Raw genomic sequence first — 461,373 nt, 5'->3', positions numbered from 1 at the left:
AACCAATATTACGCACAGCATTTAGACCAAAATCAAACCGGAAAAGTTGAGATTTTAGTTGGTGCATTTATGTTCATGGAGCGTGAACTTTATACAGATTTAAAAGGATTTGATGAAAATTGTTTTATGTATGCTGATGATATTGATTTGTCGTATCGCGCGCTGCAAAAACAAAAGCCAAATTATTATTTTCATGAAACGACAGTTTTGCATTATAAAGGAGAAAGCACCGTTAAAGACGAAAAATACATGAAGCGTTTTCAAGAAGCAATGAATTTTTTTTATCAAAAGCATTTTCAGAAATCCTTCTTTTTTAGCGCTTTTATTCAAATTGGGATTTGGTTTTTCGCTTTTCTTAAAATGTTTCAAGGAAAACCAAAACGAAAACTTTTGCCAGAAAAGTATATTTTTTATTCCTTAAATAGTATTTTGTCTGAAAAATTACCTGCAATTCTAAAAAATAAAGTACAGTTTTTAGATTTCAAAAAAGAAAAAATGGTAAATTCGTGCCACGTTTTTAAGGGAAAAAAGGTTGAGATTATTTTGGATAATCAGTACGTTTCATTCAAAAAATGTATCAAAATCATAGAAACTCTTAAAGATAAGAACGTTACTTTTAAGATTTTCCCCAAAAACACAAATTTTATTATTGGAAGCAATTCGCGAAATGACAGGGGGCAAATTGTAAAAATTGAGTAAAAAATTATATTAAATGTAATTTATATTTAAAAAATTCGGTAATTTCGCAATCTGAAAATCAAAATCACCCTTGAGGTTAACAATATGGCAAGATTTGAATTAAAACTTCCTAAAATGGGAGAAAGTGTCGCTGAAGCAACTATTACAAACTGGTTGAAAGAAGTTGGAGACAGAATTGAAGCTGATGAAGCTGTGCTGGAAATTGCGACTGATAAAGTTGACAGTGAAGTGCCAAGTGAGGTATCAGGTGTTTTAATTGAACAATTATTTGGTAAAGATGATTTAGTTCAAGTAGGACAAACTATTGCGATTATTGAAACAGAAGGTGATGCTCCGGCTCCTAAAAAAGCTGAGGAAACAGCAGCTCCTGCAGCTGCGGTGGAAATTGAAAAAACAATTGAAGCGGTAAAAGAAACGGTAAGTGCTCCGCAGGATTTTGCTTCATCAGATAAATTCTTTTCTCCGCTAGTTAAAAATATTGCAAAAGAAGAAGGTGTTTCTGTTGCTGAGCTTGATAGTATTCAAGGTTCAGGAAAAGATGGTCGTGTTACAAAAGAAGATATTTTAAAATATATTGAAGATCGCAAATCGGGTGTGGTTGCGGCAATTCCTGCATCAGCGCCTGTAAAGGTTGCTGAACCTGCAAAAGTGGTTGAGCCAGTGGTTCAAAAAAGTCAACAAGCAGTTCCGGTTTCAGTAAATGGAGGTGACGAAATTATTGAAATGGACAGAATGCGTAAATTGATTTCAGGTTACATGGTAGCATCTGTTCAGACTTCGGCACACGTTCAGTCGTTTATTGAAGTTGATGTGACAAATATTGTAAAATGGAGAGATAAAGTTAAAACGGCTTTTGAAAAAAGAGAAGGCGAGAAGCTGACTTTTACGCCAATTATGATGGAAGCAGTTGCAAAAGCTCTGAAAGATTTTCCAGGAATGAATATTTCTGTTGATGGCGATTATATCATTAAAAAGAAAAATATAAATTTAGGAATGGCGGCAGCGTTGCCAAACGGAAATTTAATTGTTCCTGTAATTAAAAATGCAGATCAGTTAAATTTAGTTGGAATGGCAAAAGCGGTAAACGATTTAGGAAATCGTGCTAAAGCTGGAAAACTTAAACCAGACGATACACAAGGCGGCACGTACACGGTTACAAATGTGGGAACTTTTGGAAGTGTTTTCGGAACGCCAATTATCAATCAGCCACAGGTTGGGATTTTAGCACTTGGTGCAATTCGCAAAGTGCCGGCTGTTATTGAAACGCCAGAAGGTGATTTTATCGGAATTCGTCAAAAAATGTTCTTATCACATTCTTACGATCATAGAGTTGTGGATGGTGCATTAGGCGGAAGTTTTGTAAAAAGAGTAGCAGAATACTTAGAAGCTTTTGATGTAGATAGAGATTTCTAGTCAGTTCATAAATAAAATAAATTCAAGACCCGGAAAATAAATGTTTTCCGGGTTTTTTATTAGCCATAAAAATTGAAAAATATATTTTATGTAGGATTGATTCTTGTTGTTTTAGAAAGTTAAAATCTATAAAATAGCCTTTTTTTGGGCAAAAAAATAAAAATAGGGATGGAAAATTCGGCTTTTAAAATTACATTTGTAATCTTATAAAAATTAAAATGGAATTAAAACTAAACAAACCAATTTGCTTTTTTGATCTTGAAACAACTGGAATTGACATTGGTAAAGATCGGATCGTAGAAATTTCAATTTTTAAAGTTTTTCCAAACGGAAATAAAGAAAGTAAAACTTGGCTAGTAAATCCAACTATTCCAATTCCTCCCCAAACAACAGCTGTTCACGGAATAACCGATGAAAAAGTGGCCAACGAACCAACTTTTGCTGAATTGGCTCCGCTTGTTTATAATATGATAAAAGATAGTGATTTGGGTGGTTTCAACTCAGATCGTTTTGATATTCCATTATTGGCTGAAGAATTGCTTCGTGCTGGAGTTGATTTTGATATGAAAAACAAAGTTTCTGTAGATGTTCAGACGATTTTTCATAAAATGGAAGAACGTACTTTAAGTGCGGCATTAAAATTCTATTGCGGGAAAAGTCTTGAAAATGCACACTCAGCAGAAGCGGATACAATGGCGACTTACGAAATTTTGAAAGCGCAGTTAGATCGTTATCCTGATTTGGAAAACGATATGAAAGCATTGTCCGAATTTACAACTCGTAAAAAAATCGCCGATTTTGCCGGAATGATTGCTTTTGATAAAGATGACGAAGAAATATTTACTTTCGGGAAACATAAAGGCGCAAAAGTGGAGAAAATTTTAGAAACAGAACCTGGCTATTTCAGCTGGATTCAGAACGCTGATTTTCCTTTGTATACCAAGAAAGTTTTAACTGGAATTAAATTAAGAAAATTAAATACAAAATAAGGTTCTAAGATCCTAAGATTCTGAGGTTCTAAGTTTTTTTAGATTCTTAGTGTCTTAGAATCTCAGTATCTCAGCAACTTAAAAAAAGAATGAAAATTATCTGTATCGGTAGAAATTATACCAATCATATCGCGGAATTAAAAAATGAGCGCCCTGCGGAGCCTGTAGTTTTTATGAAACCGGATTCGGCAGTTTTGTTGAAACAACATCCCTTTGTAATTCCAGAATTTTCTGAGGAAATTCATCACGAAATAGAGATAATTGTTAAAATTAATAAAGTAGGGAAGTATATCGAACCTAAATTTGCGCATAAGTATTATGATGAAATTAGTGTAGGTATCGATTTTACAGCCAGAGATTTACAAGATAAATTAAAAGCAAAAGGATTGCCTTGGGAAAAAGCAAAAGCATTTGACGGCTCGGCGGTCATTGGAGATTTTTTGCCAAAAAGTGATTTCGTTTCTATGGAAAATCTTACTTTTGAGTTAACTAATAATTCTAAAACGGTTCAAAAAGGAAATACAGGTTTGATGTTGTGGAAAATTGATGAGCTAGTATCTTATGTTTCGCAGTTTTTTACACTAAAAATTGGGGATATTATTTTTACAGGAACTCCTGAAGGTGTGGCTTCTGTAAAACCAAATGATGTTTTAGAAGGCTTTTTAGAAGATAAAAAATTATTCAGAATACAAGTAAAATAATGGCTTTAAAGTACAACCTTTCGAAAGTATATGCACTTTCAGATAATGATCCAGAATTTGTAAACGAAATTCTTAAATTATTTGTTACTGAAGTTCCTGAGGATTTAAAACAAATCAAAGAAGGAATTAAAAAAAAGGATCATAAGTATGCTTATTCGTATGCGCACAAAATAAAGCCTACATTAGACTTGATGGGCTTGAATGTGGCTTTTGAGGAGATTCTGCAAGTTGAAGCATGGACTAAGGCGGAAGGTAAGAAAAAAGATATTATCGAAACTTTTAAAAGTATTAAAATACAAGTAAAAGAAGCGATAAAAGAGATCAAAAAAGATTTTGATCTGTAAAATTATTATGGCGTGACCCTATTTTTGCCCTTTAAAAAGTCAGGGCAAAAATAGGGTCGGGTTATCCACTATATCTTTTGTTCCAGAAAAAAATCATTTAACGAGCACTTAATATTTGTCACAAAAGGATGCCGTTTCTACCCCTCACGCATATCGGAACACAACAACCTACTTTCTGCTAATGGCTTACAATTACTTAAGTACAAAAAATACATTTGAATGAAAGCAACCATTATAACTATTGGAGACGAAATTTTAATAGGCCAGATTATTGATACAAACTCTGGTTTTATAGCAAAATCATTAGACCGAATTGGAGTTGAAGTGACAGAAATGATTTCGATAAGCGATGATAAAAAACACATTTTAGATACTTTTGCTCAACTTCAGAATAAAGTAGATATTGTTATTGTGACCGGTGGTTTAGGTCCTACAAAAGATGATGTTACCAAAAAAACGTTCTGCGAATATTTTGATGATGAACTAGTGGTGAATCCAGAAGTTCTGGCGCATGTTACACAGCTTATAGAAGGTTTTTATAAAAGACCAATTTCGCAGTTAAATAAAGATCAAGCATTAGTTCCGTCAACTTGTACAGTGCTTCATAATCAAGTTGGAACCGCACCTGGAATGTGGATGAAGAAAGAAAATACCGTTTTTGTTTCTTTGCCGGGTGTTCCTTACGAAATGAAATATTTGGTAGAAGAAGAGATAATTCCGAAAATAGTTCGCGAATACAAACGCCCGTATATCATTCATAAAACTATTTTGACATACGGTCAGGGAGAAAGTTTAGTGGCGGAGCGTATTGAAGAATGGGAAAATAATTTGCCTGATTTTATCAAATTGGCTTATTTGCCAAACCCAGGAAGAGTGCGTTTGCGTTTAACCGCAAGAGGAACTGATAAAGAACAATTAGAAAAAGCAATTGAAGATAGTGTGCAGTCTTTAGATGCGATAATTCATGATATAATAGTTGGTTACGAAGAAAATGAAACAATTGAAACCGTAATTGGCAAGTTGCTATCTAAGCAAAATAAAACGATTTCAACTGCAGAAAGCTGTACCGGAGGAAGAATTGCTTCGCTTTTGTCTTCTGTGCCGGGATCTTCAAAATATTTTAGCGGAAGTGTGGTTTCGTACGCAACAGAAGCTAAGGTCAATGTTTTGGGCATTTCGCAAGATTTGATAGATCAATATTCGGTTGTAAGTGCGCAAGTTGCGTCGGCTATGGCTTTGAGCGTGAAAGAGATGCTAAAAACCGACTACGCGATTGCGACAACCGGGAACGCCGGACCCTCAAAAGGAGAGTCAGATGCTGAAATTGGTGCTGTTTTTATAGCTTTGGCGACACCGGATGATATAATTGTAGAAGAATTTAACTTTGGCCAACCACGTGAAAAAGTGATAGATAGAGCTACAATTAAGAGTTTGGAAATATTACAGAAAGAAATTTTAAAAATTGTGCAATAATTTTTTGCTACAATGGTTTATTTTTCTTTTCTTTGCACCCTGATTTTGAATAACGATAAAAGATAAGTATAATGTCAAGAGTTTGTGACCTTACAGGTAAAAGAGCGATGGTAGGAAATAACGTTTCTCACGCTATGAACAAAACTAAGAGAAAGTTTTCTGTAAACTTAGTTAAAAAGCGTTTTTATCTTCCAGAAGAAGATAGATGGATTACTCTTAGAGTAGCAGCATCTACGATAAAAACAATTAATAAAAATGGAATCACTGCTGTTTTGAAAAAAGCACAGTCAGAAGGATTTATCAAATAATCTTTTCCTAAATAAATATATAGCAAGATGGCAAAGAAAGGTAATAGAATCCAAGTAATTTTAGAATGTACTGAGCACAAGACTTCTGGTGTTCCAGGAACTTCTAGATATATTACAACTAAGAACAAAAAAAATACTCCAGACAGATTAGAGATTAAAAAATTTAATCCAATCTTGAAAAGAGTAACTGTTCACAAAGAAATTAAGTAATAATTAGAGATTTTTGTAAATCTCAATGGTTTGGCCATTCGAGTTTTATAAAAGCTTAAAATAACATTTGAATCATGGCAAAGAAAACCGTAGCATCGTTACAAACATCTTCTAAGAGATTATCAAAAGCCATCAAAATGGTAAAATCTCCTAAAACTGGTGCATATACATTCGTAGAATCTATTATGGCTCCTGAAGAAGTTGATGAATTCTTGAAAAAGAAATAATTACAATTACATTATATAGAAAAGCTACTTTCATTCGGAAGTAGCTTTTTTATTACCTATATTTGTCTAAAAATTTAAAGAATCGTAACAATTGGCTCTTTTTTGGAGAACAATTGCACTTTCCTTAAAGATTTAGATTTCTGATCTGAAAATCAAGAAATCTAATAATCAAATAATCTACAAAAAAATGAGTTTTTTTAAAAAATTATTCTCTACCGAAAAAAAAGAGACTTTAGACAAAGGTCTTGAAAAAACAAAAACTACTTTTTTCTCAAAGCTAAGTAAAGCCGTTGCTGGAAAATCTAAAGTTGATGATGATGTTTTAGATAATCTGGAAGAAGTTCTTGTAGCTTCTGATGTTGGTGTGAATACAACTTTGAAAATTATCGAGAGAATCGAAAAACGTGTTTCTGAAGATAAATATTTGGGAACTGACGAATTGAATCAGATTCTTAGAGATGAAATAGGAGCTTTATTGTCTGAAACCAATACTGGTGAAGCAACAGAATTTGAAATTCCAAAAGATAAAAAACCTTACGTTTTAATGGTTGTGGGGGTTAATGGTGTTGGAAAAACTACAACTATTGGGAAATTAGCATATCAATTTAAGAAGGCTGGTCATAAAGTAGTTCTAGGTGCTGCAGATACTTTCCGCGCGGCTGCAATAGATCAATTGCAGGTTTGGGCAGATCGAGTTGATGTACCAATTGTAAGACAAAATATGGGGAGTGATCCTGCTTCTGTAGCGTTTGATACATTGCAATCTGCCGTGGCTCAAAATGCTGATGTTGTTATTATTGATACTGCTGGACGTTTGCATAATAAGATCAACTTAATGAACGAGCTGACAAAAGTAAAACGTGTGATGCAGAAAGTTATTGATGATGCGCCTCATGATGTTCTTTTAGTTTTGGATGGTTCAACTGGACAAAATGCTTTTGAGCAGGCTAAACAGTTTACTGCGGCGACTGAAGTAACTTCTTTAGCGGTAACTAAATTGGACGGAACTGCAAAAGGTGGCGTTGTAATTGGTATTTCGGATCAATTTAAAATTCCTGTAAAATATATTGGTGTCGGCGAAGGAATTGAAGATTTACAGGTGTTTAATAAATATGAATTCGTTGACAGTTTCTTTAAATAATATATAATGAGTTTTTCTTCTTTAAAAAATATATCGGCTGTAGTTTTTTATTTTGCAAGTGTTATTTGCTTTGTTTTGGCAAATATGCTGCGAGACAACAGTCTTTCTTTTTACTATATTTTATTAGTTCTTGGTGTAGGTTTCTTCTTTATGGGAGTTCTTAAAAGATTGCGCACTAAGCAATAATTTATAAGGATTTTGATATGAAATACTGTTTTCTTGCTTTTCTTTTTATTGTGCTTTCATGTACACAGAGGAAAAATGGGAGCGTTGATACAAGTCAACAAGCAATTCAGAAGGTAATTGTGATGCAACCTTTAGGCAGTTTTAAAATAGAACAGTCTCAGAAAGTCTTTGCAGCAATTAAGACTATAAATCCGAAAGTAGTTTTAAGGCCAAATATTCCTTTTCCTGAAAATTCATATTATAAACCAAGAAATAGATATCGTGCTGATAGTATTATTAAAAGTCTTAAAAATAATATTGGCAAAGATTCTGTAATTGTTGGATTATCAAATTCTGATATAAGCACAACTAAAAACGAGATAAAAGATTGGGGTGTAATGGGTTTAGGTTATAAACCTGGAAAGGCCTGTGTAGTTTCAGATTTCAGATTATCTGTCACGAATAAAAATCAGCAGTTTTATAAACTCGTGTTGCACGAATTAGGTCATACAGCAGGTTTGCCACATTGCAAGATAAAAACCTGTTTGATGCGTGATGCAGAAGGCGGAAATCCATTGGATCAAGAAAAAAGCTTCTGCAAAGATTGCAAAAGCTTTTTGAAAAATAAAGGATGGCAATTAATCTAAATTACTCTCTTTTTTATTGATACAAAGCATTAATTTTTTCCCAAAGGGTTTTGTCAAAATCAGATAATGCTAGATTTGCGCTGTCGGCAGCTTCTCCCATTCTGATTACAACCATTTTTTTACTCGGAATCACATAGATTTTTTGATCGTTTTTTCCTAAAGCCATAAACATATCACTTGGGGCAGTCGGAATTACACTTCCTTGAAAAGTGAGTTGTGATTGTGGAAGGTGATAAGAAGTTTTTCCGTTTAGCCACCATAAATAGCCATAGCCTAAATTGATATTCTGTGAGGTTGCGGTTGCTTCGTTAAAATAAGCTTCATTTAAAATGGTATTGTTTTCCCATTTACCTTTATTAAGCATTAAAAGCCCAAAACGCGCCATGCTTCTCGTTGTGCTCGTGTAAACACTATTTGCATCAATTTGAACCCAAGTGCCATTCATTCCAATTTTATCTCTTAATCGACTGTTGAAATAGGTTTCCCAGTTTTGCCCGCTTGCTTTTTTTACGACATCTTGAAGTTTGACATAAACATTATGGTATGCCCAGCGTGTTCCTGCATCGGCTTTGTAAATTAAACTGGCTGGATCTACATCGTCTGTACTGTCATCAAGGCCAGATGTCATGGTTAATAGATGTTTGCAGGTAATTAAATTTTCTTTTGCAAGTGTTTCACTTGTCCATCCTGTGCCAAGGTAATGCGACACTTTATCATTAATGTTTAATAAGCCTTCTTGCTGTGCAATTCCGGTTACAGTCGATGTTAATGTTTTTCCGGCGCTGGCCCAGTACCAATTTGCGGATGCGGTGTGATTGTTGAAATAATTTTCAAGAACTATTCTTCCGTTTACTAAAATGATAAAAGATTTAGAATTTTTTAACTGCAAATAGTCTAAAAGTGGTTGTACAGCATTTTGATTCCATTTTAGATCTGATATGGATTTTGTTTCCCAATTTGTCCCGGTTAAAGGCGGAAAATACATACTTTCGGCTGGGGCAGAATCTAGTTCTGCAGTTTCTTTACTGCAGGCTGTAAAGAGTAAGATTGTCAGAGAGATACAAAATATTTTGGTCATGTTTTTTGGTGTTGGTTTGGGGTTTGACCAAAAATATGCAAAATAGTTTAATGGGTTTTGTAAATTTTTATTTCTTTTATATGATATAAAGTTACCTTTGTAATTCACTAAATTTTCTTTTGAAAACGGGAGCCCTAGCCCTGATGGGAGCGGCATCCTTTTATGGTGGGGTTCACCATAAAAGATACAGCGGACAGCAGGAAATAGCTCCTTATTAATATTATAAATTATTATGAAAAATACTTTTATGGTTTTGGTTTTATCACTTTTGATGATAAGCTGCAAACAGGAAATAAAACCTGCAGATATTGCAAAATTGAATGGATATTGGGAAATTGAAAAAGTGGTTTTTGATAAAGGTGAAGAGAAGGCATACGGAATGAACGAAAACTTTGATTTTTTTAAAATTACTGGCACTAAAGGAACGAGAACTAAAGTAATGGCACAACTTGACGGAACTTTTTTGACGACAAATACTTTTGAAAATGTAACAGTTAGATTTACAGACAAAGGGACGTTTTTAGATTATAAAACGAATTATGCTAAATGGAGCGAAGAATTGATTTCGATTTCAGATAAGGAATTTGTGGTGAAAAATGACCAGAATAAAGAATATCATTATAAAAAAGCGGAACCAATTAATATTTTGAACGATGGCAAAAAGACTAAATAGCGAAAGTACAATTGGGGCTGTTTTACAGCAGATTATTCAGGTTAATAAGTTGCAGCCTGGAATGGATCAGATTGATGTAAAAGATGCGTGGGCAAATTTAATGGGAAATGGAGTAAAAACATACACAAGAAATGTTGTTTTGAAAGGCAGTACGCTTTATGTTGAATTAGGTTCGGCTGTTTTAAGAGAAGAATTAAGTCACGGAAAATCTAAAATCATTAAGATGATTAATGAAGAATTAGGACGTGATGTTGTGAGGGAGGTTGTCTTAAGATAGTGGTCAGTATCCAGGTTTTTAGTGTTCAGATAAAAAAAATCCCGATTCAAAATGAGTCGGGATTTTTTATTATATGTAAAGTTTACTGCCAACTAAAAGCTGAATACTGAAAACTAAATATTAGAATTGCTCTCTTCCAGCAAAGTGGAATGCACCTTCGATTGCAGCGTTTTCGTCGCTGTCAGAACCGTGAACTGCATTTTCTCCGATAGAAGTTGCGTATGCTTTACGAATAGTTCCTTCAGCAGCTTCAGCTGGATTTGTAGCTCCAATTAAAGTTCTGAAATCTTCTACTGCGTTTTCTTTTTCTAAAATTGCAGCAACAATAGGTCCGCGTGACATGAATTCAACTAATTCTCCGTAGAAAGGTCTTTCTGCGTGAACTGCATAAAATGCTTGAGCATCAGCTACAGTTAATTGAGTTAATTTTAATGAAACGATTTTGAAACCTCCATTAGTAATCATTGCTAAGATATTCCCGATGTGTCCGTTTGCAACAGCATCTGGTTTAATCATTGTAAAAGTTCTATTTGTTGCCATTTTATTGTGCTTTTTAAATTTTGTGCAAAAGTAGACTTTTTTTATGAATTGATTTTAATAAATTCATAATTAAAACACTGCAGAATGATGTTTTGACCAAGAAAAACTTTTTTTAAACCATATTTGTAGAGATACACAGCAGTGCATCTAATGTAAAGATGATTTTGGAATAAAAAAAAAGACGCACTTGCGGTACGTCTCTACATATATGGTAAAAAATTTATACTTTGAATATTAATTTATTTCTGTAGAATATCCATAAAATAAAAGTCCAGATGCATACATAAACCAGTGCGCCGGCCAATGAAGCAGTCATAGGATTACTGAAAAATGGCGCAATCCAAAAGCTGTATAAGTAATTTAATAAATTGATTTTTTCTTCAGGTTTATGCGGATTTTGAAATTCAATCATGACTAAAGCCTGCGGAATAATCTGTGATGTAAAGAAAACAATCATTGGGTTGACCCCCCAGATTAAAAATAATTTGAAACCTTTTTTATAATCTGCTATGTCAATTATATAATATAAAATAGTCAGGAATACTGTCGCTAATCCGGTCGTGTATAAGACATAACTGCTTGTCCAGATTGATTTGTTTATAGGGAAAACTATATCCCATATTAAACCGAAAAAAATAAGTGCAGTTCCCGCGAGACCCATTTTTTGGGCTTTTTGAATTTTGGTTGTGTTAAGCTGTAAAACTTTACCAATTAGCAATCCTATAATTCCGTTTACTATTGATGGAATTGTGCTTAAAATTCCTTCGGGATCCCAAGTTACAGTACCGCGATACATATGGCCTTTTAATAAAACACTATCAAGCCATGCAGCTAGATTTGTTCCTTTTTCGAGATTTGCCTCCCCAATTCCAGGAACGGGAATTAGGGTCATTACTGCCCAATATCCTAATAATAAAACAACTCCAGTAATGATTTGCGTTTTTTGAGATGTTTTTAGATATAAAAGTGATGCAACAAAATAAACGATTGCAATTCTTTGTAAAACTCCCGGAAGCCTTACATCTTGATACGCTTCGATACCGCTGTAAGCTAGAAATAGGTAAATAAACAGAATTGAAAAAGCTAATATGTTTTTGATTTTTGAACTGAAACTTCCCATTAATGCGTAGCCAACGCCAATCGTAATAGCTAAACGCCCAATTAAAAGTGGAATTCCTTCAAGGCCAAATAACTGAATTTTTCCGAAAAAATTAAAGAAGATTCCAAGGCAGAACATTCTTAAAGAACGAATCAATATTTTGTTGAAAGTAGTGTCGTCATAAAATTTATCTGGCATTGCAAGCGGTATCGCAACTCCCATAATAAATACAAAAAAAGGAAAGACTAAATCGGTTAGCGTGCAGCCGTTCCATTCGGCGTGTAATAATGGCGGATAAACATGGCCCCAGTCTCCGGGATTGTTTACAATTGTCATTAATAAAATAGTTAGTCCACGAAAGACATCTAGCGAAATTAAGCGTTCTTTTACCATTGGTTTAGGGTAAATTGGTTAGTTAATATTTTTAAAAATCGCTATTTGGTTTGAAGAATAATAACTTTGAGAAGATAGGTGGTTATTTGGCTCTCAATAATTATTACTTTATTTTTTAGCCACGAATTGCGCGAATTTCCACTAATTTATATTCTTTGCAATAAGAAATAATTCGTGATAATTCGTGCAATTCGTGGCAGACTTTTAGATTGTTATAATGTTAAAGTTCATTTCTAGGGGTTTTAGTTTCTGGATTAAAAGCGGTATCAATTGTTCGCCTTTTTCCAGATAAAATTCAGAAAAATTGCTTTGTCTTTCCTGCAGACTGTTGTTTGGGAACAGTTCGCATTGTAAGTCAGTTACGCGCTGTATTTGATCACTTAATTTTCTTTTTTGCGCTTTTAATAATCGTTTTTCTAAATTTTCTAAACCTTTTGTCTGTTTTACTTCCTGAGCTTTGACAGCACCAGAAAAAGATTTGTCAGTTTGTTCGGCTAGATGGTAAAGATATTCAAATTGTGTTTTCAGCAACTCTTTTTGTGGTGTTAAATCAATTGGAAAAGCAGAAATTTTATGCGTTATAGCATTTACTAAATTTTCTTGTTTTGTGAATAAATCTTTCCAATTCAAACCTAAATTATCTGCTTTTTTAGCTTGTTTTTCAGTTGAAAGAAGGACCGAATTACGAACTAAAAGTATTGGGAAAGTAATATTTACAGCATCAAAAAAAGATTTCAATTCTAGCCAATAAGCGATTTCTCCGCCCCCGCCAATGTAGCATAAATTGGGAAGAATAATTTCCTGATATAACGGACGCATAATTACATTCGGACTGAATTTCTCGGGATTATTTTCTAAAACCTGAAAAATTTCTTCCTTAGAAAATGTTATTTTGGTATTGTTAACGAAGTATTTGTCGTTTTCAAAAATGATCCTTTCGCGTAAATTATCTTCAATGTAAAACAAGTTGATTTCGCGCGGATTTACTTGAACCGTATATTCTTTTAATAATTCAATTGTTTTTTGAACCGTATTATAAGAGGTTTGTTTTTCTAATTCTTCTTTAACAAACGGAATAAAAGCTTGTTTTAAATTAGCATCGTCAGCATCTAAAATGACTAAGCCGTAATTTGCAAATAAACTATTAGCCAGAAAACGTGTTGCATCGGCTAAATTATCATGCTTTAAATAAGCATCGACAAAAAACTTTTTTAAAGTATTTGCGTTTGTATTCGAACCTAATTCTAACGAATAAATTTCGAAAAATTCTGCTAAACCTTCTGTCGAAAGTCGGCCAACCGGACCAGTACTTTCTTTATTCCATCTGAATTTTTTCCCTTTAAAATTAAAATAATTGATTTCTTCAAAATCATGATCTTCAGTCGCCATCCAGTAAATGGGAACAAAATTATTCGAAGGATATTTTGACTTTAATTCTTTGCTCAGATTAATTGTCGAAATGATTTTGTACAAAAAATACAGGGGGCCGCTAAACAAATTTAATTGATGGCCGGTTGTAACAGTGAAAGTATTTTCTAATGCTAAAAGCTCGATATTTTGTTTGGTTAAATCCGAAATCTCGATGTTTTGATATTGTTTTTTTAGCGTTTCAACCAATGGAATTCGGTTGCTGTTATCAAAATTTGATTGTTTTTCCTGGATTTGTTTTTCGAAATTCTCCAATGTTGGAAAATTATTATATAAAGATTGCAGCGCTGGTTTTTGATCTAAATAATCTTGTATCAAGGCAGAGAAATATCCTGAGGTTTGATAGCTGATACAGTCGGTAGGCATAATTTTAGATTTATTTTTGATAGCTGTAAATTTAATGAAAATATACAGTTAAAAACGTTTTTAACGATTGCTTATGATTTGTTTTTTGGTAACGCCATAAAGTTCCTAAAATCAAGTTTTTAATTTTAATAAAAATTATCGTTTGCAAAATATAAAACGTATGAAATTTGTTAAATAGTAATTGTTGTTTTGAAACTATTTTAGTTAAATGTAAATTATTAGTAATGAAACTATATTTTTGTAATCAAAAAAAAAGTTATATCTATTTTTACATGAAAACTAACCCCGATAAAAAGAACTCATTAAAACACGTTCTCTTAGGCAGCCTTATAGGCACTACAATTGAATTTTTTGATTTTTATATTTACGCCAATGCCGCAGTATTGGTTTTTCCTCAATTATTTTTTCCAGGCGCCGATTCGACTATGGCGACTCTGGAATCCTTAGCGACTTTTTCGATCGCTTTTTTATCTCGTCCTTTAGGTTCCGCTTTTTTTGGACACTATGGAGATAAAATTGGACGTAAATTTACTCTAGTTGCTGCTTTGTTGACTATGGGGATTTCTACGGTTGCAATTGGATTTTTACCAAGTTATGCCAGTATTGGTGTTGCCGCTCCTTTGTTACTAATGTTGTGCCGATTTGGGCAAGGAGTTGGTTTAGGGGGCGAGTGGGGAGGAGCTGTTTTATTGGCAATCGAAAATGCACCTCCAAATAAACGAGCTTGGTACGGAATGTTTCCGCAATTAGGTGCTCCAATAGGTTTGCTGCTTTCTGGCGGTACTTTTTTACTCCTGACCGATTCCATGAGCAATGAAGATTTTATGGATTATGGCTGGAGAATTCCATTTATTGCCAGTTCACTTTTGGTAGTAGTTGGGTTTTATATTCGAACAAAAATTAATGAAACGCCATCTTTTGAAAATTCTAAAAAAGAGCAGGAAGAAGTAAAAATTCCGTTTTTAGAACTTGTAAAATCGTATAAAAATCAACTTATTTTTGGAACTTTTGCCGCTATTACGACATTTTTAGTTTTTTATTTAATGACGGTATTTACACTAAGCTGGGCAACTTCTGACTTAGGAATCGTGAAAAGAGACGGACTATTAATACAATTATTTTCGGTATTGTTTTTTGCACTTTTTATTCCAGTTTCGGCTGTAGTTGCAGATAAAATAGGACTTCGTAAAATGCTAATTACTGCCACGATTGCGATTGCCATTTTCGGATTTTTCTTTTCTTATTTTTTAAGTACAGGAAATATTGCTTTAGTTGCCACTTTTGCCTGTATCGGAATGGCTTTAATGGGATTTACTTATGGGCCGCTGGGAACTTTTTTATCGGAGTTATTTCCAACAAATGTTCGTTACTCGGGTGCATCATTGACTTTTAATTTGGCCGGAATTTTGGGTGCTGCTTTTGCGCCTATGATTGCAATTTATTTAGCATCCACTTATAGTGTAAGTTATGTTGGTTTGTATTTGACCGGAGCAGCTTGTATTTCTTTATTTTCTTTCTTAGTAATTAGTAAGGAAGAACATAAGTTTTAACTATTTCATAAAAATATCAAAAAGCAGTAATGTAAAAAATTACTGCTTTTTTTTTGTCAATTAAAAAAGTATTTAGATATTTGTCTAAATATGTAAATAATGAATGATGTTTTTAAAGCATTAAATGATGCAACGCGTAGAGAAATTTTAGAGCTTTTGAAAGAAAAGGATTTGTCAGCAGGAGAAATTGCTGATGCATTCAATATTTCAAAACCTAGTATTTCGCATCATTTAGACATTTTAAAACGTGCCGATTTAATTACATCCGAAAAAAACGGGCAATACATCTATTATTCCATAAATACCACCATAATGGAAGATGTTTTGCAATGGATACTAACTTTTAAAAAATAAAAAATGAATTTAGAATTAAAAAAAGAGCTTCCAATAATTGGAATTGTTCTGATTCCGTTTGCGTATTTAGCATTTATTTGGAACAGTCTTCCAGAAAAAGTTCCAGTTCACTGGAACATGAATGGGGAAATTGATAGTTGGGGAAGTAAGTCTTTTTTGGTTGTACTGGTTTTTATTCTTCCTGTTCTAATGTATGTTGTGATGTTTGCGGCGGCAAAATTAGATCCGAAAAAAAGGATTTCCTTGATGGGAAAAAAGTTTTATAATTTGAAGTTTTTTATGGTGACGTTTATGTCCTTATTGGCCGTATTTCTTCTATATGTATCTAAAAATCAGTCGGCTTCAAATCCAAATTTAATGTATGTTCTTGTTGGAATTTTATTAATAGTTATGGGAAATTATTTTAAAGTGATTCAGCCCAATTATTTTATCGGAATTAGAACACCTTGGACGCTTGAAAGTCAGGAAGTTTGGAAAGCTACGCACACTTTTGCTGGGAAGCTTTGGTTTTTTGGAGGTATAATTATCGTCCTTGGAGGTATCATCTTTTCGGGATTTATTTTTGCAAAAGCCTTTGTTGCCATTGGGTTTACTTTAGCTTTTCTGCCAGTTGCGTACTCTTTCATCAAATTTAAACAGTTGGAGAAAAAACAAGAAAATCATAATTCTTAATTTTTAATATCACCTTATTTATTTCAATAAAAATGATAAAAACAATACTTATTATAATTACAGCTTTAATTTCATTTATAATGAACGGGCAAGAAGTTCAAGGACAATGGAATGGACTTTTGAAGGTGCCCGGCACGCAATTGAGAATTGTGTTTCATGTCAATAAAACGGAAACGGGATACAGTGCAACGATGGATAGTCCAGATCAGAAAGCTATAGGAATTCCTATGGAAAAAGCTACTTTCGAAAATTCTGTTTTAAAATTAGAAATGCCAAAGGCCCTAATTTCTTATGAAGGAACGTTGAATAAAGACAATATTATTGTTGGAAAATTTACGCAGGGCGGACAATCTTTAGAGCTTAATTTATCTAAGGAAATTATTCAGAAAAAAGTGTATGCGAGACCTCAGGAGCCTCAAAAACCGTATCCGTATTATACTGAAGATGTAAAATTCGAAAATAAAACAGATAAAGTAGTTTTAGCTGGAACTTTATCTCTTCCTAAAAAAGAAGGCAATTTTCCGGCTGTAATTTTGATTAGTGGAAGTGGTGGACAAAATAGAGATGGAGAAACTCTGGGACACAAGCCATTTCTTGTTTTAGCCGATTTTTTGACGAAAAATGGTTTTGCAGTATTGCGTTTTGATGATCGCGGTGTTGCTCAATCGACTGGAGATATTTCAAAAGCGACAACTGCTGATTTTGCGAGAGATGTTCAGGCAGGTGTTGACTATTTGCAAACCAGAGAGGAAATTAATAAAAATAAAATTGGATTAATTGGTCATAGCGAAGGCGGTGTAATTGCACCAATAGTGGCAGGAAATTCAAAAACAATTGATTTTATTGTTTTGCTGGCAGGACCAGGACTTCGTGGTGATAAATTACTGTTGCTGCAAAAAGAAGCGATTGAAAGAGAAAGTGGAGTTTCGGAAAGTGAAATTCAAAAATCGCAGGAAATTTTTAGAGGCGCCTATGATATTATTATTGCCTCTTCAGCAAATGATGAAAATTTGAAAAAAAATGTAAAGGATTATTTTGCATCAAAATATGATGAGAATTTTGCAAAATCATTAACGGCACAAATTACAAATAATTGGATGTATTATTTTTTAAGAATGGATCCGGCAGCAAATTTAGCAAAAGTAAAATGTCCAGTTTTAGCACTTAACGGCACTAAAGATTTACAAGTTCCTGCAACGGTTGATTTAGAAGCTATTAAAAAAACGTTGCTAAAAGCAGGAAATAAAAATGTAACAACAAAAGAACTTGCTAATTTAAATCATGCATTTCAAGAGTGTAAAACAGGTTCTCCAGAAGAATATGAAAAAAATGAACAGACTTTTTCGCCTTTGGCTTTAGAAGAAATAGCTAGTTGGATGGTATTGCAGACGAAATAGATGAATTTTTAATTTATGAAGTGAAGTTCGCATTGATTTAGATTTTCTATTTAAATCAATGCGAACTTTTTAATTCACTTTATCTCTTCAAACTAAAATGGCCTCTAAATTCTTTGCCGTTTGTTTGGGTAACAATAAACCAATAATCTGATGCAGGTTGTTCTTGGCCAAGATAATTTCCATCCCAGGAAGTATTTTTATTTAGTTCTTTAATGAATTTCCCATATCGATCAAATATTCTAATTCCGGTATTTGGAGCCAAGTAAGCGAAATCAATTGTCCAATAATCATTATAGCCGTCACCATTTGGAGTGAAAAATTTTGGAAAAGGAATTTCTTCAACCAAATTAATGCAATTAGAATCCGTTGCTTCCAGTATATGAATGTTAACTGGAATTCTGTCGCTTTCGCAATTATTAATTGTTTCTGAAACGTAATAAGTAATTCCATTTTCAAGCAAAGTTGACTCAGACAAACTGATATTTGAAGTTGGACTTTCGAACCATTTTAAATTTTGCCCAAAAACATCAATATCACGTATTTTTGCTTTTTGCTGTATGCAGAAAGTCTGAGGTGAATCAATAATTGGGTTTTGCGTATCTTGAATTTTTACAGCAACAGCAAATCTCTGGCTTTCGCAATTGTTTAGTGTTTGCGTTGCGTAATAAATTCTGCTTTGTAATAAAGTTGCTACGGGTAAAATAATTCCACTTGTTGTCGACTCATACCATTTTAAATTTGTTCCAATAATGTTAAGATTCGAAAGTGTAGCATTTTCATCAATACAAAAAAGCTGACTATTATTTCCAGTCGGTAAAGGTGTGTCAAAAATCTGGACTGAAATTAGAATTCTGTCACCTTCACAGCCAATAGTTTGAGAAGCGTAATAAGTTCTATTGTTTTCTAATATCGTTGTGTTTGGCAAAGTTGAGGCAGACATTGCTGTATCATACCATTTTATATTTTGTCCTGTTATCTGAATATTGCTCAGCGTTGCATTTTCATTTTTACAGAATGCCTGATTCGCATTTGCTGTTGGAACAGAAGGTGTATTTACAATTGAAATCGCAACTCCAAATCTTGGACCTTCGCAATTGTTCAAAGTTTGTGATGCGTAATACGTTTTCCCATTTACTAGATTTGTTGTTTCAGGTAATAGAGAACCATTTGTTAAAGTATCATACCATTTTATTGCTGTTCCAGTAACTTGAATATTTGCAATTGTTGGATTTTGACCAGTACAAAACTGCTGAGTTACAGTTCCTGTTGGTGCAGAAGTGACTTGGATATTAACGGTAACTGGAATTCTATTACTTTCGCAGCCGTTTATAGTTTGTGATGCATAATAGGTTGCCTTATCTTGAACTAGAGTTGTAGGTGAAACAAGCGATCCGTTTGTTAAGTTACTGTACCATTTTATGTTTTGACCCGTTATTTGAATTTCATTTAAAGTTGCATTTTGCTCAACACAAAAAGTTTGTGGAGAATTTGCTGTTGGTAACGGCTGACTTGTAATAGTGACAGTTTGGTTTTGCGTAGATGAATTTCCGTTCCCATCGTTGTAATTCCATACAATTGTGTAAGTTCCAGGTAAAGCATAGGACAACGGACTTGTGGTTGTTGCATTGATTACTCCTGCACAAGCGTCATTGGCTGTTGGAATTGTTGCTACAGTTGTATTACAATCGCCGGTTATTGCTGGAAGAGTTGCTAAAGCAGGAATTGGTTTTTCAATATCTCCAATAACAACATTAATTTTTTTTGTATCATCACAACCACCAGTTGCTGTTATTGTGCAAATGTATTCACCACTGTTAACAGCCGTCGCATTCGGTATTGTTGGATTTTGATCTGTTGAAGTAAATCCGTTTGGACCCGTCCAGGAATATGATGTTCCTCCAGAAGCGTTAAGTTCCAAAGTCTTTCCCAAACATATTGGAGAGTTGCTTGCTATGGTTGCGCTTAAATCGCAATCGAGAAATTTTACTAAAAAAGCATCATATGAATTAGGAGTATAGGTATTTTTGTCTGGATATAAATCGGTTTGATATGTACCAGAAGTAGCAATATAAGTTTTACTATTAGTTGATCCAGCTAGGTAAATATTATAATTATTATCTAAGGCTGTTATAATGGCATTGTCAGCATTTTCACCACTAAAATAAGTTGCCCAGACTCTTTGTCCATTTGTATTAAATTTAACAAGGTAGGAGTCAGTTCCTGAATTGTTGTTTAAAGGAAATTCCTGATATGTATTGAGTGTTGATGAAAATCCTGTTTTAACGCGTCCTGTAAAAATGATTGAACCGCTTGTGGAGATTGAAGTACCTGCTGTTTCTGGGTAAAAATAAGTTCCCCAAATCTTAAAACCAGCTGCGTTAAATTTAAATATAATGCCATCCCGATCAAGTCCGGTAGAAATGCGATTTTCTTGAAAAACTCCTGAAGAACTTATTCCAGTTGTACTTAATGTGTAGCCTGAACAATAAATATTACCAGAGGAATCTTGACCGAGGTAAGAAAAATAGTCGGTACTTTCTCCACCAAAATAAGTTCCCCATAAACGATTTCCATTAGGATCAAATTTTGCCAGAAAACCATCTAAATCGGCTGTTGTTTTGGTGCTTTTAAAGGAACTTGGAGTAGCTATATTTTGAATACTTTGTGTAGCCCCCAAAAAAATTATGTTACCATCTAAATCTAGTTTTGAGTCTGTAATTTCATCGTAGTCGCGACCACCATAGTAAGTCCCCCAAATTCTGGTTCCATTTGTATTAAATTTAGCGATAAACGAATCTGGTGAAGAAGCGTCTGCTATATTAGGTTGATGAGAACCAACTGTAGCAATGTTAGTTGTGCTGAAAGTTTGTCCTGATATATAAATGTTTTCATTAGTATCTAAAGTAAGGGCTCGTACATTGTCATTATTAATACCTCCATAATAAGTTGCCCATTCTCGGACTCCGTCACCGTCAAATTTTGCTAAAAAACCATCCCAATAAGCGCTTTTAAATTCCTGATGACTTCCAGTTGTCGATATATTATTTAGACTTGAGGAAGAACCAGCAATGAAAATAGTATTATTATCTGAAACAACAATTTTTTCAATTTCATCACTGTTGCTGCCACCATAATATGTTCCCCAAACTCGAGTACCATCAGAATTAAATTTAGCAAAGAAACTATCATAACTTGAGTTTGGAAGCGAACCTAATTCATTTTGAGATGCTCCTGCTGAAGCTATATTACTTGTGCTGGATGTAATTCCTGCTAAATAAACGTATCCATTTTTAGTAAAAACAAAAGTAGAATGGTCATCATTGTAACCACCGTAATATGTCCCCCAAAGCCTCGTTGGCACAGGATCGATCACAATAGTTTTCCCATTTACAGAATTAGAAGAACTAAATCCGTAAACATCTTTTTTAATCTTTCTATAAGCAACAGAAATTTCTTTTTTATTATTTCCATCTTCAATCCAACTCGCAGGAAGTGTTTCTTCCATTTTTCCAAAACGAACATTCATTTGGATTTTATTATCAACCAAATTTGTTTCAGCGCCATTAAATTTTAATTGAATGTCCGAAATTTTTCCTTTCGGATGAATTATAAAATTATACTCGACGGTTTTTTTCGGATCAGCCGGAATTGAAAAAATGACATCAATATTTGGGTAAATATTCTTGTACGTAATTTGTTTGTATTGGTAAACGCCAGTAATTCCCTGCGGCTTATTTGGGACATTGTAATAGTTATCAAAATCAGCAGATTTTTGTTCTGTAACTAATTCTACTTTTGAATTTGAGTTAACAAAATCAATGTCAATTCGATGAAAGGTATATTCTAAACTAAAATTTTCTTGTTCTTCTTTTTTGTTGTCACGAAAATGTGAAGAAAGTTCACGCTCATTTCTAGGATCTTTTACTGTAGTTTTTTTTACTTCATAAATATCATAAGAGAATCCGTTTTTCTTCAATTGAACATTAAGGCCATTAGAATTCAGTAGATATAAAACAGAAGCATTTGATTTTCCTTTCTGATCAATAACCTGACCTTTATTTTCTTTAAAACCAAAAGATTGATTTTTATTTTGGGAAAATGATTGAATGGCAACTATAAAAAATAGTAAAAGTAATTTATGTTTCATTGTAATGATTTGGGTCGTCGCAAATGTAATTAATTATCCTACAAGATAAAACCAAAAAATCAAAACTGGAACTCGTAAAATCTTTTCCTGAAAAGTCCCTAAATATCCCTTATTTTTGCAAAAAATAATTCCCTTTGAAAACAAAACTTTTTATAATTACGCCGCCTTTTACCCAACTGAATACTCCGTATCCGGCTACGGCGTATATAAAAGGTTTCCTGAATACCAAAAACATCGAATCGGTTCAGGCTGATTTAGGTATTGATGTGATTTTGGAATTGTTTTCGAAAAAAGGACTTTTAGATTTGTTTCACGTTTCAGGTTCAAAGTTTCAAGTTATTGGAAATACAATTTCTGATAACTCCAAAAGAATTTTTGCGTTGCAGGATGAATACATTAAAACGATTGATCCTGTAATTCAGTTTTTGCAAGGAAAAAATCCAACATTAGCGTTACAAATTTGTCAAGAAGATTTTTTGCCCGAAGCTTCTCGTTTTGCTCAGCTAGAAGAATTGGATTGGGCATTCGGAACAATGGGAACGCAGGATAAAGCAAAACATTTGGCAACTTTATATCTCGAAGATATTTCGGATTTTATTGTAGAATGTGTTGATGAAAATTTTGGCTTTAGCCGATATGCAGAACGTTTGGGAAGAAGTGCCAATTCTTTTGATGAATTGTATGAAACGCTTCAGCAGAAACCAACTTATATTGATTCGATTTTAATTTCACTTTTAAAAGCTAAAATTGAAGACGTAAAACCAACATTGTTTTTAATTTCAGTTCCATTTCCTGGAAATTTATATAGCGCTTTTCGATGTGCACAATGGGTAAAACAAAATCATCCCGAAATTAAAATTTCAATGGGTGGTGGTTTCCCAAATACCGAATTACGTTCGCTTTCGGATAAACGCGTTTTTGAGTTTTTCGATTTTATTACTTTGGATGACGGAGAAGTTCCAATTGAAGAATTAATTTTCAATTTAGAAAATCCAAATTCTGTCACTTCGAGCGAAGTCGAGAAGCGTTATAAAAGAACTTTTTTATTAGAAAATGGAGAAGTTGTCTACAAAAATAATTCCTTAAAACACGATTACAAACAAGCTTACGTAGGAACTCCAGATTATTCAGATTTGCCTTTGGATAAATACATTTCGGTAATCGAAATAGTAAACCCGATGCACAGAATGTGGAGCGACGGGCGCTGGAATAAACTCACTATGGCGCATGGCTGTTATTGGGGAAAATGTACTTTTTGCGATATTTCTTTAGATTACATAAAAGTGTACGAGCCCGTTGCAGCAAGTTTGCTTTGCGATCGAATGGAAGAATTGATCGCACAAACAGGGCAGAATGGTTTTCACTTTGTTGATGAAGCCGCACCGCCAGCTTTGATGCGCGCTGTAGCACTCGAAATTTTAAAACGAAAACTGGCTGTAACTTGGTGGACAAACATTCGATTTGAAAAAAGTTTTTCTAAAGATTTGTGTCTGCTTTTAAAAGCTTCTGGGTGTATTGCCGTTTCTGGCGGTTTAGAAGTGGCTTCAGACAGACTTTTGAAATTGATAGATAAAGGTGTTACGGTCGAACAAGTTGCAAAAGTTACGCGAAATTTTACTGAAGCCGGAATTATGGTTCATGCGTATTTAATGTATGGATATCCAACTCAGACTATTCAGGAAACGGTTGATAGCCTCGAAATGGTTCGCCAATTGTTTGAAGCTGGAGTTTTGCAATCGGGATTTTGGCATCAATTTGCATTGACGGCGCATAGTCCGGTTGGATTGTATCCGGAAAAATTTGGTGTGACAAAAAAAACAGAGACTATTGGAACTTTTGCTAATAATGATATTGATTATACGGATTCAACGGGAATCAATCATGACAAATTTAGTTTCGGATTGAAAAAATCACTTTTTAATTTCATGCACGGAATCTGCTTTGATTATGAACTGCAGGATTGGTTCGATTTTAAAATTCCGAAAACTAAAATTGATCCCGATTTTATATTTAATGCGCTTGAAGAACAAAACGATTTCAATACAAAACCAAATGCAAAAGTAGTTTGGCTTGGTGGAAAACCTGCTGCAGAAATTTTCACAAAATCAAAAAAAGGAAGAAGCTGGGAAATGATGTCTTTGACTTTTCATGATAAAAAAGAAAGTTTCACCATTCAGACCAGTAAAGACGAAGGTGAATGGCTGCTTTCAATTTTGACAAATATTTCCGTTTCAGGTACTAAAAATTATACTTTTCAGGAAGTGAAAAGTGATTTTGAAACTTCATTAGAGGATTTTGAATTGTTTTGGTATTCTAAGCCTGTAAATACGTTGCGCGAGTTTGGGTTGTTGGTTTTGTGATTTTAAGAATTTTCTTATTTTTATTTAAAATTTGAAATTCTATTTATGTATCATCAAGAAGGCTACCATACTTACTACATTTATATTTTAACGAATAAAGCAAAAACCGTTTTTTATACGGGAGTTACCAATAATTTAAGGAAAAGGTTAAATCAGCATCAAGACAATATTTTATCAAAAAAGAAGACATTTGCTTCACAGTATAATGCTCAATTTTTATTGTTTTATGAAAAATTTACTTGGATTCAAGAAGCAATTGCAAGAGAGAAGGAAATTAAAGGTTGGGATCGAAGTAAAAAACTTGAATTAATAAAAACAATTAATCCTGAATTCTGTTTTTTGAATTATTTATTTGAATAGCATTACGGAGTTACTTGCGGAGATTCCTCGTTCCTCGGAATGACATACTTTGTGGTTACTGCATAAATAATTGATTATTGATAAAGGATTTTCCGTTCAGTTTGTCATTCCGAGGAATGAGGAATCTCCTCAAGTAGCTCGACAAAGATTAGCAAAAGTTACATTATTAGTTTAGTATGTCATTCCGAGGAACTAGGAATCTCCGCAAGTGATTCTACAAAGATTTGCGAGATATAATAATAAAAATCAATACTCCACAAAAGTCCCATCAGCAGGAATAGCGGTTTTTGATAACAGATTATTTTCTGCCAAAGCCATTTTTAAATCCTCACGTTTGGTTGGGCAGTGATTCAAGGCTTCAAGATGATTGGCAAACACATTTCCGGGCGCTAATGCAGTAAATTTCAAAATATCGTTCATGCGCATCAATAAAGGCTGTCCAATGTCTAATCTTGCGGTTCCGCAGGCAACGGTTGCAATGTCGGGTTTGAGCTCAATAAGTGCTTTTTGCACATCATCTGTGAAAATAGTGTCTGAACTTATGTAAATTGATTTTTCGTTTGCGAGTTCAATGTAAAAACCCATTACATTTCCCATCAATTTTGCTATAAAACCATAGCCATGAAGTGCGGGAATCCCAATGATTCTTCCATCTAAAAAAGGTTGAGGTTCCCAATAATTTAAAGTCTGAACAATTTTCAAGCCTCGTTTTGTAAGCTCTTTTTCATCTTTTGAACTGCACACAACCGGAATACTTTTTCTTCTTAAATAAACTTCACCCGCTTTGTCTATATGATCAGGATGCAGGTGTGTAATCAGGCAAATAGTTACTTTGCTTAAAATTTCTCTGCTGTTTTTTGGTAAAGAAACCAGTGGATTTCTTTTTGGGTTATATCGAAAAATTGTAAATGGCGGAATCGTTTTTCTTTTTCCTAACATCGGATCAACTAAAATCACATGTTGCTCCGTTTCAATAACTAAAGTAGCGTTACGTAAATGATGTAATTTCATATCGGGGAAAATTAGAACTTAAAAATACAAAGATTTTTAGAAATCCTTTTACAGATTTTTCTATATTTTTATCAGAATTGTTAAGATTTGCTTACAAAAAAAGGATCTGTAATCAAATTAGAACTATTCTACAGAAAATCTAAAACCAATTCCGTGTAAATTTTCAATCGAAATTCCTTTTTCGCTTGTTAAAATTTTTCGAAGACGAGAGATGAAAACATCAAGGCTTCGTCCCATAAAATAATCGTCAGTTCCCCAGAGTGCGGTTAAAATCTGCTCTCTTTTTAAAACTAAATTTTTATTATCCAGAAAAAGCTTCAGCAATTCGGCTTCACGCTGCGTGAGGCTAATTTTTTCATTTTCATTAAAAAGAATAAAATTGCTGGTATCAAATTTATATTTCCCAATTTCATAAACCAATTTTTCTAATGGCGTATTTTTTTGAGAACGTTTTAAAAAAATCTCAATTTTTAAAAGCAGTTCTTCAATACTAAATGGTTTTACGAGATAATCATCGGCACCTAAACGGAGCCCTTTAATTCGGTCTTCTTTTAAAGTTTTAGCCGAAAGAAAAATAATCGGAATATCAGTATTTAATTTCCTGATTTCGGTTGCTAAATCAAAACCGTCCATTTTTGGCATCATAATGTCAAAAATACAAATATCAAATTTTTCTTTTTTAAAAGTTTGCAGACCTATTTGCCCGTCGCAGCAATGGACTACTTCGTAATTATTTTGTTCCAAATTATCTTTGGTCAAAAAAGCTAAAGTTTCATCATCTTCGGTATAAAGTATTTTGAACTGTTTCATTTTTTATAAGGAATTGACAAAGTTATAGTGATGCCTTTTTCAGAATTATTTTCGGCTTTTATTTTCCAGTTTTGAAGACTGCAGATTTCTTTTACATAGTATAAACCAAGTCCAAAACCATTTACTTCATTGCTTTTTTCGTTTTGAGCGCGATAAAACTTATCAAAGATAAAAGAAATGTTTTTAGGAGAAACTCCAATTCCGTTGTCTATAAATTTTAATTTCAAAACTTGGTTTTCTACTGCAATTTGAATAACAATATTAGGTTTTTCATTGCAATATTTTACAGCATTGTCCAGCAGATTATAAACCAAATTATTAAAATGAAAGACATCTGTTTCTAATAGAAATTCTTTTGAGGAACTTTCAATATTAATAGTAGCTTCAGGATACTTTAATTGAATATTCTCAATTGTTTCTTCAATAATTGGAACAATTAAAACTACTTCTTTTTGTAATGCTAAAGGCGCATAATCAGATTTTGCAATATTCAAAATCTTCTCAATATGATTATTCAGTTTATGGCTCTGGTTGATTATAATATCAGTATAAGTATGCAGTTTTTTATCTTCCTTAATAGGATTTTGTTCAATTAAATATTTCGATGCAATTAAAATTGACGATAAAGGAGTTTTAAATTCATGCGTCATATTATTAATGAAATCCCGCTGTAATTCAGAATATTTTTTTTGCTGTAAAAGTTTAAAAATCGAATAAACATAAATCAGCAAAATTAAAATTAAAGCAGTTGAAAGTACAAACCAAAAACGCATTGAACTAAATAAATAGGTCGTTTCATTAGGAAAACGTACAGCAAAATAATAAACCAGATTTTTGTGTTTAGGAAAAGAAACTGTCTTTTTTGCTTTTGTTTTCTGCGACAAAGAAATATAATTTCCATACACCATTTCGTCGCTTTGACAATTATACATCGCGTATTCAAAATCGGTTGTAATATTCATTTTTTTGAATTCTGATTTCAGATAAAATTCTAAAATATCAGGCTCAAATTCGTTGTCGATGTTTACAATATAATAATCGTTCGAAATTTTTCTAACAGGATTCTGGCATGATGGTTCGCGATCTGTTCCTTCATATAATTTTCTGGCAACTTCAAGCAAAGCAATATGTGCTTTTTGGCTGAGCTTTTTTTGTTCTAACGTAAAAGCTTCTTTTGTCCAAAGCAATTGCGCTACCAAAATACTTATAATGGCAATTAATCCGAGGAGGATGATACTGTTGAGTCTATTAATTTTCAAGGGAAAATGTCTTTTTAAAAATGTAATATTAATGAAATTTATGCTTAAAAACAGCAGTTAACAAGTCATTAACAAAGATTTGAAAGCGGTTAACAGCGATTTGAATTTATCTGAAATACTTTTGGAATACAAATTTAGAATTATAAACCAATTAAAATATTTAACTATGAAAATGATCAAAATCTCCATGTTAGCTTTGGCATTAGGCTTAATGTCTTTCTCTGCAGTTGCTCCTGTAAAATCTTTGGTTTCTGAAACAAAAGAATCAGCGACAGCTTCAACAGTTGTTTGGAAAGCAGAAACTATAGATGTTGGTGAAATTCCGCAGGGAACTCCAAAAGCTATAGTTTATGAATTTAAAAACACTGGAAAAACAGCTGTTGTAATTACAAATGTTCAAGGGTCTTGTGGCTGTACAGCAACAGATTACACAAAAGAACCAATTCAGCCAGGGAAAACTGCTAAAGTTACAGCAACTTATAATGCAGCAAACAAAGGTACTTTTACAAAAACAGTAACTGTTACGACAAGTGCCGAAACTACTCCTAAAGTACTTACTTTAAAAGGAACAGTAATCTAATAGAATTTTAATAGGTTGGTTATATCGCGAGTCCCAAATAGGTAGAGTATTTGGGACTTTTTTGTGCCTTTTTTAGAGTTGATTTGTAGTGAAATTTTGCTTTGTAAAGTCTCTATTATTTTTCTAGAAAAGGACTTTGTTTTCATTAAATCTTTTTTATTTTTATTAAAAATATTATTATGAAAATTTTCTATTCGCCTGTCGTTGTTATTATTCTGTTTTTAGTTTTTTCATGTAATTCAAAACCAGAAAAAAAAGAGGAAGGCTTAAAAAAGACTTCAGAAAAAGTGGTGCCGGAATTAAAACTTCATATTGACAGTGTTGAAGTTTCTAAATTTTATGAAGCCTACCCAAAGTTGGTTAAATTTCAAAGTGAGGTTTTGGCTTTATACAAAGAAAAAAAATCGACTCAATTATGGTTGGACAACAAAGGTGTTGTCGAATTTGGAAATACTTTATTCAATAAATACAGAGGATTGGAAGCAGAAGGTTTGAGTGCTAATTTTCCTTACAACGAAAACATAAATGCTGTTTTTGATAATATTGCAGACAACAAATTGTCAAAAATTGATACCGATTTGATGATTTCAAACCTGTATTTTTACTATGTGCAGAAAATTTCTGGTGCCGATGAAAAAACAGTAACAAAATTAGAATGGCTTTTGCCTAGAAAAAAACTTGATTATAAAGTTTTTTCAGATTCTATTTATGAAAAAGCTACGATAAGCGATGACAAAAAGAGCAAAATGTTCAGTCAATATTACAAGCTTCGCGATGCGCTTCATCAATATAGAGAAATTGAAAAAAAAGGCGGATGGAAAAATGTTGAAGTTGAGGAAGGTTTTAAAAGTTTTAAAGTTGGAGATTCTGTTGACGCCATAGGACAAATTAGAGAAAGACTTTTTATTACGGGCGATCTTAAAGAAAACACAAAAAGCAATATATGTGATACGACTTTGATTAAGGCAATTAAAAGCTATGAAATACATCACGGATTGCTTCCAAAAAATATAATATTAAAAGAACATATTGATGAACTGAATATTCCAGTTTCAGACCGAATCAAAACGATTATCGTCAATATGGAGCGTTGCAGATGGATTGATCCTAAATTGGAAAAAGGACAAGAATACATCGAAGTCAATATTCCGGAGTTTAAATTGTACTTGATTCGTGATCATGAAATTGCTTTTATATCGCCAGTTGTGGTTGGAAAAGCGATGACCAAAACCGTTATTTTTAGCGGTATGATGAATAATATTGTTTTTAGTCCGTATTGGAATGTTCCCACAAGTATTATCAATAAAGAAATCAAACCCGGAATGGCCAAAAACAAAAATTATTTGGCACAGAAAAATCTGGAATGGAATAATGGCGCTGTTCGTCAGTTGCCTGGAAAAAACAATTCGCTTGGATTAGTGAAGTTTTTGTTTCCAAATTCAAGTAATATTTATTTGCATGATACACCTTCTAAAAGTTTATTTGGAAGAGAAAGCCGAGCCTTCAGTCATGGTTGCGTACGTGTTGAAAAACCAAGAGAATTAGCGATTGAACTTTTAAAACAAGATCCAAGATGGACACCGGAAAAAATTGACAAAGCAATGCATGCCGGAAAAGAAAATTGGGTAAGCTTAAAAAAGAAAGTTCCTGTTTATATTGGCTATTTTACTGCTTGGGTAGATAGAAAAGGCGAGTTAAATTTCTATAAAGATATTTATCAAAGAGATGAAAGTCTTCTAAAATTATTGACGGAGGAATAAAAAGGGTTTGCCACGAATTACACGAATTTCCACTAATTATTTTTCAATCAAAATTCGTGAAAATTCGTGTAATTGCTTCGCCAGTTCGCTAGCGCTCGAGCTGTGGCGAAAAAAACTTATTTACTCAAAACATCAATACACTTATAAAAACGATTAGTATAATGTTCTGTATCTAGAGAAGTAATAGTAACACTGTTTACTTTTCCAGAGGAAGCATGAATAAATTTCGACTTCATACCATTAGCCTCACAAATAATACCAAGATGACCTATGATTGTTTTGTCTTTGTATCCATAAAAAACCAAAATATCTCCCACTTTAAATTCGTCGGGGTTTAATTTGGTGCCAATATTTTTATACTCGCCGGAGCTTCTGGGTAAAGTAACGCCATAGTTTTTGAAGACATAACTCACAAAACCGGAGCAGTCAAAACCTTTTTTTGGATCATTGCCCGCATATAAATAAGGCGTTCCTAAATATTTTTTAGCATAATCAACAATTGAATCTCGATCAATTTCATTCTGAGTTTTATCAAACCGTTTTGGTGTATCTTCCTCTTTTGTAATAAAAGAAGAGAATAAAAGAAGCGACAGCAAAAGAATAAAGGGATAAAATTTCATTTTTACTAAAGTTTAATCCATAAAAGTAGACCGTTGTTTTTGAAATTCAAAGAAAAAACTTTTTATTTTGTAAGATTTTGCAGTTAGAATTTGAAAGTTGATGTATTTCCTTGGTGTTTTTTTATTGCATTTTGATGTTTTAGTATCTTTCTGTCTGCCATATTTCAGATATATTTGTGAATCTATTTATATTTTAACAAATAACTTATGTTTCTGAAAAAATTACCGTTTTTAATTTTGTTTTTGCTGATTGCAACTGCTTCTGTTTCACAAACCCAAAATCAGAATAAAACATTTTTATATGAAGGAAGGGTTGAAAAACTTCAAAATGATAATGTAATTTTAATTGGAACTGCTTCTTCGGTTTCTTTTAATTTTAGCGGAAATGAATGTTCGATTTCGCTTCAAAGTGTTGATTCTTATGAACACCATAATTATGTTGCTTTAGTTTTAGATGGGAAATATCTTGGGAAAATTAAAATTGAAAAAGGCGCACTACAATCTTTTCCAATAAAAGCAACTTCAAATAGAAAAGAGCATCGTCTCGAAATTTATAAAAATACGGAAGCACGTACTGGCGGTATTTTGTTTGCTGGAACAACTGCAAAACTGACTTCAATTTCATCAAAAAAGAAAAAGAAAATCGAATTTATTGGTGATTCTATTACCTGTGCCGCAGCAAGTGATTCTGTTGACTGTGACAAAGGAGAATATATGGATCATCATAACGGATACTATGCTTATGGGCCAACACTTTCAAGAGCAATTGATGTCGATTATTTGACTAGCTCTGTTTCCGGAATCGGAATGTATCGAAACTGGAATGATGAAAACAAAGACGAAGCCATAATGCCAGAGGTTTATCAGAATTTATATTTGACCAAAGACAATTCAAAACCTAAATATGATTTTGCTTTTCAGCCAAATATTATCAGTATTGCTTTAGGAACAAATGATTTTTCTGGCGGTGACGGAAAGAAAGAACGTCTCCCGTTTAATGCCGATAAGTATGTTTCGAATTACATCAATTTTATAAAAATGCTTTACGTTCATAATCCGAAAGCACAAATTGTAATTACAAACAGTCCGATGGTTAACGGAGAAAAAGCTATTGTTTTTGAAGATTGTCTGAATAAAGTTAAAAATGCTTTTGCGAATGATAAAGAACACAAAACAATTTTGATTTTCAAATTCAAACCAATGAAATCAAATGGGTGTTTAGGCCATCCTGACGTTGCAGATCAAAAAGTAATGGCTGGTCAATATGCTCCGTTTTTAAAAAAGCTGTTAAATGAAAAATAATATATTTAAGTTTGTTTTCTTTCTGATGATTTCCAGTACTATGATGGCAAACGTTTCCCTTCCGAATATTTTTGGCGACAATATGGTTTTGCAACGCAATTCTGAAGTGAAAATTTGGGGTTGGGCTAATCCAAAGGAAGAAATTAAATTGGTTTCTAGCTGGAATAATCTGGAATATAAAGTCGTTGCCAATAATCAGGCGCAATGGGAACTTCACATCAAAACGCCTGAAGCGGGCGGGCCTTACACGATTTCTATAAAAGGATACAATGAAGTTATTCTAAAAAACATTTTAATTGGAGAAGTTTGGGTTTGCGCCGGACAATCCAACATGGAAATGTCGGCAAGCTGGGGAATTGACAACGGCGAAGAAGAAATGAAAAACGCGACGAATCCAAACATTCGTTTTTTTACCGTTCCGAAATTAACAGCAACGACACCTCAAAATAATCTTTTAGGGAACTGGACCGAGTCGACTCCGGAAACCATGAAATACTTCAGCGCTATTGGCTATTTTTTTGCCAAACGCTTACGCGAAGATTTAAAAAATGTCCCAATCGGATTAATTTCTTCGAATTGGGGAGGAACTCCGGCGGAAATTTGGATGCCAGAAGAAGTTGTTCAGAATGATCCTCTTTTATTAGAAAATGCCAAAAAATTAAACGAACAAGAATACGGACCAAGACAACCCGGACGTGCCTACAACGCCATGATTTATCCTTTTGTTGGATTTAAAATTGCGGGAACACTTTGGTATCAAGGTGAATCAAACGTGGGTTCTTTGGTTTACGACAAAACATTATCAGCTTTAATCTCTTCTTGGAGAAAAGCCTGGCAGGACGAATTCCCTTTTTATTTCGTCCAAATCGCACCATATAAAACCGGAAGTAATAATTTCTCAAATGTTACGGTTAGAAATTCTCAAAGAAAAGTTCTGACTGAAGTTCCTAAAACCGGAATGGTTTTAACTTCAGATATTTCAGATACGATTGATATTCATCCGAAAAATAAAAAATCGGTTGGAATTCGTTTGGCAAATTTGGCTTTGGTCGAAACGTATAAAGTCAATTCTAATTTGGTTAACGGACCACTTTTTAAAGACATTAAAATCGAGAAAAATAAAATCACTGTTTCTTTCAATTATGCTGACGGATTGTATTTCAAAAATAAAACATCCAATCAGTTTGAAGTAGCTGGCGCCGATGGAAATTTCTTTCCTGCAGAGGCTTCGATAAAAAATAATGAAGTGCTTTTGACAAGCAAGAAAGTTCCAAATCCAGCGAAAGTGAGATTTGCCTGGGGAAACACAATTCAGCCTGACTTGTTTAATAAGGCGAATTTGCCGGCTTCTTGTTTTATTGCGGAGTGAGAGATTTTAGACAATAGAACATAGAAAATAGAAAATAGAGTAAAGAAGAAAGAACAAAGATTTAGACTTTAGATTTTTTGCATATTTTTTTGTCAGACTGAGCGGAGTCGAAGTCCCGTAAAGTTAAGCCACAAAGATTGTCATTGCGAAAAAAGTTCTTTTAACAAGCTTCGCGTGAGGGATAGCAGTGGAAAGCCCACAGCCTGACGAAGGAAGTGCGAGGACTTGAAACGTATAGCCCGACCCGGAGGGACACGCCCAAAATATAAACCACTATCTAACCATGAAAAATAAAAAAATAATAACGATTGGGGTTTTTGCCCTGTTTACTGTTGGAAATATGAATGCACAAAAAAAGCCGTATCTGGATAAAAACAAAACTATTGAACAAAGAATCGATTTGCTTTTGCCTTTGATGACTTTGGAGGAAAAAGTAGGGCAAATGAATCAATATAACGGTTTTTGGGATGTTACTGGGCCGGCTCCAAAAGGCGGTACTGCGGAATTAAAATATGAACATTTAAGAAAAGGTCTAGTTGGTTCAATGCTGACGGTGCGCGGTGTTAAAGAAGTTCGTGCCGTGCAGAAAATTGCTGTCGAAGAAACCCGTTTGGGAATTCCATTGATTATAGGTTTTGATGTTATTCATGGCTATAAAACATTAAGTCCAATTCCGTTGGCTGAAGCGGCGAGTTGGGATTTAGAAGCGATTAAAAAATCGGCGGCAATTGCTGCGGATGAAGCTTCGGCATCTGGAATTAACTGGACTTTTGGTCCGAATGTCGATGTTGCAAATGATGCGCGTTGGGGACGTGTGATGGAAGGCGCGGGAGAAGATCCGTATTTAGGAAGCAAAGTAGGCTATGCAAGAGTAAAAGGTTTTCAAGGTGAAACTGTTGCTGATTTAGCTAAAGTAAATACTATTGCGGCCTGTGCAAAACACTTTGCCGCTTATGGTTATGTTGAAGCTGGATTAGAATATAATATTGTGGATATCAGCAATTCTAAATTGTATAATTCGGTTTTGCCTCCTTTTGAAGCGACTGTAGAAGCCGGAGTTCGTACGTTTATGAATTCATTTAATACTTTGAATGGAGTTCCAGCGACTGGAAATGCATTTTTACAAAGAGATATTTTAAAAGGAAAATGGAAGTTTGATGGTTTTGTGATTTCGGATTATGCTTCGATTCGCGAAATGATTGCGCACGGTTATGCAAAAGACGAAGCCGATGCAACTGCAAAAGCTGTAAATGCTGGTTCTGATATGGATATGGAATCGTATTTATATGTGGCAAAACTAGTTGATTTAGTAAAATCAGGAAAAGTAAAAGAAGCTTTGGTTGATGATGCCGTTCGCAGAATTCTTCGTGTGAAATTTGAATTAGGATTGTTTGATGATCCGTACAGATATTGTGATGAAAAACGTGAAAAAGCTACGATTGGAAACAAAGCCAATAATGACGGTGTCTTAGACATGGCTAAGAAGTCGATTGTTTTACTGAAAAACGATAAAAATTTGCTTCCGCTAAAAAAATCAGGACAAAAAATTGCTTTGATTGGTGCTTTGGCAAACGATAAAAACAGTCCTTTAGGAAGCTGGAGAATTGCAGCAGATGATAATACTGCGGTTTCGGTTTTAGAAGGAATGCAGCAATACAAAGACAATCAGCTGACTTTTGAAAAAGGAGTTGATTTACTAAAACAAAAAGCAACTTTTTTAACTGAAACGGTTTTCAATACAACAGATAAAAGTGGTTTTGAGGCTGCAAAAACGGCTGCAAAAAATGCTGATGTTGTCGTAATGGTTTTAGGAGAATACGGTTTCCAAAGTGGAGAGGGAAGAAGTAGGACTGATTTGAATTTGCCAGGTTTACAGCAAGAATTATTAGAGGAAATTTACAAAGTGAATCCGAATGTGGTTTTGGTTTTAAATAATGGTCGTCCGTTGAGTATTCCGTGGGCAGCTGAAAATGTTCCAGCAATTGTAGAAGCCTGGCAGTTAGGAACTCAAACCGGAAATGCTGTGGCGCAGGTTTTATACGGGGATTATAATCCGAGTGGAAAATTGCCAATGTCGTTTCCTAGAAATGTGGGACAGGTTCCAATTTATTACAACAAATACAGTACAGGAAGACCTATTGATAGTGATAAGAATGTGTTTTGGTCGCATTATATGGATGTGGAGAAAACGCCTCAGTTTCCGTTTGGATTTGGTTTGAGTTATACTAAATTCGATTATAAAAATCTGAAAATAAACAAAACCTCTTTTGCAAAAGGAGAAAAAGTTGAGGTTACTGTTGAGATAACCAACTCAGGAAATTATGACGGAAAAGAAGTGGTACAATTGTACATTCATGATGAGTTCGCCAGTATCGTTCGCCCAATTAAAGAATTAAAAGGCTTCGAATTAGTAAACCTGAAAAAAGGCGAAACTAAAACGGTAACTTTTACTTTAACGGATAAAGAACTTGGTTTTTATGATAACGAAGGGAAATATTTAGTTGAAGAAGGAACTTTTAAAATTATGGTTGGAGGAAGTTCTGATAAAGGTTTGGAGAGTGGTTTTGAAATAAAAGGCTAAAAAAATTAATCTCGCAAAGGCGCAGAGTCGCAAAGTTTTTTTTGAATAGCCTCCAGTTTTAACAGGAGGTTTAAGATTTAAGTTTATAAAGGCTTTAGCCAAACTTTTACTAGTTTGGCTAAAGCCTTTATAGTTCGTTTATATTTCATCCAACTAAAGCTGTACGCTATTGAAAACTTAAAACTCAAAGAAAATCAAAAAAACTTTGCGAGTCTGCGCCTTTGCGAGATTAAAAAAAAGCAGCTTTATTTATTACTTTTTTTTACCTTTAAAACCTATTAAACTACAATCTTTAAACTAAAATAATGAAATATAACAGATGTGGAAAAAGCGGGTTATTGTTGCCTGAAATTTCTTTAGGATTATGGCATAACTTCGGATCGGTGGATAATTTTGATAATGCCGAAAGTATTGCTGTAGAAGCTTTTGATAAAGGAATTACTCATTTTGATTTAGCTAATAATTACGGACCTGTTCCAGGTTCTGCCGAAACTAATTTTGGTAAAATCCTGTGGCATAATTTTCAGGGAAATTTGCGTGATGAAATCATAATTTCAACCAAAGCCGGCTACACAATGTGGGATGGACCTTACGGAGATTGGGGTTCTCGAAAATATTTGCTTTCAAGTTTAGACCAGAGTTTAAAAAGAATGAAAGTCGATTATGTCGATATTTTTTATTCGCACCGCCCAGATCCAGAAACTCCTATTGAAGAAACGATGATGGCTTTGGATTACGCCGTTAGAAGTGGAAAAGCTCTTTATGTTGGAATCAGTAATTATTCGGCTGAGCAGACTCGTGTTGCGGTTGATGTTTTGAAACAATTGGGAACGCCGTGTTTAATTCATCAGGCGAAATATTCAATGCTACAGCGTTGGGTTGAAGACGGTTTGCTTGACGTTTTAGAAGAAAAAGGAGTGGGATGCATTGCGTTTTCACCTTTGGCACAAGGACTTTTGACTGATAAATATCTAAACGGAATTCCGGAAAATTCAAGAGCGCACAATCCAAACGGGCATTTGAAAGAAGATGAGGTTACCGCAGAAAGAATTCAGAAATTGATTCAACTGAATGAAATTGCTCAAAATAGAAATCAATCTTTGGCGCAAATGGCTTTGGCTTGGCTTCAAAAAGACAAACGAATTACGTCGGTTTTAATTGGCGCAAGTTCAGTGAAACAATTGTGTAATAATATTGATTGTTTGCAGAATACTGAGTTTACAGGAGATGAATTGAATGCGATTGAGAAAATATTAGCGTAACAATTTTTAGATATGCATAATAGTAGAGGCGCACAGCAGTGCGTCTCCGCTATGCATTAGACATACTGCTGTGCGCCTCTACGATAAAAAAAGGACTTATTTTTTTAATTTTAAATTATAATTCTTCACAATATCCAAAGTCGATTTATCCGAAGAAAAAACTGAATTCAATCCCTGTGGCTCCTGCGGTGGATCTGTTGTCAAAGGATCGCCCGGACTCCATTTTCCGCTTTCATTTACAGCTTTTCCTTCACCGCCAAATCCCCAGAAATTGGCGCCTTGCAACGGGCCATTGTTTTTAACGCTTTCGGCAACTCTTCCAAAAATATAATTGTAGAAAACATCTCTGTTTGCAACGGATGCTGTTGGCAATAAACTCTCGTTTTCTCTTCCCAAACCAAATTCTTCAATAATAATTGGGCGTTTTAAATGATTGGCAACAGCGACATGTTTGTCAATATATTTTCCGGCATTTTCTAAAGTTGGAGGTAACGTTTTTTCAGCATTATCAGCTTTAAACCAATTCCAGTTTTTCGGCCAAATGTGCATGGTCAAATAATCAATATTCGGATTTTGATGTGTTCTTTCAAAAATTCCAATGTCATCATTTGAGCTGTTCAATCCTTCAGAACCTGTCGAAATCAGATGGTTTTTATCTAAACTATCCATTAGATTCACAATATTATTCAGCCAAACGGTGAATTTTGCTTCATTTTCAACTGTGAAAAGTCTCGGTTCATTTCCAACCTGCCACGCCATAATGGTGTTGTCGTCTGTATATTTTTTATGAGAATACGCATTTGTTCTTCCCATAATAAATTTCACGTGATTTTCTAAAGCCTTCATACAAGGTTCACAACTGTGAAATTGTTCTGTATATGCCATAAACTGAGGCCAGGTATTAGGTGCAATTCCCGGAACCGGAACCGGACCTTTGCCGTTCCATTCTAAATATTGTGACATGCCACCAGACCATTCCCAGTTATTCGTTAAATACAAAACGGCGTACATTTTACGTTTACGCATTTCGTTCATCAGGAAATCCAATCCGTCAAGTAAATCTTCATCGTATTTTCCCTGTTCATATTGCAACGCAGGGCGAACGGTAAAATCGTATTTTCCGCCATCACCACCCACTAAAATTCGGAGATTATCAATGCCGTTTTTCTGCATTAAATCCAATTCACGAAGCAATCTTTTGCGGTCGCCTATTTTTTTCGAAGCCAGCAAACTTCCGTACCAATAATTCGTTCCAATGTACGCGTACGGTTTATCGCCTTTATAAAATTGCGTTCCTTTCACCGTAATTTTTTCCTGCGCCTGACAAGCAATTGAGGAGAATATTATTGCAAAAGAAAGGGTTTTTAAAAATCTGTTTTTCATATCATATTTTTTAGGAGCTAATCCTGCTATTCGTTTCAATCTTTTGTGCCGAACCCCAGCACAAAAGGATTTCCACTTCTATCAGGGCTAGGGGTTTACGGTTTTTAAGATGGTTTTTGTTTCTTTAATTTTATTTATAGACTCCTATTCCATGGAGTTTGTCATTCCGAGGAACGAGGAATCCCCACAAGTAACTCTACAAAGATTGGCGATTCACTGGGCGGAATTACTTGTGGGGATTCCTCGTTCCTCGGAATGACATACAGAGCGAATATATTACTTCGGCAACTCATACATCTTAGGCAAAGAATTCACCAATGCCGATTTTGTTTTAGAACTAAAAGTTTTAAAATCACTTGCATTTGAAACCGTGCCATTTGGTACCCAATAAGCATCTTTAGTATTATTCCAAAACATAACATAGCTCACTTCAATACTATTCGATGTCAAAGCACTGTATAAATAGGTTGAAAACCAATCTGTAACCGGTGGTTTTGTACTAGTAACCTGATAACCGGTTTCAGTCAAAGCGGCAATTTTCACTTTCGTTTTAGCCAAATCAGCTATTATTTTTAATTTAGAATTCGCTCTGCTAGCTCCGTTTGAACCCTGATTATCAAAATCACCATAATTGTCCATTCCAATAACATCGACATAATTATCACCAGGATAACGGCTTAAATAATCTGCTTGAGTGGTGTATGAATTATCAGGAGAAAAAGCATATAATATGTTATGGACGCCTTTAGTACTCTTCAAATAATCAACCGTAAACTGATAGGCTTTTTTGTATTCATCGGGAGTTGAAAAATTCGCTCCCCACCAAAACCAGCTTCCGTCAAATTCATGAAAAGGCCTGAAGATTATCGGAATCAGTTCGCCATTTGTTCCTTTTAAATTATAAACTACACTAGCAATTTTGTCCAGTTTTTTCTTGTACCATTCGTGATTCGCTCCGCCTGGTAAAATACTTTTAAAGGCAGTAGCTTTTTGTTCCGATGTCAGATCGGCAGCATAAAACGATTCTTCTTTATTTGGTTCTCTTAAATGCCAGCAAAAAGTGTTGATCATACCTTTTGCGTAAGCGGTTTTTGCGTCAGAAACAATTTTTTGTTCTTGCTGATAAAACCAATTACTAGCTTGTCCATCATTGCTTTTATCGGTAATAAACATAAAATCGGAACCTAAAATAGCGGGATCGTAACCTGTGTTTTTTTTGATATCTGAATCTCCGCCTGCTTCTAGGTAAAAACTATTAAAAGCATCTTGCTGACCAATTGCAATTTTAGTTTTGGCTAATTTTTTTAAATTATAAAACAAGGCGATTGTTTCTTTTGTTGCATTGGCATCAACTAAATAAGTTGACGCATTTGCCGTTGTAAGGGGATCAGTGTCAACGACAACTGGCGGGTCAACGACAACTTCTGGATCTGATTCGTCATCAGAAGAACATCCTGAAATTGCTAAAATCGATAAGCTTATAAAAAGAATATTTAGAAGTTTTTTTTTCATTTTGAATTGTTTTAAAAGCTTAATTTGAAATAAATTTTAATCTTTTATTCTCTGAATAAGTTCTAAACAAGCGCGGCTATTGTGATAGGGACATTTCCAGAAACCTGCTTTATCTTTTTCGATAAGCGAATAATCACGATAAACACCCCAGAACCATTCTCCGTTTTGTTTGTCGAGAATGTATTTTTTAATGAAATCCCAATTCTTAAAAACAATGTCCAGATACTTTTCGTCATCGGTTAATTGGTATGCATTATAAAAACCAATTAATGCTTCGGCCTGAACCCACCAATGTTTTTCGGCGACTAATTCATTGTTTTTTGGATCGAGTTCATACCATAATCCGCCATCTGTGTCAAGGCCTTCCTGCGTAACTTCGGCCATTAAAACAGCATGTTTTTTATAACGCGAAATCAAACTTTTATCTTCTGCAATTTCCGCGCATTGCAATAAAAGCCATGCCGCTTCAATATCATGTCCATACGAAATTACATCCGGTTTTTCGACCCAATTTTCATCAAAAAACAAACGTAAATGGCCAGTTTCAGTATTTATAAAATACTTGTGAATTGTTTCAAGCAATCCAATAATATCATTTTGAAGTGCTTTGTCTTTCCAGACTTTAAACAAATTTGCATACGCCTCGACAATATGTAAATGCGTGTTCATTGTCTTTTTTTCGTTGGCATCTTTATCGCTCAAACGTAAATCGTCAATTGGCCGCCAATTGCGGGTTAATGCTTCAAAATAACCTTTGTTTTCAGGATCGAAACTGTGTTCCTGAATTTTTAAATATAAATTGATGGCTATTTCTAAAGCTTTTTCTTCTTTAGAAATGGCATAATATTCAGATAATCCATAAATCGCAAAAGCCAGAGCGTAAATTTGATTTTTGGTGTCTTTAGGTGTTTTGTCAATATTGATGCTCCAAAATAAACCGCCAAATTCGGAGTCATAAAAATATTTTGAAAGAAAGTTAAAAGCTCTTTCTGCCAATTTTTTATGTTCTTCATTTTTAGTAACCTGATAACTAGCAGAAAACGACCATAAAATTCGGGCATTTAAAACGGCTCCTTTTTCGGTATCGGCGATAATCTGTTCTTCAAAATCAATTTGACCAATAAAACCTCCATTTTGATGGTCAATAGTATGTTTTGACCAATATTTTAAAATGGAATCCAGTTCAGCTGAAAGTTCAGATTTTAATTGCTTTAGTTTTGCTGACACGATGAATTAGATTGCGTTGTTTTTTTCAATTTGGCTGATAATCGTTTTTACAGAACCGGCTGAAATAAAGGTGTCAGCTGGTGTATTGGTAACATAATCAACAAGTTTTGCTACAGATGAAACTGCAACATGCATTCTCGTATCTGATGATGCGTAATATACATAAACAGTTCCGTCAGTATCTTCAATCCATCCGTTTGAGAATAATACATTTGATACATCGCCAACTCTTTCAATTCCCTCAGGACCCATGAAATGACCAGCAGGCACATGCGTAACTTTTGCTATGTCATTCAAATCAGTCATGAACATATACAATGTGTAGCGCAAACCTGCAGCGGTATTGCGAACGCCGTGTGCTAAATGAAGCCATCCTTTATCTGTTTTAATAGGAGCAGGACCAAGACCATTTTTTAGCTCATAAATGGTATGATATTGTTTTCCGAAAATGATTTTTTCATCCTTAACAACAGGATTTTTCATATCATCAACATAACCTAAACCAATTCCGCCACCTGCGCCAACATCAATAAAGCCATCTTGCGGACGCGTGTATAAAGCATATTTTCCGTTAACAAATTCTGGATGTAAAACCACATTACGCTGCTGGCCTGTATTCGAAATTAAATCAGGAAGTCTTTCCCAGTTTATTAAATCCTTCGAACGCACGATTCCAGCATTGGCTACAGCCGAGCTTGTGTCACCTTTTGGTGCTTTTGGGTCTTTTCTTTCGGTACAAAAAATACCGTAAACCCAGCCGTCTTCGTGGTTGATCAAACGCATATCGTAAACGTTTGTATCTGGTTCTTCGGTTTGTGGAATTACACAGGGTTTTTCCCAAAACTTAAAATTATCCACGCCATTTGGACTTTCGGCAATTGCAAAAAATGATTTTCTGTCAATTCCTTCCACACGAACGGCAAGTAAATATTTTCCGTTCCATTTCATTGCGCCGGCATTGAATGCAGCGTTCATTCCAATTCTTTCCTGCAAAAACGGATTTGTTTTTTCGTTTAAGTCAAAACGCCAGTTTAAAGGCACATGAGCTGCGGTAACAACTGGATTTTTATAACGCTGATAAATTCCGTTTCCAGCATTTTCTTCGGGAGCATTTTTTTGCTCTACGAGTGCTTTATGTTCTTTTTCTAATGCTGCTTTTCGGTCCTGAAAAACAGCTGAAGATTTTATTGTTGTCATATATTTTTATTTCTGTATCTGATTCGTATTTTTTAAATTTTCTGATCTCTTTTTTCGTTTAAATCTTGTTCTATCGTTTGCAGTTTTTCTTCAGATAAAGGATAGAATAAAATAAAACCGACTGATATTGCGGCTGCTATTGCAGGAAGTATGCTTAACATTAATTGAATTCCGTGTTGTGCAGTGGCTGTTTGTTCAACATTGGCTTGAAAACCATAATAGCCTAAAAGCCATCCAGCTCCCGCGCCGCCAATTGTCCATCCAAATTTTTGCGACATTGATGAAGCAGAGAAAACCAAACCTGTTGCGCGACGTCCTTGTTTCCATTCTGAATAATCAGCGCTGTCAGCGTACATGGACCAGATTAATGGGAAAATACAGCCTGCACAAATACTGATTAAAATTTGGAAAGTCATAATGAGGAAAACATCTTCTTTTCCGAAGAAATAAAAAACTAAGCTCAAAACTGAAGCGATTGCCATGGCACCAAAAAAAGTTTTTTTCTTGCCAATTTTATTCGCAATTGGGGTTGCCAATATAACTCCGATGATATTTGCCGCCTGACCCAATACTAAATAAATAGAAGTTGGCGCCATATGGAAATCAGTTCCGAAAAGTGAAAAATCGAAGTTAATAGAACTGCTTACATAATATTTAAAGTAATAAACAGCAGCGCCATCTCGGATAGAATTAAACACCAAAGTGCCAATTCCGGCTCCTAGTAAAATCCACCAAGGTTTGTTTTTCAGTAAATCTTTTAAATCTTCTTTTAAGTTAGATTGTTCATCTTCTATTGGTTGAACTCTTTCTTTTGTAAAAAGGAAACAGCCCCAGAAAAATGCAGTTGTAATAACACCAAAAATTGCGATTGTTGATAGCCAGCCAGCTTTAGAATTTAGGCTTCCGCCAAAGTAATTTACTAAAGGTTCAATTAACCAAAGTGCCAGTAGACTTCCGCCAAAAGCAAAAACCATTCGGTAAGAAGACAAAGTTGTTCTTTCTTTTCGGTCAGACGACATTACGCCCAAAAGTGAAGCATACGGAACGTTGATTAACGAATAAATCATCATCATTAATGAATATGTTACGTATGCATATATTATTTTTCCTTTTTCGCTGAAATCTGGCGTGTAAAAAGTTAGAACTCCAATTACGGCAAAAGGCACGGCAATCCATAATAAATAAGGTCTGAATTTTCCCCATTTTGTTTTTGTTCTGTCAGCAATGATTCCGACGATAGGATCAAAACAGGAATCCCAGATTCTGGTAATCAGAAACATGGTTCCTACGACAGCAGGGGCTAACCCGAAAACATCGGTATAGAAAAAGAGAAGATACATACTGAAAATCTTCCAGAACATGGATGATGCAGCATCTCCGAGACCGTAACCGATTTTTTCTTTTAAATTAATTTTGTCGTGCATTAGGTTTTTTTTAAAGGTTGTGATTTAGATTTGGTTGTTATTTTGTTTTAACACATAGAAATATAGATTTTGTAAATTCAAAAAAAGGCGTTTCACTAATTGAAATGCACATAAGTGAGCTATGTGAAAGAAATTGTTTCTTTTTGCTTTCTTTTTTAAGCATAAAACCTATGTTTCTATGTGTTTAATAATTTTTGCGCTTTTAATTTTTTATATCTTTTTCGAACAGCGTTTTTTCCAGATTATAAAAATCCACAAAATCTTTTTCGCTTATTTGTCCTGAAAACGGCGCATAATAATGCATTTTTTGTTCTTTTTCTTGCCAGCCGTGGTTTCTCCAAAGTAAAACATAGGATATTTTATAATCACCAATTGCTTTATTTAAAGTGCCGGTCCACCATTTAGGATCCGGAATTGCTTCATAGCCAGCTTCGGCAACGGCAATTAATTTGTGTTTTTCAAGTCCAATATCCTTTATGATTTTAAGCTGTTTCTGAACTTCGTCAATGAATTTTTTACCGTCTTTATCATCATTATTCTGGTAACTGTCAAAGCTTAAAATATCGGTATAATTATCGCCAGGATAATTGGCTAAAAAATCTTCTTTGGTGCCAAAACTGCTTGTGTTGTAGATATAAATTAAATTATGAACACCTTTTTTTTGAAGGTATTCGAATGTAAATTTCCATAATGCCTTGAAATCTTCCGGTGTGGCATTTCCTTTTCCCCACCAAAACCAGCCTCCGGTAAGTTCGTGATAAGGTCTAAAAAGTATCGGTATGTTTTTTCCTTTTTTATCTTTTAGAGATAAAAAGAAAACAGAAGCTTTATCAAGCCAAGAAGTAAATTTTTTGTGATTTTGACCGTCTGGCAAAACTGTTTTTAGGGAATTTGGTGTATTGTCCCAAGCATTTTTTCCGGTTGCTGGATTGTCAAAATGCCAGCTGATTGTCGAGATTCCGCCTCTTTCATTGGCTTCTTGAATATATTGTTTCATTTTGTCAAATGGAACTCCATCTATATTTTTAGAATCATCTTTTTCTAAACCGGCAATATCCCAGCCGTAAACTGCAGGGTAATCTCCAGCGGTTTCTTTTACATCACTTCGGCCGTTTTCGTACTTCCAATTTACACCATAAGCAAGATCATCCTGATGTCCAAAAAGATATCCTTTTTCAGTTAATTGATTCAATTTTTTATAAAGAGAAACAGTTTCAGGTGTCGCTTTTTTATCTGAAAGTGACAAATTAGTATTACTCACAATCGATTTTGAAGAACATGAAGTCCCTATGAATACGGCAATAATTAAGGATAATATGTTTTTTTTCATTCTGGTTTTATATTGTTTTAGATGTAATATCCACAAATTCAGAGATTGAGAATGTAATTTTTAAGCTTCAATTTTCAATCGACGATTCAGTATTGTTTTTCAGATAAAATTATTAAAACTTTAAAAAGATATTCTATAAAAAATGATTAATGTTTATTATTAATGCCGTTTTTAAAAAATTGATAATTCTATTTTTCAAAGATAATTGGATGTTTATCGTGTAATTAATATTATTTTATCAATTATATATCATATTATTGCAGTCAAAAATGATCTAATTACTTCATGAAATAGTTTTTTATAGATATGAGCAGCACTAAAAATTTTTATAGAGAAATAGCACCGCTGTCTGCTGGAGACAGTTTTTTGGTTTTTGACCGAGTTAAAGATAGCTTTGATTTTCCGGTTCACTACCACCCTGAATTTGAGATTAATTTTATTTTAAACGGAAAAGGAGTGAAGCGTGTTGTTGGAGATAATATTGAAGAAATTGACAATGTTGAATTGGTTTTAATTGGTCCGAATTTATATCACGGCTGGGAATTAAATAAATGCACAAGTAAAAAAATACATGAAATTACAATTCAGTTTCATAATGATTTATTTCATGAATCTTTATTGTCAAGACGAATAATGAATCCTATTCGAGATATGTTTAACCGTTCAATTCATGGAATTTTATTTTCTAAAAAAGTAGCTGAAGAATTAACTCCTAGGCTTGTAAGGCTTTCTAAATTAGATGGTATGGATTATTTTTTAGAAATCACTTCTTTATTGTATGATCTTGCCAATTCTAGAAATCAGCGTTTGCTTTCTACTTATACTGTAGATTATGATACGTTTGATGATTATGATAAAATGAAACTGGTTTATGAATATGTCCAGAGAAACTTTGCTGATAAAATTACTTTAGAAGATGCTGCAAATGTAGCTAGTATGTCAATTATTTCTTTTAACCGATTCATTAAAAAACGCACCGGAAAAACGTTTGTCAATTACATAAATGATATCCGAATTGGATATGCAGCACGCTGGCTCGTTGAAAAAGATATGAGTGTTTCTGAAGTGGCTTTTAAATCAGGTTTTAATAATATTGCCAATTTCAATCGTAGTTTTAAAGCTACTAAAAACTGCACGCCTAGTCAATATAGAGAAGATTTTTCTGGATTAAAACGCATTTTATAGTGATACTTTTTTTTCACAAACAAATATTATTTTTAACGAAATCGTTTTCTTTTCGGTGATTCGTTCATTTTAATTTATAAGAAGTAGTGATTTAGGAGGGTGTTATTGCGAAAAACGCAATTAATAACTGGTTTTATTTTCATATGTGTTTTTTTAAACTGATATAGTAAAAATATTATCATTAAATGATATAATACTATCGATTTAATGTTTTGTTCTGTTATAGATTTGTTAAATAATTTAGAAAATAAATCACACCCTTTTTTTATTACTTGATTATGGGTAAAACAAATTTAAACTAACCAAACATTTATTATGAAAAAACTAATGACTAACTTTATTCATTGGAATGCTAACCACAGAGCAGTTCCTTTGATTTTATTCTTGTTACTGAGTAATTTTATTACTGCTCAGGTTAAAATATCAGGGGTAGTTTCTGATGATAAAGGAATGACAATTCCTGGGGCCAATATTTCTGTTGTTGGTACAAAAACTACTGCCTCAACTGATTTTGACGGTAAATACACGATTGACGCTCCTGCAAATGGGACTTTATTAGTTTCATTTATTGGATTTGATTCTCAAAAAATAGGCATTGGAGGCAGAACAAAAATTAATGTGACGTTGCAATCAAGTTCTGAAGACTTAAAAGAGGTAGTTGTAATTGGTTACGGAACTCAGAAAAAGAAAGACGTAAACGGTGCAATATCTTCAGTAAAATCAACAGATATTGAAAATTTAAAGCAAGTTTCTATTGATCAAATGCTTCAGGGTAAAGCGGCGGGGGTTTCGGTAACAAACAACTCGGGGCAACCTGGAGGAGCGGCTTCTGTAAGAGTTCGTGGTACTACTTCGATTACAGGAACAAACGAGCCTTTATATGTAATTGACGGTGTGCCAATCTCTGGAGATGCTACTGGTAAATCTACAAGTGGTCAGACTTTGGCTGGAAAAGATGGTTTTTCTTCTTCAGGAGGAAGTGGAAATAACGCAATGAGCCCGCTTTCTATGATTAATCCAAATGATATTGAATCTATGGATATCTTAAAAGATGCTTCTGCAACAGCAATTTACGGATCAAGAGGAGCAAATGGTGTAATCATCATTACTACAAAGCAAGGTAAAAAAGGAAGTGGAAAAGTATCTTATGAAAACTATACTTCGTTTGCTTCTGTAACAAATAAATTAGATGTTTTGACTTTGCCTGAATATGCAACTTTAAAAACAAATTTGGCTAAGTTATGGGGTTTCCAAACGCGTCAGGAATTTACGCATCCAGAATTATTAGGGCCTGGAACTAACTGGCAGGATGAGGTTTACAGAACAGCTATTTCTAATAGTCATCAGTTGTCGTTTTCTGGTGCAAAAGACGGAACAAGCTATTATTTATCTGGAAGTTATTTAGATAACGAAGGAACGATTATTAACTCTGGACTAAAAAGATATACGGTTAGATTGAATTTAGATTCAAAGATTAAATCTTGGCTAAGAGTTGGAGGTAACCTTACTGGAGGTATTACTAATGAAAGAATTACAGTGAATCAAAGTTTCTCTGGATTGATTTCTAATACTTTATTGCAGTCGCCAGATATTCCTGTTAGAAATTCAGACGGATCTTTCGCAGGACCACCATCTTCTGAGCAAAGTGTAACATACTATAATCCAGTTGCTGAGGCTTTAACTCGAGATAATAAATTAATTAGAAAAAATTTCTTAGGTAATGTTTATGCTGAAGCTGAGATTATTAAAGGTTTGAAATACCGTTTAGAAATTGCAGCAAATACGGAGTTTTCTGAAAATGATGATTTCAGACCATCATACAAATGGGGAAGCCAGACGAACTTGCTTGCTGATCTTGATGTAAGAAGACAAAATTGGTATTCTACAAACATCAAAAATTTATTGACTTACGACAAAACTATCGGGAAACATAAATTTACAGTTTTAGCAGGTCAGGAAGCTAATGATTCTCATTGGGAAGGTTTAATTGCTTCTGCACAAGGTTTTAAAACAAATTCAATTCACACTATTAATTTAGCTGATGTTGATAATAATACAGTTACGCAATACAAGGGTAGTGCTTCATTATCATCTCTTTTTGCTCGTATTATTTATGATTTCAATGATAAATACAGTATCACAGCGTCAATCAGACAGGACGTTTCTTCAAAATTTGACCCAACTACAGATAATCAAAAAGGTGTTTTTAATGCGATTTCTGGTTCTTGGAGATTATCTAGCGAATCGTTTATGGAAGGTACGCGCAAATATGTAGATAATATTAAAATTAGAGTTGGTTACGGAGAAACTGGAAATCAGCAAATTCCAAACAACAGTTATTCTGCAATGTTGGGAACGCAAAATTCAGGATTGGGAAGCGGATTTTTGCCATCAAATTATCCAAATCCAAATTTAGTTTGGGAATCATTAAACCAGACGAATATTGGTATCGATTTTACACTGCTTGACAGCAAGTTTTCGGCAAGTTTTGATGTATATGACAAAAAATCTGAAGGTTTCTTGTTTCAAGTTCCATTGCCTCTTTACTTAACAGGTGGCGGAGGTCAATATGGAGGAGTTTCTGCACCGTATTCTAATTTAGGAACAATGAGTAATAAAGGTTTCGATTTGACTCTTGGTTATGATATGAGATCAGCAGGTAATTTTAACTGGAGCGCTTCGGCAGTTGTTTCGCACTACAAGAATAATCTGGATGAAATCGCAAACGGAATCGTATTGACTCAAGAAGTAAACACTAATGGATATCAGCCAGTGGTGGTTACAAATACTACCATCGGGAATCCTATCGGTTTATTCTACGGATATAAAACAGATGGTATTTTTAAAGATCAGGCAGTTTTAAACAGTGCGCCACTTCAATTTGGTCAGGCTGTTGGAACTGGAGCTGGAGAAACTGCTCTTGGTGACGTGAAATATGTTGATGTAAATGGTGATGGAAAAATTGATGCTGCTGATAAAACTTTTATCGGAAATCCACATCCAAAATTTACTTACGGTTTTACAAATAATTTTAAATATAAAAACATAGATCTTTCTATTTTTCTTCAAGGATCATACGGAAATGATGTTATGAACTTAACAAAAAGAGCGGGTACAACAAATGCATCTTTATATGATAATCAGTTAGTTGATGCAATGGATTATTATTCTTCTACAAATACTGGTAGTAATAACCCGAGGCCAATTGCTGATGCATCAAATACTAACTTGCTGATTTCTGACCGTTACGTTGAAGATGGTTCTTATTTAAGAATTCAAAACATTACGCTTGGATATTCATTACCGCAGGATGTTATTTCAAAATATAAAATTTCAAGATTAAGATTGTACGGATCTGCTCAAAACTTATACACGTTTACTGATTATTCAGGTTACGATCCAGAGATTGGTTCATTTAATCAAAATGTGCTTTTATCAGGAATTGACAACGGAAGATATCCGGTAGCAAGAACATTTTTAGTTGGTCTTAATTTAGAATTTTAAAAATTAATAAAAATGAAAAAGAAATCTTTTTTAAATAGATATAGTTTGCTTTTTATAGCAACAGCATTTCTGACTTTTGCATCATGTTCGGATGATTTTACTGATAGACCTTCTGAAGATGGAATAAGTTTGGATTCTTATTACAGCACAAATGATCAAGTTTCATCGGCTACAAATGGTATGTACAGCAGAACTTGGTTTCAAATGTATAACAAGTTTTGGTGGGCGCTTGAAGTGGGTTCAGGAAATATGTATTCAGGTTCTCCTGACGTGAGCGGATTAAGGACGTTTTCATTAAACGGAAGTGATCCTGAATTGGTAAACGGTTGGTCATCTTTATGGGCAAATGTGCAGCAGTCTAATATGATTATTAACTTTTTGGCGACGAGAGTTGGTCCAGACGTTGATCAAGCTGTTCTAAACAATACAATAGGTGAAGCCTATTTTATGAGAGCTACGGCTTATTTTGATTTGGTTAGACTTTGGGGTCCGGTGCCAATTATCGAAAACCCGCTTGATTACACCAGTAATCCATATGTAAATACTAATACTGTTGCCGATGTTTATAAATTAATCACAATGGATTATTTAAAAGCAATCGAATTATTGGCTGCAAAAACAAGAGGAGCAAATTATGCAAGCAACGGTCACGTTTCTAAAGGTTCTGCAAGAGCATTGTTGGCAAAAGTATATTTGTATCAAAAAGATTATGCAAATGCAAAAGCAATGGCAGAAGCTGTTATAAACAGTGGGGAATTTAAGCTTTTAGGAGGCGATCAATTGCCAGCAAAAAGTTTTGCGGATTTGTTTACTTATCCAAACAATAATAATGAAGAGTCAATTTTTGCTATTCAGTGGAAAGGTGACGGAGCTTACGGTTCGGCTAACAACTGTAACACGCAATTTGGATTCCAAGATGGTACGTTGTCAACTTCAAATGCCTCTTATGCTGGAGTTTTTGGACCAAGTCAAGATGTGATTCTTTCACTTTATGGAGCTGGCGATTTAAGAAAACATGAAACTGTAATGGTTGCTGGTGATAGTTATCCGGCTATTAAAACTACACAGGGAATTGGTTTTACTGTTCCGGCAGGTAAAGATTTAGCACAAGGATCTGGAGGTGCAATTAAAAAATATTGTATTGGTGTTGTAAACGGTAGTGCTACTGGTCAAGCCGATGCGTGGGCAATGATGGACAACAATACTTATGTTATGCGTTATGCAGAGTTACTGCTTATTCATGCTGAAGCGGTTTTGGGAGCAAATGCAACGACTACTGATGCGAGTGCGTTAAATTCTATTAATCAGGTTAGAAGAAGAGCTGGTTTGGCTAATTTAACTTCAATTACGTTTGATGATATCTTTTTAGAAAGAAGAAAAGAATTGTGTTTTGAGGGGGATTATTGGTTTGATTTAGGGCGTATTGATAAAAATAAAGCAATCGCAATTATGTCGGCTCAAAATAGAGGAGACAGATATGCTGAGCGTCATTACACGCCTGTATACAGTGAAGATCATGCGACAAATGATTTCTATATGGATTATCCGGATAATGAGGTGGCTAAAAATCCTAAGTTATTGCAAGCGCCAGTTCCGTATACTTTTAAATAATTACTAAAATTTGACAACTATGAAAAATATAAAAATTAAATACCTTTTGCCATTCTTTGCGATGGTCTTTATGGTACTGGGCGTGTTTTCTTCATGTGACAACGAAGAGGCTTCAAGCGGAGGCGGGGCACCAGTAATTACAAGTGTTGCAAAATCTGTTGAAGGAGATTTGATTCCTGTTAAGGTTGGAGATCCTAAAAATTACTATATCATTCAGGGAACGGGTCTAGCGAATGTAACAAAAATCTATTTTAATGATTTTGATACTTATTTCAACCCGACATTAGTTACAGACTCTGCAATATTTGTTTTAATCGATGAGAAAACGCCATATGCAAATTCAAGTAATAAATTAAAAGTTGTTACAAAAACAGGAACTGTTTTGTATGATTTTGTGATTGCACCGCCAACTCCAAAATTCGAGAGTTATAATTCGATTAATGCGTCTGAAGGTGAAATTGTAACGATTTATGGTGATTATTTCTTGAATCCAACTGTGAAAGTTGGAACAGCAGATGTGCCTGTAATTTCTTCTACATTGACTGAGATTAAATTTAAAATGCCAGCTAATGCAACAGATAAATATGTTACTGTAACAAATATTTCTGGTTCAACTGTGTCTGAGGAAGCAATTGGTTCTGCATTATATGATGATGCATTGCAAGGTGATGCAGGACATTGGATGTGGAGTGGCAGTGATGTTTTTGATACTGATTTTAAAGATGATAAAGTTCAAGGTAAATCTTCAATTAAATTTGTGTTTGGAGGATGGAATGGTGCTGATATGAAATTTAATTCTAGAAATATTTCAAAATATAAAGCATTTAGAGTAAAAGTAAAATCTGTTTCTACAAATACAGGAGCGAGTGTCATATTTGTTTTTGGAGGATGGGCTTATCAAATTAAAAAAACAATAACTTCAACTTGGACAACCATTGAAATTCCATTTTCAGATATTGGAAATCCAACTACTTTCGATCAGCTGACACTTCAGGAATCAGGTAATTTTGGAGGAAATACAATCCTTATGGATGACATGGGATTTGTATTAAAATAAAAAGCAGTTATTTGTTTTGAGTTTTGTTTAAGTATTCCCTAATCTACTCAATTAGGGAATGCTTTTTTATTTTTTATAGTTATAAATAATTTTAAATTTTAATAATGAGAAAGATTATTGCGGCATTTGCTTTTTTTGTTTCTTGTCTGAGTTTCGGGCAAGGAAATACACATAATCAGGCAGGAGGAAAATTTGAAGGTTTAGCCATGACGCCTCCAATGGGATGGAACTCTTGGAATACTTTTGCAACAAATATTGATGAGAAACTGGTAAAAGAAACTGCCGATATTATGGTTTCGTCAGGGTTAGCAGCCTCTGGGTATAATTATATTGTTTTAGATGATGGCTGGATGACAAGAGAACGTGACGCAAATGGCGATCTTGTTCCTGATCCTGCTAAATTTCCTAACGGAATGAAAGCACTAATCGATTATGTACACAGTAAAGGGCTTAAATTTGGTTTGTACAATTGTGCAGGAACGCAAACTTGTGCCGGATATCCAGGAACGCGTGGCTATGAATATCAGGATGCACGTTTTTATGCTAAATTGGGAATTGACTTTCTAAAGTATGATTGGTGTAATACAAAAGGTATTACTGCTCCCGAGGCATACACAACTATGAGCAATGCTCTAAAAACTGCTGGAAGGCCAATTGTTTTCAGTCTTTGTGAATGGGGCGATAATCAGCCTTGGGAATGGGGGAAACCAGTTGGAAATCTTTGGAGAATTTCAGGAGATATTTATCCTTGTTTTGACTGCGAATTTAAACATCCTGAAAATTGGTCGTCATGGGGATTTATGAAAATTGCCGAAATGCGAAAAGACATCCGCAAGTACTCTGGTCCAGATCATTGGAATGATTTTGATATGATGGAAGTTGGAAATGAAATGAATGATACCGAAGATAAATCGCATTTTGCCATGTGGTGCATGCTTTCGTCACCTTTATTTACAGGAAACGATTATCGAAAAATGTCAAAAGAAACATTGGCGATTTTAACTAATAAAGATTTGATTGCAATTAATCAGGATAAATTGGGAATTCAGGGGTTTAAATATGCTGCCCAAGATGGTTTAGAAGTTTGGGTTAAACCTTTGTCTGACGGAAATTGGGCGATAACTTTTTTAAACAGAAGTGATGTCGCTAAAAAAGTCAATTTCAATTTTAAAAAGAATATAATTAAGGATGCTGATTTTGGTTATGAAGCCGATTTTAGTAAAGTAACCTATAAAATAAAGGATCTTTGGAAGAATAAAGAAATTGGAACTACTAAAAAGAATTTTGTTTCTGACCTTGCGTCGCACGATGTAATTACGCTGAGATTAATGCCTTAAATCTTAATTTATGAAATCAAAAAATCATTTTTATGTGATTGCTTTGCTGTTTTTTTCATGCGTTTTACAGGCTCAGTTTGTCAAAAAGCATGGGCAGTTAAGTGTTAACGGAACGCAATTAGTTGATAAAAATAATGATCCGATTGTTTTACGTGGATTGAGTTTTGGTTGGCATAGCATGTGGCCGAGATTTTATAATGAAAAAGCTGTAAGCTGGCTAAAAAAAGATTTTAATTGCAATGTTGTCAGAGCGGCAACAGGAATTGAGTTAGGTGAGATGTCTTACATGAAAGAACCGCAGCTTTCAAAAGAAAAGATTGAAGCGGTTGTAAACGGTGCTATCAAATCAGATATTTATGTTATTATTGACTGGCACAGCCATAATATTAATTTGAAAGAAGCATCGGCTTTTTTTGCTGAGATGTCAAAAAAATATTCCAAGTATCCTAATATAATATATGAGGTCTTTAATGAGCCCGATTATGAAACTTGGTGGGAAGTTAAAAATTATGCAGAAGAGATAATTCGTATAATCAGGGAAAACGATCCTAATAATGTTATTTTGGTTGGCTGTCCGCACTGGGATCAAGACATTAATCTTCCAGCAGAAGATCCTATTGTTGGTTACTCTAATATTATGTACACGATGCATTTTTATGCGGCAACACACGGAAAGGAATTAAGAGATCGAACTGATGCTGCCATAAAAAGCGGACTTCCAGTTTTTATTTCAGAATCTGCCGGGATGGAAGCGTCTGGTGACGGCCCATTAAATATAAAAGCTTGGCAGGAATACATCGATTGGATGGAATCAAAAAAGTTAAGCTGGATTACATGGTCGGTTTCTGATAAAGATGAAACTTGTTCCATTCTCAATAAATCTGCAAAATCGGAAGGGAAATGGAAAGACGAAGATTTAAAAGAATCAGGAATAAAAGTTAGAGAGTTTTTAAGAAAATATAATACGAAGGAATAGAAAAAATCTTTCTGTTCTTTATTGAGGCCTGTTCCATTTTGAACAGGCCTTTTTTTGTTGTTAAAATGTAGAATTGAATGTATAGTTTAAAGCTGTTTTGTAGGTTTATTTTTGTAGGAATTTTGTTTTTGTGAAATTACTGTTTTTAATATATTTGTTTTTGATGGCAATTGAAATGTTTTTAATTATTTTTTACAAGTACCCCTAAATTTTTAGGGGTTGATTTATTTTTAGTGTTTAATTATGCTGTTTTTACTTGGTTTTTTGTTATTTTTTTGTTGCTGACCCTTTTTAAAATTTAAAATTTGTAAAAAATGCGTTATTGAATTTTCAAAAATGAATCGATATAAATATCAAATAACGATTATTGGTTATTAAATTTTTGTAATCCATAATTCTGCCTGTAAAACATCAAAAAAGTTGTTTTCAATTGTTCTACTCATACAAAAGTTAATAAATTCGCTAATGAAAATGAAGGGGTTTTTTGAGGGTGATGAGGGACTTTTAGGATTGACATATACTATTAATTACAGCTATATAAAGATTAACTAACCAGAATCAATTAATAACCAAAAACCAATTACAACATGAAAAAAGTATTACACATTTTAGCCGCGATGTTAACGAGTTCTTTTGCTTTTGCTCAAGATGATACAGAAACTCCAGTTTCACCAGCAACAACATGGGGCGGATCAGCAGATGCGTACTATAAATATGATTTTTCTAAACAAATGAACGGATTAACGAGCTTTACCAACTCGCAGAATTCGTTTGAACTAGGGATGGCATCTATTGAAGCAGGTCATACTTTCGGAAAAGCTTCTGTATTTGTAGACTTAGGATTCGGAAAAAGAGCAGGCGAATTTTCATATAATGAAACAACAGATAAAGATATAACTGCAAAATTTTTAATTAAACAATTGTTTTTTACTTATAATGTTACTGATAAATTTAAATTCGTAGCGGGTAGTTTTGGTACTCATATTGGTTATGAAGTATTAGATGCTGTTGATAATAAAAATTACAGCATGTCATATGCTTTCTCTTATGGGCCTTTCTTTAATACTGGGGTAAAAGCACAATATACTTCAGGAAAATTTACGGCAATGTTTGGTATAACTAATCCAACAGATTTTAAATCAGCTATGGATGCTGGTTCAACTCAAAAAACATTTATTGGGCAACTAGGATATATTGGTGAAACAGGAAGTGCATACTTGAACTTTACTTCAGGAAGCAGTAATCCGGCATCTGATGAAAATAAAACACAAATCGATTTAGTGGCATCAAAAACAATAAGTGACAGTTTTGGTCTTGGTTTTAATGCGACTTATGCTAAAACAAAAAATGATTTTGACGGCGATTTAGATGGAGAATGGTTCTCATTAGTAGGATACGCAAATTATACTTTCTCGCCATCATTATTATTGGCTTACAGAATGGAATATTTTGATGCCAAAGATGCTGCTCCAAGTTTAGGAACTTTAACAGGTTCAAATGTTTTTGCAAACACAGTTTCTTTAAACTACAAAGTTGGAAAACTAACAATAATTCCTGAGCTAAGATACGATGCTGCATCTGAAGATATCTTTTTAGATAGCGATGCATTGCCAACAGGCGGATCATTCTACGCTCTTATAGCTACAACATACTCTTTCTAGAGATAAAGATTGATATTTTTTTTTTTTTTTTGGAGCTGTCGAAACATATTAATGTTTTGGCAGCTTTTTTATTTTTGGTAAAGATTAGGTCGTTAATTATATGGATTATTGAGAGTTCTTTAATGTGTTGTAATAAAAAATGTTTGTTAATGGAATTTTAATGTAAAGACGTATCGCAATGCGTCTTGTAGCAGTAATTTTCGGTTATCTAATAATGTCCACAATGAAATTTGTCGTTAAAAATGTATTTGCACAGATGGACTACATAGGTGTTTTGGTAGTATTTATATTGTCTGTTTTTGGATAATTAGAATAAAAAAAACGCATTTCTAAAACTAGAAATGCGTTATATATTTTGAATCCAATTTTATTATTTACTGAACTTGTTTCTTGTAAATTGAGTAGATTGTATCAATTGTTTTTCTATCTAAAGTTGGGCTTACATCAGTTTGAATATAATGTAGTTTAAAAGCCATAATTGCAGCAGAAAGATTTTTTGTGTTGTAACCAATAATTCTCAATGCTTGTTCAATTTTAAAATCAAAAGGAGCTTCTTCTAAAACTTCATCCGGCCAAATTCCGAAACCTTTTTCAGCTAACGTTTTCCAAGGAAATAAAGCACTTGGGTCTTGTTTTCTTCCTGGAGCAATATCAGAGTGACCTATAATGTTTTGAGTCGGAATATTATAATCTTTTTTCAATTTTGTCAAAAGCGCTACTAAACTGCTGATTTGGCTTTCAGTAAAAGGTTTGAAACCGTTATTGTCCAGTTCAATTCCAATCGAGCTCGAGTTAATATCAGTATTTTTCCCCCAAGTTGCAGCGCCAGCATGCCATGCTCGTAAATAATCATTCAGCATTTGCACAACTTTTCCGTTTTCCGAAATAATATAATGCGCACTAACCTGCGTTTTAGTTTTAGTAAAAGTATTGATAGTCTGCTTTAGTGAATCTTGAGCTGTATGATGAATGATAATAAAACTTGGCTTTCTTAAATTGAAATTTACCGTTCCAATCCATTCTGTTGTTATGCCGTTCACTAAATGAGTAGACCCCGTTTTTGATAAAGTATCTTTTACAATGCCTAATTGCGCGGCATATGTAGTATCAATTACAACCGGACTAATGGCTGGAATTGCCTGTGGGTCTTTACTTGTAATTTGATTCTCTAAAGTTTTAAGCTGTTGATCGTATGCCTTTTCGGTAGTTTTATAGGGATTTGTAGAGCAAGAAGTTATAATAATTGCTAAAATCAAATAACAAAAATGTTTTTTTATCATGACCATTTACATTTTGAGTTGAAGTCTTAAAAAAATTATTCTTCAGCTTTTATTGTTTTTTCTTCTTCTGTTGCTTCTTTCTTATCTTTAGAATCTTTTTTCTTTTTTGATTTTTCTTTTTTGATTTCCTTAAAATTGGCCATAAAAGCAGCATATTTTTCTACTTGGTCTGGATTTAAGAAAGCATTAATTTTTTTATTTGTGCTTTCTCTTAAGGCTTTAATCTGCTCGATTTTTTCATCCTGGCTGCTGCTTTCGTTTTTCAAAAGAACTCCTTGTTCTTTCATACTGTCTGCCAAAACATTTGTAATTGCAATAGCTTGAAGGTCATCAAGTTTTAGTTCTGGTTTCAATTGTTCAACGATTTTAGCTGCAGTTTCTTCGGCAGGAATCTCTTTTGGTTTGCTTGGAGAGCTTTGTGGTCCGGACATCATGCTTCTATCCATTCCCATTCCGCCACTGCGTCCATAACCGCCGCCGCCGTAGCCATTATTGTAACCGCCATACCCGCCTCCATATTGAGCGGATGCTGAGTTAGAACAACATATAGTGAAAATCAAGAGAAAAAATATGTTCGTAGGTTTCATAGTGAGTTTTTATCTAAATTGACAATAATTTAGCGTAAATTTAAGCAGGTTCTCCGTATAAATCAAATTCTGTAGCTTCTATTATTCTAATATTAACAAATTCACCTGTTTTTACATAATGTTTAGAGGCATCAATCAAAACTTCATTGTCAACATCTGGGCTATCAAACTCTGTTCGGCCTACAAAATGCGCTCCTTCTTTTCTGTCAATGATGCATTTGTAAACTTGTCCAACTTTTTCTTGGTTTAAATCCCAAGAAATTTGCGACTGAAGTTCCATTATTTCATTTGCTCTGGCTTGTTTCACATCATCCGGAACATTATCTTCTAATAGATAGGCATGCGTGTTTTCTTCATGAGAATAAGCAAAACATCCCATTCTGTCAAACTTCATTTCTTGAACAAAATCTTTCAGAATCTCAAAATCTTCCTGAGTTTCACCTGGATATCCTACAATTAAAGTTGTTCTAATTGCCATTCCTGGAACAGCAGCACGGAAATCTTTTAATAATTGAGTTGTTTTAGCCTGAGTTGTACCACGTCGCATCGATTTCAAAATAGAATCTGAAATGTGTTGCAACGGAATATCAATATAATTACAAATCTTTGGTTCACGTTTCATAACTTCCAGAACATCCATTGGGAAACCAGTAGGAAAGGCATAATGTAAACGAATCCATTCGATTCCCTCAACTTTTACCAATGCTTCTAAAAGTTCAGCAAGATTTCTTTTTTTATAAAGATCAAGACCGTAATACGTTAAATCCTGAGCAATTAAAATTAGTTCTTTAACTCCGTTTTTTGCCAAACCTTGAGCTTCTTTTACTAATTTTTCAATCGGCTGAGAAATATGTGCGCCACGCATAAGTGGAATTGCACAAAAACTACATGGTCTGTCGCATCCTTCTGCAATTTTTAGGTATGCGTAATTTTTTGGAGTCGTAGTTAAACGTTCTCCTAATAATTCATGTTTATAATCCGCTCCTAAAGCTTTTAAAAGTTGAGGTAGTTCGGTTGTGCCAAAATATTGATCTACGTTCGGAATTTCTTTTTCTAAATCTGGTCTATAGCGTTCAGATAAACATCCAGTTACAAAAACTTTGTCTACTAAGCCTCTGTCTTTTTTGTCTGCATATTCCAAAATCATATTTACTGATTCGGCTTTAGCGTTATCAATAAAACCACAAGTGTTAATTACAATAATGTTTCCTTCTTTTTCTGCAGGAGCTTCATGTTCAACTTCTTTTCCATTAGCACGCAGCTGTCCCATTAGGACTTCACTGTCATAAACATTTTTTGAACACCCAAGAGTGATTACGTTAATTTTGTTCTTTTTTAAAGACTTGGTTCTCATACTTTTATAAATTGGAGTGCAAAATTACACTTTTTTATTCAAACACCGCTTGTTTAGGATTCATTTAGGTGTTTTTTATGATGTTGATTGAATGTAATTTCTTAAAATCTGTCTAAAAAAAATCCGTCAAGTAAAAGACTTGGCGGAAATTTTCATTCATCTATTTAGATTTCTAATTACAATTCAAATAATAAACTCAAGGTAACATTGTTAAGTTTTGATGTAATGTTAGCTCCATCAGTAAATCCTGTTGCAAAAAATCCTTGATTTGATTTTCTTTCTAAATAAGAATAAGCCAAATCTAATTTAGTTGCGCCAAAGCTGTAGCCTAAACCTCCAGAGTAACTGTTTAAGTCACCAATTGTAGTTCCGTTTTTGTATGGGCTTCCTTCAAAACGGTATCCTCCACGAAGGCTTAAACGTTGTATTTTATATTCGGCACCAATTCTTAATTCACCATTCGATGTCAGCTGGCTGTTCATGTCGGCATTTAATCCTCTAAAACCTGGATCGCTCGTTGGTTTGTATTTTGAGTTTGCATAATCTTTAATAGAATAATCAACACTAATTAAACCAGATTTTCCAAATACATATGCACCGCTAAAAGTGAATTTACCAGGTGTCTGCAAGGTGTATCTTTCGTAAACATTGATAAGATTTGGATTAATTGATTCATATATTTCTTGACCGCCGGCAGCTTGTCTTGTTGTAGATAAGCTCTGAGCTACTTCGTCATATAAATCATACCATGTGTTTGATTCGTAGGCAACACCAAGTCGGAAAGCTTCGGTAACTTTGGCAATTGCGCCTAGTTGAAAAGAAAAACCATTTCCGTAAGTATATAAGTCATTATTAAAACGAAGGTTTGAAATTGTTTCGCCTGCTTCTAACGGATTACTGTTGTCTTCGTAAAAACTGCTTGATCTTCTATAATCGGTAATATGTACATTTAGGTTGGCTCCAAAATAAATTCTGTCTTTATAAGATGTTGCAATGTTAAAGCTTAATTTGCTGTTGTATCCTCTCGTGTAAATTTCATTTTCTTGGTAGTAATTACCTCCAGCGGGAACATTTGATGTGTATTGTGTGTTATTGCCATCAGTGGATACTGGATTTATGATATATCCTTGATATCCAAAGTAGGCTTGCTGTTCATCATAAAACATATCTCGATAAGGAACTCCTGTGATTACATTTAATGGAATTCCATTAGCATAAGTTAAAAAGTATTGATCAATCGAATTTCTTGGATTCGTTCCTGCAGAAAATACATCGCTATTAAAATTGTTGGTATTTTCATAAGTGGTTCCGATAGCAATTTTCTTCCAATTACTATTTGGATTATGATCTTTGAAAACAAAAACAGCTCCAGCTTGGTTAAGTATAAACGAATTGTCTTTCTCACTTGTTTCAGTGCCAAAATAGTTCGAATTATTTTTAACCGTCTGATTGCTGAAAGTTATCCCAATCTGATTGTTGTTGAATATTGCAGATCCTGCTGGATTCACACCTAGAGATGATAAATCACCTCCCACAGCTCCAAATGCGCCGCTCATTGCTCTAAAGCGTGCAGTTCCAGTTAAATTGTCCTGTCCATAACGAACAGCATCAGATACTTCTTGTGAATGTAAGGCGCAAATAGAAAGTCCTGTTATTAAAAGGAAGAATATTTTTTTCATCTGGTTAAGTTTTTAAAGTGATTGAATGATTTAAGGAGGAAGTTTTATCTTCTTCCGCCGCCACCGCCGCCACCGTAGGATCTTCCGCCTCCGCCACCGCCGCCACCGCTGTAGCTTCTTCCGCCGCCGCCACTATCAGAACGTGAAGGGCTAGGAGAGTATGTTCTAGAAGAATTATTATTTGGAGTGCTATAACTTCTATTAGTTGTTCCGGCACTTGATCTTCTATTAGAATAATCATAACCGTTGCTTTGACTTTGAGCAGTACCTCTTCTATCGGTAAAAGTTGGGCTTGAATAAGTTCTGCCATTTACAGATGAACTTCTTCTGAAATCTGAATAGCCTCTGCTGGTTGTACCATTGCTGCTTCTTCCGGCATAATTTCTTCCAGCGTAATCTCTTCCTGTATAAGTGCTTCTTCCAGCATAATTTCTTCCTGTATATGAACCTCTTCCTGCATATGAGTCTCTAGAAGCATATCCTCTAGATCCATAATAAGCAGCAGATCCTCTTCTTCCGTAGCTGTAAGAGTAATTGTTGTAGTATCCGTAACCTGGATATCCCCATCCTGGGTATCCCCAACCAGGATAGCCCCAGCCTGGATAGCCCCATCCGTAGTATGGATATCCCCATCCGTATCCGTATCCATATCCATAATAAGGGTATCCCCATCCAAATCCGATTCCCCATGACCACATTGGATCAGAATAATAAGTTACCGAAGTTTCTGTCGTTCCACTTCCCCAAGCTGGGTAAGCTGTTGCTGTTTGAGTACTGTCGTTGACAGCGTAATTACCGTAATTGTCTACATCGGTAAAAATTTCGGTAGGTTGGTTGTCGTCTTGAAGCGATTTAAAGTAATCTTTATATTGATTATTGGTGCTTGTTGTAGTCGTTTGTGCGTACGTGTTTGTAGATTTACCATAAACTCCGTCGTTGTCATAATAAGAAGTGTTTTGGTAAGAGCCACACGATGCAAGTAGAAAACTCAGTAATCCAATTAAGTAAAAGTAACTTGAGTTTTGGCGGAGAGAAGTAGAAGTTTTCATATCTGTGGTGTTTTTTATTGTTGCACATTACAAAAATAGTTAGTTTTGTCAAACTATTTAGTTAAAATTATTTAAAACAAAATTTGTGCCAAACTATATAATATGAGTAAGAACCTTACTACAAGATCAGAAGATTATTCGAAATGGTATAACGAGCTGGTTGTAAAAGCAGATCTAGCTGAAAATTCAGGAGTTAGAGGATGTATGGTTATTAAACCGTACGGGTATGCTATTTGGGAAAAAATGCAGGCTGAGTTAGATAGAATGTTTAAAGAAACTGGACATCAAAATGCTTATTTTCCTTTATTCGTGCCTAAGAGCATGTTTGAAGCGGAAGAGAAAAATGCAGAGGGATTTGCTAAAGAATGTGCTGTCGTAACGCATTATAGATTGAAAAATGATCCCGACAAACCAGGGAAATTAATGGTTGATCCGAATGCAAAACTAGAAGAAGAACTTATTGTTCGTCCTACGAGTGAAGCGATTATTTGGTCTACATATAAAGGATGGGTGCAATCTTATAGAGATTTGCCTTTGTTGATTAATCAGTGGGCAAATGTGGTTCGCTGGGAAATGCGTACGCGTTTGTTTTTAAGAACTGCGGAGTTTTTATGGCAGGAAGGACATACTGCTCACGCTACAAAAGCTGAGGCTATTGAGGAATCTGAAAAAATGATGAATGTTTATGCTGATTTTGCAGAAAGCTTTATGGCGATTCCTGTTGTTAAAGGTTTTAAAACCGAAACAGAACGTTTTGCAGGTGCAGATGAAACCTATTGTATTGAAGCATTGATGCAGGATGGAAAAGCATTACAGGCTGGAACTTCTCATTTTTTAGGTCAGAATTTTGCAAAAGCTTTTGATGTTAAGTTTGCAAATGCAGAAGGAAAGCAAGAGCATGTTTGGGGAACTTCATGGGGAGTTTCTACTCGATTGATGGGAGCTCTAATTATGACACACTCTGACGATCAAGGTTTAGTATTGCCTCCAAATTTAGCGCCAATTCAAGTTGTGATTGTTCCAATTCATAAAACAGACGAGCAGTTAGCAGAAATTACAGCTGCGGTAAATGAATTGACAGCTAAATTAAGAAAGTTGAAAATTTCAGTAAAATATGATGACAGAACGACTCAAAAACCAGGATTCAAATTTGCTGAATGGGAATTGAAAGGAGTTCCTGTTAGAATTGCAGTTGGGCCAAAAGATTTAGAAAACGGAACTTTTGAGGTTGCAAGACGTGATAATTTATCAAAAGAAGTTGTTGCTGGCGAAAAAATCGTTGAATATGTAAATGACCTTTTAGAACAAATTCAAAAAGATTTATTTGATCGTGCATTAAATTATCGTAATACTCATATTACAGAAGTGAATAGTTTTGAAGAGTTTAAGCAAGTTTTGGAAAGTAAGGGAGGTTTTATATCTGCTCATTGGGACGGAACAGCTGCGACTGAAGAAAAGATAAAAGATTTGACAAAAGCTACAATTCGATGCATCCCTTTGGATGCTGTAGAAGAGGAGGGAACCTGTGTATTTACTGGTAGTCCTTCTTCAAAAAGAGTGCTTTTTGCTAAGGCGTATTAAAAAATTTTATTTTTTTTTGCATCAGGTATTGTACAACTAAAAAATAGTTGTATTTTTGCATCCGCATTAGAGAAACACGGTCCGTTCGTCTATCGGTTAGGACGCCAGGTTTTCATCCTGGTAAGGGGGGTTCGATTCCCCCACGGACTACTTTTTTTCTGCAGATTAAGTTCTATACTTGATGTTAATGGTCCGTTCGTCTATCGGTTAGGACGCCAGGTTTTCATCCTGGTAAGGGGGGTTCGATTCCCCCACGGACTACAATTTCAATTTTATTTTAAATTGAAGAAAACTTAGAAGGAAATTGGTCTGTTCGTCTAGGGGTTAGGACTCCAGGCTTTCGTCCTGGTAACAGGGGTTCGATTCCCTTACAGACTACAAAATTAGTTGTAAATAAGTTTTGTAAAATAAAGATTGGTGTCTCGATTTTTGTTTTATTAGTTAAAACCAAAGTGATTGTTTTGCAATTGTGGGAGGTTTTTCTTTTTTAACTAGTATTTATAATAATTATTACATCTAAAATTAAAGAAAATGGCAAATCATAAGTCAGCATTAAAAAGAATCAGAAGTAACGAAAAAAGAAGAGTTCTTAACAGATACCAGCACAAAACTACTCGTAATGCTATTAAAGCATTAAGAATAGCTACTGATAAAGCTGATGCTACTGCAAAATTATCAACTGTAATTTCAATGATTGATAAATTAGCTAAAAAGAACATCATTCATGATAATAAAGCTTCTAACTTGAAGTCTAAGTTAACTAAACATGTTGCTAAATTGTAATTAATTACAATTTCCTAAAGATATAAAAAGTCCTCTTTTAGAGGACTTTTTTTGTTTATATCTACTTCAAAAAATCAATATTTTAAATTTCAAAATAAAAAAAATCCAAACTCAACTTTAAATAAAAGCTTTGAATTTGGATTTTGTTCCGAAGTCTCGGGATTGGAGTTTAGTTTGCTTTAAACTAAAGATTTATTTTCTTTTTAAGATATTCCAGCATTGGCTGTGTAATTGGTTTTGAAAGAAAATCTATTATAATCGGATATTTTTTTGCTTTCGCTAAATCTTCAGGATCAATTGTCGAGGATAAGACTATGACATTTGCGGTGTTGAATTCGGCGTAATCAGGCGAGGTAAAATGGTCTAAAAATTCCCAGCCTCCCATGACGGGCATATTTAAATCTAAGAAAATCAATTCGGGTTTTTTATTCTCTTTGTTTTTGTTGTTGTATTTCAAGGTATTAAAGTGGTGAAGAGCTTCTTCCCCGTTTTGAGCGGTGATAATTTCATGCGAAATTTGTGACTTCGAAATTACTTTTTTACATAACATTAACGTGATTGGGTCATCGTCAATACATAAAATTTGCTCGAGCATGATGTTTAATTTTTAAATGTTATGGTAAAGGTTGTCCCTTTGTTGACCTCGCTTTCTATACTGATCGTTCCTCCCATGGTTTCTACCTGCGATTTTACAAGGTATAAGCCGAGTCCTTTGCTGTCTGGGTAGTTGTGAAATCTTTGATACAAACCAAAAACTTTGTCTCTGTTTCTTTCTAAATCAATCCCAATTCCGTTGTCTTTGAATGTTAATATTGCTTTATTGTCGATTTGTTCTGCAATAATAGATATTTTTAATTTTCTATTTTCTGACTTGTATTTTATAGAGTTGGTGAGCAAATTAAGTAAAATGCTTTCTATATATGCTTTGTTAGTGTTTAGCAAAGGTACACGTTCAAATTTTAACTTGATGATTGGTTTGTGTAATTCTATTTGAAAGGATAATTGGCTAAAAACATTTTCAAAGACTTCTTTTAAAGAAACTTCTTCTTTTTGCATTGAAGGGTTGTCCTTGATAATGATAACTTTAACTAAATCATTGATGGTTTCATTTAGTAAATGAGTCGATTTGGTAAAGCCGGTTAAAATTTCTTCGAGCTCTGGATTTTCGACAGGAATGTCTTCAATAAGGTTTAAAAGCCCGATTAAATTAGATAACGGCGCTCTTAAGTTGTGTGAAGTGATGTATGAAAATTGTTTTAGATCTTTGTTGTTTTGAGTCAGTTCGCGAATAAGATGCTCTTTTTCGGTTTCCAGCTTTTTTTCTTCTGTTATATCTCTTTGAATTGAAATCCAGTGAGAAATTGATCCTTCATTGTTGAAAATTGGAATCATAGAAAAACGAACCCAATACTCTTCTTTTTGTTTTGTATAACTAATAGTTTCTATTAAGCATTCTTCTTCGTTTTTGATTGCTCTTAATAGTTTTTTTAGTTCATCTGAATCTGATTTTGGTCCTTTGAAAATGTTTGGAGATTTTCCAACAATTTCATTAGATAAATAACCTGACATTTGCGAAAATGCAGGATTTACATAGACAATTTTTGGAATTTTTCGCGCTTGTGAATTGGCTTCGGTAATTAAAATCGAATCCTTTGATTGCGTGATTACAGTTTCTAAAAGTTTTAGTCGCTGTTCTTCCTCTTTTTGCTTGGTAATGTCCTGAATAGCTCCAATCATTCTGATGGCTCTTCCGTTTTCATCTTTTAATAAAAAACCTCGATCCAGAACATATTTGTAGCTTCCATCGGCACATCTAAAGCGGTATTGATCTTGCCATTTTTCTGTTTTTTGTTCAATAAAAGAATAGAGTTTTATTGACATTCTGATACTGTCTTCAGGATGAATTTTGTCAAACCACCATTTTGATGTTTTTCCGACTTCGTTTGGATTATATCCAAAAACACCTTCTATTCCTTTGTTCCAGTTTATGCTGTCTTCCTGAATTTTCCAGTCCCAAATGGTATCACTTGTTGCTTTTGCGACAATGTCATATTTTTCATTCGATTCTTTTATTTCTTCATTTGTTTCTTTTAATTTTTTGAAAACAGTTACATTTCTTTTTTCATTTTTAGAAACTATGTATTTGAAGAACAATGCGGTAGTTAATATGAAGAAAATATCTTTAAGAAAAAAAAGATAAAAGTATTTAACGTCCGAAAAATAAGTGGTAAGTATTTTATGACAGACTATTGCCATAAACAATGATACTAGAATATAAACTAGAGTAATTTGGAGAGTTTTACTTTTCATTACCTCAAATATAGTTAAATTAACTATAACTCAGCTATACGAAAACTGCATTTTGAAGTGTATATTTTGGTGTTTTGTATTAACTAATTGATTGTATATACGCAAACTATGTTAGAAACGTTTTTTATTAAAAAATAAAGTGTACCTTTGCGCCCATTAAAAATCACAGATGGAATCTATTAGAAACATTGCAATTATTGCCCACGTCGATCACGGGAAAACAACTTTGGTTGATAAAATTATGTATCACTGTCAATTATTTCGTGACAACGAAAACACAGGTGATTTAATTCTTGATAATAACGATTTAGAGCGTGAGAGAGGTATTACTATTACTTCTAAGAACGTATCAGTTCAATATAAAGGAACAAAAATCAATATTATTGACACTCCAGGCCACGCGGATTTTGGAGGTGAAGTAGAACGTGTACTAAACATGGCCGATGGTGTATGTTTGTTAGTAGATGCTTTTGAAGGCCCAATGCCACAAACGCGTTTCGTACTACAAAAAGCTATTGATTTAGGTCTAAAACCTTGTGTAGTTATCAATAAAGTTGATAAAGAAAACTGTACTCCTGAAGAAGTTCACGAAAAAGTTTTTGACTTAATGTTTGAATTAGGTGCTACTGAAGAGCAATTGGATTTCCCAACTGTTTACGGTTCTGCTAAAAACAACTGGATGTCTGATGATTGGAGAAATCAAACAGAAAACATCGAGCCTTTATTAGACATGGTTATTGAACATGTACCTGCTCCTAAAGTATCTGAAGGAACTCCTCAAATGTTGATTACATCTTTGGATTTCTCTGCTTTTACTGGACGTATCGCTATTGGTCGTTTAGAAAGAGGTATATTGAAAGAAGGTATGCCAATATCTTTAGTAAAAAGAGATGGTGCTGTAACGAAATCAAGAATCAAAGAATTACACACTTTTGAAGGTCTTGGACGTAAAAAAGTTGCAGAAGTTATTGCAGGTGATATTTGCGCTGTAGTTGGTATTGAAGGTTTTGAAATTGGAGACACTATTGCAGATAACGAAAACCCTGAAGGTTTAGCTTCTATTGCTATTGATGAGCCTACAATGAGTATGTTGTTTACAATTAATGATTCACCTTTCTTTGGTAAAGAAGGTAAATTTGTAACTTCTCGTCATATTAGAGAGCGTTTGACAAAAGAATTAGAGAAAAACTTAGCTATGAAGTTAGGTGAAACTGATTCTGCCGATAAATTCATGGTTTTTGGCCGTGGAGTACTTCACTTATCTGTACTTATTGAAACAATGAGAAGAGAAGGTTATGAGTTGCAAATTGGTCAACCACAAGTTATTATCAAAGAAATTGATGGTAAAAAATGTGAGCCAATTGAAGAATTAACAATCGATTTACCAGAAAATCTTTCAGGTAGAGCAGTTGAATTCGTAACAGTTCGTAAAGGTGAAATGTTGAGTATGGAGACTAAAGGTGAGCGTATGATTATTAAATTTAATATTCCATCTCGTGGAATTATTGGTTTAAGAAATCAATTGCTTACAGCTACTGCTGGTGAGGCTATTATGTCACACCGTTTCATTGGATATGAGCCTTACAAAGGAGAAATTTCAGGACGTAACAAAGGTTCATTGATTTCTATGGAAAAAGGTAAAGCGATTCCTTATTCTATCGATAAATTACAAGATCGTGGTAAGTTTTTTGTTGAACCAAATGCTGAAATTTACGAAGGACAAGTAATTGGTGAAAACTCTCGTGGTGATGATATGTGTGTAAACGTAACGAAAGAGAAAAAACAATCTAACGTTCGTTCATCTGGAAATGATGAAAAAGCGAGAATTATCCCTCCAATTATTTTCTCATTAGAGGAAGCTTTAGAGTACATTCAAAAAGATGAATATGTAGAGGTTACTCCAAAATCTATTCGTTTGAGAAAAATCTATTTGACAGAAACTGATAGAAAAAGATTTAAAATCTAATTAGATTTAAATTTCAATATAAAATCCCAAATTCCAATTCTGGAGTTTGGGATTTTTTTGTTTCTACTCGTATTGTAATTTTGTAATTTTAAAATTGTTTTTTTTAATGAATTATCTTTTCAAACTAAAGTGTCCTTTTGCTTCGCGTCCGTCTTCTAGTTTAAGTGTGTACCAATAATCATCTGCAGGCATAGGGCTTCCAGTGTAAGTTCCGTCCCAACCATCGCTTGAAGCGGTAATTTGTTTGATTAATTTTCCATATCGATCAAAAATAAGAATTTTGGCACCAGAATTGAAAGTGTCATTTGCTCCTTGAAGATTCCAATAATCATTATATCCGTCATTATTTGGAGTAAAAAACTTTGGAATTCCGAGTACTGCTACGGTTTTTGAAATTTTTCCGCATCCGTTTTTATCATTTATATAAAGGTCATGTATGCCTGGACGGACATTTTCAAATAAGTTAGATTCTTGAAAAGTGCCATTAGGATCATCTAAACTATATTCATAATTTCCAGCTCCCGAAACATTTGCTTCAACAATATTATAATCTGACAAATCGGAGATGGAAACAGAATCTAGATGTGCAATATCTGAAGCTGTTACGTTAATAGTTCTGGTTCTGCCGCAACTAATTGCATCTTTAGTGAAAACTTCTACCGTATATTTTCCTTCTTCATTGACATCTAAAGTTTCGTTAGTTTCTCCAGGTATTATACTTCCGTCTTTTGACCAACTATAGGTGTATGTATTGGGTGGAATGTTTCCAATAATTCCGGCATCAAGTTTAACAAAAAATGTAGGCAAATTAGAGCACACTAACTCGTCTGCAGTGCGATTGCTGTTTATGTCAATATCTGGTTTAGGATTTACTTTAAGTGTAATATAGGCTCCTAATCCAAAACACGCATTGTCTAGATTGCTGTCAACACGTACCCAGATTTCTTGCTGTTTTGGTGTTGTATTTCGGTAGTTTGAAGGATTTTCAATTGCATTAGTTTCTGCCAAAGCATCAATTTCATTCGAAAAATAAGTTATAGAATAATTTGTACTTGCAGAAGGAAGCATCGACTGAATGTCAGTTGTTACACTGCTAAAATCAAAACTTGCAATTCCGTCTTTGTCATCATTAGCAACGTCAATAAAATCATCACAAATGGTAAAAGATCTTTTAAAGTTGGGATCGATTTGTGTTGTTGAAACAATCAGATTTAATTGAGAAACTGCAAAACATCCATTTGAATTTTCAACTCTTGCCCAAATATTTTTATTGCTGCTCGTAAACGCAAGCGGATTTGAAATTAATAGAGCAGGATCTTTTGTATTTGCACCGGCCAAAGTAGTATAATAAGAGAATGTTTCATTAGCAAAATTGGCCGAAATAAAATTATTTTTTGTGGTTACATTAAAATCAGAAACTCCGTCAGTATCGTCATCACATTGCACAATTGTAATTGGTGAGTTTAAAACGGGTAAAGCATAAAGCGTTAGTTTCACAGAATTAGCAGAAGTTAAACCGCACGCATTATTGTTTCTGTTTAGGAGCACGCGATATTGATAACCATTCATTATTTTATTTGTTTTTTGAATGGTTAAAGAAGTGGTTTTAGTTCCTGTATAAATTGCATTTTCGGTTAAAGCATTCCAAGTATTTCCGCCATCAGTAGAAAATTGCCACTGAAAAGTATCAGCATTGGATTCGATGCTGAAAGTTACTTTTTCTAATTCGCAAACAGTTTGATTTTCTGGTTGTTTGGTAATTAAAATTGGAGTTGCAATAATATAATTGCCGTTTGGAGCTGTATAACCATCGGTTCTGCTGGTTACAATTCCTAAAGCATTTACAGCAACCGGCGTATTTCCTAATTGACCATCAAAGTTTGGGTCTGTAAATCCAGCCTCTATAACATCATTACACCCGTCGTTATCACTATCGATTTCAGTGTAGTTTTTTATTCCATCATTATCAGAATCTAAAACGGTATATTTTAAAACACCACTGTCAGTATTAGTTTCTAAAAGATCGGCTAATCCGTTACTTCCAAAGACTGTCGAGTCGACAATTCCATCACGATTAACATCAGGAGTATTGCTTCCGGATTCGGTCAAATCGTAAATTCCGTCATTATCACTGTCTAAATCAAGGTAATTGGGAACGCCGTCATTATCTGTGTCGATTGGTGTTGCACTGATGTCAAAAATTTCGTCTAAACCATCTAAATTAGTATCCGTTTTTGATAAAGCGATTGGTTTGATTTGCGATTCGATTACATCTGGAACACCATCATTATCTGAATCTAAATCCAGTTGATCTGGAATTCCGTCGCCATCACTGTCTTTTGGAACGCAAGTAGCAACAAGCTTAAATGTTGATTTATTGCCAGCATTATCAATTAGGTTTTTATGAGTGATTTTAAATGATTGTGTTTGATACGATTGGAATTTAAAACCACCGTTACCAGCTGGCAAAGGAACATCACCATTTGATCGAAAGCGAATTTCGAAAGAAGAAAATTGCGTAACTCCGCTTTCGTATATTCCATCATAATTGGTGTCAATTAGCAATTGATTGTAAGGATTTAGAACTGTGACTGTTTTGTCAATATCAGAAGTGATACTATATTCAGCATTAGAATTTAATAGATCAGTTTCATTTGCGTTAGTGATATATTCTAAACGAATATTTATTGGTTTTGCAAATTTCAAATTATAGCTTACAGAAAAACCTTTACCTGGCATGACTTCGGTAACAAAACTTCCATCTGCATTTCCAGTAAAAGGAATTGCAGCTGCCGTCGCACTGTTTGTTACAGTACCCGTGAAAGAATTTGAATATGCTCCCGTTTTTACCAAACCTGAATTTTGGTTTGATATATTTATGGGCAAATCTCCGTACGATTCTGTACAGTTTGTTATGCCGTCATTATCATAATCAATATCAATATTGTCATTAGCTAAATCATTATCAATATTAATTGGACAGTCACTTACTGGAATTTTGTCTGAAAACACATCACTTACACAGCCTGAAATGCTTCCTCTTACCTGATAGAAACCGGGCTGTGATGGACTAAAAGTGTTTTTATTTTCACCTGGGATAAGAACATCATCCTTATACCATTGAAAAGTATCATAAGAAGAAAGCGTATTTATCTTTAAAGACACATTTGGAATACATGCTGAATTATTTAAGGTAATTTTACTGCTGACAATCTCAGGTTTTAAATCAAAACCCGAATAGTATCCACCATAAGTTGCTGCACCGTTAGTTCCAAAATAAGAAACATAAACTTGTTTGGTGGATTTTACTGAAATATTTCCTGATAAATCAGGTACACTATAGCGCACAAAATTTGCTGTTCCCTGTATTGGGGTTGGAAGAGCGGTTATAGTGCTATTGTTTAACAAAACGGTAGCTCCAGTTTCAGTAACAATATTCAAAAATCCGTTAAAAATATTATTTCCAATTGATTGGATTTGAGGAATATTATCTACCGTATTAGGCGTCGCACAGTTTATAGGAGGGACAAAAAACATATTTTGATTGGCTGGGTTCGTTGTTCCTCCAATACTTTGATAGGCAAACACATTATTGGATGTTTTTACGTATAAACTTCCGTTGCTGAATTGGCTTCCGTCAATTGCAACATATTCCCCGCTGTTAAGGGTTTTGTATGGAGAAGTAGCGCCGTTCAAAAACACCTCTGTATTGTCGTAATGTGCTACTAATAAAGCACGTTCCAATTCATCTGTTCCAAGGCCTTTTATGAAAATATATTCTTTTCCTGTTTTTTCCAATGGAACAATTTGGTCAAAACCCACATCTCTTCCTATAGGTTGCAATCCTGAATTTTGAGTAGGTGCAACCAATGTGCTATTACTTCCTCCAAATGAACCTGAAGTAACTACTACTGGTTTGTCAGATGTAACTAGGGCTCCAATTAATTTAGAGCTATTTGATGAAATTTCTTTATCGTCATAATTATCTAAAGTGATTATATAACTTTGATTTTTACTTAGCGTAACGGTTATTGGTCCAGTTATTGTTTTCGTAGTAAAAGTTGTTTCGTCAGAAATTTTGGTTCCATTCTGGATATTTGAAATGGTGATTTTTGTACCATTTTCTGTTGCCATTATGGAGGCAAAGTTGGTTAAACTTGAGTCGTTAAGCGGATTTAACATTGCGCCTAATCTAAAAGTGGTGCCAAGTGCACTGTTTCCTTTTGAGACTACTCCTCCAGCGTGATTATATGTTCCATTTGGAGTAAGTGTAGCATTAACTCTTGCGCTAACATAAACTAGATCTTCTGCTTCAACTATGTAGCCTCGGTTTGATACTATTGCAGCACCTATTACAGTTGTAAATAATTGTGTGTTAGGGCCTGTTCCAATATAATATCGATAAGGATTGGTATTGTTTACGGTCCCGTAAACTATGCTTCCTCCGCTAGCAATGATTTTGAAATTAACATTGGCAACACTTGGAGTTGAAATGTATAGATATTGATCGCTGGCTATTATAAACGGATTGCAAACCATTGGAGGTATAAAATGTGTTTTGCTGAATTGTGAAAAACAATTTAAGGTGAAAAGCAAAAGTAAAAAGGAGTGTAATGTTTTTTTCATTGGCTCGTTTATTGGCAGCATACAAAATTGAATCGCCCAAACCAAAAATAAGATTTATTTTACTTTATTGAAAGATAGAAAGTTTTTTTTTCTTTGTAAATATTTAAAATTTAGGAGTTTTGGAAATTCCGTTATTTCAGAAATAAATATGTGAAGTTAAAAATAAGCAGAATTTGAAGGAAGTAAATTTACCTTTTTAAACTAAAATGTCCTTTAACACTTTTCCCATCAACAAAAAGAAGCGTGAACCAATAATCATCAGATGGTAATTGTTCGCCATTAAATAAACCATTCCAGCCTGTGCTGTTTTGGTTCATTTGTTTTAAAAATTTACCATAACGGTCAAAAATCCGAATGGTGTAATCGGGCATCTGATTTATATCTTTAATTGCCCACAAATCGTTGTATCCATCATTGTTTGGAGTAAAAAATCTTGGATAATCCAAAACATACAATAAAAAGCGATTAGAAAGTCCGCAACCATTTTTGTCTCTTGCCATTGCAAAATAAGCTCCAGGCTGTATTCCAGTAAATAAAGGATCATCTTGAAAAATGTTTCCATCTAATGAAAATTCGTAATTACCAGCACCAGTGTATTTTATTAAAACAGAATTATCAACTCCAGAAAAATCTTTAACAACAGCTTCTGTAATAACTGCTGGTTCAGATAAAAGGACTTTGAATTTTTTAGTTTTTTGGCACCCGTTTGCATCTTTTACTGTAACCGCATAATCTCCCGGTGTACTCACTACTAAAGTATTTGAAGTACTGTTTCCAGGGCTCCATAAATAACTACTGAAACCTGCGGCTACACTTAAAGTGACATCATCATCTTTGCAAATGTATTTTGATTCGTCCTGAAAATTTGGCGGATCAAAAGTATTTACGACCAAATTAATGGGAGAAATGCTGTAACAGTCAGGTCCATTTGTAATTCGGGCATAAATAATTTGGGAGAATGCAGTCGTATTTTTAAAAATATTAGGCAATACATTTGTTTCGGCCAAAGCGTCATTTTGAGTTAAAAAGTAATTCACCTGTAAACCCGCTGGCAAACCTGATAATAATTGCGGGGTTACTTCTGACTGAAGATCAAATTGATACAAGCCATCTTGTTTATCATCGCCATCGCAAGTTTTAATTGGATTTTGCGATGCAATTGTATTGCTTGAAGTTTGAAGTTTAACTTCAACAGTTTTAAAACAGCTAAACTTATTTTCAATTCTTCCAAAAACAGTTTGATTAATGCTCTTATTCGAATATTTTTCAGGATTAGCGATCGGATTTGTTTTGGCCTGTGCATCAGCCAAAGTTTCATAATAACCGTTGTTGGTAATATCCGAAGCATTATTTTTAATCAGATTGTCAACTTTTTTTAAATTAAAAACACTTATACCGTCATTATTATCGTCACATTGAAACAAGGTTGTATTTGTTGTCAGGATTTCTGGTGCAACTTCAATTTTGATTTCTCCCGTTACAACGCATGTAGAAGGTGTTAACGTAACTTCGGCTTTGTAAGTGCCAGATGCTGACACCTGCAATGTCGGATTTTTTGCGGCTGGTAAAAGTACACCGTCTTTATACCATTTAAAATCATAACCTGCAGCTAAATGAGTGTCTAATGTTGTTTGTTGTCCGAAACAAAGTGGCTTGCCAGTTGTTGAAGTCTGATCTGAACCAAAATCAATTTTAGACGAAAAACTTCCAGCCTGTAAAAAAACGGCCGAATCAAAATACCTGTTTTTATCGTCAGCAATAACGAGTTTTATATGGTATTTTCTACCAGTAACTACATTAGTCTGCGCATTCATGACAATGGTTTGTCCTGCATAATTTATGGGGCTTTTATTGTCGTTTAAGCCGTTGAAGTAATTTTCGTTGACAGCAGGGCATCCTGGATAACGGTCTCCGTTAACGGCAACTCCGGGATCAATTTTTGGGCGGACATTTGTTGAAGAAACAGGAATAGCATTATTATTGGGCAGGACAGCTAAATTTTTATAGGGATCAGAACTTCCGGCTTCTTTAATTAAAAATGCAAATCCGTCTGAATATTCACAAGGATAAAAAGACTGATATTCATTTGAAGCAAAAATATAATTGAAGCTCAGGAAATTAGTTAACGGGACAAAGTCAAATTCTAAAACGGTTGCATTAATAGAATTTATTTTTAAAATGTTGTTTAGATCGGCATCTCCCTGCCAGTTAACGTCGCCTTGGCCAATATAGCTTTCATATGGACCAACCGCATTTGGACTTGTTGAAGTGGTTAAAACAATTCCTTCAGAAAAAGGAAATCCGCTTGATCCTGCATTGAAGTAAGCAAAACTTTGCTGATCTTGAGTAAAAGTATCTCCTTTTCCTGAAGCATTGGTAACAGATACACACGAACTGTTAACTAATATATTTTCAATAAGCTGTTTTGGTGTCTTTTGGTCATCTATGCTGATATACTGAGCGTTCATCTTAATAGATAAACAACACACAAATAAAACGCATAAATAAACTTTAAAATAGGTCATAGCCTAGCAAATATACTACAAATCTCTCTTTTTTAATAATTTGTATGAGAGGAAAATGAACAAAAATGTCCATACTAAAACGATCAGAATTGCAGCATAATTTACGCTATAATCAATATCTGTATCAATTCCCATTTGTGTGCCAATATTTTTAACTACAGATAATCTTGGCGCAGGATTAACAATTAAATTAGACATTGATTCTAAAGGTAGAAATTGCGTAATTTTCTCATCCATATTACTGTCTGGAAAAATTCTAAATGCCAATGTACCCCTTATTATTCCTTCAATAATGCTCCAAACTAAAAGAAATCCTAAAGCAAAAGCCGAACGTTTTACCAAAATTCCTAAAAATAAACAAAACGAAAAGAAACCTGTAAGCTTTACAAAAAAGGCTAAGAGATAATCTAAATCGGAGAAAATAATTCCAAATTCAGTGTAAGATGAAAAGCATAATCCGAGAATTAAACTCATTACAAAAACAAATATGGTCGATGCAAAAGCAAAAAGCACAACAGTTAAGAATTTTGACATTATAAATTCTTGTTTGCTTAAACCGTCAATTAGGTTTTGTTTTAGCGTACCATAACTGTATTCATTTGCCATCATCGAGACAATTACAATGGCTAAGAAAAATTTCAGCCAAGCGGCAACATAGGTATTAAAATGCCAGATAAATGGAAAATTGAAGATTCCCATTTCGGCTAAATGGAATTTAAATGGACCAATATCAAATTTTATTGATGCGATTAATGCTATAAACGAAAGTAAAATAAAATAGGCGAGTGTTAAAATACGGCTGGCTTTGTTTTTCCAGATTTTTTGAAGTTCTATAGAGATAAGTCTGTTCATGGTTTAGTTTTTTTGAATGGTGGCATTTTTGGTTAATTCTAAAAATTGTGCTTCTAGACTGTTTTTGCGTTTTACTAAATGATTTAAAACGATATTTTTTGAGAACAAAAACTGATTTAAATCGGAAGCTGATAATTCTGATTTTAGGTAAACCAAAACTTTCCCGTCTTCTTCTTTAATTTGGCCAACAGCCGGATGATCATTCAAAATCGATTTTAAGACCAGATTATCATTCGCAGAAATTTCAAAAAATCCTTCATTTGCAGACATCGCATCAACTGAACCTGAGTATAAAATTTCGCCTTTTCTTAAAACTACCACATGCGAACACACTTTTTCGACCTCGTCTAATAAATGCGAAGCCAATAAAATCGTTGTTCCCTGTGCTGCAATTTCTTTAATAATATCACGAATTTGGTGAATTCCCTGCGGATCTAAACCATTTGTTGGTTCGTCTAAAATTAAGATTTCAGGATCATTCAAAAGTGCCGATGCAATGGCAAGGCGCTGTTTCATTCCTAATGAAAACGTGCTGAATTTGCTGTCCTTTCTTTCGGTTAAACCTACAAGATTCAGTTTTTCTTCGATTTTAGAGTAATTGATGCTTTTAATTTTACAGACTAGTTTCAGGTTTTCTTCTGCCGTCATATAAGGATAAAAATTTGGACGCTCAATAATTGCGCCCACTTTTTTTAAGGCTTCATGCGTCTGCATTTTTCCGTCAAACCATTTATAATTGCCTGATGTTTCGTTTACGACATTCAAAACAATTCCTAAAGTAGTTGATTTTCCGCTTCCGTTAGGGCCAAGAATGCCGTAGACATGGCCTTTTTGAATGCTGAATGATACGTTTTTGAGTGCCTGAATGCGCCCGTATCTTTTGCTGAGATTTTCGATAGTAAGGATGGTTTCCAAGGTTTTTTCGGTTTTAGTTTTTAGTATGACGAATCAAGTTCTATATTGTTACGTGAAATTTATTTTTATCGTGTTATTGATGTAAATTTGTACTAAAGATATTCAAAATGAGCGAGCCTTTAATGGTTTTAAAAAAACCTTCATATCCTTTAACGCAACCGCTTTTAAGTTATTTAGACAGATTCGAGCGTATTTCGAAAGTTTCTGTTTTTTATGATGACTTATTGCGATTTTCAGGTTCGATTAATGTTTATGATAAAAATGAAACGGACACATTATGGATTCGCGTGTATTACAGCGAATTTGAACGAAATGAAATCGATCTTAATCTAAAGAAAATTTATTCGCTCCTGCATTCTGACGGAAACAGCGAAATTATCCAGTTTTTAAATGTTGATGCCATTGATTACTGCACTTTTGGGAATTCGAAACCTTTCAGGATTAAAGTCCGAAATATTCTGAATGATAATTACGTTCATTTTTATATTAAGAAAGCAGATGCTTCCAGAATTTACGGATTAGAGTTAGAAGATATTCTTTCGCCCGATAAAATCAATTTTCTGGTATATAATGACACTTTGATTGAAGAGCATATTATTGGGATTCCCGGCGATGTTTTTATGGATACTTTACTGGACAAATGTACCGAAACTGAAAAAGCCCAAATTGCAAAGGAATTTGTGAAATTTAATGAACGCTGTATGATTCGTTTGCTAGGCGATATGCGCGCGTACAATTATGTAATTGTCCCAATTCACGATTTTGACCAAGTAGTTTATAAAATTCGCCCAATCGATTTTGATCAGCAATGTTACGAAGGCAACTTTAAAGTATATCGTCCGCAGTTTTTCAAGGAAAATTATCCAATGATTAAATTGATTAAAGAAAAACTAGAAGAACGTTCTATCATTCAATATAAAGATGAAGAAAGAGCAATTTTGGCAAAACGTATTCATTCTGCCGAAAGCAGGATTAAAAAATTACTGAATATCATGTGTCACGACACCATTTCGACCCAAGAACATTTGGATCAGCTTAAAATGGAATTATACCGATATACCAATGATATGAAGTTTAAAAATGCCAAATCAATGGGACATATTATGCAAGCTGCGTTTGAGTTTATTACGCGTAATTTTAAAAATACTAATTTAGTTTAAAAGCTTTAGCCACAGATTACACAGATTACACAGATTGAAAGAATTAAAGAATTGCAAAAAAAATCATTTTAATCTGCGTAATCTGTGGCTAAACAAAAAAAATAATCGAATGAAAAAAACTTTTTTAATAGCCGTTTCTATTGTTTTATTGGCTTGTCAGCAACAGACGAATACTGATTTTAAAACACTTTATTCGCTTCCGAAAAAATTAAAAGAAGTTTCTGGAATAACGTATTTTCCGGAAACAAATTTAATTTACACTTTAGAAGACAGTGGAAACAAAAATGCCATTTATGCAATTGATTCTAAAGGGAAATTAGTTAAAACAATTACGATTTCAAATGCCACAAATGTCGATTGGGAAGATATTACGAAAGATAAATCTGGAAATATTTACATTGGAGATTTTGGAAATAATGCCAATGAACGCAGAGATTTATGTATTTATAAAATTGCAAAAAATCAATTAAATAAAGATTTGGCTTCCGCCGAATATAAAATCTCTTTCTCTTATCCAGAACAAACCGAATTTCCTCCAAAGAAAAAAGAATTGTTTTATGACGTTGAAGGTTTTTTTGAATTAAACGGATATTTTTATCTTTTTACAAAAAACCGAAGCAAAGGTTTTGACGGAACTGCTTTTATTTATAAAATAGCAAATAAGCCCGGAACTCAAAAAGCAACTAAAATTGGAGAGTTTAAAACTTGTAATAATTATAATCATTGCTTGTTAACCAGTGCAACCATTAGTCCTGACGGTAAAAAAGTAGTTTTATTGAGTCATGATAAAATTGTTTTGTTTAAAGGTTTTAAAGGAGATTTATTCCACAAAGGAACTCAAACAGAAATAAAACTAAATCACTTTTCTCAAAAAGAAGCCATAGTTTTCAAAGACAACAACACCTTACTGATCGCCGACGAAAAAACAAATAAAGTAGGAGGAAACGTTTACGAATTCACATTAAAGTAAAAAAGTTTGCCACGAATTTCACAAATTTCCACGAATAAATTAATTAGTGAAAATTTGTGAAATTCGTGGCAAAAAACCTTTGAACCTTTGAACCTTTGTTACTCTGTACCTTTGTACCACTTTTAGAAACTATATGCCGCTCCAAAAATAATTCTTCCTGGTTCATCAGGAGATTGGAAATAAGAAATTCTGGCCGTTATTACATTAATGGCATTCAGCCAAAGTCCGCCACCGTAATCCTGATGCCATTTTTTAGAATCTTCGCCATCAAGCCAAATTCTTCCATAATCGAAACCACCTAAAATTCCGTAAGTTAATGGCGCAACAGTTCGTTGAATTTTTCCAATAGTATATCGCAAATCAGAACTTTGAGAAAAATAAGAGTTTCCTAAAAAGCGATCATTTCTATAACCTCTCAAATCGGTATCACCGCCTAAAGCCGCACCATGATAAAAATCAAAATTATTATTTAAAATGGCTTTCCCTTTTAGAAGTGTAGCTAAAACCAGTTTTCCGTTATGATCGATCTTATGTGTAAAACCCAGCATACTTTCCAGCGTCGGAAAATTTTGCTTTGTATCATTTAAATTAGTTTGCCAGGTCGCTGAAGCCATAAAAGCAACTCCTAAAGTTGGTTTTGCTATAAAATCAGAATTTTTAAAAAGATATTTAACTTTTAATCCTCCATAATTCTGACTGTCAAAAACATCAGGATTCACTATATTTGGAATATCAATATATCTGTTTTCTGTTTGTTCTACCGTCATTCTTTGGAAAATAGGTTGTACGCTAAACTCGCTTCCATAACGGCCAACGTGTCTGATGGCGCCGGAAATATTAAATTTTCGAATACGTACACGATTATAGTCCAGATCATCTTCATTATCATTTGGAGTTTCATTTCCAAATCCGAAATAATTCATCGCAAAATTTGGTGTTGTGTATAATGATTCGACGTCAATAACCCATTTCCCTAATAGACCTGGAAAATGCGCAACATAATTAAACTCTAAACCTCCAGTAGCAAAATAGTAGAAAGCATTTAAAACATGTCTTTGCGTATATGGGTTTTGTTTGAAGTTATTTACGGTATAGTTCAAATTAATACCAACTTTTACTCCATCATCAGGGTTGTAGCCAATATTTGGTAATCCTGAAACTACGTTATATTTTGGCTTTTCATAATTGTATAAGTTGACATCGTAATCATCTGTCAACTCAGTTTTGGTTTTCGAATCTAAATTATAGGTGTTTTCTTTTGATTTAAAATCGTACACAATAACTTTTTTCCCGTTTTCGATATTATAAGTATCATTATTTTGACCACCAATTAAACGGATTTTAATAGCAGACTTTTGCTCTCCTTTTACCTCAAAAACATCAGCATCATCTAAGCCGTAAATCCATAGATTTTTAGTTTTGTCATCTTTTACGGTCTTCGTATAAATCAATTCATCACCGTCCTTTTTCATTCTGAAAACCTGAATTTCTATACTTTTGCGAGCATTATGATTCAAAACAAATTTGTCTTTTTTATCTGTTCCGGCAATCATTACCGTTTTATTAAGAACATCTGAATACTCTGCCGCGTATTTTTGAAGTTCTTTTTTTCTGTTTTTTAATTTTCGTTTAATTTCTTCAATCGTTTCGTCCTGAACTTCTTTAGGTAAATTTTTAAAGGCATTATCAATATCACTGTCTGATAAATTCTCCTGAATATATTTAGCCTGTTCGATCCAGTCTTTTTCTTCTGCTGTTTTTAAGAAAGCCAAATCTAAAGGATAAGGTTCTCTATTAAGCCATTTTACATTGTCGATTTTGTTTTTAAAAGTTCGCATATGACGAATGGCAGGAACGTTCATTAATATGGAGAGCAAAGTTCCGTCGTATTTAGGGAAAGCCTGATCACGATCACGCGGAATCGGTGTGTAAACTACTTTATCTCCAATTTTGTGTTCCGCCCAACGCCATTGATCACTATGTCTGTCCCAATCACCAATAAGCATATCAAATAAACGAACTTTAATGTATTCTTTTTCATCAACTGAATATTTCTCGTCTTTATGAAGATTGGCCATCATATCATCAGTACTAATGATATTAGTTGGTTTCCCAAAGTTCTTTCCGTCAAGATGGTTGTCGGCTGGTCTTTCTTCAACCATATACAATTGATCTCCAAAATTCGAATTAAATTCTTTCAAACCTTGTTGTTTTGGAATATAGTATAAAACCGGATTGGTATGCAAAAGTCCCAATTGATCTGACAAACTTGCAATCGCATAAGGAGTGTAAGGATGCGTAGTAGTGTAAAAATCTAAAAGAAAATCTTCTGCATACGTTTGCTCAAAATCATTAACAACGTATTGATCTTTAAAGGCTACCGACTGTAAAAATACAGTTGCACTTTTTTTCATCGCACGCATTATATATTCTCGTCCTTTTGGATCAGACATTCTTAAGGAAACAGATTGATGTCCTCCGCCTTCGCGAATAGGTTTTAAACCGCCTTTTAAGGTGTCTAAAGTAGCAGTTCTGGCCTCAATAGGCATACTGTAATATTTTCTATAATGTTGACCAAATAAGAATTTATGAAAGATACTTTTATCCGTCATCTTAGTGGAATAAATTGAAGTTGTAACGGTTGGCGGAAATTTATTCGGAACATTTGCAGCCCAGTTTATTTCTTTTGCTTTTATAATTTCTCGCTCAAAAAGCATTTTTTCGTGATTATTTTCATTTCCAAAGAAAGCCACTTTAGCATCGCCGCTTTTAAACAAAGTCAGTGTTGCATATCCATTTCCACCGTACGAAAAATCATTTGGATTGATTGCTCTCGCTGCTTCAGATTTAGATCCTGCACCGCTAATAATCTGCGTGATGTTTTCGTTATTTATATATTGTAAATTATGATCATGTCCGGAAACTACAATAACATTTTTCTGGCCTTGTAATAGCGTTTTAATTCGCTTGGCATAAATCGTATATTGCTTGTTCTGAAGATCTTGTGGGTTTACTCCTGAAGTCTTTCGAAGTAAATTAATAAAAGAACCGATTACAGGTAGCGGAATCTTTTTCTCTAAAGGAAACAACTGTTTTTCCCACGAATATTGCCCTCCATGTGATCCATTACTTAATAAAGGATGATGAATGGCCAAAACAACTGTTTTTTCCTGATTTTTATTTAGAATATTTTCCAGTTCAACAAAAAAGTCTTCACGAGTTTTAATATCGCAATTGTCGTTTATAGTTGGATGGTTATCCCAATCTTCCAGAAACCATTCGCTGTCAACGGTAATTAAGGTAGTTGTACTATCAATTTTTACATCTTCAATTGGGCAACTTTTTCTCGGGAGGAATGCCTTTTTATCGTTAAGATATTTGGTCACAAAATCAGCCTGATTTTCTAAACCTTTTATGCCACTATACCAATCATGATTTCCCGGAATTACAATGGTCTTTCCTTTAAATCCTTTAGTTAATTTTAATTGGCTGGTCAGTTTGGTTTCGGCTAAAGCCTTTTGTGAATCGTTTTTATCAGCAGGAAAACCTTTCGGATAGATATTATCTCCCAAGAAAATTAAGGTTGATTTCTTATTCGCTTTTTTTAGTTTTTCGTGTAATAATTCTAAAGTTTGCTGCGCTTGCTTTTCATCTGCGTTTCCGGCGTCACCTACCAAAAAAAGAGTGTGGGCAATTTTTATAGTGTCTGTTGCGTTTTCTGTTTCATTGGCACTTACATTTTTTCCATATTGCGCTTTGCGTGTTGCACAGGAATAGATAATAAAAAGTGCCACGATTGCTAAAGAATATTTTTTAATCTTAGCAATAAAATGGTTATCCAAAAACAATTTCATATTTTAGTGGTATTAAAATATTCTTTTATGAATCTAATAGAACAATCCGAAGATTTCGTCAGTAATTTACTCAAAGATAAACTTTCTAATTTATATTCTTACCATAATTTTAACCATACTTTCACAGTAGTTACGGCCGTAAAAGAGCTATGTAAAAAAGAAGATGTAAAAGATGTGGATAAAGAGGCTTTACTAGTAGCGGCCTGGTTTCATGATACGGGATATATTGCTGGATATGAAAATCACGAAAAAGAAAGCAGTAAAATAGCCACAGACTTTTTACACGAAAAAGGAAAATCAGAAGAATTTATACAGCTTGTTTCGAGTTTGATTTTGGCAACTGCCAAAGATTATGAACCAAAAACGCTTTTAGAAAAAATCATTAAAGATGCAGATTATGCGCATTTAATGGGAACTGAATATGCGACTACCTGCGAATTGCTTCGTTTAGAACTAAAAAATACTGGAATAGTAAGTTTTTCTAATTCAGAATGGACAAGAGAGAATTTAAATTTCTTATTGAATAAACATCGCTTTTATACCGATTATGCCCTAAAAAAATGGCAACCTTTGAAAGAGAAAAATCTAATTCTTATTCAGAAAAAAATTAACAAACAGGAATTGAAAGCGGCATCGGCAATTGAAGAAGAAAATAAAAAGAAAGAAAAACTCGAAAAGCCAGAACGTGGAATTGATACGCTGTTTCGCGTTACGCTTGGAAATCATACTCGTTTAAGCGGTATTGCTGACAGTAAAGCGAATATTTTATTGTCAGTAAATGCAATTATTATTTCGATTGCACTTTCGTCAATTATACCAAAATTAGACAGCCCGAAAAATGCGCATTTAGTAATTCCGACATTTATAATGTTGATTTCTAGTGTGATTACGATTATTTTTGCTATTCTTTCGACAAGACCAAAAGTGACATCAGGATTTTTTACACGTGATGATGTTGAAGCCAAAAAAGTTAATTTGATGTTTTTTGGGAATTTTTATAAAATGCCATTAGAAGAATATGATTGGGCAATGAACGAAATGATGAAAGACAGAGATTATTTATACTCTACAATGATCAAAGATTTGTATTATCTGGGATTAGTTTTGCAGCGTAAATACAATTTACTGCGAATTGCCTACAATTTTTTTATGGTTGGAATAATCATTACTGTAATTGCTTTTGTAATTGCTTTTAAAGAAGTTGGCGCTTAAAAAATAAGCTCAACTAATTTTAGTTGAGCTCATCTAATAAATCTTGGTAAGTAATTTTTTTTGCGGTTGGATTTACAGTATTGTTAATCACTTTTACTCGAATAGCTCTCAGACCAGAAACGCCTTGTAGATCTTCGACTTCAAACTGCTCAATTGCTGGTTCCAGTATTTTTTTGTGCTGTAGATATTTGATATATTTTAAATATTCAGTTTCCTCATTATTCTGAGAATAAACAATTGTAATTTTTTCTTTTTCTGTAATTCGTTCTTGTGTGCCTTTAATATTTGCTTTGTCAATTCGTTTTTTCACGACTTCATATCTGGCATTGTAAGTACCGTCAACATCAAAACGTTTTTCATCCATTCTAAAACGAATCGACAGTGGTGCACTAAAAACCAAAATCAAAGAAGTTACATCCAATTCATACGGAAGCGACTCTTTAAGCTGATGATGTTCTAATTCCATTTCGCATAAAGTTTGCAATTGCCACAAACGCAGGTTGTGCAAATACATAATATCGAAAGGTTTTGTTGGCGCAATCGAAGCTCCAATATATAAATTATGTTCAACACCATCCGTTTTAAAACGCTCATAATAATGAGGATAAATTTGCTGGGCGTCTAATTGTTTTCTATCTAAAACAGAAGCCAGTTTCTTATTGATAATTGACATTGCATTGTCAAACTTCTTTCTTTCCTGATAAAATAGACCTGTTTTTTCGTCTAAATTTTCAAAATACAATTCTTCTAATTTCTCATTTTTAGCAGAACCTTTGGTATTTTTTAAAATCGGATGAATTTCTTCTTCAATATATCTTTGAATATGTTGCTCTGTATCTGCTTTTAAAGGAAAATCTAATTCATTTCTAAGCGATTCCAACTCAAATTTTCTTTGTTCCAAAAGAACCAGATTTGTATTTGGTTTCTGATTATCAAAAATTTCCAAAAGCGTAGTAAGCTGACTTTTTAAATCTCTTTTTACCGTTTCATTTCGATGCTCAGATGAACCTTTAATATCGATTTGACCATATAGGGGATATACATTTTTAAAGACAATTTCCTTAAAAATATAATCTTTTGAAGGATTATTGTTTTGGAAATAATTCTGAGATTCTTTTCTGAATTTCCAATAAACACTAGGGTGTATTGTGGTATATTCACGTTGAATGATCGCTTCAATCTGGTGTTGCATATCCGTATTGTAACGATCAATAGTGTCAGTTAAATACGGTAAAACCAATTCAAGTTTTTGAGCATTAACACTATTTAAAGCCCTTGAGTTTGAAGAAACTAATTCTAAAACGCCCAATAAGTGATCGTCTTTAATTACTGGCGCAAAAATACAGCTTTCAATATTTTGACTCAATAAATGCTCTCCCAATTTTCTATTTGGAGATTCTGCTATGAATTTATTTACATTCGAAATAACAAAGGGTTCTTTATTGTTTAATAGATTTTCAAATGAACATCCAAAAAAGGCATTTTTGCAATCTATTTCCTGATCGTGCGAAAGTAAAAAACTCTGTAACTGACTTTCTAATTTTGCAGGTTTGACAAATTTTTCTTCTTCTGGATTGTAAATAATGAAACCTACTTTTAGATCAGGAATTTTAAATATTGACCTAAAAATATTAGCTACAACTTCATCAGTTGTAACCGATTCTCTATCTTTTTTCAGTAAGTTACTTTTCAAATTAGAGATAGAACTTTCTGTAGTGGCATCAAACAAAGAAACAATTCCAAAACCTTTTAATACCCAGCTTCCTTTCGGGAATTTAGATTTCCAAAGTTCAATATCGTCATAGTTGTCAATTAAATTATCAATATCGTTCTGAGTTAATTGTACTGCATTTTCTGTTGGAGTAATTTCCATAAAATCGGCATTGTACAAAATGCGATAATGTTTTTCAATACCTTCTTCATCTGGGATGTCATAGAAAAACGGTCTGTTGAAATCGATGTGTTGTTTGTAATAACTGCTTAAAATTAAGCAACAGTTATTGATATAGAATTGATGGTCATCAAAATCACGAATTTCCATGTAAAATTCGTCGCCGGCATTACGCAGGATCTTTTTGAAACGCTCTGTATAATTAAAAGATATATTTTGAAAAGGAATGGTAACGGCTTTTATTTCATTTTGAGTTAAAGCCGTTGGAAATAAATCAGCTAAAATATTTTTGATTAAAGCTTCATTATTTTTGATGATAGAATAATCCTCAATTCCTGTTTTTAGTTCTGGAATAGAATCGATTTGCTTTAAAATTGCTTTGGCATAATTCGATCGGTAATCGACATTTGATAAGGCAATTTCTTCAAAGGATTCGATTAACTTATGAAATGAGATTATTGTTTTGAAAGGACTTTCGTTGAACAAATGAATATCCATCTGATTTTGTTTTAGAGTACAAAATTAAGCAAATATTAAGAATCGTCGACATTTTGCAATTTCTTTCGCTTATGGTTAAATAGTTAATTCCTTTAGAAATAAAGGCTTCGAAATCACAGTTAATTATTTTAACTAAAAATTAACAGTATTAATAACGGAACGATCGTTCCGTTATTATATCTTTGTACCATAATAATTGAATAATCAATAACTTAAAAACAAATAAAATGAAAAATTTAGAAAACAAAGTTGCGATCGTAACAGGTGGAAACAGTGGAATTGGATATGCAGCTGCAGCAGAATTAGTTGCTAAAGGTGCAAAAGTAATTGTAACCGGAAGAAACAAAGAAGCTTTGGCAAAAGCAGAAACAGAATTAAACGTTACCGGAATTGTTTCAGATCAATCTGATTTAAAATCAATTGATAATTTAGTAGAAGAAGTAAAAGCAAAATTCGGAAAAGTAGATATTCTGTTTTTAAATGCTGGAATTGCATCTTTTGCTCCGGTAGAATCAGCTTCTGAAGAGCATTATGACAGTATTATGAATGTCAATGTAAAAGGAGTTTATTTTACAGTGCAAAAAGTATTGCCAATATTAAACGATGGAGGTTCTATTATTTTTAATACTTCTATAAACGCTCATGTTGGTATGCCAAATTCAAGTGTATACGCTTCAAGTAAAGCAGCAGTTTTATCTTTAAATAAAGTTTTTGCTACAGAATTAGCACCAAGAAAAATCAGAGTAAATGCCGTTTCTCCTGGTCCTGTTGAAACTCCCCTTTATGGAAAATTAGGTTTAGAAAAAGAACAAGTAGAAGGATTTGGAGCCGTTTTAGGAGAGAAAATTTTATTGAAACGTTTTGGACAGGCTTCTGAAATTGCTAAGACTGTTGGATTTCTTGCTTCTGATGATGCCTCATTTATTACAGGATCAGAAATTGTAGTTGATGGTGGTCTTACTGTTAACGCTGTAGTCTAATTTTTTTTGCAGAAATTCAGGAATGATTGTTCCGTATTATGTATCTTTGTATAGAAATTTAATTTTGATGTCATGGCTAGAACTAAGGAATTTAATGAAGATCAGGCTTTAGATAAAGCAATTGAAATTTTTTGGCACAAAGGTTATAACGGAACGTCGGCGCAGGATTTAGTAACACATTTAGGTTTAAGCCGTTCTAGTTTGTATGATACTTTTGGCGATAAGCAAAAACTGTTTTCAAAGTCTTTACAACGCTATCAGCAACAGAATCAAGATGCTGTAAAAGATCTTTTGGATAAATCTGAAAATGTCAAAGAAACGCTGCTTGCTATTTTTAAACAAGCCGTTATAGAAAGTCTTGAAGATCGAATTACAAAAGGCTGTTTTATGGTAAATTCTTCTGTAGAGTTAGCTATGCACGATGAAGAAATTGCTGAGATTGTTAAAAATAACACCCAGACAATGGAAGAAGTTTTTACAAATGCCGTGAAAAAAGGGCAGGAGGCAGGGAATATTTCAAAACAGTTAAATGCAAAAGTTTTGGCTCGATTTATCTTTAATAATTATTCTGGTATTCGGGTTTTAGCACGAACTGGAGAAAGAGATAAACAAGTTTATGATGATATTGTAAAAGCAGTATTTTCGATTTTATAGCATCAAAATTTGTGACAATAAAAAAAAACGGCAGTTACATTTGTAACTGCCGTTTTCTGTTTTAAGTAAGTAATAGAAAATGAAAACTTCTTAGCTTTTTTCTTCTTTGTTGAAGTAAACTAAGTAGTAATACATTTGTTTTTCTTCATCCCAGCCTTTTTCAACAAATTTTTCTGCGCTTTCAGGATTGATGAAATCCATTTTAATTTGAATATGCGTATCCAAGTTAATAACGTTTTTAATCGATTTTCTAGCATCAGAAACGGCTGCGTTGGCAATTGGGAATGAGGTTACATCTTCGATGCTGTATTTTTCTCCTTTATCAACTTTATAGTTTTTGAATTCAGGAATTAAGTCTGGATTATCTAATACTTCATTCAAGAAATTTTGCTCTTCAAACTGATCATTTTTAGCGAAATAATTCACAGATCGGTTCATAAACATCACTTCCTCTTTCTTGTCTTCTGCTGGCAAAACAACATCTTTTGCGAAGTTTTGACAGAATTTTAAATATTTTTTAGTGATGAAATTTTCATCTTCAAAAGCATCTACAGATAAAAAGTGCTCTAACCAGTAACGTGCATCATAACGGTTGCTGTCGACAGTTAGAATTTTGTATCCTTCTTCTTTTTTATAATTGAAGATCAAACATCCTTTATCTAATTTGCTCAAGTTGATTCCTTGCTGTAAAATCATTTCAAGATTGCTGTCTTTTTCTTCAAACTGTAAAAAGTCGGCTTGTAATTCGCTTTTAAAAATTCCGATTGCGTCAACTACATTATTATCAATGCTTAAGTTTGTCAAATAGGTTACATAAACCTCTCCGTTTTTAATATGCGGATGATTTGACTGCTCGTACAAATGCTTTGTAATTTTTTTAGAAACCTCTTGAACACTAGACGGGTTTGCAAAAATTTCAGTTGCATATTTAAACATGTCGTTGTAATCCAAGTCCACTTCGTGTGCAAACTGATAATAGTTTTCTTCTTTTTCTCTAAAAGGCTTAAAAAAGTATTCTTTTATCAGAGGAACAATTTCATCATTTAAATTAAATGGTTGCTCTGATAAAAAAATAGCTTCGTTACGGCTTTTATTTCCTACGCGATGTATAGAAAGCGTCTCGATGTGGGTGTTGAATAGGTTGATCATTTTTTTGAGTTGCTGAGATTCTAAGTTTCTAAGATTCTAAGTTTTCTAATTATTGTCTTTAATTTTTTTGATTAATGACGCTAACATTCTTTCGATCTCTCGACTATCCTCATATAAAAGGTTAAATTCTTCTTCGTTTATGTAAATTATATTTTTTGCAATTTCGAGCTGGGTCTGCATCTCAAATATAGAACCAAGAGAAATGTACAAAAATCGTAAAAAATCTTTACTGCTTTCTCTGCCTGACCCTTCAGCAATATTGCTCGGAATGGAAACTGAACTTCGACGTATCTGCGAAGTTAATCCAAATATTTCTTCTTTTGGAAATGTACGTGTTGCTTTGTAAATTTTGGAGACTAAGGACATTGACTTTTGCCAAACTAAGATTTTTCTAAAATGACTCATTTTTTATTTTTAAATTAATTTTAAAAATAAGAAAAATCTCTCAAACAAAAAAAAACTCAGAGTCTTAGTATCTCAGAATCTTAGTGACTAACGTTAGTTCCAATTCTCCTCAAATCCATAATCTTCAAAGCTGTCGTCGCCTTCGAACATGTCAAGATCATCTTCGTCTAAATCGTCTTCAAATTCACCGTAGATATCATTGTGCATGTCATCAGCTTCGAAGTTTTTTTCTGTAGCTTCATCTGGCATTTCACCATGAGAGAATAGAGTTTCAGGATAAGTCGCTCCAACGGCTTCCTCTTCAATAGCAGCCAATTCAACTAAGAATGTCCACATGCTTATGAAATCGTAAACGTAGATAATTTTAGTGTTTTCTTTATCTAAAATACTAGATAATGGATAATCGTTCATGGTTCTCATTTCGCCAGGAACATCTCCTGTATCAAAAAGCGGAATTTCATCTTCTTGATTCCAAGTTTCGTCGCAAGTATAAAATGAAGCCACTTCTGATCCGTCAAAGCCAAAAGCGTTGAAGATTGCATTGTGCAAATCCTCAAGAGTATCTTCCTCAAGAATTGCAATGTCTCTAAAAATATCTTCTTCGGCGTCTAGAATTACTCTAAATTTATAAACCATAATCTTTGTTTTTATTGAGAGGTCAAAGGTAAAATATAAAAAACGAAATACGAATTACGAATTACGATTTGTTGAAAAAAAAATAATCTTTTGATTTACTGTAGTTTATTTAATTTGGTGTTCCTGCAAGGTTTTCAAAATGTTGTAGGTTTGCAATTGTACTACAGTTATACCTACAAGGTTTTGAAAACCTTGCAGGAGCGTAGAGATAGTTATTACTTCCCTGTCAATCTCTTTCTAATTTTATGATAGTGTTTATGATAAGTACTATGACTTGGATAACTTCTGCTTGATGTCATATTGTTAAAAATCAGTGCCGTAAAGAGTAAAATAAGCACTCCGGTTAAAACTGGAGAAAGTACATACATATAACCCAGCGCTTTTACTTTTTCTGTGCCAATAACAGCAATTAAAGCTGTTGCGCCTCCTGGCGGGTGAAGTGTTTTTGTAATCTGCATTAAAATAATGGCAATTGAAACAGCCAATGGTGCAGCAATGTACATAATATCAGGAATTAGTTTATGAACAGTAACACCAACAAGTGCAGATATCACATGACCACCAACTAAATTTCGAGGCTGTGAAAACGGACTCTGAATAATTCCGTAAACTAAAACGCTCGAGGCTCCAAAAGAACCAATTAAATAAACAGCATCACTGCCGGAAAAATGCATTGATTGAACATAAGCCAAAATTCCAATTCCGACAAATGAGCCAATAAACGACCAGAAATGTTCCTTATAATCGATTAAAGTTTCTTTGTAAAGAATATAACGTGTTTTGCGGTAGCTTCTTTTTATTTTTTGAGTTGGCATTATTTTAAATATTCGTTGTGGTATTTTAATCTGTGCGATCTGAGAAAAATTATTTCGTCAAGCTTGGAGCGTAACTATAAACCGTGTACGGATATATTGTTTTTGCTGTGTATTTTGAAATCAAACAAACTGCAAGAATTGGAAAAAACAAAGTGTAATCATTTGTTAGTCCGCAGACTAAGAAAATTGCTGTAAACGGCGCATGAATACTGGCGCTTAAAACCGCAGCCATTCCGATAATCATGAAGTTTAGCGGAATTACATTTACATGAAAGAAGCTGTTTAATACAGATGCTAATAATAATCCTAAAAAGGCTCCAATAAACAAACTTGGTGCAAAAACGCCACCGTCACCTCCGGAGGCAAGAGTGATTGAGGTTACAATTGGTTTTAGAATTAATATTCCAATAAAGGTAAGTGCTAAAGTTATAGTCAATGGAAGATCACTTGAACTGCCAAAAATTCCTTTTATAGCGTGATATCCTTCTCCGTACAATTGCGGAAAAGTAAATAAAGAAATACTCAAGACAGCTGAACCAATCAGGATTTTGTAATAATGTGTGTCAATTTTACCAAATTGTGATTTAAAGAATAATACACAGCGCGTTAAGTAAACGGAGTTAATTCCCGCTAAAATTCCTAATAGAATAAAATACGGAATAGCTTTTAGATGCCAAGTCGCAATAGAAACCGCAAACAAAGGTTCTTCTTTTAAAATAGTAAGCAAACCAAAAGCTATAGAAACGGCAATTACATTAGAGATCATAAATGCACGTGTCACTTTTCTAGAAATAACTTCAAGAGCAAATAAAATTCCGGCAATTGGACTACTGAAAAGTGCTGTAACTCCAGCTGCAACACCCGCACAGATTAATTCGGTTTTGTATTGACGAAAAACATTTTCTTTTTCGTGTGCTACCGAACCAATTGTTGCTGTTGCCACAACAGTAGAAACTTCGATTCCGGTAGAACCTCCAAAAATAACAGTCAATAATCCGTTTATAAAATGTGATGGAATTTTGTATGAAGGCAGATTTTTAGATTTTGAAGAAGTACTTTCAAAAACTTCTTTGATTCCTTTGTTTTCTTTTTTCTTAAAAAGATATTGTCTCAGAAAATAAATTACAGATAATCCGAAAACTGGGAAAATGATATAAAATATGGGATGAACCGAAACTTCATGAAAGAAGATTTCTTCGTAATATTCGGTTATTTTTTTTAGCGAAATTCCGAGAAAGGCAGACAGGAAGCCAATTAAAATAGAAACAATAACTAATTTTCGGAGTTTAATGAATTGATGATTTTTTTTGATTTGCGCCGTTTTGTTCATCAGAAGTAATTTTGCTGTCGCAGGATTTTATTTGCGATTTCACAAAATTAGACAATCAAATCTGTTTTTTAATAATAATTGTTCCTTATTATATGTTAAAATTATTAAAATAAGAAAATTCTTTCAGTATGTTTTTGTGAATATTGCGGTGTAAATGAATCTCGCAAAGTCGCAAAGTCGGGAAGTTTTTTCTTTTAAGTCAATTAGTAAAGATACAGTTTGTCATTTATGACAAAAATGAAAAAACCTTAGTCCCTTAGAATCTTAGAACCTCAGAATCTTTAAAATTTACCTCTCATAAAACTCAATTGGCAGTAAATCAGGATCTGCAATAAAAGTGAAACGTTTTTCGGTGGTTTCATCAATTCTTATTGGTTCTGATTCTATGTTTTTGGAAGTTAAAAAGGCAATTGTTTCTTCTAAATTTATTACTTCAAAAGCCAAATGTCTTAAACCAACCGCTTCTGGTCTTGAAGGTCTTTGGGGCGGATTTGGGAATGAAAATAATTCCACTACATACGAACCATTCAAGGCTAAATCTAATTTATAAGATTGGCGTTCTTCGCGGTAAATTTCTCGGATAATTGTTAAACCTAAAATTTGAGTATAGAAATATTTCGATTTTTCGTAATCAGAGCATAAAATGGCAATATGATGAACTTTATTTAAGGTAAGCATTATTTTTTTGATTCAGGTTCTTGATTTAATTTTCGAATAACTTTTGCTGGATTTCCAACGGCTAATGAATTATCTGGAATGTCTTTTGTAACCACAGATCCAGCACCAATAACACAGCCTTTTCCAATTGTAACGCCCGGACAAATAACAGAGTTGCCGCCAATCCAGCAATCGTCTCCAATTGTGACTGGATATGCATTTTCAAGTGTTTTTCTTAATTCAGCATCAAGCGGATGCGAGGCAGTATAAATTTGAACATTTGGTGCAATAAATACATTTGAACCAATGTTTACTGGAGCGCAGTCCAAGACAACACAATTCACATTAAAATAAACGTTGTCACCGCAAAAAATATTATATCCATAATCACAATGAAAAGGCGGTTCAATATAAAGTCCTTCTCCTGCATTCGGAATTAATGTTGCCAAAATCTCTTTTGCTTTTTTGGTAACTCTATATTCTTTCACATTTAAACTGTGCAAAAGATTTTTTGCCGCTCTTCGGCCTTTTAGTAATTCTGGGTCAAAGGCGTTGTAATATTCGCCAGAGATCATTTTTTCTTTTTCTGTTTTCATATTTTACATTTTCGTCTTGGCAATTTTCTCATGTATTTTCAAAGTTTCCTGCAAAGCTGCAGTGCAGTACCAAGGCGTTAATTCGGCTTCGAGTAAATTGGCTTTTATAGCGGGATCAGTCGCGACGAGTGCTTTTGCTTCTTCAATAGTCTCAACATTAAAAACATAAATACCGCGATAATTTCTGTCGTTTTTCATAAAAGGTCCAGCGACAACCAGTTTCCCCTCTTTTGCTAATTTTCCAATATTCGCCATATGACCTTCAAAAAGTTTTTTAGTTTCTTCTTTTGTAGCCGTTGTATTTGTTCCCGATTTTAAAAGACAGAAAACATATTTCTTCATTCCATATTCATCGGCATTTAGAGATTTTGCCAATTTCTCATCAAACTTAACTTTGGTTTCCTGAGAAAATCCTATTGCGTTTACCAGTAAAAATGCAAATAATAGTATTGATTTTTTCATGTTTAGTTTAGTTAAAATTAAATAACTCTCAATATTGTCATTCCGGCAAAGGAGGAATCTCCGTAAGCAACTCCGCAACGAAAATTGAATCTTTTTAGAGCTTCTGGTGGAGATTCCTCCCTCGTCGGAAATGACATAGTGACTTTTTAAAGCAGTTTCTTCAAAATAACAATTTGTCCCAAATGATACACATCGTGCTGAATAATTCCGTGAAGATGCTCATAATAAGAATGGCCGTTATTGACATATATTTTTGCCAAATGCTCATCATCAAAATTTTCAAAAAAAGCAGTCCACGCTTCTTGTGATTTTGCCAAAGTTTGAAGCGACTGCTCCCAGGCTGCTTCAGAAGGATCTAGAACAGGAACAAAATAATTATGATCTGGAGTAATAATGGTTTCGCCCTGCATGCGCTGTAAAATATTTCGTCTCCATTGAATTAAATGGTTTACTATTTCCCAAATTGTATTTAATTTCGGGTTTATTTTTCTATACGCCTGTTCTGCAGTCACATTATTTAAAGTGCCTGCAAGAGTTACCTCTAGGAACGGATTTCCGTCGTAAACAGATTGATATAGATTTGAAATTCTTTTGTTTTCTGACATATTAGGTGATTTTTGGAATTCTCTAGCTAAGATACAAATTAGTAATTTACAACTCATCCTCGAAATTCTACAATTGAGTTATTATATATTTTTTAACGTTAAATGTTAAAATACATTTGCTTCATCAAAAACCAAAGATGACATGAAAACCAAATTATTTTTTTCAATAAGCCTTTTATTTTTTACTGCTTTAATTTTTGCTCAAAGCACTATTTCAGGAAAAGTTGTAGACCAAAAAGGAAAACCAGTTGCTGGCGCTAATATTTATATTGACGGAACTTACGATGGAGCAACAAGTTCTGAAACGGGAGATTTTTCTTTTGAAACAAATGAAACTGGCAATAAATTTATAGTGGTAAGTTTTTTACTTTTTGAAACTTTCAAACAAGAAATTGACGTTGCCAATTATAAAAATCAGACGATTAAATTGCGCGAAAATGTTAATGCACTTGATGCTGTTGTCATTACTGCCGGAACACTTGAATCTGGAGATAAAGCGAGGGTTTCGGTTTTAAAACCTTTAGATATCGTTACAACTGCAGGTTCTGCCGGAAATATTATTGCTGCTTTACAGACTTTGCCGGGAACGCAGAATGTAGGTGAAGATGGCCGTTTATTTGTGCGTGGTGGAGAAGCCAGCGAAACACAGACTTTTGTTGATGGAATACGCGTTGCACAGCCATACGGAGCAACAACAAATAATTTACCAACAAGAAGCCGATTTTCTCCTTTTTTGTTCAGCGGCATTGCTTTTTCTACTGGAGGTTATTCAGCAGAATATGGTGAAGCGTTATCAAGTGTTTTGCTTTTAAATACACAAGATGAAGCAGATCATGAAAAAACAGATATTGGTTTAATGACTGTTGGGTTAAGTTTGGCAAATACCCAAAAATTCAAAAAAAGCTCGTTAAGCGTCAATATGACTTACATTAATTTAGCACCTTATCAAGTAGTGATTCCTCAAAATGTAGATTGGAATAATCCGTATCAATCGCTTGGCGGAGAAACGGTTTACCGATATAATTTTACAAATGGAATTTTTAAATTATATGCCGCTTTTGATTCTGAAAAATTTGATCTGAATCAGAAAAATATCAATTTCGAAAATCCGATCAGAACAGATATGAACAATAATAACTTTTATTTGAATTCTTCATACAAAGGAAGTTTTGGAACGGGTTGGCAAATTACATCAGGAATTAGTTACGGTTACAGCAAAAATAAAGTAACCTACAATATTAGTGATGTTGACAGCAATGAAAATGCAGCGCAGCTGAAACTTAAACTGACCAAAAAAGTGTCAAACTATTTTAAATTGTCTTTTGGTACCGATTATTTTATTACAAAATACAATGAAAATTTTGATGATAATGTGTCTATTAATGTTGCAAACGGTTACGATTCGAACATTTTTGCATCGTATGCCGAAGGTGATATTTTATTCTCTAAAAAATTAGCAATGAAAGTAGGTTTACGATTTTCAAATAATAGTTTGTTAGACGAAAACAATATTGCGCCAAGAGCTTCATTGGCTTACAAAGTTTCAAAAAGCAGTCAGTTTTCTTTCGCTTATGGAGATTTTTCTCAAACTCCAGTTGTTGATTATATTAAATATTCAAAATACCACCAATTTGAAAGTGAAAAAGCAAGACATTATATCCTGAATTATCAGTTTACAAAACCTGGTCAAACTTTTAGAGCCGAAGCTTATTACAAAGATTACAGCAATTTAGTTCAATATGATACTAAAGATCTTCAATATAATTCGGTTTTTAATAACAACGGTTCGGGATATGCAAAAGGAATCGATTTGTTTTGGAGAGACAGCAATTTGTACAAAAATTTAGAATACTGGATTTCATATTCGTACATCGATTCGGAAAGACAATACAAGAATTTTCCAACAATGGCAACGCCAAGTTTTATTGCCAATCATAGTTTGTCTGTCGTAACGAAATATTTCATTACGGATTGGAAATCACAGATCGGATTTACAAACAGTTACAGTTCGGGACGTCCGTACAATGATCCAAACCAGACACAATTTATGAACGGAAAAACAAAATCGTATAATAGTTTGAGTTTTAACTGGGCGTATTTATTGACCACACAAAAAATCCTTTATTTCTCTGTTTCAAACATTTTAGGAACACAAAATATCTTTGGATATGACTACGCAAAACTCCCAGATCCAAACGGAGTATATCAAAGACAAGCGGTAACACCAACTGCAGACAGATTTTTCTTCGTAGGCTTCTTCTGGACAATCAGCCAGGATAAAAAAGAGAATCAGTTGAAAAACTTGTAGTTTTTAGGTTCAGAGGAACATAGGCTCAAAGGTTCAGAGGTTTTCTTTTAATGATTTAAATTTTTAAATGTAAAAATATTTGTCACTTTGAACCTTCGTCCTCTTAACCTAAACGAAAAAACCTTTGTCCCTTTGCAACTCTAAACCTTTGTACCTAAAGAAAGAAACAATTCAGTAACCAAAATCAACAACTCAGCAACATTTAATTTTAAAAGAATAAAAACCAACATACTTTTGAAGTATAAATTAACAAACAGAGTTTTAATCATCAATTAAAGGAGTCACTAAGTTGCTGAGATTCTAAGACAAAAAAAAACTTAGAACCTTAGCAACTCAGAACCTCAGAATCTTTAAAAGAAAACTTAGAACCTCAGAACCTTAATAACTTAGAAACTTAAAAAAAAGAAATCATGACCAAAATTATTACAATTACAACATTATTTATCTGCAGTTTATTATCAGCTCAGACACAATTTGAACAAGGAATGGGAAAAGCTTTTGGGCTTTGGAAAGAAGGAAAAAATGCTGAAGCATCGGCAATGTTTGAAAGAATTGCTGCGGCAGAAAAAACAAGTTATCTGCCAAATTATTATGTAGCTTTAATCAACACGACTGCCGCTTTCAGTGAAAAAGATAAAACAAAAATCGATTTGTTATTAACAAAAGCTCAGGATGCTTTAGATGTCGAATTGATAAAAGATCAGAATAATGCAGAACTTTATGCCATGCAGGCTTTAATTTATACCGCGTGGGTAGTTGCAGATCCAATGACAAACGGAATGAAATATTCGGCTAAAGTGATGGAAGCTTACGCCAAAGGAAAAGCGATAGATCCAAATAATCCGAGAATTGTTTTTGGTGAAGCTGATTATCAAATTGGCGGAGCAAAATGGTCTGGTGTTGATACAAAACCATTATGTGCGCAAGTTGATAGAGCTATTGAACTTTTTGCTACATTTAAACCTGCAACTCCTTTCTCTCCAAAATGGGGATTAGAAAGAGCTTTGGAAACTCAAAAAAATTGTAAAAAATAAATTTAATTTAAGCTGATTTAGAATGAAAGACTATAGAAGTAGCTTTGCAGATGTAAAAAGTGGAACGATCACATGTTTTAAGATTTCTATGGTCTTTGCAATCTTGTTTTCAGCATTTTTAGGAGACGATTTAAGTGTTAAGAACGTTCTGGTTACTTTTTTTGTAAGCTGTCTTTATTCTTTCGGACTCGGTTTTGGAAACGGGTTTATCAGTGTTTTTCTAGATAAAAAATGGGATTGGCTGGAGCAGACGAACTTGAGAGTTTATTATGGGATTTTGTGTACGGTTTTGTACACGGTTCCTGTAGTTTTAGGAATAAATTATTTCATTTTTGTTGTCTTGCAAAACGTGACTTTAGATGTTTTTTTTAGCGCACGAATGCTTTGGGTGCATCTTTTTTATATCGTTGTTTCTCTGGGGGTTTCAACTTTTCTGCAAGCCAGAAGTTTTATGGTAAAGTGGAAACAAGCTTCAAAATTCGAAATAACACAGCAAAAGATTATTGCGGGAACAGCAAATGCACAATTCGAGAGTTTAAAAAATCAGATCGACCCGCATTTTCTTTTTAACAGCTTGAATGTTTTAAGCTCTTTGATCGAAGAAAATCCAGATAATGCACAACGATTTACAACTTCTTTATCTAAAATCTATCGCTACGTTTTAGAGCAAAAAGACAAAGAATTAGTGTCGGTTGAGGATGAATTATCATTCGCAAAAACCTATATGAATTTGCTTAAAATGCGTTTTGAAAATAGTCTGTTTTACGAATTGCCAACAACAGATATAAATCCAGATGCAAAAGTAGTTCCGTTGTCTTTGCAACTTTTATTAGAAAACACTGTAAAACACAATGTTGTAAGTGAGCAAAAGCCTTTGCATATCAGAATTTTTATTGACGGAGATTATTTGGCAATTCAGAATGATTTTCAAAAGAAAGAAGTACTGCAGGATCGTAAAGGAGTAGGGCTGCAGAATATTGTAAATCGATACGGAATTGTAACAAACAGAAAAGTGGTGATTGAACAAAATGAAGAAACATTCACTGTTAAAATTCCAATTTTAACCAAACAAATTACAGTTATGGAAACAAGTGCAGACTATAGCGATGAAAATAAAGCTTATTTCAGAGCTAAAAAAAGAGTAGAAGAATTAAAAGGATTTTACGGAAATGTAATTTCATATTGTTGTGTGATACCATTTTTAATTTTTATAAATTTGAGGTATTCTCCTGGATTTCAGTGGTTTTGGTTTTCTGCTTTAGGTTGGGGATTTGGAGTTGTAATGCATGCTTTTAAAGTTTTTGGATACAGCTCAGATTGGGAAGAACGAAAAATTAGAGAAATCTTAGAGAAGGAAAACAAACAAAAAACTTGGAAATAATCATGGAACCAAATTATACTAAAGCAGAGCGTTACTTAGAGGTTCAAAAAAGAGTAAAAGAACTTAGAGAATTTTATGAGCATTTGACGGTTTTTATTCTCGTAAATCCAATACTTATAGTTGTAAATCTAATGACTTCGCCAGGATATTTATGGTTTGTATGGTCTTTGTTAGGTTGGGGATTTGCAATTGTCATGCACGCACTTAAGGCTTTTAGAATTTCTCCGGCTTTCAGCAAAGAATGGGAAGAGCGAAAAATTAGAGAGATTTTAGAGAAAGAAAACAGCAAACAAACTTGGCAATAATCATGGAACCTGATCATACTCAAGCAAAACGTTATCAAAAAGCTCAAAAAAAAGTAAAAGAAATTAAAGGATTTTATGAGCATTTAACCGTTTTTATTCTGGTCACTGTAATCCTGATTGTTATAAATCTGCTGACTTCACCAGAATATTTATGGTTTGTATGGTGTATAATGGGCTGGGGAATAGGTGTAGTGATACACGGATTAAAAGCTTTTGAAATTTCACCCGCCTTTAGTAAAGAATGGGAAGAACGAAAAATAAAAGAAATTTTAGAAAAAGAAAAGAATAAACAAACTTCAAAATAGTCATGGAAACAAATTGTAGTAATGACCGAGAAAAATTTGAGTTTCAACAAATCTTCAGCAAAAAAGCTGTTAAACTTAAATCCTTATATGTACATGCATTTATTTATGCAATTGGATTGATAATCTATCTTTTAAAAGAATGTTACGGAGTTTCACTGAATTTTTTTCCTGCACAATATTTAAATAGTGTTGTAATGGTAATCTGGACAAGTGTATTTTTAGTGTCTGTGATTGATTTGTTTGCTTCGTATAAGATTTTTGATGAAGAATGGGAAGAGCAGAAAATGAAAAGCCTTTTAGATAAAAAAGTAAAAAAACAAAAATGGGAATAATCATGGAAGTAAATTTTAATGACGAGGATAAATATTACTTGGCAAAAAAGAAAGTCGAGAATATTAAAGGTTTTTATGGAAACTTAACGGCCTATATTTCAGTAAACATCGTTTTGATTGTTATAAATTTAATGACTTCACCAAATCATCTTTGGTTTTATTGGCCATTAATGTGGTGGGGCGTTGGAGTTATTTTTCATGGATTGAAGGTTTTTGATGTATTTCCGGTTCTTGGAAAAGACTGGGAAGAAAGAAAGATCAAAGAGTTCATGGAGAAAGAAAAAGAGAATAAAAATAAATGGCAATAATCCTTAAATATAAATAAAATGGGACGCTTAAGAAGACGCATGTACGAAGAATACAGACAAGAATTTCCGAATGATGAACGCTTTAATATTGCATATAGGAAAGTTAAAAGAATAAAAGGTTTTTACTCCCACTTAAAAGTATATATTATTGTTAATGCAATTATTATCATTTCAAATTTAAATAGGGATTTTATAGGGATTCATTTTAATGACAGTGGTTTGTTTGAGTGGCATACTTATTCGACAGCATTTTATTGGGGAATTGCATTATTGATGCACGCCGTATCCGTTTTTGGACGTGAAATTTTCTTTAGTGATGATTGGGAAGAAAGAAAAATTCAGGAGTACATGAATCAAGAATCACAAAAGAGCAATAAATGGCAATAACTTTAACAAAGTAATAAAATGGGACGTTTTAGAAGAAATATTTTTGAAGACTATGACGAAGAATTCAGCTCAGATGAAAACTTCAATATTGCCTATAGAAAAGTAAAAAGAATAAAAGGTTTTTACTCACATTTGAGAATTTATATTATTGTAAATGCAATAATTATAATAACAAATTTGAACCGTGATATATTTGGAAAAGATATAATCTACAATGGTTTATCAGACTGGCACACTTATTCTACTGCTTTTTACTGGGGAATAGCATTATTAATTCATGCATTTTCGGTATTTGGGCCAGATGTCTTTTTTACCAAAGATTGGGAACAGAAGAAAATCCGGAAATTTATGGAAAAAGAAGACCAAAGTACCAATAAATGGGAGTAAATTTGAAATAGATTTTCCAATTTTTTAGCCAAATAAATGACCACACTAATTATAGAAGACGAAAAACCGGCAGCAAGATTGCTCCAGAGAAAGCTTGAAAAACTTGATATTGCAGTAAAAACCATGCTGCATTCTGTAGAAGAATCAGTAGATTGGTTTGCAAACAACGAACATCCAGATTTGATTTTTTTGGATATCCAGCTATCGGACGGTTTGTCGTTTGAAATTTTTGAAAAAATAGATATAAAAAGCGCCATCATCTTTACAACTGCTTATGATGAATATGCATTAAAAGCATTTAAATTAAACAGTATAGATTATCTTTTAAAACCAATTGACGAAGATGATCTGGAAATAGCAGTCGAAAAATTCAAGATGAGACTTCCAAAAGCGGTTTCTGAAAGTTCTAATCTGCAGCTTGATTTTGAGCAAATCCGCCAAATGTTGTCAAATCCTTTTGAGAAAAATTACAAAAAGAGATTCACCGTTAAAATTGGACAGCATTTAAAAGTAATTACTACTGATGAAATCGAATGTTTTTTTAGTGAAAACAAAGGAACTTACATTCATACTTTTGATAACAGAAATTACTTAATCGATTCTACTTTAGAAATTTTGGAGCAAGAATTAGATATGAAGGATTTCTTTCGCGTAAGCAGAAAATTTATTGTGCCGCTTCAAGCAATAAAAGAAATTCAGGTTTACACCAATTCCCGACTTAAAGTTATTTTGCCAACATATAAAGAAGATGAGGTAATTGTAAGCCGCGAAAAAGTTCAAGATTTTAAAGCGTGGTTAGGGTAAAATTGATTTTATAATTTCGATAGGAATACGAATTTTTAGAAGATTGTTCCAATATTAGCTGTTCCATAATTCAATCCAAGTATAAAGAGCCAGCGGCTCGATGTATTTTGTAGGGCCGGATTTCAATCCGGTTGGACAAAGATTGGGAATATTAATAAGGCCATATTTAAAAACAAAAAATCCTTCAAAATGAAGGATTTTTTTATGTCTTAATTTTTGAATTATTTGCTCAATCGGTGCAACGTGTACGTCATTGCACTCAAAAGGAAAAACGCCATAATTTGGTGAATTAATCCTAAAGCGAATGGTACGCTATATAATAAGGTGAAAACACCAAGTAAAAACTGAATGAAAACAAAAATAACTAACGTTTTTATTCCGTTTGACTGTGTACTAGTAAGCGTATATTTTTTGCTTTTGAAGAAAAGAAAAAGAATAATAGCAACAACTACATAAGCAAAAGTTCTGTGAACAAATTGAACACCGCTTTTTCCTTCAATCAAGTTTTTTATCAAAGTTGATTGTTCAATAAAAACCGACTCGTGAATAAATTCTCCGTCGCTCATTAAAGGCCAGTGATTGTGAATTAATCCAGCGTTTAGTCCAGCAACAAATCCGCCATAAATAATCTGAATTAACAAGGCAACCAAAGCATAACGGGCAATAGTGCGAAGCGGAATTATTTTATTGATATTTCTTTCCGGATAAATCAAATCAAGCGCCACCCAAAGCGTGTAGGCAAAAGTGATAAAAGCAAAAGTCAAGTGTAAAGAAAGTCTGAAATGGCTAACATCTGGATTGTCAATTAAACCAGAGCGAACCATGAACCAGCCAAGAAAACCTTGAAAAGCGCCCATTCCTAAAAGCACAACGCATTTTTTAATTGTATCGGTGTCTAATTTCTTTTTGATCAAAAAGTAAACGAATGGCACAAAAAACACAAGTCCGATGATACGGCCAATGAAACGGTGAAACCATTCCCAGAAATAAATAAATTTATAATCTGCTAATTGAAAATCGTTGTGAATATTGATTTTTTGATACTCAGGAAATTTCTTGTATTCGTCAAAAGCGGCTTGCCACTTAGCATCTGTTAATGGCGGAAAGGTATCGGTTACCAAATGCCAGTCGGTCATTGATAAACCTGAATTGGTTAAACGTGTAATACCGCCCACGACAACCATTAAAAACAATAAAACACAACCTGATAGTAACCAAATGATTACTGATTTATTCTCTTTTTTCATTCTGTTCCGATTAATTCGATTTCTTTTGTTTTTATATTTTTTTCTTTTAAATAAATCTTTTTTAAATAAAATTTTAGGATTAAAAAGTTTCCTATAATATTTAAAATGCCAATCGATGAAACCGCTGTAAATCGGGCATTATAGGAGCTATTGATCATTTGTATTTTGAATAAGCCAAATAAAATATACTTATTAAAAAAGTAATAAGTAAGGACCGTTGCAAAGAGAGAAACCAAACACATTACAAAAAATATTAATTTATATTTGAAGTGTGTAATTTCGTTTTTGTTTAAACTTTTTAGAAAAAGAATATTTGATACTGTAAGGACCAATAGAAAAAGAAATAAAAAAAAAGCTCCTACAATGTCCATTATTTTTTAAGCGTTAAATTCAACTTCGCAGCTCTTTTAATCACAAAATCATAAGCAGCTTGATATTCATTCGGAATATCGCCTTCTAAAATAGCTTCTTTTACCGCTTCTTTCAAAACTCCAATTTCGCGTGAAGGCTTTAAATCGAACATTTCCATAATTTCTTCGCCAGAAATTGGCGGTTGGAAATTACGAACATGATCACGCTCTTCCACTTCCACAATTTTCTTGCGGACAACTTCAAAGTTTTTATGGTATTTTTTGAATTTTGCCGGATTTTTAGTTGTGATATCAGCTTCGCACAAAGTCATTAAACTTTCTACATCTTCGCCCGCATCAAAAACCAAACGACGAACAGCGCTGTCAGTAACAATATCCTGTGCCAAAACAATTGGACGTGAACTCATGATAACCATTTTTTGCACAAATTTCATTTTGTGATTTAATGGCATATGCAAACGCTCGAATATTTTCTTGGCCATTTTTCCACCTAAAAACTCATGTCCATGAAAAGTCCATCCTTGTTTTTTATTGAAACGTTTTGTTGGTGCTTTTCCAATGTCGTGCAGCAAAGCCGACCAGCGCAGCCAGACATCATCTGTATTTGGACAAATGTTATCAACTACTTCAAGTGTATGATAAAAATTGTTTTTATGCGTGTGTCCTTCAACTTCTTCCACCTGATTCAATGCAGTTAATTCAGGCAGGATTAAGTCTAAAAGTCCGGTTTTATATAAAAGTAAAAATCCTGTAGAAGGTTTATCTGTAGAAAGAATTTTGTTTAATTCATCAACAATTCTTTCGCCAGAAATTATCTTTATTCTTTCTGCGTTTTTTGTAATTGCATTTAGCGAATTCTCTTCAATTTCAAAATTCAGTTGATTAGCAAAACGAATCGCACGAAGCATTCGCAAAGGATCATCAGAATACGTAATATCTGGATCTAAAGGTGTTTTAATCGTTTTATTTTCTAAATCGGCTAAGCCATTAAAAGGATCTAGCAGATCTCCAAAACTATTTTCGTTTAAAGAAAGCGCCAAAGCATTGATCGTAAAATCACGACGATTTTGGTCATCCTGCAAAGTTCCGTTTTCTACAATTGGATTTCGGCTATCGAAATTATAAGATTCTTTTCGGGCGCCAACAAATTCAATATCCGTATCTTCAAAACGAAGCATTGCTGTCCCATAAGTTTTAAAAACCTGAACTTTTGGTTTATTGGGAAGCATTTGAGATACTTTAAGTGCTAATTCGATACCGCTTCCAACGGCTACAACGTCGATATCTTTTTTAGAACCTCGGTTTAAAAGCAAATCACGAACAAATCCGCCAATTACGTAAGAGTCAACGTCCAGTTCCTGAGAAGCTTTCGAAATAATATCGAAGATTTTGTTTTGTAAAGCAGTTTTATAATTTGTTTGTATAGCCACGAATTGAGTGATTTTTGAATAAAAGCATTTTTTAATTTCAGTAGAAATAAAATGCATGCAAATTTACAACATAGAAAATGCCTATTATAATCTAGAGCTCACTTTTTTGAACAATTTCACATTTTGTCCTGCAGAATTTTACTAAAATAGAAATGGTTGCCGCGAATTTCACGAATTTCCACGAATTTATTTTTTTTCTTCAACAGATTAAAAAGATTTTTAATTAGTGAAAATTCGAGAAATTCGTGGCAGAAAAAAACTATGAAACAATAAAACAAATCAATTGCAATAACATATTTTTAAAATTTCAATTTGTATTTTTGAATCATACAAAAAAGCACAAATGAAAATAGTTATATCGCCAGCGAAGTCCTTAAATTTTGAAAAAGAATTGCCAACCGCACAATATACAGAGCCACATTTTTTAAAAGAAGCACGTGTGGTTCACAAAGTTGTAAAACAAAAAAAGCCTTCTGAATTATCTGAATTAATGTCAATTTCAGATAAACTAGCCGATTTAAACTGGAAGCGAAATCAAGAATGGAAAACTCCTTTTACATCTGAGAATGCCCGTCCGGCTGTTTATACTTTTGATGGAGATGTTTACACAGGTTTAGATGCTTATACTATTCCGTTAGAGAAATTAGATGTTTTACAAGATAAATTAAGAATATTATCGGGGCTTTACGGTCTGTTGAAACCTTTAGATTTAATGCAGGCATACCGTTTAGAAATGGGAACTAAAATGCCAGTTGGAGAATCTAAAAATCTGCATGAATTCTGGAAACCAACTGTTACAAAAGCATTGAACAAAGAATTGAAAAAGGGCGAATTATTTGTGAATTTAGCAAGTACCGAATATTTTTCGGCTGTAGATGTAAAAGCTTTAAGAGTTCCTGTAATCACTCCAGATTTTAAAGATTATAAAGACGGAAAATTAAAAATGATCAGTTTCTTCGCTAAAAAAGCAAGAGGCATGATGGTTCGTTATATTATTGATACTAATGCTGAAACAATTGATGATTTAAAAGGTTTCAATTACGAAGGATATCAATTTGATGCAAATCTTTCTAAAGGAAATCATTTGGTTTTTACAAGATGATTTTTTAAAGATGCTAAGGTTCTGAGTTGCTAAGATTCTAAGTTTTTTACCGCAATGTTTTACACAAAGTTTGTAAACTGAAAACTGCGACTGATAGCTGTGACTATAAAAAACAACGCCGAATTCTAAATTGAATTCGGCGTTTCTGCGTATTATAAATCTATTATTATTAATGCATTGCGTCGGCTGCACTAATTTTGTTCTTCCCTTTTTTGATAAAGAGAATAATCGGTATACAGCATAAAAACATAATTCCCAGATACATAAATATATCTATATAAGCCATTACGGTACTTTGTTTCAATACAGCATAGTCTATTGCCTGATAGGCTTTTTTAAGAGCGACATCTGCGCTATATCCTTTAGACATAAAAGCTCTTTGCATTCCGGCAATTCGTTGTTGCACATCGTATTTTGCAGGATCTAAGTTATTAATCAGATTTACTCTGTGTTCCTGACTGAAACGTGTTATAAAAGTGGTAATAATGGCAATACCAAAAGAACCACCTAATTGTCTCATCATTCCGGTAAAAGCAGCGCCTTCTCCAATATGTTTTCCTTTTAAGGTCGAAAGTGAAAGTGTGGTAATAGGTACGAAAAGCAATCCTAAACCAATTCCTCTTAAGATCAAAGGCCAATACATATGTTCTACACCAGTATCAGGTGTCATTCTCGTCTGCATCATGAAAGTAAAGAAGAAGAAAACTAAAAATCCAACTCCCACCATATATCCTTGCGGAACACCTTTCTGAATCATATTACCAACAAATGGCATCATGATCGCTGTTGTAATCGATCCCGGAATTAATAATAATCCGGCATCAGTTGCGGTCCATCCTAAAATCGACTGTGTATAAATTGGGATAATCAATGTTGATCCGTACAAACCAAAACCAAGAATAAAACACATTATGGTTCCAATTCTTAAATTTCCGTCTTTTAAAACACTTAGGTTTACAATTGGATATTTATAAGTTAGCTCTCTCCAAATAAATAAAACCAATCCCAAAACTGTAACAACACTTAAGGTTATAATTGTTGAATCATTAAACCAGTCGTCTTGTTGTCCGTGTTCGAGTACGAATTGTAATGATCCAATAAAGGCACTCAATAAAATAATTCCCCACCAGTCAACCTGATTTGCTTTTAATTTTTCTCCGTATTTAGGACTTCTAACAAAAGTTATAGCCAAAATAGTAGCGATAATTCCTAATGGAATATTGATGTAAAAGATATAAGGCCACGAATAATTATCTACTAAATAACCTCCCAAAGGCGGTCCTAAAGTTGGTCCTACAATTACACCCATTCCGTAAATAGCTTGCGCCATACCACGTTTTGCTACCGGATAACTTTCGGTAATAATCGTTTGGGCTGTTACTAGCAGCGCTCCACCACCCATACCTTGTACGAATCGGAAGGCTACAAGTTCCCAAATATTACTGGCGTTACCACACAAAAAAGAACAGACCGTAAATATTATGATAGAAGCCACAAAATAATTACGTCTTCCAAATTGCTGTGATAGCCAGCTCGTCATCGGAATTACAATAACATTCGCAATTGCGTATGCTGTAATTACCCACGCCACATCAGTCAAGGTAGCACCAAGGCTTCCTCGCATATCTGTAAGCGCTACGTTTACAATCGTTGTATCTACAATTTCCAGCAATGCACAAAGTACTGCCGTAATCGTTATGATCACACGTCTGTAGCCGTATTCTACTAAATCGTCGTCTGCTTGTACTGCTGTTGCCATTTATATTATTTCAAATGTACGTCTACATCAACATTCATTCCTGGGCGTAATAATTTTACTTTTTCAGGGTCGTTTGTAGGATCTAAACTAATTTTTACCGGTAATCTCTGAATTGTTTTCACGAAGTTTCCTGTAGCATTGTCAGGAGGCAATAATGAAAAACGAGATCCTGTAGCTGGAGAAAAAGAAGTTACAATTCCTTTGAATTCATAATTAGGATATGCATCAACTTTTAAGCTTACTTTTTGTCCTACAATCATTTTGTTTAATTGCGTTTCTTTAAAGTTAGCTACAACCCAAGCTTCGTTATTATTGATAATATAAAATAAAGACTGTCCTGGCTGAACCAATTGTCCTGGCTGAATATCAACTTTAGAAACCTGACCATCGATGGCAGCTGTTACAACTGTGTAAGTAAGATTTAAATGAGCAACATCCAACATTGTTTTAGCTCTTTTAATGTTTGCTGCAGCAACTTCTGTTTGTTTGTCAGAAGCTTTAGATTTAGATTCAATTACCGATTTTTGGTAAGAACTTGCTCTTTGTTGTTGCTCTAAAACACGTACTTGATTTTCAGCTTCTTCTTTTGCAGTCAAAGCTTGCTCATATTGTTGTTTTGTAATTGTATGCGTTTTGTACAAATTATTGTAACGGTTGTAATCGTTTGTGATTTGTCTCAATCTAATTTTAGCACTTTCGATTGAACCGCTTGCAGATTTCATATTTGCATCAGAAACTGAAATGCTTGCATTAGCACTTCCAATATCAGCTTTTGCAGCTTCGTATTGACCTTCAGCACCTAACAAAGCAGCATTTGCTTCATCGATTTTTAATTGATAATCTCTCTTGTCGATAGTAAATAAAGTATCTCCTTTTTTTACATAATCATTGTCTTTTACATATACTTTACTAATGTATCCAGATACTCTTGGAATAATCGGATTCATTTTTTTCTCGATCTGAGCATCATCTGTTTCTTCGTGAGCTTGTCCGTGTAAGTATTTTGTTATTCCGTAAGTTCCCCCCAATAAAACCAAAACGGTTAGTATAATGATGAATTTAGTATTTGTTTTTTTCTTTTCCATGAGAGCTATCGATTATATTTTAGAAAGATTGAATGATTGTGATAATTGACCTGATACTGAAAGTAGTTCGTAATATTTTTGGATAATGGTTGCTTTAGACAAAGCAGTATTAATTTTGGCATTTAAGTGTTCAACATCAGCCTCAACCAAATCATTGGTGTCAGACAATCCATTATCAAATTTATCTTTTACAAGTCTGTAGTTTTCAGATGCTTGTTGAAGCGCTTCGTCATAAACCACACTTTGGTTAATGGCTAAGTCATAATCTTCAAGAGATTTCTGAACTTCATTTTTAATACGATCAGTCAAAATTGCTTCTGAACTTTTTGCTTCTAAAGCTTGGCTTTCAGCAACTTTTACATGTGCACTGTTTTTATAAAGCCCTGAAATATCGTATGATAAACCAAGTCCAAAATTCATTGCATATTTTACAGTAATAAAATCTTTAAGATCTAATGCTGTATAGCCTCCTAATAAAGCTAATGAAGGATAATAACCTGCTTTTGCTATTTTGATATTAGCCTCGCTCGCTTTTTGTTGCAAACGAATAGCTTCTAAATCCTTTCTGTTTTCAAGTGCTACTGCATCAGATGATGGTGCATTGCTTGTTTTTAGACTAAAGAAATCACCTTCGTTAACAGCCAATTTTACACTTGGATCTAACTTAAGTAAAGTAGTCAGGTAAAAGTTAATGTTATTGATGTTGTTATTAGCTTCGTCAATAGATAATTGTGTTTTAGAAACTAATAATTGGGCTTTCAATAAATCATTTCTTGGGATGATTCCGTTTTTCTCTAATTCAGTAAAATCTGTAACACGCTGTTTTGCTTGTTTTTGATTTTCGTTTAAAAGATCCAATGTTTTTTGAGCTTTGTATAATGCAGTATAATAAGTGATTACACGCAAAGCAACATCTTCTTTGGTTTTGGCAGCATAAGCGCTTTCAGCTTCATATAAATTATCATAAGCTTTGATGCTGTTCTGAATTTTAAAACCTGAAAATATTGGCAAACTAAGTGTTGCCATTCCTAACATTGCCTGATCTGGAGATGGCATTGGCTCTGCACTTGCCTGATCGTCATTATGCATGTCAATCGAAGCTTTTGTCAATCTTTGATATTGACCAGAGATTTTAATATCTGGATATTGATTGTTTTTAACCTCTTGTAATTCGTATTTTTTTGAGTTTACCTTAGTGTTGGCAAGCGTAACTTCGTTACTTTTTTCCCAAGCCATTTTAACGGCTTCGTCTAAGGTTAAACTTGTTTTTTCTTGTGCTTCTATTGAAGATATTCCGATAAAGAAAACTCCAAAGAGCATTAATTGACTAATTTTCATAAACAAGTAGCGCTTTTATAGTTTGTTGAATGTGCTTTGTAAGACTGGTTTTTATGTAATTGTTATACATTTCTTCGGTATTCAGATTTAATAATTCTACGAAGAAAAATTTATTCATGTGAAAATGAAAATAAGTTCCAATGATTGTTGGCGTGATTAACGGAATGATGATATCTTTCCTGAAAACACCTTTATCTTGGCCTTGTTTTATGATCGTTTCAACAGATTTTAAATTTTCTCTTTTTAATTCTGAAAAGGCAATTAGGCTTTTCTCAATCTTTTTTGAAGTAAGTTCAAAGTGTAAAACTCTGAAAATCCCTTTATTACAACTAATTCTGTTAATGTAAATTTCGATTAATTTATTGACTTTTTCAAGCGGTTCGATATTTTCCTGTAATAAATTTTCGAGTTGAAGTTTTAAATCAGAAGTTTTGTAGATGATCAAAGATTCTAAAAGTCTCTCTTTCGAACCAAAATAATACGAAACCATTGCAATGTTAATTTTTGCATGTTTTGAAATGTCCCGTATAGAAGTCCCTTCAAATCCTTTCTCTGAAAATAGCTTTTCAGCAACTTCCAGAATCTGAATTTTTTTATCGTTAAGTTCGATGTGTGACATGGTATTGTTTCTAATCGAATACAAAATTAAACACTTGTTTAATTTAAACGCTTGTTTAATTTTATTTTAACAAAATATTAACGTAAAACGGTGTAGTTGTTTTGGAGCATAAAAAAAGCTGAAATGTATATTTCAGCTTGAATTTTTCACAATCTTGTCATTCCGAGGAACGAGGAATCCCCGCAAGTAACTCCGCAATCAAAAGACTCAATCTTTGTCGAGCTACTTGCGGGGATTCCTCGTTCCTCGGAATGACAAACGAAACTTTATTGTATTTTTATCTTGAATTTAATTATCGAATCTCCCCAACAAACTCCTCAATTTTCCCAGAACCACTTTCACTCAAATGCTTAATAAAAGCACTCCCGATAATAGCACCTTTTGCATATTTGGTTGCTTGATTAAAAGTTTCCTTATTCGAAATTCCGAAACCTACAATTTGAGGATTTTTCAAATTCATGTTTCCGATTCTTTCGAAATAATCTTCCTGAACATTTCCAAAACCTGATTGAGAACCCGTAACACTTGCCGAACTTACCATATAAATAAAGCCGTTTGAAACACTATCAATAAAACGAATACGTTCCTCTGAAGTTTGAGGTGTAATCAAGAACACATTGATTAATCCGTATTTTTCGAAAATTGCTTTGTATTCCTCAGCGTAAACATCAACCGGAAGATCTGGAATAATTAACCCGTCGATTCCAATTTCGGCACATTTCTGGCAAAAAGCTTCAACGCCATATTGTAACATCGGATTAAAATATCCCATAATAATCAAAGGAATTTTTACGCTTTCGCGGATGTTCTTCAGCTGGTCGAAAAGAATTTGTGTTGTCATTCCGTTATGAAGCGCCTGCGTAGAACTCGCCTGGATGGTTGGTCCATCTGCTAAAGGATCACTAAATGGCAATCCAATTTCGATTAAATCAACTCCATTTTTTTCTAAATCCTGAATAATCTGAACCGTATCATTTAAGTTAGGATATCCGGCAGAAAAATAGATTGAAAGTATCTTTTTATCTTCTTGTAATTTTTGTGTTATTCTGTTCATTATTTTTATTTTTTATCCTAACAGGTTTTCAAAATCTGTTAGGTATTTATGTATTTATTTTTTAATTTTTTTTTAAAATTTTTAGACTTATATTAAAGTATTGTTTTTATCCGTCAAAAAGTTTTTTATTTTACTGATATTTTTCATCCTGTAAAATCCATATTTTCCGTCAATCGAAACTACAATGATATCTGTTTTTTCAAAAAAGACAAATTCAAAAGTTTGCTGTGCTGGAAAATCAAGTATGTTATTTTTGCTTATAGTTTTAAAATTTTCCTTAAAAAAAGAAATGTATCCAAAATTTTTAGAACAGTCCAGATTAGGAAGATTTTCTACTGGGACATAGATCAAATCGCTAAATATTTTTTTTATTTTATTTTTGTTTGAAACAATAGAAGATACTCCGCTTACTTTTTTTTCCCCATTAAACAGACCATAGTAAAAATGACAAGTATCTGCAGTAGTGATAAATTTATCCAATTCAGCGTTAATGTTTGAGGACGTAGCTGAGAGGTTTAATTTTTCTACTTTTAATTTATTTAATAAGCTGTTATTTCCTATTGTAATATATTCAGAAGAAACTTTATTTCCCGTTTCTTGTATAAGTAATTCATTGATTTGTAGTCCAAAAACTAACGGTGAAACAAAAAAACTGTACTTGTACTCATTGTGACTTATCGAGTTTTCAGTAGTAGTTAAACTGCTGAATTCCCTTTTTCTTATATCTGATATCGAAGTTATATTGTTCGCTTTTAAAAGATTATGAACAAAAGCACAATTAGATTCGAAATCATTTTTGGTAGTATTGTTTTTATAATCTGAAGTACATAATAAATCATATGCTTTGTTTACATCTATATTCTTAATAAACATTTTGTATAAGATTTCGTCATCTGTGTTTTTCTTAGACTTTTCTTCGTTTAAAGTTGTTATCAAGGTTTTCCATTCAGGAAATGAATGAAGGGCGTATAAATCACAGTCTTTTTTTAAATGATCAACATCAAAGTATCCATTATCATGAGCTTTATTTAATAAATTGAATGCAATTTTTGGTTGTCCTGATAAAGTTGCATAACACGCTCCGTTGTATAAATCATTGGGGTTGTTTTCTTTTATTTTAAACGCTAATAAATATTTATGGAGAGCCAAAGCAAATTTTTGCTGGTCGTATAAATTACTTCCCTCTTCTATTAAATTTTTATAGTCATTATTATTTTGACTATTCGAAGACTGAAACATAAGAAAAACGGCAATGATATATAAAATATGATATTTCATCTTTTATTTTTTTCTCCTGCAAGGTTTTAAAAACCCTGTAGGTGTTTTTATATTTTAATTTATTTCATACCTACAAGGTTTTTAAAACCTTGCAGGAAACTAAGCTAGTCAATGATAATCCGACTCGTCCAATTATCATTTTTATTTTCGACCAATAATAATCCAAAATCCGAATCATTCATTTGTCTAATCAATTCTCCTTTATTATTCCAAAAAGCGCTTTGTCCTGCTGAAGGTGATCCCCATGATTCTCCGCTAAAATTCGACATTAAAACATTCATTTTATGTTTCTCAGCATAACTTTGTAAATCTCGATACGCATTCGGAATCCCGTTTGGCGAAAAGAAAATACTGGCAATGTAAATATTTGTAGCTCTTTTGTGGGCATTTTCAGGATGCAATGGATTATCAATATCAGCACAAATCGCAAACGAAATATTTTGATTTTCAATTCGAATCATCGGATTATAATTAAACGAAGATTGGAAAAATTCATCTTCGCCTTCATGCAAAAACTGCTTTGTGTAAATCGAAACGGATTGATCCGGAGAAATAACAAACTCTCCGATAAACATTTCATCTTCAATTTGAATTGGTGCACCGGCAACAATGATGATATTATTTTCAGAAGCCAATCGTTGCATATGATTCAGTCGCGAATCGTCTTTTTTGAAAGCCAATTTTTGCGCATCAGCTCTTTCGTAACCTGTAATAGACATTTCAGGAAATGCGATTAATTGCGCTCCATTTTGTACCGCCAATTCAATAAGACGATAATGATCTTCTAAATTAGCTTCAATATTTCCTCGGGTTGGTTTTGTTTGTGCTGCTGCTAAAATCATTTTTTTCTTAACTTTCTATATAAATCCATGCAACGATTCCCGACTTCAATTTAACTTCAACTCTTTTATAAGCATTCGATTCGAATATATCTACTTTAGCTAAATCAGAAGGAGAAATATTGTACACAATACCATGTATAGGATCTGAAGCATCTTCTGTTGGTACTGCAACAACATAATCTGCCATTCCAAATTCTTCTTCTATTTGAAGACTTTTTAGTTTGTGCCCTAAAAGCTGATCTTTAGTTCCGGTTAATACCTTATTAAAAAGCTGCATTTGAATTTGTTTTGAACGTAAGGTTCCGTATGAGAATAACTGTTCCATAATTATTATTTTTCTCGTTATTTGGTTTTGTTTGCGAATGCCCAAATTACGAATTTTATTACAATTTAAAATAGTCGATATAATTGTCTAGATCTTTATCACCACGCCCTGAAAGACTGATAACCACAATATCTGTCGGTTTGAATTTCTTTTGATCTAAAACTGCAAATGCGTGTGCGCTCTCGATCGCCGGAATAATTCCTTCTAATTTAGTCAATTGCAAACCAGCGTTCATAGCATCATCATCGGTAACGGAGAAAAATTCACCGCGCCCGGTTTGTGCCAAATGCGCGTGCATTGGTCCAACTCCTGGATAATCCAATCCTGCTGAAATAGAATACGGTTCGGTAATTTGCCCATCTGGTGTTTGCATCAAAAGGGTTTTACAACCGTGAATAACGCCTACTTTTCCTAATTTGCTGGTTGCCGCGCTATGACCGCTGTCAACACCTTTTCCGGCAGCTTCAACTGCTATTATTCCAACTTCTGGCTCGTGCAAAAAGTGGTAATACGTTCCGGCTGCGTTACTTCCGCCGCCAATACAAGCAACAACATAATCAGGATTTTCACGTCCTTCTTTTTCTTTTAACTGCCATTTTATTTCTGCAGAAATAACACTTTGAAAACGTGTCACCATATCCGGATAGGGATGCGGTCCAATTGCTGATCCAATAATATAATGGGTATCAACTGGATTATTGATCCAGTCGCGAATTGCTTCGTTTGTAGCATCTTTTAAAGTTCTAGAACCCGAAAGTGCCGGACGAACTTCTGCGCCTAACATTTTCATACGGGCAACGTTTGGTGCCTGACGCGCAATGTCAATTTCACCCATATAAACGATACATTCCAGACCCATTAATGCACAAACAGTAGCTGTTGCAACACCATGCTGGCCAGCTCCGGTTTCAGCAATAATTCTTTTTTTGCCTAAACGTTTGGCTACCAAAATTTGTCCAATTGTATTGTTGACCTTGTGTGCGCCAGTATGATTTAAGTCTTCTCTTTTTAGATAGACTTTGGTATTGTATTTTTCAGATAAACGCTTGGCAAAATAAAGCGGGCTAGGGCGTCCAACGTAATCTTTTAATAATTGATCAAACTCCGCTTTAAAATCAGGCTCGCTTGTTATTTTTAAATAATTCTGGCGTAATTCTTCTACATTTGGATATAACATTTCCGGAATGTAAGCTCCTCCAAATTCTCCGTAATATCCTTTTTCGTTGACATTATAATTCATTATGTAGTTGTTTAGGGTTTAAAGTTGCAGGTTTTAGATTTTTCTGAAACTTTCTTAATAAACTTTTATTTTTTAATCCCGGTTCTGTCTCAAATTTACTATTTACATCAATTGCATAAATCGGAATTTTGAGATTTTTTATTGCAGGTATTTCTTCAATTCCAATACCGCCACTTAAAAACAGCGGTTTCTCAGACTTGTAATTTTCTAATATTTTCCAGTCGAAAGTGGTTCCATTTCCACCGGGTAATTTTCCTTTTGTATCGAATAAGAAATAATCGCAGACGTTTTCAAAAGGTTTTAAAATTTCGAAATCAAAATTTTCATCAACCGAGAATACTTTGATAATTTCGATTGAAACACCAATTTTGGAGTCAATTTTAGCTTTTAATTCCTGACAAAATGCAACAGATTCGTTTCCGTGTAACTGAACTGCCTGTAAATGATATTTCTCCGCTTTTGACATGATGTTGTCAACAGTTTCATTTACAAAAACCCCTGTTTTTTTAATGGTATGAATTAGTTCCGGAATTGTTCCATCGAAATAACGAGCGGATTTTTCCCAGAAAATAAATCCCATATAGTCGGGTAGGAGCGATCCTACTTCGAGTATATTATCGGGATATTTCATACCGCAGATTTTAAGTTTCATTTTTTTTTTTGCTTTAGGCACAAAAGCAATAAGCTTTAGGCAATAGGCTTTAAGCTTTTTCTTTATGCTGATTTTTTTTTAATGCTTTACACTTTAAGCAATAAGCTTTAGGCTTTTTGCTTTGCGCAGAATTTTATTTATTTTTTGCTAAAAGCTTACAGCCTATAGCTTATTGCCTACAGCTGACTTATAAAGTCAACCGCTGATTGTCCGGCGTTGTCTGTTTTCATGAAGTTTTCTCCAATTAAGAAACCACTGTAACCGTAAGGTCTTAATTCTGAAATGGCTTCTATTGATGAGATACCACTTTCAGAAACTTTTACGAAATCATTCGGGATTTGCGACGCCAGTTGTTTGCTGAAATCAAGACTAACTTCAAATGTTTTTAAGTTTCTGTTGTTCACGCCAATCATGTCTAAACTTGGCATAATCGACTTTTCCAGTTCTTCCTGATTGTGAACTTCAAGTAAAACTTCTAAACCTAAATTTTTTGCAAATTCAGATAGAGATTTTATTTCTTCACGAGTAAGAACCGCTGCGATTAATAAAATTAAATCGGCTCCGTGTGCTTTTGCTTCAAGAATTTGATATTCATCGACAATAAATTCTTTTCGCAATAGCGGAATATTAACACTCGCTCTTGCCAAAAGTAAATCGTCTAAAGAGCCTCCAAAATATTTTCCATCAGTTAAAACGGAAATTCCACAAGCTCCAGCTTTTTCATATCCTTTTACAACCTCTTCAACTGTAAAACTTTGATTGATAACCGATTTTGAAGGCGAACGGCGTTTGTGTTCCGCAATAATTCCAGTAGAACTTGTTCTCAATTTTTGACTCAAAGAAATTGTTTCTCTTCCAAAAAATACAGAGTTTTCCAATTGCGAAACCGGAATGATCGATTTTTTAAGAACGACTTCTCGTTGTTTATCAAATATTATTTTATCTAAAATATTCATGTTTTATTTGTTTCAGGTTTCAGGTTTCAAGTTTCAAGTTCCAACTAACTTGAAACCTGAAACCTGAAACAAAAGAAACCATTTTTTTACTTACTTAATTCTTGTAGTTTTTGTAATGCTTTTAAACCCTTTCCGGAGAACAAGCTTTCTTTGGCTTGTCTAAAACCTTCTTGTGGAGAGCATTTTGTTACTGTTGAAATCGCCATTGCTGCATTTGCGCAAACAACATTATTTTGTGCTTCACTTCCTTTTCCGGAAATGATATTCACAAACATATCTGCCGATTCTTCAATTGTTCTTCCACCTTCAATTTCTCTTTGTGATAAAAGGCGAACTTTAAAATCTTCTGGTTTTAACATGCCTTCCATTTCACTTGTAATGATTTTTGTTGGACCAGTTAAGGAAATTTCGTCATAGCCGTCAAGCGAATGTAAGATTGTAAAATTGATATCAGTATTTTGATATAAATAAGCATACATTCTGGCTAATTCAAGATTGAAAACACCAACCAATTGATTCTGTGGAAATGATGGATTTACCATTGGCCCCAACATGTTAAAGAAGGTTTTTACCGCCAATTCTTTTCTGATTGGTCCCACATTTTTCATAGCGGGGTGAAATAGGGGAGCGTGCAAAACGCAGATTCCCGCTTTGTCGATACATTTTTCCAAAAAGGAAGGATCGTTACTGAATTTGATTCCCATTTTTTCCATCACGTTGCTTGACCCTGAAATAGAGGATACACCGTAATTTCCGTGTTTTGCAACTTTAATTCCAGCTCCAGCCGAAATAAAAGAAGCTAAAGTCGAAATGTTAAAAGTGTCTTTTCCATCGCCACCGGTTCCGCATAAATCGATGGTATTGTAAGCTGATAAATCAACACGAATACATAATTCCAGTAAAGCTTCACGAAAACCAGAAAGTTCATCAATAGTAATACTGCGCATCATAAACACAGTCAAAAATGCCGAAATCTGGCTTGGATTATAATTTCCGCTTGAGATATTAATCAACACGTCTTTGGCTTCTTCTTTTGTAAGCACTTCGTGGTTGATTAATTTGTTTAATATAGTTTTCATTTTTTTTAAGTCTTAAAGTCGAATGTCAAAAGTCTTAAAGTCTTTTGCTTCTGATACTTATTTTAGTTGTGTATTAGTTATATTTTTTAGTTCGTAATTGACTTTATGACTTTTGACATTCAGACTTTACGACTAATTTTTCAATGTTCATTTCCCTGATAAATCCACATGGGTTCTGTTTTTCCGGCTCTTTCAAATCCGTTTTTTTTATAAAAGTCAACTGCTTTTCCGTCGGCGGTTAGCATTTGCATATGAAAGTGACTGTATTTCTCCTGCATTTTATCTACAATCATTTTCCCAATTCCTTTTCCTTGATATTCTGGAAGTACCAATAAATGCGGATAATAAACCGTTAGAAAACCATCTGAAATTGCATTCCCAAGTCCTACTAATTTTTTCCCTTCCCAAGCTGTTATTAAAGTCTCCGAATTTAAAAGACCATTATATAATTCATTTGGTTTGCTGGCCGAACTCCATTCGTTAGCTTTGTATAAAATCAAAATGTCTTCAATGTTGATTTCTTTGGTTTCTGAAAGGTTTATTTCCATAAGTCTTAAAGTCTAAAGTCGAAGGTCTTAAAGTCTTCGTGCTTTGTGTTTTTATAAAGTTGATATTATTTTTTAGTTTTAATAGGAAAGGCTAAGTTTTTGATATTTGACTTTATGACTTTCGACTTTAAAACTTTTGACTAACCTCTAACTCTTTATCCAGTTCTCCAATATCAATTTCCCTTTTGGAGTCAACACACTTTCCGGATGAAATTGAACGCCTCTCACATCAAAAGTTTTGTGTCTTAGCGACATAATTTGTCCGTTTTCGTCTATTGAAGTTGCTTCTAAAACATCTGGTAAATTCGCATCAACAACCCACGAATGGTATCTTCCTACTTCGAATTCGTTTCCTAAACCTTCAAACAAAATTTCATCAGATACAACTGTTTTTACATTGGTTGCAACTCCATGATATACTTTATCAAGGTTTGAAAGCGTTCCGCCAAAAACTTCTCCAATGGCTTGTTGTCCTAAACAAACGCCTAAAATGCTTTTTGTTGGAGCATATTTTTCTATTACTGCTTTTAATAACCCAGCTTCATCTGGGATTCCAGGGCCAGGAGAAAGTAATATTTTATCGAAAGAAGCGATTTCATCAATTTCAAATTCATCGTTTCTGTAAACGGTTACTTCGCAATTCAAATCTTCTAAATAGTGCACTAAATTGTAAGTGAAGCTATCGTAATTGTCTATAACTAATATCTTTTTCATTTTTTTGAGGTGCTAAGTTGCTAAGGTTCTGAGTTACTAAGTTTTTTAATCTGTGACTGAAAACTGCAACTGAATACTATTTTTTTATTTTTCTCGAACGTATTTTTCTGTAATAATTCGGTTGATTCCTAATTTTTCTACTTTTTCAACTCCTTTTTGAGTTAGTGTATCATTTTTGACCTTTACTACAAACTCAAATTTTCCATTTTCCCATTGACGGTTATTGAAGTACTCCAGATTTTCGGTGTAAACACTGTCTTTCAAAGTATATTTTCCACCTCCGCCAAAGAATACTGCATTTGTTGAATCCTTTCCATTGTTCAAATCATGATTAAAAAAAGCAAAATGGGTATCATTTATAATTTTAATCATTTTTGTTTTTGGATTGAAAGTCGAGAAAGTCGAATCTTTTTCTGTCGTTTCAGCTGATACAAGACGCCAGGTTCCTTTAATCGGATTCTCTTTTTTTTCGGAATTACAAGCTGTTATGCAAATGATTAAAAATAAAATTGAAATTGCTTTTTTCATGATTATTTAAGGTTTGTTTGTTAATTGTTTCAAGTTTCAAGTTTCAGGTTTCAAGTTTCAAGTTCCAACAACTTGAAACTTGAAACCTGAAACAAAAAGAACTATATTTTCTCTGCCATTTCAAGTGCTGTATTCAAAGCTCTTAATTTGTTGTAAACTTCCTGCATTTCACTTTCTTCGTCTGAGCTGGCAACAATTCCGGCGCCGGCTTGGCAATGAAGTTGATGATTTTTGCTAAGGAAAGTTCGAATCATAATAGCGTGATTAAAGTTTCCGTTAAAATCCATGAAACCTATCGCGCCTCCGTAAAAATTACGATTTGTTTTTTCGTAATCTTCGATCAATTGCATCGCTCTGTGTTTTGGTGCTCCGCTTAAAGTTCCGGCTGGAAAAGTATCGGCTACAACTTGCATTGTTGTGGCTTTGTCGTGTAAATGTCCTGTAACTTTAGAAACTAAATGAATAACATGCGAGAAAAACTGAACTTCTCTATATTTTTCAACATTTACATCGTGGCCATTTCGGCTTAAATCATTTCTTGCCAAATCGACAAGCATTACGTGTTCGCTGTTTTCTTTTTTATCTTCCGAAAGTTCTTTGGCTAAAAGTGCATCACGTTCGTCATTTCCGGTTCTTTTGAAAGTTCCAGCAATTGGATGAATTTCGGCTTTTCTGTTTTTTACGATAATTTGTGCTTCGGGCGAAGACCCAAATATTTTAAAATCTCCATAATCAAAAAAGAATAGGTAAGGAGATGGATTGATGCTTCGCAAAGCTCTGTAAACATTGAATTCATCACCTTTAAAACCTTGTGTAAAACGGCGAGATAAAACCAATTGAAAAACGTCTCCGCGGAAACAGTGTTTTTTTGCTAAAGCTACATTGTGCTTAAATTCTTCATCGGTTAAATTTGAGAAACCTTCGCCTTCTTTTGTGAATTTATATGAGGCAATATTTCTCGATTGTAACAATTGCTCAATTTCTGAAATATTATTTCTTCCATCAACGCTGTGGCAGAAAATGTACGCTTCATTTTTGAAGTGGTTGATGGCGATTATATTTTGGTAAACGGCATAAAATACATCAGGAATTGAAGTTGCACTGTCTTTTTTAGCAATTGTTACTTTTTCAAAATAACGGACAGCATCGTATGAAATATATCCGAATAAACCATTGTTGATGAATTTGAAATCGTTTTTCTCTGATTGAAAGTTGCTTGAAAATTCCTGAATAACTTCTGGAATATTGGTTGAAGCATCAATTTTATTTTGTTCCGAAGTTCCGTCAGGGAAAGTTTTTGAAATAGTTTCATTTTCAATTTTGATCGTTGCAATTGGGTTACAGCAGATATACGAGAAACTATTGTCATTTCCATGATAATCACTACTTTCTAGTAATAAACTATTAGGGAATTTATCTCTTATTTTGAAATAAATACTTACTGGCGTAATGGTATCTGCCAGAATTTGTTTGTATTGCGTATTGAGTATAAAAGGTTTCAAAGTATGTTGTTTTTTAGTTTTTAATATATCTTCTAAAGTTTCGGCCAAAAAAAAAGGCTTGTCGTGATGACAAGCCTTTTATATTTATAGTTTTGAAAATACCATAGGAAGCTTAGTTCACGACGTTTGACGTAAATTCTTCCACCACCAAGTATTGTTCATTAATGTTTTCATTTCCTTATTTTGATATCACAAAGATATAAAGGTAATTTGAATTAGAAGTCATAAAATTTCAAAAAAAACTTTTCTAAATCTGAAAATTTGTTAAATTTTAAAATGGAAAAGTCGTTTAATGCCTTAATTTCCAATAGCCAGCGTGTTATTTACGTTTGCTCTAAAATCTGGACTTCCTTTAATGTTAGGTGTTGTAAACAGCTCTGTATTTTTAAGTTTTGTATATTCTATACCCGAATTTTGACTGTTGTAAAAGTTTTCAATTACCGCATTGCTTGACGACGATTCACTGTTAATGCCACCATTGCAATTGTTTACAATTAAGTTTTTGAAAGTAAGTTTTGCCAAATTTTCATCGCCATTTCCAATATTGCCTTCTAATAAAACAAATGGTGTAAAACCTGAAATGATACTGTTTGATAGATTAAAAAAAGTATTTTCTCTAACATAAACTGACTCACGTACCAATCCTTGATTGTTTTCTTCCATATTAACTAATGTAATATTTGAAGCGTTTATTTTTGTCATTTTTTTAGACATGTCAGTACCTCCAATTTTGTCATAAGAATCAACTTCAAAACATCTTGAACCCGAAATATCTGATGAAAAAGGGTGACGAATAGCAACACTGTTGCTGATATTAATTTGCGCGCCTTGCGTAAAATCAAAATCGTCATCTGTAGTTCGGTACGAAATTAAATTACTCATATTCAAATCTCCACCATAACATTCAAAAGAATCATCATTTGAATAACTGATTTGTATATTGTTTAAAACTGTTTTTCTTCCAACTCCAGCCAACGAAAGTCCGTTTAGTTCTTTCAATGAGCTTAATTTTCTTCCTGCATATTCAATTCTAATATATTTTAGAACACCAGAATTGTCTTCGGCATCTTGGCCTCCATAATGATTTAACAAAGGTTCAAGATCAAATGGCAAAGTATGAAGACCTCCCAAAGTGTTTATTGGAGCCTTTCCTAAAACAATAATACCGCCCCAGTCGCCTGGTTTTCTTTCTGTTTTTTCTTTATTTGAAGTAAAAATAATAGGATCAGTTTCTAAACCTTCGGCGATAATTTTAGCACCGTTTGTAATTACAAGCGTTCCGCATGTTTTGTCATCGCCACGAATTACAGTCCCAGGTTCGATTGTTAAAGTAGCGTTATTGGTTACGTAAACAACACCAACTAATTGATAGGTATTGCGTTTTAGTAATTTTAAATCTTTGTCTATTGTTCCGGCAATTATATTAGTTGCTTCGTTATATTCGTTGGCAGCAGGTTTAAAATTGGTCCAATTGTTCATCCAGTTATTGGTTCCAATAATTCCTTTAGTCTGTTGTTGAGCCTGCAGGAAAAAAGTGCTTAAAACGATAAAAAAAGCAATAGTAGTTTTTGTTTTCATAACTATAATTTTAATTTCTAGTTTTGGATTTTTAATTTGCTCAAAATTAGAGTCCGAATGTTAATCAATTCGGTTATAGTTATTATGAAAGCGTTATTTTAGTATTAAGAACGTTATGTTTTTGAAAAGAAAATCCCTTTTTACAAAAGAATTGTAATTCTAAGAAAGCTGGTTTTTATTTACGAATTTAAACTTCAGCCGTAAACAAAATTCACTAATCTTCAGGTTCTATATTTTTATTAATAATATGAATATCCTGCTGTGCAAACGGTATGACAATTTTGTTTGCTTTTAATGTTTTGTCAATGGCCATAATTAATTCGCTTTTAACATCGTAGTCAAAGTCGAAATGCTTGATCCAATACATGACTACTAAATCAATCGAATTATCTCCAAATTTGGTAAACCAAATCGTTGGTTTCGGTTTCAGTAGAATATTTTTATTCTTCTCCAGGATTTCGTAAAGTAATTTTTTTGTCAATTCTAAGTCGGTTCCGTAAGCAACTCCAAATCGGATTTGCGATCTTCGCTGGTTGTTTCCCAGCGTCCAGTTGGTTAAATTTTGATTTAATAAATCGCCATTCGGAATCACGACATCAGCTCCGTCATAGGTCGTAACAACGCTACTTCGAATGCCGATAGATTTCATTTTTCCGGATTGTGTGCCTACTTCGATAATATCGTTTAGGTTTACCGGTTTTTCGAAGGCAATAATTAATCCGCTTATTAGATTGTTCACCAGACTTTGCATACCAAAACCTATACCGACTCCAAGTGCACTTATGATTAATGTTATTCTGTCTAACGGAATTCCAGTAGAAGCAAATGCAACCAGAACGCCTAAAGTCACAATTGTAATTCTTGATAAAAACATCCAGCTTCCAATGCTTTTTGCGTTGTCTTTATTTTTAATAACCTGATTGTCGCTTGCTAAAAAGGAAACCACCTTGGAGATGAAACCAGACAATAAAATAATAAGAATGAATATGATGATATTTTCAAACGTAAAGGAGATATTTCCAATATTTCTTGTCTCGGAAATCGAGTTTCTAAAAGGGTTGACGATACTTTGAAAAAGGTAGGTGTTTCTAATCATTAGTATAAAGCAAGAAACGAAAAGCAGTAGATACAGGCCAAAGTTAAAATTGTGCGGAATTCCTTTTATAGTTTTCTTCGAACTATCTTCGTCGATTGTTTTTAAAAGTTTGGAGACCAAACTAATCTCTTTGACTACAATTAAAGTATGGTAAAGAGAAAAAATGACTACTATGGAATAAACGGCCTTTGTCATTAAAAATTTTCCTAAATTATAGTGGCCGTTTACCAAATAATAGAAGGAGAAAATTTGAAGAATAGCTCCTGCAATAATGTACCATAAATAGATTTTTCTTTGAAATTGTGCTCTGTTTATGAAGGAGTAAATGCCTATTCCGATGCCAAGAATATTTATTGCTAAAATTAAAAAAGATTCCCCGACAAAATGAATTAGTATTATAATATCAAAAAAGGCTAATAAATTAAGAACAAAAATGGAAATCAATACTTTCCACACAAATGTCTTTATCGTATGCAGCATCATGATGGTCAACGAAATAATGGATATTGTCCAGAGAATTATGGAGAAAATAAGTGGAGGCATTGGAAGTACAAACTGATATAAATTGAATACAACCAAAAATGCAGCCGCAATAGGACTGTTTAAGATATTGATATCAAGCAACATTTCTTTTTTATAACCCAGCTCAATAAATTTTCCTTTTTGCAATCTGAAATAAATCGCAGTTCCAATGATCAAAAGAAACATGGTAAGGATTGAATTTTTATTGTTGATCAAATAAAAATACATCACAAGATAATTGGTTCTGATAGAAGTTGCAAATGGATCTATATCAATAAGAGGACGCTCAAAAACGGGCACTTTTTTAGTGAACAATTGATCGAGTTCTAATTTTCTGAGCCTGTTGTTTTCAATTATATCCGATTCAATTTTATATTTCAATTGGTCTCCCATGATTTCCAATGTTTGAATGCTGTCTACAGCATTCTTTAACCTTTCAGAAATCAGTGCGATATCCTTACTCATTCTTTCGGATTGAAGACGGTAAATTTCTCTTGAAACAGAATCATTCGGAACATAATAGAGGTTTTTTTGAGCAACTAGAGAATCTATTTTTTCTTGAGTTCGGCTGAGTTGCTGGTTTTCAAGACTGATTTTTTTTAAACGCTCGGTGGATCGGTTTAATAATTCGTCAAGAAGAATAGAAGTCGAACTAAGATTTCGATCCGTTAAAACTCTAAATTTTTTTCCAACAATTCCTTTAACTGCAAATTCTTCCCAATCTTTTAATTGATGAATTTCTCCAGCTACGTCTTTGTAATTGAATCCTTTAGTTAAAAGAAATTTTGCATTGTGAATTTCTAATTCAATTAAATTAAAAAGTTTATTTTGTTTTTGAATATTTTGGTAGTTAAGGTATTTCTCCTCTCTTAATTTTTTATCACTTTCGGCTTTGCCTTTAAGTATAATTAGGGAAGCTTTATCTTTAATTCCTAATTCCTTAACAATAGAATCTAATTTTGTTTTTGTGTTTTGAGAAATACCAGAAACAGAGGATAAAGTCGTGACGGCAATTAAAAAAAGGTTGAAACCAATACTTTTGTATTTCTTTGCGATGTTTTGGAGTAGAAATGCAAAATTTGACATTTGGCTATAGTTATTTCATTAGTTATTTTGAAATAGTTAATCGATGCGTTTACCAAATTTAACAAAAATTTTTGTTTCTTTTTGTATATGTGTTTAAAAAAGAGTTAGTTATAGAGTTGGTTTGTTTTTAAGCATAAAAAAAACCTGAACTTTCATTCAGGTTTTTTTATATAAGAATTAGTAAGTCTTAAAATATTAGAATTTTAAAGCTACTGTCAATTCGAAATCGTCATTGATAGTTTTGTCTCCTAAGTTTTCGAAGAAGTTACCAGAGTTGTATTTGATATCGTATTTAGTTCTGTCAACTTTGAAAGCAGTAGTTGCAGTGTTTCCAGCTACAGTGATGTCAAAAGTTACAGGTTTAGTAATTCCTTTGATAGTTAAATCAGCAGTTACAGTATAAACATCAGTTGCTTTAGCTCCGATAGTTTTGAAAACTAATTTTGCAGTTGGGAATTTATCAGTTCCAAAGAAATCGTCAGCTTTTAAGTGACCGTTTAATTTTCCTTGGTATTCTCCAGTTAAGTCAGTTGCAGTTAATGAAGTCATGTCAACTGTAAAAGAACCACCAGTTAATTTTTTTCCTTTGAAAACTACAGCTCCATCTTTGAAGTTTACAGTTCCAGAGTGCTCTCCAGTTACTTTTTTACCTACCCATTTGATAGTAGATGCTTTTACGTCGATTTTTTTTGTTTGAGCATTTACTGAAATACTAGCCGCTGCTACGAATAATGCTATTGCAATTGTTTTTAAATTTTTCATGTTGTTAAAATTGAATTTGGATTAATAAAATAATTATAGTGTGATAAATAATTCTTCGTGAGATTTTCTAACTTTTTTGTAATGCTGAGCGTCGTCCTCATCATGTCTGTAACCTACAGTTGCAATAACTGAAGCGTTTAAACCTAATTTATCGAAACCTAAGATTTCGTTGAATGCAGCAGGATTGAAACCTTCCATTGGAGTTGCATCAATTTTTAATTCAGCGGCAGCCGCTAATAATGTTCCTAAAGCAATGTACGTTTGTTTTGCAGTCCAGATATTTTTAGCATCTTGTGATAAATTTGCGATAGTGCCTTTCATCATATCGCCGAATCCAGCTAAAGCTTCAGCAGGAACTCCTCTTGTTTCACTGATATTTTTGATATAAGCATCTACAGATTCTGGACCTGCATTTAAGTCATTTGCAAAAATAAAAAGTTGAGAAGCATCTGTAATTTGCGTTTGACCGTAAGCCGCCGCTTTTAATTTTTCTCTAATTTCAGGGTTTTCTACAATAATAACTTTATAAGGTTGTAATCCGTATGAAGAAGCAGCTAATCTAACAGCTTCTTTTAAAGTATTTAAATCTGCTGCAGCAATTTTTTTAGTGGCATCAAATTTTTTGGTTGCATATCTCCAATTTAAATTGTCTAATAATGTACTCATAATATTAATTTTGTTGGGTTCGGTATTTTTCTAATAATGTGTTTAATAATTCTAATTCTTCTCGGCTTATATTGTCGGCAAACAGGCGCTCGTGCTCATCTACCTTTGGGTCTAATTCTTTTAATACATCTAATCCTTTCTGTGTAATCAAAACTTCGATTTTTCGTCGATTATCAGGACAAACGTTTCTTGTTACAAATTCTTTCAATAATAATTTGTCAACTAATCGGGTTGTGTTACTCGTTTTGGCTAACATACGTTCTTGTATCACACACATATTAGCAGGATTTCCTTTTTGTCCTCTTAATATGCGCAGCACATTATATTGTTCTCCAGATAAATCATACGGTTTCATTATCTCGTTGAAATGATCCTGAATCACATTTTGTGTGTACATGATATTCAGAATAACTTTTTTCGCATTATCCATCTTAACTGTACTCTTAATAACCTCTTCAATTGTCATAGTCGTAAGTGTATAATTTGTATATACAAATGTATAACTTTTAATAGTTGTATATACAAATGTGATGTTAATTTTTTGTTAATTGAAATAACGTCAAAAATTAGTAACTTGACAAAGCCTATATAATTAGTGTAAAAGTACTATTTATTTTTTTAAAGCCCCAAATTATCTTCGCTAAATTCTTTAAAGCTTTGATAAAGATAGGTTTAGGTTTTGGTTCTTTAAAATAATTGGTTTTAACAGAATGTGAAATTTGATCATCAGGGCGTGCCACCATCCCGATAAGAGGGCAAATTTACCTTGCGCATATACGCCCTCTTATCGGGATGCTGTCGGGCTTTCGCTGCTACTTCGGTAGCTTAGCTCTATCCCTCACGCGAGCAAACGATACAAGAAACCCGACAGGTTTCGAAAACATGTCGGGTTTTTATATGTATATATTATAAGGTAAAAAATCCTAATGAGGCAATTTATCTTTGATCAAGCCATAAAACCAAGTTCCAGCAATAGCACTTACCAAAGTAACAACGATTACAGTCGCGCCAGTTCCAATTTGAGCGAATAGAGGACCCGGACAAGCTCCAGTAATCGCCCATCCAAAACCAAATAATAAACCTCCGTAGATTTGTCCTTTGCTGAAAGTCTTTGGCTGAATTTCGATTTTTTCGCCCTGAAGGGTTTTAATATTGAATTTTTTAATCAGAAATACCGAGACAACGCCAACTGCAACTGCGCTTCCAATTACGCCATACATAAAAAACGACTGTAAATTGAACATTTCCTGAATACGGAACCAGCTGATGATTTCGGCTTTTACAAATACAATTCCGAAAAAGATGCCGACGATTAAATATTTAATGTTTGCCAGCCCTGTTTCTTTTTTCTGACTTGCGTTGATTCCTTCGCTGTCTATATTTTTATTTTCTAAACTATTCATTTTTGACATTTTAAAGTGAAAGAATATGTGGCAAAATCAAAAGTGCCATTACAAAACCGCCAATCATAAAACAGATTGTGGCTACTAACGACGGCCATTGCAGGTTTGATAATCCCATAATAGCATGTCCGCTCGTACATCCGCCCGCATAACGCGTTCCGAAACCAACTAAAAATCCGCCCACAACAATCATAATAAAGCCACGAAGCGTGAATAAACTTTCCCAAGAAAATAATTGTGCTGGAACTAAACCAGTATGATCTGTGATTCCGTAACCTGATAATTGTTCTGAAAGTTCTGGAGTAATTACAACTGTATTTGGATTAGATAGAAAATAAGCAGCAATAACACCGCCAAGAAATATTCCGAGAACAAAGAATAAATTCCAGCTTTCTTTTTTCCAATCGTATTTAAAAAACGAAATATTTGAAGGAATACAAGCCGCACAAATATGTCGCAACGAAGAACTAATCCCAAAAGATTTATTTCCGATAATTAATAAAATTGGAACAGTCAGTCCAATTAAAGGGCCAGCAACGTACCAAGGCCATGGTTCTTTTATAATTTCTAGTAAATTCATATTTATTTTAAAAAATTAGATTTTTTATTTTTTTACCATTAAGATATTAAGGAAATTAAGATTTAGCAACTTAATAAAACTTGATGAAGAAAAATTAAGTGTCACTTGCTTAATAAACTTGACAAAGAAAGATTAGGAGTTACTGCTTAATTTCCTTAATATCTTAATGGTAAAAAATTATGCTCAATGTTTATGCTTTCAAGACTTTGCTTTGACAAACAAAATCTGATTTTGGTATTTCGGTTTTTGCAATAGCTCCAAAACCACCTTCAATTTCAGAAAAATTTCTGAAACCACGCGCTTGCAAAATCGAAGCCGCAATCATGCTTCGGTAACCACCGGCACAATGCAAATAAAAATGCTCATTTGGGTTAATGTCTTTTACCCATTCGTTGATATAGGCAAGAGGTTTGCTGTACGCATCTTCAATATGTTCAGCTTCATATTCTGTTTCTTTGCGAATGTCAATTATTTTATCGGTATCAATTTTAACTTCTTTAGCAAATTGCTCCGCAGTAATTCGGTTTACGGTATCAATTTCAAAACCCGCTTTTTGCCAAGCTTCAAACCCGCCTTCAAGATGACCAATAATGGTGTCAAAACCAACACGGCTTAAACGCGTTACAGTTTCTTCTTCCATTCCAATTGTAGTAACCAATATAATAGGTTGTTTTACATCGGCAATTAAAGTTCCAACCCACGGCGCAAAATCGCCATTGATTCCAATATTGATAGATTGCGGAATAAATCCTTTGCTGAAATCAGCAGCGCTTCTTGTGTCTAGAATCAAAGCTCCGGTATCTTCAGCAACAGCCTCAAATTCTTCGGCTTTAATTGCTTTCATTCCGTTATGCAAAACTGTTTCAAAACTTTCGTAGCCTTGTTTGTTCATCGCAACATTCATGCTGAAATAGGCAGGAGGAGGCAATAAACCGTCAGTTACTTCTTTTATGAATTCTTCTTCGGTCATATTGGCGCGCAAAGCATAGTTTGTTGCTTTTTGATTTCCAATTGTCGAAACAGTTTCTTTGCTCATGTTTTTTCCGCATGCGCTTCCCGCTCCATGTGCCGGATAAACGATTACATCATCAGCCAAAGTCATTATTTTATCTCTTAAAGAGTGAAATAAAATTCCGGCTAATTCATCTTGTGTCATTCCAGCTGCTTTTTGTGCTAAATCTGGACGTCCTACATCGCCAATAAATAAAGTGTCGCCAGAGAAAATCGCGTGATCTTTTCCGTTTTCATCAATCAATAAAAAAGTAGTGCTTTCCATGGTGTGGCCTGGAGTATGTAATACTTTAATTGTAACTTTTCCAAGTTTGAATTCTTGTCCGTCTTTTGCAGAAATGCAGTCAAATTCGCAGGCAGCATTTGGTCCGTAAACGATTGGCGCTCCGGTTTCTTTGCTTAAATCAACGTGCCCAGAAACGAAATCGGCGTGGAAATGCGTTTCAAAAATATATTTCAATTTAACGCTGTCACGTTCTAAACGATCTAAATAAGGCTGAATTTCTCTAAGCGGATCAATAATTGCCGCTTCGCCGTTTGAAGTTATATAGTATGCACCCTGCGCAAGGCATCCGGTGTAAATTTGTTCTATTTTCATGATATGAATTCTAAAAATATGGGAACACAAAGATAACTTTGTTTTCTCTTAAAATAGGTGACTAATGTTACAGAAATTTGTTTTTTGTGTAAAAAGAAAAAATTTCACGATATAAGTGATACAACTAAATTTAAGGTGTTGGTTAATCTGCGTTTTGCTAAAAATGAACTTATATTACTTATATGGTGGAATAAAAAATCTGCGTAATTTTGCAGAATTGCTAAAATCATTTATATGAATACAACAGATTTATTAGATCAAATTGCTTTTATAAAAGAGATTGATAAAGTAAAATACATTCAGCGAAAAACGAAATTGTTTAACAGCGACCGATGCGAAAATGATGCTGAGCACAGTTGGCATTTGGCTTTAATGGCAATGGTTTTAGCGGAACATTCAAACGAACCGATTGATGTTTTGAAAGTGGTGAAAATGGTTTTGATGCACGACATTGTTGAGATCGATGCTGGAGATGTTTTTTTATACGATGCAGCAAAAAATCATGATAATACTGATGAAGAGCGTTTAGCAGCGAATCGTATTTTTGGTTTGCTTCCGAAAAAACAGGCTGAAGATTTTATTGCCATTTGGGAAGAATTTGAAGCAGGAGAAACCAATGAAGCCAAATTTGCCAAATCAATGGATAGGTTAGAGCCTTTATTGCAGAATACTTCTAATAATGGCGGAACATGGGAAGAGTTTGGAGTGAAATATGATAAAGTCTACCAAAAGAAAAGCGTCATAAAAGAGGGATCCAAAACTTTATGGAATTATGCTGAAGGTTTGATTAATGAAAGTGTTGAAAAAGGGATTTTGAAGAAATAATTAAATATAGCCCACGGTTTCAACCGTGGGAAACGTATTGTGATTACGCATGCGTTTCCGCGATTGAAACCATACGAGAGGGAGAAACGGGATATATGCATTGTGTCCCCGCGGTTGAAACCGCGTGCTATGTTTGATACGCATATGCGCACAATCTTGTCATTTCGACGAAGGAGAAATCCTCGCAAGTAACTCCGCAATGAGAATCTAATCTTTGTAGAGCTTCCCGCGAGGATTTCTCCTTACGTCGAAATGACAAACTTTTGGGAATCATACTAAACATAAATATAATTTCCACTTATAAAATTGTTGAAAAGTTTAACAAATACCAGCGTATAAACTTTTTTTAAAGACAGGAATTTCGGGTTTTAATGGGTAAATTTGTGGAACTTCATAAAACCAAATACCACTATAATGGAAGAAATGCTTTTTTATGACCGAATGCAATTCGCCTTCACAATTACCTTTCACTATCTTTTTCCGCAACTTACAATGGGTCTTTCTTTGATCATTGTTTACTTCAAATGGAAATACCTTAAAACTAAAGACGAACAATACAACCACGCGACACATTTCTGGATGAAGATTTTCGCCCTGAATTTTGCGATGGGCGTTGTTACGGGAATTCCAATGGAATTTCAATTCGGAACAAACTGGGCTAAATTCTCCGAATTAACGGGCGGAATTATAGGCCAGACTTTGGCGATGGAAGGAATGTTTTCCTTCTTTTTAGAATCCTCTTTTCTGGGGATATTTTTATTTGGAGAAAAGCTCCTCGGCCACAAATGGCATTTTGTAACCGGATTATTAATTTGTATCGGTTCCTGGGCCAGCGGATTTTTAATCATCGCTACACATTCGTGGATGCAGAATCCGGTGGGTTATGAAATTATCGAAAACGGAAAATTTGTCCTCAATAATTTTCAGGCTTTATTTTTAAATCCGTGGCTTTGGCCTTCCTATTTGCACAATCAGGCCGCTTCTTTGGTTACGAGTTCTTTTGTCGTTGCAGGAATTGGTGCTTTCTATATTTTGAGTAAAAAGAATATTTCTTTTGGAAAATTATTCTTGAAAACCGGAGTTATCTTCGGATTGATTTCGAGTATTGTAGTTGCAGTTCCAACGGGAGATTTACTGGCAAAAAATGTCGTGAAATATCAACCGGTAACTTTTGCAGGAATGGAAGGAATTTTTCATACCGAGAAAAAAGGTTCAGAAATTGTCTTAATCGGTCAGCCTGATGTTAAAGACAAAAAACTAGACAATAAAATCGCTGTTCCAAATATTCTAAGTTTCCTTACTTATGGAAACTGGGATCAAGAAATTAAAGGTTTGGATCAATTTGAAGAAGATTTGCATCCAACAAATATTTCTGGGTTGTATTATGCGTATCATATTATGGTTGGTCTCGGAACTGTATTTATTGGTTTAATGGTTCTCTCACTTTTTCAATTAATAAGAGGTAAATTATTCGAAACCAAATGGATTCTATGGTCACTTATGTTTATGATGCCATTTCCATACATCGCGAATACAACGGGCTGGTACACGGCCGAATTAGGAAGACAGCCGTGGCTCGTTTATAATTTAATGCGAACCGCAGCAGGTGCGTCGCCAACGGTTTCTTCAGGAAATACTTTGTTTACATTGCTGGGTTTTATTGGATTGTACCTTTTGCTCGGAATGTTGTTTTTGCTTTTGATTGGAAAAATTATCAATAAAGGACCTCATCACGTGGAACTTTCAACAGAAAAAATATAAATATGGAATTTTTTTGGTACGTAGTTTTAATGGGAATTTTGGCTGTTTATCTAGTTTTAGATGGCTACGATTTTGGCGCAGGAATTATTCATTTATTTTTTGCCGATACTGAAAGAGATAAAAAAGTAATCACGAATTCAATTGGTCCGTTTTGGGATGCTAATGAAGTTTGGTTGATTGCTGCCGGAGGCGTTTTATTTTTTGCTTTTCCAACATTATACGCATCTTCTTTCAGTGGTTTTTATTTGCCTTTGATTATGATTTTATGGCTTTTGATTTTTCGTGCCATCGGATTAGAAATGCGCGGACAAGTGCATAATCATATGTGGGAAGCGATTTGGGATAAAGCTTTCGGAATTGCAAGTTTGCTTTTGGCACTTTTCTTCGGAATTGCTTTAGGAAATATCGTTCGCGGTGTTAATCTCGGAATGGTGCAAAACGGTGTTTCGACACAGGAACCACATTTTTTCTTTCTGCCATTATGGAATCCAACTTTTAGTCCGCAGGCAAATGAATTGGGAATTATTGACTGGTTTACACTTTTCTTAGGAATTGTGAGTACCGTCGCCTTAACCATTCACGGTGCTAATTGGATTATTTATAAAACAAATTCGTCTCTAAACCCAAAACTTAAAAATGTGGTTTTTAGATTGAATATCGTTTTGCTGATTCTGGTTTTTATTTCACTTCAAATTTGGCATTTTATCGAACCTCAGCCGTTTCATAATTTTATTGAAAATCCAATTTTATGGTTTTTCCCAATCATGACTTTTGTTGGAATTTTAGGATTATTCAAAGTCCGTTCCTTTAAAAAAGACGGCCACGGATTTCTGTTTTCAACCCTATTTTTAGTTGGAGGATTTGCTTCGACAGCCGTTTCAATTTTTCCGAATGTTTTGCCTTCAACTAATAATGTAAATCCGTCGTTAACGATTTATAACACCGCCGCTGGAGAATATGGTTTGAACGCAGGTTTGAGCTGGTTTTTTATCGCTTTGTTTTTGGTGATTGTTTATTTTGTTATTCAGTATCGTGTTTTTAGCGGGAAGATGGATGATGTTGGGTATGGAGAGCATTAGAGGTTTTTTTGCTGTTAATTTGCTCCGCCTTTGTGTTTAATATTGTAGTGTGGTTGCTTCGTTCCTCGCAATGACCTAGCGTGCGTCTTTGCGAGGAACGAAGCAATCTCATTTTGTATTTCTTTTAAATAGTAATGAAAACCTCAACGTACCTGAGTCTGTGTTAGGGATAGAAGCGTTATCCTTTTTTAGTTTCACCTTTGTCAAAGCCTGAAACTTTGACAAAGACTACTCTACAAGTAAACTAAATTGAAAATATTTAAAAATCTACACAAATTTGCCGAATTAGTGTGATGTTAAATGCTTTAGAATAAAACCTCTTTTGCAATAATATAAATTCCCATCACGAGAACAAACCAGCCGAAAAGCGGTTTTAACTTTGCGCCGTCAATTTTTTTAGAAAGACGGCTTCCGATAAACATTCCGAGAAGTGCCATTCCTGAAACGCCTAATAAAAAGGGGTAATTTATGGGAGTTCCGATGTATAAATCGCCTGCAAAACCTATTGAAGAATTGATTGTAATAATTAAAAGCGAAGTCCCAACGGCTTGTTTCATGGGTAATTTGGCAAAGAATAAAAGTGCCGGAATTATTAAAAATCCACCGCCAGCTCCCAGAAATCCTGTTACAATTCCGACTAAAAAGCCAATTATGCTTAATTGAAGATAATTTGTTTCGGCGCTTTTTATTTCGGGTTGTGGTTTTTGAATCATCGAAATTGCTGCGGTAATCATTAAAACCGAAAAGACAATCATAATCAGAAAATCTTTCGAAACAGAATAAGAAGCGATTGAAAACAGGGTAGAAGCAATTTGCGGAAAAATAACTTCACGAATAATCAAAATCGAAATCACTGAAGGAATCGCAAAATACAATGCCGACTTTAATTTTAAATTTCCCATTTTGTAATGAGTGTAGCTTCCGGAAAGTGCGGTCAAACCAACAATAAATAAGGAATAAGAAGTTGCTTGCTCTGGATTTACTTTAAATAAATATACGAGAATTGGAATAGTCAGAATCGATCCTCCACCGCCAATTAAGCCCAGCGAAATCCCGATTATGATTGAAGCAAAATAGCCTATATATTCCATTGCATTTGTTTTGATGCAAAGTTGCTTCGGAAATTAGAAACCTACAGTAACATTTATCACATAAGGATTGTGAAAATTATTTTACCATTAAGATATTAAGAAAGTTAAGTTTGCATGCGTTTAGCTAGCAAAGAAAATTAAGTAAGAGAGCCTTAATCTTTCTTAAGAAAAGCTAAGCAGTAATCTTAACTTTCTTAATATCTTAATGGTTAAAAACAAAAATTAAATGTTTAATTTTTTATCAAAAGTTCTATTTGGTTGCGATTGAGCTTGACCAAACCTCGTTGTTCCATTTTTTTAAGTAATCTTGAAACGACTTCTCGAGAAGTGTTTAATTCGGTTGCGATTTCTTGGTGCGAAAGTTTAACTTCAGAACAGCCACAAGCATCAGAATGTCTTTTTAAGTAAAATTCCAAACGTTCATCCATAGAACGAAAAGCGATATTGTCGACAACTTCTAAGACTTCTTCAAAACGACTTCTATAGGTTTCAATTACAAATTCATACCAGGAACGGTGTTCCATCATCCATTTGTCCATCATTTGCAACGGAATCATCATAACAGTAACATCTTCGACAACTTTTGCCATGATTTGGCTTTTTTCGCTTTTGGCAGTACAAATCATCGAAATGGCGCAGGCTTGCCCGGGCTGTAAATAATACATTAAAAACTCGCCGCCATCTTCGCCCTCACGATATATTTTGATTTTTCCTTTAAGTATCAAAACCGTGTTTTTAATATATTGTCCGGTACGCATTAAAATGGTTCCGGCTTCAAAATCTTGCTGGTTTCCGTTTTCTTCAATAGTTGAAACTAGTTCATTGGAAAAATTTGGAAAGATATTTTTTAAGGAGTTTTGCATTGTAACTTTTTTTTTTTGCCACGGATTTCAGGATTTATGCTAATTAATTCGTGAGAATTTGTGCAATTCGTGGCTAATGTTTTTGTCAAAATCGAATTAAAAATTATAATTCTTTACAAAGATAATAGATTCGGCTGGCATTAATTGTCAGAAAACTGTAATTAAGATGCATTTTGTGCAAATGCAAAAAACCTATTTTCTATCGATTTTATAGAGTGAATTTTTAAAAATAGTAAGTAAATTTGTAAATCACTGATTATAATCCTTTCTCTAAAACGTTTTCTGAGAATAATAATCGAAATCGCATTTGGTACGTTTTTAATTAATAGAAACGTCGTAATTTTACAAAAACACCTATTACTATGAATTTATCACAAGAAGATTGGGTTGCTCAGCTAAACGCTGACGAAAATGCAGTTATACTTGATGTAAGAACTGAAGACGAATTTAATGATGGCTATATTGAAAATGCTGTAAACATTGACATCAATAAAGGTCAGGGTTTTATTTATGAAATCGAAGAATTAGATAAAAACAAAAACTATTATGTGTATTGCCGTTCTGGAGCCAGAAGTGCAAAAGCTTGTCAAGTTATGAATGAATTAGGTATAGAAAATGCCTATAACTTGCTTGGCGGTATACTGGATTGGGAAGGCGACACCATACAACCATAATAAGGAAGAAGAGGCGCAAAAAGCCTCTTTTTTCGTTTTAAAATGCTATTAATAACCAAACTATAAATTACCAGATTATGAGTTTAATACCCGAAGAATATCAGATCAAAAGTCTGATAAATCAAGATACCTATCTTGTAAATGGAGAATTGAAAAAATGGACAGGGCAGACAACACCAGTATTTTCGACGATTTCATCAACTGAAAAATACACTCCAACATTATTAGGATCGATTCCGTTTATGGCAGAAAAAGAAGCTGCCGAAGTAGTCGAAGCTGCAAACACCGCCTATAATAAAGGTCAGGGTTTATGGCCAACTATGAAAGTGGTTGACCGTATAAAATGCATGGAGAATTTTGTAAAACAGATGAAAGCGACCCGCGAAGAAGTGGTGAAACTTTTAATGTGGGAAATTGGAAAAAACCTTGGAGATTCGCAAAAAGAATTCGACAGAACGGTTGAATATATTTACGATACAATTGCTAGTTATAAAGAATTAAACGGACGCAGTTCACATTTTGAAAAAGTGCAAGGTGTTAATGCGATGATTCGTCGTGGACCGCTTGGAGTGGTTTTATGTCTTGGACCGTACAATTATCCTTTAAATGAAACTTTCTCTTTGTTGATTCCGGCTTTGATTATGGGTAATACCGTGATTTTTAAACCAGCTAAACATGGTGTTTTATGTATTTCGCCATTGTTAGAAGCTTTTAGAAGCAGTTTTCCAAAAGGCGTTATCAATATTGTTTACGGACGCGGAAGAGAAGTAGCTTCGCCAATTATGAAATCTGGAAAAATTGATGTTTTGGCATTAATTGGAAACAGTAAATCGGCGATTGCTTTGCAGGATCAGCATCCAAACAAAAACAGACTTCGTTTGATTTTAGGTTTAGAGGCTAAAAATCCAGCGATTATTTTACCGGACGCCGATTTAGATTTGGCTATTCAGGAATGTATCGCGGGAACTTTATCTTTTAACGGTCAGCGTTGTACGGCTCTAAAAGTGCTATATGTTCACGAATCAATCAGAGAAGAATTCAACAAACGTTTCTCTGAAAAAGTAGACAGTCTGGGATTTGGAAATCCTTGGGAAAAAGGAGCTTCTTTGACACCGCTTCCAGAAACAGACAAACCAGCCTATATTCAAGGATTAATTGACGATGCAAAAAGCAAAGGCGCACATATCCTGAATGAAAAAGGCGGAAAACATACAGAAAATTTTATTTTCCCAGCCGTTTTATATCCAGTAAATAAGGAGATGAGGGTGTATCATGAAGAACAATTTGGTCCAGTGGTGCCAATTATTTCTTTTAATGATATCAACGAACCTCTTGACGATATGGCCGAATCAAATTATGGCCAGCAAGTGAGTTTGTTCGGAAAAAATATCAAAACGTTAGCACCGCTTATTGATGCTTTGGTAAATTTAGTGTGCCGAGTTAACCTCAACAGTTCTTGTCAGCGTGGGCCAGATGCGTTCCCGTTTACAGGTCGTAAGGATTCTGCTGTTGGAACTTTAAGTATTCCGGATGCTTTGCGTTCTTTTTCAATACGTACGTTTGTAGCTTCAAAAGATATCGATTATAATAATGAAATTTTGCAGGAATTGCTAAACAGCAAAGAATCAAATTTTATTAATACCGATTATATTTTGTAGTCATCAGGGTTATATATTAATTGTAGGGGCCGTCTTTTTCTTTCTGAAAGAGACGGTTTTTTTTTATGAGATGCTAAGATGCTAAGATACTAAGATGCTGAGGTTCTAAGTTTTTTACTTTTAGGCTTTGCTCAGCCTCACAAACCTGAAACCTGAAACCTGAAACCTGAAACCTGAAACTTGAAACCTGAAACTTTAATTTTTTTTAACTCAATTGTAACAATAAGTTAAAAATATCCACTAATATTATATCAAATTAAATCATCAAAATCTTAAAACAATTTATGAGAAAAAATTCACTTCGGTTTTTATTAATTGCTCTTGCATTTTTTGCACAAAACAGCTTTGCACAAGAGCTTTACATGCCTAGAAATATAAAAAATGCTTATGAAAAAGGCACACGTTCGATGGACGGAAAACCTGGGAAAAATTATTGGCAGAATCACGGAAAATATACGATGGAAATTACCGTTGATGCCAAAACAAAAATAGTGAGCGGAACTGAAACAATCGAGTACTCAAACAATAGCAATGATACGTTAAAAAACTTGCCTATTCGATTTGTAAACAACCTTCATAAACCATCTTCGCCAAGAAGTGGTAGTGTTAGCCAAGATTTTTTAAGCGACGGATTGACGCTGACATCTTTAAAAATTGCTGGTGAGGTATACAAAGAAGATGGAAGAAACTGGGGAACTGTAGGGAATGTAAGACTCAAAAAAGCGATTCCGCCTCATTCTAAAGTAACAATCAATATTGATTGGAATTATCCTTTGTCTAAAGAAAGTGGGAGAGAAGGACAAATTGACGAAACTACTTTTTTTGTAGCTTACAGTTATCCTCGTGTTTCAGTTTTTGACGATTATAATAGATGGGACAGATTGCCTCACACAGATCGTCAGGAATTTTACAATGATTTTAATGATTACACGTATTCGGTAAAAGCGCCTAAAAACTATGTGGTTTATGCGACTGGAGATTTGCTGAACCCAGATGAGGTTTTACAGCCTGAGTTTGCAGCGCGTTTAAAAAAATCGTATGTAACTGATGAAATTCTGCATATCGCAAATGAGCAGGAAATGAAAAACGGATTGGTAACAAAACAAAATGACTGGAATGTATGGAAGTTTGAGGCTAAACATATTTCAGATGTTTGTTTTGGATTAAGTGATCATTATTTGTGGGATGCCAGCAGTGTTGTAGTAGATAAAAAAACGAATAGACGTGCGAGTGTTCAAGCGGCTTATGACGTAAAAGGAACTGATTTTGTGGCTTCGGTAAAAAATAATCAATATGCTTTAGATTGGTTTTCGAACAATTGGCCGGGAGTTCCGTATCCGTTTTCTAAAATGACCGCTTTTCAAGGTTTTGCCGATATGGAATACCCAATGATGTGCAACGATTCGCAAATGGGCGACCCTAAATTTGCACAATTAGTTCAAGATCATGAAGTAGCACATACTTATTTTCCTTTTTATATGGGAATCAATGAAACGCGTTATGCTTTTATGGATGAAGGCTGGGCAACAACTTTTGAATATTTAATTGGAATTGCTGAACACGGTAAAGAAGCAGCTGATAAATTCTACAAAGAGTTTAGAGTAAAAAACTATATTAATGATACCTCAACAGAAGAAGATCAGCCTATTATTTCGATGTCATCTCAGGTTTCTGATGCGGGTTACGGAAACAATTCTTATGGAAAAGCATCTCTTTCTTACATTGCTTTAAAAGACATGCTTGGTGATGATGTATTCAAAAAAGCGCTTCACGCATACATGGATAATTGGAACGGAAAACATCCAATTCCGTGGGATTATTTCAATTCATTTAATTCGGCAACAGGAAAAAATCTGAATTGGTTTTTTAATAATTGGTTTTTTACTAATAATTACATTGATCTTTCGGTTAAGAATGTGGACAATAATAAAGTGTCAATTGAAAATGTAGGAGGTTTTGCTGTTCCGTTTGATATAGTAGTAGTGTATGCTGATAATACTGCTGAAACGATTCATCAAACACCAGCAGTTTGGGAAAAGAATCAAAAATTAGCAGTAATTTTTCTAAAAAATAAGAAAGAAATTAAACAGATTACTATTGATGGCGGTATTTTTATGGACGCGTCACCATCAAATAATTTTTGGCTGAATAAACAATAATAGAAACGAAAGTGGAAATGTCTGGAGAAAAGGAGCTTGAAAAGTTGCTTAAAACGATGAAACCCAAACATAAATTGGGCGATTATGTTTTTTGCAAAGTGGAGCGATTAGAAGGTTTGAATTTGGATGAAATTGAAATGATTTTTAGGGAAGAGGAAGCCATAACGCTGATTCTGAAAAAAGAAGTTGCTTCAAAATTAAATTTGGATTATTCGATTGTAATGTCTTGGATTACACTCTCTGTTCATTCTTCATTAGAAGCAGTTGGTTTGACTGCCGCTTTTTCTAAAGCACTTTCAGAACAGCAAATAAGCTGTAATGTTGTTGCAGCATTTTATCACGACCATATTTTTGTCAATGAAAATGATGTTGCAAAAGCGATGGAAATTCTAAATTCATTTTCAAATCTGGAATAAAATTTTATTTCATTTTTAAATTATCCTTTTAAAACTGCTTCAAAAATGGAGCAGTTTTTTTTATTCTAATTATTGTGGGAAACCGTAATTATTAGAATTTTTAATTTACTAAGTTTGCGGAAATTTAAAAAAACAAACCCCAAACCAATGAAAAATTATCTTATTCTTGTTTTTATGCTGTTTTCAATAAAAAATATGGCACAAACGGATGTTAAAACCAAGTTTCAGAAAAACAAATACGATCTGGCCGTTTCTTATTATAAAAAATCAGATTTCAAAAATGCATTAGATTTATTTTCTATTGCATCTAAACTTAAACCTGAAAACGAATTAGGAAAAGAATCTATTAAAAAGGTAGATGCTCTAAAAACTATTTTAAGAGATGATGCTTTAAATTACATTGTTGGTACTTGGAGATTAGCTGGAGACAAACCTACTTGGGCGCAGGCTTCGGATGCAGATACTAATCAAATTGAAGAAATAGTTGAAATAAGCGAAGAAAAGATTATGTTTTATGAAATTGACAAGAAAACGCAAATCAAAAAACTGATTAAAACCGAAGACTTAAAATATTATAATAAAGATGCGTCAGATGCATCATTTTCAGATATTATTCTTTCTGACGGAACCATTTGGAGCTGTCTACTGAATAAAGAAACAAATGTATTGCGTGTTATTAATATTGGAAAAAAGACTCAAACTAGGGTCGAAACAATAACCAGCGATAATGAAGAAGCTTATTTTGTAAAAATGAAATAATAAAAAAAGGGAATCAATTTTGATTCCCTTTTTTTATGTTTTGCTGTGTATTTTATAAAAATTTAAATCCGACAGAAAGATTCGAAACTCCAGTTTTAATACTTCTTCCAGAAGGATCAAGATCAGTTACTCCGGCAAGATACCTGTAATCAATCGTAAATCGCCACAAATCAACTCCGGCGCCACCTAAGAAACTGCTGTTGTTTCGTTCAAAAGCAATAAAATTAAGATTGTTGCTTGCATTTATATCAGAATAGTTTTTCCAATTGTAGCCAACAAAAATCCTTACATTTCCTAATTTTCCTAGTGGAAGAACTTTTAAACCGGCTAGTAAAGTAGCATCGGTTCCTCCAAGCTTGTATTCTGTCTCTCCAATTCCGGTTTGCGAAACACTAAATTTTGATTCCGCATATCCAAATTCCCCCTGAGCATAAAAAAGAGCCAGATTTACACGTACAAATCCCGCAAAACCATAACCAGTCCCTGAGCTTTTAGAGCTGAAATCGTCTGTAATAGCAGAAGTTATATTAGTAGAGAATTGAGGACCAACTTGTATTAACTGTGCAAATCCATTGGCACAAATACATAATAATGTAGCAAGAAAGAATTTTTTCATAACTGGTTTTATTTGTTTTTGATTCCATAAAATTAATTATAATTAATTTAAATGGAATGATTTTTCTGATTTATTTTATGGTATCTTTTTGATAATGAGAATGGTGGTGTTTTTTGTTTGAAAAGAAAATAGCATTTTTAAATGGTGTAAATTTGGCTATAGATCAAATACGTTTTAAAAATGAAAATTAAAGCAATTCAACCTTCGCAAACTTGGCAAATTCGTCATGAAGTAATGTGGCCTGAACAGCCTTTTGAATTTGTTCAATTAAAAGAAGATGATTTTGGGTTTCATTTTGGTGCTTTTGACGATGAAAAACTGGTTTCGATTGTTTCTTGTTTTTTTACTGAAAAGGAAATGCAGTTTAGAAAGTTAGCGACTTTAGAGGAATATCAAGGAAAAGGAATTGCATCTGAATTGCTGAAATTTATTTTAAATCTTGCAAAACAAAAGAAAATGAAGCGAGTTTGGTGCAATGCCAGAAGCAATAAAAAATCATTTTATGAAAAATTTGAAATGAAAGATACCCATCAAACTTTTATCAAAGCAGAACAGGAATTTACTATAATGGAAATTTTGTTATAGAAATTAAATGCATTTTTGCTGAATAAGATATACAAAGTCAGATAGTTGTGATTTTGGCAATTTTGACTTCATTATAAGCTTTAGCTTGAGAAGATTCTAATTCATAGTCGTTTTTTTATGATTTTTCTGTATAAAAAAATAAGATTTTAATAAAAATGATACTTTTAAAAATAATGAAAACGTTTTCGTTTTTATAAAATGTTAAAGCTTATTAAAAAATATTTTTTTGTTTAGATACTTTGCTTACTTTCGCACCCAAATGAGAAAGTTAATAGTATTTTTAGTATTCATGAATTTGCTTCTGTCAGGCGGAGGCCAGTATTTGAATGCAAGTACTTTTGGAGCTTCTCACCATCATAATTTTGAAAAAAAGCACCGTGTAAAATTCACTCATCAAGAGCGTGGCACTTCACTTATTGAAGATGCTGATATCGATCTTGAAGAAGATTTACTTGGAAATGATGATGTTAATGATGGACTTACTACCAAATTTGTTGCAGTTAATTACAGTTTACTTGATAACTGGTATTTGACTTTTTCAGATCAGTCTGCAACAAATGAATCAAATCGTTTTAAAATTTTTGCGTCTTTTCTTGCGCTTTCAAATCCTATTTACATTACGCAACGCGTATTAAGAATTTGATTCAACAATATACATCGGTTACCTGTTGTGTAATCCTGCTGTCTTGTTGATGTATATTTTTCTACTTCTTCTTGTTTAAAAGTGAGGTTATAATTTACTGGTTTCTGATGCATTTTTCCATCTAGAGGAATCATTGTATTCCAAGCATCCAATCGCTTAATTTCCAAACTAAATCATGAAAAGAATTATTTTGTTCACAGGCTTAATTGCCTTTGTGTGCCTTGTTAGTTGTACAACTAAAAAAGAAGAGAAAGAAGAAGTGGAAACGTTCACTGTAACGAATCCGGTAAAAATTGATACTTCATTTACTAAAGAATATGTTTCGCAGATCAAATCGGTCCGAAATATTGAAATCCGTGCCCAAGAAAAAGGGTTCTTACAAAACATTTATGTTGATGAAGGGCAGTTTGTAAAAGCTGGCCAGCTGTTGTTTAAAATTATGCCAAATATGTATCAGGCAGAATTGCTTAAAGCGCAGGCTGAACAAAAATCAACTGAAATTGAATTGCAGAATGCTAAACTTTTAGCAGATAAAAATATCGTTTCTAAAAACGAATTAAGTGTTGCTCAGGCTAAATTGCAATCAGCAAAGGCAGAAGTTTCATTAGCAAAACTTCATTTGTCATTTACAGAAATCAGAGCGCCGTTTGACGGAACAATTGACCGTATTCCATTAAAATTGGGAAGTCTTATTGACGAAGGCGAATTATTGACAAGCCTTTCAGACAACAGTCAAATGTTTGCTTATTTCAATGTTTCTGAGCCGGAATACCTTCAGTATCAAACAAATGTTAAAGATCGTGCTGATAATAAAGTGGCGTTGGTTTTAGCTAATGGGGACACTTTTAAAGATAAAGGAAATGTAGAAGTTATCGAAAGTGAATTCAACAACGAAACTGGAAATATCGCTTTCAGAGCTAGATTCCCAAATTCAAGCAGATTGCTTAGAAACGGAGAAACTGGACAAGTCCAAATGAATGTTCCGCTTAAAAATGCTATCGTAATTCCACAAAAAGCGACTTACGAAATTCAGGATAAAAAATATGTATTTATCGTGGGCAAAGACAACAAAGTAACTTCAAGAGAAATTACGATTACTGGTGAAATCCCTGATTTGTATGTTATTAAAACCGGACTTTCTGAAAACGATAGAATTTTGCTTGACGGAGTTCAAAAAGTAAAAGAGAACGACAAAATTAAATATGAATACCAAGCCCCTCAAAAGGTAATAAATAATCTTCGCGTAAAAGCAGAATAGAAGATTTGTTTCAGGTTTCAGGTTTCAAGTTTCAGGTTCAGTGCGAAACTTGAAACTTGAAACCTGAAACTAACAAAACTTTTTACATGGTTTAATCATTAAAAAAAATAAAAATGTTTAATAAATTTATTCAAAGACCTGTTCTGTCGATAGTAATATCGCTGATAATTGTCTTTTTAGGGGTATTGTCGGTATTGAATTTACCAATTACGCAGTTCCCTTCTATTTCTCCTCCAATGGTAAACGTTACAGCCGATTACCCTGGATCGAATGGTGAATTGATGATCAAGTCGGTTGTAATTCCGTTGGAAAGAGCCTTAAACGGTGTTCCTGGAATGAAATACATGACTTCTGATGCCGGAAATGATGGTGAAGCAAGTATTCAGGTTGTATTTAATTTAGGTACAGATCCAAATCAAGCTGCAATCAACGTTCAAAACCGTGTGGCTTCGGTTACTAATAAATTGCCACCATTGGTAGTTCGTGAAGGTGTTAAGATTACGCGTGAGGTTCCGAGTATGTTGATGTACGTGAATCTTTATAGTACGGATAAAAATACCGACATGAAGTTCTTGTACAACTACGCTGATATCAACGTATTATCAGAATTAAAAAGGGTAAACGGAATTGGATCTGGAGATATCTTAGGAACACGTGAATATGCCATGCGTATTTGGTTGAAACCTGATCGTATGTTAGCTTACAAAATATCTGCTGATGAAGTAATGGAAGCATTGTCTAGTCAGAGTTTGGAGGCTTCGCCTGGTAAAACGGGTGAAAGTTCTGGTAAACGTTCTCAAGCTTTTGAGTACGTATTAAAATATTCTGGACGTTTTACAACCAAAGAACAATACGGAAATATCGTAGTTCGTTCAAATTCAAACGGAGAACTTTTACGTTTGAAAGATATTGCAACTGTTGAATTTGGAAGCTCGATGTATGATATTTATTCCAATTTGAATGGAAGACCATCTGCAGCGATTGTATTGAAACAGTCTTTTGGAAGTAACGCGAATCAGGTTATTGAAGATGTAAAAGCGAAATTGGAAAAAATCAAACAGAAATTTCCAAAGGGAATGGATTATGAAATCTCTTATGACGTTTCTAAATTCCTTGACGCTTCTATCGAAAAAGTAATTCACACGCTTGTCGAAGCATTTATCTTGGTAGGTTTAGTGGTGTTCCTTTTCTTAGGAGACTGGCGTTCTACTATTATTCCTGCAATTGCGGTACCAGTATCATTGGTAGGAACATTTGTGTTCATGACCTTCTTTGATATTTCCTTGAACTTAATTACGTTGTTTGCCTTAGTATTGGCAATTGGGGTCGTCGTCGATGATGCTATTGTGGTAATCGAGGCCGTTCACGCTAAGATGGAAGAAGAACATCTCTCGCCTCTTAAAGCTACTAAAAAAGCAATGCATGAAATTGCTGGCGCTATTGTAGCAATTACATTCTTAATGGCTGCAGTATTTATTCCGGTTGCATTTATGTCAGGTCCTGTTGGAGTTTTCTACAGACAGTTCTCTATAACAATGGCAACGGCAATTATACTTTCTGGTATTGTGGCATTGACTTTAACACCAGCGCTTTGTGCAATGATGTTGAAAAACAATCATGGTACGCCTAAAAAGAAAACACCAGTAAATAGATTTATTGATGGTTTTAACGAAAAGTTCAACTTAGCGCAAGGCAAATACCAAAATGTATTAGCAAAAATTGTTGACAGACGAGTTGTAACCTTTGTTGCTCTTATTGGTTTCTGTATTGGAACTTGGTTCATAAGCAGTACGGTTCCATCAGGATTTATTCCGAATGAGGATCAGGGAATGTTCTATGCTATTATTCAAACTCCTCCGGGTTCATCATTAGAGCGTACAAATAATATTGCCGAGAAACTGCAGAAAATATCTGAAAGTGTAGAAGGTGTAAAATCAGTTTCGTCATTAGCAGGTTATGAAATTTTGACGGAAGGAACAGGTTCAAACGCCGGAACATGTTTGGTTAACTTAGAAGACTGGAACGATCGTAAACAGTCGGTGCAGGAAATTATGACCGAACTGGAAGAAAAATCAAAAGATATTCCGGGTGCAAATATTGAGTTTTTTCAACCGCCAGCAGTACCTGGTTATGGAGCAGCGGGAGGATTTGAGCTTCGTTTATTGGATAAAACCGGTTCTGGTGATTTCAAAAAAATGGAAGCTGTAAATAAAGAGTTTGTTGAAGAATTAAATAAACGTCCGGAATTATCAAACGTATTTAGTTTCTTTAGTGCGAGTTTCCCTCAGTATATGATGAAAGTCGATAATGATTTGGCACAGCAAAAAGGTGTTTCTATCGAAAATGCGATGAATACTTTGTCAACTCTTGTGGGAAGTAACTACGAAATCAGTTTTATTAAATACGGAATTAACTATAAAGTAATCGTTCAGGCTTCTCCAGAATATCGCGCACAGCCAGATGATATCTTAAAACTGTATGTGAAAAATAATCGTGATGAAATGGTTCCTTTTTCTGCCTTTATGAAATTAGAAAAGGTTTATGGACTTTCAGAAATCACAAGACACAATATGTACAACTCTACTGAAATCAGTGGTGGAGCTGCTCCAGGATACAGTTCTGGTACAGCAATTAAAGTAATTCAGGAAGTTGCGGCTAAAAAATTGCCTCGAGGATATGACATTGACTGGGCAGGTATTTCTGCCGATGAGGTTGCTCAGGGTAATCAGGCGATTTGGGTATTCTTGATCTGTTTAGGATTTGTTTACTTGGTTTTAGCGGCGCAATACGAGAGTTTTATTTTGCCATTATCAGTAATTCTTTCTTTGCCAGCGGGTATTTTTGGAGCTTTCCTTTTATTGAAATTCACAGGATTAGAAAACAATATCTACGCGCAGGTTGCAATGGTAATGCTAATTGGTTTATTAGGTAAAAATGCCGTATTGATCGTGGAGTTTGCGATTCAAAGACACGCTGCAGGAAAAACAGTTCTTGAAGCAGCAATGGAAGGAGCAAAAGCAAGATTCCGTCCTATTTTGATGACTTCGTTTGCTTTTATCGCTGGTTTGCTTCCGCTTGCTTTTGCAACTGGTCCTGGTAAAATTGGTAACAGAACGATTGGTACCGCAGCGGCTGGAGGTATGCTTATCGGAACGATTTGCGGGGTATTCCTAATTCCGGGATTGTATTACATCTTTGGACGAATTGCCGAGAAACATAAGTTGGTAAAACATGAAGAAGAGAATCCATTAACTGAAGAAATTGACAACAATCATGTATAAATTAAAAGTATATAAATATAGTGCCGTATTGGGATTATGTCTTGCTGCAGTGAGTTGTAAAACTCCTGCTCCTGAGACTGCAACTGCCAGTGCGCCGGTTCCGCAATCTTTTGGTACTGCTGCCGCTCAGGATACAATCAATACCTCAACTGTAAAATGGAATGAGTTCTTTAAGGATCAAAATCTAGTTGATTTAATTGATGTGGCCCTGAAAAATAATCAGGAGTTAAACATGACGCTGCAGGAAATCGAAATCGCAAAAAATGACGTTAGAGTTCGTAAAGGACTTTTATTGCCAACAGTTGGCGTTCGTGCCGGAGCTGGAGTAGAAAAAGTAGGAAGGTACACCAGCCAAGGTGCTGGTGATGCCACTACAGAAATTAAACCTGGTGTTGAAACGCCAGATCCGCTTGGTGATTTTACAATTGCTGCTTATGCAAACTGGGAAGTTGATATCTGGAAAAAACTGCGCAATTCTAAAAAAGCAGCAGTAAATAGATATTTAGCAACTGTTGAAGGGAAAAACTTTGTAGTTACTAATCTTATTTCTGAAATAGCCGATTCCTATTATGAATTATTAGCTTTAGACAGTCAGCTTGATATTGTAAAACAAACGATTACTTTACAAAGTAACGCTTTAGAAATTGTAAAAATTCAAAAGCAGGCGGCAAGAGCAACAGAACTTGGGGTGAAGAAGTTTGAGGCTGAAGTACTGACTTCAAAAAGTATGGAGTTTGATATTCTACAGCAAATTAAAGAAACGGAAAATAAAATTAATTTCTTGTTAGGACGTTATCCGCAGGAAATTAAAAGAACAAACACAAACTTCCTGACTTTATTGCCAGCTTCAGTTAGTGCCGGAATTCCGTCTCAATTATTAATGAATCGTCCTGATGTTAAACAGGCCGAATTAGAGTTAGTTGCTGCGAAATTAGATGTAAAAGTAGCTCGTGCAGAGTTTTATCCATCACTTGATATTTCTGCTGCTTTTGGAGTTCAAGCATTTAAGCCATCTTACTTGTTTACGTTTCCTGAATCACTTTTATATTCATTAGCTGGAGATCTTGCGGCACCGCTGATCAATAGAAATGCAATTAAAGCAGAATTTTCAAGCGCAAATGCAAGACAGCTTCAAGCATTATACAATTATGATAAAACAATTTTAAACGCTTATTTAGAAGTATCTAATCAGCTTTCTAAGATTGATAATCTGCAAAAAGGATATGATTTAAAATCACAGCAGGTTACTGCATTAAACAAATCAATTGATGTGTCGAACGATTTGTTTAAATCAGCTCGTGTAGATTATTTTGAAGTTTTAATGACGCAACGCGACGCATTAGAAGCAAATTTAGAATTGATTGATACTAAAAAAGAACAACTTAACGCTGCGGTTCATGTTTATAGAGACCTAGGCGGGGGTTGGAAGTAGAATGCCCATTTTAATTAGTTATTAGTAGAGGCCTCTCAGAAGTTAAATTCTGAGAGGTTTTTTTTAGATAAAACAAACCAGATTAATCCCAAAGCTGCACTGGACTGAAGTCCAGCTCTACAATATGGTTCGAGCCAAAGGCTCTTCTTATAGTTCCGAAGGAACAAATTATATTGTAGACCTGGACTTCAGTCCAGTTTAAATAAAATAAAGCGAAAATCCTTTCAGAATAATTAAAGGTTTTTTATTTTGGCTTATTTAGGAATATTTATTTTCGCTCTAAAACCTTTGTTTGGTTCTGTTTCAAAATCTACAGTTCCTTTAACGGCCTGAATACGGCTTTCCATATTTTGGAGACCATTTTTTGCAATCTTATTTTTTTCGCAACCAATACCATTATCGGTATAATGTATTAAGATGGAATTTTGATCACTTTCAAATTTTATGACAACAAGATTTGCTTGGCTGTGTTTTTTCATATTTACCATTAACTCTTGTAAAATTCGGCTAATAGTGATCTTTTTAATATCATCAATAATTTCCCAGTTTATATTTTCTATATTGGTGACCATGATATTTCTTTCGGTGGTGTTATAAGTCGAAAGCATTTCTTTTATGCTGCTGGTAAAATTGGCACCCGTATCGATTTTATTGTTTTCTTTTGAAATTCCTCTTACACGGCCGTAAATATCATCTAATTTTTGAAGAAGATTCTCTTTTGTGTTTTCTTTAGACAAAGGCTGCGATTCGGTAAATGCAATCACATTAAAAACATCGTTTGCTAATTCATCATGGATTTTTTTCGCAATTCGGGTCTCGGTTTCATACGAAGCTTTAAATTCTATTGCTTTGTTTTTATTTTTATAATAGCGAATTAAAATGGCTATTAAAATAACTAGAAAAATAAATATGATAACTAATACAATGCGCAGGTATTTTTCTTTTTGAAGTGCTAACTGGTTTTCTGCTTTTTCTAGACGAAGTTTTTCATTTTCGTCTTTTTCTTTTTTAGCATCGTATTTAATTTTGGCAAATTTATTTTTAAAGTTGTTTCTAACCTTAATGATACTATCATTTAGCGTAAAATACTTTTGAACATATTTGTGCTTTTGAGGACTATTATCATTTGAAATTAAAATTTGCAACGCTTCTAATCTTTCATCAACACTATTTAGTTTTGTGGAAATAGTGTATGCCGTAAGCGCATTTTCATCTGATTTTTGAACATCTTTTTTGGAATAATAATCGGCTAAGTGTAAGTAACTTTCAATGCTTCCATAAGTGTCCTTTATTTCATTTCTTTTCTGGAGTGCATGACTCATTAAATTGAATCCCTTTTCATCCATTCCATTTTTAAAATAAGCATAGCCCAAGTTGTCTTGATTTCTAGCTTTATGAGTCGCTTGAAGCTTATCATCTAAAAGTTTCGTTCTTAATATTGATTCTATTAGGGCAATCGCTTTGGCGTATTTTTTTTGCTGAATATAAATTGGTGCAATATTACTTATAGGGATCAGTTTTGCAATTGGATCTTCATATTCTTTCGCAGATTCTTTATAATAAAAAATAGCATCATTGTATTGAGAAAGTTCTTTGTCAGCAACGCCTAACGTTGCATTTATAGCAGCAGTGTACATATTCTTTTTTTTGAAATATGTTGATGCTTCGGTAACAGTCTCCTTGCTACCATAATAATCACCGTTGACCTGCTGTATTGCAGCCATTTGTATAAGGATATATCCAATATTGGCACTGTCTTTTAAAGTTTCAAAAAGTATTTTGGATTTATTAAATTCGAAAAATGCAGTATTAAAATTTTGTTTTTCATAATTTGCAATTCCTGTATTTCGCAAACTAAGAGCTTCTTTTTGTATAGCTTCAGTATTTGGGTTGACGGTCGTTTTTTCTTTGCAGGAAAAAAGAAAAAGGAAAATAATAAAATAAAAAAACGGGGACCGTAACATATAAATTTACTTTCCCCGAAAATAGTAATTAATTAGATACTAAAAATATTTTTATTCATCCGTTGGTGGTGGTGGTGGAACTTTTCCATCACCAGGACCCTCACCAGGCGTACCCTCACCAGGACCATCATCAGCATATGTATCTTTTGCTGGATTAACAGTTTTTTTTGTTTCTTGTTTTGGCTTCGTTTCAATTTCATCCGGAGTACAAGAAAATATGCTGAATAATAACGCAATAGCGCTAAAAAGTAATAATTTTTTCATTTTGATTTAATTTAGAAATTAGACATAGGTATTGCTGTCCGGAGTTTATCCAGAGTTATTATTGGCAATACCAAATTGATTTTGGGAAGTTGATCGTGTAGAACGGTAAGACGTAATTTAAACTTCCCGAATAAACTCGGTCTTACGGTTTTCCACAATGATAATTAGATCTAGTTTTATATTTTTGTTTTAGTCTGCAGACAAAACTTGAACTAATTTCTGATGCAAAGGAAAGGCACTTTTAGACCACTGTAGATAAGGTATTCCCGGAATTCCTGCGTTTTCCTGAGATTCCCATGATTTCCCAATAAAATAAAAATGCAATGCCTATTTTTTTATTAAATGTTATTTGGCTTTAGACGAATCTCTATTATAATAGATGTAATAAGCTTGACAAAAGTTGGATTGAACTGAAAAAAAAGTAGAAATAATATGAGATTGGAATAAAAATTGAAAGTGCTGATAAGGATTTGAATTTTTGAAGTCAAAAATAAAGGCATATAAAAAGATTTAGATTAAAAATAAAAGTAAAGAGTCCAAAGAGGTTCCTAAAAAAGTCAAGATGAATAATACATTAGAAGCATATAAAAAAGCGATTAAAATTAAATACGAACTCGAAAAAGAGGGAGAATACTTCGATTATTTGTATAGTCCATCCCGAGGAAAACTCCGCGATTTGTGCTGGCTTATTTTTGAAAATAATCCGAGCCAAGATGATTTGAATGTTTTTAGGAATTTGTTGGGTTTAGATTTTGATCATACAAAAAAGAATAAGTTTAAGGAACAAAAAGATAAGTTTAGACCCATTGAAACCTTTTTTAAAGGCGAAACAGATCCGTCAAATATTGACGCCATAAATCTTGCGGCAATTTTGGTCGATTTTCAACCGCGTCCTTTTAAAAGGTTTAATGAAAAGTGTAGAAATGGAGAAGCCAAACTGGCTGAAAATACAGAAAGAACTGAAGTTGCCACTGAAATAGAGAATGAAGTCATAGAATCAAAGAGTTTTGTTGAAAATGAAAATGAAGAGTCTAAAGAAGTTCCTAAAAAAGGAAATCTTTTTTTGAATTTAAAAGACATATATTCTAATTCTAAAAAAATAGCTCAGAACATACAGCCGAAAAAAGTAATTAAGATTGCAATAGGAACAGTCTTATTGGTGTCTTCTGCGTGTTTAAATTATGTGCAGAAAAAAGATCAGCTAGAATAGTTTCCAAATGAAGATTGAAAGCATTTTTTTGAAAAATAAAATGCAAAAAATTGGAAAAAGAATAATTTGTTACGAAGCAATTTAGGCATTTAAATAGTTTGTTTTTTGGCATATATTGACTGTTATTTATACTATAAAGATACGAAAAACATACGGTTAAACCAAATAAAATCAATGAAATAAGTGATTTTTTTTGACTTTTTTTTAAAGTTTGTTTGCTTAATAAATAAGACAGTAAAATTTGATTTTTAGCTGGATTGTAATAAAATTATTTATATTTATAAAAGAGTAAAAAATAATCCATTTAAAAATATGATTTATGAAAAAGCTTCTAATAGTAGTAATTGTTTTATGCACTTTTGGTTGTAAAAAGTATGTAGTGTTGTTTGAGCAGCCAACAAATATGAAATTGGATAACTTAAAATTGGAAGTATATCTTGATAAAAAGAAAGTGCACGACATTACCTTAAAAGCAACAAATGAAATGCCGACTTACCAAACAGCAGAACTTTCAATATCTGATGAAGGAAAACACCTGCTTGAGGTTAAAACAAAAGACACCATCTTTAGTTATGATATAAAGTATCCCGAAGAAAAATATATTATGGTGACAGCCCACCTAAAAAGTGACGGAAAGCTTACTGTTGGAATTCTAAAGCAATCTTATAAATTTAGGTTTCATTGATGCTTGAATTTATTTCAAATATAAAAGCCTTTCACATTTAATGCGAAAGGCTTTTGTAATTTTAAGGGAAAGTCTTAAGATAAAAAATCTTTAAGCCAGAATCCAGAGTTTTTAATGGTTCTTTTTTGAGTCTCAAAATCGACATGAACAAGTCCAAATCTGGCATTGTAGCCTTCAGCCCACTCAAAGTTGTCAGTCAGCGTCCATACAAAATAGCCATCAACATTTAAGCCGTCTTCTTTGGCTTTTAAAATTTGTTCTAAATGATCCTGAATATAATGCGTACGCTTGATGTCATGCACTTTTCCGTTTGTAACCGTGTCTGGGAAAGCGGCGCCATTTTCGGTTATTATAATTTTTTTGATGTCGTATTCGTTAAATCTTTTTAAAACATGATAGAGAGCAGGAGGATAAACTTCCCAGCCCATATCAGTTGCTATTACATTTCTTTTTTCGGCACTAATTAATTCGGCACCGATATAGGGAATTAGTAACGACGATTTTACAACTTCTCTAGTATAACATTGCAGACCAATAAAATCGAAATCGAAAGCAATGTTTTCTAAATCATCGGGCGCAATATAATTGCTTAGTTTTTTTAAAACAGGCAAGTCATCCTGCGGATATCCAAGTCCGAGAAGCGGTTCGATAAAAGTCCTGTTTAGCAAAGTGTCGACCCGTTTTGCAGCGTCAACATCTTTTTGATTTTGTGAAAAAGGCTCAATGTGAGTAGATGAAAAAGTAGTTCCAATATTGGCGTCGGGAATTCTATTTCTAAGTATTTTTCCTCCGGCCGCAGTCGCCATTGTAACGTGGTGCATGGCTTTTAGGTAATTTGTAATTCCTTTTTTTCCGGGTGCGTGAATACCAAGAAAATAACCAGCTCCGGTAAAAACAGAAGGTTCATTGATGACCATCCAGTTTTTAACGCGATCGCCAAAATGCTTGGCGCAGATTTCAACATAGTCTGAAAACCACGAAACCGATTCGCGATTCGTCCAGCCGCCTTTTTGTTCAAGTGCATGAGGTAGATCCCAATGGTAAAGAGTAACCCAAGGTTCGATGCCCTGAGCAAGCAATGAATCGATGATTTTATTGTAGTAATCAATTCCGGCTTGATTGACAGGATGCGTTCCCGTAGGCATAATTCGTGGCCAGCTGATCGAAAATCGAAAATTAGGGATATTTAATTCTTTGATTAAATTAATATCATCTTGATACGAATTATAAAAATCACAAGCAGTTATGGCATGATGTCCGTTTTTAATTTTCCCTTTTTGAGAAGTAAAAACATCCCAGATCGAAGAACCTTTTCCGTCTGCATCATGAGCTCCTTCAATTTGAAATGCGGCGGTAGAAACACCCCACAAGAAATCCTCTCCAAATTGATTTTTGTTTAGAAACGAGTTTTCAACTTTATTCATTCAATATATGTTCCTTGATTTTTAATTGCTTTTTTTTAATGAAGGAAAGAAGATTGCATAGCTCTTAAAAAAAGCCATTCTTTGAATGATACTAGAAAATTTAGATTAAAGAATTTCATAACTTTTAGTTTTATTCAAATTAATAAAACTAATGTGAATAAATTGTAAAGTCATTATTATCAAATAATTAAATAAGACAAAAGCGATAAAAGAAACGATTAAAAGCAAGTTTCTAATCTTCCCATCCGCATAATGTCAAACCATATCCCTGAGCTTGTTTTAATGATGTTTTTGTGATTCCGTGACTGCAGGATGATAAACCCCTGCAGTTTTCGTTATAATGGTATTTTTTTGCACCTTTTGGCCCGCATATAAAAACGCTGGTTTCTGGCATACTGAATGAAGTTAAAATTATAAATAGTAAGAGTAAAGTATATTTCATTTAAATAATCTTATTTGACGATTAAATTATATTCGTTTCCTTTTTTATCGTTGGCTTTTAATTTTCCTTTTGAAATCCATTCGGTACTGATTTCTATTTCAGCAATGCTGTCCATTAAAATTCCGGCACCATATTTTCCCTGAACATTTATATTCCCAAAAACCGAATCGCCTTTGTCATTTATTCCTTTTACATCATAATTGTATTCGTAGTTTCCTGGGTTTCCGGTTCGGTATTCGTATTGATAGGTTTTATTTACATGATACGTTTGAGCTTCGTCCGGCGTAATCGTTTTTCGGTCATCTGCGGTAACAGTTTCTTTATAAAACGTGTTGATTTGCGGTGGAGGTGGAGCATCCGCTTTTTTGCAGGAATAAAACGCAACTAATAAAAGTAAGATGAGGTAGTTTTTTAGCATAGGCTTTGTGGTATTTGGTTTTTAAGTATTTGCTAAATCTAATTAGAATTATGACGTTTGAAATAAGTACTTATACGTGATTTTTAAATAATCTTTCAGCAATTTCTTCCTTCTCAATTATTATTTGTGAAGGAAGAATCATTTGAATTTTGTTAGTTATCGGATTTTTAAAAATTGAAAAATTTCCTCTACAGTTTTTGTAGCGAAATTGAAATCCTTTTAGTCCCTTAATAAATCCTTCTTTTTGAGTTATTTCAAACACATAATTGGAGCAGGATTTTTTAAAAATGCATTTTCTTCTGTTGGATTGAGGAATTAAAATCCAATACAAGCGAATTATTAATAGGATGAAATATTTCATTTTTTCTGAAAAACAACCATTTGGTTATTTGTTGTATAACCTGGTTTTGCTCCAAGTCCAAAACAGCCATTTTCTGGATGCACAAATGTTGATACACTTTCTAAACGCACATATTCCCAGCCTTGATTTCTATAATTTTTTATTAAGCTTTCAAGTTGTTCAGCAACATGATTTGAAGTCCCTTTTTTTGGATCAATTGAAGCTATGAATGGCACTACTTTATATTCCATAATTTTTTGGTTTGATTAATATTAAATTGGTTTATAATTCAAATGTAAGACCAATAAAAATTAGAATTTTATGGAAATCCGTAATGTAGTAGAATTTTAAAAGGAGTTTTTTTAGAGAGGGATTTAAACAGAAAAAAGAGGACAATAATGGCCCTCTTTAAAATATATAGATTTGATTTTTTATTCTTTTTCTAAAATAAAATCCTTTATAATTTTATCCATATTTGAAGGCAAGTCAGCATTTTTAATTTCAAAGTGTTTTATATTCATTTCAGAAAGCCATTTGCTCCAATATGCTTTTATAACTTTTTCTTCAAACGGATTATTTTTGCTTGGATTTATACCTAAAACTAAAACTTCAAGATTCGATAAATCTTTATTGATTTTGATGAATCCAAAATTTCCTTTCTCGAATTTTTTCTGCCAATGATTAGTATTTAGTCCATTTTTTTTAATTAACAGAGGGGTTAGATAACTGGATAAATTTCCATCTTTGATTTGCGTTCCTTCATAAAACATGTACCCATCCGTTAAAATAACTAAGATATTTCGATAATCTTTATCGATACATTGATCTTGAATTTTGCTGTCAAAAAAGTTCCAAATATCTGAGCCAATATATTTGTCATCTTTAATTGCAGATTCATATATTTTTGATGTTTTTGAAGAATAAGTACTATTTATAGAATTCAATAATTCTCTAGAAGCGTTGTCTTTATTAACAGTAATTCTTAATTTTTTAGAAATAGAATTAATCTGTGAATTTTCTGGTTCGGGATTAAAGAATATTTGCATTTTGTCATCAATTTGCCTCATTCGCTTTGGTTTTAAATGCTGTGTAAAAGCTTCAGAAACTGATTTAATATATCCTAAATCACGCTGGTAAATTTCCATAGTGGGATTTGGATTTTTCTTGAGACTTATTCGATCCGATAAATCGATTAAAATGCTGATATTATAGTTTTCTGAAGCGGCACTTTTAACTGCTGTTTCTTTTTCTTCATTTTTAGGGTCTTCTTTACACGAAAAAAATAAAATTAATAATAAAGGCATTGTGATTCTTAGTATAGTTTTTTTCATAGTATTAGTTTTTAGAATATACTAAATGTTGAAAATCAGGATCGATTAAGTTTAATTTACTTAAATGTTCTTCAGAATAAAGTTCACAGCTTTGTAAAAGTTCTTCTTTCTCTTTATAAGGTAAAGCTAATTCTGTACCAATTGCTTGAAACCATCCCTCTTTATATTGATGATGATAATGCAAATACTCTTTCACAGGAAAAACAAAGCCATCTATTTTCGATTGTAATTCAGATATTTTGCCATTTATGGTAACAATCTGTTGTTTGAAATCATTGATTTTATTAATATAATCAGCTTTAAGTTTTTCCAGATTTAATAGATTTTCTTTTTTACCTCTTATAAAAGCTCGGATTTTATCAATGTTTTCAAATTCCTTCATCATAAAGTCAAATACAAGTCCCCAGATTATATACACTACAAAACCGGCGAATATGATCATCCAAAATTCTGGTTGAGCAAGAGCAATGTTTAAGTCATATGGTGAAGATTCAGGAGTTTTATTAAACTCGTATATTTTTTTCTCAATGATGTAAGCTAAAAGTGAATCAAATAAGAATGTAATAGCAAAAAGCGAAATGAGTCTAAAAACATTTTTAAGCCCTTTTCCTTTTTGTACCATATGAATAACATATCCTAATCCCATAAAAACAAATGGAATCGTAACTACTAAAACTCCTTCGAGCCAACTCGCTTTAAAAGCATTTGTAAAAGCATCTGCATCAAAAATTGCAGCACTTAAACTGTCATTTGAAAACTCTTTGAAGAAGGCGGAATAAGAAGCTGAAATATAGAATACTAAAACATAAAGTGTGATTGGAAGCAAAAGAATTAAACCAATATAAAACTGCGCTTTTAAACCTTTTCCTTCTTCAATTCCGTATTTGTCAGGATTGCGTTTAACTTCAATAATCTCATTTTTAATTTGGTCAATATTGTCATTAATATCCTGTTCTTTTTTCTCATAAATACCGATTGCTGCTTCAGATTTTTTAAGTTCAGTTCTATTTTTTTCCTGTTCTTCGCGATAAGGTTGCTTAAGTCTGTCTTGTTCCATTTTTTGTTTTCGGCATTGATCTTCAAAACTCATATATAAATTTTGTAGACATGCTTTTAGAACAATTGGTTTTCCAGTGGCTTTTACAGAAGCTGCAAAGCCGCTTTGGTAGTAAGTAATTCTGATTTGCTCTCTGTCTTCTTCATTTTCTTCTATAACTTTAAAAGAAGAATCCTCAGATTTTTTCAAACTAAATAATTGAGAAAGTGGTTTCATAGTTTAAGCGTTTAGTTGACTAATAATTTCTTCTTTGCTAATATTTTTTTGAACACAATCAATTAAATAATCAGATAGATCATTAATGTTTTCTTCAACGAAATCAAATTTTCTGCAATACTTTTTGAGCATATTTAATTCGTCGTCAGTTACTTTTCCATCTGCCCAAATAATTCTTGCTAAATCATACAAGTATTCAATTTTTGTGGTTAAGGCTTCCGGAACTATAAATTCTATATTAACAGGGTTTAGAAAAAGTTTATCCAATTCTTCTTTTGCAATGCCTCTTTCATCAGCAAAATGATACAACATTTGTAATTCTAATACATCAAATTGATCGTCTGCCATTGCCATTTGATACAATCTCAAAAAATGGCTTTTAAGTTCTAGTGTTATCATGGTTTTTTGGTTTGTTTATTTTAGATTTTCACATGCAATTCCGTCTCCATCTGAGTCCAGATTTTTGTAACAGCTTTTATTGCTATTGTATGCAGCTTGTGCTTGTGCTCGAGTTGCAAAATCACCACAGGTTTTTGTTGGACAGTTTGAACTCGAACTAGAATTTGAACTTGTCTCTCCTGAATCTGAACAAGAAATTATAATACCTGTAAGTATTAATGAGGAAATAGAAATAGATATGATTTTTTTATATTTCATGATTGAATTATTTAAAATGATAAATTAAGAATGTAAGAATTCCTGTGAAGGCAAATATTACAAGGCATCCGTTGTTTTGATATCGAATGCCTGGTATACCAGTTTTTGTAGAATAGCCATTTTTACTAAATGTTCCCATTTTTGTTCTAAGACTTGGAGAAATTCCTGATTTGCTAATATTCAAACCAAGTCCTCCCCCAAGTTTTATTCTTTTTTGAAATCGAAAGCCCATTTAAGTTGTGTGACAATCGTTACAACAAGTTTTACAACCATTTGACTTTGAGTAAGTTTTTTTTGCCTCATCTACTGCAGGTTTACAGCTAGAATAGAGACCAAGGTATTTTTTACTTACGATACTTTTGAAGTATGGGCATTCATCAGTATGAACTTCATGATCCCTGTTTAATTGGGCGGTGTTGTTTACATAATAAAGTTTCATGGTTTAAAGGTTTTAATTAATATTAAATTGATGTATGGTTCAAAAGTAAACCCAATCAAAACCAGTATTTTACGGAAATCCATAATCTGCGATTTTTTAAATTTCAGTAATAAAAAAAAGCCCCCGAAGGAGCTTGAGAAAATAAGTTTATAAAGGATTAAATAATCCCCATATCTTTTGCGATCGAAACTAAATGAACAGTATTATTTGCCTTGAAAAAATCTTTGAGTTTAGAAAGTCTTTTTTCCATAGCGCTTTTACTATTTGGCTTGACTTCTGAATTTTTAAAAATCTCGATAATTTCATCCTGAGATGTTCCAGCAGACAAATATTTTAGGATTTTAATATCGACATCGTCTATTTCGTAGTTGCCTTTTTCCTGAAGCGCAGAAGCAATTTCAGATGAAATAAATTTTTGATCAGAAACCGAAATTAGGGTAAGCGCTTTTTTGAGATCTTCGATACTGTTTCTGCCTTTTAGCACAAAGGCGTTAATTTCAGAATCGTCAAAAAGTGATTTTATGCGAACATTTTTATCTTCAATAGAGTAGGCAATGATTTTAATATCGGGCTGCAGTTCACGAACTTTTTGAATCAACTCGTCACCACTTCCGATTTTTACTTCGCGATGGTCTTTTTTAAACGAAAGATCACTAATTAATAAATCGTATGGTTCATTATCCTGAATAGCTTTTCTAATTTTTAGAAAAGCATCGTCACAGTATTTTGCATGTTGAAAATTGAGGATGTTGAAATCACTCAAAGTTTGTTTTATGGCTAAATTGAATTCTTCAAAATCCTCGGCTATTATTACTTTTTTAAACATAGGCTTTTATTTAGGCATTATTATTTTTACTTTAAAACCTTTATCTGGTTCAGTTTCAAAAGTAATAGTTCCTTCATTAGACAAAATACGGTTTTCCATATTTTGCAAACCATTTTTTATAATTTTCGATTTTTCGCATCCTTTTCCGTGATCGGAGTAGTTTATAAATAAAGTATTTGAGTTGTTCTCAAACTGTATTACAACAACAGAAGCCCCACTATGTTTTTTCATATTAACCATTAATTCATGCAAAACGCGCTGAATGGTGATTTTTTTTAAATCTTCAATCGAATCCCAGTTTACTTTTTCAACGCCATTTATAATAACATTAGTCTGTTCACTATTATAGGTAGAAAGCATTTCTTTTAAAGTGTTTGGGTAATTTGGCCCGGTATCAATATCATTGTTTTCTCTGGAAATTCCGCGAACGCGTGAATAAATGTCGTCGAGTTTTTGCAGTAAGTTTTCTTTATTGTTTTCGTTGGTTAAAGGCTGAGTTTGTGTATATGTAATCGCATGAAAAACGTCGTTTGCCAGACCATCATGAATATCTTTGGCAATTCGTGTTTCGGTATCGTAAGCTGTTTTTATTTTTTCAAGTCGATTTCGGTTTTCATAACGTTTTCTCAAATATAGAAGTAAAAGAAAAAGGCCAATTATACCAATTATAAAAAATATTATTTGGTAATTCGCTTTTTGAAGCGCTAATTCATTTTCCGCTTTTTCTAATTTAAGTTTTTGATTTTCATCTTTTTCCTTTTGAGAATCGTATTTGATTTTGGCAAATTTGTTTTTAAAATTATTCCGAACTTTAATAATACTGTCGTTCAAAACAGAGAATTGCTTAGCATATTCAGTATTGTTCGCCATTGATTTATTAATCATTAAATAAGAAAGGGCTTCTAAACGTTCGTCAATACTATGAAGTTTAGTCGCGGTTCTATAAGCTTTTAAAGCGTAATCTTTTGATTTTAAAGGTTCGTTTTCAACATAAAGTTCAGCGAGATGGAGATTGCTTTCAATGCTTCCATAATCATAAGGAATATTCTTTCTTAACTCCAGACTATATTCTATAAGTTTAAGCCCTTTTTTAGTCTGTCCATTTTTGTATAAAGCATAACCTAAATTATCAATATATCTTGTTTTGAATTTTTCTGATTGATCTGCTGCTGTTTTTGTATTCGAAATAGAGTCAAGAATTTTTATGGCTTGATCGTATTTTTTTTGATGAATATAAACTACTGCAATATTGTTTAAAGTATTTTCTTTGCATGAAGGATCTGGGCAATCTTTCAAACCTTGATCATAATAGTAGATAGCATCGTCATAATTAGATAATTCTTTTTCAGCTATTCCATATAAATTATTGATTGTGGAGGTGTAAATATCTTTTTTCTTAATATAAGGCAAGGCCTCAGTAAGAGTTTCCTTGCTTCCATAATAATCACCATTGATTTGCTGTATAAGGGCAATTTGAGCAAGAATGTACACAAGATTAGTACTGTCCTTGCCTTTTTCATACAAAGCTTTAGACTTATTATAATAATAAAAAGAACTATCATAATTTGCTTGTTGAAATTTTTCTATAGCCTTATTTCTAATCCCTAAAGCTTCTTTATTGGGTGTCTCATTTTTCGCAGGAACAACCGTTTTGTTTTGGCATGAGAAGTACAGAAGTAAAAATATAAAATAAAAAAACGGGGATCGTAACATAAAATTTACTTTCCCCGAAAATACAAATTAATTGTTTTTAATAGGTTTTTTTATTCATCTTTTGGTGGCGGTGGTGGCGGTGGAGTATCTCCAGGTCCATCATCAGCATAAGAAGGTTTTGCAGGATTAATTTCTTTTTTAACATCATCATATTCGTCGGCTGTGCAAGAGAATAATGTAGCTGACAATAGCGCAAACGCTCCCAATAAAAATATTTTTTTCATGTTTTTTATGATTAAAAATTAGGCATAGGCATTGCTGTTCAGAGGTCGTCTGAATCTTTTTTGGGCAATGCCAATTTTTGAATGGGAAGTGAAGTGCGTAGAACAGTAAGATTTTCATCTATACTTCCCGGAATAAAATCCGTCTTACGGTTTTCCGCACTTTTAAGTAAACTAGTTTTGTACATTTGTTCTAATCGCGAAGTAGAACAGGAACTAATTCTGAGACAAAGGAACAACGCTTACACGCCGACATTGCTACGGAATTCCGGGAATTCCGATTTAAATTTTTGAATTCCAAATATTTCCTAAAATGTCCTAAGAAATCCGAAAATAAAATCCTAAGAAATCCGAAAAGCCTATGTGTAAAAATACTTTTGAAGAATATAAAAAAGCTATAAAAGCAAAGTATGAGATTGAAAAAACAGGAGAATATGCTAAATATTTAAGCTCTCCAACACAAGCTAATCTTAGAAAATTATGTTGGGAAAGATTTAGAGAAAATAACAATACAGCTGATTTAAAAGCTTTTCAAAACTTCTTTGATTTTGAGTTTAGCATACATAAAAAAAATCAGCTAAAAGAACAGACAGATAAATTAAAGCCAATTGGAGCTTTTATTCTTGGAAAAACGGAATCGCCAACTGATGAAACAATCGAGTTTGCAGCAGTTTTGGTTGATTTTAAATTAAAGCCTTATAGAAATTTTGAAAAGAATGGAATTAGGGAAGAGAAATCAATTGATAATTCTGCTGATCCAGAATTGGTTGATGAGGTTGTAGAAAAAGAAACAGAAAGTTTTTCGGAAACAAAAAAAGCAAGTTTGCTATCTGAAAAAGTAGAAGAAGATTCACAATCAAAAAAGTCAGTTTGGAAGACTAAGTATTTTGAAAAGCTATTTAATAGATCAAAACCGGCTATGATTTCTACTGCAGTTATTTTTTGTTTAATAGCAGTAACAATTTATTTTGCATTTATTAAAAAGAATTGCATGCAATGGTCTGAAGATCATTTTGACATTGTAGATTGCAATTCAAATATTTTAAAGAATCAAAATAAAATAATTCCATATGATGAAAATCTTCTGGATTTTAGAAAATTAAGAGTCTGTGATACAACAACTAATTATAGTAATATGTGGTATTCTAAAAAAGATAATGTTGTTGAATTTTTTAATACACATGGAAGAAATCCGGTAAATGATAAAGCACTAAGAGCTGTAACGCAAGGCATATTTGATAAATATGCAGAAAAATGCGGTTCTAAAAAATAAAAAAAAACCTCCCAAAATAAACTTTTTTGGGAGGTTTCATCACTTTGATTTTTACTCTTGATCCGATTTATATGCGGTGTCTTGTGGGAACAACATTTCGTTTAGGGTAGTATCTCTTTTATACACATCAGGATAAAAATTCATATTTCCATCTATCGTTACCCAGGCGGTAAAATAGCCTATATAAATTGGGATTTTTTTCTTCAACAAAAATGGCGTTTCTTTTTCGCCACTCATTGCCGCATTTATTTTATCAATTGTCCAGTCGGGATAATCTTTCATCATTGAAACGGCAAGTTCTTTAGCTTTTTCAACATTGATACAGCCATGACTGAAAATACGTTTTTCAAACCCAAACAAAGATTTCGATGGAGTATCGTGCATGTAAATATCATTAGGATTTGGAAACATGAATTTTACAAGTCCTAATGCATTATCCGGCCCTGGTTTTTGTCTCACTTTCCCGCCATTCCATTCCATATTATGATCGGCCAGATAATTTTTGTCTTCGGCCATTTTTAGTTTTAATTCATTTTGGATAATGCTAGTCGGAACATACCAATACGGACTAAAAACAATTCGATCAATCTGACCACTGAAAATCACGGTTTTGGTCAAGGGAGTTCCAATAAAAACTTTCGAAACAATATCAAAATTTTTATCTCGCACAAAATACAGCATAAACGACGGAATATTGACCATCACATATTCGCTTTGATTTTCCAAAGAAGCCGGAATCCATCTGCAGCGTTCCATATTCAGCATTATCGTTTTGATTCGATCGCTGATTGGTTCATTCATTTGATCAACATGTTCTTTTGAAATAATATAATTAGGCGTCAACGCATGTCTGATTTTATATTTCATTACGCCGTCCATTAATTCCCGATCATAAAAATTGCTTTTAGAATCTTTTGCCAAGTCACCAATTACAAATAAGCGCTGTCTTACATCGGCAATAGTCTGCGAAGTGGCGTCTGGACGTAAATCTTGAAACGGAGTATCCATGTGAATAACATTCCACTGATTGTTTTTTTCAATTTCACGGTATTTTTTTAAGACTTCCTGAAGTTTGTAATATTGGCTAAAAAGAATTTTTTTATTTTCTTTCAATAAATCTGGATTGCTTACAATTGAATCTAACAACGATTCATAAGACAATTTTTTCTTAGGCAAATACCATTGAATTTTGTTTTGTTCATCGGCATCAATTCCCTTGTAAACGTGTTTGGCGTATAAAATATACATTGAACTCAGTAAAAGTTCAGTATCAGAATCAGAAATTTTTGATTTTGATACTGATTCCTCATCAAAAACGTCATCGAGTTTATTTTTATAAGGAATGTCTATTTGAACACCTTCTTCGTAAGTTGAATTTAATTTGTGATATAAAAGATATCCAAATTCGTTTATATCATTTCCTGCATACCAAATTGGTTTATATGCTTTATCCTTATATAAAGCCGTAACATCTGTTTGATAGGCTTTCAAATCAGAATATTTTTTGAAAAATGCAGCGATTGAGGCACTAGTAATTTCTGGAGCGGCAACAGAAATTATTTTATGCGCTTCAGAAATTGGCAGATCATTTTTTGAAAAAACAGTTGAGGAACTTAAAAAAAATCCCAGTAAAAGAATTACGGCAAAAGTAAAGTTTTTCATTTTTTTCGATATTACGTTACAAATCCTTTAAGAAAATATTGGAAACAAGCAGTAAGTTGTAAAAAAAATGATTTGGGGAAATCGGTATTTGTACTCAAATTTATAAAAAATATCTTAATATTTTGAGGTTTATATTTTAAGAAAATGTTCAAAAAAAACAATAATTGTTAAAAGCGAAAATTACATTACTAAAGTGAAAGAAAGTGCAGGATAGTTTTTCAAATTATCCTGCTTTTATTTGTTAAAGAAATTATTTTTTTAAAAAAAATGAAGCAAAAGTTTTTTTCTTCAAATGCAAACTTATATTTTTACGCAACCGATTGCAATTGTTGTTTTATTTCGAATAATGTATTTTTTGAATTAAAATTTTATCAAATATTTTTATGCTAACGAAAAACACTGATGCATTCAGAATTGAAATTTTAAAGAATAAATTAAAAAACCAAAATGACTTCATTACGATTTGTTTTCCTTTTTCTTCTGATTTCCTTTTCCACTTTGGCACAAAAGGATTATAAATTGTGGCTCCAGTATACTGCAGTGAACAATGCTGTAATGGCTTCAGAATATAAAAACAATCTTAAAGGCATTGTTGTTTTAGGAAACTCCGAAACGATTAAAGTTGCTCAGAAAGAACTTCAAGCCGGATTTTTGGGTATGTTGGGAAATATCCCTCAAATAAAATCGGAAATTAAAGAAGAAAATAATCTGATTGTAGGCGCTGCATCTTCATTAAATCCTGAAATAAAAAAGTTGGTTAGCTCTGATTTTGATAAAATAAACAATGAAGGCTTTATCATCAAATCGGTTTCCATTCAAAATAAAAAACAAATCATTATTACAGGAAAAAATGATGTTGCCGTTTTATACGGTGTTTTTAGTTTTCTGAGAATACTGCAGACAAATAAGTCTCTTAAAAATTTAAATATTGCTGATTCTCCAAAAACAAACATCAGAATTTTAAATCATTGGGATAATCTCGACCGCACTGTAGAACGCGGTTATGCCGGATTTTCACTTTGGAACTGGCAAAAACTGCCTGATTTTATTGATCAGCGTTATATTGATTATGCTAGAGCAAATGCTTCAATTGGAATTAACGGAACGGTTTTAACCAATGTAAATGCCAATGCACTTATTCTGACGCCACAATATTTAGAAAAAGTCGAAGCCTTAGCGAATGTTTTTAGGCCTTACGGAATAAAAGTTTATTTGACCGCAAGATTCTCGGCACCAATTGAAATTGGAAATTTAAAAACAGCCGATCCAAAAGATCTCGAAGTGATGAATTGGTGGAAAAATAAAGCAACCGAAATCTATAAACGAATTCCAGATTTTGGTGGTTTTTTGGTAAAAGCAAATTCTGAAGGTCAGCCTGGCCCGCAAAATTATGGCAGAGATCATGTTGATGGAGCTAATATGCTTGCCGATGCTGTTGCGCCTTTTGGAGGAGTAATTATGTGGCGTGCATTTGTATATTCAGAACATGATGCGAATGACCGCGCTAAACAAGCTTACGCTGAATTTCAACCTTATGATGGGAAATTCAAAGAAAATGTAATCATTCAGGTTAAAAACGGAGCAATTGATTTTCAGCCAAGAGAACCATTTCATCCCTTATTTGGAGCAATGCCAAAAACGCCTTTAATGATGGAATTTCAAATTACTCAGGAGTATTTGGGTTTCAGTACACATTTGGTTTTTCTGCCTAAATTATTTCAGGAAGTTTTAGAATCAGACACGTATCAAAAAGGAAAAGGTTCAACGGTTGCAAAGGTTGTTGATGGCTCTTTACACCATAATAAAATTACCGGAATTGCCGGCGTGGCCAACATTGGAAATGATTTAAACTGGACCGGACATCCTTTTGCGCAGGCAAATTGGTACGGTTTCGGCAGATTGGCGTGGAATCCTTATTTAGATTCAGAAGTTATCGCTGATGAATGGTTAAGAAGCACTTTTTCGAATGATGAAAATTTCCTTAAACCAGTAAAAAAAATGATGATGGAATCGCGCGAAGCGGTTGTAGATTATATGACACCGCTTGGTCTGCATCATATTATGGATACAGGTCATCATTATGGGCCAGGGCCGTGGGTTTCGAATTTGTCCCGACCAGAATGGAATCCGGTGTATTATCATAAAGCAGATAAAAACGGAATTGGTTTTGACCGATCAAAAACGGGTACAAATGCCACAGCGCAATATGCACCCGAAGTCGAAAAGCTTTTTGATAACTTGCAAACTTGTCCAGAGAAAGATTTATTATGGTTTCACCACGTTTCGTGGGATTATAAATTGAAAAATGGCCAAACACTTTGGAATGGCTTAGCATTGAAATATCAGGAAGGTGTAGATGAGGTTGCAGCAATGCGGAACGTTTGGAACAAAACTGAAAAATATATTGACAGTGAACGTTTTTCTGAAGTTCAAATGTTATTAGAAATTCAGTATAAAGAAGCAAAATGGTGGCGCGATGCCTGTTTACTTTATTTTCAGCAATATTCAGGTAAAGAACTTCCGTCGGGAGTAGAAAAACCGACACAAACATTAGACTATTTTAAATCATTAAAATTCCCATTTGCACCAGGAAATGGGTAATAAATTGAGTAAATGTAACGCGGATTAGACGGATTCGCTATCGCGAAGACACGGAAAAAAACGGGTTTTTCCCTTTTAAAATAATAATAAAAAATCCGTGTAAATCAGCGTTTTCGCGATAGCGAATCCGTTTCATCAGCGTGCTAAAAATATATATATTTAAAAAAATTATGAGCAAGAAATCGGCAATTGTAACCGGAGGAAATTCGGGTTTAGGATTTGCAACAGCAAAAAAACTTTGTGATAATGGTATCACAACTTACATCATTGGAAGATCAAAAGAAAAAACAGAAGAGGCCTGCAGAGAAATTGGAGAAAACGCTGTTCCAGTAATTTTTGATTTGAATGATCTGGCTGGAATTCCAGCAATGATTGAAAACATTGCTAAAAATAGTCCAATTGATATTTTGGTAAACAATGCCGGAATCAATCTGAAAAAAGAATTTTTAGACGTTACCGATGAAGATTTTTTATCAATAATTCACACCAATCTTTTGAGTGTTTTTGCAGTCAGTAAAGCGGTTGTAAAAAACATGAAAGAAAATGGCGCCGGAAGTATTGTAAACATCAGTTCGATGGCATCGCAATACGGAATTCCGAAAGTAATAGCGTATTCAGCCAGCAAAGGCGCAATCGAATCGATGACGCGTGCGATGGCAGTAGAATTGGCTCCGTTTGGAATTCGTGTTAATTGTGTTGCTCCAGGTTTTATTAAAACTAAAATGTCGGCCAAAGCTTTGGACAGCGATCCAGAAAGAAAAAACAAAGTGCTGGGAAGAACGCCAATGGGATTTTTAGGAGAACCTTCAGATATTGCCGATGCTGTTTATTATTTCGCTTTGAGCGAATCAAAATACACAACCGGAACTATTTTGCCTGTTGACGGCGGAAATAGTATTGGGTTTTAATAAGCGTTGAAAATTTCTCGCAAAGGCGCAAAGGCGCAAAGAGATTCTTTTTAAGTTTTTATAATAAAACTTAGCGACTCTGCGACTTTGCGAGATTAAATAAAAAACAGTCAGTATGACAAAAATGCAACAAACAATGCGTTGGTTTGGACCTCAGGACAACGTTACTTTATTAGATATCAAACAAGCTGGAGCAACCGGAATTGTCACAGCTTTGCATCATATTCCAGTTGGAGAAATCTGGACAATTGATGAAATTAAAGAAAGACAACAAATTATTAAAAATGGTGGTCTTGAATGGTCGGTTGTAGAAAGCCTTCCGGTTCATGAAGAAATTAAAAAGGCTTCTGGAAATTATCTTCAATACATTGAAAATTACAAAATCAGTTTAAAAAATTTGGCAGCATGCGGTATCAAAATCATTACTTATAATTTCATGCCGATTCTGGATTGGGTAAGAACGAATCATAATTTTATTAATTCTGATGGAAGCAAAGCTTTATTATACAACCAGGATGCTTTTACTTTTTTTGATGTTTTTCTTTTAAAAAGACCAAATTCAGAAAATGATTATTCCGATTTAGAAAAAGAAAATGCGTTACAATTTGGAAACCAATTATCTGAAGAGGAAAAAGCATTATTGTTTAAAAATGTTTTATTAGGATTGCCGGGAAGTAAAATCAATTTTACAGCCGAACAAATTTTGGCACTTTTAGAAAATTATGCTGCTATAGATAATCAAAAATTAAGAGAAAATCTGATTTACTTTTTATCTGAAGTTACTCCAATTGCGGAAAAAGTTGGCGCTAAATTAGCGATTCATCCTGATGATCCGCCTTTTTCAGTTTTAGGTCTGCCAAGAATTGTTTCAACAGAAGCAGACTTAAAAGCGATTTTTGATGAGGTTCCTTCAGCAGCAAATGGATTATGTTATTGCACGGGTTCGCTGAGTGCCGATCCAAAAAATAATCTCGAAAAAATAATTGATGATTATGGAGACAGAATTCACTTTTTGCATCTCCGAAATACCATTCGCGAAAGCGAAACTATTTTCCGTGAATCAGAACATTTAGATGGCGACGTCAAAATGGAAATTATAGTAGAAAAATTACTGTTAGTAATGAATAAAACAAAAGTAAGTCTGCCAATGCGTCCCGATCACGGATTTCTGCACGCGGTTGATGAGGTAACGGAAACCTATCCTGGTTATTCATTGACAGGAAGATTAAAAGGTTTGGCTGAATTAAGAGGTTTAGAAATGGGAATTGCTTATAAATTGAATTTGTAAATAAAGTTTCTAAGTCTTTCGCGCTGAGAATTTCTCGCAAAGACGCAAAGGCGCAGAGTTTTTTAAGGCTTAAAATAAGTAAAAACCTTAGCGACTCAGCGACTTTGCGAGATTAAATAAAAAAGTTTGTGACTCTATGTGTTTAAAAAATAAAATAACGTATATAATTTCTCTGCTTTTCCTAATCGGATTAAGCACAAATTCATATGCAATAAATCCAGATAAATACGTAGTAAATCAAGCTTCTGTCAAAAATTTCCCTTTGGTTTCAAAAGGAAAGACGGCTTCAATTTTAGTCAGTGAAGATGATTTTTCGGGCGTTTTAAAAGTTGCGGGACATTTAGAAAATGATATTTTTAAAGTTTCAGATTTGCATCCAAAGCGAATTAAAACGATTTCTGAAGCCGAAGATTTTGTTGTCATTATTGGAACTTTGGGAAAAAGCGAAATCATAAATCAATTAGTCAAAGACGGGAAAATTGATGCCAATCAGCTTCAAGGAAAATGGGAAAAATTTACCACGAAAATTGTAGAAAATCCGTTTAAAGGAATAAAAAAAGCTTTGGTAATTGCAGGCTCAGACAAGCGAGGAACAATTTACGGAATTTACGATTTGTCGAGTCAGATTGGTATTTCACCGTGGTATTTTTGGGCCGATGTTCCAGTCAAAAAACAATCGGAATTGCATGTTTTACCTGGAATTCATTCGCAGGGAGAGCCAAAAGTAAAGTATCGCGGTATTTTTATAAATGACGAAGCGCCTGCATTAACTGGCTGGGCTTTTGAAAAATTTGGAGGATTCAATTCGAAATTTTATGAAAACGTTTTTGATTTGATTTTGAGAATGAAGGGCAATTATTTATGGCCGGCAATGTGGGGAAGAATGTTTTATGTGGAGGATCCGCAGAATGCTGTTTTGGCCGATGAATATGGAGTTGTGATGGGAACTTCGCATCATGAGCCTTTAACAAGAGCGCACGCAGAATGGGGAAAAGAAAATGGAAAATGGGATTTTAATTCCAATTCTGAAAACCTGATTAATTTCTGGAAAGACGGAATTAAAAGAATGGGAAATAAAGAAACCATTGTGACAATTGGAATGCGAGGCGACGGCGATGAACCAATGACCGAAGGAACTGCAATTGGACTTTTGGAAAATATCGTAAAAACGCAAAGAAATATCATTCAGGAAATTACTAAAAAGCCGATTGAGGAAACGCCTCAAATGTGGGCGCTTTATAAAGAAGTTCAGGATTATTACGACAAAGGAATGACGGTGCCCGATGATGTAACGCTTTTGCTGTGTGATGATAATTGGGGAAATATTAGAAAACTGCCAGAACTGAATGCAAAGCCAAGAAAAGGTGGTTACGGAATTTATTATCACTATGATTATGTGGGTGGGCCACGAAATTATAAATGGATCAATACCAACCAAATCGAGCGCACTTGGGAACAAATGGATTTAGCCTATCAATACGGAGCTGATAAAATCTGGATTGTAAACGTTGGCGACATAAAACCAATGGAATTTCCAATTGAGTTTTTCCTTGATATGGCATGGAATCCTGAAAAGTTCAATGCCGGAAATTTACAAGATTATTATGTGAATTGGGCAAAAGAGAATTTCGGAGGTCAGTTTACAGGAGAAATTGCGGCCATTTTAAAATTGTACACCAAATACAATGCGCGCAGAAAACCTGAATTATTAGATGAAAAAACGTATAGTATTACCAATTATAATGAAGCAGAAAGCGTTTTAGAAGATTATAAGAAACTGGTTGAAAAAGCCAATTCCATAAACGAAAAATTGAAGCCGGAATATAAAGATGCTTATTATCAATTGGTTTTATTTCCTGTTTTGGCAAGTGCAAATTTAAATGAGTTGTATGTCGCAACGGCTAAAAATCATTTATATGCAGAACAGGGAAGAGCCGTTGCAAATGATTATGCCGAAAAAGTAAAAATGTTATTCGAAAAAGATAGTCTGCTTACGAATTACTATCATACTAAAGTGGCAAATGGCAAATGGAATCATATGATGTCACAGACGCACATTGGTTATACAAATTGGCAACAACCGGATAAAAATGTAATTCCGAAAACGAAAATAGTTGAGGTTTCAAATAAAGTAGAAGCGAAAATTTCTGAGAAGGCTGAAACATCAATTAATAAAAATAAGAATTTAGATCATGTTCGAGTCTTTGTGGAGAACAACGGTTATATTTCGATAGAAAGTAAAAATTATTCTAAAGCTATAAATTCGGATGCAGTAAAATGGACGGTAATCCCAAATCTTGGTAAAACAGATTCTGGAATAACAATAAAACCTTCGAATATTCAACCGATTGAAATTTCGGAAAAGTCGCCAAGATTAGAATACAATGTTCATTTTTTTAGCAAAGGAAATGTGAAAGTAAAGGCTTATTTTTCACCGACAATTAATTTTAAAACGGGAGACGGTTTAAAATACGGGATTGCTTTTGATGATGAAAAGCCTCAAATAATCAATTTTAATTCAGATAATTCAGAAAAAGCTTGGGCTGAATCGGTTTCAAATAATATTAAAATTTTGACATCAGCGCATCAAATAGAAAAAGCTGGAAATCACGTTCTGAAGATTTATGCTGTTGATTCGGCATTGGTACTTCAGAAAATTGTAATTGAAACTGAAGAAGGAAAAGTTTTGGAGTCGTATTTAGGGCCGCCGGAGAGTTTTAGAAAGAAGTAATTCGTTCTATTTGTCACTCCGAGGAACGAGGAATCTCCGCAAGAAACTCTACAAAGATTGGATTTTCGTAACGGAGCTACTTACGAAGCTTCCTCGTTCTTCGGAATGACAAGATTGAGAATAATTTCTAAAAAAGAAAAAAACTATTAACTATTAAAACCACAAAATATGAAATTTATTAACCCTTATGTGTTTGCCGTCGCAACGTTGTTGATGGTAAGCTGTTCTTCCAAAAAAGAATCGCTGTCGTTAAAAGATGCCTATAAAAATGATTTTTATATTGGTACGGCTTTAAGCGCAGACCAAATTCAAGAAAAAAATACCAAAGAAGATTCATTGATTAAAAAAGAATTTAATGCTATCACTGCGGAAAATATCATGAAATCAATGTTTGTGCATCCGCAAAAGGATAAGTATGATTTTACATTAGCAGATAAATTTGTTGCTTATGGCGAAAAAAATAAAATGTTTGTTCACGGACATACTTTGATTTGGCACAGCCAATTGGCTCCTTGGATGGAAAAAATAAAAGACAGCACCGAGATGAAAGCTTTTATGAAAGATCATATCACGACAATTGTCTCAAAATATAAAGGAAGAATTGATTCTTGGGATGTTGTCAATGAAGCTTTAAACGATGACGGAACCTTAAGAAAATCGGTTTTTTTGAATACACTGGGAGAACAATATTTAGTTGATGCTTTTAAATTAGCAGCAAAAGCAGATCCAAAAGTTGATTTGTATTACAATGATTATAATATCGAAGAACCAGCAAAAAGAGCCGGAGCAATTGCTTTGATCAAAAAAATAAAAGCAGCAGGCGGAAAAATTGATGGAGTTGGAATTCAAGGCCATTGGCGATTAGCAAGCCCTTCAATAGAAGAAATTGAAAAAAGTATTTTAGAATATTCGGCTTTAGGAATTAAAGTTGCATTTACAGAATTAGATATCACAGTATTACCAAATCCGTGGGATTTAAAAGGAGCTGACGTGAATCAGAAATTTGAAGGAAATGAAAAAATGAATCCATATCCAAAGGCATTGCCAGATTCTATTCAGAATAAATTAGCAGAACGTTATGCTTCTATTTTTAAATTATTTTTAAAGCATAAAGACAAAATAAGCAGAGTTACTTTTTGGGGTGTTCATGACGGACAATCTTGGTTAAATGACTGGCCTATAAAAGGTAGAACAAATTATCCTTTGCCATTTGATGCTCAATTGAAACATAAAAAAGCGTACGACAGTATACTGCAAGTTAAGGAGAAAAAAGAGTAAAAAAGGTGTGAATTCTATTTATTGAGAATGCCTGAAGACTGTTTTTTTGAAAATAATGTAATAAAGCAAAGTAAATTTGGATGGTATATTTTTTTTACTAAATTTACACAACCGATTGCTTAAGCGGAAACCTTTTGAAATCAGTACAAGAGCTAACTAATATAATCAAAATCTTTGTAGGTGCTGATTGTAAAATTAACCAAAATAACCACGAACCAATAATGAATTTTAATTCCCAAAAATTATCCATAAAAGAAAAAATTGGATACAGCTTAGGCGACCTTGCGGCCAATTTAGTCTTTCAAACTTTGATGACTTATTTGGCGTATTTTTATACTGATATTTACGGATTATCGCCAGCCCATTCTTCTATAATAATGCTGGTTGTAGGTTTAATTGCGGCTTTTATTTTTAACCCTATTATTGGTGTTTTGGCCGACAGAACCAGTACTAAATGGGGAAAATTCAGACCTTGGATTTTATGGACTGCCGTGCCCTTAGGAGTAATTGCATTGCTAGCTTTTACAACACCAAATTTTTCTTATCAGGGCAAAGTAATTTATGCTGTAGTGACGTATAGTTTATTATTGCTTTTTTATGCAGGAAACAATTTGCCTTATTCAGCTTTAAGCGGTGTCATTACTGGTGATATGGGCGAACGTAACAGTATGTCTTCCTATCGATTTGTGGCGGTTATGTTTGCGCAGTTTTTTGTTCAGGTATTTATGCTCGGAATTATAAAAAGTGCCGGAAACGGAGATAAAGCAATTGGTATTGAAAAAGTTATGACGGTTTTAGCGATTATCGGAACCATCATGCTTTTAATCACGTTTTTGACGACAAAAGAAAGAATTATTCCAAAGCCGGAACAAAAATCAAGTGTAAAAGAAGATTTAAGCGACTTGGCCAAAAACAGACCTTGGGTAATCATGCTTTCACTTACGACTTTGGTTTTTATCACGCTGGCAATGAAAGGCGGATCGTATGTATATTATTTTGAAAATTATGTAGATAAAGAGCAATTAGCAGTTTTTATTCAGCCTATTTTGGATACTTTATCAAATATTGGTTTGAATCATTTTGGGAATGATCCTGTTTCAGCCGGATTTGGATTGTTTAATGCTGGAGGTATTATCTTTATGATAGTCGGAATTACCTTGTCTAAAGGCCTTGCCGATAAATACGGAAAGCGAAATGTGTTCGGTTTGTTTTTATTCATTTCGACACTTTTTATCATCGCTTTTTATTTCTTTCCGTCAACATCCATCAGCTTTATATTTTTCTCCCAAATTCTGCATGGATTTTTCTATGGAATAACAATCCCAATTCTTTGGGCGATGATTGCCGATGTTGCCGATTACTCAGAATGGCTCAATAACCGTAGAGCAACTGCAATTATTTTCTCTGCCATGATGGTAGGTTTAAAAGCAGGTTTGAGTATTGGAGGCGCTTTGACAACTTCATTATTAGGTTATTTTAATTATGTGCCAAATGCTGCACAACAGAGTGATATAGCTATAAACGGAATTAAACTTCTTGTAAGCGTTTTTCCAGCAATACCTTTCCTTATTGGTGTTGGATTATTGTTTTTCTACAAAATTGACAAGAAAATGGAAGTGCAGATTGAATCTGATTTAAAAGAAAGAAGAGTTTAGTGTATAAAAAAAAATAAAAAAAGAGAATATGCCTGAAGATAGTATTGAAAACATTGACTTTGTTGCGTTAGAGAAGCGCGCGATTTCAAATCCATTAGTAAATCATATTTATACCGCTGATCCATCAGCACACGTTTTTAACGGCAAAATATATATCTATCCATCGCATGATATTGATGCAGGAATTCCGTTTAATGATAATGGCGACCATTTTGGAATGGAGGATTATCACGTTATTTCAATGGATAATGTTGATGCAGAAGCTGTAGATCATGGCGTAGCACTTCATGTTGATGATGTTTCTTGGGCCGTGCGACAAATGTGGGCTCCAGATGCAGCTTGTAAAAATGGCAAGTATTATTTGTATTTTCCAGCAAAACGTGCTGACGGAATTTTTCAAATTGGTGTTGCGGTAAGCGATTCTCCAACGGGGCCTTTTAAGCCCGAAGAAAATGCCATAAAAGGCAGTTATAGTATCGATCCGGCTGTTTTTGAAGATCATGACGGAAAGTTTTATATTTATTTTGGAGGAATTTGGGGAGGCCAGCTTCAAAAATATAGAAACAATATTTATGATAAATCAAATGAAGAGCCGCAGGCAAATGAAACAGCATTAGGTCCAATTGTGGCTTTGCTGACAGATGATATGAAAGAGTTTGCAGAAGAGCCAAAAGAGATTAAAATTCTCGATGAAAACGGAAAGGAACTTCTGGCTGGCGATAACGATCGTCGTTTTTTTGAAGCGTCATGGGTTCATAAATACAACGGAAAATATTATTTCTCCTATTCAACAGGTGATACGCATTTCATTTGTTATGCAATTGGTGACAATCCTTACGGACCTTTTACGTATCAAGGAAGAATTTTAAATCCGGTTGTTGGATGGACTTCGCATCATTCAATCTGCGAAATAAATGGCGAATGGTATTTGTTTTACCATGATTCGAGTTTGTCAAAAGGAGTAACACATTTGAGGTCTATAAAAGTGACCAAAATTGAATATAATGCCGATGGTTCGATTATAACGATAGATCCATATAAAGAAGATTAAACAGACGATTTTCAAAATTAATTCTGAAGATGATTGACTTAAAAACAGCTAGTTTAAAAATTACAGTGTTAACCTTTTCTATGGTTAGTGTAATGGCATGTAAAAAAATTTTCCTGAAACCACAACCGGTTGTTCAAGAAAATGTTGCTGTTTTTGACTGGTTTAATTATCAAGGAAAAGAAGATGCGTATGTTGCTATTTCGAAATCAGAAGAGGAATATTTAAATCCAATTTTGGCTGGATTTTATCCAGATCCCACAATTTGCAGTGCAGACGGAAAGTTTTATTTGGTAAATTCTTCTTTTTGTTACTTTCCAAGTCTTCCCATTTTTGAAAGTACAGATTTGGTAAACTGGAAGCAAATAGGAAACATCATAAACCGTCGTGAACAGGCTGATTTTGGAAATTCTAGATTATCAGGCGGTATGTACGCACCGACAATCCGATATAATAAAGGCATTTTTTATGTCATTTGTACCAATGTTAGTGGTGTCGGTAATTTTGTCGTAACGGCTAAAAATCCAGCTGGACCTTGGTCAAATCCAATTAAACTTCCTGAAGTTAATGGAATCGACCCGGATATTTTCTTTGATGAAGATGGAAAGGTTTATATGACGCACAACGGACCTCCGCCAAATAATATTTCGCTTCACGATGGACATCGCGCCATCTATATGTTGGAGTATGATTTGGAAAAACAGAAAATCATAACAGAACCGAAATTAGTTATTAATGGCGGAACTGATATGGCTAAAAAGCCAGTTTGGATTGAAGGTCCGCACGTATTTAAAAAAGACGGATTTTATTATATGATTTGCGCACAAGGCGGAACAGGTTTTAATCATTCAGAAGTTGTTTTTAGAAGTAAGAATGTTTATGGTCCCTATGAAAGTTATGCTTCAAATCCGATTTTGACGCAGTCGCATTTAGATCCGAATCGTAAAAATTTAGTTTCGACTACTGGTCATGCTGATTTTGTAGAATTGCCAAACGGTGATTGGTGGGCTGTATTTTTGGGATGCCGACCTTATGAAGGCGATTTATACAATACTGGACGAGAAACGTTTATGATGCCGGTTGAATGGAAAAACGGCTGGCCAGAAATTAAAGGAGGGAACGAACCGCTTCCGATGAAAAATAAGCGTCCGAATCTTCCTCTTTCAAAAGAAAAAATAGAACCGAATAATGGGAATTTTACATGGCAAGATAATTTTGATTCGAAGGAATTGGGCTTAAAATGGAATTTCATCAGAACGCCTTCTGAAAAATGGTATGAATTAACTAACGGGAAATTAGTAATAAAGCCAAGAAAAGAATCGATTCATACAGAAACCAATTTTTCTTTTATTGGGAGAAGACAACAGCATTTGAAATTTGAAGCCTCTGTAAAATTGGAGTTTAATCCAAAAGATAATTTGACGGTTGCAGGTTTGACTGCCTTTCAAAATGAAAAGCATTATTTTTTAGTTGGAAAACGTCTCAATACTGCTAATAAATTAGAAGTTTTTGTAGAAAAAACAGCAGGTAAAATCAATAACGGAAAGCCCGAAATTATTGCAAAAAAAGAGCTTTTAGATACTGATAAAGTATTATTTGTAAAAATTGAAGGAAACCGAAAATTGTATAGTTTTTATTTTAAAACGAAGGAAAAAGAAAAGTGGAATTTGTTAATCAAAGACGTTGACGGATCAATTTTAAGTACAAAAGAAGCGGGCGGATTTGTGGGGACGTATTTGGCGATGTATGCGTCGAATGAGCATTTTTAATGAAGATATACATCCAGCTTTGTCATGCGAGGAACGAAGCAATCTCATAACGGGAAGCACGAATTGAAATAGCAAGTGAGGTTGCTTCGTTCCTCGCAATGACAAGAATGTGTCTTTTGAAACCGGTTTGCGTGAGGGATAGCAGTGGAAAGCCCGGAGCCTGACGAAGGAAGTGCGAGGACTTGCAACGAATAGCCCGACCCGGAGGGGCACGCCCAAATTATTAGAATAAAACAGCTAAAAAAAATAACAATTTTAATGTCAAAAAGAATTTTTTGTAAAAGAAATTTACTTATTTTAGCATACCAGAACAGAACGGAACAGTATGCTAAACGAAGAACAAGAAAAATTTGTATTTACAATAAATCATGATAGTGATATTCCGAAATACCAGCAGTTGGTAAATGGGATTAATAATGCGATTGCAGAGAATATTTTGCAGAAAGGCGATTTGCTGCCGTCTGTAAATGCGATTTGCAAAAATAATCAGCTGTCGAGAGATACGGTTTTTAAGGCGTACAGCATTTTGAAGGATCAAAATGTGATTGATTCGGTGCCCAATAAAGGATATTATGTGGCAGGCGAAACGCGAAAAGTGCTTTTGGTTTTAGATACTTTCAAGGCATATAAAGAGGTTTTGTATCATTCGGTTGTAAATAATTTGCCTGAGAATGTGATTATTGATGTGCAGTTTCATCATTATAATATTGATGTTTTTAAGACGATCATAAATAACGGAATTGGGAAGTATTATAAATATGTGGTGATGAATTTTGATCATGCAGATATTGCTCCCACTTTGTCGGCAATTTCGAGTGATAAATTGCTTTTGATTGACTGGAATATTCAGGCTGATAAAACTAGTAATTATGTTTTTCAGGATTTTGGAAAAGCTTTTTATAACGCTTTAATCGAAGCGGTGGATTTGTTTAAAAAGTATAAAAAAATAAAATTTGTTTATCCGGATTTTACGAATCATCCGTATGAAACGGTGGAGTTTTTCAAGAAATTTTGTGCCGATTTCAATTTTGAATATGAGATTATTACAGATCCTAAAAAGTTCAATATTGAAAAAGGAATCGCTTATATCAGTGTAAGTGACAGGATTTTAGGGTATTTTTTAGAGCAATGCAAAGAGAAAGATTTTGAACCCGGAAAAGACGTTGGGTTTTTGTCGTATAACGAAACGCCAATGAAGAAATTTATATATAAAGGAATTTCGGTTGTGTCAACTGATTTTAAAGAAATAGGAACCAAAGCAGCGGCATTTATTACGCATGACGAAGAAACGCAGTGTTATGTGCCGACAAAATTAATAATAAGAGAATCATTGTAAGTATGTATTATATCGGATATGATATTGGAAGTTCTTCTGTCAAGGCAGCCTTGGTAGAAGCAGAAACAGGCAAAAAAGTAATCGTTTTAAATGAACCGCAGAACGAAATGGAAATCCTTTCTATTCACCCAGATTGGGCAGAGCAGGACCCTGAAATTTGGTGGCAGTACATTTGTACGGCAACCAAAAGAGCCATTCGTGAAGCTAATATTGATGCATCAAAAATTCAAGGAATTGGTATTTCATATCAAATGCACGGATTGGTGATTGTGGATGAAGCTGGGAATGCGCTTAGAAATTCAATTATCTGGTGTGACAGCCGTGCGGTTGAAATTGGAAACAAGGCTTTCGCCGAAATTGGGGAAGAAAAGTGCATGGAACATTTATTGAATTCGCCAGGGAATTTTACGGCTTCAAAACTAAAATGGGTGAAAGAAAATGAGCCTGAAGTTTACAAGAAAATTGCTAAATACATGCTTCCGGGAGATTACATCGCTTTGAAATTAACAGGCGAAGTAACGACGACCAAAAACGGTTTGTCTGAAGGAATGCTTTGGGATTATAAAGAAAATAAAGTGGCCGACTGGCTTTTGGATTATTACGGAATCGATCAGTCTTTGACACCACAAATTGTTGAGAACTTTACGAATCAAGGAGTTGTTACGGAACAAGCTTCGGCGGCATCTGGGCTTCCAGCAGGAATTCCGATTGTGTACAGGGCAGGAGATCAGCCAAATAATGCATTGTCTTTGAATGTTTTGAATCCGGGAGAAGTGGCGGCTACGGGTGGTACTTCGGGCGTTTTTTATGCGGTAAGCGAAATGTCATCTGGAAAAAGTACGAGAGTAAACAATTTTGTTCACGTAAACTACGAATTGGAAACGCCTCGAATTGGTAAACTTTTGAATATTAACGGAGCAGGAATTCAGTACAGATGGCTTCGTAATAATATGGGGAACGAAAGTTACGAGGCTATGAATGAAAAAGCTTCGAATGTTGAAGTTGGTTCAGATGGTGTTGTCGTGATTCCGTTTGGAAATGGTGCTGAGCGTATGTTCAACAATAAAAACATTGGAACACATTTCTTAAATCTGAACTTAAATATTCATAATAGTGCCCATTTGTTTAGAGCTTCTCTTGAAGGAATTGCTTTTTCATTTGTGTACGGAATGGAATGCTTAAAAGATGATAATGCGACGATTAATGTCATAAGAGCAGGAAATGATAATCTTTTCCGTTCGGAGATTTTCTCAAATACTGTGGCGACTTTAATTGGCCACGAAATTGAAATTTATAATACAACCGGAGCAGTCGGTGCAGCAAGAGCAGTTGGTTTAAAAGACGGTGATTATAGCAAATTTGGAGCTAATGTTAGTGACAACGATCACGTAATGACGTTTTTACCACTGCACAACGCAGCGCCTTATGAAGCGGCTTATAAAAAATGGAAACAAGAATTAGAATTAATATTAACAACTAAATAAAAGAACAAATGATAGTTTTAGGAGATAAAGAATACTACAAAGGTATTGGCCAAATTAAATTTGAAGGAAAGGAATCTGATAATCCATTGGCATTTAAATATTATAATCCAGACCAAGTTGTGGCTGGAAAAACAATGCGTGAGCACTTTAGATTTGCTATCGCGTATTGGCATACATTCTGCGGACAAGGGAGCGATCCATTCGGACCAGGAACACAGCAATTTGCTTGGGATCAGTCATCAGATCCGTATCAGGCTGCAAAAGATAAAGCAGATGCAGCTTTTGAATTCATCAGCAAAATGGGATTTGATTATTTCTGTTTCCACGATTACGATTTGATCGCTGAAGGAGCAACTTTCGCAGAATCAGAAAAACGTTTGGCATTCATTACCGAATATTTAAAAGAGAAAAAAGCAGCATCTGGAATTAAATTGCTTTGGGGAACTTCAAACTGTTTCTCAAACCCAAGATTCATGAACGGAGCGGCTACAAATCCAGATTTTAATGTAGTAGCTAGAGCCGGAGGACAAGTAAAATTAGCACTTGACGCAACAATTGCTTTAGATGGAGAAAACTATGTATTTTGGGGAGGTAGAGAAGGTTATATGTCTTTGCTAAACACTGATATGGGAAGAGAATTAGACCACATGGCACAATTCTTAACTATGTCTAGAGATTACGCTAGAGCACAAGGTTTTAAAGGAACTTTCTTTATTGAGCCAAAACCTATGGAGCCATCAAAACATCAATACGATTTTGACTCGGCAACAGCAATTGGATTCTTAAAAGAATATGGTTTAGACAAAGATTTCAAAATCAATATTGAGGTTAACCACGCTACATTGGCACAACACACTTTCCAACACGAATTAGAAGTTGCGGCAAAAGCAGGAATGTTAGGAAGTATTGATGCCAACAGAGGTGATTATCAAAATGGTTGGGATACAGACCAGTTCCCAAACAACATTCAAGAAACTACTGAAGCGATGTTGGTTTTCTTAAAAGCTGGCGGATTGCAAGGCGGTGGAGTTAACTTTGATGCTAAAATCAGAAGAAACTCTACAGATTTAGAAGATGTTTTCTTAGCGCACATCGGTGGAGCTGATACTTTTGCAAGAGCTTTATTGACTGCTGATAAAATCATCACTTCTTCTCCTTATGAAAAATTAAGAAAAGAAAGATACAGTTCATTTGATGCAGGAAAAGGAAAAGATTTTGCAGAAGGAAAATTAAAACTTAAAGATTTATACGATATCGCAAACCAAAACGGAGAATTAACACTTCAGAGCGGTAAACAAGAATTGTTTGAAAATATTATCAATCAATATATTTAATTGATTAAAGGCTGTAAATGCAGCATGACATAAAATAATTTTCGGTTTTACTTTGAACGATAAAATCGAAATTGAAGATTGTTTTTTGTAGTTTTTCTTCTCTGGTGCATATTTGAAGGTTAGTTGATGCGCCAGAGAAAATTTTGTAAATTAATTAGTAAATATGGCCGTCGGCTGATTGAAGCAGCGGCGGTCATATAATTAATTTCATTTTTTGGGCAGGATTTTTTCTGCTTTCTTCCAAGTAATTTCTTTTACTTTTTTATTTCAAATTAATTATAATGCATTTTAATCGATATCGAAAATTCAGCACTGCATGAATTTTAGGTATACTGAATACTATTAACTTAAACCAAAAGAACAATGAAATTTTTTATAGACACAGCAAATTTAGAAGATATTAAAGAAGCGCAGGCTTTAGGCGTTTTAGACGGCGTAACAACAAATCCGTCGTTAATGGCAAAAGAAGGAATAACAGGAAAAGCTAATATTTTGAAGCATTATCTGGATATATGCACGATTGTAGACGGTGATGTTTCGGCAGAAGTAATTTCGACTGATTTTGACGGAATGATCAGAGAAGGCGAAGAACTTGCCGCTTTACACGAACAAATTGTGGTAAAATTGCCTATGATTGCTGACGGAATTAAAGCTTGCAAATATTTTTCGGATAAAGGAATCAGAACAAATGTTACATTGGTTTTTTCTGCTGGCCAGGCACTTCTTGCAGCAAAGGCAGGGGCAACTTATGTTTCACCGTTTTTAGGAAGATTAGATGACGTGTCAACTGACGGAATGCATCTTATCGCTGAAATCAGAGAAATTTATGATAATTATGCTTTCAATACCCAAATTCTTTCGGCTTCGGTGCGACACACTATGCACGTAATCAATTGCGCGAAAATTGGTTCTGATGTTATGACTGGCCCATTATCTGCTATTAAAGGTTTGTTGAAACACCCTCTGACAGATATTGGTTTGAACCAATTTATAGAAGATGCTAAAAAAATGAATTTATAATTTTCTCTGAAAAAGCACCGGGTTTAACAGCATCAAAATGGAAAAATTAGAGGTAATTACAATTAAAAATAACAGCGCTCTGGAAATGACAATTTCCAATTTTGGAGCAACAGTAATAGGGCTGAAAGTTAAAAATGCAAAAGGAGAAATTTATGATGTTGCCGCCGGTTTGAAAGAAGCTTCAAATTATCTTGAGGCACCTTACTCAAATGTAAAACTCTTTTTAGGGTCAAGTATTGGCAGATATGCTGGCCGAATTTCTGGCGGTGAATTTGCGATTGATGATGTTGTTTATAAAATTGAAAATCAAAACGGAGTGCATCTTCACGGAGGAGAAAATGGCTTTTTTAAAAAGTTTTGGTCTGTGAAAAAAGTGGCTGATGATTTTGTGATATTATCATACAAAAGTAAACACCTTGAAGAGGGTTATCCCGGAAATTTAGATGTTGAAGTACTGTTTCAGCTTACTCAAGAAAATGAAGTAAAAATAACGTATAAGGCAACAACAGATCTCGCAACTCCTGTAAATTTAACAAGCCATGTTTATTTTAATTTAAACGGAAAAGGTTCTGTTTTAGATCATGAATTGCAAATCAACAGTGATTTTCATCTAGATGTTGATTCACAATTGATTCCGACAGGAAAATTGAATAGTTCAAAAGGAACTGCTTTTGACAGAAACGAAAAAAGTAAAATTAAAAGAGAAGATTTTAATGGTTACGACGATACTTTTGTATTTAATGAAAAACAGCTGAAAGGGACTTTGTCTTCTTCAGAAAGCAGTATCAATATGGATATTTTTTCGAATCAGCCTGCAATGGTGGTTTACACACCTGAAGAATTTCCGGTTTTGCCGTTTTCAAATGAGAGTCAATATGATAGGTTTCCCGCCATTTGTTTTGAACCTCAAAATTTTCCCGATGCTCCTAATAAAAAACACTTTCCAAATTCAATTTTAAGAGCGAATGAAACCTATTTAAATGAAATGGTTTTTGCATTCACTTTCAAATAATATTTTCTGTTTAAATTCTAAAGCTTCTTTTAAAAAAAAGAAGCTTTTTTTGTTTTTTTATGCAAGCGATTGTGTTAAAAAAGACTCTTTTTTCGGATAAAATAAAAGCTTGGTTTTAAATCGTATTGCGGTTGCAAATTATTTGTATAGGGGTATTTGAATTATCTTTTTTAATTGTTTAAAACACACTTATCTTTTGTGTGTATTATTAATGTTAAAATGCTGTTTACCTGCAATTTTATTGAGTTTTAGAGAATTATTAGTTAATGCTGAAAATCAGTAAATATAGGCTTGAATGTTTTGTTGAAAAAGAAGTTTTGTTATTAATCGTTTAATTAATTGGCTCTAAAATTATCTAGTGTTTAATTTAAGTGATAATTTTTTTTGATATAAATAAAAAAATAATACACAACCGGTTGTGTTATTTGAATTTTTATTTATATTTGTTAAAGAAATGCAAAAAGACCTATTTTTTGACCTTGTAAAAAACACACAATTTTGCTTCTTAATTTTCAACTAACTCAAACCATATATTAATTATCTAAATCAATTTTTATGACTGACTTTTTTACAATGAAAAGCAAATCAAAACTCCTGAAATGTCTGGGGTTTTTATCCCTGATGTTTCTGTTTTCTGTGAGTGCCACGGCTCAGAGTACAGTAACGGGAGTTGTATCTGATGCAAATGGGCCAATTCCAGGAGTAAATGTGAGTGTTAAAGGCACTAAAAATACTGCTGTTACAGGATTTGACGGAAATTATTCTATAGCTAATGTTCCTTCAAATGGAGTTTTAGTATTTAGTTTTTTAGGTTTAAAGGATAAAGAGATTCCTGTTGCGGGAAAAAATAAAATAAATGCAGTTTTAGAAGAAAATCAGAATAATCTGCAGGAAGTTGTAGTTATTGGTTACGGTACTCAGCGAAAGGAGGCGGTGACGGGCTCTGTTTCTTCTATTAAAGGAGATGTAGTTCGTGAAGTGCCATCGGCTAATATTACACAGGCTTTGCAAGGGCGTTTAGCAGGAGTGCAATTGAACCAGACATCGTCTAAGCCGGGTGCCGAAATGCAGATTCGTATTAGAGGTACACGTTCGTTAACAGCAGACAACAATCCACTTGTTGTATTAGATGGAATTCCGTTTGCAGGATCAATTGGGGATATCAGTCCAGACAATATTAAGAGTATCGACATCTTAAAAGATGCTTCAGCAACTGCGATTTATGGTTCTCGTGGGGCTAATGGTGTTATTTTAATATCAACTAATAAAGGACAAAAAGGACAGAGAGCTAAGTTTTCATATAATACCTACAGCGGTTTGAAAACTATTTTTGCTAAATTTCCAATGATGAACGGACCTGAATTTGTTGCTTTACGTAAAATTGCGACGCTTCCAGGATCAACTGCTCCGCTTTATTCAAATGGTGCAGATGAAGCTGATAATGTAAATACAGATTGGCAAGATTTAATGTTTGGAGCAGGTTTAGTAACCAATCATGATGTAGGTGTTTCTGGCGGTACTGAAACTGCCAACTATAATTTTGGAACTAGTTACTATAAAGAAGAAGCAGTCGTGCCAGGACAGGACTACAGCCGTATAACATTGAGAGCTGCTGTAGATCAGGCAATAGGACAGTACTTTAAAGTTGGTTTCACTACTAATAATAACTATTCTATTTCAAACGGCGGCAACTTAAGTCTTTATAATACTTTAAGTACGACTTCTATAGCTAATCCGTATAATGCAGATGGCTCTTTGAAAAGAACTGTGAAAATGCCATTAGATGAAAACTGGGTATATACAAGAGAGACAATAAATAATCTAGGCGATAAATGGATCGATCAGACAAAAGCATATAGTTCGTACAACACGTTATATGCTGAAGTGAAAATTCCAGGTGTTGAAGGTTTGAAATTCCACATCGATTTGGGTGGTAATTTCCGTACGACTAATGGAGGTCAATATACCGGAGAAGGGGTATTTAGTATTAATCCAACAACCGTTTCTACGGCTTCTGTTACCAATACACTTAATACGAACTGGGCGATCCAAAACTTGCTTACATACGATCGCACTTTTGGAAAACATCAGGTGAATGCGGTTGCGATGTACTCATCAGAACAGACAACGTATAATAAATCGCAAGTTTCTGCAAAAGATATTCCTTCTGATGCTTTTCAATTTTACAATTTAGGTCGAGCAGCTGGAGAAATTTCCATAAATCCAGATAATCAAGATTATCAGCAAAGCGGATTGGTTTCGTACATGGCACGTGCAATGTATTCGTATGACAATCGCTATATGCTTACAGCTACAGTGCGATCTGATGCTTCTTCAAGACTTGCTAAAGGACATCAATGGCACACTTATCCTGCAGTTTCAGTTGGATGGAATGTTAAAAACGAATCATTTATGCAAGATTTTTCTTGGCTGGATCAGTTAAAATTACGCGCCGGTTATGGAGAAACTTCTAACCAAGCTGTTGCTCCTTATTCTACTCTAGGAAGTTTAGCTTCAAGACCGTACAATTTTGGAGAGACAAATGCAACAGGTTATTATGTATCAACATTGCCAAATCCTGATTTAGGCTGGGAATATTCGACTACAATGAACTACGGTATTGATTTTGGCTTCTTTAAAAATAGATTAACAGGTACGGCTGAATATTATGTTACTGATACAAAAGATATTTTATTAAGTGTAGGTTTGCCTCCAACGGCAGGTGTGGGAAGCTACACAGCAAACATAGGACAGACTCAAAATAAAGGTTACGAATTTACGCTTAACGGAGTAATATTCGATAATCCAAGTGGCTGGTCCTGGGATGTTGGCGTTAACTTTTATTCTAACAAAAACAAGCTGACAGCATTATCTTCAGGACAAACGAGAGATGAAAACAACTGGTGGTTTGTTGGACATCCAATTGATGTAATCTTTGATTATGAGAAAGTAGGACTTTGGCAGCAAGGAGATGCAAATCTTACAAAATATGAGCCAGGAGGAAATGTTGGTATGATTAAAGTAAAATATACCGGAGAGTTTAATGCAGACGGTTCGCCAACAAGACAAATTGGTCCTGCAGACAGACAAATCATCGATGTAAATCCTGATTTCCTTGGGGGTTTCAATACTCGCGTAGCGTATAAAAATTTAGATCTTAGTGTGGTTGGTGCCTTCCAGAGTGGAGGAGTTCTTATTAGTACGTTGTACTCTTCAACTGGTTACTTAAATATGTTAAGCGGTCGTAGAGGAAACGTAAAAGTAGATTATTGGACACCAGAAAACACTGATGCAAAATACCCAAGACCAGGAGGAATTTCAAGTAATGACAATCCAAAATATGGGTCTACTTTAGGATACTTTGATGCCTCTTATGCTAAAATCCGTACGATTACCCTTGGTTATAATATTACTGAAAAATTCATTAAGGATTTAGGAGTTGATAGATTTCGTCTTTACTGCACGGTGCAGAATCCATTCGTAATCTACTCACCATATCACAAAGAAACGGGTATGGATCCTGAAACCAACTCATATGGTAACGAAAATGCTGCAGTAACTGATTTTTACAAAAGACGTTTACTGACATTAGGAACAAACACTCCTTCAACTCGTACCTTCTTGCTTGGCCTTAATTTAACATTTTAAAAAAGATAACAATGAAACCTATACAAATAAAAACTTTTATGGCAACAGCAATCATAACGCTGTTCCTGGGAGCATGTTCTAATGTTTTAGAAGAAGAGCCTCGCAGTATTTACACTCCCGACTATTTCAAAACCGAAAAAGGAGTTGTGGGAGGATTAACTTCAATGTATGCTCATTTACGATATATTTACGGACAAGGTTATTACTATAATACAACAGAAACCGGAACTGATGAGGCAACATATGCACAAAGTGCCGATGCCAATTTTAAGGATATGGACCTTTCTGGCGTTGGATCGATTACACCTTCTTCAAGTCGTGCCGATGCTTTGTGGCAACCGGCATTCATCAACATTAATACGGCCAGCGGTATTATCGAAAATGCTACCGCAATAGGAACTGTTTCAAATGCAATGATTGCTGAAGCTAGATTCTTTCGTGCATTTGATTATTTTCTGTTAGTTCAGACTTTTGGAGGAGTACCATTAGATTTGGGTGCAGGTGAACTTAAATTCAATACAAGTCCGTCAAGATTTTCAGTTAGAAATACAGTACCACAAGTTTATACAAAGGCTATTTTTCCTGATTTAGTTACATCAGTAAATGATTTGCCAGATGTGGGAAGAGTAAAAGGAGGAGTGACTAAAACTGCTGCCAGACTTTATTTGGCTAAGGCATATTTGACATATGCATGGTGGTTAAAAAATCCAAATAATATTCCAACTTATCCTGAAACTACTCGTGTAGATCCAGACGGTCACGATGCAGCTTGGTATTTTCAAAAAGCTTATGATGTGGCAGCGGCGGGAATTGACAGCCACGGTTCGTTTGCATTGCAGCCAACTTACTATGACGTAAACCTAGGAAGCAACGACCGTAATAGTGAAATTTTACTGTATGCAGATCACACTGAAAAAAGCGAATTTTATAATGCAAGCAGTCTAACGTTTTCGAACGGTAATGCTCCAGAAAATTTTGCTGTTTGGATGATGACGCCAAACTATACCGTTATTAGAAGTTCAGGTGTAAGTTCAGTACAGCGTGAAGCAGAGCAGCACTTAGGGCGTCCGTTTATTCGTATGTGCCCAACTATTGGTGCAATTGCTAATACATTTGCCGATAAAACAAATGATTCTCGTTACGATGGAACATTTACAACAGTATATCGCGGGAACTGGAATAAAGCGGGCATTACAACTCCAACTTTAAATAACGCAAACGGTTTGCCAGTTGCCCCAGGAGGCGCAGTGCTTTCCTTCTTAAATACTGAAAATCCAGCTATTGTTTATGCGGCAGGAAATGGGCCTGAAGGTGGAGCTGTTGGAGCAGGAGTATTGCCAGGAAGATCTGATTTTGTTATTGCTCCAAGTGGTATTAGCAGAATTATTTACCCAGGTTTATGGAAATTGGGCACTTATCGTACAGACAACGGAACTGGACTTGGTTCTCCAAACGGAGCCAGCACACGTCCTTATAATATTGCAAAATTATCAGAACTTTATTTAATTGCTGCTGAAGCAAATGTTATGGGAGCAGCGCCTCAAGGCGGGAAAAGTGCAAGAGAACTAGTTAATGTTTTACGTGCTCGTGCTGGAAAATGGAGATTTGACAACAATGGAAATGTAGCAAAGTCAGTTGATAATAGTGCTGCAATGACCGCAGCAACACCTGCCGTTATTGATATTAATTATATTTTGGCAGAACGTTCACGTGAATATTATGGTGAAGGATACCGTTGGTACGATTTGCTTCGTACTCAAAAATGGACAGAACTTTCAAGTTCGTACCAAATTTGCGGTCCAGCTTATGGAAATCATACACCACTTACAGTTGCTAGAGATATTAAGCCGTACCATTATTTACGACCAATTCCTCAAGTTCAATTTGATGCAATGATTATGACAGCTTCTGAAAAAGCGGCGTATCAGAATCCAGGCTACTAGGAAATGAAACCCTGATTTGCCCGAAATCAAATGATAAACAAATTAAAGCAGCAATAAAGTTAAATGAGTTGTAACTAAGTGTTTTATTTTACAAAATTGGTTAGAACTGCAAACAAATTTGTTTTATAAAAAAGCCGAGAGTTGAGCCCTCTCGGCTTTTTGCCGTCAGATGTGAGTGAGAATAATTATAAGCTTGTTTGATGTTATTTTTTAATACACAGAAACATAGATTTAGCATCCTTAAAAAGACGTTTTACTTACATTAACAAACATAGACTATGTGTTAGAAACTAGTTTCTTTCAACTACCTTCTCCAAAAAAGAAAAATCTATGTTTCTATGTGTTAAAATATTTTTTCGAATTACACCAACAGGTTAACTATATTTAAATAAGATTTCAGAATTTAAGCAGAAAAATAAATTGTAAAAATGAGAAAAGTATTAATTCTTATAAGTGTGCTTTTTTACAGCACTATATATTCTCAAATAAAACTTCCAAGGTTAATTAGCGACGGAATGATTTTACAGCGCGATATTCCTGTGAAAATTTGGGGATGGGCCGCGCCTAATGAGAAAATTGAAATTACCTTCAATAAAAAAAAGTTTCAGACGATAACTTCCCAAGATGGGAATTGGGTTCTTACTTTGCCATCTCAAAAAGCTGGAGGGCCGTATGAAATGACTTTAACAGCAAGCAACACAATTGTTTTAAAGAATATTCTATTCGGCGATGTTTGGCTTTGCTCGGGACAGTCAAACATGGAACTGCCTATGGAACGCGTAAAAGACAAATACAGCGATGTAATTGCAAAAGCAAATAATTCAGAAATAAGACAATTTTTAGTGCCGGATCAATATGATTTTGCAAAAGAAAACACCGATTTTTCAAGTGGGGAATGGAAAGAAGCAAACGCATCAAATATTCTGAATTTCTCGGCTGTAGCCTATTTTTTTGCAAGCGAAATTTATGCAAAATACAAAACTCCAATTGGATTAATCAACAGTGCTTTAGGAGGGTCTCCGGCTGAATCTTGGCTTAGTGCCGATGCCATTAAAAAATTTCCGGATTATGATGCGGAATATCAGAAATTTAAAGATGGAACTTTAGGCGCACAAATTGAAGCAAACGACAGAAAAATCAGCACCGACTGGTATTCTGAAGTAAATCGTCAAGATGAAGGTTTGAAAAAACAATGGTCAAAAGCTGATTTAGATGATATTGACTGGCCAGTTATGAATATTCCGGGATATTGGACGGATCATACTTTGGCAAATACAAACGGTGCAGTCTGGTTTAGAAAAGAAGTTACATTATCAAATCTAAAAGCTTCTTCAGCAAAATTGATTTTAGGAAGAATTGTCGATGCCGATTCGGTTTATGTAAACGGAAATTTCGTTGGAACAACTTCGTACTTGTATCCACCGAGAAAATATTCTTTTGATCCGAAGTTTTTAAAAGAAGGAAAAAATGAAATTGCTATTAGAGTAATCAATAATTCTGGAAAAGGCGGTTTTGTCGAAGATAAACCCTATCAATTAATTTTAGATAAAGATTCACTTGATTTGAAAGGAGAATGGAAATACAAGTTAGGAGTAAAAATGGCTCCATTGCCACCATCTACTTTCATTAGATGGAAACCTGTCGGACTTTATAATTCTATGATTGCACCTTTGAAAAACTATGCAATAAAAGGCGTGCTTTGGTATCAAGGAGAATCAAGTACTAAAAAACCGCAGGAATATGCAGCGCTTATGGAAACATTAATCACAAGTTGGCGAGCAGAGTGGAAGCAAGGAGATTTTCCGTTTTTATATGTACAGCTTACTAATTTTATGGAACCAAAAACGGAACCTGCTGAAAGCAACTGGGCGGCGTTGCGACAACAGCAAAAAAATACTTTAGCAGTTCCAAATACTGGAATGGCAGTTACAATTGATTTAGGCGAATGGAATGATATTCATCCTTTAAATAAATATGATGTCGGAAAAAGATTGGCTTTGCAAGCTAGAAAGTTGGCTTACGGAGAAAAAAATATAGTTTCTTCGGGACCGCTTTTTAAATCAATGGAACAAAAAGGGAATCAGCTTTTACTATCTTTTACAGATACAGGAAGCGGATTAACAGCTAAAAACAACACTACTTTAAAAGGATTTGAAATTGCAGGAAGCGACGGTAAATTTGTCTGGGCAAATGCAACAATTGAAGGCAGTAAAATTAAAGTTTGGAATGAAACTATTTCAAAACCTACAAAAGTGAGATATGCATGGGCTGATAATCCAATTGAAGCAAATTTGTATAATAAAGAGAATTTGCCCGCCTCGCCTTTTGAAGGAAGTTTAGAAAACTAAAGATTAAAAAGAAAGCAGGATCTCAAACAATGAAATCCTGCTCTTTCTTTTAAAATTATGAGATAGAGAAATAAGAACTAGAAAACTTTCTTTCTTCTTTCCTCTTTCCTCTTTCCTCTTTCCTCTTTCCTCTTTCCTCTTCTCTACTATTGCGCAATTTTTAAATTCACATCGTTTACAAAAATAAGTGGCTGCATATTGCTCATATTGGTAAGCGATAAAACACCATTTTTGTTTTCATTTACAGCATTTATTTTAAAGCAATATTCATCTCCGTCCTTGTCTCTTAATGTTACAAATTCACTGGTATCATCAGAATTGTTTTGACAGCTGTGCGATATCGTATATTTGTACATCACTTTCATGATGTCTTTGTCGTAATTGTAAACTCTTCCGTCCTGAGTAAAAATCCATTTTGTGCTTCGGTTTGTGTTAGAAAACCAATTTCCTAAAATACGCTTCGATGAAGGATCTTGGCTTTGTGCAAAAATTGCTGACGCAAAAAACAGCATTGGCAGTATAAAAAAAAGTTTTTTCATTATAAAAAGAGTTCTGCTTTCAGTTTTATTTCAACTAGTATTTTTTCATAAAAATATAATTTTATTTAAGTTGAAAAAATCGGTGCGAATATAATTTTTTGTTAATATTAAACTGGAAGATAAATATCAAAAGTAGCGCCTTTATTCAATTCTCCTTTGGCTGTGATAATTCCGTTATGATTGTCGACAATTTTTTTTACAATTGCCAGTCCAATTCCGGTTCCAGTGTATTCGAGTTTTCCATGCAGTCGCTGAAAAACTTCAAATATTTTTGAACTATACTGCTGTTCAAAACCAATTCCGTTGTCTTGAATTCTGATATGGCAATATGTTTTTTCGGCATCTAATTTTTCATTTTCTAAAACAGATCCTTTGGCAATTTCGCTGCTAATTTTGACCACAATCGGATTTTCAAGATAGGAGAATTTAAGTGAATTGCTGACTAAATTGTATAAAAGCTGTCTGAATTGAAACGGAATAATATTGGCTTCGCAATTTTCTAAAATCTCAACTGTCGCATTTTTTTGTTCAATTTCTTCTTTTAAATCATCGCAGACTTCGTTGATAATTGTGCCAATATTAGTTTTTTCAAAAACTCTTTCTTGAATATTTGTTTTTGAGTAGGAAAGCAGGTCGTTAATAAGTGTCTGCATTCGTTGCGCTGCGTTTTGCATTCGCTGAAATTTATCCTTTCCATAATCCGATAAATTTTCAGATTCTTTTTCCATAATCTGCGTTGCAAAAGTCTGGATTTTTCGAAGCGGTTCCTGCAAATCGTGACTTGAAATGTAAGCAAACGACTGAAGTTCCTGATTCATTTTTTCAAGTTCTTTGTTTTTCTGCTCTAATTCTAACGCATTTAATTTCAGTTTGTCATCAGCTGTTTTTTTCTCCGTCAGGTCATGTGTTACTTTTGAAAACCCAATAACCTGATTTTTTTTGTTATGAATGGCTGTGATGGTAACACTAGCCCAAAACAAGCTTCCATCTTTACGAATGCGCCATCCTTCTTGTTTTGCTTTTCCTTTTTCAATTGCAAGATGCAGCAGTGTTTGTGGCAGATTATTTTTTCGGTCAGATTCGGTATAAAATTCAGAGAAGCTTTTTCCGATAATTTCTTCGGCTTTGTAGCCTTTTATTTTTTGGGCGCCCAGATTCCAATTTTCTACAATTCCTTCGTGATTGAGGTATAAAATGGCATAATCCTGAACTTCTTCAACCATTAAATGATAGCGTTCTTCGCTTTTTCTCAGCGATTCATTCATCAGAATCAGCTCTTTTGTTCTTGCGATAACTTGCTGTTCAAGCTCATTGGTAAATGCCTTTTCGGTATGAATATCAGTAAAAGCGCCCACCCATTTAATGATTTTATTTTCTTCGTTAAAAACGGGCTCACCAATAACGGCATGCCATCTATAATTTCCGTCAAATCTTTTAATGCGGACATCACATCGGTATACTTCTCCTGTTTTTAGGCAATGACTCCAGATTTTTGCATTTTCTTGGTAATCTTCAGGATGAATCATGCTTCTCCATTCTTCTTCTCCTTTTGGATAAATTCCGGTGTATTCAAACCATTTTCCAGAAGCAAATAAGGAATTCCCTTTTTCGTCTGTTTCCCAAATTAATTGCGGAATACTTTCTGCTAAAGATCGAAAACGTTTCTCGCTTTCTTCCAGCTCTTGCTGATGATTTTTTTCATCCGTAATATCTCTGATTGTTCCAATTAACTTTTCAGGTTTATTGTCTTCATCGTAAAAAAGTTTTCCTTTGCCTTCCATCCAATGAATTGAACCATCAATCCAGATTGTTCTGGCTTCATAATTTAAATAGCCTGATGTAAGAGCCTCTTTAAAAGCTTTATTTCGAATGTGCATATCATCTGGATGAAGATGTTTTAGCAATTGGTCGTGGGTTAATTTTTCATTCTCTTTATAACCACCAACAATTTCAAGATAGCGATGAGAATAAATAGGTTCTCTGGTTTTTACATTTAATTCCCAAGTTCCTAATTCACTGGCTTCTACTATAATTTTTAGTCGTTCTTCATTTTGCTCTATTTCTTTTCGAACCTCAACTTTTTCGCTGACTTCTGTAACGGTTACAATTATTCCTGAAATAGTTCCATCTTCTTCTTTTAATGGAGAATATAAAAAATCAAAGTAGGAAATTTCTAATTTTCCATAACGTTTTAACGGAATTGGCACTTCGTATCCATGGAAAGGAATACCAGTAGTGAATACACCATTTAAAAGAGAGGTTACTGATTCCTCAACTTCTGGTAAAGAATCAAATAATGGTTTGCCTACAAAAGTGTTTTCTTCTCTGTCAACTAGTTTCAAATAGGCTTCGTTGGCCATTTCGACCATATAATTAGAACCACGTAAAATTGTAATTCCAATAGGAGCTTGTTTTACTGTGTTTCGAAAACGTTTATCAGCTTCTTCAATTTCTTTTCTTGCTTTTACCTGTGCCGTATTGTCAAGTACCCAGACCGTTACTTTGGTTACTTTTCCTTCTGTATTTTTAAGTGGAGCATAAACAAAAGTTACATATATAATTTCTTCTTTACCATGTCTGATAAGCATCATTGCTGCTTCATTAGCATAATAAGGATGACCTTCGTCGATTACCTTTTGAAGCGCTTCTTCGTAATAAGGTTTTGCTTCTGCAAAGGCATCCCAGTAATGTTTCCCTGCGATTTCTTCATATGATTTTCCGGCAACTTCAATAAAACTGTCATTTACAATTTCACTAACTAAAGTTTTGGCATCCAGTACGCAAACACCAATTGGAGATTCCAAAACCATACTTCGTAAGTTCTGTTCGTTTTCTTCTATTCTTTTCTTTGCGAGGTTTAGATTCGTTGTTTCTGCGGCAGTGTTCATTACGCCGTAAATGTTTCCATTTATATCATACAATGGCGTAAAGCTATAGTCAAAATAAAAAGTTTCTAATATGCCATTGATCGTAATGTCAATACGCGTATTCTTACTATGAAAAGATTCACCGGTTTCATAAACATGACTGATTTGATCAAAAACCAATTGGTTATCCAGTTCCGGTAAAATTTCGGTGTATAATTTTCCAACTACATCATTTCCTTTTCCCCAAACATCCATAATAGATTGATTGGCGAGTTCAATTCGTTTTTCTTTTCCAACATATACACCAATAGGAAAAGGTGCATTCTCTACTAATTGTCTTATTTTTTGTTCACTTTCTACAATTTTTGTACGAGCTAAAACTTGTGGAGTAACTTCAATTGCTACACCTGCAACACCAGAAATTGTACCATCAGCCTCTCTAAGCGCTTCATAAACAAAATTAAGGTAAGTTGTTTCGGTTTTTCCATTTCGAGGTAATTTAACCGGATGTTCATTGGCAATAAATTTTTCACCAGTTATATAAACATTATCCAGCAAAATTTCCAAATTTTGGTTTTGCGCTTCCGGCAATGCTTCAAAAATAGGTTTATTGATTACTTTTTCAAGTGTTGTTCCCCACAACTGAATCATTTGATCATTTGCAATTTCTACCGTATGGTTTTCGCCTCTAAAAATGCACATAGCAACAGGTGCCTGCATGATGTTATTTATAAATCTTGCATTGCTTTGTTTTAAAGCTTCAGATACTTTTTTCTTTTCTGTGGTTTCAATTACAGTTACTAGAATACCGCCAACTTCGCCATCTTCTTTTTTAATTGGACTGTATGAAAAGTCAAAATAGCATTCTTCGTCATAGCCATTTCTATTTAAAACAACCATCAAGTCGGGAAAACTAACTGGTTTTCCTTCCATAACATCTGTGAACATAGGACCAATTGTATCCCAAATTTCTGAAAATGTTTCTCGTGAACTGATTCCTAAAGCATCAGGATGTTTTGTTGCGCCTAAAATAGGGCGAAAAGCATCGTTGTAAATCTGCGTAAAATCATCTCCCCAGGCAATATACATTCCGAAAGGATTGTTGAGTATTACCGAAGTCATTGTTTGAAGACTTTGAGGCCATAAATCTGGATTACCTAAAGAGGTTTTGCTCCAGTCTTTGGATCGTATTAATTCGCCCATTTCACCGCCATCGGCTATAAAATAATGTTCCTTGTTAATCTGGCTCATTCCTTAAAAAAGATTTACGGCTGAAGAACAAATTGCTCTCGTGCAGGCTGTTTAAGATTATTTTCGACAGTTGTACTCAAAGCATTGCTGATTACAGCTTTTAGCTTAGAAAATTCGCCGGGTTTTCGTATATAATGTGTTGCTCCTTTTTGATACATCAAATCAACAATTTCAACATCTAAAGAAGTCGAAAAAATAATAATAGGCAGGACATCAAACGCATTAACTTCCTTGATTTCTTTCAAACATTCATGACCATTTTTGCGGGGCATGTTAAGATCAAGAAAAAGTATATCTGGCAAATTATCAGGAGAATTTGCTTTTAAATAATCCATTAATTGTACTCCGTCGTGAACAGTTACAAGAGTTACCGGAAGATTTAATTCATCAAGTGCTTCTTTAAAAAAAGAGCAGTCATCATCGTCATCATCTGCAAGTAAAATATTGTAATTTGGTTTATTCATTTTATAAATGGGGTAAAATTATCTTAAGCGTATTTTCTTCGAAAAAACTGATACCAATGATTCATTTATAAGTCAATGTAATTCAGTTGATTTGCTAATCTATAACCAAGATTTTTGTTAGATAAACAAGCCTTTGGTTAAATTGTTATTAATAATAAGCTTTTTGTACTGCTAATATATGGCTATTTTTTTGACAAAGAATACATATTAGTCCAATAACTTGTGCTCATTGCATTCAAAATACAGCTATAAAGCTATGATTTGCTATAAGTTGCTGTAATTCATTTAAATATAATAAAATGTTTTTAAAATTTTAGATCCTATGTTATAATATTTTATGCGAAAAAACTTGATATTTTAATTTTTATAAGTACTTTTAAGGTATAGTTTTAAAACTTTAAATATATGAAAAACAACATCTTAAAGGGAGTTTTATTGTTAGGTATTTTAACTTCTGTCTTTGCCTGCAATACAAAAAAGGAAGAACCTGTTGTGGTTGATAAAGAAGCGATAAAAAAAGAAATCCAGGCTAAAGAAGATGAATTTGCAGAGGTCTATAATTCGGGAGAGCTTAAAAAGATCGGTTATTATGCAGATGATGCTATCAGTTATTATCAAAATCACGCTCCTTTAGTTGGGAAAGCTAATATTGCTGAATTTTTGAAAGCTAATGTAGGCTCTTCATCCAACCAAATTGCATTTAAAACAGGCGAAATTTTTGTTTCAGATGATGGAAATCAAGTGGTTGAAACAGGTGCTTTTGAAGTTACAGATTCGACAAAAACAATTGTAAACACAGGAAGCTATATGAGTTTGTTTGTAAAGAGAGATGGGAAATATGTCTGCGTAAGAGATATGAGTGTTTCAGATAAATAATACTATTTAAAAAATATAGATTGGATAAAAATCTTTATCCAATCTATATTTTTTTGTTTTTATGAAATACAGTTTTGATTAGCGTCTTCGTCCGCCGCCGCCAAAACCGCCGCCACCGCCATGAAAGCCACCGCCTCCGCCACTAAAACTACTTCCGCCTGATGATCTGGTGCGTCCTCCAGAATTAAAGTTAGAAGAACTGCGATTTGATGTTCCTGCAGATGGACGATCAAATGATGAACTTCGATCTGATGTCCCTGCTGAAGGACGATTTGCAGATGATGCGCGATTTCCCGCGCCGTTTGATGCTCTGTCAGATACTCCGGCCCTGTTTCCAGCACCATTATTTGACATTCGGTTAGAAACTCCGGTATTACCAGCACGATTACCGTAGTTTCCATTTCTATTATTGTTAGCGACTGTATTTGATCTGTTTCTGTTGTTATTGTAATGATTAATGCTGTTTCTATTGTTATTGTTGATAATTACTGTATTCCGACTGTAATGTCCTCCATAATAACCGCCGTGATACCAATTATTATGGCGATAAATACCAACAGCAAGAACTGTAAATGCAGCAAAATAAGGAGGGTAATAACCATAGTAATAAGGAGGATAATAAGGTACGTAAGCAGGCGAATAAACATATTGCACTATTGGCGCCGATTCGACCACAACAGTAGTGGCAGGCGCACTAACTGTAACAGGGTTAGAACCCTGATAAGCCGGATTTGCAGTAACTGCCGGAGTGCTTTTAGGTTCAATAACATAATTTTTACCATAAAGATCTTCATCTCCAACACATTGAATAGAAACTTTTCCGTTTTTATCTTTATTTACTAAAATGACAGCGACATCCTGAGTTTCACTTTTGCTGACTGCATCCTGAAGCACAAACGTGAAAGAATTATCTTTTTTTGTCGTAGTGACTTTTATAAAATCTACTTTTTTGTCAAGATTCAAATCCAGATTATTAATTCCTGTTTCTTTTTTATTTAATGCAGTTTCGAATTCTTCAATAGTTTTTGACTTTTGAAAAAGTGTTAATACAGCATATAAATCAAGATTATCTCCAGGAAGATTCAAAGCCGGCGCATCGTCACCAGATTGAGAAAAAATAGATTGACTTGATAAACTAATCACAACTGCTAAAAAAAAGAATAGAAGTTTTTTCATAATGTGTTGATTTTTAATTTTCTACATGCAAGTTAGATAATATTACGCACATAAAAAAGTATTAGTCTTAAAATTCTTATTGTAATTTACTTTTAATCAGTGTTTTAATTTTGTTTATAAAAGAAAGAAAATAGGTCTGAATAAAAATGAATTGAAATTAAAAGTGATTAGGAAATCCTTTATTTTAAAGGCTTTTTAGCAGTATTTGAGGCAATAATAATTTTGTTTTAAGTTTTAATGTGTTGTTTTTTAGTCTTTTGTGGTCGTGTTGGTTTTGTCGAGTGCCAATAAATTTGCACCAAAATAAAAACAGTTTTTCTAAGAAACTGTTTGGTGTAAAATTTAAATACCACTTTTATGAAAACTTTCAATTTAATCGTATTTCTTTCGATATCTTTTTTTGGAACTTCCAAACCAATAATTGGCACAGAAAACTGGACTGCGTCAGATATTGAGCGATTTAATAATCAGCTGGCAGAAGTAAAAGAAAAAATAAAAACCAGTCCTTCTTATAATACCAAAATCGCTTTTTTTATCGACATGAAAATCAAATCAGGCAAAAACCGATTCTTTGTTTATGATTTGGAAAATGATAAAATTTTAGACGAAGGACTTGTTGCTCACGGCTGTGGATCAGAAACCGGAATTGCAGGAAATTTGAAATTCAGCAACGAACCCAATTCTAATGCAACCTCTTTAGGCCGATGCGCAATTGGAAAATCCTATAACGGAATATTCGGAAAATCGTACCGTTTATCAGGTTTAGATGAAACAAATAGCAATGTTTTAAAAAGAGCTGTCGTTTTGCATTCCTATTCTGCAGTTCCTGAACAGGAGCAGGATTATTATATTTCTAGAAGTCACGGCTGTCCCATGGTCAATGAAACTTTTTTTAAAAGGCTCGAAAAAATAATCGATGGTTCTAAAACAAGTATCATTCTAAATATCTATTATTAAGCAGGATAGTACATGACGCGAATTTTTTTGTTATTAGATAATTTTATTACGAACTAACTAACCGTAATAAATATGAAAATTCAAAAATGGTATTCCTTAAGCGTTATTCTTCTAATGCTTTGTTTTGGAATATCAAATAAAAACATTGCGCAAAACCGTACAATCAAAAATGATGTTTTTTGGAATACAAAAGACGGAAAACCGCTAAACAGCCAAGGCGGAGGGATTTTTAAATTTCCTGATGCTAAAACAGGTAAAACGAAATATTATTGGTACGGCGTACATTATGCCGAAGCCGATCAATATCGTGCTGATCCTTCTAAAACATTGCCTAATGCAACTTTTGAAGCCGTAACCTGCTACAGCTCTGATGATTTTGTGAACTGGAATTTTGAAGGGAATGTTTTGACCAAACAAAAAGTCAATGAACATGGAAAAACCTGGGTTGGGCGTTTAGGTGTTGCCTTTGTGAAAGAAATTAATAAATACGCCATGTTTGTACAGCATGGAAGTGAAGTATTAATTGCACTTGCAGATTCGCCAACGAGTGAATTTATCTGGCATCAGAAAATAAATATGGAAAAAATGATTGGCACGAGCAATACTGGCGATCAAACTGTTTTTACCGATGAAGATACTGGAAAATCATATTTGATTTATTCCTATGGGAAAGGACGAAACAAAATTTATGTTTCTGAAATTGGAATGAAAGAGGGAAAAGTGAATCTTTTGGATTGTACACAAATTTTTAAAGGGGAAAGCAGAGAAGGTAATTGCATGTTCAAATACAAAAACAGGTATTATATGTATGCTTCAAATATTTACGGCTGGGATGGTTCGTTTGCCTATTATTTAGTTGCCGATGATATTCGAGGTCCATATCTTCCAACGAATGAAATGCTAATAACAAAAGGTGCCGAAGACGATTTTGCACATGTTTCGCAAACCGGTTTTTTCTTTTCTGTAAAAGGAAACAAACAGGAAACGATTGTGTATTGCGGTGATCGCTGGTCTGATTTTGCTGGAAACGGGTTAGGTTATAATCAATGGTGCCCGCTTTCTTTCGACGGAAAAACGCCTTATTTCAATTCGCTTAGCGCTTGGGATTTGGATGCAAAAACCGGAACATGGAAAGTAAACAAAGAGAACAATTATGTAAAAAACGGCAGTTTTGAAGCCGACCGCAGGCATATTCCGAGTCCGGTTAAACCCGTGCAGATTCAGCTGACAGGCTGGGCAAGCGAAGTGATTGAAGGCAATAAAATTGGATTAGATACGGTGACTTCGCCAGTTTTAAATCATTTTAATACGCAAATTGAAAGAAAAACCGTAATTGGTGAAAAGAGTTTGAATATTAGCGATAAAGTTAATTTTAAAAGAAAAGTATTTCAAATCATAACATCTTCGCCATATGTAAAACTGGAAGACGGATTATATACTTTAACCGCCCAAATTAAAAATAGCAGTGGTTTTGATAATCTCGAGGTCTATGTTTTAAGTAACGACAAGAAATTTAAGTTTACAATAAAAGAAGAAAATAAGGATTGGAAAACAATAATTATCAAGAACATAATTATAAAAGGAGGAAAAGCCGAGGTTGGTTTTTTAGCCAGCGGAAAAGCAAATTCTTTTTGCCTTGCCGATGATGTTTCGCTGGTAAGAAGTGGGAAGTAAGATTTTTGAGGGAAGATGAAAGAAGCAAGAGGCAAGAGGCAAGATGAAAGATGAAAGATGAAAGATGATAGAAAGAAGAATTTGAAGTGAGTAATTTAATTTAATTTGTTTAGTGTTTTTAAAGTCTGTGAGCGTTTTGTTTACAGACTTTTTTTATGGATTTAATTTTAAAGAAAGCGGTTAAATCAATTTCAAGGCACATCGAGCTTCACATCTCTTTCAAAAATCTTTCATCTATCATCTTGCTTCTTTCTTCTAAAAAAAAATCTAAAAAAAAGCAATAAATAAAAAAGCGTTCATTCATTTATTATTTTATCTTTGCAAAAAAAAGGCTATGAGAGTTAGAGATATTGACAAAGAAAAACTGGTTATAAAGACGGCGATTGACCAGATTGTACAGGAAGGATTTCAAGGTTTCAGCATGAATAAATTGGCGAAAGCCTGTTCAATTTCTGTTGGTACGCTCTATATTTATTATGCTGATAAAGATGATTTAATTCAAAAAATTGGGGCAAGTATGGCACTTAAGTTTTTTAAGAGCACCATAAAAGATTTTTCGCCCGAAATGTCATTTGAAGAAGGTTTGTGGAAACAATGGGAAAACCGCGCCAGCTTTACAATGAAATACCCCAAAGAAGTTGCATTTTTTGAGATCATCAAACACTCGCCACATGGAGAAATCATATTGGATTCAATTGCAGAGTTTGCCGATTTTAGAACCATTATGAAAGATTTTATAGATAATGCTCTTCGAAACAAAGAACTTCTCCCAATGAGTTTTGAAGCATTTTGGTGTGTGGCTTACGGACCTCTTTATACGTTGCTGAATATGCATACTGAAGGCAAAAGTATGGGAGGAAAACCATTTATTCTTACAAAAGAAATTATGAAAGAAGCTTTTCAATCAACAGTTAAAGGCTTAAAACCATGAAATTATGGAAACAGATTTAAACACAATACATATTTTTAAAACAAACATCAGCGCCATTGATAATAATTGCGCGGCGCATTACGCACTTAACAATAATCAAAATATCGAGCATTGGAGTGTTGATTGTGAAGATGTTGACTGCGTTCTTCGTGTGGTTTCAGAAATATTGAAACCGGAAGAAATTATTAAAATAATCAGCGATCTAGGCTTTGAATGCCAAGAATTATCGTAAAAAAAACATATTAAATAAAAATGGAAAAAACTACCATAGAAAGCCCCGCTTTTACCTCTCATCAAAAAATTATTATTGCCATACTGGCGCTTTTGCAATTTACTGTCATTCTTGATTTTATGGTGATTTCGCCGCTTGGAGATATCTTAATGAAAACATTGGACATGACAACGTCAAACTTTGGTTTTGCTGTATCGGCGTATGCTTTCAGCGCCGGAATTTCAGGATTATTGGCTGCAGGTTTTGCAGATAAATTTGACCGAAAAAAATTATTGATTTTCTTTTACACCGGATTCATTATAGGAACTGTTTTTTGTGCGCTTTCAACAAGCTACACAATGTTGCTTATGGCACGAATTGTGACTGGGCTTTTTGGTGGTGTAATTGGTTCTGTTTCACTAGCCATCGTAACCGATTTGTTTGTTCTTCAACAGCGCGGACGTGTAATGAGCGTTATACAAATGGCCTTTGCAACAAGCCAAATTTTAGGAATTCCGGTTGGACTTTACTTTGCTAATAACTGGGGATGGCATTCGGCTTTTATCATGATTGCCGTTTTAGCGGGATTGATACTTCTTGCTGTAATCACCCAAATGAAACCTATTACAAAGCACTTGGAACTTCAATCAGATAAAAGTCCGTTTTTGCATCTTTGGCACACGTTAAGCAACAAACATTATCAAGTTGGTTTTACCGCAATTGCATTTTTGTCTGTTGGTGGTTTTATGTTGCAGCCTTTTGGAAGTGCTTTTTTAGTAAATAATATTCATATCAGTCAGCTTGAACTGCCAATGGTATTTTTCTTTACAGGACTTTCAGTACTTTTTATAATGCCAATCATTGGTAAATTAAGCGACAAGGTCAGCAAGTTTAAATTGTTTGCTGCAGGATCGGCAATTTCTGTTGTTATCATTGTTATTTATACGAATCTAGGACCGGTGCCATTATGGCAAATTGTGGGATTGACGATGATTATGTTTATGGGGATCATGGGTCGTATGATTCCGGCAACAACATTGAACACTGCAATTCCAGACATGCGAGATCGTGGCGCTTATATGTCAATTACCTCTTCATTACAGCAAATTGCGGGAGGAATTGCGGCAGTTTGTGCTGGTTTTATTGTGCATCAAAAAACGAAAACATCACCACTTGAAAATTATGATATTTTAGGATATGTAATCGCTGCGGTTACTTTATGCACTGTATTTTTAATTTGGAGAGTGGATCAATTGGCGAAGGCTAAAGTTAAAAACGCAAATATTTAATTGTAATACTTTGTGCGTAATTTTTTAAACACATAGAAACATAGAATTTCTCTTTTTGCATACTCAATTAGACTATAAATCTATGTTTCTATGTGTTTAAAACCATATTAAAACAAAACAAAAGCTTGTTCTAATGGACAAGCTTTTTGTTTTTAAAAGAATATCTAAATAGTTACTTTTTTCTTCCAATAAAAATAAACGGAAAGCGCGTTTATAATTGCCAAAAGCCATAAAACCGGGCTGCTGAAAAAACTGTAATAAGTTCGCCCATTCGGGATTTCGACAAAAGGTACTGTGATAAAAACATCTAAAATTAATGCCGTTGCTGACATTACAATTCCAAGTAATAAGCCATTCGTTTTGGGAACTTTTTTATAATAAATTTTGGCTCCAATAATTCCGAAAAAGACAATTGCAAACATTACAATTATAGTCTGAATCGAAAAATAATTTTTTACAAACGGAACCAAACCTAAAATATAAAACGATAAACTGACACAAATCCATACGATGAAACCAGAAAAGATTGCTCTAAAATAATTCATCTGCAAAGTTTTAAGAATTCCAAATTCCGGTTTTGGCAGTTTCTTTCGCGTAAGCGGAAAAATCTTTTGCTTTTCGGCCTAAAACTTTTTCAATGTCAGAGGTGATATGCGAATTTCTTCCGTCCAAAACCTCTTCAAAAAGATAATTGACAAGCCAGATATGATCGTCTGGAACCTGATATTCTTTTAGCATCTGCGTATATTCGTCTAAAGATAAACCTTGAAAAGTGATGTTTCTGCCACTCGCTTCGGCAATTGTATTTACAGCTTCTTTAAAAGTCAATAATCTTGGACCGGTCAATTCGTAGGTTTTTGAATTATGATTTTCATTTAAAAGTGATTCTAAAACAACATCGGCAATGTCATCTGCATCAGTAAAAGGTTCAAGCGCTTCGGCTCTTGGCAAAGCAACAATTCCGGCTAAAATGGGTTCTAAAAAAATGCTTTCACTAAAATTTTGATTGAACCAGCTTGCACGCACGATGGTCCATTTTTTAACATTTTCTTTTACGATTTCTTCGCAAACCTGCGCTTCTTTTTCTCCTCTTCCAGATAATAAAACTATTTTTTGAACACCTGATTTTGTTGCTAAAACTGTAAATTTCTGAATAGTTTCGACTGCCGAAGGAATTGCTAAATCAGGCTGAAATGTGACATAAACAATCTCAATATCTTGCAGCACATCTTCCCAGGTTTCTGGTTTTTCCCAGTCAAAAGGAATTTTTTCAGCTCTTGAACCAAGACGAATTTCGACATCTGGATTGTTTTTCAATCTTTCGATTACTCTGCGTCCTGTTTTCCCATTGGAACCCAAGACTAAAATTTTCTTTTTGCTCATATCAATATTTTTTAAATGAATACTGATACAAAGTTGACTACATTAAAAAAGAATCATTTGTCGCAAAAGAATTATGATTTGTCTGAAAGGAATTGAAGGCGTACTTCGTTCGGGCGCATGCCGAATTTTTTATGAAAGGCATTCGAAAAAGAACTCAAACTTTCATAACCAACTTCCCAAGCGGCTTCCTGAACTGTTTTTTCACTTTCACGGAGTAATTCATACGCTTTATGAAGGCGTTCTTCCTGAACATATTTGAAAACAGGAATCCCAAAAAGTTCTTTAAAGTTCTTTTTTAATTTATTGCTGTTCAAACCTACCATTTGCGATAATTGCGTAATTGACGGCGGTTTCGAAAAATTATTGGTGACAATTTCCTTTGCTTTAAAAAGTTTGTTTTTATCAATTTCCGAAAAATCAATTTTGGCATCGGTACTTAAAAGGCCAAAAAAATGTGCTAAAAGTTCGTTGATCTGGCTTTTTAAAAACAACAATCGCGTATTTCCGATATAAGTGGTGTTGAAGATTTTTTGAACCGCTAATTGCATATCAAGTGTCATATAATAGGAGGGACCTTTTACAAAATGTTCTTTTGGATTTAATAATTCCGGAAGGTGTTTTTCAAAAATTTCTTTTTCGGCTTCAGGAAGTGAATTCAAATGTTTTGGTTTGGTAAAAATACTGATGGATTGCAAAGGCTTATCAGGTTCAATTTTATGTGAGAATTCTACTTTTTGATTTCCAAAAAAACAGATGGCCAAACCAGTAGTATTCGTTAGGTATTTTGTTTGATTATTGTGCTTGATTTCTAACTCGACATTGCCAGATCCATAAAATGCAAATCCAACTGCATCACCGTCGATTTCACATTTCTGAACTATAGTTTTTGTCGTGTTCGATTGTTCTATTAAAACAATAAAGTCATTCAATTCTATAATATCGGTTGTCATCTTGTTTTTAGGGTATTTAAAATCGACTGAAAGTTAAGGTTTATTTTTAATTCGGCAGCAAGAGTATGGTTTATGGCTTAAACAATTCTTAAATTATGTAAAATGTTTAAAATTAAACAATTAGGTAAAATTAGAAACTTAAAAATTTTATTTTTTAAAACTTTTTATTGGAAGAAACGGAACTTAAAATTCTTTTTCTGAAACAGTATTTATGTGTAAAATCTTATTTTTAAAAAGTTGCCTGTTGATAAGTGTTTCTTTAAATTGAATAGTAAAGTGCTTTTTTTATGTTGACAACTCTATTTAGATTTAGTATAAATAACTGATATTTCGAGCAGTATGAAATTTTTTGTACCTGTTGATAAATACTTTTTTTGACGTTCAAAATGACTTTTTTTTGCTGTTGATAATTGCTTTTATTTTTAACATGAAAACGAAAGTAAAACAAAAATGTCTGGCTTAAATTTGTAAGTAGCGAGATGTCAAAATACCTCCCAAATCGGCATTTCGGATCTTTAATTTGTCACCATTAAATACTTTATATTATGTCTATTTTCGATAAAAGAATCAATTATAAGCCTTTTGAATACCCGGAGGTATTGCAATTTACTGAAGCCATTAATAAAGCGTACTGGGTTCATACAGAGGTTGATTTTACTGCTGATACGCAGGATTTTCATTCGCATTTAACAGCAGCCGAAAAAACTGCAATTAAAAATAGTTTATTGGCGATTGCTCAGATAGAAGTTGCGGTAAAAAGTTTTTGGGGCAATATTTATGAGCATTTTCCAAAACCGGAATTTAATGGCCTCGGAACCACTTTTGCCGAATGTGAATTTAGACATTCTGAAGCCTATTCTCGTTTGCTTGAGGTTCTTGGTTATAATGATGAATTCGAAAAATTACTAGACGTTCCTGTAATCCGTAAGCGTGTTGATTATCTTTCAAATGTTTTAAAAGATACACGTTCGCAGGATAACAAAAAGTATATGATTTCGCTGATTTTGTTTAGCATTCTTATCGAAAATGTTTCGCTTTTCAGTCAGTTTGCGATTTTGCTTTCGTTTACAAGATTCAAAGGTTATATGAAAAATGTCAGCAATATTATTGCCTGGACTTCAATCGATGAACAAATTCACGCAAATGGAGGTATTTTCATCATCAATAAAATTCGAGAAGAATTTCCAGATTATTTTGATGATGCGACTTTATTGACGATTAGAGACACAGTAAAAGACTCAATTGGTGTAGAGTCTGATATTTTAGATTGGATTTTTGAAGATGGTGAAATTGAAAGCATCAACAAAAAAGATCTGGTTAATTTTATGAAATTCAGATTAGATGAAAGTTTAAAACAAATTGGAATTCCAACTGTTTTTGATGTTTCGCTAGAAGATTACAGAGCAATGTCATGGTTTGAAGAAGAGGTTTTTGCTAATAGTTTAGATGATTTCTTTGCAAAAAGACCCGTAGAGTATACCAAACATGATAAAAGTATTACGGCAAACGACCTCTTCTAAAATTTAAAAAAATGAATACAATAGATATAAATCAAGAAAGCGTCCCGATGAGCGAAGCTGGAAATAAAATGTGGTGGAAAAATTCTGAAAGCGAACAAATATTAAACCGCGGCTATCTTTTAAAAGGAGAAACTGTCGAAGGTGCCATTGACAGAATTTGTACCGCGGCAGCGCGCAGACTTTATAAACCGGAACTAAAAGATTCTTTTGTTGAAATGATTGAGCGTGGCTGGATGAGCATCAGTTCTCCGGTTTGGGCCAATATGGGAACTGAACGCGGTTTGCCAATTTCTTGTTTTAATGTTCACGTTCCAGATGAAATCGAAGGAATTACACATAAACTAGGCGAAGTAATCATGCAGACCAAAATTGGTGGAGGAACATCAGGATATTTTGGAGAATTACGCGAAAGAGGAAGCGCCGTAACAGATAACGGAAAAAGTAGCGGAGCAGTAAGTTTCATGAAACTTTTTGACACTACAATGGACACTATTTCTCAAGGTGGCGTACGTAGAGGTGCGTTTGCAGCATATTTAGATGTAGATCACCCGGATATTGAAGAATTTTTGAAGATTAAAAGCATTGGTAATCCAATTCAGAATTTGTTTACCGGAATCTGCGTGCCCGATTATTGGATGCAGGAAATGATCGATGGTGATAGCGACAAACGTCAAATTTGGGCAAAAGTTCTTGAAAGCCGTCAGCAAAAAGGACTACCTTATATTTTCTTTAGCGATAACGTAAATAAAAATAAACCGCAGGTTTATAAAGATAAAAATCTGCGAATTAATGCCAGCAATTTATGCAGTGAAATTATGCTTCCATCTGATTTTGATGAGTCGTTTATTTGTTGTCTTTCGTCAATGAATTTGGAACTTTATGAAGAATGGAAAGATACTGAAGCAGTGAAATTAGCGATCTTTTTCTTGGATGCCGTATTGCAGGAATTTATCGAAAAAACAGAAGGGAACTATTATCTTTCGGCAGCAAATAAATTTGCAAAAAGACACCGTGCTTTAGGTTTAGGCGTTTTAGGATGGCATTCGTATTTGCAAAAAAATATGATTCCGTTTGAAGGTTTGGAAGCCAAAATGAAAACGACAGAAATTTTTAAACATATAAGCGACAAAGCCGATAAAGCCACTCAGGATTTGGCCCGAATTTATGGTGAACCAGAATTGCTTAAAGGTTACGGACGACGCAATACAACAACAATGGCAATTGCGCCTACAACATCTTCATCGGCAATTTTAGGACAGACTTCGCCGGGAATTGAGCCTTTCAGCAGTAATTATTACAAAGCGGGTTTGAGCAAAGGAAATTTTATGCGAAAAAATAAATATCTGAAAAAATTATTGGAAGAAAAAGGTTTGGATAATGAGGAAGTTTGGCGCGGTATTATGCTGAATGGCGGAAGTGTACAACACATGGAACAGCTTACTCAAACAGAAAAAGACGTTTTTAAAACCTTCAAAGAAATCAGCCAGCTTGAAATTGTCCAGCAGGCAGCAATTCGTCAAAAATTTGTTGATCAAGGGCAAAGTTTAAACCTTAATATTCCTGCAGAATTGCCAATTAAGGAAGTAAATCGCTTAATGATTGAATCATGGCAACTCGGAATTAAAAGTTTGTATTATCAAAGAAGTCAGAGCGTTTCTAAGGAACTGGTTACAAGTCTCGTTAGTTGCAGCAGTTGCGAATCTTAAATATAAAAATCGGAAGTGTTTCTTCCGATTTTTTTTTTTGCTTAAAAATTACAACATCGGGAGCATCAAAATTGGAACTAAAGCTTTTTTAATTAATTTATTGAGATCGGTTTTTTCAAATTTATGATCTAAGAATTTGGCTACGGCATTTTGGAAATAATTCATAAAAATCAGTTTTTTTAGTAAAATCGGTCTATTTGCTAAATCCATTTTTATACTGTAAAAAATTATGTAATGTCAAATTTTTGAGATTATAAAGCATTCAAGATTATCAAATTTTTAAGTAAAAAAGTTTTTTGTAAGAATAATTTAATGTTTGCAAATGAATAATATAGAAAAGACCAAATTAGGATTATTGGATAATATTATTAAGTTTGTTGCGAATTATTCAATTTCTCAAAAGCCAAAAAATTGTCGTTACCCGCATTAAATCAGGATAAAATTTTAATCGATCGTCTTCGCAGTGGAGATGAATCGGCTTTGACAGAATTGTATAATACTTTTTGGCAAGCATTGTTCATGTCGGCTTATAATGTGATTAAAGACAAAGAATTGTGCGAGGATATTATTCAGGATATATTTTTGAATATCTGGACAAACCGTGAAAAATTAGAAATTCATATTTCTTTAAAAGGATATATGTACGCCTCTGCACGTTATCAGGTTTTTAATCATCTGAGAAAAAATAAAGACAAAGTTAAAGTCGAACTTTTTGATGATTTAGAAAAACGTTTTCAGCATACAACGCCAGAGACAGAGTTGATGCATGAGGAATTAGTGCAGCAGCTCAATTTAATTATCGAAACACTTCCCGAGAAATGTCAAGCCGTTTATAAACTTAGCAGAGAAGAACAGTTGAGCCACAAAGAAATTGGCGAGCGTCTTAACATCTCAACCAAAACAGTCGAAAATCATATCACAAAAGCGCTTCACACCATTCGTTTGTCAATGGGAAATTCATTAGGCGTTGCAATGGTTTTATGGCTTTCTAAAAATTTATAGAAAGTCTTAAAATGATTGCCGATTATAAGTCTATAGCCCTGAATTTTCTCTTATACAACGGGGCTTTTCTTAAAAAAGTAGAAAAAACAAAAAAAAATACAATTTTGACTAGGGGGTAAATGTCTTTTTAGATACTTACTTAATATACTCCCGCATTAATATTAAAAAAAATGAAAAAAGAAGAATTCTTAACGTTATTAAACAGATATCTTTCTGGTGATACTAATCGGGAGGAGAGTAAAAAATTACTTCATTTTTACGAAAGTTTTCAAACTTCTGAAGAATGGGATGAAAGCTTAGGGTCTAAAGAAGAAATTCAGAATAAAATGCTTCACAGAATTCAGACAGCGATAAAAGCTGGCGAAACAGAAGTTATTCCGCTAAGGCCTTTTTATACCAGAACAAGTTTTAGAGTTGCGGTTGCAGCATCGGTCGCTATGTTGATTTCAATTACGTTATTATTCAATACAGCCAAAAATGCAAAAAACAATATTCCTGCTATTGCAAATAAAAATATTTTAATTGGAACCGATAAAGCCACTTTGACTTTAGAAGACGGTTCTGTTATTACATTAGAAAAAGGAAAAGGGTATGCAACTGGAAATGCATCCAGCAATGGAGAAAAATTAATTTACAATGCTAAAAATAATCCTGCAGGAATAGCAAATAATTTTTTAACGATTCCCAGAGGAGGACAGTTTTTTGTACAGCTGGCAGATAGTACAAGAGTTTGGCTGAACTCTGAATCGCAGTTAAAATATCCGGTTGCTTTTGTTGATGGAGAAACCAGGCAAGTTGAGCTTGTTTACGGAGAAGCTTATTTTGAAGTGTCGCCAAGCACAAAACATAAAGGCTCTAAGTTTAAGGTAAAAACGCAAATGCAAAATGTTGAAGTTATTGGTACTGAATTCAATATCAAGGCCTATAAAGACGAAAGCACAATTTACACCACATTGGTAAAAGGAAAAGTGGCTGTGAGCAATGTTACTAATAAAGAAATTTTAGCACCAAATGAACAATCTCGCATTAGTAAGAGCAATGATCATATTGCAATTTCTGAAGTAGATGTTTACAATGAAATTTCATGGAGAAAAGGTTTGTTTGTTTTTAAAGGAATGCCTTTAAAAGATATAGCAAAAGTATTGTCAAGATGGTATGATACTGATATTGAATTTGCTGATCCAGCTCTTGGGAATGTAAAATTTAATGGAGTTTTGAATAAAAATCAAAAATTAGAAGACATATTGACGACAATCAAGAATATTAATTTCATTAATGCCTATGAGAAAAAAGACAATAAGATTATAATAAAATAAAAAGAAAAGGGATTAAAGTTCAGACCTCTCACCGTACCGCACTTCATCCCTTTCTGTGTATTAATCAATTAATCATTTTTAACAACCAACCAATTAACATGTAAATTTATGAAATTTAAATTAACCAGTGCCTATTTCTATATTAGAAATAGGCTAATTATTAACATTATGAGAACTTTTATCTTCTTGTTTTGTACGACAATTTTTGGTTTTTCTCCCTTAAATCTATTTTCGCAAAACACAAAAGTTGTAATTGCTTCTGATAAAACAGTATCTGTCGATGAAGTTTTTGACATTATCAAGCAGCAGACAGATTATACGTTTATTTATCAGGAAGATTTATTTAAAAAATTACCTAAAGTACATTTAAAAAAAGGAAAAATTAAAGTGAATGATTTGCTGGAAGCCAGTTTTCCCAGCAAAAATTTTAATTTCAGTTTTGCAAATGGAAATACAATTGTAGTAAAAGAAATTCCGGTTGAGAAAGTTGTAGTACTGCAATCTAAAAATATTGAAATTAGAGGTATTGTTACCAATGAAAAAAAAGAACCCCTGCCTGGCGTAAACATAAAAGTAAAGGGGAGTAATGTGGCCACACAGACTGATTTTGATGGAAAATATGTAATTACAGCTCCAGAAGACGGGCAAATTTTGTTTACCTATATTGGACATACTGCACAGATAATAACTGTTAATAAAAGAAAAGTTATTAATGTTATCTTAGAACAACAAACCAAAGAACTTGGTGGAGTAGTAATTAATACTGGGGTTACAGTTCGTAAAAAAGAATTAATTACAGGAGCTGTTTCTACTTATAAAGGAGAAGAATTAAGACAAGTTTCGACACAAAACGTTGTTCAGGCCTTAAAAACTTTAGATCCTTCTTTTATGGTTTTGAACAATAATATTGCAGGTTCAAACCCAAATGTTTTGCCAGTTATCGAGGTGAGAGGGCAGACAAGTTTATCTGTAAATCAGGTTAATGATCGTTTTAAAGAAGACCCAAACCAACCTTTGTTTATTTTGGACGGATTTCCAACAACATTACAACAGGTTGTAGATTTAGATATTAACAGAATTGCCAATATTACGCTTCTTAAAGACGCCGCTTCTACAGCATTATACGGTTCACGTTCTGCAAATGGAGTTGTAGTTATTGAAACAAATAAACCAGTTGCAGGAAAATTACAAATTTCTTATGTCTATAATTCATCTTATGAATTGGCAGATTTAAGTGTTTACAATTTAATGAATGCGGAGCAGAAATTAGAATTCGAAAGACTTTCTAAAGCTTATGTGGTACCGCGTCTTGGTAATTATGAACAACAATTTAATTGGGATCAAGTATATAACAAACGTTTGGCTGATGTGCGCCGCGGGGTTGATACGTATTGGCTGAACGAACCTATCCAAATGGGAATTACATCTGGACACAGTTTATCAATTGGTGGAGGTTCTGACGAGTTTAGATTTAATCTTGCAGGAAATTACAAATCTTTATCAGGAACTATGAAAGGTTCTGAACATGATACTTGGGGATATAATGCAAATTTGATTTATAGAAAGAAAAAAGTAAGTTTTAATAATAACTTCTTTATTTCTGGAGGAAATAATCAAGAATCGCCTTATGGTTCCTTCTCTACTTGGGCAAAAGCGAGTCCGTATTATGAAAAACAAAATGAAAATGGAGCAGTAACGCGTTATTTAGACGGAACTAATACACCAGTAGGAAATCCGATTGTAAATAATTACGTAAATCAGGAAGAAAATCCTTTGTATAATGTTCTTTTAAATAGTTATGACAAAAGTGTTGATTTTAATTTCACTAACAATTTTGCTATTAACTACGATATTAATCCTCATATTAAAACAACTGCAGCAATATCAGTTTCCAGATTGCAGTCAACATCGACTAAATTCGTTTCACCAGATAACACAGAATTTATTTCAGACATTCCAACAGAAAAAGGAAGTTATGAAAGAAAAGATTATTTGACCAATAAATGGAATGGAAATATTGGTGGAACCTATTATAATGTTTTTAATAATGTTCACTCTGTTAATTACACCATTAGAGCTTCAGCTTTAGAAACAAGCTACGAAACGTATAGTTCTGTTTTAAGAGGATTTCCATTGGGAGTTGCAGGTAATCCTAATTTTGCTTTTGGATTTGAAGCAAATTCAAAACCAGGAAGTTATAATGAAACGATCCGAAGTATTGATTTAACAAATCAGCTGAATTATGCTTACAACAGAAAATATTTGCTTGATTTAACTCAAACAATATCTGGAGCAACCAATTTTGGAACAAATAAAAAATATTCTCCTTATTATGGTATTGGTATTGGATGGAATATGAACTACGAATTTAACATGAACGAGGATATCGTTAATATCTTGAAACTTCGTGCAAACTTTGGTCAGACCGGAAATCAAAATCTTATAGGATTCGCTTCTCATGATATTTATACTTACGATCCTAATACCAATATTTTTGGCGCCGGATTAAATGTTTCGCAATTGGCTAACATTAATTTAGAGGCTCAAAAAACAAAAGATTTGTCTTTAGGATTAGATTTGGCAATGTTTAGAAACAGATTGACAGCGACTTTTGGAGCTTACAGACGCCGAACTTCACCACAGATTGTTGCAATCGATCTTGCCGCTTCAACAGGAGTTACTGCTTATCCGTTAAACATTGGTTATATAACAACTCAAGGTTTAGAACTTAAAGCTAATTACACTATTATAAATAATGCTAAAGCTAATTTTTATTGGGGAGTTGGATTAACAGCAACTACAAACGAAAATGAATTAGGAGGTTTTAATAATGCTTTGGCTTCATTAAATGATGCTGCCAAAAAAACAACCAGTCTAACAAGATTTTATGATGGAGCCAGTACAAATGATCTTTGGGCAGTACCTTCATTAGGAATTGATCCTGCGACAGGAAGAGAAGTTTTCTTGAAGAAAAACGGAGAAACTACATTTATTTTAGATAAAAATGATGAAAGAATCATGGGGAATTCAAGAGAAATTGCAACCGGTGTTTTTTCTACAAGCGTTAACTATCAAAACTTCAGTTTAGGAGTATTCATTCGCTACAGTTTTGGAGCAGATCAATTTAATACTGCTTTATATGACAAAGTTGAAAATATCAGTTCAAGTAATATTTTTGATAATCAAGACGCCAGAGCCTTTACAGACCGTTGGACAACTCCAGGACAAATGGCGCAATTTAAGGCTATCAGCTTAACAAATAATACACCAATTTCTTCTCGATTTATTCAAAAAGCAGATTATATATCAGGAGAGTCACTTCGTTTAGGATACCGTGTAACCAATAAAGCTTGGCTTAATAAATCTGGATTAGCTGGTTTAGGATTCAATGCTTACGCAAATGAGTTTTTTAGAGTTTCTACCATAAAAACGGAGCGAGGGATTGAGTATCCATTTTCAAGAATTTATTCTTTAAGTCTAAACGTATCATTTTAATACAGCAATTATGAAACAGTATTTAAATAAAATAGCACTGATCATCTTGATTTCATTTTCAGCTGCAGGCTGCAGTGATTTCTTGGATGTAACGCCTCAGGATAAAATTTTAGAAAATCAAATATTTGAGAATGAAGCCGGAATGCAAAATGTGCATAACGGACTTTATTTAAGTTTGGTAAATGATGATCTTTATGGAAAACAGCTTACAATGGATGCTGTTGAAATTTTAGGTCAACAGTATAATATGACCAACAATAGTACTAAAAGTAGAATTGCATCCTATGCTTATACAGAAAGCCACCCTAAGTCTATATTTTCTGATATTTGGGAAACAGGATATAAAACGATTTTGTATGCCAATAAATTTTTAGAAAGCATGGACGAACATGCAGGGATTGTATCAAAAGAAAAAGCCGATCTTCTAAAAGGTGAGACATACGGTATTAGAGCAATGCTTCATTTTGATATGTTGCGTTTGTACGGACCAATTTATAAAGTTGATCCTTCTCTTCCTGCAATTCCTTATTACGACACAGCTGTTACAGCAAATCAGCCGTTGATTTCTGCAAAAGATGCTGTTGCTAAAATTCTGGCTGATTTAGACAAAGCTTTAGAATTGCTTCAAAAAGATCCAATTCTAACTTCAGGAAAATATAAAGGTACAACTGATTTTGATGCTAATCCGTATTATTCTGCAAATAGAGGTTTGCGTATGAATTATTTGGCAGTAAAATGTCTTAAAGCTCGTGTATTATTATATTCTGGAGATAAAGCGGGTGCATCTGCGCTAGCAAACGAAGTAATTAATTTTACTAAATCGACGACATTTTTTCCATGGACACCGTTTTTAGAAGCCACAAATGCTGCAAATCCTGATCGTATTTTTTCATCTGAAAACTTCTTTGCTTTAAGTGATTATACTTTATATCAAAAACAAAAATTATTATTCGATTACAATTTACCAGATGGATCTATTTATTCTCCATTATTAAGCAGATTAACAGCTGTTTTTGAATCAAATGATAATGATTATAGAAGTCTGCCAAGCTGGAAAGTTCCAGTTGTTGGAGGAAAAACACAAAAAACATTTTATAAATATGAAGATGTAACGAACAAAGAAAAGCTTTTCCGTCTTCAGATTCCTATGTTTAGACTTTCAGAAATGTACTTGATTGCGGCAGAAACAGCGCCAGTACCAGCAGATGGAATCGCTTTTTTAAATACACTGCGCTTTAACCGTGGTTTGACCAATTTAGCAGCGACGGCAAATGTTACTACAGAAGTTACAAAAGAGTACAAAAAAGAGTTTATTGGCGAGGGACAGCTGTTCTTTTACTACAAAAGAATAAACAGTGCTACAATTCCTAACGGCTCAGCGGCTTCTGGAAACGTAACTATGGGAGCACTTCAATATGTTGTGCCATTACCGGAAATTGAAGTTAATTTCCAATAATTTAAAACAAAATATCATGAAAAAAATATTGATTTTAAGCATATTGTTTTTATCGGTTTTAGGCTTTACGTCATGTGAACAGGAGGAAATTGCGGCTTATTCTGGGAGTGACAGTATTTATTTTGCACCTTCTGTTTATGGCCTTTCTGATGGCGCAACTACAACAATAGCAGATAGTACAGGATTTACTTTTGCTTTAGAAAAACCCGAAGTTGTTGGTAAAACTTATAATATTCCGGTTCGTGTACAAGGAAACATTAGTGATGTTGACAGAAAAGTAAAAGTAGTTGTCGATCCAAAAAGTACTGCTGTAGCCGGAACTCATTTTGAAATTCCAGCAGATTTTGTAATACCAGCTGGAAAAGTAGTAAATGATCTTCCTGTCAAGGTTTTAAGAACTGCCGATATGAAGAAAAACAGCCTTTTGCTGATTTTAAATTTGGAGGAAAATGAATCATTTAAAACGGATATGAAGAGCAAGGAAATTAATGTCCTGACGCACAAAAAAATAAGCTTTATTAGTTTCAAACTTTCTTTTGATGATAAACTGACACAGCCAATTGGCTGGTATGCACCTTATCTGGGTACTTTTTCAGCAAAGAAATTTTTCCTGATGTGCGATTTGATTCATCTAGATCCGGCAATTTTCAATCAAAAACTAGGCGGGCCAGGACTTGCGATTGCTGATTTTGTGTACTATCAGGCTTTTATGAAACGTTATCTGGCTGATCAAAAAGCATCGGGCAACATCATTTATGAAGAAGATGGGAAAGAAATGATCTTTCCTTAAAATCATTTAATAAATTTTAAAAACAGAACATTATGTTAAAAAATATAAAGATTCAATTTCTTCTGTCACTGATGCTGGTATTAACTTATAGCTGTGCAGAGGATGAAGGGAATTACAATTATAATGCAATAAATGAAATACACGCGACCGGTATTCAAGAATCCTATACGGTTTATACTGGAGATAACTTTAAAATTGCTCCTGATTTGAATGAAACTTTAGTTGACGTCAATAATACAGATCGTTACAGCTACGAATGGGTAGCGCTTAATCCCTCTAAACTTTTATTAGAATCAAGAACACTTATCTCAACGACTAAAAACTTGGATGGAGTTATAAAATTAGCGCCTGGAAGTTATAATGTTTACTATTTTGTTAAAGATAAAGTTACAGGAGTTACTTGGCAGCAAGAACCATTTGAACTAAATGTAGTTTCGGCTATTTATGAAGGCTGGCTAGTGATAGGAAACGTACAAGATAAGGCCCGCTTAGATATGATTTCGATTTTACCAGGTATTCCACAGCCAAGAATTATTACAGATGTTTTGGATGCTTCAGGTTCTGCATTAAAATTAACAGGTAAAGCTGTTGAAGTTTCTTGTTTTGGGGCTGCTGTTTCTGTTGGTTCGATATACGGAATTTATGTTACCACTACAGAAAATGGTACGGCAAGACTTGACCCAGATTCTTTTGCGTGGTCTCAAACACAAAATTTGGCTTATGAAACTTCAGGAGGTTCATTCCCTACCAACTTTGGAATTGATTTTATGGAAACTCCAGGCTCTGCAGGCGAGAATTTTATATACAGCAAAGGAGATATTTATTATTATTATCGTGTGTTCAATATAAAATACGGTCTTCCGCAAAATATATTAGAGACAGCTACAAAAACTTTTTCTGCGGCCCCTTTTATCGCCTCTAATCAAGGTGCAATTGGTTCACCAGTATTCTTTAATAATGATACTCGCAGTTTTGTCCGTTTTAGTTATTCAAAAGGAAACTGTTCAGCAATGCCTCCTGTAACTCCGTCATCGACAGTTTTAGATTGGAATAATACAGATTCTGATCTACTTTACATGACCACCTCTAATTTTAATGGTTTTGAAAATTTTGCTGTCCTAAAAAATCGTTCAACAGGAAAATACAATTTATTGCGTTTCTCTCAAGGTTTGATTCAAAGTTATTACAAAGAAATTTTGAATGCTCCAGAATTTGATAAAGCAACAAAATTTGCGGTAAGCCCAGATTCAGGATATTTATTTTATGCAGTAGGGGGTAAAGTGTATGAATATGATAATGGAACCCAATCGGCTAAATTAATGATTAATAAAGGTGCTGAAGAAATAACTTATATTGGTTTTAATAAGTTGGCAAAAAACGAAGACAAGAAATTAATTGTTGGTAGCTATGGAACTTCGGGCACTATGGAGCTTTATACAGTTCCTCCGGTAAATGGCAATTTAATATTAACAAGTAAATATGAAGGCTTATGCAAAATCATCGATGTTGCATACCGTCGCAGATAATCTAAAACCTTAAAAACAAAACCGGATGAAGCGTGAAATTCATTCTTCATCCGGTTTCTTAACAATCACATTTTATGAGACGATTTATCAAAATCGCAAGCGCAGTTTTGCTGCTTGCCTGTCCTTTTATTGCCTTAAAAGCACAGACACAATCAACCGACGAAAGCTGGGAACAAGCTAAAAAACAAGCTCGAACGGAGAAAAAATTAATTTTTGTCGATTTGTATTTCACAGGCTGTATGCCGTGCGCACAAATGGACAAAGAGGTATTTCCAGATCCAAAAATAGCTGCTGTTTTAAATGCTGATTTTGTCACTTTCAAATCGGATATCTTAAAAGAAGAAATTGGAAAAAAATTATGCATGAAATACGGCGTTACCGGATTCCCAACTTTTTTATTCCTGAATTCTGATGGCAAAGTGATTGATATTGAAACTGGTTTTCAAACTGTAGAGCAATTTACGGCGTTGCTTCAAAACGCAAAAGAAGCGGCAAAAAAAGGAATATTTAAAAAATACAGTCCACAAATTCAGGAAAAAGAGTATCCGGAGTTTTATGCGCAGGCTTATTTAGCAAACAAAAGAAACGTGTCTTTTGAAACCGCCGATGCTTATTTAAAAGCACAGCCTTCATTAACTGCCGAAGTTCCTTTTGTAATTATTACAGGTTTAAGAATTGGCCGTCAATACGATGATTTCTTTTTGAAAAACGCAAAACAGCTTCAGAAAGATTATGGTTCTGCAAGTGTTTCAAATCACGTATTTACCATTTTGCAACGCAAGAGAAAAGAATTTGAGAAAACAAACGATTTGGCTTCATTCAAAAAATTGCTTGATGAGGAAAAACCAATTTTTTCTGCAGAAGACTGGACCAAATATGAAGGTATTTTATTGAAAGATTTTGGAGCTGTAAAAGCATCAAACAATCCCTATACTTTACAAAAGTAATTTAAAATGAAAAAAATATTCTTGTTTTCAATATTGATTTTTGGATGCACCATTTACGCTCAAAACAGCGTTCAGAAAGCTATTGAATCTTTCGAAAAAGCTTTTCAAAATAAAAGTTACAGCGAGATTAAAAGTCTTTTAGCGCCTGAGTTTTCTGTTGGCGCCGGCGATTCTTCTTCGAATGAATTTTACTTGAATAGTATTTTTAATGCTTTTCCAGTTTTAGATTCAATTGAAACTGGAAAATTGGTAACAATTAAAAATGAAACTTTTGTTTTGGCCGATTTTTGCTTCAAAGGAAAAGAAAAAAAGCCAACTCAAATTGTTTTCAATTCAGACAATAAAATCTTGTATGTGACTTTTTTTGATGGTTTGTATAGAGTCGACCGAAATGCCCAAGTAAAAGAAGTTGCAAGTATTCCTTTTGAAATTATTGAAAATGGAATAGCCATCAAAATAAAACTAAACAAAGCCGATCGTGAATTTTTAATGCTGTTTGATACAGGTGCAGACGGAATGGCACTTAATCCAGACAGTGCTTACAAAGCCGGAGTTGTGGTAACAAAAAGCAAATCGGCATCTGTGGTTGGAGGAAGCCAGCAAGTTCAATATTCGGCCGATAATACCATTTATATTGGCGATCAGGTTTTAAAAAATCAAGGTTTGGTCATTTTTCCTAAACATGGCGTTTATGACGGATTGTTTGGCGCCAATTTATTACGCAATTACATCACGTCTGTCAATTTTGATACCATGACAATTGACTTGTATAATTTTGGAAACTTCAATTATTGGGGAAAAGCGAAACCATTAGTTTTCGACTATAAATCTGGCCTTCCGGTAGTAAAACTAAATTTGACTTTTGAAGATAAAAAAACGGTCGAAGGCAACTTTACTTTTGATACCGGCGCTGGTTATGATTTAATTGCTTACGGACCTTTTAATCATAAAAATAATCTGGAAGCAAGTTTAAAAACTGAATATACATCAATCAATTATAGTTTAGGAAAACAGACGAAAATTGTTGGAGGTGCGATACCAAATATTGCTATTAATGGAAATAATTTTCCAGATGTAACCGTCGCACTTCAAGAATATGACGAAGCCAATAAAAACTGGGCTTTCGCCGATGGATCTTTGGGAATTGATTTAATAAAGCGTTTCAATTTTACAATTGATGTGCTTCACAAAACGGTTTATTTAGAACCCAATAAAAACTTCAAAAAAAGAGCCTCATTTTATTTTGCTGGACTCGATTTAGAATTTGACGAAAATCAAAATCTTTTGGTAAAGAAAATTATAGACCAACAAAACAAAGATTTGCAGCAAGTAAAAGTCGGCGCAAAAGTCACTCAGATCAACGACTTTGAAGCTAAAGATTTATTGAAACCAGAAAATCTTAAAAAACTGAAAGAAACTAAAGAAAGCAAAGATTTGATTATCGAACAAAATGATCAGTCGCTGCGAATTTCAATTTAAACATCAAACAAAAAACAAATAAGTATCATGAAAAAACACATTTTTTATTTCATTTTAACCGTGTTTACGGCTCAAATGAGTTTTGCTACGAGTATTTCAGAATATGCAGTAATTAAAGGAACCATTTCGATTCCAGATTTTATAGCAAAAGAAGTTACGCTTTACAATGTTGAAGAAGGAAAGCCAGCCGTTGCTGCTACCGCTAAAGTTAATTCACTGGGGGAGTTTGGCTTTATGACACCAGTTTCAGCTGCTGGCTTTTATTATGTTGATTACGGGCAATTTAAATCAAGAAACCAATTAATTCGTTTGTATTTAGAACCAAAATTAGATATCAATTTGGTTATCAATAAAGAGAATTATGTTTTAAGCGGCAAAAACGTCGGGCAGAATGTTTTGGTTCAAAAAGCTAATGATATCTATAACGAATTTGCACCATTTGCAAGACTTGGCGGTAATGTTACGTATGTTGATTTTTATCCTTGGATTGATAAAGGGGTGGCAAAAGCCAATGAATTTTCAAAATCAATCAAGACCAAAGATGCTGCATTTGATAAGTTATTAAAATTAGCAGTGGCAACAGATGTTGAAGAACTTACTTATACTTTTTTCAGAATGCCAAGAACTGCATTTCCGGATAAAGATGATCGTCCTGCGGTTATAAAAACTTGGCAGACAGATAAAAAGTTTACAGATCCAGATTTATTAAAGTTGCAAAACGGTGTTTCATTAATGTCAAATTATTTCTTTTATGTAACGATGAATTCTGGTGATGCGCCAAAACGTTTAGATTTAGCAGAAGCCATAACGCACATCACAGATCCGGCTTTAAAAGATGTTTATTTGCGCGATGCTGTTGCAGGTTCTAGAATGAAAATTGAAGAATATGAAAAAGTAGCGCCAAGCATTAAACCGTATATGATTTCAGATGCGAGTAAAACATTTTTAGTTGAATACGAAAAAGTACTTCATAAAAATGTAGGTCAAAAAGGACTTGAATTTACATACAACGATATTAACGATAAACCAGTTTCATTTTCAGATTTCAAAGGAAAATTTGTTTACATCGATTTATGGGCAACTTGGTGCGGACCTTGTAAAGCTGAGATTCCTCATATGAAAAAAATCGAGGAAGATTATCACGGAAAAAATATTGTGTTTGTAAGTCTTTCGTTGGACAAACCAAAAGACGCTCAAAAATGGAAAGATTTTGTAACCAAAGAACAGTTAAAAGGAATTCAGTTAATGGCCGATAAAGATTTCAGTTCAGCTGTGGCTAAAAATTATGATGTAAATGCCATTCCGAGATTTTTGTTATTTGACACAAAAGGAAACATCATCAATGCTGATGCGCTTCGTCCTTCAAATCCTGAGTTGAGAGCACAGCTGGATAAATTATTGAAAGGCTAAAAATATCGTTTTATGAAGTACAGCAAAAAAATATCAGTTTTACTGCTTTTTATCGGAAGTTTAACTTTCGCGCAAGCGCAGAATTACAAAGCAAATGACCCAATCGCGGTCAATCAGAAAATAAAAAAAGGCGTTTTGTCAAACGGAATGACGTATTATATTTATCCGACTGAGGTTAATAAAAATACGGCAAGTTATTACATCATTCAAAACGTGGGTTCTATTTTAGAAAACGATCAGCAGAAAGGTCTGGCGCATTTTCTGGAACATATGGCTTTTAACGGAACCAAACATTTTGAAGGAAAAGGAATCTTGAATACACTTCAAAAACAAGGAGCGGTTTTCGGGAAAAATATCAATGCGTACACAAGCACAGACGAAACGGTTTACAATCTTGACAATATTCCGTCAAAAGATGGTGGAGTAGTGGATACTTGTTTATTGGTTTTGCACGATTGGTCTAATTTTTTGTCTTTGACGAATGAAGAAATCGATGCCGAACGCGGTGTAATTACCGAAGAATGGCGTACGAGACAAAATGCCCGTGCAAGAATTTACAATCAGCTTGCGCCTTATTATTACAATAATTCGCTGTACGCAGATCGTATGCCGATTGGCGATATGGAAATCGTTAAAAACTTTAAATATCAGGTTTTAAAAGATTTTTATAAAGACTGGTATCGTCCAGATTTGCAGGCAATCGCCATTGTTGGGGATATTAATGCCGATGAAGTTGAAGCAAAAATCAAAAAACTTTTTGCGGATATTCCAACACCGGTCAATCCTAAAAAACGTTTTGAAATTGCGATTCCCGAAAGAGAAGATGCAACTTTTAAACTGGCATTGGACAAAGAAATTTCGGCTTCGAATATCAATTTCATGATTCGTCATACTGCCGAAAAGCCAACAGGAACTTTTGCCGATTTAGAAAAATCAACACAGCGAAGCATCGCTTTCGGAATCATAAACAATCGTTTATCTGAAATGGCGCAAAAACAAGAATGTCCTTTTAAAGGTGCACAAATTGGATATCAAAAATATTCTCGTTTGAACGATGTTTTTGTTGTAAGCATAAGTCCGAAACCAGGAAAACAAGCTGAAGCTTTTACAGCTGTGATGAACGAATGGGTTCGCGCTTATAAATTTGGTTTTTCAAATGGAGAAATTGAAAGAGCGGCTAAAGAAACCGTTTCTGGTTACGAAAATTATTTAGAAAAAGTAAATGAGATTTCGCATAAACAAGTAATCGGAATGGTAAAAGATGATTATTTGAACCACGAAGTAATTGCAGATCCTGAAGTAGAATTTGAAATGACAAAAAACATTTTGAAAAATATTGACAGTAAAATACTTCAGGAACAAGTTTCAAAATTATATACTAAACAAAACCGTGTTGTAACGGTAACTGGTGTAGAAGGCGAAGAAAATTTAATGCAGGAAAAAGCATTTGATATTATTCAGAAAGCAGAAAACGATGTTTCGTTACAGCCGTACGTCGATACTTTTGTTTCTAAATCACTTATGGATGGTATCGATTTAAAGCCAGGCAAAATTGTTTCTGAAAAAGAAACGAAAGAAATTGGCGCGACTACTTATATCTTAAGCAATGGTGTAAAAGTGCATTACAAATTTGCTGATAAAAATAAAAAAACGGTTAGTCTGCAAGCAGATAGTTATGGAGGAACTTCTTTGTATGACGGTATTGATATGCCATCAGCTCAACGTTGCGCAGAATTTGCTATGACTTCGGGAATAGGATCATTTTCAGATACTGATTTAGATAAAATATTGAAAGGAAAAATAGTTACTTCCGGTGTTGGTATTAGCCCTATGTCCGAATTTATATCAGCGTCAGCTAATGTGAAAGATGTTGAAACAATGATGCAGTTAGTGTATTTGCGTTTTGAGAGACCAAGATTTGATCAGGAGAAATTTTTGTTGATGAAACAAAGATTTCAAAACTTTCTAAAAAATAAAGAAAAAGATATTAATTCTAAAATGTCAGATAGCGTTTCAGTTGCTGTATATGGGAAAAAAAATCCGCTAGTATACAAAATAGACCAAAAATACATTGATGATTTGTCTTTTGATAAAATGAAAGCAATTTATCAAGATCGTTTTGCAGATGTTTCGAATTTCGAGTTTAATATAGTTGGAGATATTCAGCCAGATATTTTAAAACCTTTATTAGAAAAATATATCGCTAGTATTAAAGGGATTAATCGTAAGGAGAGTTTTAAAGACAAAACTGCTAAAATGATTTCTGACAAAATTAATAAAGAAATTTTCATTAAGATGGAAACTCCCAAAAGTGCTGTGAAAATATACTATCACAACAAGATTGCTTATTCTGAAAAGAATAAAATTTTAGCTTCTTTTTTTGGTGATATTTTGACTTTAAGATATACAGAAAGTCTTCGTGAAAAAGAAGGTGGTACTTATGGTGCTTATGTTCAGTGTGTCGCTGTAAAATATCCTTCTCCAGCAGCTAAGCTTGAAATTTCATTTGATTGCGATGCAAACAGAGCAGATCATTTAGTACCTATTGTTTATCAGGAAATCGATAAAATCAAAAAAGGTGAAATTGTTGCTGAGGATTTGGAAAAAACGAGAATAAATTATTTGAAAATTAAAGCTGACAGCAAAAATTTTAATAAATATACAAGCGATCTTCTTTACAATTATTTTAGAGAAAACTACAATATGGATGATCCTAAAAATTATGAAGATATTGTAAAATCGATCACTGCAAAAGACATTCAAGACTTCGCGAATTCGTTCTTAAATAAAGCCGATTCGTATGAAATCGTTTTCAAACCCTTAAAATAATTTACTAGAATTTAATTTGTACTTCCGGAATCAATTAATATTTTGAATTAGTAAGCATTATTAATTGCAACGGATTCAACAGAGGGTTGTTTTTTGCTATTCAACCCTCTTTTATAAAAAAATACCCATGAACAAGAACATATTTTTAGTGAGTTTTCTGTTGTTGTTCACCATAATGGTGCAGGCACAGATATATAATCCGATAAAATGGAAAACCAGCGTTCAAAAAATTTCAGATACTGAATACGAATTGCAGGCAAAAGCCATCATAGAAAGTGGCTGGCACTTATACAGTCAAAATGTTGCTGACGGAGGGCCAATTCCAACGCATTTTACTTTTACAAAAGCATCAGAATTTAAATTAATTGGAGATGTAAAAGAAGAAAAAGGACAAACAATCAACGATCCAGTTTTTAAAATGCAGATTACGTTTTTTGAAAAAGAAACCACTTTTAAACAACGTGTAAAACTTACCGGTAATAAACCTTTTAAAATTAAAGCTGAGGTTGAATTTATGGTCTGCAATGATGAAAATTGCCTGCCGCCAAGTTACGATTTACTTGAGTTTTCTGTAAGTCCATCTGCATCTGCAGTTGTAGCCGTTGAAGAAGTTGTTCCTGAAATAACACCAAATAAGATTCTGCCTGATTCAACAGCTGTTGATGAAATAAAAGCTGAACCAATTGCCGTAAAGGAACCAATGGAAGCTGTAAAACCAGCCGTTTTAAAAAAGAAAAATAAAGCCGAATTAGATAATTTATGGACAATTTTTATATTGTCTTTTTTCTCTGGTTGTGCCGCTTTGCTTACACCTTGCGTTTTCCCGATGATTCCTATGACAGTAAGTTTTTTTACCAAACAAAGCAAAACAAAATCACAAGGAATTAGAAAAGCCGTTTTTTACGGGATTTTTATCATCACTATTTACATTTTTCTTGGCGCAGTTGTAACCTGGGCTTTTGGAGCAGATGCGTTAAATGCATTGTCGACAAATGTATGGTTTAATGTCATTTTCTTTTTGCTGTTAATAATTTTCGCATTGTCATTTTTGGGCGCTTTCGAAATTATGCTTCCAAATTCGCTGGCTAATAAAGTAGACAGTCAGGCCGATAAAGGCGGTATCATTGGTATATTATTTATGGCTTTAGCCTTGGCAATTGTTTCATTTTCGTGCACTGGCCCCATTGTAGGCACATTATTAGTCGAAGCGGCGTCAAGAGGCGGTGTTGCACCGTTTGTCGGAATGTTTGGTTTTTCTTTTGCTTTGGCTTTGCCTTTTACATTATTTGCCGCTTTTCCCGGTTGGCTGAATTCGCTTCCAAAATCGGGTGGATGGCTGAATTCGGTAAAAGTAGTTTTAGGGTTTTTAGAATTGGCTTTGGCGTTTAAATTTTTGTCGAATGCTGATTTGGTCTTGCAATTGCATTTACTGGAAAGAGAAACATTCATAGCCATTTGGATTGCTATTTTCACTGTCCTTACTTTATATTTATTTGGGAAAATACAATTACCTCATGATAGTCCAATGTCGCATATCAGCGTGGGCAGATTAGGTTTAGGAATTATCGTTTTGTCCTTTACCATTTATTTGATTCCCGGTATTTGGGGCGCACCTTTAAAATTAATCAGCGGTTTTCCGCCACCTTTAAATTACAGTGAAATTCCGAATGGATTTGGAACAAATTCAGATGAAGTGACGTCAAAACTGCCAGATGGAGCTGAATTAGGTCCTCATAATATTGTTGCCTTTACCGATTATGATAAAGGAATGGCGTACGCCAAAAAAATAGGAAAACCAGTTATGATTGATTTTACCGGACATGCCTGTGTTAATTGCCGTAAAATGGAAGACAATGTATGGTCTGACAATAAAGTCCTGAAGGTTTTGAAAGACGATGTTGTCCTTATTTCTTTATATGTTGACGATAAAAGAGAACTGGCTTTAAATGAGCAAGTTGTCTCTGAATTAACAGGGAGGAAAATCAAATATATCGGACAAAAATGGAGCGAGTTTCAAACTATTAAATACAAAACCAATGCGCAGCCTTTTTATGTATTGGTCAATAATGAAGGCGAAGCATTAAATGAATCATCAGCCTATAATCCTGATGTTGACGATTATTTGGATTGGCTGAACAATGGCATTTCTAATTTTAAAAACAATCATTCAGATATTCAGCTAACACAGTTTTAGCTTAAAGAGCTTTATTTTAATTTTTATTTTTTGTTAAGCAAGGTTAAATTGCAAAAGAGGAATAGTGTAAAGGCTATTCCTTTTTTGTTTTAAAAGTCATGAAACCCATTAAAATTGCGGTTTCAAAATTGATAAGAGTTTTGATGATTATTTTTTTTGAAAAATATCGTTCTAAATATTTATTTGTTTAAAAATAGTATGTTATTTTGGCGGAATATATCTTTTTATTGTGGAGCAAATTTTAATTGTCGATGATCATTTAGTGGTTCGAAATGGAGTATCCATGGTTTTGGAGAAACAAATTGAAAATGTAGAAATTTCAAATGCTGAAAATTTCTTCGAAGCCGTTGCGCTTTTAAAGGAAAAGCCTTTCTGTATGGTTATTTTGGATATTAATATTCCGGGTGGCAAAAGCACTGAAATGATCAGTGATATTAGAGCGATTCAGCCAGCAGTTAAAATTCTTGTTTTTTCGGCTCATGAAGAAGATCAATATGCGCTTCAGTATATTTCGGCTGGCGCAAACGGATATTTAAATAAGCTTTGCAGCGAAGAAAAAATGATGTTTGCAATAAAATCTGTTTTTGAAACTTCGTCTTATATTTCTCCAGAACTGGTAAGCAAATTATTGGAAGTACGAACGGCTAAAAAAACTAGAAATCCGCTTGAAACGTTATCGAAAAGGGAACTTCAAATTGCCGAAATGCTTATAAATGGTAACGGAAATCTTGAAATTTCAAACTCGCTCAATATTCATATGTCAACTGTGAGTACGTATAAAGCGCGACTTTTTGAAAAACTTAAAATCACAAATCTGGTCGAACTTATAAATCTTTTCAAGACTTTCGAATATTAGTAATACTCGACGATTATTTCAATGGCAGTTCCTTTGTTAAGTTCACTTGAAATATTGATATTTCCTTCAATAATCAGCAGAAGCTCAATAATCATGTGTAATCCCAAATGGTAGTTTTTGACAATCGGATTTTTGTAAAAATCTAAGTAATACTTAATAAGTTCTGGGCTCATACCTTTTCCGTTATCGATAATCGTAAGCAAAAGAGTATGATCTTTAATTCCCGAAAACAACTCTACTCGGCCATTTGGCGCATTTTTCAGTGCATTATCAATCAAATTATGGACTATGATAGAAAGGGCTTTTTTATTGGTTCTGATTTTTAAATCTGGATCTACGCTGTTGACCATTTGAATGTTTTCAGATTCTGCAATTTTTTCAAAAATATCAAACTTTTCTTCAATCAGCTTGTATAAGGAATAGCTCTCATCTTCTAATTTTTTTCCTTCAATAAATATTGATGAATATTTTATCAGGTTTTCAACATACTCATACAGCTGTGTAGTCGACATTCGAATTGTTCCAACATGTTTTTTTAGTTTAGGATCATCCTGAATGATATCATTTTCAAATAAATGACCAAGTGAGTTTGTCAAGAATTTCAGCGGACTTTTGATATCATGGCTGATACTTTTAACCAATGTTTCCTGTTGTTTGATTTCTTGTTTTAGATTGCTTTTTGTTTTCTGAAGTTTTTTTACTGTTGCCGCCAGTTTTTTTGTTTTTATATCAATAACCTCTTGTAATTTTATACTTTTTCTTTTGATATAATACAATCGTACATACCAAAGTGAAATAGCAAAAACAATCAAAAAAACATAACTCAAGGTAGTAAACCAAACTGTTTGATAAAATTTAGCCGGAACTTTAAGTATAATTCTTTTATAAACATATTCAGAGTCAAAATCAGATAAGCTTCTGATTGTCAGTTTGTATTCTCCGGGAGACAGCGAGGTAAACGATATTGATCTTTCGTTTTTTATTCGCTCCCAGCGGCTGTCTGGTGTTTTTTCCAGTTTTGCCTCAATATGTAAATTTTCAGAATTGCCGTAATAAGGATAAGCAACTAAAATACTTACCCTTTGAAAATTATTCGGCAATACAATGGTATCGTTTGATTGAATCGGTTTTTGATCGACAATAAACTTATCTATATAGAGATCTCTTCCAGGAAGCAGTGGTTTTACTTTGTAAGGATTAAAAAACACAAAACCATTGATTGAAGGTAAAACAATATTATCGTTTTTAAGAAGATTACTGTTTGGCTGACAGCCTCCATTAAATTCATTGGTTAAAAAACCATCAGATTTATTGTACTGATGATAATAGATTGTCTCCAATTTTTTTTGACTGTAATTAATCAAGGTTTTTCTAGATACTTGAAAAAGTCCTTTGTTTGTTGGAATCCAGAAAAAACCTTTTTTGTCTTCTATGATGGAATGCGCCGAATTTAGATAATTGTCTTCATCTTTTGGGAAAGTATAGAACTTTTTGCCATCATATAAAAAAAAGCCTTTTTCATAGGTTGTCAGCCATATTTTTTTATGACTATCAACAAGGATGGCTCTAATGTTTATTTTTTCGGAATTCTTTATAAAATAGAGCTTTCGTGAGCTTTTATTAAATCTTAAAAGACCTTTTTCAGTTCCAAAATAGATGATGTCTTTATCATATTGCGCAATACAAGTAATCTTGTTTTTTAATACAGCAACCAGCGAAATTTTTCCGTTTTTGATGCAATATAATTTTGCATTATGAAATTCATCCTCACTCAGACTGACCCACATGGTACCGTCCTGATCTTTAAATATGACCTTAGGGTTTTGATTGAATTTATAAGTAATAGATTTTTTATAGTCTGTATTTTTTAAATAGCAAAGAACATTATATAAACGGGAAATCCAGATGTTTTTGTCTTTGTCCAGAGCGAGCGTAATTTTTTCATCTAAGAAAACAGTTTTAGGAAAAGAAATACTGTCAATAACTTTTTTGTTACTGAATATAAAACCTTGAGGCGTAATTATGGTGCTGTCGCTAAAAGCAGCTGCAGCATAGTAAACCTCTGAATTTTTAGATTCTCTTTTAACTGATTTAAAAGCTGGAAAATTAATAATACATAATCCGTCTGTACTACTTCCTAAGTATATTTTTTTATTAACTTGATCATAATAAATAGAGACGATATTGCTTTTTTCAAATTCTTTGAATTCCACAATTAGCTTTGCATAAAGTTGTTTGTTATGCTCTCTCAAAAAGTATACTTTATTTTTGATTGAGAAAAAAATCTGGTGAGTGGTTATATTCCAAAAAAGTTTGCGCTGACCTTTAGAAATACTTGGATCTAATGAACCAGAAGATTTTCCGTTTTCAGAAAAACTGTCGTATTTTCCGTCTTCATTTAGATAATAAAGTGTATCTGCAGTCGCAAAAAAATTAAAGACATTATTGCTTGGATAAGCAATTTTATAGATGCTTTTCATTTTAGCATCACATAATTCAACAGTTTTGGAATCAATAAAGAAAATGTTTCCATTAGATAATGTAATATAATAGGGCTGCGTTTTATCAATTGTAAGATAGGAAGGCAATCCGTCATGAAAGAAAAAATGTTGTCCATTTCTATCAATATTAAGCCCTTCTCCCTTTTTCTTGATAATCTTTACCTTTCGGCCATTAATCAGCGCCAGCTCTTTTTTTCCGTGATTATAAGATGTTAGGCTGTCTTTTTGAACACTTCCAAAAATGTCTGTAAAACGGCTTTGTTCTAATGAAGTATTGGATGAATTGAAGGCAGTAAAAACGTTGCCGTCATAACGAACGATGCCGTTTTCTGTTGTCATCCATATAAAATTGTATTTGTCTGCAACGATTGCTTTTATACTGCTTTGAGGTAATTCATTATTATCTGCAGTGTACCATCTGAAAGCATAGTTTTCTTGGCAAAAACCTTTTACCGCAGTTAGCAGCAGTAAAAACCAATAATAACGAAAAGAGGGCAAAAACGTCATTTTTGAATCAGATTTATAGCACAAACATAACAAACTAAATTTAGATTTTTTGATTTGTAGTTTTAAATCTACAAAAATGTAGGTTTATTGGTACGCTATTGCAACTCAATCGATTGCATATAGAATTATATTTGTTATGATAACAAATTTTACTTTAACGATTTAAGAATTTTTTTATAAAATCAAAGTAGATTAAAAACGAAAAAATTATGAAAATTGGATTTATTGGAGTTTGCAGAACAACTATGGATTTAGCCGCAAGAGCCGCTAAATCTGGACATCAAGTACTAATAAGTCATTCACGCAACAACAGCCATGCGCGGGATCTTGTTGGTATGATGGAAGGTAAAGTAAAATTAGTTAGCCGACGGGAAGCCGCAAAAGCAAAAATGCTGGTAGTATTTATCCCGCGGGAAGATATTCAGCTTTTTTTGTCTGATCTGCCTGATATGTCAGAAAAAATAGTACTGCATGCAAACAATCCGATTTTTAGTTTAGAGTGTCTTGCGCCGAGTTTAAATTTGAAATCATCTGGTGAAATTATTGCATCGCTTTTGCCAGAAGCGCATATAGTTAAAATACACAATATTGTCGATTCTGAAATTCAGGTTTCGCAAAAGAAAGCACAATCTGGAAATGAATTATTTTATACGGGAGCAAATAAGGAAGCAAAAAACAAGGTAAAAAGTTTTCTAAAAACCTTGAACTTTTTGGGAATTGATTTTGATGAAATGTATCTTGAAACAAAGTTCGCTTATTCTCCAAATTAAATTAAAAGTCATTAAAAAAGGGAGGTTTCTTATAATTTGTTGAGTTTTATTGGGGGTTATTTTTTAGATTTTGAATTTAAAAACTGCTTTAAAAAAAGCAGTTTTTTTGTTTATTAGTTTTTCGCTGTTTATTTGAAAGTCGACTTATTTCGGGGCTGAAGTTCTTTTTTTTCATAAATTTAGGCTGAAATTAAACTTTTCGTGAGAAAGAAATCTAATCTTTAAACTTCTATTTTATTATGAAAGCATTAGTAATTGGAGCGACGGGCGCAACTGGAAAAGAATTAGTTGACCAGCTTCTTGTAAATGATGATTATAGTGCTGTCTCAATTTTTGTTCGCCGTGCTACAGGAAAATCTCACCCTAAATTGACAGAACATATTGTGAATTTTTCAGAAATAAATCAGTTTAAAGATTTAATAACTGGAGATGTTCTTTTTTCTTGTCTCGGAACAACGTTAAAAGATGCAGGTTCAAAGGAAAACCAATGGAAAATCGATTATGATATTCCCGCAGATTTTGCCGTTGCGGCCAGAAATAATGAAGTGACGTCTTTTGTTTTGGTTTCTTCTTATGGAGCTTCGGCAAATAGCAATGTATTTTATTCGAAGATGAAAGGAAAACTTGAAGATTTTATTGCTGCTCTTCATTTTGAGCAGTATTTGATTTTTAGACCTGGACCGCTGATCAGAGAAAATACAGATCGTTTCGGAGAAAAGGTTTCTATCAAAATAATAAAAGCGCTAAATGCATTGGGGCTTTTCAAAAATTTAAAACCAATAACAACTTCACTTTTGGCAGAAAAATTAATTATTGGTGCCAAAGAACTTCCGTCAGGAACTACGATTCTTGAACTTAAAGCAATTTTTAATTTGCATTAGAAATTTGACGGTATGATTATAATTTAAAAAGCCTTGAAATCTACTATTGTCAAGGCTTTTTAAATAAATCAATAGTTGATTTTACTTAGTTTGTTTCGGGAGCAGGAACGTCAAAACCATTTAAAATCATTGCCAGAAAGCTGTATGAACCAATAAGGAAGATAAGTTCGGCAATGCCATCTTTTCCTAATAATGTTGCTCCCAAATTATAAGAGGCATCTGGAACAATTTTGCCTTTTGCTAAAACAGATGCAATTTCATAAGCGATGGCTTCTTCTTGATTTAAATCTGCCGGACGAATTCCTGACGCTAATGATGCGACTGTGGCTGAAGGAAAACCAAGGTGTTTTGCCATGATTTCGTGAGCATAAAGTTCAAAACGTGCTCCAAATGCTGCGCCAACCGTTAGGATTGCAACTTCTCTGACTTTTTTAGAAAGCGTTGCATGATTGTCTAATGAACGTACAAAACTTAAAGCAGGAACTCCAAATTGCGGATAAGCAAGCATAGGAGGGAACGGACCTGTTAAAGCACCTTCATCATTTGTCATAGAAACTGGGCCTTGGCTATGAGTGATGAGTTTGAAAATTTCATCATGTACATATCGAACTTCGGGAGTCATTGTTTCTGGATGTATAGGATTTACTCGCATGGCTTTGTTTGTTAAATTTAATGTAGTTTTTCGTCAAATTTTCCATCTATCAGAATAAATACAACACGGCACATTTTTCCTGATTTATTGCTCCAGGCATGATTCGTGCCTCGCTGTATAATAATATCGCCTGCTTTTGCAGTTGTTTCGCCTCGGTCCACAATTAAGGTAAGTTCGCCTTCAAGGATAATTCCGTAATCAATGGTTTCTGTTTTATGCATCAATGGGTGCGGTGCATTTTCAGCTGCTTTTGAAGCGTGTTCGCCTTTCATTGTTTTAAAATGCTCTAAGGCTTGTTCTTTAGTCAGATTTCGGATTTCATCACTTTCGGGCGGAAAATCAATAACTCGAATTCTTGTGCCCTGTTTTGGTGGGCCCAACGTAAGTGCGTTTTCCTCAGGATCTGTTTCATTATCGATTAACGCTGGAGTTTGTTTTGTATTCCAAATTTCATGAAACTTAGCGCCATTTGGCCCGCCAACCATATAAGTGCGTGAAGGCACTTCGTTTGATACTATAATCGCTTTTCCATCAGTATCATGTCCAGTTACGATGCGTTTAAATGCTGTAAGATTTGTTTCCATGACGATAAGATTTTGTGTTGTTTTTTTTGAATACATATACACCTAAATAGTGAAAAACGACTCCCACTGCCCATGCTGGAGTTGACCAAAGTGGCCAAGGATAAGTTGTACTAGTTAGATACCAAACGATAAATACAATTGGGGTAACTAATAAAAATACAAGAAGATGGATTTTAAATCCTAATTTGGGATTCTTTTGTGATTTTGCTTCGATGTTGAATGTAGTTTTCATGATTAAGTTTTTTAAAATATTAGCAATAGATTATTTTTTAAATTGATTTAAATAATTGGTTTTCAATTTATTTACATGACAAAGGTAGCGCCGTAATTTTGTAGAAACCGTTGACTTTGGTTAAGAACGAATGAGTAATATTTGGGATCAGATTTTGTATTTAGCAGAATTAAATCTAATTTTAAGTACTTATTTCTCTTAAAATCAGTATTATGGATGCACTTAAGAACGTTATTACATCGATTGTACCTATGTCTGACGAAGAATACAATTTCATGCTTCCGATTGTTAGCAGAATAGAAGTAAAGAAAGACACAGACCTCTTACAGCAAGGAGAAATTTGCCGTCATATCTATTTTATTGAAAGTGGTTTTTTCAGAATGTTTTATGTGGATTATAAGGGAAACGAAATCAACAGCAGATTTGCAAAAGCAAATGATTTTCTGGTTGATTTCGCTAGTTTTATTACACAGAGAACCGCTCATTACAGTTGCCGAGCAATGGAAGATTCAAAAGTAATTGCTTTAGAATATGAGAAAGTAGAAAGTTTATATGATAGCTGTCCGAATTGGTCAAAATTTGGAAGATTGATTGCAGAATCGGCTTATCTGATCATAATTGAAAGACAGGAAATGCTACATTTTCAAACTCCGGAAGAACGCTACAAGACCATTTTAAAAAAAGAGCCTTATCTTTTTCAATTAGTGTCTCAAAATCAGCTTTCGTCTTACATTGGCATTAAACCTGAATCGTTAAGCCGACTTCGTAAAAGGATGATTGGCAAATAAATTACGCCATTTCGAGTTCTTTATATGTTTTCCAATCTGTGTAGCCGTGATTTCCCAAGCCATAATGTAAACTTCTGTTTGGCGGTGTCAATTCCCAATTGTTTTCTAAACGTTCAACCAAGTCTGGATTTGAGATAAAAGGTTCGCCAAAACCTGCAATATCAATAATACCTTCGTTAATAAGTGTTTCAGATTTTTCTCTGTCCATACTTCCTGCCAAAATTATAACACCATCATACCAAGATCGGAAACGTTCAAGAAATCCATCTGGCAGCGCGTGGCTTCCCTTTGACTGCTGATCCATTAAATGTAAATAGGCAAGATTTCGTTTCGAAAGTTCTTTTGCCAGATATTGATAAGTGGCTTCGATTTCATCATAGTGTGGTAAATCGCCTAAACCGCCGTACGGTGTAAGTCTGATAGCAGTTTTTTCAGGACCAACAGCTTCAATAACAGCATCAACAGCTTCTAATAAAAAGCGAGATCTGTTTTCAATACTGCCACCATACTCATCAGAACGATTATTCACAAACGGATTTAAAAATTGTTCGATCAAATAGCCATTAGCTCCATGAAGTTCAACCCCGTCAAAATCGGCATTGATGGCATTTTTAGCAGCATTTGTAAAGTCTTTTACAATTTGTTTAACTTCTGAGGTTAAAAGCGCTCTTGGTTTAGAAGAAATCACTGGGCCTTCTTTTCCATTTTCATCATAACCCCAAGCAAAAGAACTTGTTGCTTGAATATCTGAAGGACCAACTGGAGCAATACCACCCGGCTGATTTGATGTGTGCGAAACTCGGCCAACGTGCCATAATTGAGTAAATATGGTACTTCCTTTTTCGTGTACTGCTTTAGTAACTTTTTTCCAACCTTCAATTTGTTCTTGTGTATATAAACCAGGAATATAAAGTACACCTTTTGCAGTGTCAGAAATTGCTGTTCCTTCGGTAATAATTAATCCGGCTCCGGCGCGCTGTGCATAATATGCTGCATTGTCATTATTCGGAATTCCGTCAGCATTTCTTGCTCTTGTCATTGGAGCCATTGAAATGCGGTTTTTTAGTTTTAAGGAACCTAAAGAAACAGGTTCAAAAATATTTGTTTTCATTATTTTATAAGTTGCGTTTTGTTTGATAACGGAAACTGAATTGGAGTTTCCGTTATCTATTTTTAGAATAATTATTTTTTAGCCAGCCAGCTTTCTACCGCTCTTGAAAAATCAGCAACATCAATTGGATGTCTGCTTGTAATAATGTTGGCATCCACTACTACAGGCTGGTCAGAAACGATGCCACCTGCATTTTTAAGATCAATTTGAATGTTCCAATATCCTGTAAGTTTTCGGCCTTTAAGAATGTCTGCAGAAGCTAAGACCACTGGAGCGTGACAAATAGCCGCAATTAGTTTACCTGATTTATTGAAATCCTGAATGAATTTGATAATATCTTTGTCGTAGCGAAGATTATCTGGATTCCATGCACCTCCGGGAATAAATACAGCATCATAGTCGCTTACTTTTATTTGGTCAGCAGTACGGTCAAATTTAATCCACCCAACAGGCTGTAAATATTGAATTGCCATTATATGCGTTTTTGCCATTTCGGGAGTACTTAAGCCATATCTTGCTGGTGCTGGATTAAATTTTGGAGCAATAATATCAACCTGAGCGCCAAGTTCTCTAAAATACCAAACCGGACCAGTTAATTCAATTTCCTCAAAACCATCTGCAGCAAGTACAGCGATTTTTTTACCTTTTAATACGGTTTTGTCTTTTACAGGAGTAAAAAAGAAATCTCTCAAAGCCTCATTTCCTGGTGCGTTTAGCAACTGAGAAACCGGCATAACAGACACATGTGAAGGGGTTGCTAATTGATTCATTACACTCAGTTCATGATTCATCTGAGCATCTGCACTTAATGCTGTGCCAACTAAACCTGCTGCGATAACTTGTTTTAAATTTTTCATAATTTCTAATTTTTAAAATATTTATAATTGTTTTTTTCGAATGAAATTCTTTGGATTATTCTCTTGTTAGTGGTGCAAATTCAATTAGATTATGCAATCCATTTTGAAAAGGCGGATTTTTTATGCTTGTTTCTAAATATTCGATTACCGGTTTAATTGGAGGGAAATTGAGATGATACTGAAAAGCTTCGTTGCTTCTAAACTTTTCATAGGTTACAAATTGTGTGTCATTGCCTTCAATTTCAGAAAGTTGATAAGTCACAACTCCTGGTTCACTACGAAACTGCGGCATTGCAATATGATAGGTATCTTTAAAGTTTTGTTGTGTTCCTTTTTTAGCATCAACAAACAACATGATCACAAGCTGATTGTCCTCTTTTTTAGAAGTTTTTCTCCATTGCTCTTTAGTTAATGGTTCAAGATCCTTTACATAATACGTTTTAGCAGACTTTAAAAGCGATTTTCCGGCCAATGTTTGTGCTAATTTCGCTTCTTCTTTTTTACTGAATTTTTCTAATTCTTTTTTGTTGTTCCATCTTTCAATCAGCCATAAAATAGTTGGTTTTTTTTCTTCGTAAAAAGCTTCGGCCATGATATTTTCTTTTGAAGCGATTGCATTTGCTACGTAATCTGAAAGTATTTTTTGAAATTGAGTCACTTCTCCTTCTTTTACTTCATACATCGTCATTTTTGAAACCGTTTCGTTCAAAGTTTTTGTCTTTACAGGTATTGAATTTTGAGCTTTAACGGTGGCTGTTATAAGTAAAAGCACATTTATCGAGGCAATAATTTTTTTGTTAATGGATTTAAAAGCAGTTGTTTTCATGATTCTTATTTTTTTAATTATTTGAATGTTTTCAGTTAAATAAATTTTTGAGCGAAATAATAAGCTTTACATCTGAGACAAATTTCCGTCAAGTTTAAAACCTGAGGGTTGACCAAACTCACTTTAAAAGTGTGATTTGAATCACACTTTTAAAAAGGCTTTATAAATGGATTCGATTAATCTTATTTAAAAGCGCTTACGTGGTTGATTATGGGGCAAAGTTAGATTTGGAACAGCTTTAAAATCATTGACTTTGGTTAAGAATGATTTTAGTTGCAGAAATAAAGGCATAAAAAAAGCGCGATAAAAATCACGCTTGAGGTTTTGTTAATCTCGGCTAGTATTAGAGTATAGACGGCTTAAGGTTTCCCGGCTAACACCTAGATATTCGGCTATATATTTTTTTGGAATTTTTTGCATAATATTCGGATACAGATTTGCAAATTCTTCATATCGTTTCTTCGGATTATTTGAAAGAAGTGAAATAATTCGTCTTTGTTGCGCTGCATAACCGCTGGTCAATTTCATTCTGAAGAAATGTTCCATTTTATGAAACTCCGAAGCTAATTGCTCCCGAGCAGAAAGTGAAAGCGATAATATTGCAGCATCTTCCATACAAATGATATTTATGTTAGAGTCTGTCTGATTAAAAAAAGCATTGTAATCTGACAGCCACCAATTTTCTAATGCAAATTGCAGAATATGTTCTTTTCCGTCTTTATCGATATAAAAGGCGCGAAAAATACCTTTTATAATCCAATATTCTGAAGTAACCTTATCGCCATCTTGAAGAAGATATTGATGTTTTTTTACTTTTTTCTCTTTGAAGAATGTTTTAATGTATTCAAATTCTTCATCTGTTAATGGCGTAATCGCTTCAATATGTTTTTTTAGTTCTTCCATATGAAGTAAATTTAGCTAAACTTTTTATATTCATCAAATCAGTTTTAATCAACAATAGTTGATGATGATTTAATTTTTATGTCAGCAAACTTCCAGGAATTATCAAAAGCAGTTTTAATTTTCAACGCTTCGGTTGCTTTTTTCTGATGCTGTAAAGCATTATAAAGACCAATTAGAGCCCAACCGTTTTTTGGCAACGTTTCTAAATCTTCGAGATAAATTTTTTCAGCTTCTTTGTACTTTCCAGATTTGATTAATACAGCTCCTAAATAATGTCTTACGGAGAAAAACCAATCTGGCGGTTCGTTGTAATTTAAACGATCTTCAATTTCCACAGCTTTATTTAAGAGTATAATGGCCTTGCCTAGATTATTTTTTTTTGATTCAATTCCGGCAGAAAGTACATTTGATGCAATTTGAACAAGATCGAACGTACTGTTGATATTCCAAATGGTGAGATCCTTTAAAGTTTTATTTTTTGCCAATTCATTCAGCGAGGCAAGTTCTTTTTCAGCATTTTTCAACTCATTTTTTCCAAGAAATGCTATGCCTCTTGCGTAATGCCAAATCGCATTTGGATAAACAAGATCTTCGTCAGGTTTTGGAAGCGCCATAACATTTTCCCACATCGAGAATTTTACAGCGATATAATAAGGAATAGTATAATAATGCTGCAGCGTGCCCCAGCCGGGTTCGCGCATAATTTGAGTTGAAATATGTTCTTGAAGTTTTTGTGCCGATTTCCAAGCTAATTTTGAATTCCCTTCCAATGCTGCCGTTGCCGTTAAAAAATGATAATTATGTGGATAATAGGCTAGAGGATAAGCGCCCTGCGCATGGCACACTGTTGTATAAAGACTGTCAATTTTTATGGCTTCAATGTTTGAAAGAGAACCTTGATGATAATCGCCTGTGCGAATGTAAATATGCGATGGCATATGAACTAAATGCCCAGATCCCGGAACCAAAGTTTCTAATAATTTTGCACTTTTCAGCGCATTTTCAGGATGTGCTGACGCTTCTTCAGCATGCACTAAAAAATGATGTGCGCCAGGATGTTTTGGATTTTTTTTAATTAATTCGTTTAAAACGCTTAATATCTGTGGGGTCCATTTTTTTGGTTTTTCAGTGTCTTTTTCATACAAATCCCACGGATGAAGATTCATAAGTGATTCGGCATAAAGCGCACCAATATCAGGATCTGATGAAAAATTGATGTACACTTTTTTCATAGCTGCAGCATAAGCACTATCTAAGGGTTTTCGGTCAGTAGGTGGTTTTGCCGCATATCGAACTGTTAAGGCGTCAATCAATGCAACTTCTTTTGGAGTGCAGTTCACCGAAAGTTTTTTTGCTTTTTGTGCTGCATCATAGGCTCTTTGAAAATTATCCTCTTCCATTCCGCCGTTATAATTAGGACCTAAAACATAAGCAAAGCCCCAATACGCCATAGCACAATCAGGATCTAAACGGGTAGCTTCGTAAAATGATCTTGCTGCTTCGGCATGATTAAAGCCATACGCCAACATCATTCCTTGATTAAAGTATTCTTGAACCTCTTGATTTTTAGTTGAAATTTTAAAATTGACCCCATCAAGACCTTTAAATTTTGGTGCTTTTTTATTTTCTGTGTACCAATCTTTATCTGTTGTTTTAGGCATATAACATCCTTGATTGGCGCTAACTTTTACAGATTCAGTTGCTGCATTTTTATTTTTATTGCAGGCAAAAAGAAGAAAAACAGCAATGAATAAGTAATTATATTTCATCTCAAAAAAATATTTGCAGTTATATAATCCGTGTAAAAGCTTGGGGAATAAAACTCGGTTCAATAATTTATCAAATTGAAGATGAGTCTCTTAAGTAAAATTATAAAAAAAAGAGATATGTTTTTCTAAATAATTGCTTTTCAGTGTTTTGTGTTTTTTTTTAATTTATAAAAACTAGATTGCAACAAAAAAAGGTTTATACTTTTCAGCATAAACCTTTTACTATCGGTATAAAATGATTTCTTAATTAGTTCCCGCAGCAACTTTATCAACCAAAAATAATAATTCACCAGAAACTGGTTTAATCAATTGCATTGGATATAATGTTGGATTGCATGCTCCAGTTGTAACTTCTTTCAAAGCGTTAATTTTCTTCTCGCCAAAAGCCACAACAACAATCTTTTCTGCCTTGTTGATTAATGGCGCAGTAAGCGTAATACGGTGCATTTTTTGAGGCGCTAAGTAATAAGCGTCAACCCATTTGTTTTGTTCTTCTAAAACCGCTTCACCAGGGAAAAGAGAAGCCGTGTGTCCGTCATCTCCCATACCTAATAAAATAAGGTCAAATTTGCCTTCTTCACCCAAAACAGTTTTAATAGATTTCTCATATTCAACTGCATAATCTTCTGGTGTAACACCATCTTTATACATTTCGAATATATTTTCCTGCGGAATAGGAACGTGGCTTAATAAAGTGCTGTACGACATTTTTGCATTACTCAAATCATCATTAAGAGGCACCCATCTTTCGTCACCCCAAAATATGAAAACTTTGCTCCAGTCTATTTTAGTTTTGTAAACATCAGAAGCTAATAATTTGTAAATCCCTGCAGGCGAAGAACCTCCGGTAAGCACAGCAGTAAATTTGCCTTTTTCGGCAATTGCTTTCTGCGCTGCTTCAACAAATATATTGGTGGCAGCAATATTAATTTCTTCTGTATTATTATAAATCTGTATCATCTAAAACTTCTTGTTTTGTTTGTGTATTCGGAATCCATTTGTGCCCTTGGCGCGCTAACAATTCATCGGCTTCTTCTGGGCCCCAGCTTCCTGCTTTGTAATTTGGAAAATTGGTTGGAGCTGTCGTTTTCCACACTTGCTGAATGGTATCAATTGCGTCCCACGCTTGTTCTACCTGATCCCAACGCATAAACAACGTAGGATCTCCAGCCAAAGCGTCAGCAATTAATGTTTCGTAAGCTTCTGGCGACATTGTTGAACAGGCAAAATAATCAAAAATCATTTCGGCTGGTCGTAATGAAAGTGAAAGCCCCGGTTTTTTGGTCATAAACTGCAGTTTAATATCCATTGCAGGCTGAATGTTGATAATCAGTCTGTTTGGTGTCATTCCTTCTTTTCCATAAGAAAATGAGGAATGCGGTACTGGCTTAAACTGAATAATAATTGAAGACTGTTTTTCCTCCATTCTTTTTCCGGTACGCAAGTAGAACGGGATTCCCTGCCATCTCCAGTTGTCCAGATATATTTTCATTGCCACATACGTTTCGGTGTTAGAATCTGGCGCAATTCCTTTATCTTGGCGATATCCAGGAACCGGAGTTCCTTTTATTTCACCTGCATCATATTGACCTCTAACAATATAATGATCTACTTCATCGGGTTTAATACGACGAATTGATTTTAAAACATCGGCTTTACGGTTTCGAATATCATCAGCATTTAATGATGCAGGCGCTTCCATTGCCGTCATGCATAATATCTGAAGCAAATGATTCTGAATCATATCTTTCAGAGCACCAACGCCTTCATAAAAACCGCCGCGTTCTTCAACACCAACTTCTTCGGCTACTGTAATTTGGACAAAATCAATAAAGTTACGGCTCCATAAAGGTTCAAACATCGAATTCCCAAAACGGAAAGCAAGAATATTTTGCACCGTTTCTTTACCTAAATAATGATCGATTCTGTAAATCTGTTCTTCTTTAAAAGTCTGCGAAAGCATTTCATTTAATGCAATCGCCGAAGTTTTATCGTAACCAAAAGGCTTTTCAATAATAATGCGGTCTTGTTTAGGATTCGCTGCAAGTCCGATTTTTTTGATATTGTTCGAAATCGTCGTAATAAAAGAAGGCGTAATCGAAAGATAGAAAAGACGATTGGCACGTTCTCCAAAAGCCAGATCAAAACCGTTGATCTTTTCATTTAAACCCAGATACGATTCTTCTTTATCAATATCAAGACTATGATACGTTATGTGTGAAAGAAATTTTTGTGTTGCTGGATCAGTAATCTCCTTTTTTCTTGAAAAGATATTTAGATTTTCTGCTACATAACTGCGAAAATCTTCATCTGTTTTTTCTGCTCGTCCAAGAGCAATAATCTGAAACTTTTCAGACATACGTCCATCAAGATACAGATTTTGAAATGCGGGAAAGAGCTTTCTCTTTGCCAGATCTCCGGTTCCTCCAAAAATTACAATAATTGTTGGATTTATATTTTTGATTTTACTCATTGTGTGTAGTTGTGTTGCTTATAAATTTTTTATTCAGACCATTGTGTATGGAACACACCAGCGGTATCTGTACGTTCGTAAGTATGTGCTCCGAAAAAGTCACGCTGTGCCTGAATTAGGTTTGTTGGAAGATTTTCAGATCGGTATGCATCAAAATAAGCCAATGAATTCATAAGTCCAGAAATTGGCAATCCCTTTTGAACAGCGAATTGAACCACAGTTCTCATTCCTGCTTGGTTCTCAGTTAATTTTGAAGCAATTCCAGCATCTAAAAGCAAGTTTGGCAAATCTGATTTTGCAACAAATGCTTTTCTGAAATCTTCTAAAATAGTAGCACGAATAATACAGCCACCACGCCAAATTTTGGCAACAGTTTCAAGATTTAATCCGTAATTGTATTCTTTTGATGCGGTATGAAGCTGTGCTAAACCTTGTGCATAAGTCACAACCATAGAAAAGTATAAAGCTGATTTTAATGCAGCAATGGCTTCACTTGTATTTACATCAGTTTTATCTGCGTTCCAAACTAGTTTTTTAGCAGCTTCAATTCTTTCTGGTTTGGTTTTAGACATATCACGCATGTTAACCGCGGCGTCAATCGTTGGTACCGGAACTTGTAAATCCATTGCATTTTGCGAAGTCCATTTTCCTGTGCCTTTTGATTTTGCCCAATCAGAAATTTTATTGATTAAAAGACTTCCGTCTGCATCTTCTTGTTTAAGGATTTTTCCAGTGATTTCAACTAAATACGACTTAAGATCATGCGTTTGGTTCCATTCTTCAAAAGTTTTTTGAATCGCAGTATCATCAAGATTATAACCTCTTTTCATTAAGTCATAAATCTCAGATATCAATTGCATGATTCCGTATTCAATTCCGTTGTGGACCATTTTTACGTAGTTTCCAGCAGATCCGTTTCCAAGATATTCTACGCAAGGTTCACCGTCAACTTTTGCCGCAATCGCTTCAAAAATAGGACGAAGTCTTTCGTATGCTTTTTGATCACCACCCGGCATCATAGCAGGACCGAAACGAGCTCCTTTTTCACCGCCAGAAATTCCCATTCCGAAAAAATGAATTCCTTTTTCAGACAATTCTAAAAATCTTCTGTCAGTATCAGTAAAATAAGTGTTTCCGCCGTCAATGATAATATCTCCTTTATCTAAATGAGGAAGCAAGCTTGCAATTGCGCTGTCAACCGGTTTCCCGGCAGGAACTAATAGCATAATCGCTCTTGGTTGCTGAATAAGTTCAACAAAATGTTTTACATCTGTTGTTGCTTCAATGGTTTGGTCTGCATCTGCTTCTTGTTGAAGAGAGTTGACTTTTTCAGTGTCTAAGTCTAAACCTGCTGCCGCAAAGTTATGGCTGGCGATATTTAAAAGTAGGTTGCGGCCCATTACACCGAGTCCTACAATTCCAAAATCAAATTTGCTCATAGTTTTCAATTAACTAAATTATTAGAAGAATGTTTTTGCAGCAAAAAGTAGGAGAAAGTTTGGTAATTCTTTTTCATTCAATGTTTTGCAGCAAAACAAAGTTTATTTTAATCTTACATTTTAAAATATAGACTGCTAAGTTAGAGAAAAATGCTGAAAGATTAGGGGTAAAATAGTTCACTTTTAGGGTTTATTGTGATACTTTTTAAGTGTGGGATTTATACTTATTTTTAGATTTGGAGTTTATCTAAGTATATTTTATTTATATGGTTTTGTTTTTTTTGTAATTGATTTTTGAGTGGCAAACAGATGTTATTTTGCTTTTATGTAATTACTAAAATAGTATTGAAATTAGTGATAGTTTGTAATTGACGAATTTCGTTTGAAGTTTTGGGAATTTTAGATGATTGCGATCTGGAGATGCCACAAAGTAAGAGACATTTGCGCAGCGCTTTTAATTGTATGTTTAGGAGAGCGAGGGTAATTATTATTTAATTTCCAACTGTACATTGAATTTACCATAGTAAGGATTATCAGCCATTAAGGAATGTCCAATTACCAAAATATAAGTTCCTTTTTGTTTGAGCGGCATTTTCAAATCCATTCCAAAAGGACCATCTGAAGTTTTATCGGGAAAAAGAATTTGATTGAAACGAATATTTCCTTTTCCTGTTGCGGGAAGAATTTCGGCTTTTAATTCGCTCAGATTTTCATTTTTAAATTTGATATATACTTTTGAATTTAGAGAATCTAAACTTCCGTCAGCGATAAATATATTTTTTTCATTTTTAAAATTCATAAAAATAGTATCACCTATTTGTTTGTTCTCTTCCTTCTTTTTCTCTTTAACAATAGGAGTTGCAGGTGTAATAGAAATTGTATTGTCTTTCTTTTGCTGACAAGAAAAAAGGAAGATGGAAAGTAGTAGAAGTGTAAACAAATTTTTCATAACGATATTTTTTTAGCTGATCATTTCAAAACTTCCAGGTTTTTCTTCATTTTGATTATATTCTCCTGCAAAATTTTCATGTGAATCTTCTTCTTCCCAGTCATTTTCATCGTACTCTGAAACGAAGTCATATTCAAGATCATCCTCCAGTTCGCCTAGTTCTAGATTATAGTGATTGGAAGCTTTTAGTCTATTTGCAAAATCATCTTCAAAAGTATCATTATAATTTAATAATAATTGCTCTTCATATGAATTCATTTCGCTTGAAAATTCTCCGAACATGTAATTTTCTTGTCTCATATTAATCAGTTTAAAATAATTTATTAATGACATCTAAATATTTAATTAGATTATCTTAAAAGTACTGTATCAGAGCATTGATTGTTTTACATGATTTTGTTATAGTATTGTCGAATTTTCATTTCATATAAGAATTAAGAATTTTTATTTTCGATTCTATAAAAGAAAAAGGCAGGAAAACATATTGTTTTCCTGCCTTTTTGTGGAGTCGCCGAGATTTCAGTCGAAAAGCTAATTCCCATATTAATGTTTATTGATAGGCTAGGTAAAAAGCCCTAAAGCCCTTGTTTATAATAGGTTTTTCTTGTATTTGTATTTTTTTTTAAATCAGTATTTTTTCCTTTTTTGAAATTGTTTTTCAAAAAAGTTTACTTTTTTTATTTAAAATTTTACAAAATGATTAATTCAAAGGTGTTCGACAGTTGAACACCTTTTTCTTTGTCATTTCTAATTATGTAATTTTGAAATTGAACATTTATTATTTAAGTGCATCGTAGTACAAGTCTAGTGTATCAATTTTGATTCTTAATGATACTTAAGTTATATTTCAATATCTATGAGATATTGTCTTTAATTATTTAAGTGTATCATATTTATAAGTCTAGTGTATCAATCTTGATTCGTAATGCAGTACTTAACTCATATTCTCATATCTACCAAATATTGTATTATATTATTTAAGTGCATCATATTATAAGTCTAGTGTGTCAAACTTGACTCTTAATGCATTACTTAACTCATATTCTCTATATCTACCAGCTATTGTCTATTAGTATTTAAGTGCATCAAATTATAAGTCTAGTGTATCAATCTTAATTCGTAATGAATTACTTAACTCATACTCTCTATATCTATCAGATCCTGTTTTTTTTATTAGATCTCTAGATGCTAATAATAAGATATCTCTTTGTATAGTAGGTCTAGAACTGTTAAAATGTACGATTAGATCTTTTAAAGCTAAAGTTTTATGATTGTATAATATTCTTAATATACTTTTTAACCTCACCTTTACTGCATCATTTACTGCATTATTTACTGCATCATTTACTGCATCATTTATTATAGCATTTACTGCATTATTTACTGCATCATCTAGTTTGACATTATTAGTATTTAATAATTTGTCTTTACTAATAGGACCATAGAAAGTTAAGCTAACTTCATTTTTTTTACTTGACCACTTTGGCTCCTTTAGATTTAAAGCTATGCACTCTTCTAAAATTTTTACAGTACCTCGACCAAGTTTATCTATATAACCCATTAAGAATGTGATATGCGCAATGTCAGGATTTACAGGAAAAGATCTGTGATTTTTTCTTAAATCCGCAACCTTTAATTCTTCAGGAAGCTTTCCACTATTAATTATAACTATTGAATCTTGATAAGACGATATTGTCAGATGACTATTATATAAGCTGTAATCTCGATGAATTAGAGCATTAACCATGCCTTCTTGTAAAGCCTTTTCAGGATATTTAAAATCAAGTCTTCTCCATTCATTACTCAAAAATAAACTTCGAATCCCCATGTTCTGGACATATGTTTCTAATTTATTTCTAATTTCAAATAAATTACCTTCCAAAATCTCATCTCTGAGAAGAGACTTGTCTGTTTTGCCTTCTGCGTACTCGGTTATTCGTACACGTGTCTGTGGTAAATATTTGGCTGGATTTTTAGCAAACAATACCACACACGCATTTGTAAAAGATCCATTATTAAACAGACCATAGTGACTTAAAAATTCAAGACTATCATTACCTTTATAACTACTTCTTTGGTTACTTTGCGACTCATTCATTACTGTATGAATCAGTTCATGATCGAAATCTTCCCAGTCCAATCCAAAAGAAATTTGTCTCTCCCAATGAAGCTCATTTTTTTGACGGCCATGAATTAAACTAGAAATTTCTTGGGAAGTAGCTTTTTGAGTTTGATTTCCTTTTCTAAAATAAATATTCCCCTCATATATATAAGGTTGTTTAGTTCCTTCCCAGACCTTAAATAGTAAAAAAGTTTTGCTATCAAATTTTTCAATAAATAATTCTATTGGACTTTCAGGAATTATCTTGTTTACAAGATAATTACGTATCGCATCTTCTTTTAAATCTGAAGGAACTCCGATTAAATTTTGAAAAGTATCAACTCCTACAACTAAGTTTCCACCTTTATTGTTTAACAAACTACAAAGTATAGAAGATATTTTATCTAAATCTACTTTTTCTAAAAAGGCCAGCACATCACTTTCTCCCTTTTGAATTAAACTATTAAAATTACTGTTCTCCATTTTGTAAAGCTTCTAAATCTCGTTTGAATCGTTCATAATCCTCGAATTGTGTTGAAACAAATGGTGCTCCATCTAATTCATATTTAAAGAATGGCTGAGCCCATAATCTCTTTTCTATCGGCTGACCATCTCCGATGGCAAGATTGTACATTTCTACAACTTCTAAACTGTCTAGTACTGTTGTTTTTTTTGTCAATGCAAAACCAGTTCTTCTATTTAAATCATCATACATAAATTGTTTAAGTAATGTTTTCAAGAATGGAATGTTTGAATGAGCTAAGAAACCTCGTGGTTTATTTAGGTCAATTGCTCGTTGAAATTCCTTATGAGTAATTCCAGAGCCATAATGTGGAAAAATAATACCAAAGAAAAAATCACATTCTTCAACAGCAGCTAAGCAAGAATATTCGGGTGATTTTCCTGGAATATTGTAAATTGTTCCTAGATGAGAGCATAATACCTTATAACCGTAGCCTTCAAGTGTTGCACATATAGCTTCTATAATATGCTGATTTCCATAAACGGTTGATGATAACATTACTTTTAAAGCAGTTTCTTGAGCCATTACTTTTTGTAATTTTTTTTAAATAGCTATTTAGTTATATGTGAGTGAAATTTAATTGGATGCTTTTACTAAGTTTACAAATATAAGATAGTAAATTAGATTTTTTACCACTTTTTAGATGAACAATTTTACAGAATTTATGAACTTAAATCTTATGGATGTTTGCTTAATATTAGATTTTTTTTTAAACTTATACTAAACAATAGTAATAGAAATACTAAATATTCACTTCTATAAATATCGTTCAATTAATTTGTAATTGTCTTCATTTAAAATATATTCACTAACTGATTCTTTAAATTGAATTTCTGTAGCGTCAATTTTGAAAATATGTTTCTTTAATTCATCCATTTCGTCAAAAGTAAAACCGTATTTCAACATCCAAATTTCAGTATCGTCATTAGTACCATATTTTATATAATTACTCAAAATAATTCCTCTTTGATCCATAGTTTTTTGAAAATAAAGAATAAAAACACTAGAAACGGGATCTCTTATTGATAGTGATAAAACTTTGTCAATATAATCATAAGTATCATACACAACTTTATCGAAATCAATATTTTCTAAGTGAGTGTTGCTAGAAAAGAGAGGAACACCTCTTCTAAAATTTATATCCGGCAAAGTGTTAGCAATACATGAATATCTAACTTTTTTTTCATTTAGGAATTTTCTATATTCCTTCAATGTGATCTCTTTTTTTAGAAGTAGACTTCTGGTTTTTCTTCTAAAGTCTTTTTCTGAAAGAAATGCATACCTAAGGGAAATTATTTCTGCAAATGATTTTCCTTGAATTAACCAAAGTAAAACTGGAATAGATGTACTTAGCACGTTTTTTTCACCAAGTGTCAAATCTTGTCTTCTTAAGTGTACCTTATAAATATTTTCAAATGATTTTTTTATTTTTTTTCTTTTAGAGTCTTTTAGATGATAATACTCTTTAACAGTTAATGGTTTGTCCTCTTCATTCAAAAAGTTATTCAAAATAAAGTTAATATCTTCGTCAATATTTGAATTATTTATTCTATCAATTTGTGTTTCTGTTAAATGTAACTCGGTGTTAAATGTGTCATTTTTAATTGCATCCACAATATCTGCAAAGTCTTCATTATTACTATTAGATTCTATATCAAGTTCCGAAATTTCTGAAAGTGAAGACTCTTTATTTAATCTTGAAATAAAAAGTTTTTTATTCTTTTTTTCAACTACTACATAACCGTAATCGAAGTAATTGTTTTCGAGAGTAGTTCTGCCAGCTCTACCTATCAAATTTTTTAAATTTAATGTTTTTTGATCTTCATTACCGTTAAATGTGAAGTTATTGATCCATACCAGATCAAAAGGCATATTTATTCCTTGTATTAAAGTAGAAGTGGAAAAGCAAATTTTTGCATGCTTGTTATTTACAAAATCCTCTATTATTAGTCTTGCTTTTAATGGTATTGAGCCATGATGTATTACAATTCCTCTTCTCATTAAAAATATTAATAGAGACTTTTTTTCATTGTCATTTTTTGTACCAAAAAACTCTTCTAACTTGTTAATGTAATCTATAGCTTCAGGGTTTTCAATTTCTTCACATAGATCTACATATTCTGCATAAGTATCCATGAAACTGCCATCGTAGATTTTTGATTTCGATATAAAAATTAAAGCCGTTCCATTATTTTGGATAATTTCTTTAATAATATTTCCATCAACAATTTTTCCTTCAATCTTATCATCAAAAGGCGAAAAATATTTAAAATTATTATTAAAATGCTCTATATATATTTTTCCAACGGTCTTTTGGTTATAGGTTTCAGAATCAGCATCGTTAACAATATTATGTTTTATAAACTGTGCTTCAGGATTTATTATAAATGGATGAGTGAAAACCTTCTTAACATTATTTAATTTTTTATCAATTCTTCTCACGAAAGAATCAAACTTCATTCCTCGAATTCCTTCTTCTGAAAGTTGTGCTTCATCTAGTAAGATTAATTCAATATTTAATTTATCTAGATTTTTAAATAGCTCTTCGCCTCTTTCTGGGGTAATTATAAAAATTCGATTCTTTGTTTTTTTTGTGTTTACTATCTCAATGAAAGCTAAAACAAGAGTTTCTTTTGATACAAGCTTCTTAACTTTGATTAAATATTCTGAAAGTAGCGCTCTGGATGGAATAACGATAATAATATCGCCTTTTGATTCTTTAATTATCTCTTGAAACAAAAACGATTTTCCTGCACTCGTGGGAGCAGAAAAAGAAAAGTTAGTAAATTTTTTTATCGAGTTATAAGCATCTGCTTGTACAGGACTGAAATTATGACCAGTATCTTCTAAAATTGCTTGTGCATACGAATTGTATATTGCTTCAAAAAAAGAGTTAGGTTCATCTGTTTTGTAAAACAATCCCATTAGAAACATCAGTTTTGATTCATACTTTTTGAAAGAAACTGGGTGAAGTTTTTTGTAGTAAGAAAGTGTCTCTAAATGACTTTGATTAACTGGTCCATATTTATGAAAGTCATATAGTATTTCATCAATAATTTCCACATTCAATTGTTCATGAAAAAAGTTGTCACTTAACATATCTCCACAGCAATTAAATAAAGTTCTTTATGTTTTATCACTTCCTTCATGGCCTCAGATTCTAACGCATTATTAAAAATTTTTAAGACATTGTTTCCGTTAAACGAAAAAGCAGCTGTGTAGCCCTTATGTCCTTTACCAATGTGAGTAATTGTGTCATTTTCTAAAAATGGTTTTAGCCATAATAATTCAGCATGATCTCTATCATCTATAAAGTCCCTGATTTGATTTAGAGCTTTCGCTCTTGGAGTGGTATTCATGCTGAATTTAGCTTCTCCAAAAATCAAGTATTTATTTGAACTAATTGAATGAAAATCAAAACCTGGATTGCCAGATATCTTTTCTTTTAGTAATTCTGCGAGGGGAATTTTAGTATGACTAAATTTCAATTCCAAGGCGTGCTGTGCTGAATAAGAAACAATATATTCTCCTATGTCAACGGTAAGATGCGTTGTTACTTTAGCTATAATGTCATTTACAATCTTATCAATTGTCTTTTTTGCGTTGGCCTTAAATGCAAGTTGTGATAATTCATCAAGTGAATTAATCCAGCTTGTGTCGGTTATGTTTTTTTGCAATTCTTCAATAATTGGCTTATAATCACTAATCTGTATATGCATGCAGTTAATTTCACAACTGCAAACTGACGAGAGGTTTGTATAATCTGCTTTATCAATTACGTCTATTTTCATACTTTAGTAAGTTGATGCTAATTTATAGATCTTTTGAAAGTAATATATACGGATTTCCGTAATCGAACAAAAATCGGCTTTTAATGTTATAAATTGCTCAGTATAAATATCTGAATTTTAAGAATATTTTTAAAATTGATTTGAGAAATATCAAATTTGGTGTTGTTAAAACAAAAAAAAGTAAAAATCAAAATCTAGAAAATCTTCAAAAAAGATTGAAGACAAAATAAAGAAAGAGAAGCAGCATGCTGCTATAATTGATTTGTTTGTTAGAATTATCAGTGCTCGAACTTTGAAATAGTTCTGTGAAAAAATGAAACTAATTCAAAAGATAAGATGTAATAATTAAAGACTTAAATGATGTATGATGAAAAAAGCTGCTTAGTTGAATACCTTTATAACTTGTTGTCTAGTAGTTGATTAAGGTGTTCGATTCCCGCAGACTCATTTTTTGTTTTTAATATTTTCGATAATTTAAAAAACAATATTTGTTAAAATATTAAGAATTGGAGCGGTTGAAAGATGTAAAAATGAATTTTTTTGAGAATTAAATAAAAAAGGAAGGTGTTCGACACCTTCCTTTTTGTGGAGTCGCCGGTTCTTGAACTTTTTGTGTTTGTTTTTAACTTAAAATTATTTTTTGTAGTTTAATTAGCTGATATACAGATTAATTTTTATATTTGTTGTTGCAATATGTTACAATAGATTACATAAAAATTAGCACCTAAAATGGCACCTATGTGTTTTTTGTATAAAAAATGACACCTAATCTGGCACCTATTTTTGTTCTTAGATTCCACAACATGAAATACACTTTTAAACTAAAAGAACCCAATTCGGAAAAAGAAACATTAATTTTCTTTACTTGTTTTTTTAAAGAAGAGGGAAAGAAATTCGTTTACTCAACCGGAGAAACTATATTACCAAAACATTGGGATAAGGAAAATAAGTTTCCATTTGTTTCCGGCAGCAAAAGAGCAAAGACATCTGAAACACTCAAGCAACAATTAAATCGCTACTCGGATTTACTTATTGAGACCGATAGCCTTTATAAAAGGATTAAAGAAACTTTGACATCAGCAGCTTTAAAAAAAGTATTTGATGAGGAATTTAAAAGAACAGTTTCCGGAAAGAATGTTTTTTTTGATGCTTATGATGAGTTTATAGCAGAAAAGAAAAAGGGGCAAGTGTGGTCGAAAGCTACAATTATGAGATACGATAACATTAAAAATATTCTCAAAAACTTTGAGAAGGTAAAGAAATACAAGCTTACCTACAGTCGAATAGATAAAACGTTTCATAATGAGTTTACTTCATATTGTATGGATGATTTAAAGCATATAAATAATACGTATGCAAGAAATTTGTCATTGTTTAAAACCTTTATGTACTGGTCGTTGGAGAAGAAATATACATTTAATAATGCATTTGTTGGTTTTAAAAAAGTGCCAAAGGTTATTACTAATCAAATTGCATTGACTATCGAGGATCTAAATAAGTTGATGCAGCACGAATTTAAAACTGAGAGTTTGGAGCGAGTGAGAGATGTTTTTGTATTCGCGTGTGTTACGGGTATGCGTTTTGGGGAACTGTCATTAATAACAAAAAGTAATGTTTCGGAAATATCTATTATGCTTAAAGAGGATAAAGATGAAACAAAAGAAGCGAGAGAAATTCCGTTAACAAGTTTGTCAAGGTATATTTTGTTGAAGTACGATTACAAATTACCCTTGATTGCAAATCAAAAGCAAAACAAGTACATTAAAGATTGTTTTCAAGAATTGGAATATACCCATATGGTGCAAAAAGTTACCACCAAAGGGAAGGAAAACATTAAAGAGGATATGTTTTTTTATGACAGGATCAGCACCCACACTGCACGCCGTACATTTATTACCATGATGAAAAGACAGGGCAAAAGCGATAAGCTTATTGCTTCAATAACTGGACATAATGATATGAAAACGTTGAATCAATACTATCAGGTTAATGATGATGAGAAAAAAGAAGCAATGGATGAAGTTTTTAGTGTAGAAATTCCTCTAAAGAAAATAATTTAAGCTAAACCTAGGTTTACAAAAATAAAATTCTAAATATTACAAAAAGTAAAAAAATAAGTAGCAAATGGATTTGGAAATCGTATACTCATATAAAGAATATCAACAAAAATATCTTGACTTTTTAAATGGTTTTTGTTCAGAATACGAAGAAAGTGAGCCAATTGATTTCATTAATATTGAAATTGAGAAATATAAAATCGTATCCCGTATTATAAACTTTTCAGCGGAAGTTGCTTTTAGTCCATTCTTTAAGTTGTCTCCCTCAATAGATTTAAAAGTTTTTTCTGTCTCGCAGGAAATGTATGATTTTATTTTTGCAATTGAGAATACCAATTATTACTACAAAATGTACAAAGACATTATTGAGTCTACGAATGAATACGCATCAGCGCAAGAAATAGAAAGAAAAATAATTCAAATAAGAATGATTTTTCCTAAAATAATTTCATTTTTAGAAACAAAAAAAAATGAGCTTATACAACTCGAAACTGAAAAAATCAAAATAGAAAAGCTATCAGTAAAACAAATCGCTTTGAAGCTAGTCTATGAAGGAGTGGTTGTAAGTAAGGAAAACGCAAACGAAATTATTCAAAAATATGGATATACTTCTGGACATAATCTTTATCAGGAGTATAATAAAGTTTGGAGTAGTAAAAAAAGAATAACAGACCCAAACGAAACATTAAAAGTATTACAAAATAAGATTGATCTTTTTGAGTCAGTTGCTGAAATTGTAAGCCCGGAATTAAAAGAAAAAGTAGAAGACGAGATAAAACTATTAAAAAATTACGTACCTAAATACTAGGTACTTATAAAATAGTAACCGGTTATAACCGGTTACCATCATTGGGTTGGTTATAATCTTTGTGAAACTAATAGACACAAAGTTATGAGCAACCCATTTGAAATATTAGAAGCCCGCTTACTGAATATTGAAAGGTTATTACTAGATATTAAGCATCCACAAAAAACTACCAAAAACAAACGGCATTCAGTTAAGGTCACAGCAGTAAGAAATGGTCTTTCGGAGGGAACTATCAGAAATTACATTAAAGAGGGAAAAATTGAAGCCCACAAAATCGGGCGTAGAATTCTGATTGATGAATCTCAATTTGAAAAAGGCCTTTCTGAAGTGAAATCTTTAAAATATAAAAGATAAAAAGCCATGAGTACCGAAAATACCCATGGCGAGAGTAAATTATCAATAATTCCGCAAGATAAAGATAATTTAAAAAAGTTGATTATTGATGAGGCTAAAGAATTAAGAACCAATGTTGAATCAATAAAAAAAACAACTGATGACATTTTACAGGAACTGCTACATAGTATTGGAGCTGTTGATTTTAAATTATTAGCTTTTCCAGAAAGCGACGAAATACAAGGAAAGTACCATCATCTCGAATCAATTCTTTTAAATGGTGGTGATTTGTCCGAGAATCAGCAATCAGAATACGATAAACTAGCTAAAAAAGTAAAAACATTCAACCTTAGTAAGAGGCACTATTTAATTCTATGTATTGAGCAACTTTTAAAAATTGCAGAAATCAAAGAATGGGGTTTATGCAAGAAAAATGGCTTTATATATTTATATAACGGCAGCTATTGGACTGAGATTGATAAAGAGCATTTTCAATCTTTTTTAGGAAATGTAGCTCTTAAGATGGGAGTTGAAAAGTTCGAAGGCAAAATTCATACTTTTAGAGAGGAGTTGTATAAGCAGTTTATGTCTGACGCTTATTTGCAGACTCCAAAAGGTAAAGGAAATTGTATCTTAATCAACTTGATAAATGGAACTTTCGAAATAACTCCTGATCATCGAGAAATTAGAGCTTTTGAGACAAAAGATTTTATTACACATCAATTGCCATTCGAATATGATCCTGAAGCAGCAGCACCCTTATTCCAAAGCTATTTGGATGAAGTATTGCCTGACAAGGACAAGCAAAAAATATTAGCTGAATTTTGTGGTTACATATTTATAAAACCGAGCGTTTTAAAACTTGAAAAAATGCTTATTCTTTTTGGAACAGGAGCAAACGGCAAAAGCGTTTTTTTTGAAATAATTAATGCTCTTTTGGGATTTGAAAATATAACCAACTACACATTGCAAAGTCTTACTAATAGTAATGGTTATTTTAGAGCCAAAATAGGAAATAAACTTGTGAATTACGCAAGCGAAATAAATGGTAAACTAGAAACTGATATTTTTAAGCAAATGGCATCAGGCGAACCTATTGAAGCTCGCTTACCTCATGGAGATCCTTTTATATTAACAGAATATGCAAAGTTGATATTCAATTGTAATGAATTGCCGAAAGAAGTAGAGCATACCCATGCTTATTTTAGAAGGTTTTTAATCATTGATTTTGATAAAACTATTCCCGAAGAAAAACAAGACAAGCAACTACCTCAAAAGATAATTCAAAATGAACTCCCTGGTGTCTTTAACTGGATGCTGCAGGGACTTGACAGAGTATACCAACAAAGGAATTTTAGTAAATGCGACGCTGTCGAAAATGCTAGAAATAATTACGAAAAACAAAGCGATAGTGTTCAGTTATTCATTAGCGAAATGGAGTATGTTGCCTCAGCTACAGAGTATATTTTAATTGCTGAATTGTATTATAAGTACAGAATGTTTTGTGTAGATGATGGTTACAGGCCTGTTGGTAAGAGCAAATTCATACAAAGACTTAATCATTATAAAATATTCGTCAAGCGAATAAACAGTGGTAATGTAGCCTATGTATCTAATCAATAGAAAAATATTTTTTGGAGTACACTTTTTACACGTTTTGCACAACTAAGAAACTTTAAAGTGTAAAATGTGTAAAGAGTGAACCTAAAAATAAACATTATTAATATGGAACATTTTAAATTTATTCTAGATAAAAGCAGCAAAAAATTCATTTGTCCTAATTGTAATAAAAGAACTTTTGTTTTGTTTGTTGATAGCGAAACGGGTAATTATTTACCTGATCATTTTGGAAGATGTGATCGATCAACAAATTGTCATTATTTTAATGCTCCACCTAGAGGAAAAAAGGCATTTCATATTTCTTTTTTGGCATTAAGGAGCATTTCGAATAAAGCATACAAATTGACAGATTGTAACGGTAATACTTCAATAGTACCAAAATCACAAGTATTGGAACAATCGAATAAAGATTGTTGGATAACGGAATGGTTTTTAAAAGGTAGTAGCATTCTATATCAGTCAAATGAAAGTAAATATTTTAATACTGATAAAATCGAATTTGTAAATATGCCTCCAACCAAAGAAACGGTTCCCCAAGTTATGCCGAGTTTTCATAGTGGGGAGTTGCTGTATAAAATGTATATTGAAAATCCCCGAATTGATAATTTGACATTGTTTCTTGAAAAACATTTTTCAAAACAGCAGATATTTAATGCAAAGCAAGACTATTTCATTTCAAGTACTGATTATTTCTGGAAAAATTCGACTGCATTTTTTCAAATTGATAAAAATGAGAAAATACGCGGTTGTAAAATTATACCATATGACGGGCATACAGGGAAAAGATATAAAAAACCTGATAGGGTTAACTGGTTGCATTGCGCAATCAAAGAACCCAATTTTGTACTTGACCAATGCTTATTTGGTTTACATCTGATTAATGAACATCCTCTAAAAACTATTGCTATAGTAGAGGCTGAAAAAACTGCGTATGTAATGAGCATTTTTATTCCTGATTTCATTTGGCTTGCAACAGGGAGTAGCGGTAATTTTAATATTAAACTATTGAAGGCTGTTAAGCACCGAGATATAGTAGCTTTTCCTGATAAAGGAGAGTATGATAATTGGCTAAACAAATCAATCGAATTAAATTCAAATGGTTTTAAAATTGCAGTTAGTGAATTTATAGAAACTTCAGATTATCCAAAAGGTACAGATTTGGCAGATGTTTACTTGGATTCAAATACCAAGATATTACTATAAAATATTAGAAATATCTTGTTAAGTAAGATTCTAATGTTAGGCTTTATAATGTCTTTCTTTGGTATTAATTGATTTTGAAAGGTTAAACCACTTCATAATTCTCACTCCAATATTTTTATCTAAGATATTTTTTCCTTCTTCAAAAATAGAAATTTTACCAATTCCGCATTCATGTTGTTTAATTTCAGTATACTTTGTATGGATATGATGATCTTCGAATTTTTCAAAACCATCAAATTTGTTCTCTTTTGATGGATATAATAATATTGCTTTTGCAGATTTCCAATAATCATTGTATACATACATTTGACGTAAATCATGAGTTGAAGGTTGATTATTAGAAATGTTTTTCCATTTTGTGTCAATAATAAACTTACCAAACTCATGTTCAATTACAATGTCTGGTCTTATTGATATACCACTCCAAAAATGAGTAGATTGTTGACCACGAATAGATACTTTTAGATCACATTGTTTTAATCTCGCTAATATATACTCTTCCCACAAACAATTCATATCAAAAAGTAAAGCCAGCATATTTTCTGAACCACTAGAAACATTAGGAGCAAAATTTAATATAATAAACTTTGAAATTGCTAAAGCAGTTTCATATGGAGCTGTTTTTCTATTTTTAGGAATTTTTGAAAATGTTGCTTCTGTAACTGAAATATTTTTTACTTCAGGAAAATCTAGTTGGACTGTTTTACATTTTGAGTATAGATAGTTTCCTTTAGTACATTTTTCTATGATATCTAAAGCTTTAGATAAAATTTGATGAATCAAATGGTCTTTATCATAAATCTGATGTGTAGTGTAAAAACTCTCTTTATGAACCAGATTTTTATTGATGTGTCCTGCAAATTCTAATTTCCCTTTTAAAGCTTTTACATTACTTGTTTCCTTATAATATTGTTTTATTAAACCTTGATGAATTAAGATTTGAACTTCATTTAAAAACCACTCGAAATAAAGATCAAGGAGATGTGTTTTTTGCCTGTTTACACTTGCTTCACCGACTTTTTGAACTTTAAGTTTTTTAGTTATGCGAAGCATTTCTATTAGAACTTTTTGCCATACAGCTTCATCTCCGTTATTATTGTCTATTTTAGGAAGAATCTCAATATTTAGTCCGTCAACGGCAATAATGCCTACGTATTGCTTAAATTTGATTCCTTTATTAATTACAGTGAAATATTCATTATTATGAAGCTCATTTAACTTTACAAGAGCCGTAAAATGCTTTTCTTCAAAAAATACATTTTTATATTCTCTTCCATAATGAAGAGAATGGTGCTCAAAGACTTGTATTGTTTTATCAGCTTTAAACATTATTTATTTAATAATGAATTAATAGCATCTTCAATATTAGCAATTTTTTTCCTCAAAATAAATTGAGGAACTAATTCAGGAACAGTCACATTATTTCCTGTCCATCTTGCAAATGTTTTATTGTCATTTTTAGGTTCAACGCATTCAATAAATCCATCACCTAAAATCAATGCAATTTTTTCATAATCATGATAAAAGTATTCTTGTAAAAGAGGAGTAATTTTATTTAGAAAAATGTTTTCTAAAGCTATCGTATCTTTTGATTTAATATTTATAAAGAAAGAATGACCAATGGTATGATCACGATCTAATAAAATTTCAATTCGTTTATTTATAGTTTTTAAAACATCTTTTAAGTTGAAATTATTGAATGCGATTTGCTCCAAATCACTATATTGAGGCATCATTTCTGTAAAACTAAAGCGTCTTCTCAAAGCTGTATCTAAAGCTTCAACACTTCGGTCAGCTGTATTCATCGTGCCGATAATATATAAATTTGATGGTACACTGAATTTTTTCTTGCTGTACGGTAATGTTATTTCTAATTTTTCATTTTCTTCTGCGCGCTTATCTTCTTCAATTAAAGTAATTAACTCACCGAAGATTTGAGAAATATTTCCTCTGTTAATTTCGTCAATGATTAAAACATGAGGTAGTAATTTTGGCTCATTTTCTGTATTAATAATTTTTGAGCTTTGATTTATTTTATTATTGATATAATTTAATACAGACCAATAGGCTGTCGAATTAGAACCGCCTATAACTGCTCTAAATTCTTTGTCAATATTTTTAATGACTGACAAATCAGGAAAAACCTCTTGTAATTTTTTAGCTCTGTCATAGGAAACAATATATGTTTTTGCTACTTCAGAATAAATAGGTTTCAATTTCAAATTACCCCTCTCAGTAATTTCAACAACACCTAATCCTAAATTTGGAGTTTGAATAGTAAGAGTTAATGAGTTTTTATTTTCTATTTGCTTTTCAGATTCATTATATAAGTCATCCCATGCATCATCAAAACTATACCTTTCTATAATTTCTTTACTTGTGGTTCTTTCCTTTCTGGCACTTTCAACAATTTGTTTGAAAATACCATCTTCGATTCCATAAATTACTTGTTTATTTTCTTCGGAATCTTCAATAATTTTAGGTTTTATTCCTTCAATAAAATCTTCGTAACTCATGCTTTGATGGAACGTAGTAAAAACTATTTGACCATTTTTTATATAGTCATCGAATCTTGATTTTAGAACATTTCTTTTCTCAGATTTAATTTCGTCCTCAGTTTTAGATTCAATAATTGATAATGCTTTATTAATGGTGTAGTATGTTTTTCCTGTTCCGGGAGGGCCATAAAGAATTTGGTTTTTTGGAATATAAATATTAGATGAATTGTTGTTTATTAGAGAATCATTTTCTTTACTTAATTGTATGTCATCACTCCATATTGCTTGAATTTGATCTTTTTTCGTTACTTCTTTAATAGTCTGCATATATCCTCCAAAATTAACTTCGAAAGGTTTAAAGTCTTCTTCCCATTCGATTTCTAGAGTTTGGCCATTATTTAAATTTTTTGTGACAATTCCCCTAGCTTTTATTGCCATAACGGCATTTGTTTTTTCCCGCACAAATGCTGATTTTATAGCTATATTACTTCCTACAGCAACAGCATTTACTTCTTTAGTGAATTTGTCGGTATATCCATTAGACCACATGCTTTCTTTGATAAAACGTTCGGTTTGATCCTGTGGATTTTCGGTATCCCAAAAAGCACCCACAAGAAAATACTTTTCATTATTTTTATATTCACAAAAAAAAGTATCATAAAAACGCCTTAACCCGATTTGTTTATGATTTATTGTTGTTGGTAAATTAGTAGTAGCTTTAAAAAAATAATCTAGAACAGGATCTTTCATTTTAGCTCCATTTCCTCTTTTGTCTAGATTGTCAACAAATTGTTCTTTAATTGAACTATCTATAAAGTCATTATCAACCAATTCTAATTTGTTATTTTCAAAAGTTAATTGAATATCCTCTGAATTTTTAATGGCATCTTTACTGCTTTCAATTTTAATAGATCTATATAATTCAGGATTTTTATAAAATTGAGAATTAGATAAATCTGTTAGAGGAATATCTTTTAACATCTCCAATTTAAAAAAAGCTTTACTTCGGGCTGATCTAGAAGTTAGAACGGCTAAAGCTTTCGTTAACTTTAAAAATTTTAGTGTAATTAATTGAGAAACATTAATTCCTAAATCAGGGTTTATAATATCAAAAATTAAAGATACCTTATCATTTTTAACACCCCATTCTTTGGCTTGCCAAAATTGTACTTTATCGCCACCAATCATATAAACATAATCGCCAAGTTGGAGTTCTCCAAACCATGACGATTCTTTTGGTGCAGTATAATACCCTTCTTTTAACTGTACGATATCAAACTTTTGCGAAATTTTACCGAAAAATATATTCATTTTTATTTTATTGATTATTTTTAAATTATTCCTAAGACATTATTAATGTCAATTTGTTGCAAAATATCTCTATTTAACTTTGCTTTTGGAAACTTTAAAATATCCCTTCTGTTAACAGGTATATCTTTCATTATTAATTCAATAAATGAATTTTCATTACTAGTGCCAATATATTGTTTGTTGTATTTCAAAAATAAATCAATCAGATTTTCTGCAGAGGCAATATTGTTATTATATTTCCTAACAAGGTTAAAATCATTACATGAAGTGTCTAATGGCTTTGAAATATTTTGAATTTCTATGTTATCCATTGAATTACCTAGAAGTTTTACTAAAGAAATTTTGAACTTATAAATATCTTCAAATGATTCATAGTAAGGATTTATTTGTGTTTGTATCGAAAAAGGTATATCACTTTTATCTGAAGAATTACAAGAATGACAACTTGGAATTAAGTTAAAAAAGGATAATGCAAAAAAAGGATTCAATGATTTAGGATAAAAATGATCTAAATCTAAATATGCTTTATTTTTTTTAGATATAGTGGTTATATCTAGTTTGTTGTAATTGCAGTAAGGGCATGTTGCTGATTTGAATCCTAGGTTTAAAAATAAATTTTTACAATTATCAGAGCCTCTAAAATATTTATAATTTAATAATTCTTCACTTATTAACTTACCAAAAAGAGTTTGATTAATTTTTCTTCCTTTAGTTGTGAATAAATCATTTGGATTAAGTATTTTGAAGATTTCAACCTGAATTGCCGTAAAATCATCAAGTCTTCCAGTAATTAATTTTTTTAAAAATTTAAATCTGTCCTTTTTTAATAGTAAAAAGAATTTTTTATGTCTCGCAGCTATACTATTGTCAGAATTAGCATATTTTTTTATATATAAGGGTGTACTTGATGCAATATAGAATTTTTTACATTTTTCGATTAATGAATTTGATGTGTAACCCGAGTTGTTTTTTAATCTAGGATTTAGTGCTAACCAATGCTCTTTTGCTAGTTTATTTAAAAATATATCAGCATCACCTCTATTTAAATGTTCTTGTATCTTAATCATCTTGCAACAATTTATTAATTCTAAATTGAATTATTTCATCACCAAGAAGATCTGAAAGTTTTAACAATTCTTTTTTTTCAGTACTTGATAAAAGTTTACTTTCAGCACTTTCTATCAATATTTTTATTTTATCGTATGCAAAATCACTAGTCCTTTTATTTCCTAAAAAAAATGGCTCTGAGTATAAATCGTAAAGATTACCACCGAATGTGTTAGTTTTTAACCTTATACCATCAATGGTTGAATTATTAAATTCTCTATCTAAAATAGTGATATTTTGTTTAGGTAAATCTGACAGCAAAAATGGTGAGTGAGAAGTTAGAACAAGCTGAATTCTACCCAGATATATTGTCGGTAAAACCTTTAAAAGTTTATCAAAAAATTCAATTTGCCATTTGGGATGGAGATATAAATCACCTTCGTCAATACACAAAAGGAGATTTTCCTGTCTAGTATATTTTAATTCATCATAAATGGACGAAAATAGGTTTAAATATGCTTTTTGACCAGAACTAATACCTAACCAATTAATATCAAGAAAAGTGCTTTTTTCAAATAAATGAATAAACTCATTAATGTAATTTTTTGATTTATTAGAATAATCAAAGATAAAATTATCCAAAGTTCTATTTCTAGCACCTTCGGGACTATATTGTAATTCAAGACTTATTGGTAGCTCTTTTAACTCTTTTATAAAATTAATCTGTTTTTTTATCAAACCAAAATTACCTCTATTTGTTTTAATAGAGAAATCTTCGTCGAATAGATTAAATTCTTCTGGATTTATTTTAACTAATTCGTTTTCAAGGAATAGTATTAGCTTCTCTGTAATCTCTTCAGTGTATTTGAAATTATAAATTTCTTCTAGGAACTTGTTAAAATTCTGAAGAAAGACATCAAATCCACTATACCCATTTCTATGACTTTTGGACAGTAACTCAAATATTTCAAAGAAATAGTTAAACCTGAAAAGATTAACGAATTTATTATGAGGTTTTATGTCTCTTATACGATCTCTAAAAAATTTTTGAAAATCAATTATTAAATCATAGTTTTCACCATACATTCTTTGTTGCATTGATGAATTATATCTATTGTTCCCAGTTTTAAATTTAACTTGTACCTCTGTTGGTAATTCTATATCTAGAAATTTAAATATTTTTGAATTTATAAATTTAATTTGTTTTCCAAAGTCCGTGGATCTGGAAGGTTTATATTTAAATGAATTATTAACAGATATGTCTGATACTTCTTTGTCGAAACCATTTCTTCTATCATCAAAAACGTTTGAAAAAAAAATAACTTTTAAAGGATTAATATTTCCAGAAAATTCTTCAAATTTCAATTTAAAATTAGCTCTTGGTTTAGCCCTATTCTCAAAATAATAGTGGCATATTAATTCACCCGCAATTTCAATAATAATAATAAAATTAGTTTTTAAAAAAGTTTTCCCCCCTTTTAGTATCTTACAAATTAATTCGAGTGCGTTGCTTTTCCCTGATCCATTTTTTCCAATTATTCCTGTAACATCAGATATACTTTTTCCGAAAAAGTTTTCAGGCAATTCAACTATATCTTCTTTTGTAATTGTATTGTCAAAATTATCAAAATAAAATTTTGATGAACTAGACAGATTCAATCCAAGATTATCAAAATTTCTAAAATCTTTAACCCAAATATAACATACTTTCATACTAGTTTTTTTCTAATTTCAATAATTAGCCTAAAATGCCTTCTACTTCGTTATTTTTTTTCGATTTCTTTTTCACTACTTGTGATGTTTGCTCTTTCAAATCCTGCATTTGCTTTAATAAATCTCTAGCATCACCATCACTTTCTAACTGTTCAGTTAATTCCCCTCTAAAGGCCTTATGCAACAAAGATTGTGGCAATTCATCTATTTTAGCTTTTAATTCTTTGTATAGTTGTTCAATAACATCTGCTTTTGCAAGCAGACTTTCCACACGAAAAACAATTTCTTGTTGTTCCAGAAGTGTTGGAAGCGGAAAAGTAATATTTATCATCCTAGTTAGACCTAAATCCTGATTTCCTACGCCGTGAGTAAATGCTTGAGATTGGTTGTAACAGAGCGAACTTAGTAATGTGTTTTTTAAATATTTACTGTCAATGAATTTTGGAATGGTTTTTAATAATGCAACATGAACCCAATATGAAAAATCAACATCATCGTCAATTAGACAAGGTATTCCTGTTGATCCTCCTTTTGTATATAACAAATCTCCTTTTTGTGGTTTACCTCTTTTTATAAATTCGTTATGATCTTCAATTGAAACATATTTGCAATCTTCAAAATTGATTTTTTGAGGAGTTACATTTCTCATTGAAATAAATCTTTTTCCATTGATTTCATCTGTATATGTTGGAGAGAAATGTGGTCCATCACTAATGTTCCACGTAATTTGATCTAAAGAAACCCAATCCCAACTATTTGGAAGTTTAAAAAGTTCATTGATACCTTTTGTTGTAACGCCTAAAGCAGGTATCGATGAGTTTTTATATGTAAAACTTTTTTTTCCATCATTCAATGCTTTTAATTTCTTTAATTTTTCTCGCTCTATTTCAATGTCTTCAAATTTTATTTTTTCTAATTTTTTGTCTTTCCTCCATCCTTCAGTCAATTTTCCATTAATAGCATGGGTAAGTACTTGTTGCCGAAAATCCTTAAGTAATAGAGGAATGTTTGTCATACTGGTTTTTATCGTTTCCAGTTGTGTAAAAAGTATGTCTAATTTTTCTATAATGCGTGTTTGCTCCGCTTTAGGTGGAAGCGGAATAATTGATTGTCTAAAACCTGTTTTATTAAATTTTTGTTGAGCTGTTCCAGATACAATTTTATTTATTTCTTCTTTCCCTTGAGGGGATAAATAATAATATTTTAAAAAAATATTAGATGAAATAGAATTTGCTCTAATTCTCAATCCATTAGGGCCAAGAGTCATAGGCTGTCCTAAATCGGGAATTAAAAAAAGTTTTCCAGGATACCCTACATTTGCTATAAAAAGATCCCCTTTTTCTAAAGAACTTTTCTTAAGAAATTCATATGATTCTTTTGTAACATATCTAAAATTACCTTTCCAATTTGAACTATAATCCTTCAATCTAACTAAAATTGCATGATCAGGTTCTTCCTTTTGTACAACATTTTCATTTAAAGATTGAAAACTTCCATTAGCAACAAAATCAGTAGCTTCTCCTATGTTTTCAAATTTAATCTCAATCCAATTTTTCGGCAATTGCTTTTCCATTATTTTAATTCTTTTATCATCGCTCTCAATTGCTCAGTAATATTTTGCAATTCTAAAAGAGCTGTAGCAGCAATATCAATAGGTTCACCTAAATCATCAGAGTTAGTTAAAGTATTGTCAGCAATTATACCTAAATCTAAACTGTAATTCTTTTTTTCGATTTCGGTACGAGATATACTTTGCCATCTTTCATCTTTAATGGTTTTTCTTTTCTCATCAGAAACTAAACCTTCAAATTCTTTTTCTACTTTATCGAATGATATTCCTCCTGTGTAAGCTAAAACAAAATCTTCAAATGCTTTTTCTGTAAAAGGAGTTCGTTTTCCGTAATTAGGTGCATTGGTACGCATGTCATAAAACCAAACATTTTTAGTATTATTGGTTTCTGTTTTTTCTCTTGTAAAAAATAACACGTTCGTTTTTACACCTGCTGCATAAAAAATTCCGGTAGGCAGACGTAAAATCGTGTGCAGGTTACATTTGTCCATAAGGTCACGACGTATCTTTTGCCCATCGCCATCTTCAAATAATACGTTATCAGGTAATACAACAGCGGCTCTAGCTTTTCCGTCTTTCTTTAGACTACGATAAATATGTTGCAAAAAATTTAATTGTTTGTTACTTGTAGGAAATGTAAAATCGTCACGTGTTGGCCGTTCTCCTCCTTGTTTGGTTCCAAAAGGAGGGTTTGCTAAAACACCGTCATAATCTTTGAGGCTTTTGCCAAACTCTGTTAATGTATCGTTTAAATAAATTGTACTTTCCATTCCGTGTAAACGAGCATTCATTAATGCTAATCTGTGTGCGTCAGGAACTAACTCAACTCCTGAAAAAGCCTGAGTTGTTTGAAAATGTCTGTCTTTTTCAGATAAATGGAAATAACTATCCGTTTTACTTCGTAAATAATGATCTGCTGAAATCATGAAACCAAAAGTTCCTGCAGCAGGATCTGTCCAGCGTTCTCCTAATTTAGGCGCCATTAAGTCGACCATGATATTAATCAATGGGCGAGGGGTGAAATATTGTCCCGCACCACTTTTCTTTTCACCAGCATTTTTTTCTAAAAGGCTTTCGTAAATATCTCCCATAACATCACGATCGTCTTCTTCATACCAATCTAATTTATCTATAGCTGTAATAAGGGAACGAAAATTTACAGGTTTACGTAAACTAGTAGAGGCATTGCTGTATATTTCTTTAATACTTTGACTTTCAGTTTTAGTACTTACTGTTGCTAAGAATTCACGGTAACGAGAGAAAGCTTCATTGTTGTCATGTTCATTTACAAAATACTGCCATTTATATTCTGTCGGAATTTTGTCATCAAAACCTTTTACTTCACTTAATTTTAGGAAAAGAATATAAGTCAACTCATTTAAGTATTCGTGATAGGTTACACCATCATCACGTAATACATTACAAAGATTCCAGAGTTTGTTGGCTATTTCTTGTGCGCTCATTGTTTATTTATTGCGAGGAAGTTCCTCAAATTATTTATTATGGTATTACTAATTGTCTTTTTTTTATACAGAGAATAATTCTATGCAGTATATAAATTTTCATTTAAAACAACTAAGATGTTTTCTAAGTCATTTTCAAATATTTTATTTAAGCGGATAAATCCTCCTTCATCGCTAAAAGGTTTTGTGTCTAAATCTGCTTTTGTAAGAACTGTTTCTACTAACAATTGTTTTTCAAAACGATCTAGCCATTTTATTTGAGTAGCATTCCAGGAACGACTATTTTTTACTTTAGTAACTGCATTTTTAATACGATCTTCATGACTAATCAAATCGGTATCCAATGCCAGAGTTCTAATAAAAGAAATAATATCGGCGGCTAGATCTTCATTTTTTACAGTTTTCCAGGCTGTGGTCAATGTAATTTCATTGTAACCTTTTTGATCTAATAAAAGTTTTAATTCTTTTAGTGATTTCCGATCAAGTTCGGCTGGCTTTGTACAGATTGTTTTTAAAGCCACTATCTGATTTCGATTTTCTTCAATGAATTTTTTAAATCCTTGAATATAATCTTCTGGTTTTTCGGCTTTTCCATAACCTCTCTCTATTCCAGTAACTTCATCTAAATGCTCTGAAACTAATTGCATTTTGGGTTGATATATTTTTTTATCCAGAAAATCCCAAAGGCTTGCATAATTGGCTAAAACCTTTTTGATATTATTATCTTCAATTTCTAATAGATTTTCAATAAATTCTTCAGGAGAATCACCTTTTGCCAAATACATGAACTGTTCCAGTTGACCTTGATTTATTTGTTTCTTTTTGCGTTGCAACTTAGCTACAATTTGTTCCAATTGTTTTTTAGCACGTTCAGGCGTATCAATATATTCTAATTCTTCAATCAATTTTTGAAAGGAAATAGAAGGATTTGAAACTGTTTTCATTTGAGTATAATCTTCTAAGGCTTCATAAACTCTAACAGCATCGTAAATTTTAAAGAATTGTTTGTCAATTTCAGGACATAATCTTGTTGCTCTGCCTAACATTTGTTCAAAAAGAATGCGAGAACGCACTCTACGAATAAATACTAAATTCACTATTTGAGGTACATCAATTCCAGTAGTTAATAAATCTACAGTAACGACAATATTTGGAAATTTTTCGTTTTTAAAACGTTTGGTTAAGTTTTCTACTTCGTATACTTTTCCTGTAAGCTTTTGTATCGAATCTTGCGGAACTTCAACTCCTATAGCCTCAAATTCTTCAAAAAGTAATTGTACAATTAAATCGGCATGGCTATCACGAACAGCAAAAATTAATGTTTTTTCATCGCCTTCTGGATCTAATCTTTGAACTAAATCTTTAATTACGGCACGATTAAAGGATTCAGTAATTACTAATTTATTGAATTGCTCAATTTCTATGTGTAATTCATCTTCTAACTCTGCTAATTCTTCTATTTGATTAGTTTCAGAATTTAATACTTTAGGTTTTTCTCCTTTTTCCCATAATATTCCTTCTTCACTTAATTTTGTTTTAATAATATATGGTGGTTCATGATCTGTTAGAAATCCGTCAATAACCGCTTCGCGATAAGAATAATTGTGTACAGGTTTTCCAAAAATTTCAGTTGTATGTAAGGCAGGCGTTGCTGTTAAACCAACAATGTAAGCGTTGAAATATTCGATTACTCTCTTATACTGGCCAACATAATCATTTTCATCTTTAAAGGTTAAATCTTCTTCATTGATTTCCTTGTCTAAATTGTAACCTCGGTGAGCTTCATCGATAATAATACAATCATAAGTATCTATTGGTAAAATCTCATTTTCAGAATAAAATAATCTCTTAACCATACTTTGAACAGTGGCAAAATGCAAACGGGTATCAGCTTCAGGAATAATATTTTTCATTTCCTCCATTTTATAAATATTGGAGAAAGTATTAATGTCTTCTACTTTATTGTCTTTAAAGTTACCTAAAGCCTGAATTGCTAATAATCTACGATCAGTTAAAAATAAAATTCGCTTAAAACGATCGGATTTAATCATTCTGTAAACAAAGCCTATCGTTGTTCTCGTTTTACCAGTTCCAGTTGCCATTACTAACAGCGAGCGCTTATCGTCAGGATTATTAATAATCTTATCTTCAACCGCTTTTATTGCATCAATTTGATAATAGCGTAATCCTAATCCGTTAGGGTTTTGTAAATACTCATAATCACTTTCTTCTAATCGAGTGTTTGCTTTTTCGACATCCCTTGAAAATTGTTCAACAATTCCTTCTGGTGAAAACCATCCTCTTAAAGGATAGGCTCTATTTCGTTCCTTTCTTACATCTAAAAACCAAATTCCACTTCTAGTTTTTAGTTGATCAATATAAGTTCTTCCATTTGTAGAAAATAAAAACGGAACTTTAAAGGAATTCCATTCTCCTAACGTTTTGAAATTTGAAGAAATGTCTAAACATTCTGCATATACTTTTGATTGATGCAAATCAGTTGAAATATCAGTTGAATATTTTTTAGCTTCGACAATTCCATATAATTCTGTTCCAACAAAAAGAGCATAATCTGCCCATTTTCCATTACAAGGCCATTCTGCAATAGCTTTGTTTTTACCTTTTTCAGGAAGTGTTTTATTGTTTTTATAATTAATTGTAATAGAATCACATTCCCAGCCAGCACTAGCTAATTGTTTATCAATCAGTAGTAGTCTGGTATCTGCTTCATCAAGATTTATATTATTGGCGTTTTTATTTGATTTTTCTTTTCGCTTAGATATAATATTTGTAGAAGCATTTAATGATTCAATTTTAGATTGATAGTCTGTAACTTCTTTTGAAAGCTTACTTAATTCATTATTAAGTGTTTCAATTGTTTTTTCATGATCATTTTCAGGAAGTAGATAATCTTCTTTTGCTAAAACAGTATTTTCATACGTTTCATAAAACCATCTTGCTAATTGGTAGCATTTTTTTAAAACAAATAAAGCTTCCTGATTTGAACTATTTCCATCATGAGTAGCTTTATTACCTGACTTTCGAATGGAGTGAAAAAGATCTTTTACGACTTCTGGTATACAATTGCTATAAAATAATTTGTTTATTCGTTCTACCTGATTACCATCAAAGAAACCTAAATTTTCAAATTGCCAAATTAGAATTGCCATTTTTTCTGAAAACAAACGCGATTTACCTAGAGAAGAATTTGGATCAACATAATATAACTTTTCTGACAATTCACTAATTGTGAATAGTTCAGGATAGTTACTTTGTAAAAATGAAAATTTTGATGTCATCTAGTATTTTTTCTATTTTTTAATCTTAAGCATTAGATTTTAAATTCATGCATTTACTTATTGGTTAATATACAAACATACAGAAAATGATTTAAAAATAAGTATGGAAAACCGTAAAGACTACTGTTCAAAATTTAGCTCATTTCTATCTATTTGATTTGTTAGTAATTTGGACTAAATTTTGATTATGAATTTGTCGACGACCTTATTCCAAATTGTTTTAAATATTTTAGGGAGGGTATTAAGAATCAAAATTAATTATAAAACTATAAAATTGAATCCGAAGTGGAGGTAATACCCCTATATACAGCGAGAAAGAATGAAAAGAAAACGCTTTAATACAAGGTGACGGGGGTGTTTTTTTTAAAATTTATTTTTTGATTTTTTTGTCTTTTTTAATAAGTAAAGTGGAATTTGAAAAAAAAGCAATTTTTGTTAAACAACTTTCTTTAATGAGATAATACTTTATCCCTGCTTTTTATAAGTCTTATGAAAAACATTTTTATTTGATTTCGAAAAATACGTTAAAAATATCACTTATTATTAGTCATAGAAATGGCTGAAAACGGTGCAGTCACTATATCTTAAAAGGAATTTATAAAATATTATTTTAGGTGATTCAAACTAAGAATAATAATAAAAAGCAGTTTCTGTTTAATCCAGATTTTAGCTTTTTTGTTCATTTTTTATATTGATGTTTTTAGTCTTTAATGACACCTAAAATGACACCTTAAAAAATAAACCCTTGTAAATTAATGTTTTACAAGGGTTTTTGTGGAGTCGCCGGGAATCGAACCCGGGTCCAAACAAGCAACTAAAGAGCTTTCTACACGTTTATTTCCTGATTAGATTTTCGTTGTTAAGCTAGGCCAGAAACAGCCACCGAACACTTATCTTCTTAATTTTCGAAACCCACCCGAAGCTCATGGATATCTAGGTTTATTTTTACGGTTCCCCTGAACGGAACGCCACAAACCAAGGCTTTCCAGGAGAATCCAGCTTCTCTACCTTGTAGAGACGTGGCGCAATCTTACTATGATTCGGATTATGCAGCTAAAGCGTAATTATTTTCGCCGTGTAAAAGTGTGAGATCTTATATTTACGAGCAAGGTCTCAATGCTCGACGTGCTTACTGTTCAATTCGACTTGCTGTCAAAACCAGTCGACCCCAAAAATAAGTCTGCAAATTTATACTATTTGAAATTACTTTCTGCTAAAATTTTAAAAAAAAGTCATACAGTCATAAAGTCAAAAGTTGTAAAGTCAAAAGTTGTAAATTCAAAAATGTAAAGTTTTTAAAGTCACATGTTTGCTTCCTATTGCTTCATTTTATTTTCCTGAAATTGGTGTATTAAAAAAAAATAAATTCAATATTAGCAACTGTTTTTAAGACTTTAAGACTTTTGACTTTCGACTTTATGACTATATAGTTTTATTCTTCGTCCTTGAAATTAAAAGGATAATCTCCAAAGATTGGAGCCAGTTTACGAACCGCATAAGTGTTTCTGGTCATTTTGTTTGACAATGCAATAATCGTTACATGCTCTTTCATTAAAGTGATATAAGATGAAGTATTGCCATGCCACCAACCATTGTGGAAATAAAAATTCTGTCCCGTTTCCCAATTAATCATTCTGATTCCGAGACCATAATTTTTGGTTCCTTTGCGTTCGTTGCTGTAACCTGTATAAACTTGTTTTAATAATGCCGGTTTTAAAAAGTCAGGTGAATTTCTAGCTCTGTCAAATTTTAAAAGATCTCGTACGGTCGAAAATACATTTTTATCTCCGTAAACATTATCTAAATAGTCAAAACCAATTTCAGCGCCATTTCCTTTATATGAAGGAACAATTGTTTTTCTGTCTTTATCATCATCAAAAACATAAGTATGCTTCATTCCCAATGGTTTGAAAATCATTTGAGACATTGCTTCTTTATACGTTAAGCCAGTTATTTTTTCAATAATCAGCGCCAGCATAGCATAATTAGTGTTGCAATAGCCAAAACGTGTTCCGGTTTTTGCTTCTAAACCAATATTTTTTGTTGCTAGAATATCTAAAATAGCTGCATTCGTCAGCTGATTATGCCTGTCCCAAACCGATTTATCGTGATCTGTAAAATAAGCATAATTGCGCATTCCCGTGCGGTGGCTCAAAAGCATTCTGATAGTGCAATCTTCAAATGGAAACGTTTTTAAAATCGTATTTACTTTTTGATCGAGATCAATTTTGCCTGCATTTACCAATTTTAAAACTGCGGTTGCAGTTAGAACCTTACTTACAGATGCAATTTGCACTGGAGTATCTGCGGTGATTTTAGTTCCTTCGTTTTTGTTTGCGTAGCCGTTGTATCTTTCAAAAATAATCTGTCCGTTTCTTGCTACCAAGAAGCTTCCGTTCATACTATTGTTTGGCCAGTTTTTATTGTAAAAGTGGTTAATTCTGCCTTGAACAGAATTTATATAAGTTTGTGTAAGCCTTTTTTCTGGGCCTAAAGGCTTCATCTTAGGTAGTGTATCTTCTACCGTTGCCGCAGTATCTACGCTTGTTTTCTTATCATTGCCACATGAACTTAAAACTAAAATTAAAAAAAGTATTTGTGGTATCTTTGTCTTTTTAAGGAAACTCATTTTCATCATTCTTTAAAAACAAATATATAGAATTCAATATTTATGTTTTGGATATTTTGAAAAAGCCAATCGGTTGCTTTAACATAATATTAACTAAAATTTTAGTTAGTCGATTGTAAGTCAGCTTTAAACGGTTTTTAAAGATTCTAAATTGTAATTTTTGAAGAAAACTTTAACGAAATTTGTTATATTTGAAACAAATAAGATGTAAAAAGTTATATTATTAAATGCTTTAAACCTATTTAAATGAAATTCGGAATCATAAAAGAAAGAAAAAACCCACCAGATCGACGTGTAGTTTTTGCTCCAGATGAGTTGGCAAAACTGAAACAGCAATATCATGAAGCTATTGTAGAAGTAGAGAGTTCAGATATTAGGATTTTTTCGGATCTTCAATATAAAAGCATGGGAATTACAGTAACTGATGATGTTTCGGACTGTGATGTTCTGTTTGGAGTGAAAGAAGTTCCAGTTGAAAACTTGATTCCAAACAAAACGTATTTCTTTTTTTCGCACACGATAAAAAAACAACCGCACAATAGAAAATTGCTGCAGGCCATTTTAGAAAAAAACATTGTTTTATACGATCATGAAACCATCGTAAACGAATTAGATCATCGTTTAATTGGTTTTGGAAAATATGCCGGAATGGTTGGTGTTTATAACGGAATTCGCGCTTTCGGACTTAAATTCGAATTATTTAAACTTCCAAAAGCAGAAACGCTTTCAGGAAAAGAAGATTTGATTAAGCATTTAAAACGCATAACAATGCCAGCTTTAAAATTTGTGGTTACTGGAACCGGAAAAGTTGGAAGCGGTGCTAAAGAAATTCTGGATGCCATTAAAGTGAAAGAAATTACAATTGATAATTATTTGACCAAAAAATATGCACAGGCCGTTTACGTGCAATTAGACGTTTTGGAATATAATAAACGTATCGACGGTCAGGTTCTGGATTTTAAAGATTTCGTAAATCATCCAGAAGAATATGTTTCCGATTTTGAAAAATTCACGAAAGTTTCGGATATCTATTTCGCAGGACATTTTCACGCCAGTGCAGCGCCAATGATTTTGACAAGAGAAATGCTGAACGCAAGCGATTGCAGATTAAAAGTTGTTGCGGATATTTCGTGTGATGTGAATGGTCCAATCGCGTGCACAATTCGTTCGTCGACTATTGTTGATCCTATTTATGGTTATTTTCCATTAGAAGATAGGGAAGTAGATGTGTTTCATCCAGCAGCTGTTGCAGTTATGGCAGTGGATAATTTGCCATGCGAAATCCCAAAAGATGCCAGCGAAGGTTTTGGACAGCAATTTATGGAACATGTAATTCCGGCTTTCTTCAATGGGGATAAAGACGGAATTTTAAAACGTGCCAAAATCACCGAAAACGGAAAATTGACAGAAAGATTCCGCTATTTGCAGGATTATGTTGACGGAAAATGAGTTATGAATTATGAGTTATGAGTTTTGCTCATTGATAAATATAACAAGGTAAAAACATTATGTTTTTACCTTTTTGCTTTAAGAGAATTATGAGTTAGTAAGTTAACTCATAATTCATAATTCATAATTCATAACTCATAATTTTAAATTAAACCATTTCCTCCGGTTTTACCCAATCGTCAAAGTCTTCTGGAGTTACGTAACCTAAACGAACAGCTTCCTCTTTTAAAGTTGTTCCATTTTTGTGAGCGGTTTGAGCGATTTCTGCAGCTTTATAATAGCCAATTTTTGTATTTAAAGCCGTTACGAGCATAAGGGAATTGTCTACTAATTCTTTGATACGTTTATGATTTGGTTCAATTCCTTGTGCGCAATGTTCGTCAAATGAAACGCAAGCGTCTCCAAGTAAACGTGCAGATTGAAGGAAGTTTGCGGCCATTACCGGTTTAAAAACATTTAATTCATAATGTCCCTGCATACCGCCAACGGCGATTGCCATGTCATTTCCTATTACCTGAGCGCAAACCATTGTCAGCGCTTCACATTGCGTAGGGTTTACTTTTCCGGGCATGATTGAAGATCCAGGCTCGTTTTCTGGAATATGGATTTCACCAATTCCTGATCTTGGTCCTGATGCCAGCATTCTCACATCATTTGCAATTTTATTTAAGGAAACAGCTAATTGTTTTAGCGCTCCGTGCGTTTCGACAATAGCATCGTGCGCGGCCAAAGCTTCAAATTTATTTTCGGCTGTTATGAATGGGTGATTGGTGAATTTGGCAATATATTCGGCTACTTTTACGTCGTAGCCTTTTGGTGTATTTAATCCGGTTCCCACTGCGGTTCCTCCTAAAGCGATTTCAGATAAATGAGCTAAAGTATTTTTCAACGCTTTTAATCCGAATGCCAATTGAGCGGCATAACCCGAAATTTCTTGCCCGAGTGTTAAAGGCGTTGCATCCATTAAATGTGTGCGGCCAATTTTAACTACATCTTTAAATTCGGTTGCTTTTTTTACTAGAGTGGCATGGAGTTTTTCAACACCTGGAATGGTGGTTTCGACAACCATTTTATAAGCTGCAATATGCATTCCGGTTGGAAATGTATCGTTTGACGACTGCGATTTATTTACGTCGTCGTTTGCTTTTATAAATTGCTCGCCTTCGCCAATTTCAAAACCTTTTAAAACCTGTGCGCGGTTTGCAATTACTTCATTCACGTTCATGTTGCTTTGCGTTCCTGAACCTGTCTGCCAGATTACGAGCGGAAACTGATCGTCTAATTTTCCTTCTAGAATTTCGTCGCAGACTGCCGCAATTGCATCTCTTTTTTCGATTGGCAAAACACCTAAATCGTAATTAGCAAAAGCGGCGGCTTTTTTTAGATAAGCAAATCCTTCGATGATTTCTTTTGGCATTGAAGCTGCATTTCCTATTTTAAAATTGTTTCGGGAACGTTCTGTTTGAGCACCCCAATATTTGTCGGCTGGGACTTGCACTTCGCCCATGGTGTCTTTTTCTATTCTGTATTTCATTATGTTGTTTGTAAAAAGTTATTTGTAAAATGTGAGTTATAATCTGTTGAGGTAAATGGAACGCTGATGACGCTGATTTACTTCGTAAAAACGCTGATTAAAACGGATTTTATTTAAATACTTGAAATTTCTTTTGAAAATGAGTGCCCTAGCCCTGATGGAAGCGGCATCCTTTTGTGGCGGGGTTCGCCGCAAAAGATATAGCGGACAGCAGGTAACAGCTCCTGAAAACACTCATATTCTTCTTATTTAGATAGTTAAATAATAATTGAGAAAAATGCTTATTTAAAATGAGTATAAATATACGTATAAATGTTATTTCGTGAAAATTGATTTAGATTTTATTGGCAAGGACGAATATATAACCTACATTTGTCGTAACATTCAAAAATTCCGGAAAACATGTTTGAATTTTCACAGTACTTAGGCTTTTTACTTTTCTTAACCATACTAACTATAGGGTTTTGGTTAATGTTTTTCTTAGTTGGTTTCGTATCTTATTGGGTTACGGGAGCAAGCTGGGAAATGTTCAAAGAAAAGAGAGCTAAAAAAAGACAAGAAGAACAATCAGTTAAATATTAATTGATTTCATAAAAAAGGACCCGTTATTACGAGTCCTTTTTTTTTGCTAAGTTTCAAATTTTTAAAAATAAAAAAATCCAAATTCCAATTATTACAATTGGAATTTGGATTTTTTAATATTGGAATTTATCTAGTGTTATCCAGGGAATTCTCCACCGCCGTCACCTTCATTTCTTGGCTGTGCATTTTTATCTCTTTCGCCTTTTGGCTTGTTGAAACGGTAAGTAAACGATAAATTGAATTGACGTTTACGGAATTGCATTTCACCATATGATGTTTGGCTCTCTTTTGTTACATCATTTTGAAGGTACGTGTACGATCTCATGATTCTTGAGTTGAAAATATCACTAATGTTGAAAGCAATTGTAGCTTTGTCTTTTAGTACATCTTTGCTGAATGCGGTATTCATACCAAACTGGCCTAAGTTTTTACCTTGTGCTGTTTTTTGTTCGCCATTATAAGTAGCGTTCAATTGCCAGTCGATTTTGTACGGAAGTGTAAGTTTAGAGTTGATTCTTGCAAACCATGTGTTAGCTTGATTGTCAAGATTTTGTACTACAGTGTTTCCGTTTACATCAACATAGGTGTTTTCTCCAGTTGTTTTTACGTTGTAAAGGTTAAAGTTACTGTTGACTCTCCATATTTTGAATGGTGTATAGTTTAAGGTAAACTCAAAACCAAATTTTTGTTCTTTACCTAAGTTAATTGGACGGCTTAAAATAACCGGAATTCCGTTTACTTCATTACCGTTTGGCGTTCTAACAAAGCTGAAAACATCTTTAGTATCTTCAAAATAAGCCGAAGTATTAAATGTTACTTTGCTCCAGCGCTTGATATAACCTACGTCATATTTATCAGTCAAAGATGGATCTAAGTCTGGATTTCCTTGAAAAATATTAACGTTACTTGAGTAGTTTACTGCTGGGTTCATAAAACGTCCTCTAGGTCTTGTTAAACGTTTACTATAACTTGCTGTAAAATTACTTTGGTCTGAAATTTCATAACTAATAAATGCACTTGGGAATAAGTTGTTGTATTTTTTAGTATTGAAATCACTGTTGTCTAATAAGTTTACTTGAATATTTGTATCCTCCCAACGCAAACCAAATAAATAAGAAAATTTGTTTATTTTGAAACCGTATTGCGTATACAAGGCATTGATATTTTCTTTGTATTCTAATGTGTTTGATAAATTAGGATCTTTTATACCTGTGTTATCTGTAACAAAATATTCATTGTTTAAGTCGCTAAAACTTCCTTTATATCCTGCTTCAAACTGACTTCCTTTTCCTAATGGCAATACGTAGTCAGCTTGTAATTGTACTTGCTTTTGTACTTGATCATTTAAAGTATTATTGAAATTTGGAGAAGCAGTAATAACACTGTTGTTGTCGTCTGTATTTCTCGAAATAGATAAATCGGCAGTAAGCTTATGACCTTTATCGTTGAAATTTTTGATCAAGTTTGAAGTGTATTCAACATTTTCACTTGATGAATCGCCATTATTTAAACGGAAAGAAGTCCCGGTAAAATTATGTGCTGCATCAAAATTATTGTAATTGATTAAATCTGTTGTATTACCTGAATTGTTTTGGTAATTGATTGCGTTTGTCCAGAATGTTGTTGGAGTAATTGACCATTCAATACCCGCTCTTCCGTTAAATCCGTCAGATTCTCTTTTTGTATCACGATCTTCGTCAAGGAAACCTTTTGGAGTACCGTCAGCGTTTAGGTAAGATGTATTCGTTAAACCGCCTCCTTCATTTGTTCTGTGGTTGTAGCCTAAAGTCGTGAAATAGTTTAATTTTTCTGTTTTATAATTTAAATTTCCAGTTAAACCATATGTTTCAGGAATACCTGTTGAAGCAATAAAAGTTCCGTTGAAACCTTGATTTTTACCTTTTTTAAGAATGATATTGATGATTCCAGATCCACCTTCGGCATCATAACGCGCTGATGGATTTGTAATAACTTCTACTTTATCAATAGCATCTGCAGGAAGCTGACGTAAAGCTTCTGCAACATTAATTGCCTGAGATGGTCTTCCGTCAATTAAAATTCGGATGTTATCGCTTCCTCTTAAACTCACATTTCCTTCAGTATCAACAGAAACTGATGGTACGTTGTCAAGAACATCACTTACAGTTCCTCCTTTTACCATCATATCCTGACCAACATTGTAGACTTTTTTGTCCAGTTTAATTTCGACAGATGATTTTTCAGCGCGAACAACAACTTCGCTTAATTGAGCAGCATCTTCAGATAAATTTACAACGCCTAAATTAGTATCGCCAGAAATGTTTTTTCCTTTGATTTCAGTAGATTTAAACGAAATAAATTCAATTTTTATATCATAAGTTCCAGGTGCTACAGCTACTTCAAATTCTCCTTTAGGATTGGTGATGCCGCCGGCAACAACTTTAGTGTCGTTTGGAGCCATAAGTGATATTGTAGCATATTCAAGTGGCTGTTTGCTAACTTTTTCTAAAACTTTTCCAGTAACTTTTACCTTGTTTTTACCAGGAGGCGCCTGTTGTGCGTAGTTGTAAAAACTTGTAAAAAAAAGAACAAGCAGTACAGCAAATTTAATTTTCTTCATTTTAATTTTTGGTTTCATTTACTCTTTAGACGCTAAATTTACCTTTAGGTTTAAAGAGCGAAATCACAAAAAAATGTTAATTCATCATTTTTTAATCATTGAAGAAAATCGGCAACTAAATCGAGATCTCTTCCAATAATGGCTTTTCCATCTTTAATAACGATTGGGCGTTCTATTAAAATTGGATTTTCAGCAATTGCCTGAATGATTTCCTCATCACTCAATTCTTTCCCTTTGTAATTTTCGATCCAGATCGTTTCTTTAATTCGGACTAATTGAAGTGGTTTTAAATTCAGTTTTATAAGAAGCTCTTTTAATTCGGTAAAACTTGGAATATCAGTTAGATAAGGAATAATTTCATACTCCTCTTTTGATTGATTGATAAAAGCCAGACAATTTCTTGATTTTCCGCAGCGCGGATTATGATAAATTTGTATCATTTTGTTATATTTAATATGTTGTAAGAAGATGACGCAAAAAATAGGTATTTTCGCAGGACCAAAAATACTATTTAGTTAGTAAACAGAATTCTCATTTTAAAATTATATGTAATGTTTTTAGAACAAGGAATTAAACCTCATAATAAATTTTTTCTGTATCTGATTGGTTCAGTAATTATTATAATCGCTTCGTTTATTGGCCAGATTCCGCTATCTATTGCGGTTCTTTATTCGAGCTTCAAAAATAAAACAGAAATACCAACAGATAATGATGGAGTCTTAAAAGTTTTTGAACCAAATCTGACTTTGTTCCTTGTAATGATTTCTTTTGTCTTTGCATTTGTCGGAGTTTATTTGGTTGTGAAATATCTTCATCATCAAACGCTTTTATCTATTACCACATCAAGAAGAAAAGTAGATTGGAACCGAATTTTATTTTCGTTTGTAATCTGGGCCGTTTTTTCAGGTTTGAGTTTTTGGGCTGTTTATTTAAAAGATCCAGAAAATTTTATTTGGAATTTTAAATTGGTTCCTTTCTTGATTCTAGTTGTAGTTGGGTCTATGCTTATTCCTATACAAACCAGCACCGAAGAATATGTTTTTAGAGGTTATTTAATGCAAGGTTTTGCGAATTTAGCTAATAACAGATGGTTTCCTTTGTTGATGACTTCGCTTATTTTTGGATCTATGCATGTTTTTAATCCTGAAGTGGCCAAAATGGGCTACATTGTTATGGTTTATTATATTGGTACAGGATTATTTTTAGGCATTATTACGCTTATGGATGAAGGAATAGAATTGGCACTTGGTTTTCATGCTGCCAATAATTTGACCGGAGCTTTGCTGGTTACTTCAGACTGGTCTGTTTTTCAGACACATTCGATCTTTAAAGATATGTCTGAGCCTTCGGCTGGTCTTGATGTAATATTACCAGTGGTTATTGTTTATCCTGTTTTGCTTTTTATTTTCAGCAAAAAATACAAATGGACAAATTGGAAAGAAAAACTGACGGGTGAAATAGATATCGAATTATACGTATCAAAATATAAATCTTCAAATTAAGGATCATGCTACAACTAACACATAAAAACGTACATAATTATTTTAAAATCAACGGATATCATTTAAATGCGAAAGATTTATGCCGTGTTGGGTATAGTTTTATAAAAGAAGGTGACGCGTATGAACGTGCTATAGGTGAGTTTTTTCTGGATTGGTTTGATAATAAAGATTATATCGAAATGACTACTTCTGGAACAACTGGACTTCCAAAATTAGTCAGATTAGAAAAACAAGCTATGATTCAGTCGGCTTTAGCGACGGGAGATTTTTTTGGTTTAGAGCCGGGCGACAGAGCGTTATTGTGTTTGCCAACGCAATTTATTGCAGGAAAAATGATGTTGGTTAGAAGTTTGATTTTAGGACTTGATATTGATGTGAAAGCACCAAGTACAGAACCTTTGGCTTTTAATTCAAATGAATATGATTTTGTTGCGATGGTGCCTTTACAGGTTCAAAACTCACTTGATAAGCTTAAAAATGTAAAGAAATTAATTATTGGAGGAGCAAAAATTGATTCGGCGCTTGAAGCGGAATTATTAAAGCTAAATGGAGAAATATACGAAACGTATGGAATGACCGAAACCATAACGCATATTGCGGCCAAAAAAGTAGGAGAAAGTGCGTTTACGATTTTGCCAAATGTAAAGATTGAAAAAGACGACCGTGGCTGTCTTGTAATTTATGTTTCGTCGATTTCTGAAGAACCAATTGTTACCAATGATTTGGTCGAATTGATCAATGACAACCAATTTGTTTTTTTAGGAAGAATAGACAATGTTATCAATAGTGGAGGAGTAAAGCTGATTCCTGAACAGATCGAAGCAAAATTAGTTGGAAAAATTCCAAACCGTTTTTTTGTAACAGGAGTTCCAGATTCTCTATTAGGCGAAAAATTAATTTTAGTAATTGAAGGTGAAAAACAAGATTTTGCTCCTGATTTTTTTAATGTTTTAGGGAAGTTTGAAAAACCAAAAGAAATTGTTTTTGTTCCAAAATTCAAAGAAAACGAAAACGGGAAGTTACTTAGAAAACCTAGTATAGAGTAAAGAAATCAAAAAGAGAAATTCCAAAAAAAGGAATCCCAAATTCCAGTAACTACGATTGGGATTTGGGATTTCTTTTGCGTTAAACAGTTTAGTCCCTACGGGACAAATTTATGCTATGGATTGTAATTCTACCAATATAAAATCTCTACGAGATACTCTGTTAGGAGTAAAATATCGGTAGAAAAAACATGTAATCACGATATAATATCCTGTAGGGATTATATATAAAGAGTTTAAATGAGAAATCCCAAATTCCAACTTTAGATTGGAATTTGGGATTTCTATTATTTAGTTCTAAAAATTGGAATTTAATATTATTTTTTTCTTTCCAAAAGTGCCATGTAGAATCCGTCAAAACCAGATTCAGATGCTAGCATTTTTCTATCTTGAATAAAAGTAAATTGTTTACCAATTTCTGTTTTTAGAAATTTCTCTACCTGTTCCTGATTTTCAGAAGGTAAAACAGAACAAGTTGCATAAACTAATTTTCCACCTGGTTTTACAATTTTAGAATAGCTTTCTAAAACTTCGCTCTGAACTTTACGAATGTTGTCGATAAATTCTGGTTGTAATTTCCATTTAGAATCTGGATTTCTTTTCAAAACTCCAAGTCCGCTGCATGGTGCGTCAATTAAAACACGATCTGCTTTTTCGTGTAATTTTTTGATCACTTTTGTACTGTCAATAATACGATATTCAATATTGAAAGCGCCATTTCTTTTAGCTCGCAATTTTAGTTGTTTCAATTTGCTTTCATACAAATCCATCGCAATTAATTGGCCTTTGTTATTCATTAACGAAGCCATATGCAATGTTTTTCCGCCCGCTCCGGCACACGTGTCAACAACACGCATTCCTGGCTGAACATCTAAGAAGCCAGCTACTAATTGCGAATTAGCATCTTGAACCTCAAACAAACCTTCTTTAAAAGCGTCTGTCAAGAATACGTTTGCTCTCTCTTTTAAAACTAAAGCTTCAGGCTGATCTTTTAAATATTCTGTTTCAATATTTAAATCCATCAGTTTGTTTCTCAAGTCTTCTTTAGTTCCTTTAAGTGTATTGGTTCTTAAAATAACTTTTGCCGGCTGGTTTTGAGCAGTGATTTCTTTTGACCAGATTTTTTCGCCTAGTTCTTTCACACCCAATTCGTCCATCCAGTCTGGAATAGATTCTTTTAAAGCTCTAACTTTTGAAAGCTCATCAAAACGGCCTTTTATTTTTCTTTCAGGTGTTCCTTCTAATTGTCTCCAATCTGGAATTGGATACCCTCTTAAAACAGCCCAAACCGCAAACATTCTCCATAAATTATCTCTGTCGTACGGTTCTTTTACTTCGGCAATTTCTGCGTAAAGACGTTTCCAACGAACAATTTCATATATTGTTTCAGCAACAAACTTCCTGTCAGAACTTCCCCAACGTTTGTCTTTTTTTAAGGCTCTGGCTACCACTTTATCTGCATATTCTCCTTCATTGAAAATTGCATTTAAAGAATCGATGGTAGTATAAACTAAATTTCTGTGTAATCTCATTTTAATAATTTGAGTTGCAAAGGTACTATTAATTGATTGAAAGTTAAATTTTTAATTCTGATTGTTGATTTGACTTTCATTTAAAAAGAAAAAAAACACTCTGATAAAGTTTAAAAGAGTGTTTTTTAGGATATTTTGTAAAAGTTAATTTTTTATAATTCGGGTCAGTCCGATGTTCTCTGGAGCGTGAAGCACCATTGGGAATTTCTCTATCTTAACGGAACTGCTGTCTAGACCAAAGGCTCTTTCTTCAGATAAACTCAGTTTTTTGATGAAGAAATAAGAGTTCATGATAATATTTTCATGCCATCTTAAATCATTGTCGTTTGATAGGAATTTCTCAGACAATACAAATTTAAAGTCTCCAATAATATTGTTTTTGTTCAATGATTCGTAACGGCTGGTAATATCTACTTCGCCACGTTTCACCATATCACGAATTACTTCTCTGAACATTAAATTGATTTTAGTAGGTTCTCTAAAGCCTAAGTTAAAATCGATTCTGTAAATGTCATCTCTGGCAATCTCAGTAACTTTATATTCTGTTTTATAAGGCTCCGTTAGAATGTTTACGTGTACAAACCAGTAAATGTCGGCTCTTTTTGGACGTTTTTGTAAAATCGAATAAATTACCTTTTCCTCCAGCTCATCAGTACGATTAGCATTTGTCATATAAACTAAATGCGTTGCATATTTAGGAATCGATAAATCTTTGCTCAATTCTACTAATACTTTTTTATAGTCGTCAATTTTAATGATTTTAGTATAACTTTTGTTGATTTTCTTAGCCAGATACCAAATCGTCATAATTGAAATCAATAAAATTGCAATGATCAAAGTAACATAGCCACCTTCGGCAAATTTTGTAATATTGGCAAAAAGGAAACTGAATTCAATTAATAAATAAATGGTGATCAGCGGTACCATAAAATACAGTTTGACACGCTTCATAATCAAATAATAATTCAGCAAAATTGTAGTCATGATCATACATAAAATAATGGCAAGACCATAAGCATGCTCCATATTTCCTGATTTTTCGAAATGCAGTACGATTCCGACACATCCAAAAAACAATAACCAGTTAATTGACGGAATATATAATTGTCCTTTTACTTCGGTAGGATATTTGATTTTTACTTTTGGCCAGAAATTCAGACGCATAGCTTCATTAATCAATGTAAATGAACCACTAATTAAGGCTTGCGATGCGATTACAGCGGCTAAAGTTGCTACGACAATTCCGAATGGAAGAAACCAGTGCGGCATGATTAAGTAAAATGGATTTCCATTTTCTCCGCCTAATTGTTGTAAAGTGCTTCCTTCATGGTGAATTAAATAGGCAGCTTGACCAAAGTAGTTTAATACTAAAGTTGCTTTTACAAAAATCCAGCTTATACGAATGTTTTTACGTCCGCAGTGTCCCATGTCAGAATACAATGCTTCAGCTCCTGTTGTACAAAGAAATACAAAACCAAGAACAAAAAATCCGTCAGGATGGATCGATAATAAATGGTAAGCATAATAAGGATTTACCGCTTTGATAACTTCAGGATAATGAAAAATCTGGATAGCTCCTAAAGTTCCAAGCATTGCAAACCATATCAGCATCATTGGTGCAAAAAACTTTCCAACCAATTTTGTTCCAAATTGCTGGATAGTAAATAAGATAAAAAGAATAGCAATTACAATAGAAATAATGGTTTGAGTTTCCATTGTAGGATAGAATGCCCTAATACCTTCAACTGCAGATGAAATAGAGATGGGCGGGGTGATGATTCCGTCAGCCAAAAGCGCACTACCTCCAATAATGGCGGGCACAATGAGCCATTGAATTTTTGTTTTTTTTACTAAAGCGTAAAGAGCAAAAATTCCACCTTCACCGTGATTGTCAGCACTTAAAGTAATAAGTACATATTTTATTGTCGTTTGAAGAGTCAAAGTCCAAAAAACACATGAAATACCTCCTAAAACAATATCCGAATTTATAGCATACTCACCAAGAATGGCTTTCATTACATACAAGGGAGAAGTACCAATATCCCCATAAATAATTCCTAATGTGATCAATAGACCCCCTATAGACAACTTACTGTGTAAGTTTTTATGCGCTGCGCTCATGTTTGTTTTTATAAAAGACGGTTGCAAATTTACTGTTTTAAAACAAATTAGAGACAATTATAATTAAAAAGATAAAAAAAAGCACAATCCCCAAATTGTGCTTTTAATTTTAATCAAAAATTGAAATTTACTAATTAACCTCTTCTTCCGCCTCCTCTAGAATTAGAACCACTTTCTCTTTGTGGCTGACTGCTTCTTGACTCCTGGCTTACACGTGGAGATTCAGAACGTTGCGCACTTTGAGGTCTTGCGGTGTTGGACCTGTTTTCACTATTTCCTCTGTTTTCAGAATAGCTTCTTGATGGCTGTGCTTGTTGTGAAGGAGCAGTTCTTTCATTGCTTGATCTATTCATTGCGTTTCCTCTGCTTTCAGAATTACTTCTTGAAGGAGTATTGTTTTGTGATGATGGTCTATCAGCGTAATTTCTGTTTGTAGCGTTTTCTCTTGGAACAGAAACTGCTGGGTTATTTCTGCTGTAATCCGGTCTTGACGGAGTAGGTGTGGCAGCTGTATTTTCTCTATTGTTTCCTGATGGACGACTTGTGTTACTATTATAATTTCTGTCAGAAGTTCTGTTTACTGTATTGTTTCTGTCTGAAACTCTATTTTCTCCATATTGAGGTCTTCCAGCACTTGATCTTACCGGATTATTGTTGTTTTGAGATACATTGTAATTTCTGCTTGTCCCTCTTCTTTGGTCCAAATCATATCTGTTGCTTAAATTGTTGTGTCTATCTGCAAAACTATTATTAGGTCTCATTCTTTCGTAGCCGTATGTGCGTCTAGTTTCGTATATAGCAGGAGCTCTGTAGCTTCTTCTGTAGTTAACATAATTATAGCTGTTATGTACATTGATGCATACATTTATATTGTTTCTATATCTGTAAACAGGATAAGGACTCCATGCAGTATAATATGTTGGATAATAACCCCAGTACCAAGTTGAGTAATAAGGTCTGTAGTTGGTAACCCAAAATGAACTGTAGATTACAGGAACAACATTATAAACTGGTTCGTAAATATAGTTTGCTCCATATAAATAAGTATTTCCTACAACCTGTACGCTCACTTTATTGTAATTATCTCTTTCTACATCAATTGTTGCAATATCTTGATAAACATCGCGATCTAAAACAGCCTGAATAATTACAACGTGTGTTCTGCTTTCTACAGATTCAATTACACGTAAGTAATCAACTTGGTCATCTCCATTTAAATCAAGATTTGATATTTGATATTTTGGATCATTTAATCTTCTTTCAAAATCCTGAAGATTGGCTGATTCTCCAAACATTGAAGCAACAGCTCTTAAGTCCAAGTTATCACTTATATCAGAGTTTTTTGCATAAACAGTAGTTTGGCTTTGTGCAGTACAAGAGCTTAGTCCTATAGTGATTAATGCTAGTATAAGTAGTTTCGCTTTCATGGCAAATAGTATTAAAAATTAATTAATGTGGAATATCCAATTACTGTGCCAAAAAAATAATTTGAAAGTCTATTTAAGATAAGGGTTTGTATATTAATGCGTTATGTTATGTTGGTTTGTTTTTGATTTTGATTTTGTAAAAAAAGCTGTTAAAAAGATTATTATCAAAAAAAACAAAAGCTATTTTATATGTTATAAATAATTGTATTTTAGCAACAACTAAATCTTAACCTACATGAGAAAAATAATATTATTTTTTAGTTTATTTGTTTTATTGGTGTCCTTTAAAGCGTTGAAAAATAATGATAAAGCACCTGTAACAGGAGGCTTTGTTTCAATGCAGACCGAAGTTTTATTTCAAGATAAAATCAGTATTCGTGCCATTACAATCGATAATAATAAGGTCTGGTATGGTGCCGATAATTCTCGTTTTGGCTGTTTTGATTTAGATAAAAGGGAAAAATTTGAAGATCATATTTATCGTGATACACTTAAACTAGAGTTTAGAAGTATAGCACAAAATGACAAAAGCATATTTTTATTAAGTGTTGGAAATCCTGCTCTTTTGTATCAGGTTGATAAAAAAACTAGAAAAGTAAAATTAGTTTATAAAGAAGTAAATACCAAGGTGTTTTATGACAGTATGCAATTCTGGAATGATAAAGAAGGAATCGCAGTTGGAGATCCTACAGAAGATACTTTTTCTATAATTGTGACACGTGATGGGGGAGAGACATGGACAAAATTACTCTCTGATAAATTACCTACTAACGCACAGGGTGAAGCCGCTTTTGCAGCAAGCAATACTAACATTGTAATTAAAGGCAATGATACTTGGCTGGTTTCTGGCGGAAAAAAATCGCGCGTTTTTTATTCTCCTGATAAAGCAAAAACTTGGAAAGTTATCGATACGCCTATTACTCAAGGCAAAGAAATGACAGGTATTTTTACAGCCGATTTTTATGATGCAAAACACGGATTTGCCGCAGGTGGTGATTATGAATTTCCGGAGAAAAACTCTGAGAATAAAATTTGTACCAAAGACGGAGGAAAAACGTGGGAATTAATAGGTCAGAATCAAGGTTTTGGATATGCTTCTTGCATTCAATATGTTCCGGGAAGTAATGCTAGAGAACTAGTTTGTGTTGGCTCTTCAGGGATTCAGTATTCGCAGGATGGTGGTGCAACTTGGAAACAACTCTCTGATGATTCTAAGCTCTTTACGATTCGATTCATTAATAAAAATACTGCAATCGCTGCGGGTTATAATAAATTAATTCGAATCACTTTTATATAATCAGACTCGATTTTAAAAATAACAAACCCCCTAAATAATAAAGTAAGTATTATTATATAGGGGGTTTGTCGCTGTTGTATTTTTGTGTTAATCCTTTGCGGCTTTATCTCGATATTGTTTTAATAATTTTCGATTAAAATCGTCTTCAGATTTTTTAAGCTTTAATATTTTCTTTGCTGAAAGTATCCTTTTTAAGTTTGAATTATATTTTTCGCGTAAAAGGTATAATTCTTTATCAGTACTTTCCATTTGCGAAAGCAAAACCGCTGCTTCTTTCTCTGAAATTGAATTGATATTGTCATCATTCAGGCGCTCTAAATAGGCTTTCATTTTTTGATGCCTCAATTCAAATTGTCTGTCATCATAGGCATTGTAAATAGGCCAAAATTTTTCAGCTTCTGTAGGAGTCAATTCTAATTCAGTTGTTAAAAAAGAAACTTTATAAGCTTTAATCTTTTCGCGTTTTTCATCTGTTTTCCCGCTTTGGGCATAAAACGAAAAACTTACCAGGAATAAAATTATCGGTAGGATATTTTTGATTTTCATCTTTTAAGTTTTGTTTTTATTCAGAAATTAAGTGTTCAATGTTTGGATTTGATGCTAGAATATCTTCTAGGGTTTCGTCTTCAATAGCTACGTTTTTATTCAGTTTTTGAATATCTTTTGTATCTAAATTTTGAATCAAGTCATATTGATTTAAATTAGACTGATAGGATAAATAAGTTTCTAAAGTTGCTTCGTCAAGTTCTTTAGAAGTTGCGTTGTAATTATTTACTATAGGAATCATCAGTGCAAAAACAATCACTGCGGCCGCAGCAAGTGAAATTACATTTTTACGTTTATAAAAAGGTATAACTTTTACTTCTTTCTCGTTAATCTGCTGTAAAACTTTTGCCGATAAATCATCAAAATAATGCTCCGGAGTTTTGAATCCAGATTTGATTTTCGGTTCGTTTTCTAATTTAAATGCTTTCATAATGTCTATAAGATAGTTTTTTTTACAAAAGGTTTAATTTGATGTAACATATAATTCAATTTTTTTTACTGCATGATGATAAGATGCCTTTAAGGCACCAACTGAAGTCCCCAAAATCTCAGCTATTTCTTCATATTTTAATTCTTCAAAATATTTCATTTTAAAAACTAATTGTTGTTTTTCGGGCAAAGTAACAATAGCTTTTTGGAGTTTGATTTGAATTTCATCTCCATCAAAATAAACATCAGATTTTAGATTTTCTATCGTTTTTGTCTGTAACGCCTCAGATGTCAATCCGTTTAATTTCGCTTTCTGATTTAAAAAGGTCAACGCTTCATTTGTTGCAATACGATACATCCAAGAAAAAAGCTTACTTTCTCCTTTAAAGTTTTTTAAATACTGAAAAACCTTTACAAAAGTGTTCTGCAAAACGTCATTAGCATCTTCATGATCCAAAACAATGTTTCGAATATGAGAATACAACGGTTTTTGATAATCAGACAAGAGTTTTTGAAACGCTGTATTTTGCGTTTTAGGATTTAATAATTGTTGTATAAATTCCTTCTCGTCTGTCAAATTTGCTCATTTATCTTATTAGAATGAATTTTAAGCTAAAGGTTTAAAGGTCTTTATTTTAGAATTCGTCTTCTTCAGGTGTTGCTGGAGTTGTGGTCGCAGGTTTTGGAGCTGTCGGTTTTGGTTTTACTGGTTTTTTTACAACAGGAACAGTTGTTGCGGGATTAGCAGTTGCAGGATCTGTTGTTGTAGGGTTTGTAGCTGCAGGATCAACTGTGGTGTCATAAGTCGCAGGAGCTGTAGAAACCGGAACAACTTTAGGTTTTGTTGGGAAATAGATTTCAGTAACTAATTTAGACGGACTTTTAGTATCTAATTTGCTGACTGCTAATATTTCAAGATGTGACCAGCTTAAATCGGGCATTATTTTTTGATTGTTGATGTAAGCTGTCGTTTTAGCTATTGCTTCACTAGTATGCGAATAATCACCAGTTAAAGTTGTCTTTACGGCTTCAAAAGCATTCATTTTGCCTGATAAGATGTCACTTCCAGAAGTAATAGAAATTTCTTTATTTATTGGTAAACAAATCGAAATTTTAGCCAATCCAGTTGCAGTGTCATAAGTATGGTAAATGATAAACGGTTTTCCGTTTGCCTGCAAAGCATTGGTTTCACTAAACTGAATAAGTTTTGGAATAACGATTCTTGCGTTTTTGTTTATTTTCGAAATTTCACTAGTAAAAGTCTGTTTGATGTATGGGATTTCAGTTTTCTGAACAACTCCGTTTACTTGAATGTTATACGTTTTGGTTTCGTAATTAAGGTTTTTGTCAATGTTTGCAAGACTTTTTTCATAAATTGTTCCAATAACCTTGTCAGAACCTCCATTTAGTGCTGTGTAGATTTTGAACAAAAAGCTCATCGTTCCTTTTGCTTTCCAGGTTACTTTTGTTTTTCCTGCTAAAGTATCTTTAAAAGTCCAGTTTACGTCGGCTTCTGTGCCGTCATACTTCATTTTTTGTGCAATACTTTCTCCGTCTTTTGTTTTTAATGTGATTGCATTTCCTGCTCCTTCAGTTCCGGTCCACGAAAATGAAGCGCCATTTCCTACTGTTTTATTTGGGAAATTAAAATTTATTGATGAGTCTTCAACAGCCCAAGATTCAAAATCTTCATGATTTCTAAAATCATTTACATAATTATATACAGTCGCTTTTGGTGAATTGATCACTTTGCTTCTTTCTACAGTGAAAATCCCTTTTTGGGTAGCTACAAAAACAGTAAGAGCAACTAAGCTTAGTAATAATAGTAGAAATAAATATTTTAGAATCTTCATTGGAGTAGGTTGTTTGCTGTCGTAAAGTTATAAATTTTTATCACTCGTCGTATAAAATGGCATTATAATAAAAACAGGTTTGTAAAATTGTACTGATCAAAAAATATTCAAATAAAACGATTTTGAATGAGTTTAATTGTGAATTTTCTGGATTTATTTAATTTACACAAATTATCTTTTGAAGAAAAACTTGATTACAAACAAAATTGCAATAAAAAGCAGAAAGACAATTAAAACTTTGTAATTTCCTTTGTAAAATATTTTATGAAGCGCAAGATCTTTTCGATAAGCAAAAATCATAACGATTACAAAAGCAATAAAAAAACAGACTCCGAATATTAATTGTCCTTGACTAAACATAGTTAAAATTATTTTTGGCAAATTTAGAGAATTGTATACGAATTGTTGCTAATTTGCCAATTCATTTAATCAATTAAAAACATGAAGAAACAACTAGATGCAGTAACGCAATTTCATACTGCTTTTAAAATAGGCCACAGCGAAACTCCAAAAGCAGATTTGGGCGCTACTAAAAAAATGCTTCGTTATAATTTGATGAAAGAAGAAAACGAGGAGTATCTTGAAGCTGTTCAAAATAATGATTTGGTTGAAATTGCTGATGCACTTGGTGATATGATGTATATTTTGTGCGGAACTATTATCGAGCACGGTTTACAGGATAAAATAGAAGCGGTTTTTGATGAAATTCAGCGCAGTAATATGAGTAAGCTTGGAGAAGATGGTCAGCCAATCTATCGAGAAGATGGAAAAGTAATGAAAGGCCCGAATTATTTTAAACCTGATTTTTCGAAGCTTTTATAAAGAAGGTTAACCGCAAAGACCGCAAAGGTTTTTTGGGAAGTCCTTGTAAAATAAAAACAAAAAGTTCGCAAAGCTTTGCGCAATTTTTGTCATTTCTCCTTCGTCGAAATGGCAAGATTGTGGAAAAAAATAACCCGACAAATTTTAGAATTTGTCGGGCTTTTATATTTAAAACGATCTTTTGATTACTGAACTTTTACTGTCCATCCGTAAGTATCTTCAGAAAGTTTGTTTTGAAGACTTGTTAGTTTTTCTTTTAAGAATGACGCGTATGAATTCTCAATTGGAGTCAATTCATAATATTCATCTTTATATGAGAATCCTTTAATTACACTAATAACGGCAGCAGTTCCGGCTCCAAAAATCTCTTTTAAAGATCCGTTTTTAGCAGCTTCAACTAATTCTGAAACAAGTACCGGACGAACCTCTACATTAAGACCTTCTTTTTCTGCCATTGCAATCAAACTTTTTCTGGTAATACCATCTAAAATTCTTTCGCTTGTTGGAGCAGTTAATAAAGTATCATTAATTCTGAAGAAAACGTTCATTGTTCCAGCTTCTTCTAGTTTTGTATGCGTGGCATCGTCAGTCCAAATAACTTGTTGAAAACCATCTTTGTTTGCCAGGTTAGTTGGGTAAAACTGTGCGGCGTAGTTTCCTGCCGCTTTTGCAGCACCAATTCCGCCATTTGCAGCACGGCTGTAATGCTCAGCAATAATTACTTTTACTTCACCGCCATAATAGGCTTTTGCAGGTGAAAGTAAGATCATGAATTTATATTCGTCAGATGGATTTGCAATAACTCCAGGTCCTGTCGCGATCATAAAGGGACGAATGTACATACTTGCTCCGTTTCCTCTCTGAATCCATTCTTGATCGATTTTTAATAATTCATTTAAACCTTCTAAGAAAATATCTTCTGGAACTTCTGGCATTGCCATACGAACTGCAGAACTGTTGAAACGTTTGTAGTTTTCATCAGGTCTAAACAACCAAACATCATTATTTTCATCTTTATAAGCTTTCATTCCTTCAAAAATCGCTTGTCCGTAATGAAAGACTTTAGAAGAAGGATCCATTAAAATAGGAGCATAAGGCTTAATGACCGGAGCCTGCCATTGTCCATTTTTGTAATCACATTCAAATAAATGGTCTGTAAATACAGCACCAAAGCTTAAGTTTTCAAAGTCTACAGAGCTTATCTTAGACGATTCAGCTTTTCTGATTTCAATTTTGCTTGTTTGAGTTGTACTCATAATTATGTAAAGTTTTATCTAATTGAATTCTTAACAGATGAAAATATAACGTAATGATCTGATGAAGAATAAGGTTTTGTTGAATGCAAAATTACGGAAAAATATATAATTTTCTTGGTAAAACCTCATTAATTCCTGCATTTAATTGAGATTTATTTATCTTATAATAAACCTAAAATTTTGGCAGAGTTTTATAAAGAATTTATGAAAAAAGTGCGATTTTTTAAGGCTTTACGCATTTGTTTTGATTAATTTTGATGAGTAAAACAGACTGAAAATCAGTGAAACACTATTGTAAAATTCGAAAATCGTGAAAAGAGAAATAATTAAAACGCTAGATGGTTCAACCACAATTCATTTGGAAGAATGGAATGAAAGTTATCATTCAAAACATGGCGCAATACAGGAAGCAAAACACGTTTTTATAAAAAATGGCCTTTCATTATTTGAAGATAAACCTGTTGCTATTTTAGAAATTGGTTTTGGAACGGGATTGAATGCTTTTATTACTTTTTTAGAATCGGAACAAAAACAGCAGAAAATTGATTACGTTGGCGTAGAAGCCTACCCAGTTGGAGCGGAGGAAGTTTTAGGGATGAATTATGTTGCCGAATTAGAAGCATTGGAATTTGATAACATTTTTGAGAAAATGCATAAATGTGATTGGAATAAGAAAACCGAAATTAGCAGCAATTTCTCGTTAACCAAAAGAAAACAATTTTTTGATGAAATTGACGATTTTGAAACTTTTGATTTGATTTACTTTGATGCCTTCGGATATCGAGTGCAACCAGAATTATGGAGCACTGAAATTTTCCAGAAAATGTACAATAGTTTAAAATCAAATGGTGTTTTAGTAACTTATGCTGCTCGCGGCGTTGTTAAAAGGAATATGATTTCAGTTGGATTTACAGTCGAAAAATTGGCCGGTCCGCCGGGGAAACGCGAGATGTTTAGAGCTTTTAAAAAGGTCTAATTAAGTTATTTATAATGATTCTATATTGATTTATATGTACTAAGAAAACGTATTCGTTGATAAAGTTTTGAAAAAAATAAGTTAAAAAAGATCTTTATATGTGATATTTGTTTAAATTTGGTGCGAGTTTAAAAAAATAGATAACCCCCAAAAATCTTATTTTATTATGTCAAAAATGATGTTTGATTACACGAAATCAATACTCGAGAGAGTAAGTTTCGACCCGGTACTTTTCTGCAAAGAGGTAGAGAAAGCTATCAAAACACTATTACCTTATGAAATGGAACAACTAAAAGAATGGTTATTAAATTTCATAATTGAGAAACCAGAATTAGAACAGAGTCTACTACTGATTAAAGTATAAAAAAAGGGAGCCAAATTGGCTCCCTTTTTTATTGCTATTTCTTTTGCAGCGGACTGATGATTTGAACATTCTGGAAAACAATTGCTCCTTTTACAACACCAGCAATTGTTGATCTGATAGCGTCGATGATTTGCATTTTCAACTCGCTTTTAGGGTAAATTAAACTTACCTCACGGGCAGGCTTTGGCTCCTTAAAATTACGGAGTTTCAACTTATCGGAATCTTTTAAATCTAAGGTATGCAAATACGGAAGTAATGTTGTACCAAGGCCTTCGTCGGCTAATTTTATTAAGGTCTCAAAACTGCCACTCTGAATTTGAAAATTGTTTTGGTCAATATCAGTGCCGTTTTTGCATAAATTTAAAATTCCGTCTCTAAAGCAATGACCATCTTGTAAAAGTAAAATCTCGTTCAGATTTAAATCGGCAACTTCAATTTCTTCTTTTTGAAAACTCGCATGGTGCTCGGGAATGTAGGCAACAAAAGGTTCAAAGTATAAAACTATTTCTTTAATTTTTTCATCTTCAAGTGGTGTTGCGGCAATTGCAGCATCAAGATGACCGTTTTTTAATTTTAAAATAATTTCATCAGTATTTAACTCTTCAATTAAGAGTTTGACTTTTGGATATTTTTTAATGAAATTATTTAAAAACATGGGCAACAGTGTCGGCATGATCGTTGGGATAATTCCTAAACGAAATTCGCCACCAATAAAACCTTTTTGTTGTTCCACAATATCTTTAATTCGATCTGCTTCGTTTACAATATTTTTTGCTTGATTGACAATTTTTTGTCCAATATCAGTCAGCTGAATAGGTTTTTTGCTTCTATCAAAAATTAAAATATTGAGTTCTTCTTCAATTTTCTGAATCTGCATGCTTAAAGTGGGCTGTGTAACAAAGCATTTTTCTGCTGCAAGAGTAAAATTTTTGTGTTCGGCAACTGCTAACACATATTGCAATTGAGTTATAGTCATATTGATAGTAATTTTTGATGCAAAAATAAGAAAATATAATTTTTATTTATGTAAATTTTATCAAACTTACTTTAATTTTGTAGTAAATTAGTGTAAAAAATTAGATTATGAAAACAAATATTTTAGGATTACCCGTTAAAGAATCAGAATTGTTAGTAAAAGAATTGAATATATTGCTTTCAAATTTTCAAGTATATTATCAAAACCTAAGAGGAATTCACTGGAACATTCGCGGAAAGCGTTTCTTTGATCTTCATGTAAAATTTGAAGAATTATATACCGATTCGCAGCTTAAAATAGATATGATAGCCGAAAGAGTTTTAACTATTGGAGGTACTCCTTTACATACCTTTGAAGATTATATTAAAAATAATAAATTGACGGTTGGAAAAAATATTTCAAACGATGAAAAAGCAGTGCAATTGATCGTTAATTCATTGTCTGATTTGCTAAAAATCGAAAGAGAAATCCTAAATAAATCGGGAGAAATTAATGATGAAGGAACAAATTCAATGATGAGTGACTTTATTGCAGAGCAGGAAAAGACAATTTGGATGATGAATGCATGGCTTGAAGAGTCGTTGTAATTTGTTGTTTATTAACAAAATAGAACCAGAATGATTCGTTTTAATCATTCTGGTTTTTTTATTTATGTTAAATTTCTATAAAATTTTTTGCTTCCCGCTTTGATTTTACGCGTTTAACGCTATTTTTGCCACAATGAAACTAGTCGCTCGCATATTATTATTCATATTTATTGCTTTTTTAGCAACACCAACTGTGGTGACGCTGATGAAGAAAAGCAATGATACGTCTATGTTTTTCAGTTTTTCTGAAGAGGAGCACTCGCATAAAGAACTTAAGGCTGCTGTTTATCCAGCAATACTTCAGCATGAGGTTGTAATGCCAGTTTATATTGAAAAAAAGACAATCGTTTCTGAAAATATTGTAAAACTTGACAATATTTCACCGAGCATATTTGCTCCACCTCCTAACTTGGCATAATACTTCCGATTATTTTGAACTTAACTGCATTTACATAAATGCGGTAAATCTTTAATGAATAATTTTTTTAGTATTGTGTTATGACAAAAAAAATCAATCTTTTTGCCAACCTTAAATCTGATTTTGCTTCAGGTTTGGTGGTTTTCTTGGTGGCTCTTCCATTGTGTTTAGGTATTGCAATGGCTTCTGGAGCACCATTATTTTCTGGAATTATTGCAGGTGTTATTGGTGGTATAGTAGTAGGTTACTTAAGCCAGTCGCACATCAGTGTTTCAGGTCCAGCTGCTGGATTAACAGCAATTATTTTAACCGCTATTACTGATTTTGGTGCTTTTGATGTGTTTTTACTGTCTGTTTTTATCGCAGGAATAATTCAATTAGCATTAGGGTTTTTAAAAGCCGGAAGTATATCAAATTATTTTCCTACCAATGTAATTGAAGGAATGTTAGCGGGTATTGGTATTATTATCATTTTAAAACAATTGCCTCACGCTTTTGGTTACGATGCTGATTTTGAAGGTGATCAGGCTTTTATTCAGAATGATGGCAGCAACTCGTTTTCGTTTTTATTTGATGTTGTAAATCATATTCAATTAGGTGCAGTAGTAATTTCGGTGATTTCACTGGCAATATTGCTCGCTTGGGATAAAGTACCGTTCTTAAAACGCTTAAAATTAGTTCCAGGTGCCTTAGTTGCTGTTATTGCTGGAGTAGTGCTTAATGAAGTTTTTGTTTCGTCAGGAAGCTCATTGGCAATTGCAAAAGAGCATTTGGTTTCTTTGCCAGTTCCAAAATCTTTTGATGATTTTAAATCGATTCTGATTACGCCAAACTTCAGTGCAGTTACAAATCCGCAGGTATGGGTTGTCGCTATCACAATTGCGATTGTAGCTTCTATCGAAACATTATTATGTATCGAAGCTTCTGATAGAATGGACGTTCAAAAACGTTACACTGATACCAATGTGGAGCTTAGAGCACAAGGTATTGGTAATATGATAAGTTCGCTTTTAGGTGGTTTGCCAATGACATCTGTTGTGGTTCGATCATCTGCAAATAATAATGCGGGCGCAAAATCTAAAATGTCAGCGATTATTCATGGTGTTTTATTATTAATCAGTGTTTTGTCGATACCGGCAATTTTAAATAAAATTCCGCTAGCAACTTTAGCAACAGTTTTAATTCTGGTTGGATACAAATTAGCAAAACCAGCAACTTTCATGCATTTCTGGGAAAAGGGGAAATATCAATTTGTTCCTTTTATAGCAACTTTAGTCTTTGTTGTTGCTACAGATTTGCTGAAAGGGGTTGCGTTAGGAATTATCATCAGTATCATTTTTGTATTGAGAGGAAATTTAAAAAGAGCTTACAATTTCAAGAAAGAAGAATATGAAGATGGAGATATCATTCATATTGATTTAGCTCAAGAAGTTTCATTCTTGAATAAAGCGGCAATTAAGCAGACTTTAAGTGAGATTCCAGAAAACTCAAAAGTGATTATTAATGCGCATGATACAGAATATATTGCTCATGATGTTTTAGATTTGATACGCGAGTTTAAAGAAACACGTGCCATTGATGAAAATATTAAGGTAAAACTTAAAGGTTTTAAAAAAGCGTACGAACTCGAAAATACGCCTGAAAATAATAATCATGTTACCATTGAACATTATTATGATGTTGCTAAAAGAGCTTTGGTAAAAAGAGAAACATCTAAAGAACAATTTTAAAACAAATAAAATAAATTAAAATATTTCTATGTGATTAGAACAGTCAAAATTTAGGTAACTTTACAAAAGTTCTTTTTATAAGCTTTAATCACATAGAATACTATTTAAAAAAAATAAAAAATGAGAGAATTTTATAAACAAATACTTGAGAACAATAAAAAATGGGTAGAAGATTCATTAGCAAAAGACCCTAACTATTTTGCTGATTTGGCAAAAGGACAATCGCCACCATTATTGTGGATTGGATGTTCTGACAGCCGTGTTCCTGCAAATGAAATTATTGGCGCAAAACCAGGTGAGGTATTTGTACACAGAAATATCGCAAATATGGTTGTTCACTCTGATATGAATATGTTAAGTGTACTGGATTATGCGGTAAATGTTTTAAAAGTAAAACACGTTATTGTTTGTGGACATTACGGATGTGGCGGTGTAAAAGCGGCTATGGGACAACAGTCTGTAGGGATTATTGATAACTGGATTCGTCACATTAAAGATGAGTACCGTTTACACGATAAATATTTAAATTCAATTGAAGACGAAACAGAACGTTTTAATGCTTTTGTTGAAATCAATGCAAAAGAACAAGTGTACAATTTAGCAAAAACTTCAATCGTTCAGGGAGCTTGGAAAAATGGTCAAGACCTAATGCTTCACGGATGGGTTTACGGATTAAATTCTGGTTTTGTAACTGACTTGAATGTTACTATTGGTTCAAACGACGAACTCGATGCAGTTTATCAATTAGACTTGTAATAGAAAATAAAAATCGCCTCAAAAGGGCGATTTTTTTTATTCGTTTCATTTAATCAGAATAATACATTTCCATTATAGAGCCAGAATACCAGTACTCGCGAATATCATAGTAGGTAGAATTCTTTAAATAGTTTGTGAAAAAACGATAATAATTATCTGTATCAGAATAATAAATTATGCTTTTGTAATTATCAATCATATATATTGTAGTATATTTTTTTGTGCTACTCTGTTCGTATAATGGTTTTATTGAAATGTTAATATTGTGATAGTATGTGAGTATTTTTTCTTTGCTTGTTAAATCAGGTATTTTTTTATTTTGAGGATTAAAAAAGATGACATTTATTTCTTTATAAAATAATGAATCATTTCTAAAAAGATAAGTAATAATTGTGTTGTCTAATTCTTCTTTTAGGTAACCAATATTTTTTTTCTTTTTAATTGAATCTTCATAATCAAAATTCCATAGTTGAGTTGGGCATAATTTTCCTTCTTTATCTGCCTCTGGTTTTACATTAGAATACATATCATATCTCACAATAGATTTGATTGAGTCATTAATTTTATCATCATCATCATCATCTAATTTTTCGATGTACGAATATTTATAGAAGCCATTATTAATTAAATCTTGTTGGGTTATTGGTTTGGTTAAGAAATGATTTAACGTGTCTTTTTTTTGACAAGTTATAAGTGTTAGCGCAATTAAAATTAGGACTATATTTTTCATATCAAGTTATTGTTAATCCACATTCCTGTAACTCTTTCAGTATATCTCTCACTTTGTTCATTGGCTTGCCCTCTGACCTTTGAGGGGAAACATATCCATTTGTATTGTCTCTTTTGTAATGTTGATATAGAGTTTGCTCATCTAGATAAACAGGTCCGTTTACGGGAAATGTATATTCTGCAAGACTAAATCGAGGCTCTGCACTTAAGGCAAATCCTAAAATTTTTATTGAATAATCCGCAATTACAGATGCTTTTCCAGGTACAAAACCTACTGCTGCAGTTGTAATTCCTAAAAGACTTAACTTATTATTTAAATCATCTCTATTTTCAGAAACTTTTAGATAAGTATAATTTACATAAGTTCTGCGATTGCAAATAGAAGCTTGTTTAATGTACTCGTGAAATTTTTCAAGTAAATATATTTTCCCATTTCTAAATGTAATTTGCTTGTTTTTTATTACCAGATTATGGAGTTCATTTTTGTCCACACATCGCTCTAGTTCTTTTTGTATTTTGGTAGAAGAATCTAAAATATGTTCTCCATTTACGTACTTTAATCTAAATGTTGTATTGACTTTTTCTCCTTTTATTATACGTCCTTTATTGTCTATATAGATGGTTAGGGCGCTCAAATAACAATTTCTTGGGGTTGTTGAAACATCACCTCTTTCAACAGGATCAGTATAACATTTATTTAATTCTAAAGATGTCAGAGCAGTGATGCAATGAAATAATCCATTTATTTTCATTGATATGCTTTGTGTGTAGTAAGATCTGTATAGATCTCTATATTGATATTCTTCCCAAGGTTCAGGTATAATTTCTGGTTCGTAATCGCCTAGACTAATTGATGGTGTCATTTTTATATTTTTACAGTTTTAGTAAAGCTATTTTATATAAAAACGACTAATGGTTGATATAGGGCAAAAAAGTAATAGAATAAGGTATAGTTTATAAAAAAATCGCCTCAAAAGGGCGATTTTTTTTTATTCGTTTTCGTCAAGATTTTCATTAAACGCTGACGGAAGCATTGTAGGAATAAACTTTATTAAAATTGGCAATAATAAACTGCCTCCCGGAAGTAAAAATATGGTCAAAGACGGAATCGTTTTACAGATATCTAAAAGCTGTTTTTTTACTTTTTTCTTTTCTTTGGCATCCAAATCTCTTGTTGTTGAATAAGCCAATAATACCATTAATTCCTTGCTCTGAACAATTTCTTTTACCAGTCGGTTTTTGTTTCTTATAATCAATTTTACAACGGTGTGTGTCATTTGATCATAAAAGTGTTTTACCGGATTTGAGTAATTGAAATACGGAATTTTCTTTTTATGAGTAGTAATGAAAAAATTGGTCGTAGCGATACTTTTGGTTACAAAATCATCAGAAACATTCATCGTTGAACCTAACGAATATAAAAAGTAAGCTTCTTCATTTTCAACAACTCCATCGCTCCATAAAGCCATTCCTGCCATATCGATTAGATAATAATGCTCTAAAGTATTGTTGAAATATTCCAGAGAAAGTGTTTCTAAAGTTTCGACAGTAACTTTTGAAAATTTCGAATAACGAATCGAGGCTTCAAAAAGTTTTATCAATAAATCATCGTGCTGTGATTTGATTGTTTTTGTTTTTAATGCAAGGCCAACTATTCCTAAAACAGTTTCCTCAATGCGTTTTAAATATTTATCAGGAATAGCACCATGCTCTAAATATTGTCTAAAGGCTAATACATCAATGAATAACAAAGCATTAGTAACCAAATGCGAAAAGTTTTTACTGATAATACTGTCGTTTGTCTGGACGCGTTGATCGATTATGTTTTCTAATGAAAGGGAAGGAGTATCCTTTGGAAGTAAAATTTTAAATAAATTAAAACCTTCCGGATTCATTTGCTTGTAGAACTTTAAAACTTCTGAAATAAAATTTTTGGGTTCAGAGTTTCTCTTTTCTAAACAAAAAACATGATATAATGTATTTAATAAGGCAACTTTAGAAATTTCGGTTTTAAACCAGCCTTTTATAGGAATTGGAATTTGTGAATCTATAGAAATAATATGCCCATAGATAAAACCAGTTTCTCTGACTTTATAGTAAAACGAATCTGTTGTTTCAAAAGGAATAGCTTCTGAAAACTTTTGTTCACTAAAAAACTTATCTATCCAGCCTGGTGCCGATGGGTTAATCATTAACTTTAGTTTGAGATTGCAAAGCTAATTTTTTTTCTTGTGTTAGAATTCATTTTAAATGAAATAACCACTAGATTTTGTGAAAAAATAGTGGTTATTGCATTTTTTTTATTTGATGATTCCTGCGCAGGCAACTCGACCACCAGCATTTCCAGTAGGCTGAGTCGTAAAGTCATCGGTTCCTTGGTGTACAATTAAACCTTTTCCTAAAACATCTTTGTTAGCATCTCCACAGCCAACACACCATTCGTCAGTTGTTAAAGTAATAGTTCCGTTTCCTTTTGCATCAGCAGTAAAGTTCCCGATATCACCTTTGTGATATTCTCCAACTCCCCATTTTCCATGTTTTTTAAAGGTCGGATTCCAGTGTCCGCCGGCAGAACTTCCATCGGCAGCAGAACAGTCTGATTTTTCATGAATATGGATTGCATGAACTCCTGGCTGTAATCCGGCTACTTTTGCAACAAACGTTACTTTTCCGTTTTTCTCAGTAAAAGTGGCAGTTCCTGAAACAGTACTGTTGCTTTTTGGCTCCAGATTTACTGTCAACGTTTTGGCATCATTTGATTTTGTATTTGTTTTACAGCCAATAATTAAGGCTGTAATTATAGCGAAAGAAACAAGTGCTTTTTTCATATGTGAGGCATTTAAATTAAAGATTAAGTAAATTTAACATAAAAAAGCCGATATAATTAACACTAAAAGTTAAATAAATCTAAAACTATTAGTTGCAATTTAATGGCAGTTTGAGCTGAGAACAGAAAAATATTGCTTAAATTCGTATAGTTTTTTAACGAAAAATTTCCCAAGTCTTGTTTTCTAATTCACTAATTTTTAATGATTAACATTATGATGAAGAATTTTTTTACAATGGTTTTCTTAGGTACGGTATTAATTTCCTGCAAATGTCAAAAAACAGATTCAGTTTCAAAATTAGATGGAAATTGGGAACTTAATTACATTTCCGGCCCGCGAATAGCTTTTGATGGTTTATACCCTAATAAAAAACCAACAATTAATTTTAATGTAAAGGAAAATCAGGTTTCGGGAAATAATGGCTGTAATTCCTATACCGGAAAACTTAGCGTAACTGGAAATAAAATTGATTTCACACAGCCAATGGCGGTTACAAAAATGATGTGTTTAGACGGGCAGGGCGAGCAGGTTTTTATGAGTACACTTCAAAAAATCACCTCATACGATGTTACCGATGACGGAAAAACTTTAAATTTTATTTCAGGAGATATTGCCATGATGCGATTTACCAAAAAATAAAATCATTTTATTTTAACTCTTAAATTTATATTTTATGTCAGTTAAATTATCCATTTTATTTGTGTTCGTCAGCTTTTTGAGTTTTTCGGCTATTGCACAGGAAAAAACTAAAAAAGAGCTTAAAGCGGAACAAGAGTTGAAAAAACAAAAGGAAATTGAAGCTTTAATTGATTCTAAAAATTTTGTTTTTGAGGCACAAAAGGCAAGTCCGCAAGGGGGAAGACTTTTGAATCTTGACTATAATACCTATTTCTTAAAATTTAATGAAACAAAGACAACATGCGATCTTCCGTTTTTTGGACGCGCTTATAATCCAGCTTATGGAGGTGATGGCGGTATTAAGTTTGAAGGCGTTCCAGAAAATATAAAAATAGAAAAAGGCAAGAAAAAAACTATTGTTAGAGCCACGATAAAAGGCAAAGATGATGTTTTTGACCTTTTATTGACTGTCTTTTTTAATGGAGATGCTTCTCTTTCAGTGAATAGTAATAATAGAGCTGCCATTTCTTATGACGGTGAAGTAGAGGCTCCCAAACCAGATGATGTTAAAAAATAAGAGTTATAGTTTAATCATTGTATCGCCAATTCTTTAATTTATGCCAAAAAAATACAATTTTGTTTTGCCTCAAAAATACCTGTGCGCAGTTCTTTTTTTAATTAATTTTTTAAGTTATAGCCAAGATTTGGAACCTAGGGTTTATGCCAATGTGCCTAAAAACCTGAATGTTGTTGCAATTGGATATGCTTTTTTAGACGGAAATGTATTGACAGATCCTGCATTGCCTATCTCTGATTTTACTCTTCAAAGTCATAATATTGCGGCGACTTATGTGAGAACTTTTGGATTGTCAAAAAAATTGGCACGTATTCAAATCGCTGTTCCTTATTCATTTATGGATGGATCGGCGATGGTAAATAATGAACTCATAACAGGCTCAAGAACTGGTTTTGCCGATATGAAAGTTCGTTTTGGTGTAAATTTGCTGGGTTCTCCAGCACTTGATAAAACTGAATTCAGAAGTTTTCAGCAAAAAACTATTTTGGGAGTCAGTTTGGTAACCTCAATCCCAACGGGTAAATATTATGGCGACAAAAGAGTCAATATAGGAACAAACCGCTGGGGTATTAAACCTGAAATTGGAATCTCAAAACGGTTCTCGCATCTTTATGCAGAAGCTTATGGAGGTATTTGGTTTTATACGAATAATAATGATTTTTTAGGAAAAAAAATGGAGCAAAAGCCTACTTATAGCCTTCAGGCGCATGCTAGTTATTATTTTAAAAATCAAATGTGGGTTGGTTTTAATACAAACTGGTTTTTTGGTGGAAAAACAATAATTGATGGAGTTTCTGAAGCTAGTGAAATTGACAACTGGCGAATTGGGGCAACATTTTCAACACCAATAGCAAAAGGGCAATCGATTAAATTTCAGTATCACGTTGGGGCGTACACAAACAACGGATTGAATTATTATGCTTTGACCGCAGCGTATCAATATTCCTTTTTTTAAATTTTAGATTAGATGTAAAAGTTTAAAAATCAGTATATTTAAGGATGCATATTTATTTAGAAACAAATTAAAATTAAAACTATGAAAAAATTATGTCTTATTTTTATTATGGCTATTGCTACGTTTTCAGCAAATGCACAATCTTCATTTAAAGAAGATGTCGAGGTTCTTCAAAGTCTTTATGGAAAATCAAAAAGTGATTTGGTAAAACAATACATGAATTTATCAGATGCGCAGTCAGTTGCTTTTACAAAGGTTTATGATGACTATGAAACACAGCGTAAAGCATTGGGACAAACAAAATTTCAGCTTATTAATGATTATGCAGCCAATTATGCCACTCTAACAGATGCAAAAGCAGATGAATTGGCAAAAGGAACTTTAAAAAATCATATTGCGTATGAAAAATTATATGAGAAAACATATAATAAAGCTAAAAAAGTAATTGGTTCAATTAATGCCGCAAAATTCATTCAGCTTGAGGTTTATCTTCAAACGATTATTAAAAGCGAAATTTTAGAAGCAATTCCGTTTATTGGCGAATTAGATAAGACAAAGGTTCAGTAAACTTTTTTTCATTAAAAGAAAACGGCAACAGTTGCTAAACTGTTGCCGTTTTTTTATTCTTTTTCAGAGTAAGTAGCATTTGCCGGACTCCTCTTTTACGTTTTAATTACTTGTTTTTGACTTCATAAATGGCATTTACCATTCCGTCTCTTGGAGTATCGAGGACAAGTTCCCAAAACATAATACCGCCTAATTTTTTAGATTTTGCGTATTCCGTTTTTGCTTTTATGGAAGTAAGATCGTCTCCGGTCGCAAATGTTTTTTCTTTTTCATTGTACCAATATGGAGCTTTTGCTTTATCATCCCAAAAATATTTCCAGCCATTAGCTTCAGTAAAAACATTGGCAAAACTTTTAAAGTCAGTTCCTTGAATATGTTCACCAGCTTGATATAAACCGTTGTTAATGTTTTCAACATTTTTCCAAGTTCTGGTATAAAAAGCGCCACCAATAATTAATTTTTCAGATGGAACTCCTTGTTTTAGCAAATAAGTAACGGCTCTGTCTGTCGATTCTTCTTTTGGATTTGTGCTGTACAATGGTGTATGATGTCCTGTAACTTTAGAATAGCCGTTTACCAAATCATAGCTCATAATATTAATGCGGTTTACTAACGGAGTTACGGCTTTCCAATCAATAGATTCATCCAGATATTTTTGAAAACCACCTGCTGCAAAACTTAGTTCGTATTTTTTTCCTAAAGTGGAGCGAAGAATTTTTAGTAATTCGGTAAAATTAGGTTTGTCAACAGCTTGATATAAATGCCCAGGAAGGCCTTCAATAGCAGGGTATTCCCAGTCTAAATCTAATCCGTCAGCTTTAAAATAATCGCTGACTTCTTTTACTGATTTTGCAAATTTTAATCTTCCTTCTGCAGTAGAAAAAGCAGAAGAACAAGGTTCGCATCCGCCCCAACCGCCAAGAGATAAAATAATTTTTAACTGTGGATTTTTTACTTTAAGAGAAACTAAATGTTTTATTGTTAAAGAATCTTTAGGTGAATCTACACTTAGTTTCCCATCTTTTAAATGACAGAAACTAAAAATAATTTGATTTAATTTATTGACTTCATAGTCATCAATTAATTTAGAATCTCCGGTATAATAAGCGATGATGTCCAATTTTTTATTTTTCTGTGCAAAAGTTGATGAGGATAAAATACAGAGAAATAAAAATGCAATTAGGTTAATTTGTTTCATTTTTTATTTTTTGAAGTTTTAGAATGCTAAATATAAAGCAATACATTTAATATTTAACCATTTCATTTATTTGGAGAAGTTGATTTTAACGAATATTTTGCAAATCGTTGCAAAAATATTGCGTCATGGGTTTTAAATATTTGCAAAAAAAAATAAACCCGCGCAGTTTCGGACTTGCGCGGGTTTAAACAAATTAAAAGCTAAAAACTATTGTGATATTAGAAGCAGTAAGTATCTTCTGCAACTAATTTAGCGGCGATTTTTTCTCTTAGCGCTACAACGTTTGGTAGGTTAGTGTATTTTGTAAAACGTTTTAATCCCATTAACATCATACGTTGTTCGTCACCTTCAGAGAAAGAAGCAATTCCTTCTTTTCCTCTTAAGTTTACGATATCTACAGCTTTGTATAAGTATAATTTTGCCATAGCAATTTGCTCTTGAACTTTATCTTCGCCTTGAGCTTTTGCTAATTTTTCAGTTCTCAAAATCGTACTTTCAGCCATATAGATTTCGATTAAGATATCAGAAGCGGCCATTAATAATTGTTGGTGAGCATCTAATTCAGGACCATATTTTTGAACAGCGCTTCCGGCAACCATTAAGAAAACTTTTTTCAGGTTAGCAATGATTCCTTTTTCTTCAGCAAATAATTCAGAAAAATCAGGAGTGTCGAAAGATGGAATTCCCATTAATTCTTCCTGAACTTTCATAGCTGGTCCAAGTAAATCAACGTGTCCTTTCATTGCTTTTTTGATCAACATACCAACAGAAAGCATTCTGTTGATTTCGTTTGTTCCTTCGTAGATACGAGCGATACGAGCATCTCTCCAAGCACTTTCCATTGGCGTGTCTTCAGAGAATCCCATACCACCAAAAATCTGAATTCCTTCGTCAGAACAGTTTTGAACATCTTCAGAAACCGCTACTTTCAAGATTGAACATTCGATAGCATATTCTTCAACACCTTTCAATTCAGCTTCTTGGTGAGAAGTTCCTTCTGCTTCACGAGCAGCAATTCTGTCTTCGATATCTTTTGCAGCACGGTAAGAAGCACTTTCTCCAGCGTATGCATTAGTTGCCATTTCAGCTAATTTAGAACGAATAGCTCCAAAAGAGGAGATAGAAGTATTGAACTGAATTCTTTCGTTAGCATATTTTACAGCTCCAGAAGTAACTCTTCTTTGAGCATCAAGACATGCGGCCGCCAATTTAATACGACCAACGTTTAAAGCATTCATTGCGATTTTGAAACCGTTTCCTCTTTCAGACAACATGTTTTCAACAGGAACTTTTGTATCGTTGAAGAAAACCTGACGAGTAGAAGAAGCACGGATTCCTAATTTATGCTCTTCTTCATTCATAGAAATTCCGTTTGACGGATCGTTTTCTACGATGAAACCTGTAATATTTTTATCATCTCCAATTCTAGCAAAAACGATGAAAACGCTGCAGAAACCTGCATTCGAAATCCACATTTTTTGACCTGTAATTAAATAATGAGTTCCGTCTTCAGATAAAACTGCTTTAGTTTTTCCTGAGTTAGCATCAGATCCTGCACCTGGTTCAGTTAAGCAATAAGCTCCAAACCATTCTCCAGAAGCTAATTTTGGAACGTATTTTTTCTTTTGTTCTTCAGATCCATAAAGGGTAATAGGCATAGTTCCAATTCCTGTATGTGCACCAAAAGCAGTTGAGAAAGATCCAGTTGCACCAGAAATATAATCGCAAACTAACATTGTAGATACGAATCCCATTCCTAATCCACCATATTCTTCAGGAACTGCAACTCCAAGAAGTCCAAGTTCTCCAGCTTTACGCATAGATGATTCGGTATAAGCGTAATCTTTTTTCTCAAAACGATCTTTATGCGCCCATAATTCTTTGTCAACGAACTCTTTTACAGAGTCACGCATCATTAACTGCTCTTCCGAAAAATCTTCTGGTGTAAAGACATCTTCGCACTTTGTTTCTTTAACTAAAAACTGACCACCACGGGTTACGTTTTTTTCGATTGTATCTGCCATTGCTTATGTTTTTTTGTATGTTTTTTATTTATGTTTTTTGTACACAATGTTTGTCATTGCGAGGAACGAAGCAACCACACTTGCAAAATAAAACTTTGCTTAATTGCGAGCGAGGTTGCTTCGTTCCTCGCAATGACACAAAGTGAATGTATACTTTGCTTAATAATATTTTCTTACAATACCTCGTAAATCCCTGCAGACCCTTGTCCAGTTCCCACACACATACTCACGATACCGTATTTACTACCTCTGCGTTTCATCTCATCAAATAATTGAACAGAAAGTTTAGCACCTGTACATCCCAGAGGGTGACCTAAAGCGATAGCGCCACCGTTTACGTTTACGATATCCGGATTTAAACCTAGCTCACGAATTACAGCCAAAGACTGAGAAGCAAATGCCTCATTTAATTCAACTAAGTCAATATCTTTCAATTCTAAACCAGCTTGTTTTAAGGCTTTCGGAATTGCTTTTACAGGACCAATACCCATAATTCTTGGCTCAACACCAGAAGAAGCAAAGTTTACTAATCTGGCAATTGGCTCAAGGTTTAATTCTTTAACCATGTCCTCACTCATGATTAAAACAAAAGCAGCACCATCACTCATTTGTGATGAGTTACCTGCTGTAACGCTTCCATCGGCAGCAAAAACGGGTCTCAATCCAGCCAAAGCAGCAACTGATGTTCCGGCTCTTGGACCTTCGTCTTGTTTTACAACGTATGATTTAGTTTCTTTTTTTCCATTTTCATTGATGAAAGTCTGATCAACAGTAATCGGAACGATTTGTTTGTCGAATTTACCTTCAGCCTGCGCTTTTAACGCTTTCATGTGAGAGTTGTAAGCAAACTCATCCTGATCTTCTCTTGAGATTTTGTATTGGTTCGCAACCGCTTCAGCAGTTAAACCCATTCCCCAGTAATAATCTTCGTGACCTGCAGCCGCAACTTTATAATCCGGAGTTGGTTTGTAACCTCCCATCGGAATAAAACTCATACTTTCAGCTCCACCGGCGATAATACAATCTGCCATTCCTGATTGGATTTTAGCAGTTGCCATTCCGATAGTTTCTAATCCGGATGCGCAATAACGGTTTACAGTAACTCCAGGAACATCTTCAACTTTTAATCCCATTAAAGAGATCAAACGTCCAACGTTAAGTCCTTGTTCTGCTTCCGGCATGGCATTTCCTACCATAACGTCATCGATACGTTTTTTGTCAAAATCAGGCAGTTCGTCCATCATAAACTGAATAGTTTCGGCTGCTAATTCGTCAGGTCTTTTAAATCTAAAAACCCCTTTTGGTGCTTTTCCTACCGCAGTACGGTAAGCTTTTACTATATATGCTGTTTTCATAAATGATTGTATTAAGATTGGAGAATTAAGTATTAAGATTTTCCAATTGTTTTGTTGATTTTATCTTTTAATGTTCTTTGAAAGGAAAAGTTCATATTTGAAACCTCTACTAGTTGATTAATAGTGGGTTGAATAAGATCTTCATTAACAAGTTTAAGCCTTTTAGCAAGTATTAATTGCGTTATTAATTCGAAAGTTGAACCATTTGCAATTCCTAAGAAGTGCATAAATTCTTTTTCAGAATTTCTTCCAGAACCCTCTGCTATATTTGAAGGAATTGAAACCGCGCATTTTTTTATTTGATGAATTAAATTGAATTTTTCGTCATTCGGTAATAAGGAAGAAATTTCATAAACATGAACCGCAATATCCATCGCCTTCTGCCAAATCTTTAATTTTTCAAACTGATGCATTTCTTAATACTTAATTCTTATTACTTGATACTAGTTTCTCAAAGGTTTTCCTTTAGTTAACATATACTGAATTCTCTCTAAAGTCTTACGCTCTGTACAAAGAGATAAGAAAGCTTCGCGTTCGATATCTAATAAATATTGTTCAGATACTAAAGTAGCTTCAGATAAATCACCACCAGCCATTACGTAAGCCAGTTTGTTAGCGATTTTTTTATCGTGCTCAGAAATGTATTTTCCAGCTTCCATTTGATCTGTTCCAACTAAGAACATTCCTAATGCTTGTTTACCTAAAACCTTAACATCAGTTCTTCTGATCGGTTGTGTATAACCCGCTTCAGCCATTAATAAAGCATGTTTCTTAGCTTCAGCGATCTGACGATCTTTGTTTACTACGATAACATCTTTACCATGTTGAAGAAGTCCGGTATCAAAAGCTTCGTAACCAGAAGTTGATACTTTTGCCATAGCGATCGTTAAGAAATACTCTTGAAGAACGTTCAATTCCACATCGTTTTTGCGGAATAAATCAGACGCTCTCAAAGCCATTTCTTTAGATCCACCACCACCAGGAAGTACACCAACACCAAATTCAACCAATCCCATGTACGTTTCTGCAGCAGCAACTACTTTATCAGCGTGTAAGCTCATTTCGCATCCACCGCCAAAAGTCATTCCGTGAGGCGCCACTACAACTGGAATAGAAGAGTAACGAACGCGCATCATAGTGTCCTGGAACAATTTAATCGCCATGTTCAATTCGTCATATTCCTGCTCAACTGCCATCATGAAAATCATTCCGATATTAGCTCCAACAGAGAAATTCGCTGCCTGGTTACCAATAACCAAACCTTGATATTCCTTTTCAGATAAGTCGATTGCTTTATTGATAGCCTGAAGTACATCGCCACCAATTGTATTCATTTTAGATTGGAATTCTAAGTTCAAAATTCCATCTCCTAAATCCTGAATGATTGCACCGCTATTGCTCCAAACTTTTTTGCTTTCGCGGATGTTGTTCAGAATAATGAAGGAATCTTGTCCAGGAACTTTAACTTGTGATTTTGTTGGAATATTGTAGAAATAAGTTGCTCCTTCTTTTACAGAGTAGAAGCTTTCACTTCCAGAAGCTAACATTTCAGTAACCCATGCTGCAGGCTCTAAACCTTCTGCTTTCATGATTTCGATTCCGTTGGCAACACCAATCGCATCCCAGATTTCGAATGGACCATTTTCCCATCCAAAACCGGCTTTCATCGCATCATCAATTTTGTATAATTCATCTGAGATTTCAGGAATTCTGTTTGACACATAAGCAAACATTCCAGAAAAACTCTTACGGTAGAATTCACCCGCTTTGTCTTTTCCTTTTACTAAAACTTTAAAACGATTGATTGGCTTATCAATAGTTTTTGTCAGTTCAAGCGTAGCAAAATTTGCTTTTTTAGCAGCACGGTATTCTAATGTATCTAAGTCTAAAGACAAAATATCTTTATCTACTTTTTTGTAAAAACCTTGACCAGTTTTGCTTCCTAACCATTTGTTTTCCATCATTTTATTGACGAAATCAGGAAGTTTAAACAATTCGTGTTGTTCGTCTGTTGGGCAGTTTTCATAAATACCATTGGCAACGTGCACCAAAGTATCCAAACCAACAACGTCAACGGTACGGAAAGTAGCCGATTTTGGACGACCAATTACCGGACCAGTCAATTTATCAACTTCTTCAATTGTTAATCCCATTTCTTTAACCAAATGGAATAAACTCTGAATGCCGTAAATACCAATTCTGTTTCCAATAAACGCCGGAGTATCTTTAGCAACAACCGAAGTTTTTCCTAAGAATTTAGAACCGTATTCGTTTAAGAAATCCAAAACTTCAGTAGAAGTTTTTGGACCAGGAATAATTTCAAATAATTTTAAGTAACGCGCAGGGTTAAAAAAGTGGGTTCCGCAAAAGTGTTTTTGAAAATCTTCGCTTCTTCCTTCGCTCATAAAATGAATTGGAATACCAGAAGTGTTTGATGTAACCAAAGTTCCCGGAGTACGGAATTTCTCGATTTGTTCAAAAACCAATTTTTTGATATCCAAACGCTCCACAACAACTTCAATAATCCAATCAACATTGGCAATTCTTGCCATATCATCAGTCGTATTTCCAGTTGTGATTCGGCTAGCAAATTTTTGACTGTAAATAGGAGATGGTTTCGATTTTAATGAATTCGCCAAGTGCTCGTTTACCACTCGGTTGCGAACAGCTTTACTTTCAAGAGTTAATCCTTTTTTAGCTTCAGCCTCGGTCAATTCGCGCGGTACGATGTCAAGAAGTAAGACTTCAACACCAATATTGGCAAAATGGCAAGCTATTCCTGAACCCATAATTCCGGATCCAATTACAGCAACTTTTTTAATTGTGCGTTTCATAGGTACTTAATATTTGTTTTTTGCCAGAATCTGAATTATCTCTTAAAAGAAATACTATTCATTTTCTGTATTTTCTGTTTGATTAAATATATTTTTATCGTGAATAAGTTCATTGATGATTTCAGAAACTTCGATAAAATGTTTCAGCTTTTCTTCCGAGACATGTTTCTTAACCGTTTCATTAAACTTCAAAACTGTATTTTTAGATAAATCTCTTTTTTCTTTTCCAAATTCGGTCAGGTAAATCAAAACACCACGGCCGTCACTTGGGTTTTTCTTGCGAACAATTAAACCTTTTTCTTCCATAGATTTGAGCGTTCTGGTTAAGCTTGTGGCTTCCATTCCCATTCTAGGGCCTAAAGCGGTTGATGGTGTTCCTTCTTCCTTGTCCATACTCAATAGTGCAAATCCTGTCGCCATTGTGGCATCGTACTTTGCAGCTTCTTCATTGTACATTCTTGAAACAGCTTGCCATGTCGCTCTCAAAATATAATCTATCGTTTTGTCTTTCATAGGTAACTATATCGATTTCAAATATAATTAAAAAATACTATGCATGCATATTATTTTTTAATAAATTTTTGGTTAATTAAAAAATGTCTTTGGTTTACAGGGTTTTGTGGTTAAATTTTAACTGAAATATACTATTCTTTTTTGAAATTTTAACAAAATTAATGCGGTAAAAAATCTTTTTTGATTTTAAAACGGGATTTAATTCGGTATTATGTAAAAAATTATGCATTTATGTCAGTTAAATCTACAGGATCATAAAGCGAAATTGCATTTTGAAGAATCTTTTTCATCCGATTTCTCAAACCTTCAGGCTTTAATATTTCAAGACAGCTTCCAAATCCTAACAGAAGGCGTTCCATTTCATAATTTGGTATCACAAACAAATGTAAAATGATACTTCCGTCTTCATTTTCTTTGATTAATCGTTGTGAAGTGTGCAAAGGCTTTGTGAGAACGTAAGGCGCATTTGAAGCATCAACCCATAGTTCAATTCGTCTCGCTTTTAATCCTGAATTAACCGTAACGCCAATTACATCTTTATAATAGCTTTCGGCATCAAAATCTTCATCTAAATAAGGAAGGTTAAAATCGTAATCAATTGCTATAATTCTGTCCAAAGCTAAATTGGTAATTGGCTGAGAAGAATTTTTCTTTCCAATCAAAAACCAGCGATTGTTGAATTCCTTCAATATAAAAGGATGAAAATGGAATTTTGTTTCGTCTCTAGATTTGAATGATTTATAAGTAATTACCAAAACAACTTTCTTTACAATAGCCTGATATATTTCATCAAGATAATGCAGTCCTTTCAGATTCTCGTTTTTATCCAGATAAATAACGGGTTTGGTATGTGATTTCTCGGCATAGATTTTATCTTCCAGTCGCTGTAAAATATCTGATACATCATTAAACAAAGAGAAATCCTTAAACTGTTTCAACATAGAAACCGTTTCAGTCAAAACATTCATGTCGGTCTCCGTCAGCGGAATATCGGTTATCGAAAAATCTTCGTCTTCATATTTATAAAACTTTTTGTCGTAAACAACTATTGGCGCATTATAGCCCAGTTTTTCACTTCGCATTAATTGAATATCCATTTGAATCGTTCGTTTGCTGATTGGGTTCTCACGTCCTTCATATTCAAACAAAGCTTCAGAACAGCATTCGATTAAATCTTCTAAAGTCCATTGCCGGTATTTATTCTGCAGGCATTTGTCGATTGTTTTGTAGCGTATTAAGGCGTTTTTGTTTTGTGACATGTTGTGTTGTTTTTGCTCGCAAAGTCGCGAAGTCGCAAAGTTTTTATTTTTTAAGTCTCTAGGTAAAGGATTGAAAAGATAAAAAAGAAATCTTCTTAAATCTGCCCAATCTGCGTGAAACAAAATCTTTGCGACTTCGCGACTCTGCGAGATTATTTTTTGCGTTCTAAAATGTTTATCTCTTTTTCAATATTAACTCTCGCTTTCTCTTCATATAAATTCCGAAACGCATCGGTTTGAAAAATAAATTCGTTTTCCAGAAAATGTTTCAAGGCTTTTGCACGTCCGGGTTTGTAGAGAAAATCAGGATAAATGCGGTATTCCTTTCTAATCTGTTCAAAATAGATTTTATAATCGTCCCAATCTCTGGCGAGAATTTTCAAATCAAAATCGATTAGCCAATTGATATCTTCTATTTTATTGTGTTGATGCAATTGCGTCGCACAAATCATATCAAAAACCAATTCCGAATTAAAAGTGGTTTCCTTTGGAAGAATCTTTACGGCATATTCAGCACTTTTCAGTTCGTTATCTTTTTTGCTGCTTACATAAATGTAGTCGTGATAAAAAATGGAATACAAAACTTCCTTCGGAAATTGAAGCTGATCAAAAAACGTTTCATATTCGCTGATCATATCTTGGATATGTGTTAGATTATGATAATGTCTTGATTTTTTGGAATAAGCCTTTTCTAAATCAAGCCAATTTTGCTGAATCTCATTTTCTCCAAAACCAATATTCGAGAGTAATTCGGTATATTTATCTTTAAGATTCATGTAGTTTTTTCTCAAAAATAACGATTGTTTTTTACTGCGCAAAATAATTGCGTAGTAAAGTAAAACCTTTGCTTTATCAAAATACAAGGATATGAAAACACAAATCAACGGATTTGAATTAATGGAATTAGGATTCCCGGAAGGAAAAATAATCGGAATCGCATTAAAAATAAACAGTAAAAGACACGGGCTAAAACGCGATGAAATGATAACCAATTTCAAAAACGTTTTGGAAACACCAGAAAATTATACAGACGATGCTATTTTTAGCAAACTCGCGATTGCCTTGATTGAAAAAGCGAATGAAAAACCAGAAGATTTTATCGCTTTAAATCAAAATCCAAACGAATATTCTGCTTACGGATTAGAACATATCGAAGACGGCGCCAGAAAACAAATGGAAGTTGCCATGAAACTGCCGGTTACCGTTGCCGGAGCTTTAATGCCTGATGCGCATCAGGGTTATGGCTTACCAATTGGCGGAGTTTTAGCAACGAGAAATGCTATTATTCCGTATGGTGTTGGTGTTGATATTGGTTGTAGAATGGCGTTGTCGGTTTACGATATTCCGGAAGATTTTTACTTTGAAAACGAAGCTAAATTCAAAAGAGAATTAATGGCACATTCTAAGTTTGGTGCGGGTCATGGTTTTCAGGGACAATACAAATCAGATCACTCGATTTTGGAGAATGATACTTTCAATATGAATCCGTTTGTGAAAAACTTGAAAGATAAAGCCTGGTCGCAATTGGGATCTTCTGGTGGAGGAAATCACTTTGTGGAATTCGGAATCATGGAATTTGCAAAGGACGATGCCGTTTTAAATATCCCAAAAGGGAAATATGTCGCTTTGTTAACGCATTCCGGTTCACGTGGAATGGGCGCAACCATTGCCGGGCATTATACTAAAATCGCCAAAGAGGTTTGTAAACTTCCGGAAGTGGCAAGAAACTTAGCGTATTTGGATATGAATTCGCAATTGGGTCAGGAATATTGGATGGCGATGAATTTGGCGGGAGATTACGCATCGGCTTGTCATGAAATTATCCATAACAAAATGGAGAAAGCTTTAGGAGCAACGATTTTAGCCAAAGTAGAAAACCACCATAATTTTGCATGGAAAGAAACCTGGAACGGAGAAGAAGTAATCGTACACAGAAAAGGAGCAACTCCAGCCGGAAAAGACGTTATGGGAATCATTCCGGGAAGTATGACCGCACCGGGATTTTTGGTAAGAGGAAAAGGAGAGGAGAACGCGATTAATTCGGCTTCGCATGGAGCAGGAAGACAAATGAGCAGAACTCAGGCCATTAAAAACATAACGAAAACCGAAATGCAATCGATCTTAAAAGATCACGGCGTAACGCTTATTGGTGCAGGTTCAGACGAAGCACCAATGGCCTATAAAGATATTAATCAGGTTATGGAAGCACAACAGGATTTAGTTGATGTCGTTGCAAAGTTTACCCCAAAAATGGTCAGAATGGCGGATGATGGAAGCAGAGAAGATTAAGCAAACCTAACAGGTTTTTAAAACCTGTTAGGTTTTTTAGGTTCAAAGGTGCAGAGTTTCAAAGGGACAAAGGTTTCCTCATTTTATGACAAACATTAAATTAAGGAGATGACGGGGTATTTAGTTATCAGTCGCAGTTTTCAGTGTAGAGACGCACAGCAGTGCGTCTAACGCTGTACCTTAAAAAACTTAAAACACATAGTATAAAAGAAAACTTTGCGCCTCTGCGTCTTTGCGAGATTAAATTACTTTAATTTGCCCCAAAAAAAAACGAATGAAATTTATACAGCAGAGAACCATAATCCTAAAGTCCTTTATTGCCGCACTAGCCATCTTAATAATTAAAAACTTTGTATTCAAAAACCTTTCTTTTTACGGACAGGATTTTCACGATTTGATAGAACTATCCGATATCACGATTATTTTTACAGGAGCCTTTTTTGTATTCGGATTATTATTGGCGGCAACCATGACCGATTTTAAAGAAAGTGAAAAAATCCCGGGCGAAGTGGCTTCAAATCTCGAAGCGATTAAAGATTGGATTTATCTGGCTTTCAGGGCGCCAAGAACAGGGACATCTGATTTGTGCAAAGAAGAATTAGACAGCACTTTTTTACGCGAGCAAATGATCGCCATTACCGATGGTATTATTGCATGGATTTATTCCCACGGAAAAGATTCTACGGTTATCTTTCCCTTAATTCGAAAATCAAATGAGATTGCGTATTATTTTGCCGAAAGAGGTGTCGACAAAGAAGCCATAAAAGGCATACAGGAAAATACGAATGCAATGCGAAAACAGCTTACCCGTGCCTATTCGATTTCGAGAAACAACTTTATCAAACCGGCTTATACCTTGCTGCAAAGTATTTTGTTTATCGTAATGTCGCTTTTACTGATAACCAAATTTAAAAGCCCCTCAGCCGATTATCTGGTAACGTCTGCCATTACGTTTTTGTTTTGCTATTTGTATTTATTAATTAGCGGTTTAGACGATCCTTTTGATGTTCTCAACGGAGATACCAATGTCGATTTGAAACCTATTGATCGATTTAAACAACGATTGTGTTCGGATTTTTTGGTTTGAGAAATGGATTGTTTTTGATGGATTCTTACTAAGAAACTAAGTCTTTAATCGGCTTTATTTATAGCCTTTAAATTCAGGTATTTGTACTGGGTTTAAAGGTTTTTTGTTTATTTATATTTGGATAGAGACAACCTTTAAGACTTACGGAAATCCGTAAACTTATTAGCGAAAATTAATACATCTTTGATTAAACTAAAAAATATGCGAAAACAAAAGAAGTGCACTAAGAGACTTTTTATTAGAAACTATGAAATTTAATCAGGAAAATTCTAGTAAATTGGGAAGTGAGAGGAATTTGAGTGATGAATTGGATTTGTTTTTTAGAGAAATTATAAAATTATAAATTATGAATATTTTCAATCACAATGTAATTCAATTAAATAAAAAGGTTACACTTAACTTTATCAATATTGAAAATTATACAAATGATTTTGTAAAATTAATTGAAGAAGAGATTGGTTTTATTAGAAATGGAAGTGTTAATGATGAAGATCTCAAAGATGTAAAGAAAAGAATTAAAATATGGATTGATAGAAAGAAAAAGGATGAAAGAGCTACGAATGGATTTGTTGCTGAATTTATTTGCCATTTGTACTTGCGATCTAGAAAATTTGAACAATATTCTTTATTTAAAAACTTAGAAGAAAGAGGGCCAAAGAAAGGATTTGATGGATTGTACATGTTGAATGATGAAATGTGGTTAGTAGAAAGTAAGTCAACCACAGTCCTTACAAATACTCACTTTAGCGAAATTAATAAAGCATACTCTGATATTAAAACCAAAATAGAATCTAGTGAAAAAGATTTAAAGATAAATGATCCTTGGGAGAATGCAAAACACCATATACAAGTCGCAAACCCAAATAAAACTTTAACAGAAAATATAAAAAAATTAAGTTCTGATTTTATCAATAATAAAAAACATAAAATTAAAGAATTTAATATAATTCCCTGTTCAACGATTTATTTAAAGGCAAGTTGGAAAAAAATTAATAATGAGGAGTTAAAAAAGAAATTAGAAAAGGAAATAGTTAAAAAAGAAGCTAAAAAATTAAATGTTCTGTGCGTTAATAAAAAGAGTGTTGATGATTTTATAAAGTTTATAAAAAGTTAATAGTGGAAAAAGATATTGAGCAATTACGTAGATTAAGAAATAATGAAAAGTTTAGGGAAACTATTGAAAAGTTATGTCTAAACCAAGATCTATCGTTTGATGAAAATGAATTTCTTTTGACTTGTTCTATATTGTTTTTTAAATTATATGATTCAGACAAAAGATATACTTCTTACTTTAAAATAGGTTATTATATTATTCTAAAGTATTCACTTTCTTATAATATGTATCAAGCATTATATGATATATCTATGCAATTAGGTTTTTATCCACTTGTAGAATTTATACTCCGAAAAGAATTACTGAAATTAAACACGAAAAATATTATTGTTGATGCTTTTGCCTATAGTTTGTTCAAAAAAAACTATGAAATTCGACAAGGTTATGTTGAATCATTGGAGCAAAATAATTCTAGAAAAAAAATAATAAGCTTTGAAGGAAATGAGATAGCCTACATCGCTCCAACTTCATATGGGAAAAGTTCGATAGTTAAAGATTTTATTAAAATAAATAAGCCAAATAGAATTGCTGTTATAGTACCTACAAAATCATTATTAATTCAAACCTATCTTGATTTAAAAGAATTGTCTGGCGATTATAAATTAGTTTTACATGATGAAATGTATTCCAATGAAAGTAAATTTATTGGAATTTTAACACAAGAAAGAGCAACACGCATTTTAAATAGTAATAAAAGAAATTATTATGATGTTTTATTTGTAGATGAAGCTCATAATATTTTCAAAAGAGATTCAAGAAGTTTTATTTTAGCGAGATTATTACAATTAAATTATAGTAGAAATAATAATCAAAGAATTATTTACTTATCTCCATTAATTGGTTCAGTTCAAAACTTAAAATTAAAAAAAACTTTTCAAGGAGAAATTTCAGTAAAGAAAGTTAATCATGATTTTAAAAGTTTTGAAGTTTATTATTTTAACAATAACAAAAGCTACTTTTTTAATAGATTTTCGGGAGAATTTTATCCTTTAGATTTAAAAATCACATATTTTGACTATATCACTCATAATTTAAAATCAAAGAATTTCTTTTATCAGAATAAACCACCAACAATTGAGCTTTTTGCAGAAACATTGTATAATAATTTGAGAGATTCAAAAGAGGATAATTTGGAAATAAAAAAAATAATCTCCGTATTAAAAAAAGAAGTTCATAAAGATTTTAAGCTTGCTAAATTTTTAAGTAAAGGGATTGTGTATTTGCATGGCAAAATACCAAATATTGTAAAAGAATATATAGAGAGCAAATATAGAGAAATTGATGAAATTAAATATTTGGTAGCAAATAAGGTTGTACTTGAAGGAATTAATATGCCAATTGAAACGATTTTTATTACAAATAATAGAGCTGGAAAAAGAAACATCTCTTATAATGATCTAATTAATTTAATTGGTAGAGCAAATAGATTAAATTTTATTTTTAATGATAAAACTTTAGATAGATTAATTTCAAAAATTCATTTTCTAGATCATGAAATATTTCAGGGAAAGAGATCAATGAAGAGTACAATGGAAAAACTTAATCGTGAAAATGTAAAAGATATTATTGAAAATCCAATTGCTGAAAATTATGATATTGAGAAGTTGAATCTTGCAAGTGACGAAAGAGTAAAAAAGCAAAAGTTGGAAGATAAAAAGATAAATGATTTCTCAGATTTTATTTTAGAAGAACCAAAAAATGAATTTGATAGAATTAAGAGATATTGTATAGAAAATTCTATCAGTAATTATTTTGAAAATATAGATTTAGCTATTAAAATTATAATTACAAATATTCATAAATATGTCTTTGATGAAAATGATAAAATTATTGACATCGTAAATGAAATTTTCGTCAATAATCAAGTTAGTAATATAACTGATTTTGAAATTTCTCGTTTAAGCGAAGTAAAAGCTAGAAATTATTACAATAATTTTATTGAAGTAGTACAACATATGCATTTGAATCAAAGAATAATCTCAACTAAGGATTATTTTGATAAAAAGGCAAAGACAGATGATCCATATTTATTTATCGGGACAAGTTACGGTCAATTAACATCAAAAGAAGCAGGTAAAAAATCAAAATATGATGAAGATACTGAAAGATATGATAGCCAAGTTTATATTGATTTATCAGATACCCAAGTAGATTTGATCAATATCGCTATTGTAAAATTAAAAATAGAAGAAGATTTTATCGGATATAAAATAACTCAATTGATTTCATTTCTTCATGATTTTGAAATTATACCTAATGATTATTATCTTAAAATAGTTTATGGCACCACTAATAGTTCAATAATTGATTTAGTTAGATTTGGATTAAGTGTAAGTACAATTTCAGAATTGAGAAAAGACAATCAAATTTCAAATATTGAATTAGATAAAAATGGAAATCTAAAAGCTAAAAATAAGATCGATTTTAAAAAATATTTATCTTCAAAACCTGAGTTGTTCAAGTTTGAGATTGAAAAATATCTGAATTAATAATTAAAGTATATTAGAGACAATTTACTAAATAAATCCTAGATAAGAATATTATTTCCCTTTCAATAATTTCTCTAAATATTCAACCTTTTCTCTTTCAGCCAGAACCAAACGTTCGTAAAGCTCCACAACTTTATCAAGAGGATTGAAAGTACAATTATAGTTTGGTATATTTGGGTTATAAACTTCATTAACATGAACTACAAAATATCATTTCAGGAAAGAGCTAAAATTGGTATGGAAATATTATCAAAACAGGGGCCTGTTACTATTGAAAAAGCAAGAGCACAGGCAGAACGTTTAAGTCAGGCAAGTAAATCAAAAGTGAAGAAACAACGCTAAGTTAATTAAGAACCAATCACATTCTCAACAGGCTTCAACCCACCAAAATCGCCATCCTTACTCTTCACGAACTTCAAATAAATAAATAAAATACTCCACAAAAGGAATAACCCGATCGCACGGGTATGCGTGTACGGTTCGTTAGCGCGGATTTGCAATCCGTGCCCAGAACATAAGAAGCAATACAAATTATAAAAACAAAAGCTACAAGATATTGTAGCTTTTGTTTTTATTTGCACAGAAAATAAAACAATCTTTGTAGTTAATTCCCCTGCTGATGCGAACGTCACGCTTTTGAAAGTAACCAACTTCAAAAAATATATGAGCGCTATTGAGACGTTCGCCCAGGCAGGAGTTTTATTCCATTAAAAATATAATTATTAGAAGAAAAACGATTAAACCTATTAATAGCTTTTTGCTTTTTAATTCCCAAAGTATCTTTTTCCTTTGGGCTTCGACTTGAACTAATTTCTCTACATTTTTAAAATCAATATGACTTCTTACAATTGCCATTTTTTTTATCAAAAATATAGAAGAGTAAAAAGTAAAAAAGTCCATTAAAGATTCATTTATAATACAATAAGACAAATAAATCCACTAATGCTAATTTCTAATAATTCGTTTATTTTTGATTGCTTGATTATTTTTCTTTATTGATACATATATGCCTAACTCTTTCATATATCTAAACACTGTATTGGGCGAAACTAAATATCCACATTTTTCAAGTTCTGCTGCGATACGAAAACATCCATAAGTTTCTCTTGATGCAACAAAGATGGAATTGATTTCATCTTTTAAATTAATTTTATATTTTGCTTTTTCTGTGAGAAAACCTCTTTTCCATGTTCGATAAGCTACTGTGTTTGTGCCTAATGTTTTACATAAGAATTCTTTAGAGTAATTCTTTTCATTTTCTGCAATAAAGTGAAAAATAAAAGGTTTACCAGAAATAATAAACTCCCTAGCATTTCTAACAATTTCAAACTTTAGATTTATATTCTTAATCTTTTTTTTAAGAATTTTAATCTTTTTCTCTTCAGAACTTGATATTGAATTCCCTTTACCTGGAAAGCTTGCATCTCCCTTCTTTTTTAAAATATTTCGCCACAAAGACAGAGATTTGATACTTATTTGCAAATCTCTAGCCGTCTGAGTTACATTTCCATTTTCATAGCTTAGTTGAATAGCTTTTAATTTGAAATCTCGGTTATAATGTATCCTCCTCTTTTTCATGATTAATATTATTAAATTCCTCAATTGACTTGTAATTAAGACTGGAATGTATTCTTTTTTTATTATACCAGTTTTCTATATATTCAAGTATAACAATTTTCATTTCACTTGTTGTTAATAATCTCTTCTGCTTATAAATTGCTTCTCTTTTTAAAGTATTAAAAAAACTTTCCACAACAGCATTATCATAACTGTCTCCCGTTCGACTCATACTTGGTATGCAATTATATTCAGCCAATTTATTTGTAAACAATTTATTTGCATACTGAATTCCTTTATCAGAATGTAATATTAATCCTTCTGTAACGGGACGATTAGCTATTGCTTTTTCAAAAGCAGGTAAAGTTGTGACTTTGGTAGAAAGTCCAGAACTCAAATGCAATCCTATTATTTTTCTATCATACAAGTCCATAACAACGGTGAGATATAAAAACCTTTTATCAATACGAATATAAGTTATATCTGAAACCCATACTTTGCAAGGTTTATCAACTTTAAATTGCCTGTTTAGAACATTTGGCGCAATACATAAATTATGTTTTGAATTGGTTGTAACTTTGAATTTCTTTTTTACTTTACTTCGCAAGCCAAGCTCTTTCATCCAAAACGATACTTGTCCCTCAGAAATTTGAAATCCACGACTGTGCAGTTCTCTCGTAATTAATACAGCTCCTTTATGCTGTTCAAATTCAAAAAATATAGAACTTATTTCCTTTTTAAGTAGGTAGACACGGGTTTCTGTTTTAGAAAAAGGCTGTTTTTTCCATAAATCGTAGGTAGAATGGGATGCCCCTAAGACCTCGCACATTTTATACAAAGGGTATTTATCTCTGTTTTGATGTATAAAATTACAAAGTAACTGTTTACCTTGATTGATATATTTAATTCCTTTTTCCAGTATTTCTAACCGTAGTTGGGAATCTGCTAGCTCCTTTTCTAATTCGTAGATTTCCTTGTTTTCATAATAAACTCTTTTTCGGCCTAGACATGGAAAACTTCCCTTTGCAAATTTAGAATAAGTAGTTCGCCATTTAGAAAGCATTTTAGGATTAACACCTAATTCATCCGCAGTTTCTGAAACCGTATTTCTTACATAACTTAATAGAACTGCATTCTCTTTGAAGATGGGGTCGTAATGTCTTACATTTTTATTCATATCATTAAATTTTAATGTTAATCAACCTTATCACAAAAAAATGACAATCTAAATTACAACATATTAGAAAACAAAATCCCCCTGCAGGCGCGAGCGTCCCTCTCGTGAGTACAATTACATCAATAAACCCTGCAAATATCAATCTGCAAGATTTGTTATAAAAAATTTAATTTCACTAAAATTTGTTAAATTATCCAAAAAACATCTACATTTGCCCTCGAATTAGTAAAAAAACAATCATATGAACCTGTCAGCAATAAAAAATAGCGATCGTTTAGCGGGATTTCTTCCGGCTAAAGACTCAGGATGTCATATGTATTTTATGGAATAGGAATGTAATTGTAGTTTCAAACTCAACATAAAATAGAAAAGCGTCCTTATTTTGGGACGCTTTTTTTGTTTTAAGGCATTTTGACTTCGGTAAAAAGGCACTTCGACTTCGCTCAGTGTGACAAAAAGATGATTTAAAATAACGAAAATCAAACCATAACTAAAAATAATTAAAAAAATAATTGACCAAATAGTACATGATAAAACCAAATAGCGAAATATAATCTTGAAAAGTAATCTGATGAGAGACAGTCATTTGATACAAAAAGAAAGCTGCACAAGTTTGCGGACAGGAATTTCTATGATTTAATTTTAAGTTTAACTATTTGATAATCAATAAAATAATCTTAAAAAAGATTTGGATAATTGATTTTTTCGACTTTATCTTTGCCGAAGAAAATCTGAAAACAGAAATTCAAATAGCAATAACGATTTCAAAATATAATACAACATATAAAATGGCTTTATATAACAACATATACAACACACAACTGCTAAACCCGAGTTTCGATCTTGGACGTTTAACAACACAGGTGCATCAATACAGGCAGTAGGATAGTCGTATCCCGTTGAATTTATAAAGCACCTTTTAATCGGGTGCTTTTTTTGTGCTCATGAGTTTTTGCCACAAAGGCGCGAAGACTCAACGCTTTTAAGAAGAAACTTTGCGACTCTGCGACTTTGCGAGAGATTAACAAAGCATTGTAAAAAGAGCCGGCAAGCAATTTTCTCGCAAAGTCGCCAAGACGCCAAGAAAAATAAACTTAGTGTCCTAGTGCCTTTGTAGCAGAATAATAAAGTACGCAAAATAACTGCGCAGTACAATTTGAATATTTGTTCAAGAAATAAAACAAGTTCTTTTATAAACTGAAATGCATCAAAGTTTAGGCTTTGATTAAAAATATCAAACAAGTCCAGTTGCGTGTTTCTGTATAGCACCATTGTAGGGAACTTTCCGCGAAAGCGAATTATGTTTTTCTATGCAACTTGGTTTGGAGGTTTTTGATTGTTTTCCAAAAAATGATCTCCATCTATTTGTTATGGGTTCGAATCCCATTCGCAGCAATGCGATAACTCAATCCGGTAGAGTAATAGAAGTTAACGCAGGTTCGAATCCTGCACCGATTAAGTTCGGTTGGATGAGTGGCTAATCAACAACAGACTGAAAATCTGTCTTGACAGAGCGCATCACTCTTTAAAAGATGTACCATAAAAAAAACTGATTTGTCTTTGTCAGTGAAATTAAGATTCTAGAATTTGAAATTTCACACTCATGATAAAGCCAGTGCGAAAAGCAACGTTTTTTGAAATACTTGTTTTCTTCTCGATTTGATTGTTAAGATGATTTGGGGATCATCTTAATAAAATAGAATCGAAAACAATTCGGGTAAACAAATTACAAACTCTTCATCCGTTTTTTTCGGAGGAGAAAGGCAAAAAGGTTTTTTTATTAAATAAGACAATAGAAGAAAGAGAATAGGAGTAAGAGAATAGAAGAAAGAGGCAAGAGACAAGAGAATAGAAAATAGAAAATAGAAAATAGAGTAAAGATTTATGCGGTTTTGAAACTTGAAACTTGAAACCTGAAACAAATAAAACAAAACAAAACAAAACAAAACATAAACCATGATAAAAAGAATCAAAATCGAAGCGTACCAAGTGGGTTTGCTTTTCGAAAACAGAAAATTAGTAAAAGTATTAGAAGAAGGTTTGCACTGGATTTTTGGAAACAAAAATGCATTGATTTACGATTTGAATGGTGTTTTTAATGCGCCTTTTGAATTGAATATTTTATTGCAGAATGAAGTTTTAGCCTCAATGTTAGACGTTGTTGAGGTTGCTGATAATGAGATTGTTTTGCATTTTATAAACGGAAATTTTAAAGGAACGCTTACATCAGGAAGACATCCTTTCTGGAAAGGAATTGTAAAAAACGAATTCATAAAAGCAGATCTTTCTAAAATTGAAATCACAGAGAATATTCAAGTAAACTTGTTGGAGCATGCTCAATTAAGATACTTTGTTCGAAAATTTATTGTAGCTAGTAATGACAAAGCGTTGTTGTTTGTGAATGGAACTTTTGTAAAAGAGTTGAAATCAGGAACGCATTACTTTTGGAATAACGCTATTACGATCGAAGTTAAAACTGTTGATACAAGACAGCAACAACTTGAAATTTCGGGACAGGAATTGTTGACTAAAGATAAAGCAGGATTGAGAATCAATTTTTTTGTGAGATACCAAGTTATTGATATTATGAAAGCTTTGGTCGAAAACAAAGACTTCGAGAAACAGCTGTATGTTGCCATGCAATTAGCTTTAAGAGCTTTTGTTGGCGGATTGACTTTAGATGAATTATTGAGCAAAAAAGATGCTATTGCAGAAGCTATTTTAGAAGAAGCAAAAACTAAAATCAAAGATTTAGGTTTGAATATTTCTGATGCTGGAATAAGAGATGTAATTCTTCCAGGAGATATGAAAGAAATCATGAATCAGGTTTTGGTTGCCGAGAAAAAAGCGCAGGCCAACAGTATTATGAGAAGAGAAGAAACCGCTGCAACAAGAAGTTTGCTAAACACAGCAAAGCTGATGGAAGAAAATGAAATGTTGTGGAAATTGAAAGAGATGGAATACGTTGAAAAAATCGCCGATAAAATTGGAGAAATCACAATTTCTGGAAGCGGCAATGTAATTGGACAATTAAAGGAAATCTTCGTAAAATAGAGAAAAGCCATCAATGGAAACGCTGGTGGTTTTAGTTTAAAAATAAAAATTTAAGGATGAATCAAGAAATAGGATGTGCGTCTGACCGTCATTTTGGTCATACAACTATAGTTGAGTGTAGTGAGTTTCCATTTGCCTCGAGCAAAGGATATCATTTAGGGCTCATTAAAGAATGGAATGAAAAGGCAAGATCGAGGGAAATTTATATCGTTTAGGAGATGCTTCTCCGGTAAAGTAATGTTGTTTTAAGCTTTACAGATATTGGTTTCCCAGAGGTCCTGCGATTTTCTGAGGTTCCCAAGAATTACAAAGAAAAAATACCATGAATAACAATACATTAAAACAATAAAAACGCAATTAGAAAAAAATACGAGATAGAAAAAGAAGGAAAATATTTTGATTATTTACACAAACCTTCTCGAGGAAAACTTCGTGATTTATGCTGGTTCATTTTCGAAGACAATCTAACAAAGGATGATTTGAATGTTTTCAGTAATCTATTGGGTTTAGATTTCGATCATACCAAAAAGAATAAGTTTAAGGAGAAGAAAGATAAGTTTAGACCTATCGAGACTTTCTTTAAAGGTGAAACAGATCCGTCAAATATAGATGCTATAAATATGGCTGCAATTTTGGTTGATTTTGAGCCTCGTCCTTTCAAGAAGTTTTACGAAAATTCTAAAACTGAAGCAGCAAAACCAATCAAACGGATTGATAAAGCGAAAGCAGTTTTTGAAAAGAAGCGTAATGAAAAAAGGGAAAAGACTGAAAAAAAGTCTAAGAAAAGAAGTTTCTTTCTAGATTTTAAAAGCATGTTTTTATAGGCTTTTGCCACAAAGGCACTAAGACACAAAGTTTTTTAGCCACAGATTAAAGGATTAAAAAGATTATTAAAAAATCTCCTGAATCTGCTAAATCTGCCTGAAACTAATCCTAGCGTTCCTTTGCGTAAATCTTAGCGAACCTAGCGGTTAAACAATTAAACACAATTATTAAAAATTAAACAAAATGAAAACTACAGATAAAATTATTATTATCGATTTAGAAGCCACATGCTGGCAGGGCACGGTCCCGCAAGGCCAAGAAAACGAAATTATCGAAATCGGATTGGCCATTTTAGATGCAGAAACAGGGCAGATTACAAAGAATAAAGGTATTTTGATAAAACCGCAACGTTCTAGCGTGAGTCCGTTTTGTACAGAATTAACAACCATAACTCAGGATTTGCTGGATCAAAACGGAGTCAGTTTTGAAGACGCTATACACGAATTAATTGACGAGTATAATCCAGATTTATACACTTGGGCAAGTTACGGTCAGTACGATCTCAATATGCTTAGAAAACAATGTAAATCATTAGGAATTCCGTATCCAATGGCTGACGAACATATTAACGTAAAAGTCTGGTTTGGAGAAAAATTTGGTCTGGTAAAACCAACCGGAATGAATGGTGCTTTACAAATGCTGCGTATTCCGTTAGAAGGAACACATCACCGTGGCATTGACGATGCAAAAAATATCGCAAAGATTTTGCATTGGTGTCTGCACAATTAAAAAAGGCTGTCTAATAAAGACAGCCTTTTCCTTTGGTTAATTATTTTGGAATTTTAATTGTGACCATAGATTTTTGCGTAAAGATCTTTGTAAATTTCTTTAATGATCTTACGTTTTAATTTTAGAGTAGGAGTAAGCTGTCCTCCGTCGATAGACCAAACATCTGGAGTTAACTCAAAACGTTTGATTTTTTCCCAGTTTCCAAATTTCTCATTGATGCCTTCAACTTCGTCATCAATACGTTTGATTACATCTGGATTTTCGCTGATTTCTTTATCTGTTTTTCCTAAAGTAATTTTGTGGATTTTTGCCCATTCTTTTACGAATTCAAAATTTGGCTGAATAAAAGCGCCTGGCATTTTTTCACCATCACCAATAACCATAATCTGCTCAATAAAACGAGATTGTTTCATAGCATTTTCAATGATTTGCGGTGCAATATATTTTCCTCCAGAAGTTTTGAACATTTCTTTTTTACGGTCGGTGATTTTCAAGAAACCTTCGCTGTCGATTTCTCCAATATCTCCTGTGTGGAAATAACCATCTTGTAAAGCTTCAGCCGTTTTTTCAGGGTCTTTAAAATAGCCTAGCATTACGTTTGGTCCTTTGCAAAGAATTTCTCCATCTGCAGCAATTTTAACTTCTACATTGCGAATTACTTTTCCAACGGTTCCAATTTTGAAACCTCTGTTTCTTTGATCGTTTACCGCAATTACCGGAGAAGTTTCAGATAATCCGTAACCTTCCATAACCGGAATTTCTGCTGCAGCAAAAACTCTAGTCAAACGTGGTTGTAAAGCGGCACTTCCAGAAACCATTAAATCTAAATTTCCTCCCAAACCTTCTTTCCATTTGCTGAAAATAAGTTTGCGGGCAATTTTCAATTGAAATTCGTACCAGAACCCATTGGCTCCGTATGGTTCGTATTTTAAACCTAAATCAATCGCCCAGAAAAATAATTTTTTCTTGATACCGGTTAATTCAGTTCCTTTTGCATAAATTTTATCGTAAACTTTTTCTAAAAGCCTTGGTACAGCAGTAATTACAGTTGGACGGACTTCTTTTAAGTTGTCACTGATTTTGTCAATTGATTCTCCAAAATAAACCGAAACTCCATAATATTGATAAATGTACAAGATCATTCTTTCAAAAATATGGCAGATAGGCAAGAAGCTCAATGCAGTGCTTTTTCCTGGATCAAACGGAATTCTAGGCGCACTGTCTAAAACATTTGAAACAATATTTTTGTGCGAAAGCATAACACCTTTTGGTCTTCCGGTTGTTCCAGAAGTATAAATAATAGTAGCTAAATCATCAGTTTGTATGCTATCTTTTCTAGCTTCAACTTCATTTTGATTGCTTTCGTCTTCTCCTAAAATAATTAGATCGGTCCAGTGTTTGCAGTCTGGAATTTCATTAAAAGAATATACCTCTTTTAAAGTAGGTACATTTGCCTGAATCATTCTTACTTTTTGAAGTACTTCATCATCAGACACAAAGCAGTACATACTGCCACTGTGATTTAATATATATTCGTAATCTTCTTCTGAAATAGTAGGGTAAATTGGAACGGTTTGCGCACCTGTCTGCAACACCCCAATATCCATAATATTCCACTCCGTACGGTTATTTGATGTAATTAAGGCAATTTTGTCATCTTTCTGAATGCCCATGCGCAATAATGCTCTTGAAATAGCATTTGCTTTTGCAATATATTCCTGGCTAGATGTTTTTTCCCAGACCCCGTTTTTTTTTGTTGCTAACGCAACCGGAAGGTTGTAAGTTTCTTGTTGATAATAGGGAAAATCAAAAAGGCGTGTGATTGAAACCATGTTTAATATATTGAATTTTATTGCAAATTAAATAAAAAATAGGTATGATTTTTAATTTTGTGGAATTTTATGGGAAAATTTATAGAGACTATTAAAAATCAACGAAAACGTTTTCTTTTTTGTAGTAAATATTCGAAATAAATACAAATTATTTATTTGGTGCGGTTTTTCCAAGATCATTATAATCTTCATAATCTTTCACTCTTTCGCCCATAATGAACATTTTTTTCTTGGCAAAATGAATCGAAAACTGTGTGTAATTCCATTCTTCGCTGTCATTGGTTCTGTACCAAAGCGTGTATGATGCACTGTTGAAGCCTTCTTTAAAAACAGGGACACCTTCTTCAGTACATTCAATTCCCCAGTTGATCTTTTCTTTGGTTAAATCTTCGTATTGATAAACACCAGTTCCGTCTGGATTTAAAATGATTATAGGTTCTTTTTTTCCAGCTGGAGCATAAGTTCCCGGAGCAGGATAACCAATTGTTGTGGTAATAAAACGCTCGCGTTCTCTATATTTTATTGGGTTTACTTCAACTTGAGAATACGATTTTGCAGAAATAAAAATTAAGGTAATAATTAATAAACGAATTGCTTTCATTCTATGTAGGATTTAGTGTTTTTTGGGGGTCTAAAAAATTCAGTGGCACGAACTTTTTGGCGAATATAGTTCAAATTTCAATATGAAAAAGGGAAGGTATATTTTTCGATCATATTTTTCATGAGACAAAGATATTTATCCGAATGTTCAGGATTGCTTAAGGTGCATTAAATACCATTGAATTAATCTTAGAGTGGTTTTAAATATTTTTTTTGCCACAGATTAAAAGGATTAGAATGATTTTCTAATTGATGAAAAAAAATCTGTGATAATCTGTGTAATCTGTGGCAAAAAAAAACGCCCGATAAATTCGGGCGCTTTTAATCAAAATATATTTTTAGTTTTTCTCAATCCATTTTCTGGCATTGATAAAAGCTTCATGCCAAGGTGTAAACTCGTCATTTCTGTCTTTTGGATAATGTGCCCAGTTCCATTGGAAAGTCGAACGCTCAATATGAGGCATTGTAACCAAATGTCTTCCTGTTTTGTCACACATCATGGCTACGTTGTAATGAGAGCCATTTGGGTTCGCTGGATATCCTTCGTAAGCGTATTTAGAAACAATGTTGTAATTTTCTTCACCCATTGGTAAATTGAATTTTCCTTCTCCATGAGAAACCCAAACTCCCAAAGTAGTTCCAGCCAATGTCGATAACATAACCGAATTGTTTTCCTGAACTGTTACAGAAGTAAAAATACTTTCGTGTTTGTTACTATCGTTATGAAGCATTTTTCCGTGAACTTCATGCTCCGGATTAATAACTTCTAATTCCATGAACAATTGGCAACCATTACAGATTCCAACAGATAACGTATCTTCTCTTTTGAAGAAATTATCCAAAGCTGTTTTTGCTTTTTCGTTGTATAAGAAAGCTCCGGCCCAACCTTTAGCAGAACCTAAAACGTCAGAATTAGAGAATCCTCCAACAGCTCCGATAAATTGAATGTCTTCCAATGTTTCACGACCAGAAATCAAATCCGTCATGTGAACATCTTTTACATCAAATCCTGCCAAGAACATTGCATTTGCCATTTCACGCTCAGAATTACTTCCTTTTTCACGAATAATAGCTGCTTTTGGTCTTGGTTTTGAAGCGTCAATTACAGGGGCTTTACCAGTAAAGTGAGTTGGGAAAGTATAATTTAAAGCCTGATTTTTATAATTTTCAAAACGTGCTTTTGCAGTTCCGTTTTTAGATTGTTTTTGGTCTAATAAATAAGAAGTTTCAAACCAAACATCTCTGTAAGCTTTTATGTCTAAAGTCCAAAGTCCAAGGTCTAAAGTCTCCGTAGTTGTCGCTTTTCCTAATTTGAAGAATTCAATATTATTTGCATTTAATTTAGCTTCAACAGCTGCATCTTCTTTAGCTTGGAAAACGATTCCGATGTTTTCTGCGAAAAGGATTTTCAATAGATCTTTTTCTGCGAAAGCGCTAAAATCAATTTTTGCTCCCAAGTTTACATCAGCAAAACACAATTCTAATAAAGTAGTAATCAATCCACCGCTTCCGATATCGTGACCAGCTAAAATTTGGCTTTCGCCGATTAATTCCTGAATCGTATTAAAAGCATTTTTGAAGAAAGAAGCATCTTTAATTGTAGAAGTTTCGTTTCCGATTGTATTTCTGATTTGTGCAAAAGAAGAACCTCCTAATTTGAAATCATCTTGAGACAAATTGATATAATAAATAGAATCTCCGTCTTTTTGTAAGACAGGCTCAACTACTTTTCTAATGTCAGTACAGTTTCCTCCAGCCGAAATAATAACCGTTCCCGGTGCAATTACTTCGTCATTTGGATACTTTTGTTTCATCGAAAGTGAATCTTTTCCTGTCGGAATGTTGATTCCCAATTCGATTGCAAATTCTGAACAACCTTCAACAGCAGCGTACAAACGAGCGTCTTCACCTTCGTTTTTACAAGCCCACATCCAGTTTGCAGATAATGAAATTCCTTTTAATCCATCTTTAATTGGAGCCCAAACAATGTTTGATAACGATTCGGCAATAGCATTTCTGCTTCCTGCAACCGGATCTATCAAAGCCGCAATAGGAGCGTGGCCAATAGAAGTCGCAATTCCTTCTTTTCCTAAATAATCCAGAGCCATAACCCCAACATTATTCAAAGGCAATTGCAAAGGTCCAGCACATTGTTGTTTAGCTACTTTTCCACCAACACAACGGTCCACTTTGTTTGTTAACCAGTCTTTTGAAGCAACTGCTTCTAAACGTAAAACGTCTTTTAAATAACTTTCGAAATCATTAGCTGAATAAGAAACAGCAGCATATTTTCTATCGATCGTTTTGTCTGTCATAACCGTTTTTGGAGAACTTCCGAAGAAATCTTCTAAAGCATAATCCATCGGTTTTGAACCATTTGATTTTGATTCGAAAGTAAAACGGTGATCTCCTGTTACATCTCCAACCTGGTACATTGGCGAACGCTCTCTGTCAGCGATTCTTTGTAAGGCATCAATATCTTTTTGACCAATAACCAATCCCATTCTTTCCTGAGATTCGTTACCGATAATTTCTTTTGCAGAAAGTGTTGGGTCTCCAACCGGTAATTTATCCAAATCGATTAAACCTCCCGTTTCTTCTACCAATTCCGAAAGACAGTTTAAGTGTCCTCCAGCTCCGTGATCGTGAATAGAAACAATCGGGTTATGATCGCTTTCTACTAAACCACGAATGGCATTAGCAGCACGTTTTTGCATTTCAGGATTTGAACGCTGAATGGCATTTAATTCGATTCCTGAACCAAAAGCTCCAGTATCTGCAGATGAAACCGCAGCACCACCCATTCCGATTCTATAATTTTCTCCACCAAGAATTACGATTTTATCGCCTTCTTGCGGTTTCTTTTTGATTGATTGATCTAATTTTCCGTAACCAATTCCACCCGCTTGCATGATTACTTTATCGTAACCAATTTTACGGTCGTTTTCTGAATGTTCGAAAGTTAAAACAGAACCCGTAATCAATGGCTGACCAAATTTATTTCCGAAATCTGAAGCTCCGTTTGAAGCTTTGATCAAAATATCCATTGGAGTTTGGTACAACCATTTTCTTTCCTCAAGAGCATTTTCCCAAGTCCTGTCATCCTGAGCGGAGTCGAAGGATTTCAAACGAGAATACGAAGTCATGTAAACGGCAGTTCCTGCTAATGGCAAAGAACCTTGACCACCTGCTAAACGGTCACGAATTTCTCCTCCAGAACCCGTTGCAGCTCCGTTGAAAGGCTCAACTGTTGTTGGGAAATTGTGTGTTTCGGCTTTTAAAGAGATAACCGAATCAAATTCTTTTATTTCGTAAAAATCAGGTTTGTCTGCCGATTTTGGTGCAAATTGCTGCACTTTTGGCCCTTTTACAAAAGCAACGTTGTCTTTGTAAGCAGACACAATATCATTAGGATTTTCCTGAGATGTTTTTTTGATTAATTTGAAAAGAGAAGTTTCTTTTTCTTCACCATCAATAACAAAAGTTCCGTTGAAAATTTTGTGACGACAGTGTTCTGAATTCGCTTGAGAGAAAGCAAAAATCTCAGAATCAGTTAGTTTTCTTCCTAATTTAGTTGAAAGATTATTTAAGTATTCTACTTCTTCTTCGCTCAAAGCTAAACCTTCAACTTTGTTGTAAGTTGCAATATCATCAATTTCCAGAATTGGTTCTGGCTGAATGTTGATCGTGAAAATCTCCTGATCTAATTCATTGAATTTTTGGAAAAGCATCGGGTCAAAATCAGCAAAATCTTCCGTTGCCGGATGAAATTCTTCAATTCTGATAATGCCCGGAACACCCATGTTTTGAGTGATTTCTACAGCATTTGTACTCCAAGGTGTGATCATAGTGGCGCGGGGACCAACAAAAAAACCCGTCAAAGCGGATTTTTCGATCTTATTAGAGTCGGCAAAAAGCCAGTTTAATTTTGAAATGTCTTGAGCTGAAATTTCGTTTTGCGTTTGTACGGCAAAAACAGTTTTGCTTTGGTTTTCAAAGAAATGGATCATTGTGATGTGTAGTTTGTTGTATTGAAGTGCAAATTTAGTGTAAATAAATAGTAAGCGCAAATTTGAAATAGAAGTCTTTTAAAAAAGTTTTTTTAATCTCGCAAAGACGCAAAGTTTTAGTTAAAGTAATGATTAATCGTATTGTTGTCAATTTCGACGAAGGAGAAATCCTCGTAAGTAACTCCGCAACGAGAGTCTAATCTTTGTAGAGCTTCTCGCGAGGATTTCTCCTTCGTCGAAATGACATAAAATGAGAAAAAATCATTTTAATACCATAATCTGTGGCTAAAGAAAACGTAATGTCTTAGCGACTTCGTGTCAAATATTACTTAGGAAAAACAGCATTTTGGTAAGCACCTAAATCAGGAGGCGAAGTTCTTGTAATTCCTAAAATATCCAACGGAATTATATACGCCTGATTCCCTTTCGCGAAAGCGGATGAAGTATTATCAATATTGAATTTGTTCTGGTTGACATTATAAAACTTCGGATTTTCATTTAAAATGATGTTGTTATAATGTTCTGTGTCAGTTTTAAATTGATAATCAGGATTTGTTGTTGAACTGCTGAATTTTAAAAGGCAATTGTTCAATTGGTAAACAAATGCTGCGTTGGTGTTTTTATTCAAATTAAACGCGTTTGTATTTGAACCATAAATGATGCAATTATTGAAAGTTGCCTGCGTTAGTGGATTCGTTTCTGGCGTTTTGCCTGCTAAATTATTACTCAGGTTGACTGTAAATTGCGAACTGCTTTGCCAATTGTTGTTAAAAGTGCAATGTATAAAACTATAATTTCCGCCATAAACACACGATAAACTCGCTAAACCAGCATAATTAATGACTAGATTTTCTCCGTTGATTCGTGCATTTTGTGCTAAAATTCCATATTCGGCACAATTGTAAATTTGAGTGTTTTTAATTTGAATTGCGTTAGAAGTATTTCTGATGTCTAATCCAGAAATGGCATTTTTTAAAGTCAAATTTGTAATCGAATGATTATTGCTGCCATTTTCTAAAATAACCGATTTCCATTGTCCAGGAATATCAGAATAAAGAGATTCTAAACGATCGCCTTCAAAAATAACTTCATTTTCAAGTTTTTCTGTTGTTGATTTTGCCCCATTGATTTGTAAAGCGGCTTTATTGCCAACATACAAACCAGAATTAGCGTGAAAATGAACTCGTGCTCCCGCTTCAAAAGTTACCGTTTTATTTTCTGGCACTCCTGCGTATCCGTAAATTACGTAAGGTTTTTGTTTGGTAAAAATTAATTCATTTCCGTTTACAGGATCATTTTCGTTGAGATAAAAACCATCAACATCTTTGCCGTCGATTTTGATTTTTTCTTTCGTTCCATCCGGATTTTGATTTGGATATAAAAAAATGGCATCCTGAATCAAAGTCACTAAAGCAACTTGCTGCAGGTTTGCACCGCTGTCAAACTGAATTTCATCGGTATATAAAAAATCGGATGGATTGGCGTCTGTAATATCTGCGGTAGTTTCAACAAAAATATACAAACTGTCTTTAGCCAAAAGCGTAACATTATTGAAGATTTTTCCATTGTTTCCAGTCATTCCGTCAACTGTCATTCGGTATTTAGAATTCAACCCTTTTTTGAGTTGAATAATCGGGATAGAAATATCGTCTTTGCTTTTATTATAGACTTTTAGCTGATAAGTGCTCGATCCTATATTTTTAAAAACAGTATCCAAATAAACCGTATCTTTTGAAAACTTTAAATCTCCGGAACTGGCAACGGTATCAAAATCAGTTCGGCACGAGCTGAAAGCCAGAATTAGAGCGAGAAGGAAGAGTGCAAAATAATGACGCATTTGAATTCTTTTTTTGTAAAAATAACAAAAAACTTACACGTTCTGAGATGATTTTTAAATATTAGAATTCGATTTTCAAATTTGTATCTCATCTTTTCTTTAATTTTACGATTTTAAAGCCCATTTTAATGAATTACACTAAAGAGCAAATCTTAGAGCGTTGCAATCAGTTTTCTAAAAACACTTTGATGGAGACGCTAAAAATTGAATATATCGATGCAGGTGACGACTTTTTAACTGCAAAAATGCCTGTAAATCCAAGTGTTCATCAACCAATGGGATTGCTGCATGGCGGCGCTTCAGTTGCTTTGGCTGAAAGTGTTGGCAGTGCTGCATCCTTCTTTTTTATAGATCCAAGAGAGCAGGAAGTTCGCGGTATCGAAATTTCGGCAAATCATTTAAAAAGTATTCGCGAAGGCTGGGTTTTTGGAACAGCACGAATCATCCATAAAGGAAGAAGTGTTCATCTTTGGGAAATTAAAATTACAGATGAAGCTGGAAACCTGATTTCGCTTTGCAAACTGACCAATATGGTTTTAGATAAAAAGAAAGATTAAATATATGAATGACTTTTTCTCCACTATACGAAAACACCAAGAGCAAAAATTGCCTTTTGTAATTTATTCTAAGCCTAATTCTTCCAGTATTTTTGCCCTTTTGCAGCAAAATGACACTTTACATTCTGTTTCAGATTACAGTGAAAAAGGTTTTGTTTTTGCTTCTTTTGATGAAAAACAGCTGTTTATTATTCCTGAAGAACAATCTAGAATTATTAGTGCTGAACAGACTCTTGTTGGTTTTAGTTTCAACGAAATTGATGATTTATCTGTTGATCCTGAAGCTAAAAGGCAATATGAGGATTTAGTTTCAAGAGGAATTGAAGCCATTAATAACGAAGAGTTTAAAAAAGTAGTTTTATCCAGAAGTGAGAAAGTTGATTTGATAGATTTTGATTTTATCGTCACTTTCAAGCGTTTGATTCATCTTTATCCGTCTAGTTTTTCATACTGTTTTTTTCATCCGGAAATCGGATTTTGGATGGGAGCAACACCAGAACAATTGCTAAAAGCAAACGGAAATGCTTTTGAAACGACAGCTTTGGCTGGAACACAAAAAGCAACTTTAGAAACCGAAATCTCCTGGCAACAAAAAGAAAAAGATGAACAGCAATATGTGACCGATTTTATTATAAAAAGATTGCGAGAAGTTGCTTCATCTGTAAATGTTACAGAACCTTACAGCATAAAAGCAGGATCAATCTGGCATATTAAAACCGATATTTCGGGAGTTTTAAATGATAACTCGACTTTGGAAGAAGTTATTGATACACTGCATCCAACACCTGCTGTTTGCGGTTTGCCAAAGAAAAAAGCAAAAGCATTTATACTTGAAAACGAAAATTACGATAGAACTTTCTACACAGGCTTTTTAGGCGAGTTGAATTGCAGTTTTGCGCACAATGCCCATAGTTCTGATTTATTTGTAAATTTACGTAGCATGCAAATTGTAGATAATACAGCCATTTTATATATGGGATGTGGTGTCACAAAAGAAAGTATTCCTGAAAAGGAATGGGAGGAAAGCGTCAATAAATCAATGACGATGAAAAGAGTTTTGAATATAAAGAAGAATAGTAGTTGTTAAAAAATGTTTCAAGTTTCAGGTTTCAAGTTTCAAGTTGTTGGAACGTAAAACCTGAAACTTGAAACCTGAAACTTGAAACAAAAAAAAATGAAATTAGACATATTAGCCTTTGGTGCACATCCTGATGATGTTGAGTTGGGTTGTGCGGGAACCATTTTAAAAGAAGTTTCCCTTGGGAAAAAAGTTGGAATTGTTGATTTGACACGCGGTGAATTAGGAACGCGCGGAACGGCCGAAATTAGAGATCAAGAAGCAAAAGATGCTGCAAAAATTTTAGGTGTTGTTGTGAGAGAAAATTTAGCAATGCGCGATGGATTTTTTGTAAATGATGAAAAGCATCAATTGGAAGTCATCAAAATGATTCGAAAGTATAAGCCAGAGATTGTATTGTGCAATGCAATAGATGATCGCCATATTGATCACGGAAAAGGAAGCAAATTAGTTTCTGATGCCTGTTTTTTATCAGGTTTAATGAAAATTGAAACCTCGATTGACGGAGAGAAACAAGAAGCATGGAGGCCAAAGGTAGTGTATCATTATATTCAATGGAAAAATATCGTTCCTGACTTTGTAGTTGATATTACTGGTTTCGAGAAAAAGAAAGTGGAAGCAATTTCTGCTTATAAAACGCAATTTTATGATCCAAATTCAAGTGAACCTGCAACGCCTATTACAAGTAAAAACTTCTTTGAAAGTTTAAATTACCGTGCGCAGGACTTAGGAAGGCTTGTTGGGAAAGATTTTGCCGAAGGTTTTACTGTTGAAAGATGTTTGGCAGTCAATAGCTTAGAAAATTTATTGTAATTTTTTCATTTTTTTCTTTGTAGAACTGAACCTTTGTTCTATATTTGCACTCGCTAAGCAAAAATGGTGGTTGTAGCTCAGCTGGTTAGAGTAGCGGTTTGTGGTGCCGCGGGTCGCCGGTTCGAACCCGGTCAGCCACCCAGAAATTTAAAGCCTTGAAGAAATTCAAGGCTTTTTTTGTGCGTTTAATTTTCAACGGTTTTTTGTCATCCTTATATTCCTCAGGATGACAAAAAAAAGCACAACTGTTAAGTTGTGCTTTTTAGTGGTTATTATATTTGGTTTATGTATTATTGAATTTCTTCAAAGGTTGTACCTTGTTTGATGTCTCCGGTTTTAAAGCCTTTTTTAAACCAGTACATTCTTTGTTCAGACGATCCGTGGGTAAAAGAATCAGGAACTATCTGACCTTGCATTTTGCTCTGGATGGCGTCATCCCCAACTGCATTGGCTGCGCTTAAAGCCTCGTCAATATCTCCGGTGTCTAAGTTTTGTTGATTGTAATGTGCCCAAACTCCTGCATAAAAATCGGCTTGAAGTTCTAGAGCTACAGAAAGTTTATTGGCTTCGGCCTCACTTTTTCCTTCTTGGGCCTGACGCATTTTTGCAGATGTGCCTAGTAAAGTCTGGATGTGATGACCAATTTCATGCGCGATAACATAGGCAATTGCAAAATCGCCACCTTTTGCGCCAAATCTCGTTTTTAATTCTTCGAAAAAAGCTAAATCCATATAGACTTTTTGATCTCCCGGACAATAAAAAGGCCCAGATGCTGATGATGCACCACCGCAGGCTGTTTGTACAGACCCTCTGAAAAGAACTAATTTCGGATTTTTGTAGGTCATTCCATTCTCTTCAAAAATTTTGCTCCAGATGTCTTCAGTATCAGCCAGCGTAACTCTGACAAAATTGCCCATTTCTTCATCTTCTTTGCTTAAAGGAGCAGCTGCTTCAGTTTGTGTCTGCTGTCCGCCTTGCATTTGCTCTAAAACTGGGGCTATTTGTTTGCCGGTTTCGCCGCCAAAAACATTCAGCAATAATACAATGATTCCAATAACGCCACCTCCAACAGCTATTTTGCCTCCAGAAATTGATCTTCTGTCTTCAACATTATCACTTTGTCTTCTGCCTTGCCATTTCATAGTTTACTTGATTTAAGCTTATTATGTTTTTATTAATACGAATTTATAGATTTTTTAGCAATTTTGAGATGATAACAGCTATTTTGTTTTAAACTATTTTAGCCATTTTCGTAATGCTTCCTCTACAGTACCTCTGATGATAGGTTTTGAAATGTAATCGTTCATTCCGGCGGCAATACATTTGTTTTTCTCTTCTTTTTCAGCACCCGCAGTTACCGCAATAATAGGAATGGTTTTGCCAATTTCGGTAATTCTGATTGCTTTTGTAGCTTCATAACCATTCATAATTGGCATTTGTATGTCCATAAAAACAAGATCCGGATTTATATTTTCGATCTGTTTTACGGCTTCATAACCGTTTTCACATTCAAAAATAATCGAATTCATATTTAGATTCTTCAAGATCGTTTTTAAAAGCAGCATATTCACTTTATTGTCCTCTACAATCAGAATATTTACATTTTTCAAATTCGAATTGTAGCTAAGCGAATAATCAGGTTCTGCTCCGTTTGAAAGTGCTTTTAGTTTTTCATTAATTGTATTTTGGCTTGTTTTAAGGTTTAAGTCAAAATAAAAGGTGCTTCCTTCGTCAATTTTGCTTTTAAGCTGTAAACGGCTTTCCATTAAGGCTAATAATTGATTTGAAATGGTAAGCCCCAAACCAGTTCCTCCAAATTTTCTTGTTGTCGAGCTGTCTTCCTGTGAAAAAGCCTTAAAAATTTTCTTCTGATTTTTTTCTAAGATTCCAATTCCGGTATCAATAACGGAGAAACGAATGACATAGAAATCATCGTATTTTTTGTCCAATACAGAAACGTTTAATTTTATTGAACCTTCATTAGTGAACTTAATTGCATTTGACAAAAGATTGATTAAAATTTGTTTCAATCGTACAATATCTGTCCAGATGTATTTTGGGACATTTGGATCAACATTTAATTCCAGCAGCAGATTTTTTTGATTTGATTCATAAATAATTAAATCAAAAATCTGTCCGAGGATTTTTTGAAGATCATATAAATCAATATAAAGTTCGAGTTTTCCTGCTTCAATTTTTGAGAAATCGAGAATGTCATTAATAATTTCAAGCAACGAATGTGCCGACTGATTAATGGTCGTCATATATTTTTCCTGAATTTCTTCAAGATTTGTTTTCATCAATAAATGCGTAAATCCGATAATTCCATTTAATGGAGTCCGAATTTCATGCGACATATTGGCTAAGAAATCAGATTTTGATTTATTTGCCGCTTCTGCAAGTTCTTTTGCTTTAATAGCATCTTCACTTTCTTTGATTTTAGCCTGATTTCGATGACGGTCTAAAGCCGATGATATGTTATTGGCTAAAGTCTGATAAATATAAATTTCGTCTTCTGTCCATTTTCTTTCTTTGGTACAATCATCAAACCCAATAAAGCCAGAAAAAATATTGTCTGAAAATAATGGCAGAATCAAAATTGATTTAATGTCATTTGTAACTAACAAATTTTTGAAAAATGTTTCTTCAAGATTCTTTGTCAGCATACTTAGTGCTCTTTTGCTTTCTGAATGAAAAATAATTTCTTTTAAGTTCTCTTCAGTAAATTTTTGAAGTTCAGTTATTTGATGTACAACGCCATCTCTGGACCATTTGTATTGCTGGCTGATTGTATTGGTCTCAAAATCTTTTTCATAATAAAAAATATGATCGGCTTTTGAGGCTTTTCCAATTATATTATACGTTTCTTCAAACATTTTTTGCGGTCCTTTGCTGAGCAGAAATTTCTCTGTACAAAGTGCCATAGCCGAAAGCAGATCACTTTTTAGTTCCAGCTTTTTCTCGGCTTTAAGCCTCATTTGCGATGAAATTGCCAGCGAAATAACATCGGCAATAGTTCTGGCATAATTGATGTCTTCGTTATCCCATTCTCTTTTTTCGCCCGTGCTTTCAAAACAGGCAACTCCTGCCAATTGTCCGTTTAAAAAAATCGGAACATCCAGCATGGACTTGATTTTGTTTTTTGTGAAATAAATTTCTTGAAATTCAGATGTTTCTAATTTATCAAAAACATCAGGCGCATTTATTATGGCTTTGTTTTTTAATGTTTCAAAATAAATAGGATACGACTCTTTATCAAGAATATTTTTATCACTTAAAGTCTGATTATCACGGCTGAATAGATTTTTGCAGGTAATGACATCATTAGAAAATTTCCAGAAACTTACTCTGTTGGCTTTTGATACAATGGCGCCTTCTTTAATGATATAATCGATTACGGTTTGCATATTGTCGTAATCGCTAAAATTTGTTGTCGAAAGCTTTTTAGTAGAATTGTTGTAAGCTTCGATTTTTTCTAAACGTCTTTTTTTCTCGTTTTCGATGTTTTTTAACTCGGTAATATCTCTCGCAATCCCTGCAAAACCAGTGGTTACTCCTAAATCATTTTTGCGGACAATTACTTTTTGGGAAATCCATAATTCCTCGCCATTTTTCTTTAAAATCGGAATTTCTATTGTTGGATAATTGAGTTCATTTTGTTCCAAATTTTCATAAAAATCAACAGCATTGCTGATGTGGTCTACGTGAATAAAATTTGAATAATGCTGTAAAAGCACTTCATTTTCAGTATAACCTAAAATAGAATAACCAAATTCATTTATAAAAGTAAAATGACCTTCAATGCTTATTTCAAAAATAATATCGGTTGCAGTTTGAATCAGGTTTTTGTATTGATCCTGAACAATTATTTGCTCTGTAACGTCTTGTCCGATGCTGATAATTAATTCATTGGAGAATTTTTTATCTTTCCACTGAATGTATTTATATTCTCCGTTTTTGCTTTTTAATTTTCGGATATATAATTTGTTGTCAATATAGTTTTTATAATAATTATCTCGGCTGAATTCAGAATCTTCAGTAAGTTTCCAAAATTCCAGCGCCATAACATCATCCGGATGGTAACCTAAAATAGAAGTAATTGTTTCGCTGCAAAAAAGCAATTCTCCATTTTCATTGGTTGCAATGGTAAGGGAATTTCCTTTATGGACAATTTCATTTGTAAACCTGTAATTGTCTCTATTGTTTTGAAGGACAGCATATTTTACCTGATTTACAATAAAAATGACAATACAAAAATCGATTAAAAGTATGGATGATTTTATTGGAATTAATTGAAAAACAATTGCAATAATTAAATAAGCGAAGACCAGAGCAACAAAAAGCCAATATACCTTTATAGGTTTTAGAACACCGTAGGAAAAGAAAAAGCATATTAGAAAAGTAATTATTGGAAGTATATCATTTGGGAGGTAAATGATGTTGCGCGCCACATATATGACGTAAAAAAAGAAAGAAACAATAAATATATTCTGAATCCGATCATTCAGGTATTTTATTTTATCAGTAAGTACATAAAACAATAGAACACTGGAGCCAATTATAATATTGTTTATGAATAGACTTTTTGGCCTTATTTTAAAAATTTCATTGATAATTTCAATTACAATAACGGCAATACCAAAAAATAAGATATAAAGCTGATATTCCTTAGTGATGGTTTCGGTTTCCCTTTTCTTCTGAATAAAATAGCCTATTTTGGTTTTTATTCTGAAAAATTGATAGACTAAAATAGCTAAAAAGCCAAACAAAGAAAGTCCTAAAATTATGAGCTTAGGATTGTTGTAGAAAATGACGTCGGAACTAAAAACAAACCAATTTGTTATAGTTGATTTCAGGCTATTGCCCATGAAGGCAATTCCTGAAATCAATGTACTATAAAAACTGTAGTTTTCGGCCATAAAATTTGGGAATGTACTTTAGTTAATAGCATTTTGAGAATTTCTAATAGAGTAGGTCAGGCTCTTTTTTTAGTTAGAAATTCAATTTTATTTGAAATCCGATTGACCAATAGTGTCAATTGAATCTTCTTCCTGTTCCATAGTGAAAATCCCATAATAAGCGGCATAAATCAATGATGTATTGAAAACTGCCGTAAAAAACAATCCTACACCGCAAGCAAATACACCCACAAGAGTACCGATAATTCCAACAATGAACAAACAGAAAATCAGCAACGGATTTTTTGTAACCAATGTAATACTTCCCTTAATCGCATCTATTGCTTTTAGTTTTCCAAAAATGATCAGCGGAACAGTAAAATACATAAGATAGTTAATGAAAATTGAAATTCCAGCTCCTATAAATACATAGTCAATACTTTCAAGAGTGTTTGCAATTGCATTATTAATAAAGCTAATAATTAAAGTAGCAGCAAATAACTGAGCGAAATAAGGTGCTTTGTAATAATGAAATATTGTAGAAACTTTGAATTCTTGATCTTTGTCAGCAGCATCGGCCATTTTGAAAAAACCTGCGCCAAAAGGAGCCATTAAAGCAGTGATAAGAGGAAAGATAATTGTTGAGATTACGGCTTCATCTAAAGTCAGTTTTTTAGGCTTCATACTTTCCTCAATTATTTTAGGAAAATTTTCAACGCCATAAATAGAACTCATGACCACGATTCCACCAATTCCGAATATTACCGCAAATAAAAATATAATTAGTGCTGAGTAAAGTGCAATTTTTTTATAATTTTCGAAAGCATGGTCAAAAACCTGAGAAAAATCCAATGAATAGCCATTGTTTTTAATGTTTTCGATTTGGGCAAGAGTAGATTTCATTTTATTATGGAATTGTTTATACTTTTTGAATTTACGCTGAATATTGAAACGTAAATATAGTATTTTTAATCAATTACATAGGATAATCTATAAAATTAACGAACACATTTTTTATTAGCTTAAAGCCAGTCTAATAATCTTTTAAGCGAGGTTAATTTATCTTTGTAAGGAGCATATCGCATTGGCAGATCGAGCCAGTTTGCTTTTTTTACTACAGCTTTATGATGTGAGAAAATATCAAAACTCAATTGCCCGTGATAAGCGCCAAGGCCACTGTGACCTACACCTCCAAACGGAAGTCTTTTATTAGAGAAATGTACAACCGTATCGTTGATGCATCCTCCACCAAAAGAGTAATTTGTAATTAGTTTTTTTGCAAAAGTTTTATTTTCGCTAAATACATAAAATGCTAAAGGTTTTTCGTACTTACTGATTATATTTTCAATATCAGCTTCGTTTTCATAGGACAGAATAGGTAAAATTGGACCAAAAATTTCTTCTTTCATTACTGGACTATCTAATGCCGGTTCCTCAATCAAGGTTGGTGAAATGTATAATTTTTCAGCGTCTGTTTCTCCTCCAAAAATTACTTTTTCGCGCTCAATCATGCTGTCCAGACGAAGCCAGTTTTTAGTATTGATGATACGTGCGAAATCAGGTGATTTGTCTATTTTTTTTCCGTATGCTTTTAAGATTTCTTCTATAAGAAAAGAAATGAAATTAACTTTCATGTTTTTCTGAATCAAAATATAATCGGGAGCAATACAAGTCTGACCCGCATTCATGAATTTTCCCCAGACGATTCGTTTTGCTGCTAATTTTAAATTGGCAGTTTCGTCAATAATACACGGATTTTTACCGCCCAATTCTAAAGTTACTGGAGTCAGATTTTCGGCAGCTGCTTTTGCAACAACTTTTCCGACAGCCACACTTCCCGTAAAAAAGATATAATCCCAGCGTTTTGCTAATAATTTATTTGAAACTTCGATTCCTCCTTCAAAAACTTCTACGTGTTTGACATGGAATGTTTTAGAAATGATTTTAGCAATAATGGCTGATGTATGTGGTGTAAGTTCTGACGGTTTTAAAAAAACTCTGTTTCCGGCAGCAACGGCAGCAATTAAGGGACAAAGTGCTAGTTGAAAAGGATAATTCCAGGGTGCAATTACTAAAACTTTTCCGTAGGGTTCTTTGTAAATATAATCGGTTGAAGGGAAATTAAGAAGTGATGGAAAAATATTTTTAGGTTTTGCCCAAGAATTAATGTTTTTGATGGTGTCTTTTAATTCTGAAATAACATAATTCGTTTCAGTTAAAACAGCTTCAAATTCTGGTTTTTTAAAATCATCGTACAAAGCTTTTACAATCAAATCTTCGCTTTTTTGAATGTTATACAACAATTTTTTAAGCGTTTCTTTTCTGTATCCGATGTCGTTTTTGTAGTCCATTTTATGATTAGCTTGTTTCTAAGACTATGCAAGTTAATTGATAATAATTAAAAAATTAACAATTATATCATAAAAAATTATACGGCATTCCAAATAGTTTCGTCTGGAGTTGGTGCTATAATTGTGATGTTTTCTTTAGAAACTGGATGAACAAAAAACAGTTTTCTGGCGTGAAGATGAATGCCTCCATCTGGGTTGCTTCGGTCTGCACCATATTTTAAATCTCCTTTTATTGGAGAACCAATTGCTGACAATTGTGCTCTGATTTGATGATGACGCCCCGTATGAAGATTAATTTCTAAAGCAGTATAATTTTGAAGCTCTTTAATTATTTTGTAATCCAGACTTGCCAGTTTGCTGTCAGGAACTTCTTTTAAATGTGCTTTTGAAGTGTTATTCTTTTCGTTTCTTTTTAAATAATGAACTAGTTTGGCACTAGCTTCCAAAGGTTTGTTTTTGACAACTGCCCAATACGTTTTTTTTGTTTCACGATTGCTAAACAATTCGTTCATTCGAGTTAAAGCTTTGCTGGTTCTCGCAAAAACAACAATTCCCGTTGTAGGACGATCTAAACGATGAATTACGCCCAAAAAAACATCACCTGGTTTGTTGTATTTAGCTTTAATGTATTCTTTTACAACATCAGATAACGGTTTGTCTCCTGTTTTATCGCCTTGCACAATATCACCTACACGCTTATTAACTACAATAATGTGGTTGTCTTCGTGTAAGATTTGGAGATTATTTTTATCTGAAAGAATTTTCATATTTAGACTTGCTTAGATTTTAGACTGACTTAGACTTCTTAGATTTTTTGGCTTTTTTATTCTATAACAAAGTTGCTCTAAATCGAGAAGTCATTTTTGTGATTTCCTCCAGCATATTAATTAATTCAATGGCGTTACTTTCATTTATAAACCCCAAATCGGATGAAATTAGAAGTTGTGTCTCAACTTCGTATGCAGATCCGATTGCAATTTCTAAAAAACGTGCAAAATCTTTATTGGAATTTCTTGATGAGCCTTCAGCAATATTTGAAGGAATTGAAACTGATGCTCTTCTTAACTGATTAATTATTCCAAATTTTTCTTCATTCGGAAATGTTGCAGTTATTGAATAAATTTTAGAACAAAATAATCTGCTTTTTTTCCAAATTAAAAGTTCTTTAAACTGATGCATTTTTTTTTTTTTTGATAGTGAGATTTTTAGACTGGCTTAGACTTCTTAGATTAAATTTGAAAAAAAATAGAATTCAAACTCTAAGAAGTCTAATGTCTAAGAAGTCTAAGAAAGTCTAGAAATTAATATTGTTCATTAGAATTCGGGAAATCACTAGATTTTATATCGGCAACATATTGGCCAATTGCACCAGTCATTTCTTGATATAAATTTAAATAACGGCGCAAGAAACGCGGGCTGAATTCATTGTTCATTCCTAACATATCGTGAATTACTAAAACTTGTCCGTCAACACCGCCGCCGGCACCGATCCCGATAACAGGAATTGAAATGCTCTCAGCTACTTTTTTAGCAAGATCAGCAGGGATTTTTTCAAGAACTATAGCAAAACAGCCTATTTTTTCAAGCAGTTTAGCATCTTCAATTAATTTTTCAGCTTCTTGATCTTCTTTTGCTCTAACGCTGTAAGTTCCAAATTTATAAATTGACTGAGGAGTTAAACCCAAATGTCCCATAACTGGAATTCCGGCGTTTAATATTTTTTTAATTGATTCTTTGATTTCTTTTCCACCTTCTAATTTTACAGCATGTCCGCCACTTTCTTTCATAATTCTGATAGAAGAGCGCAAAGCTTCTTTAGGATCTGACTGATAGCTTCCAAAAGGTAAATCTACTACAACTAAAGCTCTATCAACAGCGCGAACTACAGACGAAGCATGATAAATCATTTGATCTAAAGTAATTGGCAAAGTTGTTTCGTGACCCGCCATTACATTTGATGCAGAATCGCCCACTAAAATCACATCAACACCTGCGGTATCAACAATTTTGGCCATTGTATAATCGTACGCGGTAAGCATAGAGATTTTTTCTCCATTGCTTTTCATTTCAATTAATGATTTGGTAGTGATTCTTTTATAATCTTTTTTAGCAACTGACATTCTGTAGTAGTTTTAGTTTTTTGTAATGATTTTAAAAACAGTTTTTGTTTTTAAAACGTGATTTTTAGTTTGCAAAATTAAGTAATATATTCTAACAATCGGCCATATTTACCGCAATTGCCAATCCGCCTTCAGAGGTTTCTTTGTATTTAGAATTCATGTCTTTAGCCGTTTGCCACATGGTATTAATTACTTTATCTAAGGGCACTTTAGCATTTTTAGAATCGGTTTCAAGGGCCAATTCTGCCGCATTTATAGCTTTTATTGCTCCCATAGTATTTCTTTCAATACACGGAATCTGAACTAAACCGCCAATAGGATCACAGGTTAAACCTAAATGATGTTCCATTGCAATTTCGGCCGCCATCAAAACCTGAGCTGGAGAACCGCCCATTAATTCACAAAGCGCTGCCGCTGCCATTGATGACGAAACGCCAATTTCGGCTTGACAGCCTCCCATTGCAGCCGAAATTGTAGATCCTTTTTTAAAGATGCTTCCAATTTCTCCGGCAACCATTAAAAATTGTTTGATTTCTTTTTCGCCTGCACTATGATTTTCAATTACCATATAATACATTAAAACGGCAGGGATTACACCCGCACTTCCGTTTGTAGGGGCCGTAACAACTCTTCCTAAAGAAGCATTTACTTCGTTAACTGCCAATGCAAAACAGCTTACCCATTTTAAAATCTGACGAAATTTAACTTCGGTTTTTCTGATTTCTTCCAGCCAAGTCTGCGGATCAGTATAATTGGATAAACCAATCAAATTTTGATGCATATCAAAAGCTCTTCTTCGTACATGAAGTCCGCCAGGAAGAATTCCTTCAGAATGACATCCAATGTACATACATTCCAGCATCGTATTCCAAATGCGCATCAATTCTGAATGAATTTCTTCTTCAGAACGCATTGATTTTTCATTTTCATAAACAATTTCAGAAATTAATTTGTTTTCAGAAATCGTATAATTCAAAAGCTCGACCGCATTTTGAATCGGGAACGGAAAAGCACATTTTATAACTTCTTTTATTTTAGCATTTTCACGTTCTTCTTTAACAACAAAACCGCCGCCAATCGAATAAAAAGTCGATTCATATTCAGAATCATCATTTTTATAAGCTGTAAATTTTAAACCATTAGCATGAAAGGGCAGAAAGTCTTTATTAAAAACAATATCCTGAAGAAAATAAAATGCAATAGGGTATTGATTTGCTAAAATAATTTCATTTTTGTTTTCAATGGTTTTAATAATCCCGTCAATATCATCAACCGGAATATATTCAGGATCCTGTCCGCTCAAACCCAACATAACGGCCAAATCTGTAGCATGCCCTTTTCCGGTTAACGAAAGCGAGCCGTACAAATCGACTTTTACACGCTTAATTTGATCTAAAATAGATGCACTTTTTAGCTCTTCTAAAAAGCGTTCTGCGGCCCTCCAAGGACCCAAAGTATGTGAGGATGAAGGTCCAACACCAATTTTAAGCATATCAAAAACAGAGATACATTCTTCCATTGTTTCATTTTTGTTACTACAAAGATAATTGAATAATGCAACGATGATTCGCTTTTGATTGTTAATGTTGCATTTTTGTTAAAAAAGGTATTAAATATTAATAATTTGGCAACAAAATAAATTTAATTGCTTAATATGCAGTTTACGTAGAAAGTTAGCGTTTTTTCGGTATTTTTGTAAAGAGCCTTACACTAAAACAGCTTAAATTGTTTGGTATAATTAAAAATTACTTCAAAGAATTTTTTGAATTCTGAAAATGTCTTTTTACGATTACAGTACCACAAAGCATAAAATTACAATATGATAGAATTTTTCAGGCATTTTTTACACGAATTCGAATTACCGCTCACTAACCCAGTATTGATTTTTTCTTTAATACTCTTTATCATTCTGCTGTCTCCAATTTTATTAAAAAAAATCAATATTCCGGGGATTATTGGCTTGATTATATCCGGAGTTATTATTGGTCCGCATGGTCTTCATCTTTTAGAAAAAAATTCGGCAGTTAATTTATTTTCAACAATCGGACTTTTGTATATTATGTTTATCGCTGGGCTTGAATTGGATATGAATGAATTCAAAGCCAATCGAAACAAGAGTTTATTATTCGGTTTTTTTACTTTTATTATTCCGCTTTCAATAGGTTTTCCAGTTTGTTATTATTTGCTTCATTATGAATTTAATGCCAGTTTTTTAACAGCAAGTATGTTTGCAACACATACTTTAGTTGCCTATCCCATTGTCAGTAAATTAGGAATTGCTAAAAATCAAGCTGTTGCCATTACAGTTGGAGGAACAATTTTGACAGATACAGCAGTTTTGATTATTTTGGCCGTTATTATGGGAAGTAGCCAAGGAAGCCTAAATCAAGCTTTTTGGATAAAATTGACAGTTTCATTAGCGATATTTTCGGCAATTATGTTTTTAGTGATTCCGAGAATTGCCAAATGGTTTTTCAAGAAATTAGAAAGTGAAAAACACGCCCATTATATTTTTGTGCTTTCTGTGGTTTTTTTCGCAGCCTTTTTAGCCGAAGTAGCAGGAGTGGAGCCTATAATTGGTGCTTTCGTCGCAGGTTTGGCATTAAATCCTTTAATTCCGCATTCATCTGCCTTGATGAACCGAATTGAATTTATAGGGAATTCATTATTTATTCCGTTTTTCTTGATTTCTGTTGGAATGCTGGTTGATGTAAGCGTAATTTTAAGCGGGCCAACGGCATTAATTGTTGCTGCGACACTTAGTATTGTTGCCATTTTTGGAAAATGGATGGCAGCCTTTTTTACTCAAATTGTTTTTAAATACACTAAAACAGAAAGACAGCTTATTTTTGGCTTAAGCAGTGCACATGCCGCCGCCACTTTAGCCGTAATTTTAGTGGGTTATAAAGCTAAAATTTTAGATGAAAATATCTTAAACGGAACTATTATTCTGATTTTAATTACGTGTATTGTGGCTTCTTTTGCAACCGAAAAAGCAGCTAAAAAAATTGCAATCTGCGAAGAGGAAATTTCGCATGAAGATGCTGGAAAAGATCAAATTCTGGATGAACATATTTTAATTCCACTGGCAAAAACTTCTGCAACGGCAAGTTTATTGGATTTTGCGCTTTTAATTAAAGATAAAAAATCACCCAATCCGGTTACTTTATTAACGATTGTTCCGAATAATGATCAGGCCGAAAAAAATATTTTGAAGTATCGAAAAGCGGTTGATAAATTCGTTATTCAAGGTTCAGCTTCTGAAGTGAAAATAAATACGATTGCCCGAATTGATCACAATCCTGCGAGTGGCATTGCAAGAACTTCAAAAGAAATCATGTCGGATATTGTCATTATTGGCTGGCCGAAAAAGACTGGATTTTTGGATAAGATTTTTGGCGAAAACGTAGATTCGATAATCAACAATGTCGATAAAAGCTTATTTATCTGCCGTTTTCCAACGAATTTTGTAGAAGAAAAAAGGCTGGTTTTTATTTGTCCGCCATTTTCGGAAAGAGGAATTGGATTTCATCTATTATTACAGAAAATTTGCAGATTATCGCAGGAATTAAGCATTCCGATTGTACTTTACGCCGATTATAAAACACATCAAGCCATTCAGGCAATTGCAAATAATTTGAGATTAAATTCAAAATTTGGTTTTAAAAGCGTTATTGAATGGGATAATTTTGAATCCATTTCAGACGAAATAAAACCAACCGATTTAATTGTTTTCAATTTGTCCAGAAAAGGTTCTGTTTCCTATCAATCTATTTTTGAAAGACTTCCTCAGAAATTCGAAAAATTCTTCAGCGATAATAATATCATCTTAGTTTATCCGCAAGACGACCGACAAGAAAGTGCGATGGATGCCTATGAAGATTTTAGTGCAACACCATTAACAAAAGGTTTAGAAGCTATTGAGCAAATTGGTAGAGGTTTGGGAAGTATTTTGAAGAAGGGGTAAATCATATAATTAAATTTATTTTTGAGCTGTATACCTATGAAAATAAAGTTACCTGTTATTATTTTAATTTTATTGAGCAATTTATGTTTAGGGCAAAGTGTCTTATATAAAAAATGGGATGTTTTTAGTGCTAATGGCAAAAAAGGAATTAAAGATAAAAAAGGAACAATTGTAGTGCCTGCCAAATATGATGATGTAGATTTTGGTTATGCTGATACGTTGGTAAGGGTTAAGCTTAATGAAAAAGTTGGCGTTTTAGATAAATTTGGCAAGGAAATGACGCCAATAAAATATGATGGTACTTTTTGGTATACCGATAATTTGTTGCTTGTAAGTACTGATGGAAAATGGGGATATTTAGATAAAAAAGGAAACGAAATTATTCCGTTAATTTATCAAAGAGGAGGTATGTTCAGTGAGAAATTGGCTAACGTAAAATTAGATGGAAAATATGGTTTTATAGACGGAAAAGGCAATACAATTGTTGATTTTTTATATGATGACGCCACAGTATTTAATGACGGAATTGCAAAAGTTCGAAGTGATGGTAAATTTGCATTTATAAATGTTCAAGGAAAAGAGATCACAGATTTTAAATATGATGCAGGCTATTTTAGTAAAGATGGACTTATAAGAGTCAAATTAGACAAGAAATATGGCTTTATCAATAAAAATGGAGAGGAAATAATCCCTTTAAAATATGATGATGCGAATGATTTTGAAGAAGGTTTAGCTGTTGTTAAATTAAACAATAAGTTTGGGTACATAGATAAGACAGGTAAAGAAATTATACCATTAACTTATGATCGTACTTATCCTTTTTCATTTGGTTTGGGAGCTGTACAAATAGAAAAAAAATATGGTTTCGTCGATAAAACAGGAAAGGTTGTTATCCCAATTAAATATGATAGTGCGGCAGGTTTTGTTGATGGAAAAGCTTTCGTGGGTCTTAACGGCAATTATTTTTCTATTGATGTAAAAGGAAATTGTGTGGGTAATGGTTGCAAATAGTAAAATAGAATTACTAGAGGTCGGATTTTTAGATAAAAACAGAAGAAATAATTATTTGTACTTGAATAAATGAAATTAAAATTTCCGTTACTTATAATAGTAACACTTTTAACTTTTGCTGCTACGGCACAAAACAAAATGAAAAAAGTCGAAGAACTAATTGATACAAAAGATCCAGGCTGGACGTTGGTACAAGATTGGATTAAAAATGCAAAAAACAAAGTTGAAATTTTGCCTGTTGATCAAACAAAGGCAAAAGATGTATTGTATAAAACTCAGGTTACAACGCGTTCGTCAATGGGGGCGGTTATTTTTAATACTGGCGGACTTTTAATTGATGACGGATGGATCCGAATTTTGGGTTCAGGAAATTCAAAATTTAATCGTACAATTTCAGATTGGAACAAGGGAAAATCATTTAACGAATTTGGTGAAACACCTCCTTTTTTATTAATTGCTGATGATGCTATTGGCGGTTTTTATATTTTGAACGGAGGCGGACTAGGAACTGACATTGGAAAAGTTTATTATTTTTCGCCTGATAATCTTGAATATGAACCGCTTGATATTACTTATTCTGAATTTTTAGGATTTTGTTTCAATAATGACTTGGATAAGTTTTATGAAGGAAACAGATGGAATGGATGGCGAGCAGAAGTTACGAAATTAAAAGGCGATGAAGTTTTTAATTTTTATCCTTTTCTCTGGTCTGCGGAAGGAAATGACATCAATAAAAGTTCACGAAAAATAATTCCAATTCAGGAGCAATATAGTTTGAATTTAGATTTACGAAAACAATTAGGATTCGGAAAATAATTTTTTAAAACGAGATTAAAATGAATCACAAAATCAAATCAATACGGCCTTTTATCGGAGCTAAAAATTTCGAAGTATCAAGAAGTTTTTATCGTGATTTAGGATTTGAAGAAATTATTTTAGAGTCCAATTTCTCTGTTTTTAAAAACGGAGAGATTGCCTTTTATCTGCAGGATTATTACGCAAAAGAATGGATTGAAAACACCATGATTTTCCTTGAAGTTGACGATGCAGAAAGATATTATCGTGAAATTTCAGCACTTAATTTAACCGAAAAATATGGCGTAAAACTAACGCCAACTCGCCATTTAGATTGGGGAAGTGAATGTTTTCTTCACGATCCATCTGGGGTTTTATGGCATTTTGGAACGTTTAAAAAGTAAAATACTATCTCAAACCAAAATTTCCCAAAACTCGCGTAGTACTTTTACGCTGATACCAGTCATTATAAACTAGTTCCAGGCTTTTTACATCAAATTCGCCAAAATCATAATCACGAAATTTAGCAGCGATTTCAATTAATTTCTTCGGATTATGGAGCGATTCCTGAAAACGCATAACTGTCGAATGTGCTGTCGAAATGGTATAGCGACTGTCTATACTTTGCTGTAAATTAGAGTTTTTGAAATTCTCTCGAAGTTTGTTTCTGAAATTATCCAAAGTTTCATCAGTTGGGAAACCTTGAATCATTAGGGCAGAAGGTGAAGCTGTAATTCCTTTAAAATGAATTTTAATTTTATCTGCATCAACCATGCTTTTGCAGATTAACTGAATATAATCGTTTGGTGCAATCTGATTTAACTGAAATTCTTCCGAACAGGAAATAATCGACATAACCGTAATATGAATATCAGAATCTGGATAATAATATTGTTCTGGTTCGGCCTTTTTTAATTCATTGATAAAATGTTGCATATTTGCTTTTATTTCATCGCTGGGACGAATTAATAACGTTATTCCAAATCTAGAATCCGATTCGTTTTTTATTTCTGAATCAATTGCATATTGTCCTTCTGAAATAGTTTCAGCAGCTGTTTTATAAAGTTGATTGTAGTGTTCGGTTAAATTCATTTAAATATTATTTCTTTTTTGCTTTTTCAAGATTTTCTTTCACTCGAAATTTTACAATTTTAGTGATTAAATCATACGGCATTTTGTCTTTTAACGGAAACTGAACAGAACCTTTGCCTGATTTATATTTTGAAAGCTCGTCTTTAAAGCTTTCATGACCGCTTGGCAAAGCATAAAGTCCAATATGGTTTTTAAAAGCAGCAAAATAAACTACAATTCCGTTTTGCTCAAAAGCAGGCATCGAATAACTGATTTTTTCTTTAGCATCTGGTGCGGCTTTCTGAATTGTCATTCTCACTTTCTCCAAAATTTCTTGAACATCATTAGGAAAACTACCAATGTATTCGTCTATGTTTTCGGGTTTTTTCGTATCCATAGTTTTTTTGTTTCACATTTCACGTTTTAAGTTTCAGGTTTCAAGTTTCAGGTTTCGAGCAGAGAACTTGAAACTAAAAAAACTTGAAACTTGAAAAAAAATTAAGCTAAACCTTTCGGGAATCTGTCTAAAACTAAATTGAGCTGTAGTTTATGTTCTAAATATGCTTTTGCACCTGCTAAAACTAAGGTAAAACCTTCTGTTGAATTACGAACTTGATCGATTATTTTGTCTACATCTCCTTTTAACCCTGAATTTGTGATACTCACAAAAGTCTCGTTTTCATTCAGAGGTGTAAAAACCCATTCGACTAAAGTGACTTCATCAGGATTTCCCCATTCAATTACAATCTTTTTATTTTCTTGCAAAACCAATGTCGTAACCGAAAGTGAAAAACCATACATTTCCCAAGTCCATTCCGTTTTCTGGTTTTCTTCTAATTTCCCTGAACCTTTTGAAAACCAAAATTTACTCGTGATTTCGGGATCTGCAAAAGCCTGAAAAACTTCTGAAACAGGCTTTCTAATCAGCATTTCAGCTTTTGCGAATTTGTTGTTTTCTGTTTTCATCTTTTTAAAGATATGAATTATGAATTTTGAGTTATGAGTAAATGTAAATATAAAGCATTTTTTTTACTTCTAACGCTTCTAGCGCTTAACTCATAACTCACAATTCAAAACTTATAATTTTTCTTTATCGATCCATTTTCCAACTGTTGGCGGTACGTAATTTTTCATTTTATTTAGTAAATCTTCAATGTTATCACTTGCTAAAAGCATTTGTTGATTAACATCTTTCAGTAAACCTTTGTCAACCATCGTTTCCGTCAATTGAACAAGCGAATCATAAAATCCATTTATATTTAAAATTGCAATAGGTTTTTTATGAAGACCTAATTGCGCCCAAGTCAGCATTTCAAAAAGTTCTTCCAGAGTACCAAAACCGCCTGGAAGCGCGATAACGCCATCGCACAAATCATTCATTTTGGTTTTTCGTTCGTGCATGCTTTCGACCAAAATTAATTCGGTCAAGCCGAGATGCGCGATTTCTTTAGATCTTAGAAAATTAGGAAGAACTCCAATAACGGTTCCGTTTTCGCTTAGCGCACCATCCGCGACAGCGCCCATTAAACCTACGTTTGCACCGCCATAAACCAAATCTATATTTTCTTTTGCTAAAGTTTTTCCAAGCAAAGTAGCTTGTTCTTTGTAAATTTCTTCGGTACCAAAACTTGATCCGCAGAAAACGGTTATTCTTTTCATTTTAAATTTCGTTATTTACTTTTTCTTCAATTCGTATTCAAAATAAGGTACTTCGACTCCATTAATGTTAAACATTATATCATTGACTTTTTCTGCTCCGAGTTTTAAAACAGCCTTTTGAGAACGAAAATTTTCTGCTCCTACATGAAAAAGTACCGAATCAACATGTTGAAAAGCATAATCGATCAATAATTTTTTGTTTGATTTATTATAAGGACCGCCCCAATATTTTCGGGTAATAAAAGTGTAGCCAATTCCAACACTCGATTTTTCGGGATTGTAATCGTAAAAACTGGTTGTTCCCATTATTTCGTTCGTTTGTTTATCGAGAATCAAGAAGGGACTTTTTGTAATTATGATATCAAAAAAAGTTTTAAAACCTTCTCTTTGATATCGATCTTTTACAGGATTCTGTTCCCAAATCAAAGGATCGGAAGCCGCTTCAAATAGTGCTTCAAAATGTTTTTCTTCTAACGGAATTAATTTTGTGATTTCGTTTTCCAGAAAATCTGGCTGTAAATTGAAATGTGGTTTATTCATTTTTATAGTTTTTAGTTTTTTTCAGAAAGATTAACCATACAGTTTGTCATTTCTGACGGAGTCGCTATCGCTCAAGTCTCGTTTCTCGGAATGACAAAAGATAAAGCTTATAATCGTTCATAATGTTAAATCCGTTTAATCTGAACACAAGAAACGTTTTCCATTTTTACTTCTTTCCCTACTTTTTTAAGTAATCCTGTTTCTGGATTTCTTTTAAAAACAACCACATTTCCAGTGTTGACATTTGAAGCAACTAAAAATTTCCCGCTTTCATCAATAGCAAAAACGCGCGGATGTTTTCCTAAAGTGGATTGATAACCAACGTTTTTTAAAAGTCCGTTTTCATCAATAGAAAAAATGGCAATATTGTTTTCTTTTCCTCGATTGGTGGCGTATAAAAATTTTCCATCAGGCGAAATATGAATGTCCGAACTTTCAAAACCCTCTTTTATTTTGTCTGGATGTGTAGCAATACGCTGGATTTTATTTAAAATACCATTTTCATATTGATAAACACTTATTTGGCCCGCCATTTCTTCGATGCAATAACCAAATTTTTGATTCGGATGAAAAGTAAAATGCCTTGGTCCGGCTTCTAAATCTGTTTTTGTGAATGGATTTTTTGTTTCGGTTAAAGGTTTTTTCTGATTTTCGTCGAATGCATAACAGCGTATTTTATCGGCACCTAAATCAGGTAAAAACAAATAATCGAATTGAGGCGAAAATACAGCTGAGTGAACATGTGAACGAGTCTGCCTTTCTTTGTGCATGCTTCCGTCCAAATATTGGAAATTTTGTGCAATGGAATCGATTTTACCGTTTTCTAAAATTGGAAAAACTGAAACGCTTCCTTCTGTATAATTGGCATTGGCAATCCATTTTCCGCTTTTGTCAACCGTTACATAAACTGGGTTTTCTCCACCGCTTCTTTGGCTGTTTAAAAAAGTCAGGCTTTTATTTTCGGGATTAAATTCAAAACTGCTGATGCTTCCTGCATTTGGCGTTTTGGTATCTGTACAGGCGTAGACATATTTTCCATTTGGCGAAATTGTCAAGTAAGATGGATTGATAATGTTTTTTGCTGAAGCCGCTTTGCTTAATTTTCCGTTGATGGTGTCCAATTGATAAACCTGAATTGCTTCAGCTGATTTATCACGATTGTAAGAACCCAAAAATACATAAGTGTTTTGAGCAGTAATATTTAAAGTTACCAGAAAGGCAATTGCAATAAAGGTTATTTTTGGTTTCACGGTTTTAGTTTCAGGTTTCAGGTTTCAGGTTTCAAGTTTCAAGTTTTGCTCGTTTTGTCAGGCTGAGAGAAGTCGAAGCTCCAATTGGAGCGTCCTGAGACTTCGCTCAGGATGATAAAAGATTTTTTTAAGGAATTAAGGTTAATCTAAATCCGAATACAGGAAGTTCTCCCTGCATAAAATCCAAATCCTTAGATCTTTTAAATCCAATTTTTTCATACATTTCCCAAGCAGTTTTCATGGCTAATGTCGAATGAATAATAACTTGTTTTCGATTATTTTTTGTTGCTTTTTGAATACAATCTAAAGTCAGAAGTTTGCCAATTCCTTTTCCTCTTGCTTGAGAATCAACGCCCAGCAAACGAAATCCTGCCGAAGCTTTTTCTTGTGTTGCCGTTCCGCCAGAACCGTAAAATTGCATATCATTAAAATAAACAACGGCTCCGAAAACAGTATTTTTTTCATCAACAGCAACTAAAAGTTCGGTTTCAGGATGTTTTGTAAAATCGCCAATATTGGCCAGCATTTTATAATAATTAGGCTGTTCATCTTCTTTCGGAAAACCTTCCAATTTTGAATAAACACGAATTAGAATTTTGCCAATTTCTTCAAATTCTGAAGGATTTGCATTTCGTATAGTATAATTTGATGTGGTCATTTTTTTTGTTTCAAGTTTTAGGTTTCAGGTTTCAGGTTTCAAGTTTCAAGTTTCAAGTTTCAAGTTTCAAGTTTCAAGTTTCAAGTTTGCAATCAACGATCAACGATCAACGATCAACCATCAACCATCAACAATTAACAATTAACCATCAACAATTTTACCTAACCCCTTTCCACCATTGCTGAAATTCTTGATTTTCATTTTTTAATTGTACTATTTCGCCAATTTTAGGTGTGATTAACGGAATCGGGTTTTCTGAATTTGCATTTAATTCGGTTATTTTTTTCAAAGGCTCATCCCATGCGTGAAGTGCCAATGCAAATTTAGAGGAATGAACGGGAAAGACTCTTTTGGCTTTTAGATCTTTTATTGCTTTTATCACATCTTCTGGCAAATTATGAATGTATTTCCAGGCCGGATTATATTGGCCATTATCAATCAATGCAATATCAAAAGGACCGAATTTCTCGCCAATTGCAGCATAATGTGAATCATAGCCACTGTCGCCTCCTAAATACATTTTAAAATCTTTGGTCTCTAAAACAAAAGAAGTCCAGAGTGTGTTGCAGCGTTTGATGCTTCTACCCGAAAAATGTCTTGATGGAGTGGTATAAAGCGTTAAATTTTGATCCAGTTCTATTTTTTCATGCCAGTCTTTTTCTATTATAATTTCAGAAGGAAATTTCCAAAATTCAAAATGGGAACCAACGCCAAGTGCCGTAATAATCTTTTTTATTTTTGGTTTCAGTGCCATAATTGTGGCATAATCCAAATGATCATAATGATCGTGTGTCATCAATAAATAATCAATTTCTGGAATATCATCGGCGGTATAAATTTCGGTTCCTTTAAATGCTTTTGTTGTACCATAAATAGGAGAGGCGTTTCCGCTGAAAACGGGATCTACCAAAAAACGTTTTCCTTCAAGGTGAATATAGTAAGACGAGTGCCCAAACCAAACCATAATATCTTGATCTAACGGGATTTCATGTAAATTTGTTTTTATTGATGGAATAACATCCGTTGGAAATTTGCGATCTACTTTCTTAAAGAAAAATTCTTTTAAAACATCAAAATAACCATAACCCTCTGCAAGTTCAGGTGTAAAACTTTCATTTTCGAATTTTCCGTTTTTGTACTGAGGCGATTTTTGTATTAAAGTCAGTCTTTCACCAGCGGGCCTTTTTCCAAATCGCGGATGATATGCAAAATAGAGCGCAACGGCTGCTAAAAGAAGAAAGATAGTAAGGCTCATAATTTTTTAGTTAGAAGGATATTGTTTTTGCAGCTCTTTTACTGAAATCAAAATCATTTTTTTTAGAATTTCAACATCAATATCAGCCAGTTTTTTGACATAAATACAGCCTTTTGCTGCTTTATGTTTTCCGAGTTTCGAGAGTAATTCTTCTCTGTTTTCTGGAGGTAAATGGAGATACAGTGAAATAGCGGCTGTTCTTGGCGAAAATCCAGCCAAAGGCGCGTCGCCTTCATGTCCGCTTGCATATTTGTAATGATAGCTTCCAAAACCAATTATGCTCGGCCCCCACATTTTTGCTTCAAAACCACTTGTTTTTTGCATGATTTTTACAAGTTCAAAGGCATCATTTCTTTTGGCCTCGTTCTCGGCAGTATTGATAAAATTAGTCACACTGCTTTCTGTTTCATTTGTTTTGTTTTTAGCCATTTGATTTAATTTTTATGGAATAAATCACTTTTCAAAAGAATATTCTTGATTTTAAATTCAGATATATAAAACAAATCAGCATTTTTGCTCATCTGATTTTCGATGATAATCAAACTAATATCGCTTTCGGGGAAATACAAATTTATAGAAGAAAATCCGTCACCTAAACCTGTGTGGCCAACATATTTAACTGCTTCTTTTTCAATAATTCTAATTCCGTAGCCATATCCTTCATTTTCTTTTCCGAACAAATTATGCTGGGAAGTAATATTATATTGAAATATCAATTTATAAGTTTCTGGTTTTAGAATTTTTCCTCTATGAAGATTATTATTCCAGATTGTCAGATCGCTTACTGTTGAAACAACGCCGTCAGCACCTAGATTCTGTGGTGTAATTAAAGTTTGAGTTACTTTTTCAAAATTTCCGTCAGAATTTATATATCCGGTAACTAAATTTTGATTTTTATCTTTTGAATAACAATAGGTATCCTTCATTTTTAGCTTTTTAAAAAGAGCATTTGCTATTTCTGTATAGCTTTTATTAGAAGTAGCTTCAATAATTTTTGTAAGCAGCGTATAACTTAGATTTCCGTATCCAAAACGTGTTCCGGGTTTAAAAGCTAGAGGTTTTTGCAAATCGGTAATTCCGTGAGTGTGATTTAAAAGCTGATGAACCGTAACAGAATCAGCCCAAGTTTGAGTAAGCTCTGGCAAGTATTTTTTTATTGGTGCATTCAATTCAACTTTTCCTTTTTCAACTTCTAATAAAATCAAAACAGCAGTTATCAGTTTGCTGTTTGACATGATTTCGAATTGACTGTCTAATTTTAAAGGTTTTTTGGTTTCGAAATCAGAAACGCCTTTAACTTTAGAATATAAAGCTTTTCCATTTTTTGAAATCAAGATCACACCATTAAAAACGGGTGAAGTGGTATTTTGAATTAAACTGTCAATTTGAGCAGCATAATTTTCTTTTTTCTGAGCAAAAGAATTGCAGTTTGAAAAAAGAAAAATTAAAGAAAACAGAGAAAGTGTTTTGGATAAAAAAGTCATTTTTTTAATTGTGAATTATGAATTGTTACTTGTAAAATGTTGAGACTAATGATTATAATTGCTGACTTTTAAATTTGGTTTTTAATTTACAATTAACAATTCATCATTAATAATTAATCAAAACATTCCGTTTTCGTTAATAGTTTCTTTTGGTACAGGTTGGCCTAAATCCCAAAACTCTACAATTTTATCGGCTTTAAACTTTAAAATATGAACAACGGCGAATCCTAAATCTGTTGGACTTTGTTTTAAATGCGAATGAACCGCCACCAGATTGTCATCTTCTAAAATATGATGAATTTTAAAAATCTTATTAGGATTTGTTCTTGCTGATTCTTCCATTGCAAGCATCAAAGTATCGGCATCGCCTTTAAAATAGGCGTTATGATGCTTGAATTTTTTGCCAATATGAAGTCGAAACGCTTCATGCGAATGTCCTTTGGCGGCAAGTTTTAAGAAGTCTCGGGCAATTTCTTTCCTAGTCATGATTTTTAAATATAAAAGCGAACTAAGTTAAGAAATTTGAAGCTACAGTATTACGTAAATGGTCGTTGTTTTTTATAAATCTTCGAGTTTTATTTCAGAAAGATCTACACCCAGTTTACCGAATTCTGTCAAGCCAATTTCAGTAATATAAAAATGTTTATCGGCAGGATTTTTTTTAGCAATCCACCCTTTTTCAGCAAAAGTTATGGCCAACAATTGCCCTAGTTTTCCACCAATATGTTCGTAGCACATTTTAGCAGGTTTTACTTTGGTAGGTTTGTTGCTCATTTTAGTGGAGTTGCGGTTTTCTTCTGCAGGTTAGTCTTAAGGCTAAGTATGCCATTGGGATATATGCAAAAACTAAATCCACAACAGTAAACCACATTGGCGACGGCAGTGAACACACACTAACGATACCACCCAATAAAAAGAAAGCACCAATAACCAGCGCCAATTTCTTTTTATGATTAAATGCAATTATAGCAGTTGCTGCAGCGCCCGCAAATGTCCCGATAGCGTGCGCCAAAAAAGGAAAAAGAAAATGTTTAGCCTCAAACAAATGCATAGTTGCTTTTAGGCCTTCCATAGTAGTATTATCCGCGCCTTTTGGTGGTGGGATAATTGAACCGCTTATTAAAATTATACTCATGTTTACAATGCTTCCAACAAAAAGGCCAATAATAACGGCCAAAGTATTTCTTAAAATAGGGTTCATAAATTAGGGTTTAGTTTTACGAATTTATGAAAATAATGAATTGTATGTATCGAAATAATTTTTAATTAAATGATTGTCTGAATTCTAAAGGCGAAACATTTGTTTTGGTTTTGAATAATTTACTGAAGGATTGCTGATGCTCAAAACCTAATTCAAACGCAATTTCACTTATTGATAAAGTGGTTGTCGAAAGTTTTTCTTTAGCCTTTTCGATTAATTTATTGTGGATATGTTGTTGTGTACTCTGGCCCGTAAGCAACTTTAATAAACCGCTTAAATAATTGGGAGAAACATTCAAGTTTTCTGCAATAAATTGAACTGTTGGCAAACCTTTTTTTGACAAAGAATGATCGTTGAAATAATCTTCAAGTAATTTTTCTAACCGAGCTAATATCTGATGATTACTTATTTTTCTAGTAATAAATTGTCGGTTGTAAAAACGCTCAGAATAAGTTAAAAACAACTCGATTTGAGCAATAATCACATCCTGGCTAAATTTATCAATGTTTGATTGATATTCTTGCTGAATATTTTTGATAATTCCCACAAGCATATTTTCCTCTTTGTCAGAAAGGTGTAATGCTTCGTGAACTGCATAACCAAAATAATCATATTGCTTGATTTTTTGTGCCAATGGCGTATTCCATAAAAAATCAGGATGGATCAATAATGACCATCCTGTATGCTGTAATTCTGAATTTCCTTCGATTGAAAAAACTTGACCTGGTGAAATAAACATTAAAACACCTTCTTTAAAATCATATTCTTGCTGGCCGTATCGCATTTTGGCATTCGAATTTCTTTTAAGTGCAATCGAATAAAAATCCAACATTAAGCTTTTGGGTTCGGCTTCGTTGAGATATTTAAGATCTTCAAAATTATAAACGCTTATTAACGGATGGTGGGGTTTTGGCAAATCTCTAAATTCATGAAATTCGCTGATGGTTTTTATTCGGTGTGGTTGAAAATTTGCCATAGTCTAAGGTACTTATTTCTGGTTGTAAATCGAAGAAAATTCTTTTGCGTATGCTGTAAGTTTTATTTTTCCCATTTCAGCAGGTCGGTTTTGGTAATAATCTTCACCCAATGTACCATTATAGAGTGCGGCATACATTTCGACCAAACCTTCGGCAATTTTTGGTTGCATTCCTACAGCAATCAAACCATTTAAAGTTTCCTCATCGGTGGTTAAAACCCAGCTTAAATCAGGTTTTCCAATTGCGTCGCCTAAAATACGTGCTGTTTCATGGCCTGTAAGTTCTTCGCTTGCTACATAACGAACTTTTTTTCCGTCAAGCGGAGTTGTAAGTTCGTCTGCGATAGCGTCTGCAATATCATTTGGAGAAACCCACGGAATAATTGAATCAGCGCCATAATTTGCTGCAATAAAACCTTGATTTTTGATTACAGGAATATAAGCCAGCAAATTGTAATAGAAAGAAGTTGGACGCATAAAAGTTATTGAAACGTCTGAAAGTTTATTCAAAACGGCCTCAATTTCATTATAACGCTGAATAATTCCTGAATTCTTCTCTAAATGCGCTCCAATACTGCTCAGGAAAACCACACTTTTTACACCTGATTTTGCAATTGCTTCGGCATAATTGTTTCCGATTTTACGTGTAAAAGTGTCTAAATCAAGATTCGGATCAAAATAATTCGCACGCGGAATCATACAATAGACGGCATCCGCACCTATAAAACTTTCCGTCAAAAAATCTAAATCTTCAACGGAACCGATTAAAGCTCTTGCACCTAATTTTTCAATAGTTGACTGATTTTCGGCATTGCTACTAATAATCGAAATGTCATGTCCTTTTTGAACCAAATTATTGGCTAAAGGTTTGCTGATGTTCCCTAAAGAACCTGTAAGTATAATTTTCATTTGTTCTAATTTTTGATGTTACAAAGTTGCGCAACATCAAACAAATTGTTTTAGCCAAATCTACTATTGTTGTAGCCGAAAAAGATGCTAAGATTCTAAGACACTAAGATTCTGAGGTTTGGGCTTCTAGTTTTCAGAAAGCCTTTTTTCGTTTTCTGTTTGTGGTTTTCCAGTTGCATTTGGTTCACCTTTTCCCGTTTCAATTAGCTTTTTAAGACTGTTTTGAATGTAATTTGTCCATGCGCCTCTGCAGATTTCAAAACACTCATATTCTGAGGTTAAACCATAATGAGTAAAACGAAGTTCTGTTTTTCCGTCTTTTTCTGAAATCTCAAAAGTTGGTTTTGTATGGGTCCATTCCGTTTTGTCTTCGGTAAATTTGAAGTAATTTTCTTCAACCAGCCAGACAATTTTCTGATTCGGAATTACTTCAATCAATTTTACTTTACAGCGATGAATATCTTCAAAATGATAATCAAATTCATCATTTAGTTTGGCCGCATTTCCTTCAATTTCTTCAGACCACCAACCACGTACATTAGTAACGGCATTAAAAACTTCTTGGGGTGTTTGGTCGACTTGTATAGTTGTGGTAAAATTTGTCGCACTCATCTTGTTTGATTTTTAAAAGTTGAATATCAAATTTATTCTTTAAAAATCAATTAATTAGGGTGTTTAGGAGACAATTTTGAGGGTGTTTTCAGACAAGATTCTCGGATTTAATATCCGATATGTTTTTGGTTAAACTGGACTGAAGTCCAGCTCTACAATATAATTTGTTCCTTCGGAACTATAAAAGAGCCTTTGGCTCGATGTATTTTGTAGGGCCGGACTTTAGTCCGGTTTGTTTGTATTCAATATTGTTAGCCTTTCCTAAAAATTCCTATCAATAAATTGATAATATAAATTGGTGTTGCAATAAAAAGAATTAATAAAAACTCAATAACCAAAGTTACATTTACAGTCCAAAAATTATCATACAAAGGGAAAGTGGTTTCTTCAAGGCGTTTATTATAAAAGAAAATAATCCAATAAAAAAGAAAGCTTCCAATCAGAATAAAAGAATGTATTATAGTCAGAAATTTTACAAGATCTTTTTTGAAAATTCTTTGAATGAGCCAATAACCAGTTCCCATTAAAAAATAACAAATGAATAAAAGAACAGTTGCGTCAGAATTACGAACAACATAATAAGTGTCATGAATATTAACATCTAAAGTTGCTTTTAAATCATTATTTTGTAAAATTCCAATTATTATAATAAGCAAGGAAACACACCAGAATAAGTGATAAACTTTTATTTTTCGAAAATTCATAATTGACTTTTGCGGAAGTTTAAAATACATTATTCCAAATTGCTTTTGCCGGTAACTAAAGCAGGGCCTTTAGGTATCCTAAAAATTAGAATTGTGGCATATACTTGTAAAACCATAACAAAAAAATTAATGACTCCAATTAGTGGAAAATTTATTGCGTAAAAAATAATGCTTTTAATAAAAAGGATACATAATGCAAAGGAGACTAACATTAAGTATTTTACCCAGTTATAACCTCGTCTGACTAAAGTAGCCAAAAAGGCAACAAAAAGAAGAGAAAATAGATTACTGAAAAGGTTATTTAATATATCATTAGGAGGTAATAATAAAACGATGAAACTTAAAACTGCTGACAAATAAATTAAATTGGATGATTTACTATTATTTGGATGAATTGAAATTACTTTTTTCTCCTCCTTTTTATTAATCAATAAATTAATGGAATCTATTTCTTCAGCTGAAAATGCTCGGCCTCTTGTTTTAAGTATTTCAAAAGCAATTTTTGTAGCTTCGGGAACAAATGTAGTTTCTGGTTTAATATAATTTTCTAATTCACGATCAGACATTTGTTCTAAGACACTTTTTTTGACAGCCATTTTTAAATCAATTTTATTTGAAGTTCGAAAATAGTTGATTTAAATAAAATATTGTTCGATTTTCTTACAAATATTTTCAATCAATAAAAAATGTCCTTCCATCATTTTTTCCAGTTCCAAAGTACCGCCCAGAATCAACATTTCTTTATTTTGAAAACGTTGTCCAAGTCGGTCTTCGAGCATAATCGTTTCCATGCTTTGCGCCATTTTAATTTCATTTAAAAAATCATTCGGATGACCTGCTGTGCATATAACTAATCCAAGCGGAACCGTTTTCATTTTCGGAAAAGATGCTGTTTGTCCGTAAGCATATCCAACCGAATACACCCGATCAAACCAGCCTTTTAATTTCGCCGGACAATCGCTCCACCAAACCGGATAAAGAAAAATAACACAATCGGCATTTTCGAGTTTTTTCTGTTCTGCCAAAACATCTTCAGAAATTGGAAGATCAAGTTTTGCAAATCCTTCTCTTTCATATTCGGTTTCAGACATATCGCTTTGAAAGTTTGAAGCATATAAATCAGAAATTTCGAGATTCCAGTTTTGTTTTGCAATTACATTTTTAATTCTTTCTAAAATCTGAAAAGTGTAAGATTTTTTGCTCGGATGACAGTAAACAATTAAAATATTCATTTTGGTTAATTTATTTGAAATTAATTAATCAATTAAAATTGGAGCCGTTTTTAAATTATATAAAGTTAATTCTTATTTTTAACCAACTACAAACCATTTCCAATTATGATAAAAAACTTTTACGCTGTATTATTTTTTATAACCGCTTCAATTTCAGCTTTAGCTCAATTAAAAGCACCATCAGAATTTATTCCGAATTACGGAAAACAAATTTCGTATTATCATCAAGTTGAAGATTATTTTAAATACCTGACCGAAAATTCAGCCTTAATAAAAAAACAGCAATACGGTTTAACAAACGAACAGCGCGATTTAAATTTATACTTTATTTCGGATGCCGAAAACCTGAAAAATCTGGAGCAAATAAGGTTAAATAATTTGGCTTCAATTGGCCTTTCCGATTCAAAATCGGCTACAGCGCAGGATAAAATAATTGTTTGGTTAAGCTTTAATGTTCACGGAAACGAATTTGCCGGAACAGAAAGTGCTTTAACAGTGGCGTATGAACTTTTAAATCCGTCAAACGAAGAAACCAAAAAATGGCTTAAAAATACCATAGTAATTCTGGATCCGTGCATCAATCCTGACGGTTATTCCCGTTACGGAAATTGGCTTCGTGAAATTTCAGGAAAAAAAACACATCCGGGTTTGTACGATAGAGAACATATGGAAGAGTGGCCGGGTGGCAGATACAACCATTATCTTTTTGATTTGAACAGAGACTGGGCGTGGCAAACGCAGGCTGAGTCACAACAACGCATAAAAGTATACAATCAATGGATGCCTCAGGTGCATACAGATGTGCATGAAATGAGTTACAATTCGCCGTACTTTTTTCCTCCGGCTGCAGAACCGCTTCACGAATTTATCGAACAGTACCAAAAAGATTTTCATAACGTTTTAGGAAAAAATATTTCGCAGAAATTCGACAAACAAAACTGGATGTATAATACCAGAGAACGTTTTGATTTGTTTTACCCAAGTTACGGCGATACTTATCCAACATACAATGGCGCAGTTGGATTAACACTTGAGCAGGGCGGGATAGGAGCAGGCCGAGAAGTAACAATGGAAAACGGCTCAAACGTTACCATAAAAGACCGTTTAACACATCATGCAACGGCGGTTTTGACGGTTGTCGAAAGTGCAGCTTCGCAAAAAGAAGTGCTTTTAAAAGGCTTCAGGGATTTTCACACAAACGCGCGCAAAAAAGCAAAAGGTGTTTACAATACCTACGTTTTAAAAAGCAATGCAAAATTGGAACAATTGGCCGAACTATTGAAAAAGAATGACATTGAATTCAGTTATGCAGATGCATCTGAGGGCGCATCTGGATTTCATTATCAAAATAAGAAAAACGAAAGTTTTAAAATTGAGCCAAACGATTTAATCATAAAAGCAGATCAGCCAAGATCAGTTTTAACGCAGGTTTTATTCGAGCCAAATCAAAAACTGAACGATAGTTTGTCATATGATATCACAGCCTGGGCGCTTCCTTTGGCTTACGGAGTGGAAGGTTATGCAGTAAAAAATGCAGTTTCGGTAAAAACAAAAACAGCAATAGAAATTGCTCCCAAAACAATTCCAGCCAGCGTTTATGCTTTTTATGTCCCTTGGAACAGCAGAGTTTCGGCTCAAGTAGTTTCCTTATTGCATCAGGCGGGAATAAAAGTGCGTTCGGCAATGAAAAAGGCAGTTTTCGGAACTATTACAATCGAACCGGGTGGATTAATTATAAGCCGTGCCGATAATCCTAAAACAGCCGATTTTGAAAAAACAGTCAGCGAAATCATCAAAATTAAATCGGATTATAGTTTTATCAGCACAGGATTTTCGACTAATTCAAAAGATATTGGCGGTGAAAATTTCGTTCTTTTAAAAGCGCCAAAAATCTTAATGCTTTCTGGAAAAGGAATTGTTTCAACCGAGTTTGGCGCCAATTGGCATTATTTGGATGAAGTCGTAAAATATCCGGTAAGTATTGTTGAAACTTCAAACTTCAACCGAGTGAAATTGTACAATTACAATACTTTAATACTTTCTGACGGTTCTTATGATTTTTCGGACGACCAGAAAAAACACATTGACGATTGGATTAAAAATGGCGGAAAAGTAATTGCTATGAGCAGTGCTATTTCGTTATTTCAGGATCGCGAAGGTTATGCTTTAAGTATGTTCGCAAGTAAGGAAGACAAAGAAAAGTCAGAAAAAGAGGAGAAAGAAATCGAGCTTAAAAAACGCTTTTTAGACTTCGAAGGTTCAGAGCGAAGAGAAATTTCAGGCACCATTCCGGGTGCGATTATCGAAAATAAACTAGACAAAACGTATCCAATGGCGTTTGGTTTAGGCAACACGTATTACAGTTTAAAAACAAACGAAAGATCGTTTTCACTTTTAAAAAATGCTATTAACGTGGCGTACATTCCTAAAAACTTTTTGAGTTATGGTTTTGTTGGAAACGACATCAAGAAAAAGCTTCCTGAAACCGTGACTTTTGCAGTCGATAAAAGGGGCGACGGATCTGTAATTTATATGATGGACAATCCGCTCTTTAGAGGTTTTTGGGAAAACGGAATCCTCTTGTTCAGCAATTCGTTGTTTTTAGTCAACTAATAAAAAATGCTCTTCTAGAAATTATTCAGAAGAGCATTTTTTTATTTAGAAGCAGAAAATTCCCTTTTCATAAGAACTTTCATTCCCGCTGTCCGCTATATCTTTCATGGTCTCGTTAAAGAAACGAGACCATAAAAGGATGCCGCTTCCATCGGGGCTAGACCAGAACTTTTAGTCTTCATAAGAATCCGAAAAAGAATTGCACAAGTTTATTGTCTTACAAAATACAAATCAGAACCATCAACATAAGATTGTCCTAAAATCATTTCCCCTTTGTCAGAAATCATATGAGTCCATTTTGAATTATCAATAATGACCAATGAGGTCTTTGGAACTCCTGGAGAAGGATCGTCAGATAAATGGCCAACTTTATATTCATATTTGTGCTGTTCTTTTTTTCCATTTTCGTTGATGGTTAAATTATTCCTTGCATCAAATGTGTAAATAATATTTTTGTCTGAATAATCAGAGATGGCTACCCAAGGTATTGGACGATCAGCAGTGCCAAATTGCCAAGTCTCTGCTCTTACTAATTTCCAGTTTCCAATCACAGAATTACGATTGTCATCATCATCTGAACAGCTTGTAAAAGCTAAGAGAATAAAAATAATAGGTATAAGTTTTTTCATGATTATTTATTTTACTTTTTCATTTTGAATAATTTTATTGTAAACGAACATATTCAGAAGAATTGCATTTGTTGCATGTTTTATTCAGGTTTAATTTAGTGCCATTTATTTTAATGCCTTCAGAGCTATGAGTAGGGACAGTCTGCGCTTTTTTATTTGAAATTTGATAATAGCCACCTATGACAAGAGTTTGAGTAGGGGGTTCTCCAGTCACTTGTTTGGTCACCACTTCAAATGTGGTATTAATTGTTAAGGTTCCATCGATATATTTTTTAAAATTGGTACCTGAAAATTCGAGTAGAATTGTTTTTTTTTCAGTTTCAGGTGTAGTAATAGTGCCGTCGACCCCGTTAGTAGTACTAGTCCAGCTCCATTTTCCTTGTAATACTTTTTCAGTTGCAGCTCCGTCATCTTTGGGAGTATCGTCATTGTTGCATGAACTCAAAATAAGTACAATAAAAAGCAAGTAATATTTTTTCATCGGTTCAAATTTATATTGGCTTGATATAAAGATGGTATTTTTGTTAAAAGGTTGCGTTATAATTTTTTAATTAGTTAAAATAAATTTATTTCAGTCGGATTAAAACGCCTTTTCGCTTAACGATATTTTTATAATCCCATTGAATTGTTCTGGCTTTATCAAGCCATCTTTTCAAATCGTCAACATTGATTTGTTCAGCATTTGTATAGCGGGCTTCGGCAGCTTTAAAACTTCCCTCATTTTGAAGACCAGATTCCTCAAAAGTCTGACCGCTCCAAAAAAGCAGTCTCACAGAATCTTTCAATTTACTGTAACCAACAACTGGATTTCCGTCTAAAAACCAAACCGGATGTCTGTGCCAAATTTTGCTTTCGGCTTCATTCAGAAATGCATTTATCTCGGAACTTAATAAATCACATATTTTTTTGTCTTCTGCAGACTGAGAATCGTTGTAATTTTGGATTTCCTGATTCATGATATTTAGTTTTTTGATTAGCTATTTTATATTCTAAAATTTTATTCAAAAAGAGGTTTCAAAAAATGATAAGTCAGATATGTTATGCCACATCCAAAAATGAGCCCCATAAAAATAGGCAGAAAAATTTCTTTATTAACACCCGTTATTAAACAAGATATTTGAGGTTTTTTGCGATCATAAAAAACTTTTACAGAACGGCCAATTATAGATTGTAATTCTTTCTCGGCATGAACATAATTTATACTGTTTGAGTAACTGCCATATTTTTCAGGAAATTTATTAAGCGGTTTGAACTCTTTTGCATACAAAGAATCAGATGGTAAAGTCTGTTTTGATGTATATTGCTGTTCTTTTATGGTATAGGAATATTCCTTTTCAATAATAAATTTAAAAGAGGTACCTCCATCTGAAGAGAAATCTTTAAACTTGATTTCTGCATGAATAATTTCTCCAACTGTTGATGGCCATTTTTTACTTTGAATCATTCGATATAATCCAATTAGCCCCGTAATAAAGAACCAATACGTAACATAGATAAAAAGCGGAAAAAATATAATAATGAATACGGTTGGCAGTGTGTCAAAAGTCCAATTGTTTAAATTCATTTTTCCTATTTTTAATTTAATACTGTGGCCGGAGTAGGATCATTTTCTTTGATTCTGATTCTGCATTTTTTTTCAATATCATAAACATTTTCAATTCCTGAAACATAAATAATATCCGGAACAAATTTGTCTGGTTTGTTTTTTTGGCTTTCCATTTTTCCAGTTCGAAGTTCGAATTCAAGATTCCCAGAGTTATTTTTAGCGTTTATTTTGACATTTCCTGTAAATTGCTCCCAATCGGTGCTGACCGTTTTTCCATTTTGAAATTGAATCAGTCTGGTTTCTGTTCCAACAAAATATCCTCCCTTTTGAAATAAGGAATAAATTGAATTTAGAATCACGTAAATCCCCGCTAAAGTTAATAAACAGATGATTCCGCCAGGAACTATTAATTCACCTAAATCATCTAAGCTTGCGGTTACTGGTACTCCATTTGACTCGAAGTGACTTTCTTCATTTTTAAACAAAGGTCCAAAGAAACCATATATAAAAAGACTCATAAAAGCGCACATGAGAATTCCAATAAGCAACCCACCTAATGATTTGCTGAGCGGATATTTTCGCGCTGCTTTTATGGAGAAATCTATTATTTCATTTTCAATTTGTTTTTTAAGATCAGTAGGTAATTCTAGTAAATTCATTTTGAGGTTATGGTTTTGTTTAGTTTATGTTTTCTAATAATTCAAATAAAATATAAGTTCCGTGATCTGAAGCACCTTTTTCTTTCTCAACAAAACCTTTTCGTCTATAAAAATCTATGGCTTTGCTATTTTGTTGCAAGCATTTTAAAGTAATTGGAAATTGCGTTTTTTCAATTGCAGCTTTCACTAATTCAGTTCCAATATTTTTACCTTGATGTTTTTGATCAACGTACAAATGATGGATAAAATTAGTAGGTATCCAGATCGAAATAAACCCAACTGGAATATCATCTATTAAAGCGACCAGAACTGTTTCTCCTTGAATATGTTTTTCAAAATCATCCAATTGAAATTCAGATGGATCAAGCCATGAAAATGTTCTTTGTCTTTCGTTTAAAAACAAATTTCTTAATGATTCATAATCTTTATTTCTAATTTCGGTTATTGTCATTTGATTTTGTATACCAAAGGTTATTTTAATGATTTAGTTTCATTTTCGAGCATTTTTTCAATATTAAAATAAATTCCGTCAACATTGTATTTGCCTTTTTCAAAACTTAGATAATCGCATTTTTCCACTAGCGATTGTGATTTGCTTTCGAGTTCAAAAACATTCAACAGAACATATTCATGTTCGACGAGAATAACATGAAAACCGCTCTCGCATTTTTTTCCGTCGCCAGAAGATAAGATTGCATTCAAGATACTATGAAATTTAAAAGAAGCTGTTTTTGCGCTCACTTCGTCGCCTTTTAAATGATATGTATAAGCAAGAAGATTAAGTTGTCTGAGATCAAAAGGAAATTCGCTCAAGGTATGATTGATCAGTTTGATGGCTTCGTCATAATCTTTGCTTTCCATTTTTTCTTTACCAAAAATCTCATTGAGCCTTTTTTCATCTGGCGACCTCCAGAAAGCATTGTATTTAGGCTGAAAAACATATCCAAAATATAAATGACGAAATTCATCATGCGTCATAATGGTATCATTTTTAGCTAAACGATCCATTAAATTAGGATAATAGAATGGTGATTTTTTATCTTGAATCTCTTTTTCAATTTGTTTGTAATCTGGAATTTTGAACTCGTTTTCCTGTGCAAAAGCGGTTAGGCAGATCAGTAAAGCAAAGGATAATACAATTTTTCTAATCATGGCTTTAGGGTTTAGTTAGTAGTGCTATTTTGGATTTGTTTCAATGTATCGGGATGCGGTTTGTTTTTTCTCAAGCATAAGTAGGTAAAAAAGGGTAATGCAATAATTTGAAGAACAAAGAATATTAAGGATTCGATTCCTTCTAATTTTTTGTCGCTTATAATTAAAAATTGCTGCCCTAAAGGACCTTTTGAAAAAACAGCAATATGCATTAAATTCCATCCTAAATGCAAACCAATTGGAAGGTATAAGGATTTTGTTTTTGCGTAGGCAAAGGCATACATAAGTCCCCAGATTCCTGTCATTATAAATACAACTAGCATGGAAACAGGATTCCCAATAACACCAAATGAAAACCAATGGTAAATTCCAAATGCTATTGCAGAGATCATAGTGGCGTACTTTACACCAAATTTTTTAATTAGGATATAAAGCAAAGCACCTCTAAAAATTAATTCTTCGAATAAAACCGAACTTAAAACCCACCAAAAACTGCGAAGGAATTGAATAAATGTAAATTGCTTATTAACCGTTATCAGATTATCAGCAATTACAGAATAGGAGAGATAATATAAAACGCAGAAAATTGACGCACCAAGGAAACCAAAAATAAAATTAAGACTTTGATTTTTTGTGACTTTAAAACCTAAAACAGATAAATTCGATTTGTCAAACGTCCAAAGAATTAACCAGGAAAGTAAAAGTTCAACAATTATTCCGATCATAGCAGTTTTGATTTTGTACCGTAATTAATGATTTTTATTCTGTAATCCATTTGCCTTGCGCTTTGGCAAGATCAATTAAATTTTGGCCTTGTTTAGTCATTAAATTCTCTTTAATGAGTCTTTCTGCTCTTTCAATATTTGTTTTGCTCCATTTGCTGGTTTTCAGATTTCGATGCGAAAAAGTTAAATAATAGCTTTCGCCATCGCGTTTTTTGCATAAACTGTCAATCCAGCCAAAACAAAGCGCTTCTTCAGTAGCTTCGATTAAATTGACGCTCGGTACTTTACTTTTTTTGTGGTACAAAATCAACCAAACTGATTTTTCGTTTGCACCATTTTCCGAAAGCCATTTTCTCCAGTCGGCTCGGGTTGGTGCATATACTGCTAATTTTCCGTCTTTTGTTTCCATAAAACTTGCTTTAATTATTTTATTAAAAGTAAAATGGCATTGTGACAACGGATTGTCAGTAGTAAAAATAGTATAAAATATTGAATATAAGCGTTGCGTTTTTTTAAAACAGCAATATGTTTTATGTGTTATGATTTATTTCTGGTAGCATTAAAAGTATTGGTGATATTAACAACAAAATCTTTTGTGGATTCTCCGGTCGGATCTAGATCCGGGTCTAGAATGGTTATTTCAAGCCCGATTAACTTTTCGCTTTGAAACAAATAGGAGGTAAGATCGTTGAATTCTTTATACGAAAGTCCGTCTGGCGTTCTGCTGTCAACACACGGCATAATTTCGTCGTTTAGAACATCAACATCGATATGCAGAAAGAAACCGTCAAGATTTTTGTTTTTTATTTCAGAAAGAAAAGCCGCTGTACAATTCGAAATCCCTTGCTTCCGAAGTTCATTTAAGCTAAAATAGGTTGCTTCTGATTTTATGATTTCATTTTCGTACGCATCATCATATTCACGATTGCCTACGCACCAAAGATTTTCTTCTTTAATGTAAGGCGATAAGTTTAAAATATTTGTCAGCTTTTGATGGCCGTTTCCAGTCACTAAAGACGCCGCCATTCCGCCAACGCCTCCGGTTTCAGATAAAGAAACATCCATAAAATCAGTATGGCCGTCAAGATAAAATAACCCATAGTTTCCCTTTTGTTTTAAAGCGATTGCCGTTCCTAGAAGAATACTGCAGTCACCACCAATTATAAAGGGGAATTTATTTTGAGTTAGTAAATTATTGATTAAATAAGCCTGTTCTCTGGCGTATTCAACCAGTGAATTTGCATTGAGGATTTGGGTTTCGAAATCTTTTGTATTAGTGTATTTTGGAGCATCGAGCGTCAAAACATCTTTTGGATTAATTTCTTTATGCAGATTATGTTTCCATAACCATTTTGGTAATTTTTTTACGCCGGGTTCCTTTCCTGGTTGAGGTTCTTTTAGACCTAAATTTGATGGAAATTCAACAATACAAATCTCTTTCATAATGAACTATGTTTAGGGTAAAGTTATGAAAATAAAAAAATCCGACTTGCTTTCACAAATCGGATTTTTAAATTGAAAATTATATGTAACCGTAAAACGGTATATTTTTTATAAGTGAATTACTTCGCCGTAAGCATCAGCAACAGCTTCCATAACAGCCTCGCTCATTGTTGGGTGAGGGTGAATAGATTTTAAGATTTCATGACCTGTAGTTTCTAGTTTACGAGCTACAACTGCTTCAGCAATCATATCTGTAACACCAGCACCAATCATGTGGCATCCTAACCATTCTCCGTATTTAGCATCGAAGATAACTTTTACGAATCCGTCTGGAGTTCCCGCAGCTTTAGCTTTTCCTGAAGCTGAGAATGGGAATTTACCAATTTTTAATTCGTATCCTTTTTCTTTAGCTTGTTTTTCAGTTAAACCAACAGAAGCGATTTCAGGAGTTGCGTAAGTACAACCAGGAACATTTCCATAATCGATTGGATCTACGTGTAAACCAGCAATTTTTTCCACACAGTTAATTCCTTCAGCAGAAGCTACGTGAGCTAAAGCTTGACCTGGAGTAACGTCTCCAATTGCATAGTATCCTGGAATATTAGTTGCGTTGTAAGCGTTTACTAAGATTTTATCTCTGTCAACGGCGATTCCAACTTCTTCTAAACCAATGTTTTCGATGTTGGTTTTGATTCCAACTGCAGAAAGTAAAATCTCAGCTTCAAGAACTTCTTCTCCTTTTGCTGTTTTAACAAAAGCTTTTACTCCTGAACCAGTTGTATCGATACGCTCAACAGAAGAATTAGTCATAATTTTAATTCCAGCTTTTTTCAAAGAACGCTCAAATTGTTTTGAGATATCTTCGTCTTCTACAGGAACTACGTTTGGCATAAATTCTACAATAGTTACATCAGTTCCCATTGAGTTGTAGAAGTGAGCGAACTCCACTCCAATTGCTCCAGAACCAACAATAATCATAGATTTTGGTTGTGTTGGCAAAGTCATTGCCTGACGGTAACCAATCACTTTTACGCCATCTTGAGGCAAGTTTGGCAACTCACGAGAGCGAGCTCCAGTAGCAATAATAATATGGTCAGCACTGTATTCAGTAACTTTATTATCTTTATCTGTAACGTCAAGTTTTTTACCTGGTTTTAGTTTTCCAAAACCTTCAATAACGTCAATTTTGTTTTTCTTCATCAAGAACTGAACTCCTTTGCTCATTCCTTCAGCAACACCACGGCTACGTTGTACAACTGCTGGGAAATCTTTATCGAATTCAGAAACTTTTAGTCCATAATCAGAAGCATGTTTCAAATAGTCAAAAACCTGAGCTGATTTTAATAATGCTTTAGTTGGGATACATCCCCAGTTCAAACATACACCACCAAGGTTTTCTTTTTCAACTACAGCTACTTTAAAGCCTAATTGTGAAGCTCTAATCGCTGTTACATATCCGCCAGGACCACTTCCTAAAACAATAACGTCGTATTTCATTTTTTTGGTTTTTAGTATTTAATACCGAAATAATGAGGTTTAATTCCGAAACTCATTTTCCGATTTATTCTTTTGTTATTTGTGATTGCGAATTTAAGGATTTATTTTAAAAAAATAGTAAGATGTAAAAAAGTAAAAAGTAAAATGTGTAAAGTAAAAAAGGTAAAATGTGAAATGTTGAATTAAAGTTCCTACATCTCACATTTTACCTCTAACATTTTACTAAAATAATTAAACTTTAACGTGTCCCCAGTTTTCACCGCTGGCGATTCGTCTAATTTGCATTTCGCTTACGCCAAATTGTTTGGCGATCATTTTTAAGCGTGTTTTTTGATCTGGTCTAGCCAAAATTTTCTTGATCAGCATGACTTTTGTGGTCGTTAATTTGCGTCCATCAGCTTTTAAATTGTGTTCGATGAGATTTTTTTTCGCTTGAATCACACGCGGGCTTTTTCGGCTGTGCGCCATCATTTCAGCTTTTGTTGCCCATCGAAGGTTGCTGATGTCATCGTTACTTCTGTTGTAGTCTAAGTGCAAAACATAAGTTTGCTCTTCAGAATCTTTCGGAAGAAAATATTGGGCAACTAATTTGTAGAGAAAAAGATATTTATTGACAATTTTGTCATCTTTTTTAACCTTAAATCTAAAGGTTGGATAACCGTCACTCAAACCGCCTTTAAGGATTCGGCCGTCTTCAATTTTGTCTGTAAAACTTATAAGTCGGCCTCTGTTTGAGATCGCGTATTTAAGTTGTAATGAAGCATTTATTTCTATTTCTTTGAACTGTTCGTCTGGATAAAATCTGTTTTGTGGCATTTTCTTTTACATTTGATTTCTATTATCTCAAAGATAAAAAATAAACCAAAGATGAAATGTTAAAGCACTAGCCCCGACTAGCAGTTTTATGATTTCTATAACGCTGATTTAACGTTTATAAATGTTTTTTTAGCATTTTGAGCCCTAGTTTGCTACCGAAAATTGCGAATCGTACAGGTTTTTGTAATAACCATCAGTTTTATTAAGCAGTTCTTGATGTGTTCCTTGTTCAACGATTAATCCTTTGTCCATTACTACAATTTTATCAGCATTTACAATTGTTGCTAATCGATGTGCAATAATAATAGAAGTTCTTCCTTTAGTAATCGTTTCTGTCGCACGCTGAATTAATTCTTCAGAATAAGTGTCAATTGAAGAAGTTGCTTCGTCCAAAATCAAAATACTCGGATTACTCACATACGAGCGTAAAAAAGCAATTAATTGGCGCTGGCCAGACGACAGCATGACACCACGCTCTTTTACATCAAAATCATAATTATCAGGAAGACTCATAATAAAATCATGAACGCCAATTTTTTTAGCTGCGTCCAGTACTTTTTCACGAGTAATCTCCGGATTGTGTAAAGTAATATTATTGTAAATAGTATCAGCAAACAAAAATACATCTTGCAAAACAACAGCAATTTGTTTTCTTAACGAAGCCAGTGTATAGTTTTCAATATTATGTCCATCAATAAAAATAGTACCGCTATTAATTTCATAAAAACGGTTAAGCAAATTAATTATAGTTGATTTTCCGGCACCAGTTGAACCTACAATTGCAATTGTCTGTCCAGAAGCGACAGATAAATCAATACCTTTAATTACTTCTTCTTCCGGAATATAACTAAAACGAACGTCTTTGAATTCAATACTTCCATCAAAAACAGGAGCTTCAATAGTTCCCGTATCCTGAATGTGATCCTGAGTATCAATAATGTCGAAAACACGATTAGCCGCAATCATTCCTAATTGCATCTCATTAAATTTATCTGCAATTTGACGTAGCGGATTAAAAAGCATTCCAATAAACATTGTATAAGAGAATAGATCTCCAAAAGTTGTAAAATGATCTCCGTTCAAAATTTTAAATCCGCCAAAAACAACTACTAATCCTAAAGTGATTGACGAAATAATATCGGCAATTGGAAAGAAAATGGAGTTGTAAAGAATCGTTTTAATCCAGGCAACCCTATGCTTGTCGTTTATTACTCTAAAATTTTCGGCCTCGATTTTTTCTCTGTTAAAAAGCTGTACGATTTTCATTCCTGTAACACGTTCCTGAACAAACGAATTCATATTAGCTATCTGCGTTCGTACTTCCTCAAAAGCAACTTGCATTTTACGCTGAAAAATTCGAGTGATATAAACAAGAATAGGCATGGCGACAACGACAATCCAAGTCAGCTTCCAATTCATGTAAAACATAAAAAGTAGAACCACCAGCATTTTCATCAAGTCGCTTATAATCATAAAAAGACCTTGGCTGAAAATACGAGCAATCGATTCAATATCTGATACGGATCTGGTTACCAATTGTCCAACAGGAACCAAATCAAAATACTTCATCCTAAAGCTTAAAATATGTTTAAAAAGCTTATTGCGAATGTCTTTTACAATGTCCTGCCCAAGCCAGTTGGCCCAATAAACAAAATAGAATTGGGAAAATACTTCGAATAAAAGCACGACGCCCATTAATATAATGTACATCAATAAACCGTGCTTATCATGCGTTTTGATATAGCCGTCGACCGTTTGTTTTAATAAATAAGGACGAAGCGCGGCAAAAATCGACAGCGAAACTGCAAAAACAATAACGCCATAATAGCGCCACTTGTAAGGTTTTGTATATTTTAAAATTCGTTTGAATAAACCGGTATCGAATGCTTTTGCTTTCATTTATTTTTTAATGCTTTAAGCTTTAGGCTTTAGGCAATAGGCTTAACTTAAAGCGTACTGCTTACAGCTTATAGCTATAAATAATCGTATTTTACTTCGGTTAAATATAAACCATGTGCCGGAACCGAAAATCCAGCTTTTTCTCTGCTTTTGCTGGCAATAATATTTTCAAAATCAGCCAGCGAAATTTTATGCAATCCTATATTTACTAAAGTTCCAACAATAGATCGAACCATATTTCGTAAAAATCGGTTTGCCGAAATAGTAAAAATCAACTTGTTGTTTTCTTGTTTCCAATGTGCCTCAAAAACCGTGCAATCAAATGTGTTTACATCTGTATTTACTTTAGAAAAACATTGAAAATCGGTGTGATTCAATAAAATTTTTGCAGCTTCATTCATCAAAGCTACATCTAATTTTTGGTTAAAATACCAGCTTAGTCCCTGTAAAAACGGATTTTTAACAGTGTTGATATGATATTCGTATGTTCGTTGTGTAGCGTCAAATCGGCAATGTGCTTCATCATGAACCAAAATAATGTCAAAAATGGCAATATCTTTAGGTAAATAAGAATTTAGCTTATGCACTAAATTTGGGACGTCTAACGGAGTTTCAAAATCAAAATGCCCAAACATTTCTTCGGCATGCACTCCGGTATCAGTGCGTCCGGCTCCCATAACATTTATAGATGAATTTAGTAAAACCGAAAGTGCTTTGTTTAAAGTTTCTTGAACAGAAGATGCATTTGGCTGAAACTGCCAGCCGTGATAATGTGTTCCGTTGTAAGCAAATTGAATAAAATATCTCAAGGTAAAGGTTCAAAGGTTCTGAGGCGCAAAGGTACGAAAAAAAGTTGCTAAGGTTCTAAGATGCTAAGATTCTAAGTTTTTTGTCGTCTAAAAATTGTAGAGATGCGTAGAGTGCGTCTAACATTCGATGTCAAAGCAAAATATTAAAAACATTTATTTTGTAAATCGCTTCAAGGAAAACTTAGAATCTTAGCATCTCAAAGCCTTAGAATCTCCTAAAAGAACTGTTAAAACCCAAAATACCAATCATAGTTTACACGGCAAAAAATCGTGTCAGAAATTGACAATTCCAACGATAGAAAATCAATTAAATCTTAACTTTTTTTGCTAAAGATTATCAAACGTTAATTTTGAAAATTTTTCATTTTAACAGGAAATATTTCTCCTATGTTTGTAGTCTAAATATCAAAAACTATGAATGAAATTACTTCTTATTGGTGGATAATTTTAATCTTATTCTCCATTATTTTTTACAAATTTATTTTACGCGTTTTTTTCGGAATGGTAATGGTTCCGGAGGATAAAATTGGTCTTGTGACCAAAAAATTCGTTTTGTTTGGGGCCGACAGGTCGCTTCCGGATGGTCGTATTATTGCAACAAAAGGAGAAGCGGGTTATCAGGCACAAACACTTGCTCCAGGTTTGTACTGGGGAATGTGGATCTGGCAATATTCAATCGACATGACTGGATTTACTATTATCCCAGAAGGGAAAATCGGATTGGTTTTAAGCAAGGACGGAAAGGAAATTCCAACTGGACGAATCCTTGCCCGAAAAGTTGAAAGTGACAATTTTCAGGATGCTACTTCATTCTTGAACAACGGCGGACAAAAAGGACGTCAGACGGCTTTTATTACGACAGGTTCGTATCGTATTAATACGTTCTTATTTGAAATCGTAATTGCGGAGCAAATTAAGATTTATGAAAATATGATTGGTATTGTAACGGCTCTTGACGGGGAACCAATTCCACAAGGTCAGATCGCAGGTAAGTTTGTTGACAACCATAATAACTTTCAGGATTATGACAAGTTTTTAGAGAGTGGCGGAAATCGTGGTTTACAGCCACAGGTGATGTTAGCAGGATCTTACTATATCAATACATGGGGAATTCAGATCGAACAAAATCCGATGACAGATGTGCCAATTGGTTATGTTGGAGTTGTGATTTCATACATAGGAGAAGATGGGCAAGATGTTACAGGAGATACTTTCAAACACGGAAATATTGTTTCAAAAGGGCAGCGCGGTGTGTGGATGGAGCCACTTGGACCTGGGAAATATGCGCTTAATAAATATACAACAAAGTTAGAAGCAGTTCCAACAACAAACTTAGTTTTGAACTGGGCAAACGCTAGAAGCGAATCGCATGATTTAGATAAAAATCTTTCTACGATTACCGTTCGTTCAAAAGATGGTTTCCCGTTTAATTTAGATGTGGCGCAGATTATTCACGTTCCAGCGGCTGAAGCGCCAAAAGTTATTGCACGTTTTGGAAGCATGAACAACTTGGTTTCTCAGGTTTTAGAGCCAACAATTGGTAACTATTTCAGAAACTCAGCTCAGGACAGCGATGTGATTTCTTTTTTAACAACAAGAAAAGAGCGCCAAGAATCGGCTAAAAATCATATTAAGTTAGTTCTTGACGAATATAATGTAAATGCAGTAGATACTTTAATTGGTGATATTGTACCGCCAGATTCGTTAATGAAAACTTTGACTGACAGAAAGCTGGCCGAAGAAGAGCAAAAAACATATCAAACACAAAGAATGGCGCAAGAACAGCGTCAGGGAATGGAGAAAGAAACTGCGATTGCCGATATGCAAAAGGAAATTGTTCGTGCTTCACAAAGTGTTGAAATTGCGCAAAGAACCGCAGATGCAACGGTTAAGAAAGCAGAAGGAGACGCAACCAGTTTAAAATTAAATGTAAATGCTGAAGCTGAAGCAACCAAAATGCGCGCAAATGCAGAAGCGGAAGCAACCAAAGCGAGAGCAGGAGCACAGGCAGAAGCTACCAAATTGAATGCAAGCGCTGAAGCGGAAAGAATTTCAAAAACAGGTTTGGCTGAAGCAGAAAAAATCATGGCAATTGGTAAATCTACGGCTGAATCGTATCAATTACAAGTTAGCGCAATGGGTGGAGACAATTTTACAAGATATAAAGTTACCGAGGAAATTGGTAAAGGAAATATCAAAGTGATTCCTGATGTGTTAATTTCGGGAAATGGAGGTTCTGATGGTTCTATTAGCGGTCTGTTAGGACTAAAACTAATGGAAATGATGGATACTAAAGATTCTAATGAAGGTAAAAATTCTAAGAATTAAGATTTAGGATAATAAAAATACCTAACAGGTTTTTAAAACCTGTTAGGATACAAATCCGATTCGCTTCGCGAATCGGATTTTTTATGTAAAAAATATCTTAGAATCTTAGAACCTTAGCACCTTTAAAAAAAAACTTAGCATCTCAGAACCTTAGCAACTTTAAGAAAAAACCTTTGTACCTTTGCGCCTCAGAACCTCTGTACCTCAAAAAAAATGACAAAAATCCTCCTTCTGTCCGATACTCATAGCTATATCGATGATATTATTTTGAAATATGTTAATCAAGCCGATGAAGTTTGGCATGCTGGAGATATTGGCGATTTGAATGTTACCGATACAATTAAAAAACTAAAACCTTTAAGAGCAGTTTATGGAAATATCGACGATGCAAAAGCAAGACTGGAATTTCCGCTAAACAATCGGTTTATGTGTGAAAATGTTTCCGTATGGATTACACATATTGGCGGTTACCCGGGTAAATACAACCAAAATATAAAAGAAGAGATGGCGCAGAATCCTCCCAAATTATTTATTTGTGGTCACTCGCATATTTTAAAAGTGATGTTCGATAAAAAAAACAATTTATTACACATGAATCCTGGTGCAGCCGGAAAAAGCGGTTTTCATCAAATGCGTACAATGCTTCGCTTCGTAATTGAGGATGATAAAATAAAGGATTTGGAAATTATCGAAATCGGAAAAAAATAAACTTTTAATGTGGAAGCGGAATTTTTATTTTTATTGTTGTTCCGTGATTCACTTTTGAGATAATATTAAAAGTGCCTCTAAATTTTTTAATTCGGGCTTTTATTCGATTTAGTCCAAAGCCCTCTGTTGCATTTGTTTTTTTTGTATCAAATCCCACACCGTCATCATCAATCTTAATGATAAAAATGTTTTGATTTTCTTTTAAATTGATTGCAGCAGTTTTTGCATTACTGTGTTTGATGATGTTGTTAAAGAGTTCTGAAACAATAAAATAAATTTTCATTTCAAATTTTTCAACATATCGCTTATCTGTTGGAATAGTGCTAGAAAACTGAAAATTTATTGAACTGTTTGAGTTTCGTTCACATAAATCTTCTAAAGCATAAATTAAGCCAAACCGAACTAAAAGACTAGGAACAAGGTCGTGCGACATATCTCGTAAAAGATCATGCGCTTGAGCTAATATGTCTTTTGTTTTTCTGATTTCTTCCGACTCTATATTGTTTTGTGCCGTAAAAGTGTTTAAATGCAGTCCTGCAGATGACAGCAAAGAATTGATATTGTCATGTAGGAACGAAGCGATTTTTTTGCGTTCTGTTTCTTGAGTGTCAATTCCAGAATTAATAATATTCAGTAGGATTTTTTGCTTGACGTCTTTTCGCTTTATTTTTTGTTTTAATTTATTATTCTGATAAAAGAAATAAAAGAGAAAAAATAAGATTATAACAAGAAGAATTGTCAAACTGACTATTTTTTTGTTTCGGAGCTGAACAAGTTTATGCAGTTCTGAAACGGGTGTTTTGGCATGCTGTTGCTGTATGTTTTCTTTTAAAATTTTGCTTTGTTGGCAAAACACAAGATTTCCATTAAAAGAAATGATGAGAAGAAACAAAGTTAAAGTTCTAAAAACACGCATAATCGAAAGCAGTTAAACTGAGTTTAGTTTTGAAGAATTACGGATTAATCAAATTGTTTTTTAAAGCATATTTGACCAAACCAATTGTGTTTTTCATATGCAGTTTTTTCATGATATTTTTGCGATGGGTTTCGACGGTATTTACACTAATAAATAGTTGCTCGCCTATTTCTTTTCCGCTGTATTCTTGCGAAATTAGTTTGACAATTTCTAGTTCCCTTGGAGTTAAAATTGAATTTTCAAAAAAAATGTTTTCTTGTAATTTGGGGGTGTTGTGGGAAAAACTTTCGAGTATTTTTTCTTTGACAGCGGCCGAAAAATATTCTTGTCCGCTATGAACGGTGTTTATGGCTTCAATAATATTTTCGCCGGCGCATTTTTTTGTTAAATATCCTTTTGCATTTAATTTCATTACTTCCTTGATGATTTTTAAATCATCATAGCTAGACAAAATTATGATTTTGCAATGGCTTTCTTTTTCATTAAATTCTTGTAAAACTTTGATGCCGTCTTTTTCGGGCATACTTATATCTAAAACTAAAATATCAGAATTATTTTGTACAACATCATCATAAATGGTGTTCCCATTAAGTGAATTGCCTACAACTTCAAAATTTGAAACTGTTTGTAATAGATTAGTAAGGCCATCAATAAGTACTTGATGGTCATCTGCGAGATGAATCCTTATTTTATTTGTCGTCATTGTTTTGGAAATGAGAATGCAAAATTAAATAGGAAAGATGTTTTTAAATAGCCTTATTAGGCCTGTTTTGTATCATTTAAAGCCACAAAAAAACCCGAATAAAATATTCGGGTTCTCTTCGCACAAAAAATTAAGTTTATAGGTTTATCTCAAACGATCTACAGATTTTACAAGATCTTCGTCCTTTTTGATGGCCTTATTAGCTAAAACTAATAACACGATAGCAACAATCGGAAGAAACATCCCAATACCTTTCTCTGAAACAGCGTTAACTGTCTCTCCAGATAAATTTAGAGAGCGATATACAAATAATCCTAATAAAATTAAATTTAATATCATGTTCAGTCTGTTCATCACAAACTGATTTTGTCTTTTTTTGTATGAAATAATACTAACAATAGTAAGCATTGTACTTAACCCAATTATTACAGTATATATGGGATCTTGATTAAAGAAAAATAATGTTCCGCCTTTTAATGTCCATAACGGAATAAAAAGCATCAAAACACTTGTTGCAATAAATGCAAGAATTAAATATACAGTTTGAATTCGTTGTAACATAACTTGAAATTGTTTTACAAAAATATATTTTCTTTTTTACAAATACTATTGTATGATTAAATTTTATTCGTATTATTGCATCATAATACCGTAAGCACTTCATACTGCGGTCAATTGAAAATATTTATCTACCTATTCTTTTTACTGTATTTCCTTTAAAATAATTAAATTCATAGAACATTCATGTTTGATATTTCTGCATTAAAAGAAATGAAGCTTTCTGAGCTTCAAGAAATAGCTAAGTTAGCTAAAACAATAAAGTTTAATGGTGTTAAAAAAGAGGCTTTAATTGGCCAGATTTTAGCGCATCAAGAAGCGACTGCAACGCCGCCGGCTCCTGCTGTGGCTGAAAAGGAAATGTCAGATGATAAACCAAAAAGGGCGAGGATTGTTCCTGCTAAAAAAGCAGCTGTTTCAAAAAATGCTCCAGTTTTAGAATTTGATAAAGCCGAGGAAACAATTCCAGAAAAAAAGGAAACCCCTGTTGCAAAGCCAAAAATTCAGGTAGTTCCAAAAGTTCAGGAAGGATTAGACGCTGAGGAAAATACAGAAAAGCCTGTTGCAGACAAAAAAGAGCCGAAAATCGTAAAATTTAATAAATCTGCTTACGAGAAAAAGGTTGCACTGCAAAAGGAAAAAGAAGCGGTAAAAGAGGTGATTGCTGAAGAAGGTTCTGAGAATCAAGCTCCAGTAGCAGAAAAAGCAGAAACAGCGCCTCAAGCAAAAAAGATAAATCCGAATCAAAACAAAAATCAAAACCCAAACCAAAATCCGAATCAGAATCCAAACCAAAATGGAAATCAAAACGGTAATGGAAATGGAAATAACGGAAATCAAAATCCGAATCATAAAAATAAAAAGAATAATTTCAGAGATTCAGATTTTGAATTTGATGGAATTATTGAAAGTGAAGGTGTTCTTGAGATGATGCCAGACGGCTACGGATTTTTACGTTCGTCTGATTATAATTATTTAGCTTCTCCAGATGATATTTATTTATCAACTTCACAAATCAGATTATTTGGACTTAAAACTGGAGATACAGTAAAAGGAGTGGTTCGTCCTCCTAAAGAAGGTGAGAAATTTTTCCCTTTAGTTCGTGTACTTAAAATTAATGGTCACGATCCGCAAGTAGTTCGCGACAGAGTTTCTTTTGAACACTTGACACCTGTTTTTCCTTCTGAAAAATTCAAATTAGCCGAAAAAGGCAGTTCTATATCAACTCGTATTATTGATTTATTTTCTCCGATAGGAAAAGGGCAGCGTGGTATGATTGTAGCACAGCCTAAAACGGGTAAAACAATGCTTCTTAAAGATATTGCAAACGCAATTGCAGCAAATCATCCTGAAGTTTATCTAATTGTACTTTTGATTGATGAGCGTCCTGAAGAGGTTACTGATATGCAAAGAAGTGTTCGCGGTGAGGTTATTGCGTCAACTTTTGACAGAGAGCCACAGGAACACGTAAAAATTGCTAATATCGTTCTTGAAAAAGCAAAACGTTTAGTAGAATGCGGACATGATGTTGTAATCTTATTAGATTCGATTACGCGTTTGGCTAGAGCTTACAATACAGTACAACCAGCTTCTGGAAAAGTATTGAGTGGTGGTGTTGATGCTAATGCATTACAGAAGCCAAAACGTTTCTTTGGAGCTGCTAGAAATGTAGAAAACGGTGGTTCATTAAGTATCATTGCAACTGCATTGACTGAAACAGGTTCTAAAATGGATGAGGTTATCTTTGAAGAATTTAAAGGAACCGGTAACATGGAACTTCAATTGGATCGTAAAATCGCTAACAAACGTATTTTCCCTGCAATCGATCTTACGTCTTCAAGTACACGTCGTGACGATTTGTTATTAGACGAAAAAACATTACAAAGAATGTGGATTATGCGTAAATATCTGTCAGATATGAACCCTGTAGAGTCTATGGATTTTGTAAACGATCGTTTCAAGAAAACCAGAAATAATGAGGAGTTTTTGATTTCTATGAATGACTAGGTAAAGATTCTAAGTTGCTAAGATACTAAGATGCTAAGGTTTTTTCTTTGCGATTAAACTAAATGATGTAAAAAAGGGATGAGTTTTAAAACTCATCCCTTTTTGCTTTTTTAACCTTAGTACCTTAGTATCTTAGTATCTCAGAACCTTAGCAACTTATTTCTTATCAACTACCGGTCTATTCTCTCTATTAGCTAAATCCCAGGCAACAACAAATGCTAATTGTGTTCTTTTTGCTAAAGCATCGTATTCGATTTTTTCTGGTTCGTCGCCTTTTCCGTGATAATCTTCGTGAACTCCATTGAAGAAGAAAACAGCAGGAATACCAAATTTCGCAAAGTTATAGTGATCAGAACGCTCATAGAAATGATTTGGATCTTTAGGATCATTAAACTTAAAATCCAAGTCCATTTTGATGTATTTCTCGTTTTGAGCGACAACAGCATTGTGTAAATCTGATGAAAGTCTGTCAGCACCAATTACATAAACATAATTGTTTGTTTTAGCATGTTCAACGTCACGACGGCCAATCATATCAATATTGATGTCAGTAATTGTATTTGCAATTGGAAATAAAGGGTTTTGAGAATAATAACGTGATCCGTGTAAACCATGTTCTTCACCCGTTACATGTAAAAATAAAATAGAACGTTTTGGTCCGTGTCCTTCTTTTTTAGCTTTTGCAAATGCTTTTGCGATTTCCATAACGGCTACAGTTCCAGAACCATCATCATCAGCTCCATTGTAGACTTCGCCATTTTTGATTCCGACGTGATCATAATGTGCAGAAATTACCAAAACTTCATCTGGTTTTTCAGAACCTTCAATGTATGCCCAGATGTTTTCTGAATCAGGTAAATTTTCATTGCGTTTTGCATTTAAAAAAGCTGCAGGAATATGTTGGTAATAATCTGTTGCTCCTTTTGGGAACGAAATTTTATTTTTTTTGTATTGCTCGATCATGTAAAGTCCAGCTTTTTTCTGTCCTTTCGATCCAGTTTCACGGCCTTCCATTTCATCAGAAGCAACAACATAAAGCATTTTTTTTAAGTCTTTTGCTGTAATGCTGTTCATGTATTTGGTTGGGTCTGAATTGTCTTTTGAAGCAACAGACTGTGCATTTTTACATGAAAATGCTGAAGCAATTAGTAATAGAATTACAATTTTTTTCATTGATTAGTTAGTGTAAGTTGATAAATATATATAGCATATAAAAAACGAGTAAAAATAGGATAAAAAAGAAGTTTATAAAAAATAAGATAAAACTTTTAACAAATGAAACTATTCTGCTTTCGCCATAAAAACGATGATGTGCCGGATAAAAATAATAACACATCCAGACAATCCCAACGAAATTAATTAGATTACCTATGACTGTAAGTGCGCCGTTTTCTCCAAATAAGCCAATTATTTTAGTGATAATAAATAATAGGAGAAAAATTAAAAGCAAAAAGGAGAAATAATGTAAGGTAAAAATACCATGATCAAAGTAGTACCATTTCTTTTTGTTATGGAAAATCCATAAGAAAAAGGCAAAGAAAGGCATTATTATAAAGAGGATTTTCGGAATATTATGAATAAAAGATTCTATGAATTTCTCTATAATTTGTTTCTTGGTATTGTTTTCAGTAACATGTATTGCTTTTTCATAAACCCAATATTGAAAATCAGAAAGTTTTTCGCTCTCTTTTCCATACTTTTGAATAGAGTCAATTTCTTTCATTGTTTTTAATTGAAAGTAATTTTTATTGACTTGTTTCATTGTTTTTGATTCAAGGTAGTTTTTATCTTTCAAATTTTCAGTTTTATCTTTGCTGGATTTCTCAAAATTTGAACTGATTTCATTTTCACCTTTAGTAAGATTCTCAGTTACCTTGTTAGGGAACATGGCAATTAGAAGGAAAGTAACAAAACTTATAAAAATATAAAGACGAACAGGGGCCAGATAGGATAATCTTTTTCCGGACAAATATTCTTTAGTTAAAGTGGCAGGTTTAAAAAGAAGATTTTTAATGGTCTTCCAGAATGCATTTTCATAATGCGTTAAATCTTCAAAAAAATGAATAAATAAATGATGAAATGTTTTGCGGGTATCTGTGTTTTCCTGACCGCAGTTTGGACAAAATTTCTGTTCTACAACGTGCCTGCAGTTCAAACAGGTTTTATCTTTTCTAATGGGACTATGTGACATTGGTTAATTTGTTGATTTTGATTTGGTTTAGTTAAGGTTTTATTTTTTTAGAACTTCGTCAAGAAATAATTTTAAGTGCTCAAAAGCTCTTTTTGCTGCAACAGGATTATAGGCAGCTCCTTTAGAATTGTCGCTTCCAGCTTCTGGATTTGTAAACGAGTGAACAGCATCAGCATAATAAATCATTTGCCAATCGGCTTTAGAGTCGCGCATTTCTTGCTGGAAAGCAGCAACTTCCTCTTTAGATACAAATGGATCATCGGCACCGTGGCAAACTAAGACTTTTGCAGTAATTGGGGTTGTCGGTCTTGAAGCATCTTTTCCTAAACCGCCGTGAAATGAAGCGACTCCTTTTACGTTTAAATGACCGCGCGCAGCTTCAAGAACTCCAGTTCCTCCAAAACAATAACCAATAACAACAATGTTATCAGCATTTGCTCCAGATTTAATTAATTCCTGCAAAGCAGCGTTGATTCTTTTTTGGTAAGCCTCGTAATTAGTTTTGTAGAAACCTGCCTGTTTTCCTGCTTCCGAAGTATTTTTTGGATAATTTCCTTCTCCATATATATCGGCAATAAAAACATGATAGCCTAATTTTGATAAATCTTGGGCAATTCCTTTTGAAGCATTATCAATTCCAAGCCAAGCTGGCAAAAGTAAAATACCAGGATTCTGACTGCTTTTTTTAGCTGGTTTTATAGATAAACCATTTAATGCCTGATTTCCATCGGCATATTTTACGGTTTTTAATTGTGCGCTTATAGTGTTAGAAAACAATATGGTAGCAAAAATAAGAAGGGCTGAATTTTTCATCGATTTACAATTTTAAACAAATATCAGAAATATTATCTTATAAAAAAACCTCGAAAGAAAGTTCTTCCAAGGTTTGTTTGTTATGATTTTTCTTGTCAAAATTATTCTCCGGGATGATAGGTTTTTTCGGCATTTTTAATGACATCTTCTTTATAGAATAAAACGTCTTTAAATTGGCCTTTTCGATACATTTCAGCCTGGTCAATAAAATGTTTTGAGTTTTCATTACCACTGTTTCCACCTGCTAATAATGACTTTGCTTTAATTTTTGGGCCAAATTCCACTGCGCAGATAAAACTGTTTCCGTTATATCCGTAACGTTTTTTAGAACCATTTTGGTAACTGCTTTTAAATGATGGCAGACTTCCCCAAGAACCGGGGCCGTAACCAATTGGCAAACTAGGTTTTGAATCGTCATATTTTAAATCAATTGCACCGCTTGAACGCTGATAACGATTAATTTCACCCCAAGCTACTTGCCATGTTCCAAATTTTGATTCTAATTCTTTTAAAACTGTCTGCAGTTGTGGAATCATTTGCGATGTTGTAGCATTTTTTGCAAAATTCCTCGTGTTTTCAACTTGGTCTAATTGGCCTTCATCAATATATGCTTTTAGTATAATTGGGTCTAATTTATAAGCCCATTCAACGGCTAATGTGGTTGCCACCGAATTTTCTTTAGCATAATAATCCCAATATTTCAGAATTGAAATTGGTTCTTTTAATGCCATATATTCTGGGGATTCTAGGCTTACATTTTTTTCGAAAACATTGACTAAACTCGGAATCAATATTTCGAAAATAGATAATTTAGAATCGTAGCCATCGGCAATTACTTTGGCTAAAGTATATTTATTGCCTTTGCTGAAAATACGGACTGCATTAATTCCTCTAAAATTTTCTCCATCTGGCGCCATATAAGCAGCATAATTCTCTTTTTTAGGACTATTTTCTCCAGCAACTGAAAAAGGAGTGGAGTTGCAATTTTGAAGCCAGCCATTTATAGGATTATAAACATGAACAGTTTCATCAACTTCGTGTAAATCTTTCCATTGTGTTGAAGAAATCGATCCGTCAACAACTTTAGACCAATTTAGATGTTTATCTCTAATTGGGATAAAATTTCCATGCCAATACGCTATATTTCCTTTACTATCTGCGTAAACGGTATTATTTGACGTATTGGCTTTTAGGTCCATTGCTTTTTTATAATCGTCAAAGTTTTTAGATTTTGTTCGTACCCAACTTTGGATTAAACTGGTCATTGATCGATTATTTGATTTTAAGCTGATCCATTTTCCGTCGCGTTTTGCCATAATTGGCCCGTTATTAGTAAAATAGGTTTTGAACTTTTTCGGAATCAATTTTCCATTTTCAGTATAATTAATTGTGATTTCTTTTTCGATAACCGGAAGGAGTTTATTATCGAATTCATAAAATAGCTTTCCTTTTTTATCAATGATTTTTTCGGCATACATATCGGCAACGTCAACATTTGATGAGGTATGCATCCAGCCACAGTTGTCATTAAAACCCTGATAAATAAAAAATTGCCCCCAAGTCACAGCGCCATAAACATTCAAGCCTTCTTCACTAGTGATTTGAACTTCTGGTCTAAAATAAAAAGTTGTATGCGGATTTATGTATAAAATGGCATTTCCGTCAGCGGTTTTTGATGGTGCAAATGCAAATCCGTTTGAGCCGGTCTGAACATATTTTTCTCGTTCAACATACGCAACTTTATCATTATTTCCAGAATAAAAAGCTTTTAACTCGGCTGTCGAAAGATCCGCAGTACTAATGGCGCCAATACTTCCATCGGTCCAAAGCAAAGGAAACCACGGTTCAAAATGCGTTAAAAGTGCCGGTTTTACTTCTGGATGTTTGTATAAATAAAAATTGATTGCATCGGCATAACTGTTAAGGAGTTTTTTTAGCCATTGAGGTGCTTTTTTATAGTCAGCTTTTGCTTCGTCAGTATCGATTAAAAGTTTGATTTCTAAATCATTATATAAAACAGATTGCCCTTTTATTTCTGAAAGTCGGCCGAGTTTTTCAATATAATTCATTTCGATTCTCTTAAAATCGTCTTCGCATTGTGCATATAACAATCCAAAAACGGCGTCGGCATCTGTTTTTCCGTAAACGTGCGGAATTCCCCAATTATCTCGAATTATAGTTACTTGTTTTGCCGATTTTTCTAAGCGTTCAATTTCTTTCGGATTGATTTTTTGTGCCGAAAGTTGAAAACTAAGACAAATAAAAAATAATGATTTTATGATTTTGGAATAAGAATGCATGATTATTTTATATTAAATTTTTGACCGGCGATATAAATGCTCATTTGTAAATTTTCGATCGAAATGAGATTATTCTTTTTTGATTTTTTGATGCCTTTTGGTTTTCGTACCACAATAACTTCACTTTCTCCAGCAACTTCAATTTCATTGTTTCGAACAATTATTGCGGTCGCTTCATCGATTCCAATTCCGGTTAAATCAGGAAATTCAACTAAAGCTGAAAGCAGGCGATTGTAACGATTTCTCTTTAAAAAATGTTGATCAATAACGGCTGTTTTCAATAATCCCAGACCTTCTGAAGTTTCTAAATTATCATAGCGAATATTATCAAAAGTTCCTGAATATTCCTTTTCTAATTTCTGATTTCCCGTAATCATTTTCTCCGACATTACTGCGGCTCCGGCGCTGGTTCCAGAAATTGTACTTCCGTTTTCGTATGCTTTTTGAATTGCAGTTTTGATTGGAGTATTATGAACCACGGCCATAAAACGGCTTTGATCGCCGCCGCTGATGAAAATCAATTTTGCATTTTGAACAGAATCTGTCAGTTTTTTATTTTGCGCCGTTGCTGCATTGAAATTCAGCATTACAATGGGGTTTTGCGTCAATTTCACCATTTGATTTTTAAAGAAAATAAAAGAACTGTCTGGTTCTTCGCTTGACATTGGCAAAACGACGATATAATCTTTTTTTCCTAATTCGGCTACAGCCAAAGCCTGTTTCATCAAAGCATCAGAACGTTCGCCTCCGCCAATTATGAATAATTTTCCTTTTGAGTTTTGCGCCTGCACCAAAAAGCTTGTCAATAGCAATAAAGTCAAAATCAATTTTTGAAAAGGAAATTTAGAAAGAAACGGGTTTTTCATGGTTTTGGTCTTTAATTATGCTGATTCTCTAAAAAATCTAAAGCGAAGAATTAGAGGCGCAATAATGTTTTAGCATAGTGTAACACTGCATCCTTCCATCCAGCGAGTTTTTTATTTAAGAGATTTATAGTGAAATATTTCTTTTAAAAGCACAGCCTAATTCAATGATCGAATCTGTTTTTGCGATACCAGGAATGCTGTCAATTTTATCGTAAAGAATTTTACGCATATGTTCATGGTTTTTTGCAATAATTTTAATGTAGAGTGTAAAAGAACCGGTAACATAATAACACTCTGTTATCTCGGGAATTTTTTTCATTTCTTCGATAATTCGATCAGAATCAGAATCTTTGTTAAGTGTGATTCCGGTAAAGGAAGCCCAGTCGTAACCGATATTTTTTTCTTGAATAATTGGTTTTATACCACCAATGACACCCTGCTCGATCATTCTATTAATACGCTGATGCACCATGGTATTTGAAATTTTTAAATTGGCAGCAATAGCTGAATAAGCCATGCGCCCATCTTTTTCCAATTCTTTCAGTATATTAATATCGAATTCGTCTAGTATATCCATTGTTTTAAATCTTCTTTTTTGATTTATAAAAGTAATTATTTTTTTCAATAAAAGGGAATAAAATAGAAGATGTAGTTTGGTGATATTTATTTTTTATTGACTATAAAAGATAAATTTGACTTTTTTTAATGATATTAGTGTTTAATTTTGGTTTATTTATGGTGTATTTACTATTTTTTGATATTTTTGCATTTGAAAATAATATATTATGACACATACAGAAAATATACTTTCATCGAAATCTGAAATTTTGATTGAAAAAGAGAATAAATACGGAGCTCATAATTATCATCCGCTTCCTGTGGTTTTAGAAAAAGGAGAAGGTGTATATGTTTGGGATGTAGACGGAAAAAAATATTATGATTTCTTATCAGCTTATTCAGCAGTAAATCAAGGACATTGTCATCCTAAAATTGTGCAGGCAATGGTCGATCAGGCGCAAAAACTGACTTTGACTTCGCGTGCTTTTTACAATGATAAATTGGGGAATTATGAAGAATATATAACCAATTATTTTGGTTTTGATAAGGTATTACCAATGAATACAGGTGCTGAAGCAGTTGAAACAGCACTAAAAATATGCAGAAAATGGGCGTATGAAGTGAAAGGTATTCCTGAAAATCAAGCGCAGGTTATTGTGTGTGAGAATAATTTCCACGGAAGAACCACTACGATTATTTCATTCTCTAACGATGAAACGGCGCGTAAAAACTTTGGCCCGTTTACAGACGGATTTATAAAAATTGAATACGATAATCTTGAAGCACTTGAAAAAGCTTTAGATTCTTCAAAAAATATTGCTGGATTTTTAGTTGAGCCCATTCAAGGTGAAGCTGGAGTTTATGTTCCATCAGAAGGTTATTTGGCAAAAGCAAAAGCGTTATGCGAAAAACATAATGTTTTATTTATTGCCGATGAAGTTCAGACAGGAATCGCTCGTACAGGAAAATTATTGGCAGTTCACCACGAAAATGTACAGCCTGATATTTTGATTTTAGGAAAAGCAATTTCGGGAGGTGTGTATCCTGTTTCGGCTGTTTTAGCAAATAACGAAATAATGAATGTGATCAAACCGGGTCAGCATGGATCTACTTTTGGTGGAAATCCTGTTGCAGCTGCGGTTGCGATTGCAGCATTGGAAGTTATAAAAGATGAAAAACTAGCTGAAAATGCAGAGCGTTTAGGTGCTATTTTGAGACAAGGTTTAAATAAAATTGCTGAAAAGAATAACTTAATTACGCTTGTTCGCGGAAAAGGACTTTTGAATGCGATTGTAATTAATACTGATGAAGATTCTGATTTAGCGTGGGAAATTTGCTTAAAATTCAGAGACAACGGTTTATTAGCAAAACCTACTCACGGAAACAAAATTAGATTGGCTCCGCCATTAGTGATGACAGAAACTCAAATTCAGGAATGTCTTGAAATTGTTGAGAAATCTTTGAATGAGTTTAGATAGAAGATTCTAAGTTGCTAAGATTCTAAGTTGCTAAGATTCTAAGATTCTGAGATTCTGAGGTTTTTTATCAATTATAATTGAAAAGGTTCAAAGTTTTATAGTATTCTATAAACCTTTGAACCTTTGTTACTTTGTCACTTTGTACCTCAAAACTAGAAATTAACTTCCGTAGCCTGGATTTTGAGTGATTTTTTTGTTGGTATCCATTTCTTTTAATGGAATAGGGAACACCAATCTATTTGAATCATATGGAAGAACTTCGGAACCATCACCATCTGTGCTGATATCGATTGAACGTTTTGTTCTGCGGATGTCATGAATTAAAAATCCTTCCATACCTAGTTCTAATTCGCGTTCCAATAAAATATCATCAACAGTCACAGTTAGCAATTCATCTGCGTTTGCTCTTGAACGAATAATATTAATGTCGTCCAAAGGTGTATTTCCTACTGAAGTTCCAGCACGTAAATTGCTTTCAGCTCTAATCAAATACATTTCAGCTAAACGGATAATTGGCAGATCGGCAAATTGATCAGTGAATTTAGAAGTCAAAAGCCTTCCGTTATCTTCATTTTCATAATTGAATACCGCTCTGTCATCAGGATCGCTGAATTTATCTAAATAAGTATCTCGTATAGAAAAATCTCCTCCGCGTCCGCCATTTCCTTCAGAAGCATAAAAAGTTACAGCATCATTTAAACCTGTTTGTTTTGTGATTTGAATGGCAAAAACATCTTCGGCTTTATCAGAGTCATGATTAAATGCATCTGCATATTTAAGAGATAATGCATGTCCACTGTTTTCAATAACATCATTCGCGGCATCTCTAGCCGCTGCATAATTTTGCTGTTGCAAATAAACTCTTGCTAATAAAGCTTTAGCAGCATATTTATCAGCGTAAAAGCTGTTTTCTTCAGGAAGATTATTATAGGCTAAATTTAATCCATCAATGATCACCTTGTAAACTTCGTCGACAGTACTTCTTTCTTTTGAAAGATCTACGCTGAAATCGTAAATCGCATTAGGCCTAATTACAACTCCCAATTGGGAATTAGCTTGTCCAGCAACATAAGGTTTTGCAAAAAATCGAACCAAGTCAAAATAGGCTAATGATCTTAAAAAGTTAGCCTCGCCAATCATAACCGTTTTTTTGTCTGGATCTTTAATTTTGTCGATATTTTCGATAACCGTATTTGCGGCATTAATCATCGAGTAAAGTCTAGAATAAGTACCTTCGATAATTACGTTGTCAGAAAGCATTGTTTTGAGGTACATTTGTCGAAGTTCGCCAAAACTTCCGCGCCATCTTAAATCGGTTGTGCTTAGCGAACCTGTCACGCCAAGTAAATCTGCATAAAGCAAAACGCGTCCACCATAAGCATTTCCGTTAGCAGCAAGTGCGTACGTGCCAGTAAGAACATTTGTAACACCGCTTTCAGTACTTAAAGTGACTGAAGCATCTTCAGACTGCTTAGGATCTAAGTTTAGTTCGTCTTCACAGCTTGTGAAAAAGACTGCAAAAATTATAAGTAAGATTAATTTATTTGCTTTCATTTTGTTCTTTTTAAAAATTAATATTTACTCCAATTGCCATAGTTCTTGCAGGTGGTGCAGAGTAAAAATCCTCTCCAATTCCTGAGTCATCTCTTCGTGCTTCGGGATCTGTACCTTCATAACCTGTAAAAGTAAGCAAGTTTACAGCTGTAAAATAAATTCTTAAACTGCTCATTCCCGCTTTATTTACGGTTTCCTTAGGTAAAGAATAACCTAATGTAACGTTACGCAAACGTATAAAATCTGCTTTATCTAAATAACGGGTAGATTCCTGTGTTCCGTTAGAACCTCCAAATCTTGCTTGAGGTACATTTGTAATATCGCCTGGATTTTGCCAGCGATTTAACTGATCTGCTGTTTGGTTGTCAAAATAATCTGCAGCAGTTGACTGGAATGTTCCGGCAGAGTTATAGATACTTGCTCCCCATTCACCTTGAAATGTGAAATTGAAATCAAAGTTTTTATAATTCATTGTATTTGTTAATCCAGACATTAAAGTAGGGAAAGGATTTCCAGCTACAATTCTTTTGGCTTCACTGTAATCGTTAGTTGTGCTTCTGTCAATACTTCCATCGGCATTTGCTGTGTTTTTTACAAAAAGAGCATCTCCATTTGCTGGATCAACACCAGCATATTCAACTAAATAAAATGATGAAATATATTCTCCAACACGATTGATGTTGTAATCTGTAATAACATCAGTATTATTATTTGGCAATGATTTTACTTTTGATTTGTTTGTTGTAAGGTTGAAACTAGTAGTCCATTTGAATTTTTCTGTTTCAACATTTTTTGTATTCAAAGTAATTTCAAATCCGCTGCTTTTTATTTCTCCAATGTTTGTATTGATCGATGTTGCACCAGAACTTGGGGCTAAAGGTTTCTCAAATAGAAGACCGTTCGTACGTTTATCATAATAATCGACTTCTAAATTGATTTTATTAAGGAATCCAACTTCAACACCAACATCTGTTTGAGAAGATTTTTCCCAAGTAAGATTGTTATTTCCAGCTTGGCTAAAAGTTAACCCTGATTTTAAATTATAAGAGTTAGGTCTGTATAATTGGCGTGAGGCAAAATTTCCAACCTCCGCATTTCCGACCTCACCCCAGCTTGCTTTTAATTTCAAATAACTTAAAACGGTATTGTCTTTTAAGAATTCTTCTTGTGACATAACCCATCCGGCAGAAAACGCAGGGAAAACTGCAAAGCGTTCATTTTTTCCAAAACGTGATGATCCATCGCGACGGACACTTGCTTTAAAAAGATATTTATTTTTGAAACTATAATTGAATCGGCCAAATTGAGAAACAAAAACATAATCAGTTTCGCTGCCGTGTCCTTCATTTACTTCGGCACCGCCATCAACAGTGTGGAAATCATCATTAGGGAAATAAATACTGTTTACATCTTGGTATCGTCTATTATATTTATTGAATTCCATACCTGCAACAGCGTTTATAGTATGGTTTTCACCAAAAGTGTGATCGTATGTAAAGTAATTACTGAAAACATAACTTTCAGTGTTTACAGAGGTTGCAAAAACAGCTCCGTCCGTAGCCATAAATGGTGCATTTTTACCTTGCCAGTAATCCTCGGTCTGAGTTAATAAGTCGTAAGCAAAATCGGAATTAAATTTCAAACCTTTTACTAGTTTTAATTCACCGAATATTTTTCCTGTAACTCTTCGCATAATGGTTTTCCAAGAAGTATTGTCTTTTGCTAATAAATAATTGACATACTCTGTATTTGGATTTGGAGTTCCATCTTCTAGTCTCGCTTGCGAAATTGGAGCTTGTGCTACAGATTGCATAGGTGTAGAAAATGAATTGTCATCTTGAACTCTGTCAATAACAGATCTCGAAAAACCGATATTCATTCCAGCTGTAAAGCGTTCTGTAATTTTATGCGACACATTTGATCGTGCTGTTATTCTTTCTAAACTATTGCTGTCAATTATACCGATTGTATTGTTATAAGCTCCAGAAAAGAAATATTTTGTTTTGTCATCACCTCCCGAAACAGAAAAGTCGGCATCAGTGGTATAACCGGTCTGTAAAGCAATATCTTGCCAGTCTGTATCAATTTCTCCATTTCTCCAGTCGGTTCCTTGAGACAAATATTCTAATTCATCTTCAACAGATTCTAAATCATCAACATTTCGGCCTGCTTCCTGTAATAATTCTACATACTGTTTTGCATTCAGCCATTTTTTTGTGTGAGTAGCTTCACTCACACCTTGAGAGAAGTTTAGAGAAAAATTTCCTTTTCCTTCTTTTCCTTTTTTTGTTGTAATGATCACAACTCCATTGGCTCCACGAGCTCCATAGATTGCCGCAGAAGAAGCATCTTTTAATACATCAATCGATTCTATTTCATTTGGACTTAAAGTTAACAGCGGATTTGTTGGCGCCCCATTACTAGACTCATTATCAGTGATAAGGGGAATACCATCTAAAACATACAAAGGCTGCGTACTGGCGCTAATACTGGCAGCACCACGAACTCTAATATTCATTCCTCCTTCGACCTTACCGTTTGTCTGTGTAATTTGTACCCCGGCTAATTTACCAACAAGGGCATTCTGCACGTTGGCAACAGGTACTTGTTGAATGTCTTTTGCCGTTACACGGGCTATGTTATCAGTTAAATTCTTTTTTGATTGTGTACCGTAACCTACAACAAGAACAGCTTCAAGCTCATTTTGAGTTTCAATCATCTGAATTGTCATAGAATTAGAAGCTTTTACTTCAACGGTCGCAAAACTAACATAACTAGCAACTAAAATATCGCCAGTATTCGCTTGAATTTTGAAATTTCCGTCAAAATCAGTTTGTGTACTGACATTAGTTCCTTTCAATACAATATTTACTCCCGGGATTGGAATTCCTTTTTTGTCAGTCACTGTACCAGAAATTGCGCCTCCTTGAGCCACGGCTATTTGCACGCTTAAAACAAGCAAAAGCCACAAAAAATGTTTTAAATTAATTTTCATTTTTTATTGGGTTTAAATTAGTTATCTCAAATATCTTAAATTAATGTTAAGTTGAAACCTCTTTTTAACATTAAAAATAACACATAAGTTCATTTTTGTAGTATTTGTAACATTCAGCACTTAAAAACTTTTTATTTGTAAAAATTTAAGTGCTAATATGATTAATTTTTAATTGATTGGATTATTTTTAGGATGTATGTATGAATAATTAACATAAAAACAGAGAAAGTAATAGCTATATTAATATTTATAAAGCAATTAATGAATTTGTTAATAAAAAAAGCGACTGTTCAGGAAAACAATCGCTTTTGGGTATAACTACTTAAAATATCAAAAAAAGTAATTATTTTTTTTGAGAATTTAATCTCTGTATTTCTAAAACTTAGCTTTTTTAAGTTCCCACAAAGTCTTGATAAAAGTATCAACATCTTGCGTAGTATTGTAAAATGCCAATGAAGGACGAACTGTGGTTTCAACTCCCATTCTTCTCAAAATGGGTTGCGCACAATGATGTCCAGTTCTTACCGCAACACCTTCTTTGTTTAAAGCTTGTCCAACCTGCTCGTTTGTATAACCTTGTAAATTAAAAGACAATACGCTTGCTTTATCTTTTGCAGTTCCAATTAAGCGTACGCCTGGAATTTCTTTGAGAAGCCTTGTAGCATATTCTAACAAATAATGCTCATATTGGCCAATTTGTTCAATGCCAAGTTTCGTTACATAATCAATTGCTGCGCCAAGGCCAATGGCATCGGCAATATTTCCGGTTCCGGCTTCAAAACGATTGGGTGCTTTGTGGTATTTAATTTCCTCAAAAGTCACATCCTGAATCATGTTTCCGCCAGATTGATACGGCGGCATTTCGTTTAATAAATCTTCTTTGCCGTATAAAGCTCCAATTCCGGTTGGCCCAAAAAGTTTATGTCCAGAAAAAACCAACCAATCTGGATTTAAATCTTGAACATCAACTTTCATGTGCGAAACAGATTGTGCGCCGTCAATTAAAACTTTTGCTCCGGCAGCGTGTGCCATTTCGGTGATTTTTTTGGCTGGAGTTACGGTTCCTAATGCATTTGAAACTTGCGTAAAAGCTACTAAACGTGTTTTTGAATTCAGCAGTTTTGCATATTCGTCAAGCAAAATCTGACCGTCATCATCAACAGGAATTACACGGAGTTTTAAGCCTTTTTTATCAGCCAGTCTTTTCCACGGAACTATATTAGCATGATGCTCCAGATTGCTGACAATAATCTCATCTCCCGAGTTTAAATTTTGATCGCCCCAAGTTGAAGCTACTAAATTTATTCCTTCGGTAGCGCCACGGACAAATACAATTTCATTTACTGATGCTGCATTTAAAAACGTTTTTACTTTTTCACGAGCGGCTTCATAAGCGTCAGATGCACGTGCTGCCAATTCATGAGCCGCGCGGTGAATGTTTGAATTTTCATGCTCGTAGAAATAGGCAATTCGATCAATAACCGATTTAGGTTTTTGAGTCGTTGCAGCATTATCAAACCAAACCAAAGGTTTTCCGTTTACAGTTTCACTCAAAATTGGAAAATCTTTTTTGATCAATTCGGCATTAAAATGTGAATTTGTACTGCCGCTTAGTGGATTTGTTCCGAAGGAATTTCCAACTATCGCATTTGTATTTTTAGGATCAAAAGCAAACGGATTCTGATCTAAAAAATAATAGGAGTTTTGAAGTTCACTTCCGCTTGACGGAAAATCGTTTCGCTTTCTAAAAAAAGAATCAACAGTTTCTAAGGCAACTTTTAACTCGTTTTCAAAAGAGGAATTTTCGCTTTGAAAAGGCAAATACTGATCATTTAAAAATAGTGATGAAAAAATCGACTCCTCACTAAGTTGTGACGTGTTATTGTTTTTTAAATTTATATCATTAAAACCAGTCTGCGGATTATTAATATTTAGTCCGTTATCTTCAGGAATTCCCGAAGAAGGAATACCATATTTAGGATCGAAACCTGCACCAGCGTTTGGGTACAAAGCCGAGGCGCTCGAACTTTTAGAAGCATTCGCTGGAGAACCTCCAAAACCGCTAAACGAGGGCGGAACAGGATTTACATTTAACGGACTTTGCACTGGAAATGGGGCAATAATATTGGCACCACCGGCATGCAAAAGTGTTTCTGCAATTTTTGTTGCACGAGGATGTTCAGCTTTATCTGGGCTCAGCGAAATTTCTTTTGGAAATTCATTTGGCAGCGTACTGAACAGTTCGTTAGCTAGATTTTGCAGCTCGTCAATGTTTGGCAAACCATTTATGTTAGTATTTGTACTCATGATACTTTCCTATTTCGACATCTTCTAAAACAGCGATGGCATCATCAACCAAAATAGCTAAAGAACAATAAAGTGAAACCAAGTAAGAAGCAATCGCTTTTTCATTAATTCCCATAAAACGAACCGATAATCCTGGAGATTGTTCACCTTGTAATCCCGGCTGAATTAATCCGATAACTCCTTGACGGCTTTCACCAGTACGAAGCAGAATAATTTTTGATTTTCCCTTTACGATTGGCAGTTTGTCAGATGGAATCAGCGGAATGCCTCTCCAAGTTAAAAATTGAGATCCAAATAAAGATATTGTTGGTGGTGGGACACCTCGACGTGTACACTCGCGCCCAAAAGCGGCAATGGCCAGCGGATGCAGTAAAAAGAATCCTGGCTCTTTCCAAACTTTAGTCAGCAATTCGTCTAAATCATCTGGAGTTGGTGCGCCGGTGCGCGTTTTTATAATTTGCGAAGGCGCCACATTGCTTAATAATCCATAATCTTTGTTGTTGATTAATTCACTTTCCTGACGCTCTTTGATGGTTTCTATAGCCAGTCGAAGCTGTTCGGTGATCTGATTGTATGGCTTGCTGTATAAATCAGAAACACGCGTATGAACTTCTACAATAGTCTGAACGGCAGCAAGATTATATTCTCTTGGATTTTCAACATAATCAACAAAAGTGTTTGGTAAAACTCTTTCGTCACGTGCAGAACAATCGACTTCGATGTGGTTTGCATTTTTAACTTTATTCAGACGAAACACACCCGATTCTACCGGTGTCCAATGTAAAAGATGTGTCAGCCAGCGTGGAGAAGTGGTTCCAATTTGTGGGACTGTACGAGTTGCAATTGCGAGCTGTCTTGCTGCAACATCGCCTAATGCGGTCTGTTGTTGTTTTGATTCTGCCATTTTTCTGGTATTTTAATAGGTTTGTAAATTATTTTTTGCTTGCTTAAAGTTATTCATAATTTTAATCAAATAGCTCATCTACAGATAAATATCTTTCCCCTGTATCATAATTAAAAGTCAGAATTACAGCATTTTCCGGAATATCTTTTAGTTTTCGTGAAAGTGCGGCAAGTGCGGCTCCAGTAGATATTCCGGCAAAAATTCCTTCTTCTTTGGCTATTTTTTTTGTGAAATTGTACGATTCGTTTTTATCAACCGTTAAAATCTGATCCACATATTCCCGATTAAAAACTTCTGGAATAAAACCAGCTCCAATTCCCTGAAACGGATGCGGAGAAGGTAATCCACCGCTCAAAACTGGCGACAAGGCCGGCTCAACAGCATAAGTCTGCAGATTCGGGAAATGCTGTTTTAATATTTTTGAAACACCGGTAATATGCCCTCCGGTTCCAACTCCCGTAATTAAATAATCGATTCCATCCGGAAAATCGGCTAAAATTTCTAGAGCTGTTGTTTTTTCGTGAATTTCAACATTTGCTTTGTTGGTAAACTGCGACGGAAGAAATGAGTTTTTAATCGTCGATGCCAGTTCTTTTGCTCTTTCAACCGCTCCCGAAGTTCCTTTTTCTCTTGGTGTCAAAACATATTCGGCGCCATAAGCATTCAAAATTCTTCGGCGCTCGATACTCATCGATTCGGGCATTACAACGATAACTTTATACCCTTTTACTGCAGCAACCAATGAAAGCCCAATTCCGGTGTTTCCAGATGTAGGTTCTATAATAATAGTTTCTTCATTAATAAGTCCTTTTCGTTCTGCATCTTCAATCATTGCAAGAGCGATTCGGTCTTTAATACTGGAACCTGGATTTGCTTTTTCCAATTTAATCCACACCTCATGTGATTTAAAAAGTTTATTTAATCGAATGTGAGGAGTGTTTCCTATGGTTTCTAAAATGTTTTGATATTTCATTGGTTTTGATATTTTTTATAAAATGGAGTAATTATTTATTTCTTTAGAGATGCACCACCCGGCATTACCTCTGGTTTTAATTTGAATTTGCTGTATTCTACAACGCCAGTTCGATCTGCCCATTCAAAATAAGATGCCGAAAGTTTGTTTACAATTCCCGGATTTTGCTGTGCCACATTGGTAGTTTCACCGCGGTCTGTTTCCAAATTATATAGTTCCCATTCGTACGATGGGTAAATCGAAACTAATTTCCATTTTCCATCACGCACAGCTCTATTTCCGGCTCTTTCCCAGAAAAGCGGTTCGCCACGGTTAACTTCTGAAATATTATCAAATAAAACAGGAAGCAAACTTTTCCCAGGAAGCGGATTCGTATTTATGTTATTATAATTTTTAGGATATTCAATTCCGGCCAATTCATAAAAAGTAGGAGCAAGATCAATAATATGTCCAGTTCCTTTATCAATTCTTCCGGCTTTTATTTTTGACGGAAACCACGCTATAAAGGGGGAACTGAAACCACCTTCGTGCAGATTGTTTTTATATTGCTGCAACGGAGTATTTGATAAATACGCCCAGTTTTGTTCCTGATAATCAAATGATCCCGAGGTTCCAACTGGACCGTCATTTCGAACCAAACCTCTCCCTAACGGATTGTAAGTATTAAATCCGCCTTGAGCGCCATTGTCAGAAATGAAAATAATTAATGTGTTTTTATCTTTTTTAAGCGCTTTTAATTTATCTAAAACTTTCCCCACATTCTGATCCATGTTGTCAACCATTGCGGCATAAACTTCCATTTTTGCTTTCCAAAACTGTTTTTCGTCATAAGTCAGTTTACTCCATTCTGGAACTTCTGGATCTCTCGATGAAATAGTTTGATTGGCTGGTAAAATGCCACTGGCTTTTAGTTTTTCGATTCTTTTTTCTCTTAAAATATCCCAGCCTTCGTCAAATTTTCCTCTGTATTTTGCAATATCTACAGGTTTTGCTTGCAAAGGCCAATGTGGTGCTGTAAAAGCTAAATACAAAAAGAACGGTTTATTTTCTTTGTTTTGCTCGTCTAAAAAAGTCACAGCGTTATTGCCAATTTCATCTGTGAAATAATAAGAATCATCTTTTGGATGCAGTTCTTCATTATTGCGGATTAATTTTACCGGATAAGGCGTTTTTCCGAAAGGTAGAGGTTTGGTGTCAAAATAATTTGAGGCACCTTTTAAGATGCCGTAAAATTTATCAAAACCTCTTTGGTTTGGCCATTGCGCCTGATCTTCAGAACCAACATGCCATTTTCCTGATAAAATTGTACTGTAGCCTCCAGAACGGAAAACTTCTCCTAGAGTCAAAGATTCTTTGTTCAAATAGCCTTGATAAGCAGGCAAGCCCAAATTAACATCAAAAAAACCAACGCCGGCTTTGTGCTGATATTGACCAGTTAGGAGAGAAGCTCTCGTTGGCGCACAAATAGAGTTGTTATAAAATTCGCGCAAACGCAAACCTTCATTAGCTAGTTTATCTAAATTGGGAGTTTTAATTTCTGAACCATAGTTTCCTAAATCAGAATATCCCATGTCATCTACCATAATCAGAATGATATTTGGTTTTGCCGCTTTCTGTGCATTTATTTTGCTAAAACTGACAGCTCCGGTTATTAAGGCAGAAAATATTATTGAGGTTATTTTATTGTTCATTTTAAAATGCTTTTTGTTTGTTGTTTTTTTGTTTTGTAAGTGATAAATGTTCTTTACTTGGGTTATTTCTGTTGCCGCAGAAATGTCTTTTTATAAAGGTATAACATTATGGCACAGCTTCGTTTAAAGCGAACTGCATAATATATTGTGGGTGAAATTGGAGTAAAAGTGGCTTTTGTTCTGATTTTAAATGAAGTAAAATCATGACAAACGAAGGTAAGAATTAACAACAGCTACACATATAACAGAAGTTGTTATAGGTGTTATTTTTAGAAATGAGGAAAGACGATTTATTTATTGCTGTTTTCAAAATGTAAGTTTTAAATATTAAACTCTACTAATTCTATAGACAAAGTTATATTTAATATTGTAAAATCCAAATTAATCTTGATTTTTTTTTGAAAGAAGAAGTGAGAAAGAAATGATTTGCCACGAATTTCACGAATTAACACGAATTAAATTTGTGAAAATTGGCGAAATTCGTGGCAAAAAAAAGAATTAGGAAGAACTTTGTCAAAGTTTGGGAACCACAAAGTTGGTCATTTCGAGTCTCCTCCGTCGAAATGACAATATTGCGCATAAACTTTGCGTTTTTGCGACTTTGCGTGATAATTGCTCGCCCGCTACTTCCCGAAAAGGAAAAACGCAATAATCAACGTAACAATAACATTGAATAATTGTGCAATTAAAAAGGCATATAAGGGTTTACGGCTATTATTAGCAAGGAGATCTTTAAAATTAGTTTCTAAACCAATACTTGTAAAAGCTAAGGCAAACCAAATTCCCTGCAAATTTTTCAAACTGTCTTTTAACGAATCTCGAACTTCTGAAGTAATAAAAAAGGAAAATAGGAGAGAGGCCAGAATAAAACCAATTACAAATTTTGGAAAACGTTCCCAAATTACACTCAAAGTTGGTTTTGATTCTACAGCTTCTGCCGATTTATTATGCGTATAAGTCCAATAAACAGATATTGCAAAAGCGGCCAAACCAAGTAAAACATTCTGTGAGAATTTTACAATCGTACTAATTTTTAAAGCCGTTTCGCCAACCAAGCTTCCAGAAGCCACAACTGCTCCCGAAGTGTCGATACTGCCACCTAACCATGCACCAGTGACTTCTTCGGGAAAGTTGAAATATTTAGCAATTATGGGCATAAAAATCATCATGGGAATAGCAGTTACCAAAACGATAGAAATTACATAAGACAGTTTTTTAGAATCACCTTTAATAGCGCCCGAAGTTGCAATTGCTGCAGAAACGCCACAAATTGAAACGGCACTTGAAATCATCATGGTTAACTCGTCATCGACTTTTAATTTTCGGCAAAGCCAAAAGGCAAAATACCAGACAGACAAAACAACAACCAAAGCCTGAATTAAGCCTAATGAACCTGCCTTTAAAATATCAGAAAAAATTACACTGGTACCTAATAAAACCAATCCGATTTTGACAAAGACTTCTGTAGAAAGCGCTGAACGAAACCATTCAGGAAGTTTTATAAAATTCCCAATTGCTAAACCAATAATCAAACTGAAAATAACTGCTTCTAAATTGATGGTTTTTATAGCCGAATTTCCTGCTAGAATTAGCGCAATCAAGGTTAAGATATACAATATCGGAAAAGTCAGCAGGAAATATTTAACAGATTTTCCAATCAAAAAAGCGCCTAACGTTCCGATAGAAATCAGATATAAAAATTGAATTAGAAGAGTTTTTAGGTTTGTGAAATCAAATACTTTAGTTGTTAGATCAGTTCCGTTTGACCAACTGAAAACGGGAACTTCAGGAAGAAAAATAAAAAGTGAAATTCCGATGATTAGGAAGCCGAGAATTACGACAGTCCAATCTTCGTGAATATTAAATTGTTTAGTTTGAGTTGACATTTATTATTTTGTTATTCTAACAGGTTTTTAAAACCTGTTAGGTATGAATTGTAGATTGCTAAAATCACAACAGTTGTGTGATTGATTTTTTTGATCAATAAATTTTCTATTTTACAGGAAAGACTTTCGAATAAATACCTAACAGGTTTCTGAAACCTGTTAGGATATGTGAATGGTTTTAAATAATTACAAATCCACAAAGTATTTTTGTTTTCCAAAATCGAATTCATAATAAGTCAAATTAGGCCAAAGCGGCTTAATCAATCCTTTTTCCCAATTTTGTAAAGCAATTTGAAGTTCTTTCACTTTTTCAGGATTTTTTGAAGCAAGATCCGTAGTTTCAGATTTGTCTTTAGCTAAATCATAAAGCCAGGTTTCGTGTGTTTTGCCGCTTACAATTAACTTCCAGTTGCCACTTCTAATAGCTTTTGCATCGCCAGAACGCCAGTACAAATCTTTATGTGCTTCTTTGTTATTATTTACCACGTCAATCAAATCAACGCCATCATAAACGCGGTCTTTTGGTAAACCTGAATGCGTTACTGATGCAATTGTACTAAAAATATCAAGAGAACTTACAGGCGTTTTATAAACAGTATGTGGTTTTATTTTTCCTTTCCACGAAAGTGCAAACGGAACATTTATACCGCCTTCAAAATGTGAAAATTTACCGCCTTTTAAAGGGGCATTTGTTGTTGCAAAAGTATAATCGGCACCACCATTGTCGCTGGCAAAAATGATTAAAGTATTTTCTTCTAAACCTTCTTTTTTAACTTTCGCTCTGATTCTTCCAATTGCATCATCAAGAGCGCTGATCATTGCGTAATACACACGTTTGTTTTCGTCTTTTACATTCGGAAAACGATCGTAGTATTTTTTACGAACCTGAAATGGCGTATGCGGTGCATTAAACGGAACGTAAAGCAAAAATGGTTTGTTTTTGTTCTTGTCGATAAAAGCTTCTGCTTCATCAGCAAATGTTTCGGTTAAATATGCTTTATCATGAATAATAGTAGTATCTCGGCGAATTTGTCCAATTCCCACACGGCCATTTCCCCATATCATTTTATCGGTAAAATCTTTATGATGGTGGTTGATGATATCCGGATTATCATCTTCTGGAGTATAAAGCGAAAACGCCTGATAAAAACCATAATGATAATCGAAACCACGGTCTAGAGGAAAAAAACCTTTGTTATGACCCAGATGCCATTTGCCAATAATTGCCGTGCTGTAACCTTGTTTTTTCGCTAAATCGGCAAAAGTAATTTCAGATTTCGGTAAACCTTGTGTAGCTATAGAGGCTTCATTTGGGTAATTAATTTTTGCGTTTAATCGCCAATTATTGGTATTGATTAAATATTTGAAAGCATAATATTCCAGGTTATTTTTTGGATAACGGTCTCCGGGCTGATATTCGTGACCAAAACGTTCTTGATAACGTCCTGTAAGCAAACCGGCGCGCGACGGCGAACAAATGGAAGCTGAAACGTAACCATCTGTAAAAGTAACTCCTGAAGCCGCTAACGAATCAATCTGAGGTGTTGGAACGGCTTTTCCTCCGTATAATGAAATATCATATTTGCCAAGATCATCAGCAAGCAGAATAATGATATTTGGTTTTTTTTCGGAAGTTGAAGTATCTTTTTGTGCTAAAAATGTTGCTTTTCCTTGGGTTAGTTTTTCATCTGGTTTTATTAATGTTCCGTCTGTGTTTATTGGCCAGAAAAGAAATACTGCTAATAAAAAGAGTATGATTAAAATGGGGATAACGATCTTTTTTATTTTTTTATAGTTTGCCATATTTTGGTAAGTTGTTTTTAGACAAATGGTTTTATTGTAGAGACGCACAGCAGTGCTTCTTTCTCATTTTGTGTACGTATTATTTGTCGCTATCGCTCGAGTCTCCTCCGACGAAATGCCAAAAATGTGGTTAAATCTTCTTGCGGAAATTAATTATCATTTCGAAGCCAAAGCCAAATCAACGTCATTTTTCAAATTTTCAAAACCTTCTTTTTTGAGAATAATTTTTCCATTTTGATATAGAATTAAAGTTGGAAAAACTTTTATTGTTTTTAGATCTGCAATGACTTGTGTATTGTCTTCCAAATCAATTTCAACTATTTTCAAATTACTTCCGTATTGTGCTTTTATAGTTTCCAAGACTGGTTTAACTTTTTTGCAGGCACCACAGTAAACCGATCCAATATCAACTAAAACCGTCTTATTATCAGAAATAATTTTGTTGTATTCCGCCAAGCTTAATTTGCTTTTGGAATTTGCAAAAAAAGGTTTTCCGCTTCCAATCCAGTTGGCAATACCGCCTTCTAAACTATAGGCTTGTTTGAAGCCTTTTTTTAGTAAATCATCTGCCAGCCAAACACTTCGTCCTGCACCGATAGAATAGGTAAAAACCGGTTTTGATTTGTCTAGTTTTGCAATTTGCTGTGCATAATCTTTCGATTCTAAATTAAAATTTACTGCGCCCAAAAGATGATTTAAAGCAAATTCTTCTGCTCCTCTGGCATCAATTATCTGCGGATTTTTTTCAGCTTGAATTTTGCTGTAAAAAACATCTAATGAAACCGTGTTCGCGCTTTTAGTTTGTGAAAAACCAATGATTGTAAAAAGCAATAGAAATGTTGAAATGCTGTTTTTAAATATTTTATTTTTCATGATTTGTAGATATAAAAAACTGGCAGTATATCTAGATTTAATTGGGATGATACTGCCAGATTGAAGTTTGTGTTTTTAAGATTGAGCCTGTTCGTAATAAACCGGACTCGGCTCAATAATTTCTGTTTTAGCTTTTAACGGAAGTGATAATACGCCATCAGCAAGAGGGCTTCCTTCTTTTTTAGATTTGAATATTGGCCACAAAAATTGTGCGTACCATTCTTCTTGTTTGTATGATTTTGTTCCGTATGATTCTGGGAATTTACGTGTGATTAAACCTGTTCCGAAGATTACATCCCAAATGAAAAACATGTTTCCGAAGTTTCCTTTGAAGTGTCCAACTCCGTCACCGCTTGTATCAGCGTGATGTGCATGGTGCGTTGCAGGAGTAGAAATCAAGCGTTCTAAAACCCATGCAATTGGGTGCAATACTCTGTATTTATAAAAAGGCTTGTCCCATGCAATACTTGAATGCGCGCCCAAAGTGATGAAACTTTTGATTACCAAAACAAACAAAGCCGGTAGACCTAAACCTAAATATGTTAGCGTTGCAGTCAAATAAATTTGAGAAAAGAAAATCGTATAAATAAAGTTTTGTCTTGAAGCCATCGCCATTCCCATGTAAGGAGCCGAGTGATGAGTTCTGTGAAAACGCCATAAAAACGGAACTTGGTGATGCAATCTATGATACCAATATTGCGTCAAATCATCAGCAATTGCGATCAAGAAAAATCCTCCCCAGAAAGGAACCCACGAAAGTGTGTTGGCCAAATTCGGGATCAAATAAGGTAAAGCAGTCAAGCTGAAAAAAGCAATTACGGGAGGCAAAAGCAATTTTGGAGCTAAGAAACAAATGATATCAATTTTACGTTCCTGACCAGTCCATTCGTCATCGTATAAACCGGCAGTAAATTCGATTACGCCTAAAACGAGCATAAAAACAGTTAATCCCCAAGTACGGATGTGCTCAAAAGCGGGTTTTGAAAATTCTAAAAAAGCAGGTAATGAAATGTGCGATTCGCTTACCAAATTGTTGCTTAATTTAAAGTAAAGGAAAATTGCCACTACAGGCAAAGAATATATAAAAAGACTTATTAGTAAATCTCTTGTCAGTTTTTCTCTTTGTACTATTGCCATGATTTCTTATTTTAAAAATTGATTAATTAATGCTAAACCTCCCGCCAATATGACTAGCGGAATTAAAAAAACAATCGCACCCACGATGATTTTTTTTCCTATAATTTCATAGTCTACTCGTTTCATGATTTCTTATTTTTATTTTTTTATTGTGTATTATTGAAAATCAAAATGTTATAAAGTGTAAATTTAATTTAAAAACTTTTAATTCTATAGAATTAGTAGTGTTTTAATTGTTGGCTTTTAATTATTTATTGTGATTTTGACAGCATCTAAATCATAAAAAGTTTCGTTGTTTTATGATAGAGAAACCTGCAAGGTTTCTAAAACCTTGCAGGTTTGGAAAATCACTATATTAATGACTACTTCCAGCAGCAGTTGTGCCTTCTCCAGGTTTTGTCACTTGTTTAATTAAATCCTGAAGACTTTTGCTTTTATCAGGACCTGTATTATGTATTTTTCTAGTTATTACATCCTGCCAGTCAATTAACGGATAAACGTTATTTTCTTTAGCTTGTTCATCAAACAGTTTTTTAAGTTCGGCTAATTTTTCAGGATATTTCGCTGCTAAATTATTACGCTCGTTAAAATCTTCGTTTAAGTTGTATAATTCCCAAACATCAGCATCAAAATTACTTGGTGCAGGTGCTTGATTACCGGCAGTTTTTACTGCAGTAAATGGGTTTGCATGTGCTGCTCCGGCTTTCCAACCGTCTTTGTAGATTGCTCTGTTTCCAAAAATGTAGTAGTATTGAACTTTGTGCAATGATTCCGCTTTAGCGTTATCCAAAGAAGCATATAAAGATGATCCCTGAATAATATCCTGTTTAATACCTTTAATATATTCTGGTGCTTTAACTCCTGCAATATCTAAAGTTGTTGGAAGTAAATCGATTACATGGCTGTATTGATTTCTGATACCGCCTTTGTCTTTAATTCCGTTTGGATAAAAAACAATCAGAGGGTTATGCGTTCCACCTTCAGACTGTGCATCTTGTTTCCAGTTTTTAAAAGGAACGTTTGTTGCCTGTGCCCAACCTAAAGGATAGTTTGTGTTTAAACCTTTTGCTGTACCAATTTCGTCAATATTAGCTAAGTTTTTCTTTAGATTTTCATCGTCAGATACGCCTTGAGAAAACAAACTTTGGTTGATTGTTCCTTCAGTAGTTCCTTCTTTACTTGCTCCGTTATCGCCAATTGCAACAAAAATTACCGTGTTGTCAAGTTGATTCGTTTCTTTTAAATAGTTTACAACTCTTCCAACTTCATAATCGGTGTATGTTAGGAAACCAGCGTAAACTTCCATGAATCTAGCGTAAACTTTTTTCTGATCTGGAGAAAGTTTTTTCCAATCAGTAATTAACGGATTACGTTCTGGCAAAACAGCATTAGCAGGAATTACGCCCAATTTCTTTTGGTTCGCAAGTACTTCTTCGCGGTAAGCATCCCAGCCTTTATCAAATTTTCCTCTATAAGGATCGCTCCATTTTGTAGCAACTTGATGAGGTGCATGTGCTGCGCCCGGTGCATAGTACAAGAAAAATGGTTTTCCTGGAGCCGCTTTTTGTTGTTTTTGAATGTAGCTTATTGCTTTATCTGTAATCAATTCATTCAAGTGGCGTCCGTCTGGCGTAATATGAACTTGATCTTCAACTAAATCAGGATTGTACTGATCTGTTTGCGATCCTAAGAATCCGTAGAAATGATCAAAACCTTTTCCGGTTGGCCATCTGTCAAATGGACCAGCATCTGTAGCATCTTCATCCGGAGTTACACCATATTTTCCAACAGCAAAAGTGTTATAACCGTTTTCACGTAAAATCTCTGCAATTGTTCCTTTATCAGAAGGAATTCTTCCGTCCCAGCCAGGGAAACCTGCAGATAAAATAGTGTGTGAAAATCCGCTTACGTGCACTCTTCCTGAATTTCTTCCAGTCAATAAAGCCGCACGAGTTGGGGCGCAAATTGCCGTTGTATGGAAGTTAGTATAACGTAAACCATTATTCGCTAACTGATCAAAAGTGGGTGTACTGATTAAACCTCCAAAAGCGCTTGAAGCTCCAAATCCTACGTCATCTAATAATATCCAAATAACGTTTGGTGCACCTTTAGGAGATTTTACTGGCTCTGGCCAATATTCTTTAGAATCGGCTAAAGTTTTACCAATAACACCTTTAAATTCCTCAGGTTTATCTTGTGCTGTCCCTAATTGTGCAACCAGGAGCGCTGTAATCAAAAGCCCTTTTTTAGGACTTTTGAAAGCAGTATTAAAATTTAAATTTTTCATTTTTTATAGTTTATTAGTTAAGGTTATAATTAATATCCAGGATTCTGAGGCAGACCTACAGGATCGATGTTTCTTTCACTTTGTGGAATTGGATACAGATTATTTCTTTCTGAAACTGAGTTTTTAGCCGTTACTTTTTTTACCTCTGTAACCAAAGTTCCCCAGCGAACAAGATCAAACCATCTTTGCCCTTCCTGAACAAACTCTTTTTTGCGTTCTTCCTGAATTGCTGCTCTAAAAGTGGCCTGAGTTAATCCTGTTAAATCAACTGATGCATCTGGCGTTGTAATTGGTTTTGCAAAAGCTCTTCTGCGGACTTGGTTGATCAATTCATATGCTTCAGCAGTTGGCCCTCCTTGCTCATTTATGGCTTCCGCCAAAGACAATAAAATGTCGGCATAGCGAATAACCGGAAAGTTGATTGCTACATTTGCCGGAGTAGCCAAATTGGTCAAATCCAAATATTTTTTGAAAATTGGCTTTGGGAAAGTGTAAATGTTTGCAGTACCAGGAATTGGCAATGTTTTAGCATAACTCACATCTCTTCTAGTATCTCCTACAGCATAAATGTCATAAAACAACGCTACATCTGAAATGATATCTGCTGGCTCGGTAGCAGTAAATCCTGTAAATGAAGTCGCTTGAAAAGTACTTCCGCTTGATCCGTTTCCGGCTTGGTTTGGCTCAAACTGTACAGAGAAAATATGTTCTTTTCCGTTCTTTTTTGTTTTGGTAAAAATATCTTGAAAACTTTCAAACAAAGCATAACCGTATCCGCCATTGATAACCTCTTTAGCTTTTGTAATGGCGTTTGGCCAATCTTTTCTTGTTAGATACACTTTTGCCAAAATTGCTTTTGCCGCGCCCGATGTTGCGCGCCCAGCATCAGTTGCCGGATGTGTCGCTGGCAGGCTTTCAGCATCTTTTAAATCTGAAATAATCTGTGCGTAAACTTCGTCAACCGTTGCTCTTTTTGATTTTAAGCTTTCTAACTGAATAGAAGTTGGCTCGTGCAAAACAATTGGAACACCTCCCCAAAGACGAACTGCCTGAAAGTAAAGTAATCCGCGGATAAATTTTGCTTCAAGGATCAATCTGTTTTTAACGGCTTCTGTTCCGGCAACTTTTGGAACATTATCAATAGAAACATTAGCTCTGTTGATTCCTGCATAAATTTGTCTCCAGGCAACCTGAACACGATCTGAAGTAGCATCATGCGTTAAACTGCTCAAAGCTCTAACTTGTGGATTTGTTGCTGAAACTCCAGCCGCAGCATAATCAGTGGCCATATCTGTCAGAAAGTATAAATTTCTTCCAAATAAACTCTGTTCTCCCGGATCTAAACTTAGCGAAGCATAAACTGCTGTTACACTTGCGATAGCATCATCTTGAGTTTTAAAGTAATTATCTTCGGTTACAAAAGAGGTTGGTGTTACCTCTAAATCTGTGCACGATACAAGTAAACCGGCACTTAATAGGAATGTTATAATAATCTTTTTCATTTTATATTTTTTTTACTTAGAAAGTTACGTTCAAGCCCGAGATGAATGTTTTAGAGTTTGGATAAGAACCAAAATCAATTCCCGGATATAAGTTGTTTTGTTCGTATGAACTTACTTCTGGATCATAGCCAGTGTATTTTGTCCATGTAATTAAGTTTTCTGCAGAAACATAGAATTTCACGCTTTTTACTCCCAGTTTTTGAGAAGTGCTTTTTGGTAATGTATAACCCAGCGTAATCAATTTTAATCGTAAGAAAGAAGCATCTTCAACATAACGTTCTGATACTATTCCTAAAGGTGAACTTGTAGCTCTAGGAATTTCATTGCTTGGATTTGTTGGTGTCCAACGATCATCTAGCGTCACATTAGCATTTGTTCCAAGTGTTGAAATCTCTAATTGCTGATTCAGCGCATTGAATATTTTTCCGCCAGAAGCACCTTGGAAAGAGAAATTCAAGTCAAAATCATGATACGAAATTGTGTTGCTGAAACTTCCCACAAATTTTGGCTGAGAAGTACCTAAGTTTCCTTTATCAAGCGCTGTAATTACGCCATCTCCGTTTGTATCAACATATCTTCTGTCACCCACTTTTGTGTTTGCTAAACTGTTGATTTTAGGCTGTGTATTTACTTCTTCCTGAGTCTGGAATATTCCGTTTGTTCTGTATCCCCAGAAAGTTCCTAAAGGCAATCCAACTTTTACGATTACAGGTTGTTGCTGCAATAATGAACCATTTGGCACAACTGGGAAAAATTGATCTACACCATTTCCTATCGCCGTTACTTTATTTTTATTTGTAGAGAAAACGAAGTTAGAATTCCATGAGAAATTTTCTGTTTTGATGTTTTCAGTGATCAAACCAATTTCAAGACCTTTATTTTCAACACCACCAATGTTTTGCAGTACAGTTGCATATCCAGAAGTCAATGGAACAGGAACATTGATTAACAAATCTTTTGTTTTTTTGTAATAAACATCAAAAACAAAATTGATTTTTCTGTCTAATAATGATAAGTCTAAACCAACATTATATTGATTTGTTTTTTCCCATCTCAAATCTGGATTAGCTAATCGAGTAGGAGCAAGTCCTGTTGCTAAAGTGCCTCCAAAAGCATAATTTACAGAACCCATTGAAGCAAGTGAAAGGTAGTTTCCAATTTCTTGGTTTCCTGTTGTTCCTGCTGTAAGTCTAAGTTTAGCTTCGGTTACGCCTTTAATGTTGTTTGCAAATTCTTCATCTGTAATATTCCAAGAAAATCCAGCTGATGGGAAATATCCCCAAAGTGATTCTGATCCAAATCTTGAAGATCCATCGGCACGGCCTGAAAGCGTAAAGTTGTATTTTCCTTTATAAGAATAGTTTACTCTGGCTAGCCAAGATTTTAAAACACTTTCGAATGCATCACTGTAAGGTTTTACCGGAACACCATCTTGCAGAGCATTATAAGTATTGGCATCATTTACAAAAGTCTGCGCTCCAGCATTTACAACCTCTCCTTTTGTGTATTGAAGGGTATAACCTCCTAAAGCTGAGAATTTATGATTGTCGCCAAAATTAGTATTGTAATTCAATGTGTTTTCATTTAAAACCGAACTTACTCTGCGGTCACCAACAGAAGCTAAACCTTTGACTCCGGCTCCAGTAGTAGTGGTGGCTGGTGCATAATAATTTTGTTTAGTATCAATTACATCGCCACTAACTGCAACTTTAGCCGTAAGCTGTTTTGTTATTTTATATTCACCAAATAAGCTGGTTAAAATTCTGTTGATTTTGGTTTCATTTGTAGTGTTTTCCAAATCATTAATCGGATTTGGAATGATACCATTAGTTGCAGTTGCGTAAGGATTATTAGTTAAATTATAACTTCCGTCAGGGTTTTTAATTGGTACAACCGGAGGCTGATACAAAGCCACTACTAATGGATTTGGTTGTCTTCCGGCAGCTGCACCGCCATTTGTTCCAACACCGTTTGAGGTCGAATTGGTATAATTGGCATTTACGCCAAATTTGAAATTCTGCGAATAATTTCTTTCGTAATTAGCACGAAGCGAAATACGTTTAAAATCAGTTGCAATTACAATTCCGTCCTGATCAAAATAGCCTGCAGAAACAGTATATCTCGAACGTTCATCACCACCAGAAAAAGTCAATTGGTGATTTTGTATTGGAGCTGCAGTTCTAAAAACAGCATCTTGCCAATCATAGCTCCCTGAAGTTTTGAATGCTTCAATTTGAGCAGCAGTAAAAGATGGTGCCTGCCCAATACTTGCCTGAACATCGTTACGTAAGCTCGCCCATTGGCTGGCATTCATTAAATGCAGTTTTTTTGAAACATTTTGAAACCCAAAATAACCTTGATATGAAATATTGTCTTGACCTTTTGTTCCTTTTTTGGTTGTAATAATAACGACTCCATTTGCACCTCTAGATCCATAAATTGCAGTTGCCGACGCATCTTTCAAAACTTCAATGGATTCGATATCAGCTGGATTAATTGTCGAAAGCACATTCACCGTTGCTCCTGCATATGCTACACCTGCGGTACTATTATTATTGTCGTTATAAATTAAAACGCCATCTAATACATAAAGCGGTTCATTACCAGCTGTAATGGAGTTTCCTCCTCGAATACGTACGCTTGATGAAGCTCCTGGACGTCCTGAACTTTGTGTAACTACCACACCAGGAATCGCACCGCGAAGCAAATTATCTGCAGATGAAGTTACTTGAGATAAATTGGCTTTTGGAACTGAAGCAACTGAGCCTGTAATGTCTTTTCTCTTTTGTGATCCGTACCCAACAACTACAAGCTCGTCTAATTCCTGACGCTCTTCTTTTAAGTGAATGGTAACTGGATTTTTATCTACCACTATTTCCAGTTTTTTGTAACCTATATAGCTTACAATTAAAGTATAGGGTAATTTTTGGCCTGTTTGAAAATAAAATTTTCCCTCAGCATCTGTTATAACGCCGTGCGTGGTTCCTTTAATGGTTACTGAAGCACCAATAATTGGCTGATTTGTAATGTCATCGACAACAGTTCCATCAAGCTTTGACTGAATAAGCGGGGTCGTATTCTGGGCATTAAGTCCTGCCGTCAGCAGCAAGAGAAATAATATTGAGTATATCTTTAAAATTTTTTTCATTTCTTTGTAATGGTTTAAGTAATTAACAAGGCGCCCTGAGCGTTGAATTTTCAACCCTCTAATTGTTTCCTTGATTTAGTGATAAATGTTCTTTAAGCCTCGCCATTTCTGTTGCCGCAGAAATGGCTTTTTTTATTTACAGCAACAGGTTTGCATCTTTTTCATTTTAGTTTTTTTTAGTTGTTAATTATTTTCTTTTTAAAATAGTTATATAATTAAAAATCATCCAGAATGCAAAATATGCATCAGCCAGATATTTGTATTCAATAAATGTAATCGTGTGGTGAATATAGGTTTCGTTTTGATTTTTAAAATAAATCTGATAACGAATGAATTGCGTTGAGAATTAACAACAGAAGCACATATAACAACAGTTGTTATAAGTATATTTTTTTTGAAGATTTAAATACGATATGCTTTTGGTTGTTTTCAAAATATAGTGTTTTTGGTTTTAAAATACAATCTTAAACTCTACTAATCCTATAGACAAAGTTAATTTTAATATAATAAAAACCAAAAATTTACATGATTTTTTTTGAAAAACTCTTTAGATGAGCTAATTACGAGTTTTAAAATAAGGTTTAAAGTGTTGAAAATCAATACATTGAAATTTATTTATATTGAGGAAAAATGTTAAAAGTTTTTTTATTTCATGTTTTAAATTGTAGTATTTTACATTTAAATTGCTTGTTTTTAATACTTTGTGAGACATACAAATCCATCAAAAACAGCTCAGAAGCGTCTCAGAATATGTTTTTGTGGAATTAAATTAAAAAAGAGAGGAATAAGGCAATTATTACTTTTAATTGGTTATGTTGTTTATTATTAGTGTTTTATGTGATTTTTTCCTATTTTTAATCTATTCTTATTTTTTGCAGTAAAAACCATTCTTGCTTTTTTGCGCAATATTGATTTATAGGTTAAATTTTAAAGTATTAATTCTAACACTATTTTTCTATGGCTGATCTTTCACAATCTCATCGCATTCTGTTTTTTAATACATTAGCTTTTATAGTTTGTTTTGCCTGTTGGACACTTAACGGAGTATTGGTAACTTTTTTAAATGACCGTGGTATTTTTGAATGGAGTGTCGTCGAGATAGGATGGTTATTGGGAATCCCAATTTTAACGGGTTCCGTAATGCGATTGCCAATGGGAATTCTTACGGATAAATTTGGAGGTAAACCCGTTTATTCCTGTTTGTTGATTTTAAGTTCAATTCCGCTGTTTCTGCTGCCTTTTGCTTACAATTTCTGGACGTTTGCTATTTTGAGTTTTTTATTCGGAATGGTAGGGACTAGTTTCGCGATAGGAGTAGGATACACCTCTGTGTATTATCCAAAAGAATGGCAGGGACGGGCATTAGGTATTTTTGGAATGGGAAATTCAGGTGCAGCACTAACTACATTTCTCGCCCCAACTTTATTAACAAAATTCTCCGAAAGCGATCCAGTAAATGGCTGGAAATTGCTTCCGGTAATTTATGCAAGTGTGCTTCTTGCAATGGGAGTTATTTTCCTGATTTTTACAAAAAATAAAAAAGTTGATGCACCGCCAAAAACAATAAAACAAGTTTTTAAACCCTTAAAAAGTGTCAGAGTATGGCGTTTTGGACTGTATTATTTTCTTGTTTTCGGTTCATTTGTAACTTTTTCTCAATGGTTGCTTCCAAATTTTTTAAACGTGTATCACACAACTTTAGTCATGGGCGGTTTTTTTGCGGCATTATTTAGTCTTCCATCTGGAGTAATAAGAGCCTACGGCGGATTTTTATCAGATAGATTTGGAGCCAGAAAAATAATGTATTGGGTTTTAGGTTCTTCAGTGGCATTAAGTTTTTTATTAATGTTTCCTAAAATGAATATAACAACCTCTGGTTCTGGACTTGTAGCATCAAAAGCAGGAACAGTGACTTCGGTTTCTAAAGATAAAGTTGTGGTTGGCGACAAAACTTATGAAATTTTGCAAGAAAATAAAAATGCTGAGCAAAGCAAATTTTTTCCTTCTAAAAAATCATGGCAGGAAGTTGTAGTAGAGCAGAATCAGCAAGTTCAAAAGAAAGATTTGCTAGCAGAAGGCATTACGCAAATTCATTTTGAAGCTAATATGTGGATTTATTTAGCATTAGTCATTATGATTGGAGCCGCTTGGGGAATTGGTTCTGCAGCAGTTTATAAGCACATTCCTGATTATTTTCCAGATGAAGTTGGAGTAGTAGGAGGAATGGTTGGTCTGCTTGGAGGTTTAGGCGGATTTTTTGGCCCAATTATCTTTGGTTACCTTTTAAGTACAACTGGTTTTTGGACAAGTTCATGGATGTTCATTTTGGCAGTTTCACTGATTTGCCTAATCTGGATGCATCGTGTTGTTGTGAATTTAATGAAAGAGAAATCGCCAGAATATGCAAAAGATATGGATAGAAAACATTAAAGTTAATTTAGAATGAAATACATTAAAAAAGCCTTTTTCTTAAAACTGGAAAAAGGTTTTTTTTATGTACTTAATTTTATTATTTAGGATGTTTTAAAATAAGACAAAAATGTCTTTTATATGATATATGTCATAGAAAACTAGAATCTGAGGCTATAATTTTGCTTGTATAATTGATGATAATTACGCAATTATATTTAAGTAATCCTCTAAGTATGAATAATCTTTCCCAATCTCACCGAATTTTATTTCTTAATACACTTGCCTTTACTGTATGTTTTGCCTGTTGGACATTAAACGGCGTTTTGATTACTTTTTTAGCCGATAAAGGAATATTCAGTTTCACAGTTGTAGAAATAGGATGGCTTCTCGGAATTCCTATTCTTTCGGGTTCAATTTTCAGGTTGCCAATGGGGATTTTAACAGATAAATATGGTGGCAAAATAATTTTTTCTGTTTTGCTTTTGCTCTGTTCGGTACCTCTTTTCTTAATGCCGTTTGCAGATTCATTTTGGAGTTTTGCAGTACTTAGCTTTTTCTTCGGACTAGTGGGAACCAGTTTTGCTGTCGGGATTGGATACACTTCAATTTGGTATCCAAAAGAATGGCAGGGAAGAGCATTAGGAATATTCGGAATGGGAAATGCCGGTGCTGCCATTACCACTTTTGTTGCCCCTACATTATTAAATAATTTATCTGAAAATAATCCCGTTAACGGCTGGAAAATGCTTCCAGTTATATACGGATCCATACTTGTAATTATCGGAATTCTTTTTGTCGTTTTTGCTAAAAACAAGACGAATCAAGGTGTTTCAAAAACAATGAGCGAGCTTATGGCTCCACTTAAAAAGAGCAGAGTATGGCGTTTTGGAACGTATTACTTTTTAGTTTTTGGTTTTTTTGTAGCTTATTCTCAGTGGCTTCTTCCCAACTTTATGAACGTCTACAATACTACCTTGGTAATGGGCGGCATGTTTGCTACAATGTTCAGTCTTCCTTCTGGAATTATAAGAGCTTTTGGAGGTTATCTCTCAGATAAATTTGGAGCCAGAAAAGTAATGTACTGGGTTTTAGGTTCTTCAATTGTAATTAGTTTTTTATTGATGTTTCCAAAAATGGAAATCTTTACTGCTGGCCCTGGAGTTATGTCTTTAAGTAACGGAACAGTAACAGAAATTTCGGCAGATAAAATAATAGTTAATGGAAAAACACATCAAATTAATAGCAAAAAAGATGTCGAAGTAATAAGCGAATCTTCTGTTTTTCCTGTAAAAAAATCATGGCAGGAAATTATCGTACAACAAAATCAAGAAGTTAAAAAGAAAGAATTATTAGCAAAGGGAATTACCCAAATAAACTTCAGCGCCAATCTTTGGGTGTATGTGGTTTTGGTAACGCTAATAGGAATTTCATGGGGAATTGGCAAAGCAGCTGTTTACAAACATATTCCGGAATATTTTCCAAATGAAGTGGGAGTTGTGGGCGGCATGGTTGGTTTGATTGGTGGTCTGGGAGGTTTTTTAGGTCCAATAATTTTTGGCTATCTCCTCAATTATACCGGACTCTGGACAAGTTCATGGATATTCATATTTCTGGTTTCTGTTCTTTGTTTAGTATGGATGCACAGAACAATTATAACTGCTATGCGAAGCAAATCACCCGATTTTACGAGAGAAATAGAAGACAATCATTAAAAATTAAACTACAATAAAAATGAAAACTTGGTTAGATAAATGGAACCCCGAAGATGAAGTGTATTGGAATGCTGGCGGAAGTAAAATGGCATGGAGAACTTTAACAATTACAACAATTACATTAGTGTTATCATTTGCCTCGTGGTTTATGATGAGCGTTATAGCAGTAAAATTACCTGGATTAGGCTTTAATTTTTCAAAAGAACAGCTCTTTTGGTTAACCGCGATACCAGGATTAGCAGCCGGATTACTGCGTATTGTTCACACATTTTTGCTTCCCATTTTTGGGACACGTCATATTATATCTTTGGCAACAGCAATTAAATTAATTCCTGTAATCGGAATTGGTTTTGCAATTATGAATGTAAATACACCTTTTTGGGTTTTTGCAATTTTGGCCTTTACAACTGGTTTTGGCGGTGGCGATTTTTCTTCTTATATGCCAAGTACAAGTTTGTTTTTTCCTCAAAGATTAAAAGGGACTGCATTAGGAATTCAAGCAGGAATTGGAAATTTTGGAGTTTCAATAGCGCAATTTGTTACGCCACTAATTATCAGTGTTGGAATTTTTGGAGCTTCGACTGTTTTTACAAGTATTGACCCGAAAGAAACATTGGCAGTCTTTCAAAATTCGTCAATAGAAAAACAAAAAGAAGTTTTCGCTGCCCTTGATACCGGAGTACAAACAAAAATTTTATCTAACGTAAAGAAAAATGTTATTGATTCTGTGAGTACGGCTGTGAACTCTCAGGATAATGTAGTTGTTTTTAATTCGCTTCCAATTAAGGTCAAAGCAAAGGCAATTGCAAATGCAAATCCAAAATTGGCTGAGAAAATAATAAACAACATTAGCACCGAAAATACAGCGGTAAAAAACAAACCAATTTACTTGCAATCTGCAGCATTTTGGTATGCGCCTTTTTTAATAATTATGGCTTTTGTAAGCTGGTTTTATTTAAGAAGTATTCCAATGAAAGCTTCGGTAAAAGAGCAATTGGATATTTTCTCCAATAAACATACATGGTATTGCACAATTACTTACGTAATGACTTTCGGAACTTTCGCGGGATTGTCTGCGGCTTTTCCTTTAATGATTAAATTTTTATATGGAGATTTTCCAAATGCACCAGATCCTTTAGTATATGCTTTTTATGGTCCATTAATAGGTTCTGCCAGCCGAATAGCTTTTGGATTTGTAGCGGACAAAGTAGGAGGCGCCCTATTGACATCTCTAACAGGCTTAGGTATCCTGGCCGGAGCCGTTATTTTAGTGACTCAAGGATTAGTTGCACCAACAAGTATGGATCAGTTTCCACTTTTTGTTGGAGTAATTTTGGCAATGTTCTTTTTTACGGGAATCGGCAATGCTGGAACCTTTAGACAATACCCAATCATTTTCAAAGAAAACCCGCGTCAGGCAGCAGGTGTTATTGGATGGACTGCCGCAATAGCTGCATTTGGACCATTTATATTTTCTAAATTAATAGGGAATAATATTTCGGCTAATGGTACTGTAAATCAATTCTTTATTGGTGTTGCTTTTTTCACTATATTAGCTACAGGTATCAATTGGTGGTTTTATAATCGTAAGAATTGTGAGAAACCAAGTTAATGAAGTAATCATTAAAATAAAAAATTAAGGATGAAAAATAAGGCATTTAATACCAAAGCTTTACTTGTTGCTTCACTGGTTTCAATACTAACAATTGTACTGGTGTTCTTCGGCTCAAGACAATTGCAGAATTTTGATGCAGCACTGGTAACCTATCTTTTCGGAACTGTATTTGCTTTCTTCGGAATTGTTTATCGATATACAGTTTGGCTTCAAAGACCCCCAACCTGGATGTATTTTAAAAGGAGTATCAGATTCCTTTTTACCGGAAAAATATTTTCGCATTTATGGTTTTTAGGAAAAGAATCGGTTCAGAATATTGTTGTTCAACGATTTATCTATCCACGAAGCAAATGGCGATGGTTTGCACATTTCTGCATTGCAATTGGTTGTTTGTCTGCTTTTGCGATTACAATTCCGCTCACATTTGGATGGATTCATTTTACATTGGCACCTAATTCTATTTCGATTTACGAAGCACATTTCTTCGGATTCAAAATGATGGATTTTCAAATAAATTCCTTTTTGGCATTTCTAATTTTTCATGCGCTAAACTGGTCTTCATGGCTCGTTATAATTGGATCTGTTTATTATTTAAGAAGAAGATTAACAAATCCCGGACTTATTGCAACACAAACATTTGAAGGTGATTTGTTGCCTTTGATTTTATTAATCGCAATATCAGTTACCGGATTATGTCTCACTTATTCTTATCAATTCATGAAAGGTTTTGCTTATGATTTTCTTGCTGTAATTCATTGTGTAACCGTAATTATGTTTTTGCTTTGGATTCCGTTTGGAAAGTTCTTTCACATCATTCAGCGTCCGGCACAAATTGGAGCACATATTTACAAACAAGAAGGAATTAAAAAAGGTATGGCCGTTTGTCCGCATACAGGAGAGGAATTCGCTACACAGCTTCATATTGACGATTTGAAAATTGTAACACAGCAATTAGGTTTTGATTTTACCCGCGAAGACGGAACATCTCATTTAGATTTAAGCCCAGAAGGAAAAAGATCACGCTTAGCTCAGGCTCATTTAAAAGCCAGATTAGAAGGCGGAAATTTATTTGGATAAAGAAAATAGTTTCAAGTTTCAGGTTTCAAGTTTTCCTTACAGAACGTGAAACTTGAAATTTAATTTATAAAAGTATCAAGTTTCAGTTTTCAAGTTTCGCACAGAACGTGAAACCTGAAACTTGAAACAAAAAAAACAAAAGAATGGCAAAACTACCAGTATCATTAGAAAAAATTATAGATGTTTTTGGACCACATTTAAACTATGCGCCTGCTGATGGTTATGGCGGAAGAGATGAACCAGATGAGGTTGTAAAAACGCATTGTTGTTTTTGCGGGATGCAGTGCGGTATTCAATTATTAGTCAAAGAGAATAAAGTAGTTGGTTTTGAGCCTTGGATGGAATTCCCTTTTAATGAAGGTCGTTTATGTCCCAAAGGTGTTCAGCGTTATTTACAAAATAATCACCCCGATCGTCTTTTGCAACCAATACAAAGAGTGGAAGGAAAAGGGTTTGAGAAAATTTCTTGGGATGATGCGATGGACAAAACAGTTTCTGAAATAAAACGAATTCAGGAAAAATACGGAAAACATGCTTTTTCAATGCTATCTGGAGTTTCATTGACAAATGAAAAAAGTTATTTGGTTGGAAAATTTGCGCGTGTTGCCCTAAAAACAAGAAATCTGGATTACAACGGAAGACTTTGCATGGTGAGTGCCGGGGCTGGGAATAAAAAAGCATTTGGTTTGGACCGTGCCTCAAACAATTATTCAGATTTAGAATATGCTGAAGTGATTATTGTAGCAGGTGCAAATATCAGTGAGACTTTTCCAACCTTGACGCATTGGATTTGGAAAGCAAGAGATCGTGGTGCAAAATTAATTGTCATCGATCCAAGAATGATTCCACTTGCAAGAACTGCCGATATTCATTTAGATGTAAAACCCGGAACTGATTCGGCTTTATATGGCGCAATGCTGAAATATTTGGTTGATCACGACATGCTCGATCATGATTTTATTGATAATTATACATCAGGATTTCAGGAAACTATTGATGCTGTAAAAGAGTATACATTAGAATGGGCAGAAGAAGTAACTGGAATTGACAAAGAAAAAATAAAAGCTGCTGCCGAATTATGGGGAAAAGCAAAAACAAGCTTTTTACTGCATGCACGTGGTATTGAACATCACTCAAAAGGAGTTGATAATGTTTTGGGTTGTATTAACCTTGTTTTGGCAACAGGAAGAATTGGAAGACCATATTGCGGTTACGGAACCATTACCGGACAAGGAAATGGTCAAGGCGGAAGGGAACATGGACACAAATGTGACCAATTGCCTGGAAATAGGGATATTGAAAATCCGGAACATAGAAAATACATTTCGGAAGTTTGGGGAATCGACGAAAAAGATATGCCAGGAAAAGGGCTGACGGCTTACGAAATTATTGAAGCCATTCACAGAGATGAAATAAAAGGATTGATTTCGATTTGTTTTAATCCTTTGGTATCTCTTCCAAATAATAATTATGTACGTGCCGCACTTGAAAAATTGGAATTTTACGTTTGTATTGATTTCTTTTTGAATGAAACTGCCCGTCATGCGGATATTGTTTTAGCGGGATCATTACAGGAAGAAGAAGAGGGAACTACAACTTCTGCAGAAGGAAGAGTGATCCGAATCAGACAAGCGGTTACGCCTCCAGGAGATGCAAGAACAGACACTTCGATTTTATTAGAAATTGCAGAGCGTTTGGGCGAAAAAGATAAATTCACTTACAACAACAGCGAAGAAATTTTCAATGAACTGCGTGTTGCTTCAAAAGGGGGAACGGCAGATTATTTTGGAATTACGTATAAAAAAGTAGAGGAAAATATGGGCGTTTTTTGGCCGTGCCCAACTGAAGATCATGCGGGAACACCAAGATTATGGGAAGATAAAAAGTTTAAAACGCCTGACGGAAAAGCACATTTTAATCCGGCGCCATATAAACTTCCGGGCGAAGTTACCGATGAAGAATATCCTGTAACATTGACAACCGGACGCGTTGTTTCACAATATTTGAGCGGAACACAAACCCGCAGAATCGGAAAATTAGTAGATCAGTTTCCAGAACCAATGGTAGAAATTCATCCGGAAATGGCAAGCGCTTATGGAATAAAACAGCGTGAACTGGTTAGAGTCGTTACCAGAAGAGGCGAAGGAATTTTTCCAGCCAATATTGTCGAAACAATTAGAAAAGATACCGTTTTTATACCGTATCACTGGCCGGGACATAAATCGGCAAATCAATTAACGCCGGGAACTTTAGATCCAATTTCAAAAATTCCAGAGTTTAAAGTCTGCGCCTGCAAATTAGATCCGCAAGGAAAAATTGCTGCACCATCTAAAGAATCGGAAGCGTATGCAAGTGTTTAATCTATAAAAATTAACCTTATGAATTTAACCAATTTTAATACTAGTGAAGAGTTTTTTGTAGATATGCAACGCTGCATTGGCTGTAAAGCCTGCGAAATGGCCTGTGCCGAATGTGAAACTAATGGTCAGCAGACATTAATAAGTGTGAATTATGTAGATCGTGCTTCGACAATTCAGACAACAGTTCAGGTTTGTATGCACTGTGAAGATCCGGTTTGTGCAAATGTTTGTCCGGCTGATGCAATTTCGCAAGATGAATTTGGCGTTGTGCATACAGCAAGTACTGAAAGATGCATCGGATGTTCAAACTGCGTGATGGCTTGTCCTTTTGGTGTACCAAAAAAAGTTGAAGAATACGATTTAATGATGAAATGTACTATGTGTTATGACAGAACAAGTGTTGGTAAAAAACCAATGTGCGCAACAGTTTGCCCAAGCGGTGCTTTGTTTTATGGAACGCGAGAACAAATTGAAGAAATGAGACCAAATAGTTCGCCAGTCAATAATTTTATTTTTGGAAACGAAAAAGTAACAACAAAGGTCAACATTATGATGCCTAAAGGGAGTACAGAATTACGAATTTATTAAAAGCCGAATCATGTCTAAAGAAGATAATTTAAATGAAAACTGGAAAAAAGATTTTCCAATAAAAAAACAAGAATCAACTCAAGTCAGCCGACGCGATTTTGCTAAATTCCTAACGTTTGTTTCCGGCGGATTAATGGTAGGAACTGGGTTTGTTACTGCAAAAGCACTTTTTTTGCCAAAAGAAGAAGTTCAAGGCGAACATTTTATATGTAATAAAGAAGATGTTCCAGTAGGAGGAACAAGAGGTTTTGTATTAGAAGGAAGCACAATTCCGTATATTTTGATTCATCTTGAAAGTGGTGAATTTAGAGCGTACGAGCAAAAATGCACACATCTTTCCTGTTCTGTTTTTTACAAACCCGGAACCGGAATTATACATTGTCCGTGTCACGAAGGATCTTTTGATGCCAAGACCGGAGATGTCATTGCAGGCCCACCACCACGAGCTTTGCCTCAATTAGAAGTAGTTTTTAAAGAAAATGCTGTTTTTGTAAAAGCATTAATTGAAAAGAGAGAAAGCTAATTTAAATTTTGAATTATGAGTACTTTTAGAAGAAGTCAGAACCGTGCAAATCCTAATAAACTGAACAATATACTTTCTACACTTATATTTATTTTAATTCTAAATGTCAGCATTCAGATTTGGCTTTTATATGCCTCTTTAAATAATGCGCTGGACAATAACAAAGAAATTTTGCTTCCTGCTTTTATCGCTTCTGCAATCCTTTTTTTAATTGGTTTTGCTTGGCTTTATTATCTTCCAAAAGGAAATTTTAGAAATAAATAAAATAAAATTCTTAATTTCAAAAAGCTATTTTGGTTTTTTATGAATCTATTTGCATTAATTGCGCTAAATTTATATTTTTTAAAAGAATTCAGATTTTTAACGATTTTAACTAAGTAAAAATACTTATATTTGTAATAAGTATTTTTTGCTTATTACAAAATAGCCCAATGATTAAAGTTGAAGAAGCCATAGCAATTATTGAAGCAAACAGTGCTAAAATGCCAACAAAACGTATTGCAGTGCATAAAGCGCTTGGATATGTTTTAGCAGAAAAAGTGATTTCACCCATCGATATGCCTCCGTTTCGTCAGTCGGCGATGGATGGATATGCTTTTACACACAGCATACGTCATCAATATGATATTGTGGGAATTTCTCAAGCTGGAGATCATTCAAATATAAAATTAAAGTCAACCGAAGCGATCAGAATATTTACCGGTGCTTTTGTTCCAGACAGTGCAGATACAGTAGTAATGCAGGAACATGTAATGGCAAACAGCGATTCTATTTTGATTGCCGAAATGCCTGAAAAATTTTCAAATGTTCGACCAAAGGGAGAACAGATTGCTAAAGATGAGGTTGTTTTTGAAGCAAATACTCTAGTTACTCCAGCAGCAATTGGATTTTTGGCAAGTTTAGGAATTACAGAAATTGAAGTTTACAAAAAGCCGAAAGTTGCTATTTTAGTTACAGGAAATGAATTAGTGGAGCCGGGCAAGAAATTAAAAAAAGGCAAAATATTCGAAAGTAATTCGGTTATGCTCGAAGCAGCATTGCAGACTATTGGAATTGAAAAAACGAAAGTTTACAGAGTAAAAGATAATCTGAAAGCAACAAAGAAAGCATTAGAAAGTATTTTAAAAAAATACGATATTGTTCTAGTTTCTGGTGGTATTTCAGTTGGAGATTATGATTTTGTAAAAGAAGCATTACTACAGAACGATGTAAAAGAGCTTTTTTATAAAATCAATCAGAAACCAGGAAAACCAATGTTTTTTGGATCTAAAAATGAAACTTTAGTTTTTGCTCTTCCTGGAAACCCAGCTTCATCGCTGACTAATTTTTACATTTATGTGGCGCCGGCTGTAAAAAATAAAATGGGATTTTCGGAAATTCATAAACCTAAAGTGGTTCGAAAAATAAATTCGGAAATCAAAAATAGCACTGGAAAAACGCTTTTTCTAAAAGCAAAATACAATGAAACAACTGTAACGGTATTAGACGGACAAAGTTCGGCAATGCTCAATACATTTGCGATAGCAAACAGTTTATTAATCGTTCCTGAAAATGTTGAGCAATACAAAAAAGGTCAATTAGTTACATTATTGCCAATTGACTAAATTTTAGAATTAGAAAATAGAAGAAAGAAGCAAGAAAATAGATTTTTAGTTAGTAAAGATGAAAAGCAGTGTGTAAATTAAAACATATAGCTAAGAAATCTGAAGCAAAAAAACGATTAAACAGTTAACCAAATAAACGATTAAACAAAATGCAATTATTTAGTTCCGAAAACATACTATTATTCAGTTTTGCATTAATTGTTATTGCATTTTTATATTCAAGTGTTGGGCACGGTGGTGCATCTGGATATTTGGCTTTAATGAGCATTTTTGCTTTTCCAATTTCGGTGATGAAACCATCGGCATTGTTGTTGAATTTATTTGTTTCGAGTATTTCGTTCTTATTTTATTATAGAAATAATTATTTCAAGCCAAAGCTCTTTTATCCGTTTGCAATAGCATCGATTCCGGCAGCGTTTATTGGCGGTTTTATCACACTAGATAACGCGATTTATAAAATTGTTTTGGGAATTGTATTAGTTTTTGCAGCTTTAAGGCTGTTCGGAATATTCAATTTTAAAGAGAAAGAAGAAGTAAAAATCAATCTTCCTTTTGCATTGCTAATTGGTTTTGCTATCGGATTATTATCTGGAATGTTAGGGATTGGTGGAGGAATTATCCTAAGCCCGATTTTATTATTTTTAGGATGGGCATCAGTTAAAGAATCGGCGGCAGTTTCGAGTTTATTCATTTTTGTGAATTCATTTGCAGGAATGCTGGGATTCTTTTTAGGAGGAAAAACAATTCCGATGGAAAGTTTTTATTTAGTGCCAATTGCAGTTGTGGGAGGAATGTTAGGCGGATTTTACGGAAGCGGGAAATTCTCGAATCGAACATTAAAAATGGTTTTGGGAACAGTGATTTTATTGGCAAGCATTAAATTGGTTTTTCCTTGAAAATGAAAAACAAAATCGCTCAATAATGCGTCCCCGAGGTTGAAACCTCGGGCAATGTTTGAAAAAACAAATGTATATATAAATATAGCCGACGGTTTCAACCGTCGGGACAAAGATTGGCAAAACCTGAAACCTGAAACCTGAAACCTGAAACCTGAAACCTGAAACCTGAAACAAAAAAGTCATGGAAACAAGATTAACAGTATTTATTCTTTGTGGAGGAAAAAGCTCCAGAATGCAGTCTGAAAAAGGTTTGGTTTTGTTTCAGAATAAACCATTTATTGAACATATCATTCAGGCTATTTTGCCTATTTCAGATAAAATAAAACTGATTACGGCTTCAAAAGAATACGATTATCTGGCGTACGAGAAAATACCAGATTTAATTTTAGATAAAGGTCCGCTGGGTGGAATTTACACAGCATTATCACATTCTGAAACCGAATTCAATCTGATCTTAAGTTGTGATATTCCGTTAATTTCAACCGAATTATTGCAGGAATTGATTTCAAAACATACAGAAGAAGCTGGAATTACAGTTTTTGCTTCAGAAAGTAAAACACATCCACTAATTGGAATTTATTCAAAAAAAATTGTTCCAATTATAAAAGAAGCAATCGATTCAAACGAATTAAAAATGATGGATTTGCTGGCAAAATTGCCACATCAGATTATCAATATAGAAGAAAGTGAAAACTTTCATTTGGCCAATATTAATTCGGCAGACGAATTAAATGATTTGAATATCAATTTAACTTAAAGACTATGCGAAATTTAAAAACTCCAAAATTGACCATTGTAGGCGCAGGTCCGGGCGATGTTGAATTGATTACATTAAAGGCAATCAAAGTTTTAGAAAGCGCTGATGTTGTTTTGTATGATGCTTTGGTCAACGAAGAATTATTAGAATACGCGCCAAATGCTGAAATTGTTTTTGTGGGAAAACGTTTGGGCTGTCACGCGTATACACAAGATCAAATTAACGAATTGATTGTTTCAATGGCAAATCGTTTCGGTCATGTAGTACGTTTAAAAGGCGGTGATTCTTTTGTGTTTGGTAGAGGAAGTGAAGAGATTGATTATGCCGTAAAATTTGGATTAGAAACCGCTGTCGTTCCTGGAATTTCTTCGGCTTTAGGTGTTCCGGCTGCAGCAGGAATCAGTTTGACACAGCGAAAAATTGCCGAAAGTTTTTGGGTTATTACCGGAACAACTTCGAATCATGAATTATCTAAAGATATACATTTGGCCTCAAAATCGGAGGCGACGGTGGTTATTTTGATGGGAATGCATAAATTGAAGGAAATTATTTCGATTTATCAGGAAAATAGAAATGACGATCTGCCAATTGCCATAATTCAAAACGGAACCAAAAATTCCGAGCAAAAAGTAATAGGAACTATAAACACAATTACTAAATTGGTATCCGAAAATAATATTTCATCGCCTGCCATAATTGTGATTGGCGAAGTAGTAAAAAATACATCAAAACTAACAGAATATTTTTGGGAGCATTTTGATGATGAATTTATTTTTCAGAATTTAAATTTATAAGAATGATCGAGATTAAATATTTTGGAGCTGTCGCAGAAAAAACAAAATGTGAATTCGAAAAGTTATCTTTTTCTGAAGTATCACTGCAACAGTTATTGCAGGATTTAGATGAAAAATATGCATTCGAATCGCTGACTTTTAGCGTTGCAGTAAATCAAAAAATAGTTTCAAAAACACAAGAATATCAGTTGCAAGCCAGTGATATTGTAGCTTTATTGCCTCCATTTGCCGGAGGATAAATATATGAATTCAGATAACCGATATAACCGACAAATCATACTTCCTGAAATAGGAGAGGAAGGCCAGCAAAAACTATCAAAAGCTAAGGTTTTGGTGATTGGTGCCGGAGGTTTGGGCGCTTCAATTCTGCCTTATTTGGCCTCGGCGGGAGTTGGTAATATTGGAATTGTGGATGATGATGTTGTCGAAATTTCAAATTTACATCGTCAGGTAATTTACAAAACTTCGGCTGTTGGAAAATCGAAAGCTGAAGAAGCAAAAATGATGATTTCAGCGTTAAATCCTGAAATTGAAGTACAAGCTTTTTCTGAAAAATTATCAGCTGAAAACGCCATTTTGTTATTTGAAAAATATGATATTATCGTTGATGCGACAGATAATATTTCGATTAAATATTTAATAAACGATGCTTGTCTGGCAACAAATAAACCAATGGTCTATGGGTCGATTTTTAGATTTCAGGGACAAGTTTCGGTTTTCAATTATCAAAACGGACCAACGTACAGATGTTTGTATCCAGATGAAAATTCAAATGCTTTAAATTGTGAAGATGCAGGCGTTATTGGAATTTCGGTTGGAATTATCGGAATGTTTCAGGCTAACGAAGTTTTGAAAATGATTCTCGGAATTGGCGAAGTTTTAAACGGAAAAATATTGGTTTATAATATTCTGAATAATGAACAGCAGAAATATGATTTTGATAAAAGCGATGTTCAAACCATAAGCAGGGAAACATTCGAAGAAAAATACAATAAAGCTGAAGTTGAAGAAATAAGTTTTAAATCGGTTTTGGATGAAATAAATAGGGATGGAGTTTTATTTTTAGATGTTAGAAATGAAGATGAATTGCCAAAAATAAGTTTAAAAAATCAAATGCAGATTCCCTTAATGGATTTGGAAAATCAAATTGAAAAACTGGATAAAAGCCAAACAATTTATATTTTCTGCCAATCGGGAATCAGAAGCAAAAGCGCTGTTGAATTACTTCAAAAATATCAATTTAAAAGTATAAAAAGTATTGCTGGAGGCGCTTTGGCAATGAAGAGTTTATTGAAAGAAGAAAAGATCTTATCTAAAACTTAAATGCTTACAATTTTAAATAAAACCATGAAAAAAACACTTTTAGCTTTATTTTTAGTTTTTTGCTGTACTCAATTATCTTTTTCACAAACAAGCGAAGATGCTACAGGCGAAACAGGACTTTATAGAGAATATGAAAAAGCAGATAAAGAACTAAATGTTGTTTATAATAAACTTAAAAAGAAATTGAGTAAAGCTGATCAAACTGCTTTAACTAATGCCCAAAAGGATTGGATTAATTTTAGAGATTCTAACTGTAAATTTAAAAGTTATGCTGAAGATGAAGATGGCGTGATTGCCAACAAAATGAATATTGATTGTTTAACACAAGCAACCATAAGCAGAACTAAAGAATTAAAGGAATTAATTGAAGGTTTTTAATATGACGATAAAAACTTCAAAAAATAAAAACAATGAGTAAAAATGTATTTGTAGAAGGACCAATTGCTCCTGAATTTATAGCGGAGTCGATTGCAAAGCACCAGTCGAAACATACAATTGGGGCGCATAATATTTTTCTAGGTCAAGTTCGCGCCGATGTGATTCACGATAACACTGTCGTAGCAATTGATTATTCTGCATACACTGATATGGCGATTGAAGCATTGCATACCATTCGTGAAAAAGCTTTCGCCAAATTCGATTTAACCTGCATGCACATTTACCATAGTTTGGGCGTTGTAAAAGCGGGCGAAATTTGTTTATTCGTTTTCGTTTCGGCAACACGTCGTAAACAAGTTTATGAAGCTACGGAAGCGATTGTAAATTGGATTAAAACTGATGTGCCGATTTTTGGCAAAGAAATGTTTGAAAATGACACATTCACTTGGAAACAAAATAGTTAATGGTAGATATTACGCATAAAATAAGCACGTTAAGAAAAGCAACCGCAACTGCAATTGTAAAAGTCAGCAGACAAGAAACAATTGACGCGGTGGTAAATAATCTTGTGCCAAAAGGAAACGTACTCGAAATGGCAAAAACTGCCGGATTATTTGCGGTAAAAAATACACATTTGTCAATCCCTGATTGTCACCCGATTCCAATTGAATTTACTTCGGTAAAATATAAAATTGAAGGATTAGAAATTCAGATAATTTTCAATGTAAAAACGGTTTACAAAACTGGAGTTGAGGTCGAAGCGATGCACGGCGCATCGATTGTAGCGTTGACAATGTACGATATGTTGAAACCGATTGATAAAGAAATTGAAATTTCAACTATCAAATTAATCAATAAAGAAGGCGGAAAATCTTCTTTCAAAAATAAATTTCCGAATGCTATAAAAGCAGCTGTTTTTGTTTGTTCTGATTCGGTTTTTGCTGGAGACAAGGAAGATCGTTCTGGAAAAACTATCGTAGAAAAACTAGACTCTTACGGAGTTGAAACTTCTCATTATGAAGTTATTCCCGATGAATTTGATATTATTCAGGAAAAAACAAAAGCTTTCGCCAAAGAACATCAGTTGGTTATTTTTACAGGTGGAACCGGATTGTCTCCAAGAGATGTTACACCAGAAGCTTTATCGCCAATTTTAGAAAGTAGAATTCCCGGAATCGAAGAAGCCATTCGTAATTACGGACAGCAAAGAATGCCTTATGCAATGCTTTCAAGAAGCGTGGCTGGAACTTTAGGTAAAAGTTTAGTTTTGGCTTTGCCAGGTTCTACAAACGGAGTACGAGAATCTATGGACGCTGTTTTTCCGCATGTCATGCATGTTTTTCATATTTTAAAAGGTAAAAATCATGAAAGCCTCTAACGCAATTTTAACGGACGGTTTTGGGCGCAGACATAATTACTTGCGTATTTCGTTGCTGGAAAAATGCAATCTGCGTTGTACGTACTGCATGCCAGCCGACGGTATTGCGCTTTCTCCAAAAGCCAGTTTAATGACGGCCGATGAGATTTTTGGTATCGCACAGACTTTCGTACAAAATGGTGTAGACAAAATTAGATTAACCGGAGGAGAACCTTTGTTAAGAAAGGATTTTCCAGAAATTGTTTCAAAATTAGCTTCGTTAGATATTTCCCTTTCCATAACTACAAACGGAATTTTAATTGATCGTCATATTGATGTTTTAAAACAGTTTAAAATCAAAAAAATCAATTTGAGTTTAGATACTTTAGTTTCGTCTAAATTCGCCTCTATAACGCTTAGAAACCAGTTTGAAAAGGTTGTTGATAATCTGCATTTGCTTTTGAATAACGATTTTCAAGTAAAAGTAAATGTAGTTTTGATGAAAGGTTTTAACGATAACGAAATTGTTGATTTTGTAAAACTGACTCAGTTTCTGCCAATTTCTGTTCGTTTTATTGAGTTTATGCCGTTTGCAGGAAACGAGTGGGACAGAAGCAAAATGGTTTCTCAAAATGAGATTTTATCCTTGGTCGAAAGTGATTTTTCCTCTGAAGAAATTCAAAAATTAGAAGAGGAAAAAAACTTTACTTCGAGAAATTATAAAATAAAAGGTTTCCAAGGTGATTTTGGAATTATAAGCTCGATTACAAATCCGTTTTGTGACAGCTGTAACCGAATTCGATTGACTGCCGATGGGAAAATCAAAAATTGCCTTTTTTCTAATTCTGAAACCGATTTATTAACGGCTTTTAGAAATGGTGAATCAATTACAAACTTGATTTCAGAATCTGTTCAAAATAAAAAGAAAGTTCGTGCCGGAATGGTAAGTGTTTCTGAAATGGATGATCCAGCAAAACATTTTGATAATCGCAGTATGATTGCGATTGGGGGATAATTGTTGATTGTTGATTGTTGATTGTTGCTTGTTGATTGTTGATTGTTGATTGTTGATTGTAACTCATTATTATGCACCATCCGACCTCGTCTAATTTGACATGACGATTGTCAGGCTGAGCGAAGTCGAAGCCCTTCGAACAGTATGTCCTTGCGAGGAACGAAGCAATCTCACTTTTATGACCAACGTTACTTATTGTTAGTGCGGTTGCTTCGTTCCTCGCAATGACTGATTGGAGCGCATAAAAAAAAGGTTTAACTTTTTTAAAGTCAAACCTTCTTAAATATTATTTTTTCTTTTTAGCTTTTGCCTTTTTTTGAGCTTTTGCTTTCTTTTTAGCAATTTTTTTAGCTTTCGCTTTATCCTTTGCTTTTTTAGCTTTTTCTTTTTTCTTAGCAGCCGCTTTTTGTTTTGCTTTTTTTGCTTTCTCTTTCTTTTTATCTTTTTTAGCTTTTTCTTTTTTCTTAGCTAATTTCTTTTTCTCTTTTTCCTTTTCTTTATCTTTCACTTTTTTGGCTTTTTTAGCAGTTTTATCTTTTTCAGTTTTAACCGCTTGGTTAGTATTGTCTTCTTTTGATTCAGTAGTTGACTTTGTCGCAACTGCAGTTTTTTCCTCTGGCTTTGCAACTGGCGTCAAGACTTTTTTAGCTGGAGTTCTTCTTACAGCTGGTTTTGGTGAAGTTGTTGCAACAGTTTTCACAACAGCTTTAGCCGGTGTTTTTGTTGTCGATGTTGCGGCTGTCTTTTTTACAGTTGCTGAAGGCGCTTTTGTTGTTGCTGGCTTTGCGGTTGCTGAAGCAACTGGTTTTGCTGTCGTTGTTGCTTTTACAGGAGCTTTACGAACTGGTGCTTTTTTTACAGGTGTATTTTCAGCTTTTACAGTATTGGCAGCAGGTTGAGCGGTTTCAGTTTTTGGAGAATCGATTTTTTCCGGATTTGTCTCTTCGGTTTTGTTTTCCATATTTTTAGTGCTTTTAAGAAGATTAATATTAACAATGTAACTAAATTGTTAATTTACAGTTAAGTAAAGATAATTATAAAACAAGCTTCTCAATGTTAAGCTTTTAGTTAAATTTTAATGTTAAATGTTTGAAAATTAATTATTTGTGTTTTTTAGGAAAACTTAAAAGTAAAATCTCTTAACAATTCTACTTGGAAAAATGGGTGATTATGTGTGGTAAAAAGATGTAAGATGCAAGATGTAAGATGTAAAATGTAAAATGTAAAATGTAAAATGTAAAATGTAAAATGTAAGATGCAAGATGTAAGATGTAAGATGCAAGATGTAAGATGCAAGATGCAAGATGCAAGATGTAAGATGTAAGATGTAAGATGTAAGATGCAAGATGCAAGATGCAAGATGTAAGATGTAAGATGTAAGATGTAAGATGCAAGATGAAACTTGAAACTTGAAACTTGAAACTTGAAACTTGAAACTTGAAACTTGAAACTTGAAACTTGAAACATTCCAAATAAGTTCTTATGAAAAAGAGTGCCCTAGCCCTGATGGGAGCGGCATCCTTTTGTGCCGGGGTTCGGCACAAAAGATACAGCGGACAGCAGGAATATGCTCCTAATAATTATGCTGAAAATTTTAATTCTTTACAATCTCTAAAATCTTGAAGTTGCTTTTTGGGGCTTCACATAGCGAACAACAATAATTTTCGTCTAGATCTGTAAACAAAATGCCTTTTGGAATACCTCGACTTTCATCTCCGTATTCAGGTTTATAAAGTGTTAAACATTCTTGGCATTGATAAATGTCTAATTGTGGTTTTTCTTTTTTCTGGGTGTTTTTGATTGTTTCTGTAGTTGAATTTCCGAGTTCGTCGAAATATTTTCGGCTTAATTCGATTAAAATTGTTGGCAGTTCAAGTTTGTCAATGTCTTGTGAATGAACAATGTATTCTCGTGTATTTGGGTCGAAATTTTTCGCAAACAAAACATTATAAGTATCTCTGATTTTAATGGATTCTAAAGCGGCTGGAAGTTCATTTTTTTCAATAACAATCGATGTGAAATAATGCCCGTCGCGATTGTATTCTGAAATTCCGAAATTCAGTCCGTAAGTACTGATGTCAAATTGATCGAGCGTACGAACCAAAAAAGTTTTAAGATTAAGTGCCCATTCCATCGCCACAGGCAAATGCCAGTTTAATTCCAATAAAGAATGACGAACGTTGATGCCACGTTTTCCTAAGAATTTTTCCCATTCGAGTTTTCTGTCTTTCGGAATTCCTTTGATGATGAATGATTTCCACGGCGTAATACATATTTTCCCGATTTTGCATTCAAAACATAAGTCGCACATTTCTTTTAGAAAATCTAGATCATATAAATTGTTTCTCCAATAAAGTCCCAGCCAATATTGATCAATTCCCATTCGGTTCATGCCTTCGTAATAGGGGAAGGGATAAAACGGAATATTCAGCGGTTTATCAATTGTTCGGTTATTGGTGTCCAAAGCTTCACTTACTATCGTAAAAAGCATTTCGATATCGATCGAATCTTCTTGGGAGATTTTTTCAATTTCATAATAAATTTTGGCCAAGTCCCAGCTGTAAATCAAAACGGGATAAACCTCCATTTTCTCCCATTTTGGAAGTCGAATATATAAGTACCAATAATCTTCGTGCTCTGAAGCGATAAAATTTAAATGTCCTGTAAATAAAGGAACTAACTGCTGTTTTGGATCGGTTATGTTGACTTTTAGTTTTGGCTGTTCTTTAAATTCTTCCAAAATATATAAAAATCGATTTCCGGTTAGCCAGTTTGTATTTCTGAAAATATCCGTCGATACATAAGAAGAAACGATATTATTCCCACTTTTTTGATCTGGATACACAAAATGATGTTTGCCCAAAGTTGTTTTGTCCAAAGATTTAAAACCTTTCGGAAAAATAATATCCTGTCTTGAACCAAAAGAAATAGAATCCAGACCTTCATCTAAAGCAATATTTATTACTTCTCGCAATTCTCCCGGCGAAATAACGCCTCCTTTTATTATTAATCTTGTTAGTTCCATTTTTTTTCTTTTTGTTTCAGGTTTCAGGTTTTCTTTGTTTCAAGTTTACTACGTTCCAACAACTTGAAACGTGAAACCTGAAACAAAAGAAACTAAATTTTACACTTCGCCAATATCTCCTTAACCTCAGTTTTACAGCTTCCGCATCCTAATCCTGCGCCGGTATTTTTACATAAATCGGTAAAATCGCTTACACCGCTTTTGATGGTTTCTTCGATGTTTCCGGCGCCAACTTGACTGCAGGAGCAGACTAATTTTCCTAAAACCGGTTTTGCATTAGAGCTTCCTCTCAAAAGTGTATTTCGTTTGTCTGATAATTCGATTTTGCTTTCAATCATGGTTTTAAATTCGGCAAATTCGTTTTTATCGCCCATTAAGATGGCACCAACTAAAAGATCATCTTTTACGATACATTTTTTATAATAACGTTTTTTCAAATCGGCAAAAACAATTTCTTCATAGGAATCGTCATTTTCTGGAATTTCAATATCGCCAATACTGCAAAGGTTGATGTCTTCTAATTTTAGAATATTCATCAAAATAGAACCCTTGTAATAACTGCTGATGTCGCCGGCTAAAAAATTTGCCAGAATATCGGCTTGTTCTTCGGCGGCAGATGTGATTCCGAATAATTTGTTGTTGAATTCGGCTATTTCGCCAATGGCAAAAATATCAGGATTTGAAGTTTGTAAATACTGATTCACTTTTACGCCACGTCCGCAGGATAAACCGCTTTCGCGTGCAATTTCAATATTCGGAATCGTTCCAATGGTATATACAATCGCGTTTGCCGTAATGATTTTACCACTTTTTAAGGCAATTTCAATTTCATTTGGATTATCAGTTTCAAAAACGGTGCTTACTTCATTATCAAAATAAATTTGAATATCACGAAGCTGTACTTCCTCAGCCAATAATTTACTTGAAATTCGGTCCAGTTGACGTTCCATTAAGCGGGAAGCGCGCTGCACAATAGTTGTTTTTACTTTTTTATGTTTTAAAGCGGCGGCCAATTCCAGTCCTAGCAATCCGCCTCCAATAATCACCACATGCTGTTCTTCTGGCGGAAGATTCGTGCTGTCTAAGTGTTTTTTTAATCGGTCGGCATCTTCTTTTTTTCTAACTGTAAATCGGCCCGGAAGATGAAGTTGTGCGTTTTCTGGAATAAACGGTCGGCTTCCGGTGGCTAAAATCAACGAATCAAAAGTATGAATTTCACCTTGGCTGTCTATAATTGTCTTTTTGCTGGTGTCGACTTTATTAATCGCCACTCCGGCTTTCATGGTAATTTTTAATTTATTGAAAGCTTCGCCGTCTTTTACTTTTAAAAGTTGTTCCCAAGAGAATTCTCCCGTCATGTATTCGGGAAGCAAAACACGGTTGTAAAATGGATTTGCTTCATTCGAGAAAACTATAATTTCATCGGTTGTGTTGAATTCCCGATAGTTTTGAATGAATCGGAAAGAAGCGGCGCCGGCGCCAACGATGGCGATTTTCTGAAAAGGTTTTACATATTTAGTAATCGAAACGGTGGTGAATTTAAAGTCAGGTTCTTTTGAAATTGGATCAACAACCGTATTGGTTAAATTATTGGTTCTATTTAAATCATTTTCAAGCTGTTTTCCCCAATGCATTGGCAAAAAAACAACTTTCTCCTTTATGGAATCTGTAACTTTTGCTTTTACTCGAACTTCGCCATTTTTGCTTGTAACCGTAACGATATCGCCGTTTTTTATCTCATTTTTAAAAGCATCAATCGGATTTATTTCTAAAACCGGACTCGGAATATGAGTTAATAATCTTGATACTTTTCCGGTTTTCGTCATCGTATGCCATTGATCGCGAATTCTTCCGGTGGTTAAAATAAACGGAAATTGAGCATTTGGCTGTACCGACGTATTTTCGATTGATACAGGCAGATTAAAAATCGCTTTTCCAGAAGGCGTATAGAATTTTTTATCGGTGAATAATCTTGGTGTTCCAGGATGTCCATAATCTGGAACAGGCCATTGAAACGTTCCTTCGGTTTTTAAACGATTATAATTTAAGAACGAAATATCGATATTAGTACCTTTAGTAAGTGCGCAATGTTCTTTATATATTTCTTCGGCGCTGTTGAAATTGAAGCCATTGAAATTCATCTTTTGAGCAAAACGAATTAAAATTTCAATATCTGGAAGCGCTTCTCCCGGTGCATTGATTCCTTTTGGCAAATAAGAAATACGACGTTCAGAATTGGTCATCGTTCCTTCTTTTTCCAGCCATCCGGCAGCGGGCAAAAGCAAATCGGCGTATTTTGCTGTATCGGCATTATGCGAAATATCCTGAACGACAACAAATTTGGCATTTTGAAGTGCTTTTTCAATTTTTCGAGAATCTGGCAAACTGACTAACGGATTTGTACAGATAATCCAAACAGCTTTCATTTTTCCTGATTCGAGAGCTTCAAACATTTCTGTTGCCGTTAAACCTGGTTTATCTGAAATTTCGTCAACGCCCCAAAAATCAGCTACTTCTTTTCGATGTGTTGGATTGGCAATGTCTTTGTGCGCAGCTAAAAGTGTTGCCATGCCGCCTACTTCGCGACCACCCATTGCGTTGGGCTGACCCGTTAAGGAAAATGGCCCTGAACCTGGCTTACCAACTTGTCCCGTTAATAAAGATAAATTCAATAAAGCCGTATTTTTATCAACTCCAACGGCACTTTGATTCAATCCCATCGCCCAAAGTGAAATAAAACCTTTTGCTTTTCCAATAATGTCAGCGGCGAGTTTAATATCGTTTACAGAAATGCCGCAAAGTTTTGAAGCTTTTTCAAGTGAAGTGCCTAAAACTAAATCTTTATATTGTTTGAAATTCTCTGCGTTATTTTTAACAAAATCATGATCTACGTAACCTTTTTCGATTATGCGTCTGGCAATGGCATGATATAAAATAATGTCTGAACCCGGAATAATCTGTAAATGTAAATCGGCGAAAGCGGCAGTATCTGTTCGCCTTGGATCAATTACGATTATTTTTATTTTTGGATTTTTCTCTTTGTGTTTTTCAATTCTTCTGAAAAGAATAGGGTGACACCAAGCCGGATTTGCGCCTGTTATTAAAAATGTATCAGCAAGTTCAATATCATCGTAAGCAATTGGAACAGAATCTTCTCCAAAGGTTTTTTTATAGCCTACAACAGCAGAACTCATACAAAGCCTTGAATTGGTATCGATATTATTTGTTTTCAAAAAACCTTTTACGAGTTTGTTTACTAAGTAATATTCCTCTGTTAAACATTGTCCTGAAATATAAAATCCAACGCTGTCTGGCCCATGTTTTTTTATAATGGAAGAAAAAACTGCAGCGGCGCGGTCAAGTGCAGTATCCCAGCTTACGCGTTCCAGCGGATATGATTTACTGCCTCGCATTTCGGGATATAAAATTCGGTCAGAAGTATCGTTGACTACGTAATGCAAATTCATTCCTTTTGAACATAACATTCCTTTATTTACCGGATGATCTTTGTCACCTTCTACCATAACGCCATTTTTGGCATCGTTGGTCACGATTATGCCACAGCCAACGCCGCAATACGAACAGGTAGTTTTGATTTTGGTATTTTGCATTACAGTTCTTTTTTAGATGCTATTTCCTGAATCTGTAGTGATTTAGATAAATCACTTATACAAAAATAAGTATTTTTACGTATAAATACTTATTTTTTGAATTTATTTTTTTATTTTTGATGCAATGAAATGAGCAACAAGAAATTAGTTTTTTAATCAGATAAAAATTAGGACTCATGAAAGAGGAGCAAACCGTTTGTTATTCTTGTGCCAATGAAAATTGTTTTATCAAGAAGCACCAGCATTTAGAGGAAATGAATACTTATGTTTCTAAGAAACAGAATATAGTCATAAAAAAATCAGAGCAATTTATTGTGGAAGGTTCCGCTTTGCAGGGACTTTATTTTATCTGTAAAGGAAAAGCGAAAACAGTAAAAACAGGAATAAACGGACGCGAACAAATTGTTCGTTTGACAAAGAATGGAGATATTATCGGCTTTCGTGGATTTGGAACTGGAAAAAAGTACTTAATTGGCGCTTACGCATTAGAAGATACTGTTTTGTGTAATTTCAGCAATGACACTATGCTAGAAATTTTAAAACAGATTCCAGAATTCACTTATGCTTTAATGTTGTTTTATGCTGATGAATTAAACAAAAGCGAAAACAATATTCGTAAAATCGCGCACATGAATGTTCGTGAGCGCGTGGTTGATTTATTGCTTTATATTCACCGCAAGTTTGGGCAAATCAATGGTTTAATTGATATTGATCTTTCCCGAAAAGAAATTGCCGATTTTGCCGGAACAACTGAAGAGCAAGCTATTCGAGTAATTTCGAGTCTTAAAAAAGAAGCTTTGATAAAAACGGTTGGAAAACGAATTGGGATTTTAGATGTTGAGGAATTACGTTCTGAAATTATGGAGCATAAATATTTTTAAGGTTTTCTAACACATAGAGAATAGCTATGTTTCTATCTGTTAAAATGGATACGTACAAATACTTATTTTTTCCTACCTATAAATCGAATTACAGAACCTGTTCCATTATGGAATAAACCTTCGTTTAATTCGATTTCTTTTTCTTCCAATTCGATGATTTCATAATTCGGAAAATCACTTTTTATTTCTTCGATTGAAAAAAGCGATTCGATATCTTTTGGTCCGCCAACTTTATCATTTATCGCAAGATATTCTAAATGCTTTTTACTGAAAGCTTCAAAAATAATAATTCCGTCCTTGCGTAATAATTGATCCAGCTGTTTGTGAATATCCGATTTAATTTCTGCTGGAAAGTGCGCATAAATCAAAGCAATTGCATCAAATTGCCCTTCCTCAAAATCTAACGTTTCTAATTCTCCAACTTGATAATCAATTGAAACTTTATTGCTTTCTGCAAGTTTCAATGCTTTGTTTCTGCCTTCTTCACTAATATCAAAAGCCGAAACTTTCCAACCTAATTTTGCCGTAAAAATAGCATTTCTTCCTTCACCTTCGGCAGGAAATAAAATAGATCCCGGATTTAGTTGTTCGATTTGTTCTTTTAAATAATTGTTGGGTTCTTCGCCATAAGCAAATTCTTCACTGCTGTATCGATCGTCCCATCTTTTGGTCCAGTTATTCATGGTTTAGATATTGAATTTAATTATTAAAGGTTTGTGATCGCTGTACAAAGTCCAATCCTTATAATTTCCGACTTCGACGCTTTCTAAAACTTCGATAAAATCATTTGAAGCAAAACAATAATCCATATGATATGGCTTGTTTTCGTGGCGATACATGTATAAAGTTGGATGTGCTTCTTTGCCTTGAATTTGATTGAAGTATTTGTGATAGGTGCTAAAAATGCTCTTTTCTCCTAATTTATTTACGACCGTTGTATGGTTTCCTTCTCGACGCGGTTTGTCCCAAATCGTATTGCTGTTGAAATCGCCAATTAAAATGGTTTTGGTTTCTTTGATTAGATCTTCGTAATAATTAATAGCTTTCCAGACCTGCGTTACATAAGCGCCATCTTTATCAGCAGGATTATTTGCCCAGACAGCAAATAAAGTAAAATCAACTTTTCCTCCCGTAACGGCTATTGGCAAAATGTTTTTGAAATCTGGATTGTGGCAATCTAGTAATTGAAACTGATAATCACTATAAGAAAAAACACCAACTCCTTTATGCGGATTGGTTCCGTACCAAAGAATGTCATTTGGGGCTTGTATTTCTGTTGGAAATTTTAATTTTTCAGGACTTTCACACTCAGAAATTACGACAATATCAGGATTATAAGGCAGAATAAATTCTGCCTTCTTTCTGAATGCCATGTTGCAATTCCAGGCTATGAGTTTCACTTGATTAAGATTTTTAAACGGAAGTTTGCTATTATTTATACTTTTTCAATTGCTAATGTACCAATATACGATTTAAGTCTGTAGCTATATTTATTCGGATCTGTGCCAAGAGTTTTGAACTCTCTTTTTATCAATTCGATTAAATTTTGCCTTACTGGTTTGTTTTCCAATTTTGCACATTTTGCTTTCAGCCAAAATAAATAGGATGAATTTGGGAAATCTGCCAAGGCTTCATTTAATTCAATATCATCATATCTTAGATCATTGGCTTTAGCCGAAAAATAGCTTTGTGCAAATCGCTCGTCTCTAAATTCTTTCCATCCTAATTTATCTATTTCAGGATTTACAGTTCCATTAACCGATGCTTGTAAATAAGCATATATATTTAGAAGATCTTTGTCTTTTGTTTTCTTTGCAAGGTCTAATAATTCATTGCCACGCTTCGTATAAAATTCATTCTCATTTAGAAGTTTATTAATGAAGCAAATTCGAAGCAAATCAGATGAAAATTCTCCAAAAGCTGGTATTGGATTGTTTTCAAGAATGATCTTGTTTTCGATCAGAACTTTTTTGATCTCTTCTGATTGCCCTATTTCCTCAAGCTCTTTTATTTTTAAATAGGCTTTCAAAATTTTAAAATCTGGATTTGTTTCTCCCAGTTTTGTTTGAGCAAGTTTAAGATCTTCGTCTAAAAAATATTTTTGAGTATGCGTATTCCACCAATCCGTTTCCCAATTTTTATCTAAAAATAGTAACGGATAAAAATTTGAAGTTTTTCCTTTTTCAATCTCAGATCTTAAATCACTTCTGGTTTTGATTTGTGTTGTTTTTCCGTAAATAATGTATATCGCATTGTCGATTGATATGTGATTATCTGCGTGATTTGCTTTGCCCCAATTTAGAATTGATTTTTCTATTTTTCCGGTATTGATGTAGCAATCACTTAACCAGACATAGGCTCTTATGTCTTTTGGAAGATTTTCAGAATATCTTTCATAAAGTTTGGATGCTTCGGCATATTTTTCTTTTCTGTGGAGTTCAATTGCATATTCTAAAACAAAATTTAGATCATTTTTATTAGCTAGATAAGCTTCTTCGTGAAGTTTAAACGATTTGTCGGCGTCAATTTCATAAAGAATTCCACCAATGCTGTATTTTTTATATTCATCTGTACCATTTTTACTGAGTTCATCAACGCAAAGTTTTACTTCAGATTTTACAATACAAGTGCTAAAATTTTTATTTGCTTCTTTTAATTCAGTTTTTGCAGTTTCAATTTTTTCTCTATGAGATTCTAATGTTTGCGAAAAGCATTTTGGAAAGATAAAAATGATTAAAAACAGTGAAAGTATTTTGTTCATGCTTGTTTTTGTAGTTATGGTTATAGATTTTTGTTAATCAAATATACCTAATTTAACAGGATAAAAATGATGTTATAAAAAAATACCCTTTTTCTAAATTGAAAAAGGGTAAATTAAAAATGTATATTTTAGAAAATTAGTTTAATATCGATTTGTGCTTTTAATCTTAGCCCACAAGTGTCGTTACACCGCTATTTACATCAATTTCTGCAAAATTATGCTTTCCCATAACGATAAGTAATTTATCTGAATTATAACCTACATATCTAATTTCCGGTTGTCCTTTTTTTGGTTTTCCACAAACCGAAATTACATTCGTCTGCCATTTCAATTTGCTTCTTTTGTAGGCCGATATTGTTTGTAAGTCATTCTCGACATAATAAACAATACTGTTTTTTTTAATTCCTCTTTTTTGCGTTTTGGCAAAATTTATTTCGGAATTTTTAGAAATTAAGGCATCATTGTACTTTTGGGCGATGCCTGTTTGCGTGACAATAAATGTCAGCATTGACAGTTTTAGGAATGGTTTCATTTTGATAGAATTTGGGGTTCGTAATCACTTCAAATATAAATAATTAAATCATATGACAAAGTTTTAGATGGATAAAAAAAAATCCCTTTTTCCGAAATAGGAAAAGGGGATTTTTTAGGAGTTAATTTTGAAGATAAACTATTTTTTCCAAGTAAAAATTCGTGGATTTACAGAAATCATCAACCAAGCCCAATTGTTGGTATGATCAGCATCGCCGTTTTTAACAAATTCCATAGTCTTAGAACCAAACATTTGCGAATATCCACCTGTAACTGTAATGTCTTTTTTGAAATTATAACCAAAAGTAGCGTCAATCTCAGTTCCTAAATACGAATCTAATTTCTCATTTAATGGTGTAACTACATCAGCAGCAGCTAAAAATGCATGCGGAATCAGGGCAAACTGCCATTTGTTTACATTGTAATTCAGTTTTATAAATGCATCTTGTAAACCAACGTTTTTCAGGTGATTTCCAACATAAAAATAATCCATATAACCGTTAAATCCGTGGTTGGTTCCAAATATAGGATTGAACGATTTAATTACAGTGCTTCCGTCATTTGAATCTTTTCCTGATAAAAATTCGTAACCCAGTCCAACTTTAAAAGCGTCAGTAATATTGTACCCAAAATTGGCTGCTGCATTCCATGCGCTTACTTGTAAATCGGTGCTTTTTCCGGTTTGTCCGTACAGCCAAAAACTAGTATCGATTTTTCCTTTTTTATAAGTTAAATACGGTCCAAAAGTTTGCATGTAATCTACCAATAGTTTCGTAGAAGGGGCTGGATTAGGAGCATATTCATAACCAGTGTTTAATACTAAGAAACTCAAACCTAATTCACTGTTGAATTGATTGTGATACCAGGCATATTGCAAAGTTTTGTAAGTGGCAACCGTATAAGGTGTCTGAAGGACATTTTCGGCGGTAGAGTTATAAGCTCCTCCGAAATCTAATTTTTGTTTTTCAGTATGAAATGTCACTGTAAGAGCATCATGGCTTTGTGCCTGTTGCCCCCAATCTTGCTCACCTAAAATACGCTGATTATCATATGATAATACTTGACGTCCCATTCTAGCGCTCCATTTTTCAGTGAAATTATATTGTGCCCACGCCTCAAAAACCGCAACTCCGTTTTTGTCAGCAACCGCAGCAGGTACAACGTCACCCCAGGTTCTCGTATTTTGTAAAGTCAGTTTTACGGTTAAATCTTCTTGTTTGTAGTTGAAATTTAAACGCGAACGTTGTGAAATTTGTGATGTACCTTCTTGACCATAAGGCAAAAGTGTTTTATAACCGTTGCGATATTCAAAGCGAGGCCTTATCTGTAAGTTTACATCTAATTCCTGTGCCTGAGATTCAATGGTTATTCCGGCTAATAATAAAATAAGTAATTTCAGTTTATTCATGGTTCCTGAGTTTGTTTAAAACGACAAATTTATAAGATTTTTTATTCTAATATTATGATTAAAATCATAATGTTTTGATTATTGTGTGTCGATTGCCAGAACAAATTCGGGTTGTTTTGTGGGAGCCATTTTTGCTATGGTATAATGCATCCAAACCAGACAGGCAGTTGAGAAAATTAAAATAAAAATCCATGAACTTGACCAAATTCCGGTTGCAGTTAATAAATAACCAAATATAATTGGCCCAAAGAAACCTCCTAAACCGCCAATCATTCCTACCATTCCACCTACAACACCAACTTCTGTTGGGAAATACTCTGGAATATGTTTGTAAACCGCTGCCTTGCCAATTCCCCATGAAATTCCGATTAGAATTACCAAAACCAGAAACACCCACATGTTAGCATCAAATTTAATTACTGTAATTCCTTTTGCTAAAAGCTCCTTTTTCTTTACCGTTTGATTTTGTTCGACCACAACTTGCTGCCATGAAGTTTTAGTTGGAAAAATAGCATTTTCGGCTGTATTTTCTTTTTTCTGTGCGATTGTAAAATCAGTTTCGCCTAATTTGATTTTGTCATTTGCAACAGCAGTTATTGTTCCTTTTTTTGTTGCTAAAACGCCTGGGCCTGTAGTAGTGATTTCCATTTTTGGAATTGCCAGCAATGCACTTAAAACTACTGACGAACTCAAAACCCAGTACATAACTTTTCTGGCTCCAAATTTATCTGATAAATAACCTCCAAACGCTCTGATAACTCCTGAAGGAAGACTAAACATAGTAGCAAATAAGCCGCCCATAACTAAGCTAGTTTGGTATACATTCATAAAATTTGGTAAAAGCCATTGTGAATACGCTACAAAACAGCCAAAAACTAGAAAGTAATAAGCTCCAAAACGCCAAACTCTTTCTGATTTTAATGATGTAAGCATTTGAGTGACACTTTTTGTGTTATTCTCTATTTTTTTGTTTTTAGCAAAAATTAAAAAGGCAATACCAATGACAACTAATGAAACGGCATAAATAACAGGAAGGATTTTCCAGCCGTTTTGCGGATCGTTAATTGAAAAATGATTTAATAGAGAAGGAGCAAGAAAAGTTGTAATAGCTGCGCCAGCATTTCCCATTCCGAAAATTCCCAATGCACGGCCTTGCCATTCTTTTGGATACCAAATTGAAGTATATCCAATTCCTACAGCGAAACTTGTGCCTACCATTCCGAAGAAGAAACTCAATAAGGCAAACATGAAAAAACTGTCGGCGTAGGGAAGGAGAAACAGTGGAATCGAGCTTAGAAGCAGTAAAAGGGAAAAAACATATTTTCCTCCAAATTTATCCGTTAAGATTCCAATTGGAAGACGCATTATAGAGCCCGTTAAGATTGGAATACCTAAAAGCCATCCAACTTGAACAACGCTCCAATGGAAAATTCCGTTATCGACTAAAAAGGTCACTAAAACCCCGTTTAAGGTCCAGCAGGCAAAACATATTGTAAATGCCAAAGTATTTAAAAATAAAATCTTGTGTGATTGCGAAAGTGGGTTTGTAGTTTTCATAGTACTTATATTTTTATGTAAAAATAAGTACTATAACTTAGTTAAAAGATGCTAAAACGCAGTTTTTGAAAAATAATTACGTATTTATACGTATTTTTTTAAATCAAAGAATACTCAGTGGCTTTGTTGGAAAGTTCCATTAAGTTTTTCACTTTAAGTTTTTTCATCAAATTAAAGCGGTGCACTTCTGCAGTACGTTTACTGATGTCAAGCGCTTCGGCGATTTCTTTGTTTCCTTTTCCAGATAGCAAAAGAGTCAGGATTTCTTTTTCTCTTTTGGTAATCATCATTTCGTCGCTTAAGTTTTGCCTTGGCTCTAATGAATTGGAAGGATTTGTCAATTGACCAATTAAGATAGAAGAAATATCGCCACTGAAATATTTTCCACCCGCAGAAACGATATGAAGTGCTTTTAAAAATTCTTCTTTAGAAGAGCCTTTCAATAAATATCCGTCGGCGCCGGCTTTTATAGATTTTAATACGTATTCTTCAGATTCGTGCATCGAAAGCATGATGATTTTTACATCGTTGTTTTCGCTTCTAAGTTTTTCTACTAGTTCGATACCAGTTAAGTTTGGCATACGAATATCGGCTATAAGTAAATCAGGTTTTGTTTCGGCAACTACATCAAGCGCATCGGCACCATCGATTGCTTCGCCCACAACCTCAATGTTTGCTTCGTTTTCAAGCAAAGATTTGATTCCGTCTCTAACAAAAACATGGTCATCTGCTAATACTACACGAATGATATTACTCATAATTTACTTAATTTAGATTCTGGTTTTTTACGTATATTCATCTATAAAGAAGACGCTAATATACGTAATTTTTGAATTTTTTAATTAGATAATTAGAAAATGTGGCAATTAGATAATTGAGGAATGTGAAAATAAGGTTGTTAATCGGTTATTTTTTTGTTTGGTTTTTGACAAAGTTTTGACATTAAGTTTGTCATTTCGAGGAACGAGAAATCTTCGCAAGCAGCTCGACAAAGATTGGCGATTTAGATTGCGGAGTTACTTGCGAAGATTTCTCGTTCCTCGAAATGACAAGATTGCGGGTAACTTTCTCAAAGTTTTCTAAGTGTAAAGTTTGTCAATTCTGAGGAACGAAGAATCATACTCGGGATTCGACAAAGATTGTCGATTTGCATTACAGAGTTTTTTTTGTGATCGTTCGTTCCTCAGGATGACAAAAAAAGTCGATATAACTTTATATTTTCTTTTGAAACCGATTGCCCGCGAGAGGGATAGGAGCAAGCTACCGAAGTAGCGCGGATAGCCCGACAGTATTGGGGAAAGTGGGCGAATATAGATAAAGTTAGTTTGCCCACTTTTTCTAATGCTGGCTCGCCCTAATCATAATGTGTCAATTTGATAATTAGATAATTACTTATAGGAACTTGTAAAGCATTGTCGAATTATTTAATTGCCCCATTTTCTAATTATCTAATTGACTAATTATCTCATTTAAGAATCGGGATATTGAAAGTAATTCTCGTTCCTTCGCCTGGGATTGAATTGATGAAAACGCGACCGTTGATGTATTGGATTCTTTCTTTCATAAACAATAAGCCCATTCCAGATTCGCTGTTGCGTTTTTTGTCGACTGAATTGATGTCGAAACCTTTTCCGTTATCGTCGACAATAACGCTTAAAAGTGTTTCGCTATGTGAAAGCTGTACAATAATATGCGATGATTCGGCGTATTTTATGGCGTTGTTGATGGCTTCCTGCGTAAGACGGTAAATGTTGATTTCGATTAAGGAATCTAAACGCTGATCAAAATCGGTTTTGTTGTAGAAAAGTATTTCTTTTCCGGTAAGTTTTGAAAGTTCCTGCGTTAGTTTTGCCAGCGAAGAAACAATTCCGTGATCGCTTAATTCCGGAGGCATTAGGTTAAAAGTTGCGGTGCGGACACCTTTTATAATGTCCAGCGAAAGTTTCTTTAAATACTCAATTTTTTGTTCTGATTTTTCTCTGTCATCTAAATTAATACTTTCTAAACTGAATTTTAAGCCGGTTAGCATTTGACCGATTCCGTCGTGAATTTCTTTGGCGATTCGGTTTTGTTCGTTTTCCTGATTTTCAACAATTTTGCTTGAAATGATCTTTTGCTGATTGATTTTCTCAGTTGTATTTTCAAGGTTTAAGCGTTCGACTTCGCGCTGTGCTTTTTTACGTTCGGTAATATTGAAGCATACAATTAAAAGTTCCAATTCGTCTTTTTTGATCATAACCGGAACCATTGATAAATCGAGCCAAATCTCTACATCTTCTTTATTTAGAATTTTAATTTCGCCTTGCCAGCCACTTCTTTGTTTTTCGAATATCAATCGATCAAAATTGGTCTGTTCTTTTTCGTCAACGGTTAAAACTTCAGAGAATTTTTTATTGGATGAAAACTTGGTATAATTGAGCAGTTTGGCAAATTTTTCGCCAATATGTATGATCGAACCGTCGGGCGCAATTCGGCAATAGAGTAAGGTGTTTTCCATTGCATAATTGAGCGATTTTAATTCTTTAACTGAATTTTCCTTGATTTCGCTTAGAATTTCTGTGTCGTATGCGAGCTTTAAAGCTTTCTTTTCTGAAGATAAAAGTTTGGCGATTAATCTTTCGATTTTTTTATTGGTTGGTTTGAAAATGAAGAAGAATTCTAAAAGAAGTACCAAAAGTGTAAAGCCAAAAATCCAATATTCTATCTTGCGTTGTTCTGTTACTTTTTCGTGTGCTTCGAGATCGTATTGGGTTACAATCTGATTCATTTTAGAAAGGAAAATGTCTTCGTTTTCTAAAATAATAGTTACAAATTTTTGATTTTCGGCAGTTGTTTTTTTTAGCTTTAAATTCAGTAAAAACGAATCGGTTGCCTGTGCAATTTTATTGAAAATCGGATTGATTTCGAGATATAATTTAGAAAGTGTTTCTGATTTTTCTTTTGGAAAAGCCAAGCTGTCACTGCCATTTTCGAGCGCGTTTTGGTTTTTCTTCCAAAGAGCCAAAACTTCATTTAAATGCGAAATTTGTTTAACAGAAGCAGTATCAGAAACGTAATGAAGAATTAGGACTTCTTTCACGATTTTCTGGCTCAGCATTCGCTGTTTTCCCGAAAAATTAATGATTTTAGAATCGCTTAACTGTTGATTCAGATTGTATTGCACTAAAATCTGACTCACAATTATAGTCAAGGCAATAGTAAGAAGCGCAAAAAAATACAGACGGCGTAAATTTTTGAATGTGATTTTATCTTCTTCCTGATTGCTTTTCTTCATAAAGTCAGTTTACAATCCTAAAGATGCTTTTATAAGATTCAGATTTTCTTCAGAATAGTTGATTTTTAACGCTTCCTGATGTCCTTTATCCGACATTTTATCCCAAGTTTTTTTGATGATATTTTTAAGTTTTTCCTCATCGTGTTTGTGTACAAAAGGATCTAAATAATATTCTAAAAAGACTAAGCAAATTACATCTTCAAGCAATTGTGTTTCAGCATCTTTTTTAAGTAGTTTTTTTTCAATTAAAAAAGAAACACGATCGATAAATTCGGGAGCGTAGCCTGCTTTTTCTAAGATCTCAGCAGTAAGTTTTGCATGAAATTTTTTCAATTCTTCTCTCCATCTCAAATAGCCAACGCGATCCATTTGGTACGATTCACGTGCGACTTTCCATCGACAAATATGTTGTGCTTTTGATGCAATCTGGATTTCTTCTGAAGCTTCTGGCTCAAATTGCATCAGTCTTTCGTACATCCTGTTGGAGTACAATAATTCTTTTGGATATTCTGTGTTTTGGTCGGTTTCAATGTTTGGATCTTGAGCATTTTCAGCATCAATCCATTCGCTTGCTTTTTGAAAAGGTGTAGTCATTGTTTGGTTTGATAATAGAATTTCAAAGATACGGAATTAAGTTTTTTTAGCCACGAATTTCACGAATTAGCACGAATTAAATAATTTGAATTCGCAAATTCAAATTATTTATTACGTCATTTTTGTCATTTCTGTAAAAGTCACTTATTTCGGTAACGGATTTATCATTTCGATTGGCTTTTTTCCATCAATACCTTGATGTGGTCTTTCATGATTGTAATAATATA

General features: G+C 33.6%; 388 protein-coding genes, 4 tRNA genes, 1 other RNA gene and 1 pseudogene (1 of these 394 only partly in view). 171 read left to right on the top strand and 223 right to left on the bottom strand.

What is annotated here, in order from left to right; all coding sequences use genetic code 11:
* From EV145_RS08065 to EV145_RS08010, 11 genes are all read left to right on the top strand, one after another.
* Positions 1-699, top strand: the 3' portion of a protein-coding gene (locus EV145_RS08065; RefSeq protein WP_133524703.1) for a glycosyltransferase family 2 protein. The gene continues 465 nt to the left of window position 1, outside the view; the window shows 699 of its 1,164 coding nt (coding positions 466-1,164); its start codon lies beyond the left edge, outside the window; the stop codon is at positions 697-699.
* A gap of 84 nt (positions 700-783) precedes the next feature.
* The gene (locus tag EV145_RS08060; RefSeq protein WP_133524702.1) at positions 784-2,112 is read left to right on the top strand and encodes a dihydrolipoamide acetyltransferase family protein; all 1,329 of its coding nucleotides are present in this window, start codon (positions 784-786) and stop codon (positions 2,110-2,112) included.
* A 218-nt stretch (positions 2,113-2,330) separates the two neighbouring features.
* Positions 2,331-3,101, top strand: coding sequence for a 3'-5' exonuclease (locus EV145_RS08055; protein ID WP_133524701.1), 771 nt, complete (start codon positions 2,331-2,333; stop codon positions 3,099-3,101).
* A gap of 89 nt (positions 3,102-3,190) precedes the next feature.
* On the top strand, positions 3,191-3,802 hold the full coding sequence (locus EV145_RS08050) for a fumarylacetoacetate hydrolase family protein (RefSeq protein ID WP_133524700.1): 612 nt from the start codon (positions 3,191-3,193) through the stop codon (positions 3,800-3,802).
* Entirely contained in the window at positions 3,802-4,146 is a 345-nt protein-coding gene (locus EV145_RS08045; RefSeq protein WP_133524699.1) for an Hpt domain-containing protein, read from the top strand. Before EV145_RS08050 ends, EV145_RS08045 begins: the two co-directional genes overlap by 1 nt.
* Positions 4,147-4,365: 219 nt before the next feature.
* On the top strand, positions 4,366-5,619 hold the full coding sequence (locus tag EV145_RS08040; RefSeq protein WP_133524698.1) for a CinA family nicotinamide mononucleotide deamidase-related protein: 1,254 nt from the start codon (positions 4,366-4,368) through the stop codon (positions 5,617-5,619).
* Positions 5,620-5,690: 71 nt separating this feature from the next.
* A complete protein-coding gene (gene rpmB, locus EV145_RS08035) occupies positions 5,691-5,927 on the top strand; it encodes a 50S ribosomal protein L28 (RefSeq protein ID WP_008468080.1) in 237 nt (78 codons plus the stop codon).
* A 27-nt stretch (positions 5,928-5,954) separates the two neighbouring features.
* The gene (gene rpmG / locus EV145_RS08030; RefSeq protein ID WP_008253902.1) at positions 5,955-6,137 is read left to right on the top strand and encodes a 50S ribosomal protein L33; all 183 of its coding nucleotides are present in this window, start codon (positions 5,955-5,957) and stop codon (positions 6,135-6,137) included.
* 74 nt (positions 6,138-6,211) lie between these two features.
* Positions 6,212-6,364, top strand: a complete 153-nt coding sequence (locus EV145_RS08025; protein ID WP_008468081.1) for a DUF4295 domain-containing protein — start codon at positions 6,212-6,214, stop codon at positions 6,362-6,364.
* A 187-nt stretch (positions 6,365-6,551) separates the two neighbouring features.
* On the top strand, positions 6,552-7,505 hold the full coding sequence (gene ftsY / locus EV145_RS08020) for a signal recognition particle-docking protein FtsY (protein WP_133524697.1): 954 nt from the start codon (positions 6,552-6,554) through the stop codon (positions 7,503-7,505).
* A 203-nt stretch (positions 7,506-7,708) separates the two neighbouring features.
* The gene (locus EV145_RS08010) at positions 7,709-8,317 is read left to right on the top strand and encodes a Zn-dependent protease (RefSeq protein ID WP_133524695.1); all 609 of its coding nucleotides are present in this window, start codon (positions 7,709-7,711) and stop codon (positions 8,315-8,317) included.
* A 13-nt stretch (positions 8,318-8,330) separates the two neighbouring features.
* Here EV145_RS08010 and EV145_RS08005 read toward each other — a convergent pair whose 3' ends face one another.
* Positions 8,331-9,395, bottom strand: coding sequence for a serine hydrolase domain-containing protein (locus EV145_RS08005; RefSeq protein ID WP_133524694.1), 1,065 nt, complete (start codon positions 9,393-9,395; stop codon positions 8,331-8,333).
* A 232-nt stretch (positions 9,396-9,627) separates the two neighbouring features.
* Here EV145_RS08005 and EV145_RS08000 point away from each other — a divergent pair, with 232 nt between their 5' ends.
* A complete protein-coding gene (locus EV145_RS08000; protein WP_133524693.1) occupies positions 9,628-10,068 on the top strand; it encodes a hypothetical protein in 441 nt (146 codons plus the stop codon).
* On the top strand, positions 10,049-10,345 hold the full coding sequence (locus EV145_RS07995) for a DUF721 domain-containing protein (protein ID WP_133524692.1): 297 nt from the start codon (positions 10,049-10,051) through the stop codon (positions 10,343-10,345). Before EV145_RS08000 ends, EV145_RS07995 begins: the two co-directional genes overlap by 20 nt.
* Before the next feature lie 120 nt (positions 10,346-10,465).
* Here EV145_RS07995 and EV145_RS07990 read toward each other — a convergent pair whose 3' ends face one another.
* The 3 genes from EV145_RS07990 to bshC form a co-directional block, all read right to left on the bottom strand.
* Positions 10,466-10,885 carry a nucleoside-diphosphate kinase gene (locus tag EV145_RS07990; RefSeq protein ID WP_129022955.1) on the bottom strand — a complete coding sequence of 140 codons (420 nt, stop codon included), beginning with the start codon at positions 10,883-10,885 and terminating at the stop codon, positions 10,466-10,468.
* A gap of 220 nt (positions 10,886-11,105) precedes the next feature.
* Positions 11,106-12,377: an acyltransferase family protein gene (locus tag EV145_RS07985; protein WP_133524691.1), complete on the bottom strand. Its 1,272-nt coding sequence runs from the start codon at positions 12,375-12,377 to the stop codon at positions 11,106-11,108.
* A 204-nt stretch (positions 12,378-12,581) separates the two neighbouring features.
* The gene (bshC, locus tag EV145_RS07980) at positions 12,582-14,171 is read right to left on the bottom strand and encodes a bacillithiol biosynthesis cysteine-adding enzyme BshC (protein ID WP_133524690.1); all 1,590 of its coding nucleotides are present in this window, start codon (positions 14,169-14,171) and stop codon (positions 12,582-12,584) included.
* Between the two features lie 272 nt (positions 14,172-14,443).
* Here bshC and EV145_RS07975 point away from each other — a divergent pair, with 272 nt between their 5' ends.
* The 4 genes from EV145_RS07975 (at position 14,444) to EV145_RS07960 (ending at position 18,144) form a co-directional block, all read left to right on the top strand.
* Entirely contained in the window at positions 14,444-15,721 is a 1,278-nt protein-coding gene (locus EV145_RS07975; protein ID WP_133524689.1) for an MFS transporter, read from the top strand.
* A gap of 99 nt (positions 15,722-15,820) precedes the next feature.
* The gene (locus EV145_RS07970; protein ID WP_133524688.1) at positions 15,821-16,075 is read left to right on the top strand and encodes an autorepressor SdpR family transcription factor; all 255 of its coding nucleotides are present in this window, start codon (positions 15,821-15,823) and stop codon (positions 16,073-16,075) included.
* A 3-nt stretch (positions 16,076-16,078) separates the two neighbouring features.
* A complete protein-coding gene (locus tag EV145_RS07965) occupies positions 16,079-16,747 on the top strand; it encodes an SdpI family protein (protein ID WP_133524687.1) in 669 nt (222 codons plus the stop codon).
* Between the two features lie 32 nt (positions 16,748-16,779).
* The gene (locus tag EV145_RS07960; protein ID WP_133524686.1) at positions 16,780-18,144 is read left to right on the top strand and encodes an alpha/beta hydrolase family protein; all 1,365 of its coding nucleotides are present in this window, start codon (positions 16,780-16,782) and stop codon (positions 18,142-18,144) included.
* Positions 18,145-18,223: 79 nt separating this feature from the next.
* Here the strand turns inward: EV145_RS07960 and EV145_RS07955 are convergent, their stop codons facing one another.
* On the bottom strand, positions 18,224-22,291 hold the full coding sequence (locus tag EV145_RS07955; protein WP_133524685.1) for a T9SS type B sorting domain-containing protein: 4,068 nt from the start codon (positions 22,289-22,291) through the stop codon (positions 18,224-18,226).
* A gap of 134 nt (positions 22,292-22,425) precedes the next feature.
* Between EV145_RS07955 and EV145_RS07950 the strand changes: the two genes are divergently transcribed.
* Both EV145_RS07950 and EV145_RS07945 read left to right on the top strand, forming a co-directional pair.
* Positions 22,426-24,651: a B12-binding domain-containing radical SAM protein gene (locus tag EV145_RS07950; protein WP_133524684.1), complete on the top strand. Its 2,226-nt coding sequence runs from the start codon at positions 22,426-22,428 to the stop codon at positions 24,649-24,651.
* 45 nt (positions 24,652-24,696) lie between these two features.
* Positions 24,697-25,011, top strand: coding sequence for a GIY-YIG nuclease family protein (locus EV145_RS07945; RefSeq protein ID WP_133524683.1), 315 nt, complete (start codon positions 24,697-24,699; stop codon positions 25,009-25,011).
* Positions 25,012-25,257: 246 nt separating this feature from the next.
* Here EV145_RS07945 and EV145_RS07940 read toward each other — a convergent pair whose 3' ends face one another.
* The 3 genes from EV145_RS07940 to EV145_RS07930 all read right to left on the bottom strand — a co-directional run bounded on the left by EV145_RS07940 (position 25,258) and on the right by EV145_RS07930 (position 28,091).
* A complete protein-coding gene (locus tag EV145_RS07940) occupies positions 25,258-26,022 on the bottom strand; it encodes an MBL fold metallo-hydrolase (protein WP_133524682.1) in 765 nt (254 codons plus the stop codon).
* 123 nt (positions 26,023-26,145) lie between these two features.
* Positions 26,146-26,832: a response regulator transcription factor gene (locus tag EV145_RS07935; protein WP_133524681.1), complete on the bottom strand. Its 687-nt coding sequence runs from the start codon at positions 26,830-26,832 to the stop codon at positions 26,146-26,148.
* The gene (locus EV145_RS07930) at positions 26,829-28,091 is read right to left on the bottom strand and encodes a sensor histidine kinase (protein ID WP_133524680.1); all 1,263 of its coding nucleotides are present in this window, start codon (positions 28,089-28,091) and stop codon (positions 26,829-26,831) included. The genes EV145_RS07935 and EV145_RS07930 overlap by 4 nt, the downstream gene beginning before the upstream one ends.
* 166 nt (positions 28,092-28,257) lie before the next feature.
* On the opposite strand from EV145_RS07930, the gene EV145_RS07925 reads away from it, so the two are divergent.
* Together EV145_RS07925 and EV145_RS07920 are read left to right on the top strand one after the other, a co-directional pair.
* Positions 28,258-28,671 carry a DUF1573 domain-containing protein gene (locus tag EV145_RS07925; RefSeq protein WP_133524679.1) on the top strand — a complete coding sequence of 138 codons (414 nt, stop codon included), beginning with the start codon at positions 28,258-28,260 and terminating at the stop codon, positions 28,669-28,671.
* Between the two features lie 179 nt (positions 28,672-28,850).
* Positions 28,851-30,431, top strand: coding sequence for a murein L,D-transpeptidase (locus tag EV145_RS07920; RefSeq protein ID WP_133524678.1), 1,581 nt, complete (start codon positions 28,851-28,853; stop codon positions 30,429-30,431).
* A 116-nt stretch (positions 30,432-30,547) separates the two neighbouring features.
* Here the strand turns inward: EV145_RS07920 and EV145_RS07915 are convergent, their stop codons facing one another.
* Entirely contained in the window at positions 30,548-31,051 is a 504-nt protein-coding gene (locus tag EV145_RS07915) for a C40 family peptidase (RefSeq protein WP_133524677.1), read from the bottom strand.
* 207 nt (positions 31,052-31,258) lie between these two features.
* Between EV145_RS07915 and EV145_RS07910 the strand changes: the two genes are divergently transcribed.
* The 4 genes from EV145_RS07910 to EV145_RS07895 all read left to right on the top strand — a co-directional run bounded on the left by EV145_RS07910 (position 31,259) and on the right by EV145_RS07895 (position 37,565).
* Complete coding sequence (locus EV145_RS07910) at positions 31,259-32,353, top strand: SGNH/GDSL hydrolase family protein (protein WP_133524676.1); 1,095 nt, start codon at positions 31,259-31,261, stop codon at positions 32,351-32,353.
* Positions 32,343-33,722, top strand: a complete 1,380-nt coding sequence (locus EV145_RS07905; protein WP_133524675.1) for a sialate O-acetylesterase — start codon at positions 32,343-32,345, stop codon at positions 33,720-33,722. The genes EV145_RS07910 and EV145_RS07905 overlap by 11 nt, the downstream gene beginning before the upstream one ends.
* Before the next feature lie 283 nt (positions 33,723-34,005).
* Entirely contained in the window at positions 34,006-36,303 is a 2,298-nt protein-coding gene (bglX, locus tag EV145_RS07900; protein ID WP_133524674.1) for a beta-glucosidase BglX, read from the top strand.
* Between the two features lie 305 nt (positions 36,304-36,608).
* On the top strand, positions 36,609-37,565 hold the full coding sequence (locus tag EV145_RS07895) for an aldo/keto reductase (protein WP_133524673.1): 957 nt from the start codon (positions 36,609-36,611) through the stop codon (positions 37,563-37,565).
* A gap of 96 nt (positions 37,566-37,661) precedes the next feature.
* On the opposite strand, the gene EV145_RS07890 is transcribed toward EV145_RS07895, so the two are convergent.
* The 6 genes from EV145_RS07890 to EV145_RS07865 all read right to left on the bottom strand — a co-directional run bounded on the left by EV145_RS07890 (position 37,662) and on the right by EV145_RS07865 (position 45,638).
* Complete coding sequence (locus tag EV145_RS07890) at positions 37,662-38,987, bottom strand: glycoside hydrolase 5 family protein (protein WP_243739223.1); 1,326 nt, start codon at positions 38,985-38,987, stop codon at positions 37,662-37,664.
* A gap of 237 nt (positions 38,988-39,224) precedes the next feature.
* The gene (locus EV145_RS07885; RefSeq protein WP_133524671.1) at positions 39,225-40,460 is read right to left on the bottom strand and encodes a glycoside hydrolase family 26 protein; all 1,236 of its coding nucleotides are present in this window, start codon (positions 40,458-40,460) and stop codon (positions 39,225-39,227) included.
* Between the two features lie 36 nt (positions 40,461-40,496).
* Entirely contained in the window at positions 40,497-41,687 is a 1,191-nt protein-coding gene (locus EV145_RS07880; protein ID WP_133524670.1) for an AGE family epimerase/isomerase, read from the bottom strand.
* A gap of 6 nt (positions 41,688-41,693) precedes the next feature.
* Positions 41,694-42,884: a glycosidase gene (locus EV145_RS07875; RefSeq protein WP_133524669.1), complete on the bottom strand. Its 1,191-nt coding sequence runs from the start codon at positions 42,882-42,884 to the stop codon at positions 41,694-41,696.
* Between the two features lie 32 nt (positions 42,885-42,916).
* Positions 42,917-44,308 carry an MFS transporter gene (locus EV145_RS07870; protein ID WP_133524668.1) on the bottom strand — a complete coding sequence of 464 codons (1,392 nt, stop codon included), beginning with the start codon at positions 44,306-44,308 and terminating at the stop codon, positions 42,917-42,919.
* Positions 44,309-44,510: 202 nt separating this feature from the next.
* Complete coding sequence (locus EV145_RS07865) at positions 44,511-45,638, bottom strand: glycoside hydrolase family 26 protein (RefSeq protein ID WP_133524667.1); 1,128 nt, start codon at positions 45,636-45,638, stop codon at positions 44,511-44,513.
* 306 nt (positions 45,639-45,944) lie between these two features.
* Between EV145_RS07865 and EV145_RS07860 the strand changes: the two genes are divergently transcribed.
* From EV145_RS07860 to EV145_RS07830, 7 genes are all read left to right on the top strand, one after another.
* Positions 45,945-46,823, top strand: a complete 879-nt coding sequence (locus EV145_RS07860) for an AraC family transcriptional regulator (protein WP_133524666.1) — start codon at positions 45,945-45,947, stop codon at positions 46,821-46,823.
* Between the two features lie 315 nt (positions 46,824-47,138).
* Positions 47,139-50,327: a SusC/RagA family TonB-linked outer membrane protein gene (locus EV145_RS07855; protein WP_133524665.1), complete on the top strand. Its 3,189-nt coding sequence runs from the start codon at positions 47,139-47,141 to the stop codon at positions 50,325-50,327.
* A gap of 12 nt (positions 50,328-50,339) precedes the next feature.
* Positions 50,340-51,938 (top strand): RagB/SusD family nutrient uptake outer membrane protein, encoded by a 1,599-nt coding sequence (locus EV145_RS07850; RefSeq protein ID WP_133524664.1) that lies wholly within the window; start codon positions 50,340-50,342, stop codon positions 51,936-51,938.
* Between the two features lie 19 nt (positions 51,939-51,957).
* Positions 51,958-52,995, top strand: coding sequence for an IPT/TIG domain-containing protein (locus EV145_RS07845; RefSeq protein WP_133524663.1), 1,038 nt, complete (start codon positions 51,958-51,960; stop codon positions 52,993-52,995).
* A 104-nt stretch (positions 52,996-53,099) separates the two neighbouring features.
* A complete protein-coding gene (locus EV145_RS07840; protein ID WP_133524662.1) occupies positions 53,100-54,332 on the top strand; it encodes a glycoside hydrolase family 27 protein in 1,233 nt (410 codons plus the stop codon).
* Between the two features lie 10 nt (positions 54,333-54,342).
* Positions 54,343-55,308, top strand: coding sequence for a glycoside hydrolase family 5 protein (locus EV145_RS07835; protein ID WP_133524661.1), 966 nt, complete (start codon positions 54,343-54,345; stop codon positions 55,306-55,308).
* A gap of 587 nt (positions 55,309-55,895) precedes the next feature.
* Entirely contained in the window at positions 55,896-56,969 is a 1,074-nt protein-coding gene (locus EV145_RS07830; protein ID WP_133524660.1) for an outer membrane beta-barrel protein, read from the top strand.
* A gap of 374 nt (positions 56,970-57,343) precedes the next feature.
* On the opposite strand, the gene EV145_RS07825 is transcribed toward EV145_RS07830, so the two are convergent.
* The 5 genes from EV145_RS07825 to EV145_RS07805 form a co-directional block, all read right to left on the bottom strand.
* A complete protein-coding gene (locus tag EV145_RS07825; protein WP_133524659.1) occupies positions 57,344-58,249 on the bottom strand; it encodes an N-acetylmuramoyl-L-alanine amidase in 906 nt (301 codons plus the stop codon).
* Positions 58,250-58,284: 35 nt separating this feature from the next.
* Entirely contained in the window at positions 58,285-58,836 is a 552-nt protein-coding gene (locus tag EV145_RS07820) for a hypothetical protein (RefSeq protein ID WP_133524658.1), read from the bottom strand.
* 40 nt (positions 58,837-58,876) lie between these two features.
* A complete protein-coding gene (rimO, locus tag EV145_RS07815) occupies positions 58,877-60,190 on the bottom strand; it encodes a 30S ribosomal protein S12 methylthiotransferase RimO (protein WP_133524657.1) in 1,314 nt (437 codons plus the stop codon).
* A 176-nt stretch (positions 60,191-60,366) separates the two neighbouring features.
* Positions 60,367-61,869, bottom strand: a complete 1,503-nt coding sequence (locus EV145_RS07810; RefSeq protein WP_133524656.1) for an OmpP1/FadL family transporter — start codon at positions 61,867-61,869, stop codon at positions 60,367-60,369.
* Between the two features lie 44 nt (positions 61,870-61,913).
* Positions 61,914-62,918, bottom strand: coding sequence for a hypothetical protein (locus tag EV145_RS07805; protein ID WP_133524655.1), 1,005 nt, complete (start codon positions 62,916-62,918; stop codon positions 61,914-61,916).
* A gap of 102 nt (positions 62,919-63,020) precedes the next feature.
* Here EV145_RS07805 and proS point away from each other — a divergent pair, with 102 nt between their 5' ends.
* The 5 genes from proS (at position 63,021) to rpsT (ending at position 65,282) form a co-directional block, all read left to right on the top strand.
* A complete protein-coding gene (gene proS / locus EV145_RS07800) occupies positions 63,021-64,499 on the top strand; it encodes a proline--tRNA ligase (RefSeq protein WP_133524654.1) in 1,479 nt (492 codons plus the stop codon).
* Positions 64,500-64,577: 78 nt separating this feature from the next.
* Positions 64,578-64,649: transfer RNA gene (locus EV145_RS07795), tRNA-Glu, on the top strand.
* Between the two features lie 39 nt (positions 64,650-64,688).
* Positions 64,689-64,760 (top strand) — tRNA-Glu (locus EV145_RS07790).
* Positions 64,761-64,805: 45 nt separating this feature from the next.
* Positions 64,806-64,877 (top strand) — tRNA-Glu (locus tag EV145_RS07785).
* A gap of 153 nt (positions 64,878-65,030) precedes the next feature.
* Positions 65,031-65,282 (top strand): 30S ribosomal protein S20, encoded by a 252-nt coding sequence (gene rpsT, locus EV145_RS07780; protein WP_068844538.1) that lies wholly within the window; start codon positions 65,031-65,033, stop codon positions 65,280-65,282.
* 184 nt (positions 65,283-65,466) lie between these two features.
* Here the strand turns inward: rpsT and EV145_RS07775 are convergent, their stop codons facing one another.
* Positions 65,467-65,877, bottom strand: a complete 411-nt coding sequence (locus EV145_RS07775; protein ID WP_133524653.1) for a response regulator — start codon at positions 65,875-65,877, stop codon at positions 65,467-65,469.
* A gap of 5 nt (positions 65,878-65,882) precedes the next feature.
* On the bottom strand, positions 65,883-67,538 hold the full coding sequence (locus tag EV145_RS07770; RefSeq protein ID WP_243739222.1) for a PAS domain-containing protein: 1,656 nt from the start codon (positions 67,536-67,538) through the stop codon (positions 65,883-65,885).
* 223 nt (positions 67,539-67,761) lie between these two features.
* On the opposite strand from EV145_RS07770, the gene typA reads away from it, so the two are divergent.
* Entirely contained in the window at positions 67,762-69,558 is a 1,797-nt protein-coding gene (typA, locus tag EV145_RS07765) for a translational GTPase TypA (protein ID WP_133524651.1), read from the top strand.
* A gap of 111 nt (positions 69,559-69,669) precedes the next feature.
* On the opposite strand, the gene EV145_RS07760 is transcribed toward typA, so the two are convergent.
* The 4 genes from EV145_RS07760 to EV145_RS07745 all read right to left on the bottom strand — a co-directional run bounded on the left by EV145_RS07760 (position 69,670) and on the right by EV145_RS07745 (position 78,476).
* Entirely contained in the window at positions 69,670-74,184 is a 4,515-nt protein-coding gene (locus EV145_RS07760) for a T9SS type B sorting domain-containing protein (RefSeq protein WP_133524650.1), read from the bottom strand.
* Positions 74,185-74,372: 188 nt separating this feature from the next.
* Positions 74,373-76,652 (bottom strand): T9SS type B sorting domain-containing protein, encoded by a 2,280-nt coding sequence (locus EV145_RS07755; RefSeq protein ID WP_243739221.1) that lies wholly within the window; start codon positions 76,650-76,652, stop codon positions 74,373-74,375.
* Positions 76,653-76,724: 72 nt separating this feature from the next.
* Positions 76,725-77,561 (bottom strand): ABC transporter permease, encoded by an 837-nt coding sequence (locus EV145_RS07750; RefSeq protein WP_133524648.1) that lies wholly within the window; start codon positions 77,559-77,561, stop codon positions 76,725-76,727.
* Positions 77,562-77,564: 3 nt separating this feature from the next.
* Positions 77,565-78,476, bottom strand: a complete 912-nt coding sequence (locus EV145_RS07745; RefSeq protein WP_133524647.1) for an ABC transporter ATP-binding protein — start codon at positions 78,474-78,476, stop codon at positions 77,565-77,567.
* Between the two features lie 107 nt (positions 78,477-78,583).
* Here EV145_RS07745 and EV145_RS07740 point away from each other — a divergent pair, with 107 nt between their 5' ends.
* Together EV145_RS07740 and EV145_RS07735 are read left to right on the top strand one after the other, a co-directional pair.
* Positions 78,584-79,636, top strand: a complete 1,053-nt coding sequence (locus EV145_RS07740; protein ID WP_133524646.1) for a hypothetical protein — start codon at positions 78,584-78,586, stop codon at positions 79,634-79,636.
* A 109-nt stretch (positions 79,637-79,745) separates the two neighbouring features.
* Complete coding sequence (locus EV145_RS07735) at positions 79,746-80,606, top strand: hypothetical protein (RefSeq protein WP_133524645.1); 861 nt, start codon at positions 79,746-79,748, stop codon at positions 80,604-80,606.
* Between the two features lie 122 nt (positions 80,607-80,728).
* On the opposite strand, the gene EV145_RS07730 is transcribed toward EV145_RS07735, so the two are convergent.
* Complete coding sequence (locus tag EV145_RS07730; RefSeq protein ID WP_133524644.1) at positions 80,729-84,460, bottom strand: metallophosphoesterase; 3,732 nt, start codon at positions 84,458-84,460, stop codon at positions 80,729-80,731.
* 27 nt (positions 84,461-84,487) lie between these two features.
* Here EV145_RS07730 and EV145_RS07725 point away from each other — a divergent pair, with 27 nt between their 5' ends.
* The gene (locus EV145_RS07725; RefSeq protein ID WP_133524643.1) at positions 84,488-85,672 is read left to right on the top strand and encodes a Pycsar system effector family protein; all 1,185 of its coding nucleotides are present in this window, start codon (positions 84,488-84,490) and stop codon (positions 85,670-85,672) included.
* A 19-nt stretch (positions 85,673-85,691) separates the two neighbouring features.
* Here EV145_RS07725 and EV145_RS07720 read toward each other — a convergent pair whose 3' ends face one another.
* On the bottom strand, positions 85,692-88,061 hold the full coding sequence (locus EV145_RS07720) for a GAF domain-containing protein (RefSeq protein WP_133524642.1): 2,370 nt from the start codon (positions 88,059-88,061) through the stop codon (positions 85,692-85,694).
* A gap of 227 nt (positions 88,062-88,288) precedes the next feature.
* Between EV145_RS07720 and EV145_RS07715 the strand changes: the two genes are divergently transcribed.
* Both EV145_RS07715 and EV145_RS07710 read left to right on the top strand, forming a co-directional pair.
* Positions 88,289-89,041: a glucose 1-dehydrogenase gene (locus EV145_RS07715; protein WP_133524641.1), complete on the top strand. Its 753-nt coding sequence runs from the start codon at positions 88,289-88,291 to the stop codon at positions 89,039-89,041.
* A gap of 72 nt (positions 89,042-89,113) precedes the next feature.
* Positions 89,114-89,695: a TetR/AcrR family transcriptional regulator gene (locus tag EV145_RS07710; RefSeq protein WP_133524640.1), complete on the top strand. Its 582-nt coding sequence runs from the start codon at positions 89,114-89,116 to the stop codon at positions 89,693-89,695.
* Positions 89,696-89,785: 90 nt separating this feature from the next.
* Here the strand turns inward: EV145_RS07710 and EV145_RS07705 are convergent, their stop codons facing one another.
* The 9 genes from EV145_RS07705 to EV145_RS07665 form a co-directional block, all read right to left on the bottom strand.
* Positions 89,786-90,844, bottom strand: a complete 1,059-nt coding sequence (locus tag EV145_RS07705; protein WP_133524639.1) for a nucleoid-associated protein — start codon at positions 90,842-90,844, stop codon at positions 89,786-89,788.
* Positions 90,845-90,889: 45 nt separating this feature from the next.
* The gene (locus EV145_RS07700; protein WP_133524638.1) at positions 90,890-91,249 is read right to left on the bottom strand and encodes a four helix bundle protein; all 360 of its coding nucleotides are present in this window, start codon (positions 91,247-91,249) and stop codon (positions 90,890-90,892) included.
* Between the two features lie 93 nt (positions 91,250-91,342).
* Positions 91,343-91,885 carry an IS1096 element passenger TnpR family protein gene (locus EV145_RS07695; RefSeq protein WP_133524637.1) on the bottom strand — a complete coding sequence of 181 codons (543 nt, stop codon included), beginning with the start codon at positions 91,883-91,885 and terminating at the stop codon, positions 91,343-91,345.
* Positions 91,886-92,100: 215 nt separating this feature from the next.
* Entirely contained in the window at positions 92,101-92,700 is a 600-nt protein-coding gene (locus tag EV145_RS07690) for an HPP family protein (RefSeq protein WP_133524636.1), read from the bottom strand.
* A 49-nt stretch (positions 92,701-92,749) separates the two neighbouring features.
* Positions 92,750-94,030 carry a chloride channel protein gene (locus EV145_RS07685; RefSeq protein ID WP_133524635.1) on the bottom strand — a complete coding sequence of 427 codons (1,281 nt, stop codon included), beginning with the start codon at positions 94,028-94,030 and terminating at the stop codon, positions 92,750-92,752.
* 288 nt (positions 94,031-94,318) lie between these two features.
* A complete protein-coding gene (locus EV145_RS07680; protein WP_111363319.1) occupies positions 94,319-94,708 on the bottom strand; it encodes a VOC family protein in 390 nt (129 codons plus the stop codon).
* A complete protein-coding gene (locus tag EV145_RS07675) occupies positions 94,708-95,283 on the bottom strand; it encodes a sugar O-acetyltransferase (protein ID WP_133524634.1) in 576 nt (191 codons plus the stop codon). The genes EV145_RS07680 and EV145_RS07675 overlap by 1 nt, the downstream gene beginning before the upstream one ends.
* A 3-nt stretch (positions 95,284-95,286) precedes the next feature.
* A complete protein-coding gene (locus tag EV145_RS07670; RefSeq protein WP_133524633.1) occupies positions 95,287-95,745 on the bottom strand; it encodes a YciI family protein in 459 nt (152 codons plus the stop codon).
* A 146-nt stretch (positions 95,746-95,891) separates the two neighbouring features.
* A complete protein-coding gene (locus EV145_RS07665; protein ID WP_133524632.1) occupies positions 95,892-96,350 on the bottom strand; it encodes a DinB family protein in 459 nt (152 codons plus the stop codon).
* A 142-nt stretch (positions 96,351-96,492) separates the two neighbouring features.
* On the opposite strand from EV145_RS07665, the gene EV145_RS07660 reads away from it, so the two are divergent.
* From EV145_RS07660 to EV145_RS07615, 10 genes are all read left to right on the top strand, one after another.
* A complete protein-coding gene (locus tag EV145_RS07660; protein WP_133524631.1) occupies positions 96,493-98,658 on the top strand; it encodes a TonB-dependent receptor in 2,166 nt (721 codons plus the stop codon).
* A 410-nt stretch (positions 98,659-99,068) separates the two neighbouring features.
* Positions 99,069-99,692 (top strand): hypothetical protein, encoded by a 624-nt coding sequence (locus EV145_RS07655; RefSeq protein WP_133524630.1) that lies wholly within the window; start codon positions 99,069-99,071, stop codon positions 99,690-99,692.
* A gap of 22 nt (positions 99,693-99,714) precedes the next feature.
* Entirely contained in the window at positions 99,715-101,073 is a 1,359-nt protein-coding gene (locus EV145_RS07650; RefSeq protein WP_133524629.1) for a 2TM domain-containing protein, read from the top strand.
* Positions 101,074-101,075: 2 nt separating this feature from the next.
* Positions 101,076-101,378, top strand: coding sequence for a 2TM domain-containing protein (locus EV145_RS07645; RefSeq protein WP_133524628.1), 303 nt, complete (start codon positions 101,076-101,078; stop codon positions 101,376-101,378).
* A 2-nt stretch (positions 101,379-101,380) separates the two neighbouring features.
* Positions 101,381-101,683, top strand: a complete 303-nt coding sequence (locus EV145_RS07640; RefSeq protein ID WP_133524627.1) for a 2TM domain-containing protein — start codon at positions 101,381-101,383, stop codon at positions 101,681-101,683.
* Positions 101,684-101,685: 2 nt separating this feature from the next.
* A complete protein-coding gene (locus EV145_RS07635; RefSeq protein ID WP_133524626.1) occupies positions 101,686-102,015 on the top strand; it encodes a 2TM domain-containing protein in 330 nt (109 codons plus the stop codon).
* 2 nt (positions 102,016-102,017) lie between these two features.
* Entirely contained in the window at positions 102,018-102,323 is a 306-nt protein-coding gene (locus tag EV145_RS07630) for a 2TM domain-containing protein (protein WP_243739220.1), read from the top strand.
* A gap of 18 nt (positions 102,324-102,341) precedes the next feature.
* Positions 102,342-102,710, top strand: coding sequence for a 2TM domain-containing protein (locus EV145_RS07625; RefSeq protein ID WP_133524624.1), 369 nt, complete (start codon positions 102,342-102,344; stop codon positions 102,708-102,710).
* A gap of 18 nt (positions 102,711-102,728) precedes the next feature.
* Positions 102,729-103,097, top strand: a complete 369-nt coding sequence (locus EV145_RS07620; RefSeq protein ID WP_133524623.1) for a 2TM domain-containing protein — start codon at positions 102,729-102,731, stop codon at positions 103,095-103,097.
* 36 nt (positions 103,098-103,133) lie between these two features.
* Positions 103,134-103,901, top strand: a complete 768-nt coding sequence (locus tag EV145_RS07615) for a LytR/AlgR family response regulator transcription factor (protein ID WP_133524622.1) — start codon at positions 103,134-103,136, stop codon at positions 103,899-103,901.
* A 221-nt stretch (positions 103,902-104,122) separates the two neighbouring features.
* Here EV145_RS07615 and EV145_RS07610 read toward each other — a convergent pair whose 3' ends face one another.
* A complete protein-coding gene (locus EV145_RS07610; RefSeq protein WP_133524621.1) occupies positions 104,123-105,148 on the bottom strand; it encodes a COX15/CtaA family protein in 1,026 nt (341 codons plus the stop codon).
* Positions 105,149-105,518: 370 nt separating this feature from the next.
* Positions 105,519-107,006: a CCA tRNA nucleotidyltransferase gene (locus EV145_RS07605; protein WP_243739219.1), complete on the bottom strand. Its 1,488-nt coding sequence runs from the start codon at positions 107,004-107,006 to the stop codon at positions 105,519-105,521.
* A 286-nt stretch (positions 107,007-107,292) separates the two neighbouring features.
* Between EV145_RS07605 and yaaA the strand changes: the two genes are divergently transcribed.
* Positions 107,293-108,051, top strand: a complete 759-nt coding sequence (gene yaaA / locus EV145_RS07600) for a peroxide stress protein YaaA (RefSeq protein WP_133524620.1) — start codon at positions 107,293-107,295, stop codon at positions 108,049-108,051.
* Between the two features lie 169 nt (positions 108,052-108,220).
* Here the strand turns inward: yaaA and EV145_RS07595 are convergent, their stop codons facing one another.
* The 24 genes from EV145_RS07595 to EV145_RS07480 all read right to left on the bottom strand — a co-directional run bounded on the left by EV145_RS07595 (position 108,221) and on the right by EV145_RS07480 (position 132,872).
* The gene (locus EV145_RS07595; RefSeq protein ID WP_133524619.1) at positions 108,221-109,810 is read right to left on the bottom strand and encodes an MDR family MFS transporter; all 1,590 of its coding nucleotides are present in this window, start codon (positions 109,808-109,810) and stop codon (positions 108,221-108,223) included.
* 5 nt (positions 109,811-109,815) lie between these two features.
* On the bottom strand, positions 109,816-110,895 hold the full coding sequence (locus tag EV145_RS07590; protein WP_133524618.1) for an HlyD family secretion protein: 1,080 nt from the start codon (positions 110,893-110,895) through the stop codon (positions 109,816-109,818).
* Positions 110,896-110,907: 12 nt separating this feature from the next.
* Complete coding sequence (locus EV145_RS07585) at positions 110,908-112,233, bottom strand: TolC family protein (protein WP_133524617.1); 1,326 nt, start codon at positions 112,231-112,233, stop codon at positions 110,908-110,910.
* The gene (locus tag EV145_RS07580; RefSeq protein WP_133524616.1) at positions 112,223-112,852 is read right to left on the bottom strand and encodes a TetR/AcrR family transcriptional regulator; all 630 of its coding nucleotides are present in this window, start codon (positions 112,850-112,852) and stop codon (positions 112,223-112,225) included. Before EV145_RS07580 ends, EV145_RS07585 begins: the two co-directional genes overlap by 11 nt.
* A 292-nt stretch (positions 112,853-113,144) precedes the next feature.
* Positions 113,145-113,906, bottom strand: a complete 762-nt coding sequence (trpA, locus tag EV145_RS07575; RefSeq protein WP_133524615.1) for a tryptophan synthase subunit alpha — start codon at positions 113,904-113,906, stop codon at positions 113,145-113,147.
* A gap of 87 nt (positions 113,907-113,993) precedes the next feature.
* A complete protein-coding gene (locus EV145_RS07570) occupies positions 113,994-115,184 on the bottom strand; it encodes a hypothetical protein (protein ID WP_133524614.1) in 1,191 nt (396 codons plus the stop codon).
* Between the two features lie 104 nt (positions 115,185-115,288).
* Positions 115,289-116,026 (bottom strand): carbon-nitrogen hydrolase family protein, encoded by a 738-nt coding sequence (locus EV145_RS07565; RefSeq protein WP_133524613.1) that lies wholly within the window; start codon positions 116,024-116,026, stop codon positions 115,289-115,291.
* 7 nt (positions 116,027-116,033) lie between these two features.
* Positions 116,034-116,351, bottom strand: coding sequence for a gamma-glutamylcyclotransferase family protein (locus EV145_RS07560; RefSeq protein WP_133524612.1), 318 nt, complete (start codon positions 116,349-116,351; stop codon positions 116,034-116,036).
* 58 nt (positions 116,352-116,409) lie between these two features.
* Positions 116,410-117,591, bottom strand: a complete 1,182-nt coding sequence (trpB, locus tag EV145_RS07555) for a tryptophan synthase subunit beta (protein ID WP_133524611.1) — start codon at positions 117,589-117,591, stop codon at positions 116,410-116,412.
* Positions 117,581-118,243: a phosphoribosylanthranilate isomerase gene (locus EV145_RS07550; RefSeq protein WP_133524610.1), complete on the bottom strand. Its 663-nt coding sequence runs from the start codon at positions 118,241-118,243 to the stop codon at positions 117,581-117,583. Before EV145_RS07550 ends, trpB begins: the two co-directional genes overlap by 11 nt.
* 176 nt (positions 118,244-118,419) lie before the next feature.
* Positions 118,420-119,199 (bottom strand): indole-3-glycerol phosphate synthase TrpC, encoded by a 780-nt coding sequence (gene trpC / locus EV145_RS07545; RefSeq protein ID WP_133524609.1) that lies wholly within the window; start codon positions 119,197-119,199, stop codon positions 118,420-118,422.
* A gap of 86 nt (positions 119,200-119,285) precedes the next feature.
* Entirely contained in the window at positions 119,286-120,278 is a 993-nt protein-coding gene (gene trpD / locus EV145_RS07540; RefSeq protein WP_133524608.1) for an anthranilate phosphoribosyltransferase, read from the bottom strand.
* Positions 120,279-120,418: 140 nt separating this feature from the next.
* Positions 120,419-120,826, bottom strand: a complete 408-nt coding sequence (locus EV145_RS07535) for a GNAT family N-acetyltransferase (protein ID WP_133524607.1) — start codon at positions 120,824-120,826, stop codon at positions 120,419-120,421.
* Positions 120,827-120,973: 147 nt separating this feature from the next.
* Positions 120,974-121,540: an anthranilate synthase component II gene (locus EV145_RS07530; RefSeq protein ID WP_133524606.1), complete on the bottom strand. Its 567-nt coding sequence runs from the start codon at positions 121,538-121,540 to the stop codon at positions 120,974-120,976.
* An 84-nt stretch (positions 121,541-121,624) separates the two neighbouring features.
* On the bottom strand, positions 121,625-122,068 hold the full coding sequence (locus tag EV145_RS07525; RefSeq protein WP_133524605.1) for a hypothetical protein: 444 nt from the start codon (positions 122,066-122,068) through the stop codon (positions 121,625-121,627).
* A gap of 101 nt (positions 122,069-122,169) precedes the next feature.
* Entirely contained in the window at positions 122,170-123,570 is a 1,401-nt protein-coding gene (locus EV145_RS07520) for an anthranilate synthase component I family protein (protein WP_133524604.1), read from the bottom strand.
* 297 nt (positions 123,571-123,867) lie between these two features.
* Complete coding sequence (locus EV145_RS07515; protein ID WP_133524603.1) at positions 123,868-125,148, bottom strand: hypothetical protein; 1,281 nt, start codon at positions 125,146-125,148, stop codon at positions 123,868-123,870.
* 214 nt (positions 125,149-125,362) lie between these two features.
* The gene (locus tag EV145_RS07510; RefSeq protein WP_133524602.1) at positions 125,363-127,852 is read right to left on the bottom strand and encodes a mechanosensitive ion channel family protein; all 2,490 of its coding nucleotides are present in this window, start codon (positions 127,850-127,852) and stop codon (positions 125,363-125,365) included.
* 195 nt (positions 127,853-128,047) lie between these two features.
* The gene (locus EV145_RS07505; RefSeq protein ID WP_133524601.1) at positions 128,048-128,614 is read right to left on the bottom strand and encodes a YceI family protein; all 567 of its coding nucleotides are present in this window, start codon (positions 128,612-128,614) and stop codon (positions 128,048-128,050) included.
* A gap of 33 nt (positions 128,615-128,647) precedes the next feature.
* The gene (locus EV145_RS07500; RefSeq protein WP_133524600.1) at positions 128,648-129,280 is read right to left on the bottom strand and encodes an NAD(P)H-dependent oxidoreductase; all 633 of its coding nucleotides are present in this window, start codon (positions 129,278-129,280) and stop codon (positions 128,648-128,650) included.
* 4 nt (positions 129,281-129,284) lie between these two features.
* Positions 129,285-129,746, bottom strand: a complete 462-nt coding sequence (locus EV145_RS07495; protein WP_133524599.1) for a MarR family winged helix-turn-helix transcriptional regulator — start codon at positions 129,744-129,746, stop codon at positions 129,285-129,287.
* Between the two features lie 457 nt (positions 129,747-130,203).
* Positions 130,204-130,683, bottom strand: coding sequence for a DUF6691 family protein (locus EV145_RS07490; protein ID WP_133524598.1), 480 nt, complete (start codon positions 130,681-130,683; stop codon positions 130,204-130,206).
* A 10-nt stretch (positions 130,684-130,693) separates the two neighbouring features.
* Positions 130,694-131,263 (bottom strand): YeeE/YedE family protein, encoded by a 570-nt coding sequence (locus tag EV145_RS07485; protein ID WP_133524597.1) that lies wholly within the window; start codon positions 131,261-131,263, stop codon positions 130,694-130,696.
* 190 nt (positions 131,264-131,453) lie between these two features.
* The gene (locus EV145_RS07480; protein ID WP_133524596.1) at positions 131,454-132,872 is read right to left on the bottom strand and encodes an MBL fold metallo-hydrolase; all 1,419 of its coding nucleotides are present in this window, start codon (positions 132,870-132,872) and stop codon (positions 131,454-131,456) included.
* A gap of 234 nt (positions 132,873-133,106) precedes the next feature.
* Here EV145_RS07480 and EV145_RS07475 point away from each other — a divergent pair, with 234 nt between their 5' ends.
* The 3 genes from EV145_RS07475 (at position 133,107) to cydB (ending at position 136,537) form a co-directional block, all read left to right on the top strand.
* Positions 133,107-133,697 (top strand): HD domain-containing protein, encoded by a 591-nt coding sequence (locus EV145_RS07475; protein ID WP_133524595.1) that lies wholly within the window; start codon positions 133,107-133,109, stop codon positions 133,695-133,697.
* A gap of 414 nt (positions 133,698-134,111) precedes the next feature.
* Complete coding sequence (locus EV145_RS07470; protein ID WP_133524594.1) at positions 134,112-135,458, top strand: cytochrome ubiquinol oxidase subunit I; 1,347 nt, start codon at positions 134,112-134,114, stop codon at positions 135,456-135,458.
* Positions 135,459-135,460: 2 nt separating this feature from the next.
* Positions 135,461-136,537, top strand: a complete 1,077-nt coding sequence (cydB, locus tag EV145_RS07465) for a cytochrome d ubiquinol oxidase subunit II (protein WP_133524593.1) — start codon at positions 135,461-135,463, stop codon at positions 136,535-136,537.
* 305 nt (positions 136,538-136,842) lie between these two features.
* Here cydB and EV145_RS07460 read toward each other — a convergent pair whose 3' ends face one another.
* A complete protein-coding gene (locus tag EV145_RS07460) occupies positions 136,843-137,628 on the bottom strand; it encodes a sulfite exporter TauE/SafE family protein (protein ID WP_133524592.1) in 786 nt (261 codons plus the stop codon).
* 230 nt (positions 137,629-137,858) lie between these two features.
* A complete protein-coding gene (locus EV145_RS07455) occupies positions 137,859-138,491 on the bottom strand; it encodes a Crp/Fnr family transcriptional regulator (RefSeq protein WP_133524591.1) in 633 nt (210 codons plus the stop codon).
* A gap of 362 nt (positions 138,492-138,853) precedes the next feature.
* Here EV145_RS07455 and EV145_RS07450 point away from each other — a divergent pair, with 362 nt between their 5' ends.
* The 5 genes from EV145_RS07450 (at position 138,854) to EV145_RS07430 (ending at position 144,157) form a co-directional block, all read left to right on the top strand.
* A complete protein-coding gene (locus tag EV145_RS07450; RefSeq protein WP_133524590.1) occupies positions 138,854-139,165 on the top strand; it encodes a rhodanese-like domain-containing protein in 312 nt (103 codons plus the stop codon).
* A gap of 77 nt (positions 139,166-139,242) precedes the next feature.
* Positions 139,243-140,823 (top strand): NADP-dependent glyceraldehyde-3-phosphate dehydrogenase, encoded by a 1,581-nt coding sequence (locus EV145_RS07445; protein ID WP_133524589.1) that lies wholly within the window; start codon positions 139,243-139,245, stop codon positions 140,821-140,823.
* A gap of 284 nt (positions 140,824-141,107) precedes the next feature.
* Positions 141,108-142,982 carry a M1 family metallopeptidase gene (locus tag EV145_RS07440; RefSeq protein WP_133524588.1) on the top strand — a complete coding sequence of 625 codons (1,875 nt, stop codon included), beginning with the start codon at positions 141,108-141,110 and terminating at the stop codon, positions 142,980-142,982.
* Between the two features lie 17 nt (positions 142,983-142,999).
* Entirely contained in the window at positions 143,000-143,398 is a 399-nt protein-coding gene (locus EV145_RS07435) for an ACT domain-containing protein (RefSeq protein ID WP_133524587.1), read from the top strand.
* 147 nt (positions 143,399-143,545) lie between these two features.
* Positions 143,546-144,157, top strand: coding sequence for a hypothetical protein (locus tag EV145_RS07430; RefSeq protein WP_133524586.1), 612 nt, complete (start codon positions 143,546-143,548; stop codon positions 144,155-144,157).
* A 52-nt stretch (positions 144,158-144,209) separates the two neighbouring features.
* On the opposite strand, the gene EV145_RS07425 is transcribed toward EV145_RS07430, so the two are convergent.
* Positions 144,210-144,773: a hypothetical protein gene (locus tag EV145_RS07425; RefSeq protein WP_133524585.1), complete on the bottom strand. Its 564-nt coding sequence runs from the start codon at positions 144,771-144,773 to the stop codon at positions 144,210-144,212.
* A 180-nt stretch (positions 144,774-144,953) separates the two neighbouring features.
* Between EV145_RS07425 and EV145_RS07420 the strand changes: the two genes are divergently transcribed.
* From EV145_RS07420 to EV145_RS07400, 5 genes are all read left to right on the top strand, one after another.
* Complete coding sequence (locus EV145_RS07420) at positions 144,954-145,358, top strand: GNAT family N-acetyltransferase (RefSeq protein WP_133524584.1); 405 nt, start codon at positions 144,954-144,956, stop codon at positions 145,356-145,358.
* 259 nt (positions 145,359-145,617) lie between these two features.
* Positions 145,618-146,001 carry a hypothetical protein gene (locus tag EV145_RS07415; protein WP_133524583.1) on the top strand — a complete coding sequence of 128 codons (384 nt, stop codon included), beginning with the start codon at positions 145,618-145,620 and terminating at the stop codon, positions 145,999-146,001.
* A gap of 175 nt (positions 146,002-146,176) precedes the next feature.
* Complete coding sequence (locus EV145_RS07410; RefSeq protein ID WP_133524582.1) at positions 146,177-147,259, top strand: efflux RND transporter periplasmic adaptor subunit; 1,083 nt, start codon at positions 146,177-146,179, stop codon at positions 147,257-147,259.
* 113 nt (positions 147,260-147,372) lie between these two features.
* Positions 147,373-150,540, top strand: a complete 3,168-nt coding sequence (locus EV145_RS07405; protein ID WP_133524581.1) for an efflux RND transporter permease subunit — start codon at positions 147,373-147,375, stop codon at positions 150,538-150,540.
* The gene (locus EV145_RS07400; RefSeq protein ID WP_133524580.1) at positions 150,533-151,972 is read left to right on the top strand and encodes a TolC family protein; all 1,440 of its coding nucleotides are present in this window, start codon (positions 150,533-150,535) and stop codon (positions 151,970-151,972) included. The genes EV145_RS07405 and EV145_RS07400 overlap by 8 nt, the downstream gene beginning before the upstream one ends.
* Positions 151,973-152,226: 254 nt before the next feature.
* Here EV145_RS07400 and EV145_RS07395 read toward each other — a convergent pair whose 3' ends face one another.
* The 3 genes from EV145_RS07395 to EV145_RS22655 all read right to left on the bottom strand — a co-directional run bounded on the left by EV145_RS07395 (position 152,227) and on the right by EV145_RS22655 (position 154,524).
* Positions 152,227-153,936 (bottom strand): ATP-binding protein, encoded by a 1,710-nt coding sequence (locus EV145_RS07395; RefSeq protein WP_133524579.1) that lies wholly within the window; start codon positions 153,934-153,936, stop codon positions 152,227-152,229.
* Positions 153,937-153,987: 51 nt separating this feature from the next.
* A complete protein-coding gene (locus EV145_RS07390; protein ID WP_133524578.1) occupies positions 153,988-154,200 on the bottom strand; it encodes a hypothetical protein in 213 nt (70 codons plus the stop codon).
* A gap of 189 nt (positions 154,201-154,389) precedes the next feature.
* Positions 154,390-154,524, bottom strand: a complete 135-nt coding sequence (locus EV145_RS22655) for a hypothetical protein (RefSeq protein WP_262711916.1) — start codon at positions 154,522-154,524, stop codon at positions 154,390-154,392.
* A gap of 238 nt (positions 154,525-154,762) precedes the next feature.
* On the opposite strand from EV145_RS22655, the gene EV145_RS07385 reads away from it, so the two are divergent.
* Positions 154,763-155,410: a hypothetical protein gene (locus EV145_RS07385; protein WP_133524577.1), complete on the top strand. Its 648-nt coding sequence runs from the start codon at positions 154,763-154,765 to the stop codon at positions 155,408-155,410.
* A 319-nt stretch (positions 155,411-155,729) separates the two neighbouring features.
* Complete coding sequence (locus EV145_RS07380) at positions 155,730-156,095, top strand: hypothetical protein (protein WP_133524576.1); 366 nt, start codon at positions 155,730-155,732, stop codon at positions 156,093-156,095.
* Positions 156,096-156,169: 74 nt separating this feature from the next.
* Here EV145_RS07380 and EV145_RS07375 read toward each other — a convergent pair whose 3' ends face one another.
* The 13 genes from EV145_RS07375 to EV145_RS22375 form a co-directional block, all read right to left on the bottom strand.
* The gene (locus EV145_RS07375) at positions 156,170-157,519 is read right to left on the bottom strand and encodes a GH1 family beta-glucosidase (protein WP_133524575.1); all 1,350 of its coding nucleotides are present in this window, start codon (positions 157,517-157,519) and stop codon (positions 156,170-156,172) included.
* 232 nt (positions 157,520-157,751) lie between these two features.
* On the bottom strand, positions 157,752-157,961 hold the full coding sequence (locus EV145_RS07370) for a hypothetical protein (protein WP_133524574.1): 210 nt from the start codon (positions 157,959-157,961) through the stop codon (positions 157,752-157,754).
* A gap of 10 nt (positions 157,962-157,971) precedes the next feature.
* Positions 157,972-158,379 (bottom strand): hypothetical protein, encoded by a 408-nt coding sequence (locus EV145_RS07365; protein WP_133524573.1) that lies wholly within the window; start codon positions 158,377-158,379, stop codon positions 157,972-157,974.
* Between the two features lie 70 nt (positions 158,380-158,449).
* Entirely contained in the window at positions 158,450-158,740 is a 291-nt protein-coding gene (gene yidD, locus EV145_RS07360) for a membrane protein insertion efficiency factor YidD (RefSeq protein WP_133524572.1), read from the bottom strand.
* The gene (locus EV145_RS07355; protein WP_133524571.1) at positions 158,737-158,970 is read right to left on the bottom strand and encodes a hypothetical protein; all 234 of its coding nucleotides are present in this window, start codon (positions 158,968-158,970) and stop codon (positions 158,737-158,739) included. Before EV145_RS07355 ends, yidD begins: the two co-directional genes overlap by 4 nt.
* A 180-nt stretch (positions 158,971-159,150) precedes the next feature.
* Positions 159,151-160,050, bottom strand: a complete 900-nt coding sequence (locus EV145_RS07350; RefSeq protein WP_133524570.1) for a hypothetical protein — start codon at positions 160,048-160,050, stop codon at positions 159,151-159,153.
* A 4-nt stretch (positions 160,051-160,054) separates the two neighbouring features.
* Positions 160,055-161,323: an ABC transporter permease gene (locus EV145_RS07345; RefSeq protein WP_133524569.1), complete on the bottom strand. Its 1,269-nt coding sequence runs from the start codon at positions 161,321-161,323 to the stop codon at positions 160,055-160,057.
* A 3-nt stretch (positions 161,324-161,326) separates the two neighbouring features.
* Complete coding sequence (locus EV145_RS07340; RefSeq protein ID WP_133524568.1) at positions 161,327-161,722, bottom strand: hypothetical protein; 396 nt, start codon at positions 161,720-161,722, stop codon at positions 161,327-161,329.
* Between the two features lie 15 nt (positions 161,723-161,737).
* On the bottom strand, positions 161,738-161,980 hold the full coding sequence (locus EV145_RS07335; protein WP_133524567.1) for an excalibur calcium-binding domain-containing protein: 243 nt from the start codon (positions 161,978-161,980) through the stop codon (positions 161,738-161,740).
* A 7-nt stretch (positions 161,981-161,987) separates the two neighbouring features.
* On the bottom strand, positions 161,988-162,212 hold the full coding sequence (locus EV145_RS22675; RefSeq protein WP_133524566.1) for a DUF4236 domain-containing protein: 225 nt from the start codon (positions 162,210-162,212) through the stop codon (positions 161,988-161,990).
* A 364-nt stretch (positions 162,213-162,576) separates the two neighbouring features.
* Entirely contained in the window at positions 162,577-163,245 is a 669-nt protein-coding gene (locus tag EV145_RS07320; RefSeq protein WP_133524564.1) for a response regulator transcription factor, read from the bottom strand.
* A gap of 6 nt (positions 163,246-163,251) precedes the next feature.
* On the bottom strand, positions 163,252-164,958 hold the full coding sequence (locus EV145_RS07315) for an ATP-binding protein (RefSeq protein WP_133524563.1): 1,707 nt from the start codon (positions 164,956-164,958) through the stop codon (positions 163,252-163,254).
* Positions 164,959-165,008: 50 nt separating this feature from the next.
* A complete protein-coding gene (locus EV145_RS22375) occupies positions 165,009-165,182 on the bottom strand; it encodes a hypothetical protein (protein ID WP_166638421.1) in 174 nt (57 codons plus the stop codon).
* Positions 165,183-165,540: 358 nt separating this feature from the next.
* On the opposite strand from EV145_RS22375, the gene EV145_RS07310 reads away from it, so the two are divergent.
* Positions 165,541-166,452: a hypothetical protein gene (locus tag EV145_RS07310; protein ID WP_133524562.1), complete on the top strand. Its 912-nt coding sequence runs from the start codon at positions 165,541-165,543 to the stop codon at positions 166,450-166,452.
* A gap of 51 nt (positions 166,453-166,503) precedes the next feature.
* On the opposite strand, the gene EV145_RS07305 is transcribed toward EV145_RS07310, so the two are convergent.
* Entirely contained in the window at positions 166,504-168,114 is a 1,611-nt protein-coding gene (locus tag EV145_RS07305) for a murein L,D-transpeptidase (protein WP_133524561.1), read from the bottom strand.
* A 447-nt stretch (positions 168,115-168,561) separates the two neighbouring features.
* On the opposite strand from EV145_RS07305, the gene EV145_RS07300 reads away from it, so the two are divergent.
* The 16 genes from EV145_RS07300 (at position 168,562) to EV145_RS07225 (ending at position 195,517) form a co-directional block, all read left to right on the top strand.
* Positions 168,562-170,715: an alpha-glucuronidase family glycosyl hydrolase gene (locus EV145_RS07300; RefSeq protein WP_133524560.1), complete on the top strand. Its 2,154-nt coding sequence runs from the start codon at positions 168,562-168,564 to the stop codon at positions 170,713-170,715.
* Positions 170,716-170,885: 170 nt separating this feature from the next.
* Positions 170,886-171,623, top strand: a complete 738-nt coding sequence (locus tag EV145_RS07295; protein ID WP_133524559.1) for an SDR family NAD(P)-dependent oxidoreductase — start codon at positions 170,886-170,888, stop codon at positions 171,621-171,623.
* A 124-nt stretch (positions 171,624-171,747) separates the two neighbouring features.
* The gene (gene uxuA / locus EV145_RS07290; RefSeq protein ID WP_133524839.1) at positions 171,748-172,911 is read left to right on the top strand and encodes a mannonate dehydratase; all 1,164 of its coding nucleotides are present in this window, start codon (positions 171,748-171,750) and stop codon (positions 172,909-172,911) included.
* A gap of 136 nt (positions 172,912-173,047) precedes the next feature.
* Positions 173,048-175,642: a glycosyl hydrolase 115 family protein gene (locus EV145_RS07285; RefSeq protein WP_133524558.1), complete on the top strand. Its 2,595-nt coding sequence runs from the start codon at positions 173,048-173,050 to the stop codon at positions 175,640-175,642.
* 168 nt (positions 175,643-175,810) lie between these two features.
* Positions 175,811-176,920, top strand: coding sequence for an endo-1,4-beta-xylanase (locus tag EV145_RS07280; protein WP_133524557.1), 1,110 nt, complete (start codon positions 175,811-175,813; stop codon positions 176,918-176,920).
* A 221-nt stretch (positions 176,921-177,141) separates the two neighbouring features.
* Positions 177,142-178,575, top strand: coding sequence for an MFS transporter (locus tag EV145_RS07275; RefSeq protein WP_133524556.1), 1,434 nt, complete (start codon positions 177,142-177,144; stop codon positions 178,573-178,575).
* Between the two features lie 28 nt (positions 178,576-178,603).
* Positions 178,604-179,626 (top strand): glycoside hydrolase family 43 protein, encoded by a 1,023-nt coding sequence (locus tag EV145_RS07270; protein WP_133524555.1) that lies wholly within the window; start codon positions 178,604-178,606, stop codon positions 179,624-179,626.
* A gap of 29 nt (positions 179,627-179,655) precedes the next feature.
* Positions 179,656-181,392 carry a glycoside hydrolase family 43 protein gene (locus tag EV145_RS07265; protein WP_133524554.1) on the top strand — a complete coding sequence of 579 codons (1,737 nt, stop codon included), beginning with the start codon at positions 179,656-179,658 and terminating at the stop codon, positions 181,390-181,392.
* A 325-nt stretch (positions 181,393-181,717) separates the two neighbouring features.
* Positions 181,718-182,728 (top strand): GntR family transcriptional regulator, encoded by a 1,011-nt coding sequence (locus tag EV145_RS07260; RefSeq protein WP_133524553.1) that lies wholly within the window; start codon positions 181,718-181,720, stop codon positions 182,726-182,728.
* A gap of 2 nt (positions 182,729-182,730) precedes the next feature.
* On the top strand, positions 182,731-184,212 hold the full coding sequence (locus EV145_RS07255; RefSeq protein WP_133524552.1) for a xylulokinase: 1,482 nt from the start codon (positions 182,731-182,733) through the stop codon (positions 184,210-184,212).
* 8 nt (positions 184,213-184,220) lie between these two features.
* Entirely contained in the window at positions 184,221-185,546 is a 1,326-nt protein-coding gene (gene xylA, locus EV145_RS07250) for a xylose isomerase (protein ID WP_133524551.1), read from the top strand.
* A 363-nt stretch (positions 185,547-185,909) separates the two neighbouring features.
* Positions 185,910-186,566, top strand: a complete 657-nt coding sequence (gene fsa / locus EV145_RS07245) for a fructose-6-phosphate aldolase (protein ID WP_133524550.1) — start codon at positions 185,910-185,912, stop codon at positions 186,564-186,566.
* Positions 186,567-186,603: 37 nt separating this feature from the next.
* Positions 186,604-187,578: an aldose epimerase family protein gene (locus tag EV145_RS07240; RefSeq protein WP_133524549.1), complete on the top strand. Its 975-nt coding sequence runs from the start codon at positions 186,604-186,606 to the stop codon at positions 187,576-187,578.
* A 555-nt stretch (positions 187,579-188,133) separates the two neighbouring features.
* Positions 188,134-191,226, top strand: coding sequence for a SusC/RagA family TonB-linked outer membrane protein (locus EV145_RS07235; RefSeq protein ID WP_133524548.1), 3,093 nt, complete (start codon positions 188,134-188,136; stop codon positions 191,224-191,226).
* A gap of 11 nt (positions 191,227-191,237) precedes the next feature.
* Positions 191,238-193,169: a RagB/SusD family nutrient uptake outer membrane protein gene (locus EV145_RS07230; RefSeq protein ID WP_133524547.1), complete on the top strand. Its 1,932-nt coding sequence runs from the start codon at positions 191,238-191,240 to the stop codon at positions 193,167-193,169.
* Between the two features lie 428 nt (positions 193,170-193,597).
* Entirely contained in the window at positions 193,598-195,517 is a 1,920-nt protein-coding gene (locus tag EV145_RS07225) for a sialate O-acetylesterase (protein WP_133524546.1), read from the top strand.
* A gap of 146 nt (positions 195,518-195,663) precedes the next feature.
* Here the strand turns inward: EV145_RS07225 and EV145_RS07220 are convergent, their stop codons facing one another.
* The 3 genes from EV145_RS07220 to EV145_RS07210 all read right to left on the bottom strand — a co-directional run bounded on the left by EV145_RS07220 (position 195,664) and on the right by EV145_RS07210 (position 200,638).
* Positions 195,664-196,056 carry a hypothetical protein gene (locus tag EV145_RS07220; protein WP_133524545.1) on the bottom strand — a complete coding sequence of 131 codons (393 nt, stop codon included), beginning with the start codon at positions 196,054-196,056 and terminating at the stop codon, positions 195,664-195,666.
* A 107-nt stretch (positions 196,057-196,163) separates the two neighbouring features.
* Entirely contained in the window at positions 196,164-200,174 is a 4,011-nt protein-coding gene (locus tag EV145_RS07215; RefSeq protein ID WP_133524544.1) for a PAS domain S-box protein, read from the bottom strand.
* Positions 200,175-200,188: 14 nt separating this feature from the next.
* Positions 200,189-200,638, bottom strand: a complete 450-nt coding sequence (locus tag EV145_RS07210; RefSeq protein ID WP_133524543.1) for a response regulator — start codon at positions 200,636-200,638, stop codon at positions 200,189-200,191.
* 405 nt (positions 200,639-201,043) lie between these two features.
* Between EV145_RS07210 and EV145_RS07205 the strand changes: the two genes are divergently transcribed.
* Positions 201,044-201,514 (top strand): YybH family protein, encoded by a 471-nt coding sequence (locus tag EV145_RS07205; protein ID WP_133524542.1) that lies wholly within the window; start codon positions 201,044-201,046, stop codon positions 201,512-201,514.
* A gap of 78 nt (positions 201,515-201,592) precedes the next feature.
* On the opposite strand, the gene EV145_RS07200 is transcribed toward EV145_RS07205, so the two are convergent.
* The gene (locus tag EV145_RS07200; protein WP_133524541.1) at positions 201,593-202,690 is read right to left on the bottom strand and encodes a hypothetical protein; all 1,098 of its coding nucleotides are present in this window, start codon (positions 202,688-202,690) and stop codon (positions 201,593-201,595) included.
* Between the two features lie 357 nt (positions 202,691-203,047).
* Here EV145_RS07200 and EV145_RS07195 point away from each other — a divergent pair, with 357 nt between their 5' ends.
* The 5 genes from EV145_RS07195 to EV145_RS07175 all read left to right on the top strand — a co-directional run bounded on the left by EV145_RS07195 (position 203,048) and on the right by EV145_RS07175 (position 207,752).
* A complete protein-coding gene (locus EV145_RS07195) occupies positions 203,048-203,647 on the top strand; it encodes a murein L,D-transpeptidase catalytic domain-containing protein (RefSeq protein WP_133524540.1) in 600 nt (199 codons plus the stop codon).
* Positions 203,648-203,719: 72 nt separating this feature from the next.
* Positions 203,720-205,321 carry a family 43 glycosylhydrolase gene (locus EV145_RS07190; RefSeq protein WP_133524539.1) on the top strand — a complete coding sequence of 534 codons (1,602 nt, stop codon included), beginning with the start codon at positions 203,720-203,722 and terminating at the stop codon, positions 205,319-205,321.
* 334 nt (positions 205,322-205,655) lie between these two features.
* Positions 205,656-206,252: a TetR/AcrR family transcriptional regulator gene (locus EV145_RS07185; protein ID WP_133524538.1), complete on the top strand. Its 597-nt coding sequence runs from the start codon at positions 205,656-205,658 to the stop codon at positions 206,250-206,252.
* Between the two features lie 4 nt (positions 206,253-206,256).
* The gene (locus EV145_RS07180) at positions 206,257-206,484 is read left to right on the top strand and encodes a hypothetical protein (protein WP_133524537.1); all 228 of its coding nucleotides are present in this window, start codon (positions 206,257-206,259) and stop codon (positions 206,482-206,484) included.
* A 20-nt stretch (positions 206,485-206,504) separates the two neighbouring features.
* Positions 206,505-207,752, top strand: a complete 1,248-nt coding sequence (locus EV145_RS07175; RefSeq protein ID WP_133524536.1) for an MFS transporter — start codon at positions 206,505-206,507, stop codon at positions 207,750-207,752.
* A gap of 164 nt (positions 207,753-207,916) precedes the next feature.
* On the opposite strand, the gene EV145_RS07170 is transcribed toward EV145_RS07175, so the two are convergent.
* The 3 genes from EV145_RS07170 to EV145_RS07160 all read right to left on the bottom strand — a co-directional run bounded on the left by EV145_RS07170 (position 207,917) and on the right by EV145_RS07160 (position 210,085).
* Positions 207,917-208,297, bottom strand: coding sequence for a DUF5367 family protein (locus tag EV145_RS07170; RefSeq protein WP_133524535.1), 381 nt, complete (start codon positions 208,295-208,297; stop codon positions 207,917-207,919).
* A gap of 10 nt (positions 208,298-208,307) precedes the next feature.
* On the bottom strand, positions 208,308-209,135 hold the full coding sequence (locus tag EV145_RS07165) for an NmrA family transcriptional regulator (RefSeq protein WP_133524534.1): 828 nt from the start codon (positions 209,133-209,135) through the stop codon (positions 208,308-208,310).
* Positions 209,136-209,206: 71 nt separating this feature from the next.
* Entirely contained in the window at positions 209,207-210,085 is an 879-nt protein-coding gene (locus tag EV145_RS07160; protein ID WP_133524533.1) for a helix-turn-helix domain-containing protein, read from the bottom strand.
* Between the two features lie 545 nt (positions 210,086-210,630).
* On the opposite strand from EV145_RS07160, the gene EV145_RS07155 reads away from it, so the two are divergent.
* From EV145_RS07155 to EV145_RS07090, 14 genes are all read left to right on the top strand, one after another.
* Positions 210,631-211,605 (top strand): ribonucleotide-diphosphate reductase subunit beta, encoded by a 975-nt coding sequence (locus EV145_RS07155; protein WP_133524532.1) that lies wholly within the window; start codon positions 210,631-210,633, stop codon positions 211,603-211,605.
* Between the two features lie 11 nt (positions 211,606-211,616).
* Positions 211,617-213,311, top strand: coding sequence for a ribonucleoside-diphosphate reductase subunit alpha (locus EV145_RS07150; protein WP_133524531.1), 1,695 nt, complete (start codon positions 211,617-211,619; stop codon positions 213,309-213,311).
* Positions 213,312-213,722: 411 nt separating this feature from the next.
* Complete coding sequence (locus EV145_RS07145; RefSeq protein WP_133524530.1) at positions 213,723-214,313, top strand: RNA polymerase sigma factor; 591 nt, start codon at positions 213,723-213,725, stop codon at positions 214,311-214,313.
* Between the two features lie 170 nt (positions 214,314-214,483).
* Positions 214,484-215,629: a FecR family protein gene (locus tag EV145_RS07140; protein WP_243739216.1), complete on the top strand. Its 1,146-nt coding sequence runs from the start codon at positions 214,484-214,486 to the stop codon at positions 215,627-215,629.
* A gap of 168 nt (positions 215,630-215,797) precedes the next feature.
* Positions 215,798-219,124, top strand: coding sequence for a SusC/RagA family TonB-linked outer membrane protein (locus EV145_RS07135; RefSeq protein WP_166638420.1), 3,327 nt, complete (start codon positions 215,798-215,800; stop codon positions 219,122-219,124).
* Positions 219,125-219,134: 10 nt separating this feature from the next.
* Complete coding sequence (locus EV145_RS07130) at positions 219,135-220,580, top strand: RagB/SusD family nutrient uptake outer membrane protein (RefSeq protein WP_133524528.1); 1,446 nt, start codon at positions 219,135-219,137, stop codon at positions 220,578-220,580.
* Positions 220,581-220,596: 16 nt separating this feature from the next.
* Positions 220,597-221,370 carry a DUF4843 domain-containing protein gene (locus EV145_RS07125; protein ID WP_166638419.1) on the top strand — a complete coding sequence of 258 codons (774 nt, stop codon included), beginning with the start codon at positions 220,597-220,599 and terminating at the stop codon, positions 221,368-221,370.
* Between the two features lie 32 nt (positions 221,371-221,402).
* Complete coding sequence (locus tag EV145_RS07120) at positions 221,403-222,896, top strand: PKD-like family lipoprotein (protein ID WP_133524526.1); 1,494 nt, start codon at positions 221,403-221,405, stop codon at positions 222,894-222,896.
* Between the two features lie 74 nt (positions 222,897-222,970).
* Positions 222,971-223,843 carry a thioredoxin family protein gene (locus EV145_RS07115; protein WP_133524525.1) on the top strand — a complete coding sequence of 291 codons (873 nt, stop codon included), beginning with the start codon at positions 222,971-222,973 and terminating at the stop codon, positions 223,841-223,843.
* 6 nt (positions 223,844-223,849) lie between these two features.
* The gene (locus EV145_RS07110) at positions 223,850-225,322 is read left to right on the top strand and encodes a retropepsin-like aspartic protease (RefSeq protein ID WP_133524524.1); all 1,473 of its coding nucleotides are present in this window, start codon (positions 223,850-223,852) and stop codon (positions 225,320-225,322) included.
* Between the two features lie 27 nt (positions 225,323-225,349).
* Positions 225,350-226,732 carry a TlpA family protein disulfide reductase gene (locus EV145_RS22595; protein WP_243739215.1) on the top strand — a complete coding sequence of 461 codons (1,383 nt, stop codon included), beginning with the start codon at positions 225,350-225,352 and terminating at the stop codon, positions 226,730-226,732.
* Positions 226,733-226,744: 12 nt separating this feature from the next.
* Positions 226,745-229,561, top strand: a complete 2,817-nt coding sequence (locus EV145_RS07100) for a M16 family metallopeptidase (protein ID WP_133524523.1) — start codon at positions 226,745-226,747, stop codon at positions 229,559-229,561.
* 127 nt (positions 229,562-229,688) lie between these two features.
* Positions 229,689-231,755, top strand: a complete 2,067-nt coding sequence (locus EV145_RS07095) for a protein-disulfide reductase DsbD family protein (protein ID WP_133524522.1) — start codon at positions 229,689-229,691, stop codon at positions 231,753-231,755.
* Between the two features lie 229 nt (positions 231,756-231,984).
* Positions 231,985-232,611 carry a response regulator transcription factor gene (locus EV145_RS07090; RefSeq protein WP_133524521.1) on the top strand — a complete coding sequence of 209 codons (627 nt, stop codon included), beginning with the start codon at positions 231,985-231,987 and terminating at the stop codon, positions 232,609-232,611.
* Here EV145_RS07090 and EV145_RS07085 read toward each other — a convergent pair.
* Complete coding sequence (locus tag EV145_RS07085; protein ID WP_133524520.1) at positions 232,608-235,619, bottom strand: ATP-binding protein; 3,012 nt, start codon at positions 235,617-235,619, stop codon at positions 232,608-232,610. The two genes, EV145_RS07090 and EV145_RS07085, sit on opposite strands and share 4 nt — an antisense overlap.
* A gap of 209 nt (positions 235,620-235,828) precedes the next feature.
* On the opposite strand from EV145_RS07085, the gene EV145_RS07080 reads away from it, so the two are divergent.
* Together EV145_RS07080 and EV145_RS07075 are read left to right on the top strand one after the other, a co-directional pair.
* Positions 235,829-236,389 carry an NAD(P)-binding domain-containing protein gene (locus tag EV145_RS07080; RefSeq protein ID WP_133524519.1) on the top strand — a complete coding sequence of 187 codons (561 nt, stop codon included), beginning with the start codon at positions 235,829-235,831 and terminating at the stop codon, positions 236,387-236,389.
* Between the two features lie 239 nt (positions 236,390-236,628).
* Positions 236,629-237,270, top strand: coding sequence for an NAD(P)H-binding protein (locus tag EV145_RS07075; RefSeq protein ID WP_133524518.1), 642 nt, complete (start codon positions 236,629-236,631; stop codon positions 237,268-237,270).
* An 85-nt stretch (positions 237,271-237,355) separates the two neighbouring features.
* Here the strand turns inward: EV145_RS07075 and EV145_RS07070 are convergent, their stop codons facing one another.
* From EV145_RS07070 to EV145_RS07060, 3 genes are read right to left on the bottom strand one after another with little or no spacing between them, the layout of a single operon-like run.
* On the bottom strand, positions 237,356-237,922 hold the full coding sequence (locus EV145_RS07070; RefSeq protein ID WP_133524517.1) for a carboxymuconolactone decarboxylase family protein: 567 nt from the start codon (positions 237,920-237,922) through the stop codon (positions 237,356-237,358).
* Positions 237,923-237,939: 17 nt separating this feature from the next.
* Positions 237,940-238,506: a cupin domain-containing protein gene (locus EV145_RS07065; protein WP_133524516.1), complete on the bottom strand. Its 567-nt coding sequence runs from the start codon at positions 238,504-238,506 to the stop codon at positions 237,940-237,942.
* Positions 238,481-238,738 carry a 2TM domain-containing protein gene (locus EV145_RS07060; protein WP_133524515.1) on the bottom strand — a complete coding sequence of 86 codons (258 nt, stop codon included), beginning with the start codon at positions 238,736-238,738 and terminating at the stop codon, positions 238,481-238,483. The genes EV145_RS07065 and EV145_RS07060 overlap by 26 nt, the downstream gene beginning before the upstream one ends.
* 212 nt (positions 238,739-238,950) lie before the next feature.
* Here EV145_RS07060 and EV145_RS07055 point away from each other — a divergent pair, with 212 nt between their 5' ends.
* Positions 238,951-239,526, top strand: a complete 576-nt coding sequence (locus tag EV145_RS07055; RefSeq protein ID WP_133524514.1) for a Crp/Fnr family transcriptional regulator — start codon at positions 238,951-238,953, stop codon at positions 239,524-239,526.
* A 1-nt stretch (position 239,527) separates the two neighbouring features.
* Here EV145_RS07055 and EV145_RS07050 read toward each other — a convergent pair whose 3' ends face one another.
* The 14 genes from EV145_RS07050 to EV145_RS06985 all read right to left on the bottom strand — a co-directional run bounded on the left by EV145_RS07050 (position 239,528) and on the right by EV145_RS06985 (position 256,268).
* Entirely contained in the window at positions 239,528-240,637 is a 1,110-nt protein-coding gene (locus EV145_RS07050) for an alkene reductase (RefSeq protein WP_133524513.1), read from the bottom strand.
* Positions 240,638-240,708: 71 nt separating this feature from the next.
* Complete coding sequence (locus EV145_RS07045; protein WP_133524512.1) at positions 240,709-241,494, bottom strand: DJ-1/PfpI/YhbO family deglycase/protease; 786 nt, start codon at positions 241,492-241,494, stop codon at positions 240,709-240,711.
* A 55-nt stretch (positions 241,495-241,549) separates the two neighbouring features.
* On the bottom strand, positions 241,550-242,320 hold the full coding sequence (locus EV145_RS07040; RefSeq protein ID WP_133524511.1) for a putative quinol monooxygenase: 771 nt from the start codon (positions 242,318-242,320) through the stop codon (positions 241,550-241,552).
* A 327-nt stretch (positions 242,321-242,647) separates the two neighbouring features.
* Positions 242,648-243,223 carry a Crp/Fnr family transcriptional regulator gene (locus tag EV145_RS07035; protein ID WP_133524510.1) on the bottom strand — a complete coding sequence of 192 codons (576 nt, stop codon included), beginning with the start codon at positions 243,221-243,223 and terminating at the stop codon, positions 242,648-242,650.
* 44 nt (positions 243,224-243,267) lie between these two features.
* Positions 243,268-244,992 (bottom strand): tetratricopeptide repeat protein, encoded by a 1,725-nt coding sequence (locus tag EV145_RS07030; protein WP_133524509.1) that lies wholly within the window; start codon positions 244,990-244,992, stop codon positions 243,268-243,270.
* 243 nt (positions 244,993-245,235) lie between these two features.
* Positions 245,236-245,952, bottom strand: a complete 717-nt coding sequence (gene pgl, locus EV145_RS07025) for a 6-phosphogluconolactonase (protein WP_133524508.1) — start codon at positions 245,950-245,952, stop codon at positions 245,236-245,238.
* Positions 245,936-247,465, bottom strand: coding sequence for a glucose-6-phosphate dehydrogenase (gene zwf, locus EV145_RS07020; RefSeq protein WP_133524507.1), 1,530 nt, complete (start codon positions 247,463-247,465; stop codon positions 245,936-245,938). The genes pgl and zwf overlap by 17 nt, the downstream gene beginning before the upstream one ends.
* 29 nt (positions 247,466-247,494) lie before the next feature.
* On the bottom strand, positions 247,495-248,904 hold the full coding sequence (gene gndA, locus EV145_RS07015) for an NADP-dependent phosphogluconate dehydrogenase (RefSeq protein ID WP_133524506.1): 1,410 nt from the start codon (positions 248,902-248,904) through the stop codon (positions 247,495-247,497).
* A gap of 487 nt (positions 248,905-249,391) precedes the next feature.
* The gene (locus EV145_RS07010; protein ID WP_133524505.1) at positions 249,392-249,853 is read right to left on the bottom strand and encodes a hypothetical protein; all 462 of its coding nucleotides are present in this window, start codon (positions 249,851-249,853) and stop codon (positions 249,392-249,394) included.
* A 12-nt stretch (positions 249,854-249,865) separates the two neighbouring features.
* Positions 249,866-250,153, bottom strand: a complete 288-nt coding sequence (locus tag EV145_RS07005; protein ID WP_133524504.1) for a hypothetical protein — start codon at positions 250,151-250,153, stop codon at positions 249,866-249,868.
* A 790-nt stretch (positions 250,154-250,943) separates the two neighbouring features.
* Entirely contained in the window at positions 250,944-252,437 is a 1,494-nt protein-coding gene (locus EV145_RS07000; RefSeq protein WP_133524503.1) for an ATP-binding protein, read from the bottom strand.
* On the bottom strand, positions 252,424-253,002 hold the full coding sequence (locus EV145_RS06995; protein WP_133524502.1) for a DUF4062 domain-containing protein: 579 nt from the start codon (positions 253,000-253,002) through the stop codon (positions 252,424-252,426). The genes EV145_RS07000 and EV145_RS06995 overlap by 14 nt, the downstream gene beginning before the upstream one ends.
* 231 nt (positions 253,003-253,233) lie before the next feature.
* Positions 253,234-255,540 carry a DEAD/DEAH box helicase gene (locus EV145_RS06990; protein WP_243739214.1) on the bottom strand — a complete coding sequence of 769 codons (2,307 nt, stop codon included), beginning with the start codon at positions 255,538-255,540 and terminating at the stop codon, positions 253,234-253,236.
* Between the two features lie 29 nt (positions 255,541-255,569).
* Positions 255,570-256,268 (bottom strand): hypothetical protein, encoded by a 699-nt coding sequence (locus tag EV145_RS06985; protein WP_133524500.1) that lies wholly within the window; start codon positions 256,266-256,268, stop codon positions 255,570-255,572.
* Positions 256,269-257,071: 803 nt separating this feature from the next.
* Here EV145_RS06985 and EV145_RS06980 point away from each other — a divergent pair.
* From EV145_RS06980 to EV145_RS06960, 5 genes are all read left to right on the top strand, one after another.
* Entirely contained in the window at positions 257,072-258,328 is a 1,257-nt protein-coding gene (locus EV145_RS06980; protein WP_133524836.1) for a tyrosine-type recombinase/integrase, read from the top strand.
* Between the two features lie 64 nt (positions 258,329-258,392).
* A complete protein-coding gene (locus tag EV145_RS06975; RefSeq protein WP_133524499.1) occupies positions 258,393-259,133 on the top strand; it encodes a hypothetical protein in 741 nt (246 codons plus the stop codon).
* A gap of 84 nt (positions 259,134-259,217) precedes the next feature.
* Positions 259,218-259,487, top strand: a complete 270-nt coding sequence (locus tag EV145_RS06970) for a helix-turn-helix domain-containing protein (protein ID WP_133524498.1) — start codon at positions 259,218-259,220, stop codon at positions 259,485-259,487.
* Between the two features lie 6 nt (positions 259,488-259,493).
* Positions 259,494-261,089 carry a phage/plasmid primase, P4 family gene (locus tag EV145_RS06965; protein ID WP_133524497.1) on the top strand — a complete coding sequence of 532 codons (1,596 nt, stop codon included), beginning with the start codon at positions 259,494-259,496 and terminating at the stop codon, positions 261,087-261,089.
* Positions 261,090-261,191: 102 nt separating this feature from the next.
* Positions 261,192-262,289, top strand: coding sequence for a DUF6371 domain-containing protein (locus EV145_RS06960; RefSeq protein ID WP_133524496.1), 1,098 nt, complete (start codon positions 261,192-261,194; stop codon positions 262,287-262,289).
* 36 nt (positions 262,290-262,325) lie between these two features.
* On the opposite strand, the gene EV145_RS06955 is transcribed toward EV145_RS06960, so the two are convergent.
* The 9 genes from EV145_RS06955 to EV145_RS06915 form a co-directional block, all read right to left on the bottom strand.
* Positions 262,326-263,618, bottom strand: coding sequence for an McrC family protein (locus EV145_RS06955; protein ID WP_133524495.1), 1,293 nt, complete (start codon positions 263,616-263,618; stop codon positions 262,326-262,328).
* Entirely contained in the window at positions 263,618-266,098 is a 2,481-nt protein-coding gene (locus EV145_RS06950; protein ID WP_208110901.1) for an McrB family protein, read from the bottom strand. Before EV145_RS06950 ends, EV145_RS06955 begins: the two co-directional genes overlap by 1 nt.
* Before the next feature lie 20 nt (positions 266,099-266,118).
* A complete protein-coding gene (locus EV145_RS06945) occupies positions 266,119-267,165 on the bottom strand; it encodes an HNH endonuclease domain-containing protein (RefSeq protein WP_133524494.1) in 1,047 nt (348 codons plus the stop codon).
* On the bottom strand, positions 267,158-268,858 hold the full coding sequence (locus tag EV145_RS06940) for an AAA family ATPase (RefSeq protein WP_133524493.1): 1,701 nt from the start codon (positions 268,856-268,858) through the stop codon (positions 267,158-267,160). The genes EV145_RS06945 and EV145_RS06940 overlap by 8 nt, the downstream gene beginning before the upstream one ends.
* Before the next feature lie 25 nt (positions 268,859-268,883).
* Positions 268,884-270,431, bottom strand: coding sequence for a restriction endonuclease subunit S (locus tag EV145_RS06935; RefSeq protein ID WP_133524492.1), 1,548 nt, complete (start codon positions 270,429-270,431; stop codon positions 268,884-268,886).
* The gene (locus tag EV145_RS06930) at positions 270,431-271,891 is read right to left on the bottom strand and encodes an N-6 DNA methylase (RefSeq protein WP_133524491.1); all 1,461 of its coding nucleotides are present in this window, start codon (positions 271,889-271,891) and stop codon (positions 270,431-270,433) included. Before EV145_RS06930 ends, EV145_RS06935 begins: the two co-directional genes overlap by 1 nt.
* Positions 271,892-271,971: 80 nt before the next feature.
* Positions 271,972-275,190 (bottom strand): type I restriction-modification system endonuclease, encoded by a 3,219-nt coding sequence (gene hsdR, locus EV145_RS06925; RefSeq protein WP_133524490.1) that lies wholly within the window; start codon positions 275,188-275,190, stop codon positions 271,972-271,974.
* A 772-nt stretch (positions 275,191-275,962) separates the two neighbouring features.
* Positions 275,963-276,360, bottom strand: a transfer-messenger RNA (tmRNA) gene (gene ssrA, locus EV145_RS06920).
* A gap of 262 nt (positions 276,361-276,622) precedes the next feature.
* Positions 276,623-277,825 carry a serine hydrolase domain-containing protein gene (locus EV145_RS06915; RefSeq protein WP_133524834.1) on the bottom strand — a complete coding sequence of 401 codons (1,203 nt, stop codon included), beginning with the start codon at positions 277,823-277,825 and terminating at the stop codon, positions 276,623-276,625.
* A 240-nt stretch (positions 277,826-278,065) separates the two neighbouring features.
* Between EV145_RS06915 and EV145_RS06910 the strand changes: the two genes are divergently transcribed.
* A complete protein-coding gene (locus EV145_RS06910) occupies positions 278,066-279,268 on the top strand; it encodes an NAD(P)-dependent oxidoreductase (protein ID WP_133524489.1) in 1,203 nt (400 codons plus the stop codon).
* A 148-nt stretch (positions 279,269-279,416) separates the two neighbouring features.
* Here EV145_RS06910 and fumC read toward each other — a convergent pair whose 3' ends face one another.
* Positions 279,417-280,802: a class II fumarate hydratase gene (gene fumC, locus EV145_RS06905; RefSeq protein ID WP_133524488.1), complete on the bottom strand. Its 1,386-nt coding sequence runs from the start codon at positions 280,800-280,802 to the stop codon at positions 279,417-279,419.
* 402 nt (positions 280,803-281,204) lie between these two features.
* Between fumC and EV145_RS06900 the strand changes: the two genes are divergently transcribed.
* Entirely contained in the window at positions 281,205-281,384 is a 180-nt protein-coding gene (locus EV145_RS06900; RefSeq protein WP_056202312.1) for a hypothetical protein, read from the top strand.
* A gap of 136 nt (positions 281,385-281,520) precedes the next feature.
* Here the strand turns inward: EV145_RS06900 and EV145_RS06895 are convergent, their stop codons facing one another.
* Together EV145_RS06895 and EV145_RS06890 are read right to left on the bottom strand one after the other, a co-directional pair.
* Positions 281,521-283,983 (bottom strand): outer membrane beta-barrel family protein, encoded by a 2,463-nt coding sequence (locus tag EV145_RS06895; RefSeq protein ID WP_133524487.1) that lies wholly within the window; start codon positions 283,981-283,983, stop codon positions 281,521-281,523.
* Positions 283,984-284,078: 95 nt separating this feature from the next.
* On the bottom strand, positions 284,079-284,423 hold the full coding sequence (locus tag EV145_RS06890) for an arsenate reductase family protein (protein WP_133524486.1): 345 nt from the start codon (positions 284,421-284,423) through the stop codon (positions 284,079-284,081).
* 111 nt (positions 284,424-284,534) lie between these two features.
* Between EV145_RS06890 and EV145_RS06885 the strand changes: the two genes are divergently transcribed.
* A complete protein-coding gene (locus tag EV145_RS06885; RefSeq protein WP_133524485.1) occupies positions 284,535-285,485 on the top strand; it encodes a CPBP family intramembrane glutamic endopeptidase in 951 nt (316 codons plus the stop codon).
* A gap of 5 nt (positions 285,486-285,490) precedes the next feature.
* Positions 285,491-286,531 (top strand): AMP-binding protein, encoded by a 1,041-nt coding sequence (locus EV145_RS06880; RefSeq protein WP_133524484.1) that lies wholly within the window; start codon positions 285,491-285,493, stop codon positions 286,529-286,531.
* Between the two features lie 314 nt (positions 286,532-286,845).
* Here EV145_RS06880 and EV145_RS06875 read toward each other — a convergent pair whose 3' ends face one another.
* From EV145_RS06875 to EV145_RS06865, 3 genes are all read right to left on the bottom strand, one after another.
* The gene (locus EV145_RS06875; RefSeq protein WP_133524483.1) at positions 286,846-288,060 is read right to left on the bottom strand and encodes an RsmB/NOP family class I SAM-dependent RNA methyltransferase; all 1,215 of its coding nucleotides are present in this window, start codon (positions 288,058-288,060) and stop codon (positions 286,846-286,848) included.
* Between the two features lie 144 nt (positions 288,061-288,204).
* Positions 288,205-290,181: a KUP/HAK/KT family potassium transporter gene (locus tag EV145_RS06870; protein ID WP_133524482.1), complete on the bottom strand. Its 1,977-nt coding sequence runs from the start codon at positions 290,179-290,181 to the stop codon at positions 288,205-288,207.
* 134 nt (positions 290,182-290,315) lie between these two features.
* Complete coding sequence (locus EV145_RS06865) at positions 290,316-291,608, bottom strand: hypothetical protein (RefSeq protein WP_133524481.1); 1,293 nt, start codon at positions 291,606-291,608, stop codon at positions 290,316-290,318.
* 235 nt (positions 291,609-291,843) lie between these two features.
* On the opposite strand from EV145_RS06865, the gene EV145_RS06860 reads away from it, so the two are divergent.
* Positions 291,844-292,905: a WD40/YVTN/BNR-like repeat-containing protein gene (locus tag EV145_RS06860; RefSeq protein ID WP_133524480.1), complete on the top strand. Its 1,062-nt coding sequence runs from the start codon at positions 291,844-291,846 to the stop codon at positions 292,903-292,905.
* 87 nt (positions 292,906-292,992) lie between these two features.
* Here EV145_RS06860 and EV145_RS06855 read toward each other — a convergent pair whose 3' ends face one another.
* Genes EV145_RS06855 through EV145_RS06840 form a run of 4 tightly spaced genes read right to left on the bottom strand, consistent with a single transcriptional unit; the run spans position 292,993 to position 295,733 of the window.
* Positions 292,993-293,451, bottom strand: coding sequence for a sensor of ECF-type sigma factor (locus tag EV145_RS06855; protein WP_133524479.1), 459 nt, complete (start codon positions 293,449-293,451; stop codon positions 292,993-292,995).
* 16 nt (positions 293,452-293,467) lie between these two features.
* On the bottom strand, positions 293,468-293,881 hold the full coding sequence (locus EV145_RS06850; protein WP_133524478.1) for a hypothetical protein: 414 nt from the start codon (positions 293,879-293,881) through the stop codon (positions 293,468-293,470).
* Positions 293,882-293,914: 33 nt separating this feature from the next.
* Positions 293,915-294,457, bottom strand: a complete 543-nt coding sequence (locus EV145_RS06845) for an RNA polymerase sigma factor (protein ID WP_133524477.1) — start codon at positions 294,455-294,457, stop codon at positions 293,915-293,917.
* 58 nt (positions 294,458-294,515) lie between these two features.
* Entirely contained in the window at positions 294,516-295,733 is a 1,218-nt protein-coding gene (locus EV145_RS06840) for an SRPBCC family protein (RefSeq protein ID WP_133524476.1), read from the bottom strand.
* A gap of 441 nt (positions 295,734-296,174) precedes the next feature.
* On the opposite strand from EV145_RS06840, the gene EV145_RS06830 reads away from it, so the two are divergent.
* The gene (locus tag EV145_RS06830) at positions 296,175-296,555 is read left to right on the top strand and encodes a nucleoside triphosphate pyrophosphohydrolase family protein (RefSeq protein WP_133524474.1); all 381 of its coding nucleotides are present in this window, start codon (positions 296,175-296,177) and stop codon (positions 296,553-296,555) included.
* A gap of 185 nt (positions 296,556-296,740) precedes the next feature.
* On the opposite strand, the gene EV145_RS06825 is transcribed toward EV145_RS06830, so the two are convergent.
* Positions 296,741-297,811 (bottom strand): branched-chain amino acid aminotransferase, encoded by a 1,071-nt coding sequence (locus EV145_RS06825; RefSeq protein WP_133524473.1) that lies wholly within the window; start codon positions 297,809-297,811, stop codon positions 296,741-296,743.
* Positions 297,812-298,121: 310 nt separating this feature from the next.
* On the opposite strand from EV145_RS06825, the gene mnmD reads away from it, so the two are divergent.
* A complete protein-coding gene (mnmD, locus tag EV145_RS06820) occupies positions 298,122-298,787 on the top strand; it encodes a tRNA (5-methylaminomethyl-2-thiouridine)(34)-methyltransferase MnmD (RefSeq protein ID WP_133524472.1) in 666 nt (221 codons plus the stop codon).
* Between the two features lie 166 nt (positions 298,788-298,953).
* On the top strand, positions 298,954-299,151 hold the full coding sequence (locus EV145_RS22585; protein ID WP_133524471.1) for a hypothetical protein: 198 nt from the start codon (positions 298,954-298,956) through the stop codon (positions 299,149-299,151).
* Positions 299,152-299,185: 34 nt separating this feature from the next.
* Here EV145_RS22585 and EV145_RS06810 read toward each other — a convergent pair whose 3' ends face one another.
* Positions 299,186-300,127 (bottom strand): LysR substrate-binding domain-containing protein, encoded by a 942-nt coding sequence (locus EV145_RS06810; protein WP_133524470.1) that lies wholly within the window; start codon positions 300,125-300,127, stop codon positions 299,186-299,188.
* A 107-nt stretch (positions 300,128-300,234) separates the two neighbouring features.
* On the opposite strand from EV145_RS06810, the gene EV145_RS06805 reads away from it, so the two are divergent.
* From EV145_RS06805 to can, 4 genes are all read left to right on the top strand, one after another.
* A complete protein-coding gene (locus EV145_RS06805) occupies positions 300,235-300,714 on the top strand; it encodes a Dps family protein (protein ID WP_133524469.1) in 480 nt (159 codons plus the stop codon).
* A gap of 133 nt (positions 300,715-300,847) precedes the next feature.
* Positions 300,848-301,132: a hypothetical protein gene (locus EV145_RS06800; protein ID WP_133524468.1), complete on the top strand. Its 285-nt coding sequence runs from the start codon at positions 300,848-300,850 to the stop codon at positions 301,130-301,132.
* 80 nt (positions 301,133-301,212) lie between these two features.
* On the top strand, positions 301,213-302,862 hold the full coding sequence (locus EV145_RS06795; RefSeq protein ID WP_133524467.1) for a SulP family inorganic anion transporter: 1,650 nt from the start codon (positions 301,213-301,215) through the stop codon (positions 302,860-302,862).
* Between the two features lie 120 nt (positions 302,863-302,982).
* On the top strand, positions 302,983-303,618 hold the full coding sequence (gene can / locus EV145_RS06790; RefSeq protein WP_133524466.1) for a carbonate dehydratase: 636 nt from the start codon (positions 302,983-302,985) through the stop codon (positions 303,616-303,618).
* Positions 303,619-303,667: 49 nt separating this feature from the next.
* On the opposite strand, the gene EV145_RS06785 is transcribed toward can, so the two are convergent.
* The 4 genes from EV145_RS06785 to EV145_RS06770 form a co-directional block, all read right to left on the bottom strand.
* Positions 303,668-304,348 (bottom strand): hypothetical protein, encoded by a 681-nt coding sequence (locus EV145_RS06785; protein WP_133524465.1) that lies wholly within the window; start codon positions 304,346-304,348, stop codon positions 303,668-303,670.
* A 1-nt stretch (position 304,349) separates the two neighbouring features.
* On the bottom strand, positions 304,350-305,210 hold the full coding sequence (locus EV145_RS06780; protein WP_133524464.1) for a hypothetical protein: 861 nt from the start codon (positions 305,208-305,210) through the stop codon (positions 304,350-304,352).
* A 126-nt stretch (positions 305,211-305,336) separates the two neighbouring features.
* Entirely contained in the window at positions 305,337-306,539 is a 1,203-nt protein-coding gene (locus EV145_RS06775; protein ID WP_133524463.1) for an LETM1-related biofilm-associated protein, read from the bottom strand.
* A gap of 108 nt (positions 306,540-306,647) precedes the next feature.
* Positions 306,648-307,175 carry a superoxide dismutase family protein gene (locus tag EV145_RS06770; protein ID WP_133524462.1) on the bottom strand — a complete coding sequence of 176 codons (528 nt, stop codon included), beginning with the start codon at positions 307,173-307,175 and terminating at the stop codon, positions 306,648-306,650.
* Positions 307,176-307,388: 213 nt separating this feature from the next.
* On the opposite strand from EV145_RS06770, the gene EV145_RS06765 reads away from it, so the two are divergent.
* From EV145_RS06765 to EV145_RS06750, 4 genes are all read left to right on the top strand, one after another.
* Positions 307,389-307,814: an META domain-containing protein gene (locus tag EV145_RS06765; protein ID WP_133524461.1), complete on the top strand. Its 426-nt coding sequence runs from the start codon at positions 307,389-307,391 to the stop codon at positions 307,812-307,814.
* A 34-nt stretch (positions 307,815-307,848) separates the two neighbouring features.
* A complete protein-coding gene (locus tag EV145_RS06760) occupies positions 307,849-308,370 on the top strand; it encodes a DUF4251 domain-containing protein (RefSeq protein WP_133524460.1) in 522 nt (173 codons plus the stop codon).
* Between the two features lie 40 nt (positions 308,371-308,410).
* A complete protein-coding gene (locus EV145_RS06755; protein ID WP_133524459.1) occupies positions 308,411-309,325 on the top strand; it encodes a transporter in 915 nt (304 codons plus the stop codon).
* A gap of 81 nt (positions 309,326-309,406) precedes the next feature.
* Positions 309,407-309,892: a hypothetical protein gene (locus EV145_RS06750; protein ID WP_133524458.1), complete on the top strand. Its 486-nt coding sequence runs from the start codon at positions 309,407-309,409 to the stop codon at positions 309,890-309,892.
* A gap of 106 nt (positions 309,893-309,998) precedes the next feature.
* Here EV145_RS06750 and EV145_RS06745 read toward each other — a convergent pair whose 3' ends face one another.
* From EV145_RS06745 to EV145_RS06710, 8 genes are all read right to left on the bottom strand, one after another.
* Positions 309,999-311,090: a glycoside hydrolase family 18 protein gene (locus EV145_RS06745; RefSeq protein WP_133524457.1), complete on the bottom strand. Its 1,092-nt coding sequence runs from the start codon at positions 311,088-311,090 to the stop codon at positions 309,999-310,001.
* Between the two features lie 218 nt (positions 311,091-311,308).
* Positions 311,309-313,114: an acyl-CoA dehydrogenase family protein gene (locus EV145_RS06740; protein WP_133524456.1), complete on the bottom strand. Its 1,806-nt coding sequence runs from the start codon at positions 313,112-313,114 to the stop codon at positions 311,309-311,311.
* Positions 313,115-313,287: 173 nt separating this feature from the next.
* The gene (locus EV145_RS06735; protein WP_042563104.1) at positions 313,288-314,469 is read right to left on the bottom strand and encodes a thiolase family protein; all 1,182 of its coding nucleotides are present in this window, start codon (positions 314,467-314,469) and stop codon (positions 313,288-313,290) included.
* 32 nt (positions 314,470-314,501) lie between these two features.
* On the bottom strand, positions 314,502-314,882 hold the full coding sequence (locus tag EV145_RS06730) for a four helix bundle protein (protein ID WP_133524455.1): 381 nt from the start codon (positions 314,880-314,882) through the stop codon (positions 314,502-314,504).
* Positions 314,883-314,912: 30 nt separating this feature from the next.
* Positions 314,913-317,303 carry a 3-hydroxyacyl-CoA dehydrogenase/enoyl-CoA hydratase family protein gene (locus EV145_RS06725; RefSeq protein ID WP_133524454.1) on the bottom strand — a complete coding sequence of 797 codons (2,391 nt, stop codon included), beginning with the start codon at positions 317,301-317,303 and terminating at the stop codon, positions 314,913-314,915.
* 54 nt (positions 317,304-317,357) lie between these two features.
* Entirely contained in the window at positions 317,358-317,816 is a 459-nt protein-coding gene (locus EV145_RS06720) for a MarR family winged helix-turn-helix transcriptional regulator (protein ID WP_115888678.1), read from the bottom strand.
* A 221-nt stretch (positions 317,817-318,037) separates the two neighbouring features.
* Positions 318,038-319,075 (bottom strand): helix-turn-helix transcriptional regulator, encoded by a 1,038-nt coding sequence (locus EV145_RS06715; RefSeq protein ID WP_133524453.1) that lies wholly within the window; start codon positions 319,073-319,075, stop codon positions 318,038-318,040.
* 152 nt (positions 319,076-319,227) lie between these two features.
* Positions 319,228-319,866, bottom strand: coding sequence for a hypothetical protein (locus tag EV145_RS06710; protein ID WP_317128110.1), 639 nt, complete (start codon positions 319,864-319,866; stop codon positions 319,228-319,230).
* A gap of 76 nt (positions 319,867-319,942) precedes the next feature.
* Here EV145_RS06710 and EV145_RS06705 point away from each other — a divergent pair, with 76 nt between their 5' ends.
* The 4 genes from EV145_RS06705 (at position 319,943) to EV145_RS06690 (ending at position 326,054) form a co-directional block, all read left to right on the top strand.
* On the top strand, positions 319,943-321,364 hold the full coding sequence (locus EV145_RS06705) for an RtcB family protein (RefSeq protein WP_133524452.1): 1,422 nt from the start codon (positions 319,943-319,945) through the stop codon (positions 321,362-321,364).
* Between the two features lie 274 nt (positions 321,365-321,638).
* Positions 321,639-322,451, top strand: coding sequence for a hypothetical protein (locus tag EV145_RS06700; RefSeq protein WP_133524451.1), 813 nt, complete (start codon positions 321,639-321,641; stop codon positions 322,449-322,451).
* A gap of 346 nt (positions 322,452-322,797) precedes the next feature.
* Positions 322,798-323,565, top strand: coding sequence for a hypothetical protein (locus EV145_RS06695; RefSeq protein WP_133524450.1), 768 nt, complete (start codon positions 322,798-322,800; stop codon positions 323,563-323,565).
* A gap of 2 nt (positions 323,566-323,567) precedes the next feature.
* Entirely contained in the window at positions 323,568-326,054 is a 2,487-nt protein-coding gene (locus EV145_RS06690; protein ID WP_133524449.1) for a DEAD/DEAH box helicase, read from the top strand.
* Positions 326,055-326,105: 51 nt separating this feature from the next.
* Here EV145_RS06690 and EV145_RS22580 read toward each other — a convergent pair.
* Positions 326,106-326,219 (bottom strand): annotated as a pseudogene (locus EV145_RS22580) (transcriptional regulator); the annotation flags it as partial.
* 30 nt (positions 326,220-326,249) lie between these two features.
* On the opposite strand from EV145_RS22580, the gene EV145_RS22370 reads away from it, so the two are divergent.
* Positions 326,250-326,396 (top strand): hypothetical protein, encoded by a 147-nt coding sequence (locus EV145_RS22370; RefSeq protein WP_166638418.1) that lies wholly within the window; start codon positions 326,250-326,252, stop codon positions 326,394-326,396.
* Between the two features lie 603 nt (positions 326,397-326,999).
* Here the strand turns inward: EV145_RS22370 and EV145_RS06680 are convergent.
* Both EV145_RS06680 and EV145_RS06675 read right to left on the bottom strand, forming a co-directional pair.
* Positions 327,000-327,632 carry an IS3 family transposase gene (locus EV145_RS06680; protein WP_133524448.1) on the bottom strand — a complete coding sequence of 211 codons (633 nt, stop codon included), beginning with the start codon at positions 327,630-327,632 and terminating at the stop codon, positions 327,000-327,002.
* A complete protein-coding gene (locus EV145_RS06675) occupies positions 327,607-328,788 on the bottom strand; it encodes an IS3 family transposase (protein WP_133524447.1) in 1,182 nt (393 codons plus the stop codon). Before EV145_RS06675 ends, EV145_RS06680 begins: the two co-directional genes overlap by 26 nt.
* 1,956 nt (positions 328,789-330,744) lie before the next feature.
* Between EV145_RS06675 and EV145_RS06670 the strand changes: the two genes are divergently transcribed.
* From EV145_RS06670 to EV145_RS06660, 3 genes are all read left to right on the top strand, one after another.
* Positions 330,745-331,842 (top strand): slipin family protein, encoded by a 1,098-nt coding sequence (locus EV145_RS06670; protein ID WP_133524446.1) that lies wholly within the window; start codon positions 330,745-330,747, stop codon positions 331,840-331,842.
* 620 nt (positions 331,843-332,462) lie between these two features.
* Positions 332,463-332,666: a hypothetical protein gene (locus EV145_RS22575; RefSeq protein WP_243739213.1), complete on the top strand. Its 204-nt coding sequence runs from the start codon at positions 332,463-332,465 to the stop codon at positions 332,664-332,666.
* Positions 332,667-332,850: 184 nt separating this feature from the next.
* On the top strand, positions 332,851-333,396 hold the full coding sequence (locus EV145_RS06660) for a 3'-5' exonuclease (protein ID WP_133524445.1): 546 nt from the start codon (positions 332,851-332,853) through the stop codon (positions 333,394-333,396).
* A 53-nt stretch (positions 333,397-333,449) separates the two neighbouring features.
* Here EV145_RS06660 and EV145_RS06655 read toward each other — a convergent pair whose 3' ends face one another.
* The 4 genes from EV145_RS06655 to EV145_RS06640 all read right to left on the bottom strand — a co-directional run bounded on the left by EV145_RS06655 (position 333,450) and on the right by EV145_RS06640 (position 341,675).
* Positions 333,450-335,228 (bottom strand): AMP-dependent synthetase/ligase, encoded by a 1,779-nt coding sequence (locus EV145_RS06655; protein ID WP_133524444.1) that lies wholly within the window; start codon positions 335,226-335,228, stop codon positions 333,450-333,452.
* A 148-nt stretch (positions 335,229-335,376) separates the two neighbouring features.
* Positions 335,377-335,829, bottom strand: coding sequence for a hypothetical protein (locus tag EV145_RS06650; protein ID WP_133524443.1), 453 nt, complete (start codon positions 335,827-335,829; stop codon positions 335,377-335,379).
* Positions 335,830-336,166: 337 nt separating this feature from the next.
* Entirely contained in the window at positions 336,167-339,838 is a 3,672-nt protein-coding gene (purL, locus tag EV145_RS06645; RefSeq protein WP_133524442.1) for a phosphoribosylformylglycinamidine synthase, read from the bottom strand.
* A 325-nt stretch (positions 339,839-340,163) separates the two neighbouring features.
* A complete protein-coding gene (locus EV145_RS06640) occupies positions 340,164-341,675 on the bottom strand; it encodes a hypothetical protein (RefSeq protein ID WP_133524441.1) in 1,512 nt (503 codons plus the stop codon).
* 128 nt (positions 341,676-341,803) lie between these two features.
* Between EV145_RS06640 and EV145_RS06635 the strand changes: the two genes are divergently transcribed.
* From EV145_RS06635 to EV145_RS06620, 4 genes are all read left to right on the top strand, one after another.
* Positions 341,804-342,232, top strand: a complete 429-nt coding sequence (locus EV145_RS06635) for a PaaI family thioesterase (protein WP_133524440.1) — start codon at positions 341,804-341,806, stop codon at positions 342,230-342,232.
* Between the two features lie 4 nt (positions 342,233-342,236).
* Positions 342,237-343,319 carry a chorismate-binding protein gene (locus EV145_RS06630; RefSeq protein ID WP_133524439.1) on the top strand — a complete coding sequence of 361 codons (1,083 nt, stop codon included), beginning with the start codon at positions 342,237-342,239 and terminating at the stop codon, positions 343,317-343,319.
* 87 nt (positions 343,320-343,406) lie between these two features.
* On the top strand, positions 343,407-344,123 hold the full coding sequence (gene bshB1 / locus EV145_RS06625) for a bacillithiol biosynthesis deacetylase BshB1 (protein WP_133524438.1): 717 nt from the start codon (positions 343,407-343,409) through the stop codon (positions 344,121-344,123).
* A gap of 66 nt (positions 344,124-344,189) precedes the next feature.
* A tRNA-His gene (locus EV145_RS06620) sits at positions 344,190-344,263 on the top strand.
* Positions 344,264-344,413: 150 nt separating this feature from the next.
* On the opposite strand, the gene EV145_RS06615 is transcribed toward EV145_RS06620, so the two are convergent.
* The 8 genes from EV145_RS06615 to EV145_RS06580 form a co-directional block, all read right to left on the bottom strand.
* Positions 344,414-345,265 carry a neutral zinc metallopeptidase gene (locus EV145_RS06615; RefSeq protein ID WP_133524437.1) on the bottom strand — a complete coding sequence of 284 codons (852 nt, stop codon included), beginning with the start codon at positions 345,263-345,265 and terminating at the stop codon, positions 344,414-344,416.
* A 93-nt stretch (positions 345,266-345,358) separates the two neighbouring features.
* On the bottom strand, positions 345,359-349,042 hold the full coding sequence (locus EV145_RS06610) for a response regulator (protein WP_133524436.1): 3,684 nt from the start codon (positions 349,040-349,042) through the stop codon (positions 345,359-345,361).
* An 87-nt stretch (positions 349,043-349,129) separates the two neighbouring features.
* A complete protein-coding gene (locus EV145_RS06605; protein WP_133524435.1) occupies positions 349,130-349,924 on the bottom strand; it encodes a hypothetical protein in 795 nt (264 codons plus the stop codon).
* A gap of 119 nt (positions 349,925-350,043) precedes the next feature.
* Positions 350,044-351,372: an aldehyde dehydrogenase gene (locus tag EV145_RS06600; protein WP_133524434.1), complete on the bottom strand. Its 1,329-nt coding sequence runs from the start codon at positions 351,370-351,372 to the stop codon at positions 350,044-350,046.
* Between the two features lie 77 nt (positions 351,373-351,449).
* Complete coding sequence (locus tag EV145_RS06595) at positions 351,450-352,139, bottom strand: RluA family pseudouridine synthase (protein ID WP_133524433.1); 690 nt, start codon at positions 352,137-352,139, stop codon at positions 351,450-351,452.
* A 61-nt stretch (positions 352,140-352,200) separates the two neighbouring features.
* Positions 352,201-352,551, bottom strand: a complete 351-nt coding sequence (locus tag EV145_RS06590; protein ID WP_133524432.1) for a four helix bundle protein — start codon at positions 352,549-352,551, stop codon at positions 352,201-352,203.
* 122 nt (positions 352,552-352,673) lie between these two features.
* Positions 352,674-353,492 (bottom strand): 3-methyl-2-oxobutanoate hydroxymethyltransferase, encoded by an 819-nt coding sequence (gene panB / locus EV145_RS06585; RefSeq protein WP_133524431.1) that lies wholly within the window; start codon positions 353,490-353,492, stop codon positions 352,674-352,676.
* Between the two features lie 91 nt (positions 353,493-353,583).
* A complete protein-coding gene (locus tag EV145_RS06580) occupies positions 353,584-355,011 on the bottom strand; it encodes an L-serine ammonia-lyase (protein WP_133524430.1) in 1,428 nt (475 codons plus the stop codon).
* 300 nt (positions 355,012-355,311) lie between these two features.
* Here EV145_RS06580 and EV145_RS06575 point away from each other — a divergent pair, with 300 nt between their 5' ends.
* From EV145_RS06575 to EV145_RS06560, 4 genes are all read left to right on the top strand, one after another.
* Positions 355,312-357,459 carry a cation:proton antiporter gene (locus tag EV145_RS06575; RefSeq protein ID WP_133524429.1) on the top strand — a complete coding sequence of 716 codons (2,148 nt, stop codon included), beginning with the start codon at positions 355,312-355,314 and terminating at the stop codon, positions 357,457-357,459.
* 36 nt (positions 357,460-357,495) lie between these two features.
* The gene (locus tag EV145_RS06570; RefSeq protein ID WP_133524428.1) at positions 357,496-358,470 is read left to right on the top strand and encodes a WG repeat-containing protein; all 975 of its coding nucleotides are present in this window, start codon (positions 357,496-357,498) and stop codon (positions 358,468-358,470) included.
* Positions 358,471-358,539: 69 nt separating this feature from the next.
* The gene (locus EV145_RS06565) at positions 358,540-359,286 is read left to right on the top strand and encodes a DUF2625 domain-containing protein (protein WP_208110900.1); all 747 of its coding nucleotides are present in this window, start codon (positions 358,540-358,542) and stop codon (positions 359,284-359,286) included.
* Positions 359,287-359,306: 20 nt separating this feature from the next.
* Entirely contained in the window at positions 359,307-359,669 is a 363-nt protein-coding gene (locus EV145_RS06560; protein WP_133524427.1) for a VOC family protein, read from the top strand.
* Positions 359,670-359,673: 4 nt separating this feature from the next.
* Here EV145_RS06560 and EV145_RS06555 read toward each other — a convergent pair whose 3' ends face one another.
* The 19 genes from EV145_RS06555 to EV145_RS06465 form a co-directional block, all read right to left on the bottom strand.
* On the bottom strand, positions 359,674-360,357 hold the full coding sequence (locus tag EV145_RS06555; RefSeq protein WP_133524426.1) for a 2'-5' RNA ligase family protein: 684 nt from the start codon (positions 360,355-360,357) through the stop codon (positions 359,674-359,676).
* A gap of 7 nt (positions 360,358-360,364) precedes the next feature.
* Positions 360,365-360,733, bottom strand: coding sequence for an iron chaperone (locus EV145_RS06550; RefSeq protein ID WP_133524425.1), 369 nt, complete (start codon positions 360,731-360,733; stop codon positions 360,365-360,367).
* Between the two features lie 101 nt (positions 360,734-360,834).
* Complete coding sequence (locus tag EV145_RS06545) at positions 360,835-361,302, bottom strand: SRPBCC family protein (protein ID WP_133524424.1); 468 nt, start codon at positions 361,300-361,302, stop codon at positions 360,835-360,837.
* 111 nt (positions 361,303-361,413) lie between these two features.
* Positions 361,414-361,995 (bottom strand): TIGR00730 family Rossman fold protein, encoded by a 582-nt coding sequence (locus EV145_RS06540; protein ID WP_133524423.1) that lies wholly within the window; start codon positions 361,993-361,995, stop codon positions 361,414-361,416.
* 15 nt (positions 361,996-362,010) lie between these two features.
* On the bottom strand, positions 362,011-362,535 hold the full coding sequence (locus EV145_RS06535; RefSeq protein ID WP_133524422.1) for a GNAT family N-acetyltransferase: 525 nt from the start codon (positions 362,533-362,535) through the stop codon (positions 362,011-362,013).
* Between the two features lie 125 nt (positions 362,536-362,660).
* A complete protein-coding gene (locus tag EV145_RS06530) occupies positions 362,661-363,785 on the bottom strand; it encodes a lactonase family protein (RefSeq protein WP_133524421.1) in 1,125 nt (374 codons plus the stop codon).
* Between the two features lie 127 nt (positions 363,786-363,912).
* Positions 363,913-364,443 (bottom strand): GNAT family N-acetyltransferase, encoded by a 531-nt coding sequence (locus EV145_RS06525; RefSeq protein ID WP_133524420.1) that lies wholly within the window; start codon positions 364,441-364,443, stop codon positions 363,913-363,915.
* Positions 364,444-364,600: 157 nt separating this feature from the next.
* Positions 364,601-365,698 carry an MBL fold metallo-hydrolase gene (locus tag EV145_RS06520; RefSeq protein WP_133524419.1) on the bottom strand — a complete coding sequence of 366 codons (1,098 nt, stop codon included), beginning with the start codon at positions 365,696-365,698 and terminating at the stop codon, positions 364,601-364,603.
* A 6-nt stretch (positions 365,699-365,704) separates the two neighbouring features.
* The gene (locus EV145_RS06515) at positions 365,705-366,127 is read right to left on the bottom strand and encodes a DUF1801 domain-containing protein (RefSeq protein WP_133524418.1); all 423 of its coding nucleotides are present in this window, start codon (positions 366,125-366,127) and stop codon (positions 365,705-365,707) included.
* 5 nt (positions 366,128-366,132) lie between these two features.
* A complete protein-coding gene (locus EV145_RS06510) occupies positions 366,133-367,182 on the bottom strand; it encodes a serine hydrolase domain-containing protein (protein ID WP_133524417.1) in 1,050 nt (349 codons plus the stop codon).
* A 117-nt stretch (positions 367,183-367,299) separates the two neighbouring features.
* The gene (locus EV145_RS06505; RefSeq protein ID WP_133524416.1) at positions 367,300-367,668 is read right to left on the bottom strand and encodes a nuclear transport factor 2 family protein; all 369 of its coding nucleotides are present in this window, start codon (positions 367,666-367,668) and stop codon (positions 367,300-367,302) included.
* A gap of 72 nt (positions 367,669-367,740) precedes the next feature.
* On the bottom strand, positions 367,741-367,956 hold the full coding sequence (locus EV145_RS06500) for an ArsR family transcriptional regulator (RefSeq protein ID WP_133524415.1): 216 nt from the start codon (positions 367,954-367,956) through the stop codon (positions 367,741-367,743).
* A gap of 1 nt (position 367,957) precedes the next feature.
* A complete protein-coding gene (locus EV145_RS06495; protein ID WP_133524414.1) occupies positions 367,958-368,383 on the bottom strand; it encodes a hypothetical protein in 426 nt (141 codons plus the stop codon).
* A 61-nt stretch (positions 368,384-368,444) separates the two neighbouring features.
* Entirely contained in the window at positions 368,445-369,359 is a 915-nt protein-coding gene (locus EV145_RS06490; RefSeq protein WP_133524413.1) for a helix-turn-helix domain-containing protein, read from the bottom strand.
* Between the two features lie 12 nt (positions 369,360-369,371).
* The gene (locus EV145_RS06485; RefSeq protein WP_133524412.1) at positions 369,372-370,268 is read right to left on the bottom strand and encodes an NmrA family NAD(P)-binding protein; all 897 of its coding nucleotides are present in this window, start codon (positions 370,266-370,268) and stop codon (positions 369,372-369,374) included.
* A 126-nt stretch (positions 370,269-370,394) separates the two neighbouring features.
* Positions 370,395-370,880 (bottom strand): SRPBCC family protein, encoded by a 486-nt coding sequence (locus EV145_RS06480; RefSeq protein WP_133524411.1) that lies wholly within the window; start codon positions 370,878-370,880, stop codon positions 370,395-370,397.
* 251 nt (positions 370,881-371,131) lie between these two features.
* A complete protein-coding gene (locus EV145_RS06475) occupies positions 371,132-371,584 on the bottom strand; it encodes a hypothetical protein (protein ID WP_133524410.1) in 453 nt (150 codons plus the stop codon).
* Positions 371,585-371,613: 29 nt separating this feature from the next.
* Positions 371,614-372,180, bottom strand: a complete 567-nt coding sequence (locus EV145_RS06470) for a hypothetical protein (RefSeq protein WP_133524409.1) — start codon at positions 372,178-372,180, stop codon at positions 371,614-371,616.
* A 39-nt stretch (positions 372,181-372,219) separates the two neighbouring features.
* Positions 372,220-372,816 (bottom strand): NAD(P)H-dependent oxidoreductase, encoded by a 597-nt coding sequence (locus EV145_RS06465; RefSeq protein WP_133524408.1) that lies wholly within the window; start codon positions 372,814-372,816, stop codon positions 372,220-372,222.
* A gap of 105 nt (positions 372,817-372,921) precedes the next feature.
* Here EV145_RS06465 and EV145_RS06460 point away from each other — a divergent pair, with 105 nt between their 5' ends.
* Entirely contained in the window at positions 372,922-375,429 is a 2,508-nt protein-coding gene (locus EV145_RS06460) for a M14 family zinc carboxypeptidase (protein ID WP_133524407.1), read from the top strand.
* Positions 375,430-375,638: 209 nt separating this feature from the next.
* Here the strand turns inward: EV145_RS06460 and EV145_RS06455 are convergent, their stop codons facing one another.
* From EV145_RS06455 to truA, 14 genes are all read right to left on the bottom strand, one after another.
* A complete protein-coding gene (locus EV145_RS06455; protein WP_133524406.1) occupies positions 375,639-376,058 on the bottom strand; it encodes a hypothetical protein in 420 nt (139 codons plus the stop codon).
* 34 nt (positions 376,059-376,092) lie between these two features.
* Positions 376,093-376,539, bottom strand: coding sequence for a hypothetical protein (locus EV145_RS06450; protein ID WP_133524405.1), 447 nt, complete (start codon positions 376,537-376,539; stop codon positions 376,093-376,095).
* Between the two features lie 85 nt (positions 376,540-376,624).
* Positions 376,625-377,014 carry a DUF1801 domain-containing protein gene (locus tag EV145_RS06445; protein WP_133524404.1) on the bottom strand — a complete coding sequence of 130 codons (390 nt, stop codon included), beginning with the start codon at positions 377,012-377,014 and terminating at the stop codon, positions 376,625-376,627.
* Between the two features lie 41 nt (positions 377,015-377,055).
* Positions 377,056-377,622 (bottom strand): DUF3592 domain-containing protein, encoded by a 567-nt coding sequence (locus EV145_RS06440; RefSeq protein WP_133524403.1) that lies wholly within the window; start codon positions 377,620-377,622, stop codon positions 377,056-377,058.
* Between the two features lie 11 nt (positions 377,623-377,633).
* Positions 377,634-378,263, bottom strand: coding sequence for a hypothetical protein (locus EV145_RS06435; RefSeq protein WP_133524402.1), 630 nt, complete (start codon positions 378,261-378,263; stop codon positions 377,634-377,636).
* A 19-nt stretch (positions 378,264-378,282) separates the two neighbouring features.
* On the bottom strand, positions 378,283-378,714 hold the full coding sequence (locus EV145_RS06430; RefSeq protein ID WP_133524401.1) for a GNAT family N-acetyltransferase: 432 nt from the start codon (positions 378,712-378,714) through the stop codon (positions 378,283-378,285).
* A gap of 20 nt (positions 378,715-378,734) precedes the next feature.
* The gene (locus tag EV145_RS06425) at positions 378,735-379,415 is read right to left on the bottom strand and encodes a DUF4919 domain-containing protein (RefSeq protein ID WP_243739212.1); all 681 of its coding nucleotides are present in this window, start codon (positions 379,413-379,415) and stop codon (positions 378,735-378,737) included.
* An 11-nt stretch (positions 379,416-379,426) separates the two neighbouring features.
* Positions 379,427-380,140 carry a CPBP family intramembrane glutamic endopeptidase gene (locus EV145_RS06420; protein WP_133524400.1) on the bottom strand — a complete coding sequence of 238 codons (714 nt, stop codon included), beginning with the start codon at positions 380,138-380,140 and terminating at the stop codon, positions 379,427-379,429.
* 34 nt (positions 380,141-380,174) lie between these two features.
* Positions 380,175-380,549 (bottom strand): YdeI/OmpD-associated family protein, encoded by a 375-nt coding sequence (locus tag EV145_RS06415; protein WP_133524399.1) that lies wholly within the window; start codon positions 380,547-380,549, stop codon positions 380,175-380,177.
* Positions 380,550-380,677: 128 nt separating this feature from the next.
* On the bottom strand, positions 380,678-381,583 hold the full coding sequence (locus tag EV145_RS06410) for an arginase family protein (protein WP_133524398.1): 906 nt from the start codon (positions 381,581-381,583) through the stop codon (positions 380,678-380,680).
* A 108-nt stretch (positions 381,584-381,691) separates the two neighbouring features.
* The gene (gene lpdA / locus EV145_RS06405) at positions 381,692-383,080 is read right to left on the bottom strand and encodes a dihydrolipoyl dehydrogenase (protein WP_035748270.1); all 1,389 of its coding nucleotides are present in this window, start codon (positions 383,078-383,080) and stop codon (positions 381,692-381,694) included.
* Between the two features lie 231 nt (positions 383,081-383,311).
* Entirely contained in the window at positions 383,312-383,896 is a 585-nt protein-coding gene (locus tag EV145_RS06400) for an NUMOD4 domain-containing protein (RefSeq protein WP_133524397.1), read from the bottom strand.
* 144 nt (positions 383,897-384,040) lie between these two features.
* Positions 384,041-385,795: an ABC transporter ATP-binding protein gene (locus EV145_RS06395; protein ID WP_133524396.1), complete on the bottom strand. Its 1,755-nt coding sequence runs from the start codon at positions 385,793-385,795 to the stop codon at positions 384,041-384,043.
* A 74-nt stretch (positions 385,796-385,869) separates the two neighbouring features.
* Positions 385,870-386,604: a tRNA pseudouridine(38-40) synthase TruA gene (gene truA / locus EV145_RS06390; protein WP_133524395.1), complete on the bottom strand. Its 735-nt coding sequence runs from the start codon at positions 386,602-386,604 to the stop codon at positions 385,870-385,872.
* 414 nt (positions 386,605-387,018) lie between these two features.
* Between truA and EV145_RS06385 the strand changes: the two genes are divergently transcribed.
* Both EV145_RS06385 and EV145_RS06380 read left to right on the top strand, forming a co-directional pair.
* Positions 387,019-388,932 carry an SPFH domain-containing protein gene (locus EV145_RS06385; RefSeq protein ID WP_133524394.1) on the top strand — a complete coding sequence of 638 codons (1,914 nt, stop codon included), beginning with the start codon at positions 387,019-387,021 and terminating at the stop codon, positions 388,930-388,932.
* A gap of 213 nt (positions 388,933-389,145) precedes the next feature.
* Complete coding sequence (locus EV145_RS06380; protein WP_133524393.1) at positions 389,146-389,640, top strand: metallophosphoesterase family protein; 495 nt, start codon at positions 389,146-389,148, stop codon at positions 389,638-389,640.
* Positions 389,641-389,644: 4 nt separating this feature from the next.
* On the opposite strand, the gene EV145_RS06375 is transcribed toward EV145_RS06380, so the two are convergent.
* The 3 genes from EV145_RS06375 to EV145_RS06365 form a co-directional block, all read right to left on the bottom strand.
* Complete coding sequence (locus EV145_RS06375; protein ID WP_133524392.1) at positions 389,645-390,556, bottom strand: sensor histidine kinase; 912 nt, start codon at positions 390,554-390,556, stop codon at positions 389,645-389,647.
* 37 nt (positions 390,557-390,593) lie between these two features.
* Positions 390,594-391,259, bottom strand: coding sequence for a response regulator (locus tag EV145_RS06370; protein ID WP_133524391.1), 666 nt, complete (start codon positions 391,257-391,259; stop codon positions 390,594-390,596).
* Positions 391,260-391,403: 144 nt separating this feature from the next.
* Positions 391,404-391,820, bottom strand: a complete 417-nt coding sequence (locus EV145_RS06365; RefSeq protein ID WP_133524390.1) for a DUF4293 domain-containing protein — start codon at positions 391,818-391,820, stop codon at positions 391,404-391,406.
* A gap of 183 nt (positions 391,821-392,003) precedes the next feature.
* Here EV145_RS06365 and rho point away from each other — a divergent pair, with 183 nt between their 5' ends.
* Positions 392,004-393,824: a transcription termination factor Rho gene (gene rho, locus EV145_RS06360; protein WP_133524389.1), complete on the top strand. Its 1,821-nt coding sequence runs from the start codon at positions 392,004-392,006 to the stop codon at positions 393,822-393,824.
* Between the two features lie 156 nt (positions 393,825-393,980).
* Here rho and EV145_RS06355 read toward each other — a convergent pair whose 3' ends face one another.
* The 6 genes from EV145_RS06355 to EV145_RS06330 all read right to left on the bottom strand — a co-directional run bounded on the left by EV145_RS06355 (position 393,981) and on the right by EV145_RS06330 (position 400,571).
* A complete protein-coding gene (locus EV145_RS06355) occupies positions 393,981-394,997 on the bottom strand; it encodes a M28 family peptidase (protein WP_133524388.1) in 1,017 nt (338 codons plus the stop codon).
* Between the two features lie 7 nt (positions 394,998-395,004).
* Entirely contained in the window at positions 395,005-396,015 is a 1,011-nt protein-coding gene (locus tag EV145_RS06350) for a DUF3667 domain-containing protein (protein WP_133524387.1), read from the bottom strand.
* A gap of 39 nt (positions 396,016-396,054) precedes the next feature.
* Positions 396,055-396,828, bottom strand: a complete 774-nt coding sequence (locus tag EV145_RS06345; protein ID WP_133524386.1) for a dienelactone hydrolase family protein — start codon at positions 396,826-396,828, stop codon at positions 396,055-396,057.
* Between the two features lie 101 nt (positions 396,829-396,929).
* Positions 396,930-399,128, bottom strand: coding sequence for a penicillin acylase family protein (locus tag EV145_RS06340; protein WP_133524385.1), 2,199 nt, complete (start codon positions 399,126-399,128; stop codon positions 396,930-396,932).
* 2 nt (positions 399,129-399,130) lie between these two features.
* Entirely contained in the window at positions 399,131-399,994 is an 864-nt protein-coding gene (locus EV145_RS06335) for a cyanophycinase (protein ID WP_133524384.1), read from the bottom strand.
* Between the two features lie 124 nt (positions 399,995-400,118).
* Positions 400,119-400,571 carry an Lrp/AsnC family transcriptional regulator gene (locus EV145_RS06330; RefSeq protein ID WP_133524383.1) on the bottom strand — a complete coding sequence of 151 codons (453 nt, stop codon included), beginning with the start codon at positions 400,569-400,571 and terminating at the stop codon, positions 400,119-400,121.
* Between the two features lie 208 nt (positions 400,572-400,779).
* On the opposite strand from EV145_RS06330, the gene rocD reads away from it, so the two are divergent.
* Entirely contained in the window at positions 400,780-402,030 is a 1,251-nt protein-coding gene (gene rocD / locus EV145_RS06325) for an ornithine--oxo-acid transaminase (RefSeq protein ID WP_133524382.1), read from the top strand.
* 159 nt (positions 402,031-402,189) lie between these two features.
* Here rocD and EV145_RS06320 read toward each other — a convergent pair whose 3' ends face one another.
* The 13 genes from EV145_RS06320 to EV145_RS06260 all read right to left on the bottom strand — a co-directional run bounded on the left by EV145_RS06320 (position 402,190) and on the right by EV145_RS06260 (position 425,090).
* The gene (locus EV145_RS06320; protein WP_133524381.1) at positions 402,190-403,584 is read right to left on the bottom strand and encodes a RagB/SusD family nutrient uptake outer membrane protein; all 1,395 of its coding nucleotides are present in this window, start codon (positions 403,582-403,584) and stop codon (positions 402,190-402,192) included.
* A gap of 10 nt (positions 403,585-403,594) precedes the next feature.
* Positions 403,595-406,579: a SusC/RagA family TonB-linked outer membrane protein gene (locus EV145_RS06315; RefSeq protein ID WP_133524380.1), complete on the bottom strand. Its 2,985-nt coding sequence runs from the start codon at positions 406,577-406,579 to the stop codon at positions 403,595-403,597.
* Between the two features lie 375 nt (positions 406,580-406,954).
* Positions 406,955-408,886: a family 2A encapsulin nanocompartment cargo protein cysteine desulfurase gene (locus tag EV145_RS06310; RefSeq protein WP_133524379.1), complete on the bottom strand. Its 1,932-nt coding sequence runs from the start codon at positions 408,884-408,886 to the stop codon at positions 406,955-406,957.
* On the bottom strand, positions 408,870-409,790 hold the full coding sequence (locus tag EV145_RS06305; protein ID WP_035647078.1) for a family 2A encapsulin nanocompartment shell protein: 921 nt from the start codon (positions 409,788-409,790) through the stop codon (positions 408,870-408,872). Before EV145_RS06305 ends, EV145_RS06310 begins: the two co-directional genes overlap by 17 nt.
* Before the next feature lie 61 nt (positions 409,791-409,851).
* Positions 409,852-410,763: a cysteine synthase A gene (gene cysK, locus EV145_RS06300; RefSeq protein WP_133524378.1), complete on the bottom strand. Its 912-nt coding sequence runs from the start codon at positions 410,761-410,763 to the stop codon at positions 409,852-409,854.
* 35 nt (positions 410,764-410,798) lie between these two features.
* Complete coding sequence (locus EV145_RS06295; RefSeq protein WP_133524377.1) at positions 410,799-412,454, bottom strand: arylsulfatase; 1,656 nt, start codon at positions 412,452-412,454, stop codon at positions 410,799-410,801.
* A 623-nt stretch (positions 412,455-413,077) separates the two neighbouring features.
* Positions 413,078-414,340, bottom strand: a complete 1,263-nt coding sequence (locus EV145_RS06290) for a YeiH family protein (protein ID WP_133524376.1) — start codon at positions 414,338-414,340, stop codon at positions 413,078-413,080.
* 186 nt (positions 414,341-414,526) lie between these two features.
* Positions 414,527-416,143, bottom strand: coding sequence for a sulfatase-like hydrolase/transferase (locus tag EV145_RS06285; RefSeq protein ID WP_133524375.1), 1,617 nt, complete (start codon positions 416,141-416,143; stop codon positions 414,527-414,529).
* A 156-nt stretch (positions 416,144-416,299) separates the two neighbouring features.
* Positions 416,300-417,016: a thioredoxin domain-containing protein gene (locus tag EV145_RS06280; protein WP_133524374.1), complete on the bottom strand. Its 717-nt coding sequence runs from the start codon at positions 417,014-417,016 to the stop codon at positions 416,300-416,302.
* 75 nt (positions 417,017-417,091) lie between these two features.
* Positions 417,092-418,153 carry a sterol desaturase family protein gene (locus EV145_RS06275; protein WP_133524373.1) on the bottom strand — a complete coding sequence of 354 codons (1,062 nt, stop codon included), beginning with the start codon at positions 418,151-418,153 and terminating at the stop codon, positions 417,092-417,094.
* Between the two features lie 355 nt (positions 418,154-418,508).
* A complete protein-coding gene (locus tag EV145_RS06270) occupies positions 418,509-420,440 on the bottom strand; it encodes an arylsulfatase (RefSeq protein ID WP_133524372.1) in 1,932 nt (643 codons plus the stop codon).
* A gap of 29 nt (positions 420,441-420,469) precedes the next feature.
* On the bottom strand, positions 420,470-421,942 hold the full coding sequence (locus tag EV145_RS06265; RefSeq protein WP_133524371.1) for a RagB/SusD family nutrient uptake outer membrane protein: 1,473 nt from the start codon (positions 421,940-421,942) through the stop codon (positions 420,470-420,472).
* Between the two features lie 16 nt (positions 421,943-421,958).
* On the bottom strand, positions 421,959-425,090 hold the full coding sequence (locus EV145_RS06260; RefSeq protein ID WP_133524370.1) for a SusC/RagA family TonB-linked outer membrane protein: 3,132 nt from the start codon (positions 425,088-425,090) through the stop codon (positions 421,959-421,961).
* A gap of 957 nt (positions 425,091-426,047) precedes the next feature.
* Here EV145_RS06260 and EV145_RS06255 point away from each other — a divergent pair.
* The 18 genes from EV145_RS06255 to moaA all read left to right on the top strand — a co-directional run bounded on the left by EV145_RS06255 (position 426,048) and on the right by moaA (position 443,504).
* Positions 426,048-427,520, top strand: coding sequence for an MFS transporter (locus EV145_RS06255; protein WP_133524369.1), 1,473 nt, complete (start codon positions 426,048-426,050; stop codon positions 427,518-427,520).
* A gap of 215 nt (positions 427,521-427,735) precedes the next feature.
* Positions 427,736-429,214 carry an MFS transporter gene (locus EV145_RS06250; RefSeq protein WP_133524368.1) on the top strand — a complete coding sequence of 493 codons (1,479 nt, stop codon included), beginning with the start codon at positions 427,736-427,738 and terminating at the stop codon, positions 429,212-429,214.
* A 19-nt stretch (positions 429,215-429,233) separates the two neighbouring features.
* A complete protein-coding gene (locus EV145_RS06245; protein WP_133524367.1) occupies positions 429,234-430,826 on the top strand; it encodes a magnesium transporter MgtE N-terminal domain-containing protein in 1,593 nt (530 codons plus the stop codon).
* A 30-nt stretch (positions 430,827-430,856) separates the two neighbouring features.
* A complete protein-coding gene (locus EV145_RS06240) occupies positions 430,857-431,906 on the top strand; it encodes an MFS transporter (RefSeq protein WP_133524366.1) in 1,050 nt (349 codons plus the stop codon).
* 143 nt (positions 431,907-432,049) lie between these two features.
* Entirely contained in the window at positions 432,050-434,266 is a 2,217-nt protein-coding gene (locus EV145_RS06235) for a molybdopterin oxidoreductase family protein (protein ID WP_133524365.1), read from the top strand.
* 18 nt (positions 434,267-434,284) lie between these two features.
* Positions 434,285-434,854 carry a 4Fe-4S dicluster domain-containing protein gene (locus tag EV145_RS06230; protein ID WP_133524364.1) on the top strand — a complete coding sequence of 190 codons (570 nt, stop codon included), beginning with the start codon at positions 434,285-434,287 and terminating at the stop codon, positions 434,852-434,854.
* 10 nt (positions 434,855-434,864) lie between these two features.
* Complete coding sequence (locus EV145_RS06225; RefSeq protein ID WP_133524363.1) at positions 434,865-435,377, top strand: Rieske (2Fe-2S) protein; 513 nt, start codon at positions 434,865-434,867, stop codon at positions 435,375-435,377.
* Between the two features lie 15 nt (positions 435,378-435,392).
* The gene (locus EV145_RS06220) at positions 435,393-435,641 is read left to right on the top strand and encodes a DUF6755 family protein (RefSeq protein WP_133524362.1); all 249 of its coding nucleotides are present in this window, start codon (positions 435,393-435,395) and stop codon (positions 435,639-435,641) included.
* Between the two features lie 167 nt (positions 435,642-435,808).
* On the top strand, positions 435,809-436,981 hold the full coding sequence (gene glp, locus EV145_RS06215) for a gephyrin-like molybdotransferase Glp (RefSeq protein ID WP_133524361.1): 1,173 nt from the start codon (positions 435,809-435,811) through the stop codon (positions 436,979-436,981).
* A gap of 149 nt (positions 436,982-437,130) precedes the next feature.
* Entirely contained in the window at positions 437,131-437,877 is a 747-nt protein-coding gene (locus tag EV145_RS06210) for a sulfite exporter TauE/SafE family protein (RefSeq protein WP_133524360.1), read from the top strand.
* A gap of 184 nt (positions 437,878-438,061) precedes the next feature.
* Positions 438,062-438,637: a molybdenum cofactor guanylyltransferase gene (locus EV145_RS06205; RefSeq protein ID WP_133524359.1), complete on the top strand. Its 576-nt coding sequence runs from the start codon at positions 438,062-438,064 to the stop codon at positions 438,635-438,637.
* 5 nt (positions 438,638-438,642) lie between these two features.
* Positions 438,643-439,431, top strand: a complete 789-nt coding sequence (cobA, locus tag EV145_RS06200; RefSeq protein WP_133524358.1) for a uroporphyrinogen-III C-methyltransferase — start codon at positions 438,643-438,645, stop codon at positions 439,429-439,431.
* Between the two features lie 2 nt (positions 439,432-439,433).
* Positions 439,434-439,670 (top strand): MoaD/ThiS family protein, encoded by a 237-nt coding sequence (locus EV145_RS06195; protein ID WP_133524357.1) that lies wholly within the window; start codon positions 439,434-439,436, stop codon positions 439,668-439,670.
* A gap of 4 nt (positions 439,671-439,674) precedes the next feature.
* Positions 439,675-440,754, top strand: coding sequence for a HesA/MoeB/ThiF family protein (gene moeB / locus EV145_RS06190; protein ID WP_133524356.1), 1,080 nt, complete (start codon positions 439,675-439,677; stop codon positions 440,752-440,754).
* Between the two features lie 24 nt (positions 440,755-440,778).
* Positions 440,779-441,132 (top strand): lysozyme inhibitor LprI family protein, encoded by a 354-nt coding sequence (locus EV145_RS06185; protein WP_166638417.1) that lies wholly within the window; start codon positions 440,779-440,781, stop codon positions 441,130-441,132.
* A gap of 32 nt (positions 441,133-441,164) precedes the next feature.
* The gene (locus EV145_RS06180) at positions 441,165-441,596 is read left to right on the top strand and encodes a molybdenum cofactor biosynthesis protein MoaE (protein ID WP_133524354.1); all 432 of its coding nucleotides are present in this window, start codon (positions 441,165-441,167) and stop codon (positions 441,594-441,596) included.
* Positions 441,596-442,510, top strand: coding sequence for a bifunctional molybdenum cofactor biosynthesis protein MoaC/MoaB (moaCB, locus tag EV145_RS06175; protein WP_133524353.1), 915 nt, complete (start codon positions 441,596-441,598; stop codon positions 442,508-442,510). The genes EV145_RS06180 and moaCB overlap by 1 nt, the downstream gene beginning before the upstream one ends.
* Entirely contained in the window at positions 442,497-443,504 is a 1,008-nt protein-coding gene (gene moaA / locus EV145_RS06170; RefSeq protein WP_133524352.1) for a GTP 3',8-cyclase MoaA, read from the top strand. The genes moaCB and moaA overlap by 14 nt, the downstream gene beginning before the upstream one ends.
* Positions 443,505-443,790: 286 nt before the next feature.
* Here the strand turns inward: moaA and EV145_RS06165 are convergent, their stop codons facing one another.
* Complete coding sequence (locus tag EV145_RS06165) at positions 443,791-444,465, bottom strand: hypothetical protein (RefSeq protein ID WP_133524351.1); 675 nt, start codon at positions 444,463-444,465, stop codon at positions 443,791-443,793.
* Positions 444,466-444,986: 521 nt separating this feature from the next.
* Between EV145_RS06165 and EV145_RS22365 the strand changes: the two genes are divergently transcribed.
* Positions 444,987-445,127, top strand: coding sequence for a hypothetical protein (locus tag EV145_RS22365; RefSeq protein ID WP_166638416.1), 141 nt, complete (start codon positions 444,987-444,989; stop codon positions 445,125-445,127).
* Here EV145_RS22365 and EV145_RS06160 read toward each other — a convergent pair.
* Both EV145_RS06160 and EV145_RS06155 read right to left on the bottom strand, forming a co-directional pair.
* Positions 445,099-446,529 (bottom strand): rubredoxin, encoded by a 1,431-nt coding sequence (locus tag EV145_RS06160; RefSeq protein WP_133524350.1) that lies wholly within the window; start codon positions 446,527-446,529, stop codon positions 445,099-445,101. The two genes, EV145_RS22365 and EV145_RS06160, sit on opposite strands and share 29 nt — an antisense overlap.
* A gap of 92 nt (positions 446,530-446,621) precedes the next feature.
* Complete coding sequence (locus EV145_RS06155; RefSeq protein ID WP_133524349.1) at positions 446,622-450,140, bottom strand: nitrate reductase; 3,519 nt, start codon at positions 450,138-450,140, stop codon at positions 446,622-446,624.
* 176 nt (positions 450,141-450,316) lie between these two features.
* Here EV145_RS06155 and EV145_RS06150 point away from each other — a divergent pair, with 176 nt between their 5' ends.
* Positions 450,317-451,021 carry a Crp/Fnr family transcriptional regulator gene (locus EV145_RS06150; protein ID WP_133524348.1) on the top strand — a complete coding sequence of 235 codons (705 nt, stop codon included), beginning with the start codon at positions 450,317-450,319 and terminating at the stop codon, positions 451,019-451,021.
* A 62-nt stretch (positions 451,022-451,083) separates the two neighbouring features.
* Here the strand turns inward: EV145_RS06150 and EV145_RS06145 are convergent, their stop codons facing one another.
* The 9 genes from EV145_RS06145 to EV145_RS06105 form a co-directional block, all read right to left on the bottom strand.
* Positions 451,084-451,704: a class I SAM-dependent methyltransferase gene (locus EV145_RS06145; protein ID WP_133524347.1), complete on the bottom strand. Its 621-nt coding sequence runs from the start codon at positions 451,702-451,704 to the stop codon at positions 451,084-451,086.
* Between the two features lie 3 nt (positions 451,705-451,707).
* Positions 451,708-452,421, bottom strand: a complete 714-nt coding sequence (locus EV145_RS06140) for an endonuclease/exonuclease/phosphatase family protein (protein ID WP_133524346.1) — start codon at positions 452,419-452,421, stop codon at positions 451,708-451,710.
* A 35-nt stretch (positions 452,422-452,456) separates the two neighbouring features.
* The gene (locus EV145_RS06135) at positions 452,457-453,782 is read right to left on the bottom strand and encodes a tetratricopeptide repeat protein (protein ID WP_133524345.1); all 1,326 of its coding nucleotides are present in this window, start codon (positions 453,780-453,782) and stop codon (positions 452,457-452,459) included.
* Between the two features lie 166 nt (positions 453,783-453,948).
* Positions 453,949-454,314, bottom strand: coding sequence for a hypothetical protein (locus EV145_RS06130; RefSeq protein WP_133524344.1), 366 nt, complete (start codon positions 454,312-454,314; stop codon positions 453,949-453,951).
* Between the two features lie 138 nt (positions 454,315-454,452).
* Positions 454,453-455,721: an alginate export family protein gene (locus tag EV145_RS06125; RefSeq protein ID WP_133524343.1), complete on the bottom strand. Its 1,269-nt coding sequence runs from the start codon at positions 455,719-455,721 to the stop codon at positions 454,453-454,455.
* A 78-nt stretch (positions 455,722-455,799) separates the two neighbouring features.
* Entirely contained in the window at positions 455,800-457,278 is a 1,479-nt protein-coding gene (locus EV145_RS06120; RefSeq protein WP_133524342.1) for an MFS transporter, read from the bottom strand.
* A 98-nt stretch (positions 457,279-457,376) separates the two neighbouring features.
* Entirely contained in the window at positions 457,377-458,036 is a 660-nt protein-coding gene (locus EV145_RS06115; RefSeq protein WP_133524341.1) for a response regulator transcription factor, read from the bottom strand.
* Positions 458,037-458,743: 707 nt separating this feature from the next.
* Positions 458,744-460,552 carry an ATP-binding protein gene (locus EV145_RS06110; RefSeq protein WP_133524340.1) on the bottom strand — a complete coding sequence of 603 codons (1,809 nt, stop codon included), beginning with the start codon at positions 460,550-460,552 and terminating at the stop codon, positions 458,744-458,746.
* 9 nt (positions 460,553-460,561) lie between these two features.
* Positions 460,562-461,146, bottom strand: a complete 585-nt coding sequence (locus EV145_RS06105) for a DUF4202 domain-containing protein (RefSeq protein ID WP_133524339.1) — start codon at positions 461,144-461,146, stop codon at positions 460,562-460,564.
* Positions 461,147-461,373: the final 227 nt, after the last annotated feature.

This window comes from Flavobacterium sp. 245 (assembly GCF_004362055.1).
GTDB lineage: Bacteria > Bacteroidota > Bacteroidia > Flavobacteriales > Flavobacteriaceae > Flavobacterium.
Note: the sequence above shows the minus strand (reverse complement) of the source record. Positions and strands in the feature narration are given on the sequence as shown.

What these genes read in the sequence shown, in the direction of transcription:
- can (WP_133524466.1), top strand. Translation starts at nt 302,983, where the DNA reads ATGAGAGAATTTTATAAACAAATACTTGAGAACAATAAAAAATGGGTA.
- EV145_RS07220 (WP_133524545.1), bottom strand. Translation starts at nt 196,056, where the DNA reads ATGAAAAAACTTTTTTTTATACTGCCAATGCTGTTTTTTGCGTCAGCA.
- EV145_RS07805 (WP_133524655.1), bottom strand. Translation starts at nt 62,918, where the DNA reads ATGAAAACTTCTACTTCTCTCCGCCAAAACTCAAGTTACTTTTACTTA.
- EV145_RS07515 (WP_133524603.1), bottom strand. Translation starts at nt 125,148, where the DNA reads ATGAAAACAAAAACTACTATTGCTTTTTTTATCGTTTTAAGCACTTTT.
- EV145_RS06865 (WP_133524481.1), bottom strand. Translation starts at nt 291,608, where the DNA reads ATGAAAGCGAAACTACTTATACTAGCATTAATCACTATAGGACTAAGC.
- EV145_RS07505 (WP_133524601.1), bottom strand. Translation starts at nt 128,614, where the DNA reads ATGAAAAATTTAAAAACAATTGCAATAGCATTATTCGTAGCAGCGGCT.
- EV145_RS07500 (WP_133524600.1), bottom strand. Translation starts at nt 129,280, where the DNA reads ATGAGTACATTATTAGACAATTTAAATTGGAGATATGCAACCAAAAAA.
- trpD (WP_133524608.1), bottom strand. Translation starts at nt 120,278, where the DNA reads ATGAAAACTATATTAAACAAATTAATCAACCACGAAGTGCTTACAAAA.
- EV145_RS07835 (WP_133524661.1), top strand. Translation starts at nt 54,343, where the DNA reads ATGAAATCAAAAAATCATTTTTATGTGATTGCTTTGCTGTTTTTTTCA.
- EV145_RS07460 (WP_133524592.1), bottom strand. Translation starts at nt 137,628, where the DNA reads ATGGAATATATAGGCTATTTTGCTTCAATCATAATCGGGATTTCGCTG.
- rpsT (WP_068844538.1), top strand. Translation starts at nt 65,031, where the DNA reads ATGGCAAATCATAAGTCAGCATTAAAAAGAATCAGAAGTAACGAAAAA.
- EV145_RS06770 (WP_133524462.1), bottom strand. Translation starts at nt 307,175, where the DNA reads ATGAAAAAAGCACTTGTTTCTTTCGCTATAATTACAGCCTTAATTATT.
- EV145_RS06825 (WP_133524473.1), bottom strand. Translation starts at nt 297,811, where the DNA reads ATGAGTACAACTCAAACAAGCAAAATTGAAATCAGAAAAGCTGAATCG.
- EV145_RS06830 (WP_133524474.1), top strand. Translation starts at nt 296,175, where the DNA reads ATGAAGAAACAACTAGATGCAGTAACGCAATTTCATACTGCTTTTAAA.
- EV145_RS06480 (WP_133524411.1), bottom strand. Translation starts at nt 370,880, where the DNA reads ATGAGTGCGACAAATTTTACCACAACTATACAAGTCGACCAAACACCC.
- moaCB (WP_133524353.1), top strand. Translation starts at nt 441,596, where the DNA reads ATGGTAGATATTACGCATAAAATAAGCACGTTAAGAAAAGCAACCGCA.
- fsa (WP_133524550.1), top strand. Translation starts at nt 185,910, where the DNA reads ATGAAATTTTTTATAGACACAGCAAATTTAGAAGATATTAAAGAAGCG.
- EV145_RS07700 (WP_133524638.1), bottom strand. Translation starts at nt 91,249, where the DNA reads ATGAGTCATTTTAGAAAAATCTTAGTTTGGCAAAAGTCAATGTCCTTA.
- EV145_RS22375 (WP_166638421.1), bottom strand. Translation starts at nt 165,182, where the DNA reads ATGAAAAAAATATTTTTATTGGGAGCGTTTGCGCTATTGTCAGCTACA.
- EV145_RS07300 (WP_133524560.1), top strand. Translation starts at nt 168,562, where the DNA reads ATGACTTCATTACGATTTGTTTTCCTTTTTCTTCTGATTTCCTTTTCC.
- EV145_RS07085 (WP_133524520.1), bottom strand. Translation starts at nt 235,619, where the DNA reads ATGACGTTTTTGCCCTCTTTTCGTTATTATTGGTTTTTACTGCTGCTA.
- EV145_RS07155 (WP_133524532.1), top strand. Translation starts at nt 210,631, where the DNA reads ATGTCTATTTTCGATAAAAGAATCAATTATAAGCCTTTTGAATACCCG.
- EV145_RS07190 (WP_133524539.1), top strand. Translation starts at nt 203,720, where the DNA reads ATGAAAATTCAAAAATGGTATTCCTTAAGCGTTATTCTTCTAATGCTT.
- EV145_RS06535 (WP_133524422.1), bottom strand. Translation starts at nt 362,535, where the DNA reads ATGAATAAACCACATTTCAATTTACAGCCAGATTTTCTGGAAAACGAA.
- xylA (WP_133524551.1), top strand. Translation starts at nt 184,221, where the DNA reads ATGATAGTTTTAGGAGATAAAGAATACTACAAAGGTATTGGCCAAATT.
- EV145_RS06150 (WP_133524348.1), top strand. Translation starts at nt 450,317, where the DNA reads ATGAAAGAGGAGCAAACCGTTTGTTATTCTTGTGCCAATGAAAATTGT.
- EV145_RS06745 (WP_133524457.1), bottom strand. Translation starts at nt 311,090, where the DNA reads ATGAAACAAATTAACCTAATTGCATTTTTATTTCTCTGTATTTTATCC.
- EV145_RS07135 (WP_166638420.1), top strand. Translation starts at nt 215,798, where the DNA reads ATGAGAACTTTTATCTTCTTGTTTTGTACGACAATTTTTGGTTTTTCT.
- EV145_RS07285 (WP_133524558.1), top strand. Translation starts at nt 173,048, where the DNA reads ATGTGTTTAAAAAATAAAATAACGTATATAATTTCTCTGCTTTTCCTA.
- EV145_RS07260 (WP_133524553.1), top strand. Translation starts at nt 181,718, where the DNA reads ATGCTAAACGAAGAACAAGAAAAATTTGTATTTACAATAAATCATGAT.
- EV145_RS06965 (WP_133524497.1), top strand. Translation starts at nt 259,494, where the DNA reads ATGAGTACCGAAAATACCCATGGCGAGAGTAAATTATCAATAATTCCG.
- EV145_RS07995 (WP_133524692.1), top strand. Translation starts at nt 10,049, where the DNA reads ATGGCAAAAAGACTAAATAGCGAAAGTACAATTGGGGCTGTTTTACAG.
- EV145_RS06520 (WP_133524419.1), bottom strand. Translation starts at nt 365,698, where the DNA reads ATGAGCCTTACTATCTTTCTTCTTTTAGCAGCCGTTGCGCTCTATTTT.
- EV145_RS07280 (WP_133524557.1), top strand. Translation starts at nt 175,811, where the DNA reads ATGAAATTTATTAACCCTTATGTGTTTGCCGTCGCAACGTTGTTGATG.
- EV145_RS07420 (WP_133524584.1), top strand. Translation starts at nt 144,954, where the DNA reads ATGAAAATTAAAGCAATTCAACCTTCGCAAACTTGGCAAATTCGTCAT.
- EV145_RS07770 (WP_243739222.1), bottom strand. Translation starts at nt 67,538, where the DNA reads ATGGCAATAGTCTGTCATAAAATACTTACCACTTATTTTTCGGACGTT.
- EV145_RS06670 (WP_133524446.1), top strand. Translation starts at nt 330,745, where the DNA reads ATGATAAAAAGAATCAAAATCGAAGCGTACCAAGTGGGTTTGCTTTTC.
- moeB (WP_133524356.1), top strand. Translation starts at nt 439,675, where the DNA reads ATGAATTCAGATAACCGATATAACCGACAAATCATACTTCCTGAAATA.
- EV145_RS06750 (WP_133524458.1), top strand. Translation starts at nt 309,407, where the DNA reads ATGAAAAAATTATGTCTTATTTTTATTATGGCTATTGCTACGTTTTCA.
- EV145_RS06775 (WP_133524463.1), bottom strand. Translation starts at nt 306,539, where the DNA reads ATGATTAACCCATCGGCACCAGGCTGGATAGATAAGTTTTTTAGTGAA.
- EV145_RS07340 (WP_133524568.1), bottom strand. Translation starts at nt 161,722, where the DNA reads ATGATAACACTAGAACTTAAAAGCCATTTTTTGAGATTGTATCAAATG.
- EV145_RS06315 (WP_133524380.1), bottom strand. Translation starts at nt 406,579, where the DNA reads ATGAAAATTAATTTAAAACATTTTTTGTGGCTTTTGCTTGTTTTAAGC.
- EV145_RS07065 (WP_133524516.1), bottom strand. Translation starts at nt 238,506, where the DNA reads ATGGAAACAAATCTTACAGCATTTAAACGCATCGTAACTGGACATGAT.
- moaA (WP_133524352.1), top strand. Translation starts at nt 442,497, where the DNA reads ATGAAAGCCTCTAACGCAATTTTAACGGACGGTTTTGGGCGCAGACAT.
- EV145_RS06915 (WP_133524834.1), bottom strand. Translation starts at nt 277,825, where the DNA reads ATGAAAATGAGTTTCCTTAAAAAGACAAAGATACCACAAATACTTTTT.
- hsdR (WP_133524490.1), bottom strand. Translation starts at nt 275,190, where the DNA reads ATGACATCAAAATTTTCATTTTTACAAAGTAACTATCCTGAACTATTC.
- EV145_RS07625 (WP_133524624.1), top strand. Translation starts at nt 102,342, where the DNA reads ATGGGACGCTTAAGAAGACGCATGTACGAAGAATACAGACAAGAATTT.
- EV145_RS06380 (WP_133524393.1), top strand. Translation starts at nt 389,146, where the DNA reads ATGACAAAAATCCTCCTTCTGTCCGATACTCATAGCTATATCGATGAT.
- zwf (WP_133524507.1), bottom strand. Translation starts at nt 247,465, where the DNA reads ATGAGTAAAATCAAAAATATAAATCCAACAATTATTGTAATTTTTGGA.
- EV145_RS06755 (WP_133524459.1), top strand. Translation starts at nt 308,411, where the DNA reads ATGCCAAAAAAATACAATTTTGTTTTGCCTCAAAAATACCTGTGCGCA.
- EV145_RS22370 (WP_166638418.1), top strand. Translation starts at nt 326,250, where the DNA reads ATGAACTACAAAATATCATTTCAGGAAAGAGCTAAAATTGGTATGGAA.
- EV145_RS07175 (WP_133524536.1), top strand. Translation starts at nt 206,505, where the DNA reads ATGGAAAAAACTACCATAGAAAGCCCCGCTTTTACCTCTCATCAAAAA.
- EV145_RS07440 (WP_133524588.1), top strand. Translation starts at nt 141,108, where the DNA reads ATGAGAAAAAATTCACTTCGGTTTTTATTAATTGCTCTTGCATTTTTT.
- EV145_RS07685 (WP_133524635.1), bottom strand. Translation starts at nt 94,030, where the DNA reads ATGAACAAAACGGCGCAAATCAAAAAAAATCATCAATTCATTAAACTC.
- EV145_RS07400 (WP_133524580.1), top strand. Translation starts at nt 150,533, where the DNA reads ATGTATAAATTAAAAGTATATAAATATAGTGCCGTATTGGGATTATGT.
- EV145_RS06650 (WP_133524443.1), bottom strand. Translation starts at nt 335,829, where the DNA reads ATGAAAGCAATTCGTTTATTAATTATTACCTTAATTTTTATTTCTGCA.
- EV145_RS06365 (WP_133524390.1), bottom strand. Translation starts at nt 391,820, where the DNA reads ATGTTACAACGAATTCAAACTGTATATTTAATTCTTGCATTTATTGCA.
- EV145_RS06695 (WP_133524450.1), top strand. Translation starts at nt 322,798, where the DNA reads ATGAATATTTTCAATCACAATGTAATTCAATTAAATAAAAAGGTTACA.
- EV145_RS07570 (WP_133524614.1), bottom strand. Translation starts at nt 115,184, where the DNA reads ATGAAATATCATATTTTATATATCATTGCCGTTTTTCTTATGTTTCAG.
- EV145_RS07635 (WP_133524626.1), top strand. Translation starts at nt 101,686, where the DNA reads ATGGAAACAAATTGTAGTAATGACCGAGAAAAATTTGAGTTTCAACAA.
- EV145_RS07875 (WP_133524669.1), bottom strand. Translation starts at nt 42,884, where the DNA reads ATGACAACAATAAAATCTTCAGCTGTTTTTCAGGACCGAAAAGCAGCA.
- EV145_RS07630 (WP_243739220.1), top strand. Translation starts at nt 102,018, where the DNA reads ATGGAAGTAAATTTTAATGACGAGGATAAATATTACTTGGCAAAAAAG.
- EV145_RS06780 (WP_133524464.1), bottom strand. Translation starts at nt 305,210, where the DNA reads ATGACACCATCAATTAGTCTAGGCGATTACGAACCAGAAATTATACCT.
- EV145_RS07115 (WP_133524525.1), top strand. Translation starts at nt 222,971, where the DNA reads ATGAGACGATTTATCAAAATCGCAAGCGCAGTTTTGCTGCTTGCCTGT.
- EV145_RS06940 (WP_133524493.1), bottom strand. Translation starts at nt 268,858, where the DNA reads ATGAAAGTATGTTATATTTGGGTTAAAGATTTTAGAAATTTTGATAAT.
- EV145_RS07010 (WP_133524505.1), bottom strand. Translation starts at nt 249,853, where the DNA reads ATGAAAAATTTGTTTACACTTCTACTACTTTCCATCTTCCTTTTTTCT.
- EV145_RS07620 (WP_133524623.1), top strand. Translation starts at nt 102,729, where the DNA reads ATGGGACGTTTTAGAAGAAATATTTTTGAAGACTATGACGAAGAATTC.
- typA (WP_133524651.1), top strand. Translation starts at nt 67,762, where the DNA reads ATGGAATCTATTAGAAACATTGCAATTATTGCCCACGTCGATCACGGG.
- EV145_RS06375 (WP_133524392.1), bottom strand. Translation starts at nt 390,556, where the DNA reads ATGCGTGTTTTTAGAACTTTAACTTTGTTTCTTCTCATCATTTCTTTT.
- EV145_RS06335 (WP_133524384.1), bottom strand. Translation starts at nt 399,994, where the DNA reads ATGAAAAACCCGTTTCTTTCTAAATTTCCTTTTCAAAAATTGATTTTG.
- EV145_RS07905 (WP_133524675.1), top strand. Translation starts at nt 32,343, where the DNA reads ATGAAAAATAATATATTTAAGTTTGTTTTCTTTCTGATGATTTCCAGT.
- trpC (WP_133524609.1), bottom strand. Translation starts at nt 119,199, where the DNA reads ATGAATATTTTAGATAAAATAATATTTGATAAACAACGAGAAGTCGTT.
- EV145_RS07650 (WP_133524629.1), top strand. Translation starts at nt 99,715, where the DNA reads ATGAAAGACTATAGAAGTAGCTTTGCAGATGTAAAAAGTGGAACGATC.
- EV145_RS06475 (WP_133524410.1), bottom strand. Translation starts at nt 371,584, where the DNA reads ATGAATTTTCGAAAAATAAAAGTTTATCACTTATTCTGGTGTGTTTCC.
- EV145_RS06420 (WP_133524400.1), bottom strand. Translation starts at nt 380,140, where the DNA reads ATGATCGGAATAATTGTTGAACTTTTACTTTCCTGGTTAATTCTTTGG.
- EV145_RS06205 (WP_133524359.1), top strand. Translation starts at nt 438,062, where the DNA reads ATGGAAACAAGATTAACAGTATTTATTCTTTGTGGAGGAAAAAGCTCC.
- EV145_RS07640 (WP_133524627.1), top strand. Translation starts at nt 101,381, where the DNA reads ATGGAACCTGATCATACTCAAGCAAAACGTTATCAAAAAGCTCAAAAA.
- EV145_RS07845 (WP_133524663.1), top strand. Translation starts at nt 51,958, where the DNA reads ATGAAAAATATAAAAATTAAATACCTTTTGCCATTCTTTGCGATGGTC.
- EV145_RS22595 (WP_243739215.1), top strand. Translation starts at nt 225,350, where the DNA reads ATGAAAAAACACATTTTTTATTTCATTTTAACCGTGTTTACGGCTCAA.
- EV145_RS07490 (WP_133524598.1), bottom strand. Translation starts at nt 130,683, where the DNA reads ATGAATAGTTTAGAAAATAAAAATATAGACAGCGAAGGAATCAACGCA.
- EV145_RS07470 (WP_133524594.1), top strand. Translation starts at nt 134,112, where the DNA reads ATGGAAGAAATGCTTTTTTATGACCGAATGCAATTCGCCTTCACAATT.
- EV145_RS06725 (WP_133524454.1), bottom strand. Translation starts at nt 317,303, where the DNA reads ATGAAACGCACAATTAAAAAAGTTGCTGTAATTGGATCCGGAATTATG.
- rpmB (WP_008468080.1), top strand. Translation starts at nt 5,691, where the DNA reads ATGTCAAGAGTTTGTGACCTTACAGGTAAAAGAGCGATGGTAGGAAAT.
- EV145_RS06610 (WP_133524436.1), bottom strand. Translation starts at nt 349,042, where the DNA reads ATGGCCGAAAACTACAGTTTTTATAGTACATTGATTTCAGGAATTGCC.
- EV145_RS07335 (WP_133524567.1), bottom strand. Translation starts at nt 161,980, where the DNA reads ATGAAATATAAAAAAATCATATCTATTTCTATTTCCTCATTAATACTT.
- EV145_RS06570 (WP_133524428.1), top strand. Translation starts at nt 357,496, where the DNA reads ATGAAAATAAAGTTACCTGTTATTATTTTAATTTTATTGAGCAATTTA.
- EV145_RS06490 (WP_133524413.1), bottom strand. Translation starts at nt 369,359, where the DNA reads ATGGCAAATTTTCAACCACACCGAATAAAAACCATCAGCGAATTTCAT.
- EV145_RS07075 (WP_133524518.1), top strand. Translation starts at nt 236,629, where the DNA reads ATGAAAGCATTAGTAATTGGAGCGACGGGCGCAACTGGAAAAGAATTA.
- EV145_RS07235 (WP_133524548.1), top strand. Translation starts at nt 188,134, where the DNA reads ATGACTGACTTTTTTACAATGAAAAGCAAATCAAAACTCCTGAAATGT.
- EV145_RS07415 (WP_133524583.1), top strand. Translation starts at nt 145,618, where the DNA reads ATGAGAAAGTTAATAGTATTTTTAGTATTCATGAATTTGCTTCTGTCA.
- EV145_RS06850 (WP_133524478.1), bottom strand. Translation starts at nt 293,881, where the DNA reads ATGAAAGCATTTAAATTAGAAAACGAACCGAAAATCAAATCTGGATTC.
- EV145_RS06565 (WP_208110900.1), top strand. Translation starts at nt 358,540, where the DNA reads ATGAAATTAAAATTTCCGTTACTTATAATAGTAACACTTTTAACTTTT.
- EV145_RS07405 (WP_133524581.1), top strand. Translation starts at nt 147,373, where the DNA reads ATGTTTAATAAATTTATTCAAAGACCTGTTCTGTCGATAGTAATATCG.
- EV145_RS07925 (WP_133524679.1), top strand. Translation starts at nt 28,258, where the DNA reads ATGAAAATGATCAAAATCTCCATGTTAGCTTTGGCATTAGGCTTAATG.
- EV145_RS06705 (WP_133524452.1), top strand. Translation starts at nt 319,943, where the DNA reads ATGAAAACACAAATCAACGGATTTGAATTAATGGAATTAGGATTCCCG.
- EV145_RS07310 (WP_133524562.1), top strand. Translation starts at nt 165,541, where the DNA reads ATGTGTAAAAATACTTTTGAAGAATATAAAAAAGCTATAAAAGCAAAG.
- EV145_RS06470 (WP_133524409.1), bottom strand. Translation starts at nt 372,180, where the DNA reads ATGGCTGTCAAAAAAAGTGTCTTAGAACAAATGTCTGATCGTGAATTA.
- EV145_RS07970 (WP_133524688.1), top strand. Translation starts at nt 15,821, where the DNA reads ATGAATGATGTTTTTAAAGCATTAAATGATGCAACGCGTAGAGAAATT.
- EV145_RS07615 (WP_133524622.1), top strand. Translation starts at nt 103,134, where the DNA reads ATGACCACACTAATTATAGAAGACGAAAAACCGGCAGCAAGATTGCTC.
- EV145_RS06230 (WP_133524364.1), top strand. Translation starts at nt 434,285, where the DNA reads ATGAATTTAACCAATTTTAATACTAGTGAAGAGTTTTTTGTAGATATG.
- EV145_RS07690 (WP_133524636.1), bottom strand. Translation starts at nt 92,700, where the DNA reads ATGCCAACTCAAAAAATAAAAAGAAGCTACCGCAAAACACGTTATATT.
- EV145_RS07710 (WP_133524640.1), top strand. Translation starts at nt 89,114, where the DNA reads ATGGCTAGAACTAAGGAATTTAATGAAGATCAGGCTTTAGATAAAGCA.
- EV145_RS06195 (WP_133524357.1), top strand. Translation starts at nt 439,434, where the DNA reads ATGATCGAGATTAAATATTTTGGAGCTGTCGCAGAAAAAACAAAATGT.
- EV145_RS06950 (WP_208110901.1), bottom strand. Translation starts at nt 266,098, where the DNA reads ATGAATATATTTTTCGGTAAAATTTCGCAAAAGTTTGATATCGTACAG.
- EV145_RS07645 (WP_133524628.1), top strand. Translation starts at nt 101,076, where the DNA reads ATGGAACCAAATTATACTAAAGCAGAGCGTTACTTAGAGGTTCAAAAA.
- EV145_RS06675 (WP_133524447.1), bottom strand. Translation starts at nt 328,788, where the DNA reads ATGAATAAAAATGTAAGACATTACGACCCCATCTTCAAAGAGAATGCA.
- EV145_RS06330 (WP_133524383.1), bottom strand. Translation starts at nt 400,571, where the DNA reads ATGGATATACTAGACGAATTCGATATTAATATACTGAAAGAATTGGAA.
- yaaA (WP_133524620.1), top strand. Translation starts at nt 107,293, where the DNA reads ATGAAAATAGTTATATCGCCAGCGAAGTCCTTAAATTTTGAAAAAGAA.
- EV145_RS07560 (WP_133524612.1), bottom strand. Translation starts at nt 116,351, where the DNA reads ATGGAACAGTTATTCTCATACGGAACCTTACGTTCAAAACAAATTCAA.
- EV145_RS07350 (WP_133524570.1), bottom strand. Translation starts at nt 160,050, where the DNA reads ATGAAAAAAACTATACTAAGAATCACAATGCCTTTATTATTAATTTTA.
- EV145_RS07610 (WP_133524621.1), bottom strand. Translation starts at nt 105,148, where the DNA reads ATGAAAAAAGAGAATAAATCAGTAATCATTTGGTTACTATCAGGTTGT.
- EV145_RS07955 (WP_133524685.1), bottom strand. Translation starts at nt 22,291, where the DNA reads ATGAAACATAAATTACTTTTACTATTTTTTATAGTTGCCATTCAATCA.
- EV145_RS07210 (WP_133524543.1), bottom strand. Translation starts at nt 200,638, where the DNA reads ATGAATAAACCAAATTACAATATTTTACTTGCAGATGATGACGATGAT.
- EV145_RS06590 (WP_133524432.1), bottom strand. Translation starts at nt 352,551, where the DNA reads ATGCATCAGTTTAAAGAACTTTTAATTTGGAAAAAAAGCAGATTATTT.
- EV145_RS06995 (WP_133524502.1), bottom strand. Translation starts at nt 253,002, where the DNA reads ATGGCTCAAGAAACTGCTTTAAAAGTAATGTTATCATCAACCGTTTAT.
- EV145_RS06510 (WP_133524417.1), bottom strand. Translation starts at nt 367,182, where the DNA reads ATGACTTTTTTATCCAAAACACTTTCTCTGTTTTCTTTAATTTTTCTT.
- EV145_RS07595 (WP_133524619.1), bottom strand. Translation starts at nt 109,810, where the DNA reads ATGGCAACAGCAGTACAAGCAGACGACGATTTAGTAGAATACGGCTAC.
- ftsY (WP_133524697.1), top strand. Translation starts at nt 6,552, where the DNA reads ATGAGTTTTTTTAAAAAATTATTCTCTACCGAAAAAAAAGAGACTTTA.
- EV145_RS07225 (WP_133524546.1), top strand. Translation starts at nt 193,598, where the DNA reads ATGAGAAAAGTATTAATTCTTATAAGTGTGCTTTTTTACAGCACTATA.
- trpA (WP_133524615.1), bottom strand. Translation starts at nt 113,906, where the DNA reads ATGAACAGAATAACACAAAAATTACAAGAAGATAAAAAGATACTTTCA.
- fumC (WP_133524488.1), bottom strand. Translation starts at nt 280,802, where the DNA reads ATGAAATACAGAATAGAAAAAGACACCATGGGCGAAGTGCAAGTCCCA.
- EV145_RS06290 (WP_133524376.1), bottom strand. Translation starts at nt 414,340, where the DNA reads ATGTCAACTCAAACTAAACAATTTAATATTCACGAAGATTGGACTGTC.
- EV145_RS06885 (WP_133524485.1), top strand. Translation starts at nt 284,535, where the DNA reads ATGTTTTTAGAACAAGGAATTAAACCTCATAATAAATTTTTTCTGTAT.
- EV145_RS07055 (WP_133524514.1), top strand. Translation starts at nt 238,951, where the DNA reads ATGGATGCACTTAAGAACGTTATTACATCGATTGTACCTATGTCTGAC.
- EV145_RS07945 (WP_133524683.1), top strand. Translation starts at nt 24,697, where the DNA reads ATGTATCATCAAGAAGGCTACCATACTTACTACATTTATATTTTAACG.
- proS (WP_133524654.1), top strand. Translation starts at nt 63,021, where the DNA reads ATGAGTAAGAACCTTACTACAAGATCAGAAGATTATTCGAAATGGTAT.
- cobA (WP_133524358.1), top strand. Translation starts at nt 438,643, where the DNA reads ATGCGAAATTTAAAAACTCCAAAATTGACCATTGTAGGCGCAGGTCCG.
- EV145_RS06555 (WP_133524426.1), bottom strand. Translation starts at nt 360,357, where the DNA reads ATGAATTTAACCGAACACTACAATCAACTTTATAAAACAGCTGCTGAA.
- EV145_RS06855 (WP_133524479.1), bottom strand. Translation starts at nt 293,451, where the DNA reads ATGAAAATCAAAAATATCCTACCGATAATTTTATTCCTGGTAAGTTTT.
- EV145_RS06485 (WP_133524412.1), bottom strand. Translation starts at nt 370,268, where the DNA reads ATGAAAATTATACTTACAGGTTCTTTAGGGAACATCAGCAAACCTTTA.
- EV145_RS07180 (WP_133524537.1), top strand. Translation starts at nt 206,257, where the DNA reads ATGGAAACAGATTTAAACACAATACATATTTTTAAAACAAACATCAGC.
- EV145_RS06945 (WP_133524494.1), bottom strand. Translation starts at nt 267,165, where the DNA reads ATGATTAAGATACAAGAACATTTAAATAGAGGTGATGCTGATATATTT.
- EV145_RS06760 (WP_133524460.1), top strand. Translation starts at nt 307,849, where the DNA reads ATGTCAGTTAAATTATCCATTTTATTTGTGTTCGTCAGCTTTTTGAGT.
- uxuA (WP_133524839.1), top strand. Translation starts at nt 171,748, where the DNA reads ATGCAACAAACAATGCGTTGGTTTGGACCTCAGGACAACGTTACTTTA.
- yidD (WP_133524572.1), bottom strand. Translation starts at nt 158,740, where the DNA reads ATGAAATATTTCATCCTATTAATAATTCGCTTGTATTGGATTTTAATT.
- EV145_RS06870 (WP_133524482.1), bottom strand. Translation starts at nt 290,181, where the DNA reads ATGAGCGCAGCGCATAAAAACTTACACAGTAAGTTGTCTATAGGGGGT.
- EV145_RS06515 (WP_133524418.1), bottom strand. Translation starts at nt 366,127, where the DNA reads ATGGCTAAAAACAAAACAAATGAAACAGAAAGCAGTGTGACTAATTTT.
- EV145_RS06895 (WP_133524487.1), bottom strand. Translation starts at nt 283,983, where the DNA reads ATGAAGAAAATTAAATTTGCTGTACTGCTTGTTCTTTTTTTTACAAGT.
- EV145_RS07990 (WP_129022955.1), bottom strand. Translation starts at nt 10,885, where the DNA reads ATGGCAACAAATAGAACTTTTACAATGATTAAACCAGATGCTGTTGCA.
- EV145_RS06160 (WP_133524350.1), bottom strand. Translation starts at nt 446,529, where the DNA reads ATGGAACTAACAAGATTAATAATAAAAGGAGGCGTTATTTCGCCGGGA.
- EV145_RS07895 (WP_133524673.1), top strand. Translation starts at nt 36,609, where the DNA reads ATGAAATATAACAGATGTGGAAAAAGCGGGTTATTGTTGCCTGAAATT.
- EV145_RS07455 (WP_133524591.1), bottom strand. Translation starts at nt 138,491, where the DNA reads ATGCAAAACTCCTTAAAAAATATCTTTCCAAATTTTTCCAATGAACTA.
- EV145_RS07870 (WP_133524668.1), bottom strand. Translation starts at nt 44,308, where the DNA reads ATGCACGACAAAATTAATTTAAAAGAAAAAATCGGTTACGGTCTCGGA.
- EV145_RS22575 (WP_243739213.1), top strand. Translation starts at nt 332,463, where the DNA reads ATGGCTGCAATTTTGGTTGATTTTGAGCCTCGTCCTTTCAAGAAGTTT.
- EV145_RS06975 (WP_133524499.1), top strand. Translation starts at nt 258,393, where the DNA reads ATGGATTTGGAAATCGTATACTCATATAAAGAATATCAACAAAAATAT.
- EV145_RS08000 (WP_133524693.1), top strand. Translation starts at nt 9,628, where the DNA reads ATGAAAAATACTTTTATGGTTTTGGTTTTATCACTTTTGATGATAAGC.
- EV145_RS08005 (WP_133524694.1), bottom strand. Translation starts at nt 9,395, where the DNA reads ATGACCAAAATATTTTGTATCTCTCTGACAATCTTACTCTTTACAGCC.
- EV145_RS22365 (WP_166638416.1), top strand. Translation starts at nt 444,987, where the DNA reads ATGAAAAAGAGTGCCCTAGCCCTGATGGGAGCGGCATCCTTTTGTGCC.
- EV145_RS07670 (WP_133524633.1), bottom strand. Translation starts at nt 95,745, where the DNA reads ATGAAAAAATCAATACTATTATTTGCATTTTTACTGGTAAACGCAATA.
- EV145_RS07910 (WP_133524676.1), top strand. Translation starts at nt 31,259, where the DNA reads ATGTTTCTGAAAAAATTACCGTTTTTAATTTTGTTTTTGCTGATTGCA.
- EV145_RS06245 (WP_133524367.1), top strand. Translation starts at nt 429,234, where the DNA reads ATGAAAACTTGGTTAGATAAATGGAACCCCGAAGATGAAGTGTATTGG.
- EV145_RS07865 (WP_133524667.1), bottom strand. Translation starts at nt 45,638, where the DNA reads ATGAAAAAAAACATATTATCCTTAATTATTGCCGTATTCATAGGGACT.
- EV145_RS07035 (WP_133524510.1), bottom strand. Translation starts at nt 243,223, where the DNA reads ATGGAAGAACTAAAAAAACATATTGAAGCGATTACGCCATTAACAGAT.
- EV145_RS06120 (WP_133524342.1), bottom strand. Translation starts at nt 457,278, where the DNA reads ATGAAAACTACAAACCCACTTTCGCAATCACACAAGATTTTATTTTTA.
- EV145_RS07270 (WP_133524555.1), top strand. Translation starts at nt 178,604, where the DNA reads ATGCCTGAAGATAGTATTGAAAACATTGACTTTGTTGCGTTAGAGAAG.
- EV145_RS07430 (WP_133524586.1), top strand. Translation starts at nt 143,546, where the DNA reads ATGAAAAATTATCTTATTCTTGTTTTTATGCTGTTTTCAATAAAAAAT.
- EV145_RS06970 (WP_133524498.1), top strand. Translation starts at nt 259,218, where the DNA reads ATGAGCAACCCATTTGAAATATTAGAAGCCCGCTTACTGAATATTGAA.
- EV145_RS06910 (WP_133524489.1), top strand. Translation starts at nt 278,066, where the DNA reads ATGAAATTCGGAATCATAAAAGAAAGAAAAAACCCACCAGATCGACGT.
- EV145_RS07425 (WP_133524585.1), bottom strand. Translation starts at nt 144,773, where the DNA reads ATGAAAAAATTCTTTCTTGCTACATTATTATGTATTTGTGCCAATGGA.
- EV145_RS06730 (WP_133524455.1), bottom strand. Translation starts at nt 314,882, where the DNA reads ATGCATCAGTTTGAAAAATTAAAGATTTGGCAGAAGGCGATGGATATT.
- EV145_RS07475 (WP_133524595.1), top strand. Translation starts at nt 133,107, where the DNA reads ATGAATACAACAGATTTATTAGATCAAATTGCTTTTATAAAAGAGATT.
- EV145_RS07275 (WP_133524556.1), top strand. Translation starts at nt 177,142, where the DNA reads ATGAATTTTAATTCCCAAAAATTATCCATAAAAGAAAAAATTGGATAC.
- EV145_RS06255 (WP_133524369.1), top strand. Translation starts at nt 426,048, where the DNA reads ATGGCTGATCTTTCACAATCTCATCGCATTCTGTTTTTTAATACATTA.
- EV145_RS08060 (WP_133524702.1), top strand. Translation starts at nt 784, where the DNA reads ATGGCAAGATTTGAATTAAAACTTCCTAAAATGGGAGAAAGTGTCGCT.
- EV145_RS06430 (WP_133524401.1), bottom strand. Translation starts at nt 378,714, where the DNA reads ATGACAATAACCGAAATTAGAAATAAAGATTATGAATCATTAAGAAAT.
- EV145_RS07170 (WP_133524535.1), bottom strand. Translation starts at nt 208,297, where the DNA reads ATGAATTATTTTAGAGCAATCTTTTCTGGTTTCATCGTATGGATTTGT.
- EV145_RS07315 (WP_133524563.1), bottom strand. Translation starts at nt 164,958, where the DNA reads ATGTTACGATCCCCGTTTTTTTATTTTATATTTTTACTTCTGTACTTC.
- EV145_RS06715 (WP_133524453.1), bottom strand. Translation starts at nt 319,075, where the DNA reads ATGTCACAAAACAAAAACGCCTTAATACGCTACAAAACAATCGACAAA.
- EV145_RS07825 (WP_133524659.1), bottom strand. Translation starts at nt 58,249, where the DNA reads ATGATAAAAAAACATTTTTGTTATTTGATTTTAGCAATTATTATAACT.
- EV145_RS07000 (WP_133524503.1), bottom strand. Translation starts at nt 252,437, where the DNA reads ATGGAGAACAGTAATTTTAATAGTTTAATTCAAAAGGGAGAAAGTGAT.
- EV145_RS07385 (WP_133524577.1), top strand. Translation starts at nt 154,763, where the DNA reads ATGAATAATACATTAGAAGCATATAAAAAAGCGATTAAAATTAAATAC.
- EV145_RS07530 (WP_133524606.1), bottom strand. Translation starts at nt 121,540, where the DNA reads ATGAAAAAGATATTAGTTATAGACAATTACGATAGCTTCACTTACAAT.
- EV145_RS07265 (WP_133524554.1), top strand. Translation starts at nt 179,656, where the DNA reads ATGATTGACTTAAAAACAGCTAGTTTAAAAATTACAGTGTTAACCTTT.
- EV145_RS07495 (WP_133524599.1), bottom strand. Translation starts at nt 129,746, where the DNA reads ATGACAATTGAAGAGGTTATTAAGAGTACAGTTAAGATGGATAATGCG.
- EV145_RS06460 (WP_133524407.1), top strand. Translation starts at nt 372,922, where the DNA reads ATGATAAAAAACTTTTACGCTGTATTATTTTTTATAACCGCTTCAATT.
- EV145_RS06615 (WP_133524437.1), bottom strand. Translation starts at nt 345,265, where the DNA reads ATGAAATGGCAAGGCAGAAGACAAAGTGATAATGTTGAAGACAGAAGA.
- EV145_RS07565 (WP_133524613.1), bottom strand. Translation starts at nt 116,026, where the DNA reads ATGATTTTAGCAGCAGCACAAACAAAACCAACCCGAGGAAATATTGAA.
- EV145_RS07130 (WP_133524528.1), top strand. Translation starts at nt 219,135, where the DNA reads ATGAAACAGTATTTAAATAAAATAGCACTGATCATCTTGATTTCATTT.
- EV145_RS06250 (WP_133524368.1), top strand. Translation starts at nt 427,736, where the DNA reads ATGAATAATCTTTCCCAATCTCACCGAATTTTATTTCTTAATACACTT.
- EV145_RS07705 (WP_133524639.1), bottom strand. Translation starts at nt 90,844, where the DNA reads ATGATCAACCTATTCAACACCCACATCGAGACGCTTTCTATACATCGC.
- lpdA (WP_035748270.1), bottom strand. Translation starts at nt 383,080, where the DNA reads ATGAAATACGACGTTATTGTTTTAGGAAGTGGTCCTGGCGGATATGTA.
- EV145_RS22585 (WP_133524471.1), top strand. Translation starts at nt 298,954, where the DNA reads ATGTCAAAAATGATGTTTGATTACACGAAATCAATACTCGAGAGAGTA.
- EV145_RS07160 (WP_133524533.1), bottom strand. Translation starts at nt 210,085, where the DNA reads ATGACAACCGATATTATAGAATTGAATGACTTTATTGTTTTAATAGAA.
- EV145_RS06640 (WP_133524441.1), bottom strand. Translation starts at nt 341,675, where the DNA reads ATGCGTCATTATTTTGCACTCTTCCTTCTCGCTCTAATTCTGGCTTTC.
- rpmG (WP_008253902.1), top strand. Translation starts at nt 5,955, where the DNA reads ATGGCAAAGAAAGGTAATAGAATCCAAGTAATTTTAGAATGTACTGAG.
- EV145_RS06985 (WP_133524500.1), bottom strand. Translation starts at nt 256,268, where the DNA reads ATGAAAATAGACGTAATTGATAAAGCAGATTATACAAACCTCTCGTCA.
- EV145_RS06440 (WP_133524403.1), bottom strand. Translation starts at nt 377,622, where the DNA reads ATGAATTTAAACAATTGGACTTTTGACACACTGCCAACCGTATTCATT.
- EV145_RS07965 (WP_133524687.1), top strand. Translation starts at nt 16,079, where the DNA reads ATGAATTTAGAATTAAAAAAAGAGCTTCCAATAATTGGAATTGTTCTG.
- EV145_RS06660 (WP_133524445.1), top strand. Translation starts at nt 332,851, where the DNA reads ATGAAAACTACAGATAAAATTATTATTATCGATTTAGAAGCCACATGC.
- EV145_RS08040 (WP_133524698.1), top strand. Translation starts at nt 4,366, where the DNA reads ATGAAAGCAACCATTATAACTATTGGAGACGAAATTTTAATAGGCCAG.
- EV145_RS06350 (WP_133524387.1), bottom strand. Translation starts at nt 396,015, where the DNA reads ATGTCACATAGTCCCATTAGAAAAGATAAAACCTGTTTGAACTGCAGG.
- EV145_RS06890 (WP_133524486.1), bottom strand. Translation starts at nt 284,423, where the DNA reads ATGATACAAATTTATCATAATCCGCGCTGCGGAAAATCAAGAAATTGT.
- EV145_RS07390 (WP_133524578.1), bottom strand. Translation starts at nt 154,200, where the DNA reads ATGAAAAAATTATTACTTTTTAGCGCTATTGCGTTATTATTCAGCATA.
- EV145_RS07125 (WP_166638419.1), top strand. Translation starts at nt 220,597, where the DNA reads ATGAAAAAAATATTGATTTTAAGCATATTGTTTTTATCGGTTTTAGGC.
- EV145_RS07510 (WP_133524602.1), bottom strand. Translation starts at nt 127,852, where the DNA reads ATGTCAAATTTTGCATTTCTACTCCAAAACATCGCAAAGAAATACAAA.
- EV145_RS07100 (WP_133524523.1), top strand. Translation starts at nt 226,745, where the DNA reads ATGAAGTACAGCAAAAAAATATCAGTTTTACTGCTTTTTATCGGAAGT.
- EV145_RS06630 (WP_133524439.1), top strand. Translation starts at nt 342,237, where the DNA reads ATGAATGACTTTTTCTCCACTATACGAAAACACCAAGAGCAAAAATTG.
- rocD (WP_133524382.1), top strand. Translation starts at nt 400,780, where the DNA reads ATGACACATACAGAAAATATACTTTCATCGAAATCTGAAATTTTGATT.
- EV145_RS07985 (WP_133524691.1), bottom strand. Translation starts at nt 12,377, where the DNA reads ATGGTAAAAGAACGCTTAATTTCGCTAGATGTCTTTCGTGGACTAACT.
- pgl (WP_133524508.1), bottom strand. Translation starts at nt 245,952, where the DNA reads ATGATACAGATTTATAATAATACAGAAGAAATTAATATTGCTGCCACC.
- EV145_RS06900 (WP_056202312.1), top strand. Translation starts at nt 281,205, where the DNA reads ATGTTTGAATTTTCACAGTACTTAGGCTTTTTACTTTTCTTAACCATA.
- trpB (WP_133524611.1), bottom strand. Translation starts at nt 117,591, where the DNA reads ATGAATTATAATGTCAACGAAAAAGGATATTACGGAGAATTTGGAGGA.
- cydB (WP_133524593.1), top strand. Translation starts at nt 135,461, where the DNA reads ATGGAATTTTTTTGGTACGTAGTTTTAATGGGAATTTTGGCTGTTTAT.
- EV145_RS06320 (WP_133524381.1), bottom strand. Translation starts at nt 403,584, where the DNA reads ATGAAAGCAAATAAATTAATCTTACTTATAATTTTTGCAGTCTTTTTC.
- EV145_RS07445 (WP_133524589.1), top strand. Translation starts at nt 139,243, where the DNA reads ATGAGTTTAATACCCGAAGAATATCAGATCAAAAGTCTGATAAATCAA.
- panB (WP_133524431.1), bottom strand. Translation starts at nt 353,492, where the DNA reads ATGTCAGTTGCTAAAAAAGATTATAAAAGAATCACTACCAAATCATTA.
- EV145_RS07410 (WP_133524582.1), top strand. Translation starts at nt 146,177, where the DNA reads ATGAAAAGAATTATTTTGTTCACAGGCTTAATTGCCTTTGTGTGCCTT.
- EV145_RS07720 (WP_133524642.1), bottom strand. Translation starts at nt 88,061, where the DNA reads ATGGATATTCATTTGTTCAACGAAAGTCCTTTCAAAACAATAATCTCA.
- EV145_RS06130 (WP_133524344.1), bottom strand. Translation starts at nt 454,314, where the DNA reads ATGAAACCATTCCTAAAACTGTCAATGCTGACATTTATTGTCACGCAA.
- EV145_RS07345 (WP_133524569.1), bottom strand. Translation starts at nt 161,323, where the DNA reads ATGAAACCACTTTCTCAATTATTTAGTTTGAAAAAATCTGAGGATTCT.
- EV145_RS07535 (WP_133524607.1), bottom strand. Translation starts at nt 120,826, where the DNA reads ATGGAAATAAACCTTTCAGAAACCAAAGAAATCAACATTGAAGACATT.
- EV145_RS06805 (WP_133524469.1), top strand. Translation starts at nt 300,235, where the DNA reads ATGAAAACAAATATTTTAGGATTACCCGTTAAAGAATCAGAATTGTTA.
- EV145_RS07120 (WP_133524526.1), top strand. Translation starts at nt 221,403, where the DNA reads ATGTTAAAAAATATAAAGATTCAATTTCTTCTGTCACTGATGCTGGTA.
- EV145_RS07735 (WP_133524645.1), top strand. Translation starts at nt 79,746, where the DNA reads ATGAAAAAAACTTTTTTAATAGCCGTTTCTATTGTTTTATTGGCTTGT.
- EV145_RS06720 (WP_115888678.1), bottom strand. Translation starts at nt 317,816, where the DNA reads ATGAAAGACAAAACGATAGATTATATTTTGAGAGCGACATGGCAAGCT.
- EV145_RS07110 (WP_133524524.1), top strand. Translation starts at nt 223,850, where the DNA reads ATGAAAAAAATATTCTTGTTTTCAATATTGATTTTTGGATGCACCATT.
- EV145_RS06540 (WP_133524423.1), bottom strand. Translation starts at nt 361,995, where the DNA reads ATGAAAAGAATAACCGTTTTCTGCGGATCAAGTTTTGGTACCGAAGAA.
- EV145_RS06135 (WP_133524345.1), bottom strand. Translation starts at nt 453,782, where the DNA reads ATGAACAAAATACTTTCACTGTTTTTAATCATTTTTATCTTTCCAAAA.
- EV145_RS06355 (WP_133524388.1), bottom strand. Translation starts at nt 394,997, where the DNA reads ATGAAAAAAATTGTAATTCTATTACTAATTGCTTCAGCATTTTCATGT.
- EV145_RS06875 (WP_133524483.1), bottom strand. Translation starts at nt 288,060, where the DNA reads ATGAGATTACACAGAAATTTAGTTTATACTACCATCGATTCTTTAAAT.
- EV145_RS06935 (WP_133524492.1), bottom strand. Translation starts at nt 270,431, where the DNA reads ATGGAAAAGCAATTGCCGAAAAATTGGATTGAGATTAAATTTGAAAAC.
- EV145_RS07165 (WP_133524534.1), bottom strand. Translation starts at nt 209,135, where the DNA reads ATGAGCAAAAAGAAAATTTTAGTCTTGGGTTCCAATGGGAAAACAGGA.
- EV145_RS07915 (WP_133524677.1), bottom strand. Translation starts at nt 31,051, where the DNA reads ATGAAATTTTATCCCTTTATTCTTTTGCTGTCGCTTCTTTTATTCTCT.
- EV145_RS06210 (WP_133524360.1), top strand. Translation starts at nt 437,131, where the DNA reads ATGCAATTATTTAGTTCCGAAAACATACTATTATTCAGTTTTGCATTA.
- EV145_RS06655 (WP_133524444.1), bottom strand. Translation starts at nt 335,228, where the DNA reads ATGGTTTCAATCACACGCCTTTTTGATTTTCCCTATTATCAACAAGAA.
- EV145_RS07655 (WP_133524630.1), top strand. Translation starts at nt 99,069, where the DNA reads ATGACCAAAATTATTACAATTACAACATTATTTATCTGCAGTTTATTA.
- EV145_RS06385 (WP_133524394.1), top strand. Translation starts at nt 387,019, where the DNA reads ATGAATGAAATTACTTCTTATTGGTGGATAATTTTAATCTTATTCTCC.
- EV145_RS07730 (WP_133524644.1), bottom strand. Translation starts at nt 84,460, where the DNA reads ATGAAATTGTTTTTGGATAACCATTTTATTGCTAAGATTAAAAAATAT.
- EV145_RS07885 (WP_133524671.1), bottom strand. Translation starts at nt 40,460, where the DNA reads ATGAAAAAAAAACTTCTAAATATTCTTTTTATAAGCTTATCGATTTTA.
- EV145_RS06180 (WP_133524354.1), top strand. Translation starts at nt 441,165, where the DNA reads ATGAGTAAAAATGTATTTGTAGAAGGACCAATTGCTCCTGAATTTATA.
- EV145_RS06225 (WP_133524363.1), top strand. Translation starts at nt 434,865, where the DNA reads ATGTCTAAAGAAGATAATTTAAATGAAAACTGGAAAAAAGATTTTCCA.
- EV145_RS07185 (WP_133524538.1), top strand. Translation starts at nt 205,656, where the DNA reads ATGAGAGTTAGAGATATTGACAAAGAAAAACTGGTTATAAAGACGGCG.
- EV145_RS07675 (WP_133524634.1), bottom strand. Translation starts at nt 95,283, where the DNA reads ATGAAAACAGAAAAAGAAAAAATGATCTCTGGCGAATATTACAACGCC.
- EV145_RS06955 (WP_133524495.1), bottom strand. Translation starts at nt 263,618, where the DNA reads ATGTTTAAAGCTGATAAAACAATACAAGTCTTTGAGCACCATTCTCTT.
- cysK (WP_133524378.1), bottom strand. Translation starts at nt 410,763, where the DNA reads ATGAAATATCAAAACATTTTAGAAACCATAGGAAACACTCCTCACATT.
- EV145_RS07775 (WP_133524653.1), bottom strand. Translation starts at nt 65,877, where the DNA reads ATGCTCGAGCAAATTTTATGTATTGACGATGACCCAATCACGTTAATG.
- EV145_RS06110 (WP_133524340.1), bottom strand. Translation starts at nt 460,552, where the DNA reads ATGAAGAAAAGCAATCAGGAAGAAGATAAAATCACATTCAAAAATTTA.
- EV145_RS06435 (WP_133524402.1), bottom strand. Translation starts at nt 378,263, where the DNA reads ATGAATTTACTAGAATTACCTACTGATCTTAAAAAACAAATTGAAAAT.
- EV145_RS07240 (WP_133524549.1), top strand. Translation starts at nt 186,604, where the DNA reads ATGGAAAAATTAGAGGTAATTACAATTAAAAATAACAGCGCTCTGGAA.
- EV145_RS07830 (WP_133524660.1), top strand. Translation starts at nt 55,896, where the DNA reads ATGAAAAAAGTATTACACATTTTAGCCGCGATGTTAACGAGTTCTTTT.
- EV145_RS07525 (WP_133524605.1), bottom strand. Translation starts at nt 122,068, where the DNA reads ATGAAAAAAGCAATTTCAATTTTATTTTTAATCATTTGCATAACAGCT.
- EV145_RS07060 (WP_133524515.1), bottom strand. Translation starts at nt 238,738, where the DNA reads ATGAAAACTACATTCAACATCGAAGCAAAATCACAAAAGAATCCCAAA.
- EV145_RS07590 (WP_133524618.1), bottom strand. Translation starts at nt 110,895, where the DNA reads ATGGAAAAGAAAAAAACAAATACTAAATTCATCATTATACTAACCGTT.
- rho (WP_133524389.1), top strand. Translation starts at nt 392,004, where the DNA reads ATGTTTGATATTTCTGCATTAAAAGAAATGAAGCTTTCTGAGCTTCAA.
- EV145_RS07715 (WP_133524641.1), top strand. Translation starts at nt 88,289, where the DNA reads ATGAAAAATTTAGAAAACAAAGTTGCGATCGTAACAGGTGGAAACAGT.
- EV145_RS07320 (WP_133524564.1), bottom strand. Translation starts at nt 163,245, where the DNA reads ATGTTTAAAAAAGTAATAATAGCCGAGGATTTTGAAGAATTCAATTTA.
- EV145_RS07070 (WP_133524517.1), bottom strand. Translation starts at nt 237,922, where the DNA reads ATGCGAGTAAATCCTATACATCCAGAAACAATGACTCCCGAAGTTCGA.
- EV145_RS06560 (WP_133524427.1), top strand. Translation starts at nt 359,307, where the DNA reads ATGAATCACAAAATCAAATCAATACGGCCTTTTATCGGAGCTAAAAAT.
- rimO (WP_133524657.1), bottom strand. Translation starts at nt 60,190, where the DNA reads ATGAGAACCAAGTCTTTAAAAAAGAACAAAATTAACGTAATCACTCTT.
- EV145_RS07005 (WP_133524504.1), bottom strand. Translation starts at nt 250,153, where the DNA reads ATGAGACAAGAAAATTACATGTTCGGAGAATTTTCAAGCGAAATGAAT.
- EV145_RS06395 (WP_133524396.1), bottom strand. Translation starts at nt 385,795, where the DNA reads ATGAAAGCAAAAGCATTCGATACCGGTTTATTCAAACGAATTTTAAAA.
- EV145_RS07395 (WP_133524579.1), bottom strand. Translation starts at nt 153,936, where the DNA reads ATGTTACGGTCCCCGTTTTTTTATTTTATTATTTTCCTTTTTCTTTTT.
- EV145_RS06345 (WP_133524386.1), bottom strand. Translation starts at nt 396,828, where the DNA reads ATGAAAAATTCAGCCCTTCTTATTTTTGCTACCATATTGTTTTCTAAC.
- EV145_RS07045 (WP_133524512.1), bottom strand. Translation starts at nt 241,494, where the DNA reads ATGAAAAATTTAAAACAAGTTATCGCAGCAGGTTTAGTTGGCACAGCA.
- bshB1 (WP_133524438.1), top strand. Translation starts at nt 343,407, where the DNA reads ATGAAATTAGACATATTAGCCTTTGGTGCACATCCTGATGATGTTGAG.
- EV145_RS06310 (WP_133524379.1), bottom strand. Translation starts at nt 408,886, where the DNA reads ATGAGTACAAATACTAACATAAATGGTTTGCCAAACATTGACGAGCTG.
- EV145_RS07370 (WP_133524574.1), bottom strand. Translation starts at nt 157,961, where the DNA reads ATGAAATATACTTTACTCTTACTATTTATAATTTTAACTTCATTCAGT.
- EV145_RS07840 (WP_133524662.1), top strand. Translation starts at nt 53,100, where the DNA reads ATGAGAAAGATTATTGCGGCATTTGCTTTTTTTGTTTCTTGTCTGAGT.
- EV145_RS06105 (WP_133524339.1), bottom strand. Translation starts at nt 461,146, where the DNA reads ATGACTACACCTTTTCAAAAAGCAAGCGAATGGATTGATGCTGAAAAT.
- EV145_RS06115 (WP_133524341.1), bottom strand. Translation starts at nt 458,036, where the DNA reads ATGAGTAATATCATTCGTGTAGTATTAGCAGATGACCATGTTTTTGTT.
- bglX (WP_133524674.1), top strand. Translation starts at nt 34,006, where the DNA reads ATGAAAAATAAAAAAATAATAACGATTGGGGTTTTTGCCCTGTTTACT.
- EV145_RS06450 (WP_133524405.1), bottom strand. Translation starts at nt 376,539, where the DNA reads ATGAAAAAATATTACTTGCTTTTTATTGTACTTATTTTGAGTTCATGC.
- EV145_RS06270 (WP_133524372.1), bottom strand. Translation starts at nt 420,440, where the DNA reads ATGAAAAATTTAAATTTTAATACTGCTTTCAAAAGTCCTAAAAAAGGG.
- EV145_RS07960 (WP_133524686.1), top strand. Translation starts at nt 16,780, where the DNA reads ATGATAAAAACAATACTTATTATAATTACAGCTTTAATTTCATTTATA.
- gndA (WP_133524506.1), bottom strand. Translation starts at nt 248,904, where the DNA reads ATGAGCAAATTTGATTTTGGAATTGTAGGACTCGGTGTAATGGGCCGC.
- EV145_RS07195 (WP_133524540.1), top strand. Translation starts at nt 203,048, where the DNA reads ATGAAAACTTTCAATTTAATCGTATTTCTTTCGATATCTTTTTTTGGA.
- EV145_RS07215 (WP_133524544.1), bottom strand. Translation starts at nt 200,174, where the DNA reads ATGAGCCAGATTAACAAGGAACATTATTTTATAGCCGATGGCGGTGAA.
- EV145_RS07230 (WP_133524547.1), top strand. Translation starts at nt 191,238, where the DNA reads ATGAAACCTATACAAATAAAAACTTTTATGGCAACAGCAATCATAACG.
- EV145_RS06415 (WP_133524399.1), bottom strand. Translation starts at nt 380,549, where the DNA reads ATGGAAACAAAAGACGGAAAATTAGCAGTATATGCACCAACCCGAGCC.
- EV145_RS06880 (WP_133524484.1), top strand. Translation starts at nt 285,491, where the DNA reads ATGCTACAACTAACACATAAAAACGTACATAATTATTTTAAAATCAAC.
- EV145_RS06340 (WP_133524385.1), bottom strand. Translation starts at nt 399,128, where the DNA reads ATGCATTCTTATTCCAAAATCATAAAATCATTATTTTTTATTTGTCTT.
- EV145_RS07375 (WP_133524575.1), bottom strand. Translation starts at nt 157,519, where the DNA reads ATGAATAAAGTTGAAAACTCGTTTCTAAACAAAAATCAATTTGGAGAG.
- EV145_RS07935 (WP_133524681.1), bottom strand. Translation starts at nt 26,832, where the DNA reads ATGAAACAGTTCAAAATACTTTATACCGAAGATGATGAAACTTTAGCT.
- EV145_RS06575 (WP_133524429.1), top strand. Translation starts at nt 355,312, where the DNA reads ATGATAGAATTTTTCAGGCATTTTTTACACGAATTCGAATTACCGCTC.
- EV145_RS07080 (WP_133524519.1), top strand. Translation starts at nt 235,829, where the DNA reads ATGAAAATTGGATTTATTGGAGTTTGCAGAACAACTATGGATTTAGCC.
- EV145_RS07940 (WP_133524682.1), bottom strand. Translation starts at nt 26,022, where the DNA reads ATGAAATTACATCATTTACGTAACGCTACTTTAGTTATTGAAACGGAG.
- EV145_RS06785 (WP_133524465.1), bottom strand. Translation starts at nt 304,348, where the DNA reads ATGAAAAATATAGTCCTAATTTTAATTGCGCTAACACTTATAACTTGT.
- EV145_RS07665 (WP_133524632.1), bottom strand. Translation starts at nt 96,350, where the DNA reads ATGTCAGAAAACAAAAGAATTTCAAATCTATATCAATCTGTTTACGAC.
- glp (WP_133524361.1), top strand. Translation starts at nt 435,809, where the DNA reads ATGATTAAAGTTGAAGAAGCCATAGCAATTATTGAAGCAAACAGTGCT.
- EV145_RS06545 (WP_133524424.1), bottom strand. Translation starts at nt 361,302, where the DNA reads ATGAAAACAGAAAACAACAAATTCGCAAAAGCTGAAATGCTGATTAGA.
- EV145_RS06185 (WP_166638417.1), top strand. Translation starts at nt 440,779, where the DNA reads ATGAAAAAAACACTTTTAGCTTTATTTTTAGTTTTTTGCTGTACTCAA.
- EV145_RS06305 (WP_035647078.1), bottom strand. Translation starts at nt 409,790, where the DNA reads ATGGCAGAATCAAAACAACAACAGACCGCATTAGGCGATGTTGCAGCA.
- EV145_RS07380 (WP_133524576.1), top strand. Translation starts at nt 155,730, where the DNA reads ATGAAAAAGCTTCTAATAGTAGTAATTGTTTTATGCACTTTTGGTTGT.
- EV145_RS07860 (WP_133524666.1), top strand. Translation starts at nt 45,945, where the DNA reads ATGAGCAGCACTAAAAATTTTTATAGAGAAATAGCACCGCTGTCTGCT.
- EV145_RS07810 (WP_133524656.1), bottom strand. Translation starts at nt 61,869, where the DNA reads ATGAAAAAAATATTCTTCCTTTTAATAACAGGACTTTCTATTTGCGCC.
- EV145_RS07750 (WP_133524648.1), bottom strand. Translation starts at nt 77,561, where the DNA reads ATGAACAGACTTATCTCTATAGAACTTCAAAAAATCTGGAAAAACAAA.
- EV145_RS06795 (WP_133524467.1), top strand. Translation starts at nt 301,213, where the DNA reads ATGACAAAAAAAATCAATCTTTTTGCCAACCTTAAATCTGATTTTGCT.
- EV145_RS06280 (WP_133524374.1), bottom strand. Translation starts at nt 417,016, where the DNA reads ATGAAAAATAAAATATTTAAAAACAGCATTTCAACATTTCTATTGCTT.
- EV145_RS06240 (WP_133524366.1), top strand. Translation starts at nt 430,857, where the DNA reads ATGAAAAATAAGGCATTTAATACCAAAGCTTTACTTGTTGCTTCACTG.
- EV145_RS06125 (WP_133524343.1), bottom strand. Translation starts at nt 455,721, where the DNA reads ATGAATAAACTGAAATTACTTATTTTATTATTAGCCGGAATAACCATT.
- EV145_RS08025 (WP_008468081.1), top strand. Translation starts at nt 6,212, where the DNA reads ATGGCAAAGAAAACCGTAGCATCGTTACAAACATCTTCTAAGAGATTA.
- EV145_RS07205 (WP_133524542.1), top strand. Translation starts at nt 201,044, where the DNA reads ATGAAAAACAACATCTTAAAGGGAGTTTTATTGTTAGGTATTTTAACT.
- EV145_RS06505 (WP_133524416.1), bottom strand. Translation starts at nt 367,668, where the DNA reads ATGACTAGGAAAGAAATTGCCCGAGACTTCTTAAAACTTGCCGCCAAA.
- EV145_RS07305 (WP_133524561.1), bottom strand. Translation starts at nt 168,114, where the DNA reads ATGAAAAACTTTACTTTTGCCGTAATTCTTTTACTGGGATTTTTTTTA.
- EV145_RS07200 (WP_133524541.1), bottom strand. Translation starts at nt 202,690, where the DNA reads ATGAAAAAACTTCTATTCTTTTTTTTAGCAGTTGTGATTAGTTTATCA.
- EV145_RS06525 (WP_133524420.1), bottom strand. Translation starts at nt 364,443, where the DNA reads ATGACCACATCAAATTATACTATACGAAATGCAAATCCTTCAGAATTT.
- EV145_RS08045 (WP_133524699.1), top strand. Translation starts at nt 3,802, where the DNA reads ATGGCTTTAAAGTACAACCTTTCGAAAGTATATGCACTTTCAGATAAT.
- EV145_RS06285 (WP_133524375.1), bottom strand. Translation starts at nt 416,143, where the DNA reads ATGGCAAACTATAAAAAAATAAAAAAGATCGTTATCCCCATTTTAATC.
- EV145_RS06930 (WP_133524491.1), bottom strand. Translation starts at nt 271,891, where the DNA reads ATGAGCGCACAAGAAATAGCCAACAAACTCTGGAATCTTTGTAATGTA.
- EV145_RS07660 (WP_133524631.1), top strand. Translation starts at nt 96,493, where the DNA reads ATGAAAACCAAATTATTTTTTTCAATAAGCCTTTTATTTTTTACTGCT.
- EV145_RS07365 (WP_133524573.1), bottom strand. Translation starts at nt 158,379, where the DNA reads ATGCTAAAAAACTACCTCATCTTACTTTTATTAGTTGCGTTTTATTCC.
- EV145_RS06700 (WP_133524451.1), top strand. Translation starts at nt 321,639, where the DNA reads ATGAAATTTATACAGCAGAGAACCATAATCCTAAAGTCCTTTATTGCC.
- EV145_RS06500 (WP_133524415.1), bottom strand. Translation starts at nt 367,956, where the DNA reads ATGAGCAACAAACCTACCAAAGTAAAACCTGCTAAAATGTGCTACGAA.
- EV145_RS06810 (WP_133524470.1), bottom strand. Translation starts at nt 300,127, where the DNA reads ATGACTATAACTCAATTGCAATATGTGTTAGCAGTTGCCGAACACAAA.
- bshC (WP_133524690.1), bottom strand. Translation starts at nt 14,171, where the DNA reads ATGCCTACCGACTGTATCAGCTATCAAACCTCAGGATATTTCTCTGCC.
- EV145_RS06145 (WP_133524347.1), bottom strand. Translation starts at nt 451,704, where the DNA reads ATGAATAACTGGACCAAAAGATGGGACGATCGATACAGCAGTGAAGAA.
- EV145_RS07695 (WP_133524637.1), bottom strand. Translation starts at nt 91,885, where the DNA reads ATGGTTTATAAATTTAGAGTAATTCTAGACGCCGAAGAAGATATTTTT.
- EV145_RS06765 (WP_133524461.1), top strand. Translation starts at nt 307,389, where the DNA reads ATGATGAAGAATTTTTTTACAATGGTTTTCTTAGGTACGGTATTAATT.
- EV145_RS07140 (WP_243739216.1), top strand. Translation starts at nt 214,484, where the DNA reads ATGAAAAAAGAAGAATTCTTAACGTTATTAAACAGATATCTTTCTGGT.
- EV145_RS07585 (WP_133524617.1), bottom strand. Translation starts at nt 112,233, where the DNA reads ATGAAAATTAGTCAATTAATGCTCTTTGGAGTTTTCTTTATCGGAATA.
- EV145_RS08050 (WP_133524700.1), top strand. Translation starts at nt 3,191, where the DNA reads ATGAAAATTATCTGTATCGGTAGAAATTATACCAATCATATCGCGGAA.
- EV145_RS07855 (WP_133524665.1), top strand. Translation starts at nt 47,139, where the DNA reads ATGAAAAAACTAATGACTAACTTTATTCATTGGAATGCTAACCACAGA.
- EV145_RS06465 (WP_133524408.1), bottom strand. Translation starts at nt 372,816, where the DNA reads ATGAATATTTTAATTGTTTACTGTCATCCGAGCAAAAAATCTTACACT.
- EV145_RS06860 (WP_133524480.1), top strand. Translation starts at nt 291,844, where the DNA reads ATGAGAAAAATAATATTATTTTTTAGTTTATTTGTTTTATTGGTGTCC.
- EV145_RS07295 (WP_133524559.1), top strand. Translation starts at nt 170,886, where the DNA reads ATGAGCAAGAAATCGGCAATTGTAACCGGAGGAAATTCGGGTTTAGGA.
- EV145_RS07760 (WP_133524650.1), bottom strand. Translation starts at nt 74,184, where the DNA reads ATGAAAAAAACATTACACTCCTTTTTACTTTTGCTTTTCACCTTAAAT.
- EV145_RS06455 (WP_133524406.1), bottom strand. Translation starts at nt 376,058, where the DNA reads ATGAAAAAACTTATACCTATTATTTTTATTCTCTTAGCTTTTACAAGC.
- EV145_RS07920 (WP_133524678.1), top strand. Translation starts at nt 28,851, where the DNA reads ATGAAAATTTTCTATTCGCCTGTCGTTGTTATTATTCTGTTTTTAGTT.
- EV145_RS07820 (WP_133524658.1), bottom strand. Translation starts at nt 58,836, where the DNA reads ATGAAACCTACGAACATATTTTTTCTCTTGATTTTCACTATATGTTGT.
- EV145_RS07740 (WP_133524646.1), top strand. Translation starts at nt 78,584, where the DNA reads ATGAGCGAGCCTTTAATGGTTTTAAAAAAACCTTCATATCCTTTAACG.
- EV145_RS06165 (WP_133524351.1), bottom strand. Translation starts at nt 444,465, where the DNA reads ATGGAAAACAAAACCGAAGAGACAAATCCGGAAAAAATCGATTCTCCA.
- EV145_RS06265 (WP_133524371.1), bottom strand. Translation starts at nt 421,942, where the DNA reads ATGAAAAAGATTATTATAACATTCCTATTAAGTGCCGGTTTACTTGTA.
- EV145_RS06550 (WP_133524425.1), bottom strand. Translation starts at nt 360,733, where the DNA reads ATGGATACGAAAAAACCCGAAAACATAGACGAATACATTGGTAGTTTT.
- EV145_RS06600 (WP_133524434.1), bottom strand. Translation starts at nt 351,372, where the DNA reads ATGGACTACAAAAACGACATCGGATACAGAAAAGAAACGCTTAAAAAA.
- EV145_RS06370 (WP_133524391.1), bottom strand. Translation starts at nt 391,259, where the DNA reads ATGACGACAAATAAAATAAGGATTCATCTCGCAGATGACCATCAAGTA.
- EV145_RS07030 (WP_133524509.1), bottom strand. Translation starts at nt 244,992, where the DNA reads ATGAAATATAATTACTTATTCATTGCTGTTTTTCTTCTTTTTGCCTGC.
- EV145_RS08010 (WP_133524695.1), top strand. Translation starts at nt 7,709, where the DNA reads ATGAAATACTGTTTTCTTGCTTTTCTTTTTATTGTGCTTTCATGTACA.
- EV145_RS07255 (WP_133524552.1), top strand. Translation starts at nt 182,731, where the DNA reads ATGTATTATATCGGATATGATATTGGAAGTTCTTCTGTCAAGGCAGCC.
- EV145_RS06580 (WP_133524430.1), bottom strand. Translation starts at nt 355,011, where the DNA reads ATGGAAGAATGTATCTCTGTTTTTGATATGCTTAAAATTGGTGTTGGA.
- EV145_RS06400 (WP_133524397.1), bottom strand. Translation starts at nt 383,896, where the DNA reads ATGCCACAAAACAGATTTTATCCAGACGAACAGTTCAAAGAAATAGAA.
- EV145_RS07450 (WP_133524590.1), top strand. Translation starts at nt 138,854, where the DNA reads ATGAATTTATCACAAGAAGATTGGGTTGCTCAGCTAAACGCTGACGAA.
- EV145_RS07680 (WP_111363319.1), bottom strand. Translation starts at nt 94,708, where the DNA reads ATGCTTACCTTAAATAAAGTTCATCATATTGCCATTTTATGCTCTGAT.
- EV145_RS07975 (WP_133524689.1), top strand. Translation starts at nt 14,444, where the DNA reads ATGAAAACTAACCCCGATAAAAAGAACTCATTAAAACACGTTCTCTTA.
- EV145_RS06275 (WP_133524373.1), bottom strand. Translation starts at nt 418,153, where the DNA reads ATGGCAATAGTACAAAGAGAAAAACTGACAAGAGATTTACTAATAAGT.
- EV145_RS07050 (WP_133524513.1), bottom strand. Translation starts at nt 240,637, where the DNA reads ATGAAAACAAATATTTTTGAACCTGTTTCTTTAGGTTCCTTAAAACTA.
- EV145_RS06680 (WP_133524448.1), bottom strand. Translation starts at nt 327,632, where the DNA reads ATGAAAAAGAGGAGGATACATTATAACCGAGATTTCAAATTAAAAGCT.
- EV145_RS06960 (WP_133524496.1), top strand. Translation starts at nt 261,192, where the DNA reads ATGGAACATTTTAAATTTATTCTAGATAAAAGCAGCAAAAAATTCATT.
- EV145_RS06605 (WP_133524435.1), bottom strand. Translation starts at nt 349,924, where the DNA reads ATGAAATCTACTCTTGCCCAAATCGAAAACATTAAAAACAATGGCTAT.
- EV145_RS07480 (WP_133524596.1), bottom strand. Translation starts at nt 132,872, where the DNA reads ATGAAAATAGAACAAATTTACACCGGATGCCTTGCGCAGGGTGCATAC.
- EV145_RS06155 (WP_133524349.1), bottom strand. Translation starts at nt 450,140, where the DNA reads ATGCAAAATACCAAAATCAAAACTACCTGTTCGTATTGCGGCGTTGGC.
- EV145_RS07605 (WP_243739219.1), bottom strand. Translation starts at nt 107,006, where the DNA reads ATGCATTTTATTTCTACTGAAATTAAAAAATGCTTTTATTCAAAAATC.
- EV145_RS06495 (WP_133524414.1), bottom strand. Translation starts at nt 368,383, where the DNA reads ATGAACCCTATTTTAAGAAATACTTTGGCCGTTATTATTGGCCTTTTT.
- EV145_RS07850 (WP_133524664.1), top strand. Translation starts at nt 50,340, where the DNA reads ATGAAAAAGAAATCTTTTTTAAATAGATATAGTTTGCTTTTTATAGCA.
- EV145_RS06635 (WP_133524440.1), top strand. Translation starts at nt 341,804, where the DNA reads ATGAATTACACTAAAGAGCAAATCTTAGAGCGTTGCAATCAGTTTTCT.
- EV145_RS07550 (WP_133524610.1), bottom strand. Translation starts at nt 118,243, where the DNA reads ATGAAACTTAAAATCTGCGGTATGAAATATCCCGATAATATACTCGAA.
- EV145_RS06595 (WP_133524433.1), bottom strand. Translation starts at nt 352,139, where the DNA reads ATGAAAATTCTTTCAGATAAAAATAATCTCCAAATCTTACACGAAGAC.
- EV145_RS07435 (WP_133524587.1), top strand. Translation starts at nt 143,000, where the DNA reads ATGTCTGGAGAAAAGGAGCTTGAAAAGTTGCTTAAAACGATGAAACCC.
- EV145_RS06260 (WP_133524370.1), bottom strand. Translation starts at nt 425,090, where the DNA reads ATGAAAAAAATTTTAAAGATATACTCAATATTATTTCTCTTGCTGCTG.
- EV145_RS07485 (WP_133524597.1), bottom strand. Translation starts at nt 131,263, where the DNA reads ATGAATTTACTAGAAATTATAAAAGAACCATGGCCTTGGTACGTTGCT.
- EV145_RS07725 (WP_133524643.1), top strand. Translation starts at nt 84,488, where the DNA reads ATGAATCTAATAGAACAATCCGAAGATTTCGTCAGTAATTTACTCAAA.
- EV145_RS06425 (WP_243739212.1), bottom strand. Translation starts at nt 379,415, where the DNA reads ATGATTAGAAAAATTGTATTATCCTTTGCTTTACTGATCTGCCTAACC.
- purL (WP_133524442.1), bottom strand. Translation starts at nt 339,838, where the DNA reads ATGATCCATTTCTTTGAAAACCAAAGCAAAACTGTTTTTGCCGTACAA.
- EV145_RS06800 (WP_133524468.1), top strand. Translation starts at nt 300,848, where the DNA reads ATGAAACTAGTCGCTCGCATATTATTATTCATATTTATTGCTTTTTTA.
- EV145_RS08055 (WP_133524701.1), top strand. Translation starts at nt 2,331, where the DNA reads ATGGAATTAAAACTAAACAAACCAATTTGCTTTTTTGATCTTGAAACA.
- EV145_RS06840 (WP_133524476.1), bottom strand. Translation starts at nt 295,733, where the DNA reads ATGAAGATTCTAAAATATTTATTTCTACTATTATTACTAAGCTTAGTT.
- EV145_RS07095 (WP_133524522.1), top strand. Translation starts at nt 229,689, where the DNA reads ATGAACAAGAACATATTTTTAGTGAGTTTTCTGTTGTTGTTCACCATA.
- EV145_RS07580 (WP_133524616.1), bottom strand. Translation starts at nt 112,852, where the DNA reads ATGTCACACATCGAACTTAACGATAAAAAAATTCAGATTCTGGAAGTT.
- EV145_RS07040 (WP_133524511.1), bottom strand. Translation starts at nt 242,320, where the DNA reads ATGAAAACAACTGCTTTTAAATCCATTAACAAAAAAATTATTGCCTCG.
- EV145_RS06735 (WP_042563104.1), bottom strand. Translation starts at nt 314,469, where the DNA reads ATGAAAACAGCATATATAGTAAAAGCTTACCGTACTGCGGTAGGAAAA.
- EV145_RS06295 (WP_133524377.1), bottom strand. Translation starts at nt 412,454, where the DNA reads ATGAACAATAAAATAACCTCAATAATATTTTCTGCCTTAATAACCGGA.
- EV145_RS06220 (WP_133524362.1), top strand. Translation starts at nt 435,393, where the DNA reads ATGAGTACTTTTAGAAGAAGTCAGAACCGTGCAAATCCTAATAAACTG.
- EV145_RS06235 (WP_133524365.1), top strand. Translation starts at nt 432,050, where the DNA reads ATGGCAAAACTACCAGTATCATTAGAAAAAATTATAGATGTTTTTGGA.
- EV145_RS06410 (WP_133524398.1), bottom strand. Translation starts at nt 381,583, where the DNA reads ATGAAAGAGATTTGTATTGTTGAATTTCCATCAAATTTAGGTCTAAAA.
- EV145_RS06740 (WP_133524456.1), bottom strand. Translation starts at nt 313,114, where the DNA reads ATGGCAGATACAATCGAAAAAAACGTAACCCGTGGTGGTCAGTTTTTA.
- EV145_RS07755 (WP_243739221.1), bottom strand. Translation starts at nt 76,652, where the DNA reads ATGAACGCTCAGTATATCAGCATAGATGACCAAAAGACACCAAAACAG.
- EV145_RS06445 (WP_133524404.1), bottom strand. Translation starts at nt 377,014, where the DNA reads ATGAATCAGGAAATCCAAAATTACAACGATTCTCAGTCTGCAGAAGAC.
- EV145_RS22675 (WP_133524566.1), bottom strand. Translation starts at nt 162,212, where the DNA reads ATGGGCTTTCGATTTCAAAAAAGAATAAAACTTGGGGGAGGACTTGGT.
- EV145_RS07355 (WP_133524571.1), bottom strand. Translation starts at nt 158,970, where the DNA reads ATGGAATATAAAGTAGTGCCATTCATAGCTTCAATTGATCCAAAAAAA.
- EV145_RS07150 (WP_133524531.1), top strand. Translation starts at nt 211,617, where the DNA reads ATGAATACAATAGATATAAATCAAGAAAGCGTCCCGATGAGCGAAGCT.
- EV145_RS06980 (WP_133524836.1), top strand. Translation starts at nt 257,072, where the DNA reads ATGAAATACACTTTTAAACTAAAAGAACCCAATTCGGAAAAAGAAACA.